The organism is Leifsonia sp. RCC_180, from assembly GCF_058138205.1.
In genome coordinates this window covers 2,541,694-2,995,825 of the sequence record NZ_CP200340.1, presented here as the reverse complement: position 1 = coordinate 2,995,825, position 454,132 = coordinate 2,541,694, and the positions used below count along the sequence as shown (strand labels likewise).

Annotated in this window: 441 protein-coding genes, 4 tRNA genes, 3 rRNA genes and 1 pseudogene (1 of these 449 cut by a window edge); 253 read left to right on the top strand and 196 right to left on the bottom strand. The window is 68.3% G+C overall.

The window, feature by feature from the left end; translation table 11 throughout:
* Positions 1–585, bottom strand: partial view of a TetR/AcrR family transcriptional regulator gene (locus tag AB7E03_RS14790; RefSeq protein WP_489942102.1) — the 5' portion only. 33 nt of this gene lie to the left of the window's left edge; only the first 585 of its 618 coding nucleotides appear in the window; it begins with the start codon at positions 583–585; its stop codon lies beyond the left edge, outside the window.
* A gap of 103 nt (positions 586–688) precedes the next feature.
* Here AB7E03_RS14790 and AB7E03_RS14785 point away from each other — a divergent pair, with 103 nt between their 5' ends.
* The 3 genes from AB7E03_RS14785 to AB7E03_RS14775 are packed head-to-tail and all read left to right on the top strand — an operon-like array spanning position 689 to position 4,002.
* Entirely contained in the window at positions 689–1,687 is a 999-nt protein-coding gene (locus tag AB7E03_RS14785) for an NADP-dependent oxidoreductase (RefSeq protein ID WP_489942101.1), read from the top strand.
* A 56-nt stretch (positions 1,688–1,743) separates the two neighbouring features.
* Entirely contained in the window at positions 1,744–2,598 is an 855-nt protein-coding gene (locus AB7E03_RS14780; protein ID WP_489942100.1) for an alpha/beta fold hydrolase, read from the top strand.
* Positions 2,599–2,637: 39 nt separating this feature from the next.
* Complete coding sequence (locus tag AB7E03_RS14775) at positions 2,638–4,002, top strand: GH1 family beta-glucosidase (protein ID WP_489942099.1); 1,365 nt, start codon at positions 2,638–2,640, stop codon at positions 4,000–4,002.
* A 32-nt stretch (positions 4,003–4,034) separates the two neighbouring features.
* Here AB7E03_RS14775 and AB7E03_RS14770 read toward each other — a convergent pair whose 3' ends face one another.
* On the bottom strand, positions 4,035–4,289 hold the full coding sequence (locus AB7E03_RS14770) for a DUF3072 domain-containing protein (protein WP_489942098.1): 255 nt from the start codon (positions 4,287–4,289) through the stop codon (positions 4,035–4,037).
* 109 nt (positions 4,290–4,398) lie between these two features.
* Here AB7E03_RS14770 and AB7E03_RS14765 point away from each other — a divergent pair, with 109 nt between their 5' ends.
* Entirely contained in the window at positions 4,399–4,593 is a 195-nt protein-coding gene (locus AB7E03_RS14765; protein ID WP_489942097.1) for a hypothetical protein, read from the top strand.
* Positions 4,594–4,638: 45 nt separating this feature from the next.
* Here the strand turns inward: AB7E03_RS14765 and AB7E03_RS14760 are convergent, their stop codons facing one another.
* A complete protein-coding gene (locus AB7E03_RS14760) occupies positions 4,639–5,496 on the bottom strand; it encodes a LysR family transcriptional regulator (protein WP_489942096.1) in 858 nt (285 codons plus the stop codon).
* Between the two features lie 73 nt (positions 5,497–5,569).
* Between AB7E03_RS14760 and AB7E03_RS14755 the strand changes: the two genes are divergently transcribed.
* From AB7E03_RS14755 to AB7E03_RS14745, 3 genes are read left to right on the top strand one after another with little or no spacing between them, the layout of a single operon-like run.
* Positions 5,570–6,790, top strand: coding sequence for an MFS transporter (locus AB7E03_RS14755; protein ID WP_489942095.1), 1,221 nt, complete (start codon positions 5,570–5,572; stop codon positions 6,788–6,790).
* Between the two features lie 24 nt (positions 6,791–6,814).
* Positions 6,815–7,378: a dihydrofolate reductase family protein gene (locus AB7E03_RS14750; RefSeq protein ID WP_489942094.1), complete on the top strand. Its 564-nt coding sequence runs from the start codon at positions 6,815–6,817 to the stop codon at positions 7,376–7,378.
* Positions 7,378–7,815 carry a VOC family protein gene (locus AB7E03_RS14745; RefSeq protein ID WP_489942093.1) on the top strand — a complete coding sequence of 146 codons (438 nt, stop codon included), beginning with the start codon at positions 7,378–7,380 and terminating at the stop codon, positions 7,813–7,815. The genes AB7E03_RS14750 and AB7E03_RS14745 overlap by 1 nt, the downstream gene beginning before the upstream one ends.
* Positions 7,816–7,848: 33 nt before the next feature.
* Here AB7E03_RS14745 and AB7E03_RS14740 read toward each other — a convergent pair whose 3' ends face one another.
* The 3 genes from AB7E03_RS14740 to AB7E03_RS14730 are packed head-to-tail and all read right to left on the bottom strand — an operon-like array spanning position 7,849 to position 9,348.
* Positions 7,849–8,379 carry a DUF302 domain-containing protein gene (locus AB7E03_RS14740; protein ID WP_489942092.1) on the bottom strand — a complete coding sequence of 177 codons (531 nt, stop codon included), beginning with the start codon at positions 8,377–8,379 and terminating at the stop codon, positions 7,849–7,851.
* A 36-nt stretch (positions 8,380–8,415) separates the two neighbouring features.
* Positions 8,416–8,691, bottom strand: coding sequence for a hypothetical protein (locus AB7E03_RS14735; RefSeq protein ID WP_489942091.1), 276 nt, complete (start codon positions 8,689–8,691; stop codon positions 8,416–8,418).
* 39 nt (positions 8,692–8,730) lie between these two features.
* Entirely contained in the window at positions 8,731–9,348 is a 618-nt protein-coding gene (locus tag AB7E03_RS14730; protein ID WP_489942090.1) for a TetR/AcrR family transcriptional regulator, read from the bottom strand.
* 75 nt (positions 9,349–9,423) lie between these two features.
* Here AB7E03_RS14730 and AB7E03_RS14725 point away from each other — a divergent pair, with 75 nt between their 5' ends.
* Positions 9,424–9,876: an SRPBCC family protein gene (locus AB7E03_RS14725; RefSeq protein WP_489942089.1), complete on the top strand. Its 453-nt coding sequence runs from the start codon at positions 9,424–9,426 to the stop codon at positions 9,874–9,876.
* A gap of 16 nt (positions 9,877–9,892) precedes the next feature.
* Here AB7E03_RS14725 and AB7E03_RS14720 read toward each other — a convergent pair whose 3' ends face one another.
* Together AB7E03_RS14720 and AB7E03_RS14715 are read right to left on the bottom strand one after the other, a co-directional pair.
* A complete protein-coding gene (locus AB7E03_RS14720; RefSeq protein ID WP_489942088.1) occupies positions 9,893–10,768 on the bottom strand; it encodes a class I SAM-dependent methyltransferase in 876 nt (291 codons plus the stop codon).
* A gap of 38 nt (positions 10,769–10,806) precedes the next feature.
* The gene (locus tag AB7E03_RS14715) at positions 10,807–11,775 is read right to left on the bottom strand and encodes a DMT family transporter (protein ID WP_489942087.1); all 969 of its coding nucleotides are present in this window, start codon (positions 11,773–11,775) and stop codon (positions 10,807–10,809) included.
* A gap of 68 nt (positions 11,776–11,843) precedes the next feature.
* Between AB7E03_RS14715 and AB7E03_RS14710 the strand changes: the two genes are divergently transcribed.
* Positions 11,844–12,398 carry a CGNR zinc finger domain-containing protein gene (locus AB7E03_RS14710; protein ID WP_489942086.1) on the top strand — a complete coding sequence of 185 codons (555 nt, stop codon included), beginning with the start codon at positions 11,844–11,846 and terminating at the stop codon, positions 12,396–12,398.
* 13 nt (positions 12,399–12,411) lie between these two features.
* On the opposite strand, the gene AB7E03_RS14705 is transcribed toward AB7E03_RS14710, so the two are convergent.
* From AB7E03_RS14705 to AB7E03_RS14695, 3 genes are read right to left on the bottom strand one after another with little or no spacing between them, the layout of a single operon-like run.
* Positions 12,412–13,731: an NtaA/DmoA family FMN-dependent monooxygenase gene (locus AB7E03_RS14705; protein WP_489942085.1), complete on the bottom strand. Its 1,320-nt coding sequence runs from the start codon at positions 13,729–13,731 to the stop codon at positions 12,412–12,414.
* Positions 13,732–13,740: 9 nt separating this feature from the next.
* Entirely contained in the window at positions 13,741–15,087 is a 1,347-nt protein-coding gene (locus AB7E03_RS14700) for an O-acetylhomoserine aminocarboxypropyltransferase/cysteine synthase family protein (protein ID WP_489942084.1), read from the bottom strand.
* 51 nt (positions 15,088–15,138) lie between these two features.
* A complete protein-coding gene (locus AB7E03_RS14695) occupies positions 15,139–15,831 on the bottom strand; it encodes a DUF1345 domain-containing protein (protein ID WP_489942083.1) in 693 nt (230 codons plus the stop codon).
* Between the two features lie 130 nt (positions 15,832–15,961).
* On the opposite strand from AB7E03_RS14695, the gene AB7E03_RS14690 reads away from it, so the two are divergent.
* Together AB7E03_RS14690 and AB7E03_RS14685 are read left to right on the top strand one after the other, a co-directional pair.
* Positions 15,962–17,854 carry an FAD-binding monooxygenase gene (locus tag AB7E03_RS14690; protein WP_489942922.1) on the top strand — a complete coding sequence of 631 codons (1,893 nt, stop codon included), beginning with the start codon at positions 15,962–15,964 and terminating at the stop codon, positions 17,852–17,854.
* 42 nt (positions 17,855–17,896) lie between these two features.
* A complete protein-coding gene (locus AB7E03_RS14685) occupies positions 17,897–18,820 on the top strand; it encodes an MBL fold metallo-hydrolase (RefSeq protein WP_489942082.1) in 924 nt (307 codons plus the stop codon).
* On the opposite strand, the gene AB7E03_RS14680 is transcribed toward AB7E03_RS14685, so the two are convergent.
* From AB7E03_RS14680 to AB7E03_RS14670, 3 genes are all read right to left on the bottom strand, one after another.
* The gene (locus AB7E03_RS14680; protein ID WP_489942081.1) at positions 18,817–19,614 is read right to left on the bottom strand and encodes a hypothetical protein; all 798 of its coding nucleotides are present in this window, start codon (positions 19,612–19,614) and stop codon (positions 18,817–18,819) included. The genes AB7E03_RS14685 and AB7E03_RS14680 overlap by 4 nt on opposite strands.
* The gene (locus AB7E03_RS14675) at positions 19,611–20,279 is read right to left on the bottom strand and encodes an IclR family transcriptional regulator (RefSeq protein ID WP_489942921.1); all 669 of its coding nucleotides are present in this window, start codon (positions 20,277–20,279) and stop codon (positions 19,611–19,613) included. Before AB7E03_RS14675 ends, AB7E03_RS14680 begins: the two co-directional genes overlap by 4 nt.
* A gap of 98 nt (positions 20,280–20,377) precedes the next feature.
* Positions 20,378–21,208, bottom strand: a complete 831-nt coding sequence (locus tag AB7E03_RS14670) for a helix-turn-helix domain-containing protein (RefSeq protein WP_489942080.1) — start codon at positions 21,206–21,208, stop codon at positions 20,378–20,380.
* Positions 21,209–21,342: 134 nt separating this feature from the next.
* On the opposite strand from AB7E03_RS14670, the gene AB7E03_RS14665 reads away from it, so the two are divergent.
* Complete coding sequence (locus tag AB7E03_RS14665) at positions 21,343–22,083, top strand: SDR family oxidoreductase (RefSeq protein WP_489942079.1); 741 nt, start codon at positions 21,343–21,345, stop codon at positions 22,081–22,083.
* A gap of 31 nt (positions 22,084–22,114) precedes the next feature.
* Here AB7E03_RS14665 and AB7E03_RS14660 read toward each other — a convergent pair whose 3' ends face one another.
* Entirely contained in the window at positions 22,115–22,585 is a 471-nt protein-coding gene (locus AB7E03_RS14660; RefSeq protein WP_489942078.1) for a hypothetical protein, read from the bottom strand.
* Positions 22,586–22,809: 224 nt separating this feature from the next.
* Here AB7E03_RS14660 and AB7E03_RS14655 point away from each other — a divergent pair, with 224 nt between their 5' ends.
* The gene (locus AB7E03_RS14655) at positions 22,810–23,862 is read left to right on the top strand and encodes a glycoside hydrolase family 6 protein (protein WP_489942077.1); all 1,053 of its coding nucleotides are present in this window, start codon (positions 22,810–22,812) and stop codon (positions 23,860–23,862) included.
* A complete protein-coding gene (locus AB7E03_RS14650; RefSeq protein ID WP_489942076.1) occupies positions 23,859–24,296 on the top strand; it encodes a hypothetical protein in 438 nt (145 codons plus the stop codon). The genes AB7E03_RS14655 and AB7E03_RS14650 overlap by 4 nt, the downstream gene beginning before the upstream one ends.
* On the opposite strand, the gene AB7E03_RS14645 is transcribed toward AB7E03_RS14650, so the two are convergent.
* The 7 genes from AB7E03_RS14645 to AB7E03_RS14615 form a co-directional block, all read right to left on the bottom strand.
* Positions 24,293–25,171, bottom strand: a complete 879-nt coding sequence (locus AB7E03_RS14645; protein ID WP_489942075.1) for an alpha/beta fold hydrolase — start codon at positions 25,169–25,171, stop codon at positions 24,293–24,295. The genes AB7E03_RS14650 and AB7E03_RS14645 overlap by 4 nt on opposite strands.
* Before the next feature lie 41 nt (positions 25,172–25,212).
* Complete coding sequence (locus AB7E03_RS14640) at positions 25,213–25,845, bottom strand: HAD-IA family hydrolase (RefSeq protein WP_489942074.1); 633 nt, start codon at positions 25,843–25,845, stop codon at positions 25,213–25,215.
* Positions 25,846–25,946: 101 nt separating this feature from the next.
* Positions 25,947–27,077, bottom strand: a complete 1,131-nt coding sequence (locus AB7E03_RS14635; protein WP_489942073.1) for an NAD(P)/FAD-dependent oxidoreductase — start codon at positions 27,075–27,077, stop codon at positions 25,947–25,949.
* A 5-nt stretch (positions 27,078–27,082) separates the two neighbouring features.
* Positions 27,083–28,087, bottom strand: coding sequence for a Gfo/Idh/MocA family protein (locus tag AB7E03_RS14630; protein ID WP_489942072.1), 1,005 nt, complete (start codon positions 28,085–28,087; stop codon positions 27,083–27,085).
* On the bottom strand, positions 28,084–28,854 hold the full coding sequence (locus AB7E03_RS14625; protein WP_489942071.1) for an amino acid ABC transporter ATP-binding protein: 771 nt from the start codon (positions 28,852–28,854) through the stop codon (positions 28,084–28,086). The genes AB7E03_RS14630 and AB7E03_RS14625 overlap by 4 nt, the downstream gene beginning before the upstream one ends.
* Positions 28,851–29,639: an amino acid ABC transporter permease gene (locus AB7E03_RS14620; protein WP_441783148.1), complete on the bottom strand. Its 789-nt coding sequence runs from the start codon at positions 29,637–29,639 to the stop codon at positions 28,851–28,853. The genes AB7E03_RS14625 and AB7E03_RS14620 overlap by 4 nt, the downstream gene beginning before the upstream one ends.
* Before the next feature lie 26 nt (positions 29,640–29,665).
* The gene (locus AB7E03_RS14615) at positions 29,666–30,532 is read right to left on the bottom strand and encodes an ABC transporter substrate-binding protein (protein ID WP_441784004.1); all 867 of its coding nucleotides are present in this window, start codon (positions 30,530–30,532) and stop codon (positions 29,666–29,668) included.
* Between the two features lie 185 nt (positions 30,533–30,717).
* Here AB7E03_RS14615 and AB7E03_RS14610 point away from each other — a divergent pair, with 185 nt between their 5' ends.
* A complete protein-coding gene (locus tag AB7E03_RS14610; protein ID WP_489942070.1) occupies positions 30,718–31,827 on the top strand; it encodes a LacI family DNA-binding transcriptional regulator in 1,110 nt (369 codons plus the stop codon).
* Here the strand turns inward: AB7E03_RS14610 and AB7E03_RS14605 are convergent.
* Entirely contained in the window at positions 31,824–32,039 is a 216-nt protein-coding gene (locus AB7E03_RS14605) for a hypothetical protein (protein WP_441783146.1), read from the bottom strand. The genes AB7E03_RS14610 and AB7E03_RS14605 overlap by 4 nt on opposite strands.
* Positions 32,040–32,125: 86 nt before the next feature.
* Here AB7E03_RS14605 and AB7E03_RS14600 point away from each other — a divergent pair, with 86 nt between their 5' ends.
* On the top strand, positions 32,126–33,076 hold the full coding sequence (locus tag AB7E03_RS14600) for a GlxA family transcriptional regulator (RefSeq protein WP_489942069.1): 951 nt from the start codon (positions 32,126–32,128) through the stop codon (positions 33,074–33,076).
* Here the strand turns inward: AB7E03_RS14600 and AB7E03_RS14595 are convergent.
* The 3 genes from AB7E03_RS14595 to AB7E03_RS14585 all read right to left on the bottom strand — a co-directional run bounded on the left by AB7E03_RS14595 (position 33,049) and on the right by AB7E03_RS14585 (position 34,052).
* Positions 33,049–33,318: a hypothetical protein gene (locus AB7E03_RS14595; RefSeq protein WP_489942068.1), complete on the bottom strand. Its 270-nt coding sequence runs from the start codon at positions 33,316–33,318 to the stop codon at positions 33,049–33,051. The genes AB7E03_RS14600 and AB7E03_RS14595 overlap by 28 nt on opposite strands.
* A gap of 152 nt (positions 33,319–33,470) precedes the next feature.
* Entirely contained in the window at positions 33,471–33,644 is a 174-nt protein-coding gene (locus tag AB7E03_RS14590; protein ID WP_489942067.1) for a CsbD family protein, read from the bottom strand.
* Positions 33,645–33,728: 84 nt separating this feature from the next.
* A complete protein-coding gene (locus AB7E03_RS14585) occupies positions 33,729–34,052 on the bottom strand; it encodes a DUF7882 family protein (protein WP_489942066.1) in 324 nt (107 codons plus the stop codon).
* Between the two features lie 137 nt (positions 34,053–34,189).
* Between AB7E03_RS14585 and treY the strand changes: the two genes are divergently transcribed.
* Both treY and treZ read left to right on the top strand, forming a co-directional pair.
* Positions 34,190–36,454: a malto-oligosyltrehalose synthase gene (treY, locus tag AB7E03_RS14580; protein WP_489942065.1), complete on the top strand. Its 2,265-nt coding sequence runs from the start codon at positions 34,190–34,192 to the stop codon at positions 36,452–36,454.
* Positions 36,451–38,166, top strand: a complete 1,716-nt coding sequence (treZ, locus tag AB7E03_RS14575; RefSeq protein ID WP_489942064.1) for a malto-oligosyltrehalose trehalohydrolase — start codon at positions 36,451–36,453, stop codon at positions 38,164–38,166. The genes treY and treZ overlap by 4 nt, the downstream gene beginning before the upstream one ends.
* Here the strand turns inward: treZ and AB7E03_RS14570 are convergent.
* Entirely contained in the window at positions 38,144–38,470 is a 327-nt protein-coding gene (locus AB7E03_RS14570; RefSeq protein WP_489942063.1) for a type II toxin-antitoxin system HicB family antitoxin, read from the bottom strand. The genes treZ and AB7E03_RS14570 overlap by 23 nt on opposite strands.
* Before the next feature lie 461 nt (positions 38,471–38,931).
* Here AB7E03_RS14570 and glgX point away from each other — a divergent pair, with 461 nt between their 5' ends.
* Genes glgX through AB7E03_RS14555 form a run of 3 tightly spaced genes read left to right on the top strand, consistent with a single transcriptional unit; the run spans position 38,932 to position 43,584 of the window.
* Positions 38,932–40,968, top strand: a complete 2,037-nt coding sequence (gene glgX, locus AB7E03_RS14565) for a glycogen debranching protein GlgX (RefSeq protein ID WP_489942062.1) — start codon at positions 38,932–38,934, stop codon at positions 40,966–40,968.
* Positions 40,968–41,825, top strand: a complete 858-nt coding sequence (locus AB7E03_RS14560; RefSeq protein WP_489942061.1) for a serine/threonine-protein kinase — start codon at positions 40,968–40,970, stop codon at positions 41,823–41,825. Before glgX ends, AB7E03_RS14560 begins: the two co-directional genes overlap by 1 nt.
* A 4-nt stretch (positions 41,826–41,829) precedes the next feature.
* On the top strand, positions 41,830–43,584 hold the full coding sequence (locus tag AB7E03_RS14555; protein WP_489942060.1) for a glycoside hydrolase family 15 protein: 1,755 nt from the start codon (positions 41,830–41,832) through the stop codon (positions 43,582–43,584).
* A 62-nt stretch (positions 43,585–43,646) separates the two neighbouring features.
* On the opposite strand, the gene acs is transcribed toward AB7E03_RS14555, so the two are convergent.
* From acs to AB7E03_RS14540, 3 genes are all read right to left on the bottom strand, one after another.
* A complete protein-coding gene (acs, locus tag AB7E03_RS14550) occupies positions 43,647–45,626 on the bottom strand; it encodes an acetate--CoA ligase (protein ID WP_489942059.1) in 1,980 nt (659 codons plus the stop codon).
* A 65-nt stretch (positions 45,627–45,691) separates the two neighbouring features.
* Positions 45,692–48,034, bottom strand: a complete 2,343-nt coding sequence (locus AB7E03_RS14545; RefSeq protein WP_489942058.1) for an ATP-binding cassette domain-containing protein — start codon at positions 48,032–48,034, stop codon at positions 45,692–45,694.
* A gap of 35 nt (positions 48,035–48,069) precedes the next feature.
* Positions 48,070–48,639, bottom strand: a complete 570-nt coding sequence (locus AB7E03_RS14540) for a dihydrofolate reductase family protein (RefSeq protein ID WP_489942057.1) — start codon at positions 48,637–48,639, stop codon at positions 48,070–48,072.
* A 46-nt stretch (positions 48,640–48,685) separates the two neighbouring features.
* Here AB7E03_RS14540 and AB7E03_RS14535 point away from each other — a divergent pair, with 46 nt between their 5' ends.
* On the top strand, positions 48,686–49,696 hold the full coding sequence (locus AB7E03_RS14535; RefSeq protein ID WP_489942056.1) for a PHP domain-containing protein: 1,011 nt from the start codon (positions 48,686–48,688) through the stop codon (positions 49,694–49,696).
* A 96-nt stretch (positions 49,697–49,792) separates the two neighbouring features.
* Here the strand turns inward: AB7E03_RS14535 and AB7E03_RS14530 are convergent, their stop codons facing one another.
* The 3 genes from AB7E03_RS14530 to AB7E03_RS14520 are packed head-to-tail and all read right to left on the bottom strand — an operon-like array spanning position 49,793 to position 52,838.
* Positions 49,793–50,572 carry a hypothetical protein gene (locus tag AB7E03_RS14530; RefSeq protein ID WP_489942055.1) on the bottom strand — a complete coding sequence of 260 codons (780 nt, stop codon included), beginning with the start codon at positions 50,570–50,572 and terminating at the stop codon, positions 49,793–49,795.
* A gap of 59 nt (positions 50,573–50,631) precedes the next feature.
* Entirely contained in the window at positions 50,632–51,126 is a 495-nt protein-coding gene (locus AB7E03_RS14525) for a MarR family winged helix-turn-helix transcriptional regulator (RefSeq protein WP_489942054.1), read from the bottom strand.
* A gap of 23 nt (positions 51,127–51,149) precedes the next feature.
* The gene (locus tag AB7E03_RS14520) at positions 51,150–52,838 is read right to left on the bottom strand and encodes an MDR family MFS transporter (RefSeq protein WP_489942920.1); all 1,689 of its coding nucleotides are present in this window, start codon (positions 52,836–52,838) and stop codon (positions 51,150–51,152) included.
* A gap of 205 nt (positions 52,839–53,043) precedes the next feature.
* On the opposite strand from AB7E03_RS14520, the gene AB7E03_RS14515 reads away from it, so the two are divergent.
* From AB7E03_RS14515 to AB7E03_RS14505, 3 genes are all read left to right on the top strand, one after another.
* Positions 53,044–53,721: a phosphatase PAP2 family protein gene (locus AB7E03_RS14515; RefSeq protein ID WP_489942053.1), complete on the top strand. Its 678-nt coding sequence runs from the start codon at positions 53,044–53,046 to the stop codon at positions 53,719–53,721.
* Between the two features lie 163 nt (positions 53,722–53,884).
* Positions 53,885–55,891, top strand: coding sequence for a sigma-70 family RNA polymerase sigma factor (locus AB7E03_RS14510; protein WP_489942052.1), 2,007 nt, complete (start codon positions 53,885–53,887; stop codon positions 55,889–55,891).
* Positions 55,892–56,045: 154 nt separating this feature from the next.
* Complete coding sequence (locus AB7E03_RS14505) at positions 56,046–56,327, top strand: hypothetical protein (protein ID WP_489942051.1); 282 nt, start codon at positions 56,046–56,048, stop codon at positions 56,325–56,327.
* Between the two features lie 6 nt (positions 56,328–56,333).
* Here the strand turns inward: AB7E03_RS14505 and AB7E03_RS14500 are convergent, their stop codons facing one another.
* Positions 56,334–57,443, bottom strand: a complete 1,110-nt coding sequence (locus tag AB7E03_RS14500; protein WP_489942050.1) for a S1C family serine protease — start codon at positions 57,441–57,443, stop codon at positions 56,334–56,336.
* Positions 57,444–57,594: 151 nt separating this feature from the next.
* Here AB7E03_RS14500 and AB7E03_RS14495 point away from each other — a divergent pair, with 151 nt between their 5' ends.
* The 3 genes from AB7E03_RS14495 (at position 57,595) to AB7E03_RS14485 (ending at position 60,407) form a co-directional block, all read left to right on the top strand.
* Positions 57,595–57,783: a hypothetical protein gene (locus AB7E03_RS14495; RefSeq protein ID WP_489942049.1), complete on the top strand. Its 189-nt coding sequence runs from the start codon at positions 57,595–57,597 to the stop codon at positions 57,781–57,783.
* Positions 57,784–57,864: 81 nt separating this feature from the next.
* Complete coding sequence (locus AB7E03_RS14490) at positions 57,865–58,089, top strand: hypothetical protein (RefSeq protein ID WP_441783124.1); 225 nt, start codon at positions 57,865–57,867, stop codon at positions 58,087–58,089.
* A gap of 8 nt (positions 58,090–58,097) precedes the next feature.
* Positions 58,098–60,407: an ATP-binding protein gene (locus AB7E03_RS14485; RefSeq protein ID WP_489942048.1), complete on the top strand. Its 2,310-nt coding sequence runs from the start codon at positions 58,098–58,100 to the stop codon at positions 60,405–60,407.
* 63 nt (positions 60,408–60,470) lie between these two features.
* On the opposite strand, the gene AB7E03_RS14480 is transcribed toward AB7E03_RS14485, so the two are convergent.
* Together AB7E03_RS14480 and AB7E03_RS14475 are read right to left on the bottom strand one after the other, a co-directional pair.
* On the bottom strand, positions 60,471–61,028 hold the full coding sequence (locus AB7E03_RS14480; protein WP_489942047.1) for an RNA polymerase sigma factor: 558 nt from the start codon (positions 61,026–61,028) through the stop codon (positions 60,471–60,473).
* Between the two features lie 103 nt (positions 61,029–61,131).
* Complete coding sequence (locus tag AB7E03_RS14475) at positions 61,132–62,121, bottom strand: UDP-N-acetylglucosamine 2-epimerase (protein WP_489942046.1); 990 nt, start codon at positions 62,119–62,121, stop codon at positions 61,132–61,134.
* Positions 62,122–62,208: 87 nt separating this feature from the next.
* Between AB7E03_RS14475 and AB7E03_RS14470 the strand changes: the two genes are divergently transcribed.
* Positions 62,209–62,493, top strand: coding sequence for a GNAT family N-acetyltransferase (locus AB7E03_RS14470; protein ID WP_489942045.1), 285 nt, complete (start codon positions 62,209–62,211; stop codon positions 62,491–62,493).
* Here AB7E03_RS14470 and AB7E03_RS14465 read toward each other — a convergent pair.
* Entirely contained in the window at positions 62,453–62,824 is a 372-nt protein-coding gene (locus AB7E03_RS14465; RefSeq protein WP_441783119.1) for a hypothetical protein, read from the bottom strand. The genes AB7E03_RS14470 and AB7E03_RS14465 overlap by 41 nt on opposite strands.
* Positions 62,825–62,907: 83 nt before the next feature.
* On the opposite strand from AB7E03_RS14465, the gene AB7E03_RS14460 reads away from it, so the two are divergent.
* Positions 62,908–64,059, top strand: coding sequence for a glycerate kinase (locus AB7E03_RS14460; RefSeq protein WP_489942044.1), 1,152 nt, complete (start codon positions 62,908–62,910; stop codon positions 64,057–64,059).
* Positions 64,060–64,068: 9 nt separating this feature from the next.
* Here AB7E03_RS14460 and lplAB read toward each other — a convergent pair whose 3' ends face one another.
* The 3 genes from lplAB to AB7E03_RS14445 all read right to left on the bottom strand — a co-directional run bounded on the left by lplAB (position 64,069) and on the right by AB7E03_RS14445 (position 66,325).
* Positions 64,069–65,118 carry a lipoate-protein ligase LplAB gene (gene lplAB / locus AB7E03_RS14455; RefSeq protein WP_489942043.1) on the bottom strand — a complete coding sequence of 350 codons (1,050 nt, stop codon included), beginning with the start codon at positions 65,116–65,118 and terminating at the stop codon, positions 64,069–64,071.
* 46 nt (positions 65,119–65,164) lie between these two features.
* Positions 65,165–65,377, bottom strand: a complete 213-nt coding sequence (locus AB7E03_RS14450; protein WP_489942042.1) for a hypothetical protein — start codon at positions 65,375–65,377, stop codon at positions 65,165–65,167.
* A gap of 75 nt (positions 65,378–65,452) precedes the next feature.
* The gene (locus AB7E03_RS14445) at positions 65,453–66,325 is read right to left on the bottom strand and encodes an alpha/beta hydrolase (RefSeq protein ID WP_489942041.1); all 873 of its coding nucleotides are present in this window, start codon (positions 66,323–66,325) and stop codon (positions 65,453–65,455) included.
* A gap of 73 nt (positions 66,326–66,398) precedes the next feature.
* Here AB7E03_RS14445 and AB7E03_RS14440 point away from each other — a divergent pair, with 73 nt between their 5' ends.
* From AB7E03_RS14440 to AB7E03_RS14420, 5 genes are read left to right on the top strand one after another with little or no spacing between them, the layout of a single operon-like run.
* Complete coding sequence (locus AB7E03_RS14440) at positions 66,399–66,830, top strand: MarR family winged helix-turn-helix transcriptional regulator (protein WP_489942040.1); 432 nt, start codon at positions 66,399–66,401, stop codon at positions 66,828–66,830.
* Between the two features lie 5 nt (positions 66,831–66,835).
* On the top strand, positions 66,836–68,134 hold the full coding sequence (locus tag AB7E03_RS14435; RefSeq protein ID WP_489942039.1) for an MFS transporter: 1,299 nt from the start codon (positions 66,836–66,838) through the stop codon (positions 68,132–68,134).
* Positions 68,135–68,154: 20 nt separating this feature from the next.
* On the top strand, positions 68,155–69,099 hold the full coding sequence (gene pip, locus AB7E03_RS14430; protein ID WP_489942038.1) for a prolyl aminopeptidase: 945 nt from the start codon (positions 68,155–68,157) through the stop codon (positions 69,097–69,099).
* A gap of 10 nt (positions 69,100–69,109) precedes the next feature.
* Complete coding sequence (locus AB7E03_RS14425; RefSeq protein WP_489942037.1) at positions 69,110–69,802, top strand: nucleoside/nucleotide kinase family protein; 693 nt, start codon at positions 69,110–69,112, stop codon at positions 69,800–69,802.
* Between the two features lie 9 nt (positions 69,803–69,811).
* A complete protein-coding gene (locus AB7E03_RS14420; protein WP_441783109.1) occupies positions 69,812–70,069 on the top strand; it encodes a glutaredoxin family protein in 258 nt (85 codons plus the stop codon).
* A gap of 20 nt (positions 70,070–70,089) precedes the next feature.
* On the opposite strand, the gene AB7E03_RS14415 is transcribed toward AB7E03_RS14420, so the two are convergent.
* Positions 70,090–70,716 (bottom strand): MBL fold metallo-hydrolase, encoded by a 627-nt coding sequence (locus AB7E03_RS14415; protein ID WP_489942036.1) that lies wholly within the window; start codon positions 70,714–70,716, stop codon positions 70,090–70,092.
* 17 nt (positions 70,717–70,733) lie between these two features.
* Between AB7E03_RS14415 and AB7E03_RS14410 the strand changes: the two genes are divergently transcribed.
* The 3 genes from AB7E03_RS14410 to AB7E03_RS14400 all read left to right on the top strand — a co-directional run bounded on the left by AB7E03_RS14410 (position 70,734) and on the right by AB7E03_RS14400 (position 73,485).
* A complete protein-coding gene (locus AB7E03_RS14410) occupies positions 70,734–71,522 on the top strand; it encodes an alpha/beta hydrolase (RefSeq protein WP_489942035.1) in 789 nt (262 codons plus the stop codon).
* Between the two features lie 99 nt (positions 71,523–71,621).
* Complete coding sequence (locus AB7E03_RS14405) at positions 71,622–72,593, top strand: aldo/keto reductase (RefSeq protein ID WP_489942034.1); 972 nt, start codon at positions 71,622–71,624, stop codon at positions 72,591–72,593.
* A 31-nt stretch (positions 72,594–72,624) separates the two neighbouring features.
* Positions 72,625–73,485, top strand: a complete 861-nt coding sequence (locus tag AB7E03_RS14400) for an aldo/keto reductase (RefSeq protein ID WP_489942033.1) — start codon at positions 72,625–72,627, stop codon at positions 73,483–73,485.
* A 6-nt stretch (positions 73,486–73,491) separates the two neighbouring features.
* Here AB7E03_RS14400 and AB7E03_RS14395 read toward each other — a convergent pair whose 3' ends face one another.
* The 5 genes from AB7E03_RS14395 to AB7E03_RS14375 all read right to left on the bottom strand — a co-directional run bounded on the left by AB7E03_RS14395 (position 73,492) and on the right by AB7E03_RS14375 (position 77,854).
* Entirely contained in the window at positions 73,492–74,370 is an 879-nt protein-coding gene (locus tag AB7E03_RS14395) for a LysR family transcriptional regulator (protein ID WP_489942032.1), read from the bottom strand.
* A gap of 63 nt (positions 74,371–74,433) precedes the next feature.
* On the bottom strand, positions 74,434–75,144 hold the full coding sequence (locus tag AB7E03_RS14390) for a winged helix-turn-helix transcriptional regulator (protein ID WP_489942031.1): 711 nt from the start codon (positions 75,142–75,144) through the stop codon (positions 74,434–74,436).
* A gap of 13 nt (positions 75,145–75,157) precedes the next feature.
* The gene (locus tag AB7E03_RS14385) at positions 75,158–75,613 is read right to left on the bottom strand and encodes a VOC family protein (protein WP_489942030.1); all 456 of its coding nucleotides are present in this window, start codon (positions 75,611–75,613) and stop codon (positions 75,158–75,160) included.
* 52 nt (positions 75,614–75,665) lie between these two features.
* Positions 75,666–76,325: an MOSC domain-containing protein gene (locus AB7E03_RS14380; RefSeq protein WP_489942029.1), complete on the bottom strand. Its 660-nt coding sequence runs from the start codon at positions 76,323–76,325 to the stop codon at positions 75,666–75,668.
* A gap of 44 nt (positions 76,326–76,369) precedes the next feature.
* Positions 76,370–77,854, bottom strand: coding sequence for a peptide MFS transporter (locus AB7E03_RS14375; protein ID WP_489942028.1), 1,485 nt, complete (start codon positions 77,852–77,854; stop codon positions 76,370–76,372).
* A gap of 138 nt (positions 77,855–77,992) precedes the next feature.
* Here AB7E03_RS14375 and AB7E03_RS14370 point away from each other — a divergent pair, with 138 nt between their 5' ends.
* The 4 genes from AB7E03_RS14370 to AB7E03_RS14355 all read left to right on the top strand — a co-directional run bounded on the left by AB7E03_RS14370 (position 77,993) and on the right by AB7E03_RS14355 (position 81,180).
* Entirely contained in the window at positions 77,993–78,430 is a 438-nt protein-coding gene (locus AB7E03_RS14370) for an Lrp/AsnC family transcriptional regulator (RefSeq protein ID WP_089915549.1), read from the top strand.
* A 67-nt stretch (positions 78,431–78,497) separates the two neighbouring features.
* On the top strand, positions 78,498–78,923 hold the full coding sequence (locus AB7E03_RS14365) for an SRPBCC family protein (RefSeq protein ID WP_489942027.1): 426 nt from the start codon (positions 78,498–78,500) through the stop codon (positions 78,921–78,923).
* An 89-nt stretch (positions 78,924–79,012) separates the two neighbouring features.
* The gene (locus AB7E03_RS14360) at positions 79,013–79,759 is read left to right on the top strand and encodes a response regulator transcription factor (RefSeq protein WP_489942026.1); all 747 of its coding nucleotides are present in this window, start codon (positions 79,013–79,015) and stop codon (positions 79,757–79,759) included.
* Positions 79,756–81,180 carry a sensor histidine kinase gene (locus AB7E03_RS14355; RefSeq protein ID WP_489942025.1) on the top strand — a complete coding sequence of 475 codons (1,425 nt, stop codon included), beginning with the start codon at positions 79,756–79,758 and terminating at the stop codon, positions 81,178–81,180. The genes AB7E03_RS14360 and AB7E03_RS14355 overlap by 4 nt, the downstream gene beginning before the upstream one ends.
* Before the next feature lie 30 nt (positions 81,181–81,210).
* Here the strand turns inward: AB7E03_RS14355 and AB7E03_RS14350 are convergent, their stop codons facing one another.
* Both AB7E03_RS14350 and AB7E03_RS14345 read right to left on the bottom strand, forming a co-directional pair.
* Positions 81,211–82,044: an aldo/keto reductase gene (locus AB7E03_RS14350; RefSeq protein ID WP_489942024.1), complete on the bottom strand. Its 834-nt coding sequence runs from the start codon at positions 82,042–82,044 to the stop codon at positions 81,211–81,213.
* A 29-nt stretch (positions 82,045–82,073) separates the two neighbouring features.
* Complete coding sequence (locus AB7E03_RS14345) at positions 82,074–85,697, bottom strand: proline dehydrogenase family protein (RefSeq protein WP_489942023.1); 3,624 nt, start codon at positions 85,695–85,697, stop codon at positions 82,074–82,076.
* 94 nt (positions 85,698–85,791) lie between these two features.
* On the opposite strand from AB7E03_RS14345, the gene AB7E03_RS14340 reads away from it, so the two are divergent.
* Positions 85,792–87,381 (top strand): phytoene desaturase family protein, encoded by a 1,590-nt coding sequence (locus tag AB7E03_RS14340; protein ID WP_489942022.1) that lies wholly within the window; start codon positions 85,792–85,794, stop codon positions 87,379–87,381.
* An 84-nt stretch (positions 87,382–87,465) separates the two neighbouring features.
* A complete protein-coding gene (locus tag AB7E03_RS14335; RefSeq protein ID WP_489942021.1) occupies positions 87,466–88,017 on the top strand; it encodes an SRPBCC domain-containing protein in 552 nt (183 codons plus the stop codon).
* Between the two features lie 21 nt (positions 88,018–88,038).
* On the opposite strand, the gene AB7E03_RS14330 is transcribed toward AB7E03_RS14335, so the two are convergent.
* Positions 88,039–89,004: a DNA-3-methyladenine glycosylase family protein gene (locus tag AB7E03_RS14330; protein WP_489942020.1), complete on the bottom strand. Its 966-nt coding sequence runs from the start codon at positions 89,002–89,004 to the stop codon at positions 88,039–88,041.
* Positions 89,005–89,090: 86 nt separating this feature from the next.
* Between AB7E03_RS14330 and AB7E03_RS14325 the strand changes: the two genes are divergently transcribed.
* Positions 89,091–90,461: an FAD-binding oxidoreductase gene (locus AB7E03_RS14325; protein WP_489942019.1), complete on the top strand. Its 1,371-nt coding sequence runs from the start codon at positions 89,091–89,093 to the stop codon at positions 90,459–90,461.
* A 51-nt stretch (positions 90,462–90,512) separates the two neighbouring features.
* On the opposite strand, the gene AB7E03_RS14320 is transcribed toward AB7E03_RS14325, so the two are convergent.
* The 4 genes from AB7E03_RS14320 to AB7E03_RS14305 all read right to left on the bottom strand — a co-directional run bounded on the left by AB7E03_RS14320 (position 90,513) and on the right by AB7E03_RS14305 (position 93,607).
* Positions 90,513–91,058: an acyl-CoA thioesterase gene (locus AB7E03_RS14320; protein WP_489942919.1), complete on the bottom strand. Its 546-nt coding sequence runs from the start codon at positions 91,056–91,058 to the stop codon at positions 90,513–90,515.
* 102 nt (positions 91,059–91,160) lie between these two features.
* Positions 91,161–91,490 (bottom strand): nuclear transport factor 2 family protein, encoded by a 330-nt coding sequence (locus tag AB7E03_RS14315; RefSeq protein WP_489942018.1) that lies wholly within the window; start codon positions 91,488–91,490, stop codon positions 91,161–91,163.
* Positions 91,491–91,506: 16 nt separating this feature from the next.
* Positions 91,507–93,258, bottom strand: coding sequence for a 2-succinyl-5-enolpyruvyl-6-hydroxy-3-cyclohexene-1-carboxylic-acid synthase (menD, locus tag AB7E03_RS14310; RefSeq protein ID WP_489942017.1), 1,752 nt, complete (start codon positions 93,256–93,258; stop codon positions 91,507–91,509).
* Positions 93,251–93,607, bottom strand: a complete 357-nt coding sequence (locus AB7E03_RS14305; RefSeq protein ID WP_441783088.1) for a PLD nuclease N-terminal domain-containing protein — start codon at positions 93,605–93,607, stop codon at positions 93,251–93,253. The genes menD and AB7E03_RS14305 overlap by 8 nt, the downstream gene beginning before the upstream one ends.
* A 42-nt stretch (positions 93,608–93,649) precedes the next feature.
* Between AB7E03_RS14305 and AB7E03_RS14300 the strand changes: the two genes are divergently transcribed.
* Positions 93,650–93,997, top strand: a complete 348-nt coding sequence (locus tag AB7E03_RS14300) for a DUF4229 domain-containing protein (RefSeq protein WP_489942016.1) — start codon at positions 93,650–93,652, stop codon at positions 93,995–93,997.
* On the opposite strand, the gene AB7E03_RS14295 is transcribed toward AB7E03_RS14300, so the two are convergent.
* The 3 genes from AB7E03_RS14295 to AB7E03_RS14285 are packed head-to-tail and all read right to left on the bottom strand — an operon-like array spanning position 93,985 to position 97,096.
* Positions 93,985–94,968, bottom strand: a complete 984-nt coding sequence (locus AB7E03_RS14295; RefSeq protein WP_489942015.1) for a 1,4-dihydroxy-2-naphthoate polyprenyltransferase — start codon at positions 94,966–94,968, stop codon at positions 93,985–93,987. The genes AB7E03_RS14300 and AB7E03_RS14295 overlap by 13 nt on opposite strands.
* Before the next feature lie 26 nt (positions 94,969–94,994).
* Positions 94,995–96,173: an AMP-binding protein gene (locus tag AB7E03_RS14290; protein ID WP_489942014.1), complete on the bottom strand. Its 1,179-nt coding sequence runs from the start codon at positions 96,171–96,173 to the stop codon at positions 94,995–94,997.
* An 11-nt stretch (positions 96,174–96,184) separates the two neighbouring features.
* Positions 96,185–97,096: a 1,4-dihydroxy-2-naphthoyl-CoA synthase gene (locus AB7E03_RS14285; protein ID WP_489942013.1), complete on the bottom strand. Its 912-nt coding sequence runs from the start codon at positions 97,094–97,096 to the stop codon at positions 96,185–96,187.
* Positions 97,097–97,152: 56 nt separating this feature from the next.
* On the opposite strand from AB7E03_RS14285, the gene AB7E03_RS14280 reads away from it, so the two are divergent.
* On the top strand, positions 97,153–98,145 hold the full coding sequence (locus AB7E03_RS14280; RefSeq protein WP_489942012.1) for an o-succinylbenzoate synthase: 993 nt from the start codon (positions 97,153–97,155) through the stop codon (positions 98,143–98,145).
* A gap of 6 nt (positions 98,146–98,151) precedes the next feature.
* Here AB7E03_RS14280 and AB7E03_RS14275 read toward each other — a convergent pair whose 3' ends face one another.
* Positions 98,152–99,171 carry an HAD-IIA family hydrolase gene (locus AB7E03_RS14275; protein ID WP_489942011.1) on the bottom strand — a complete coding sequence of 340 codons (1,020 nt, stop codon included), beginning with the start codon at positions 99,169–99,171 and terminating at the stop codon, positions 98,152–98,154.
* Positions 99,146–99,850: a hypothetical protein gene (locus AB7E03_RS14270; protein WP_489942010.1), complete on the bottom strand. Its 705-nt coding sequence runs from the start codon at positions 99,848–99,850 to the stop codon at positions 99,146–99,148. The genes AB7E03_RS14275 and AB7E03_RS14270 overlap by 26 nt, the downstream gene beginning before the upstream one ends.
* 114 nt (positions 99,851–99,964) lie before the next feature.
* Here AB7E03_RS14270 and AB7E03_RS14265 point away from each other — a divergent pair, with 114 nt between their 5' ends.
* Entirely contained in the window at positions 99,965–100,099 is a 135-nt protein-coding gene (locus tag AB7E03_RS14265; RefSeq protein ID WP_489942009.1) for a hypothetical protein, read from the top strand.
* Positions 100,100–101,018: 919 nt separating this feature from the next.
* Here the strand turns inward: AB7E03_RS14265 and rrf are convergent.
* The 8 genes from rrf to AB7E03_RS14225 form a co-directional block, all read right to left on the bottom strand.
* A 5S ribosomal RNA gene (gene rrf, locus AB7E03_RS14260) occupies positions 101,019–101,135 on the bottom strand.
* 133 nt (positions 101,136–101,268) lie between these two features.
* Positions 101,269–104,382 (bottom strand): 23S ribosomal RNA (locus tag AB7E03_RS14255).
* A gap of 427 nt (positions 104,383–104,809) precedes the next feature.
* A 16S ribosomal RNA gene (locus tag AB7E03_RS14250) occupies positions 104,810–106,333 on the bottom strand.
* The 16S, 23S and 5S rRNA genes sit together here, the layout of an rRNA operon.
* A 700-nt stretch (positions 106,334–107,033) precedes the next feature.
* The gene (gene ccsB / locus AB7E03_RS14245) at positions 107,034–108,101 is read right to left on the bottom strand and encodes a c-type cytochrome biogenesis protein CcsB (RefSeq protein WP_489942008.1); all 1,068 of its coding nucleotides are present in this window, start codon (positions 108,099–108,101) and stop codon (positions 107,034–107,036) included.
* 9 nt (positions 108,102–108,110) lie between these two features.
* Complete coding sequence (gene resB / locus AB7E03_RS14240) at positions 108,111–109,739, bottom strand: cytochrome c biogenesis protein ResB (protein ID WP_489942007.1); 1,629 nt, start codon at positions 109,737–109,739, stop codon at positions 108,111–108,113.
* Positions 109,723–110,463: a cytochrome c biogenesis CcdA family protein gene (locus AB7E03_RS14235; RefSeq protein ID WP_489942006.1), complete on the bottom strand. Its 741-nt coding sequence runs from the start codon at positions 110,461–110,463 to the stop codon at positions 109,723–109,725. Before AB7E03_RS14235 ends, resB begins: the two co-directional genes overlap by 17 nt.
* Position 110,464: 1 nt before the next feature.
* Positions 110,465–111,082: a TlpA family protein disulfide reductase gene (locus AB7E03_RS14230; protein ID WP_489942005.1), complete on the bottom strand. Its 618-nt coding sequence runs from the start codon at positions 111,080–111,082 to the stop codon at positions 110,465–110,467.
* Positions 111,079–111,789: a histidine phosphatase family protein gene (locus AB7E03_RS14225; protein ID WP_489942004.1), complete on the bottom strand. Its 711-nt coding sequence runs from the start codon at positions 111,787–111,789 to the stop codon at positions 111,079–111,081. The genes AB7E03_RS14230 and AB7E03_RS14225 overlap by 4 nt, the downstream gene beginning before the upstream one ends.
* 153 nt (positions 111,790–111,942) lie before the next feature.
* Here AB7E03_RS14225 and AB7E03_RS14220 point away from each other — a divergent pair, with 153 nt between their 5' ends.
* Positions 111,943–112,704 carry a JAB domain-containing protein gene (locus tag AB7E03_RS14220; RefSeq protein ID WP_489942003.1) on the top strand — a complete coding sequence of 254 codons (762 nt, stop codon included), beginning with the start codon at positions 111,943–111,945 and terminating at the stop codon, positions 112,702–112,704.
* On the opposite strand, the gene aspS is transcribed toward AB7E03_RS14220, so the two are convergent.
* Positions 112,634–113,962 carry an aspartate--tRNA(Asn) ligase gene (gene aspS / locus AB7E03_RS14215; protein WP_489942002.1) on the bottom strand — a complete coding sequence of 443 codons (1,329 nt, stop codon included), beginning with the start codon at positions 113,960–113,962 and terminating at the stop codon, positions 112,634–112,636. The two genes, AB7E03_RS14220 and aspS, sit on opposite strands and share 71 nt — an antisense overlap.
* Before the next feature lie 64 nt (positions 113,963–114,026).
* Between aspS and AB7E03_RS14210 the strand changes: the two genes are divergently transcribed.
* Positions 114,027–115,211, top strand: a complete 1,185-nt coding sequence (locus AB7E03_RS14210; protein WP_489942001.1) for an acetyl-CoA C-acetyltransferase — start codon at positions 114,027–114,029, stop codon at positions 115,209–115,211.
* 38 nt (positions 115,212–115,249) lie between these two features.
* Here AB7E03_RS14210 and AB7E03_RS14205 read toward each other — a convergent pair whose 3' ends face one another.
* From AB7E03_RS14205 to AB7E03_RS14195, 3 genes are read right to left on the bottom strand one after another with little or no spacing between them, the layout of a single operon-like run.
* Positions 115,250–116,377 (bottom strand): bifunctional 2-methylcitrate synthase/citrate synthase, encoded by a 1,128-nt coding sequence (locus AB7E03_RS14205; RefSeq protein ID WP_489942000.1) that lies wholly within the window; start codon positions 116,375–116,377, stop codon positions 115,250–115,252.
* A gap of 57 nt (positions 116,378–116,434) precedes the next feature.
* A complete protein-coding gene (gene prpB / locus AB7E03_RS14200; RefSeq protein WP_441783071.1) occupies positions 116,435–117,334 on the bottom strand; it encodes a methylisocitrate lyase in 900 nt (299 codons plus the stop codon).
* Entirely contained in the window at positions 117,335–118,906 is a 1,572-nt protein-coding gene (locus AB7E03_RS14195) for an MmgE/PrpD family protein (RefSeq protein ID WP_489941999.1), read from the bottom strand.
* A gap of 31 nt (positions 118,907–118,937) precedes the next feature.
* Between AB7E03_RS14195 and AB7E03_RS14190 the strand changes: the two genes are divergently transcribed.
* The gene (locus tag AB7E03_RS14190; protein WP_489941998.1) at positions 118,938–119,576 is read left to right on the top strand and encodes a LysE family translocator; all 639 of its coding nucleotides are present in this window, start codon (positions 118,938–118,940) and stop codon (positions 119,574–119,576) included.
* A 32-nt stretch (positions 119,577–119,608) separates the two neighbouring features.
* Here AB7E03_RS14190 and AB7E03_RS14185 read toward each other — a convergent pair whose 3' ends face one another.
* Positions 119,609–120,139: a YbhB/YbcL family Raf kinase inhibitor-like protein gene (locus AB7E03_RS14185; protein ID WP_489941997.1), complete on the bottom strand. Its 531-nt coding sequence runs from the start codon at positions 120,137–120,139 to the stop codon at positions 119,609–119,611.
* A 10-nt stretch (positions 120,140–120,149) separates the two neighbouring features.
* Entirely contained in the window at positions 120,150–120,926 is a 777-nt protein-coding gene (locus tag AB7E03_RS14180; RefSeq protein WP_489941996.1) for a polyprenol monophosphomannose synthase, read from the bottom strand.
* A 153-nt stretch (positions 120,927–121,079) separates the two neighbouring features.
* Between AB7E03_RS14180 and trhO the strand changes: the two genes are divergently transcribed.
* Positions 121,080–121,967, top strand: a complete 888-nt coding sequence (trhO, locus tag AB7E03_RS14175; RefSeq protein WP_489941995.1) for an oxygen-dependent tRNA uridine(34) hydroxylase TrhO — start codon at positions 121,080–121,082, stop codon at positions 121,965–121,967.
* A gap of 105 nt (positions 121,968–122,072) precedes the next feature.
* The gene (locus tag AB7E03_RS14170; RefSeq protein WP_489941994.1) at positions 122,073–123,665 is read left to right on the top strand and encodes a cation:proton antiporter; all 1,593 of its coding nucleotides are present in this window, start codon (positions 122,073–122,075) and stop codon (positions 123,663–123,665) included.
* 6 nt (positions 123,666–123,671) lie between these two features.
* On the opposite strand, the gene AB7E03_RS14165 is transcribed toward AB7E03_RS14170, so the two are convergent.
* Positions 123,672–125,153 carry an LssY C-terminal domain-containing protein gene (locus AB7E03_RS14165; RefSeq protein ID WP_489941993.1) on the bottom strand — a complete coding sequence of 494 codons (1,482 nt, stop codon included), beginning with the start codon at positions 125,151–125,153 and terminating at the stop codon, positions 123,672–123,674.
* A gap of 45 nt (positions 125,154–125,198) precedes the next feature.
* Here AB7E03_RS14165 and AB7E03_RS14160 point away from each other — a divergent pair, with 45 nt between their 5' ends.
* The 3 genes from AB7E03_RS14160 (at position 125,199) to AB7E03_RS14150 (ending at position 127,489) form a co-directional block, all read left to right on the top strand.
* Entirely contained in the window at positions 125,199–125,975 is a 777-nt protein-coding gene (locus AB7E03_RS14160; protein ID WP_489941992.1) for an isocitrate lyase/PEP mutase family protein, read from the top strand.
* A 28-nt stretch (positions 125,976–126,003) separates the two neighbouring features.
* Complete coding sequence (locus AB7E03_RS14155; RefSeq protein ID WP_489941991.1) at positions 126,004–127,026, top strand: MDR family oxidoreductase; 1,023 nt, start codon at positions 126,004–126,006, stop codon at positions 127,024–127,026.
* A 64-nt stretch (positions 127,027–127,090) separates the two neighbouring features.
* Positions 127,091–127,489 carry a DUF1304 domain-containing protein gene (locus AB7E03_RS14150; RefSeq protein ID WP_489941990.1) on the top strand — a complete coding sequence of 133 codons (399 nt, stop codon included), beginning with the start codon at positions 127,091–127,093 and terminating at the stop codon, positions 127,487–127,489.
* 27 nt (positions 127,490–127,516) lie between these two features.
* Here the strand turns inward: AB7E03_RS14150 and AB7E03_RS14145 are convergent, their stop codons facing one another.
* On the bottom strand, positions 127,517–128,743 hold the full coding sequence (locus AB7E03_RS14145; protein ID WP_489941989.1) for an FAD-dependent oxidoreductase: 1,227 nt from the start codon (positions 128,741–128,743) through the stop codon (positions 127,517–127,519).
* A gap of 23 nt (positions 128,744–128,766) precedes the next feature.
* Here AB7E03_RS14145 and AB7E03_RS14140 point away from each other — a divergent pair, with 23 nt between their 5' ends.
* Positions 128,767–129,156 carry a DUF1304 domain-containing protein gene (locus AB7E03_RS14140; protein ID WP_489941988.1) on the top strand — a complete coding sequence of 130 codons (390 nt, stop codon included), beginning with the start codon at positions 128,767–128,769 and terminating at the stop codon, positions 129,154–129,156.
* Positions 129,157–129,171: 15 nt separating this feature from the next.
* Here AB7E03_RS14140 and AB7E03_RS14135 read toward each other — a convergent pair whose 3' ends face one another.
* On the bottom strand, positions 129,172–129,558 hold the full coding sequence (locus tag AB7E03_RS14135) for a hypothetical protein (RefSeq protein WP_441783059.1): 387 nt from the start codon (positions 129,556–129,558) through the stop codon (positions 129,172–129,174).
* A gap of 107 nt (positions 129,559–129,665) precedes the next feature.
* Here AB7E03_RS14135 and AB7E03_RS14130 point away from each other — a divergent pair, with 107 nt between their 5' ends.
* From AB7E03_RS14130 to AB7E03_RS14110, 5 genes are all read left to right on the top strand, one after another.
* Positions 129,666–130,847: an ROK family transcriptional regulator gene (locus AB7E03_RS14130; RefSeq protein WP_441783058.1), complete on the top strand. Its 1,182-nt coding sequence runs from the start codon at positions 129,666–129,668 to the stop codon at positions 130,845–130,847.
* A gap of 138 nt (positions 130,848–130,985) precedes the next feature.
* Positions 130,986–132,104 carry an ABC transporter substrate-binding protein gene (locus AB7E03_RS14125; protein WP_489941987.1) on the top strand — a complete coding sequence of 373 codons (1,119 nt, stop codon included), beginning with the start codon at positions 130,986–130,988 and terminating at the stop codon, positions 132,102–132,104.
* A gap of 132 nt (positions 132,105–132,236) precedes the next feature.
* A complete protein-coding gene (locus AB7E03_RS14120) occupies positions 132,237–133,067 on the top strand; it encodes an ATP-binding cassette domain-containing protein (protein ID WP_441783999.1) in 831 nt (276 codons plus the stop codon).
* Positions 133,064–134,332 (top strand): sugar ABC transporter permease, encoded by a 1,269-nt coding sequence (locus AB7E03_RS14115; RefSeq protein ID WP_441783056.1) that lies wholly within the window; start codon positions 133,064–133,066, stop codon positions 134,330–134,332. Before AB7E03_RS14120 ends, AB7E03_RS14115 begins: the two co-directional genes overlap by 4 nt.
* A gap of 68 nt (positions 134,333–134,400) precedes the next feature.
* A complete protein-coding gene (locus tag AB7E03_RS14110; protein WP_481299283.1) occupies positions 134,401–134,637 on the top strand; it encodes a hypothetical protein in 237 nt (78 codons plus the stop codon).
* 101 nt (positions 134,638–134,738) lie between these two features.
* On the opposite strand, the gene hemL is transcribed toward AB7E03_RS14110, so the two are convergent.
* The 11 genes from hemL to hemE form a co-directional block, all read right to left on the bottom strand.
* Positions 134,739–136,049: a glutamate-1-semialdehyde 2,1-aminomutase gene (hemL, locus tag AB7E03_RS14105; RefSeq protein ID WP_489941986.1), complete on the bottom strand. Its 1,311-nt coding sequence runs from the start codon at positions 136,047–136,049 to the stop codon at positions 134,739–134,741.
* Positions 136,046–136,972 carry a porphobilinogen synthase gene (gene hemB, locus AB7E03_RS14100; RefSeq protein WP_489942918.1) on the bottom strand — a complete coding sequence of 309 codons (927 nt, stop codon included), beginning with the start codon at positions 136,970–136,972 and terminating at the stop codon, positions 136,046–136,048. The genes hemL and hemB overlap by 4 nt, the downstream gene beginning before the upstream one ends.
* A 145-nt stretch (positions 136,973–137,117) precedes the next feature.
* On the bottom strand, positions 137,118–137,963 hold the full coding sequence (locus AB7E03_RS14095) for a uroporphyrinogen-III synthase (RefSeq protein WP_489941985.1): 846 nt from the start codon (positions 137,961–137,963) through the stop codon (positions 137,118–137,120).
* A complete protein-coding gene (gene hemC / locus AB7E03_RS14090) occupies positions 137,960–138,961 on the bottom strand; it encodes a hydroxymethylbilane synthase (protein ID WP_489941984.1) in 1,002 nt (333 codons plus the stop codon). Before hemC ends, AB7E03_RS14095 begins: the two co-directional genes overlap by 4 nt.
* Complete coding sequence (locus AB7E03_RS14085) at positions 138,958–140,154, bottom strand: ferrochelatase (protein ID WP_489941983.1); 1,197 nt, start codon at positions 140,152–140,154, stop codon at positions 138,958–138,960. Before AB7E03_RS14085 ends, hemC begins: the two co-directional genes overlap by 4 nt.
* Positions 140,151–140,882, bottom strand: coding sequence for a hydrogen peroxide-dependent heme synthase (gene hemQ, locus AB7E03_RS14080; RefSeq protein WP_441783050.1), 732 nt, complete (start codon positions 140,880–140,882; stop codon positions 140,151–140,153). Before hemQ ends, AB7E03_RS14085 begins: the two co-directional genes overlap by 4 nt.
* Positions 140,883–140,931: 49 nt before the next feature.
* Positions 140,932–141,147 carry a DUF3618 domain-containing protein gene (locus tag AB7E03_RS14075; protein WP_441783049.1) on the bottom strand — a complete coding sequence of 72 codons (216 nt, stop codon included), beginning with the start codon at positions 141,145–141,147 and terminating at the stop codon, positions 140,932–140,934.
* A complete protein-coding gene (locus tag AB7E03_RS14070; RefSeq protein WP_489941982.1) occupies positions 141,137–141,577 on the bottom strand; it encodes a phage holin family protein in 441 nt (146 codons plus the stop codon). The genes AB7E03_RS14075 and AB7E03_RS14070 overlap by 11 nt, the downstream gene beginning before the upstream one ends.
* Positions 141,578–141,614: 37 nt before the next feature.
* A complete protein-coding gene (locus AB7E03_RS14065; RefSeq protein ID WP_441783047.1) occupies positions 141,615–141,935 on the bottom strand; it encodes a hypothetical protein in 321 nt (106 codons plus the stop codon).
* 18 nt (positions 141,936–141,953) lie between these two features.
* A complete protein-coding gene (hemG, locus tag AB7E03_RS14060) occupies positions 141,954–143,582 on the bottom strand; it encodes a protoporphyrinogen oxidase (RefSeq protein ID WP_489941981.1) in 1,629 nt (542 codons plus the stop codon).
* Positions 143,579–144,733, bottom strand: coding sequence for a uroporphyrinogen decarboxylase (hemE, locus tag AB7E03_RS14055; RefSeq protein ID WP_489941980.1), 1,155 nt, complete (start codon positions 144,731–144,733; stop codon positions 143,579–143,581). Before hemE ends, hemG begins: the two co-directional genes overlap by 4 nt.
* Positions 144,734–144,832: 99 nt before the next feature.
* Between hemE and AB7E03_RS14050 the strand changes: the two genes are divergently transcribed.
* From AB7E03_RS14050 to AB7E03_RS14030, 5 genes are all read left to right on the top strand, one after another.
* Positions 144,833–146,137, top strand: a complete 1,305-nt coding sequence (locus tag AB7E03_RS14050; protein WP_489941979.1) for a glutamyl-tRNA reductase — start codon at positions 144,833–144,835, stop codon at positions 146,135–146,137.
* A 28-nt stretch (positions 146,138–146,165) separates the two neighbouring features.
* Complete coding sequence (locus AB7E03_RS14045; RefSeq protein WP_489941978.1) at positions 146,166–146,792, top strand: GNAT family N-acetyltransferase; 627 nt, start codon at positions 146,166–146,168, stop codon at positions 146,790–146,792.
* A 77-nt stretch (positions 146,793–146,869) separates the two neighbouring features.
* Positions 146,870–148,258: a glycine--tRNA ligase gene (locus AB7E03_RS14040; protein ID WP_441783042.1), complete on the top strand. Its 1,389-nt coding sequence runs from the start codon at positions 146,870–146,872 to the stop codon at positions 148,256–148,258.
* 37 nt (positions 148,259–148,295) lie between these two features.
* Positions 148,296–150,785: a bifunctional lysylphosphatidylglycerol flippase/synthetase MprF gene (locus tag AB7E03_RS14035; protein WP_489941977.1), complete on the top strand. Its 2,490-nt coding sequence runs from the start codon at positions 148,296–148,298 to the stop codon at positions 150,783–150,785.
* A gap of 22 nt (positions 150,786–150,807) precedes the next feature.
* The gene (locus tag AB7E03_RS14030; protein WP_489941976.1) at positions 150,808–151,881 is read left to right on the top strand and encodes an NAD-dependent epimerase/dehydratase family protein; all 1,074 of its coding nucleotides are present in this window, start codon (positions 150,808–150,810) and stop codon (positions 151,879–151,881) included.
* Here the strand turns inward: AB7E03_RS14030 and AB7E03_RS14025 are convergent.
* Positions 151,845–152,936, bottom strand: a complete 1,092-nt coding sequence (locus tag AB7E03_RS14025; RefSeq protein ID WP_489941975.1) for a PrsW family glutamic-type intramembrane protease — start codon at positions 152,934–152,936, stop codon at positions 151,845–151,847. The genes AB7E03_RS14030 and AB7E03_RS14025 overlap by 37 nt on opposite strands.
* A 121-nt stretch (positions 152,937–153,057) precedes the next feature.
* Here AB7E03_RS14025 and AB7E03_RS14020 point away from each other — a divergent pair, with 121 nt between their 5' ends.
* From AB7E03_RS14020 to AB7E03_RS14010, 3 genes are all read left to right on the top strand, one after another.
* Entirely contained in the window at positions 153,058–153,459 is a 402-nt protein-coding gene (locus tag AB7E03_RS14020) for a hypothetical protein (RefSeq protein ID WP_489941974.1), read from the top strand.
* A 16-nt stretch (positions 153,460–153,475) separates the two neighbouring features.
* Complete coding sequence (locus tag AB7E03_RS14015; protein WP_489941973.1) at positions 153,476–155,467, top strand: M13 family metallopeptidase; 1,992 nt, start codon at positions 153,476–153,478, stop codon at positions 155,465–155,467.
* Positions 155,468–155,624: 157 nt separating this feature from the next.
* Complete coding sequence (locus AB7E03_RS14010) at positions 155,625–156,533, top strand: serine hydrolase (RefSeq protein ID WP_489941972.1); 909 nt, start codon at positions 155,625–155,627, stop codon at positions 156,531–156,533.
* A gap of 18 nt (positions 156,534–156,551) precedes the next feature.
* Here the strand turns inward: AB7E03_RS14010 and AB7E03_RS14005 are convergent, their stop codons facing one another.
* The 5 genes from AB7E03_RS14005 to AB7E03_RS13985 all read right to left on the bottom strand — a co-directional run bounded on the left by AB7E03_RS14005 (position 156,552) and on the right by AB7E03_RS13985 (position 161,326).
* The gene (locus tag AB7E03_RS14005; protein WP_489941971.1) at positions 156,552–157,025 is read right to left on the bottom strand and encodes a GbsR/MarR family transcriptional regulator; all 474 of its coding nucleotides are present in this window, start codon (positions 157,023–157,025) and stop codon (positions 156,552–156,554) included.
* A gap of 14 nt (positions 157,026–157,039) precedes the next feature.
* On the bottom strand, positions 157,040–158,734 hold the full coding sequence (locus tag AB7E03_RS14000; RefSeq protein ID WP_489941970.1) for an ABC transporter permease: 1,695 nt from the start codon (positions 158,732–158,734) through the stop codon (positions 157,040–157,042).
* Complete coding sequence (locus tag AB7E03_RS13995) at positions 158,731–159,666, bottom strand: ABC transporter ATP-binding protein (protein WP_489941969.1); 936 nt, start codon at positions 159,664–159,666, stop codon at positions 158,731–158,733. The genes AB7E03_RS14000 and AB7E03_RS13995 overlap by 4 nt, the downstream gene beginning before the upstream one ends.
* A 63-nt stretch (positions 159,667–159,729) precedes the next feature.
* The gene (locus tag AB7E03_RS13990) at positions 159,730–160,593 is read right to left on the bottom strand and encodes a hypothetical protein (RefSeq protein WP_489941968.1); all 864 of its coding nucleotides are present in this window, start codon (positions 160,591–160,593) and stop codon (positions 159,730–159,732) included.
* A gap of 115 nt (positions 160,594–160,708) precedes the next feature.
* Entirely contained in the window at positions 160,709–161,326 is a 618-nt protein-coding gene (locus AB7E03_RS13985) for a hypothetical protein (RefSeq protein WP_489941967.1), read from the bottom strand.
* Positions 161,327–161,619: 293 nt separating this feature from the next.
* On the opposite strand from AB7E03_RS13985, the gene AB7E03_RS13980 reads away from it, so the two are divergent.
* The 3 genes from AB7E03_RS13980 (at position 161,620) to AB7E03_RS13970 (ending at position 164,361) form a co-directional block, all read left to right on the top strand.
* Positions 161,620–162,510 carry a hypothetical protein gene (locus AB7E03_RS13980; protein WP_489941966.1) on the top strand — a complete coding sequence of 297 codons (891 nt, stop codon included), beginning with the start codon at positions 161,620–161,622 and terminating at the stop codon, positions 162,508–162,510.
* Positions 162,507–162,746, top strand: a complete 240-nt coding sequence (locus AB7E03_RS13975) for a hypothetical protein (protein ID WP_489941965.1) — start codon at positions 162,507–162,509, stop codon at positions 162,744–162,746. Before AB7E03_RS13980 ends, AB7E03_RS13975 begins: the two co-directional genes overlap by 4 nt.
* Positions 162,747–163,020: 274 nt before the next feature.
* On the top strand, positions 163,021–164,361 hold the full coding sequence (locus tag AB7E03_RS13970; protein WP_489941964.1) for an MATE family efflux transporter: 1,341 nt from the start codon (positions 163,021–163,023) through the stop codon (positions 164,359–164,361).
* Between the two features lie 3 nt (positions 164,362–164,364).
* Here AB7E03_RS13970 and AB7E03_RS13965 read toward each other — a convergent pair whose 3' ends face one another.
* The gene (locus AB7E03_RS13965; RefSeq protein ID WP_489941963.1) at positions 164,365–165,576 is read right to left on the bottom strand and encodes an amidohydrolase; all 1,212 of its coding nucleotides are present in this window, start codon (positions 165,574–165,576) and stop codon (positions 164,365–164,367) included.
* Positions 165,577–165,628: 52 nt separating this feature from the next.
* Positions 165,629–166,699 carry a LacI family DNA-binding transcriptional regulator gene (locus tag AB7E03_RS13960; RefSeq protein WP_489941962.1) on the bottom strand — a complete coding sequence of 357 codons (1,071 nt, stop codon included), beginning with the start codon at positions 166,697–166,699 and terminating at the stop codon, positions 165,629–165,631.
* A gap of 69 nt (positions 166,700–166,768) precedes the next feature.
* Here AB7E03_RS13960 and AB7E03_RS13955 point away from each other — a divergent pair, with 69 nt between their 5' ends.
* Entirely contained in the window at positions 166,769–168,034 is a 1,266-nt protein-coding gene (locus AB7E03_RS13955; protein ID WP_489941961.1) for an MFS transporter, read from the top strand.
* Between the two features lie 12 nt (positions 168,035–168,046).
* On the opposite strand, the gene AB7E03_RS13950 is transcribed toward AB7E03_RS13955, so the two are convergent.
* Positions 168,047–169,093, bottom strand: coding sequence for a lactonase family protein (locus AB7E03_RS13950; protein WP_489941960.1), 1,047 nt, complete (start codon positions 169,091–169,093; stop codon positions 168,047–168,049).
* Positions 169,094–169,147: 54 nt separating this feature from the next.
* Here AB7E03_RS13950 and nucS point away from each other — a divergent pair, with 54 nt between their 5' ends.
* The 4 genes from nucS to AB7E03_RS13930 all read left to right on the top strand — a co-directional run bounded on the left by nucS (position 169,148) and on the right by AB7E03_RS13930 (position 171,525).
* Positions 169,148–169,843, top strand: coding sequence for an endonuclease NucS (nucS, locus tag AB7E03_RS13945; RefSeq protein ID WP_489941959.1), 696 nt, complete (start codon positions 169,148–169,150; stop codon positions 169,841–169,843).
* Complete coding sequence (locus AB7E03_RS13940; protein WP_489941958.1) at positions 169,843–170,268, top strand: SseB family protein; 426 nt, start codon at positions 169,843–169,845, stop codon at positions 170,266–170,268. Before nucS ends, AB7E03_RS13940 begins: the two co-directional genes overlap by 1 nt.
* Before the next feature lie 37 nt (positions 170,269–170,305).
* Positions 170,306–170,986: an HAD hydrolase-like protein gene (locus AB7E03_RS13935; protein WP_489941957.1), complete on the top strand. Its 681-nt coding sequence runs from the start codon at positions 170,306–170,308 to the stop codon at positions 170,984–170,986.
* Positions 170,987–171,084: 98 nt separating this feature from the next.
* Entirely contained in the window at positions 171,085–171,525 is a 441-nt protein-coding gene (locus AB7E03_RS13930; RefSeq protein ID WP_489941956.1) for a hypothetical protein, read from the top strand.
* A gap of 85 nt (positions 171,526–171,610) precedes the next feature.
* Here AB7E03_RS13930 and AB7E03_RS13925 read toward each other — a convergent pair whose 3' ends face one another.
* On the bottom strand, positions 171,611–172,723 hold the full coding sequence (locus tag AB7E03_RS13925) for a BglG family transcription antiterminator (RefSeq protein WP_489942917.1): 1,113 nt from the start codon (positions 172,721–172,723) through the stop codon (positions 171,611–171,613).
* A 960-nt stretch (positions 172,724–173,683) separates the two neighbouring features.
* On the opposite strand from AB7E03_RS13925, the gene AB7E03_RS13920 reads away from it, so the two are divergent.
* From AB7E03_RS13920 to AB7E03_RS13875, 10 genes are all read left to right on the top strand, one after another.
* Entirely contained in the window at positions 173,684–173,992 is a 309-nt protein-coding gene (locus AB7E03_RS13920) for a PTS sugar transporter subunit IIB (protein WP_489941955.1), read from the top strand.
* A 48-nt stretch (positions 173,993–174,040) separates the two neighbouring features.
* Complete coding sequence (locus tag AB7E03_RS13915) at positions 174,041–174,307, top strand: HPr family phosphocarrier protein (protein ID WP_489941954.1); 267 nt, start codon at positions 174,041–174,043, stop codon at positions 174,305–174,307.
* Positions 174,308–174,321: 14 nt separating this feature from the next.
* Positions 174,322–176,028 (top strand): phosphoenolpyruvate--protein phosphotransferase, encoded by a 1,707-nt coding sequence (ptsP, locus tag AB7E03_RS13910; RefSeq protein ID WP_489941953.1) that lies wholly within the window; start codon positions 174,322–174,324, stop codon positions 176,026–176,028.
* Positions 176,025–177,542, top strand: a complete 1,518-nt coding sequence (locus tag AB7E03_RS13905) for a PTS mannitol transporter subunit IIBC (protein ID WP_489941952.1) — start codon at positions 176,025–176,027, stop codon at positions 177,540–177,542. The genes ptsP and AB7E03_RS13905 overlap by 4 nt, the downstream gene beginning before the upstream one ends.
* Positions 177,539–177,976 (top strand): PTS mannitol transporter subunit IIA, encoded by a 438-nt coding sequence (locus AB7E03_RS13900; RefSeq protein ID WP_489941951.1) that lies wholly within the window; start codon positions 177,539–177,541, stop codon positions 177,974–177,976. The genes AB7E03_RS13905 and AB7E03_RS13900 overlap by 4 nt, the downstream gene beginning before the upstream one ends.
* On the top strand, positions 177,973–179,145 hold the full coding sequence (locus tag AB7E03_RS13895; RefSeq protein WP_489941950.1) for a mannitol-1-phosphate 5-dehydrogenase: 1,173 nt from the start codon (positions 177,973–177,975) through the stop codon (positions 179,143–179,145). The genes AB7E03_RS13900 and AB7E03_RS13895 overlap by 4 nt, the downstream gene beginning before the upstream one ends.
* Before the next feature lie 97 nt (positions 179,146–179,242).
* Positions 179,243–180,391, top strand: coding sequence for a type III polyketide synthase (locus AB7E03_RS13890; protein WP_489941949.1), 1,149 nt, complete (start codon positions 179,243–179,245; stop codon positions 180,389–180,391).
* The gene (locus tag AB7E03_RS13885; protein WP_489941948.1) at positions 180,388–180,915 is read left to right on the top strand and encodes an isoprenylcysteine carboxyl methyltransferase family protein; all 528 of its coding nucleotides are present in this window, start codon (positions 180,388–180,390) and stop codon (positions 180,913–180,915) included. Before AB7E03_RS13890 ends, AB7E03_RS13885 begins: the two co-directional genes overlap by 4 nt.
* The gene (locus tag AB7E03_RS13880; RefSeq protein ID WP_489941947.1) at positions 180,912–181,952 is read left to right on the top strand and encodes an NAD(P)/FAD-dependent oxidoreductase; all 1,041 of its coding nucleotides are present in this window, start codon (positions 180,912–180,914) and stop codon (positions 181,950–181,952) included. The genes AB7E03_RS13885 and AB7E03_RS13880 overlap by 4 nt, the downstream gene beginning before the upstream one ends.
* A gap of 202 nt (positions 181,953–182,154) precedes the next feature.
* The gene (locus AB7E03_RS13875) at positions 182,155–182,418 is read left to right on the top strand and encodes a ParB family protein (protein WP_489941946.1); all 264 of its coding nucleotides are present in this window, start codon (positions 182,155–182,157) and stop codon (positions 182,416–182,418) included.
* A 117-nt stretch (positions 182,419–182,535) separates the two neighbouring features.
* On the opposite strand, the gene AB7E03_RS13870 is transcribed toward AB7E03_RS13875, so the two are convergent.
* The 3 genes from AB7E03_RS13870 to AB7E03_RS13860 all read right to left on the bottom strand — a co-directional run bounded on the left by AB7E03_RS13870 (position 182,536) and on the right by AB7E03_RS13860 (position 186,318).
* Positions 182,536–184,023 carry a chaplin family protein gene (locus AB7E03_RS13870; RefSeq protein ID WP_489941945.1) on the bottom strand — a complete coding sequence of 496 codons (1,488 nt, stop codon included), beginning with the start codon at positions 184,021–184,023 and terminating at the stop codon, positions 182,536–182,538.
* 87 nt (positions 184,024–184,110) lie between these two features.
* Positions 184,111–185,010 (bottom strand): hypothetical protein, encoded by a 900-nt coding sequence (locus tag AB7E03_RS13865; RefSeq protein WP_489941944.1) that lies wholly within the window; start codon positions 185,008–185,010, stop codon positions 184,111–184,113.
* Positions 185,011–185,109: 99 nt separating this feature from the next.
* Entirely contained in the window at positions 185,110–186,318 is a 1,209-nt protein-coding gene (locus AB7E03_RS13860; RefSeq protein ID WP_489941943.1) for an MFS transporter, read from the bottom strand.
* Positions 186,319–186,454: 136 nt separating this feature from the next.
* On the opposite strand from AB7E03_RS13860, the gene AB7E03_RS13855 reads away from it, so the two are divergent.
* A complete protein-coding gene (locus AB7E03_RS13855; RefSeq protein ID WP_489941942.1) occupies positions 186,455–186,907 on the top strand; it encodes a MarR family winged helix-turn-helix transcriptional regulator in 453 nt (150 codons plus the stop codon).
* Between the two features lie 34 nt (positions 186,908–186,941).
* On the opposite strand, the gene AB7E03_RS13850 is transcribed toward AB7E03_RS13855, so the two are convergent.
* Positions 186,942–187,445: a hypothetical protein gene (locus AB7E03_RS13850; protein ID WP_489941941.1), complete on the bottom strand. Its 504-nt coding sequence runs from the start codon at positions 187,443–187,445 to the stop codon at positions 186,942–186,944.
* A gap of 46 nt (positions 187,446–187,491) precedes the next feature.
* Between AB7E03_RS13850 and AB7E03_RS13845 the strand changes: the two genes are divergently transcribed.
* On the top strand, positions 187,492–187,854 hold the full coding sequence (locus tag AB7E03_RS13845) for a nuclear transport factor 2 family protein (protein WP_489941940.1): 363 nt from the start codon (positions 187,492–187,494) through the stop codon (positions 187,852–187,854).
* A gap of 21 nt (positions 187,855–187,875) precedes the next feature.
* Here AB7E03_RS13845 and crcB read toward each other — a convergent pair whose 3' ends face one another.
* The 3 genes from crcB to AB7E03_RS13830 are packed head-to-tail and all read right to left on the bottom strand — an operon-like array spanning position 187,876 to position 189,220.
* Entirely contained in the window at positions 187,876–188,253 is a 378-nt protein-coding gene (gene crcB / locus AB7E03_RS13840) for a fluoride efflux transporter CrcB (protein WP_489941939.1), read from the bottom strand.
* Positions 188,250–188,717, bottom strand: coding sequence for a fluoride efflux transporter FluC (locus AB7E03_RS13835; protein ID WP_489941938.1), 468 nt, complete (start codon positions 188,715–188,717; stop codon positions 188,250–188,252). The genes crcB and AB7E03_RS13835 overlap by 4 nt, the downstream gene beginning before the upstream one ends.
* Positions 188,696–189,220, bottom strand: a complete 525-nt coding sequence (locus AB7E03_RS13830) for a universal stress protein (protein WP_489941937.1) — start codon at positions 189,218–189,220, stop codon at positions 188,696–188,698. The genes AB7E03_RS13835 and AB7E03_RS13830 overlap by 22 nt, the downstream gene beginning before the upstream one ends.
* An 87-nt stretch (positions 189,221–189,307) precedes the next feature.
* Between AB7E03_RS13830 and AB7E03_RS13825 the strand changes: the two genes are divergently transcribed.
* From AB7E03_RS13825 to AB7E03_RS13810, 4 genes are read left to right on the top strand one after another with little or no spacing between them, the layout of a single operon-like run.
* Positions 189,308–189,736, top strand: a complete 429-nt coding sequence (locus tag AB7E03_RS13825; protein WP_489941936.1) for a phage holin family protein — start codon at positions 189,308–189,310, stop codon at positions 189,734–189,736.
* Entirely contained in the window at positions 189,733–190,011 is a 279-nt protein-coding gene (locus tag AB7E03_RS13820) for a hypothetical protein (protein ID WP_441784392.1), read from the top strand. The genes AB7E03_RS13825 and AB7E03_RS13820 overlap by 4 nt, the downstream gene beginning before the upstream one ends.
* A complete protein-coding gene (locus tag AB7E03_RS13815) occupies positions 190,001–191,041 on the top strand; it encodes a YihY/virulence factor BrkB family protein (RefSeq protein ID WP_489941935.1) in 1,041 nt (346 codons plus the stop codon). Before AB7E03_RS13820 ends, AB7E03_RS13815 begins: the two co-directional genes overlap by 11 nt.
* A gap of 42 nt (positions 191,042–191,083) precedes the next feature.
* Positions 191,084–191,740, top strand: a complete 657-nt coding sequence (locus tag AB7E03_RS13810) for an NUDIX domain-containing protein (protein ID WP_489941934.1) — start codon at positions 191,084–191,086, stop codon at positions 191,738–191,740.
* 21 nt (positions 191,741–191,761) lie between these two features.
* On the opposite strand, the gene AB7E03_RS13805 is transcribed toward AB7E03_RS13810, so the two are convergent.
* From AB7E03_RS13805 to AB7E03_RS13795, 3 genes are all read right to left on the bottom strand, one after another.
* The gene (locus tag AB7E03_RS13805; protein WP_489941933.1) at positions 191,762–192,763 is read right to left on the bottom strand and encodes a hypothetical protein; all 1,002 of its coding nucleotides are present in this window, start codon (positions 192,761–192,763) and stop codon (positions 191,762–191,764) included.
* Positions 192,764–193,094: 331 nt separating this feature from the next.
* Positions 193,095–194,777, bottom strand: coding sequence for a sensor histidine kinase (locus AB7E03_RS13800; RefSeq protein ID WP_489941932.1), 1,683 nt, complete (start codon positions 194,775–194,777; stop codon positions 193,095–193,097).
* Between the two features lie 4 nt (positions 194,778–194,781).
* Positions 194,782–195,438, bottom strand: coding sequence for a response regulator (locus AB7E03_RS13795; RefSeq protein WP_489941931.1), 657 nt, complete (start codon positions 195,436–195,438; stop codon positions 194,782–194,784).
* A gap of 128 nt (positions 195,439–195,566) precedes the next feature.
* Between AB7E03_RS13795 and AB7E03_RS13790 the strand changes: the two genes are divergently transcribed.
* A complete protein-coding gene (locus tag AB7E03_RS13790; protein ID WP_489941930.1) occupies positions 195,567–196,262 on the top strand; it encodes a copper resistance CopC family protein in 696 nt (231 codons plus the stop codon).
* A 46-nt stretch (positions 196,263–196,308) separates the two neighbouring features.
* Entirely contained in the window at positions 196,309–196,452 is a 144-nt protein-coding gene (locus tag AB7E03_RS13785) for a hypothetical protein (protein WP_489941929.1), read from the top strand.
* A gap of 10 nt (positions 196,453–196,462) precedes the next feature.
* On the opposite strand, the gene AB7E03_RS13780 is transcribed toward AB7E03_RS13785, so the two are convergent.
* A complete protein-coding gene (locus tag AB7E03_RS13780; protein WP_441784384.1) occupies positions 196,463–196,603 on the bottom strand; it encodes a hypothetical protein in 141 nt (46 codons plus the stop codon).
* A gap of 136 nt (positions 196,604–196,739) precedes the next feature.
* Between AB7E03_RS13780 and AB7E03_RS13775 the strand changes: the two genes are divergently transcribed.
* Both AB7E03_RS13775 and AB7E03_RS13770 read left to right on the top strand, forming a co-directional pair.
* On the top strand, positions 196,740–197,927 hold the full coding sequence (locus AB7E03_RS13775) for a MarP family serine protease (RefSeq protein WP_489941928.1): 1,188 nt from the start codon (positions 196,740–196,742) through the stop codon (positions 197,925–197,927).
* A gap of 41 nt (positions 197,928–197,968) precedes the next feature.
* A complete protein-coding gene (locus AB7E03_RS13770; protein WP_489941927.1) occupies positions 197,969–198,988 on the top strand; it encodes an NADPH:quinone reductase in 1,020 nt (339 codons plus the stop codon).
* Here AB7E03_RS13770 and AB7E03_RS13765 read toward each other — a convergent pair.
* A complete protein-coding gene (locus tag AB7E03_RS13765) occupies positions 198,972–200,228 on the bottom strand; it encodes an MFS transporter (protein ID WP_489941926.1) in 1,257 nt (418 codons plus the stop codon). The two genes, AB7E03_RS13770 and AB7E03_RS13765, sit on opposite strands and share 17 nt — an antisense overlap.
* Positions 200,229–200,318: 90 nt before the next feature.
* On the opposite strand from AB7E03_RS13765, the gene AB7E03_RS13760 reads away from it, so the two are divergent.
* From AB7E03_RS13760 to AB7E03_RS13745, 4 genes are read left to right on the top strand one after another with little or no spacing between them, the layout of a single operon-like run.
* Positions 200,319–200,864, top strand: coding sequence for a TetR/AcrR family transcriptional regulator (locus AB7E03_RS13760; RefSeq protein ID WP_489941925.1), 546 nt, complete (start codon positions 200,319–200,321; stop codon positions 200,862–200,864).
* Positions 200,865–200,895: 31 nt separating this feature from the next.
* Positions 200,896–201,636 (top strand): AzlC family ABC transporter permease, encoded by a 741-nt coding sequence (locus AB7E03_RS13755; RefSeq protein WP_489941924.1) that lies wholly within the window; start codon positions 200,896–200,898, stop codon positions 201,634–201,636.
* A complete protein-coding gene (locus AB7E03_RS13750) occupies positions 201,633–201,938 on the top strand; it encodes an AzlD domain-containing protein (RefSeq protein ID WP_441784378.1) in 306 nt (101 codons plus the stop codon). Before AB7E03_RS13755 ends, AB7E03_RS13750 begins: the two co-directional genes overlap by 4 nt.
* A 55-nt stretch (positions 201,939–201,993) precedes the next feature.
* Positions 201,994–202,470 (top strand): hypothetical protein, encoded by a 477-nt coding sequence (locus AB7E03_RS13745; protein WP_489941923.1) that lies wholly within the window; start codon positions 201,994–201,996, stop codon positions 202,468–202,470.
* A 115-nt stretch (positions 202,471–202,585) separates the two neighbouring features.
* Here AB7E03_RS13745 and AB7E03_RS13740 read toward each other — a convergent pair whose 3' ends face one another.
* From AB7E03_RS13740 to AB7E03_RS13725, 4 genes are all read right to left on the bottom strand, one after another.
* Positions 202,586–203,677 (bottom strand): substrate-binding domain-containing protein, encoded by a 1,092-nt coding sequence (locus AB7E03_RS13740; protein ID WP_441784376.1) that lies wholly within the window; start codon positions 203,675–203,677, stop codon positions 202,586–202,588.
* Between the two features lie 60 nt (positions 203,678–203,737).
* A complete protein-coding gene (gene mmsB, locus AB7E03_RS13735; RefSeq protein WP_489941922.1) occupies positions 203,738–205,081 on the bottom strand; it encodes a multiple monosaccharide ABC transporter permease in 1,344 nt (447 codons plus the stop codon).
* A 2-nt stretch (positions 205,082–205,083) separates the two neighbouring features.
* Positions 205,084–206,631, bottom strand: coding sequence for a multiple monosaccharide ABC transporter ATP-binding protein (mmsA, locus tag AB7E03_RS13730; protein ID WP_489941921.1), 1,548 nt, complete (start codon positions 206,629–206,631; stop codon positions 205,084–205,086).
* A 109-nt stretch (positions 206,632–206,740) separates the two neighbouring features.
* Entirely contained in the window at positions 206,741–207,928 is a 1,188-nt protein-coding gene (locus AB7E03_RS13725) for an ROK family transcriptional regulator (RefSeq protein ID WP_489941920.1), read from the bottom strand.
* Positions 207,929–208,040: 112 nt separating this feature from the next.
* Here AB7E03_RS13725 and AB7E03_RS13720 point away from each other — a divergent pair, with 112 nt between their 5' ends.
* The 3 genes from AB7E03_RS13720 (at position 208,041) to AB7E03_RS13710 (ending at position 209,638) form a co-directional block, all read left to right on the top strand.
* A complete protein-coding gene (locus AB7E03_RS13720; RefSeq protein WP_489941919.1) occupies positions 208,041–208,856 on the top strand; it encodes a shikimate 5-dehydrogenase in 816 nt (271 codons plus the stop codon).
* 79 nt (positions 208,857–208,935) lie between these two features.
* Entirely contained in the window at positions 208,936–209,178 is a 243-nt protein-coding gene (locus AB7E03_RS13715) for a DUF6458 family protein (RefSeq protein WP_489941918.1), read from the top strand.
* Positions 209,179–209,200: 22 nt separating this feature from the next.
* Positions 209,201–209,638 carry a MarR family winged helix-turn-helix transcriptional regulator gene (locus tag AB7E03_RS13710; protein ID WP_489941917.1) on the top strand — a complete coding sequence of 146 codons (438 nt, stop codon included), beginning with the start codon at positions 209,201–209,203 and terminating at the stop codon, positions 209,636–209,638.
* A 10-nt stretch (positions 209,639–209,648) separates the two neighbouring features.
* Here the strand turns inward: AB7E03_RS13710 and AB7E03_RS13705 are convergent, their stop codons facing one another.
* Positions 209,649–209,876 carry a hypothetical protein gene (locus AB7E03_RS13705; RefSeq protein WP_489941916.1) on the bottom strand — a complete coding sequence of 76 codons (228 nt, stop codon included), beginning with the start codon at positions 209,874–209,876 and terminating at the stop codon, positions 209,649–209,651.
* 93 nt (positions 209,877–209,969) lie between these two features.
* Here AB7E03_RS13705 and AB7E03_RS13700 point away from each other — a divergent pair, with 93 nt between their 5' ends.
* From AB7E03_RS13700 to AB7E03_RS13685, 4 genes are all read left to right on the top strand, one after another.
* Positions 209,970–210,368 carry a MerR family transcriptional regulator gene (locus tag AB7E03_RS13700; protein ID WP_441784368.1) on the top strand — a complete coding sequence of 133 codons (399 nt, stop codon included), beginning with the start codon at positions 209,970–209,972 and terminating at the stop codon, positions 210,366–210,368.
* Between the two features lie 134 nt (positions 210,369–210,502).
* Positions 210,503–210,760 carry a hypothetical protein gene (locus AB7E03_RS13695; protein ID WP_489941915.1) on the top strand — a complete coding sequence of 86 codons (258 nt, stop codon included), beginning with the start codon at positions 210,503–210,505 and terminating at the stop codon, positions 210,758–210,760.
* Positions 210,761–210,803: 43 nt separating this feature from the next.
* Positions 210,804–211,367: a dihydrofolate reductase family protein gene (locus AB7E03_RS13690; protein WP_489941914.1), complete on the top strand. Its 564-nt coding sequence runs from the start codon at positions 210,804–210,806 to the stop codon at positions 211,365–211,367.
* A gap of 90 nt (positions 211,368–211,457) precedes the next feature.
* Positions 211,458–213,389, top strand: coding sequence for a PKD domain-containing protein (locus tag AB7E03_RS13685; protein WP_489941913.1), 1,932 nt, complete (start codon positions 211,458–211,460; stop codon positions 213,387–213,389).
* 12 nt (positions 213,390–213,401) lie between these two features.
* Here AB7E03_RS13685 and AB7E03_RS13680 read toward each other — a convergent pair whose 3' ends face one another.
* On the bottom strand, positions 213,402–214,334 hold the full coding sequence (locus AB7E03_RS13680; protein WP_489941912.1) for a hypothetical protein: 933 nt from the start codon (positions 214,332–214,334) through the stop codon (positions 213,402–213,404).
* A gap of 157 nt (positions 214,335–214,491) precedes the next feature.
* Here AB7E03_RS13680 and AB7E03_RS13675 point away from each other — a divergent pair, with 157 nt between their 5' ends.
* The 4 genes from AB7E03_RS13675 to AB7E03_RS13660 all read left to right on the top strand — a co-directional run bounded on the left by AB7E03_RS13675 (position 214,492) and on the right by AB7E03_RS13660 (position 217,465).
* Entirely contained in the window at positions 214,492–215,301 is an 810-nt protein-coding gene (locus AB7E03_RS13675; RefSeq protein ID WP_489941911.1) for an ATP synthase subunit B family protein, read from the top strand.
* Positions 215,298–215,714 (top strand): phage holin family protein, encoded by a 417-nt coding sequence (locus tag AB7E03_RS13670; RefSeq protein WP_489941910.1) that lies wholly within the window; start codon positions 215,298–215,300, stop codon positions 215,712–215,714. Before AB7E03_RS13675 ends, AB7E03_RS13670 begins: the two co-directional genes overlap by 4 nt.
* Positions 215,711–216,289: a DUF3618 domain-containing protein gene (locus AB7E03_RS13665; protein ID WP_489941909.1), complete on the top strand. Its 579-nt coding sequence runs from the start codon at positions 215,711–215,713 to the stop codon at positions 216,287–216,289. Before AB7E03_RS13670 ends, AB7E03_RS13665 begins: the two co-directional genes overlap by 4 nt.
* A gap of 99 nt (positions 216,290–216,388) precedes the next feature.
* On the top strand, positions 216,389–217,465 hold the full coding sequence (locus AB7E03_RS13660) for a YihY/virulence factor BrkB family protein (RefSeq protein ID WP_489941908.1): 1,077 nt from the start codon (positions 216,389–216,391) through the stop codon (positions 217,463–217,465).
* Between the two features lie 46 nt (positions 217,466–217,511).
* Here the strand turns inward: AB7E03_RS13660 and AB7E03_RS13655 are convergent, their stop codons facing one another.
* The 8 genes from AB7E03_RS13655 to AB7E03_RS13620 all read right to left on the bottom strand — a co-directional run bounded on the left by AB7E03_RS13655 (position 217,512) and on the right by AB7E03_RS13620 (position 228,420).
* The gene (locus AB7E03_RS13655) at positions 217,512–218,831 is read right to left on the bottom strand and encodes a diguanylate cyclase domain-containing protein (RefSeq protein ID WP_489941907.1); all 1,320 of its coding nucleotides are present in this window, start codon (positions 218,829–218,831) and stop codon (positions 217,512–217,514) included.
* Positions 218,832–218,888: 57 nt separating this feature from the next.
* Positions 218,889–219,650, bottom strand: a complete 762-nt coding sequence (locus AB7E03_RS13650; RefSeq protein ID WP_489941906.1) for an EAL domain-containing protein — start codon at positions 219,648–219,650, stop codon at positions 218,889–218,891.
* A gap of 77 nt (positions 219,651–219,727) precedes the next feature.
* Entirely contained in the window at positions 219,728–220,300 is a 573-nt protein-coding gene (locus AB7E03_RS13645) for a GNAT family N-acetyltransferase (protein ID WP_489941905.1), read from the bottom strand.
* Positions 220,300–220,989: a hypothetical protein gene (locus AB7E03_RS13640; protein ID WP_489941904.1), complete on the bottom strand. Its 690-nt coding sequence runs from the start codon at positions 220,987–220,989 to the stop codon at positions 220,300–220,302. Before AB7E03_RS13640 ends, AB7E03_RS13645 begins: the two co-directional genes overlap by 1 nt.
* Positions 220,990–221,028: 39 nt before the next feature.
* Positions 221,029–221,997 carry a class C sortase gene (locus AB7E03_RS13635; protein ID WP_489941903.1) on the bottom strand — a complete coding sequence of 323 codons (969 nt, stop codon included), beginning with the start codon at positions 221,995–221,997 and terminating at the stop codon, positions 221,029–221,031.
* An 80-nt stretch (positions 221,998–222,077) separates the two neighbouring features.
* Positions 222,078–223,655, bottom strand: coding sequence for a SpaH/EbpB family LPXTG-anchored major pilin (locus AB7E03_RS13630; RefSeq protein ID WP_489941902.1), 1,578 nt, complete (start codon positions 223,653–223,655; stop codon positions 222,078–222,080).
* An 89-nt stretch (positions 223,656–223,744) separates the two neighbouring features.
* Positions 223,745–226,834: a DUF7927 domain-containing protein gene (locus tag AB7E03_RS13625; RefSeq protein ID WP_489941901.1), complete on the bottom strand. Its 3,090-nt coding sequence runs from the start codon at positions 226,832–226,834 to the stop codon at positions 223,745–223,747.
* Between the two features lie 341 nt (positions 226,835–227,175).
* Positions 227,176–228,420 carry a PIN domain-containing protein gene (locus AB7E03_RS13620; protein ID WP_489941900.1) on the bottom strand — a complete coding sequence of 415 codons (1,245 nt, stop codon included), beginning with the start codon at positions 228,418–228,420 and terminating at the stop codon, positions 227,176–227,178.
* Between the two features lie 949 nt (positions 228,421–229,369).
* Here AB7E03_RS13620 and AB7E03_RS13615 point away from each other — a divergent pair.
* From AB7E03_RS13615 to AB7E03_RS13605, 3 genes are read left to right on the top strand one after another with little or no spacing between them, the layout of a single operon-like run.
* A complete protein-coding gene (locus tag AB7E03_RS13615; RefSeq protein WP_489941899.1) occupies positions 229,370–230,161 on the top strand; it encodes a TIGR04255 family protein in 792 nt (263 codons plus the stop codon).
* Positions 230,158–230,820, top strand: coding sequence for a hypothetical protein (locus tag AB7E03_RS13610; RefSeq protein ID WP_489941898.1), 663 nt, complete (start codon positions 230,158–230,160; stop codon positions 230,818–230,820). Before AB7E03_RS13615 ends, AB7E03_RS13610 begins: the two co-directional genes overlap by 4 nt.
* Positions 230,821–231,558: a hypothetical protein gene (locus tag AB7E03_RS13605; RefSeq protein WP_489941897.1), complete on the top strand. Its 738-nt coding sequence runs from the start codon at positions 230,821–230,823 to the stop codon at positions 231,556–231,558.
* A 271-nt stretch (positions 231,559–231,829) separates the two neighbouring features.
* Here AB7E03_RS13605 and AB7E03_RS13600 read toward each other — a convergent pair.
* Positions 231,830–231,913 (bottom strand) — tRNA-Leu (locus AB7E03_RS13600).
* A gap of 142 nt (positions 231,914–232,055) precedes the next feature.
* On the opposite strand from AB7E03_RS13600, the gene AB7E03_RS13595 reads away from it, so the two are divergent.
* The 7 genes from AB7E03_RS13595 to pknB all read left to right on the top strand — a co-directional run bounded on the left by AB7E03_RS13595 (position 232,056) and on the right by pknB (position 241,008).
* On the top strand, positions 232,056–232,793 hold the full coding sequence (locus tag AB7E03_RS13595) for an FHA domain-containing protein (protein ID WP_489941896.1): 738 nt from the start codon (positions 232,056–232,058) through the stop codon (positions 232,791–232,793).
* The gene (locus AB7E03_RS13590) at positions 232,790–233,395 is read left to right on the top strand and encodes an FHA domain-containing protein FhaB/FipA (protein WP_489941895.1); all 606 of its coding nucleotides are present in this window, start codon (positions 232,790–232,792) and stop codon (positions 233,393–233,395) included. The genes AB7E03_RS13595 and AB7E03_RS13590 overlap by 4 nt, the downstream gene beginning before the upstream one ends.
* A gap of 3 nt (positions 233,396–233,398) precedes the next feature.
* Positions 233,399–234,649 carry a PP2C family protein-serine/threonine phosphatase gene (locus AB7E03_RS13585; RefSeq protein ID WP_489941894.1) on the top strand — a complete coding sequence of 417 codons (1,251 nt, stop codon included), beginning with the start codon at positions 233,399–233,401 and terminating at the stop codon, positions 234,647–234,649.
* Entirely contained in the window at positions 234,633–236,042 is a 1,410-nt protein-coding gene (locus AB7E03_RS13580) for an FtsW/RodA/SpoVE family cell cycle protein (protein WP_441784278.1), read from the top strand. Before AB7E03_RS13585 ends, AB7E03_RS13580 begins: the two co-directional genes overlap by 17 nt.
* Before the next feature lies 1 nt (position 236,043).
* Positions 236,044–237,498: a peptidoglycan D,D-transpeptidase FtsI family protein gene (locus AB7E03_RS13575; protein ID WP_489941893.1), complete on the top strand. Its 1,455-nt coding sequence runs from the start codon at positions 236,044–236,046 to the stop codon at positions 237,496–237,498.
* Positions 237,495–239,231 (top strand): serine/threonine protein kinase, encoded by a 1,737-nt coding sequence (locus tag AB7E03_RS13570; protein WP_489941892.1) that lies wholly within the window; start codon positions 237,495–237,497, stop codon positions 239,229–239,231. The genes AB7E03_RS13575 and AB7E03_RS13570 overlap by 4 nt, the downstream gene beginning before the upstream one ends.
* A gap of 82 nt (positions 239,232–239,313) precedes the next feature.
* On the top strand, positions 239,314–241,008 hold the full coding sequence (pknB, locus tag AB7E03_RS13565; protein ID WP_489941891.1) for a Stk1 family PASTA domain-containing Ser/Thr kinase: 1,695 nt from the start codon (positions 239,314–239,316) through the stop codon (positions 241,006–241,008).
* Between the two features lie 19 nt (positions 241,009–241,027).
* Here the strand turns inward: pknB and AB7E03_RS13560 are convergent, their stop codons facing one another.
* Genes AB7E03_RS13560 through AB7E03_RS13550 form a run of 3 tightly spaced genes read right to left on the bottom strand, consistent with a single transcriptional unit; the run spans position 241,028 to position 242,585 of the window.
* A complete protein-coding gene (locus AB7E03_RS13560) occupies positions 241,028–241,666 on the bottom strand; it encodes an anthranilate synthase component II (protein ID WP_489941890.1) in 639 nt (212 codons plus the stop codon).
* Positions 241,663–241,821 (bottom strand): hypothetical protein, encoded by a 159-nt coding sequence (locus tag AB7E03_RS13555; protein WP_441784273.1) that lies wholly within the window; start codon positions 241,819–241,821, stop codon positions 241,663–241,665. The genes AB7E03_RS13560 and AB7E03_RS13555 overlap by 4 nt, the downstream gene beginning before the upstream one ends.
* Before the next feature lie 2 nt (positions 241,822–241,823).
* The gene (locus AB7E03_RS13550; protein WP_489941889.1) at positions 241,824–242,585 is read right to left on the bottom strand and encodes a class E sortase; all 762 of its coding nucleotides are present in this window, start codon (positions 242,583–242,585) and stop codon (positions 241,824–241,826) included.
* 108 nt (positions 242,586–242,693) lie between these two features.
* Between AB7E03_RS13550 and AB7E03_RS13545 the strand changes: the two genes are divergently transcribed.
* Positions 242,694–242,954, top strand: a complete 261-nt coding sequence (locus tag AB7E03_RS13545; protein ID WP_441784271.1) for a cell division protein CrgA — start codon at positions 242,694–242,696, stop codon at positions 242,952–242,954.
* Between the two features lie 221 nt (positions 242,955–243,175).
* Here the strand turns inward: AB7E03_RS13545 and AB7E03_RS13540 are convergent, their stop codons facing one another.
* Both AB7E03_RS13540 and AB7E03_RS13535 read right to left on the bottom strand, forming a co-directional pair.
* Positions 243,176–243,886, bottom strand: a complete 711-nt coding sequence (locus AB7E03_RS13540; protein ID WP_489941888.1) for a rhomboid family intramembrane serine protease — start codon at positions 243,884–243,886, stop codon at positions 243,176–243,178.
* A gap of 167 nt (positions 243,887–244,053) precedes the next feature.
* A complete protein-coding gene (locus tag AB7E03_RS13535; protein ID WP_441784269.1) occupies positions 244,054–244,593 on the bottom strand; it encodes a peptidylprolyl isomerase in 540 nt (179 codons plus the stop codon).
* A 121-nt stretch (positions 244,594–244,714) separates the two neighbouring features.
* Between AB7E03_RS13535 and AB7E03_RS13530 the strand changes: the two genes are divergently transcribed.
* Together AB7E03_RS13530 and AB7E03_RS13525 are read left to right on the top strand one after the other, a co-directional pair.
* Complete coding sequence (locus AB7E03_RS13530; protein ID WP_441784268.1) at positions 244,715–245,296, top strand: hypothetical protein; 582 nt, start codon at positions 244,715–244,717, stop codon at positions 245,294–245,296.
* 66 nt (positions 245,297–245,362) lie between these two features.
* The gene (locus AB7E03_RS13525; protein ID WP_489941887.1) at positions 245,363–245,563 is read left to right on the top strand and encodes a PspC domain-containing protein; all 201 of its coding nucleotides are present in this window, start codon (positions 245,363–245,365) and stop codon (positions 245,561–245,563) included.
* Here AB7E03_RS13525 and AB7E03_RS13520 read toward each other — a convergent pair.
* Positions 245,560–245,979 (bottom strand): NUDIX hydrolase, encoded by a 420-nt coding sequence (locus AB7E03_RS13520; protein ID WP_489941886.1) that lies wholly within the window; start codon positions 245,977–245,979, stop codon positions 245,560–245,562. The genes AB7E03_RS13525 and AB7E03_RS13520 overlap by 4 nt on opposite strands.
* 75 nt (positions 245,980–246,054) lie before the next feature.
* On the opposite strand from AB7E03_RS13520, the gene AB7E03_RS13515 reads away from it, so the two are divergent.
* On the top strand, positions 246,055–246,918 hold the full coding sequence (locus AB7E03_RS13515; protein WP_489941885.1) for an Fpg/Nei family DNA glycosylase: 864 nt from the start codon (positions 246,055–246,057) through the stop codon (positions 246,916–246,918).
* Positions 246,919–246,923: 5 nt separating this feature from the next.
* Here AB7E03_RS13515 and AB7E03_RS13510 read toward each other — a convergent pair whose 3' ends face one another.
* Positions 246,924–247,358, bottom strand: a complete 435-nt coding sequence (locus AB7E03_RS13510) for a rhodanese-like domain-containing protein (protein ID WP_489941884.1) — start codon at positions 247,356–247,358, stop codon at positions 246,924–246,926.
* A 92-nt stretch (positions 247,359–247,450) separates the two neighbouring features.
* Between AB7E03_RS13510 and AB7E03_RS13505 the strand changes: the two genes are divergently transcribed.
* The gene (locus tag AB7E03_RS13505; protein ID WP_489941883.1) at positions 247,451–247,930 is read left to right on the top strand and encodes an Lrp/AsnC family transcriptional regulator; all 480 of its coding nucleotides are present in this window, start codon (positions 247,451–247,453) and stop codon (positions 247,928–247,930) included.
* Here the strand turns inward: AB7E03_RS13505 and AB7E03_RS13500 are convergent.
* From AB7E03_RS13500 to dnaA, 10 genes are all read right to left on the bottom strand, one after another.
* Positions 247,921–247,993, bottom strand: a tRNA-Ala gene (locus AB7E03_RS13500). The genes AB7E03_RS13505 and AB7E03_RS13500 overlap by 10 nt on opposite strands.
* An 11-nt stretch (positions 247,994–248,004) precedes the next feature.
* A tRNA-Ile gene (locus AB7E03_RS13495) sits at positions 248,005–248,081 on the bottom strand.
* A 49-nt stretch (positions 248,082–248,130) separates the two neighbouring features.
* A complete protein-coding gene (locus tag AB7E03_RS13490; RefSeq protein ID WP_441784262.1) occupies positions 248,131–248,544 on the bottom strand; it encodes a DUF3566 domain-containing protein in 414 nt (137 codons plus the stop codon).
* Entirely contained in the window at positions 248,534–251,092 is a 2,559-nt protein-coding gene (gene gyrA, locus AB7E03_RS13485) for a DNA gyrase subunit A (RefSeq protein ID WP_489941882.1), read from the bottom strand. Before gyrA ends, AB7E03_RS13490 begins: the two co-directional genes overlap by 11 nt.
* Positions 251,093–251,139: 47 nt before the next feature.
* Positions 251,140–253,143 carry a DNA topoisomerase (ATP-hydrolyzing) subunit B gene (gene gyrB, locus AB7E03_RS13480; RefSeq protein ID WP_489941881.1) on the bottom strand — a complete coding sequence of 668 codons (2,004 nt, stop codon included), beginning with the start codon at positions 253,141–253,143 and terminating at the stop codon, positions 251,140–251,142.
* 123 nt (positions 253,144–253,266) lie between these two features.
* Positions 253,267–253,761: a DciA family protein gene (locus AB7E03_RS13475; RefSeq protein WP_489941880.1), complete on the bottom strand. Its 495-nt coding sequence runs from the start codon at positions 253,759–253,761 to the stop codon at positions 253,267–253,269.
* Positions 253,754–254,920 carry a DNA replication/repair protein RecF gene (gene recF, locus AB7E03_RS13470; RefSeq protein WP_489941879.1) on the bottom strand — a complete coding sequence of 389 codons (1,167 nt, stop codon included), beginning with the start codon at positions 254,918–254,920 and terminating at the stop codon, positions 253,754–253,756. The genes AB7E03_RS13475 and recF overlap by 8 nt, the downstream gene beginning before the upstream one ends.
* 21 nt (positions 254,921–254,941) lie before the next feature.
* Complete coding sequence (gene gnd / locus AB7E03_RS13465; protein WP_489941878.1) at positions 254,942–255,829, bottom strand: phosphogluconate dehydrogenase (NAD(+)-dependent, decarboxylating); 888 nt, start codon at positions 255,827–255,829, stop codon at positions 254,942–254,944.
* A gap of 37 nt (positions 255,830–255,866) precedes the next feature.
* Positions 255,867–257,012, bottom strand: coding sequence for a DNA polymerase III subunit beta (gene dnaN / locus AB7E03_RS13460; protein WP_489941877.1), 1,146 nt, complete (start codon positions 257,010–257,012; stop codon positions 255,867–255,869).
* 412 nt (positions 257,013–257,424) lie between these two features.
* Positions 257,425–258,858, bottom strand: coding sequence for a chromosomal replication initiator protein DnaA (gene dnaA / locus AB7E03_RS13455; RefSeq protein ID WP_489941876.1), 1,434 nt, complete (start codon positions 258,856–258,858; stop codon positions 257,425–257,427).
* A gap of 445 nt (positions 258,859–259,303) precedes the next feature.
* Here dnaA and rpmH point away from each other — a divergent pair, with 445 nt between their 5' ends.
* The 8 genes from rpmH (at position 259,304) to AB7E03_RS13415 (ending at position 266,927) form a co-directional block, all read left to right on the top strand.
* Entirely contained in the window at positions 259,304–259,441 is a 138-nt protein-coding gene (gene rpmH / locus AB7E03_RS13450; RefSeq protein ID WP_441784254.1) for a 50S ribosomal protein L34, read from the top strand.
* 25 nt (positions 259,442–259,466) lie between these two features.
* Positions 259,467–259,868 carry a ribonuclease P protein component gene (gene rnpA / locus AB7E03_RS13445; RefSeq protein ID WP_489941875.1) on the top strand — a complete coding sequence of 134 codons (402 nt, stop codon included), beginning with the start codon at positions 259,467–259,469 and terminating at the stop codon, positions 259,866–259,868.
* Positions 259,865–260,194, top strand: coding sequence for a membrane protein insertion efficiency factor YidD (yidD, locus tag AB7E03_RS13440; RefSeq protein ID WP_489941874.1), 330 nt, complete (start codon positions 259,865–259,867; stop codon positions 260,192–260,194). Before rnpA ends, yidD begins: the two co-directional genes overlap by 4 nt.
* A gap of 9 nt (positions 260,195–260,203) precedes the next feature.
* Positions 260,204–261,172: a membrane protein insertase YidC gene (gene yidC / locus AB7E03_RS13435; RefSeq protein WP_441784251.1), complete on the top strand. Its 969-nt coding sequence runs from the start codon at positions 260,204–260,206 to the stop codon at positions 261,170–261,172.
* Between the two features lie 13 nt (positions 261,173–261,185).
* Positions 261,186–261,728 (top strand): Jag family protein, encoded by a 543-nt coding sequence (locus AB7E03_RS13430; RefSeq protein WP_489941873.1) that lies wholly within the window; start codon positions 261,186–261,188, stop codon positions 261,726–261,728.
* 14 nt (positions 261,729–261,742) lie between these two features.
* On the top strand, positions 261,743–262,369 hold the full coding sequence (gene rsmG / locus AB7E03_RS13425) for a 16S rRNA (guanine(527)-N(7))-methyltransferase RsmG (RefSeq protein ID WP_489941872.1): 627 nt from the start codon (positions 261,743–261,745) through the stop codon (positions 262,367–262,369).
* A 2,699-nt stretch (positions 262,370–265,068) separates the two neighbouring features.
* Complete coding sequence (locus AB7E03_RS13420) at positions 265,069–265,965, top strand: ParA family protein (RefSeq protein WP_489942916.1); 897 nt, start codon at positions 265,069–265,071, stop codon at positions 265,963–265,965.
* Entirely contained in the window at positions 265,965–266,927 is a 963-nt protein-coding gene (locus AB7E03_RS13415; protein WP_489941871.1) for a ParB/RepB/Spo0J family partition protein, read from the top strand. The genes AB7E03_RS13420 and AB7E03_RS13415 overlap by 1 nt, the downstream gene beginning before the upstream one ends.
* Before the next feature lie 31 nt (positions 266,928–266,958).
* On the opposite strand, the gene AB7E03_RS13410 is transcribed toward AB7E03_RS13415, so the two are convergent.
* From AB7E03_RS13410 to AB7E03_RS13385, 6 genes are all read right to left on the bottom strand, one after another.
* Positions 266,959–267,915, bottom strand: a complete 957-nt coding sequence (locus AB7E03_RS13410) for a D-alanine--D-alanine ligase family protein (RefSeq protein WP_489941870.1) — start codon at positions 267,913–267,915, stop codon at positions 266,959–266,961.
* A 32-nt stretch (positions 267,916–267,947) separates the two neighbouring features.
* Entirely contained in the window at positions 267,948–269,273 is a 1,326-nt protein-coding gene (locus tag AB7E03_RS13405; protein WP_489941869.1) for an aminotransferase-like domain-containing protein, read from the bottom strand.
* A 138-nt stretch (positions 269,274–269,411) separates the two neighbouring features.
* Positions 269,412–269,738, bottom strand: a complete 327-nt coding sequence (gene trxA, locus AB7E03_RS13400) for a thioredoxin (protein ID WP_441784244.1) — start codon at positions 269,736–269,738, stop codon at positions 269,412–269,414.
* A gap of 13 nt (positions 269,739–269,751) precedes the next feature.
* Positions 269,752–270,738, bottom strand: coding sequence for a thioredoxin-disulfide reductase (gene trxB, locus AB7E03_RS13395; RefSeq protein WP_441784243.1), 987 nt, complete (start codon positions 270,736–270,738; stop codon positions 269,752–269,754).
* Positions 270,739–270,822: 84 nt separating this feature from the next.
* Positions 270,823–272,430: a murein biosynthesis integral membrane protein MurJ gene (gene murJ, locus AB7E03_RS13390; RefSeq protein ID WP_489941868.1), complete on the bottom strand. Its 1,608-nt coding sequence runs from the start codon at positions 272,428–272,430 to the stop codon at positions 270,823–270,825.
* Positions 272,423–274,714, bottom strand: a complete 2,292-nt coding sequence (locus AB7E03_RS13385; RefSeq protein ID WP_489941867.1) for a DUF6049 family protein — start codon at positions 274,712–274,714, stop codon at positions 272,423–272,425. The genes murJ and AB7E03_RS13385 overlap by 8 nt, the downstream gene beginning before the upstream one ends.
* Before the next feature lie 95 nt (positions 274,715–274,809).
* Here AB7E03_RS13385 and AB7E03_RS13380 point away from each other — a divergent pair, with 95 nt between their 5' ends.
* The 20 genes and pseudogenes from AB7E03_RS13380 to AB7E03_RS13285 all read left to right on the top strand — a co-directional run bounded on the left by AB7E03_RS13380 (position 274,810) and on the right by AB7E03_RS13285 (position 298,300).
* On the top strand, positions 274,810–276,234 hold the full coding sequence (locus AB7E03_RS13380; protein WP_489941866.1) for a CCA tRNA nucleotidyltransferase: 1,425 nt from the start codon (positions 274,810–274,812) through the stop codon (positions 276,232–276,234).
* Positions 276,219–277,121, top strand: a complete 903-nt coding sequence (locus tag AB7E03_RS13375) for a carbohydrate ABC transporter permease (protein WP_489942915.1) — start codon at positions 276,219–276,221, stop codon at positions 277,119–277,121. The genes AB7E03_RS13380 and AB7E03_RS13375 overlap by 16 nt, the downstream gene beginning before the upstream one ends.
* Positions 277,108–277,941 carry a carbohydrate ABC transporter permease gene (locus AB7E03_RS13370; protein ID WP_489941865.1) on the top strand — a complete coding sequence of 278 codons (834 nt, stop codon included), beginning with the start codon at positions 277,108–277,110 and terminating at the stop codon, positions 277,939–277,941. Before AB7E03_RS13375 ends, AB7E03_RS13370 begins: the two co-directional genes overlap by 14 nt.
* A gap of 10 nt (positions 277,942–277,951) precedes the next feature.
* Positions 277,952–279,289, top strand: coding sequence for an ABC transporter substrate-binding protein (locus AB7E03_RS13365; RefSeq protein ID WP_489941864.1), 1,338 nt, complete (start codon positions 277,952–277,954; stop codon positions 279,287–279,289).
* A gap of 246 nt (positions 279,290–279,535) precedes the next feature.
* Positions 279,536–279,907 (top strand): 30S ribosomal protein S6, encoded by a 372-nt coding sequence (gene rpsF / locus AB7E03_RS13360; RefSeq protein ID WP_018189014.1) that lies wholly within the window; start codon positions 279,536–279,538, stop codon positions 279,905–279,907.
* Between the two features lie 4 nt (positions 279,908–279,911).
* Positions 279,912–280,424 carry a single-stranded DNA-binding protein gene (locus tag AB7E03_RS13355; protein WP_441784237.1) on the top strand — a complete coding sequence of 171 codons (513 nt, stop codon included), beginning with the start codon at positions 279,912–279,914 and terminating at the stop codon, positions 280,422–280,424.
* Positions 280,425–280,502: 78 nt separating this feature from the next.
* Entirely contained in the window at positions 280,503–280,766 is a 264-nt protein-coding gene (gene rpsR / locus AB7E03_RS13350; RefSeq protein WP_018189012.1) for a 30S ribosomal protein S18, read from the top strand.
* An 11-nt stretch (positions 280,767–280,777) separates the two neighbouring features.
* The gene (gene rplI / locus AB7E03_RS13345; RefSeq protein WP_441784236.1) at positions 280,778–281,230 is read left to right on the top strand and encodes a 50S ribosomal protein L9; all 453 of its coding nucleotides are present in this window, start codon (positions 280,778–280,780) and stop codon (positions 281,228–281,230) included.
* A 464-nt stretch (positions 281,231–281,694) separates the two neighbouring features.
* On the top strand, positions 281,695–283,068 hold the full coding sequence (gene dnaB, locus AB7E03_RS13340; RefSeq protein WP_441784235.1) for a replicative DNA helicase: 1,374 nt from the start codon (positions 281,695–281,697) through the stop codon (positions 283,066–283,068).
* Positions 283,069–283,580: 512 nt separating this feature from the next.
* The gene (locus AB7E03_RS13335; protein WP_489941863.1) at positions 283,581–285,098 is read left to right on the top strand and encodes a type I restriction-modification system subunit M; all 1,518 of its coding nucleotides are present in this window, start codon (positions 283,581–283,583) and stop codon (positions 285,096–285,098) included.
* Positions 285,091–286,290 carry a restriction endonuclease subunit S gene (locus AB7E03_RS13330; protein WP_489941862.1) on the top strand — a complete coding sequence of 400 codons (1,200 nt, stop codon included), beginning with the start codon at positions 285,091–285,093 and terminating at the stop codon, positions 286,288–286,290. The genes AB7E03_RS13335 and AB7E03_RS13330 overlap by 8 nt, the downstream gene beginning before the upstream one ends.
* The gene (locus tag AB7E03_RS13325; protein WP_489941861.1) at positions 286,287–289,280 is read left to right on the top strand and encodes a type I restriction endonuclease subunit R; all 2,994 of its coding nucleotides are present in this window, start codon (positions 286,287–286,289) and stop codon (positions 289,278–289,280) included. The genes AB7E03_RS13330 and AB7E03_RS13325 overlap by 4 nt, the downstream gene beginning before the upstream one ends.
* A gap of 110 nt (positions 289,281–289,390) precedes the next feature.
* Entirely contained in the window at positions 289,391–290,023 is a 633-nt protein-coding gene (locus AB7E03_RS13320) for a hypothetical protein (protein ID WP_489941860.1), read from the top strand.
* A 456-nt stretch (positions 290,024–290,479) separates the two neighbouring features.
* The gene (locus tag AB7E03_RS13315; protein WP_489941859.1) at positions 290,480–290,740 is read left to right on the top strand and encodes a helix-turn-helix domain-containing protein; all 261 of its coding nucleotides are present in this window, start codon (positions 290,480–290,482) and stop codon (positions 290,738–290,740) included.
* Positions 290,741–291,037: 297 nt separating this feature from the next.
* On the top strand, positions 291,038–291,847 hold the full coding sequence (locus AB7E03_RS13310) for a hypothetical protein (protein ID WP_489941858.1): 810 nt from the start codon (positions 291,038–291,040) through the stop codon (positions 291,845–291,847).
* A gap of 40 nt (positions 291,848–291,887) precedes the next feature.
* Positions 291,888–293,903: a TnsB C-terminal domain-containing protein gene (locus AB7E03_RS13305; protein WP_489942914.1), complete on the top strand. Its 2,016-nt coding sequence runs from the start codon at positions 291,888–291,890 to the stop codon at positions 293,901–293,903.
* Positions 293,903–295,063 carry an ATP-binding protein gene (locus tag AB7E03_RS13300; protein WP_489941857.1) on the top strand — a complete coding sequence of 387 codons (1,161 nt, stop codon included), beginning with the start codon at positions 293,903–293,905 and terminating at the stop codon, positions 295,061–295,063. The genes AB7E03_RS13305 and AB7E03_RS13300 overlap by 1 nt, the downstream gene beginning before the upstream one ends.
* Positions 295,060–295,506, top strand: a pseudogene (locus AB7E03_RS13295) (TniQ family protein); the annotation flags it as partial. The gene AB7E03_RS13300 and the pseudogene AB7E03_RS13295, both read left to right, overlap by 4 nt.
* Before the next feature lie 213 nt (positions 295,507–295,719).
* Positions 295,720–297,195, top strand: coding sequence for a hypothetical protein (locus AB7E03_RS13290; RefSeq protein WP_489942941.1), 1,476 nt, complete (start codon positions 295,720–295,722; stop codon positions 297,193–297,195).
* A 34-nt stretch (positions 297,196–297,229) separates the two neighbouring features.
* Positions 297,230–298,300 (top strand): site-specific integrase, encoded by a 1,071-nt coding sequence (locus AB7E03_RS13285; RefSeq protein WP_489941856.1) that lies wholly within the window; start codon positions 297,230–297,232, stop codon positions 298,298–298,300.
* Positions 298,301–298,344: 44 nt separating this feature from the next.
* Here AB7E03_RS13285 and AB7E03_RS13280 read toward each other — a convergent pair whose 3' ends face one another.
* The 5 genes from AB7E03_RS13280 to AB7E03_RS13260 form a co-directional block, all read right to left on the bottom strand.
* Complete coding sequence (locus AB7E03_RS13280; protein WP_489941855.1) at positions 298,345–302,034, bottom strand: hypothetical protein; 3,690 nt, start codon at positions 302,032–302,034, stop codon at positions 298,345–298,347.
* Between the two features lie 1,886 nt (positions 302,035–303,920).
* Positions 303,921–303,992 (bottom strand) — tRNA-Arg (locus AB7E03_RS13275).
* Between the two features lie 36 nt (positions 303,993–304,028).
* Positions 304,029–305,096: a tyrosine-type recombinase/integrase gene (locus AB7E03_RS13270; RefSeq protein ID WP_489941854.1), complete on the bottom strand. Its 1,068-nt coding sequence runs from the start codon at positions 305,094–305,096 to the stop codon at positions 304,029–304,031.
* A gap of 249 nt (positions 305,097–305,345) precedes the next feature.
* The gene (locus AB7E03_RS13265) at positions 305,346–305,651 is read right to left on the bottom strand and encodes a hypothetical protein (RefSeq protein WP_489941853.1); all 306 of its coding nucleotides are present in this window, start codon (positions 305,649–305,651) and stop codon (positions 305,346–305,348) included.
* A gap of 151 nt (positions 305,652–305,802) precedes the next feature.
* Positions 305,803–307,911: a GmrSD restriction endonuclease domain-containing protein gene (locus tag AB7E03_RS13260; protein WP_489941852.1), complete on the bottom strand. Its 2,109-nt coding sequence runs from the start codon at positions 307,909–307,911 to the stop codon at positions 305,803–305,805.
* Between AB7E03_RS13260 and AB7E03_RS13255 the strand changes: the two genes are divergently transcribed.
* The 6 genes from AB7E03_RS13255 (at position 307,861) to AB7E03_RS13230 (ending at position 316,279) form a co-directional block, all read left to right on the top strand.
* On the top strand, positions 307,861–309,192 hold the full coding sequence (locus AB7E03_RS13255) for an amidohydrolase family protein (RefSeq protein ID WP_489941851.1): 1,332 nt from the start codon (positions 307,861–307,863) through the stop codon (positions 309,190–309,192). The genes AB7E03_RS13260 and AB7E03_RS13255 overlap by 51 nt on opposite strands.
* On the top strand, positions 309,192–309,746 hold the full coding sequence (locus tag AB7E03_RS13250) for a non-canonical purine NTP pyrophosphatase (RefSeq protein WP_489941850.1): 555 nt from the start codon (positions 309,192–309,194) through the stop codon (positions 309,744–309,746). Before AB7E03_RS13255 ends, AB7E03_RS13250 begins: the two co-directional genes overlap by 1 nt.
* Positions 309,743–310,540: an SIR2 family protein gene (locus AB7E03_RS13245; protein ID WP_489941849.1), complete on the top strand. Its 798-nt coding sequence runs from the start codon at positions 309,743–309,745 to the stop codon at positions 310,538–310,540. Before AB7E03_RS13250 ends, AB7E03_RS13245 begins: the two co-directional genes overlap by 4 nt.
* Positions 310,541–311,519: 979 nt before the next feature.
* A complete protein-coding gene (gene dcd / locus AB7E03_RS13240) occupies positions 311,520–313,454 on the top strand; it encodes a dCTP deaminase (RefSeq protein WP_489941848.1) in 1,935 nt (644 codons plus the stop codon).
* A gap of 166 nt (positions 313,455–313,620) precedes the next feature.
* Positions 313,621–314,529, top strand: coding sequence for a DUF2971 domain-containing protein (locus AB7E03_RS13235; protein ID WP_489941847.1), 909 nt, complete (start codon positions 313,621–313,623; stop codon positions 314,527–314,529).
* 442 nt (positions 314,530–314,971) lie between these two features.
* Positions 314,972–316,279, top strand: coding sequence for a DUF1254 domain-containing protein (locus AB7E03_RS13230; RefSeq protein ID WP_489941846.1), 1,308 nt, complete (start codon positions 314,972–314,974; stop codon positions 316,277–316,279).
* 182 nt (positions 316,280–316,461) lie between these two features.
* Here the strand turns inward: AB7E03_RS13230 and AB7E03_RS13225 are convergent, their stop codons facing one another.
* The gene (locus tag AB7E03_RS13225) at positions 316,462–316,887 is read right to left on the bottom strand and encodes a hypothetical protein (RefSeq protein ID WP_489941845.1); all 426 of its coding nucleotides are present in this window, start codon (positions 316,885–316,887) and stop codon (positions 316,462–316,464) included.
* Positions 316,888–316,949: 62 nt separating this feature from the next.
* Positions 316,950–317,198: an SCO4226 family nickel-binding protein gene (locus tag AB7E03_RS13220; protein WP_489941844.1), complete on the bottom strand. Its 249-nt coding sequence runs from the start codon at positions 317,196–317,198 to the stop codon at positions 316,950–316,952.
* Between the two features lie 111 nt (positions 317,199–317,309).
* On the opposite strand from AB7E03_RS13220, the gene AB7E03_RS13215 reads away from it, so the two are divergent.
* Positions 317,310–320,129: a helix-turn-helix transcriptional regulator gene (locus AB7E03_RS13215; RefSeq protein WP_489941843.1), complete on the top strand. Its 2,820-nt coding sequence runs from the start codon at positions 317,310–317,312 to the stop codon at positions 320,127–320,129.
* 19 nt (positions 320,130–320,148) lie between these two features.
* Here AB7E03_RS13215 and AB7E03_RS13210 read toward each other — a convergent pair whose 3' ends face one another.
* Complete coding sequence (locus AB7E03_RS13210; RefSeq protein WP_489941842.1) at positions 320,149–321,123, bottom strand: nuclear transport factor 2 family protein; 975 nt, start codon at positions 321,121–321,123, stop codon at positions 320,149–320,151.
* A gap of 104 nt (positions 321,124–321,227) precedes the next feature.
* Here AB7E03_RS13210 and AB7E03_RS13205 point away from each other — a divergent pair, with 104 nt between their 5' ends.
* Positions 321,228–321,737, top strand: coding sequence for a hypothetical protein (locus AB7E03_RS13205; protein ID WP_489941841.1), 510 nt, complete (start codon positions 321,228–321,230; stop codon positions 321,735–321,737).
* Positions 321,738–321,747: 10 nt separating this feature from the next.
* Here the strand turns inward: AB7E03_RS13205 and AB7E03_RS13200 are convergent, their stop codons facing one another.
* Entirely contained in the window at positions 321,748–322,452 is a 705-nt protein-coding gene (locus AB7E03_RS13200; protein ID WP_489941840.1) for a Pr6Pr family membrane protein, read from the bottom strand.
* Between the two features lie 98 nt (positions 322,453–322,550).
* Between AB7E03_RS13200 and AB7E03_RS13195 the strand changes: the two genes are divergently transcribed.
* A complete protein-coding gene (locus tag AB7E03_RS13195) occupies positions 322,551–323,153 on the top strand; it encodes a DUF308 domain-containing protein (RefSeq protein ID WP_489941839.1) in 603 nt (200 codons plus the stop codon).
* A 26-nt stretch (positions 323,154–323,179) separates the two neighbouring features.
* On the top strand, positions 323,180–323,482 hold the full coding sequence (locus tag AB7E03_RS13190) for a hypothetical protein (RefSeq protein WP_489941838.1): 303 nt from the start codon (positions 323,180–323,182) through the stop codon (positions 323,480–323,482).
* Between the two features lie 26 nt (positions 323,483–323,508).
* Here AB7E03_RS13190 and purB read toward each other — a convergent pair whose 3' ends face one another.
* Both purB and AB7E03_RS13180 read right to left on the bottom strand, forming a co-directional pair.
* The gene (gene purB, locus AB7E03_RS13185; RefSeq protein ID WP_441784224.1) at positions 323,509–324,888 is read right to left on the bottom strand and encodes an adenylosuccinate lyase; all 1,380 of its coding nucleotides are present in this window, start codon (positions 324,886–324,888) and stop codon (positions 323,509–323,511) included.
* A 69-nt stretch (positions 324,889–324,957) separates the two neighbouring features.
* Positions 324,958–325,344 (bottom strand): phage holin family protein, encoded by a 387-nt coding sequence (locus tag AB7E03_RS13180; RefSeq protein WP_489941837.1) that lies wholly within the window; start codon positions 325,342–325,344, stop codon positions 324,958–324,960.
* A 118-nt stretch (positions 325,345–325,462) separates the two neighbouring features.
* Between AB7E03_RS13180 and AB7E03_RS13175 the strand changes: the two genes are divergently transcribed.
* The 13 genes from AB7E03_RS13175 to AB7E03_RS13115 all read left to right on the top strand — a co-directional run bounded on the left by AB7E03_RS13175 (position 325,463) and on the right by AB7E03_RS13115 (position 337,230).
* On the top strand, positions 325,463–326,572 hold the full coding sequence (locus AB7E03_RS13175; protein ID WP_489941836.1) for a pyridoxal phosphate-dependent aminotransferase: 1,110 nt from the start codon (positions 325,463–325,465) through the stop codon (positions 326,570–326,572).
* Between the two features lie 4 nt (positions 326,573–326,576).
* On the top strand, positions 326,577–327,716 hold the full coding sequence (locus AB7E03_RS13170; RefSeq protein WP_441784220.1) for a thiamine pyrophosphate-dependent dehydrogenase E1 component subunit alpha: 1,140 nt from the start codon (positions 326,577–326,579) through the stop codon (positions 327,714–327,716).
* A gap of 407 nt (positions 327,717–328,123) precedes the next feature.
* Positions 328,124–329,083 carry an alpha-ketoacid dehydrogenase subunit beta gene (locus tag AB7E03_RS13165; protein WP_489942913.1) on the top strand — a complete coding sequence of 320 codons (960 nt, stop codon included), beginning with the start codon at positions 328,124–328,126 and terminating at the stop codon, positions 329,081–329,083.
* A 63-nt stretch (positions 329,084–329,146) separates the two neighbouring features.
* Positions 329,147–330,580 carry a dihydrolipoamide acetyltransferase family protein gene (locus tag AB7E03_RS13160; RefSeq protein WP_489941835.1) on the top strand — a complete coding sequence of 478 codons (1,434 nt, stop codon included), beginning with the start codon at positions 329,147–329,149 and terminating at the stop codon, positions 330,578–330,580.
* Positions 330,581–330,685: 105 nt separating this feature from the next.
* Positions 330,686–331,594 carry a metal ABC transporter solute-binding protein, Zn/Mn family gene (locus tag AB7E03_RS13155; protein ID WP_489941834.1) on the top strand — a complete coding sequence of 303 codons (909 nt, stop codon included), beginning with the start codon at positions 330,686–330,688 and terminating at the stop codon, positions 331,592–331,594.
* Positions 331,591–332,451: a metal ABC transporter ATP-binding protein gene (locus AB7E03_RS13150; protein ID WP_489941833.1), complete on the top strand. Its 861-nt coding sequence runs from the start codon at positions 331,591–331,593 to the stop codon at positions 332,449–332,451. The genes AB7E03_RS13155 and AB7E03_RS13150 overlap by 4 nt, the downstream gene beginning before the upstream one ends.
* Positions 332,448–333,338 carry a metal ABC transporter permease gene (locus tag AB7E03_RS13145; protein ID WP_489941832.1) on the top strand — a complete coding sequence of 297 codons (891 nt, stop codon included), beginning with the start codon at positions 332,448–332,450 and terminating at the stop codon, positions 333,336–333,338. The genes AB7E03_RS13150 and AB7E03_RS13145 overlap by 4 nt, the downstream gene beginning before the upstream one ends.
* 6 nt (positions 333,339–333,344) lie before the next feature.
* Positions 333,345–333,761, top strand: a complete 417-nt coding sequence (locus AB7E03_RS13140) for a Fur family transcriptional regulator (RefSeq protein WP_441784215.1) — start codon at positions 333,345–333,347, stop codon at positions 333,759–333,761.
* Between the two features lie 137 nt (positions 333,762–333,898).
* A complete protein-coding gene (rpmB, locus tag AB7E03_RS13135) occupies positions 333,899–334,135 on the top strand; it encodes a 50S ribosomal protein L28 (protein WP_441784214.1) in 237 nt (78 codons plus the stop codon).
* Complete coding sequence (gene rpmG / locus AB7E03_RS13130; protein ID WP_021760158.1) at positions 334,135–334,302, top strand: 50S ribosomal protein L33; 168 nt, start codon at positions 334,135–334,137, stop codon at positions 334,300–334,302. Before rpmB ends, rpmG begins: the two co-directional genes overlap by 1 nt.
* 2 nt (positions 334,303–334,304) lie before the next feature.
* Positions 334,305–334,610 (top strand): 30S ribosomal protein S14, encoded by a 306-nt coding sequence (gene rpsN / locus AB7E03_RS13125; RefSeq protein WP_441784213.1) that lies wholly within the window; start codon positions 334,305–334,307, stop codon positions 334,608–334,610.
* A gap of 245 nt (positions 334,611–334,855) precedes the next feature.
* The gene (locus AB7E03_RS13120; protein ID WP_090039575.1) at positions 334,856–335,140 is read left to right on the top strand and encodes an HU family DNA-binding protein; all 285 of its coding nucleotides are present in this window, start codon (positions 334,856–334,858) and stop codon (positions 335,138–335,140) included.
* 179 nt (positions 335,141–335,319) lie between these two features.
* The gene (locus AB7E03_RS13115; protein ID WP_489942912.1) at positions 335,320–337,230 is read left to right on the top strand and encodes a bifunctional copper resistance protein CopD/cytochrome c oxidase assembly protein; all 1,911 of its coding nucleotides are present in this window, start codon (positions 335,320–335,322) and stop codon (positions 337,228–337,230) included.
* A gap of 3 nt (positions 337,231–337,233) precedes the next feature.
* Here AB7E03_RS13115 and AB7E03_RS13110 read toward each other — a convergent pair whose 3' ends face one another.
* Positions 337,234–338,280 carry a hypothetical protein gene (locus tag AB7E03_RS13110; protein WP_489941831.1) on the bottom strand — a complete coding sequence of 349 codons (1,047 nt, stop codon included), beginning with the start codon at positions 338,278–338,280 and terminating at the stop codon, positions 337,234–337,236.
* 93 nt (positions 338,281–338,373) lie between these two features.
* Between AB7E03_RS13110 and AB7E03_RS13105 the strand changes: the two genes are divergently transcribed.
* Complete coding sequence (locus AB7E03_RS13105) at positions 338,374–339,687, top strand: ATP-dependent DNA helicase (protein WP_489941830.1); 1,314 nt, start codon at positions 338,374–338,376, stop codon at positions 339,685–339,687.
* Between the two features lie 37 nt (positions 339,688–339,724).
* On the top strand, positions 339,725–340,078 hold the full coding sequence (locus AB7E03_RS13100; protein WP_489941829.1) for an FHA domain-containing protein: 354 nt from the start codon (positions 339,725–339,727) through the stop codon (positions 340,076–340,078).
* 36 nt (positions 340,079–340,114) lie between these two features.
* Here the strand turns inward: AB7E03_RS13100 and AB7E03_RS13095 are convergent, their stop codons facing one another.
* Positions 340,115–340,660 carry a hypothetical protein gene (locus AB7E03_RS13095; protein ID WP_489941828.1) on the bottom strand — a complete coding sequence of 182 codons (546 nt, stop codon included), beginning with the start codon at positions 340,658–340,660 and terminating at the stop codon, positions 340,115–340,117.
* Between the two features lie 29 nt (positions 340,661–340,689).
* Positions 340,690–341,103, bottom strand: a complete 414-nt coding sequence (locus AB7E03_RS13090) for a DUF4383 domain-containing protein (RefSeq protein ID WP_489941827.1) — start codon at positions 341,101–341,103, stop codon at positions 340,690–340,692.
* 162 nt (positions 341,104–341,265) lie between these two features.
* Between AB7E03_RS13090 and AB7E03_RS13085 the strand changes: the two genes are divergently transcribed.
* Positions 341,266–342,537 carry a serine hydrolase domain-containing protein gene (locus AB7E03_RS13085; protein ID WP_489941826.1) on the top strand — a complete coding sequence of 424 codons (1,272 nt, stop codon included), beginning with the start codon at positions 341,266–341,268 and terminating at the stop codon, positions 342,535–342,537.
* A gap of 18 nt (positions 342,538–342,555) precedes the next feature.
* Here AB7E03_RS13085 and AB7E03_RS13080 read toward each other — a convergent pair whose 3' ends face one another.
* Genes AB7E03_RS13080 through AB7E03_RS13065 form a run of 4 tightly spaced genes read right to left on the bottom strand, consistent with a single transcriptional unit; the run spans position 342,556 to position 345,743 of the window.
* A complete protein-coding gene (locus AB7E03_RS13080; RefSeq protein WP_489941825.1) occupies positions 342,556–342,939 on the bottom strand; it encodes a flagellar assembly protein FliW in 384 nt (127 codons plus the stop codon).
* Positions 342,936–343,808 (bottom strand): flagellar hook-associated protein FlgL, encoded by an 873-nt coding sequence (gene flgL / locus AB7E03_RS13075; RefSeq protein ID WP_441784205.1) that lies wholly within the window; start codon positions 343,806–343,808, stop codon positions 342,936–342,938. The genes AB7E03_RS13080 and flgL overlap by 4 nt, the downstream gene beginning before the upstream one ends.
* A gap of 14 nt (positions 343,809–343,822) precedes the next feature.
* Positions 343,823–345,247 (bottom strand): flagellar hook-associated protein FlgK, encoded by a 1,425-nt coding sequence (gene flgK / locus AB7E03_RS13070; protein WP_489941824.1) that lies wholly within the window; start codon positions 345,245–345,247, stop codon positions 343,823–343,825.
* A 4-nt stretch (positions 345,248–345,251) separates the two neighbouring features.
* Positions 345,252–345,743, bottom strand: a complete 492-nt coding sequence (locus AB7E03_RS13065; protein WP_489941823.1) for a flagellar protein FlgN — start codon at positions 345,741–345,743, stop codon at positions 345,252–345,254.
* 389 nt (positions 345,744–346,132) lie between these two features.
* Between AB7E03_RS13065 and AB7E03_RS13060 the strand changes: the two genes are divergently transcribed.
* The 18 genes from AB7E03_RS13060 to AB7E03_RS12975 all read left to right on the top strand — a co-directional run bounded on the left by AB7E03_RS13060 (position 346,133) and on the right by AB7E03_RS12975 (position 360,952).
* On the top strand, positions 346,133–346,945 hold the full coding sequence (locus tag AB7E03_RS13060; RefSeq protein WP_441784202.1) for a sigma-70 family RNA polymerase sigma factor: 813 nt from the start codon (positions 346,133–346,135) through the stop codon (positions 346,943–346,945).
* Positions 346,946–347,041: 96 nt separating this feature from the next.
* Positions 347,042–347,878, top strand: coding sequence for a flagellin N-terminal helical domain-containing protein (locus AB7E03_RS13055; protein WP_441784201.1), 837 nt, complete (start codon positions 347,042–347,044; stop codon positions 347,876–347,878).
* Between the two features lie 113 nt (positions 347,879–347,991).
* Positions 347,992–349,377: a flagellar filament capping protein FliD gene (gene fliD / locus AB7E03_RS13050; RefSeq protein WP_489941822.1), complete on the top strand. Its 1,386-nt coding sequence runs from the start codon at positions 347,992–347,994 to the stop codon at positions 349,375–349,377.
* Positions 349,377–349,808: a flagellar export chaperone FliS gene (locus AB7E03_RS13045; RefSeq protein ID WP_489941821.1), complete on the top strand. Its 432-nt coding sequence runs from the start codon at positions 349,377–349,379 to the stop codon at positions 349,806–349,808. The genes fliD and AB7E03_RS13045 overlap by 1 nt, the downstream gene beginning before the upstream one ends.
* Positions 349,798–350,100, top strand: a complete 303-nt coding sequence (locus AB7E03_RS13040; RefSeq protein WP_489941820.1) for a hypothetical protein — start codon at positions 349,798–349,800, stop codon at positions 350,098–350,100. The genes AB7E03_RS13045 and AB7E03_RS13040 overlap by 11 nt, the downstream gene beginning before the upstream one ends.
* 357 nt (positions 350,101–350,457) lie before the next feature.
* Entirely contained in the window at positions 350,458–350,799 is a 342-nt protein-coding gene (locus AB7E03_RS13035) for a flagellar basal body rod protein FlgB (RefSeq protein ID WP_441784197.1), read from the top strand.
* A gap of 28 nt (positions 350,800–350,827) precedes the next feature.
* Positions 350,828–351,220, top strand: a complete 393-nt coding sequence (locus AB7E03_RS13030) for a flagellar basal body rod protein FlgC (protein WP_489941819.1) — start codon at positions 350,828–350,830, stop codon at positions 351,218–351,220.
* Positions 351,220–351,525, top strand: a complete 306-nt coding sequence (gene fliE, locus AB7E03_RS13025) for a flagellar hook-basal body complex protein FliE (protein ID WP_489941818.1) — start codon at positions 351,220–351,222, stop codon at positions 351,523–351,525. Before AB7E03_RS13030 ends, fliE begins: the two co-directional genes overlap by 1 nt.
* Positions 351,525–353,123 (top strand): flagellar basal-body MS-ring/collar protein FliF, encoded by a 1,599-nt coding sequence (fliF, locus tag AB7E03_RS13020; RefSeq protein ID WP_489941817.1) that lies wholly within the window; start codon positions 351,525–351,527, stop codon positions 353,121–353,123. Before fliE ends, fliF begins: the two co-directional genes overlap by 1 nt.
* Positions 353,120–354,130, top strand: coding sequence for a flagellar motor switch protein FliG (gene fliG, locus AB7E03_RS13015; protein ID WP_489941816.1), 1,011 nt, complete (start codon positions 353,120–353,122; stop codon positions 354,128–354,130). The genes fliF and fliG overlap by 4 nt, the downstream gene beginning before the upstream one ends.
* Positions 354,120–354,761: a FliH/SctL family protein gene (locus AB7E03_RS13010; protein WP_489941815.1), complete on the top strand. Its 642-nt coding sequence runs from the start codon at positions 354,120–354,122 to the stop codon at positions 354,759–354,761. The genes fliG and AB7E03_RS13010 overlap by 11 nt, the downstream gene beginning before the upstream one ends.
* On the top strand, positions 354,758–356,071 hold the full coding sequence (locus tag AB7E03_RS13005) for a FliI/YscN family ATPase (protein WP_489941814.1): 1,314 nt from the start codon (positions 354,758–354,760) through the stop codon (positions 356,069–356,071). The genes AB7E03_RS13010 and AB7E03_RS13005 overlap by 4 nt, the downstream gene beginning before the upstream one ends.
* The gene (locus AB7E03_RS13000; protein ID WP_489941813.1) at positions 356,071–356,505 is read left to right on the top strand and encodes a hypothetical protein; all 435 of its coding nucleotides are present in this window, start codon (positions 356,071–356,073) and stop codon (positions 356,503–356,505) included. Before AB7E03_RS13005 ends, AB7E03_RS13000 begins: the two co-directional genes overlap by 1 nt.
* Positions 356,502–357,164: a C40 family peptidase gene (locus AB7E03_RS12995; RefSeq protein ID WP_489941812.1), complete on the top strand. Its 663-nt coding sequence runs from the start codon at positions 356,502–356,504 to the stop codon at positions 357,162–357,164. The genes AB7E03_RS13000 and AB7E03_RS12995 overlap by 4 nt, the downstream gene beginning before the upstream one ends.
* The gene (locus AB7E03_RS12990) at positions 357,161–358,627 is read left to right on the top strand and encodes a flagellar hook-length control protein FliK (protein WP_489941811.1); all 1,467 of its coding nucleotides are present in this window, start codon (positions 357,161–357,163) and stop codon (positions 358,625–358,627) included. Before AB7E03_RS12995 ends, AB7E03_RS12990 begins: the two co-directional genes overlap by 4 nt.
* Before the next feature lie 12 nt (positions 358,628–358,639).
* Positions 358,640–359,104 (top strand): flagellar hook assembly protein FlgD, encoded by a 465-nt coding sequence (locus AB7E03_RS12985; protein ID WP_489941810.1) that lies wholly within the window; start codon positions 358,640–358,642, stop codon positions 359,102–359,104.
* 33 nt (positions 359,105–359,137) lie between these two features.
* Entirely contained in the window at positions 359,138–360,310 is a 1,173-nt protein-coding gene (locus AB7E03_RS12980; protein ID WP_489941809.1) for a flagellar hook protein FlgE, read from the top strand.
* Positions 360,311–360,406: 96 nt separating this feature from the next.
* The gene (locus AB7E03_RS12975; protein ID WP_489941808.1) at positions 360,407–360,952 is read left to right on the top strand and encodes a hypothetical protein; all 546 of its coding nucleotides are present in this window, start codon (positions 360,407–360,409) and stop codon (positions 360,950–360,952) included.
* 41 nt (positions 360,953–360,993) lie between these two features.
* On the opposite strand, the gene AB7E03_RS12970 is transcribed toward AB7E03_RS12975, so the two are convergent.
* Positions 360,994–361,410 carry an arsenate reductase ArsC gene (locus tag AB7E03_RS12970; protein WP_489941807.1) on the bottom strand — a complete coding sequence of 139 codons (417 nt, stop codon included), beginning with the start codon at positions 361,408–361,410 and terminating at the stop codon, positions 360,994–360,996.
* A gap of 230 nt (positions 361,411–361,640) precedes the next feature.
* Between AB7E03_RS12970 and AB7E03_RS12965 the strand changes: the two genes are divergently transcribed.
* The 7 genes from AB7E03_RS12965 (at position 361,641) to arfA (ending at position 368,854) form a co-directional block, all read left to right on the top strand.
* Positions 361,641–361,991, top strand: a complete 351-nt coding sequence (locus AB7E03_RS12965) for a metalloregulator ArsR/SmtB family transcription factor (protein WP_441784184.1) — start codon at positions 361,641–361,643, stop codon at positions 361,989–361,991.
* A gap of 29 nt (positions 361,992–362,020) precedes the next feature.
* Positions 362,021–362,770: an ABC transporter permease gene (locus AB7E03_RS12960; protein ID WP_489941806.1), complete on the top strand. Its 750-nt coding sequence runs from the start codon at positions 362,021–362,023 to the stop codon at positions 362,768–362,770.
* A 76-nt stretch (positions 362,771–362,846) separates the two neighbouring features.
* Complete coding sequence (locus AB7E03_RS12955; protein ID WP_489941805.1) at positions 362,847–363,881, top strand: LacI family DNA-binding transcriptional regulator; 1,035 nt, start codon at positions 362,847–362,849, stop codon at positions 363,879–363,881.
* 108 nt (positions 363,882–363,989) lie between these two features.
* Entirely contained in the window at positions 363,990–365,318 is a 1,329-nt protein-coding gene (locus AB7E03_RS12950) for an ABC transporter substrate-binding protein (protein WP_489941804.1), read from the top strand.
* Between the two features lie 79 nt (positions 365,319–365,397).
* The gene (locus tag AB7E03_RS12945) at positions 365,398–366,342 is read left to right on the top strand and encodes a carbohydrate ABC transporter permease (RefSeq protein ID WP_489941803.1); all 945 of its coding nucleotides are present in this window, start codon (positions 365,398–365,400) and stop codon (positions 366,340–366,342) included.
* Positions 366,339–367,289, top strand: a complete 951-nt coding sequence (locus AB7E03_RS12940; RefSeq protein WP_489941802.1) for a carbohydrate ABC transporter permease — start codon at positions 366,339–366,341, stop codon at positions 367,287–367,289. Before AB7E03_RS12945 ends, AB7E03_RS12940 begins: the two co-directional genes overlap by 4 nt.
* Before the next feature lie 59 nt (positions 367,290–367,348).
* Positions 367,349–368,854 (top strand): arabinosylfuranosidase ArfA, encoded by a 1,506-nt coding sequence (arfA, locus tag AB7E03_RS12935; RefSeq protein ID WP_489941801.1) that lies wholly within the window; start codon positions 367,349–367,351, stop codon positions 368,852–368,854.
* A gap of 113 nt (positions 368,855–368,967) precedes the next feature.
* Here arfA and AB7E03_RS12930 read toward each other — a convergent pair whose 3' ends face one another.
* On the bottom strand, positions 368,968–369,525 hold the full coding sequence (locus AB7E03_RS12930; RefSeq protein WP_489941800.1) for a TetR/AcrR family transcriptional regulator: 558 nt from the start codon (positions 369,523–369,525) through the stop codon (positions 368,968–368,970).
* A gap of 117 nt (positions 369,526–369,642) precedes the next feature.
* Between AB7E03_RS12930 and AB7E03_RS12925 the strand changes: the two genes are divergently transcribed.
* Both AB7E03_RS12925 and AB7E03_RS12920 read left to right on the top strand, forming a co-directional pair.
* Positions 369,643–370,209 carry a hypothetical protein gene (locus AB7E03_RS12925; protein WP_489941799.1) on the top strand — a complete coding sequence of 189 codons (567 nt, stop codon included), beginning with the start codon at positions 369,643–369,645 and terminating at the stop codon, positions 370,207–370,209.
* Positions 370,210–370,271: 62 nt separating this feature from the next.
* Complete coding sequence (locus AB7E03_RS12920) at positions 370,272–370,577, top strand: EthD family reductase (RefSeq protein ID WP_489941798.1); 306 nt, start codon at positions 370,272–370,274, stop codon at positions 370,575–370,577.
* Position 370,578: 1 nt separating this feature from the next.
* Here AB7E03_RS12920 and AB7E03_RS12915 read toward each other — a convergent pair whose 3' ends face one another.
* Positions 370,579–372,153, bottom strand: coding sequence for a response regulator transcription factor (locus AB7E03_RS12915; protein WP_489941797.1), 1,575 nt, complete (start codon positions 372,151–372,153; stop codon positions 370,579–370,581).
* Positions 372,154–372,524: 371 nt separating this feature from the next.
* On the opposite strand from AB7E03_RS12915, the gene AB7E03_RS12910 reads away from it, so the two are divergent.
* The 3 genes from AB7E03_RS12910 (at position 372,525) to AB7E03_RS12900 (ending at position 379,757) form a co-directional block, all read left to right on the top strand.
* Entirely contained in the window at positions 372,525–378,314 is a 5,790-nt protein-coding gene (locus tag AB7E03_RS12910; protein ID WP_489941796.1) for a DUF7927 domain-containing protein, read from the top strand.
* Between the two features lie 73 nt (positions 378,315–378,387).
* Entirely contained in the window at positions 378,388–379,008 is a 621-nt protein-coding gene (locus AB7E03_RS12905) for a hypothetical protein (protein WP_489941795.1), read from the top strand.
* 89 nt (positions 379,009–379,097) lie between these two features.
* Entirely contained in the window at positions 379,098–379,757 is a 660-nt protein-coding gene (locus AB7E03_RS12900; RefSeq protein WP_489941794.1) for a nucleotidyltransferase domain-containing protein, read from the top strand.
* Positions 379,758–379,766: 9 nt separating this feature from the next.
* On the opposite strand, the gene AB7E03_RS12895 is transcribed toward AB7E03_RS12900, so the two are convergent.
* Genes AB7E03_RS12895 through AB7E03_RS12885 form a run of 3 tightly spaced genes read right to left on the bottom strand, consistent with a single transcriptional unit; the run spans position 379,767 to position 381,741 of the window.
* Positions 379,767–380,594 carry a flagellar motor protein MotB gene (locus AB7E03_RS12895; RefSeq protein ID WP_489941793.1) on the bottom strand — a complete coding sequence of 276 codons (828 nt, stop codon included), beginning with the start codon at positions 380,592–380,594 and terminating at the stop codon, positions 379,767–379,769.
* Position 380,595: 1 nt separating this feature from the next.
* On the bottom strand, positions 380,596–381,414 hold the full coding sequence (locus AB7E03_RS12890; RefSeq protein WP_489941792.1) for a motility protein A: 819 nt from the start codon (positions 381,412–381,414) through the stop codon (positions 380,596–380,598).
* The gene (locus tag AB7E03_RS12885; protein ID WP_489941791.1) at positions 381,415–381,741 is read right to left on the bottom strand and encodes a flagellar FlbD family protein; all 327 of its coding nucleotides are present in this window, start codon (positions 381,739–381,741) and stop codon (positions 381,415–381,417) included.
* 125 nt (positions 381,742–381,866) lie between these two features.
* On the opposite strand from AB7E03_RS12885, the gene AB7E03_RS12880 reads away from it, so the two are divergent.
* Together AB7E03_RS12880 and fliN are read left to right on the top strand one after the other, a co-directional pair.
* Positions 381,867–382,751, top strand: coding sequence for a flagellar motor switch protein FliM (locus AB7E03_RS12880; protein ID WP_489941790.1), 885 nt, complete (start codon positions 381,867–381,869; stop codon positions 382,749–382,751).
* A gap of 5 nt (positions 382,752–382,756) precedes the next feature.
* Positions 382,757–383,470, top strand: a complete 714-nt coding sequence (gene fliN, locus AB7E03_RS12875; protein ID WP_489941789.1) for a flagellar motor switch protein FliN — start codon at positions 382,757–382,759, stop codon at positions 383,468–383,470.
* Between the two features lies 1 nt (position 383,471).
* Here fliN and AB7E03_RS12870 read toward each other — a convergent pair whose 3' ends face one another.
* Complete coding sequence (locus tag AB7E03_RS12870) at positions 383,472–384,590, bottom strand: hypothetical protein (protein WP_489941788.1); 1,119 nt, start codon at positions 384,588–384,590, stop codon at positions 383,472–383,474.
* Positions 384,591–384,788: 198 nt separating this feature from the next.
* Positions 384,789–385,517, bottom strand: a complete 729-nt coding sequence (locus tag AB7E03_RS12865; RefSeq protein WP_489942911.1) for a formylglycine-generating enzyme family protein — start codon at positions 385,515–385,517, stop codon at positions 384,789–384,791.
* A 94-nt stretch (positions 385,518–385,611) separates the two neighbouring features.
* Here AB7E03_RS12865 and fliO point away from each other — a divergent pair, with 94 nt between their 5' ends.
* The 9 genes from fliO to AB7E03_RS12820 are packed head-to-tail and all read left to right on the top strand — an operon-like array spanning position 385,612 to position 392,743.
* Complete coding sequence (gene fliO / locus AB7E03_RS12860) at positions 385,612–386,109, top strand: flagellar biosynthetic protein FliO (RefSeq protein ID WP_489941787.1); 498 nt, start codon at positions 385,612–385,614, stop codon at positions 386,107–386,109.
* Positions 386,070–386,933, top strand: coding sequence for a flagellar type III secretion system pore protein FliP (fliP, locus tag AB7E03_RS12855; protein ID WP_489941786.1), 864 nt, complete (start codon positions 386,070–386,072; stop codon positions 386,931–386,933). Before fliO ends, fliP begins: the two co-directional genes overlap by 40 nt.
* Complete coding sequence (fliQ, locus tag AB7E03_RS12850) at positions 386,930–387,205, top strand: flagellar biosynthesis protein FliQ (RefSeq protein ID WP_441784167.1); 276 nt, start codon at positions 386,930–386,932, stop codon at positions 387,203–387,205. The genes fliP and fliQ overlap by 4 nt, the downstream gene beginning before the upstream one ends.
* Complete coding sequence (locus AB7E03_RS12845) at positions 387,205–387,966, top strand: flagellar biosynthetic protein FliR (protein ID WP_489941785.1); 762 nt, start codon at positions 387,205–387,207, stop codon at positions 387,964–387,966. Before fliQ ends, AB7E03_RS12845 begins: the two co-directional genes overlap by 1 nt.
* A complete protein-coding gene (locus tag AB7E03_RS12840) occupies positions 387,963–389,057 on the top strand; it encodes an EscU/YscU/HrcU family type III secretion system export apparatus switch protein (protein ID WP_489941784.1) in 1,095 nt (364 codons plus the stop codon). Before AB7E03_RS12845 ends, AB7E03_RS12840 begins: the two co-directional genes overlap by 4 nt.
* 59 nt (positions 389,058–389,116) lie before the next feature.
* A complete protein-coding gene (locus AB7E03_RS12835; RefSeq protein ID WP_489942910.1) occupies positions 389,117–391,111 on the top strand; it encodes a flagellar biosynthesis protein FlhA in 1,995 nt (664 codons plus the stop codon).
* Positions 391,089–391,886: a hypothetical protein gene (locus AB7E03_RS12830; RefSeq protein ID WP_489941783.1), complete on the top strand. Its 798-nt coding sequence runs from the start codon at positions 391,089–391,091 to the stop codon at positions 391,884–391,886. Before AB7E03_RS12835 ends, AB7E03_RS12830 begins: the two co-directional genes overlap by 23 nt.
* Positions 391,887–391,895: 9 nt before the next feature.
* A complete protein-coding gene (gene csrA, locus AB7E03_RS12825; protein WP_441784163.1) occupies positions 391,896–392,132 on the top strand; it encodes a carbon storage regulator CsrA in 237 nt (78 codons plus the stop codon).
* Between the two features lie 35 nt (positions 392,133–392,167).
* Positions 392,168–392,743 (top strand): cysteine hydrolase family protein, encoded by a 576-nt coding sequence (locus AB7E03_RS12820; RefSeq protein ID WP_489941782.1) that lies wholly within the window; start codon positions 392,168–392,170, stop codon positions 392,741–392,743.
* On the opposite strand, the gene AB7E03_RS12815 is transcribed toward AB7E03_RS12820, so the two are convergent.
* Positions 392,727–393,482 carry a DUF4386 domain-containing protein gene (locus AB7E03_RS12815; protein ID WP_489941781.1) on the bottom strand — a complete coding sequence of 252 codons (756 nt, stop codon included), beginning with the start codon at positions 393,480–393,482 and terminating at the stop codon, positions 392,727–392,729. The genes AB7E03_RS12820 and AB7E03_RS12815 overlap by 17 nt on opposite strands.
* A 74-nt stretch (positions 393,483–393,556) precedes the next feature.
* On the opposite strand from AB7E03_RS12815, the gene AB7E03_RS12810 reads away from it, so the two are divergent.
* The 6 genes from AB7E03_RS12810 (at position 393,557) to AB7E03_RS12785 (ending at position 398,697) form a co-directional block, all read left to right on the top strand.
* A complete protein-coding gene (locus AB7E03_RS12810) occupies positions 393,557–394,261 on the top strand; it encodes a TetR/AcrR family transcriptional regulator C-terminal domain-containing protein (RefSeq protein WP_489941780.1) in 705 nt (234 codons plus the stop codon).
* Positions 394,262–394,447: 186 nt separating this feature from the next.
* Entirely contained in the window at positions 394,448–396,025 is a 1,578-nt protein-coding gene (locus tag AB7E03_RS12805) for an MFS transporter (protein WP_489941779.1), read from the top strand.
* Positions 396,026–396,027: 2 nt separating this feature from the next.
* Positions 396,028–397,221: a sensor histidine kinase gene (locus AB7E03_RS12800; protein WP_489941778.1), complete on the top strand. Its 1,194-nt coding sequence runs from the start codon at positions 396,028–396,030 to the stop codon at positions 397,219–397,221.
* A complete protein-coding gene (locus AB7E03_RS12795; protein WP_489941777.1) occupies positions 397,218–397,841 on the top strand; it encodes a response regulator transcription factor in 624 nt (207 codons plus the stop codon). Before AB7E03_RS12800 ends, AB7E03_RS12795 begins: the two co-directional genes overlap by 4 nt.
* 21 nt (positions 397,842–397,862) lie before the next feature.
* Positions 397,863–398,492, top strand: a complete 630-nt coding sequence (locus tag AB7E03_RS12790) for a TMEM175 family protein (RefSeq protein ID WP_489941776.1) — start codon at positions 397,863–397,865, stop codon at positions 398,490–398,492.
* 16 nt (positions 398,493–398,508) lie between these two features.
* Positions 398,509–398,697 carry a hypothetical protein gene (locus AB7E03_RS12785; RefSeq protein WP_489941775.1) on the top strand — a complete coding sequence of 63 codons (189 nt, stop codon included), beginning with the start codon at positions 398,509–398,511 and terminating at the stop codon, positions 398,695–398,697.
* 17 nt (positions 398,698–398,714) lie between these two features.
* Here AB7E03_RS12785 and AB7E03_RS12780 read toward each other — a convergent pair whose 3' ends face one another.
* A complete protein-coding gene (locus AB7E03_RS12780; protein ID WP_489941774.1) occupies positions 398,715–398,939 on the bottom strand; it encodes a hypothetical protein in 225 nt (74 codons plus the stop codon).
* Between the two features lie 111 nt (positions 398,940–399,050).
* Here AB7E03_RS12780 and AB7E03_RS12775 point away from each other — a divergent pair, with 111 nt between their 5' ends.
* Genes AB7E03_RS12775 through AB7E03_RS12765 form a run of 3 tightly spaced genes read left to right on the top strand, consistent with a single transcriptional unit; the run spans position 399,051 to position 402,557 of the window.
* On the top strand, positions 399,051–401,960 hold the full coding sequence (locus AB7E03_RS12775) for a hypothetical protein (RefSeq protein ID WP_489941773.1): 2,910 nt from the start codon (positions 399,051–399,053) through the stop codon (positions 401,958–401,960).
* 41 nt (positions 401,961–402,001) lie between these two features.
* Positions 402,002–402,214: a hypothetical protein gene (locus tag AB7E03_RS12770; RefSeq protein WP_489941772.1), complete on the top strand. Its 213-nt coding sequence runs from the start codon at positions 402,002–402,004 to the stop codon at positions 402,212–402,214.
* 22 nt (positions 402,215–402,236) lie between these two features.
* Positions 402,237–402,557: a hypothetical protein gene (locus tag AB7E03_RS12765; protein WP_489941771.1), complete on the top strand. Its 321-nt coding sequence runs from the start codon at positions 402,237–402,239 to the stop codon at positions 402,555–402,557.
* A gap of 94 nt (positions 402,558–402,651) precedes the next feature.
* Here the strand turns inward: AB7E03_RS12765 and AB7E03_RS12760 are convergent, their stop codons facing one another.
* The 4 genes from AB7E03_RS12760 to AB7E03_RS12745 form a co-directional block, all read right to left on the bottom strand.
* Positions 402,652–402,843 (bottom strand): hypothetical protein, encoded by a 192-nt coding sequence (locus AB7E03_RS12760; protein ID WP_441784150.1) that lies wholly within the window; start codon positions 402,841–402,843, stop codon positions 402,652–402,654.
* 30 nt (positions 402,844–402,873) lie between these two features.
* A complete protein-coding gene (locus AB7E03_RS12755) occupies positions 402,874–403,221 on the bottom strand; it encodes a hypothetical protein (protein ID WP_489941770.1) in 348 nt (115 codons plus the stop codon).
* On the bottom strand, positions 403,218–403,517 hold the full coding sequence (locus tag AB7E03_RS12750; RefSeq protein ID WP_489941769.1) for a hypothetical protein: 300 nt from the start codon (positions 403,515–403,517) through the stop codon (positions 403,218–403,220). Before AB7E03_RS12750 ends, AB7E03_RS12755 begins: the two co-directional genes overlap by 4 nt.
* A gap of 76 nt (positions 403,518–403,593) precedes the next feature.
* Entirely contained in the window at positions 403,594–404,262 is a 669-nt protein-coding gene (locus AB7E03_RS12745) for an HAD family hydrolase (protein ID WP_489941768.1), read from the bottom strand.
* Positions 404,263–404,318: 56 nt separating this feature from the next.
* Here AB7E03_RS12745 and AB7E03_RS12740 point away from each other — a divergent pair, with 56 nt between their 5' ends.
* The 6 genes from AB7E03_RS12740 to AB7E03_RS12715 all read left to right on the top strand — a co-directional run bounded on the left by AB7E03_RS12740 (position 404,319) and on the right by AB7E03_RS12715 (position 411,838).
* On the top strand, positions 404,319–405,137 hold the full coding sequence (locus AB7E03_RS12740) for an SDR family oxidoreductase (protein WP_489941767.1): 819 nt from the start codon (positions 404,319–404,321) through the stop codon (positions 405,135–405,137).
* Between the two features lie 231 nt (positions 405,138–405,368).
* Positions 405,369–408,602, top strand: coding sequence for a beta strand repeat-containing protein (locus AB7E03_RS12735; protein ID WP_489941766.1), 3,234 nt, complete (start codon positions 405,369–405,371; stop codon positions 408,600–408,602).
* A gap of 28 nt (positions 408,603–408,630) precedes the next feature.
* Positions 408,631–409,563: a L,D-transpeptidase gene (locus AB7E03_RS12730; protein WP_489941765.1), complete on the top strand. Its 933-nt coding sequence runs from the start codon at positions 408,631–408,633 to the stop codon at positions 409,561–409,563.
* Positions 409,564–409,595: 32 nt separating this feature from the next.
* Positions 409,596–410,039: a hypothetical protein gene (locus AB7E03_RS12725; RefSeq protein WP_489941764.1), complete on the top strand. Its 444-nt coding sequence runs from the start codon at positions 409,596–409,598 to the stop codon at positions 410,037–410,039.
* 99 nt (positions 410,040–410,138) lie between these two features.
* The gene (gene lepB, locus AB7E03_RS12720; protein ID WP_489941763.1) at positions 410,139–411,494 is read left to right on the top strand and encodes a signal peptidase I; all 1,356 of its coding nucleotides are present in this window, start codon (positions 410,139–410,141) and stop codon (positions 411,492–411,494) included.
* The gene (locus AB7E03_RS12715) at positions 411,482–411,838 is read left to right on the top strand and encodes a DUF4190 domain-containing protein (protein WP_489941762.1); all 357 of its coding nucleotides are present in this window, start codon (positions 411,482–411,484) and stop codon (positions 411,836–411,838) included. Before lepB ends, AB7E03_RS12715 begins: the two co-directional genes overlap by 13 nt.
* A 14-nt stretch (positions 411,839–411,852) precedes the next feature.
* On the opposite strand, the gene AB7E03_RS12710 is transcribed toward AB7E03_RS12715, so the two are convergent.
* The 5 genes from AB7E03_RS12710 to AB7E03_RS12690 form a co-directional block, all read right to left on the bottom strand.
* Entirely contained in the window at positions 411,853–412,776 is a 924-nt protein-coding gene (locus tag AB7E03_RS12710; RefSeq protein ID WP_489941761.1) for a TolB-like translocation protein, read from the bottom strand.
* Positions 412,777–412,942: 166 nt separating this feature from the next.
* Positions 412,943–413,638 carry a hypothetical protein gene (locus AB7E03_RS12705; RefSeq protein WP_489941760.1) on the bottom strand — a complete coding sequence of 232 codons (696 nt, stop codon included), beginning with the start codon at positions 413,636–413,638 and terminating at the stop codon, positions 412,943–412,945.
* A 17-nt stretch (positions 413,639–413,655) separates the two neighbouring features.
* Positions 413,656–413,904, bottom strand: coding sequence for a hypothetical protein (locus AB7E03_RS12700; RefSeq protein ID WP_441784138.1), 249 nt, complete (start codon positions 413,902–413,904; stop codon positions 413,656–413,658).
* A gap of 71 nt (positions 413,905–413,975) precedes the next feature.
* Complete coding sequence (locus tag AB7E03_RS12695) at positions 413,976–415,022, bottom strand: Gfo/Idh/MocA family protein (RefSeq protein WP_489941759.1); 1,047 nt, start codon at positions 415,020–415,022, stop codon at positions 413,976–413,978.
* A gap of 73 nt (positions 415,023–415,095) precedes the next feature.
* Entirely contained in the window at positions 415,096–416,106 is a 1,011-nt protein-coding gene (locus AB7E03_RS12690; RefSeq protein ID WP_489941758.1) for a Gfo/Idh/MocA family protein, read from the bottom strand.
* Positions 416,107–416,235: 129 nt separating this feature from the next.
* Between AB7E03_RS12690 and AB7E03_RS12685 the strand changes: the two genes are divergently transcribed.
* Both AB7E03_RS12685 and AB7E03_RS12680 read left to right on the top strand, forming a co-directional pair.
* Positions 416,236–418,782: a glycosyl hydrolase 2 galactose-binding domain-containing protein gene (locus tag AB7E03_RS12685; RefSeq protein WP_489941757.1), complete on the top strand. Its 2,547-nt coding sequence runs from the start codon at positions 416,236–416,238 to the stop codon at positions 418,780–418,782.
* 81 nt (positions 418,783–418,863) lie between these two features.
* The gene (locus tag AB7E03_RS12680) at positions 418,864–419,787 is read left to right on the top strand and encodes a phosphodiesterase (RefSeq protein ID WP_489941756.1); all 924 of its coding nucleotides are present in this window, start codon (positions 418,864–418,866) and stop codon (positions 419,785–419,787) included.
* A gap of 18 nt (positions 419,788–419,805) precedes the next feature.
* Here the strand turns inward: AB7E03_RS12680 and AB7E03_RS12675 are convergent, their stop codons facing one another.
* The 7 genes from AB7E03_RS12675 to AB7E03_RS12645 form a co-directional block, all read right to left on the bottom strand.
* Positions 419,806–421,389: a stealth family protein gene (locus AB7E03_RS12675; protein ID WP_489941755.1), complete on the bottom strand. Its 1,584-nt coding sequence runs from the start codon at positions 421,387–421,389 to the stop codon at positions 419,806–419,808.
* A 40-nt stretch (positions 421,390–421,429) separates the two neighbouring features.
* Positions 421,430–423,274: a protein O-GlcNAcase gene (locus AB7E03_RS12670; protein WP_489941754.1), complete on the bottom strand. Its 1,845-nt coding sequence runs from the start codon at positions 423,272–423,274 to the stop codon at positions 421,430–421,432.
* Positions 423,271–425,013 (bottom strand): ABC transporter ATP-binding protein, encoded by a 1,743-nt coding sequence (locus tag AB7E03_RS12665; RefSeq protein WP_489941753.1) that lies wholly within the window; start codon positions 425,011–425,013, stop codon positions 423,271–423,273. The genes AB7E03_RS12670 and AB7E03_RS12665 overlap by 4 nt, the downstream gene beginning before the upstream one ends.
* Positions 424,994–427,009 (bottom strand): ABC transporter ATP-binding protein, encoded by a 2,016-nt coding sequence (locus tag AB7E03_RS12660; protein ID WP_489941752.1) that lies wholly within the window; start codon positions 427,007–427,009, stop codon positions 424,994–424,996. Before AB7E03_RS12660 ends, AB7E03_RS12665 begins: the two co-directional genes overlap by 20 nt.
* Before the next feature lie 81 nt (positions 427,010–427,090).
* Entirely contained in the window at positions 427,091–427,744 is a 654-nt protein-coding gene (locus AB7E03_RS12655) for a class II aldolase/adducin family protein (protein WP_489941751.1), read from the bottom strand.
* The gene (locus tag AB7E03_RS12650; protein WP_489941750.1) at positions 427,741–429,030 is read right to left on the bottom strand and encodes a four-carbon acid sugar kinase family protein; all 1,290 of its coding nucleotides are present in this window, start codon (positions 429,028–429,030) and stop codon (positions 427,741–427,743) included. The genes AB7E03_RS12655 and AB7E03_RS12650 overlap by 4 nt, the downstream gene beginning before the upstream one ends.
* On the bottom strand, positions 429,030–429,878 hold the full coding sequence (locus AB7E03_RS12645; protein WP_489941749.1) for a DeoR/GlpR family DNA-binding transcription regulator: 849 nt from the start codon (positions 429,876–429,878) through the stop codon (positions 429,030–429,032). Before AB7E03_RS12645 ends, AB7E03_RS12650 begins: the two co-directional genes overlap by 1 nt.
* A gap of 86 nt (positions 429,879–429,964) precedes the next feature.
* On the opposite strand from AB7E03_RS12645, the gene AB7E03_RS12640 reads away from it, so the two are divergent.
* Genes AB7E03_RS12640 through AB7E03_RS12610 form a run of 7 tightly spaced genes read left to right on the top strand, consistent with a single transcriptional unit; the run spans position 429,965 to position 439,321 of the window.
* A complete protein-coding gene (locus AB7E03_RS12640) occupies positions 429,965–431,467 on the top strand; it encodes an FGGY-family carbohydrate kinase (RefSeq protein WP_489941748.1) in 1,503 nt (500 codons plus the stop codon).
* Positions 431,464–432,363 (top strand): hypothetical protein, encoded by a 900-nt coding sequence (locus tag AB7E03_RS12635; protein ID WP_489941747.1) that lies wholly within the window; start codon positions 431,464–431,466, stop codon positions 432,361–432,363. Before AB7E03_RS12640 ends, AB7E03_RS12635 begins: the two co-directional genes overlap by 4 nt.
* Positions 432,348–433,208, top strand: coding sequence for a hypothetical protein (locus AB7E03_RS12630; protein WP_489941746.1), 861 nt, complete (start codon positions 432,348–432,350; stop codon positions 433,206–433,208). Before AB7E03_RS12635 ends, AB7E03_RS12630 begins: the two co-directional genes overlap by 16 nt.
* Positions 433,205–434,707, top strand: coding sequence for a sucrose phosphorylase (gene gtfA, locus AB7E03_RS12625; RefSeq protein ID WP_489941745.1), 1,503 nt, complete (start codon positions 433,205–433,207; stop codon positions 434,705–434,707). The genes AB7E03_RS12630 and gtfA overlap by 4 nt, the downstream gene beginning before the upstream one ends.
* A 33-nt stretch (positions 434,708–434,740) precedes the next feature.
* Complete coding sequence (locus tag AB7E03_RS12620; RefSeq protein ID WP_489941744.1) at positions 434,741–436,657, top strand: hypothetical protein; 1,917 nt, start codon at positions 434,741–434,743, stop codon at positions 436,655–436,657.
* Positions 436,654–438,510: an MBL fold metallo-hydrolase gene (locus tag AB7E03_RS12615; RefSeq protein WP_489941743.1), complete on the top strand. Its 1,857-nt coding sequence runs from the start codon at positions 436,654–436,656 to the stop codon at positions 438,508–438,510. Before AB7E03_RS12620 ends, AB7E03_RS12615 begins: the two co-directional genes overlap by 4 nt.
* A gap of 49 nt (positions 438,511–438,559) precedes the next feature.
* Entirely contained in the window at positions 438,560–439,321 is a 762-nt protein-coding gene (locus AB7E03_RS12610) for an alpha/beta fold hydrolase (RefSeq protein WP_489941742.1), read from the top strand.
* Between the two features lie 12 nt (positions 439,322–439,333).
* Here AB7E03_RS12610 and AB7E03_RS12605 read toward each other — a convergent pair whose 3' ends face one another.
* Both AB7E03_RS12605 and AB7E03_RS12600 read right to left on the bottom strand, forming a co-directional pair.
* Positions 439,334–439,828, bottom strand: coding sequence for an SRPBCC family protein (locus tag AB7E03_RS12605; RefSeq protein ID WP_489941741.1), 495 nt, complete (start codon positions 439,826–439,828; stop codon positions 439,334–439,336).
* The gene (locus tag AB7E03_RS12600) at positions 439,825–440,193 is read right to left on the bottom strand and encodes an ArsR/SmtB family transcription factor (protein ID WP_489941740.1); all 369 of its coding nucleotides are present in this window, start codon (positions 440,191–440,193) and stop codon (positions 439,825–439,827) included. The genes AB7E03_RS12605 and AB7E03_RS12600 overlap by 4 nt, the downstream gene beginning before the upstream one ends.
* A gap of 286 nt (positions 440,194–440,479) precedes the next feature.
* On the opposite strand from AB7E03_RS12600, the gene AB7E03_RS12595 reads away from it, so the two are divergent.
* The 4 genes from AB7E03_RS12595 to AB7E03_RS12580 are packed head-to-tail and all read left to right on the top strand — an operon-like array spanning position 440,480 to position 446,622.
* Positions 440,480–441,481: an ROK family protein gene (locus AB7E03_RS12595; protein WP_489941739.1), complete on the top strand. Its 1,002-nt coding sequence runs from the start codon at positions 440,480–440,482 to the stop codon at positions 441,479–441,481.
* Positions 441,474–442,058 (top strand): D-sedoheptulose-7-phosphate isomerase, encoded by a 585-nt coding sequence (locus AB7E03_RS12590; RefSeq protein WP_489941738.1) that lies wholly within the window; start codon positions 441,474–441,476, stop codon positions 442,056–442,058. The genes AB7E03_RS12595 and AB7E03_RS12590 overlap by 8 nt, the downstream gene beginning before the upstream one ends.
* Entirely contained in the window at positions 442,055–444,772 is a 2,718-nt protein-coding gene (locus AB7E03_RS12585; protein WP_489941737.1) for an alpha-mannosidase, read from the top strand. The genes AB7E03_RS12590 and AB7E03_RS12585 overlap by 4 nt, the downstream gene beginning before the upstream one ends.
* Positions 444,769–446,622, top strand: a complete 1,854-nt coding sequence (locus AB7E03_RS12580; RefSeq protein ID WP_489941736.1) for a hypothetical protein — start codon at positions 444,769–444,771, stop codon at positions 446,620–446,622. The genes AB7E03_RS12585 and AB7E03_RS12580 overlap by 4 nt, the downstream gene beginning before the upstream one ends.
* Before the next feature lie 29 nt (positions 446,623–446,651).
* On the opposite strand, the gene AB7E03_RS12575 is transcribed toward AB7E03_RS12580, so the two are convergent.
* Entirely contained in the window at positions 446,652–446,834 is a 183-nt protein-coding gene (locus AB7E03_RS12575; RefSeq protein ID WP_489941735.1) for a hypothetical protein, read from the bottom strand.
* 90 nt (positions 446,835–446,924) lie between these two features.
* On the opposite strand from AB7E03_RS12575, the gene AB7E03_RS12570 reads away from it, so the two are divergent.
* Positions 446,925–447,518 carry a CGNR zinc finger domain-containing protein gene (locus AB7E03_RS12570; protein WP_489941734.1) on the top strand — a complete coding sequence of 198 codons (594 nt, stop codon included), beginning with the start codon at positions 446,925–446,927 and terminating at the stop codon, positions 447,516–447,518.
* Positions 447,519–447,609: 91 nt separating this feature from the next.
* Here the strand turns inward: AB7E03_RS12570 and AB7E03_RS12565 are convergent, their stop codons facing one another.
* The 3 genes from AB7E03_RS12565 to AB7E03_RS12555 form a co-directional block, all read right to left on the bottom strand.
* Entirely contained in the window at positions 447,610–449,181 is a 1,572-nt protein-coding gene (locus AB7E03_RS12565) for a transporter (protein WP_489941733.1), read from the bottom strand.
* Positions 449,163–449,936, bottom strand: coding sequence for an ABC transporter ATP-binding protein (locus AB7E03_RS12560; RefSeq protein WP_489942909.1), 774 nt, complete (start codon positions 449,934–449,936; stop codon positions 449,163–449,165). The genes AB7E03_RS12565 and AB7E03_RS12560 overlap by 19 nt, the downstream gene beginning before the upstream one ends.
* Positions 449,937–450,019: 83 nt before the next feature.
* Complete coding sequence (locus tag AB7E03_RS12555) at positions 450,020–452,287, bottom strand: glycoside hydrolase family 38 N-terminal domain-containing protein (RefSeq protein ID WP_489941732.1); 2,268 nt, start codon at positions 452,285–452,287, stop codon at positions 450,020–450,022.
* 262 nt (positions 452,288–452,549) lie between these two features.
* On the opposite strand from AB7E03_RS12555, the gene AB7E03_RS12550 reads away from it, so the two are divergent.
* Complete coding sequence (locus AB7E03_RS12550; RefSeq protein ID WP_489941731.1) at positions 452,550–453,920, top strand: ABC transporter substrate-binding protein; 1,371 nt, start codon at positions 452,550–452,552, stop codon at positions 453,918–453,920.
* Positions 453,921–454,132: the final 212 nt, after the last annotated feature.

Here is a 454,132-nt window from a genome sequence, read left to right as displayed (position 1 = left end):
GATCTGCTCACGGATGTCGGCGCACACCTCCGCGTCGGTGGAGTGGAGATGCACTGGAGTCGCCAGGCTGATGAACATCGCTGCCGAGATCGTTCGGGCGAGGAGGGCGGCATCCTCGGCTGGGATTCGTCCGTCGCGACGCAGGATCTCGACGTAGGCATCATCCACCCGCTGGATGAGCTCGAGCCCCACACGGTGGTACGGCTCTTCGGGGTCGCCGAACACGAGCTCGCGCAGGTAGATCCGGCCATTGTCGATCTGGCGACGATTGCACTCGACGATGGGCTGCACGATGGCCATGACCGCGTCGATGGGCGACGCCTCCGTCGCGGCCGCGGTCACGCCCGCCTCGATCGCTTCCGCGTAGTGGGTGTTCTGGACGAGCAGCAGAAGTTCGGCCTTGCTCTTGGCATAGAGGAACAGGGTGCCGGTGCCGATGTCGGCCGCGTCCGCGATCTGCTGGGTCGTGACTTCGTCGACGCCGTGGCGGTCGAACAGCTCGGCGGCCGCAGCGGTGATGCGGTCCAGTTTCTGCTGCTTGTTGCGCTCGCGGCGACCGAGCGGGGAGGGCTGCGTTGCGGTCATCAGGACCCCAGGGTACCGCATCCATGGGTCCAATCATTTGCGACTGTACTCAAAACTGAGTACAGTCATATCTTGCAATCGAGAAGTGAGGCGCGAAGGACGTATGAAGGCATTCAGGATCGACCGGTACAAGGGCGAGATCAGAGAGGCGGAGGCCCCCGAGCCCGTCGTGGGAGAGCGGGATGTGCTCGTGAACGTGCACGCGGCCGGGGTGAATCACCTCGACATCATGCTGGCGCGCGGCCAGTTCTCGGCGACACTCCCCTATGAACTGCCGCTCACCCTCGGCCACGACGTCGCCGGTGTGGTCGAGCGCGTGGGGCCGGGAGTCACCCGCTTCGCGGTCGGCGACGAGGTGTTCGCCCGGCCTGCCGACCTCCGCATCGGCGCGTTCGCCGAGCGCATCGCAATCGCGGAGCAGGACGTCGCGCTCAAGCCGACGACGCTCACCATGACCGAGGCAGCATCCCTGCCGCTCGTCGCCTTGACCGCCTGGCAGGCGTTGGTGGAGCGCGCCGACGTGAAAGCGGGGCAGCGCGTGCTGATCCACGGCGGAGCGGGTGGCTTCGGTTCGATCGCGATTCAGCTTGCGAAACATCTCGGAGCGTTCGTTGCCACCACCGCGAGCGGCTCGAACGTCGAGTGGCTGAAGCAACTCGGCGCCGATGAGGTGATCGACTACCGCTCCGAGGACTTCGAATCCCGGCTGCACGGCTACGACCTGGTCATCGACACCGTCGGCGGCGCGAACCTCGAGAAGTCATTGCGCGTGCTGCGACCGGGAGGCCGGGCGCTCAGCCTCGTGGGTCCGCCCGACCCGGGCTTCGCGCGCCAGCTCGGACTGAACGCCGGCCTCCGACTGGCCATGCGCGGGCTCAGTGCGCAGATCCGCCGGCAGGCACGGCGACTCGACGTCGACTACTCCTTCCTCTTCATGCGTGCCGACGGCGCGCAGCTCGCCCACATTGCGGCGCTCGTGGACACGGGTGCGCTGCATCCGGTGATCGGCCGGATCCTCCCGTTCGCCGAAACCCCCGCCGCCGTTTCCGCCGTCGAGGCCGGCGGCCTCCGCGGAAAAGTCGTCGTCAGCCTCGTCGGCTGACGACGGCTCCACCCGAACCGCAACCGCAACCGCAACCCAGCCTGAAAGGCGAACCCATGAACACCGAAGAACCCGTCAACACCTCCTACGCGAAAGCGCCGAACCAGACCCTCACGACCGGGGGAACCTCCTTCGCCTACCGGGAACTCGGGCCGAGGGGCGGCGTGCCCGTCGTCTTCCTCGTGCACCTGGCGGGGACCCTCGACAACTGGGACCCGCGCATCATCGAGCCCATCGCCCGCAACCGCCACGTCATCGCCTTCGACAACGTCGGCGTCGGCGGCTCGTCGGGGGCCGTGCCACGGACCATCGAAGAGGCCGCCGACGACGCCTACCGCTTCGTCACCGCTCTCGGCTTCACCACCATCGATGTCTTCTCGTTCTCCATGGGTGGGATGATCGCCCAGGATCTGGTCGTGAAGCACCCGGGACTGGTGCGGAAGCTCGTGCTCACGGGCACCGGCCCCCGCGGCGGCAAGGACATGGACAAGGTGGTCGGCGTCACCTACTACGACACCCTCCGTGCGGCGCTGACCCGCTCCGATCCGAAAGAGTTCCTGTTCTTCAACCGCGACGCCGTGGGCAAGCGCGCCGGCAAGGAGTTCATCGCCCGGCTTCGGGAGCGCACCGTCGACCGCGACGCGCCCATGCACCTGAAGGGGTTCCAGAGGCAACTGCGCGCGATCCAGCGCTTCGGCCGGTCGGCTCCGTCCGACCTGTCGGTATTCACGATGCCGACACTGATCGCGAACGGCGACAACGACCGCATGGTGCCCTCAGTGCTCTCGCACGACCTGCACCGCCGCATCCCCGGCTCGGAGCTGATCATTTATCCGAACTCCGGACACGGCGGCATCTTCCAGTACCACGCGGACTTCGCGCCCGTCGCCGCCGAATTCCTCGGCCGCTGACCGGATACTCTCCAAGGTGAACCCCAAGGAGCAGTGACAATGCGCAGAAGCGATCTTCCCGACGGCTTCGTCGTCGGAACGGCCACCGCCTCGTACCAGATCGAGGGCGCCACGCGGGAGGACGGTCGCGGCGACAGCATCTGGGACACCTTCGCCCGACGTCCAGGCGCCATCGCCGACGGCAGCACCGGCGATATCGCCGACGACCACTACCACCGCTGGGCCGAGGACGTTGCCATCATGGGCGACCTGGGCATGGACGCGTACCGGTTCTCGATCGCCTGGCCGCGCATCCAGGCCGACGGCCGGGGTGTGCCGAACAAGGCGGGCGTCGACTTCTACCGTCGCCTGGCCGAGTCACTGCTGGAGCGCGGGCTCACCCCGTGGGCGACCCTGTACCACTGGGACCTCCCGCAGGCGCTCGAGGATCGCGGCGGCTGGCTCGACCGCGACACCGCGTTCCGCTTCGCCGACTACGCCCACGAGGTCGCCGATCGGCTCGGCGATGTGATCACCGACTGGATCACCCTCAACGAGCCGTGGTGCTCGGCCTTCCTCGGCTACGCCAGCGGCGACCACGCCCCCGGCCGCACGCTCGGCACGCGCTCCGCGCACGCGGCGCACCACCTCCTCCTCGGTCATGGCCTCGCCCTCGAAGCGCTGCGAGACGCGCGACCGGAGGCGCGGATCGGCACGACCCTCAACCTGTACTCGGTGCAGCCGGCCGGCGACTCGGACGGAGATGCGGAGGCCGCCCGCCGCATCGACGGCCTGAGCAACCGCTTCTTCCTCGACCCGGTGGTGCGCGGCGCATACCCCGAGGACGTCCTCGAGGACCTCGGCGAGACCCGATGGTTCGCCGAGCACGCCACCGAAGAGGACCTGCGCCGCATCTCGGCGCCGATCGACTTCCTCGGGATCAACTACTACAGCCGCCACACGGTCGCCTCCGGCTCGGCTCCGGCGGAGGGCGCCCCGGCCAGCTCCTACCCGGGCAGCGAGCATGTGCGTTTCGTCGCGACCGGCTCCCCGGTGACCCAGATGGGCTGGGAGATCCACCCCGACGGGATGCTCGACGTGCTGCGCCAGGCGCACGAACTGGCACCCGACCTCCCGCTGTACATCACCGAGAACGGTGCCGCCTACCCCGACCACGTGGATGCGGACGGCGCGGTCGACGATCCCGCGCGCGTGGACTACCTCCAGGCGCACTTCGAGGCCGCGCGCGACGCGGTCGACGCCGGGTTGCCTCTGCGGGGCTACTTCATCTGGTCGCTGATGGACAACTGGGAGTGGGCGTGGGGGTACTCGCGCCGGTTCGGGATCGTCCACGTCGACTACGCGACGCAGAAGCGCACTCCGAAGCGCAGCGCACGGTGGGTCGCCGACTTCCTCCGGTCCTGACCGCCGGTCGGGCGGTCGGGCGGCGCGGCCGGTCAGCTCTGGCCGCGTCCGGTCTTCTGCTGCAGGCGGTCGATCTCGCTCGACGCCTGCGCCTTGGTGAGGTCGGCGGGGAGCTCCTCGCCGGCCTCCCGGGCGAGGGTGTCGAGGTAGCTGCGCTGCGAGGCGGTCATCGGCTCGTCGCCGGTGACCCACTCGGACGGGTCCTTGCTCGCCGGGTTCGCGTCGTCTCCTCCGCGGGCGCCCAGCACGTCGCCGGGGCCGTTCGTGGTGTCGCTGGTGTCGGTCATGCCCGGCACAGTACGCCGGGGCGCCGACGCTGTCATTGCCGCAGGAGCCGGGCATGCCGTAGCGTGCGGCGCAGATCGGCTCGCCGACGAGCCGGGGAAGCAGGTTTCGATGTTGATCACGGGCTCCTCCCAGACCGATTTCGCCTCCGCCCTCCAGGACGCGATGGGGCAGCAGCCCACGCAAGGCGATGTCCCGCGCCGCTACGAGGTCGTGCGGGCGTGGGTCGACACCGGCGGGATCGTCGGCACCTGGTTCCGGTGCGAGGTCGCCGTGACCGGACCGGACGTCCCCGGCGACGACTGAAACCGACCCGGCGAGCGCCCACGACGTCGGCCGGGCACGGCGCGTTCAGGGCGCAGTGACCTCGGCGACGGCGCGGATGAAGTCACGGGCGATTCCGTGCCCAGCCGAGCGTCGGGTGACAGCCCACACTCGGCGCCGCTGGTTCGGGAGCGGGCTGGCGGAGAGCTTCTGCATGTCGAGTGAGCGGAGCGCGGTTCCGGGCATGGTGATGACGCCGAGCCCGGCGGCGACGAAGGAGGCCTGGACATTGATGTCCTCCGTGCGCAGCGAGATTCTCGGTTGGAAGCCCTCTGCCAGACAGACGGCTTCGATGCCCGCCTGGCAGCGCTCACAGCCGGCGATCCAGCTTGAGTCGCGGTGGTTGGCCACGGTGTCGTTCGGTGTCGTGCTCAGCAGGTAGACGGGGTCCTCGTACAGCTTGACCGCCAGGAATTCGTCGCCGACCGGCGCATCGTCGGGGCGGTGCATCAGCGCCACATCCACCTCGTTCTGGCGCACCAGTTCGAGCGCGTCGATGGGATGGCTCTCCCGGAGCTCCAAGGCGATGTCCTGATACGTGGGCTGCAACTGCTGCAGCGCCGGCGGGACGATCTCGAGGAGCGCGGACTGGAACGCGGCGATACGGAGTCTGCTGCGCAGTTGTCGACTGAGGGCAGTGACCTCGGACTCTGCCTCGTCGAGGCGTCGGAGGATCTCACGGGCTCGCGCTGCCAGAAGGTCCCCTTCAGGGGTGAGGACGATGCCGCGGCCGCGGCGGGCCGTGAGTGCTGCGCCGACGTGTTCTTGGAGTCGCGCCAAGTGATGACTCACCGAGGCCTGCGCGTAGTGCAGTTCGTCGGCGGCAGCGGTGATGGAGCCGGTGCGGGCGACAGCGTCGATGACGCGGAGCTGGTTCACTTCCATTCATCGACCCTAGCGATAGGTTCGGCGAAATCGTTGCCTTGATCGATGCGAGCGCCTCCGCGAGCATCGAGTCATGACCGAATCGGCTGCAGCAGTACCGGGGTACAGCCTGCTGTTCCGGAACAAGGAGTTCCGAGCGCTGTGGTTCGGAAGTGCGCTTGGCACGGTGTCGACCTCGATGGCCGGCCTCGCCCTGGGTCTTCTCGTGCACGCCCAGACCGGCTCGGCCCTTCTGACCGCGTTGGTCGTCTTCGGACCATCCCTCGCGCAGCTGTTCGGCGCAAGCTCGTTCATGTCGGCGGCGGACACGGTGCAACCGCGGATTCTTCTTGGGGCGACGTCGACGGCTATGGCGGCGGCTTTCACGGCACAGGCAGCGTTCGACCTCCCACCTGTCGGCCGGCTGGCCATCGTGGTCTGCGCATCGTTCGCACTCTCGCTTGCGGCCGGCGCCCGGTGGGGGCTCCTCTCCGATGTCGTATCGGCGGACCGATACGCACTTGCCCGTTCGGCGATGAACGTTTCGGTGGGCGTTATGCAAGTGGTCGGGTTCGCGCTCGGCGGCCTGCTAGCCGCCTGGCTGACGCCGACGTTAATCTTCTGGCTCGCGGTCGCCACCTCGCTAGCGGCTGCGCTGGTCAGCTGGTTCGGAATCGGGGCGCACCCATCGCGCCGTTCCGGGCGCCCGGGCTTCCGGGTGACCTGGACGGCCAACAGGCTCCTCCTGGGGCAACCCTCCACGAGGTGGCTTCTGCTCGCTCTCTGCGTACCGAATGGCCTGGTGGCGGGATGCGAGGCGTTGTTCATCTCGTACTCGCCGTCGTCGGCGGCGGTGTTCTTCGTGGCCGGCGCTGCAGGGATGCTGACAGGCGACATCCTCATGGGCAGGGTGCTCACCGGGAAGGCCCGGCGGATCGCCACCGAGTGGTTGCGTCTGCTGCTGCCCGTTCCGTTCCTCGTCTTCCTCTGCAACCCACCGGTCGCGGTCGCTGCGGTGATGGTCGCGATCGGATCCGTCGGCTATGCCGCGTCGCTGGGACAGCAGGAACTCCTCGTCGCATTGACGCCGCGTGAGCTCACCGGCCAACTTCTGGGAGCCGAGTCGTCCGCGCGGGTCGCGTTTCAGGGTCTGGCGGCCGCGATGGCCGGCGCTCTTGCCGAGTTCGTCCCGACCGCGCTGGCGATCGGAGTCCTCAGCCTCAGCTCGATCGCGATCTCAGTCCTGCTGATTCCCGGCCTTCGCAGAGCGGCCGGATCTGTGACCGGTGTCCGCCCCGCATACGCATCGCAGTGACACATCAACGAAAGGAACAAGACCATGCGAAAACTGATTGCTCAACAGTGGGTGACACTCGACAACATCGTCGCCGAGGACGACGGAGGCCTCGGCTTCGTCTCCGGCGAACCGTTCGACGACAGCAGGAGCACTCCCTTTCGGGACAGCTCCATGGAGCTGATCAACTCGGTGGACACCATGATCCTGGGTGCCACCACGTATCGGCAGTCGACCGGATGGGCCACCGCCACCGACCAAGGCGAGTACGGCCGCAAGCTCAATGAGCTGACCAAGATCGTCGCCTCCAGCACCCTCGCAGAGGCGCCCTGGGGTGACTTCCCGGCCGGAACGGTGACGCCGGATCCTGAGGCGACGATCCGCGAGCTGAAGCTGCAGGACGGCAAGAACCTGTGGCTATGGGGCAGTCTGTCTCTCATGCAATCGCTCTTCGACGCCGGCCTCATCGACGAGGTGCGGCTTCTGGTCTGCCCGACGACACGCGGCGCCGGTCGCCGCTTCTTCCACGACCGACAGGACCTTTCCCTGATCGAAGCGACCGGCTTCGACAACAATGTCGTTCTTCTCCGTTACGAGGTGAAGCACTGATGGCCATCAAACTCGACAACGTCGGCATCGCCGTCCGCGACATCGAAGAGGCGATCTCCTTCTTCACCGACCTCGGCCTCACCGTCCTCGGCCGCGACACCGTCAGCGGTGAGTGGGCGGACACTGCCGTCGGCCTCGACGGCAACCACGCAAAGATCGCGGTGCTGCAAACGCCAGACGGCAATGGTCGGCTCGAGTTCTTCGAGTACATCCATCCGGATGCCATCGAGACCGCGCCGACCCTTCCCAACGATGTCGGGATGCACCGCGTGGCGTTCAGTGTCGACGACATCGACGAGTCCCTCTCCATCGCAGCCAAGCATGGCTACTACCCGCTTCGGGGCGTGGCCACCTACCAGGGCTTCTACAAGCTCACCTACCTCCGGGGGCCAAGCGGCATCCTGGTGATGTTCGCCCAGCAACTGAGGCCGATGTGAGCGGCTGAGCCGCTCGCGCCGCTGGGGCGGCCGTCAGCGACGCAGCACGCTCGGGCGCGGGAGGTCGAGCTCCTCGAGCAGGTCGCCCAGCATCCGGTCGAGTTCGAACCCGGCCTGCGTGATCTTGTTGTTGCCGAAGCTGCCGAGCCGGCTGCTCGGCTGATCGACGCTGAGCACGGTGCCGCCGGCCTTCGTCGCGTGCAGCTCGACCCGGAGGGGTGTGTAGAGCAGCGCACCGGGGTCGTGGCGGAACATCCTCGCCGCGGTCGAGTAGTCGCCGATCAGGTAGACCGCGCTCGGGATGTCCGCACCGCCCACTCGCATCACCGGTGTCGGGTGATCCGTCCAGAACCGGACGAACCGATGGATGCCTGGGCCCGCGGTCTCCAGCGACAGCCGTCGCCAGTCCGCGCCGGAAGACAGCAGCTCGCGCAGGCGAGCCACATCCAGCGGCGGCACCTCGGCCTCGAAGGCGCGACGCAGTGTGCCGAACGCGACCGCGGCCTCCAGCTCGATGCGGTTCACCGAAACGGGGACGATTCGCTCAGTCGCGGGGAGGGCCATTCGACCATTCTCGCCCTGCGCCGCCCGGCGACGTGATCAGCCCAGCCCGGTCACACCCCGCTTCGGGGGCACCTGCGGCAGGTCGTCCGACGACCCGTCGGCTCCCAGCTGCGCGACGTGCTCGCGTTCGCGTTCCAGCGTGTCGGTCTCGGCAGTTCCGTACCGCGAGGGATCGGGACGGTCCTCATCCTCTTCGACAGTCAGCAGACCGTCCGGGTCCTTGGGGTCGCGGACTCCCGTCAGACGCACATCCATCGTCGACTTGTCCTCATCGTGACCGCGCCGTTCCGCGTCTGCGCTCGTGGCATCCATGCACCCACCATCGGCGTGCGCCCGGCCCACGGCAAGGGGTCAGGCCGGACCGGTCCGGGGATTCAGCAGGGAGTCCATCGCCGCAAGCGCGCTCGCGCGAGCCGCGGCGACGATGTCCGAGCCGGCGAATCCTCCGCCGTTGGAGGCCTCCAGGGCTGCATTGATGCTGAGTATCGCCATCCGCAGTCGCAGAGCCGTCTCTGCGTTTCGTTCGGGCAGGAGTTCGGCAAGAGCATCCGAGAGTTCCGTCAGCGCACTGCCGATGCGCCGGGGGCCACCGCCCTCCAGAGTCCGCGCCAGCAACGGGTTGGCGGCGAGGAAGCGCAGCCCGCGCAGCTTGTCCTCCGAGAAGGAGTCGATCCAACGCAGCACGGCCGCGCGTACCAGCTCGGGTGTCGGCGGTTGCTGCCGCACCCACTCCACGAGGTCCTCCGCCTCGTCGCCGCGCTGGTCGAACAGCGACCGTACGATCTCGGCCTTGCCGGAGAAGTGGTAGTACAGCGAGGCTTTCTTGATCCCCAGCTCTTCGGCGATCTCCCGCATGGAGGTGGCCTCGTATCCACGAGAAGTGAACAAGTCGAGAGCGACGCGGCCGATCTGGGCACGGGTCTCCTCTCCGGTTCGTCGCTGACCGGCGACGGATGGTGCGGACGTCATAGCCGCAGCTTATCGCGGTTGCCTACCTACCGGTAGGTAGGCTATGTTGGCCGGGTCAGCAGCCAAGGAGTCACCATGAGCGAATACTCGACCACCCGCGTGTACCCATACGCCATCGAGGAGGTGTGGACCGTCCTGACGGACCCCGAGTACGTGGCCCAATGGACGACCACCGGCCGCGGCGGACGCCCGGAAGGATTCGCCCCCATCCCCGGCACGGAGTTCACCCTCGTCGGCAAACCCACGATCGGATGGGCCGGCATCGTCTACTGCGAAGTGATCTCGGTCGACGCGCCCCGGTCGCTCAGCTACACCTGGAGAGGCGACAAGGATTCCGACGACCTCACGCGGGTGACGTACCGGCTGGAGGAGGTCCCCGGCGGCACGCGCTTCACGTGGCAGCACACCGGCTTCACCGGTGTCGGCGGGTTCGCCATGTCCCGGCTGCTGTCGAACGTCAGGGCGAAGATGCTCTCCGAGGGCGTTCCGCCGGTGCTCGCCGCCTACCGCGAACGCCGTACAGCCTGAGGAATCAGCCGGGAGCTCATGCCGGTTTCGACGCCCGCAGGGTGTAGCTCAGCGGCGCCACACCGTCGAGGGCCACGAGGGCGAACTCGCCGTCGGGCCGAGCGACCATCTGTCCGGGCAGCGCCTCCCACGGCACACTGTCGTGCTCCACGAGCAGGTCGATGCGCAGGCCCGCAGTGATGAGGGCGGTCACGATTTCGCCGAGCGAGTGGTTCCACTCGTACGTGCGGGTGGCGGTGATCGGTCGCTGGGTCTCCACGTACGTGGTGTCCGAGTCCCACTCCAGAGGCTCCGGCCGCTCGAAGTAGGGGAACCGCAGGTGCAGGTCGTCGTCGAGCCGCTCATCCATCGACCAGAGGATGGGATGGCCCTCCCGCAGGAACAGCGAGCCGCCCGGCCCGACCAGGTCGGCGACGACGGCGGCCCACGGCTGGATGCGCGGCAGCCAGCACAGCGCGCCGACGCCCGTGTAGACGAGGTCGAACGAGCCGGGAGTCAGCACCTCGGTGGCGTCGTAGACGTCGGAGACGACGAAGTCCACGTCGTCCCCGGTATCGGCGACGAGCCTGCGTGCCTCCTCGATCGAGACGGACGAGAAATCGAGACCCGTGACCTGCGCACCGAGCCGGGCAAGCGAGAGGGTGTCCGTGCCGATATGGCACTGCAGGTGGACCACCCGGAGGCCCTCGATCGAACCGAGCCGCGGCAGATCGAAGCGGACGACACCGGAGATCGCCTCGCGGTCGTCGATGTAGTGCGACACCTGGTAGCCGTGCGGGCCGCGGTCGGCGTGCGCCGACGCCCGGTCGTCCCAGTTGGCCCGGTTCGCCTGTGCGTATTCGGACATGCCGTGCTCGAATATGCCGTGCTCGAGTCTGCTGTGCTCGGACATGCTGCCGCCTTCCGCCCGGCGGCGCCGAGCCTGCCAGCCTAGCGCAGCGTTCGCTCGCGCTGGCGGGCGTGCGGCTCGGCCGCAGCTCCTCCTGCAGGGTCGCCGCGGTCGGCGCGCACGAGCGCGATCCCGCCCAGGATGAGCACACCTCCGAACAACTGCAGCAGGGTGAGGCGTTCGCCGAGCAGCAGCCAGGCGTACAGGGTCGCGGCCACCACCTCCAGCAGTCCGGTGAAGGACGCCAGCCGCGAACCGAGGAGCTCCGTCGCGGTGATGCTGGCGGCGTAGGCGATGGCGGTGGCGAACACCCCGACGATCGCGAGGGGCACCCACCAGGCCGTGTCCTGCCCGAAGAGCGGCACGTCCGCGAAGCTGACCGTGACCGGCAGCAGCCCCGTCGCCCCTACCGCGGCGAGCGCGACGGCACCGATCAGCAGCCCGCCGGACGCCAGCGCCACGGGTGGAAGCCCGTCGCTCGGCCGGGCGGCGATGACGTAGAAGGCGGCGCAGCCGACCATCGCGATCACCGCCAGAATCAGGCCGAGCGGATCGAGACCGCCGGACCCGTCCGGCGAGACGACGAGGACGAGTCCCCCGACGGCGACGACCGACCCGATCAGCACGACCGCGCGCGGCGCCTTCCTGCTGAGCGCCCAGGCCACGACGACCAGGAGCACCGGGGCGAGGTACTCGACGAGGATGCCGGTGCTGACGGGAATGCGCTGGATCGCCGCGAAGTACAGCACCTGCGTGCCGGCCACCCCGACCAGCGCCATCCCGAGCAGACGCCAGCGACCGCGCCAGACCGCGGCCCAGCGTCCGCGTACGGCGACGAGGGCGAACGGAAGCAGCACGAGGCCGCCGATCAGGGCGCGCGCGGTGACCGCGGCGACCGGTGACCATCCACTCTCCAGCAGCGGCTTGATGAAGGCTCCGGACATCCCGAAGGTCGCGGCAGCGACCACCGCGATGAGAAGCCCGACGGAAGTCGGGTGCCGGTGCGTCATGGGGTCACCTGTCAGGGTTGAGAGGGATGATGGTCCTGACGTTACTGTGCCCCTAGTAAGGAGTCAACTTGCATTTTGCCCCTGACACAGTGGATGCGCTGGAGTTCGCCGTCACTCTCTGCGACACCGACCCAGGCGCGACCCGGAGCGGCCAGGACGAACTGATCACGACGGAACAGCTCGCGGCGCTGCTCACGGCGAGCCGCTACTCGGGTCGCGTCGACGGCGACGATGCCGAACTGCGAGACGTGCGCGCAACCCGCGAACGCTTGCGGCTCACCTGGGCGCTCGACCGGGACGCGGCCGCTCTGGAGGTGAATGCGATGCTCGCCGAAGCCCGCGCCCTCCCCTACCTGATGCGGCACGACGGATTCGACTGGCACCTCCACGCGACTGCCCAGGATGCCCCGCTCGGCGAGCGAATCCGCGTGGAGGTCGCGCTCGCCCTCGCCGACGTCATCCGCTCGGACCAGACGGAGCGCCTGCGCGTCTGCGCCGCCGACGACTGCACCGGCCTGGTCTTGGACCTGTCCCGTAACGGCTCGAAGCGCTTCTGCAGCGTCCGCTGCGGGAACCGGGTGAACATGATCGCGTTCCGGGCGCGGCAGGAGCAGGCCGGGTAGGGCTGCCGCGTCCTCAGAAGTCGGACAGGTTGCCCCGGATGCCGCCGTTCCCGAACTCGGTGCGCAGGATTCCGCGACGCCGCAGCACCGGGACGAGCTCGTCGAGGTAGCGGTGCAGCGTCACCGGGTGCAGGTCGCCGGAGAAGATGAAGCCGTCGTTGTCGGCCTCCTCCCCCAGTTGCTCGATGAAGTCCGCGATCTGCTCGGCCGTGCCGACAAAACCCGCGCGGTCTGCGATCCGGCCCTTCACCACCTTCGGTGCGACCAGCTCACGCAACGTGACACCCCCGCGGACACCCTGCTTGCCGAAAAGCCCCTTGATGCTGCCCTGCGACACGTGCTCGCCGAAGACGGAGACGTCGAACGGCTCATCGAGCGAGAACGTCGTCAGGTCCGTCTCCAGGTCGCTCGACTGCCCGGCCAGCTCCCGGTACAGCTCCTCGTCGGTGGGATGCTTGGACGCCTCCACGACGCGGCGCGCCTCCTCGTCACTGGACACCACCTCCGGCTTGAAGACGAACAGCACCTTGATCGAGTCCGGGTTGCGGCCTGCGGCGATGGCCGCCTCGCGCACCTTCGCCCGGTAGTCCCGGATGCTCTGCGCATCCAGCGGGGCGAGCGCCAGCTGCACGTCGGAGTGCGTGCCGGCGAAGGCGATGCCCCGCGGCGAACCGCCCGGGGAGACGATGGCGGGGTCGCCGTCGGTGAACGGCACAGCGTTGAGCGGACCGGCGAGCCGGAAGTACTCGCCCTCGTGCTCGAACGGACGGATCCGGGAGCCGTCGGCGAAGTGCCGGGTCGCGGCGTCCTCGATGAGGGCGTCGTCATCCCAGCTGTGCCACAGGCGGCGGATGACGGTGAGCCACTCCTCCGCGCGATCGTAGGCGGCGTCATGCGACAGCTGCGGCAGCCCGAGGTGCCGGGCGCTTCCCACATCCGTGACAACGTTCACTCCGAACCGGTGCCCGCTCAGGTGATGGAGGCTGGCGAACTGGCGCGCGGCGACGTACGGAGGGTAGGCGCCCGCGTTGATGGTCGGCGCTATGCCGATGTGGCGAGTGGCATCCAGGAGGTACGGCGAGAGGATGAGCGGGTCGTGCTTCGGTCCGCCGTACGCCTCGCGCACGCGGAGGTCGAGCGTGTCGGGGAAGCCGAGGGAGAGTGCGTCCTCGATGATGACGAGGTCGAGGCCGGCATGCTCGAGTTCGCGGGCCGACTGCTGGTACAGGTCGGGTCGCTTCCAGTCGTAGCCCCACTCCCAGTACGGGCGACCCCACCCCTGCGGGCCGAAGCCGCGGCTGAAGAACCAGCCGAAATGCTGAAGACGTGCCATGGAGTCCTCCTACCGTCCCGCGCCGACGATCACGGGAGCCGTCACGTCCGGCACCACCGCATCCGGCACCGTGACCTCCGCCGCCCCGACTGCCGCGATCCCCCGGGCGAGGTCGGCGATCAGGTCGTCCGCGTCCTCGAGCCCGATCGAGAGGCGGAGCAGCCCGCCGCCGATCCCTGTCTCCTCCCGCACTTCGGCCGGCAGGTGCGCGTGCGTCGTCGAGGCGGGGTGAAGGATGAGCGAGCGCACATCGCCGACGTGCGTCATGCGGCTGAACAGTTCGACCGCGTCGTAGAAGCGCTCGGCTGCGGCGGCACCGCCGGCGAGCCGGAAGCCGAGCACAGCACCCTGCCCGCGGGGAAGGTAGCGCTGCGCGAGCGCGTGCGAGGGATGGGACTCCAGCCCCGCATAGTCGACGCGCGTGACCTCGGGCTGGGTCTCCAGCCAGCGCGCCACCGCGAGAGCCGTGTCGGACTGCCGCTGCACCCGCAGCGACAGCGTCTCCACGCCCTGCTGGATGAGGAACGCGTTCATCGGCGACAGCACCGGCCCGAACAGGGACGCCACCACCGAGCGCGAGAAGGCCGTGTAGGCCCCAGCCCCGTGCACCTGCACATAGCTCGCGCCGTCCAGCCACTCGTCCGGCCCGGTCAGGTGGGCGAACGGCGAGGTGGACCAGTCGTAGCTGCCCTGGTCGACGACCACACCGCCCAGCGTGGACCCGTGGCCGCCGAGGTACTTGCTCGCCGAGTGCACGACGATGTCGGCGCCGTGGTCGCCTGGACGGAGCAGGTACGGGGTCGCGAGGGTGTTGTCGACGACGAAGGGGATGCCGCGTTCATGGGCGACGTCCGTGACGCCGGCGATGTCGAGGATGTCGGTCCCCGGGTTGGCGATCGACTCGCCGAACAGGACGCGGGTGTTCGGGCGGATGCGACGGCGCCATTCCGCCAGGTCGGCGGGGTCGTCGACGAACTCGAGCTGGATGCCCAGCCGGCGCAGCCCGTTCTCGAACAGCCCGCGCGTGCCCGAATAGACGTTCTGGGCGGAGAGGATGTGGTCGCCCGCCTGCACGAGACCGAGCAGCGCGACCGTCAGGGCGGCCTGCCCGCTGCCGACGGCGATCGCCTCGCGGCCCCCTTCGAGCGCTGCCACGCGGCGCTCCAGGGCGGCGGTCGTCGGGTTGCCCGAGCGGCTGTAGGTGTAGCCGGCCTCGTCTCCGCCGAAGCGTCCCTCCGCCTGGGCGAAGCTGTCGAACTCGAAACCCGCGGTCAGGTAGATGGGGGTGACCCGGGCGCCGTGAGCGGCATCGCGGGCCTCTCCCGCGTGCACCTGGGCTGTGCTGAACTCCGACATTCCCCTATGGTGCGGCACCGTTCCCGTCCAGAAGCCTTCTATTGCGGAAAGCTACGCCGCACCGGTCAGCGTGTTGAGCGCGAGCACGATGATGGCGCCGTTGTAGAAGAAGCTGAGGATGGAGTGCTTGCTCACCGACCAACGCAGCGTCGGCGACAGGATCTGGGCGTCGGAGGTCGCGAACGAGGTGCCCACCGTGAAGGCGAAGTACACGAAGTCACTGAGGCGCGGGGTCGCGCCCCCAGGAAACTCCACCACCGGCTGTTGCGCCCGGCAGTGGCGCCGAAAGTAGAACTGTGCGTAGCCCCAGTTCAGCATGAGCCACGAAAGCAGCATTGCGAAGGTTCCCACGACGTCGGTGAAGACGTCACGGTGGACGTCGTCGTACACGACGATGACCTGGATGGCGCCGGCGATCCCGCACACGCTGGCGATGACGGTCGATGCGGCGCCGACGAACTGGGCCAGCCAGCTCACGTACACTCTCGGCGGCTGCTGTGGTGAGTGTGTGCGGGGCCGGCGCGCGATCCGGTTGACGGCGACGGAGACCGCGATCACGTAGAGGAGCGCGAATCCACACCAGTCCGCCAGCAGCTCAACCGTCTTCTGCTCGTCCGCGTCGATGAGTAGGGCCACGCCGAGCATGACAAGAAACACTTGGACCAGCAGATTGGCGCTGAGGGCCACGTGCAGGAGCAGACGACCCGCCGTGCGACGGATACCTAGCGAGGTGATGACGGCCATAACTCTCAGAGACTCGGTGGGTCGCGGATCATGACGCGGGCGCACTGGAATGTCCGATCAGCTACGATGGAGAGCGATATGCGAACGTAGTGTTCGCATAATGAACGACCCACAACGAAGTGAGGACCCCGTGCAGTTCCACCACCACGGCTACGTCTCCGGCGATCCGCGCATCCACGAGCCCGCCGGCGCCGGGATCGACCGCGCCGCCGAGCTGCCCGACGAAGTCGATGTGCTCATCGTCGGCACCGGCCCGGCCGGCATGATCGCCGCAGCGCAACTGGCGCAGTTCCCCAACGTCGTCACGCGCATCGTCGAGCGGCGGCCCGGCCGGCTCGCGATCGGACAGGCGGACGGCATCCAGGCCCGCAGCGTCGAGACGTTCCAGGCGTTCGGCTTCGCCGAGCGGATCATCGCCGAGGCGTACCGCATCACCGAGATGGCGTTCTGGAAGCCGGATGCCGCCGACCCCTCCCGCATCGTCCGCACCGGCCGCCCGGTCGACGACCCGACCGGGGTCAGCGAGTTCCCGCACCTCATCGTCAACCAGGCGCGCGTGCTCGACTACTTCGCCGAAGTCATGGCGAACTCGCCGTCACGGATGACGCCCGACTACGGCTACGAATTCGTGGGGCTCGAGGTCGGCGAGGGCGAGCATCCCGTCGCCGTCACCCTCCGGCGGACCGCCGGCCCTGATGAAGGCGCCGCGCGGGTCGTGCGCGCCAAGTACGTAGTCGGCGCCGACGGCGCCCGCAGCAAGGTCCGCGAGGCGATCGGCTGCCACCTCGCCGGCGACCAGGCCAACCACGCCTGGGGGGTCATGGATGCGCTCGCCGTCACGGACTTCCCCGACATCCGCACGAAGTGCTCGATCCAGTCGGAGGCGGGCAACATCCTGCTGATCCCGCGCGAAGGCGGGTACCTGTTCCGGATGTACGTGGACCTCGGCGAGGTCTCACCGGAGGACAAGGGCGCCGTCCGGCAGACCACGATCGAGCAGATCATCGAGCGCGCGAACGCCATCCTGCACCCGTACACGCTCGACGTGCGCAACGTCGCCTGGCACAGCGTCTACGAGGTCGGCCACCGCCTCACCGACCGCTTCGACGACGTCCTGCCGCACGAACTGGGGATGCGCACGCCGCGCGTCTTCATCACCGGCGACGCCTGCCACACGCACAGCGCCAAGGCGGGCCAGGGCATGAACGTCTCGATGCAGGACGGCTTCAACATCGGGTGGAAGCTCGGCCATGTGCTGGACGGCCGCTCGCCCGAGTCGCTGCTGGCGACCTACTCGGCCGAACGGCAGGTCGTCGCCAAGAACCTCATCGACTTCGACAAGGAGTGGTCGACGCTGATGGCGAAGAAGCCGGAGGAGTTCGACAGCCCGTCGGAGCTGGAGGACTTCTACGTCCGCACCGCCGAGTTCCCCGCCGGCTTCATGACGCAATACTCCCCGTCGCTCATCGTCGGCGAGGCTGCGCATCAGGAACTCGCCACCGGTTTCCCGATCGGAAAGCGCTTCAAGTCGGCGCCCGTCGCGCGGGTCTGCGACGGCAACCCCGTGCAGCTAGGGCACCATGCCCGGGCCGACGGCCGGTGGCGCCTCTACGTCTTCGCCGACGGCGCGGCCGCGGGTCAGCCGTCGGCTGTAGCGGACCTCGCCCAGTGGATGTCGACCTCCCCCGAGTCTCCGCTGGCAGCGACCCCGACCGGCGGCGATCCCGACGCGTGGTTCGACGTGAAGGCGATCTACCAGCAGGACCACGCCTCCGTCGACCTCGGCGCCGTGCCCGAACTGTTCCTGCCGCGGGTGGGCCCGTTCGGACTGATCGACTACGAGAAGGTCTACGCCTCCGACCCGGCCGGCGACATCTTCGCGGCGCGCGGCATCGACCGCGACGGCGCGATCGTCGTGGTACGACCCGACCAGTACGTGTCGGCAGTGCTGCCGCTGACCGCGACGGACGAGCTCGCCGCGTTCTTCGCTCCGATCCTGAGTACGCGAACACTGGCCGGCTGACCCGCTCGCGCGGCTCGGCTGCTGGCGGTTTAGCCTGTGGGCGTGGGCCTCTTCGAGACAATCGCCGACGGCGTGCACGCGGTGCGCATCCCGATGCCCGGTGGCGGCCTGCCGTACAGCCTGGCGTACCTGGTGGAGGATGACGGCGGGCGGCTACTGGTCGTGGACCCGGGCTCGCCGACCGACGAGGCCACCGGAAGACTCCTGAATGCGGTGGATGCGCTCGGCCGCACGCCCCGCGACGTCGCTTCGATCGTGGTGACGCACCTCCACGCCGACCATGCGGGCGGGGCGGCCGCCCTACGTGGGGCGACCGGTGCGCCCGTGCTGATGCACGCGCGCGAGGCGCAGGCCCTCGAGACGATCGCGCACGGCCTGCCGTCGCCGGATCTGGACGCGTGGGGCGTTCCGGCCGACCGGCGGGCGGAACTCAGTGTGGTGGCGTCTGCACCGATCGGTCCGGCCATCCCACAGCCGGATGCCGTGCTGGCCGACGGCCAACTTCTCGACGTGCCCGGTCGCCGCATCCGCGTGCTGTGGACGCCCGGCCACACGCCCGGCCACCTCTGCCTGCACGACGAGGACGCAGGCCTCGTCTTCACGGGCGACCATGTACTGCCGACCATCAATTCCGGCCTCGGTCTCGGCGGACCATCGGCGACGAATCCGATCGAGGACTACCTCGCCGGACTGGAGCGGATCAGCGCGCTCGACGGCCGGGCCCTTCCCGGGCATGAGCAGCCGTTCGACGGCCTCGCCGAGCGCTGCGCGACTCTGCGCGAACACCACCTGCGGCGAGCGCGCGAGGTCGCCGCGCATCCCGGTGGCACCGTGTGGGAGATCGCGAGCGGCCTGACCTGGACCGGCGGCTGGGATGCGCTGGCCGGCTTCACCCTGCTCTCGGCGCTGTCGCAGACCGCGCTGCACCGCGATTTCGTCGCGCGCGGAGGCCTCCGCTCCGGTTAGGGCCGACCAGGCACCTCGAGAGCCAGCACTGCCTGCACGACGGGCGCATGGCGACGGGTCATGTCGTCCGACCAGGCACCGAGCAGGTGAAGGGTCGCCATCCGGAAGACCAGAGCCCGCACGAGGAGTTGCCTCCAGTCCGGGATGTCGTGGTCGGAAGCGAGACGATCGAGCGGGTAGCCGTGCCAGCACACTGCATCGGCGACGGCGATGGCGCTCGCGTAGGCCGGTGGACGCCAGTAGGGCGCCCAGTCGATGACAACGGGCGGTCGGTCGTCGGCGAACAGGACGTTGCCGAGCACGTCGCCGTGGATGAGCTGGTCGGGCAGGTGCACCGGGCGGTACGCCGCGCGCAGACGGTCGAGGAGCGCATCCCGCGGCGCCTCCTCCTCACCCCAGGCGATTCGGTCGGCGCGGGCCCACGGGTGGTCTCGGCGCTCCAGGAAGTCGGGCTTCGGAACGTGAGCCATCGCCTGGTGGAACGCCTCTCCGGCACGCACCACGTCATCCACTCGCGACGGATCCGCTGTCCCTGGGACCCACCGCTGGGCGTGCCAGCCGTCCCGCGTCCACGATCCCCGGTCGTCGCGCAACGGCTCCGGGACGGCGAACTGGGCCGAGCGCTCCAGCCGGCTGAGGACATCGGAGGCCCACTCCGTCTCGCCGAGCTCCTCGGCCGGGCGGAGGACCACCGACCCGGCCCGCCAGGTGACGCCGCGTCCACCGGCGAGCCGCTCGATCGGCACCCCACCCGCGAATGCCGCCACGACCTCGCCGGAAGGCTGAACCGTCACCGCAGCTCGCCCTCAATGGCCGCGGCCGCCTGGCGCAGGCGCGCGCCGATCGCCTCCGCATCCACGTCGTTCGTGACGTAGACGACGGCGAGCGCGGCGACAGGCTGCCCGGCAGCCTGCACTGGGACGGCGATGGACGCGAGCCCCGCGATGACCTCGTCGTGGCTGGTCGCGTATCCGCGTTCGCGCGCAGCCGCCGCCTCGTCGCGCGGATGCTCCCCGGGGAGCGCCCGCCACTGCGCCTCGGTCAGCGCGGTCTGGATCGCGATCCCCGGCGCGCCCGATGCGAGAGGGTGCCGGGTGCCCGGACGCTGGGCCACCGTTGCGTGCGCATGCGACGGCTCCACCGTCACGAGCGTCACCACGTCGTGCCGGTCGAGCACGGCGAGGAACGCCGTCATGCTCAACTCGTTGGCGAGGGCGGTGAGCTGCGGCAGCGCAGCCGACTGCAGGTCGCGCGACACCGCCCGGGCGAGCGTCGCCATCCGCGGGCCGAGTTCCACGGCCCCGGCCGCATCCCGCACGACGAGCCCGTGATCCTCCAGGGTGCGCAGGATGCGGTAGGCGATCGAGCGGTGGAGGGCCAGCCGGGAGGCGATCACCGGGATGGTCAGCGGTTCGCCAGCGTCGGCCAGCAGCTCCAGCATCCGGATGCCCCGCGACAGCGTCTGCAGCGGGGGCGTCTGGGCGGCGGTGGGCTGCGCGGCGGTGGGGTCTGCGTCGTCGGTCGGGGGCACGTGTTCGATTATAGAAACATCGCGGCTCAACCGACTTCGGGCGCTCGGGCGGCCCAGGTCGCGAGCAGCCGAAGCTTCTCGGCGGCGTCGCTGTTCTCGTGGGGGTAGTAGATCACCAGGATGACGTCGTCCACGGGCAGCTTTTCTCGATACAGGTCGAGCGTCCCGACGACCGGATGAGAAATGGTGGCCCTTCCGCCGTCGAGCGCCCGCACGTCGTGACGTGCCCAGAGTGTGCGGAACCGGGCGCTGGCGATCGACAGTTCGCCGATCAGCTCCACCGCGCGCGGGTCGCTCGCGTCCGCACCGAACGTCTGCCGCGCCGCAGCGACGAACGAGACCACTGCGGCCTCCCAGTCGGCCTGGAACTCGCGCTCTTCCGGATCGAGCAGCAGCGACCGCAACCGGTTCTCTCCCGGCACGAGGCGGGGCGAGAACGCGACTGCGAGCGAATTCGCTGCGAGCACGTCGAAGTATCTGCTCTCGATGAAGGCGGGCACGTCGAGAGCCGCGAGCAGATGGTGGAGTCGCGCCGGCACGCCATCGCTGCGCGGACTACGCCGAACGCGGGGGCGAGGTCCGGCGAGGCTGAACAGGTAGGCCGCTTCGACCTCATCCAGGTGCAGCACGCGCGCGAGGGCCTCGAGCACCTGCAGGGACGGATTGTCGTCCCGCCCGCGTTCGAGCCTCAGGTAGTAGTCGACGCTGATTCCCGCGAGGAGCGCGACCTCCTCGCGCCGCAGCCCGGGAACCCGGCGGTGTGGACCGTTCGGGAGACCCACCCGCTCCGGGGAGACCAGCCCGCGTCTGGCCCGCAGGTACTCCCCGAGCGCGTTCGGCCGAGCCGCATCATCCATGCATTCGACGATACCGAGCGCTCCGTCGATGTGAGGGGGTCCTGTCACTCCCCGGATCATCGGGGAACTGCCTGACCCGCGCAGGTGGCGCGAGCATTGCAGCGACCCGTCATCGAACGGGAGGAAGAGGAACCATGGAGCTGAACAATCGCACCGTACTGATCGTCGGAGGCACCTCCGGAATCGGGCTCGGCCTGGCACGGCGTTTCGCCGCCGCGGGAAGCACCGTCATCGTCGGCGGACGCGACGCGAGCACGGTCGACGACCTCGAAACGGTCACGATCGATGTCACCGACGCCGACTCGGTGGCCCGGGCTCGGGATGTCGTGCTCGGCGCCCATCCGGACCTGGACGTGGTCGTCACCATGTCGGGCGTCATGCTGATGGAAGACCTCCGCGACCCGGCGCACGCCGAGGCTGCGGAGACGACCATCGCCGTCAACCTGCTCGGCACGATCCGGACTGTCGACGCCTTCACGCCGCACCTGGTCGCTCGTGGCGGGGCGGAGATCATCACCGTCACCTCGGGGATCGGATTCCTGCCGTTCCCGCTGATGCCGACGTACGGAGCCTCCAAGGCGGGCGTCCACGCCTACACGGAGGCGCTCCGAGCGCAGCTCGCCGGCACCGGGGTCACCGTCACCGAGCTCATCCCACCGGCTGTCGCGACGGCGGGTCAGGAGAAGGTGAACCCTGCCGCCCTTCCGCTCGACGCTTTCCTCGACGAGGTCGTCGACCTCCTCAGCCAGGATCCGACGCCGAACGAGATCGTGGTCCAGGCCGCCCGGCGCCTCCGCTGGGCGGAACGGGACGGAACCTACGCGGAACTCCTGGAGGCCCGGTCGCAGGCGCTCAACACGCTCCCCGGTCGGTGATGGCCGCGGGCGGACCTGCCTCCGGCGGCGCTTAGGCCGAGACCGACGCCCGCGTGTTGACCACATCCACGCGCGCGTCGATGAACGAGTGCACGCTCTCGTGGATGTGGTACTGCGTGTGCGACAGGCGGTCGCCGCGGCTGCGGAGGAGCGCACGTGCAGCGGTCCGACGGGCACGGATGCGGCCCAGGGCGATCCCGACCGCGATCACGACCGCGAGAGCCACACCGGCCCCCGCACCGTCGACCGCGGCACTCCACGACGGCGCGACCGTCAGGAGCGCGACGGCCCACGCGGCGGCCGTGACCGCGAGGAGCGAGCCGCCGGTCCACAGCGCGGTCCGCGCGAGGCGGAGCGGTCGGGCCGCCAGCGTTGCGCGGGCCTCTGCGGCTTCCCGCTCGTGCTGGCGGCGGCGCTCCTTGGCCCAGTGCAGGTCGCGCTCATGGCGCCGCGCGAGCAGCTGGGCCTTGTCGTGGGCAGGGTTGTAGGAAGTGGTGTGCACGATACGTCCTTTTGCGCGTTCGGGTTCTCCCGCGGGCCGGGTTTCGGGTCGGCGTCGCGAGGCTCAAGACAGTAACTCGGGTGTGACATCCGCGAGCATAGCCAGAAAGAACGGTCTGTGGGTCGTTTGGAGGACACGGATCTGTACCCCAATCCGGGCGACATGGATGCCGTCCACCGTGCGCTGTTAGGGTGTGCTTTCCGAACGAGTCCGGAGGGGGACGGATGCGCAGACCGGTCGTACTCACCGTCGCCGTCGTGGCGGCCGTGCTGCTGGCCGCCGGCGTCGCGCTCGCGTTCGCCGTGCCAGGCTCGACGCCCGCGCGGACGGCTCCGGGCGGAACCACCGCGACCGACGGTCCGGCCGCGACCTCCACGCCGACCACCGGCCCCCAGGCGCCGGCGTTCGCCTCCACGCGCCTCTACCTCGACCCGAACACCGAGGCCGCTGCTGCCGAGAAGCGCCTCAGCGCCGACGGCGACCCTGCAGCCGCGTCGTTCGCCGGCCGTATCGCCGAGGTGCCGACGGCGGTCTGGCTCGGCGAATGGTTCCAGGGCGCCCGGTTGACGACCGAACTCCGCAATGACATCGCCGACGCGAAGGCGCAGAAGGCGACGCCCGTGTTCGTCGCGTACGCCATCCCGAATCGCGACTGCGGCGGGTACTCAAAGGGCGGTCTGGCGGCCGATCAGTACGTGCCCTGGATCCAGAGCATGGCATCCACCCTGAAGGGCAGCCACGCCGTCGTGCTGCTGGAGCCGGACTCGCTCGCCATGCTGTCCGACCCGAAATGCGCCGGCTCGGCCGAGGTCCGGTTGCCGCTGCTGCGGTCGTCGGTGCGCATCCTCGAATCCGCCGGGGTGGCCACGTATCTCGACGGCGGCAATGGCCGCTGGCTGTCCGCTGCGGACCAAGCCGCGTGGCTGAAGCAGGCAGGGGTGCAGGATGCGCACGGCTTCTTCACGAACGTGTCGAACTTCGACACGACCCAGAACGAGCGCGACTACGCCGGGCGCCTCTCCTCGAAGGTCGGCTGGAAGCACTACGTGATCGACATCTCCCGCAACGGAAAGGGCTGGACGGGCGACTGGTGCAATCCGCCCGGTGCAGCGCTGGGTCAGGACCCGCGCGTGACCGAGAACGCCGACGGCAAGCTGGATGCGCTGCTCTGGGTCAAGCACCCCGGCGTCAGCGACGGAAGCTGCAACGGCGGGCCGGCCGCCGGCGTGTGGTGGCAGGCGGGCGCTGAGGCGCTCGTGCGCGGGAGGGCGGAGTGAGCTCGGACGCGTGCGGCCGGCTGGCGGAGGCTTGCGCGCGCCTCGCCGCCGACGACACCACCTCGACGAGCCGGTTCCTTCGCGAACTCGGGCACGAGGTGGCAGGGGTCCGGCGTGGGCCGCTGTGGTTCCTCGACGCCGGTCGCGGTGGCGCGAACCGCATCCGCGGCCGCGGCTTCCGTGACCACGTCGATGACGGGACCGAGGGCCAGGCGCGCCATTTCGCCGGAATCGTCGCCGTGGCCGCACGGGTCGGCCCTAGCCCGACCCGCTGGCTGTCCATCCACGTCGGCCGGGATGCGCCTGATACGGCAGATGGTCGCCTGACCGATCACGCCATCGACTTCGTCCGCCTGATCCGGTCGGGCGAGCTCCCGCTGAGCGAAACGGATGGGTGGATCCGCGAGACGATCTGCGGCGGCGATTCCGCCTAGCCGCGCGGTGGGAGGTGCGCTCCCCGGTGGATCTCGTACAGGCTCGCGTGGCCGGGCGAGTCCGGGTCGTCGACGATCGGCTGGTCGGCCATGAACAGCCGGATGATGTGGGCCAGTTCGCCCGGGTGGCTGAAGTTGATCGCATGCGCTGCGCCCTCGATCCGGACCAGCAACAAGTGATTGTCCGTTTGGGCGGCGATCTCCTGCACGCGGTCGGGGTGCGGCATCAGCGGGTCACGGTCGCCGAGCACCACCAGGGTCGGGATGTGCAGCTCGAGCAGCCGGTCCAGCGACGGGTACTGGGTGAGGGCGCCGAACATCTTGAACGTGCTCGGTACGCCGAAGCGGAGATAGTCCGGGGTCGCCACCCGCATCATGCGCGCCGGCTCGCGCCCGCCATCCCGGGTCAGCTGCCCGACGGCACGGCGGAGCGGCTGGTTGTACAGACCGCCCGCCGGGGAGACGAGGATCGCGCGGTCGAGCCGGTCCGGGTAGTGGTGGGCGAACTCCAGAATCACGGGACATCCCATCGAGTTGCCCACCAGGGTGACCTTCTCGATGCCGCGCTCGTCGAGGAAGCGCGCGGCGGCGTGCGCGAGGTCGGGGATGTCGAGACTGTTGGGAGCCTTGCCGCTTCGGCCGAAGCCGGGGAGGTCCGGCACGAGCGTGTGGAAATCTCCCGCGAGCCGCTCGGCGGTGGGCAGCAGATACCGGCCGGACAGGCCGAAACCGTGGACGTGCATCATCGCCGGGGCGTCCGGCGGGCTCGGCGACTCCCGGTAGAACACGTCGATGCCGTCGACCGTGGTCCATCGTTCCGCCAGGCTGGACGCCGGGTGCCGGGGAAGGCGCCGCGGCGCGCTTTTCGTGCCCATACGGCCGATGATCCTCGCCGGATACGCCCCGGCGCAATGCACTACGACGACAGCAGTGCGCGCATCCGCGTCCAGTCGAGGAGGCGGGTCAGGTCGGCGGTGGTCGCCGAGGTGTGCTGGCCGACGACGATGGCGCGCGCGCCGGACGCGACGGCTGCAGCGAGGCCGGCCTCGGCATCCTCGAAGACGACGCAATCCTCGATGGGCACGCCCAGCAAGGTCGCCGCGCGGAGGTACCCCTGCGGGTCCGGCTTGCCGCGCTCGACGTCCTCCGCCGCGACGACGACAGCCGGGACGGGGATGCCGGCGGCGCGCATCCGGGCGATCGCCAGCTCGCGCGGGGCGCTGGTGACGACGGCGACCGGTGCCCCGACGGCGACGAGCGCCTCCAGCATCGCGACCGCGCCCGGGATCTCGACGATCCCCTCGGTGCGGCCGACCTCCTCGGCAACCAACTGCCGCACGAGGTCGGCGCGTTCGCCCTGGCTCAATGTGGGGAGGAAGTGCGAGACCGTGTCGATCGCCTGACGTCCGTGCGCGTAGGCCAGCAACGCTGCGGGGTCGATGCCGTGCCGATTGCCGAAGGCGGTCCAGACGGATTCGACGACCGCCGTCGAGTCGACGAGCGTCCCATCCATGTCGAACAGGAACCCGGCCGCCTCGATCTCATCCACGCTCCGAGCTTAGGAGACGGGTCCGAGAGGAGACGGCCGGGAGGGCGGAGGGGGCCCCATCCCGCGGTGCCGGCCGAAGCCCGCGACCCCCTCCGCGACGTTCACACCAGTGCGGCGGAGAAGCGCGCGGGGCGGAACGTGTCGAGCAGCGGCGACTTCTCGCTGGTGAGGATCTCGCGGGCGAGCAGCTCGCCCGCGATGAGTCCGAGCGTGGCGCCGCTGTGCGTGAACGCGACGAAGTATCCGGCGAGCTGCTCCAGCTCGCCGAGGACCGGCTCGCCGTCTCCGGGGATCGGCTTGCCGCCGATGCCGAAGCCGTCGAACTCGAGCGCCGGGTTGCCGGCGAGCACGCGGGAGGCCTCCTCCAGCAGGCGGTCGACGATGCCGTCCGGCACGGTCACGGAGCCGTCGTCGCCGACGATGAGCGCCTCCTCCGACCACGCGGAGTCGAGCGCGAGGGCGCCGGATGGGGTCGGTCGCACGGCCACGTTCGGCGTATTCAGGACGGCCTTCAGCTCCGTCTCGACCGGCTTGGTCCACACGAGCAGCGCCGTCGGGCTGCCGTCCTCGATCTCGATGCCGTGCTCGGCGACCTGCGCAGGGACGCCCGGACCGGTAGCGAGCAGCACCGCGTCGGCGTCGAAATGGCGGCCGTCGGGGGTCACGGCTCCGACGGCGCGGCCGTCCTCGACCACGACCTCGACGTGGCCTGCGCCGGTGATCAGGCGCCCGCCGCGCGCGGTGAACTCGTCGGCGAGGAAGGCGATGAGCGACGGCAGGTCGACCCATCCCTCGCCCGGGTTGAAGATGGCGCCCTCGTCGGCGATCGCGGCCGGGTCGACGCCCGGCGTCCAGTCGGCGACGTCGGCCGCGGTGACCCACTGGGCGTCGTAGCCGATCGCGCGCTCGTGCTCCAGGACGGGCGCATACGAGTCGCCCTCGGGTGCCCAGGTCAGCCCGCCGTCGAATCGCAGGAACGCGGAGACGTCGGCGCGCGCCGCGAGCGTGCGGTAGCGGTCGATGCCGAGCTGACGCAGCGCGTGGTACTCCGGCGAGCGCAGCCCCGCGGTGTTCAGCCACGAGAGTGACCGCCCGCTCGCGCCGCTCGCGAGCTCGCCCTCGGTCAGCAGCGTCACGTCGGCCCCCGAGCGGACCAGCTGGACCGCCGTCGAGACGCCGAGGATGCCGCCGCCGATGACGACGACGCGGGAACGGATGGATGGCGTGGTCATGGTGCTCACTTTCGGTTCTGGGTGTGGATGGTGTCGATCAGTTCGAGGGCCGCGAGGCTGTCCCGCGGGTCGACCGGGAGAGCAGCCCCGTCCTGGAGGGATGCGGCCAGTCGCCGGTAGAACTCGGCGTAGTCGCCGGGGATGAGCGGCAGTTCGTCAGGGTGCGCGTCGGTCCCGACGCGGGCCGGTGCGATGGCGCGACCGAGCCGCGGGTCGCCGGGGCGCATCCCGCCGGCGAGCTGCCCCTCCTGCGGGTCGAGCCCCCAGGAGACGAAGCCCGAGCGCGAACCGAGCACGCGGAACCGCGGCCCGGCGATGGGCGCGACGGCGCTCATCCACAGGTGGCTGGTCGTCCCGGACTCGTGCTCGAGCACGGCGAACGCGTCGTCGTCCGCTCCCCCGCCGCGGCGGGTGCGCACCTCCGAGTGCACAACTCGGGCGGGTCCGAACATCAGGAGCGCCTGGTCGATGAGGTGGGCACCGAGGTCGAACAGGATGCCGCCGCCCTCGCCTGCGCCCGTGGTCGATTTCCAGGACTCGTCGGCCGACGGCTTCCACCACTCGAACCGCGACTCGAACCGGCGGACGTCGCCGAGCGCGCCGTCCTCGATCAGGCGGCGCAGGGTGAGGAAGTCGCCGTCCCAGCGCCGGTTCTGGAAGACCGTGAACGGGACGCCGGCGGCCTCCGCACGCTCGAGGAGCGCGCGGCCCGACGCCGCATCCGGCGCGAAGGGCTTGTCCACGACGGTGGCGAGGCCTGCATCGATGGATGCCGCGGCGTGCTCGACGTGCAGCGGAGTGGGCGAGGCTACGACGACCAGGTCGAGGCCGGGATGCGCGAGCAGCGCATCCACGTCGGGCACCGCCACCGCCTCCGGATGGTCCGCAGCCAGCCGGTCGGTCTGCGAGGTGACGACGGCGGCCAGTTCGAACGCGGGGTCCGCCGCGAGGAACGGCGCGTGGAAGACCCGGCCGGCGACGCCGTAACCGATGAGTCCGACGCGGATCACAGCACCTCCGAGAGGAAGCGCTGGAGGCGCGGGCTCTGCGGCCGGTCGAACAGGTCGTCCGGACGTCCGGCCTCGACGACGCGCCCCTCGTCCATGAAGACCACCTGGTCGGCGACCTTGCGGGCGAAGTTCATCTCGTGCGTGACGACGACCATGGTCATGCCCCGGCGGCCGAGGTCGGCCATCAGGTTGAGGACGCCCTTCACGAGCTCCGGGTCGAGCGCGCTGGTGACCTCGTCGAAGAGCATCACCTCGGGTTCCATGGCGAGCGCGCGGGCGATGGCCACGCGCTGCTGCTGACCGCCGGAGAGGTCGCGCGGGCGGTGGTCCATCCGCTCGCCGAGCCCGACCTCGATGAGGCGCTCCTCGGCGATGCGCTGGGCCTCGGCCTTCGACATCCGCTTCACCGAGCGCAGCGCGAGCGTGACGTTCTGCAGCGCGGTGTGGTCGGGAAACAGGTTGAAGTGCTGGAAGACCAGTCCGATCCGGCGGCGCAGCACATCCGGCTTCGTGCCGAGGATGCTACCGCCGTCGAGCAGCACGTCGCCGCTCTTCGGCTCGTGCAGCCGGTTGATGCCGCGGAGCATCGTCGACTTGCCCGACCCCGACGGGCCGATCACGCAGGTGGTCGTGCCGGGCGCCACCGAGACGGTGACGCCGCGGAGCACGTCGATGTCGCCGTAGGCCATGGTCAGGTCGACGAGGTCGAGGGCCGAGCCCCGGAACTCGGGCGTCTGCTGCGCGGGCAGCGGAGAGGTGTAGGTCATGTGTTGCTCCCGAGGGTGAGGGGCGCCGGCGGCTGGACCTCATCCAGCTCGTCCAGACCGCTCTTGGGCGGTGCCGGCTTACGGCGTCCGGTGCGGAACCGGTTGTCGAAGTAGTTGACGAGGTGCGTCAGCGGGACGGTGATGACGAGGTAGAAGAGCCCGGCCAGCACCAGCGGAGACAGGTTGCCGGTCAGCACGGCCGCATCCTGTCCGACCCGGAAGAGCTCGCGCTCGCCCACCAGCAGACCGAGGAAGTACACGAGGCTCGAGTCCTTCACGATGGCGATGAACTGGTTGACGAGAGCCGGGAGGACACGCCGGATGCCCTGCGGCACGACGACCAGCCGCATCGCCTTGGCGTAGCTGAGGCCGAGCGCGCGGCACGCCTCCAGCTGACCGCGGTCGACGCTCTGGATGCCGGCGCGGAAGATCTCGCCGATGTATGCGGCCGCGATGAGCGACAGCGCCAGGATGCCGAGCGGATACGGGGACGGCCCGAAGATCGACTGCGAGAACCGGGCGAAACCCTGTCCGATGAGCAGGATGGTGAGGATCGCCGGCAGGCCGCGGAACACGTCCGTGTAGATGCGGGCGGGGATGCGCAGCCAGCGGGACGTGGAGATCCCCATGACGGCGACCACCATGCCGAGCACGACGCCGATGATGGTCGCCGCGATCGAGATGATCAGCGTGTTGACGAGTCCGACTCCGAGGAGCTGCGGGAAGACCTGCAGCATCGACGGGATGTCGAAGAAGGTGTGGGTGATGGTGGTGAGCCAGTCCATGGGGATCTCCGTGAGTGCCCGCTCGTCTACTTGGACGGGGTGGGCGTCGAGGTCTGCTCAGCCTTCGGCAGGTACTGCTCGGGCATGGGCGAGCCCGGGAACCACTTCTGGTAGAGCTTCTTCCAGGTGCCGTCCTCCATCGCGTCGTGGAGGGCCTTGTCGAGGGCCTTCTTGAGGGCCGGGTTGCCCTTCGCGATGGCGAAGCCGGCGGGGGCGTCGAAGGACGGGATGTCTTCCGCATCCTTCAGCGACGGGTACTGCGAGACGTAGCTCTTGGCCGCCTCGTAGTCGAGGAAGTGCGCATCCACCGAGCCGCTGTTGATGGCGGAGACGGCGGCGTTGTTGTCGGGGAAGCGGACGAGGTTCGCCTTCGGGAAGTTCTTGACCGCGTAGGCCTCCTGCAGGGTGCCCTGCACAACGCCCAGGCGCTTGCCGGCGAGATCCTTCGCCGAGTCGATGCCGCTCGACTTGGTGGTGAGCACCGTCAGGTAGCCCGCCAGGTAGCCGTCGGAGAAGTCGACGGTCTTCTTGCGCTCGTCGGTGATGCCGATGGCGGCGACGCCGACGTCGAACTGGTGGTTCGCGACGGCGGAGAGGAGGCCGGAGAAGTCCTGCCCGGTGAAGACGGCCTTGCCGAGGTGGGCGCGCTTGGCCACGTCGGTGAAGAGCTCGACATCGAAGCCGGTGAAGTTTCCGCCGGCGTCGGTGAAGGTGTAGGGCTTGGCGTCGCCGAGGCTGGCGACGCGGACGGTGCCCGCCTCGATCAGCCCGTACGGGTTGTCCTTGGTGGTGGTGCCCGAGGCGCCGCCGGAGCTGCAGGCCGCGAGGACGAGGGCGGCCGAGGCCGCGGCGGCCAGCAGTGCGGCCGGCCGGAGGAGGGTGCGTCGTTTCACTGCGGGGTCCAATCGTCGAGGGATGGTGGACGAGAAACGGAACGTGCGATCCTCGTCGATCTCGGGGTTGCTGAGACCGGTCTCTGGCATTTACGCTGAGACCGGTCTCAGTTGGTTTTCTGGGACGCTATAACATCAATCCGGGGTTCGTCAACACGAGAGCCCGAATCAGGAAGGCGGCTCCGATGTCACCACGCCCCGCGTCTCGGCGCGCCGTAACGGTGGCCGACATCGCCCGCGCAGCCAAAGTCTCGAAGGCGACAGCCGCTCGCGCCCTCGGCGACTACGGGCAGGTCAGCGACGCGGTGCGATCCCGCGTTCTGGCCGCGGCGGAGGAGCTCAACTACCGGCCGAACGCGCTCGCCAAGTCGATGAACACGGGCCGCTCCAACACGATCGGCGTGGTCGTCGGCGACATCGAGAACCCGTTCTTCGCCCACGCCATGCGGGGCATCTCCGACGTGGCGAACGCGGCCGGCTACGACGTCATCCTCACGAACTCCGACGAGGACGTGGATGCGGAAGAAGCGGCCGTCGACGTCCTCCTCGACAAGCAAGTGGATGCGCTCATCGTCGCCCCCGCGTCCTCGGCTCGGGTGTCCCACCTCGCCGCGGTCGCCGACGCCGGCCGGCCACTCGTGCTCCTCGACCGCCGCGCCGACGGCCACTCCTACGATTCGGTCACCGTCGACAACCGGTCCGCAGCAGCCGCCGCCACCTCCGAGTTGCTGGCCGAAGGCCACCGGCGCATCGCCTTCATCTCGACGCACGACCATCCGGCGCCCGAATACACGTCCGGCGAGCGGATCACGATGTCGAGCGTCGCCGATCGCGTCGCCGGCGTGATTGAGACACTGGCTGCCGCGGGGATTCCGTCACCCGAGACGCACATCCGGCTGGACGCCCGCCGCCGCGGGGTGGATGTGGTCGCCCGCGAGCTGCTCGACGGCGACGAGCCGGTCACCGCGATCATCGCCTCCGACAGCCTGATCGCCATGACCGTCTTTCAGGTGATCCGGACGCTGGGCCTGCGCATTCCGGACGATGTCTCGCTGATCGCGTTCGACAACCCGGAGTGGACGGGCATCACTACACCCCCGCTGACGGTGGTTGAGCAGCCCATCTACGAGCTCGGGGCTGCGGCCGCTCGGCGCGCTCTGGCGCGCATTCGAGGTGAGCACGTCGACGACGAGGCCGTCGTGTTCGCGGCCGACCTCGTGCGGCGCGCCTCCGTCGCCGCTGCGCCCCGGCCCGCGCCGCTTCGCATCGCGGCCGCCTTCACGGAATCGGACTAGCGGCCGGTCTCGCGCGCCGACTGCGCTGCGCGCAGGTCGCCGAGTGCGCGATCCGTCTCCCGGTTGATCTGCCCGCCCCGGGCGAGGATCGCCGCGGGGAGCCAGTCACTGAGGACGAAGCGACGGCGGGCGACCGGCTCGCCGTTCTTCACGCGCGCCGGGTGCGAGACCCAGCTGTGTTCGATGCCCTGTGTCCACGTCGTGTTTGCCATGACCTCAACGTTACGGACGTAAAGATACCGCCACGAGATGGCATCAGGTCTATCTTCGCAAACATTCGGCCAGTACACTCGGCAGCATGATCCGATCCGTCGCGGTCCCCCTCATCGACGACTTCGCCATGTTCGAATTCGGCGTGGTCTGCGAAGTCTTCGGGCTCGACCGCAGCTATGCGGGGCTGGAGCCGTTCGACTTCCGCGTGTGCTCCATCCACTCAGGGGCGCCCATCACGAGCCCGGTCGGCGTCACGGTCACCGCCCCCTACGGACTCGAGGCGATGGACGACGCCGACCTGATCGCGGTCCCCGCGGCGACGGTGCGCGATGAGTACCCCGAGGAGTTCCTGGATGCGCTCCGCCGGGCCTACGCTCGCGGCGCCATCCTGCTCAGCGTCTGCTCCGGAGCGTTCGCGCTCGGAGCCGCCGGGCTGCTCGACGGCCGCGACTGCACCACCCACTGGCGCTACTCCGAGGCACTGCAGCGGCGGTTCCCGGAAGCGCGCGTCGACCCCGACGTGCTGTTCGTGGACGACGGCCGCATCATCACCAGCGCCGGCACCTCCGCCGGGATCGACGCCAGCCTCCACCTCGTCCGCCGCGAACTCGGCAGCGCCGTCGCAAACACCATCGCCCGCAACATGGTCGTTCCTCCCCAGCGCGACGGCGGCCAGCGCCAGTACATCGACAAGCCGGTCAGCGACTGCGAAGACGACGCCTTCAGCGAGCTGCTCGAGTACCTCACCGACCGCCTGGATGAGCCCCACACGGTCGGGATGCTGGCCGAACGCACCCACATGTCGACTCGCAGTTTCTCCCGCCGGTTCGTCGCCGAGACAGGCGTGTCGCCGATGCAGTGGCTGACCACCCAGCGCATCCTCCGCGCACGGCTGCTGCTGGAGACGACCGACCTTCCGATCGACGAGGTGGCTCGGCAGTGCGGTTTCGGCAGCGCCACGCTGCTCCGCCACCACTTCGACGCGGAGGTCGGCGTGCCGCCGACCCGCTACCGGGCAGCCTTCGCCCGCGCCTGACGGCCCGGCGCCAGGTCGTCACCGCGGTAGTGGCGCAGCAGCCTCCGGTTGCGCGCGACGATCTGCCCGCAGAGCGCCACCGTGACGAGCCCGCACACGACCACGCCCCAGGCACGCGGGTTCTCCCCCTGCGTCGGGATGGCGATGGCCACCGCGATGGTCGCGAGAAGCGCCAACGCGGCCAGGATGGCGCCGATGGCCGCCCTTCGCCACGCCTTCGCCCGATCCGACCGGTCTCCCATGACCGGAAGCTACTCCGAGCGCCGGGTGAACAAAAGCCGAATCTGAGGGAAACACAGGATGAACGGCCTGGCATGCCGAAGCCCCCACCCGAAATCCGCGCAGGGGCTTCGCGAAACGCGTCAGTTCGTGAAGACGTCAGCGCGCGAAGACATCAGTCCTTGAAGACGTCTTTGATCTTCTCGCCGGCCTGCTTCACATCGGCCTTGGCCTGGTCGCCCTTGCCCTCGGCCTCGAGTCGCTCGTCACCGGTGGCCTTGCCTGTGGCCTCCTTGGCGTTGCCTCCGAGCTTCTCGCCCGCGTTCTCGATCTTGTCGTCGAGTCCCATGAGGTCTCCTTTCGTCCTCCGATTCGCCTTCGACGCTCCCACCGCGCCGACACCGCGTCTACCCCCGACCGATCCCCTGAGAAATCAACCCCGGACGACGACCTGGCCCTCGCGGGAGGAATTCGCAGGTTCCGGCGTCACGAGGAGTCCGTTGGGCCGGTGCGTCCCGTCGAGCAGCGCCTCCAGCCAGTCGCGGTTCAGAGGCGCGATGGCACCGTCGTCGTAGTGGAAGCGGATCGGGAAGCCGTTGTCGATCCAGATCGCCTCCCGACCGCCGTCGTCGTCCCGCATCCAGCTGAGGGCAAACGACTCGCGACGCCGCAGCTTGTTGGTGATGACCACCTGCAGGTGGGCGAGCATCCTGTCGCTGAACTCGTACTCCGCGCCCCCGTAATTCAGCACTGCCACTTCCGCCACTCCCCTCGGCCGCCCGGGCCGCTGAGTGCGACGCGAGGCTGGTGACCTCCAGCTTATTGCTCGCCTGTCTAGCAATACGACCGGCGTGAGATTTCAAGGCCTACTCGGCACCTCTCCGCTCCCCCAGAATGAAGCGTGTGAGCACCTACCGCCTCCAGATCTCCCCCGACTTCACCCTCCGCGACGCCACCCAGGTGCTCGACCACATCCAGCGCCTCGGAGCGGACTGGGTCTACCTGTCGCCGCTCCTCGAGGCCGAGCCCGGATCGATGCACGGGTACGACGTCGTGGACCACAGCCGCGTCGACGCTTCTCGCGGCGGCCCGGAAGCCCTGCGCGAATTCTCCGACGCCGCGCACGAGCGCGGCCTGAAAGTGCTCGTCGACATCGTGCCCAACCACATGGGGGTTGCGACGCCTGCGATCAACGCCTGGTGGTGGGATGTGCTGACGCACGGCAAAGAGGCGCGCCACGCCTCCTACTTCGACATCGACTGGGAGTTCGGCCACGGTCGGCTGCGCCTCCCGATCCTCGGCGACGGCCCGGACGAGGAGGACGCGCTCCGGATCGAAGACGGCGAACTGCGCTACTACGACCACCGGTTCCCGATCGCCCCCGGCACCGGCGACGGCACCCCGCAGGAGGTGCACGGCCGCCAGCACTACGAGCTGATGTCATGGCGCCGCGCCGACGCCGAGCTGAACTATCGCCGCTTCTTCGCCGTCACCACGCTCGCCGGGCTGCGCGTAGAGGACCAGGAAGTTTTCGACGACACGCACCGGGAGATCGCGCGCTGGGTGGATGAGGGGCTGGTCGACGGCATCCGCGTCGACCACCCGGACGGCCTCCGCGACCCCGCTCAGTACCTGGAGCGGCTGCGAGCCCTCGCCGGTGACGCGCCGATCTGGGTCGAGAAGATCATCGAGGGCGACGAGCGGATGCCCGACTGGCCCGTGCAAGGCACCACCGGCTACGACGCGCTCGCGATCGTCGACCGCGTGCTCGTCGACCCGTCCGGCGAAGGCCCGCTCACGGCATTCGCGGGCGAACTGGACGAGCGCGAGGAAAGCCAGGACTGGGCGGAGCTGGTGCACCGCCGCAAGCGCGCGGTCGCCGACAGCATCCTGCGCTCCGAGGTGCTGCGCGTCGTCCGTGAGCTCGGCGAGGGCACGGATGAGGAGGTCGCCGACGCGGTGGCCGAGTTGGCCGCGTGGTTCCCGGTGTACCGCAGCTACCTGCCGTTCGGCGCCGAGTACCTGGAGGAGGCGCGGCTCGCGGCCGCGGAGTCCCGGCCCGATCTCGCCCCGGTCATCGCCCGCATCACCGACCGCCTGGGCGACCGGTTCGAGCAGACCACCGGCGCCATCATGGCGAAGGGCGTCGAGGACAACGCCTTCTACCGGTACACCCGTCTCGTCTCGCTCACCGAGGTGGGTGGCGACCCGGCCGAGTTCGCCCTCTCGCCGGAGGAGTTCCACCGCCGCCAGGCGGACCGCCAGCGGCGCCTCCCCGAGTCGATGACCGTACTCTCGACCCACGACACGAAGCGCGGCGAGGACACCCGGGCGCGCATCCATGTGCTGGCCGAGCTGCCGGGACGCTGGGAGCGCTTCCTGCGCACGGTTCGCGAGCGGGTCGGGTTCGGCGACGGGTCGCTCGAGAACCTGCTGTGGCAGTCGGTCGTCGGCGCGTGGCCCGCCTCGCGCGAGCGCCTGCAGGCCTACGCGCTGAAGGCGGCGCGCGAGGCCGGCGCCTCCACCGGCTGGACCGATCCCGACGAGGCGTTCGAGCACCGGATGGCCGCGGCCATCGACGCCGCCTTCGACGACGAGCGCGTGCGCGCCGAGGTGGAGGCGCTGTCCGCCGTCATCGAAGCTCCCGGTGCGAGCAACGGCCTCGCTGCCAAGCTGCTGCAGCTGACCGCCCCCGGCATCCCGGACGTCTACCAGGGCTCGGAGCGGTGGGAGCGGTCGCTGGTGGACCCCGACAACCGCCGGCCCGTCGAATTCGACGCCGCCTCCGCGCTCCTGGCCCACATCGACGAGGGATGGCAGCCCGAGATCGACTCGTCCGGCGCGGCGAAGGTGCTGGTCACGGCGAAGGCCCTGCGCCTGCGCCGCGATCGCCCCGAGCTGTTCACCGGATATCGCCCGGTCTACGCGGAGGGCTCGCGCGCCGGCCACCTCGTCGGCTTCGACCGCGGCGGTGCAATCGCTCTCGCCACGCGCCTGCCCGTCGGGCTGGCCGCCACCGGCGGCTGGGCGGACACGACGATCGACCTCGGGGAGGATCCCATGCGCGACGAACTCACCGGGCGGGAGCACCGGGGCCGCGTGCCCCTCGCCTCCGTCTTCGAAACGTACCCGGTCGCACTGCTGGCGGCGGTCCGATGACCGGCGGCTGGAGCGAGCGCCGGTTCCCCGTCTGGGCCCCGCAGGCCCGAGCGGTGGATGTGGTGCTCGGCGACCTGGGGACCTTCCCGCTCACACCCATCCCCGCCACCGCGGACAGCCCGACCGGCGGCTGGTGGGAGCTGGCCGAGTCGCCCGCCCTCCCCGACGAGCCGCTCGACTACGGCTTCCTGGTCGACGGCGAGGGCCCCTTCCCCGACCCGCGCTCGCTGCGCCAGCCGAACGGCGTGCACGAGCTGAGCCGCGAGTTCGACCCGCGAGCGCACGAGTGGGCGGACGGCGAGTGGGAGGGCCGCGACCTCACCGACGCGGTCACCTACGAGCTCCACATCGGCACCTTCACGCCCGAGGGGACGCTGGATGCCGCCCTCGAGCGCCTCGACCACCTCATCGAGCTCGGCGTCGACGCCATCGAGCTCCTCCCCGTGAACGCCTTCAACGGAACGCACAACTGGGGCTACGACGGCGTGCTCTGGTACGCCGTGCAGGAGCAGTACGGCGGTCCGGCCGCGTACCAGCGGTTCGTCGAGGAGTGCCATCGGCGCGGACTGGCCGTCATCCAGGACGTCGTCTACAACCACCTCGGTCCGAGCGGCAATTACCTACCGAAGTTCGGTCCTTACTTCGGCCAGGGCGCAAGCACCTGGGGCGTCTCCATCAACCTCGACGGGCCGTCCTCCGACGAGGTCCGCCGCTACATCCTGGACAACGCGGAGTACTGGCTGCGCGAGATGCACGTCGACGGCCTGCGGCTGGATGCGGTGCACGCCCTCAAGGATTCCGGTGCGACCCACCTGCTCGAGGAGCTCGCGGTGCTGGCGGACGAGCTCGCGGGCGAGACGGGCCGGCCGCGCACCCTCATCGCGGAGAGCGACCTGAACGATCCCCGCCTCATCCGGACGCGGTCGCATCACGGCTACGGACTCCACGCCCAGTGGGACGACGATGTGCACCACTCCATCCACGCCAACCTCACCGGTGAGGACACGGGTTACTACTCCGACTTCGCGAACCCGGATGCACTGGTGAAGGTGTTCGAGCGCGGCTTCTTCCACGACGGCACCTGGTCCAGCTTCCGCGAGCGCCGCCACGGCCGTCCGCTCGACGCCGACATCCCCTTCACGCGGCTCGTCGTCTTCAGCCAGGACCACGACCAGATCGGCAACCGTGCGGCCGGAGACCGCCTCACGGCCACGCTCGACTCCGGCCGGCTGGCGGTCGCCGCCGCTCTGACGCTCCTCGGCCCGTTCACGCCCATGCTGTTCATGGGCGAGGAGTGGGCCGCGACGACGCCCTGGCAGTTCTTCACCTCGCATCCCGAGCCGGAGCTGGGCAAGGTGACGGCCGAGGGCCGCATCGAGGAGTTCGCGAAGATGGGATGGGACCCGGCCGTCGTCCCCGACCCGCAGGACCCGGAGACGTTCCAGCGCTCGAAACTGGACTGGTCGGAGCCCGGCCGCCCGGAGAACGCGCGGATGCTCGACTGGTACCGCACGCTGACGGCACTCCGCCGCACAATCCCCGCCGGCGCCCCCGCTACGGATGTGGCCTACGCCGAGGGCGTCTTCCGCTTCTCGCGCGGCGGCCTCCTGGTCGAGGCCAGCCTCTCCGGCACGGGCCTCGGCGCGCCTCCCGCAGGCGCGGTCGCCGCCTTCGGCGAGGCGGTCCGCGTCACGAGGCCAGCCGTGAACTGACCAGCCGATTCAGGCTCACATGCTCCTCGGCAGCCTGGATCGCCAGACTTCGATGAAGCTCCGGAGGGATGCGGACCTTGAACTCGCCGCTGTAGGTCCGCTCTGAGAACGGCGGGGGGACGAGTTCGCCCGATTCCTCCAGGTCTGTGATCACATCTTCGACCAGCCCGACAATGCCATGCAACGCCTCAGCCTGGGTCTCGGCCAGCCATGACAGAGACGGGAACTCAGCGACCTGGCCGACGAACTCGCCGTCTGCTGCCGACCAGAGGACTCGGTACGTGTAGTGCGTGAAGTCGGTCATGATCTCTCGCTCTCCCATCGCTGGACAGCCAACAAAACTTGGATGACCTGGTAGCGCTTCGCGCGTCCACGATCGTTCTGGATGTTCACCCGCGGGTCGCCGGCCCACGGAGTCTTGAAGACTAGGTGGCTCGAGCCGGACTGGCGAGGTTCGCCGAAGTACGCAACACACACGCTCACCAACTCCTGAAATCGGACATCCGCTGGGTTCAGCCTCATGCGCGTGAGGAGCTTTGCAGCATTCGGCACCCTCGATGGTGCCATTATTGACACCACAATGCAACAGCCTTGACGCGTTGACGCGCGCCTAACGGTCCGCCACCTCCCTGTCAATGCCTGGAGGACCGCACCGCCTCGCAGGTATCGTTACGGTCTACCGATCGGAGGCACCGTGCCAAAGCCCTGCCCCCGGCCCCACCGCCGGACCCTCCACAGCGCATCCACACTGCGGGGGGCATCGCTGTGACGGCGGAATCCCTTCCCTACCCGCTGGGAATCACCCTGCGGGAGGGCGGCGCCAACGTCGCCGTCTACAGCGAGCGAGCCGACAAGGTGATCGTCTCGCTGTTCGACGCGCGTGGCCGCGAGAAGCAGAGCGAGCTCACCGAGCGAACCGGCCACGTCTTCCACGGATTCGTTCCCGGCCTCGTCCCCGGCACCCGGTACGGGCTGCGCGTCAACGGCCCATGGGATCCGGCCAACGGTCTCCGCTTCTCCCCCGCGAAGGTGCTCCTGCCTCCGCATGCCCGCGCGGTGACCGGCTCATGGGACAACACCCAGGCCGTCTTCGGCCACCAGCTCGGCCGCCCGAAACGCCGCAGCGACACCAATGGAGCACGCCACGTCGCCCTCGGCGTCGCCATCGACCGCCAGGAGTTCGACTGGGGCGACCACGAGCGCCCGCGCACGCCGCTGAGCGAGACCATCATCTACGAGATGCACGTGAAGGGATTCACGAAGCTCATGGAGTGGGTGCCCGAGGAGTTCCGCGGCACCTACGCCGGCCTTGCACATCCTGCAGCCGTCGAATACCTCAAGAACCTCGGCGTCACCGCCGTCGAGCTGCTGCCCATCCACCAGTTCGTCCAGGATGCGCACCTGCAGGAGAAGGGCCTCCGCAATTACTGGGGTTACAACTCCATCGGCTTCTTCGCGCCGCACAACGAGTACGCCGCGACCGGCGACACCGGCCATCAGGTCGACGAGTTCAAGGGTATGGTCAAGGCGCTGCACGCGGCGGGCATCGAGGTCATCCTCGACGTGGTCTACAACCACACTGCCGAGGGCAACGACATGGGGCCGACCTACAGCTTCAAGGGCATCGACAACCCCTCCTACTACCGGCTCGTCGAGGGAGATGCCGCCCACTACTTCGACACCACCGGCACCGGCAACAGCTTCAACGTGAGCCACCCGGCGGCCCTCCAGGTGATCATGGATTCGCTCCGCTACTGGGTCGAGGACATGCACATCGACGGCTTCCGTTTCGACCTGGCGACCACGTTGACCCGGCAGGGCGGCGACGCCAGCCTCCACAGCGCATTCCTGACCCTGATCCAGCAGGACCCGACGCTCGCGCAGGTGAAGCTGATCGCCGAGCCGTGGGATGTCGCCGGCTACCAGCTGGGCGGCTTTCCCGCCGACTGGTCGGAGTGGAACGGCAAGTTCCGCGACGACGTCCGCGACTACTGGCGCGGCACCCCGGGGGTGCTGTCGACGCTGTCGCAGCGTGTCCTCGGGAGTCCGGACATCTACGAGGACTCCCGCCGCGCCCCGCTCTCCAGCGTCAACTTCGTGACCGCCCATGACGGTTTTACCCTGGCCGACCTGACCAGCTACAACGAGAAGCACAACGAGGCGAACGGCGAGGACAACCGCGACGGCGAATCCGACAACCGGTCGAACAACTACGGCGTCGAGGGCCCCACCGATGACGAGGGGATCAACGCCTTCCGCATCCGGCAGCGCAAGAACTTCCTCGCCACGGTGCTGCTGTCCGCCGGCGTGCCGATGATCCTCGGCGGCGACGAGATCGGGCGCACCCAGCAGGGCAACAACAACGCCTACTGCCAGGACAACGAGATCTCCTGGTTCGACTGGGCCAACGCCGACTGGGAGCTGCACGAGTTCACCTCGAAGCTGATCCGCCTGCGCCGCTCCGAGCCCGCCCTCCGCCCCGAGTGGTACCGGCAGGCGCCCGAGGTGGGCGGCACGGATGTGGTGTGCATCGTCCGCAGCGACGGTGAGCCGTTCTCCGACGAGGACTGGGCCGACCCCGAGGCGCGGTCCATCGCGTTCGAGTTGCGACACGAGGGCGCCGACTCGTTCCTGCTGATGCTCAACGCGGCGGGCAACGGCGTCGAGTTCGTGCTCCCGGACGCCGCGGGCGCGGCGTGGGAGTTGGAGCTCTCCAGCGACCCGGAGCTCGCCGTAAACGACAGCACCAACGTCATCCTGGGCGAGTCCTCGTTCGCCCTCCTGCGGTCACGGAACAGCTGATGCCCGAGTCGACCATCCCGGCCCTGCTCGGGCGCTACCGCCCGCAGCACGTGATCGGCCGCGGCGGTGAGGCCAGCATCTTCAAGGCCACCGACGAGCTGCTTGGACGCGAGGTCGCCATCAAGCTGTACCGGGCCGGCGGCGAAGAGGAGATGGCGCAGTACCGCACGGAGCAGGCGGCGCTCGCTCGGCTCAGCCACCACGGCATCGTCTCGCTCATCGACGCAGGAATCGACTACACGTCGCCGAAGGATCCGCGCCCGTTCCTCATCATGGAGCTCGTCACCGGCACCGACCTCGCCAGCGCGCTGGCCGAGCGGGAACTCGAGCTGGAAGAGATCGCCGAAGTGGCCTACGACATCTCTGAGGCGCTGGAGTACGTGCATGCGAACGGGGTCGTGCACCGCGACATCAAGCCGTCCAACATCATGCTCGTCTCCTACGGCACGACGACGTTCCGCGCCCGCGCACGACTCACCGACTTCGGAATCGCGAGCGGCATCGCCGGCACCCCGGCACAGCCGGATGAGGGAAAGACGACCGGAACGGCGGCCTACCTCAGCCCCGAGCAGGCGATGCGCCGGCCGGCAACCTCGGCGAGCGACATCTACTCCCTGGGCCTCGTGCTGCTGGAGTGCTTCACCCGGTCGGTGACCTACCCGGGGTCCGCGGTCGAGTCGGCGCTCGCCCGTCTTGAGCATGAGCCGCCCATCCCCGACGGGCTCCCCGACGACTGGCCGCGCATCCTTCACGCCATGACCGCCGCCGACCCGGCCGAACGGCCCACAGCCGCTCAGCTGACCCCGGTCTTCCGCGAGGCCGTCATTTCGGCGGCGGGGCTCCAGCAGCGGGCGTGACGGCATGAGCGAGGCGGCCATCGAGGACCACGCTGCGCTCGGCGACGGTCGCACGGTCGCGCTTATCGACCGGTCCGGCACGGTCGACTGGCTCCCGGTGCCGAGCCTCGACTCCCCACCCGCCTTCGCCGCGCTGCTCGATTCCGAGCGCGGCGGCCGCATCCTGCTGCACCCGGTGAGCGATTTCGAGACGAGCAGGCGCTACCTCCCTGGGACCAACGTCCTGGAGACGACGTTCCGTACCGCGACCGGAACGGTGCGAGTGACGGATGCACTGGTCACCGGCGTCGCGGGCCGCCTCCCCTGGCTGGAGCTGGCCCGCCGCATCGAAGGCGTGACCGGCACGGTCGTCATGGACTGGGCCGTCGAGCCGGGCACCATGCTTGGCGGTGCGAGCCCGTGGGCCGAGCGGGTGGACGGCAAGCGCATCCTCCGGGTGGACCGGGTCAATATCGGCGTCACCGGCCTGAACGACACCGAGGACGACGTGGATGCGCCGCGTTTCGGCGGTCGCATCCGGGTCGCCGAGGGCACCCGCCGCACGCTCAGCATCGTCGCGACCGACGACGAACCGCTGCACCTGGCGGATCCGGGGAACGTCGACATCGGCATCGATCGAACCGTGTCGAACTGGGAGCTCTGGTCGCGGACCTTCTCGTACCAGGGGCCGTGGGACGATGCGGTGCAGCGCAGCGCCCTCGCCCTCAAACTGCTGCTCTACGCGCCGACCGGCGCCATCGCGGCCGCGGCCACCACCTCCCTCCCGGAGACACCGCGCGGCGGCAAGAACTGGGACTATCGCTTCGCCTGGGTGCGCGACACCGCGTACGCGCTGCGGGCGCTCGCGCGGTTCGGGCTGCGGGAGGAGACGCATGCGGCGATCGCGTGGCTGCTGCGCGCGGTGAAGGGCGACATCGCGCAGGTGCGGGTGCTCTACGGGCTCCGGGAGGAGTCCTCCGCCGACCCGCAGACGCACGACGTGCCCGGCTGGCGCGGCATCGGCCCGGTGGTGACGGGGAACCGGGCTGCGGGCCAGTTGCAGCTCGGCGTCTTCGGCGATCTGCTCAGCGTCGCCCTCGCGTACGCGGCGGCGGGCAACGTCCTCGACGTGCCGACCCGGCGTCTGGTCGCAGACGTGGCCGACCACGTCTGCGACGTGTGGCGGCTGCCGGACTCGGGGATGTGGGAGCTGACCGAGCTCCGTCACCACACCTCGTCGAAGATGGGCTGCTGGCAGGCACTGCAGTCGGCCCTTGAGCTGGAGAAGCTCGGCCAGATCGAGGGCAACCCGTCGCGCTGGCGGCGTGAGGCAGACCTCATCCACGCGTGGGTCGAGGAGAACTGCTGGTCGGACGACCTCGGCGCGTACACGATGGCGGCCGGCGCAGAAGAGCTGGATGCGTCCGTCCTGCTGCACGCTCCGAGCGGCTTCGACCGGGGCGAGCGGATGCGCTCCACCATCGCCGCGCTGCGACGCGACCTGGGGGTGGGCGCGCTGCTGTACCGCTTCACCGGCGCCGAGGCGGAGGGCGAGCGGCCGTTCACGGCGTGCTCGTTCTGGCTCGTGGCGGCGCTGGCGTGCGTCGGCGACGTGGCCGAGGCATCCACTCTGATGGACGACCTGATCGGACGGGCCAACGACGTCGGACTCTACGCGGAGATGATGGATGCGGACGGCGCCTTCTGGGGCAACTTCCCGCAGGCACTGTCGCACCTCGGCCTCATCGACGCAGCCCTGACCGTCGCCGACCTGCGCTGAGCCGGCTGCCCTCTAGTTGACGCAACACGCCGTCGCGCCGACCTCGCGCGCGGCGTGTCGTGTCAACTCGAGCGGTCGGCGAGAGCGGCGGCGATCGCGTGCGGAACCGTCTCGTCCTGCAGCGAGGTGGTGTCGCCGAGCGGACGACCGTCGAAGAGGTCGACCAGGAGCCGACGCATGATCTTTCCCGACCGAGTCTTGGGCAGGTCGCCGACGAGCACAACGTGGCGCGGCTTCGCGATCGCCCCGATCTCGCGGGTGACCTGCTCGCGCAGCTCGGCCTCCGCCGGCGCCTCCCCCGACGGCACCACGAACGCGGCGACCGCCTGCCCGGTGGTGTCGTCACCCACGCCGACGACGGCCGCCTCGGAGACGCGTGGATGCGCCACGAGCGCCGACTCGATCTCGATGGTCGACAGACGGTGCCCGGAGACGTTGATCACGTCGTCGAGCCGTCCGAGCAGCCAGATGTAGCCGTCCGCATCCACCGCCGCACCGTCCCCCGCGAGGAAGTAGCCGCGCTCCGCGTATGGCCGCCAGTACGAGTCCCGGTACCGCTCCGGGTCACCCCAGACCGTCCGCGACATGGCGGGCCAGGTCCCGTCGATCACGATGGAACCGCCCGAGCCGCGCGGCACGTCCTCGCCGCGCTCATCCACGACGCGCACGGTCACGCCCGGCACCGCGACGGTCGCGGAGCCGGGCTTCAGCGCCGTCACACCGGGCAGCGGTGCGACGATCGCCGCGCCGGACTCCGACTGCCACCAGGTGTCGACCACCGGTGTCCGGCCGGCGCCGATGTTCTCGCGGAACCACACCCACGCCTCCGGGTTGATCGCCTCGCCGACGGTTCCGAGCAGCCGGATGCTGGACAGATCCCAGCGATCGCCGAGACCCTCGGGGAACCACGTCATGAACGTGCGGATGAGCGTCGGGGCCGTGTAATACGTGGTCACGCCGTAGCGCTCGATCAGCTCGAAGTGGCGCCCGGTGTGCGGGGTGTTCGGTGTGCCCTCGTAGAGGACGGAGGTGGCACCGTTCGAGAGGGGACCGTACAGGACGTAGGTGTGCGCGGTCACCCAGGCGAGGTCAGCCGTGCACCAGTAAACGTCGTCGTCCTTGGCGTCGAACAGCGCCCAGTGACTCCACGAGGCCTGCGTCAGATAGCCGCCGGTCGTGTGCACGACCCCCTTCGGGCGGCCGGTCGTGCCGGACGTGTAGATGATGAACAGCGGCGTCTCGGCGTCGAAGAACTCCGGCTCGTGGATGTCCGGAGCGGTGTCGACAACATCGTCCCACCACACATCGCGGCCAGGCGTCCACGGGATGTCCGGCGTCAGCTCGCCCGTGCGGCGCACCACCAGGACGTGCTCGACGGCGTTGTCGCCGGCGACCGCCGCATCCGCATTCGCTTTGACCGGTACGGCGGAACCCCGGCGGAACTGCCCATCGGAGGTGACCAGCAGCTTCGCCCCCGTGTCTTCGACCCGGAAACGCAGCGCCTCGGCCGAGAACCCGCCGAACACCAGCGAGTGGATGGCGCCCACCCGCGCGATCGCGAGCGTGATGACGACCGTCTCGGGGATGACCGGCAGGTAGACGACGACCCGGTCGCCCTTTCCGACGCCCAAGGCGGTGAGGGCGTTCGCGGCCCGCGCGACCCGGCGCTGCAGGTCGGCGTAGGTGATCGTCTCGCGGTCGCCCTGCTCCCCCTCGAAGTGGATCGCCACCCGGTTGCCGCGTCCGGCGTCGACGTGCCGGTCGACGCAGTTGACGGCCACGTTCAGCCGCCCGCCAGCGAACCATTCCGCCCGCGGGACGGTGAGCTCGCCGTCCTCCCCGACGACAGCCGGCTCCCACGTGTGCGCGGTGTGCCAGGGCTCGGCCCAGTCGAGCCGCGCCGCCTGCCGCTCCCAGAAGGCCACTGGATCGCCGGCCGCCTCAGCGAACACCGACGCATCCACGTTCGACTGGGCGGCGAACTCGTCCGACGGCGGGTACAGGCGGGTCTCGCGGCCCAGGTTCTCGATCGGGGTGGTCACGCTCCGACGGTATCCGGGTGCGGCCCGGCGGGCGCGAACGGCCCGTAAGGTTCCGTAACGCCGGTTCAGGCGCCGACGTAGCGCGCGAGGTGTTCGCCCGTCAGCGTCGAGCGTGCTGCGACGAGTTCGGCCGGGGTGCCCTCGAAGACCAGCCGGCCACCGTCGTGGCCTGCGCCGGGGCCGAGGTCGATGATCCAGTCGGCGTGCGCCATTACCGCCTGGTGGTGCTCGATCACGATGACCGACTTGCCGCCGTCGACCAGCCCGTCGAGCAGCCCCAGGAGCTGTTCGACATCGGCGAGGTGCAGGCCGGTCGTCGGCTCGTCGAGGACGTACACCCCGCCCTTCTCGGCCATGTGCGTCGCCAACTTGAGCCGCTGCCGCTCACCGCCGGACAGGGTCGTCAGGGGCTGTCCGATCGTCAGGTAGCCGAGCCCGACATCCGACAACCGCTTCAGGATGGCGTGGGCGGCCGGCAGCTTCGCGTCACCGCCGGCGAAGAACGCCTCGGCCTCGGTGACCGGCATCGCGAGCACCTCGCTGATGTCTCGTCCGCCCAGCGTGTACTCCAGCACCGACTCGTCGAAGCGCCGGCCCTCGCACACCTCGCAGACGGTCGACACTCCCGCCATCACGCCGAGGTCGGTGTAGATGACGCCGGCGCCGTTGCAGTTGGGGCAGGCGCCCTCCGAGTTGGCGCTGAACAGCGCAGGCTTGACTCCGTTGGCCTTGGCGAACGCCTTGCGGATCGGCTCCAGCATTCCCGTGTAGGTCGCGGGATTGCTGCGGCGCGACCCGCGGATCGCCCCCTGGTCGACCGCCACGACTCCGTCGCGCGACGCGACCGACCCGTGGATCAGCGAACTCTTGCCGGAGCCCGCCACGCCCGTCACGACCACCAGCACTCCGAGCGGGATGTCGACATCCACGCCCTGCAGGTTGTGCTCGGACGCCCCGCGCACCTCCAGGGCTCCGGTCGCCCCGCGCACTTTCTCCTTGAGCCGCGCACGGTCGTCGAGGTGTCGTCCGGTGAGCGTTCCGCTCGCGCGCAGCTGCTCGACCGATCCCTCGAAAACGACCTCACCGCCGGCGGAACCCGCGCGCGGGCCGAGGTCGACGACGTGATCGGCGATCGCGATCGCCTCCGGCTTGTGCTCGACGACCAGCACGGTGTTGCCTTTGTCTCGCAACTGGAGCAGCAGCTCGTTCATCCGCTGGATGTCGTGCGGGTGCAGACCGACCGTCGGCTCGTCGAACACGTACGTGATGTCCGTGAGCGACGATCCGAGGTGCCGGATCATCTTGGTGCGCTGCGCCTCGCCCCCCGACAACGTCCCGGAGGGACGATCCAGCGACAGGTACCCGAGACCGATGTCGACGAACGAGTCGAGCAGGTGCTGGAGGTTCTTCAGCAGCGGGGCGACGGAGGGCTCGTCGAGCCCGCGCACCCAGTCGGAGAGGTCGGTGATCTGCATCGCGCACGCGTCCGCGATGCTGATGCCGCCGATCTTCGACGCCCGCGCCCCTTCGCTGAGCCGCGTGCCGCCGCACTCCGGACAGGTGGTGAACGTGACCGCGCGCTCGACGAACGCCCGGATGTGCGGCTGCATCGCGTTCACGTCTTTCGACAGCATCGACTTCTGGACCTTGGGCACGAGACCCTCGTAGGTCATGTTGATGCCCTCGATCTTGACCTTGACCGGGTCCTTGTATAGGAAGTCCTGGCGTTCCTGGTCCGTGAAGTCGCGGATCGGCTTGTCGGCCGGCACGAACCCCGAGTTGCCGATGATCCGCACTGCCCAGCCGTCGGCCGTGTATCCGGGAATGGTGATGGCCCCCTCCAGCAGCGACTTGCTGTCGTCGAACAGCTGCGCCAGGTCGATGTCGCTCACCGAGCCCATGCCCTCGCACCGCGGGCACATCCCGCCCAGCTGGGCGAACTCGCGCTTCTCCGTCTTGTCGCCGACCGTGATCGCCCCGCTGCCCGTCACCGACGGGATGTTGAACGAGAAGGCCTGCGGCGAGCCGATGTGCGGCTGTCCGAGCCTGCTGAACAGGATGCGGAGCATCGCGTTCGCGTCCGTCACGGTGCCGACCGTCGACCGCGCGTTGGCCCCCATCCGCTCCTGATCGACGATGATCGCCGTGGTCAGACCCTCGAGCACGTCCACGTCCGGACGCGCGAGCGACGGCATGAACCCCTGGACGAAGGCGCTGTACGTCTCATTGATCATGCGCTGGGATTCGGCCGCGATCGTGCCGAAGACCAGCGAACTCTTGCCCGAGCCGGATACCCCGGTGAACACCGTCAGCCGCCGCTTGGGCAGCTCGACGCTCACATCCTTCAGATTGTTCTCGCGCGCCCCCTGGACGCGGATGAGGTCGTGGCTGTCGGCCGCTGCGGTCATGTCGATTCCCTCCGTCGAGCGTGACCCACGATATATCAGGAGGCCGGTTCGGCGGGCGAGACGGAGTACCGCAGCCGCGCGAACTGGCCGACGGCAGTCGCCTCCTCCAGGTGCAGGCGGTCCGACTCCACCCGCCGCGGGAAGAGCGGAGCGCCTCCGGTGAGCGTCACGGGCGCGATGGAGATGGCCAGCTCGTCCAGGGCCCCTGCGTCGAGGAACTGCCCGGCGAGGTCGCCGCCGCCGACCACCCAGATGTCGCCCTCTCCCGCCGCCTCCCGGATGCCCGGCAGCGCCTCGCTCACCGACCCGGACACGAAGCGGATGTCGGCCCCCTCCGGCACCGGCAGCTCCCGGTGCGTGAAGACGAAGGTCGGCCGCGTGCCGTGGAACTCCTGCCACTTCTCCGGATGCGCCAGGATGTCGGACTCGCGCAGCACCCACTCGTACGTCGTGCGCCCCTCCACCATCACCGCCGCACCGCTCGGGATCAGCGATTCGTCGGGCGTCTCGCCGCCCGGAACCGCGAAGAGCCAGGACAGCGAGTCGTGTTCATCCGCGATCCATCCGTTGATGGTCGCGGCCGTGTCGAAGATGATTCTCCCCATGGCCCGACGGTACCGGCGACCACCGACAGGGTGGGAGCATGGGCGCATGGATGCCGTCGACGCGCTGAACGAGATCGCCTTCTGGCTCGAGCGGGAGCTGGCGCCCAGCTTCAAGGTCCAGGCGTTCCGGCGCGCCGCAGCCACGATCGCGCCGCTCGACGCGGCGGAGCTCGCGGCGCGCGTCGCCGACGGACGGCTGAAGCGCACCAAGGGCATCGGCGATCGCACGTTCCAGGTGATCGCCCAGGCGGTCGACGGGCAGGTCCCCGACTATCTGGCCGATCTCCGGGAGCGCAACGACCAGCCGCTCGACACCGGCGGCGCCGAGCTGCTCGCGCTGCTACGCGGCGACCTCCACAGTCACACCGAGTGGTCGGACGGCACGGTCCCTATTGAGGTCATGGCAGCGGCCGCGGCGACGCTCGGCCGGGAGTACCAGGCGATCACCGACCACTCCCCCACACTCACGGTCGCGAGCGGACTGAGCGCTGAGCGGCTCGAGGAGCAGCTCGACGTCATCGCCGGGCTCGACACCGGGCCCCTCACCCTCCTGACCGGGATCGAGGTCGACATCCTCGAGAACGGCACGCTCGACCAGACTCCCGAACTCCTCGGGCGGCTGGATGTCGTGGTCGGCAGCGTCCACTCGAAGCTGCGGTCGGACCGACGGACGATGACGAAGCGGATGCTCGGCGGCATCCACGACACGCAGACCAACGTCCTCGGGCACTGCACCGGGCGGCTGGTGCAGGGGTCGCGTGGCACGCGGCCGCCGTCGGAGTTCGACGCCGACGCCGTGTTCGCGGCCTGCGTCGGGAACCAGGTGGCGGTCGAGATCAACTCGCGTCCGGAGCGTCAGGATCCGCCGGACGACCTCATCCAGCGGGCGCTCGATGCGGGATGCTTCTTCTCGATCGACACGGATGCGCACGCGCCCGGCCAGCTCGACTTCCTGGCCTACGGTGCCGCCCGCGCCGCCGCGAACGGTGTCCCGGCCGACCGCATCATCACCACGTGGCCGCTGGACCGCCTCCGCGCCTGGCTCGCCAAGTCCTGAATACAGGACGGCCAGGTGCTCGCAGATGCCCGCGACACGCCGGGGCGTCGCGCAATAACGAGCACCTCACGACTAAGAAGCGCGGTGAAGAGCGAGCTAGAGGCCCCAGGCGGAGGCGGGCGCCTGCACGATCTCGACGGGGCGCGTGCTCCAGTGGGTGCCGTTCCCGTAGTGGCTGCTCGCCCACGGGCTCGCCCAGATCGCCGACGCCGTCGCATCCGCCGAGCTCCCCGCCTGCAGCCCGGCCACGATGTCCGGGTATCCGCGCTGCAGGTTCTTCGCGCAGTACTCGGCGGCCGTGACGAGGTCCGGGTAGCTGCCGAGGCCGGCGCCGCCGCCGGAGCCGTACCCGTTGTTGAGAGGATTGTTACGGTTCCACCAGTCCGGCGGGCCGTTCTCCTGACGCATCCAGCGCAGCATCACGGTGACGTTCGCGTCGGTCTGCGGCCAGCCGCCGAACATGAGCACGAGCTTCGCCCACGCCTCGTTGGTGCCGACCCGAGCAAGAGTCTGCAACCCGTCCGTCGCGGCGAGGTTGTCGCGGTTGACGACCGGGGCGGCGATCGTCGCATCCACCAGCAGCTGCTGATCGGGAGCGGGCGTGCCCGTGCCCGGCTCCCCACCCTGCCCCGGCGCGAGCGTCGTCGACGGCGCCACCAGCAGCGAGGAGGCGAGCGCCTCGTCCGTCGGAACGATCGAGAGCCCGCACACCAGCCCGATCACCGCGAGCGTGACGCCGACGCGGTGCTGAATCGGCACGATCGGCTTCCGCGACGGCTTCGGGAGGCGGATCCGCACCCGCTGCGACGGCACAGCGGCACGACGGCCAGCCGAGCGGCGGCCGCGGGGGCGGAGGGGGGCGGATGCGGACTGCATACCCGACGTAGGGTACCAGCGCCCGCCGGGAACGCCACCCGGAGCCGCCACCTGGAGTCCTACCGCGTGACCTCGTTCAGCCGCTCCAGGAGCCCCGCCAGCCGACGGACGTCCTCGTCGCTCCAGCGCCGCAGGCTCCGGTACAGCGTTGCCTGGTCGGCGGCGCGCACCTCGTTGACCTTCTCGATGGCCTCGGGTGTCGCGGCGATGAAGCTGGCGCGCCGATCCTCGGGATCCGTCTTCCGTTCGACGAAGCCCATGTCCTCCAGGAGCTTCACCTGCCGGCTGATCACGCTCTTGTCCGTGTAGAGCATGTCGGCCAGCGCGCCGGCGTGGATGGGGCCGCTGCGCACGATGGCCGTCAACAGCTTGTAGCTCCCGGGCTGCAGCTCCGAGTGGATGCGCTGCGCGCGATCCCGCATGGCGATGCTCACCTGGTTGAACAGCCGGGTGAACTGCTCCTCCACGTCGGAGATGGCCGCGTCGCTCGCCTGTCCGGGGGCGACTGGAAGGGTGGCGGCGGAGCCCGCCGCCACCCGGTCCGTGTTGTCCATGGCCGCGATCATAACGTGGCCTTCTAGCGGCCCGTCCCAGCCGGGGCGTCGTCGTCCGCCGTCCGCCGAACGGCGGGCAGCGAGCCGGTGACCGGAGCACCGATCATCGCCTCCGCGACCTCGAGCGCGTTCTCCTCGGCGGCCTCGAGCGGCGTCTCACCGTTCTCGGGGTGCTCCTCGTTCATCCGCTCGATGGCGGTCTTGCTGCCGAGCTTGATGTTCGGCAGGAACAGGATGGCGATGATCGTGATGATCGCCAGCGGCACGGCGACGAGGAAGATGTCGGCCACGGCCTGCCCGTACACCGACTCCACGATGGTGCGGATCGGCAGCGGGAGGGTGTTGACCTCGGGCAGCGTGCCGCTCTGCAGCGACTTCGCGGCCGCGACGCCCTTCGCGCCGAGCTTCGCGACGGCAGCCATGAGTTCGCCCTTGCGGTCGGCCATCATGTCGACGACCGCGGTCCCGAGGATGGATCCCATCACCGAGACGCCGATCGTTCCGCCGAGGCTCCGGAAGAACGCGACGTTGGAGCTGGCAGCGCCGAGCTGTTCGGGACGGACGGTGTTCTGCACGATGAGCACGAGGTTCTGCATGACCATACCGACGCCGGCGCCGAGCACGAGCATGTAGACCGACACGAGCCAGTAGTTGGTGTCGTACTCGATGGTGCTCATCAGGTAGAGGCCGACGGTGAGGAGGATGGAGCCCGTCACCATGAAGGCCTTCCACTTGCCGAAACGGCTGATCAGGTTGCCGACGATCATGGAGGAGAGCAGCAGGCCGAGGATCATCGGCAGGGTCAGCAGCCCCGACTCCGTCGGAGTGGCACCGCGAGCGAGCTGCATGTACTGGCCGAGGAACACCGAGGTGCCGAACATCGCGACGCCGACCGAGATGGATGCGATGACCGCGAGCGTGAAGGTGCGGTTCTTGAACATCCCGAGCGGGATGATCGGCTCCTTGACCACGAGCTCGGTCACGATGGTGGCGATGATCAGGGCGATCGAGCCTCCGACCATCCACATGGTCTCCGCGCTCCACCAGTCGAAGTTCTTGCCGGCCAGCGAGACCCAGATCAGCAGCAGCGAGACGCCGCCTGCCAGGAAGATCGCGCCGAGGTAGTCGATGCGGACGGCGCGCTTCGGGCGCTTGGGGAGGCGCAGCGTCATCTGCAGCAGGATGATGGCGGCGGCGGCCACGGGTACGCCGACGAAGAAGTTCCAGCGCCAGCCGACGGAGTCGGTGAGAAGGCCGCCGATCAGCGGGCCGCCGACCGTGCCGACGGCCATGATGCCGCCGAAGAGGCCCATGTAGCGGCCGCGCTCACGTGGGCTGATGATGTCGGCCATGATGATCTGGCTGAGTGCCGTCAGACCGCCGGCGCCGAGACCCTGCACAACGCGGAAGCCGATGAGCATGTTGGTGTCCTGCGAGAAGCCGGCGAGGGCCGACCCCAGGACGAAGATCACGAGCGCGAGCTGGATGAGCAGCTTGCGGTTGAGCAGGTCAGCGAGCTTTCCCCAGATCGGTGTCGAGACCGTGGTCGCGAGCAGCGTGCTGGTGACGACCCAGGTGTAGGCCGTCTGGTCGCCGTGGAGTTCGGAGATGATCCGCGGCATCGAGGTCGAGACGACCGTGCCCGCGAGGATCGAGACGAACATCCCGAGCAGGAGTCCGGAGAGGGATTCGAGCACCTGCCGGTGCGACATCACGACCGGTGATCCATCCCTGGAGAGAGTGGTTGACATGCAGATCCTTCACGCAATTGGTTGACGAAGATCAACCATATATAAATAGATGACCAGAGTCAACTAACGTTTTGCAGTCCTGCAATATTTCCGCACGCTGAAGAATCTCGAATCGGCCCCGGCGGATGCCCAGCGTCGGCGGCGGCCGGCTCCCTACCCTCGGAGGATGCACTCCCGCCGCCCGAATCCGTGGTCTCTGCGCGTCCCAGCGCACTGGGTCGTCTGGACGGTCGTGCTCTTCGCGCTGACGATCGGGCTGGGATTCGCCGCGAAGGCCGTCCCCGCCCTCCGCCTGGCAGGCCTCGACGCGGCGGTCAACCGGGTCAACTCCCCGCTGCTGGATGACGCGGCGCTCGTGCTGGACCGGCTCGACCATCCGGTCGTGGTCGCCGTGATCCTTGCTGTGGTGTTCGTCATCCTGCTCTTCGTCGTGGGCTGGCGCCGAGCGCTCGGCGTGTGCGTGGTCACCGGCGGAGGATGGCTGACCACCCTCGTCGTCAAGACCGTCGTCGCTCAGCCGCGTCCGTCCACAGCCGGGCTGACGCACCTCCTGCACATCTCGCCCGCCACCCTGAGCTACCCGAGCGGCCACGTGGTGTTCGCTGCTGCCCTCGTGACCGCACTGTCGCTGGCCTGCGGCACCGCCGCGGCCCGCGTCGTCGTGCTCGCGGTGGGCGCGGTCTTCGTCCTCCTGGTCGCCTGGTCGCGGCTTTACGTCGGGGTGCACTACGGGACGGACGTGGTCGGCGGCGTTCTGAACGGCATAGCAGGGGCGCTGCTCGTCGCGGGCTTCTGGCAGCTCGCCACGCGCGGCCGGCGCACGGGATACGCAGCCACTCGGTAGTAGCGCGGTCACTCGCTGCGGGGTCCGCACGGGATGGTGATGGCATCGGTCGCTCTCTGGCGCCGTCAAAAAGCCGAACAAATTTCTTCGGCGACGCGTCATGATCCCGAACCTGGTGCGTCTATCTCAACAAACGCCCCGTATTGCGTAAGGACCCGACCTTATGACCCGTCATCTCGACGACCTCTCCGATGCCGATCTGATCACCCGTTCCCGAGAAGGGGACTCCCAGGCCTACGGCGTGCTGTTCACGCGCCACTGGCAGGCCGCCAGAGCCATGGCGGCCTCCGTGACGAACCGCTTCGAGCCGGACGACCTGGCGTCGGAGGCGTTCGCGCGCATCCTCAAGACCGTGGAGAAGGGCAACGGGCCGCGGGCCGGGTTCCGGTCCTACCTGGCCACGACGGTGCGGAATGTGGCGATCGATTGGTCGCGCCGCAAGGTCACGCCCAACATCGAGGATCCCGACGTCATCGAAGACTGGACGTACAGCGAGCTCACCGCCCTCGACCGGATGGAACGCCAGACGGTCGCGCAGGCCTTCTATGCGCTTCCGACGAGTTGGCAGGAAGTGCTCTGGTACACGGAAGTGGAGGGGATGGCGCCGCGCGAGGTGGCTCCCCTGCTCGGCCTGAACTCCAACGCGGTCTCCGCGCTGGCTCTGCGGGCCCGCGAGGGGCTGCGCCAGGCCTGGATCAACGCTCACCTCGCCGAGTCGGACGCAGACGATCCCATCCACGGCTGGACGCTCAAACGGCTCGGATCCCACGTGCGGGGGAAGCTCTCCAAGGCTGACACCCGCAAGTTGAGCGAGCACCTGAACAGCTGCACGCCCTGCTCAGACGCAGGGGAAGAGGCGAATCACGTCGGCTCCCGCCTCGCCCTCGGCATCCTGCCCCTCTTCCTCGGCCTCGCAGGCGCCGCGGCGTACACCTCCTGGACGAGCGGCTCGCAGGGCGCCGTCGCAGCGACGCTGGCGAGCTCCGCCTCCGGGGTGCGGCAGGTCGGCCGCCTGAGGCACCTGTTCGGGTCGGGGGCAGGCGGGGCGCACCTGGGAATCAGCGCCGTGGCGGCCAGCGTGGTCGCGGCGGCAGCGCTGACGGGCGGGGCCATCCTCGCGTCACCCGCGCCGGAGACCGCGGGGGCGCTCTCGAGCGGGTCGCCGGCCATCGGGTCCGATGACGAAGGTGCGCCCACCCCGCCGGCAGCTCAGAAGATCCCTTCTCCCGAGACGGTACCGGACCAGGCAGGCCCTGGCCAGGCTACGTCTCCCGTACCGGCAGAGCGACCGGCGGAGCAACCGGCGGAGCAACCGGCGGAGCGACCGGCGGAGGCCGACACGCTTCCCCTCCCCGAAGCGCCGCCCGAACCTGCGAACGCAGGAACGAGTCCGCCGACCGAGCAGAATCCGACCCCCACGCCTCCGGACCCGGAAACCACCACCCCATCGGACCCGGGGGCCACCACCCCGCCGGACCGGGAAGCCACCACCCCACCGGACCCGGACCCCGGCCCCGTCACACCAGCGCGCGGATGCGAGGCGGCTATCCGCATGGTCTCCGCCGAGGACACCGTGCTCGCCTACGCGCTCGACGAGGCGGCAGGCACGAGCACGGCCACCGACCTCGTGCACGGAGGCACGGCCCGCTACGCCGGAAGTTCGGGCGATGGGCGCTGGTCACTCATCGACGACGCCGTGCGGCCACCCAGCGATCAGTTCACCGTGCAGATCTGGTTCAAGACGGCGGTCGGCGGCGGTCGGCTCCTGGGCTTCAGCAACTCCGGCGGCGGGGGTCTCTCGTCTGAATACGATCGGCATCTCTTCCTCACCGATGACGGCCGCGTCGTGTTCGGCGTCTTCCCGGATGCGGTGCACACCATCGCCTCCGGCCGGAGTTACGCCGACGACGTCTGGCACCAGGCGACGGCGACCCTCTCCTCCGCGGGCATGGCCCTGTACGTGGACGGACAGCGTGTCGCCCAGGATGCCGCTGTCACGACCGCGCAGAACTTCTCCGGCCACTGGCGCGTCGGCGCCGACAACCTCGACAACTGGGGGCCAGGGACTCCGTCCCGCCAGCAGGTGGCGGGAAGCCTCTCGCATGCGGCCGTCTACGGGGTCGCTCTCTCGTCCGACCAGATCGAGGCGCAGTGGAATCGATGCGCCTGACAGCTCTGCGTCATAGCGGAGCCGATGCAACGTCTTTATTAAGCGTGGGTGCGATTCGGGCTTCGCACTCCACCAGGAGCGGCCCGGTCACCTCGTCGGGTAACGAGGCCCTGGGCCGCTCCCTCATGACAGCCGCGGTGCGGGAGGGAACGAGATGAGAACAACGACCTGTAACCCTCGCGAGCGCGCCGCCGGACTGGTCAGCGTCATCACCGATGGGTGGCGCGGCGAGGTGATCACACCGCTCATCCCTCGCGATCCGAGCTCTCCTCTGCGCTCCGCTCTCCTGAACGAGCGGGCGGAACGGCTGAGCGAACTCCGCACGCTCGACTTCCGCGTGTTCACCACGGTGCGGCTCGAGGAAGCCGGCTCGGGTGATCATTACCGGATCATCGATCGCTTCAAGTCGGCGGCAGAGGTCGCCCGCCCGGCATGAGCCGACTCATCCCGCGCCCAGTGTGACGGTCGCCTTCTCGGTCTTGCCGTCGCGCAGATAGCTGACCTGCACGTCATCACCCGGTGAGCTGGTCAGTTGGATGGCGGTCAGGTCGTCCACGCTCGCGACCGGCTTGCCGTCCACCTGGGTGATGATGTCGCCGGCGGCGAGGCCGGCAGCGGCAGCGGGTCCACCCGGAGTGACCGATTGAACGTACAACCCGGACGGCGCCTCGCCGGCGCCCGGTTCTATCGGGCTGACAGCGATACCGAATGTCGGGTAGACCACCTTGCCCGTCTCGATGATCTGTTTCGCGATCGGGAAGGCGACGGCCTCCGGGACTGCGAACCCGATACCGACGCTGCCTCCCCCGGCCACGCCGGTCGCTCCCGGAACGGTGGCGATCGCCGAGTTCACGCCAACGAGCCGGCCATCGCAGTCCACCAGCGCACCGCCGGAGTTTCCCGGGTTGATGGACGCGTCGGTCTGAATGGCGTCGGCCAGCACGGCATTGCGATCCCCGTCTCCCTGGACGGGAACGGTGCGCCCGAGAGCGCTGACCACACCGGTGGTGACGGTGCTGGAGAGTCCCAGCGGCGCGCCGAGGGCGACCACCGGCTGGCCGACGCTGAGGGTCGTCGAATCTCCCTGCTGGATGACGGGCAGGGCGGATGCCTGAACCTTGATGACCGCGATGTCGGCACGCTCGGAACGTCCGATCAGGCGTGCCGGGTGCGTGCTGCCGTCGCTGTAGAGCACGACGATCTCCGCCCCGGCGGCGGCGGGCGCGATCACATGATTGTTCGTCAGGATGTAGCCGTCCGCGGTGATGATCTCCCCGCTTCCGGTTCCGCCCGAGCCGTCAGCCGCCGAGACGCCGATCGTGACGATCGTCGGAAGCACGTCGCTCGCAACACGTTCGGCGTCGCACACCGACGGCGAACTGGCCGTCGGCGCCCGGGAGGGAAGCATCCCGATCACAGAACCGGCCGACCGGATGGCGAGGCCACCGAGCACGCCGGCGCCGAGCAGAATGACGGCGGCCAGCACAACGAGGAGCACGATCGCCCACGCCGGGAATCGGCCCGACCTACGTGCGTGGCTGCCGTTCGACATGCGGATATGGTCCCGTCGGATGCGAGCACCTGGCTAGACAGTTGGTCCTGCCCTGCTGAACGTCTCCAGCCGGCTATAGCCAACCAGCCGCCGGACACGTCAAGCTGTCCCCGTTGACACGTCTCGACCGTGGGGGAAGAGGTGCAGTGCGTTGACCGAGGATTCGAGCCCTTCGCCGTGGCCGGAACGGCGTGACTGGGGACGGGCGTTCGAGCATGCGGAGGTCGTCGGCGTGGAAATCCTCGCCACCGAGGTGCGCGTGCGCCTGCGCTCGGGGGTCGAGCTGGAGTGGCCGCTGAACCCGCCGGGGTGGGATCGGAACACCGACGATATTGCATAGTGCGCAACCTCCTTCGCGGTGCGACGATGTAGCACGCCGACACCGGTTGGTCCGACACCTGCCGGGCAGAAGGAGGCAACGATGGCTGACGACAGCGACTACATCCACCCGCCCCACCCTCCGCGCCTGAGAGAGCATGTCGGTCTGATCCGGTGGAGTCGCGACGTCGCGGGCGAGTGGGTCACCGAGACCATCACCGGTCAGTTCGCCGGCGGCGACTCGCGACGCTGGGTGCTCCGCCTCTACACCGGTATCGAGCTGGAGTACGACCTGGAGGAGTGGGCTCCGTACCAGCCGCACCTCTGACGGATCGCATGCACGCATCCAGCTCGTTGCACGGTCTCCCTGCGCGCCTCGACCCCATGATCGGGCGGCGCGAGGAGGTGTCCCTCGTGCGCCGGCTGCTGCAGACCTCCACACGCCTGGTCACGCTGACCGGCACGGCGGGCGTCGGAAAGAGCCGTCTGGCGGCGGCCGTCGCCGAATCGCTTCTGCGCTCGGTCTCCGGTGTCTGGTACGTCGATCTGCGTGGGCGCGGCGGCGAGGTGGCCTCCGCCATCGCCCACGAACTCAAGGTCGACGCTGGAGAGGATGCGGTCGGAGCCGTGATCGCGGCGATCGGTGACACCGACACGCTGCTTCTGCTCGACGACGCGGATGGGGCGGTAGAGGAGGCGTCGGCCGTGGTCGACGCCCTGCTGGGCGCCTGCTCCGGCGTCCGGATCATCGTGACGAGCCGGGAGCCGCTCGCCTCGAGTGGGCAGGCACTCGTCGCTGTCGGCCCCTTCCTCCACCGCGACCTGACCGCCACCAGCGACGCCGTCCGGCTGTTCGCCCAGAGGGCCGCGACCGGGGACGCCCGTTTCACGGTCGACGAAACTACCCTTCCGCAGGTCGTCGCGATCTGCGAGGCGACGCATGGCGTTCCGCTGGCGATCGAGCTGGCCGCGGCGCAACTGCAGTTCATGGACGCGGAGACCCTGGCACGGCGGATGGGCGACCAGCTTCACGTGCTGGAACCGACGGGTTCGGAGTCGCGCTCGCTTCGCGCTGCGGTCGAGGACAGCTGGCAGCGCTGCAGCCCGTTGGAACGGCGCGTGTGGTCGGACCTCAGCGTCCTCGCACCCGGCTGGGATTTGGAGCTCGGGGAGGCTATGGCGGGCCTGACCGCCGGGGAGGCTCACGCGGCCACGACGGCGGTGAAGCAACTGGTGCGACGGTCCGTCGTCCACCGGCGCCGTGCCGAGAGCGGGGTGCGTTACGAGTTGCTGCCGGCGATCCGGGAGTTCGGCGCCGAGAAGCTCGAGCGTCGCCGCGAGGCCGAGGGGCACTTCCTGCTGTGCATGCTGGCCAGGCTGCACGACGCAGAGGACGCCTGGTTCTCCGACCGGCAGGCCGAGATCCTGCGACGGCTGCGAGGCGACATCCCGAACATTCGTCGTGCGGTCACGACGGCGGCGTCGCACGGCGAAGCGGACCGCGCGGTCGAACTGACCGTCACCGCATGGCGTCAGGCATGGCAGATCCACGGCAGCGCGGACGAACTGGGGAGCTGGCTCACCATCGCCCTGCGGTCGGGCGCCCTTTCCCCGTACTGGGCGGCGTTGGGCCATGCCCTCCGTTCGGTCGTGTACGGCCAGAGCGGGAAGCCGAACCTGGCCGAGCGCGAGCAGGAGCAAGCGATCTCGGCGTTGGCTGCGCTTCGGAAGGAAGAGTCCGCCCGCACCGAACTGGTACGGGAGGCCGATGCAGCGGTGCGGAGCGCCACCGAGGCCGTGGAGCGGGACGACGGCGAAGCGGTGCTCGCCCTTCGCGGTCTCATGCGGGACCTCGGCGAGGATGCGTACCGCTTCGGCCGCACCAACATCCCGCAACGTTTGGCCGCCCGTCTGCTCGCGCGGGGCGAGCGCGCGGCCGGGTATGCGGCCGGCGACGGGGTCCTCGAACGAGGGCAGGTGGCTGGGGACCGGTTCGAGCGGTCCTTCGTGCTGACGACCCGGGCCGCGGCGGCCGCGGCCACAGGTGACTACGAGACCAGCGCCGAGAACGCGCGCGCCGCCCTGCTCTTGAAGCGCGGACTGGGCAATCTGCTCGGCGTCGCCCAGGCGCTGGAGCTCCTGGCCGATGTCGCGCGCGAGCAGGCCGACCCGGCACGCGGCGCGACCCTGCTCGGGGCCGCGGCGGGCCGATGGGAGGAGGCCGGCGCGATCCAGGCGAACTATCCCCCCTACTTCTATGACAGGGAGACGACCGAACGGGCCCTCCGCCATCGGATGGGCGACCCCGCATTCGAGAAGGCGTTCGCATACGGTCGCGAACTCGGCGAGGACGAGAGCATCGACTTCGCCCTGCGCGGGGTCGTCGAGGCGCGCACACGATCCACCTTCCCGGCGCCGCCGCTCGGCCCCGCGCTGACACCCCGCGAGAGGCAGGTGGCGGCGCTCGTCGCCGATGGGGAGTCGAATAAGGCGATCGCTCGTCGGTTGTTCGTGTCCATCCGCACCGTCGAAGCGCACGTGCAGAACGCACTGGTGAAGCTGGGGCTCCGGTCCCGGACCGAGCTGGCCCTCTGGTACCGGGAGCACACGGCGGAGCACGCGAGGGGACACACCGTCGCCTCGTAACGGTCGCGACCGCTCACCCGGGAAGCGCACGCGTCGCACGCGCGCTCCCCGGGGCGGACATCGTCAGGCGGCGAGCGTCAGCTCGTCGCGGGTGGTGTCCAGGGCGGCGCGGAGACCGTTGCGTGCGCGTGCGGCCAGAGCCGTCGCCGCTCCCGGGGTCATCCCCATCGCCTCGGCCGCCAGGGTCATCGGCAGTTCGTGGACGCACGTGAGAAGAAGGATGCGCTGCCAGCGCTCGGGCAGGCCGCGGAACGGACGCTCGAGGTCGCCGAGGTCGCGGACCTCGAAGCCGCAGGCCCCGGCAGCGGTCTCGTCCGTCAAGGGTACGAGTCGCAGTCGCGCCTCCCGTGCACCCCAGGTGGCGGCGACGTTCCGGATCGCCGTGCGGAGGTAGTGCGCGAAACCCTGGGTGGGCCCGTTGCCGTTGCACAGCGCAGCGAACACCTTGGCGAAGGCCTCCTGAACGATGTCCTCCGCGTCGAACCGGGCGGTGGTGGCCCGCGCCACGTGGTGCGCCCACGCCTGGTAGCGGTCCCACAGCTCGCCGAATACCGCATGCTCGCCCTGGCGAACGCGGTGCAGCAGTTCCAGGTCGGTCGCACGGACGGCGGTGGCGGACATCAGGCTCTCCTCGATCACTTCCCGGTCGGAAGGCGTTCACGACCGGATGACCTCAGACTCGATCGCGCGACGCCTCCGCGAGAACGGGGAAACTACCGACGTACTACCGAGCTCGGACCACCCGTTCCGCACGTGAGAAGTCGGGTAGGCGCTCACCCACCCCCAACAGTGCGGCGACCGCGGCCGCGACACGGTCGGAGGCGTGTCCGTCGCCGAACGGACTGACCACCTCGGCCATGGCGGCGAGACGCAGCGGGTCGGTGAGCAGTTCGGCCACCTCCTGCACGATGCTTTCGACGCGCGTTCCGATCACCCGCGAGCAGCCCGCCAGGATCCCCTCCGGCCTTTCCGTCGTCGTACCGAGCACGAGCACCGGGGTGCTCAGCGTCGGCGCGATCTCTTCGATCGCAGCGCGGCCGGTGAGGACCAGCACCGCCCGCTCGACCAGGACCACCATCTCGGGGAGCGGGAGCAGAGCGACGGTGCGGATGTTCGTCGGCCGGGCCGGCGCGGCGGCGAGCCCCGCGTGAACCGCGAGGCCTGCCCCGTCGCAGAGAACGAAATCGTGATCCGGGAACCGGGCCGCAAGCAGCCGCACGGCGGTACCGACGCGCTGCACGGCGGCGGAATCGCCCTCGGGAGTGTCGGCCGCGATCAGGACGACCGGGCGGCCGGGCGGCGCAGGCCGGCGCAACGGCAGCACCGCATCCACGACAGTGTCACCGGTCACGACGATGCGTTCCTCCGGGACCCCGGAGGCGAGCAGGATGCGCTCGGCGTGTTCGGTGGGAGCGAGGTGGAGGGAGGCGATCCTGCCGATTCCCCGCCGGGCCGGCTCACACACGGCGACGCCGGCCCGATGTCCGTCCCGTCTGCCTGCATCGACGTGCACGACCGGGATCCCCCGCCCGGCTGCCGCCAGTGCCGCCTGCAACCCCGACACCGTCCCCCCGTGGATCAGCACGGCGTCGGCGTGTGCCTCCTCCGCCACGTCGACGACGGCGAAGACCTCCGAATCGTCGAGCGCGCGAACGATCGGCCGCATCCGCAGATCGGCATCGGGACTTCCCCCGACGGGCAGGATTCTGAGCACGGCGGCTCCTCTCGCGAGGAGGGCGGGATAGCCCTCACCACTAGAGACGACGATGGTCTCCACTCCCTGACGGGGTAGCGTGGATTCATGAGCCTGACCGTGGAGAACCGGCCCGACGAGTCCCGCTATGTACTGCTGCAGGACGGCGAGGTGATCGGGCTCGCCGAGTACGAATTGGGCGGCGACGCGATCGTGTTCACCCACACCGAGGTGGATGAGGAGAAGCGCGAGAGAGGGATGGCATCCACTCTCGTGCAGGCCGCACTCGACGATGTGCGCGACAACTCGGAGCGCCGGGTCGTCGCATCATGCCCCTACGTCCGGAGCTGGCTCAGCGAGCACCCCGACTACGCGGACCTGCAGGAGCGCTAGCCCGGCCGTCGTCGCTGGGCTCCCGGCCCTCTGCACGCTGGCCGTTTCCCGCCGAGCCGAGGTCGAGCACGATCTTGCCGCCCTCCCAGCCGGTGTCGCCGGCATCCCCGGGCAGGGGCGCCGGTGCGGGGAGGAAGGACTGACGGTCGAGCTCCTGCTGCGCCTCGTGGCGGGTGGGAGCGAAGACCTCGTCGAAGGAGCCGCCGATGGCGCCGCTCATGGTGCCGGATCCGCGCTGGGCCTTGTTCGACAGGTCGATCCAGCCGAGCTTCACCGCGACGACGATCAGCGCGACGAACGCAGCGACGATCCCCACAACCCACCAATTCACGCCCTCCAGGGTATCGGAGGACCTGTGGGCTTCCTGAGGATGGGGCCGATCGCGATCGGCGTCCCGGTGTAGCGTCACGTCTCGTGATCGATGCGCACGGCGAACATCGCGCCCGGATCGTCGTCGCACCCGACTCGTTCAAAGGGTCGGCCGGCGCCGACGTCGTCGCGGCGGCCATCGCCGAGGGCTGGCGTCGGGTGCGGCCCGGCGACGACCTGACGCTGCTGCCGATGGCCGATGGCGGCGAAGGCACAGTGGATGCGTTCCTCGCCGCCGTCCCGGGAGCGAGCGAGCGCACGGTGGTCGTCGATGGACCCGACGATCGTCCGGTCACCGCACGCTGGGCGCTGCTGCCGCCATCTGCGGACATGTCCGGCGGAACGGCCGTTATCGAGGTCGCGCAGACCAGCGGCCTGAACCTGCTCGACCCGCTGCGGCCGCTGGAGGCCCACACCCGGGGTCTCGGTCAGGCGATCGCGCAGGCTCTGCGGGAAGGCGTCTCGCGCATCCTCGTCGGGCTCGGCGGAAGCGCCAGCAGCGACGGCGGAGCCGGCGCCCTCGCGGCCCTCGGCGCGCGGTTCACGACCGGAGACGGCACGACCACCCGGGACGGCAACGCAGGCCTCAGCTGGATCGAGGCCGCGGACCTGCGCGGCCTCCCTCCGCTTCCCGAGGGAGGCGTCGTGCTGCTGACGGATGTGCGCAGTCCGCTCCTCGGCGAGCGCGGCGCCGCGCGGGTCTTCGGCCCTCAGAAGGGTGCGTCACTCGCCGAGGTCGAGACGATGGAGGAGAACCTCGCGAACTTCACCCGTCGCCTCGCCGAGCACCGGCCGGAGGCAGCTTCGATCAGCGCAGCGCCGGGCGCCGGTGCGGCCGGCGGCACCGGATTCGGGCTCGCCCTGTGGGGAGCGACGACGACATCAGGCGCGGACGAGATCGCGGTCCAGGTGGGGCTTCCAGACGCGGTGCGAGGGGCCGACCTCGTCATCACCGGCGAGGGCCGCTACGACGCGCAGACCGGCGAAGGGAAGGTGGCCGCGCACGTCGCATCCCTCGCCCGGGATGCCGGTGTGCCCGTCGCCCTCATCGCCGGGCTGATCGCGATCGAACCGGTCGGCTTCGCCGACCGCGTGGAGCTGACCTCGCTAGCCGGTTCGGCCGAGGAGTCCGTGGCCGACACGGCGAAGTGGGCGCGGCGGGCCGGGGAAGTGCTGGCGACGCGCTGGCGCGCCTGAGCCCCCGCATCACGGCACGCGGTAGAGCCACTCCTGCGTGGCGAACTTCTCGGCGACGAGCTTCTCTGCCGCGGCGTACTCGGCATCGGTGAGGTCGCCGTCGGTCGCGCCGTACAGATTCTTGAACGTCAGCTTCATCTGCTCGATGATCTCGGCGCGGCTGAGCCCGGTCTGGCTGCGGAGCGGATCCACACGCTTGGCCGCACTCGTGATGCCCTTGTCGCTGATCTTCTCGCGACCGATGCGGAGCACCTCCGTCATCTTCTGGCCGTCCATGTCGTAGCTCATGGTGACGTGGTGCAGCACGGCACCCGAGCCGAGGCGCTTCTGGGCCGCGCCGCCGATCTTGCCCGACGGGCTCGTGATGTCGTTGAGCGGCTGATAGACGGCGTCGATGCCGAGCGACTTGAGCGCGATGATCGCCCACTCGTCGAGGAAGGCGTAGCTGTCGGCGAAGCTCATGCCCTGAACCAGGTCGGCCGGTGCGTAGATCGAATAGGTGACGACCGATCCCGCCTCCATGAACATCGCGCCACCGCCGGTGATGCGGCGGACGACCTGGACGCCGTACTTCTCGGCGTTCACCGGGTCGACCTCGTTCTTGACCGACTGGAAGCTTCCGATGACCACGGCGGGCTCGTCCCACTCCCAGATCCGCAGGGTCGGCCCCCGGCGGCCCTCGCCCACTTCGTTCGTGAGCACCTCGTCGAGCGCGAGGTGCAGCTGCGGCGAGACGGCCTTCGCGTGAACGATCTGCCAGTCGTAGTCCCGCCAACTGGTCGCCTTGGCGAGCGCGCGACGGACGGTCACAGCGACCGCCTCCGGCGAGAAGCCGAGCAGGCTCGCGCCCTCGGGCAGGGCCTCCTTGACGGCGGCTGCGATGGTCTTCGCATCCGCCTCGGCCGGGAGCCCGTTCACTGCGGCGTCGATGGCCTCGAGCGCCGTGTCCGGTTCGAGGAAGAAGTCGCCGGCGAGCCGGAAGTCCGCGATCCGGCCGTCGACCACCTCCAGGTCGACCACGACGAGCTTGCCACCGGGGACCTTGTACTCACCATGCATACCCCAACCCTACGACCGCCGGGCGGGACGGACGCTCGGGCAGCGATCAGCGAGGCGGAGCGCCTGTCGGCTCGCCGAACTCGTCGATCTGCCGGTCCGGCCGGCGGGCGAAGCTCACGCCGATCCCGATCAGCAGGATGACGAGAAGGAGCCCCAGGATGATGAGGATGTTGACGAAGTCGGACTCGTGCCCGGTGAACGTTGCCGGATTGTCGACCGGTGTGAACCTCCACAAGCCGAGTGCGGTGCTGATGCCCATGACGACCTCCCGTCACCAGTGTCGCCGCGCGTGTGCGCTCGCGAAAGACACCGCACGGTCAGAACGGAGTCACCTTCAGCCACGGGGCGGGAACCGCTCCGCGAGCCAGGCCGTGAGGTCGTCGAAGACCTCGGCGCGGTTGATCTCGTTGAAGATCTCGTGGCGAGCGCCGTCGTAGACGATCGTGGTGACATTCGAGAGCCCCGAGCGTGTCCGGTACGCCTGCTCGAGGCGGCGCGCGCTCACCGGGCCGCCGAGCGGATCGTCGGATCCGACCTGGATGAGCACGGGGATGTCGGGCAGCCCGCGGGACGGCCGGCCGAGCAGCCGCGCCGCGTCGAGCATCCCGAACAGCTTCTGCAGCGGGGTGAGGGTCGTCAGCGGATCGTCGACGAACGCCTGCGCGACGGCGGGGTCGCGGCTGAGCCACTCGGCCCCGGTGGTGCCGAGTGCCGCGAAGCGCTTGTTGAGGTCGCCGCCGTTCATCGACCCGAGCATCCGGTACGCGGTGCCCGAGAGCACCATGGCGTCGTAGTCGTCGCCGTAGCGGTTGAGGAGCAGCTGCCCGATGAGGGAGCCCCAGCTGTGACCGACGTAGATGAGCGGGAGATCGGGGTTCTCTTCGCGGATGCGGAGGCTGAAGGCGTGCACGATGCGCACGGCGGCTCGCAGGCCGCCAGGCCCCAGTTTGCCGAGCCGCGTCGCGTCGCCGTCCCACTGCTCCATCCCGGTGCGCCCGTGGCCGAGGTGGTCGTCGGCGTAGACCAGGAAGCCAGCGCTCGCGAGGTGCTCAGCGAGCTCGCGGTAGCGGCCCGCGTGCTCGCCCACCCCATGCGCGAGTTGCACGACCGCCGACGGTCGTGCGCCCTCCGGCAGGGGCGCGTAGACATCGAAGTAGACGCGGACACCGCCTTCGGCGTCGAAGCTGCGTCCCTGTTCGCTCTGCACGGCCTCATTCTGTCGTACGCCGCCAGCGAAGGGGGGTTTAGTTAGCAAGCCTAATTTGTTAGGCTAACTATGTATGAACGGACGCCTGTCGACTCACGACCTGAGCAGCGCCCTCCGCATCGCGGTGGCGCGGCTCTCCCGGCGACTCCGCGCCGAGAAGGCGGACCACGAGCTCAGCGACTCGCAGACCGCCATCCTCGGCTACCTCGTCCGCGAGGGATCCGGCACCGTCGGCCGGCTCAGCGAGTTCGAACGCGTGAAGCCGCCGTCGATGAACCGCACCGTCAACCGGCTCGAGGAAGCGGGCTACGTCGCCCGCACCGCCGACGAGGCCGACGGCCGCAAGGTCGTCGTCGTGCCCACCGAGCGTGGCGCCGCGCTCGTCGCCGAGACCCGCAAGCGTCGCGACGCGTGGCTGCACCAGCGTCTGCGCACCCTCACCGCCGAGCAGCGCGCCACCTTGGCGGCGGCCGCCGAGATCATGCGGGAGCTCGCCGACTCGTGAGTGCCATGTTCCGCTCCCTGGCGGGGGTCAACTACCGCATCTGGGCAGCCGGGGCCATCGTCTCGAATGTCGGCACCTGGATGCAGCGCACAGCGCAGGACTGGATCGTCCTGACCCAGCTGACCCACAACAACGCCTCGGCGGTCGGGTTCGTCATGGCCCTGCAGTTCGCGCCTGCGCTCTTCCTGCTGCCGGTGACGGGATGGGCCGCAGACCACCTCGATCGCCGCAAGCTGCTCATGGCCACCCAGGGGGCGATGGGCGCGCTGGGTCTCGGCCTCGGCATCCTCACCGTCAGCGGGATGGTGCAGCTCTGGCACGTCTACCTCTTCGCCCTGCTGCTCGGGATCGTCGCGGCCTTCGACGCCCCGGCCCGTCAGACGTTCGTCTCGGAGCTGGTCGCCGGTCCGAACCTCTCCAACGCCGTGGCACTCAACTCGGCGTCGTTCAACGCCGCGCGGCTGATCGGGCCGGCGGTCGCCGGGCTCCTCACCGCCGCGGTCGGCGCCGGATGGGTGTTCCTCATCAATGCGGCCACCTTCGGGGCGGTCCTGGCCTCACTGGCGATGCTGCGCAGTGATCAGCTGTACCGGAGAGAGCGGGCGAAGCGTTCCCGCGGCGGTCTGGTCGAAGGCTTCCGCTACGTGCGACGGCGCCCGGACATCCTCGTCATCCTCGTCATGGTGTTTCTCATCGGCACCTTCGGCCTCAACTTCCCGATCTTCATCTCGACCATGTCGGTCAGCGTGTTCCACCAGGGCGCGGGCGAGTACGGCATCCTCTCCTCGATCATGGCGATCGGGTCGGTGATCGGTGCCCTGCTGTCGGCGCGACGCGATCGGCCGCGGGTCTCCCTGCTCTTCGCGGGAGCCGCGTTCTTCGGCTTCGGCTGCGCCCTGGCCGCGGTCATGCCGACCTACTGGCTGTTCGCGCTCGCCCTGATCGTGATCGGCGTCTCCTCGCAGACCCTGATGACCACGGCGAACGGCACCGTGCAGATGACGACCGACCCGATGCTCCGCGGACGTGTGATGGCCATCTACATGGCGATCTTCATGGGCGGCACGCCGATCGGGGCTCCGATCGTCGGCTGGGTCGCCGACACCTTCGGGCCCCGCTGGGCGCTGGGCGTCGGGGCCGCGAGCGGCTTCGCCGCAGCGCTGGTCGGCGTCTTTTACCTGATCAAGTACCGGGGACTCCGCGTCAGGTTCGCCGGGATGCGCCCGCGCGTCGTCCTCGCGCCGCGCGAGGTCGTCCGCGAAGAGCTCGAGGAGAACGAGGTCACGGCCACCCGCACCTCCTGAGCCCGCGGTACGGTACCGGGATGTTTCCTGTGACCGACACCCTCGCGTCCGGCTGGGTGGAGAACCCGGACAGCGACCGCATCTACTGGGAGACAAGCGGCAACCCGCACGGGATCCCCGCGCTCTGGTTGCACGGCGGCCCGGGCTCAGGACTCGGCTCCGGCAGCTATCGCAAGCGTTACGACCCCGACGTGTTCCTGATCGTCGGCGTCGACCAGCGCGGTTGCGGGCGCAGCACTCCGCTGGTGGTGGATGCGCTCGATCGCCTGCCGCGCAACACGACGGAAGGGCTGATCGCCGACATCGAGCTGGTGCGTGAGCACCTTCGCATCGACCGCTGGCTGGTGACCGGAGGCTCGTGGGGGTCGACACTGGCCCTGGCGTACGCGCTCGCGCATCCCGATCGCGTCCGCGGCATCGTCCTCGGCGCGGTGACGACGACGGGACGGGACGAGGTCGACTGGATCAGCGAGACGGTCGGACGGATCTTCCCGGAGGCGTGGGAGGCGCTGGAACGCGACTCGCACCGCCGCCCCGGCGAGCGCGTGGTCGAGGCCTACGCACGTATCCTCGCGACCGGGACACCCGAGGAGCGCACCGCCGCCGCCGACGCGTGGGACGCCTGGGAATCGACCCACGTGTCCCTCGACCCGAATTACACGCCGGGGCCGCTGCACGAGGATCCGGTACAGCGGCTTGTCTTTGCGACCCTGGTGACGCACTACTGGGCGAACGACGCGTTCCTGCCCGGCGACCGCGCCATCCTGAGCCGGGTGGACGAGCTGGCGCACATCCCCGCTGTTCTCGTGCACGGCCGGCACGACGTCAGCGGGCCGGTCATCACGCCGTGGCTGCTGCATCGGCAGTGGCCCGCCAGCCGGCTGATCGTGGTGGAGGACGAAGGGCATGGTGGCCCTCGCTCCATGGAGCGCATGGCGGAGGCGATCAGCGGGTTCGGGCGCTGATCGCAGCAGAATGGGACGCGTGACTTCCTTCGCCTCCTCTGCGACCGATCCGAGCGATCCGACCGCCCTCGCTCGCCGCGCCCTCGCCCTCGCTCAGGGCGGCCGGGCCATCGTCGGCGTCGCCGGAAGCCCCGGCTCGGGCAAGACGACCCTCGCGCGTGCCGTCGCGCGTCGTGCGAACGAGCTCGCCGGGGCGGGCACCGCAGTGCACCTGCCGATGGACGGGTTCCACCTGGCGAACGCCACCCTCGACGCGCTCGGCCGGCACGATCGCAAGGGCGCGATCGACACCTTCGACGGATGGGGATTCGCCGCGCTGCTCGAGCGCGTGCTCGCGGAGACGGCCAATCCGGTCTACGCCCCCGCCTTCGAACGAAACGTCGACGAGCCGGTCGCGGGATCCATCCCGATTCCGCCCGGCACGCGGCTCATCGTCGCGGAAGGCAACTACCTGCTGGTGGACCAGGATCCGTGGTCGCGCATCCCGGCTCTGCTGGCCGAGAGCTGGTTCGTCGCGACACCGGAGAACGAGCGGATGCGGCGCCTCGTCGACCGGCACACCCGCCACGGCCGCACGGTCGAGGCGGCAACGGCATGGGCACGCGATGTGGATGGAGCCAACGCGGTCATCATCGAGGCATCCCGCTCGCGCGCCGATCTGATCGTCGACGGCACCACCGGTCTCCCAGGAGACACCGCTTAGCCTGAAGCAATGACTTCCCCGACCGCATCCTTCGACCGCGTGACCGTCTTCGGCGCCGACTGGTGCCGCGACTGCATCCGCTCCAAGTCCCTCCTCGACCGCCTCGGCGCCGACTACGAGTACGTCGACCTCGTCGCCCGCCCGGAGGAGGCGGACCGCGCTCAGCAGATCAGCGGCCGCACGAACATCCCGGTCATCGTCTTCCCGGACGGCCGCCACCTCGTCGAGCCGACCGACCCGGAGCTCGAGGCCGCGCTGCGCGGCTGACGCCGGATCAGCTCACCTGATCAGTCGAGCCGACCGGCGCGACCGTGACCGGGCAGGACCAGCCGCGGCCGCATCGCGGTGATCGCCGCGAGTGTCGCGTCGGCCTGGCCCTGGTCTGAGATCAGCATGCCCGGGAGGTTGATCAGGCGCCCCCTGGACATGATGCCGGCATCTCCGATGAACGCGACGCCGCGCCAGCGCACGAGGTGATGACCCGGCGTGTGCCCCGGCGCCGGGACGACGACAACCCCGGGCGCGACCTCGAACTCGGCGTCGTCAGGCAACTCGGTGAGCTGCGGCAGGTCGGCGTGACCGGGCCGGTTGAACCGGCGCATCATGCGGCGCGTGCGCGTCGGGGGCGCGACCTCGCCGCGCAGAATGCGCGCATCCGCCGCCCCGAGCCAGACCGTCGCTCCGGTCGCCCGCTGGACGGCGGCGGCCGCGCCCACATGATCCGGGTCGTAGTGGGTCAGCACGACATCCGTGATGGCGGGGATGCGCGCTGCCTCGAGCTCGGCGACGAGCCGCTTCGCGCCGGACGGGACCCCCGTATCGACGACGATGGAACGATCGTCGGCCTCGATCAGGTACGCATTCGCTCCACGCGCGCCGTCGAGGCGGTGGACGCTGTCGATCAGCTCTCGCATGGTGGGATGCTAGTCCCGTGGCTGATCCAGACCTCGCACGGCTCCGCGCGGAAGCCGCCGAGCGGGCGCGGGCACGGCCCCGGCTGCCCTTCGACGGGACGGTGTCCGACGACACCGTCGGTGGCGTCCCGGCCCGGTACTACCGGCCGGCACGCGCCGCGCATCCCGAAACCGGCGTCGTCTTTCTGCACGGCGGCTACGGCGTGCTCGGCGACCTCGAATTGCAGGATGCGTACGCCAGGCGCATCGCGGGCACACTGGGTGTCCTCGTGCTCTCACTCGCCTACCGGCTCGCTCCGGAGTTCCTCCTCGCCGACTCCGCCGCCGATGCAGTGGCCGGCGCGGACGTCACGCGTGCCGCGGGTATCGAGCGGGTCGTGCTGTGGGGCGACTCCGCCGGAGGCGCGGTCGCTCTCGCGGCCGCACGCAGCGCGCGGGTCGACGGCCTGGTGCTGACCAATCCGAACGTCGACCTGAGCCTGTCGCGCTACGACGATGCGGCGCCCGGCGGCCCCGGTCGCGAGCTGTCGGAGTGGGCGTTCTCTCGCTGGGCCGGCGTCGCGCGGCTCGCGGATGCGCCCGACCTCGCCGCCGACATCAGCCGGCTACCACCCGTGTTCGCCGCCGTCGGGTCCGAGGATTCGCTGCTGCCCGACGCCCGGCACCTCGTCGCGCGGTGCGCGCACGCCGGCGTCCGCGCCACCCTGCGGGTCGTGCCCGGCGCCTCCCACGGGTTCATGGGCGGCCGCGACACGGCCGTCGCCGAGGCGATCATCGGCGAGGCCGGCCGCTTCATCATCGACTGACGGGCCTGACTGGACTGACGCGATTCATCGTCCAGGGCGCGCAATCCCATCCACATCACCTGTTGGACATGTGGACGCGTTCGGCGGAGAGTGGCGAGCATGGAGTACACACACCTGGGCCGGTCCGGCCTGAAGGTCTCGCGCCTCGTCCTCGGCACGATGAACTTCGGTCCGCAGACCACCGAAGAGGATTCCCACCACATCATGGACGCCGCGCACGACGCGGGCATCAACTACTTCGACACCGCCAACGTCTACGGCCAGCACAAGGGCCGGGGCGCCACCGAAACGATCGTCGGCAACTGGTTCGCCCAGGGCGACGGCCGCCGCGAGCGCACCGTTCTCGCCACCAAGCTGTACGGCGACATGGGCGACTGGCCGAACGAGAACCGGCTGTCGGCGCTGAACATCCGCCGCGCCCTCGACGCCAGCCTGAAGCGGCTGCAGACCGACTACATCGACATCTACCAGTTCCACCACGTCGACCGGAACACGCCCTGGGACGAGATCTGGCAGGGCATCGAGACGGCCATCGCGCAGGGCAAGATCCTGTATGCAGGATCGAGCAACTTCGCCGGATGGCACATCGCGACGGCGCAGGCCGAGGCCCGCAGGCGCAACCTCCTCGGGCTCGTCAGCGAGCAGTCGATCTACAACCTCCTGACGCGCCATGTCGAGCTGGAGGTGCTCCCTGCGGCCCAGGCGAACGGCGTCGGCGTGATCGCCTGGTCGCCCCTGCAGGGCGGCCTTCTCGGCGGGGTCGTGCGCAAGCAGAACGAGGGCAAGCGTCGCCTCGAGGGTCGCGCGGCGGAGACGCTGGAGAAGAACCGCGAGGCGATCGAGGCGTACGAGGCCTTCGCGGAGGAGCTCGGTCACGAGCCCGGCGACCTCGCACTCGCGTGGCTGCTCACCCGCCCGGGCGTCACCGGACCGATCATCGGCCCGCGCACGCAGGAGCAGCTCGACGGCGGCCTGCGTGCACTCGACATCCACCTCGACGATGCGGCGCTCGCGCGGCTCGACGAGATCTTCCCGGGCCACAAGACGGCCCCTGAGCACTACGCCTGGTGACCCCGGGCGTGACGGACACGAAGGAGAACAGGTGAAGACACGCACAATAGGCGACGTTCAGGTCTCGGCGATCGGCCTCGGCGGGATGCCCATGTCGATCGAAGGGCGCCCCGATCGCGAGCGCTCGATCAAGACCATCCACGCGGCGCTCGACGAGGGCATCACGTTCATCGACACGGCGGACGCCTACCACCTCGAGGCCGACGAGGTCGGCCACAACGAGGAGCTCATCGCCGAGGCGCTGCGCTCGTGGGGCGGAGACTCCTCCTCGGTGCTCGTCGCCACCAAGGGCGGCCACCTCCGCCCCGGCGACGGTTCGTGGACGCTGGACGGCCGGCCCGAGTACCTCAAGGAGGCCGCGAAGGAGTCGCTGCGACGCCTCGGCGGCGACGCGATCGGGCTCTACCAGTTCCACCGGCCCGACCCCGAGGTCCCCTACGCCGAGTCGGTCGGCGCGGTGCGCGACCTGCTCGACGAGGGCATCATCCGCATGGCGGGCATCTCCAACGCGAACCCGCAGCAGATCCGGGAGGCGCAGGAGATCCTGTCCGGCCGGCTGGTGTCGGTGCAGAACCAGTTCTCACCTGCCTTCCGGTCGAGCGAGCCGGAACTCCGTCTGGCGGACGAGCTGGGTATCGCGTTCCTGCCCTGGAGCCCGCTCGGCGGGATCAGCTCGGCCAGCGATCTGGGCAGCAGGTTCGAGCCGTTCAAGGATGTCGCCGACGCTCGAGGGATCAGTCCGCAGGTCGTCGCCCTGGCCTGGCACCTGGCGCAGAGCCCGCACGTCATCCCCATCCCCGGCTCGTCGCGTCCGGAGACCATCCGCGACTCGGTGACCGCGGTCGACGTCGAGCTGACGCCGGAGGAGCTCAGCCGGCTGAACGCGGCCTGACCTCCGTCAGACCGTCGCGGTCACCGGGTCGAGCTGGGTCAGGAAGGCGGCCGCCGCCGGACTCGGCTGCTCCGCGACCGCGACGGCCACCCGCCACGCCGGGGCGCCCCGCAGGCCGACTGCCCGCAGGGCGTCCGGGCGTTTGAGGGCGAAGCTCGCCGGCACCACGGCCACGCCCAGGTTGTAGCCGACGAGGTCGAGCAGGGGATGCACGTCGTTGACCTCCATCGCCGCACGGTAGTCGAACCCGGCCGCCGCGAAGGCGCGTCGGGTGAGCGCCTGGGCGCCCCATCCCTCCTGGAAGCCGACGAGCGGCTCGCCACGGAGACTCTCCAGCGGGATGCTCTGCTCGGCCGCGAAGCGGTGACCGGGGTGGCACAGCACGAGCATCTCCTGGGTGCTCAGCGGGCGCAGGTGCACGCCCGACGGCGTGTGGCCCGTGTCCACGACCAACGCGATGTCGGTGCGACCGCCCGCCACGTCATCCACCAGCTCCTCGGAGCCCGAGTAGCGCAGGCGCACCTCGACGCCCGGGTTCTCGGTCCGGAACGCGGCGAGCTCGGCCGGCAGGTCGACCGACCCCAGGCACGGCTCGGCGCCGATCGTCAGTCGCCCGCGTAGCAGCCCACGGACGGCGGCGACCGCATCCCGTGCGGCGGCGGCGCTGGCGAGCGTTCGCACCGAATCGGCGAGCAGCGCCTGGCCGGCGGCCGTCAGTTCGACCCGGCGCGTGCTGCGGATGAACAGCGACGTTCCGAGCTCCTGCTCGAGGGAACGGATGGATGCCGAGAGACCGGACTGCGAGATGCGCAGCAGTTCGGCGGCACGGGTGAAGTGCCTCTCCTCGGCGACGGTGACGAAGTGCTCGAGCTGGCGCAGTTCCATTGCGCGATCGTACTGCTGAATAGCTGTGCGCTCATAACTCGCGCCGATGCGGCGACCGCTCCCTCACGCCGCCGACGACTGCGCGGTCGCATCCTCCCCGGGGATCGGGTCGAACCGGAAGGTCCGCCGGAAACGTTCGACGAAGTCCTTCCGCCCCGCCAGCACCTCGATCGTCGGAGTGCCGTCGCCGAGCAGAACCTCCAGGTCGGCGAGCGCGACCCGGAACTCGAGCACATCCTCTGGAGTGCCCACCGTCAGCCGCCGCTGCGGCTGCGGGAGGGCGTCCGGGCCGACGTCCATGACATCCAGCGCGTCGCCGTCCACGACCGCGCTCACCGAGGCCGCGTCCACGTGGAGGACATACTCGGTCGCCGGCAGACCGGCGGCGTCGTCCCGCCGGAAGGCTGCACGCAGCGTCACCGCCAGTGCGTCCGCCGTGAAGACGTCGTCCGCACCCGGCTCGGCCGGCACGGCCCACCCCCACCGCTCCAGCGCGAGCACCACCGGCTCGAGCCCCCGCCCGAGCGGCGTCAGCTCGTAGCCGCCGCGGACGACAGGCACCCGCCGGATGATGCCCGCCTGCTGCAGTTCCTTCAGGCGGTCGCTCAGGATGTTCGTCGGGATGCGCGGTAGTCCCGCCTTCAGATCGCTGTAGCGGCGCGCGCCGGCGAGCAGGTCGCGGACGATGAGCAGTGCCCACCGTTCCCCGACCCGCTCAACCGCACGCGCGACCCCTCCGGACTGGCCGAAGCCGCGCGGTGACCGTGTGGCCATGCGGGATGCCGGGTCAGGCCTGCGCCTGGGCTCCGGCGCCCTGCTCGGCCAGGTAGGCCTCCGGGCCCTTCTCGGCCGCCTGCGGCACCATGTAGACGTAGGACAGGTTGTTGCCGTCGGGGTCCTCCAGGTCGCGCGAGTACATGAAGCCGAGGTCCTGAGCCGGGCGGGGCTCGGAGCCTCCGGCCTCCAGGCCGTTGGCGACGATCGCGTCCACCTCCTCACGCGAGGTCGCGCCGAGGGCGATGGTGGCGCCGGCCTGCGTCGCCGGGTCGATGATCTGCTTGTCGGTGAAGGTGCCGAGGTACTCCCGCGTGAGCACCATGAAGTAGATGGTGTCGCTCAGGACGACGCAGGCGGCGTTCTCATCGGTGAACATGGGGTTGATGCTGTACCCGAGCGCCTCGTAGAAGGCCTTCGAGCGGTCGAGGTCGTTCGTCGGAAGATTGACGAAGATGTTGGTGGCCATGATGTTCCTCCCAATCGGTGGTTCGTTGGGACTTAGCTTGCTCTTTGCAAGTTCACTTGTCAAGAACAAGTAAACGACGGGATCGCAGTTTGGCGATCGCCTCTCGCATCTCGCGGACGAGCGTCAGCATCCCCTCGCCCTCCGCCGCCTCCAGCGCGTCGGCCTGCGCCGCGTCAGCGCCCGAGAACCAGGAGGCGACGGTGACCCCGTGCCCCGGCCGCGACAGCACCCGGACCTCGTCGCCCGCGCCGACCTTGCCCGACTTCACGACCGACAGGTAGGCGCCCGGCCGGCCCTCCTGCGTGAAGCGCTTCACCCACTGCGGCTCGCGCATCCTGCGCTGGAAGACCGCGCACGGCTCCCTCGGACAGGTCACCTCGACGACCAGTTCCTCGCCGATCGCCCATCGCTCGCCGATCTCGGCGCCGTTCACGTCGAGTCCGGCCGTCCGCAGGTTCTCGCCGAAGAGACCCGCCGGGATGGGCCGCCCGAGCTGCTGTGCCCAGAAGTCCGCATCCTCATCCGCGTACGCGTAGAGCGCCTTCGACGCGCCGCCGTGGTGCTTCCGGTCCGCCTGCACGTCGCCGTACAGCCCGAGCGGGCGCACTCGCAGGCGCTTCTCGACCGGCCGCTTGTCGATCGCGGTCACACCGATCGCCCCTGAATCGTGGACGAGCTGCTCCACGCGGCATACCGCCAGAATCTCTGCCATCCGGCCAGTATCGCAGCGCGGCCGAACCTCAGCGGAGCCGAACCTCAGCGCACCCCACGCATCATCCGGAGCACCCACGGGCTGACCAACGCCAGAAGCACGCCGATCACGATCGCGACGCCGCCGATGGCGCTGAAGTAGATCCCCTCGGTCGCCGGCGTGTACAGCTTCGCCAGCTGGCCGGCCATCGCCGTGCCGAGCGCCACCGACAGGAAGTAGAGCGCCACCATCTGCGCCCGGAACGCGCGCGGCGAGAGTTTCGTCGTCACCGACAGCCCCACGGGCGAGATCAGCAGCTCGGCCACGGTGAAGACGAACAGGATGGCGACGACACCCAGCAGCGGAGTGCTGTTCGCTCCTCCGCCCGCCCAGATCAGGAACAGGAAGAAGGCGAGCCCCATCAGCACCGTCCCCGCAGCGAACTTGATCGGTGTCGACGGCTGCTTCTCGCCCCACTTCGTCCAAATGGCGGCGAAGACGCCCGACAGCACGATGATGAAGATGGGATTGATGGACTGCACCCACGAGACCGGGAACTCCCAGCCGAAGATGTTCCGGTTCAACCGTTCGTCCGAGTAGATCGTGACGACGGTGAACTGCTGCTGGTACAGCGACCAGAAGGCGGCGTTGGTGATGAACAGCGGGATGAACGCGACCAGGCGACTCCGCTCCTCCGCGCTCAGCAGACGCGACGACATGATCACCACGAAGTAGGCGATGGCGGCGACGATCGTGACGCCGATGACCCACAACGCGAGGTTGAACGCGTTGATGACGTGGGTGAGCACCAGGACGACGATCACGATCACCCCGCCGACGCCGACGCCGATGACCAGCCCGAACCGGGAGCGCTCGAGGGGATGCGGCACATGACGCGCCTCCTCCGGAAGCCGTTTGCGACCGAAGGAGTATTGGATGAGCCCGATCGCCATCCCGACCGCCGCCAGCGCGAAGCCCCAGTGGAACCCCAGCGTCGTCTGCAGCAACCCGGTGAGCAGCGGACCGAAGAAGGCGCCGAGGTTGATGCCGAGGTAGAACAGCGAGAAGCCGGCGTCGCGCCGCGGATCCTTCTCCGAATACAGCGTGCCGACGATCCGGGTCGCGTTCGCCTTGAGCCCTCCGCTACCGAGGGCGACGAACAGCAGGCCGACCAGCACGCCCGCCACACCGGGGATCAACGCGAGCGAGATGTGCCCCGCCATGATGACGACCGCGCTCCAGAACAGCACCCGCTCCGAACCGAACAGCCGGTCGGCGAGCCACGCCCCCAGGATGGTGGAGAGGTAGACGGCGCCGCCATACGCGCCGACGACCCCAGCCGCCGTCGGCTGGTCGATCGCCAGGCCGCCCTGCTCCGCCGAGTAGTAGAGGTAGATGAGCAGGATGCCCTGCATGCCATAGAAGGAGAACCGCTCCCACATCTCCACGCCGAAGATGTTGGAGAGGGCCCGCGGCTGCCCGAAGAAGCCGTGACTGGAGTCGTCCTCGCGTCGCGACGGGGCGGTGTCGGTTTCGCTCATGGCGCCCATGGTCCCACCGTCCGAGTCCCGGGTGAACGCCCGCTTTGGTCTCGCTATGGCGCACGGTGGTGTGTCAGATCGTGCGCGCGGCGCACAATACGGCCACTTCCCTCACCTCTACGCAACGATTCACCATAAGCTCGGCACGTGGACAACCTCGATCGCAGCATCCTCGACCTCCTCCGTCAGAACGCGCGGGCGGGCTACGGTGACATCGGTTCCGTCGTCGGGCTGTCCGCCTCCGCCGTGAAGCGGCGTGTGGACCGGCTGGTGGCCGACGGCGTGATCCGCGGGTTCACCATCCAGGTCGACCCGGCGATCGACGGGATGAGCACCGAGGCGTACGTCGAACTGTTCTGCCGCGGCACGGTCTCACCCGAAGAGTTGCTGCGCATCCTCTCCGCCGTCCCCGAGGTCGTCGATGCCGGAACCGTGACGGGCAGCGCCGATGCGATCGTCCACATCCGCTCGCGCGACATCCCGAGCCTGGAGGCCGCCCTCGAGAAGGTGCGCCTCGCGCCCAACGTGGATCACACCCGCAGCGCGATCGTGCTCTCGCGGCTGATCAACCGCGGTCACGCCTGACGACGCGGCCGCCGGTGCGTCGCGAAACTTCAAGACGCCCGACCGCGGGCCGCGCGAGACTTACCCCATGAGCACGACAGCACGAACCGACGTCCACGTCGACGCCTCACGCGAGCGCCTCTGGACGGCGCTCACCGACCCCGACACGATCGCACGCTTCCTGTTCGGCAGCCGGGTCTCGACCGACTGGCAGCAGGGCAGCCCCATCGTCTACCGCGGCGAGTGGGAGGGCCGGCCGTACGAGGACAAGGGCACGATCCTCGAAATCGTGCCAGGCGACCGCCTCGTCACCAGCTACTACAGCCCGCTGAGCGGCAAACCGGACGTGCCGGAGAGCTACCAGACGGTGTCGTACCTGCTCGCCGACGACGGCGAGGGCACCCGGGTCACCATCACGCAGGACGGCTGCGCGGACGACGCAGAAGCCGAGAGGATGAGCGCCAACTGGGCCATGGTGCTCCAGGAGCTGAAGTCGGTCGTCGAGGAAGACTGAGCGTCCTCCTTCGAGAACCTTCAGCCCGCGCAGGGCCTGCTGCGGGGCGGTGGGAGCGGCGGCACGGCCAACAGTGGCACGATGGGCGCATGAAGCTGCTCGTTGTCGAAGACGATCCGGACATGGGAGGCCTCGTCCAGCGGGGCCTCGCTGCCGAGGGCTACGACGTCACCCTGGTCACGAACGGCGTGGATGCGCTCATCGCGCTCCGCGGCGACGCCTTCTCGGCCGCCGCGATCGACGTCATGCTCCCCGGGATGAGCGGCTTCGAGCTGTGCCGCCACATCCGGGAGGCGGCGAACCCGATGCCCATCCTGCTGCTCACCGCACGCGACGCCATCGAGGACCGCGTGCACGGCCTCGACTCGGGAGCCGACGACTACCTCACCAAGCCGTTCGCGTTCGCCGAGCTCGCCGCCCGGGTGCGGGCACTGCTCCGGCGGGAGCCGACCGGCATGCGGCCGCAGGTGAGCGTCGGCCGGCTCACCATCGACTCGCACGAGCACCAGGCGCTCGTCGCCGGCCACGAGATGCCGCTGAGCCGGCGCGAGTTCACCCTCCTGCGCCTGTTCGCCACCAACCCGGACAAGACGCTGTCGAGGTCCGACATCCTCGAGTCCGTGTGGGGCACCACCGAGAACATCGGAACCAACGTCATCGACCAGTACGTGTCGTACCTTCGGAAGAAGCTGGATGCGGCGGGCGCCGGGCTCTCCATCGTCACGGAACGCGGTCGGGGCTACCGGCTGGACGCCCGCAACGCGGTCGACCGGACCCGAGCAGCCGGCGCGGCCGAGCCGACACCGACCACGCACAACACCGCTTCGACGCCGTGAACTGGGTGCGGCGCCTGTCGATCACGGCGCGGATCACGATCGGCAGTCTCGTCGTCGCCGCCCTGCTCGCACTGGTCGCCGTCGTCGTCATCCGCATCGGGGTGTCGTCCATCCTGCACAACGCCACGGTCACGCTGCTGAACAACGACGTGGTCGCGCCCGCGCAGTCGCTCCTGTCGAAACCGTCCGGTCCCTTCGATCTGCCGGGTGGCGGCCAGGAGCTGGCGATCGTGGATGCACAGGGTTCCGTCCTCGCGTCGACAATGCCGGAGGCGCTCGAGAACCGTCTCGCGCGGTTGATCAACCAGGGGAAGGACCCCCGCGAGGTGCAGGTCGGTGACGACCACTACCTCGTCCTCAGCCGCAGCGTCACCACGTCCGACGGCGTCATGCATGTGGTCGCGGCTCGCAACGATGAGACGACGGCGCTGATCCTCGACCGGCTGACGGCCGCGCTGCTGGCTGGCGCGGGTATCCTGATCTTCGCCTTCGGGGCGGCGTCGTGGCTGCTCGCGCGCACCGCGCTGCGGCCGGTGAGCAGGATGCGGGAGCAGGCGGACCGGATCGCCGGCTCGACCCCGGAGGAGGCCGGGCTGCTGCCGGTCGGCCCCGCCCAGGACGAGCTCTCCGAACTGGCGACGACCCTGAACGACCTGATCCTGCGGCTGCGGGCGTCGGCGGATCGCGAGCGGCAGATGGTGTCGGATGCGAGCCACGAACTGCGCACACCGCTCGCAGTGCTTCGGGGGCAGCTGGAGCTGGCCGAGCTGGATGCCGGAGATCCGGACGCGCTGCTGGCCGACGTCCGCTCGTCGCACGCGACGGCGATCCGGCTTGCCGCGCTCGCCAACAACCTGCTGGAGCTGTCGCGGATCGAGGCGGGCCCATCGAGCGGGCGGATCGACTGGCGCACCCTGGTCGACGAGCTGACCGACGCGATCGATCGGGCGCGGTTGCTGGTGAGCAGCGACGACGAGGCGGCCGGGATCTCGGTCGACTTCGAGTACGACCCCAGGCGGCGCCCGGATGCGCGGGCACGGGTGGCCTTGTCCCCGACGGATTTCGGCCGGATCCTCGACAACCTTCTCGGGAACGCCATCACGGCGATCCGCTCGTCCGACGGCGAGCGCCCGGATGCGACAGTGACCGCGCAGCTGGAGCTGGTGACGGACGACGACGGCGGTGAAGCCGTGGTGCTCACGGTCTGCGATTCGGGGCCGGGCATGCCGGAGGAGTTCATCCCCGTGGCGCTCGACCGCTTCACGCGCGCCGACGGCGCCCGCACCGGCCAGTCGGGTGGTGGGCTCGGGCTCGCCATCGTGGGCGCCTTGGCGGAGGCCGCTGGCGGCCGTGTGGTATTGGCGAACGCGTCACCGTCGGGGCTGACGGCGACCGTTACCCTGCCGCTGCGACGCGACTGAGGCGGCGGTCGCCAGCCGACTGCGCCGGACTCAGTGTCCGGTGCGGTCGGAGTCGACACCCGCGTCCGGCCCCTCGTCCAGCGCCTCGAGCGCGGCGAGGTCGTCGGCGTCGAGCTCGAAGTCGAACACCGTGAGGTTCTCGGCCATACGCTCGGGGTTCCGCGACTTCGGGATGGCGACGAGCCCGTTCTGCACGTGCCAGCGGAGGACGATCTGCCCGGGCGTCCGGCCGTGCTTGTCGGCGAGCTGGGCGAGCACGGGCTCGGCCAGGAGGTCGCCGGTCCCTCCGATAGGGCTCCACGACTCGGTGACGATGCCGTGGTCGCTGTCGTAGGCACGCTGCTCCCGGCGTGGGATCGCCGGGCTCAGCTGGATCTGGTTGACGGCGGGGGCGACCCCGGTCTCGGCGATGATCCGGTCGATGTGGGCCGGCTTGAAGTTGGAGACGCCGATCGCGCGCGCCTTGCCGGCGTCGCGCAGACGGATGAACGTCTCCCAGGTCGAGACGTACTCATCGCGTTGCGGTAGCGGCCAGTGGATGAGGAGCAGGTCGACGTAGTCGAGCCCGAGCCGTTGGAGGCTGTCGTCGAGCCCGCCCATCGCGCGGTCGTCGCCCTGGTAGACGCCGTCGAGCTTGGTCGTGACGAACCACTCGTCGCGGGGCACCCCGCTGTCGGCGAGGCCGCGACCGACGCCGATCTCGTTGGCGTACTTCACCGCCGTGTCCACGTGCCGGTAGCCGATCTCCGCGGCCGCGACGACGGCCTTCCGCACCTCTGCGTCGTCGAGCGGCCACGTCCCCAGGCCCAGCTGGGGGATGCTGCCGCCGCCATCGAGGGGAAGGGAGGGGATGGATGTCGTCATAGCTGCCACAGTACGCGAGCGCTCACTTCTCACAGCACCTCGTCGGAGAGGTGCGTGGGGTTTCCGAAGCGGTGGTTCGTGATCGAGATGGCCTGCTCGTGCAGGAAGGTGAGCACCTCGATGCGCCCGGACGGTGTGACCGGCCCGCTGTGGACGGCGACATCCGGGGTCCCGCCCAGCGCCGCGGCGAGCGCCGCGGGGTCGCCGCCGATGAGCCGGATGCGGTGAGCCGTGATCCGGCGCGACCGCACCCGCGATAGCCAGTGCGCGTCGCTTTCGACCACGACCTCCACCTCTCGCTCTCGCAGCACCGCGAGCATCCCCTTCGGCAGCCTGGCAGGCGTGCTGACCGTGAACGGCGCACGTGCGACCGTGGCGGCCGCCATCACCCGCAGCAATTCGGGCAGCGAGCTGCCCTCGGAGAGCCGGATGGCCACGGGCACCGGCCGGTAGCGGAAGAGGTTCCGCTCGACACCGAGGGCCGAGACGTCGGTGACGCGGTGGTATTCGGTGGCCACCGCGATCGCGTCGCTGAGCGCGGATCGCCGCACCAGGTCGAACGACGGGTAGTCCATCGACGACTGCCCGGACTCGATGAGCTGAGTGACGCGTGGCTCGAGTCCACGCAGGTGCAGGCTCGAACTCGAGTGACCCGCCTCCGGCACCCAGGTACCGAGACCCAGCAGGTAGTTCGGGCCCCCGGCTTTGGCCCCCGCGCCGACAGACGACCGCTTCCAGCCGCCGAACGGCTGCCGGCGGACGATCGCGCCGGTGACGCCCCGGTTGACGTACAGGTTTCCGGCCTCGACCGTGTCGAGCCACAGGGCGAGCTCGTCGGAATCGAGCGAGTGCAGGCCGGCGGTGAGTCCGTACTCGACCGCGTTCTGGAACCGGATGGCCTCCTCCAGGTCGCGCGCCGTCATGATGCCCAGCACGGGCCCGAAGAACTCGGTGAGATGGAAGTACGACCCGGGCTGGACGCCTGTGCGAACGCCCGGAGACCACAGGCGACCGGAGTCGTCGAGCCGCCGCGGTTCGACCAGCCACTCCTCCCCCGCTCCGAGGGTGGTCAGCGCATGCAGCAACTTGCCCGAGGCCGGCTCGATGAGCGGTCCCATCTGAGCGACCGGGTCCTGCGGGTAGCCGACGCGCAGGCTGGTCACCGCATCCACCAGCTGATTGCGGAACCGCTCTGAGGTCGCCGCCGATCCGACCAGGATGACGAGGCTCGCGGCGGAGCACTTCTGGCCGGCGTGCCCGAATGCGCTCTTCACGATGTCCGAGACGGCGAGGTCGTAGTCGGCGCTCGGCGTGACGATGATCGCGTTCTTCCCGCTCGTCTCGGCGAGGAGCGGGAGGTCCGGACGCCACGAACGGAACAGCTTGGCCGTGTCATACGACCCGGTGAGGATTACGCGATTCACCCGTGGATCGGAGATCAGGTGCCGGCCGAGCTCGTTCTCGGCCACGTCGACCAGGGCGAGGAGCTGGCGGGGGATGCCCGCCTCCCACAGCGCCTCCACCATCACTGCCGCTGATCGGCGAGCCTGAGGCGCCGGCTTGATGATGACGCCACTGCCTGCGGCGAGCGCCGCGAGCACGGACCCCGCCGGAATCGCGACGGGGAAGTTCCACGGCGGAGCCACGACAGTCAGCGCGGCCGGGATGAACCGAGCTCCCTGGACCGCGTCCAGTTCGCGGGCGCGGGTCGCGTAGTAGTGGGCGAAGTCGACCGCCTCGCTCACCTCCGGATCCGCCTCGGCAATCGTCTTGCCGGTCTCGGCCGCCATCACCTCGATCAGGCGGTCGCGGTTGGCTTCCAGCGCGTGCCCGGCCCGATCGAGCAGGGTTGCTCGGTCGTGCCCGCTTCGCCGTCCCCACTCGCCACCGGCGTTCGCGACTCCCTCCATGATCGCGTCGAGACGCGCCGGGTCGTCCACGACGGCGGCTGTGATGGTGTCCACGCCGATCGCCGAATCCGCAGAGCGCGACAGGATGCGGCGTCCCCAGGCCCGATTGGCAGCGCGCGATGGATCGGTGTCGGGCGCGTTGCTGAAGGCGCCCGACTCGGTCGGCACCTCCATACCACCGGAGCCTCGCGTCAGCCCGAGCACGACACTGGTGAGCCCTTCCGCCTGTGCTGTCGCTGCTTCTGGGGCGGGCGGCCTCGTGAAGGAGGGCGCTGACGCCTCCTCCCACTCCCGGGTGCGGTCCTGCTGCCGATTCGGCACGGGCGCCGCCCCGCGCGGCCCGCCGTCTGCTTCCAACTCGGCCACGGACGCCAGGAAGCGCTGCTTCTCCCGTTCGAACAGCTCGGTGTCGGAGGCGAGCTCGAAGACCGCCGACATGAAGTTCTCCGGGCTGGCGTTCTCCTCCAGCCGACGGATCAGATACGAGATCGCCACGTCGAACTCGCGTGGGTCGACCACCGGCGTGTAGAGCAGCAGCCCGCCGACCGTGCGCTTGACGGCCTCGGCCTGTGCCGTGGCCATGCCGAGCAGCATCTCGAAGTCGATCCGGTCGGTCACACCGCGCCTTGAGGCGAGCAGCCACGCGTAGGCGATGTCGAACAGGTTGTGACCGGCCACGCCGATCTTGACCGCGTCCGTGTGCTCCGGCGTCAGCGACCAGTCGAGCACCCGCTTGTAGTTCGCGTCGGTGGACTGCTTCGTGCCGTAGGTGGCGAGCGGCCACCCGTGGATGGTCGCATCCACTCGCTCCATCGCCAGGTTGGCGCCCTTGACCACCCGGACCTTGACGGGCGCGCCGCCGGCGACGCGCCGCTGCGTCGCCCACTCCGTGAGCGTCTGCATCGCATCGAGGGCATCCGGGAGGTAGGCCTGCAGCACGATGCCCGCCTCCAGGCCCAGCAGCTGCGGCTTGCTGAGGATGGTGGTGAAGACTGCCATCGTCAGGTCGAGGTCGCGGTACTCCTCCATGTCGAGGTTGATGAATTTCGGCGTCGGGGATGCGGCGGCGAGCTCGTAGAGCGGGGTCAGCCGGTCGACCACGCGTTCGACGGTCTCGTCGAACGCCCACATCGACAGCTGAGACGCGATGGACGACACCTTGATCGACACGTAGTCCACGTCGTCGCGCGCAAGCAGCGCACGAGTGCCCTCGAGCCTGCGCTCGGCCTCCTTCTCGCCCAGCACCGCTTCGCCGAGCAGGTTGAGGTTGAGGCGCGCGCCGTGGCCCTCCGAGTCATCGGGCGCCCGGAGCCGTTCGATCGCGGGCCCGAGCTTCTCGGGCGTCGCATCCACGACGAGATGGCCGACCATGCGACGGAGCACCCGCCGAGCGATCGGGATGACCACCCACGGCAGCACCGGCCCGAACACCCCACCGAGCCAGATCGCGAGCCGCATGTACCAGGGCAGGAAGGCGGGGATGCGCTTGGCGACCCGCTGCAGGTTGTACCCGGCGACGAACAGGTCTTGAGGCCGGGCCACACCGTCAACGAACCCCACGGCGAACTCCAGCCCGTGCGGGTCGCTGAGGACTCCGGCGAGCCGTTCCGCAGCGGGATCCCTCGGGGGCGCGTCAGCCCCGTTGCCGTGCTTGCTCTCGGCGAGCCAGCGCTGCACCAGCTCGACCGCCTCGTGAGCGATCGTCGCCGGGCGCGCCTCGGCGCCATCCGTTGTGTCGACCATGATGACGACACTATTACCCGGTGCTGGACGGGCTCGGAAGCGACCTGAAGTTGTGGAGAACTGCCTGTTCTCCACCGCGGCTAGAGTCGTTCCCATGACCGACCGCTCCTCTTCGCCCGCCACCCAGACGCACGACATCGTCATCGTGGGCGGCGGGCACAATGGGCTCACCGCCGCCGCCTACCTCGCGCGGGCGGGGAGGTCCGTCATCCTCCTGGAACGGTTGGAGGAGGTCGGCGGCGCAGCGGTCAGCGCCCAGGCGTTCGACGGGGTCGAGGCCCGCCTCTCGCGCTATTCGTATCTCGTCAGCCTCCTCCCCCAGCGCATCATCGAGGACCTCGGGCTCGACATCCGGCTCGTGCGGCGCCGGTACTCCTCCTACACTCCCGTCCCGGGAGACCCCGACGGTGCGGGCCTCCTGATCGACAACACCGACGCCCAAGCGACCGCCGCATCCTTCGCCCGGATCGGCGCCGCGGACGACGCCGCAGCCTTCGACGCCGTGTACGAGACCACCGGCGGGCTCGCCCGCGCCCTCTGGCCCACCGTGACCGAGCCCCTCCTGACCCGGTCCGAGGCCAAAGCGCTGGTCGGAGACGACGAGGCCTGGCGTGCCCTCGTCGAGCAGCCGATCGGCGAGTTCATCGAGTCCCGCCTGCAGAACGACCTGGTGCGCGGCGTCGTCGCCACCGACGCCCTGATCGGCACGTTCGCAAGCCTCTCCGACCCCCGACTCGACCAGAACCGATGCTTCCTCTATCACGTGATCGGCCAGGGCACCGGGGAGTGGGATGTCCCCGTCGGCGGGATGGGCGCGGTCACCGGTGAACTGGCCCGGGTCGCCCGCGAGGCCGGCGCCCGCATCGTGACGGATGCGGAGGTGACGCGCATCGACGCCGACGGCACGGTCGAATACCTCCGCAACGGGCATGAGCGACGGGTCGTCGGCAGCCGGGTGCTCGCCAACGTGGCGCCCGATGTCCTGGACGCACTGCTCGGCGAGACCCCCCAGCCGCCCCGGCCGCGGGCCGAGGGCGCGCAGGTGAAGGTCAACCTCCTGCTTTCGCGTCTGCCGCGCCTCCGCGACGAGGCCATCGACCCGAAGGCGGCCTTCGGCGGCACCTTCCACATCAACGAGACGTACACCCAGCTCGAGGAGGCGTACTCGGGCATGACCCGCGGTGTGATGCCCGACCTCCTCCCCTGCGAGATCTACTGCCACACGCTCGCCGATCCGAGCATCCTCGACCCCGAACTCGCCGCCACCGGAGCGCAGACGATCACCGTGTTCGGCCTCCACACGCCGGATCGCTGGCTGACCGATGAGAACAACGACGCCACCAGGCAGCGGCTTCAGGATGCGGTGCTCGCCTCCCTCAACTCGGTGCTCGCCGAGCCGGTGGAAGACCTGCTCCTCACCGACGCCGACGGTCGCCCGTGCATCGAGACGAAGACCACGCGCGACCTCGAGCAGGCCCTCAACATGCCCGGCGGCAACATCTTCCACGGCCCGCTCTCCTGGCCGTTCGCCGAAGACGACGAGCCGCTCGGAACGCCGGCCGAGCGCTGGGGTGTCGCCACGCGGCATCCGCGCATCCTCATGTGCGGCTCTGGCGCCCGGCGCGGGGGCGCCGTCAGCGGACTCGGCGGCCACAACGCCGCCATGGCCGTCCTCGAAGACTGAGAGCCCTCATAGCCGCCCCCTGCCGTTTCGCGGCGACCGTGGCTAAGGTGTGGATCACCAGAGGCTGAGCCGACGGAGGTCACCATGATGCCGCAGCCGACAGGAAGACTGGTCCGCAAGGACGACGGGGTCTACCTCGTCTTCGATCGCATGTTCAAAGCGCCGATCGAGGAGGTGTGGACCTACTTCAGTCGCTCCCCGCGGCTCGGCGCCTGGCTGGGCGAGTACAAGGGAACCGGCTCCACGGGCGCGGTCAAGCTGCGAATGACAGCGGAGCGTGACGGTGCCGAGTGGGAGGACGTCTCGGTGCTGGAGTGCTCGGCGCCGCATCGCCTGCACGCCGACATCGGTGCGGCCGGCGAGTCCCACCGGATGTTCGCCCACCTCACCGAGGCGAGCGGCCACACCACTGTGACCGTCGGCCGCCGGCTGAGGTCGATCATCGACGAGGCCGACTCCGGACCACGTTGGGACTACTACCTGGACCGGCTGGTGGCCGCGCACGACCACAAACCCCTGCCCGACGTCAGCAGCTACGTCCCCGCTATGAGGGAGCACTACCGCACCCTCTGCCGGGAGCTGGACCGCGACCTGCGTTCCGAGCACGCGGCTGCCCGGTCGGGCGCGACGGGCTAGCGGACCGCGCCGCATCCACGCTCAGTGCCAGCGGTGGTCCTGAAGCGTGACCCGGGGTCCGCGGCGCTGGAACCGGAATCCGCTCACGAAGATCAGGCGGACGACCCGCTGCCGGTGACCCGCCCACGGTTCGAGCAGTTCGAGCATCCCCTCGTCGTCGACCCGGCGCCCGATGAGCGCTTCACCCACCTGATGCGCGAGGTGATAGTCGCCGACGCTGACGAGGTCCGGGTGGCCGTGCGATCGCTGCAGCGTCTCCGCCGCGGTCCAGAGGCCGACGCCCGGGATGGTTTGCAGCGCCGACTCCGCGGCCGCAAGGGTCTCGGCTCGTTCGACCGCTCGCGCAAGCGAGGGCGCGACGGCGAGCACCGACTGGATGGCGCGGGCCCGGCGCGGGTCCACCCCGGCCCGGTGCCACTCCCACGACGGGATGCCGCGCAACTGCTCGAGCGTGGGGATCACCCGCATTCCCTCGGGCGCCGGCCCTGGCGCGGGCTCGCCGTACCACCGCAGGAGGCGCGACCAGGAGCGGTACGCTTCCAGGCTCGTCACCCGCTGCTCGATGATCGCCGGGAGGAGCGCCTCCAGCATCCGGCCGGTGCGCGCAAGGCGCAGTCCCGGGTTGCGGTGGAGGCTGTCGCGCAGCAGTGCGTGCCCGCTCACGTCGAGGTCTGACCAGTCGTCGCTGCGCCCGAGCAGGTCGGGCACGCCGGCAATCGCCCACTCCGCGCCTGGACCCCAGGCCGCCGCCTCGATCGAGCCGTCGGCTGTGCGCCGCTGGATGCGGAGCGTCGCCGCGCCCGCCGGCGTGCGCCAGGTGCGCCACATCCCGCGCAGATCCCACACGGTGGTGGGATCGTACGGTCCACGGCCCAAGAGGGCGAGCGTGCCTGCCAGATCGAGCGGTTCGCTCGGGCGGTACACCGTCGTTGCGTCAGGCGCCGCGTCCGCGCCGGAAGCGCGGGGAACGGGCAGCACGGCGGTCATGGAGGAATGCTACGTCACACGGCTGACGGTGGCCTTCTCGTGCCCGAGCCTTCCCGTATGTCGGTCGTCTCCCCTACATTTCCCCCATGGGAATCGAACTCGATACGACCGCTGTCGCGCGCTTGCGCGAGGCCGTCAACGGAACCGTCTACACCCGCGGCGAGGAGGGGCTCGCCGCTGAGGTGTCCTGTTTCAACCCGGCGATCCGCCATGATCCTGACATCGTCGTCGCCGTCGCGACCGAGGGCGACGTCGTCGAAGCGGTGCGCTTCGCCCGCGACGCCGGCCTCCCGGTCCGCGTGCAGGCGACCGGGCACGGGGCCGAGGCCCCGATCTCCGGAGGGATGATCATCTCGACCCGCGGGCTCGACCAACTCTCCGTCGATCCGGAGACGCGGCTCGCGCGCATCGGCGCGGGCGTCCGCTGGGCGCCGGTCATCGTCGCAGCGGCCGAGCACGGGCTGGCGCCGATCACGGGCTCATCGACCAACGTCGGTGCCGTGGGATACAGCCTCGGCGGCGGGATCGGCCCGCTCGCTCGGCAATTCGGTTTCACCGCCGACTGGGTGCGCGGGTTCCGCGTGGTCACCGCCGACGGCACGGTCGTCACGGCCGACGGCGAGACCAACACCGACCTCTTCTGGGCCCTCCGCGGCGGGAAGGGCGGCCTCGGAGTCGTCACGGAGATGCTCCTCGAGCTGGTCTCGCTGCGCTCCCTCTACGGCGGCAGCGTCTTCTTCGAAGGGGATGCGATCGAGCCCGCGTTCCGCGCCTGGATCGACTGGTCGGCCGACCTCCCCGATGAGGCGACCACCTCTGTCGTCCTCCTGAACGTGCCGGACATGGATGGTCCGCCCCCGCCCCTGCGCGGCCGCACCGTCCTCAGCGTCCGCTTCGCCTATCCCGGCGATCCGGTGGAGGGCGAGCGTCTCTTCGCCCCGATCCGGGATGCGGCGCCGGTCTACCTCGACTTCGTGGCCGAGATGCCGGCTACCGCTGTCGCGAGCATCCACAACGACCCGGAGGAGGGCGGCCCCACCTGGATCCGCGGCCTCATGCTCGACACCTTCGATCAGGATGCGGGCGACGTCATCCTGGAGCTCGCCGGACCGGGATCCGGTGCGCCGTTCCTCGCGGTCGAGCTCCGCCAGATCGGCGGTGCGACGGCTCGAGACCCGGAGGACGGAACATCGGTCGGCGGCCGCGACAGCGGGTACACGCTCAGCCTGCTGGCGGGCGATCCGTCGACGTTCGCGGAGGCCGCGCCAGCCCGGGCTCTCGCGATCACGCAGGCCCTCGGCGGACGGGTTTCGGCCATCACGAACGTGAACTTCGCCGGCGACCTCGCCGACAAGGCCGCGTTCGAGAAGGTCTGGCCGCCCGCCGTCTTCGAGCGGCTGCAGTCTGCGCGGGAGCAGTGGGATCCGGAGCGGGTATTCGCCTTCGGGCCCGCCTGATTCAACCGGCCTGATTCAACCGGGCCTCATCTCAGCAGGGAGGCCGACCGGTCACTCGCTCCAGACGCTGGGTGCCTCCGCCCGCGTCGAGGGGAGGGCCGCGTCGGTTCCCCACTCCCGTAGCCACTGTGGCACGGTCACGTCCGTCGGCGACGGGCCCACCGCATCCAGCAGCTCGTCGATCGTCACTACGCCCCCGCCGCGCTTGAGGAATCGTCCGCGGATGAACGCCTGCGTGTAGATCTCTCCGTCGACGGTGAAACGCTGTTCGACGTAGACGGCCTTCTCGTCGAAGCCCAGGATGCGTGACTCGACGACGAACCGCTGCCAGAGTTCGAGCGACTTGCGGAACGAGATCGTCTCGGAGGCGACGACCGGGTACCAGCCGCGGTCCTTGAAGATCGCCCAGACCCCGTTGCGTTGCAGCAGGTCGAAGCGACCGATGTCGGCGATGGAGAGATACACGCCGTTGTTCATGTGCTTGAGGATGTCGAGGTCGGTCGGCAGGACGCGGAACCTCGTGCGCGCCACATCCCAGTGGCCGAGCCGCGCACCGAGACGCGAGATGATCGCGTGAAGCATCGTCCGGAAGATCATGTGCACGCGATCATGTTAGTGATCCGCTAGCGAACCCCAGCATTCGTTGTGCGGTCTCTCCAACGCGGACGGCGACCGAGTGGATGTGGCTTGTGCGGTCCGCTAGCTGATGCGGAGACTCGCGATCCGTCCATCTCGCAGCGCGAACTCCATCGGGCCGGTTCCGTTGAATCCTTCGCCGGTCACCTTCAGCGTGACGACGTACGTGTCGGGCTCGCCGCCGTCGCGATAGTCCACGAACTGGAAGTGCGACTTCTTGCCGATGTTGTCGGTGCGATCCCAGCTGCGTGCGCCGTCGCGTCCGTGGAACTCACGCCCCCAATCGTTGAGGTAGGCGTCTTCCGTGAAGAGGTCCACGAAGCCGTCGGAGTCACCGGCATTCGTTGTATCGATGAACTGTTGGATCGGCTCGGGGAGCCCGGATGCTGCCACGTCGTTCTCCTGACGATCAGCGGGTGAGGGGGATCTCCAGAATGCTGACACCGGCCGGCGGCGCCGACAAGGCCTGATCGAGCTCTCCCTTGGTCCGTGCGACGCTGTGGTGCCAGCCGTATGCTTTCGCGAGCGCCGCCAGGTCCACCGAGTGGGGTGTGAAGAGGACGCGATCGAATGCCGCCGCGGGCGCGGTGCCGGCCACCTCGAGTCCGTCGAAGATCGTGCCGCCCCCGTCGTTGCCGACGACGACCTGAAGGTGGGGGCGGTGCTCGCCTTCCACCACGAGCAGAGACCCCGCGTCGTGCAACAGAGCCAGGTCTCCGAGGAGGACCCGAGTCACACCGCTCGGTGTCTCCGCTTCCCTCGCTGCCGCCTGGCTGGCGACCGCGATCCCCAGGGCTGTGGCGATGGTTCCGTCGATCCCCGCGAGCCCCCGGTTGGCGTGGACGGCGATCTTCTTGCCCGGGACGATCCGGTCGACGTCGCGGATGAGGCGTGATGCACCGAGGACGAGACGGTCGTGCGGCCAGGTGTACCGCCATAGGGCCTCTGCGAGCAGCGCCCGGGTGACCGGTGCTCGCACAGCCGCAAGCTCGGCGGCAGCGAAGGCGAGCGCGTCGGCGGGCTCGAACGAACGTGCCTTCTCGACGTCCGGAGCAGCGGCCGCGGCCCCCGCTTCGCGCTCGGTCTGCTCGGCGATGCGCCTGCTCGCGAACACCCAGCGGCCAACCCACCCACGGACCTCGGGCGAGCGCACGTCGATGCCGTCGCCGACGCGCACGCCACCGACGATTCGGGCACGGCGTCCGGGGTTGTACGCCTGCTCGCCCGTGGGCGCGACGACGAGGAGCTCGACGTCGTCGCGGGTGAGGAGCGCGGGAATCTCCCGGCTCAGCGTGGGGTGGCCGAAGACGATGGCGCGCTCCACCGCGCCGCCGAACGACTCGTCGCGCAGCAGTTCGCGGTAGGAGACCACCAGGTTGGGCCCGAAATGTGCGCCGCTCGAGACCTCCGCGAGCAGAGGGAATCCGCCCTCCCTGGCAAGTTCTTCCGCGTGGATGCCGGCGTCGGCCCCCGCAACGACCACCGTGCGAGGGCCACCATCGACAGCGACGATTTGCCTTCCCAGCGCGTGAGGACCCGCCACCGTCGGAAGGGTTCCGGTCACCGGCTCCGCCAGCGGCGGGACGGCGACGGAGAGGGGCTCCCGGAACGCCACGTTCACGTGTACCGGTCCCGGATCGGCCGTCTCGGCGCCGACCGCGGCCCGGACGGCCGCCTCGGCGAGCGCCGCGGCACGCGCTGCTTCGTCCGGCGCGCCCGTCGGAGCCTCCACGTCGTGTGACGCCCGGACCGCAGCAGCGTAGAGCCCGTCCTGCTGCGTGGTCTGGTTCGACCGGATGCCGCGTAGCTCGGTCGGACGATCCCCGGTGACGACGATCAACGGGATGCCCGCCTCGTGCGCTTCGAGGACGGCCGGGTGGAGATTGGCCGTGGCGGTCCCACTCGTGGTGATGACGACGGCGGGCGCTTTCGTCTCGCGCGCGAGGCCGAGCGCGAGGAAGCCGCCCGATCGCTCGTCGATGCGCACGTGGAGGCGGGAGGAACCCGACCGTTCGAGTTCCGCCGCGACCAGAGCGAGCGCTTGCGAGCGCGACCCGGGACTCACGACGATGTCGCGAACGCCGTTGCGCACCAAAGCGCTGAGCAGTGCGAGCGAGAAGTCGGTGGCAGGGTTGCCGGTGCGTTTCGCGCCGTCACCCATCCCGTCGGCCGGTCTGGTCGTTGTCGGGAGGGTTGTCGTCGAGTTCGGAGAGTTCCTTCTCCAACTGCCGGATGCGCTCCTCCTGGTCGTGGTCCATCCGCAATTTGCCGAGGAACTCCGGGTCGTCGTCTGGCGCGGTCACACGGCGTGCGAGGTTGGCCTTGCGGCGACCCCGGCCTATCAGGAACCAGAGGATGCCGCCGATGACGGGGAACAGGATGATGACGAGCAGCCACACGGGCTTGGGAAGGCCACGCACTCGAGAACGGTCGAAAAGGGCGCAGTCTGCCACCGAATAGATGTAGAACACCACGGCTGCGACGCCGAGGGCTATCCAGAGGCGAACCATGGGTCAATCGTAACTCTCAGAGACGGTCTCTAAGCTGGGAGGGTGAAGCGGATTCCCTCTTGGATCACCTACACCGTGCTGCGCCTCTTGGTGTTCGCGGTGCCGCTCGCGATCCTGCTCATCTTCGGGCTCGTCTGGTGGCTGGCGGTGATCGCCGCAGCGCTCATCGGATTGTGCCTGTCGTACATCTTCCTGAGCCGTCCGCGGAACGCCGTCTCGTCAGAGCTGTACGCCGTCCGCCACCGGGAGAAGCCGGTCCGGTCGGAGGACGACGACGTGGAGGACGCGGCGGTCGACGCGGGCGACGCCAACACCGACGTCAACATCGGCACTCAGACGGACGCTGAGACCGAACCCGGGCAGCGCGGCCAGCGCGGTCAGAACGCGTAGGCGGCGCCCAGCGCGATCCCCACGAGCAGCCCGGTGATACTGGTGAGCTGCAGCGCGGTGACCAACTCGCGCGGCGATCGGCCGAACAGCGTGATCACGCAGGCGGGAAGCGCGGTGAGCAGCGCGAACATCCCGAACCAGGCGAACGGGTAGAAAAGCGCGAGCACCGCGAGGATCCCGAACGGCGCCAGCAGCAGCACGCAGAAGACGATCCGGGATGCGATGCTGCCGAGCAGGACGGCGAGCGTCCGCTTACGCGCCAGCCGGTCCGGCTCGATGTCCCGGATGTTGTTGACCATGAGTACTGCGCAGGCGATGAGCCCGGCGATCACACCGCCGTACCAGGCCTCCTGGTTGACGACCCCCGCCAGCATGAACGTCGTGCCCGCTGTGGCGACGAGTCCGAAGAAGACGAACACAAACACTTCGCCCAGGCCGTAGTACCCGTAGGGCCGCTTGCCGCCGGTGTAGAACCATGCCGCCGCGATCGCAGCCGCGCCGATGAGCAGTACCCACCAGTGCTGGGTGAGGATGACGAGAATGAGTCCGGCCACCGCAGCCAAGCCGAAGACGACAAGGGCGACGGTGAGCACCGACCGCGGCGCAGCCTTGCCGGACCCGGTGAGGCGACCAGGCCCGACGCGGAATTCATCCGTGCCCCGCACGCCGTCCGAGTAGTCGTTCGCGAAGTTCACACCGATCTGCAGCAGCACCGCGACCGCGAGGCACAGCAAGGATCGGACCGGGTGCCAGACACCCGGGCCCTCTGCGATCTTGGCGGCCCCGACACCGATGAGCACGGGTGCGACGGCCAGCGGCAGCGTCCGCAGTCGCGCTCCGGCGATCCAGTCGGCAGTGGTCGCCGGCTTCACGTTGGCGGCAGCGGCTCCCGGTCGGCCACTTCGGCCGCCTCGCGGTCCGCGCGCAGTCGGCGGGCCCATCCGCTGCATGCGTGGCTTGTTCTGACTCATCACAGAGCGAATCGTAACAACATCCGCTATGCCTCTCGCTCTTCGGCGATCGCGGAGAGCGCGACTCGATCCGGCTTGCCGCTGTCAAGACGGGCGATCTGATCGACCACGATGATCCTGTCGGGCGCGGCAGCCCGCCCCAGTCGCTCCGCGAGCGCCTTGCGGACGACCTCGAGCCGCGGGCTGGCCCCGCCCTCCACGACGACAATCGGAACCTGTCCCCAATCCGGATGCGGCGCTGCGACGACGACCGAATCGGCCAATCCCGGCAGTTCGCGGACCACGCGTTCCACCGCGTCGAGCAGCACCTTCTCGCCGCCGGAGATGATGACGTTGTCCGCCCGTCCGAAGACCTGCACCCGGCCGCCGGCGTCGACCTGCCCGAGGTCGCCCGTGCGATACCACCGTGCGCCGTCGTGTTCGTGGAAAGTGGATGCAGTCCGCTCCGCGTCGCCGAGGTATCCCTCGGCGAGCACCGGCCCTGAGATCTCGAGCTGTCCCTCGGCCTCACGAACGACGGTCGTCCCGATCGGGATGCCGTCGTAAACGCATCCTCCGGCCGTCTCGCTCGACCCGTAGGTGGTGACGATCCGCGCGCCTACGGCTTCCGCGCGCTCCCGGAGCGCTGGGTTGAGGGCTTGCCCGCCGACGAGGATGCCGTCGAAGCGGCGCAGCGCGTCCGCGACCGCTTCCGATCCGCCCTCGACCGCGTCGATCAGGCGCCCGAGCTGCACAGGGACCAACGATGTGTATCGCAGGTCGTGCCGCAGCTCGCGTGCGACCTCCGCGAACCGCTCCGGATCGAAGTGCCCGGGGCCGTAGAGCACGGGCTCCGTCTCGGCCGCCAGAGACCGCACCAGCACTTGGGCGCCCGCGACATAGTGCGCGGGAAGCGCGAGCAACCACTGGCCCTGCCCTCCGAGCGCACCGGCCGAGGCGGCTGCGCTCGCCAGCAGCGCGTCAGCGGACAACGCCACCCGCTTCGGTACGCCGGTCGATCCTGACGTCTCGATGATGAGCGCGACATTCTGTGCCACGCGCTCTCCGTCCGCCGGCCACGCCTCCCGATCGAGACCGCCTGCCGCTCCGCTGCCTCCGGTGCTTCGCGGGACGACCGCATCCCCACTTCCGGTCAGGGCCTCGCGCAGCGCGACATAGACCTCTGTGGGACGCGCAGCATCGACCACCCGCACGGATCGCGTCATGGCGGGCCGCCTCAGTACTGCCACGGGAACGGGGACCAGTCCGGATCCCGCTTTTGCAGGAAGGCGTCCCTCCCCTCGACGGCTTCATCCGTTCCGTAGGCGAGCCGGGTCGCCTCACCGGCGAACAGCTGCTGCCCGACGAGCCCGTCGTCCACGGCGTTGAACGCGTACTTCAGCATGCGGATGGCGGTCGGCGACTTCGTCAGGATCTCGTTGGCCCAGTCCAACGCGACCGCCTCCAGCTGCTCGTGCGGCACCACGGCGTTGACGGCACCCATCTCGTACGCCCGCTGCGCCGAGTATTCGCGCGCCAGGAAGAAGGCCTCCCGACCGACCTTCTGGCCCACCTGCCGTGCGAAGTACGCCGAACCGTAGCCGGCGTCGAACGAGCCGACGTCGGCATCCGTCTGCTTGAACCGCCCGTGCTCGGCGCTCGCGAGCGAGAGGTCGCAGACCACATGCAGCGAGTGGCCGCCTCCCGCCGCCCATCCGGGGACCACGGCGATGACCACCTTCGGCATGAAGCGGATCAGGCGCTGCACCTCGAGGATATGCAGGCGCCCGCCACGCGCCGCGTCGATGCTCGACGCGGTCTCGCCTTCGGCGTACTTGTACCCGTCGCGCCCACGGATGCGCTGATCGCCGCCCGAGCAGAAGGCCCATCCACCGTCTTTCGGACTCGGCCCATTGCCCGTCAACAGCACCACGCCGATCCGAGGGTTCGTCCGCGCGTCCTCCAGCGCCGAATAGAGCTCGTCCACCGTGTGCGGGCGGAACGCGTTCCTGACCTCGGGGCGGTTGAAGGCCACGCGAGCGATGCGCCCGCTGACGTCGTGGTGGTATGTGATGTCGGTGAGCCGGCCGAAGCCGGGGACCTCGCGCCACACGTCGGGGTCGAAAAGTTCTGAGACGTCCGCTTGCATGGATCCAGCCTACGGTTCACCGTCCCGGCACGACTGTGGCGTGCAAAACTTGTGGAATGCTGCCCGAACTGGCCGACCTGTTGGCAACTGCCCGGGTGGTCTCCCTGCCGATGACCACACGATTCCGCGGCATCACGGTCCGCGAGGCGGTGCTCTTCGAGGGCCCGGAGGGGTGGACGGAGTTCTCACCCTTCGTCGAATACGACGACGAGGAGGCGTCGGCGTGGCTCCACGCGGCCGTCGACTTCGGCTGGCGCGCAGCCCCCGAGCCGCTTCGTCGGCGAATCCCCGTCAATGCAACGGTTCCGGCCGTGCGGGCCGAAGACGTGGCGGCCGTGCTCGCCCGCTTCCCCGGCGCCCGCACCGCCAAGGTGAAAGTGGCGGAGCCCGGCCAGACCCTCGCCGACGACGTCGCCCGGGTTCGCGCCGTGCGCGAGGCGCTCGGCCCCGAGGGCCGGATACGTGTGGACGCGAACGCGCTGTGGAACCTCGACGAGGCCGAGCACGCCATCCACTCGCTAGCACCCTTCGATCTCGAGTACGTCGAGCAGCCGTGCGCGACCGTCGACGAACTCGCCGAGCTGCGCCGTCGCGTCCACTACATGGACATCCCGATCGCCGCCGACGAGAGCGTCCGGAAGGCCGCTGATCCCCTGGCCGTCGCTGAAGCCGGGGCCGCCGACCTGATCGTGGTGAAGGCGCAGCCTCTCGGCGGAATCCACGCGGCCCAGCGGATCGTCGCAGCAGCAGGTCTGCCCGCCGTGGTGTCGAGCGCGCTCGACACGTCGGTGGGCATCGCGATGGGCGCGCATCTGGCGGCCGCCCTGCCCGAACTCGATTTCGACTGCGGACTGGGCACCGTCGCCTTGTTCGTGGACGATGTGGCCGACGAGCCGCTGGTCCCCGTCGACGGGAGCATCCCCGTCGTCCGGCCGACCGTGTCCTCGAGCCGATTGGATGCGCTGCGCGCGGACGACGAGCGCACCCGGTGGTGGCTCGACCGGGTCAGGCGGTGCCACCGCGTCCTGGAGCACGCCGTCGCGCTCTGACGCGGATCAGAGGTAGAGCTGCTCCGGCACTTCGAGCCCGTAGATCGCGCGCCCCGAGTTCCAGATGGCGGCGCACGCTGCCCGCAGCAGGTCCAGCTCGTCGGAACCTTCGGACCGGATGCGCACGTCGTTGCCCTCGATGGCGACGGTCGCTTCGCGCACAGTCACTGCGCCGTCGCGCGCCGTCTTCACCTCCGGGTACGGCTCGCTGAGCCCGCGGAGGTCGCCCAGGATGTAGGTGGGACGCGAGTCCGCGTCCGCCGCGAGCAGCTGCTTGCCCCGGTCGATCCCGGTCAGCACCAGGACGGAGTCGATCCCCGCGCGGTTCGCCCCGAGGATGTCGGTGTCCAGCCGGTCCCCGATGAAGAGCGGCTTCTGCGCCGCGAAGCGCGTCACCGCCTCATCGAAGATGGCCCGCTCGGGCTTACCCGCGACCAGCGGCAGCCTTCCGACGGCGGTGTGCACCGCGGACACCAGCGTCCCGTTCCCCGGAGCGATGCCCCGCGCGACAGGAATGGTCCAGTCGGTGTTCGTCGCGATCCACGGTCGCTCTTCATCGGTGCGCCCTTGGAGGGCGAACGCCGCCTCGGCCAGATGCGTCCATCCGATTTCGGGTGAGAACCCTTGGATGACCGCAGCGGGCTCGTCCTCGGCGGAGCGAGTCACGGTGAACCCGCCCTTCTGGACCTCGTCGACAAGGCCGTCTCCTCCGACGACCAGCACATTCGAACCCGCCGGAACGTGGGCGGCGAGCAGGCGTACGGCCGCCTGCGGTGACGTGACGACGTCGGACGGCTTCACGTTCAGCCCGAGCTCGGCGAGGTGCTGCGCCACCGCGGCATCCGTCCGCGATGCGTTGTTGGTGATGTAACCGACTCGGGCGGTTGCGCCTGCGTCGTTCAGGCTTTCGACCGCATACGGGATGGCGTCAGCGCCTTTGTAGACCACGCCATCCAGGTCCGCCAGGACCAGATCGACTCCGTCGAGCGGTGCCTTCGCGTCACTGCTCCGTCGAAACAGCGCCATCGTCCGGCTCACCCTCCTGCTCGAGCTCCTGGTGCCGCTCGTCGTCGCCCTCGGTCGGGGCTTCGCCCGTCTCCTCGGCCTCGTCCGTGTCGTCCGTTTCCTCCGCCTCGAAGAAGACGTCCTCCTCGACAATGTCGACCGTCTCGAGTTCGTCCGCCGCGTGCGCCTGGTCGAGCGCGATCTCGGCACGTTGCGCCCGATCGCGCCAGCGCTCCGCGTCCTCGTCGCGCCCGAGCTCTTCGAGCACTTCGGCGTACGCGTGGAAGAGGTCGGCGCTGTAGGCGAACGCCCGATCGGGATCCAGCTGCGGTATCTCCAGTTCGGCCAAGGCGGCCTCCGCCTGATCGAGATCGAGGCGAGCGCCGGACATGGCGATCGCCAGGGAGACCTGGACATCGGCGGGCAACGTGGAGCGGTCGACCGAGCGGCCGAGTTCCAGCGCGCGGTCGGGACGCCCCACCCCGCGTTCGCTGTCCACCATCAGAGGAAGCTGGTCGTTCGAACCGGAAATGCGCCGGTATGTGCGGAGCTCGCGGAGCGCGAGAGCGAAATCACCGGTGGCGTACGCCGTGATGGCCAGAGTCTCGCGCACCACGGCCACCCGGCCGGCGCGGCGCGAAGCGGACACCGCGTGCTGGTGAGCGCGCTCCGGATCGGTGTCGATCAGGCGGCCGGCCATCACCAGGTGCTTGGCGACCTCGTCCGCGTTGTCCTTGCTCAGGGTCTTCAGCTCGACGCGTGCTTCCTTCGGAAGATCGCGGGCTTCGATGTCTTCCGGGATGATCGGATCGTCGTGGCGCGGACGAATGGACTTCAGCTCGCGAGCGCGCTCGGCATCCTCGTCGTACTGGCGTCCCTGATCGCGGGCATCCCTGTCACCGCGGGCCGGTCGCCCTTCCCGTGTCCAGAGCTGCTCGTCGCGGCCTGATCGGCCCTGACCGTCACGGCGGTATCCGCCCTGGCCCCGAGGCGCATCGGAACGCGGGGCGCCCGAACGCGGAGCGCCGGAGCGCGGAGCGCCGGAGCGCGGAGCGCCGGAGCGCGGAGCGCTGGAACGCGGGGCGCTGGAACGAGGCGAACCATCGCCGCTTCGCTCGCGGGATCCGCCGGTCCAGGGGCGGCCGCCTGCGCGGTCGCCGTCGCGGCCGCGGTAGCCGTCTCGTGACCCGGCGCCGCGGTCGCCGTCGCGGTATCCGCTGTTGCGGTCGTTGCGGTCGTTCCTGTCGTTGCGATCGGAGCGATCGTTGCCGCTACTACGGTCGCTGCCACGGTAGCCGGAGCGCTCTCCCGCTCCACCGCGGCGGTCTCCTCCGCGTGAGCCGGCGAAGCCGCCGGAACGCTCGGGACGGGCCCCGTCGCCAGAGGCGCGCGGCTTCCATTCGCGGGGCTGGCGGTCGTCGCGTGAGCGCGCCCCGCCGTCGCGGTCAGAGCCTCCCCGCGAGTTTCGTTCGGCGCCACGGTAGCCGCCAGAACCTCCACGTCCGGACTGTGCGTCGCCGGAGCGTCGATACCCGCTATCCGAGCGGTCGGAACGTCCGTTGCGCCATGATCCCGCGCCTCCCGAAGAAGACCGGTCGCGCGACGCGCCGCCGCTCCCTCGAGGGGCGCCGCCTTGGCGGCCTCGGTCGCCATCGCGCGGCGATCTCGAGCTGTCGCCGCCTCGCGCCGGCCGTTCTGGCTGCTGTCGACGCCGTGGCTGCTCGTTCCGGGCGTTCTCGTCTGCCGGTGTGTCGCTCACGGCTTCTCCTGTCGAGTCGGCGGGTCCAGCCCAGCCTATGCTTCGTACTGCTTCTGACCCCGTTAACGCGAAATGGCCACCCATCACTGGGTGGCCATCTCACAAAGAAGTCCGGCGGTGTCCTACTCTCCCACAGGGTCCCCCCTGCAGTACCATCGGCGCAGAGAGTCTTAGCTTCCGGGTTCGGAATGTAACCGGGCGTTTCCCTCTCGCTATGGCCGCCGAAACACTATTGATGTATCAAAGTGAACGATCAAGCTTCGCTTGAATCAGTTCTCGACCGTACATCGAGAACCACATAGTGGACGCGTGCAATCTCATGCCCCTCATACCAGCCTTACAACAGTATGAGAGTGGTGATTATCAAGTTATCGGCTTATTAGTACCGGTCAGCTCCATGGGTCTTTAGTCCCCACTTCCACATCCGGCCTATCAACCCAGTAGTCTAGCTGGGAGCCTCTCGCCCGAAGGCATGGAAATCTCATCTTGAGGCCGGCTTCCCGCTTAGATGCTTTCAGCGGTTATCCATCCCGAACGTAGCTAATCAGCGGTGCTCCTGGCGGAACAACTGACACACCAGAGGTTCGTCCAACCCGGTCCTCTCGTACTAGGGTCAGATCCTCTCAAATTTCCTACGCGCGCAGCGGATAGGGACCGAACTGTCTCACGACGTTCTAAACCCAGCTCGCGTACCGCTTTAATGGGCGAACAGCCCAACCCTTGGGACCTACTCCAGCCCCAGGATGCGACGAGCCGACATCGAGGTGCCAAACCATGCCGTCGATATGGACTCTTGGGCAAGATCAGCCTGTTATCCCCGAGGTACCTTTTATCCGTTGAGCGACAGCGCTTCCACAAGCCACTGCCGGATCACTAGTCCCGACTTTCGTCCCTGCTCGACTTGTCAGTCTCACAGTCAAGCTCCCTTGTGCACTTACACTCGACACCTGATTGCCAACCAGGTTGAGGGAACCTTTGGGCGCCTCCGTTACTTTTTGGGAGGCAACCGCCCCAGTTAAACTACCCATCAGGCACTGTCCCTGAACCGGATTACGGTTCTAAGTTAGATATCCAGAGTGACCAGAGTGGTATTTCAACATTGACTCCACCGACACTGGCGTGCCGGCTTCAAAGTCTCCCACCTATCCTACACAAGCCACACCGAACACCAATACCAAACTATAGTAAAGGTCACGGGGTCTTTCCGTCCTGCTGCGCGTAACGAGCATCTTTACTCGTAGTGCAATTTCGCCGAGTTCGCGGTTGAGACAGCTGGGAAGTCGTTACGCCATTCGTGCAGGTCGGAACTTACCCGACAAGGAATTTCGCTACCTTAGGATGGTTATAGTTACCACCGCCGTTTACTGGGGCTTAAATTCTGAGCTTCGCCGAAGCTAACCCTTCCTCTTAACCTTCCAGCACCGGGCAGGCGTCAGTCCGTATACATCGTCTTGCGACTTGGCACGGACCTGTGTTTTTAGTAAACAGTCGCTTCCCACTGGTCTCTGCGGCCTTCAAACGCTCCCGGAGCAAGTCCGTTCACGCCTCAGGCCCCCCTTCTCCCGAAGTTACGGGGGCATTTTGCCGAGTTCCTTAACCACGATTCTCTCGATCTCCTTGGTATTCTCTACCTGACCACCTGAGTCGGTTTGGGGTACGGGCGGCTGGAACCTCGCGTCGATGCTTTTCTTGGCAGCATAGGATCACCCATTTCGTCAATGAAGACTACGCATCGTGCCTGGGCCTATATGAGGAACGGATTTGCCTATCCCTCGGCTTACACACTTACACCGGGACAACCATCGCCCGGCTGGGCTACCTTCCTGCGTCACACCTGTTAATACGCTAGCCGCACCAGCATGGGGTCGAGCGTTAGGCCCGGACCTTCACCCCGAAGGGGTCTGTGTCCAGGATTAGGACTCTTAGCACCACTGGATTAGCTTGGGCGGTTCTTCGCCGGTACGGGAATATCAACCCGTTGTCCATCGACTACGCCTGTCGGCCTCGCCTTAGGTCCCGACTTACCCAGGGCGGATTAGCCTGGCCCTGGAACCCTTGGTCTTTCGGAGGACGGGTTTCTCACCCGTCTTTCGCTACTCATGCCTGCATTCTCACTCGTGTAGCGTCCACGGCTGGTTTACACCGCCGCTTCACTCGCCACACGACGCTCTCCTACCCATCAACACGGCTGGACCACGAAGGCCTACCAATAATGTCAATGCCACAACTTCGGTGGCGTGCTTGAGCCCCGTTACATTGTCGGCGCGGAATCACTTGACCAGTGAGCTATTACGCACTCTTTCAAGGGTGGCTGCTTCTAAGCCAACCTCCTGGTTGTCTGTGCAACTCCACATCCTTTCCCACTTAGCACGCGCTTAGGGACCTTAGTTGGTGGTCTGGGTTGTTTCCCTCTCGACGATGAAGCTTATCCCCCACCGTCTCACTGCTGCGCTCTCACTTACCGGCATTCGGAGTTTGGCTGACGTCAGTAACCTTTTAGGGCCCATCGGCCATCCAGTAGCTCTACCTCCGGCAAGAAACACGCAACGCTGCACCTAAATGCATTTCGGAGAGAACCAGCTATCACGAAGTTTGATTGGCCTTTCACCCCTATCCACAGCTCATCCCCTCAGTTTTCAACCTAAGTGGGTTCGGTCCTCCACGACGTCTTACCGTCGCTTCAACCTGGCCATGGATAGATCACTTCGCTTCGGGTCTAGGACATGCGACTGAATCGCCCTATTCAGACTCGCTTTCGCTACGGCTACCCCTCACGGGTTAACCTCGCCACATATCGCTAACTCGCAGGCTCATTCTTCAAAAGGCACGCTGTCACCCCTACAAGGAGGCTCCAACGGTTTGTAAGCAAACGGTTTCAGGTACTATTTCACTCCCCTCCCGGGGTACTTTTCACCTTTCCCTCACGGTACTTGTCCGCTATCGGTCATCTGGGAGTATTTAGGCTTATCAGGTGGTCCTGACAGATTCACACGGGATTTCTCGGGCCCCGTGCTACTTGGGATACTCTTCGCGCCATTGGACCATTTCGGTTACGGGGCTGGCACCCGCTGTGGCTGGCCTTTCAATGCCATTCACCTATGATCCTTTGTAACGCTTGCAGTTCGGCAGAAGCTGCTGAAAAGTCCCGCAACCCCGACCATGCAACGCCTGCCGGCTATCACACATGATCGGTTTAGCCTCTTCCGGTTTCGCTCGCCACTACTAACGGAATCGCTTTTGCTTTCTCTTCCTGTGGGTACTGAGATGTTTCACTTCCCCACGTTCCCTCTACCCGCCCTATATATTCAGGCGGGAGTCACTGGGTCACCCAAAGGGCCCAGCGGGGTTTCCCCATTCGGAAATCCTCGGATCAAAGTTCGCTTATCAACTCCCCGAGGCTTATCGCAGATTGCTACGTCCTTCTTCGGCTCCAGATGCCAAGGCATCCACCGTTTGCTCTTAGAAACTTGAAATCACATGAGTTTTAGAATCGATCGACGTCTCATCTGCCGAAGCAGAATTTGACGCAGATTGACCAATGATCTAATAAATCAGATCATCTTTGTGATCCGAACCCGAAGGTTCGAATCTAAGATGCTCGCGTCCACTGTGTAGTTCTCAAAGTACGGGCGGTACCTTCTCCGCCGGCCGAGTTATGGCCAACAAGAAAAGGTCCAGAGGATTCGGTTCTCATCTGTTCCGATGAGGTCCGGTCCCTCAGGACCCAACAGCGTGCATGTGCGAAGCTTCGCAGTCCGAACCGTTCCTATCCCGAGGGATGTACTGAGTTCGAGCCGATCGGCCCCGCACCAATGTCAATGTTCCACCCATGAGCTAACCAGCTGAGACGTTCGCTCAGATCTGGCGCCTGGACACCCGAGGGTGCCAGTTGCTCCTTAGAAAGGAGGTGATCCAGCCGCACCTTCCGGTACGGCTACCTTGTTACGACTTAGTCCTAATCACCGATCCCACCTTCGACAGCTCCCTCCACAAGGGTTGGGCCACCGGCTTCGGGTGTTACCGACTTTCATGACTTGACGGGCGGTGTGTACAAGGCCCGGGAACGTATTCACCGTGGCGTTGCTGATCCACGATTACTAGCGACTCCGACTTCATGAGGTCGAGTTGCAGACCTCAATCCGAACTGAGACCGGCTTTTTGGGATTCGCTCCACCTTACGGTATTGCAGCCCTTTGTACCGGCCATTGTAGCATGCGTGAAGCCCAAGACATAAGGGGCATGATGATTTGACGTCATCCCCACCTTCCTCCGAGTTGACCCCGGCAGTCTCCTATGAGTTCCCGCCATTACGCGCTGGCAACATAGAACGAGGGTTGCGCTCGTTGCGGGACTTAACCCAACATCTCACGACACGAGCTGACGACAACCATGCACCACCTGTTTACGAGTGTCCAAAGAGTTGACTATTTCTAGCCCGTTCTCGTATATGTCAAGCCTTGGTAAGGTTCTTCGCGTTGCATCGAATTAATCCGCATGCTCCGCCGCTTGTGCGGGCCCCCGTCAATTCCTTTGAGTTTTAGCCTTGCGGCCGTACTCCCCAGGCGGGGAACTTAATGCGTTAGCTGCGACACGGAGACCGTGGAATGGTCCCCACATCTAGTTCCCAACGTTTACGGCGTGGACTACCAGGGTATCTAATCCTGTTCGCTCCCCACGCTTTCGCTCCTCAGCGTCAGTTACGGCCCAGAGATCTGCCTTCGCCATCGGTGTTCCTCCTGATATCTGCGCATTCCACCGCTACACCAGGAATTCCAATCTCCCCTACCGCACTCTAGTCTGCCCGTACCCACTGCAGGCCCGAGGTTGAGCCTCGGGTTTTCACAGCAGACGCGACAGACCGCCTACGAGCTCTTTACGCCCAATAATTCCGGACAACGCTCGCACCCTACGTATTACCGCGGCTGCTGGCACGTAGTTAGCCGGTGCTTTTTCTGCAGGTACCGTCACTTTCGCTTCTTCCCTACTAAAAGAGGTTTACAACCCGAAGGCCGTCATCCCTCACGCGGCGTTGCTGCATCAGGCTTTCGCCCATTGTGCAATATTCCCCACTGCTGCCTCCCGTAGGAGTCTGGGCCGTGTCTCAGTCCCAGTGTGGCCGGTCACCCTCTCAGGCCGGCTACCCGTCGTAGGCTTGGTGGGCCGTTACCTCACCAACTACCTGATAGGCCGCGAGTCCATCCTTGACCGAAGTTCTTTCCACGTACAGGAGATGCCTCCGTACGTCGTATCCGGTATTAGCTTCCGTTTCCGGAGGTTATCCCAGAGTCAAGGGCAGGTTACTCACGTGTTACTCACCCGTTCGCCACTAATCCCCCGGAGCAAGCTCCAGGTTCATCGTTCGACTTGCATGTGTTAAGCACGCCGCCAGCGTTCGTCCTGAGCCAGGATCAAACTCTCCGTAAATGTTTAGCTCCACGATCGCAAGCGACCGGGAAACATTGTGCGGGCGAGACCAGGAAATGTGGTCTACGCACCGCGAGTTTGTCTTGACTAGTTTCGAATATCTACTGACATTCTGTTTCTAATCCAAAGGAATCTCGCATCAACCCACTAGACTAGGTCTAGAAAGTCAATGCAGAGGTTATTTGGCATTTGACATTGTGCACGCTGTTGAGTTCTCAAGGATCGGACGCTCTCACCTTTCAGCCTGTCGGCTTTCTCTGTGAGGCAACTTCTCTACCTTACCACTCTCAGTCAGTTTGTCAAGTCGGCGTTTCGTGTTCCTCGTTGGCCCGATATGTGGTGGGCACAACCGATCACACGATCCGAACCGGTTAGACCTGCTCAGTGAGTGGGTGTTAATCCTAAGCGCAGCAAGCGAACTTATACAAGTTCAGGTTTGCCGCTAGGCCAAGGATTTGGTCCCGCTTGAGGCCGGGGAGCTCTTCCGCTCTCCCGCACCTTTGGGGTGACAAGTAAGTACTTTACGCAGGCCTCCGGGGACGTGCAAATTCCGCCAGCAGCCCGGGCGTGTCGCTTCCAACTTCCGCGGAATTCCGCGGATCTTCACCCCGTGGGTCTCCGCGGCGCCTCCCCACGAACAAAAGAACCCCCTCGTGAGCCGAAGCACAGAGGGGGTTATTCGACGCGGAAGTCGGGATGGTTACAGGCCCGAGTACGCGTGCAGCCCGTGGAAGAAGACGTTGACGATCCCGAAGTTGAACAGCACGGCCGCGAAACCAATGATCGCGAGCCATGCCGAGCGGGACCCGCGCCATCCCCGGGTGGCACGCGCGTGGATGTATCCGGCGTAGATCACCCAGATGATGAAGGTCCACACCTCCTTGGTGTCCCACCCCCAGTACCGACCCCATGCCTTTTCGGCCCAGATGGCGCCGGCGATGAGCGTGAACGTCCACGCGATGAAGCCGACGATGTTGATTCGGTACGCCAGGTTCTCCAGCGCGACGGAACTGGGCAACGTCGCCAGGAACCGGAACTGCTGCGGGCGCGACTCCTCGACCTGACGCTCTCGCCGGTACTGCAGCAACTGCAGTCCCGACAATGCGAAGCCGAGTGCGAAGAATGCCGTGCCGAGTACGGCCACGATGATGTGGATGACCAGCCAGTACGACTGCAGCGCCGGCTGCAAGGGCACGACCGGGACGTAGTACCGCAACAGTGCGATGCCTTGAAGCACGAGGACCAGCCCCAGGACGAAGGTGCCCACATACTTGATCGGCCACCTGAGGTTCGCCACGAGGAAGACGCCGATGATGACGAGGGTCCCCGTCATCGAGAACTCCCACATGTTCGCCCACGGGACCCGGGCCGCGGCGATACCGCGCAGCACTACGGCGACCAAGTGGAACGCGAAGCCCACGATGGTGAGCGCGAACGCCCACCGCATGGATGCGGAGTTCTCCGATCCGTTCACCAGGTCGTCCTCGACCCGCGAACTGATGCGCGACGACAGCCGCCCGAGTGCCGACGATGGCTGAGGCGGCGCCTCCCCGGGGCTACTCCCGATGACCGCGGTCGTCGACGCCCCGACGGGCGCACCGACTTCCGCTCGACGGGCGACGGCACTGGGTACGACTGCTGCCTCCGCCGCCGTCGCTCGAGCGCCGCGGCGCGCAAGGTCGAGTGCGAAGGCGATGAACGCCGCCGCGTACAGACCCATCGCCGCGTACAGGAACACGGTCGACAGCTGAGCGAGGGTTTCGGTCACGATGCAAGCCTAAGTCTTCTGGGAGCCGGCGAGGGCTCGGGAATGCTGGTCCGCCACCGCGGTCACGGCGGCGAGGAGGTTCGGGTCGTCGCCACGGGCGAGTCCCGCGTACTCGAGCGTCAGCGAACCGTCGGGGTTCTCGACGGCCTTCACCCACATCCGGCGGCGGGGAACGAACAGCGACGTGAGGAGCCCTACCAGGATCAGGATGGCGAACAGCAGCACCCACCCCTGGGCAGGGTCGTGATGGACCTCGAGGGTGGCGAAGCGCTTCACTCCGTCGAGCGAGATCGTGCCCAGTCCGTTCGGGAGCTGCACCGTCTCGCCCGGCTTGAGCTCGAGCGCCTTCGTCTTGGTCGGCGGTCCGGCCAGCTGCTCGAGGGTGTCGGTGTTGAGGCTGTACACGGATTGCGGAACACCGTCGTCGACGCCAAGGTCGCCGGCATACACGTTGAGGCTCAGGACGGGGTCGTCGAGCCCTGGGAACTTCGACGCCAGAGCGCCCTGCGCGGTTTGACTCGCGGTCACGGTCGGGTAGAAGAAGCCGATCATGCCGACCTGCTCCTTGAGCCCGTCCGGCACCTTGACGAAGCCGAGCGACGTCAGGTTCGGATCGGCTTGCGGGATGAACGGCACCGAGTCGCTGAAGACGACCTTGCCCGCCGTATCCCGCACTGTGATCGTCGGCGCGTACCCGTTGCCGAGGAGGTAGACGTTCGTTCCGCCGATCGCCAACGGGTCGTTGACCTTGATCGTCGTCTTCGACGTCGCATCCCCTGGACCGACGGTCGTCACGTGGGCCGTGTAGTCGAGCGGGGTGCCGATCGCATCCTTGTTCTTCGTCTCGTAGGCCACATCCAGCTTGTCGACGGCGATCGAGAAGGGTGCCAGGGTTCCGTCACTGAAGAACCGGCCAGGGTTGAACGAGTTGTACGACGGGAGGCTGTTCACGAAGCTCTGACCCTCGACCACGATCTTCTGTCCCGTATAGCCGAACCCTCCGCCGACGCCGATCGCGAGGAGCACGCCGAGCAGGGCGATGTGGAAGACCAGGTTGCCGCTCTCGCGCAGGTAGCCGCGTTCAGCCGAGACCGAGGTGGAGCGCGCGTCCTGATAGAGGGCGACGCGGTATCGGTTCGCCTTCAGCACCTCGCGCGCAGTGACGATCGGGTCCGGCGCATCCGCCCGAAGCTCCGCCGGAAGGATCCGCGCCTGGAATCCGGCCATGCGGGTCAGCCGCACAGGCGTCCGCGGGGGCTTGGCGCGCATCGCCAGGAAGTGGTGCTTGGTGCGCGGGATGATGCAGCCGATGAGGGATGCGAACAGCAGTAGATAGATGGCCGAGAACCACACTGACGTGTAGACGTCGAAGAACTGGAACTTGTCGAGGACCGGCGCGAGTGACGGGTTGTCGGTGAAGTACTTGGTGACACCGTTCGGGTCAGAGCTGCGCTGCGGAACGAGCGACCCGGGGACCGCCGCGATCGCCAGGAGCAGCAGCAGGAACAGCGCCGTGCGCATGCTCGTGAGCTGGCGCCAGAACCAGCGAATCCAGCCGGTCGGGCCCAGCTGCGGCTGGACGACGTTCGGATCCTCCCGGGGCGGGGCCGAATCGATGTGATCAGAGGGCCGGCTCAAAACCTTGGATCACCGCCAAGAACTGGGACATGAGCTCGCTCCAAAGACCGGTGACCATCAGGATGCCGATGACCACCAGCAGCACGCCGCCGATGATGTTGATGGCACGGATGTGCCGCTTGAGGAAGGCCACCGAACCCGCCACCCACTCGAAGCCCAAGGCGACGAGCAGGAAGGGGATGCCGAGGCCGACGCAATAGAACAGGCCGAGCAGCGCCCCGCGCCAGGGCGAACCGCTGCCCACACTCAGCGCGCTGATCGCAGCGAGCGTCGGGCCGATGCATGGTGTCCAACCCAGACCGAAGACGATGCCGAGCAGGGGTGCGCCGATCAGCCCCGTCGCAGGCCGCCAGGCCGGCTTGATCGTGCGCTGGAGGAAGGAGAACTGGCCGATGAACACGAGCCCCATGACGATCACCAGCGCGCCGAGCACGCGGACGACGACGTCCTGCCAGCGGATGAGCCAGAAACCCAGTGCGCCGAAAGCCGCACCGTAGGCGACGAAGACGACGGCGAATCCCAGGATGAACAGACCAACTCCGGTGAGCAGGCGCGAGCGGTCGCGCTTCGCGCCCGGATCGCTGATGCCGCCGACATACGCCAGGTAGCCCGGAACCAGAGGAAGGACGCACGGAGAAGCGAAGGACACCAGACCCGCGAGAAGTGCGATCGGCAGGGCCAGCAGGAGCTGACCGCTGAAGACGATCTGACCGACACCGCCCACGTCAGTTCTCGGCCACGGCGTCGGAGATGAGGGAGTCGAGGATGCTCTTGTCGGGGATGGCGCCCAGGATCCGGGCCGCGACGCGACCCTTCTTGTCGACCACCAGTGTCGTGGGCGTTGCTTTCGGCGGGACCGTCTTGCTGAAGGCGAGCAGGACGGATCCCGTGTCGCGGTCAAGTACCGAGGGGTACGTGACGCCCTTCTCCTTCTCGAAGCTCGCCGCCGTCTGCGCCGAGTCGTAGAGATTGACGCCGAGGAAGCCCACGCCCTGCGATGCGTACTTCCGGCTGAGCGACTCCAACGCGGGGGCCTCCACACGACAGGGCGGGCAGCCGGCGTACCAGAAGTTGACGACGAGGACCTTGCCCGCGAACTCACCGGAGGTGACCGTACTGCCGTCCTGCAGCTTGCCGGTGAAGGGGACGGGTTCGCCCCGATTGGCCGCGGCGAACTCGCTCACGGTCCCATCGCCGGCGATGTAGTTCTGGCCGCTGCCCGAGCGGTACTGCTTTGCCAAACTGTCGTCGGCCGTGCAGCCGGTCAGCGCGAGCGCGGTCGCGGCGACGAATGCGGCAACCGGCAGCAGGACGCGTGAGCGCACGCGGGAGACGCCGCTCATACGGCTCCCACATCGGTCGCGGACGCCTGCAGGCTGGCCGCGGGCTCGACGTAGCCGACTTCGATGAGGCGGCGGGATTCGGCCGTCCGCGCGGGACGATGCGTGGGATCGGCCGGCGCGTCCGCGTCGCCTGGTGCGAGCTCTCCGGGCTCGATGCGCTCGAAACTGGTGATGCTGGAGAGAGCGCAGCGTCGCTTGCGGGGATCGTGCGGGTAGCGCTCGCCCGCAACGGACAGGTGCGTGACCCAGATCGGAAGCTGGTGGCTGACGAGGATGACGTCGCCCGAGTCGACGGACTGGAAGGCGTCCTCCACGGCGGCGAGCATCCGCTGCTCGATCCTCGTGTACGCCTCGCCCCAGCTCGGCCGGAGCGGGTTGACCAGGTAGGGCCAGTAGACGGGGTTCCGGACGGCACGCTTCATACGGGTGCCCTCGAAACGGTTTGTGGGCTCCATGATGCGCTCTTCGGTCACCGGCTCGAGGCCGAAGGCCTCTGCGATCGGGGCGGCCGACTCGCGGGTGCGCTGGAGCGGCGAGACGCGCAATGCGGTGACCGGGCGGTCACGTGCGATCAGTTCGTCGGCTGCCGCCTGCGCCATCCGGTGGCCGAGTTTAGAGAGGCCGAAGCCCGGCAACCTGCCATACAGGATGCCGTCGGGGTTGAACACCTCGCCATGACGGACGAGGTGGACCTGGCTCGCTACCACGGCTCCAGTCTACGGAGGAGGTTCCCTTGAATTGACTGAGCGCCGGCGGGGGCTCGTGCTCGGCTGGTTCTCCACAGGCCGTCGGGACTTGCGGTTTTCCACAGATTGTCGCCACGGGCGATTGCGGATGCTGTCCCTGCCTAGTTTCGAGCCATGGCCGACGATGAAGAAGAGGACGTGGCTCTTGCGAACATCCCGAATCACGACCGTCCCCGCGAACGGATGCGTCGCCTGGGCGTCGGATCACTCACCGACGACGAGGTGCTCGCGCTCGTCCTCGGTTCGGGTCAGACCGGGCGAAGCGTCCTCGCGCTGGCGCGGTCGGTGCTGCGGAGGACCGGCGGCTTTCCCGGGCTCGCGACGATGGACTTCCCCCGGCTGGAACAGCTCCCGGGAGTAGGGCCGGCGACGGCCGGGCGCCTGGTCGCGATCATCGAGATCTGGCGGCGTGCAGGCGCCCCCTCCGCCTGGACTCGACTCGTCGACCACAAGTCGGTCGCCGCTGTCGTACGTCCCGAGTTGCTGCACCGCGACTCGGAACGCTTCGTCGTCATCGTGGCGGACCGCGCGGCCCGGCCGCTCGAACTCGTGCTCATGCGCGACGGCGGGGTGGATGAGACGAACGTCCAGCCGGCCGATGTGCTCCAGGCGGTGCTCACACGCGGCGGCAGGTCGTTCGCCGTGGCGCACAACCATCCGTCAGGCGTCCTGGACGCATCCGTCGCCGATCTCATGCTCACCCGCCGGCTCGACCAGTCGGCGGCGACGCTCGGCCTGCGCTTCCTTGGGCACATCCTCGTGGCGGGCGAGAGCTGGACGGCTCTGCCCACCAACGGATCCGGGACTACGGCGTCAGGCGCGTCGGGCCGCGGAAGAGGTACGTCGTCTCGCGGAGGTTCGACAGGTGCAGCATGAGCATGAGCACGCGGGCCAGGCCCATGCCGAAACCACCGTGCGGCGGGATGCCGTGCCGGAAGAACGCCAGCACGTCTTCGAGCTCCTCGACGGAGAGGCCCTTCTCGGTGGCCTGCTGCTCCAGGATGTCGACGCGATGCTCTCGCTGAGCACCGGTCGAGATCTCGACCCCGTTGAAGATGAGGTCGTAGCTGCGGGTGATCGACGGGTCCTCGGGATGACGCATGTGGTAGTACGGGCGGATGCTCGACGCGTAGTCCGTCAGGAAGACGAACTCGTGGTCGAAGGCCTCCTTCACATACGCGGAGATCTGGCGCTCGCCCTCCGGGTCCATGTCGTCGTCCGCACGCGGCACCTCGTAACCGCGCTCGGCGACGATGCGCTTCGCCTCCGCGAGCGGGATGCGGGGGAACGGCGTCGAGGGCACGGTGACCTCGACGCCGAACAGGCGCTCGATGTCCTCGCCGTGCTTCTCCTTGACCGCCGTGAAGCCGGCCACCAGGAGTTCTTCGTGGACCTTCATGACGTCTTCATGGCTATCGATCCAGCTGATCTCCGTGTCGACGCTGGTGAACTCGGTGGCGTGGCGGCTGGTGAAGCTGGGGTCAGCGCGGAACGCCGGACCAATCTCGAACACGCGGCCGAAACCGGCAGCCTGGGCCATCTGCTTGAAGATCTGCGGGCTCTGCGCCAGGTAGGCGGTCGTCTCGAAGTACGGCAGCTCGAACAGCTCCGCACGCGACTCGGAAGCCGAAGCCATGAGCTTGGGGGTGTGGATCTCGACGAACCCGTTGTCGACCCAGTACTGGCGGAGCGCGTGCTCGAAGGTCGTCTGCACCCGGAAGATGAGCGCGTGGCTCGGCTCGCGCAGGTCCAGGAAGCGCCAGTCCATGCGCTTGTCGATGCCGCTGTCGGCCGCGATAGGCGTCTCCGGGACTGCCGCCGTCTCGACCTCGAGCGACGACAGCCGGATCTCGATCCCACCGAGCTTCACCCGCTCGTCGTGTTTGAGCTCGCCGGTGGCGCGCACGAACGTGCCCTGCGAGAGGCCGGAGATGGTGACGGCCGGCTCGTCGGCGACGACCACGCCGTCCTCACCCACCGTTCGCGGGTTCACCAGCTGCACGGCGCCCGACTCGTCGCGGAGGACGACGAACTGCACCTTCTTCTGGTCGCGGACGGTCTCGACCCATCCAGCGACGCTCACGGGGCCGTCAGGGAGGGCGGCCAGGTCCTTGATCAAAACGCGTGCAGTCACGAGCCCCAAGCCTACCGGTGCGCTCGGTGTGAGAATGGAAGGACCAGGCACGAAGGAGTAGCCCATGAGTACCGACGACGTCGTCATCCTGTCCGCCGCCCGCACGCCACTAGGGAAGATCAAGGGCGCGCTCGCGTCGCTGACGGCAGTGCAGTTGGGGACGATCGCGCTGCAGAAGGCGCTCGAACGCTCGGGCCTCGGGCCCGAAGCCGTGGACACGGTGCTGTTCGGGCAGGTGCTGCAGGCGGGTGCCGGTCAGAACCCGGCGCGGCAGACCGCGATCGGCGCGGGCATCGGTTGGGATGTTCCCGCCACAACGATCAACAAGGTGTGCCTCTCCGGACTGGCCGCGGTGATCGACGCCGCACGACTGATCCGCACCGGCGAGGCGACGGTGGTCGTCGCCGGCGGCCAGGAGTCGATGACGAACGCGCCGCACATCCTCCCCGGTTCACGAATGGGGTGGAGCTATGGCTCCATCCAGGCGCTCGACTCCGCCGCGCACGACGGACTGACCGACGCTTTCGACGGAGTGTCGATGGGCGCCTCCACCGAGAGCTACACGGAGAAGCTCGGCCTGACGCGCGAAGCACAGGACGAATTCGCGGCGCGATCCCATCAGCGGGCCGGCGCGGCGGCAACGAACGGGGTGTTCGACGACGAGATCGCGCCCGTCACGATCCCTCAGCGGCGTGGCGAGCCCGTCGTGGTGAGCACCGACGAAGGAGTGCGGCCAGAATCCACGGCCGAGACGCTGAGCCGACTGCGGCCGAGCTTCGCGGAAGGGGGCACGCTGACCGCCGGGAACTCCTCGCCGCTGAGCGATGGAGCGGCAGCGCTCGTGCTGACCAGCCGGGAGAATGCGGAACGCCTGGGGCTCGACTGGCTCGCTCTGGTCGGGGCGAGCGGACAGGTCGCCGGGCCCGACAACTCCCTTCACTCCCAGCCGTCGCGCGCGATCGACGCGGCACTCCGGCGGGCGGGGTGGAGCGTCCCGGAGCTCGACCTGGTCGAGATCAACGAGGCGTTCGCCGCCGTCGCGCTGCAGTCGATGGCCGACCTCGGACTGGACGCCGAGCGGGTGAACCTGCACGGCGGGGCTATCGCTCTGGGGCACCCGATCGGCGCCTCGGGAGCACGGCTCGCCAGCCATGCAGCTCACGAACTCGCGCGTCGTGGTTCGGGTCGGGCGGCGGTCGCGCTATGCGGCGGCGGTGGGCAGGGGGATGCTCTGCTGCTCTATCGCTGATGCAGCGGATCCGGCTGGCTTGCCGGATCCGAGCAGCGCTAGCGCTCCAGGTGACGTTCCGTCGGACCGGTGTACTGCGACAACGGCCGGATCAGGGAGTTCGAGGCGTACTGCTCGAAGATGTGCGCGGTCCAGCCGGACACCCGGGCGGCGGCGAACAGCGGCGTGAACGTCTCAGTGTCGAACCCCATGAGGTTGTAGGCAGGGCCGGACGGGTAGTCGAGGTTCGGCTTGATGTTCTTGCGCTCCCCCATCGCGCTCTCGAGCGCGTCATAGAGGTCGAGCATGTCCTGCCGCTCGTAGTGCTCTGTGAGCGTGACCAGCGCCGCCCGCATGGTCGGCACGCGCGAGTCGCCGTTCTTGTAGACGCGGTGACCGAAGCCCATGATCTTGCGCTTCTCGGCGAGTGCGGAGTCCAGCCACTCGGCCGCACGGTCGGCCGAACCGATCTCGTCGAAGGCGTGCATCACGGCCTCATTGGCTCCGCCGTGCAGCGGCCCCTTGAGGGCTCCGATCGCTCCCGTCACTGCGGAGTAGACGTCCGACAGCGTCGACGCGATGACCCGAGCGGTGAAGGTGGAGGCGTTGAAGGAGTGCTCCGCGTACAAGACCAGGGAGACCCGGAAGGCGTCGACGACCACGTCGTCCGGCACCTCGCCGAAGGTCAGCCACAGGAAATTGCGCGAGTAGTCCAGGTCGTCGCGCGGCTCGACCGGCTCGAGCCCGCGCCTGCGGCGCTGGATATACGCAACGATCGTGGGCAGCTGAGCCAGCAGATAGATCGCGCGGCCTTCATTCAAGTCACGATCGAGGATGCCGTCGGTCTGCTGGAGCGTGGCGTCGAGACCCCCGAGCTGACTCACCGCGGTGCGCAGCGCATCCATCGGGTGGGCGGAGACGGGGATGTCATCGAGGGCACGTCGGGTGCGATCGTCGAGACGGCGGAGCGACCGTTCGAGCGATTCGAAGGCGGTGAGTTCCTCGGGCGTCGGGAGCTCACCGTGCCACAGCAGGTACGCGACCTCCTCGAACGAGCAGTACTGCGCAAGCTCCTGCACCGGGTAACCGCGATACAGCAACGAGTTCGTCTGCGGGTTCACCGAGGAGATGGTCGTCGTGTCGACGACGACTCCGGCGAGGCCCTTGTGGATCTCAGGGTCGGTCATGTGAGCTCCTTCGCTGCTGACAGGGTGGACACCGACGCGCGACGTCATCGGAGAGTTCTAGCGCCGCACCTCGAAGTTGTATACCGAGGTGTCGAAGGCGTTGTAGCCCTCGTAGTCAATCAGGTCGTACAGATCGGCGCGATGCTGCATCTCACCGAGCAGCGGCTTGAGCGACCCCTCGGCGAGAAGCTGGTCGAGGCCTCTCTCGGCGGCTCCCATCGCCAGCCGGAGGAGAGAGACGGGCCAGATGACAATGTTGACGCCGACGTCACGCAACTGGTCGACCGTGAAGAGGTCGCTCTTTCCGAACTCGGTCATGTTGGCGAGCATGGGCACGTCCACGGCGGCCCGCACGGCCTCGAACTCGGAGAGATCGGCCATGGCCTCCGGGAAGATCGCATCGGCGCCTGCATCGATGAGAGCTTTCGCACGATCGATCGCTGCATCCAGTCCCTCGACAGCTCGGATGTCGGTCCGGGCCATGATCAGGAGATTCGGATCGCGACGAGCATCGGCCGCTGCGCGGATCCGCTTGAGCGCCGTGTTCTCGTCGACGACCTGCTTGCCGTCGAGGTGCCCGCAACGCTTCGGGTTCACCTGGTCCTCGATATGCAGGCCCGCGACTCCGGCGTCCTCGAGCGCCTGGACGGTGCGGGCGACGTTCATCGGCTCTCCGAATCCAGTGTCCGCGTCGACCAACGCCGGGAGGTCGGTCATTCGGGTGATCTGCGCGGACCGACCGGCCACTTCGGTCTGCGTGGTCAATCCGATATCGGGCAGGCCCAACTCGGCGGAGAGCACCGCGCCCGAGATGTAGACGCCCTCGAAGCCCTTGCGCTCGATGAGGCGAGCGCTGAGGGGATTGAACGCGCCGGGCATGCGCACGAGCTCACCCGACGCAAGACGGGCGCGGAATGCCGCGCGCTTCTCGTGCGCGGGAACGGACGAATAGAGCATCTAGAAGAGTCCCTTCGGCGCGGGCGAAGCGGCGAGCAGGCCGGGACGCGCGGTGATGGTCAAGCCGCCCAGTTCGGCGGCGTTCAGGTCGGGAAGCCGTTCGGCCAGCGCGAGGAAGCGCTCGATCTCGTCGGCCTCCAGCACGCCTGCCGCGAGCGTCCGGAACTTCGCGATGTAGTCCTCACGTGCGAAGGGCCGAGCCCCAAGCGGGTGCGCGTCGGCCACGGCGACCTGGTCCTCGATGACACGGCCGTCGGCCAGACGGATCTCGACGCGACCGCCGAACGCCTTCTCGGCGGGGTCGGTCGAATGGTAGCGCCGCGTCCATTCCGCCTCCTCCGTGGTGGTCACCTTGCCCCACAGCTCCACAGTGTCCGGGCGGGCGGCCCGAGCGGGCAGGTACGACTCCACGTGGTGCCAGCCCCCGTCCTGCAGCGCCACCGTGAAGATGTACGGGATGCTGTGATCGAGGGTCTCGCGCGACGCCGTCGGGTCGTACTTCTGCGGGTCGTTGGCGCCCGAACCGATGACGAAGTGCGTGTGATGCGAGGTGTGGATCACGATGCTCTCGACGCGCGACGGATCGGCCACCTCGGGATGCTGCCGGTGGAGTCTGCGGGCCAGGTCGATCCACGCCTGGGCCTGGTACTCGGCGGAATGCTCCTTCGTATACGAGTCGAGGATCGCCCGCTTCGGCTCGCCGGCCACCGGGAGCGGGACATCGTACGAGGCGCCCGGGCCGTCCAGCATCCAGGCGATGACGCCGTCCTCGCCTTCGTAGATCGGAGTCGGGCTCGTCTCACCGCGCAAGGCACGGTCGATCGCCTCGACGGCCATCTTCCCGGCGAAGGCGGGGGCGTGCGCCTTCCAGCTCGAGATCTCACCCTTGCGGGACTGCCGCGTCGCGGTCGTGGTGTGGAGTGCCTGCCCGATGGCTTGGTAGATCGTCTCGGGGGGAAGCCCGAGCAGGGTGCCGATGCCGGCCGCCGCCGACGGACCCAGGTGGGCGACGTGGTCGATCTTGTGGCGGTGCAGGCTGATCGCGCGGGCGAGATCGATCTGGAGTTCGTATCCCGTCGCGATGCCGCGAACGAGATCCCTCCCGGTCGGCCCGTACGCGCGAGCGGCGTGCTGCGCGACCGCGGTGATCGGAGGGATGTTGTCTCCCGGGTGCGAATACTCCGCCGCCAGGAAGGTGTCGTGATAGTCCAGCTCCCGCACCGCGACACCGTTCGCCCACGCGGCCCACTCCGGGGAGACGCGAACGGACGGCTTCTCGCCGAAGACCGTCGAGCCGTCCTGGGGGTGCTCCACCGTCTCGGTCAGCTCGGCCAGCTGGCGCACCGGAATCGGGTGTGCCAGGGCCTGAGCCCGGGCCGAGATCACGGGCCGACGCGTCAGGGAAGCCGCTGCGACAGCCGCGTTGTCGATCACGCGATTGATCACCATCTCGGTGACGTCCGCATCCACTTCGACTGGGTCGGCGGCGACCTCCGCCATCTTCCATGCGAGTTGGTCCTGGCGGGCGAGATTCTCGTCGCTGCGGTGCACACGAACGTTGTGGAGCTTCACGTAACGAACCTACCTCCCCTACGCTCAGCGCATGGTTCCCGGTCCCTCCCTGCTCGCCTTCGCACTCGCCTCCGTCGCGCTCATCGTCATTCCCGGACCGAGCGTGCTCTTCGTCATCGGCCGTTCCCTGGCGCTCGGGCGGCTCGGCGGGCTGCTCAGTGTCCTCGGGAACGCGCTCGGGATGCTGCCTCTGGTGATCGCGGTGGCGCTGGGCATCGGTGCGGTGGTCGCACAGTCGCTCGTCGTGTTCACGATCATCAAGTTCGCTGGTGCCGGCTACCTGATCTACCTCGGAATTCAGGCGATCCGGCATCGTCGGCACACTGCCGTCACACACGAGGCGACGCCGCCACGGCGATCATGGCTGCGCATCCTCAGCGAAGGGTTCGTGGTCGGCCTGACCAACCCGAAGTCGCTGGTGTTCTTCGTGGCCGTGCTCCCGCAGTTCGTCGACTACCACGCGGGCGCGATCCCCCTCCAGCTGTTCGAGCTGGGAACGGTCTTCCTGCTGCTGGCACTCACATTCGACAGCGTGTGGGCGCTCGCCGCAGGGACGGCGCGCCAGTGGTTCGGACGGTCACCCAAGAGGGTGGAGCGGCTCGGTGCCACAGGAGGTGTGCTGATGATCGGGCTCGGCGGGGTGCTCGCCTTCACCGGCGTCAAGCACTGACGCCGGCGACAGGCACTGAATCCGGCGCCGGATCAGATGTCGCCGTCCGTGGCGACCGTCGAGATCACCGCCCGGGCGAGGGTGTGGAAGTGCGCGTTGAAGCCCAGGACGGCGGGCGTCGACTCCGGGTCCAGGTCCAATCGCTCGACATCGAGCGCGTGGACGACGATGTCGTAGCGGTGCGTGCCCGTGCCGGCCGGAGGCTCCGCCCCCGTGAAGCTCTTCGAGCGCATCTCGTTGGAGAGCATGGATGCACCCTCAGGCAGGCCGGTACCGCCCTCGGCACCCGCATTCGAGGCGAGGCTCGTGACGGAGGAGGAAATGTTGTACACGGCCCAGTGCCAGAACCCGGAACCGGTGGGCGCATCCGGGTCGTGGATCGTCACGGCAAAACTCTTCGTCTCGGCGGGGAAACCGGTCCACGACAACTGAGGCGAGACATCGCCACCGCCCGAACTCGACGCCCACTGCTCTCGGGAGAACCGGTCGCCGTCGGCGAAGTCGTCGCTGGACACGGTGAAGAGAGGAACAGCGCCGAAGCGCTCGAAAGGATCGTTTGCCATGCCACTCACGCTACGCCCGGCGGATGGGCTCCACCTCGGCCGGCGTCGGGCGCCTGCGGAACCGGTGCGGAAGCCCGGCGAGTCCCCATAGCGTGACGCGAAGCATGGCTTCCACGACAATGCCGCCACCCATCTTCGAGGCACCGCGCTCCCGCTCCACGAACGTGATGGGCACCTCGACGATGGAGAGACCGGCATCGTACGCGCGCCGCGTCATGTCGATCTGGAAGCAGTACCCCTGACTCTCCGTGCGCTCGAAATGGAGTCGTCGCAGCGCGTCAGCGGTGAAGGCGCGGTAGCCGCCGGTCACATCGCGCACCGGAAGCCCGAGGGCGATGCGCGAATAGGCGCTGCCGCCCCGGGAGATCAGCCGTCGCCGCGCAGGCCAGTTCACGACCCCGCCGCCGTCGACCCAGCGGGAACCCAGCACGACGTCCGCGCCATCCGGAGAATCGACGGATCGGAGCGCGCCCAGAAGTGCGGGCAGCTGCTCGGGCTGGTGAGAGCCGTCCGCATCCATCTCGACGATCGCGTCATAACCGGCGTCGAGCGCCTGACGCATCCCGGCGCGGTAGGCCGCGCCCAGGCCCTCCTTACCGGACCGGTGCAGGACGCTGACGTTCTCGTCGGTCGCGGCGAGCGCATCCGCGATTTCGCCTGTGCCGTCGGGGGAACCGTCGTCGACGATGAGCACCTCGGCTTCGGGAACCGATGCGCGGAGGCGTCCCACAATCGAGCCGATGTTTTCGCGTTCGTTGTAGGTCGGGATGATGACCAGGGTTCGCAACAACCCGCCCTTCTGTCACGGGGACGTGCCCCGGGGAACGCATAGACCTTGTCCCACCTGCCTGAACGGGAGGCGAACAAAGCTTCCTGCGCTCACATCGTTCACCATCCTACGATCGGCGCCGATCGGGAAGCACTCGCCTACGATGAGGCGGTGGCCGTCCCAAAAGTGCTCCTCTTCTACGTGTTCGCGCCGCTCGCGGACCCCGAGGCGATCCGTCTGTGGCAGCGCGAACTCTGTGAACGACTGGGGTTGCGCGGCCGGATCCTGCTCTCCGAACACGGCATCAACGGAACGCTGGGCGGTGAACTCGACGCGCTGAAGCGGTACCTGAGGGTCACCAAGGAGTACACGCCGTTCCGGCAGCTCGACGCCAAATGGAGCGAGGGTTCCGGCCTGAATGCGGACAACACCAGCACGGACTTTCCGCGACTCTCAGTGAAAGTACGGGACGAGATCGTCTCGTTCGGTGCCCCCGACGAATTGGTCGTCGACGAGAACGGCGTCTCGGGAGGCGGCATGCGGCTCGCGCCCGAGGAACTCCACGCCCTGGTCGAAGAGCGTGAAAATGTGGTGTTCTTCGACGGCCGCAACCCGTTCGAGGCCGGCATCGGGCGCTTCCGGGACGCCGTGGTGCCCGACGTCTCGACCACCCGGGACTTCGTCGCCGCTCTCGACAGCGGGGCGTACGACCATTTGAAGGAGAAGCCGGTCGTCACGTACTGCACCGGGGGGATCCGGTGCGAGGTGCTGTCGTCGCTCATGCGCACGCGCGGCTTCCAGGAGGTGTACCAGCTCGAAGGCGGCATCGCGCGCTACGGCGAGACGTATGGCGACGACGGGCTGTGGGAGGGTTCCCTCTATGTCTTCGACGGCCGCGGAGCCGTGACCTTCAGCGACCACGCCGCCGTGCTCGGCCGCTGCGTGGCCTGTGGCGCGGAGACCAGCAGGATGCGGAACTGCGTCGACCTCGCCTGTCGCGAGCAGTTGGTGGTCTGCGAGGACTGCGATTCGGCGGCCTGCGCCGCCCATGCCGCATAAGTCCATCGACGTCCGCTGGACGACAATCGTCCACATCGCGGAGAGCGAACGCGTTTTCCACCGTCCCGCGGGAAACCTTGGCGGGGTGTTCGCGTTGCCGCCATCATGAACAGCATGGATCCGGTCACCACAATCGTCTGGATCGTGTCGTTCGTTGTCGTCACGGTCGCGGTCACCGGCCTGTCCCGGAGGGTGGGCTGGTCGGCGCCGGTGGTGCTCGTCTTCGTGGGAGCGGCCGCTTCCTTCGTGCCGGGCGTCCCAGAGGTCGCCCTCGAGCCGGAGGTGGTGCTGTTCGGGCTGCTGCCGCCTTTGCTTTTCGCAGCAGCGATACAGACCTCGATCGTGGACGTGCGCGCGAGGCGCGACGGCATCCTGCTCCTTTCGGTCGGGCTCGTGGCCTTCACCGTCATCGTGGTGGGTTTTGCCACCTACCTGGTTGTGCCGGCGATCACCCTCGCGGCGGCCTTCGCCTTCGGCGCGGTCGTCGCACCCACCGACACGGTGGCCGTCAAGGCGGTCGCCGGCCGGGTCAAGTTGCCCCGCCGACTCGTGACGGTGCTGGAAGGCGAGAGCCTGCTCAACGACGCGACCGCCCTGGTCGCTCTCAACGCGAGCATCGCCGCCATTGTCAGCATCGTGAACCCGGTGGCGGTCGGCGCCGACTTCGTGCTCGCGGTCGTCGTCGGCATCGGTGTCGGGCTCGTCGTCGGGTTCGTGCTCGCCACCATCCGCAAGCAGTTGCGCTCCCCGGTGCTCGACACCTCGCTGGCGCTCGTCACGCCCTACATCGCCTTCATTCCGTCGCAGCTCCTGCACGGATCCGGCGTGCTGGCCGTCGTGGTCGCCGGGCTCTATCTCGGGTACCGCTCCCCCACGATCCAGACCGCCGAAGCGCGCATCGCCGAGACCATCAACTGGCGGACGGTCAGCTTCCTGCTCGAGAACGCGGTGTTCCTCTTCATCGGGCTGGAGCTGCGGTCTATCCTCACCGGAGCCTTCTCGTCCGGCATCACGGTTCCGCAGACCATCGTCATCAGCATCGTGGTGCTGCTCGCCATCTTCCTGGCCCGCTTCCTGTGGATGGTCGGCACGACCACGCTGTACCGCTACGGGCCTCAGCGGCTCCGAGAACGCGGGTGGAACTGGCCGACGGGCATCGCGGTCTCCTTCGCGGGGATCCGGGGCGTCGTCACCCTCGCGGCGGTCTTCCTGCTGCCGGCACAGACGCCGCATCGCGAATTTCTGCAGTTCCTCGCGTTCGTCGTCGTGGTGGCCACCCTGCTCGAAGGCCTCGCGCTGCCCTGGATCATCCGCAAGCTGAAGCTGCCGCCACCGGACTTCGCTCAGGAGGCGAGCGAGATGCAGCGCCTGCTGGCGGAAGCGCAATCGGCGGGGCTGGAGCACCTCGAGTCGCAGGTCACCGGCGACGAGGACGAGCGGGTGATCCAGCGGTTGCGCCTGAACGCGCTGTTCCTCTCCGACGCGCTCGAGAATCCGTCGCCCGACGAGCGCGCGGACCTGCCGCTGGAGTATCGGAAGCTGCGCCGGACGATGATCGTCGCGGAGCGGCAGGCCGTGCTCGAGGCGCGGGCGGAAGGCCGCTACCAGGAGCCGGCCGTGCGATCCGTGCTCGCGTTCCTCGACGCGGAAGAGTCCGCGCTGAAGGCGGGCGGCGTCGATGGGAAGAAGCTCATGTAGGCGGGTTCAGCGCAGTGTGTCGTCGGCGGGGGCGTCGCCAACTGGGAGTCGCACCGGGCTTCGCGGCGACGCGGACGGCGCCGCGGCCTCGGTGGGCGCAGGCGACCCGCCCGCCGCGACCTCACGCACCCGAGGCCGACCACGCGCCCCTGTTCGCGGCCGCCGCGCCCAGATGCGCGACCTCTTCGACGACAGCGCCAGAACCACGAGGATGTCGAGAGACAGCCCCAGCAGGTTGTTCTTCAGCGAGATCTGCGGACCTCCGTTGAAGAAGTCGATGGCCGAGATCACGATGATGAGGCTGCTGTACGACATCGCCGCGATGCGGGCCCAGTTGCTGCCGAAGAACACCAGCAGGGCGAGCAGGAAGTAGAGGATCAGCCCGGCGCCGAAGAGACCCATGGCGATACCCAGCACGAGACCGACCGTGCTCTGCTCGTCCGGCGTGACCGCGCCGGCGGTCTCCTGCGACAGGACGAAGCGCTGCCAGTCGAGCAGGTTCAGTGCGATATACCCGGCACCGGCCGCGACCCGGAAAGCCATGAGGAGCGCACCCAGAGCGGTCGGCACCGGGCGACGCTCCGCCAACTCCAGCCGACGCGCCTCGGCATCCGCCGCGACCGTCACTCCCTGCGCATCCACCGCCACCTTCGTCAGGTCGAGCACCGGAAGGTCCCCATCCGTCTCGATGGTGTCCCCGCCGCCGTTGCGCGAGTGATAGCCCGTCGAGAAGTCGCGGATCACCGAGACGCCGACGCCCACGTCCGCATCCATCAGGGTGGTGACGATGTGGTCGCGCTCGATGTCGGTGTTCGCGTCGATCTTGTGCGTGATCTGCAGGGTGAACAGCGAGAACCCGACCGTGCGGTCGAAGGTTCCGGCGGCCAGCCACTCCGCCCGATGGCCTCCGGGCAGCAGCCAGCCTTCCGGGCAGCGCCAGAACCGAACGTGGTGCCGCTTCGCCGGATTGCCCTTCACCTCCTGCTGGTACGCCACATCCTGCTGGTGACCGAACAGGAACAACGGGCTGACCGGCGCTTCGTCGTAACTCCGCCGAAGAAGCGTCGAACCGATGATGCGCCCGCTCGATCGCGCGGTGATGTCGTCGGCCCGCGTCCACCCCGCCTCCCGCATGGCGTGGTCCAGCTGCGCCTCGGAGCCCAGCAGAGCCAGGTTGATGGGATCGCCGAGAAGCCCATCGCTGGTGCGCGCGCGTCCGATGAAGTAGTCGGGGACGTAGATCTCGGTCAGGATGCGGTGCAGCCTCGGCAGCACCAGGTAGGCGAGCACCACCCAGAACAGCACGAAGAAGAGGACGAGGTACCAGCCCCACTCGAAGCTCTCGGTGAGGACGAGCCAGGCCAGCCAGATGGCGGCGACCCCGCCGAAGATGAAGAACAGGTAGTCGACGACGGTGCTCGCAGACGCGCGGGGCACCACCGCCGAACGGCTCTTCGGCACCTCCTGCGGTCCCCCCGTGCGGGCCATGCCGCCATCCTAGAGCGGCAGCGGCCCGCGCCCTAGGGTGGGCACATGACCAGCATCCAGGACCGCGGCGAAGAACTGCGCCGTCTGCACGACGCACCCGAACTCCTCCAGGTCGTCAACGTGTGGGACGCGATCAGCGCGCGCGTCGTCGCCGACCTCCCCGACACCCGCGCGCTCGCCACCGCCAGCCACTCGATCGCCGCCACCTTCGGGTACGAGGACGGCGAGAAGATCCCTCTCGACCTCATGTTGGACATGGTCGGGCGGATCGCTGCGACGACCGACCTGCCGGTCAGCGCCGACCTGGAGAGCGGCTACGGCGACCCGGGCGAGACGATCCGCCGCGCGATCGGCGTCGGGGTCGTCGGAGCGAACCTCGAAGACGGGATGCGACCCTTCGAGGAGGCGGTCGGTGCTGTCCGTGCGGCGACCCGGGCGGCCGAGGCCGAGGGAGTCCCCTTCGCTCTCAACGCCCGTACCGACGTCTTCCTGCGCCAGTCGCCCTCCACCGACCAGGAGAACGCCGAGGAGGCCATCCGTCGCGGTCGCGCCTTCCTCGACGAGGGCGCGACCTGCGTGTTCGTGCCCGGACGGCTCGACGAACCGACGATCGAGCGGTTGGTCGGCGGACTCGGCGAGCGCAAGCTCAGCGTCATCGCAGTGCCCGGGTCGGTCCATCCGACACGGCTCCAGGCGCTGGGGGTCGCGCGCGCCTCCTACGGCCCGTGGACGCAGCGGGTCGCCCTCACCGCCCTCCGCAACACAGCGCTCGAGCTGTACGCCGGCGGGGTGCTGCCAGCGGGGACCGAGCAACTGAACTGAGCGATCCGGCCCGGCGTAGGGTGACGTCATGAGCGATTTCCGGGCGATCGTGATCGAGCAGCGGGTCGACAGTGGACGGGTCGCCGCTCACACCGCCGAGGTGCGCCGCGTCGACGACTCCTTCCTGATGCCCGGCGCGGTGACGATCGCCGTCGAGTTCTCCGACCTCAACTACAAGGACGGGCTCGCGATCGGCGGCCGTCCCGGTGTGGCACGCACCTCCCCTCTGATCCCGGGGATCGATGTGGTCGGCACGGTCGAGCTCTCCGAGGATCCGCGCTGGCAGCCGGGCGATCGGGTGGTCCTCAACGGCGCCGGGCTCGGCGAGTCGCATCACGGCGGGCTCGCGGAGAAGGCGCGGGTCGACGGCGACGCGCTGGTGCGCATCCCTGACTCGATCACGTCCGAGCAGGCGGCCGCGATCGGCACGGCCGGTTTCACGGCGATGCTCGCGGTGCTGGCGCTCGAACGCAACGGGGTCGACCCTGAGGAGGTGTCGGACAGCGGTCTCAGCATCCTCGTCACCGGAGCCTCGGGCGGTGTGGGCTCCGTCGCGGTCGCCCTCCTCGCGAAACTGGGTTACCCGGTCACAGCGTCCACCGGGCGAGTGGATGAGATGAGCGACTACCTGACGGACCTCGGCGCCACCGCGATCATCGATCGGTCGGAGCTGGATGCGCCGGGCAAGCCGCTCCAGTCACAGCGCTGGGCCGGCGTCGTCGACTCGGTCGGGAGCCAGACGCTCGCGACCGCCCTCGCGCAGACGCGGTACGGCGGGGTGGTCACCGCCTGCGGACTGGCGCAGGGGCCGGACCTCCCGGCGACAGTGCTGCCGTTCATCCTGCGTGCCGTCTCGCTCGTCGGGATCAACTCGGTCGAGGCGCCCGCGGCCCAGCGCGAGACCGCTTGGCGACGGCTGGCGACCGACCTCGATGAGGAGTCGCTCGCCGCGATGACCCGCTTCATCGCGCTCGCCGATGCCATCCCGGCGGCCGACGACATCCTCGCGGGCCGGCTGCGCGGACGCACGGTCGTGGACGTTCGAGCCTGAGCGCTGGAGCGCCTGGCCGCACGGCGCCGACGGCGGCAGCGGGCCGCGTCGGTATGCTGACGCCATGATCCTGCTCGCCACCATCGTGGTCACTCTCGCCGCCGCGCTCCACGTCGCCATCTTCTTCATGGAGAGCGTCGCCTGGACCCGCCCGACGGTGTGGCGGCGGTTCGGAGTCGCCAGTCAGGAGGCGGCCGACACGGTGCGACCCATGGCGTACAACCAGGGCTTCTACAACCTGTTTCTCGCGATCGGCGCGGTGGTCGGACTCATCCTCTACGCAGTGGGCCAGCACCCTGCGGGGCTCGCCCTGATCATCTTCACGACGGCCAGCATGATCGCGGCGGCCGTCGTGCTGGTGACCACCGGCCGCGGCTACCTGCGGCCCGCGCTCATCCAGGGCTCGCTGCCTCTGATCGGCCTGGCGCTGCTGCTCATCGGTCTGGCGACGGGCCAGCGCTGAGGGAGAACATCACCGCAGCACCCCCGCTCACCGCAGCTCGGGCGACACCGACTCCGGCCGCAACCCGCGGCCGATCAGCCGCGAACTCACCTGCTGAACGAGCGGTGTGCCCGCGGCGATGGCCAGCCGCAGCGCCGTCGGCAGCGTCTCCGGCAGGAGCCGCACCCCCTCCGGCCGAGTGATCGTTCGATGCGCGGCGAGCTGGATGCGCTGCATGGCGGCGACCGCGGGCATCCGCCGCCGTTGGATGCCGTCGAGCAGTCGAAGGTCGACCGTCTCCTCCGCCGAACGGAGGGTCGCCGTCAGCGCGTTCGCTGTCGCCACCGCATCCTGGACCGCGTAGTTCACGCCAACGCCGAACGCCGGCGACATGGCGTGCGCCGCATCCCCGATCGCGAGGAATCCGCGGCGGTACCAGCGAGGCAGCCGGTCGATCTGCACGCTGAGCAGCTTGACCTGATCCCAATCGGTGATCGTTTCGAGCGCCGACCGGAGGTGCGGCGCCGCATCGAGGACTGCCTGGCGGAAGGAGGCGAGACCGCTCAGCTGGAGCGCGTCGAACCCGCCCTTGGCGATGATGAGCCCGGCCTGCACGTAGTCGTCCCGCTCGATCGTCACGACCATCCCACCGCCTCCGACATACGCGAGAGTGTGCGGCGCGAGGTCCTCCGGCTTAGGGATGCGGAACCAGAGCACGTCGATCGGCACCCCGAAGCTGCGCGGCCGCAAGCCCGCCTGGGCCCGCAGCACAGAGGCACGGCCATCGGCCGAGACGACCAGGCGTCCACGCACCTCAAGCCGCCCGTCGGGTCCGTGCGCCACGACGCCGCGCACCGCGCCGTCCTCCCAGATCAGCTCGGTCGCTTCGGTCTCCATGAGCAGCCGGAAGTTGGGATGCTTCGCCGCTTCACCGGCGAGGAAGGTCAGGAAGTCCCATTGCGGGGCCAGCACCAGGAAATCGTCCGGCGGCGCGAGCCGGCCGAAGTCGATCGGGTGCAGCCGGTTGCCGTTGACCACCACGTCGAGCGTGCTGACGCTGGTGTGCGGCAGCCCGAGGAAGCGGTCGCGCAACCCGAGCTCTCCGAGCACGCCGATGGTGGAGGGATGGATGGTATCGCCCCGGAAGTCGCGGAAGAAGTCGGCGTGCTTCTCCAGCACCACCACATCCACCCCGTTGCGCGCGAGGATCAGGCCGAGCATCATCCCGGCCGGCCCGCCGCCTGCGATGACGCAGGTCGTATTCAGCGTCTCCATGCTGGGCAGCGTATCCTCCCGGCATGGCGATCATCGGCAGCGTTCTCATCGCTGCGGCGGCGATCATCCACGTGGTGTTCTTCGCGATGGAGAGCGTCCTGTGGTCCTCACCCGGCGTCTGGCGACGTTTCGGCGTCGCCTCACAGCGGGATGCGGACGCCGTGCGGCCGATGGCGTACAACCAGGGCTTCTACAACCTGTTCCTCGCAGGCGGCTCGGTCGTCGGCCTGCTGCTCTACTGGACGACGCTCCGCCAGGTCGGGTTCGGGCTGATCTTCTTCTGCGGCGTCTGCATGGTGCTGGCGTCGCTCGTGCTGCTGACGACCGGCCGCCGGCTCTGGGGTGCAGCGCTGCTGCAGGGCGCGGTGCCGCTGGCGGGGCTCATCCTGTTCGCGATCGCGGAGAGCGGCTGAGCGGCTGAGCCGGCTTCAGTCGATGATCTCGCCCTCGGCGGCGAGCTCGCTCCCGTCGACCCGGAGCGCTTCGACCAGCCGCGCGGCGTGCGGAGTCGACACGATGATGCGCGAGTACTCCTCGCCGTCGAGGTCGATGACCACTGCGGCGCGCTGCTTGCCCTTGATCAGAAGGAAGTCCTTGCCTCCGTGGAACTTCCATGTGCCGAGCGACAGCGTCAGCGGGACGGCGGCGCCTGGTGCGCGAATGCCGCGGATCCAGATCCACGGGTCCTCCGTGATCGCGACCGAGCGGATGCTGTCGCGCGGCACCAGCAGATCCTCCCGCTTCATGGCCAGCACCTTCTCGGCCCGCGTGAGGTGGATCTCCAGGCGGTCGGGGTGAACGTGCAGATCGGCCATGTCTCTATCCTGCCAAGCCGACTGCTCCAGCGGGTCATAGGAACCTCACAAACCCATTACTTTCCGTTGTGGAGGTGACCCATCCTCAGGCATGTATCCTTCTCGTCGTGGCAACGCAGCGACGAACTCCGGGTTCGCAGACTTCACTTCGTGAAGCCAACCGAGCCCGTATCGTCGACGCCATCAAGAAGCACGGCGGCCTGACGCAGGTCGAACTCGCGGGTGCGACGGGGCTCTCCCCCGCGACCGTTTCGAACATCGTCAAGGAACTGTCGACCTCGGGCGTCCTGCATACCGCGCAGAGCATCCGTTCCGGTCGGCGCGCCCAGCACGTCACCCTGGCACACGCGCTCGGGCTCGTCGTCGGCGTCCACTTCTCCACCCGCCACCTGCGAGTCGCGCTCGCCGACGTCGCACACACCGTCGTCGCCGAGAACCACATGCCGCTGGCGAAGGACCACCGCGCCGACAACGAGCTCGACAAGGTCTCGCTGCTGCTGAACGACATGCTGGAGTCGGTGGATGCGTCCCGCGACGACCTCTTGGCCGTCGGCATCGCCGTGCCCGCCCCCATCGACCGCGCGACCGGGACCATCGCGCGGAGCGGCATCATGCGCGGCTGGGACGGCGTCGTCATCGCCGACTCGATGGAACGCCGGATCAAGCGCCCGGTGTTCGTCGACAACTCCGCCAATCTCGGGGCCCTCGGCGAGTCCCGCTTCGGCGCCGGACGCGGCAAGCGCAACACGATCACCCTCGACATCGGCGACGGGATCGGCGCGGGGCTCATCCTGAACGGCCAGGTCTTCCGGGGCAACCACGGCATCGCCGGGGAGTTCGGTCACACCACGATCCGCGAGAACGGACCGCTCTGCCGCTGCGGCAATCGGGGCTGCCTGGAGGCACTGGCCGGTGGTCCCGCGATCATGGACGAACTTCGCGATCACCTCGGCAGCCTGAAGCTCGGCGACGTCGTGCTGCAGGCGATGGCCGGGGACGCGCGCTGCATCCGGGCGATCGCGGACGCCGGCCGCCATATCGGCGTCGCCACGGCGAACCTGTGCAACCTGATCGACCCGGAACGGGTGATCGTGGGCGGCGAACTGTCGCGCGCCGGCGAGCTCCTACTCGGCCCGCTGCGGCACGCGGTCGAACGCTCGATCATCGTCAACCCGGACCTGATGCCCGACATCGTCCAGGCCCAGCTCGGGATGCGCGCGGCCACCCTCGGGGCCGTGGCGTATGCCGTGGACTGCGTCTCGCTCTCCTCCGACGGCATCTCTTTCTGACGGCGCGGCGGCGTTGGCCCCCGAAGAGGTCCCGAACCGTTACCGAATCCGTTGGATTCAAGTCTTGACGCCAAAAGCCGCGACTGGGACACTCAACCCAGCCGCCAACGAAGGCGGTCCCGAATCGGAGGTTTTTCAATGAAGATCGCCACCACGAGAGCGGTCATCGCGTCGGCCGCGATCCTGCTCACAGCCGTCACCCTCACAGCGTGTTCGAACGGATCCGGAAACGGTTCGAGCGGCGGCAGCACCGCCGACTCCGCCAACGCGCAGATCGGCCTCCTCCTGCCCGACTCCGTCACCGCCCGGTACGAGGCGGCGGACAAGCCCTTCTTCGAGGCCAAGGTCAAGGAGCTCTGCTCCGGCTGCAAGGTCCTCTACGCGAACGCCGACGGCGACGCCAGCAAGCAGCAGCAGCAGGCGGAGTCCATGCTCACGCAGGGCGTCAAGGTCCTCGTCCTCGACCCGTTCGACGGCGAGGCAGCCGCATCCATCGTCGGTGAGGCCAAGGCCAAGAACGTTCCGGTCATCTCCTACGACCGCCTCATCAACAGCCCCGACAGCAACTACTACATCTCGTTCGACAACGAGAAGGTGGGCAAGCTGCAGGGCCAGGCACTCGTCGACAAGCTCAAGAAGGACAACGTTCCCTCGGGCGCCGGCATCCTGATGGTCAACGGTTCGCCGACCGACAACAACGCCACCCTCTTCAAGAAGGGCGCACACAGCGTCATCGACTCCAGCGGCTACAAGGTGCTGGCCGAGTTCGACACCCCAGGATGGGACCCGGCGAAGGCTCAGGACTGGGTGTCCGGCCAGGTCACGCAGTTCAAGGACCAGATCAAGGGTGTCTACGCGGCCAACGACGGCACCGGTGGCGGCGCCATCGCGGCCATGAAGGCTGCCAACCTCAGCCCGCTCCCGCCGGTGACCGGTCAGGACGCTGAGCTCGCGGGCATCCAGCGGATCCTCGCAGGCGACCAGTACATGACCGTCTACAAGGCCCTCAAGCCGGAGGCCGAGAAGGCGGCAGAGCTCGCCGTCGACCTCACTAAGGGCAACAAGCCCAAGGGTGACACGAAGGTGGACACCGCCGGTGGCGCGTCGATCGAGTCCTTCCTGCTGACCCCGGTGTCGGTCACGACGGACAACATCGAGAGCACTGTCGTCAAGGACGAGTTCTACGGCTCCGACTCGGCAGCCAAGATCTGCACGGCGGACTACAAAGCCGCCTGCGACAAGTACGGCATCAAGTAAAACCCGAGGAATCCCCCGGCCCGGGATGCGACCTCCGTCGACGACGGAGCGAGCATCCCGGGCCGGGTGGTTCCGCTCTACCCTGAGAACAGGAAGCATGCTGCGCACAGCTCGAAGGAGAACGCCGTGACCATGGAATCCGCGATCGTGGACGAAGAGCGGTCGGCCCGCCGCCCCGTCCTCTCCCTGCGGGGGGTCTCGAAAGGGTTCGGCGCCGTCCAAGCGCTCACCGACATCCACCTCGACGTCTACCCCGGCGAGGTCGTCGCCCTCGTCGGCGACAACGGCGCGGGCAAGTCGACCCTCGTCAAGATCCTCGCGGGCGTCCACCCGCAGGACGCGGGGACGATCGAGTTCGACGGCCAGGAGGTCGGCATCCCGTCTCCCGCCGCGTCGCGGGAACTCGGCATCGCGACCGTGTTCCAGGACCTCGCGCTCTGCGACAACCTCGACGTCGTCTCGAACCTCTTCCTCGGCCGCGAGATCAGCAAGGGAACGCTCGACGAGGAGGAGATGGAGAAGCGCTCCTGGAGCCTGCTGCGGCAGCTGTCGGCGCGCATCCCCTCGGTCCGCATCGCCGTCGCGTCGCTCTCGGGCGGCCAGCGGCAGACCGTCGCGATCGCCCGCTCCCTCATCGGCGACCCGCGCGTCGTCATCCTCGACGAGCCGACGGCCGCCCTCGGCGTCGCCCAGACCGCTGAGGTGCTCAACCTCATCGAGCGACTGCGTGAGCGCGGGCTCGGCGTCCTCCTGATCAGCCACAACATGGCCGACGTGCAGGCGGTCGCGGATCGCGTTGCGGTGCTCCGCCTGGGGCGCAACAACGGCGACTTCCGGGTACCCGAGGTCAGCTACGAAGAGATCATCTCCGCCATCACCGGCGCGACCGACAACGTCGTCGTGCGGCGCGCCGAACGCCTCATCGAGGTCGAAGAATCCATCGAACGGAGCCCGGAAGAATGAGCAAGGCAACACCGTCCGCGGCAACGGAGACGCCGGCGGAACTGGCGGCGGACCTCCAGGACGAGCGTCTCATCCGCGACGAGGGACTCGGCGGTGCCGTGCGCGCTTTCGGGCGCCGCGTCCGCGGCGGCGACCTCGGATCCCTCCCGGTCGTCATCGGCCTGGTCGTGATCTGGGTCGTGTTCCAGATCCTCAACCCGAACTTCCTGAGCGCCAACAACCTGGTGAACCTCACCCTGCAGTGCGCGGCCATCGGGACGATCTCGATCGGCATCGTACTGGTGCTGCTGCTCGGCCAGATCGACCTGTCGGTCGGCTCGGTCAGCGGTGTCGCGGCGGCCATCCTCGGCGTCGGCTTCACCCAGCTGCACTGGCCGCTGTGGCTCACCGTGATCGTCGCGATCCTCGCCGGATCGGCGATCGGACTCTTGTACGGCTTCCTCTTCACCCGGTTCGGAGTCCCGAGCTTCGTGATCACACTGGCCGGCCTCCTCGGTTTCCTCGGCCTGCAGCTGTGGATCCTCGGAGCCAACAGCTCGATCAACATCCCCTACGACTCGTGGATCGTGAAGTTCGCGCAGCAGTGGTTCCTCCCGCCGTGGGCGGCGTACGCGCTGGCGATCATTGCCGCGGGCGGGATGTTCCTCTCCGACTGGCGACGGAACCTGCGCCGCCGGAACGCCGGCCTGTCCGAAGGCTCGATGACCATCGTCGCGGTCAAAGCGGCGCTGCTGCTCATCGGGCTGGCCATCAGCGTGTGGTACCTCTCCACCGACCGCGGCACGGGCGCGATGTTCCTGTTCTTCGTCGTACTGGTGATCGTGATGAACTTCCTGCTCACCCGAACCCGCTGGGGCCGCTCGGTCTTCGCCGTCGGCGGATCGGTCGAGGCGGCGCGGCGAGCGGGCATCCACGTCAACCGGGTCTTCTTCAGCGTCTTCATCCTGTGCTCCACGTTCGCAGCGGTCGGCGGTCTGCTCGCCGCGGCGCGCCTCGCGTCGGTGGGCGCGGGCTCCGGCGGCACGGACACGAACCTGAACGCGATCGCGGCAGCGGTCATCGGCGGCACGAGCCTCTTCGGCGGACGCGGTTCGGCGTGGTCGGCGCTGCTCGGGATCCTGGTGATCCAGTCGATCTCGAACGGTCTGACGCTGCTCAACCTGGACTCGTCGTACCGCTTCATGATCACGGGGGCGGTGCTGCTGCTCGCGGTGATCATCGACTCGCTGTCGCGGAGGTCGCGCGCCTCGCACGGGCAAGCGTAGGCGGCCTCCTGTCGGCGGCATCCCGTCGGCGGCATCCCGTCGGGAGGCGGGCGTGGGAGAGTGGAGGGATGACCCGGACCACCACCTTCCGCGCCCGCCTTCTGCGTTCGGGGGCGGAGCCGCAGACGGTGACCGTGCGGTCGTCGTCCGACGCGCCGCCGCGCACGCTGCGCCGCGCGGCGGGCGGGGGCGGGACGCTCAACTTCGACGTCTACGCGCTGCTGGACGCGGACGGCTGGCCCGCCTCGGCGACGTACACGTTCGTGGAGTCGCTCTCGCGGGAGCCCGCAGCGCCCGACGCCTGACCGCGTCCGTGCCCGCGTCCGTGCACGTGCCCGTGCCGCGAGGTGCTCGCAGGTGCGGTCGTCGACGGCGTGTCGGCGACAACTGCGAGCACCTCGGCGGTTTACGGAGCGGGAGCCGGGGCGGCGGCCGCGGCACGGGCAGCCGCGGGGAGGGCGTCCAGGATGCGCGCCACAGCCGCGTCGTCGTGAGCCGCGGTCACGAACCACGCCTCGAAGACGCTCGGCGGCAGCGAGACGCCCTGGTCGAGCATCGCGTGGAAGAACGCCCGGTACCGGTACGCCTCCTGACGCTGCACCTCGGCGTACGTCCGCGGGGCGCGGTCGAACGGACCGAAGACGAAGCTGAACAGGTTGCCCGCGCGCTGAACGTGGTGCGCCACGCCCTCCGATGCCAGCGCATCCGAAACCGCGGACGACACGGTCTCGGCGACGGTGTCGAGGCGGTCGTAAACGGCCTCATCCGCGAGCGCGAGGGTCGCAAGCCCCGCGGCGACGGCGACCGGGTTACCAGAGAGGGTGCCCGCTTGGTAGACGGGGCCGGCGGGCGCGAGGAAGTCCATCAGCTCCGCCCGACCGCCGAGCGCAGCCAGCGGCATCCCGCCGCCGACGACCTTGCCGAAGGTGACCAGGTCAGGTGTGTAGCCGCGGTCGAGTCCCCAGAATCCGGCCTCGCTCACGCGGAAGCCGGTCAGGACCTCGTCGAGGATGAGCAGCGCCCCGAACTCGTGCGCGAGGTCGGTGAGGGCCGCGTTGAAGCCCTCGTCCGGCGGCACCACGCCCATGTTCGCGGCGGCCGCCTCCGTGATGACGGCAGCGATGTCCGGACCCTGCGCCTCGAAGACCGCGCGCACCGCATCCAGGTCGTTGTACGGCAGCACGATGGTCTGCGCCGCCGTCGCCTCGGTGACGCCCGCAGAACCCGGCAGCGCCAAAGTTGCGAGCCCCGACCCGGCCTCGGCGAGCAGGCTGTCCGAGTGCCCGTGATAGTGGCCGGCGAACTTGATCAGCAGCGGGCGTCCGGTGAACCCGCGGGCGAGACGGATCGCGCTCATCGTCGCCTCCGTGCCGGTGGACACCAGCCGCAGCTTCTCGATGAACGGGACGCGGCCGATCACGGCCTCCGCAAGCTCGGTCTCGGCGGGAGTCGACGCACCGAACGACAGGCCGCGCGCGGCCGCCTGCTGCACCGCATCCACCACAGCAGGATGCGCGTGGCCGAGGATCGCCGGCCCCCACGACGCGACCAGGTCGACGTACTCGCGTCCGTCCGCGTCGGTCACGTACGGGCCGCGGGCCGACACGATGAACCGCGGCGTACCGCCCACCGAACGGAACGCGCGCACCGGCGAGTTCACCCCGCCTGGGATGACGCGCTGCGCCCGCTCGAACTGCTCCAGATTCGCGTCGTTCATCGCAGCCACCCCGCCACTTCGGTCGCCCAGTAGGTCATGATCGCGTCGGCGCCGGCACGGCGGGCGCCGATCAGCGTCTCCTCGATGATGCGGTTGCGGTCGATCCAGCCGTTCGCGGCCGCGGCCTCCACCATCGCGTACTCGCCCGACACCTGGTACGCCCAGACCGGTACGTCGCTGATTTCGGCGACGTCGCTCAGCACATCCAGGTAGCTCAGCGCCGGCTTCACCATGAGGATGTCGGCGCCCTCCTCGAGGTCGAGGCGGGCCTCCCGCAGCCCCTCGCGGCGGTTGGCCGGATCCTGCTGGTAGGCGCGACGATCGCCGGAGAGCTGGGAGTCGACCGCCTCCCGGAAGGGCCCGTAGAAGCCGGACGCGTACTTGGCCGCGTAGGCGAGGATCACGACGTCGATGTGCCCGGCGTCGTCGAGCGCCTCGCGCACAGCGGCGACCTGGCCGTCCATCATCCCGCTGAGGCCGAGCAGCTGGGAGCCCGCCTCGGCCTGGGCGACGGCCATGTCGCAGTAACGGATCAGGGTCGCGTCGTTGTCGACGTGCCCGCGCGCATCCAGGACACCGCAGTGCCCGTGATCGGTGAACTCGTCGAGGCACAGGTCGGTCTGAACGACCAGCGCGTCGCCCACCTCGTCGGCGAGCACCCGCGTCGCCACGTTGAGGATGCCGTCCGGATCCGTTGCCGCCGAGCCCACCGCATCCCGCGTCTCGGGGACGCCGAACAGCATCAGGCCGCCGACGCCGGCCTCCGCCGCCTCGTTCGCCACGCGCTTCAGCGAGTCGAGGCTGTGCTGGGAGACGCCCGGCATGGAACCGATCGGCACCGGCTCGCTGGCGCCCTCACGCACGAACAGCGGAAGGATCAGCTCGGAGGGATGGAGGCGGGTCTCAGCGGTCAGCCGGCGCATCGCAGGCGACTGCCGCAGCCGCCGGGGTCGGATGACGGGATGCAGTTCACTCACTCACACGAGCCTACGCCTGTCCCGCTGGGCACTTTCTCAGCCAACAGCTCCTGAGTCTTTCGGGATCAGCGGCCGGGAAAGGCCGAAAAAGTCAGGAGTTGTCGGGCTGGTAGCCGGCGTCGCGGTCGTCGGCACGGTCCGCGTACTCGTCGACGGGGCGGCGGGACTGGGCGACCTGGACGACGGCGTCGATGAGGGAGGCGGCGGTACGCTCGGCGGCGACCACATCCACTCGGAGGCCGAAGGAGCGGGCATCACGGGCGGTCTGCGGACCGATCGCCGCGATCAGGGTCGACTCCGGCACGGGGCCGAGCTGCTGCTGCACCTGCTCGGCGACAGAACCGCTGGTGACGAGGATGGCGTGCACCAGACCGTCGCGGACGTCGGTGACGACGTTCTCGGGCACGGCGACGCCGACCGTGCGGTACGCGACGACCGATTCGACCTCATGGCCGATCCGGCGCAGGCCCTCTGTGAGCAGGGGCTTCGCGATCTCCGAACGGAGGGTGAGGATGCGCAGCGGAAAGGCGCCCTGGGTGGCGGCCTCCCACTCGGCGAGCAGACCGCGCGCCGAGTTGTCCTCCGACGGCACCAGATCGACGTGGTACCCGGCGGCCGCGAGCGCCGCAGCTGTCGTCTCGCCCACGGCGGCGACCCTCGTCGTCGGCGGAACCATGGCCCGCTGGGCGCTCAGCACATCGACCGTCGTGGCGCTGGTGACGGTCATCCAGTCGAACTCGCCGTTCGCCAGCCGCGCCAGGGCGGTCTCGAGCGCCGGGGCGTCGGCCGTCGGCGCGAAGTTGATCATGGCCGCGACGACCGGCGACGCGCCCTTCGCACGGAGGTCGGCGGCCACCGAATCGCCCCACGGACCGCCGCGCGGCACGAGGACGCGCCAGCCGGCCAGGGGCTTGGGGATCGGAGACGTGTTCGTCATCGGCCGCTCCCCAGCGGCGCCAGGTCGGCCGCGCCGGCGTCGAGCAGCTCGGTCACCACACGGGCGCCCACATCGTGCGCGGCCTCCTCGAGGTGCGCTGCGCTCAGCGAGTCGGGGGTGGCGGCGTGGGATGCGGTGAGCCGCTCGGTCCCGTCGGGCCGGTACACCGAGGCGGTCAGGAACAGCAGTCCGTCGTCGACGAGAGCGGTGGCGCCGATCGGAGCAGCGCATCCCGCCTCCAGTCCCGCGAGCACATGGCGCTCGGCGACGACCGACGCGTGCGTGGTCACGTGATCGACAGCGGCGAGAGCACGCGCGATCGGTCCGCGTCCATTTTCGTCGCCCGCCCGGACCTCCAGCGCGAGAGCGCCCTGACCGGGAGCGGTCGGCATGGTCGAGAGAGGGAAGTAGTCGGTGACGGCATCGAGCCGTCCCAGGCGGGTAAGGCCCGCAGCCGCGAGGACCACCGCATCCAACTCGCCCTCGGCCACCATGCGCAGGCGCGTGTCGACGTTGCCGCGCAGGTCGACGACGTCGAGGTCCGGTCGCTGCGACTTCAGCTGAGCGACGCGGCGGGGTGAACCGGTGCCCACGCGGGCACCCTCCGGCAGCGTCTCCAGAGTGAGCCCGTCGCGTGCCGCGAGGGTGTCACGAGCGTCCGCTCGCTTCGGGATCGCGCCGATCACCAGGCCGGGCGCAGGGGCGGTCGGGAGGTCCTTGAGCGAGTGGACGACCAGGTCGACGTCTCCAGCGAGGAGCGCGTCCCGCAGCGCCGTCGCGAACACGCCGGTTCCGCCGAGCTGAGCAAGCGACTCCCGCGAGGTGTCGCCAGCGGTGGTCACCGTGACGAGTTCGACATCGAGGCCGGTCGCGCGGGCGATCGACTCGGCGACTGCGGTCGTCTGAGCCACGGCCAGCGCACTGCCGCGGGTCCCGACGCGCAGGACGCCCTCGCGACGCGCGGCGTCGCCGTCGACTCTCGTCACGGTCCCGGTCACGGCGCGAGCCCCGCAGCCGCCGGCTTGAACCCGAGGCGGACGTTCTCGCAGCATCCCGGACGGCAGACGTCGTACCAGGGCCCGAGCGAGGTGACGGCCGGGCGTTCCGAGACGGGGACGCCGTCGCGGCGCTCCAGCACCAGGTCGACCAGGCCCTTCACGTACGCTGCGTGCGTGCCGGGGGTGGGCACCCGGACGGCGACGAGACCGTGCTCGTCGCTGGTCTCCATGGCCTCGTTGTCGAGATCCCAGAGCACCTCCATGTGGTCGCTCACGAATCCGAGAGGGACGATGACGACGGCCTTGACGCCGAGCGCCGGCAGCTCGGCGATGCGGTCGTTGATGTCGGGCTCGAGCCACGGCATCGACGGCGGGCCGGAGCGGGACTGGTAGACCAGATCCCACTCGACGGTTCCGCCGGTGGCGGCGTGCGAGACGACCTCCGCGACCGCGAGATGCTGGGCGGCGTAGGCGCCGCCTTCACCGAAGCCGCGCTCAGCCGGCCCGGATTTCGCCGCGTCGGTGGACGGGATGGAGTGCGTCGAATACAGGATGCGCACCTCGGTGGCCGGGTCGAGCCCCGGCAGCTTCCGCTGCAGCTCGTCGATGGCGTTCCGCACGCCCTCGATGAACGGCTCGACGAACCCGGGGTGGTCGAAGAACTGGCGCACCTTGTCGATCTGGATGCGGTCACCCAGGCCCGTCGCCTCCAGCGCACCGGCGAAGTCCTCGCGGTACTGGCGGCAGCTCGAATACGAGGAGTACGCGCTGGTGGCAATCGCGATCAGCTTGCTGAAGCCGCGCTCGTCGGCCTCGCGGAGCGCGTCGGCCAGGTACGGGTCCCAGTTACGGTTGCCCCACAGCACCGGCAGGTCGATGCCGCGCTCGGCGAGCTCCGCCTCCAGCGCCGCCTTGAGCTCGCGGTTCTGGTCGTTGATGGGGCTGACGCCGCCGAAGTGGCGGTAGTGGTGCGCCACTTCTTCCAGGCGCTCTTCGGGGATGCCGCGACCACGCGTGACATTGCGGAGGAACGGGATGACGTCGTCCTGGCCCTCCGGTCCGCCGAAGCCGGCCAGGAGGATCGCGTCGTAGGCGACCGGCTCTGTGACGTGCTCGGGACCGGATGCGGCGGCGGGCGTCGCGAAGAGCACGCGCCGGGTCGCCTGGACGTCCGTGGCCTGGGCCTCGGTCACTGGAGTACCTCCACGACCTCGGCGGGCTGCACCCGGCGACCGGTGAAGAACGGGACCTCTTCGCGGACGTGGCGGCGCGCCTCCGTGTATCGCAGCTCGCGCATCATGTCGACGAGGTCGGTCAGTTCGTCGGCCTCCAGCGGCAGGATCCACTCGTAGTCGCCCAGGGCGAAGGAGGCCACGGTATTGGCCAGCACGTTGCGGAAAGCGGCGCCCTTGCGGCCGTGCTCGGCCAGCATCTTCGAGCGGTCCTCGTCTGGCAGCAGGTACCACTCGTAGCTGCGGACGAAGGGGTAGACGCACAGCCAGTCCCTGGGCTCCTTTCCCCGCAGGAAGCCAGGGACGTGCGCCTTGTTGAACTCGGCGTCGCGGTGGACGCCCATGGCGTTCCACGTGGGCAGCAGCGCCTTGAACAGGCGGGTGCGGCGGAGCTGGCGGAGGCCCCACTGCAGGGTCTCGGCCTCAGGGCCGTGCAGCCAGATCATCACGTCGGCGTCGGCGCGGAGTCCGGAGACGTCGTACAGGCCGCGCGTGGTGACCTGCTGCAGTTCGAGGTCGGCGATGACGCCCTCGAGCTCGGACACGGCCGTCGGCACATCGGTGCCGTCGAGGTCGTCAGGCCGGGCCGGGTCGCGGCGCAGCACAGCCCAGAGGGTGAAGCCGGTCGGGGTGTCGCTGGGGGTGTCGGGGGAGGTCGACTCTGCCGGAACGGCAGCCGGGGTACTCATACCCACAGTCTCCCTCTGAAACCTGAGAAGGCCAAAAACGCGCGACCGCTCACCGGCGGATCAGGCGCACGATGCCCCACACGGTTCCGGCGACCGTGACCGCGACGCCCACCGCGATACCGGCGAGCGCGATCGGATTCTCTTTCCGGAGGCGCTCGATGCTCTCGGAAGCGCGCTTGGGCACATTCAGCTTGTACTCGATCGCCTCCACGGTGGCGGCGAGTTCGGAGCGCGCCCGGTCGACGTCGCTGCGGTCAGTTGTCATACTTCCCCAGTCCTTTCAGCGCGTCGGCGTCTTCTTTGATGCTGTCGATCGACTGCGACGGCGCGACGCCATCCATCTTCTTGAACGACCGGATGCCGATCAGCGCCAGCACGACGGCGATCACGACCAGCGCACCGAACACGATGAGCGCGGCGGCCCAGGCGGGCAACGCCACGGCGATGCCCAGAATGGCGGCAGCGATGAGCGCCGCGAAGGCGAAGAAGAGGAGGAATGCGGCGCCGGCGAGCAGCCCTATGCCGACACCGGCATACTTGGCCTTCTCGGCGAACTCGGCCTTGAGGTGGTTCAGTTCTGCCTTCAGCAGGTCGACGACCAGCCGCGGCAGATCGGAGACCAGCTGCGCGAGGGATCTGGACCGGGCGCGCTCAGCGCGGGCCCGTTCGCCCGGGGTCGGTTCACTGTCGGTCATCGGCGTCTCCCCTCGTCGTCTCCGCACAGTACTCCCGTCAGGACGATGTGGCCCTGCCGGAGTCGTCGGCACGGAGGGCAGCCTCCGCCGCGGGCGACGGATAGGGGGCGCGCGATTCACGGCGGCGACGGTTCGCCTGCACCACGGCCTTCTTCACCGTGATGTACGCCGTCTCGGGAAATTCGCCCACCTTCTCGGCGACGAAGTCCTCGACCGCGTGCACCTGCTTCTGCACGGTCGGCGACTGCCAAGCCTTGGCGGCCGTGGCCTTCAGCTGCTCGTATCGCTCACGGCCGGCTCGAGCGCCGAGCACGTAGCCCACCGCTGCTCCGGCGACGAAGAGGAGTTTGCCGCGCATACCGTCTCCTGTCTCTGGTCAGTCGTCCGCGTGAAGTGCGTCCGTCAGGGCCTTCCAGCGCAGGCCTCGCACGCGCTCGGCCGTGCGGCGCGCGTCCGGGATCACGGAGGCGAAGCCCGTACCGGTCAGCCAAGACCCGGTGACCTCGAGACCCTCGACGCCGTCGACCTCGGTGCGAACCAGCTGGATGCGGTCCCGCTGCCCCACTGTCGCATACGGGAGGGCGTTCGTCCAGGGGGTCCGCGCGAATGCCGACACAGCGGATTCCTGGATCGGAATATTCAGCAGACGGGATGCGTCAGCCACCGCCTGCGCCCGCAGTGCTGCGTCGTCCATGGCGAGGGTCTCGGCCGGTCGACCCGCCCTGCCGTAGGAGAGGCGGACCACGTGGCGGCCTGCCCCGGCCGCCTCGGCGACCCACGCCCACTTGGCGCTCGCGTGCGTCATTGCCTTCGCCCGAACGTCCGCCCCCGGCACATCGGCCACGAGGACACCCGTGCCGACCGGTGTCGTGGACAGGCGGTCGTCGTCGATGACGAGCGTCACCAGTTCGACGCTGGACGCGGCCGGCCAGTCGAGCGCGGGGAGCTTGGCGAGTGCCGGACCGAGCGAGGCGAGGAGCGGCAGAGCTTCGTCGGCCGGAGCGGCGAGCACGATCGCGTCCGCCGGGATCTCGTCGCCGGCGGCCGTGCGGACCACCCAGCGAGCGGGCTCCGGCTGATCCGGTTCGGCCGGGTGGCCGGCCGCTTCCGGATCGAGCGCCTCCGCCAGCACCGCTTCGACGACCGCCTCGGCCGTCTCCTCCTCCGATGGCGCGATCCAGCGCTCGACTGCCTCGACCGACGTCCCGGTGCGGACCACGCCGCCGCGTGCCTCGATGTCCGCGGCGAGCGCCTCGGGCAGCCGCCACATCCCGCCGCGGATGCCACCCACCGCACTTCCCGCCTTCGCTGCCGATCGCAGCTCTCCGACCGCGCCCGAGAGCGACCCCAGGCGGGTCAGCGCCGCGTTGAGGCCGGGGGCGACCACCTCGATGTCCAGTTCGTCGGGTGAGGCGGAGTAGACGCCGGTCGTCACCGGCGCCACGAGCAGGTCGAGGACCTTGCGCCCCATCCGCTTGCGCACCAGCGTGCCGAGGCGCCGCTCCTGCCCGATCTTCAGCACCGGCATGAGCCGGTCGAGGTAAGCGCGCGCGGCACCGCCCCAGCCGATCGCCGCCACCACATCCTTCGCCAGCGGCGAGCTGGGGATGCCCAGCAGCCCGGCTTTCGGAAGGGGCACCGACCGGGAGCCGTGCCGCACCCAGGCGCCGGACGGGTTCGGCTGCACCACGTCGTCGTCGAGCTCCAGGTCGTGGATCAGCTCGGCGACGTGGCCACCTCGGGTGGCGAAGCTCTCCGCGCCGGCGTCGAGCGTCAGCCCGGCGAGCGGGAGTGGCGCGACGCTGCCGCCGACGCGGTCGGCCGCCTCCAGAAGGGTCACCTGGAAGCCGGGCCGGGCGCACTCGCGCGCGACCACGAGTCCGGCCATTCCACCGCCGATGACGACGATGCGGGTCGGCGGGGCCTCGACCGCGTGACGGATCTCGTCGCCGATCGGATCGGCACCGCTCTCGGTCTCGCCGCCGGCGACGCGGTCGTCGCTCATTCCGGACGCCACCCGTGCACCAGTTCGACGACGCGCGTCAGCACCGCGGGGTCGGTCTCCGGCGGGACGCCGTGGCCGAGGTTGAGCACGTGCGCCGGCGCCTCGCGACCGCGGTCGAGCACGTCCCGAACGTGCGCTTCCAGCACCGGCCATGGGGCGTCGAGCATCGCGGGGTCGACGTTGCCCTGCACCGGCACCACGTGCCCGAGGCGACGGCTGGCCTCGTCGAGCGGGATGCGGTAGTCGACCCCGACCGCGTCGGCGCCGACCTCGTGCATCGCCTTGAGCAGTTCGCCCGTCCCGACGCCGAAGTGCACCAGCGGCACGTTGCGCACGACGGCGTCGATGGCCGGTTCGATGTCTTCCGCCGACGCGATCTCGGCCTGAGGAAGCTCGTAGTCCACGTCGCGGACGTGCTCCAGCGCGCGTGCCGACGCGGGAGCGACCAGCGCGGCATAGTCGTGCAGGGAGAGGGAGCCGGCCCACGAATCGAACAACTGCGCGGCGCTCGCGCCCGCCAACACCTGGGCGCGCAGGAAGGCACCTGAGATGTCGGCGGTCCACTCCATCAGTCGCGACCAGGCCTCGGGGTCGGCGTGCATGAGCGTCCGGGCGCGGATGTGATCCTTCGACGGGCCGCCCTCGACGAGGTACGCTGCGAGGGTGAACGGTGCGCCCGCGAAGCCGATCAGCGGAGTAGCGCCGAGCTCTGCGACGGTCAGCCGCACCGCCTCCTGGATCGGCGCGAAGACGTCGTCGCCGAGAGAAGCCGGATCGATGGCGGTCAGCCGCGCGACGTCCTCCGCCGTGCGAACCGCCTGTGCGAACACCGGGCCCTTGCCGGGGACGATCTCCACGTCGACTCCCGCCAGCTTCAGCGGCACGACGATGTCGCTGAAGAAGATGCCCGCGTCCACCCCGTGCCGACGGACCGGCTGCAGCGTGATCTCGCTCGCCATCGCCGGGTCGAGGCACGCATCCAGCATCCGGGTGCCGACGCGCAGCTCGCGGTACTCGGGAAGCGATCGCCCCGCCTGGCGCATGAACCAGACCGGCGTCACCTCCTGCCGCTCACCCTGATACGCCCGGACGAGTGGGCTGGACGAGGTTCGGCCGGCGGAGAGCGGATGGTCGGAGGCGAGGGTGGTCACGTTCCGATTCTGCCAGGGCGGCGACTGGTGAAAGCCTGGGCTGTGGAGAACCTGGGGGCCGATTCGAGGTTGGTCCGGCGCGAGCGTAGGCTTTCCTCCGTGCTTCTGTGCTTCTCGTCGAGTCACCGGACGGCTGACTTCGACCTCCTGGAACGGCTCGAGCGTCACGCTCCGGCCATCACCGCCGCACTCTCGGAGCACAGCGACATCGTCTCGGGCTCGGTGGTCCTCGCGACCTGCAACCGATTCGAGGCCTACCTCGACATCGACGAGCCGCTCCCGGCCGCCCGCGCCGTCTCCGCTGCGGCCGTCCTGGATGCGGTGAGCTCGGCATCCGGCATCGACCCGGATGTGCTCCGCGACGCCAGCTCCGTCTACAGCGATCACGCCGTCGCCGAGCACCTGTTCGCGGTGACGAGCGGACTCGAGTCCGTCGTCGTCGGCGAGGGCGAGATCGCCGGCCAGGTGCGGCGCGCCCTCGACTCCGCGCGGAGTACCGGCTCGGTCACCAGCGAGCTGGAGCGCCTGTTCCAGGTCGCCTCGCGCACCTCCCGCGGGGTCAAGAACCGCACGGGGATCATGTCGGCCGGCCGTTCGATGGTCCGACTCGCCCTCGACCTCGCCGAGAGCCGTGTCAGCGACTGGGCGCAGACCCGCGTGCTGCTGGTCGGCACGGGCAAGTACGCCGGCGCCAGCCTCGCCGCCCTCCGCGACCGCGGTGTGACGGAGGTGCGGGTGTACTCCCCCTCCGGACGTGCGCCGAAGTTCGCCGCATCCCACGACATCGCCGCTGTCCCCGCCGACGGGCTGCTCGACGCGCTCGCCGAGAGCGACCTCGTGGTCACCTGCTCAGCCGTCACCGACTACGTGCTGACGCGCCCGATCATGGCCGAAGCCCTCACCCTCTCTGGCGCGCTCGAGCGCCGCCTGGTCATCGACCTGGGCCTCCCCCGGAACGTCGACCCGCAGGCGGCCGAACTTCCCGGCGTCGAGCTACTCGACCTCGAAACCATCAGCATCCACGCGCCGCTGGAAGAACTGCAGGCCGCCGACGACGCGCGCAGCATCGTGGATGAGGCCGCCGCCGAGTACCGTGCCCGCACGGCCGAGCAGGAGGTCACTCCCGCTCTCGTCGCCCTGCGGAAGCACGTCTTCGACATCCTCGACGCCGAGATCGAGCGGGCGCGCGGCCGCGGCGACAGCAGCGAGCAGACGGAGGCGGCCCTCCGCCACCTTGCGGGCGTGCTGCTGCACACGCCGTCCGTCCGTGCGCGGGAGCTCGCCCGCGAGGGCGACGCCCAGACCTTCATCGCCGGAGCCGCCGCCGTCTTCGGCATCGAGGTGGATGCCGCGAGCGCCCGCCCCGCCCTCTCCGCCGTGGACGACGAGTCCGCGGCGTCCTGACCGACAGCCCGACAGCGTAAGGATCGACGTGAGCGACGAAGCCACCACGACCACCACCGTCCCGCCTCACGGAGCGAGCGGCCTCCCCTATGCCGCCGAGCAGTTGCGCACCGAGCGCCTGCTGCTCCGCCCGCTGAACACCGGCGACCTGGAAGACGTCCACTCCTACCAGAAGCTCAAGGACGTCGTCCGCTACCTCTACTGGGAGGTGCACGACCACGACGAGTCCGCCGAGCACCTGCGCAAGCGCATCGCGATGAGCCGACTCGCCGAGAACGGCGACGGCATCGTCTTCGCCGTAGAGCTGTTCGACCCGGAGGGCGGCCCGGGCCGAGTGATCGGCGACATCAGCCTGTTCCTCAAGAACGCGACGTGGGGCAAGTTCGAGATGGGCTGGGTGTTCCACCCGGCGGTGCACGGCCGCGGCTACGCGACCGAGGCGGCCCAGCGGGTCCTCGAACTGTGCTTCGACACCCTCGGCGCGCACCGCGTCTTCGCCCAGCTGGACGCCCGAAACGACGCCTCCGCGCGGCTGTGCGAGCGGCTCGGGATGCGCCAGGAGGCGCTCCTGCGCGAGACGGAGATCTTCAAGGGCGAGTGGTCGGACACCGCCGTGTACGCCATCCTCGAGCAGGAGTTCCGCGCCGGAGAGTGACCGCGCGGCGGCGGCAGGCGCATCCTCAGTAGGATGGACGGGTCCCCCACACCCGCCCGCACCGCACAGGGAGCACCATGGCCGCACCGTCGAGACTGGAATCCGTCATCACGCTGGCTCAGCACCGTGGATTCGTCTTCCCCTCCGGCGAGATCTACGGCGGCACCCGATCGGCGTGGGATTACGGCCCCCTCGGTGTGGAGCTGAAGGAGAACATCAAGCGCGAGTGGTGGAACGCGTTCGTGCGCGGCCGCGGCGACATGGTCGGCCTCGACTCCGCCATCATCCTGCCCACCGCCGTGTGGGAGGCGTCCGGTCACGTCCAGGTGTTCAGCGACCCGCTCACCGAGTCGCTCATCACCCACAAGCGCTACCGCGCCGACCACCTCTTCGAGGCGTACCAGGCCGAGCACGGCCACCCGCCGGCGAACGGCCTCGACGACATCCCTGACCCCGACCACCCGGACAAGGTCGGCCAGTGGACGCCGATCCGGCAGTTCTCGGGCCTCATGAAGACCTACCTCGGCGTCGTCGACGACGAGTCGGGCCTGCACTACATGCGCCCGGAGACCGCCCAGGGCATCTTCACCGACTTCGCCTCGGTGCTGCAGACCTCGCGGAAGAAGCCGCCGTTCGGCATCGGCCAGATCGGCAAGGCGTTCCGCAACGAGATCACGCCGGGCAACTTCATCTTCCGCACCCGCGAGTTCGAGCAGATGGAGATCGAGTACTTCGTCGAGCCGGGAACGGACGAGGAGTGGTTCGACACCTGGATCGACCTCGCCTGGGACTGGTTCACCGACCTCGGCATCGACCCGCAGAACATCCGCCGGTTCGAGCACCCGAAGGACGCGCTGGCGCACTACTCGAAGCGGACGATCGACATCGAGTACCGCTTCGACTTCGTGGGCAGCGAGTGGGGCGAGCTGATGGGTGTCGCGAACCGCACCGACTTCGATCTGAAGACGCACATCGAGCACTCCGGCAAAGACCTGAGCTACTTCGACCAGAACAAGAACGAGCGCTACGTGCCGTTCGTCATCGAGCCGTCCTTCGGTCTGACGCGCGCACTCATGGCATTCCTGGTGGATGCGTACGACGAGGAGCAGGTGCCGAACGCCAAGGGCGGCACCGACAAGCGCACCGTGCTGCATCTCGACCCGCGGCTCGCGCCGGTCAAGGTGGCGGTGCTCCCGCTATCGCGCAACGAGGCGCTGTCGCCCCTGGCCCGCGGGCTGGCCGACCGGCTCCGGAAGCGCCGCAACGTCGACTTCGACGACTCCGGTGCGATCGGTCGCCGCTACCGTCGCCAGGACGAGATCGGCACCCCGCTGGCGGTCACGGTCGACTTCGACTCGCTCGAGGACGACGCCGTGACGGTTCGCGACCGCGACTCGATGCAGCAGGAGCGCATCCCGCTCGAAGGACTCGACCGCTACCTGGCGGAGCGTCTGCGGGAGATCTGAGGCACCCGGACCCGGTCCCACCGTGACGGAGGCCCGCATGACCACTGCAGACACCGGCCGGACGCTCGCACGGTTCGCCCGCGTCGCGCCGGCGAGCATCGCGCTCGCCGTCGTGTTCCTCGTCACCTCGATTGCGACCGGGACGCTGTGGAACGCTCCCGCGAGCGGCTCGGTGTGGGCGGCGGGCGTGACGACGACCATCCACGCCGGCCGCTGGTGGACGCCGCTCACCGCCCTCTTCGTGCCCGAGGATGCGGTGCAACTGGTCGTCGTCGTGGTTCTCGCGCTGACCGCGATGGCGGGGGCGGAACGACTGCTCGGCACGGCGCGCACGGTGCTCGCCTTTCTGGTCACCGGAGTAGCCGCGGTTGCACTCGGGGTGCTCCTGCAGTGGGCCGCTGTCGGCCTCGGAGAGGTCTGGGCGACCGCCACGGAGTTCGACGTCACGCTGGATCCGACCATCGGGATCGTCGGAACGCTCGTGACCGCAAGCGCCTTCGCGAGCACCCTCTGGCGTCGCCGAATCCGGCTGCTCACCTTCGCCGTGGTGCTCGTCTTCGTCTTGTACAACGGCGACCAGAACAATGTCTATCGCCTCATCGCGGCGCTGCTGGGCCTCGCTCTCGGCGTGATCCTCCGCCGGACGCCGCTCCGCCGGCTTCATCGCAGCTCGCACGGCGAGACGCGCAACCTCGTCGCCGGCGTCGTCGCCATCACCGCGTTCGGCCCGCTGCTGGCGCTGCTTCCGCCCGGCGGCTTCGGGCCGCTGTCGTTCGTCGCGATGCTGTTCGAGCGTCCGAGCGTGGATGTCGCCGCCGTCATGGCACGCTGCGACGTCTCGTACACCAGCAACTGCCGCATGCAACTGATGATGGTGTCGGTGCAGGGGCCGGGACCGCTGCTGCTGTCGGTGCTGCCGCTCGCCCTCCTGCTCCTCGCTGCCATCGGGCTGCGGCGCGGCCGCCGCTTCGCGCTGTTCCTCGGGATCGTGGTCAACGCCGCGATGCTCGTGCTGCCGTTCACAGCGCTCGGGGGCGACATCGACCTGGAGGTGCAGAGCGTGGAGGCGCTCGCGCCCGCCATCGAACTGCTGCTGTGGCTGTTCGCCGCGATGCTGGTGCCGATCGCCTCCATCGCGCTGCTGATCGCGACCCGGAGGCAGTTCCAGATCCGTTCGCCTCGCGCGGCCATCGCCCGGTTCGCGATCATCGTCGTGTGCTCGTTCGCGCTGCTGGCGCTCGCCTACCTGGTGGCGGCGCTCGCCTCGCTCACCGAATTCGTGCCGGATGCGACCGTTGGCGACATCTTCGCCTCCACGCTTCGCCGGTTCGTTCCCGCCGGTTTCCTGTCGGTGCTCGGAACGCCCATCGTCCCGACGAGCCCCCTCGTGACCGTCCTGTACCAGTGGGTGGGGCCCGTCTTCTGGGCCGTTTTCGTGTTCGCCGTCCTGCAGCTCTATCGGGCGACGTTCACCGGGCGGACGGTCGCCGACGAGGAGCACTTCCGCGCGCTGTTGCGTGAGGGCGGCGGCGGCACCCTCGGGTTCATGGGCACCTGGCCCGGCAACGTGTACTGGTTCAGCGCGGACGGGGAGTCCGCCATCGCCTACCGGGTCATCGGCGGCATTGCGATCACGCTCTCGGATCCGGTCTGCCGGCCGGAGCGCGCGGAGCGTACGGTCGCCGAGTTCGTGCAGTTCTGCGACGCGAACAGCTGGGTGCCGGTGTTCTACAGCATCCACGACGCGTTCCTGCCCGTCTTCGCTGCGCTGGGCTGGCCGACCATCGCCGTCGGCGAGGAGACGCTGATGCATCCCCAGTCGTTCGACATGGTCGGGAAGCCCTGGCAGAAGGTGCGGCAGGCCCACAATCGCGGGATCAAAGAGCGGATCTCGACCCTCTGGACGACCTGGGACGACCTGTCGCCGCTCATCCAGACGCAGATCATCGCGCTCAGCGAGCAGTGGGTCTCCGAAAAGGAGCTGCCGGAGATGGGCTTCACGCTGGGCGGGATCGACGAGCTCAAGGATCCCGACGTCCGGCTCTACCTCGCGTTCGACCCGGACGGCGGCCTGCAGGCCGTCACGAGCTGGCTTCCCAGCTGGCGCGACGGCACGGTCGTCGGCTACACGATCGACTTCATGCGCCGCGCGGACGGGTCGATCCCGGGAATCATGGAGTTCATCATCGCCTCCGCCGCCCAGCACATGCGCGACGACGGAGTCGAGGTGCTGAGCCTCTCCGGTGCCCCGCTGGCGACGAAGCCGGGGGCGGACGACGGGGATGCCGACGAGCCCAGCACCATGGATCGGCTGCTCGGCTTCCTCGCCCGCACCCTGGAGCCGGCGTACGGTTTCGCCTCGCTGTTCTCGTTCAAGAGCAAGTTCAATCCGACGTACGAGACGATCCACATGGCGTACCCGGACCCCGTCGCGCTGCCCGCGATCGCGAACGCGCTCGGCAAGGCGTACCTGCCCGACGCGAACGCCCGCGAGTACGTCGCCCTCGCCAGGACCCTGATCCGATAGCGGGCCGGGGTACGGTGACCGCATGACCGACACGACGCGCACCGACACGACGCGCACCGCCATGATCATCGGCGGCACGGGGCAGATCGGTTCCGCCGTCGCGCGCCGGCTGGTGCTCGACGGCTGGTCGGTCCTCCTGGCCCACCGTGGTGAGCACCCCGGCGACGCTTCCCTGGCCGAGCTGGATGTGACGAGCATCCGTCTGGACCGCGACGACACCGACGCGCTGCTCGACCGCGCCCGCGGGCACGACCTCGTGCTCGACACGGTCGCCTACGAGCCGCGGCACGGCGAGCAGTTGGCGCAGCTGGCCGGTGAGGTCGGCTCGCTGGTGGTCATCTCCACTGGGTCGGTCTACGTCGGCACCGAGGGCGGCTACCTTGATATGGTGACGGGCCCCGATGACTTCCCCTCCTACCCCGTGCCGCTGCGGGAGACCGATCCGACCGTCGACAACGGCGAGCGCACGTACTCGCCGCTGAAGGCAGCGCTGGAGCGGCAGCTGCTCGGCGTGGAGGACCTGCCGGTCAGCATCCTCCGGCCCGGCGCCATCCAGGGCCCGTTCAGTCCGGCGCTGCGGGAGTGGTACTTCATCAAGAGGGCGCTCGACGGCCGCCGTCAGGTCGTGCTGTCCGACGGAGGGACCAACCGCTTCAGCACCTCGTCGACCGTGAACATCTCCGAACTGGTGGCCCTCTGCGCCGCCCACCCCGGCAAACGGGTGCTCAACGCCGTCGACCACGACGATCTGAGCGTCGGCGAGATCGCGCAGACGGTGTTCGCCGCCCTGGACCATGACGTCGAAATCGTCACCTTTCCCGGTCCGCCGGTGGACGGCGTCGGCGGCACGCCGTGGACGGTCGCGCATCCACTGCTGCTAAGCATGGCGGCCGCGACCGTCGAGCTCGGCTACCGGCAACCCGTGAGCTACGCCGAGGCGGTCGCCTCGACCATCGACTGGGCCGTGCGCGAGGTCCGCGCGGCCGAGCGACGGCAGGAGGGCTGGGAGGCGGTCTTCCCGTCCCTGGCCGAGCGCGCCCGCTCCGACCGGTGGTTCGACTACGGCGCCGAGGATGCGTTCCTGGCCTCGCTCTGACCGGATGCCGACCGGATGCGCCGGGCGATGAACAGCCACGTCACCCCGCTCGCAACCACGAACAGCAGGTCGAAGAGGAGCAGCAGCCCGCCTCGCGCAGCCGGAGGCCAGGGCAGGACCTGACCGAGCCAGATGGCACCATCGAAGGCGCCGTGCGCGGCCGCTACGCCCAGGTAGGCGAGCACGACCCCGAAGGTCAGCCGGAATCGTCCCGACCGGGCCGCGCCGAAGACTGCCGCGCCGAGAAGCGCCGAGAAGACGGGATGCAGGAACGGGCCGGTGAGCCCCCGCCCGATCATCGTCGTCACGAACAGACCGAACCCCGCGTCCGTCTCCTGACCGCGCGCGAAGGCCTCCTGGAGGTAGCTGAGGTTCTCGATGACGCTGAAGCCGAGGCCGACCGCGCCTCCGACGAACAGGCCGATCCGGGCATCCTTCACCGGCAGCTTGAGCGCCAGCAGCACGATCGCGCCGATCTTCGCCAGCTCCTCGACGACGCCGGCCAGAACCAGCGCGAGTCCGCTCGGGTGCGACGTGGTGCCCCCGCCGAGAAGGTCGATCAGCGTGTTCAGCGGTGCGGCGACCAGTGTCGACGCCAGGCCGCCCACCCCTGCGATGATGACGAGCCGGGATGCGGTCAGCCCGTCCTCCGGCCGCAACCGGTACGACATCGTGTAGAGGATCGCTACCGCGATGGTGGCCGCGCCCGTCACCAGGAGGTACGGGGACAGTACGGCGGGGCCGTCGTCCGCGGCGTTCGGGGCCAGTGCTCGGAACAGGAAGCTGAAGCCGAACAGCCAGAGCCAGATGAACGCACTGCTGCCGACGATGATCCAGGCGCCGAAGCGCCCGATCCACTTCCGCGGAGGCCTCGGACGCTTCTCGGGCTGGGCCGGCTGCACGGCGTGCAGCGGGTAGACGTACTGCGTCCAGTCGGCGCCGCTCCACCACCGCAGGAAGCGCTGGTCGTACGGGTCGCCGTACCAGCCGGCGGGCGGAAGGCCCGCGAGGGGTGCGTCGCCAGGGGGCTGGCTGTCGGCTGGTGCGATGGTCACGGGCCCAGCTTAAGAACTCCCGGCCGGCCTCCGCTCGACCCCATCCGGGCGGCACGGCGAGCCTTCGCCGACGGCGGGCGAGGCCCTGACAGGCTGGATGCTGAACTCCAAGGGGACCACCATGCGATACACCACTTCCGGCCAGAAAGCGGTCGTGATCGCGGTCCTCCTCGCTGTCAGCGTCATCCTCGCCCTGCTGTTCAACGCCCTCCACTCGGAGGTCGGCTCCATCATCCTGACAGTCCTGCAGGTGCTCGGCTGGTACCTGGTCAGCCGGCTCTTCCGTGGCCCCGGCGAACCGGTTCACGCGGCACGGCCCTGGTGGCGGATGACGAACCGGCCGCTCCTGAGCGGGGTGCTCGCCGCAGCATACGGCCTCGTCGCCGTGGTGAACATCGGCTTCTCGTTCGCCGGTTTCGGCAGCGTGTCCGGCACGGTGTCGATCCTCGCCGAGCTCGCCTTCGCCGCGCTCTTCGCGCTCTCCTACCTGCGCCTCGCGTCGCTGGCCCGCGCGACGGCCTGACCCGTAGGCTGGGCGCATGACGCTCGACTCCGGCATCCACTCCTCCGGCATCAACACCGAAGAACTCGACCCGACGACCCGCCCGCAGGACGATCTCTTCCGGCACGTGAACGGCAAGTGGCTGGATCGCACCGAGATCCCGGCCGACAAGGCGCGCTGGGGCTCGTTCATGATCCTGGCCGAGGAGGCCGAGGCCGCCGTCCACGACATCGTCGAGCAGGCGCAGAACGCGGCGGAGGGCACGGAGGAGCGGAAGTTCGGCGACCTCTTCACGAGCTTCATGGATGAGGAGCGCATCGACGCGCTCGGCGTGGAGGCGATCCGCGACGAGCTGACGTTCGCATCCGGCGTCGACAGCATCCCGAGCCTCCTCGAGACGGTCGGCAAGCTGGAGAGGCGCGGCCTCGGCGGCTTCTACCAGCTGTTCGTCGACAACGACCCGGGCGACCCGGAGCGTTACCTCGTCTTCCTCGAGCAGTCGGGCATCTCGCTGCCGGACGAGTCGTACTTCCGCGAGGAAGGGTTCGCCCCGGTGCGCGAGGCGTACGTCGACCACATCCAGCGGATGTTCGAGCTGGCCGGCTTCGACGACGCGCCGGCCCGCGCCCAGCGCGTGTTCGATCTGGAGACCGAGATCGCGTCCAAGCACTGGGACAACGTCGCCTCCCGCGACTCCGAGAAGACCTACAACCTCTACGACTGGGCCGACGCGAAGGCCGTGTTCGACGGAGGCGCCACCTCAGGCCAGGCGCCCGATCTCGACGTCTGGGCCGACGCCCTCGGCGCACCGGACGGCACGCTGACCGAGGTCGTCCTGCGGCAGCCCTCCTTCACCGCCGGGCTCGCCGGGCTCCTCACCGAGGACCGCCTCGAGTCGTGGCGCGACTGGCTGACCTGGCAGGTCATCCACGGCGCCGCTCCGTACCTCTCGGGGGACTTCGTGGAGGCCAACTTCGACTTTTACGGCCGCACGCTCACCGGCACTCCGCAGATGCGCGTCCGCTGGAAGCGCGGCGTCTCCCTGGTGGAGGGCGCCATGGGCGAGGCTGTCGGCCGCATCTACGTCGAGAAGCACTTCCCGCCTGCGGCCAAGCAGCAGATGGACGAGCTGGTCGCGAACCTCATCGAGGCGTACCGGCAGAGCATCGCGAAGCTGGACTGGATGGGCGAGGAGACCCGCAAGCGCGCGCTCGACAAGCTCGAGAAGTTCACCCCCAAGATCGGCTTCCCGGTGAAGTGGCGCGACTACTCGAGCCTCGAGATCGACCCGACGGACCTGATCGGCAACGTGCGCGCGGCCGCCCTCTTCGAATTCCGCCGCGAACTCGGCAAGATCGGCTCGCCCATCGACCGCGACGAGTGGTTCATGACGCCGCAGACGATCAACGCGTACTACAACCCCGGATTCAACGAGATCGTGTTCCCCGCGGCCATCCTGCAGTTCCCGTTCTTCGATCCCGAGCGGGATGCTGCGGCCAACTACGGCGCGATCGGCGCCGTGATCGGGCACGAGATCGGGCACGGCTTCGACGACCAGGGCTCCAAGTTCGACGGCGACGGCCGCCTGGAGGACTGGTGGACCGAGGCGGACCGCGCTGCGTTCGAGAAGCGCACGGCGAACCTGATCGAGCAGTACAACGCGCTCGCGCCCGCCCAGGTGCCCGACCACCACGTCAACGGCGCCCTCACCATCGGTGAGAACATCGGCGACCTCGGCGGCCTCGGCATCGCCTGGAAGGCGTACCTGCTATCGCTGAACGGCGGGGAGCCGCCGGTCGTGGATGGGCTCAGCGGCGCCGAGCGCTTCTTCCTCTCGTGGGCGCAGGCCTGGCAGCAGAAGGGACGCGACGAGGAGGTCATCCGCCTGCTGGCCATCGATCCCCACGCACCGAACGAGTTCCGCTGCAACCAGATCGTCCGCAACATCGACGCGTTCTACGAGACGTTCGGTGTCGCGGAGGGCGACGAGCTATGGCTGGCACCGTCGGAGCGCGTCACGATCTGGTGAGCCGCACACGGGCGAATCCGGCCCGCCGTGACCCCCGAACACGGGGTAACATCGACCCTGTCGTCCTCGCGGGCACCCCTGCGTGATCGACCGCGGGGCCGGTGACGGCCGCCGCAGTTCCGGTACACCGCACTCGGAAGAAAGACTCAGCGACACAGTGACGATCCAGGCTCAAGAGTCCGCCCGACGGGCCAGGCAGGCGAGTACACGCCGGGCACGGCACCGCGCTCCTGGGTCGAATGAGTCGTTCAGCCGCGGCTTCGACGCGCTCGGCCGGCTCGCCGTGTCGGGGGTTCAGGTCTCGGCGCGAGCGACCGACCTCGCGACCGGCACGGTGCTGTTCTCGGTCGACGACCACATCGTGATGCCGACCGCCAGCATCGGCAAAGTGCTCCTGCTGGTCGAGGTGGCCGCACGCCTGCAGTCCGGTGAGCTCAGCCCGCTCGCGCACCTCGACCGCGACCCGCGCGACATCGCCGGCGACTCCGGGATCTGGCAGCACCTGCACGTCCCCTCCCTGCCCGTCGCCGACCTCGCCGCCCTCGTCGGCGCGACCAGCGACAACCTGGCGACGAACGTACTGCTTCGCCGGGTGGGCCTGGAGGCGGTCAGCGCACGCACCGAATCCCTCGGACTCACCCGCACAGCGCTCCTCGACCTGGTGCGCGACCATCGCGGACCCGACGACGCACCGCAGTTATCCGTCGGCAGCGCCAACGAGCTCACCTGGCTGTTCTCCGCCCTCGCTCGCGGCGAGATCGTCAACCCGGCCACCAGCCAGCGCGTCATCTCCTGGCTGTCGCTCAACAGCGACTTCTCGCTCGTGTCGAGCGCCTTCGGCCTCGACCCGCACTCGCACCGCCACCCGGAGCACGGCATCCTGCTGGTCAACAAGACCGGCACCGACTCGGGCGTCCGCAGTGAGGTCGGCGTGCTCCGCGGGCCGCGGGCCGGGGTCACCTACGCTGTGTCCACCTACTTCGACGACACGAGCCTGCCCGAGCGTCTCGGTGTCATCGAGGGAATGCGCGCGGTCGGACTGGACCTGCTCGAGTACATCTTCTGACGGTAAGAGCGTCGGTCGTCAGCGTTCGCGCGAGGCGCGCACCAGCTCCCATTCGGCGATCATCTCCGGCAAGCGGCTCTGGATGAAACGGTAGAAGCCTGCCATGTCGCGCAGGCGCTCGGTCGCCGGCGAAGCGGGGTCGCCGACCGCCGCGAGCCCGGCCTCCGCCTGGTCGGCGAGCACGCCGTAGATCGGGCTGTTGCGCACCATCAGGGAATACCAGTCGCTCGGCAGTTCGTACCGGTCACGCCGGCTCCCCGTCTGTGAGAGGCGGCGGATGATGCCGAGGGTCTGCAGATAGCGCACGGCTCCCGAGATGGCCGCGGGACTGACCTCGAGGCGTTCGGCCAGTTCCGCCGCCGTCAGGCCGGCCGACTCCGTCACCGTGAGGGCCATCAGCACCCGCGCCGGCATCTTGGGGAAGCCCGCGGCCGTGAGCACCGCAGCGGAATGCTCCATCACCTCGGCGAGCGCCGTCTCGTCTGCGGCCATGGGCATCGTCCCGTCTATCCGATCGCGAAATCCCGGCGGCGGATCAGCACCGCTGCCCCGAGGAGGGCTACGGCGGTGATGCCGAGCATCCAGTATCCCCCGGTCCAGTCGACGTGACCGACCACGACGGGGGCGTCGGCGAACGGCGACAGGTGCCGCACGCCGTCCGGGAGCCGGATCAGGCCGCCGAAGATGCCCACGAAGGCACCGAGCCCGAGCGCCGCCCAGCCGACGGGGATGGTCGCACTCGGCGCAACCACGAACAGCAGCGTGAGCACGCCCAGGTACACCAGCGCGACGGGCAGCTGAGCCGCTGCGGCGGCGAAGGAGGAGCCGATGGTCGAGGGGTCCTCCCCCGCGGCCACAGCCGACAGTCCCGAGGCGATGGCCGCCGCCAGCAGCACCGCGACGACGGCCACGACGCCCACAGCCACGAACGAGAACAGCCAGCGGACACGGGCCAGCGGGGTGGCCATCATGAGCTCCGCCGTCCCGGCCGCCTCCTCCTGACGCAGCCGGATGACGGCCTGAACGGCGCACGCCGCCGCGAGCACGCCGACGATGGAGAAGATCGCCGAGATGAAGAGCTGCGTCAGCGGACCGGAGCCGCCCGCACCGATGCGAGCGATCGACTGCCGGATGCCGGCGAGACTCGAATCGTTAGCCAGCGTGCCGTTCACGACGCTCGCCAGCGCCCCCGCGAGCAGGCCGCCCAGGGCTCCGCCGATCGTCCAGCCCAGGACCGTCGGCCACTGCAGGCGCCAGGCGAGCCCGAACGGACCGGCGAGGGATGCGCGCGCGGAGGGACGCCCGGAGCGCTCCGGGATGACGCCGGCGCCGGAATCGCGGACCGCCTGCAGCGCGAATACCGCGGCGATGAGCACGGCGGCGAAGCCGACCTGGAGCAGCAGGGGCCGCCAGTCGTCGGCCGTGTACGGCGCGAACTGCTCGCCCCAGCCGATCGGGCTCAGCCAGCTCGGCCACGCCGCGCGCAGGTGGGTGCCGTCGCCGAAGGGTGTTCCCGTCGCGTCGCCGATGCCGCGGACGACGTACGCGAGCACGACGACCGCCGAGGCGAAGCCGTTGGCGGCGCGCGACGTGCTGAACAGCTGCGCGAACAACAGGCCGACGGCGAAGAATGCGAGGCCGGCTCCGCCCGTCGCCGCACCGGCGACGAACGAGCCGTAGAGCGGCAGCCCCGCGGAGGCGAAGCCCAGTGCGGTGAGGACCGCCAGCGCCACGTTCGCGAGCGTCGCGTGGATGACCGTCGCCGCCGTCGGGAGCAGTCGGCCGGCCGGAGACGAGGCGATCAGCTCCGCGCGTCCCGACTCCTCCTCGGCGCGCGAGTGCCGGACTGCGAGGAACGTGTTCATGAGCCCGGCGAGCAGCGCGAGGAAGGTGAAGATCTCGAAGAAGGTGACGGCCGCGAGACTCGTCCCCTGCGGCAGGCCCCGGAGCACCAGGATGGTCGGGTCCGCGATCGCCAGCCGCATCAGTTGTGCGCGGGCGGCCGCGCTGCCGTAGGTCTGGTCGATGCTCTCTGCGGAGAACACCGCGAGGAGTGGGATGCACACCAGCCAGATCAGAAGCTGCCAACGGTCGCGCCGGAGACGCTGCCGGAGCAGCGCGCGAAGGATCACGCCCGGGTGCGCGTTCGGGACGGCCTCACGGGAGGGGGACGGCTCCACCCGTGTCGTCGTCGTGCTCATCGCGCCACCTCGGCCGGGTCCGCCGCGGCGACGTCGTCGCCGTAGTGCCGAAGGAACAACTCCTCGAGCGAGGGCGGCGCGACGGTCAGACCCCGCACGTGAAGTCGTGACAGCACCGCGAGCAGTGGTGGCAGCGCGTCGCTATCCGCGGTGAAGCGCACCCGCCCGTTCTGCACGTGGAGATCGTGGGCGCCGAGCAACTGCGAGTACGCGTCATCCCCGAAGCCGTCGGCGCTGAAGGCGACCTCGGTGCGCGTCAGGTGCCGGAGTTCGTCCAGCGTCCCGGTTTCGACCGTCCGGCCGGCGCGGATGATGCTGACGCGGTCGCACAGCTGCTCCACCTCGGACAGGATGTGGCTCGACAGCAGCACCGTCGCCCCCTCGGCGGCGACGCGCTGGACCTCGGCGTCGAAGACGGCCTCCATCAGCGGGTCGAGGCCGCTCGTGGGTTCGTCGAGGATGTACAGGTCGGCCGGGGTGGCGAACGCGGCGACGAGCGCGACCTTCTGCCTGTTCCCCTTCGAGTACGCTCGGCCCTTCTTGGTCGGGTCGAGTTGGAAGACGTCCAGCAGGCGCTTCTTGCGAGCGGCGTACGCGGCGCGATCGGCAGTGCCGCCGCGCAGGCGCGCGAGGAGGTCGATCGCCTCGCCACCGGAGAGGTTCGGCCAGAGGCTGACGTCGCCGGGAACGTAGGCGAGGCGCCTGTGGAGGTCGACAGCGTCCTTCCACGGGTCGCTGCCGAAGACCGCGGCGCGGCCACCGTCCGCTCGGGCGAGGCCCAGTAGCACCCGGATGGTCGTCGACTTCCCTGCGCCGTTCGGGCCGAGGAAACCGTGGACCTCTGCTTGCCTCACCGTGAGGTCGAGCCCGTCGAGAGCACGCACGCGGCCGAATCTCTTCTCGAGACCCGCGACATCGATCACTGCATCCATGAGCGGGATGCTACGCCGGTTTCAGTAATTTGTGAAAGTTGTGTTTTTCTGGCGCGTCTCGGTTCAGGTCTGCGTGCAGCTGACCGAGTCGACCCCGGCGTAGTCGTAGTCGGAGGCGTCGTCCGGGACGACGAGCTCGTACGACTGACCCGCCGGAAGATCGACGACCGTGCTCCACACGTCCATGGTGCCGCCGTCGGTGGTGTCGGCGAAGCCCACGGTGACCAGGGCGCCGACGCACGCCTTGTCGGACGTGAGCTCGAAGGTCCAGCCGTCGACGTAGTGCACGTGGACCCCGTCGACGTCGTAGTCGTCGACGGTGCCGCCATCGCTGCCCTCCGACGGACGGTCCGAAGGCTGGTCGGACGGATCGTCGGACGGATCGTCGAAGGGTGCAGCGCTCGAGCTGCTCTCGCCTGCGGCGAGCCGGCTTGTGCTGTGTGCGATCGACACGATCGAGATGACTGCGATAAGCAGCACCACGAGCGCGACGGCGACACTGCCGAGGGTGATGCCGACGATCGCCCCGGTCGACAGGCCGCGGCGGGGAGGCGCCGGCGGATACCACGGTCCCGAGCTCGGCCCTCCCGGTGCAGCGCCTGCGGGTGGATACGGCTGCTGCTGCGCGTAACCGGGGGGTGGGACCGTCGGCGGGGCGTAGGGCTGCGGCGGCACCTGCATGGGCGGCTGCGGCTGTGCTTGGTCCAGCGCAGGCGGTTGCGGCTGCGGCACCTGCTGCCCGACCGGCGCGCCCGGCGCCTGCCACGCGGACGCCGCGAGCAGCGCATCCCGAGCCGCCGTCAGGGCGTCCCGTCGCTGGTCGTCTGCGCCAGGCTCGGCGAGCCGCGCGTCGTACGCATGCTGCACCTCGTCGCGCGTCGCCGACGGCGACACCCCCAGCAGTTCTGCCGCCTCATTCGGACTCACGGCCCGCCCCCTGTCTTCGCCCGACCCGCCGGATCCCGGACGTTGTCTGGCTCGATCGTAGTGGCCCACTGGCCCACCACACGTTTCAGGCCAGCGCTACCGGGACCCCGCCGTGTCAGACGAGCACTTCGCCGAGCCCGCGCGCACGCGAAGCGTCGCGGCGGCCGGGCCTCTCGGCGGTGGCGATCTCGCCGAGCTCCCGGATGACGCGGTTGTAGTAGGCCGCGGCGAAGCCCGTGCGGTAGACGGCCGGCTGGAGGTCGGCCTCGTTGCGCAAGCGGATCTCGGCCTGGGATGCCTCGAGAGGCGCGATGATCTTGACCCCGGCGCGATACCGGATGAGCCGGTGAACCCACTGGTCCAGCGGCTCCGGCAGCCCCTTCGGGACCCGATCGTGCTCCGACGCGAGCGATACCCGACCGCGCGCCCCGCCTCCCGGCAGCGGCGAACCGCCGTCGGTGGCCTCGCGCTCGGCCCGGCGCCGGTCGGCGGCCATGACCGACAGGAGGTCGTCGTGGCGGTTCGCTTGGCGCGACAGCACCTCGAGCTCGTCCAGCGCCGTCGCGTACTCCTCGTCGTAACCCGCGTACTCGGTGGGATGCGCGGCACGATCGTTCACCAGATCGGCGCGAGCGGTGGCCGCCTGCGCCCGCGTGAGCACCGTGCGGCCGTTGCGCACGCGCTCGAGCCGCCACGTCCACGTCGCGAGGGGCTCGGGCATCAGCTTGCTCATGCCTCCACCGTACGTTCGCCCACCGACATCGCGGGGAGGTGCTCCGCGCGTCGATCCGTAGGCCGGTCGCGGCTCACCCAGCGAGTTGAAATGACTTGCGCGCGATTCCGTCACGATCCGAAAGCATCGGCGTCTATTTCAATCAAGGGATGTCGTCCCTTCGGATCGATGACTTAGATCTCCCTGCATCCGCGCAGATTGAGGGCACCTGTCGTCGCTGTGATGAGCGAAAGATCGGGACTCAGCTGATGAGATACGAAAGACGACTAGCAATAGGGGCTGCTGTCACGTCCATGGCGGTATTTGGGGCGATCGGGGCCACTCCTGGATACGCCGACACTGCGATCGGTGATCCGTTTGCCGCGTTGACCACTGCCGCTCCCTCCATTGTGGGTGATGCCGCCGATGTACCCACCAAGGCGTCGGGAGTCAACGCCGTGGATGCGACGATCGCTGGAACCAAGGTGATCGTCCCCGTTGATCCAGGCCTAGGAATTTCGCTCGGCAACGGGTCGAAGTCCCTCTCTATCGGGTTGCCCTTCGCGGCGAAGGCGAAGGATGCGAAGAAGGAGAAACTTGGTGTCGTCTCCTACGACAACGGCAATGCTTCGACCACTGTGCCGGTCGTTGAAAAGGACGGCAATATCCAGATCAACACCGTCATTGCTAATGCGTCCGCGCCTAGTCGGTACGGGTACCGCCTGACGATTCCGCGCGGGGGCCACCTGGTCCCATCCGTAACCGGGGGCTTTTTCGTTCTCGACGGAAAGAGCGACACTGTCGCATTGGTCGCCCCACCATGGGCGAAGGATGCCAACGGTGTTGCTGTTCAGAGTCATTTCGAGCTAAAAGGAACAACAATTACCCAGGTTGTGGAATTCACGACTGCGACCGCATTCCCTGTCGTTGCCGACCCCGAATTCGCCTGGTACGGGATTCTTCCGTCGGTGAAGCTGAATCGAAACGAGACCAAAACGGCGACGACCTTGACAGGGATGGCGACCGCCTGCGGCTGGGTGGGACGCTTCACCTCGTTGATAGGAGCGGGCGTATGCGGACTGAACGCCGCCTCGATCATCGTCAACACTCAGCGGATCTACTTCACTGAAAAGCGGTGCGCTCAGCTTCTCGTTGGGCCGGGTGCGATAGGAACCATCGGCTACTCCGGGGGCAACTGCAAATGAGCCTCCGCGACTTCTTTCGGCGAGACGTGCAACGCGCGGTCAACGCGACGCCTGTGCGACGGATGCTCTCGTTCGGCTCGATGCTCGTCATCATTGCGCTGGCCATTGCGTTCGGAGCGGTAGCCCCGTGGTGGATCTGGCCTCCACTGGTGGTCGCTGAAGCGCTCGTCTTCCTGCTCCTCGGGAACCATTGGGCCGATAAGGATGCGATTGAGAGGACCAACCGCGACGAATGAGGTCGGCTGGGCGGTAGGTCCCAGCGCTGCTGCTCGGGACTACCGCCGGAAGCTGCTGAGAATGACGTCGGCGGCGGCGACGACGACTTCGGCGATTCGTGAGGCTAAGTACCGCAGCCTCCAGCAGCCGAGCGGTCTCGGTGGCATCTGCGATCTCCTGCAACCTGAATGTCGTCGAATCGGCGCAAGCGGCCGCGTCCCTTACTTACTTGACGTCGACGCCCGGATTCTGTGACGCACGGAAGGCCGACGTCGGCGGCCCGGGCTAGCGTGGATGGTCGTGAGCACCATCCTGAACCGCCCGGTCGATCGCGAGATCCTGCGGCTCGCCGTCCCCGCGCTCGGCGCGCTCGTGGCCGAGCCGATCTTCCTGCTCGCCGACTCGGCGATGGTCGGTCACTTGGGGGTGGAGCCGCTCGCCGGGCTGGGGATCGCGAGCGCGGTGCTGCAGACCATCGTCGGGCTGATGGTGTTCCTCGCGTACAGCACGACGCCGGCGGTCGCCCGGCGCCTCGGGGCGGGCGACGAGCGGGGTGCCGTCGCCGCGGGCGTGGACGGCTGTTGGCTGGCCCTGGTTCTCGGCATCGTGCTGGCGGCTGCGGGATGGGCGGCCTCGCCGTTCCTGGTCGGCCTGTTCGGTGCGTCCCCCGGGGTGACAGAGCAGGCCGCGCAGTACCTGTCGCTGTCGATGCTCGGACTCCCGGCGATGCTCCTCGTCTTCGCCGCGACCGGACTCCTGCGAGGCCTTCAGGACACGCGAACCCCTCTGGCGGTGGCGGTCGCCGGGTTCGCCGTGAACATCGTGCTCAACTACCTCTTCATCTACGTGGCGCACCTGGGCATCGCAGGGTCGGCGATCGGCACGGTCGCCGCCCAGTGGGGGATGGTGCTGGTGTACGCCGTCATCGTGGCCCGGCATGCCCGTCGGGTGGGCGCGTCGCTGCTCCCCCACCACGCCGGGATCGGACGCTCGGCCCGTTCCGGCGGCTGGCTGCTGCTGCGCACGGCCAGCCTGCGTGCGGCCATGCTGCTCGCCGTGTTCGCCGCGACACGGCTTGGGCCGGACGAACTCGCGGCCTTCCAGGTCACGATGACGGTGTTCGCGACGCTCGCCTTCGCCCTCGACGCCCTGGCGATCGCCGCGCAGGCGCTGATCGGCAAGGGCCTCGGTTCGGGAGACGTTGAGAAGGTCCGCGCCGTGCTGCGCCGGTGCGTCCAGTGGGGAATCGGCGCCGGGGTCGTGCTCGGGCTCGCGACCGTCGCACTCAGCCCGGTCGCCGCCGGGGTCTTCACCAACGACCCGTCCGTCGCCGCCCTGCTTCCGCTGCCCCTGGCGATCATCGGCGTCGGCGCCCCCTTGGGCGGTTACGTCTTCGTCCTCGATGGCGTGCTGATCGGCGCCGGCGACGCCCGGTACCTCGCCCTCACGGGCCTGGTCAACGTGGCCGTGTTCGTCCCGCTCGCTCTGGCCGTGGTCGCCTGGGGCGGCCACGACCTCGGCGGACTCGCCGCGCTGACCGCCGCGTTCGCATTCGGCTATCTGGGCGCACGGGCGGTCACGCTCGGCCTGCGCGCCCGCGGCCGGACGTGGATGCGCGCCGGAGCGACCCTCTGATCGTTACGCCAGCCACTCCCGGGCAGCGATAACGAGCGCCCGCACACCGGTGTCGATCGTCGGCTGCGGAAGCGGGGCGAAGAACGGCGAGTGGTTCGTCGGGATGTCGGTGTCGACCGTTCCCGCCGCCACCGCGCGGCGCACAGCCTCCGGGTCGGCTCCCCCGAGCATCCAATAGACCAGCGGCGCGCCCGCGGCGGTCGCCAGGTTACCGACGTCTTCGCTGCCCGACAGTGCGCCCGGATCGAACACGTTGTCGGCGCCGAATTCGGCCGCGAACGCAGCGTTCACGCGCTCGGCGGCCTCCGGCTCGTTGACCGTGACCGGATAGCGCTCGCCCCATTCGCGGTCGGGCGCCTGGGGCGCCCCCGAGGCCTGAGACTCCGCCTCGATCACGCGGTCCACACCCTCGAGCACGCGCTGGCGGACCTCCTCGTTGAAGCTCCGCACGCTGATGCCGAGGGTCGCCTCGGCCGCGATGATGTTGTTCTTCGTGCCCGCGTGCAGGGTGCCGACCGTGACGACGGCCGTGTCGTGCGGCGCGATCTCGCGCGAGACGACGGTCTGCAGGCGCATGACGGTCGCCGCGGCCATAATGACCGGGTCGACCGTGGTGTGCGGCTGCGAACCGTGACCGCCGCGCCCGTGGAGCGTCACCTCCATCGTGTCGACCGCAGCCATGGCGGGGCCGGGATGCGCGCCAACCATTCCTGCCGGAAGAGGCAGCACGTGCTGGCCGAGCACCACATCCGGAACCGGCACCTTCTCGTACAGGTCGTCGTCGACCATGACCTGAGCGCCGCCACCATGCTCCTCCGCCGGCTGGAAGAGGGCGACCAGGGTGCCCGACCAGTCGCTCCGGGAGGCGGCCAGCGCCTCCACCGCGCCGAGGAGGCAGGTGATGTGGATGTCGTGGCCGCACGCGTGCATCAGCGGAATGGCGTTGCCGGCTTCGTCCGTCACCGTCTGGGTGGATGCCCACGGCAGGCCGGTCTGCTCACGGACGGGCAGCGCATCCATGTCGGCTCGCAGAAGCACGGTCGGACCGTCGCCGTTGCGGAGGACGCCGACCACACCGGTGGTGGCGATGCCGGTGTGCACCTCGTCGACGCCCAGCTCCGTCAGCCGCTCGGCGACGATGCCGGCGGTGCGGTGCTCGGTGAAGGCGAGCTCGGGGTGGGCGTGCAGGTCGCGGTACAGCGCTTCGAGATCCATGCCGCCAGCCTACGACCGACGGCCCGGCAGCCAGCGGCCGACGGACCGGCGGCTAGCCGACCCGGGGCGCCGCAGTGGTGTTGCCCTGGTGGAAGACGCTCGTGAAGGTGGCGGGATGCGGCTCGCCGCCCTCCAGCATCTCGACGACTGCGCGCCCAGCGGCGCGCCCCTTGTCGACGGCGGGCTGCACGAGCGTCGTCAGGTCGTACGGCCAGAGGCCGTCGACGCGCACGCCGTCGAAGCCGACCACGCTCACATCCCACGGCACTTCGAGCCCCAGTTCCTCTGCGGCGCGGATGACACCGGCCGCGAGCAGGTCGCTCTGCGCGATGACCGCGGTCGGCCGGGTTCTGGCATCTTCGAGCAGCGCGCGCCCGGCGATCCGGCCCTCCTCGACGAAGGATCCGCGGGTGACCCAGCCGGACGCCTCGGGGAAGACGTCGCGGGCGCCGGCGAGCCGGTCGAGCGCGGTCGTCGAGCTGCCCGCGGCGAGGCGCTCGGCAGTCAGCGGACCCCGGGCGCGGTCCCGGGTCAGCGACAGCGTCACGACCGCGACGTCGCGGTGCCCGAGGTCGTAGAGGTGCTGCGCGGCGATCCTGGTCGCCTCGCGGTTGTCCTGGCCGATGGTCGGGACGCCGTCGGCGGGGTCGCCTTCGATGGCGACGAGCGGGATGCCGCGCTGGCGCAGCATGGCGACCGACTCGTCGAGCCGGGGGCTGCAGCCGATCAGCACCACGGCATCCATCGGGGCGTCTTCGATGCGCTGGGCCGCCTCCCCCGCGTCGGTCAGGATCAGGAGGCCCGCGTCGATCGCGCCGATCTCCTCAGTGATGCCGTCGAGCAGGGCGATCTTGATGGGGTCGCGGAAGGCGTCGCGCACGCGCTCCTCCATCACCACGCCGACGATGCCCGAGCGTCCGCGGCGCAACGAGCGCGCCCGGGGGTCGGGGCCGGCGTAGTTGAGCTGCTTGGCGGCGTCGAGCACCCGTTCGCGCGTGGCCTCGGAGACAGGGCCCGTGCCGGAGAAGGCGAGGGACGCCGTAGAGTTCGATACACCGGCCAGGCGGGCGACCGCGGCGAGGGTGGGCCGGGTGGCTGTCGGGGCTGGGCTGGCTTCGTTCACGTGTGATAGCTTAGTCGAATCGTTTCGATCGAAACGATTCGAGCCGACGAAACCCCAGGAATCGCCCCGATGTCACAGCCGACCCCGACCACCCAGCGCTCCCGCCGGGAGCTCACCGCCTGGCGCAACGCCGTCTTCGTGATCTTCATCCTCTCGGGCCTGGCCCTCGCCACCTGGGTGGCCCGCATCCCGGGCATCCGCGACGACCTCGGCCTTGGCAAGGACCCGTCGGCGGTCGGTCTCCTCATCCTCGGGATGTCGGTCGGCGCCATCCTCGGCCTCACTGTCTCCTCCCCCATCCTTGTGCGCTTCGGGCCCCACCGCGGAATGGTAGGCGGGCTCGTCATCGTGTCGGTCGGCGTCCTGTTCATCGGGTTCGGCGCGACGGTGTTCCACTCGATCCCCTCTGTGGCGATCGGCCTCATCCTGCTCGGCTTCGGCAACGGCATGGTCGACGTCATGATGAACGTCGAGGCGACGGCGGTGGAGCGCGAGGTCGGCAAGACGCTGCTCCCGCTCATGCACGCCTGCTTCAGCCTGGGAACCGTGCTCGGCGCGGGCATCGGCGCGGCGGCCGCGGCGCTCGGCATCGCGGTGGTCTGGCACCTGCTCGGCATCGCCGTGATCGTCGTGGTTGTCGCCGTGATCGCGGTCCGCTACATCCCGCGCGAGGCCGACCTCGGCGACGAGGCGGCGGCGAAGCCGCGCATCCCGTTCCGTGAGCGGATGCGCGAGTCCCTCCGCGTCTGGGCCGATTGGCGCCTCATCCTGATCGGCGTCGTCATGCTCGGGATGGCGTTCGGCGAGGGTTCCGCGAACGACTGGATCTCGCTCGCCGTGGTCGATGGCCACGGACAGGCGAACTCGGTCGGTGCGCTCGTCTTCGGGTTCTTCGTCGTCGCGATGACGGTCGGCCGGGTCGTCGGCGGGCCGGTCGTCGACCGGATCGGGCGGGTGAACGCCATCCGCATCACCGCGGGTATGGGCGCTGTCGGACTGGTGCTGTTCATCGTCGGCGGACCGATGTGGCTCGTCGTGGTGGGCACGGTGCTGTGGGGCTTCGGCGTCTCGCTCGGCTTCCCGCTCGGGATGTCGGCGGCGGCCGACGGTGCCGCGAACCCCGCTGCGCGCGTCTCCGCGGTCGCGATCATCGGCTACTGCGCGTTCCTCGCCGGACCGCCCCTGATCGGGTTCCTCGGCCAGCACTTCGGACTGCTCAACGCGCTGTTCCTCGTGCTCGCGCTGCTGGTGGCGGCGTTCCTCGCGGCGCCCGCGGTGCGTCCCGTTACGGAGCCGGTCGGCGAGCGGCGTGAGAACGCGCCCGACCCGGCCTGACGCGCGAGAAGATCAAACCAAGCGCAGGGATACCGGGGTCGGGATGGGCGACGAACCGAGCGGGCGCAGCGTGCGGGCAGCATCGTCGAAGGCGAACACCGTGACCTCGTCGCTGTCCTGACACGCCGCGAGCACGCGGTCGCCGCCGGGCGCGATGACGAGGTCGCGGGGCGTCTTCCCGCCCACCGGGACGGATGCCACCAGCGACAGCCGCGACGTCTCTGCATCGAACGCGAGCACACCGACCGTGTCGTCCCCGCGGTTGCTGACCAGCACGGTCCCGCCCGAGGCGCTGACGCACACGGCGGCCGGGGCGTTGTCGCCCCTCGCGCCGTCCGCACGGGTCGTGGTGCTCTGGGTGCGCACGAACCGGTCGCCCTCGCGGCGCAGCACATCCACACTGGAGTCGAGCTCGTTCACGAGCACCGCGTGCCGCCCGTCCGGATGAAACACGAGGTGGCGAGGGCCGGCGCTGCCGACCACAACGGTCGCCTCCGGCCGCAGGGTCAGACCGCCGGCCTCCGAGAGGGCATACCAGCGCACCTCCCCGAGCCCGAGGTCGACCACGACGACGTCGCCCGTCACCGGGTCGACGCTCAGCTGGTGGACGTGCGGCGCGTCCTGCCGCTCCGGCTCCGGCCCGTGGCCTTCGTGCTGCGCGAACGCCGTCCGCTCGCCGAGAGAGCCGTCGGCGTTCAGGGCGAACACCGAGACCGTCCCGCCGCCGTAGGTCCCGGCGAGGAGCAGCGGACGGGAGGGGTGCACGACCAGGTGCGCAGGCGACGGACCGCCGCTGGAGACCGAGCCGAGTTCCGTCAGCGCCCCGTCGGAGCCTCGCGAGAAAGCGAGGACCCGACCGTCCGGCTCCGTCTCGCTCACCGCGTACACCGCGGTGCCGTCGGGCGAGGCGGTGACCCAGGACGGATTCTCCACCCGGGCCGCGACCGTCGCATCCGTCACCGCAGTGCCGTCGAACCGGGCGGACAGCACCCCCTCGGCATGGCCGTCGACGTGCGGGAGGCGCTCGGTGTACGTGCCGATGAGGAGCTCGCGGGTCATGCGCCCATCCAATCACCGACCTCCACCCTCCACGCCTGCACTTAGGATGTTGCGGTGCGCCTCGTCATTGCCAACTGCTCCGTCGACTATGCCGGCCGGCTCAGCGCGCACCTGCCGCTGGCCACGCGGCTGCTCATGCTGAAGGCCGACGGCAGCGTCCTGGTCCACTCCGACGGCGGGTCGTACAAGCCGCTCAACTGGATGAGTCCGCCCTGCACCCTGACGGTCGACGAGCCGGACGAGTTGCAGCGCGAGGCGGGCATCCGCGAGGTCTGGCGTGTGACGCAGGCCAAGACCGCGGACATGCTCGTGGTGTCCATCCACGACATCCTCAGCGACACCAGCCACGACCTCGGCATCGACCCCGGACTGCAGAAGGACGGCGTGGAAGCGCACCTGCAGAAGCTGCTGGCCGAGCAGATCCACCTGCTCGGGGATGGGCATGTGCTGGTCCGCCGCGAGTACATGACGGCGATCGGACCGGTCGACATCCTCGCCCGCGACGGCGCAGGCGCAGCAGTCGCCGTCGAACTGAAGCGTCGGGGAGACATCGACGGCGTCGAGCAGCTGACCCGCTACCTGGAGTTGATGAACCGCGACCCGCACCTCGCGCCGGTCACCGGCATCTTCGCCGCGCAGGAGATCAAGCCGCAGGCCCGCACGCTCGCGGAGGACCGCGGCATCCGCTGCCTGGTCCTCGACTACGACGCCATGCGCGGCCTCGACGACAGCGACAGCAGGCTGTTCTGATGGCGCAGCCGAAGCCCCGGTTCCCGCAGAGCTACGAGAACACTCCGGTTCGCAAGGCGCTGGCCGCCATCGCCGCTGAGCCCACGCTCGAAAAGCTGGATGCACTGCTCGCCGCCGCGGCCAAGGGCGGGCTGGTCGTGGATGTGACCGGCTCAACCCCGCAGGACACACGCCTCCGCACGATCAGCTCGACGACGGGAGAAGCGGTGCTTCCGCTCTTCACCTCGATGAAGGCTCTCCAGGCCGCCGTCGCGCAGTCGGCGGAAGGCGCGGGCGCCCAGGTGCAGGCGGTCATCGTTCCAGCCGTCGAGGCGCTGGGCTTCATCCGCACCGCCGACTTCGTCGCCGTTCAGTTCGACCCGGGCGCCGCCCACACGATGGTCGTCGCCCGCTCCCACATCGAATCCGCTCTCGGCGAGCGCTGAGCGCGAGTTCAGATACGTCACATACCATAGGACCGCTATGACCAACCCGACCCCTACCGTCACCCGGACCTGGACCTGCGTCCTGTTCGACCTCGACGGCACCCTGACCGACTCCGCCCCCGGCATCACCTCCTCGCTCGCGCGCATGTTCGCGGCGCTCGGCCGGCCGGTCCCCTCCCCTGCCCAGCTTCTGGAGTATGTCGGGCCGCCGCTGCTCGACTCGTTGAAGTCTTTCGGCGGGATGACGGAGACCGAGGCGCGCGAAGCCCTCGCCGTCTACCGCGAGGACTACGCCCGGCACGGAGCGCTCGACTCCGCCGTGTACCCCGGCATCCGCGGGCTGCTGCAGCGTCTGCACGCCTCCGGCATCCCCCTCGCTCTGGCGACCAGCAAGCCTGAGCTGCAGGCTGGCCGCATCCTGGAGCACTTCGGCCTCGCGCAGTACTTCGACGTCATCACCGGCGCCACCGAAGACGAGAGCCGCAGCGCCAAGGCGGATGTGGTGGCCGAGGCCCTGCGTCGCCTGGAAGCACGCGGAACGGACCTCGATCACACGGTGATGGTGGGCGACCGCCAGTACGACGTGGAGGGCGCGGCCGCGCACGGTCTGCCGACCATCCTCGTCGAGTGGGGCTACGGCTCACCTGCTGAGGCCGCCGGCGCGATCGCCGTCGTTCACTCGGCGGACCAGCTGAGCTCGTTGCTGCTCGGCGGCTGACGACCCGCCGGAAGGCGTTACCGTCTAGGCGAGCCGTGCGGCGCGCGGGTAGGGTGTTGTGTTGCGAAACCGCACCTCATACAGCACTAGGAATCCATATGCGCACACGTAATCCGTTCGTTCCGGCTGCCATCGTGGCGGCCCTCACCATCGGCTCGCTGGCGGCCTGCTCCAGCAACGGAAACAGCAACTACGTCACGCCGCAGACGGCTTCGTCGTCTTCGTCGTCGTCGTCATCCGACTCGTCCGCCGGAGCGAAGTCGGAAGAGCTTCCCTCCGACTTCCCCAAGGACGACGTGCCCCTCGTCGACGGTACCGTCGTCGTCGCCCGCGGCGACAAGGACAACGGCTGGTCGGTGACCGTCCAGCCGTCCGGTAAGAACGGCTTCGCCGACGCGAAGTCCGCGCTCGAGGGCAAGGGCTACACCCAGCAGGCCGGCGCCTCCGACACCTCCGCCGTGTACACCAACGACAAGTACACGGTCTCGGTGAAGACGCCCGGCGTCTCGGTGACCTACAGCGTTACCGCCAACCAATAGCAGCACCCCAGCAATCAGTTCCGGAGTTTTTCGGGCGGATCCGTCGATTCAGCCCGAAAAACTCCGGAACTCTTGGCTTAAGGGGTCAGGCGTCGATGATGCGGACCAGTTCGTCGATGAAGGCGGTGAAGGTGTCCGCGCGACGGATCAGCCCCAGGACGGTCTCTCGGTCGGAGAAGACCTCGACGAACTGATCGAACACCGTCTGGAACGACGCACGGCCGGCCGCCGAGAAGGCGATGAAAGCGATCACGTTGACCCGCGCATCCCCCCAGTCGATCGCGGTGTCGTTGACGACGATGGCGATCGCCGTCCGCTTCGCGCTCATCGTCATAGCGTGCGGCACCGCCAGCGAATCGGTGAAAGCGGTGGATGACATCTGCTCGCGCTCGAGGGACTGGTCGACGTACTCCTGATCGATGGCCCCCGCCGCGATCATGCGGTCGCCGAGCGCGCGGATCATCGTGATCGGGTCGCGCGCGTAGAAGTTGCGGAGGAACAGGCTCTCGTCGAAGTACTCCAGCAGCTCGCTCTTGATGCGGGCACGATGCCGCTGCCGCCGGATGCGTGAGGCCGCCTGGCGGATGTGCTCCACATCGGTTTCGGTCAGGAACGGCTGCACGATGACCGCATTCTCACGCCGACCGAGCGGGTCGATGGTGGTGAGCACGAGGTCGGCGTCGATCGCCTCCCAGTCGGCGTCGGTCGAGGTGATGATGCTGGTGATGTCGAGCTCGTCCCCGAGCACGCTCTCGAGCCGGTCGCGCAGGAGGATGTGCATGTCGTAGTAGTTAGGGCAGACCACGGCGCAGGTGACCGCATCCCGGCGCCGTGACTGCTGCTCCAGGTAGGCGCCGACGTGCATGGCGATGTACGCGATCTCGTCGTCGTTCACCTCGATGCCCTCGGCTGCCTGGAGCCGGCTGGCGATGTAGACGGCGAGCTCGTAGATCATCGGGTACGAGCTCTTGATGGATCGGGTGAGCGGGTTGCGCGAGAACGTGTTCTCGTGTGCGCGGGCGACCAGGTTCTGAACGTGCAGCGTGAGCCGCACGATGAAGTTCTCGTCGTGGAGGTCGACGAGATACTCGGTGGAGGCGCGGTCGACGATTCCGCGGACCACGTCGAGGTCGGCCTGGCTCACGAACTCTTCGACGGTGTCGCGTCCGGCACCGGGAGCGATGACCCGCGTGCGCATCAGGATGGCCAGGTAGCGCAGCTCGGTGGCGTCGAGTGCCGTCCCGAAGTGCCGCTCGATCAGCCCGCCGAGGTCGGCCGCCAGAGAGCGGATGGTCTCGCTGGTCTCGGGCTCCTCGACCGTCGGTAGCACGCGATCCTTGGCGACGCGGTCGAGGGCGACCGCCATGTGCAGGAGCACGTCGTTGATGCCGTACTCGTTCACGAAGAAGCCGCGCGCGTCGAGCATGGCGACGAGGTCGGACTTGAAGTCGGCCAGGCCGCGCGATCCGAACGCCTCCTGGATGCGGGCGACATCGACGACGCTCTGCCGCATCTCGTCGCGGAAGAGCCGGCTCAGCAGCTTCCGCCGTGCGATCTCTGGTCCGAGCAGCTGCACCACTCCGCCATGCCGTTCGAGCGTGAGCTCGGTGCCGGAGAGCAGGCCGCGCATCCGGGTCAGGTCCGATTCGATCGTCGAGTCGGAGACGAACAGGCTTTCGGCGGTCTCGTACACGTCGATGCCGTCCGGTTCGTCGAGGAGCCGCCGCGCGACGAACACGAGCCGCTCCTGCGGTGAGCCGGCCGTGCCTGCGTCCGAACTGCCGTCGCCCGCGAGGTAGGCCGCGTACGCATCCGGCTTCACGCGGTATCCGTTCGGCCCGGACTCCACCAGTTCGCCGAGGGCAGCGGCGTAGCTGCGGATGCTGCGGGTCGTCACCGCCAGGTCGTGGGCGAGTTCGGCGGCGGTCACCCAGGCAGCACGACGCGCGAGGATGTCGAGCATCCTCGTCTGCTTCGCCGAGAGCGCCACCAGCGACCACCTTTCATCTCGAGTCAACCATCCCGGAGCCCGCCGCGCCGAGCGCCCGGCCAGGTTTCCGCACCCCCGGAAGAAACGCTGCTGGATTCGTCGTGCGCCGCGGACGAGCATGGCTGACGTTCCATCAGCTTCACCAGCACTCCCGAAAGGCAAGGATCGATGAGGATCGTGGTCGTTTGCGGCGCCGGCGCGTCCAGCACCTTCGTGGCTGTGAAGCTGCGCAGTGCCGCCCGCAATCGCGGCGCCGACGTGGAGGTGCAGCCGGGCAGCGCGAGCCAGCTGGAGTCGCTCGCCGGAGTGGATGTGGTCCTTGTCGGCGCACACCTCGAGTACGCCGTCCCCGCCCTCCGCGAGCGGGCCGCGGCTACCGGCACCGCCGTCGCCGTGCTTCCTTCCGTCTCCCCCGCCGCCCTCGACGGTGAGCGCGCGCTGGACCTGGCCTTGAACGCCAGGGCGACGACACTATGAGAGACAGGGCGGCCACCCGGCCGACACGGAGCGAAGGAGACCTCAACCATGGCTGAACGGATCATCACGGTCGGATCGGCGCACGGGCTGCACGCCCGCCCCGCGAAGCTCTTCGTCGAGGCGGTCAACGGCTCGGGCGCGAAGGTGAAGCTGACCAAGGAAGGCGGCAAGACCGTCGACGCCGGCAGCATCCTCGGCGTGATCTCCCTGGGGATCGACCACGGCGACAAGATCGTGTTGACCACCGAAGCGGATGACGGCGAGGCCGTCCTCGACGATCTGGCCGAGATCCTGGCCACGGACCACGACGCCTGATCATGAGCGACAGCATGAGTGAGACGCGCATCCTCACCGGCGCGGGCATCGGCCAGGGCGTCGCCGTCGGGCCGGTTCTCCGGATGTCGGCCCCTCTTCCCGAGCCGTCGGACGAGCGCAGCACGCGCACCCCGAATGAGGAGAAGGCCCGCGTCCAGCAGGCCGTCGCCACGGTCGCGGCCGACCTGCGCGAGCGCGCATCCACCGTCGAGGGCACCGCAGCGGATGTGCTGGAGGCGCAGTCCATGATGGCCGAGGACTCCACCCTCGCCGATGACGTCGCCTCGCGCATCGACGGCGGCAAGACCGCCGAGCGCGCCGTGTTCGAAGGCTTCGCCGTCTTCCGCGACATGCTGAAGGACCTCGGCGGGTACATGGGCGAGCGCGCCGGCGACCTCGACGATGTGTCGCAGCGCGTGGTCGCAGCGCTCGAGGGGAAGCCGGCTCCCGGCGTCCCGCACTCCGATCAGCCATTCGTGCTGGTCGCCCACGACCTCGCCCCCGCCGACACCGCCCTGCTCGACCTGACCAAGGTGCTCGGCCTCATCACGAAGGAGGGCGGGCCCACCTCGCACACGGCCATCCTGGCCCGCGAGAAGTCCATCGTCGCGATCGTCGGGGCCGACGGCGCAGACCGCATCGCCGACGGCGACGTGGTGATCGTGGATGCCGCCACCGGCACGGTCACCGTCTCGCCGACCGCGGACCAGCGCGCCGACGCGCAGCGCCGCATCGAGGAGCGCGCCGCCGCCCTCTCCGGCGGCGTGGAGTCGGGCGCCCTCGCCGATGGGACCGCGATCCCGCTGCTGGCCAACCTCGGTTCGGCCGAGGGAGCAGAGGGTGCGGTCGCGGCGGGCGCCGAGGGCGTCGGGCTGTTCCGGACGGAGTTCCTCTTCCTCGACCAGCGGATGGCTCCGACCGTGGAGCAGCAGCGCGAGCAGTACGTGAAGCTTCTCCGTGCCTTCGGCGGCGGGCGCAAGGTGGTTGTCCGGGTGCTGGACGCCGGCGCGGACAAGCCGCTCGAGTTCCTGAATGACGCGCACGAGGACAACCCGGCTCTGGGACTCCGCGGGCTGCGCTCCCTGCGCGCCAACGAGGACATCCTGCGCGAGCAGCTGACCGCCCTCGCCGAGGCGGATGCCCAGACCGACGCCGACCTCTGGGTCATGGCCCCGATGGTCTCCACCATCGAGGAGACGCGGTACTTCACCGAGCTCGGGCGGGAGTACGGGCTGAAGACGGTCGGCGTCATGGTCGAGGTGCCCTCGGCCGCGCTGCTCGCCGACCGCGTGCTCAAGATCGCCGACTTCGCCTCCATCGGCACCAACGACCTCACGCAGTACACGCTCGCGGCCGACCGCCTGCTCGGCTCGGTCTCCGGCTTCCAGGACCCGTGGCATCCCGCCGTCCTCCGCCTCATCGGCGAAGTCGGCGCGGCGGGCACGGCGACGGGCAAGCCCGTGGGCATCTGCGGCGAGGCGGCGGCGGACCCGCTGCTGGCCGTGGTGCTGGTCGGCCTCGGCGCCACCACCCTCTCGATGTCGCCGGCGGCGCTCGCCGACGTGCGGCTCTCCCTCAAGCGTTACACCCTCGGCCAGGCGCGATCGCTGGCCGAGACCGCCCTGGCCGCGGACAGCGCGGCCGAAGCCCGGGAGGCGGTCCGCGCGGCCGCCGAACGGTTCACCTCACCAGCCCCCGATAGAAACGAGACAGCACAATGACATCGGCGACACAGACGTCGGCGACGGCGTCGGCCCCCAAGAAGCCCAACTCCGCGCGCGTCCACGTGCAGCGGTTCGGCACGTTCCTCTCCAACATGGTGATGCCCAACATCGCCGCCTTCATCGCATGGGGCATCGTCACGGCGCTCTTCATCGCGCAGGGACCCTTCCCCAATAAGGACATCGCGAGCCTCGTCGGCCCGATGATCACCTATCTGCTCCCGCTCCTTCTCGCGAACACCGGTGGACGCCTCGTCTACGGCGTGCGCGGCGGTGTCGTCGGCACGATCGCCGCAATGGGCGTGATCGTCGGCACCGACATCCCGATGTTCATCGGCGCGATGATCATGGGACCGCTCGGCGGCTACCTGATGAAGCTCGTCGACCGCATCTGGGAGGGGAAGATCAAGGCGGGCTTCGAGATGCTCGTCAACAACTTCTCTGCCGGAATCCTCGGCTTCCTCCTGGCGATCGGCGCCTTCTTCGGAATCGCCCCTCTCGTTCAGGGACTCAGCAAGGCGCTCGAAGCCGGCGTGGACTGGCTCGTGTCGGTTCACCTGCTCCCGCTCGTCAGCATCCTGGTCGAGCCGGGCAAGGTTCTCTTCCTGAACAACGCGATCAACCACGGCGTCTTCACCCCGATCGGAACGCTGGAGTCCCAGCAAGCCGGCAAGTCGATCCTGTTCCTGATCGAGACGAACCCCGGCCCCGGTGCGGGCATCCTGCTGGCCTGGGCGATCTTCGGCCTGGGCGCCGCACGCGCGGCCGCTCCTGGAGCGTTCATCATCCAGTTCTTCGGCGGCATCCACGAGATCTACTTCCCGTACGTGCTGATGAAGCCCATCCTGATCATCGGCGCCATCCTCGGCGGCATGACGGGAGTCGCCGTCAACGTGGCCTTCCAGACGGGACTTCGTGCCCCGGCGGCACCAGGATCGGTGTTCGCGATCTTCGCTCAGGCGCCGGTGCCCAACATGCTCGGCATCGCGTTGGCGATCATCTCCGCCGCGGCTGTCTCCTTCGCCTTCACGGCGGTCGTGCTGCGGTCGAGCCGTCGACGTGACCTCGCTGCCGGCAACGCCGGCGACCTCTCCGCTGCGGTCGCTCAGACCGAGGCCAACAAGGGCAAGTCGTCCTCGGTGCTCGGTGGTCTCGTCGACGAGGCCGAGCACGACACCGGTGACGCCCAGGGCGACGCCACCGATCGGCTGGTGCGCAACATCGTGTTCGCGTGCGACGCTGGCATGGGTTCGAGCGCCATGGGCGCTTCGGTGCTCCGCAACAAGATGAAGAAGGCCGGAGTGGAGGGGGTCACGGTGACGAACCAGGCGATCAGCAACCTCGACGGCACGGCCGACCTCGTCATCACCCAGCAGCAGCTGACCGACCGGGCGAAGGGCCAGTCGCCGGACTCCATCCACGTCTCGGTCGACAACTTCATGAACAGCCCCAAGTACGACGAGGTCGTCGACCTCGTCAAGAACCAGAACGCGACGGAGGACGCCACCAAATGACCGACACGATTCTCGACCGGGCGAACGTCGTGGCCGCGGGCTCCGCGGCCACGCGGGAGGACGCGATCCGGGAGGCGGGTGAGCTGCTCGTGAGAGCGGGCGCCGTCGAGCCCGGTTACGTCGACTCGATGCAGGACCGCGAGAACACCGTCTCCACCTTCATGGGGAACGGCCTCGCCATCCCGCACGGCACCAACGAGTCCAAGGACGAGATCAAGCGGTCTGCGCTGTCCTTCATCCGCTACTCCTCGCCGCTCGACTGGGGCGGCGAGGAGGTGCGGTTCGTCGTGGGCATCGCCGGTCAGAACAACGAGCACCTCGAGATCCTGTCGAAGATCGCCATCCTCTTCTCCGAGGAGGACGACGTGCGGAAGCTCCTCGACGCTCCGGATGCGGACGCGCTGTATGCGCTGCTGGGAGATGTGAACGAGTGAAAGCGGTCCACTTCGGTGCCGGAAACATCGGACGCGGCTTCGTGGGGCTCCTGCTCCACGAAGCCGGGTACGAGGTCGTGTTCGCCGACGTCAACGCCGAACTGATCGACGCTCTCGCCGCTACGGACTCGTACCGCGTCGAGCTCGTCGGAGAGGAGTCGGAGACCCGGACGGTCACCGGGTTCCGCGCCATCAACAGCGCGACCGACGAGGATGCGCTGGTCGCCGAGATCGCCTCGGCCGACGTCGTCACGACGGCAGTGGGCCCGCGGATCCTACGTTTCGTCGCGCCGGTCATCGCCCGCGGGCTAGCGGCCCGCGCCGACGACGCCCCGCGCCTCGCGGTGATGGCGTGCGAGAACGCGATCGGGGCATCCGACCTGCTCGCCGCCGAACTGATGGACGGCCTGCCCGACGACGACACCCGCGAGACCCTCGCCGCCCGAGCCGTGTTCGCCAACACCGCCGTCGACCGCATCGTCCCCGCTCAGGCGGCGGACGCCGGGGTGGATGTGACCGTCGAGACCTTCTACGAGTGGGTCGTCGACCGGACGCCGTTCGCCGGACACGAGCCGCGCATCCCCGGCGCCCACTTCGTCGACTCGCTGGGGCCGTACATCGAGCGCAAGCTGTTCACGGTCAACACGGGGCACGCGACCGTCGCGTACACCGGCTTCCTCCACGGCGCGACGACGATCAGCGAGGCGGTCGCCATCCCCGCCGTCCGCGAGGCGGCGGAGGCCGCGCTACGTGAGACGTCGGCCGCACTGACCGCCAAGCACGGGCTGCCCGAGGAGGAGCTCGCCGCCTATCGCGAGAAGATCCTGGGGCGCTTCGCCAACACCTACCTGGTGGACGAGGTCACCCGGGTCGGACGTGAGCCGATCCGAAAGCTCGGGCGCAACGACCGCTTCATCGGCCCGGCCTCCGACTACGCGGAGTACGTCGGGGGCATCCCGTCGGCCCTGATCGCGGCAGTCGGCGCTGCGCTGCGCTTCGATGTCCCCGAAGACAGCCAGAGCGTGGAACTGCGCCGCCTGCTCGATGAAGCGGATGCCGCGGCGATCGTCGAAGAGGTCATGGGAGTGGAACCGGGCGATTCCCTCCACGAACCACTGGTGGCCGTGGTCGCAAAGGCGCAGCAGGACACCCGTCCGCGGTCGCTCTGAGCTGCCGGCCGGGCGGCGGTCGACCGGCTGTCCGGCCGCCCCTGGGTATCCGCCGACCGCCGCTCACGGTGGGCGGACCCGGTGGTACGTTTCGCATGTGAGCCGAATCGTCTCGGTAGCCCCGGTGCTCCCCGCCCGCAGCTACAGCCAGGGGGAGATCACCGCCGCGCTGCTCGCGATGATCACATCGGACCCCGCCCGGCAGCAGGTGATGCGTCGTATCCACGCCTCTTCGGGTGTGCAGACGCGGAGCCTCGTGATGCCGCTCGAGCGCTACAGCTCGCTGGGTTCGTTCCAGGAATCCAACGACTTCTTCATCGCCGAGGGGACTTCGCTGGCGGAGCGCGCGATCACTGCGGCACTCTCCTCGGCGGGCCTCGAGCCGGCCGATGTCGACTTCCTGCTCTTCACATCGGTGACCGGCATCGCTGCTCCATCCATCGACGCCCAACTGGTCGCCCGGCTGGGCCTCCGACCGGATGTGAAGCGCCTGCCGAGTTTCGGCCTCGGCTGCGTCGCGGGAGCAGCCGGGATCGCCCGCGTCAACGACTACCTCGCCGGGCATCCAAACGAGGTGGCCATCCTGCTGTCGGTGGAGCTGTGCTCGCTGACCGTGCAGGCGAGGGACGATTCGATGGCGAACATCGTCGCGAGCGGTCTGTTCGGCGACGGGGCGGCAGCGGTCGTCATGGTCGGCGATGACCGCGCCGAAAAGCTGGGACTGGCCGGCCCGGACGTCGTCGACACCCGCAGCCGCATCTACCCCGACACGGCGGATGTGATCGGCTGGGACATCGGCGGCACGGGCTTCCGGATCGTCCTGAGCGCCGGCGTCCCCGAGGTCATCGAGCGCAACTTCGCCGGTGACGCCCGCGGCATCCTCGCGGCCCACGATCTCGAGGTGTCCGACGTAGGCGCCTGGGCCGCGCATCCCGGCGGCCCGAAGGTGCTGGAGGCCTTCTCGCAGGCGCTCGACCTTCCCGACGGTGCGCTCGACGCGAGCTGGCGTTCGCTCGCGAACGTCGGAAACCTATCCTCCGCCGCGGTGCTCCACGTGCTCGCGGAACAGCTGGATGTGCACCCGGCCGGAACGATCGGTCTGCTGTTCGCGCTCGGTCCGGGCGTGACCAGCGAACTGGTGCTGCTGCGCTGGGCCGACGGTGACGGGCGGTCCGAGCCTGCGGCTGCGATTGCAGCAGTGCCCGCTGCCCTGCCCGCGGCCGCCATGATAGAACCGATTCCGTGATCTGGTACACCGCGCTCGTGCTCGCAACCGGGCTGGAGCGCATCGCGGAACTCATCGTCTCGACACGCAACGCGAAGTGGTCGTTCGCGCGCGGGGGCGTGGAGTTCGGCAAGGGGCATTTCCCCGCCATGGTGGCGCTGCACACCGGCCTGCTGCTCGCGTGCCTGGCCGAGGTCTGGTTCGCCGGGCGTCCCTTCCTGCCGTGGCTCGGCTGGCCGATGCTCGTGCTGGTGTTCGCGAGCCAGGCGCTGCGCTGGTGGTGCATCGCGACCCTCGGACATCGCTGGAACACGCGGGTGATCGTCGTACGCGACCTGCCGCTGGTGACCGGCGGGCCGTATCGGTGGTTCACCCATCCCAACTACGTCGCCGTCGTGGTGGAGGGCTTCGCCCTGCCACTAGTGCACACGGCCTGGGTCACCGCCCTCGCCTTCACCGTGCTGAACGCCTGGCTGCTCGCCGTCCGCATCCGCTGCGAGAACCGAGCGCTCGCGACCGTCCTCGCGGAACCTGCGAGCGCATGAGCGCGCAGGTGATCGTCGTCGGGGGCGGCCCGATCGGCCTCGCCTGCGCGATCGAAGCACGCGTGGACGGCATGGAGGTCGTGCTGGTCGAGCCGCGCGTCGGGCCGATCGACAAGGCCTGCGGTGAGGGCTTGATGCCGGGAGCGCTGGCCGCGTTGCACCGCATCGGGGTGGATCCGGCGGGCCGGCGGCTCGACGGCATCGCGTACATAGACTCCTCCTCCCGCGTGGAGCATCGGTTCGCCGAGCGTCCCGGCCGCGGGGTGCGGCGAACCGTGCTGCACCAAGCGCTCGCCGAGCGTGCGACGGAGTTGGGCGCCGACCGCATCCACGCCAAAGTCACAGGCCTGACGCAACAGGCCGACGGGGTCGAACTGACCCTCAGCGACGGTCAGACCCTGCGCGCTCCGTGGGTGATCGGCGCCGACGGTCTGCACTCCCCCATCCGCCGCATGGTCGGCCTCGAGGGGCGGGCGCAGGCGGGCACACGTCGCCGGTTCGGGGTGCGGAAGCACTTCGCCATCGAGCCGTGGACCTCGCTCGTCGAGGTGCACTGGTCCGCCGGCGCCGAGGCTTACGTGACGCCGGTGGACGAGAAGACCGTGGGCGTCGCCGTGCTCGGCTCGCGCCCGCTCGACCTCGACGAGGTGATCGCGGGCATCCCTGAGCTCGCCGCACGCCTGCAGGGCGTGGTCGCGGTGAGCGAACCTCGCGGAGCCGGTCCGCTCCTGCAGCGGGCCCGGTCGCGGTCGGCCGGCCGGGTGCTGCTGGCCGGGGATGCGTCCGGTTACGTCGACGCGCTGACCGGCGAGGGGATGCGCGTGGGCTTCGCGCAGGCGCGCGCGGCCATCGCGGCGGTGCGCGCGGGGAACACCGAGCAGTACGAGCGTGCCTGGCGGACGACCACCCGCGACTTCCGGGTGCTCACTGCGGCCCTCGTGATGGCCGCGCGATCGCGGTATCGTCCGCGGATCGTCCCGACAGCAGCCCGGCGCCCGCAGCTGTTCGGCTCCGTCGTGGAGCGGCTCTCGCACTGACGGTGCCGGTCGGAATGCCTGCATAACCGGGCATTTAAAGCATGTGTAGCCCTGTGGAATGTGGCTTCCAGGCGGGTAGACCGGATAGTATCCCAGAGGATACATCGACATCCGATATGCAGAAAGGTGAGCCATGGACCTCTCCGCACCCGAACCCCCCGACGATGCAGCCGGGGCCGAGAACACAGCGGAAGTTCGCCTCTTGCCAGGCGGCCCTGTCGCCCAGCCGACACCCCCCAAGAAGAAGCGCACGACGGTGACGTTCTACCTGACGCCCGCCATGCGCAACCGTGCGCGTGCCGCGTATCGGCACACGTCGTTCGGCGAGCGCGACAGCAGCTGGTCCGAGATGCTGAACAAGGCACTCCTCGCCGAAGTGAAGCGCCGCGAAGCCCAGTACAACGGTGGCGACGCCTTCGTCGGTAACGACGATCCGCTCACCCCCGGGCGCCCGATCGGGTACTGAACCGTCAGAACAGTCCTTTCGCTCGCACCCGGACACGCCGAGTTCCCGGCACGCCGGTGGCTGGGAGAGCCGGCGTGCCGGGAAGTCATCACCCGCGGTCAGCGGGCCTCGATGTGATCAGCGGGTGGGGTTGCGACGCGCCCGGTTGGCCGCGGCGAATGCACACATCACTCCGAGGAGAGCGAGGAGCGCGCCCAGGGCGCCCAGTCCGAGCTCGTCGGAGCCCGTGGAGGCGAGGGCCGCCGTGCCCGACCCGTTTCCGATGGCGAGCACCATTGCACCGCTGCCGCTGGCCGCGACCGTTGCACCGGCGGGGTCACCGATGGTCGGCGACGTCGGGGTGGTCGGGGTCGTCGGCGTCGTCGGGGTGGTCGGCGTCGTCGGCGTGGTCGGCGTCGTGGTGGAGCCCGCGGTGGCGCTGTCACCGACGACACTGATGGCATTGCCTCCGATCGTCACCGGAACGTCCGCCGAGATCGGCAGCTCGATGCCGCCGAGGAGACCTCCGTCACCGGTTCCTCCCGTCGTTCCGTCGCCCGCCGTGGTGCCGCCGGTCGCCGGTGCGCTCGTGGAAGAGCCGGTCGAGGACGAGTCCCCGACCACCGAGATCGCGTTGCCACCGGCCGTCACCGGAACCGCCGCGTCGATCGGAGCCTGGATACCGGACAGCAGCCCGCCATCCGAGCCCGAACCCGAGGTCGCCGAGGTACCGCTACCCGTGGCCGGAGCCGCCACGTTCGAACCCGAGGTCGAAGAATCCCCGACCACCGAAACCGCGTTGCCACCAGCCGTCACCGGAACCGCCGCGTCGATCGGAGCCTGAACACCGGACAGCAGCCCGCCATCCGAACCCGAACCCGAGGTCGCCGTGCTGCCGCCGCCGCTGGCCGGAGCCGTCGTCGTGGAGCCCGTCGAGCTGGCGTCCCCCAGCACCGACACGGCGTTACCGCCGGCAGTGACCGGGATGGCCGCAGCAACCGGGGCCTGGATGCCGGACAGTAGCCCGCCGTCCGAGCCTGTGGATGCGGAGGTCGCCGACGAGCCGGAGCCGCCGGTCGACGTGGTCGCAGCCGAGTCGGCCGACGACGCGTCGCCGAGGACGGCGATCGCGTTCCCGCCGACCGTGACCGGCACATCCACCCCCACAGGCGCCTGGATGCCCGAAGCCACGCCGTCGGAGCCCGACGAGGTGGCACTCGTTCCCGAGCCGCTTGCCGGGGCGGCGGCGACGTCGGAGGAGGAGCTGCCGGAATCGCCGACCACGCTGACCGCGTTGCCCGCGACCGTGACCGGCACGCTCACATCCACGACCGCCTGGTCGCCGCTGAGTACCCCGCCGATCGAGTCGGGCGAGATCGACGCCGAGGGCGCAGCCGGAGCGGCAAGCGCCGCCGCAGTGGAGCCAGCGCTGGAGGAGTCCCCGAGCACCGAGATGCCGTTGCCCGAAAGGGACACGGGGATCGAGACACCGACGACCGCCTGGTCGCCGGTTGCGACGCCGTCGCTGCCGGAGGTCTCGGCCGCGTTGGCCGCAGCCGTTCCGGCGAGCCACAGGCCGCCGACGCAGAGGGTGAACCACATCCCTCTGGATACGTACTTGTTCATGATCAAGCCTTTCGAATGAGTGTGATGGCCGGGCACAGAGGTGCCGGGCGGTGGTCGCGTGCTGCCGCGAGGGCAGCCGGGACCCACTCAGTCGGGGCTGATGTCGTGGTCGCCGACAGGGCCGGCAGGGACGTGATCGTCCGCGGCCACGCCGAGGAGCCCGCTCCGGAGGGAGGCGGGCAGGAAGAAACGCTCGGCCGTCGCGGCCGAGCCGGGCACAGCTCCGCCCGGACCGCCGCCGCTGCCGGCCGATCCGGCCGCTCCGCCACCGGGCATGCCTCCGCCGGGCAGTCCGCCACCGGGCAGACCGCCACCAGGCAGACCTCCGGGCACGCCGCCAGGAGCGGCCGGGCTGCCGGATCCGGAGGATACGAAGCCGCCGGAGCGGGAAACCGCCGCGGACAACGCAGGCGGCGCGAGGCCAGCCAGGACGGCCGCCGAGATTTCAGCGACCGGGGCGGCAAACCCTCCCAGAAGGATGCCACCGGGCAGTCCCCCTCCGGGCAGCGCCACGGGCGGCACGTCGGCCGCGGGCGCCAGCGGAGAGACCGCCGTTCCGACCGCGCCGGACACATCCGACACCGCCCGGTCGACCGTCCCGGTGACCGGCTGAGTGACGGACGACACCGGTGCCGAGGGAATCACATCCCGGACGACAGGAACCTGCGCGACGACCTGATCGACAGTGGAGGCCACAGGGTCCACCACGGCGGAGACCGGCGACTGTTCGGCCACCTGATCGACCACGTCGACGACCGGGGTGACGACGTGCGAGACCACCTGCTGGACGGGATCGGGCAGCGCGGGCGCCACAGCGCCCGTGACGGAAGCGACAGTATCCCCGACGGCCCCGGTGGCACTCGACACGAGCGCGGTCACAGCGCCGGGAGCCGGCGGTGCCGGTTCCGCCGCGGATGCCGGCGAGCCGCCGGCCAAGAATCCGAGAACGGTCAGTCCGGCGCCGGCGATCAGAGATCCGAGGAGCACGCGCGCAGGAGTGATGAGGCCACGGTGTGCCGGTTGGGCCACCTCTGGCATACGATCACCCCCTGACCGTTCGAGACGAAAGCGAATGTACTCCCTCGTCTACTGGACCGGAAGAGTCTCCTCCGAGAAGCGTTCCGGGACGCGCACGCTCCCCGAACGTCCGCGACGCGCGGAAACCGCGGCGACGGCCACCACAACCACAGCCCCGACGGTCATCAGAGCCCCCACCCACAGCGGCGACGTGTAGCCGAATCCGGCCGCGATGGTGAGTCCGCCGAGCCAGGCGCCGAGTGCGTTTCCGAGGTTGAAAGCGGCGATGTTCCCGCCCGACGCGAGGGTCGGAGCGTGCGAGGCGTACGACAGCACGCGGAGCTGCAGAGCGGGCACGGTGGCGAAGCCGAAGGCCCCCATGAGCACGAGCGCGATCACCGCGGCGACGGGGATGCCGGCGACCAGCGCGAAGAGCGCCAGCACGACCGCCAGTGCGCCGAGCAACCAGAGCAGGGTGCCGTCGATCGATCGGTCCGCGAGCCGGCCGCCGACCCAGTTGCCCGCGAAGAGGCCGAGCCCGAAGAGGATCAGCAGCCACGGGACAACAGCGGAGGCGAAGCCCGATACCCCGGTCAGCGTGTAGGCGATGTAGGTGAAGGCCCCGAACATCCCGCCGAAGCCGAGCACTGTTGCGGCGAGCGACAGCCACACCTGTCCCGAACGGAACGCAGTGAGTTCGCCGCGCAGGCCACCAGCGCTCCGGCCGCCGCCCGCTCCCGCCGGCACGAGCACCGCGACACCGATCATGGCGATGACGCCGATCACGGTGATCGCCCAGAAGGTCGACCGCCAGCCGAACGCCTGCCCCAGCAGCGTCCCGAACGGCACGCCGAGGACGTTGGCGGCGGTGAGCCCGGTGAACATCATCGCGATCGCGCGCGCCTGCTTCTCGGGCGCGACGAGTCCGGCTGCCACGACCGAGCCGATGCCGAAGAACGCGCCGTGGCACAGGGCGGCGATGATGCGGCCGGTCATCATGACGCCGTAGTCGGGAGCGATCGCCGAGAGGAGGTTGCCGACGATGAAGAGCACCATCAGCCCGAGCAGCGCGGCCTTGCGGGGCAGGCGCGTGGCCGCCGCCGTGAGACCGAGCGCGCCCACGACCACGGCGAGCGCATATCCCGAGATCAGCCAGCCTGCCGTCGCTTCGTCGACGTGGAAGTCGGCGGCGACCTCAGGGAGAAGCCCCGCGATGACGAACTCGGTCAGTCCGATGCCGAACCCTCCGAGGGCGAGGGCGATGAGGCCGGCGGGCATAGGGGTCTCCTTCTGGATGTGAGGATGCTGCGCTAGTCTGTTAGTTGCAGACGCGCTATAAATACTTGCACGTGCAAGTATCTGATGCAAGCCCGTCCGCCGGCGACCCACGCCGACCGACCAGGAAGGGGCGCCCATGGGCATCGCCGATGACGCCGTCGAGGTGCGCGCGCACGGCTGGCGCACGCTCGCTGCGCTGCACGGGTTCATCGAAGCCGAGTTGGAACGTAACCTGAACAGCGCGGTGCAGCTCTCCGTCGTCGAGTACACGGTGCTCGACGCGCTCGCCCGCCAGGACGGCTGGCACATGCGGATGCAGCAGCTCGCTCGAGCGAGCGCACTCAGCCCCAGCGCGACCACCCGCCTGGTCAACCGGCTCGAAGAGCGAGACCTGCTCACGCGGGTGCTGTGCGCGGACGACCGCCGCGGCATCTACACGGAGCTCACCGCCGACGGCCACCGGCTGCTCGACGCCGCACGCCCCGTCCACGACGCGGCACTCGCCCGCGCTCTCGACGAGGCCCGAGCGGTGCCCGAGCTCGCGCCGCTGGTGGATGCGCTGCCACAGCTCAGCGCGCAGCCCGCCTGACCGGCACAGTCCCTGCCCGACGCGTCCCACCCGATCAGCGCAGAACCTCCACGAGCGCAACCCACGAGAACAGCACGGTCGTGACGATCGCCAACAGCGTGCCCACCGCGACGAGAACGAGCGCAGCAGCCCACCACGACGTCGCGACGAGCAGGATGCCCGCCACGGCGTAGATGACGGGTGTCACCGCGAACAGCACGATCCGCTCCACCTGCCAGCGGCCGTAGCCGCTCTCCACCGCATCCTGGTGCACGCGCACTGCCGACCGCACGACGACGACGCCGCATAGCGCCGTGCCGACCAGCACCACGATCCCGTACCCCCACACCACCTGGCCGGGGATGAGGCCCGCGCAGCAGAGCACGACCCCCAGGATCAGGGAGGCGATCGAGCCGCTTGCCCGCGCGGCGAGCCCCGGCGAGTCGGCAATGGTCTTGATGTTGACCGACAGGGCGACGATGAGCAGGCCGCCGAGGGCCGCTCCCGCACCCGCGACGGCGACGTTGAACTCCGACCAGGCGGCGAAGGGCTCCTCCATGCCGCCAGCGTAGCGGCGCGACATCCGCAGGGCGTATAACGGGGGCATGGCCGACGCGCTGACGAACTGGATCGACCTCTACCGACGCGCATGGGAGAGCAACGAGCCCGACGACATCCGGGCGCTCTTCACCGAGGATGCGAGCTACCGCACTGAACCGTTCGCCGAGCCGTGGGATGGCCACCTCGAGATCGTCGAGGGCTGGCTCGACGCCCAGGACGACCCGGGAGCGGCCACTTTCGAGTGGCGGCTGCTCGGACAGGACGGGCCGGTGCACTTCGTGGAGGGCGTCACCGACTACCGGGGCGGCCCGATCTACAGCAACCTGTGGATCATCCGCCTGGCGGAGGACGGCCGCGCGGAGGAGTTCACCGAGTGGTGGATGGAGCAGGAGCCCGACCAGGAGTAGCGCCACGACACGGCGCGCAGGTCATGCCAGCTGGCCCAGCCACAGACCCAGGCCGGCCGCGGCGAGCGCGAGCACCAGCATCCCGACGCCGTTGACGAGCGCTGCCCGATAGCGTCGCTGCTGCGCCAGCCGGACCGTCTCGTAGCTCGCGGTGCTGAAGGTGGTGTACCCGCCGAGGAAACCGGTGCCGAGCACCGCGCGCCATTCCGGTGGGAGACCGTGCGCGAGAGCGAGTCCCGTAACCAGCCCGAGCAGAAACGAGCCCGTGACGTTGATGATCGTCGTCCCGAGTGGGAAGCCGACGCGCACCCGCGAGCGGAGCACCCCGTCGAACACCAGTCGCGCGACCGCGCCCAGGCCGCCGGCGGCGGCGACGCCCAGTACCAGGAGTACGGTCACGGCCGCCCCCGTCCGGCCCGGCGGCGCGCGATCCCGGAGGCGAGGGCGATTCCTGCGAGCGACGCCAGCGCCCCCACGACGATGGTCGCGGAGGCGTAGAGGACGCTCACGCCCACGCTCTGCGCCGCGATCAGCCCGTCGGTGTCGACCGCCAGCGAACTGTACGTGGTGTACCCGCCGAGGATGCCCGTCCCGGCGAACAGCCGCAGATCGCGGCGGACGCCCACGTCCGGTCCGCGCAGCGCGAGCGACTGCAGCAGCCAACCCAGCACGAACGCCCCCGTGACATTGATGACGAACGTGATCAAGGGGACGCCTGCCACCTGGGGCACCGAAAGGGTGAGGACGTACCGGACGGCCGTCCCCAGCGCCCCTCCGACGAACACGAGAAGGATCGACCGCCAGTGCAGGTGCACCGGCGCCGGTCCACGGACCGGCGGCACTAGACCGGCGGGTCTTCCCACGGGAGCTTCTGCACTCCCGGCTGAGGGTCCAGCGGGACCACGATCACCGGGCGGTGCTGCCGGTGCGCGAGGTGCAGGGCGACGGAGCCGTTGAAGAACTCGCGCAGGCTCCCTCGCAGGCCGGCTTCGCGGGTTCCCACCACGATGTAGCGCGCATCCATGTCGTCGGCCAGTCGCGACAGCGACCACGCCGGGTCGCCCGCCAGCTGTTGCAGCGAATAGGGGATGCCGCGCCCGTCGAGGATGCGCCGGATGTGCGCCTCCAGCTCCGGGTCGAACTGCTCCTCTTCGGTCTCCGGCAGATCCGGGTCGTACGGGAGGGCGACCACCGTGCCGTCGACGTAGCTGGAGACGAGGTAGCGGTCCGGGTCGACGTTCGCGCAGACCAGCGGCACGTCCAGGTCGTCCGCGAGACGCGCGGCGTGCTCCAGCACGGCGACCGGCTGCCCGGGGACCACCGCCGCGAGGATGCCTCCCCGGCCGGCGAGCTCGTTGCCGCTCATGCCCCTAGTGTGCACCATCGCGGGTTCACTCACGTGGAGGGGTGGGGTACGTTCGGCCTACCAGCGTTTTGAAGGGAGCCCGAACCGATGGCCGAAACGCCACCGCTCCCACGGGAGCGCCGTCGCACCACCCGTGGACTCCGTCCCCTCCCCGAGCTGACGAAGGATCTCGTCGCGCAACTGCGCCGTCTCGTCGCGTCGGAGCTCGCCCTCTTCAAGGCAGAGATCTCGGCCAAGGCGAAAGCCGCGGGCATCGGCGCCGGGATGCTCGTGGGCGCACTCGTGTTCCTCTTCTTCGCGTTCGGCGTGCTGGTGACGGCGGCCGTGCTCGGCTTCGCGCTCATTCTCCCGGCATGGCTGTCTGCGCTCATCGTGGCCGGCATCCTCATCCTCATCGCCGTGGTCCTCGGACTGATCGGCTGGCGGAGCCTCAAGAAAGTGGTACCGCCGGTGCCCGACGACCTGGGCAGCGAACTGAGCGCCGACGCCAAGGCGCTGAAGGGAGAGCAGCCGTGACCTCGGACACCACGCCCTCGGTCAGCCGCCAGGGCCAGCGCCCGGCCGGCCGGCCGCCGCTCCCGAAGGGGGCGGGCATCAACCAGCTGAAGCTCGACCTCGAGGTCACGCGCGAGGAGTTGGCGACGACGCTCGACGACCTGTTCGCGACCTTCAATATCCGTGTGCAGATCCGTTCGCATCCCGCGCTCTTCGTCGGGGTGTTCCTCGCACTCACCGGTGCCGCCGCCGGGATCGCCGCGCTCCTCGTGCGGAGGCGCGGGCGTGCCGGCTGACCACGGCGGAGTGGGAAGCGACCGCGCGAAGGCGTTGCGCCGCATCGAGGACCGCCGCAGTGTGTCCACGTTCCGACTGCCGTGGGGCTTCATCCTCAAGCGCACGATGCGCAGCTTCACGACCGACCAGTGCACCGACCTGGCGGCAGGGCTGACGTACTTCGCCGTCCTGTCGCTGTTCCCGGCACTGCTGGCGCTGGTCAGCATCCTCGGCCTCGTCGGCCAGAGCCAGGCTGGCATCGACGCGCTGTTCGGGATGGTGAACCAGCTCGCACCCGGCATGACGGATGTGCTCAAGGGCCCGATCGAGAACCTCGCCTCCTCCCCTGCGACGGGATGGGCTCTCGCGATCGGAATCGTGGGCGCCGTCTGGTCGGCATCCGGCTATGTCGGCGGGTTCGGGCGTGCGCTGAATCGCGTGTACGGCGTGCCGGAGGGTCGCTCGGCGCTGGTGCTCCGGCCGGTGCAGCTCGGCGTCACGCTGCTTTCGCTGGTGCTGATCTCGCTGCTGGCCATCCTGCTGGTCGTCTCCGGGCCGGTGGCGTCGTTCCTCGGCGGGCTGATCGGTCTGGGCGACGTCGCGCTGGTCGCGTGGAACATCATCCGCTGGCCGATCGTCATCATCGTCGTGGTGCTGCTCGTGGCCGTGCTCTACGCCTCCACGCCGAACATCAAGCACCCGCGCATGCGCTGGCTGACGCCCGGCTCGATCGCGGCGATAGTCGTGCTGGGCATCGCCTCGGCGCTGTTCGCCTTCTACGTGGGCAACTTCGGAAACTACGACCGGACGTACGGCGCACTCGCCGGCATCATCGTGTTCCTGCTGTGGATCTGGATCGCCAACGTCGCCCTGATGCTCGGCGCCGAGCTGGACTCGGAGGTGGAGCGGGCGAGGGAGCTCGTCGCAGGCATCGAGGCGGACGACGTGCTGCGGCTGCCGCTGAAGTCGGACAAGGCGATCCTGAAGGCTCGGGAGGCGCACGCGGGCGACATCCTGGCCGCGCGGGAGATCCGCCGCCGGTACCGGTAGAGCAGGAGCGGGCGACCGGACGGGCGACGTTAGGCTCGGAACATGAGTGACGAGCGGCCCGGCCACGATATCCCCGACGGCCGCGGCCGGACCGGCCTGCACCGGACCGGGCTGGGGCTCACCGGCAACCCGGACGTGCGCGTACGCGATGTCGAGGTGACCTCAGACGGTTGGCACGTCCTCCGCCGGACGACGTTCGACTACCGGGGCCGCGCCGGCGACTGGACGACCCAGGCGCGCGAGACGTACGACCGCGGCAACGGCGCGACCGTGCTGCTCTACGACGCGGTCGGGCGGACGCTCCTGCTCTCCCGCCAGTTCCGCTTCCCGGCGTACGTTAACGGGCATCCCGACGGCATGCTCGTCGAAACGGCGGCCGGCCTCCTCGACGGGGACTCACCCGAGGAGGCGATCCGGCGCGAGGCGGCGGAGGAACTCGGGGTACGCATCGGCGAGCTGACGCACCTCTTCGACCTGTACATGAGCCCGGGATCCGTCACCGAACGGGTGCACTTCTACGCGGCGCCCTACACGCCGGCCGAGGTCACGGGTGGTGGTGGCGTCGAAGCCGAGGGCGAGGAGATCGAACCGGTGGTGGTCCCCTACGGCGAGGCGCTCGGAATGGTGACCGACGGTCGCATCGCGGACGGCAAGACCGTCATCCTGCTGCAGTGGGCCGCGCTGCACCTGTTCGACTGAGCCTCAGGCGCTGAGTGCCGTTCAGCCGTAGCGGAGGGCGGGGCCGTCCGACTTCAGGAAGTCGATGTGCAGGTGGTTGCACGTGTCGTCGAACGGCTTGAAGTTCGACAGGTCCATCGAGGAGCGGCAGCCGATCTGGCCGAGGCCGGTGCCGTCCGGGACCAGCGGGTCGAGGATGCGGATGAGCTCCATCGACTTCGCGTCGCCACCTGTGAGCGGTGAGCCGTTGAGCAGGTAGAAGTCGACGGCGTGACCGCCACCGTCGGCGTAGTGCGCCGAGTCGGTGCCCGCACCCTCGATCTGCCCGGTGCAGCGGCGGTTGATGTCGCTGACGCCGACCTGGTTGAAGTTGTCGAGGGCGACCGAGATGGCCTGCAGCACGCGGTAGTCGACGCCGCAGCTCTGCACGGCGTGACCTTCGGCGAGGTCGGCGATCTCGCCGAGGTGGTTCGGCGTCGAGCCCACGAGGCGGCCGGAGGCGACAGCTCCCATGAGCTGCACGGCGAGCGCCTGGACCGTGGGCGACACGGTCGAGTTGGTGGTCGAGTCGAGCGCCTGCGGGCTCTCCTGGATGTCGAGCCCGTCGCGGGCGACGACCTGGGTGACACCGCCGCCGGTCAGCGTCTGGACGGCTAGGGCGGTGCGGGCGGCGCCGACGGTCGAACCCTCACCGGTCGTGGCATACGCCGGAAGCGCCGCAGTGCCGAAGAAGGCGGCGAGCGCCAGCATGACGACGGCGTGGACGCCCCAGTGCCGACGGTCGGACCGGGCGGGACGGGTCGCGGGTGCCGTGCGGACGGGACGCGCCGGACGGGGCGCGCGAGCAGGTCGCTCGGCGCGAGCCGATCGCTCCGCGCGAGCCGGCTTGACCACGATGCGCTCTCGCTTGCGCGGGCGCGTGCGCTCGGCTTCGAGACGCGCACGGCGGCTCGTGAACGTCTGCGTCGACGTCAGCTCTTCCGCCGTGGTGAAGGCGGTGGCCGGGTCGTCCGACAGCTCGGGCTGCTGGTCCACATCCACCACGACGGGTGCCCTGAGACTGCGGCGCGGCCGCACTGAGGGAGTGGACTGGGGCAAGCTGCTGATGACTTTCCTGAGCGAGACGGTCGGGGGTGACGCACCGGGGGGGTCGGCGCGAAAGCGTACCGATCATTTCTACCCGATTTCGCCTGGATGTTCCATCAATGCAGACGAATAGATCCCGGTCGGGGGCGCATCCCACGCGTTCGGGTCACGCAGGGGCCCCCATCCGGGACCGCGGGCGGCAGCCCTGCCGTCCTTCGAGAATCTAGGCGACGACCGGGATAGCGGGCCTGCGGGGTACGGCTGTTACGACGAGGTTCCCAGCGAGCGGTCAGGGGATGGCGACGGCGAGTTCGACACGCCCGGAGGACTCCTTCAAGGCGACCGTGCCGCGCTCTGAGAGTTGCCGCAGGCCGATACCCGGCTGGGTCGTGACGAGCGCCCCGCCGGAGACGATGACCACCTCGACACCGTCCTGGCCGGCAGATCGCAGCTCGAGGGCGATCGGTGTTCCGTCGCCGTGACGGACGGCATTCGCCAACCCTTCGGAGATCGCATCGACGACCGCCGAAGCGCGAACCGGGTCGCCCAGGCGGTCCCACGCGCCCTCATCGATCCGCGCCTCGAGACTGATCGCCGACGACCAGCTCTCCAGCAGCGCCTGCAACTGTTCCTCGGCTCCAGGCTCCCGCTGCAGACCCCGGAGCGCGTCGCGTGCGCGGCCGACGACCTCTGCGATGCGTGCGCCGGCACCCTCGGGACCGGTCATCGGCGAGGCGGTCACGGCGAGCGCCCCGGCGATCAGCTCGGACTGCACTCCGGCGTGGAGCAGCCGGGCGAGGGCGGCCCGCTCGCGCTCGAACTCGGCGCGGATGCGCGCGGCGGCGGCGATGTTCAGCTGCAGAGCGTCCTCGAGTTCCGCGCGGTCGTGCCGCGTGCGCACCGCCAGCGATCCGACGAATGCGACCGCGAGGGCGACGACCGGGTACATGGCGGCCTGGAACCAGACCGAGGTCGGCTGAGCGCCCATGACCGTGAGCACCCCTCCCGTGATCGCAGAGAGCAGGATGCCGACGAACGCATATGAGAGGACGAGCACGAGGAGCCGGGGCACGGCCCGGTGCGGCAGCGGCAGTCGGGCCACGACCCCGTTGCCCGCGACCAGCACGACCACTCCCACCGCGACGGGCGCGAGACTAGAAGCGCCGAACAGCTGCAGCCCGAAGGGGACCACCATCGCCGAGAAGATCAGGGCGGTCGCGATCGTCGGCGCCGCGCGCATCCCGCCGAAGACCGAGGCCGACCACTCCCGCGCGCTGGGCGTCTCGGGCTCCGGCGGCCTCTCCGCCCCGACGGCGTCGTAGACGCGATGGCTGGCGGGACGCACCACGTCCTCCGCGAGTGCCCGCAGAAGACGGGCGGCCTCCGCCGGCTCCACCCGTGACGTCGCGGCCTCGGCCGCAGCCGTCTCCAGCGCCGCGACGACGTCGTCGACCGCCGACGCGCGCAGGATCCGCAGCCTCTCGGCCGCGCACTCGACATCGCGCCCCGAAGCACGCTGCGCCTCGCGGAGGCGACGGAAGACACCCCGGTGATCCCGAACCAGGTCCACCCCGACGGCGATCAGAGAGAAGGCGACCACCATGGCCACGACGTTGATGGCGATCCGGGCGCCGAGGTCGCCGGGACGGACCGGGATCGAGAGCAGGCCGCCCGCTTCCAGGAAGAGCAGCGGACGAACGGCCCCGATTCCGGCGAAGATCGCGAAGACGACGACCGGGCGGGCGGCCCCGCGGACGACGCGGAGCACCGCAGCACCGAGCAGCAGCACGCCGCCCAGGATGACGTGCTGCAGCCCCGAGACTGCCAGCACGGCCGCTGGGCCGCCCGTTACGTACTGCAGCCCCGACATCACCGTCAGCGCGAACGGGAGCGGGATGAGCCAGCTCCACCAGGTGATCGCCGAGGAACCGTAGATTCGCGCGAAGGAGCGGCGGAAGTTCAGGACGAGCACTCGGTCAGAGCCCCGAGGTGGGGTCGCCGAAGGTCGCCGTGTAGAGGGTGGCGGCCGCGACCCGGGGCGTGGTGCGCTCGCCCCCGGCGATCCCGAGCGCGGCGAACACCCGCTCGACGCTCTTCTCGACCGCACGAACCGAGACGTTCCTGCGCCGCGCGATCTCGGCGTTGGACAGGCCGGCCGCGAGGAGGCGAGTGGTCTCCAGCTGGGCGGCCGTGAGCCCCAGCAAGCGGGCCTGCCCGTCCGACCCAGCCATCTCGCGCGCCACCGGCCGGTCGGCAAGTACCGCCTCGGCCGCATCCACGAGGTCGTCGACGGATTCGATGGCCGCCTTGTTGACATACGACGCACCTTCGACGGTGCTCCGTGCCTGCATCGCGGCCGCATCGCGGGAGAGGTTGCTGAGGAACATCACCGCGACATGCGGTGCACGCAGGCGGAGGATGGTCGCGAGCTCCACACCGTTCGGTCGCTGCCGCAGGTCGATGTCGGTCACCAGGAGGTCCGGATCGAAGCGCTCGGCGAGCTCGAGCGCTTCATTAGCGGAGGACGCAGACGCGGTCTCGAAGCTGCGCCGGCCGAACGCCTCGGCGACGAGCGAACGCATGAGGGCGTGGTCCTCGACCACCAGCACCCTGCGCCGCCACGTGTCCGTCACCCGCACAGACTAACCCGACACGCCCGGCCTGCCGGGCGCTTCCGCGGCCCCCATTGTGGTCGTGTTCTCACGGCGTACTGTGCCGCCCTCAGAGGGCTGGGCCGCTGCGTGGAGCGTAAGGTTCAGGGATGACGAACAGGCTGCTCAGGGCGGCGGCGGTCCTCGCTGCCGCCGCCGCACTCGCGCTTGCGCCGGTCGCCGCCGCGAGCGCCCACGACTACGTGGTGGGAAGCGACCCGGCCGCCGACTCCACGGTGACGAGCCCGCTCGACGCCGTCACCGTCACCTTCAACGACCGCGTGCTCGACCTGTCCGGCAACGGCTCGACGAACCTGCTCACCGTGACCGGCCCGGACTCGGCGACGCACCACTTCGAGACGGGATGCGCGACGGTCACGGACACGAAGATCAGTGCGCCCGTGGCCCTCGGACCGGCGGGGAAGTACACGGTCACGTACCAGGTCGTCTCAGCGGACGGCCACACCGTCTCCTCCTCATACGCCTTCTCGTACGCCCCTCCTGCCGGCGCCTCTGCCGCACCCGGGACGGAAGCGACGCCCTGCGGTGCGAGCTCCGCTCCCGCCGGGCAGTCGTCGTCGAGCGCCACGCCGGGCTCCTCGTCCAGCGCACCTCCCGCCGCGACGGCGTCGACCCCGCAGCCGACACAGGCCGCATCCACCGGCACAGACCTCGGGCTCGTCATCGGCATCGGGATCGCCATCGTGGTGCTGGCGATCATCGGCGTGGTCATCATCGTGGTCACGTCACGGCGCAAGCCCGCCGCCCCGGCGGACGGCGATGCGGGCGAGCACGGCGGAGTCTGACCGGCGGGGGCTATCCGATCCGGGGATGCGGGCGTAGCGTTCGCGCATGGCCAGACAGACCAGCGACCAGCGGACCGCGGACTTCCCCGACATCGTCCCGGAGGATCAGATGGACCCGGATATCGTGCCCATGCCCCAGCCCCAGCCGGACTCCGTCGACGACGGCGATGAGGAGGACGGCCGTCTCTGACGGTCGTCCCTCACCTCGCGGGCTGTTCGCCCTCTTCGTGGATCTGACCGGTCTCCTCGTCGTGCGCCGTCAGGTCCGCACTCGTGTACTGCCGCTCGCCCTCGGCGAGGTCCTCACGCTCGTCGTCGCCGTTGGCCAGGGGATCGGACATGGTGTGCTCCTTCGTCTCGGGACAGCGTTGCCCCTCGGACGGTAGCCCTGGCGACGGCCATCCGACAGGGCGGCCCGGCGGCGGATGCACATGACGGATTGAGCGGTCCCCCAGTCTCGTGGGGCAGGGTGGGCCCGTGGAGATCGTGGTGGACGTCGTGCTCGTCGTGCTCGGCATCCTGGCGATCGCGGCGGGGTGGACCAAGGGCGCCATCCGTGCTGCCGGGACGCTCGTGGGCCTCGGCCTCGGCCTCTGGCTCGGGCTGACGATCGCTCCCATCATCGTCGGCTGGTTCGCCGCGAACGGCTTCGACGGCGTGACAGAACGGTCGGTGGTCGCCGCCGTGGTCATCCTGGTCTGCGCCGGCGTGATCTACGCCATCGCCGGAGCACTTGCGAGCATCATCGGCAAGCTTCTCCGCCACGGACCGATCCGCTGGCTCGATTCGCTCGTCGGGGCGGTCCTCGGCCTCCTGACCTGGGCGGTCGTCGTGTGGCTGCTGGCGGGCTTCGCAATGGCGACAAGTCTTGCCACCGTCGTGCAGGCCGCCTCGTCGTCACGCGTGGTAGCAACCCTCGACGGGATCGCCCCGCTCCCCTCGTCGACGGTTCTGGGCGCGGTGGATGACGCACTCGCCGGGGCCGGGCTCCCCAAGGTGTTCGAGGGCGGCGAGACCATCAAGGCGGTTCCGGCGCCGGACGGGTCCATCCCGTCGGCCGTCGCCCAGTCGCAGGAGTCGGTCGTCACCGTGCTCGCCTCGAAGCCCGCATGCGGGGTCGACTCCGAGGGCAGTGGATGGGTGGTGCAGCGAGGCCGCGTCGTGACCAACGCGCATGTGGTCGCCGGGGCGTCCTCCGTCGTCGTCCGGGAACCCGGCAGTCTCGCCGCTGAGCGCGCGACCATCGTCGCCTTCGACCCGTCCCGCGACCTGGCGGTGCTCGATGTGACCGACCTCAGCGCCACAGCGCTCGACATCGGACCCGACCTGACGGCCGGTGCCGCCGCCTACGCGGCCGGGTATCCGGGCAACGGGCCGTTCACGATCTCGCCGCAACGCGTGCGCGATCGGGTGACGGCGCGCGGCACCGATATCTACCAGAGCGGCAGCGTGGATCGCGACATCTATTCGCTGCGCGGCGTCGTCCGTCCCGGCAACTCGGGCGGCCCGCTGCTCGACGCCAACGGGAAGGTGGCGGGCATCGTCTTCGCCCGGAGCGCGACGGACGCCGACACGGGTTACGCCCTGACGCTCACGGAACTGCGACCCGTGCTCTCGTCGGTGGGGACCGCCCCGATCAGTTCGGGTGCCTGCTCCGCCGGCTGACCACGGTCGCACCGCGCCCCGGCTCGTGGTTGGCTGGACCCATGAAGGCTGTGAGCTACTCCGCCACTGGCGACTCGGACGTCCTGACCCTCGGCGAGCGCGAGGAGCCGCATCCCGGCGCCGGTGAGGTGCGCGTGCGCATCCACGTGTCGGGCGTGAACCCCACGGATTGGAAGGCCCGGCGCGGCAGCGGTCCTGCCGAACTCCCCCGGCCGCAGGTGCCGAACCAGGACGGCGCAGGCGTCGTCGACGAGGTGGGCGACGGTGTCACCGGCTTCCGGGTCGGCGACCGCGTCTGGGTATGGGATGCCGCCTACCAGCGCCCGGACGGCACGGCCCAGGAGCTGGCCGTGCTTCCCGAGCGACTCGTCGTGCCCCTGCCCGACGGCGTGAGCTTCGACGAGGGTGCGTCGTTCGGAATCCCTGCCCTCACCGCTCACCGGGCACTCACGTCTTATGAGCACGCTCCCGGCGAGCTGTCGTCCGGTTCACTGGAGGGACGGACGGTGCTGGTCGCCGGAGGCGCTGGAGCGGTCGGCCACGCGGCCATCCAGCTCGGCGTCTGGGCGGGCGCCACCGTCATCGCGACGGTCAGCAGCCACGAGAAGGCGGAGCTGGCTCGCGCGGCCGGCGCCCACCATGTCGTCAACTACACCGACCCGGACACCGCCGAGGCGATCGGCGCGCTCGCCCCGCGAGGCGTCGACATCGTGGTCGAGGTGAATGTCAGCGCGAACGCCGAGCTCGACGTGAAGGTCACCGGACGCAACGCGACCATCGCGAGCTACGCCGACGCACCGGGCTCGGACTCGGTCACGATCCCGGTCCGGCCGAGCATGTCGAAGAACCTGCGGTGGCAGTTCGTGCTCACCTACACGGTCGCCACGGACACGAAGGAGGCCGCTGTGCGCGCCGTGGCGGCCGCTGCCGCGGACGGCGCGCTCCGGGTCGGCGAGGAGCACGGGCTCCCGATCACACGCTTCCCGCTCGAGCAGACGGCCGCCGCCCACGACGCCGTCGAGAACGGCGTCGTGGGCAAGGTGCTCATCGACGTGTCTTGACCGCCTGCACGACGAGGGCGACCACGGCGGCGATCGCTATCGCGGCCGAGTAGCCGAGCGCGGTCGGGAGCAGTCCGACGACCGTGATCAGCTCGCCGGCGACCAGCGCCGGCACCCCGTACGCGAGGTAGCTCACCAGGAACACCCCGGCGAAGAGCTCTGCGCGCTGATCGTTCGGGGCGAGTGGAGCCAGGATGCGCAGCATCGCCGAGAACCCGGCGCCGAAGCCCGCGCCGGCGACGGTCGCACCGATGAACAGCAGCGGGAGCAGGGCCGCGCCGATGCCGACAGCCGCTACTGCGACTCCGACCAGGATCGCCGCCATCGACCACACGACCGTCAGGCGGGCGGGAGCACGGGTCAGCAGGAGTCCGGCAAGCGCGCCCACCGCGGGCGGCACGGCGACGATCGCCCCGTTGAGCAGTCCGCTGTCGAGGTGGAAGACGCCGTGCAGAATCGACGGCGACAGTCCGATGAAGAGGCCCGCGAGCATCCAGGTCGCCAGGAAGAGCGGGATGGCGCCGACGAACTCCCGGCGAGCCGCACGCGGGACGAGCAGCCGCGGGATCAGCGACCGCACCGCGCCGGGGCGTCGCTCGACCGTCTCCGGCGAGGCCACGACGACGAGGATGCCGGCCACGAACAGCAGCGCGAGCGCGACGAAGACGAGCGTCGTCGGCTGAGGGACGAACTGCACCGCCAGCCCGGTGAGGAACGCGCCGATCGCGATGCCGCCGACCGGCGCGGTGCTGCCGATGGTCGCGCCGAGCTTCTTGTGACGCTCCGGCGCCAGCTCCACGAGGGCCGCGGTGAAGGTGCTCATGGCAGCGCCCGTCGCGACGCCCTGCACCGAGCGGGCGCCGATGATCCAGCCGATGTCCGGCGCGAACAGGAAAATCAGCATGGCGACCACCTGCAGCGCCAGCGCGCCGATCAACACAGGGCGCCGGCCGATGTGGTCGGAGAGGGAGCCGGCGATGAGCAGAGTGATCAGCAGGGTCACCGCGTAGATCGCGAAGGCCACCGTGAGCAGCCACGGCTGGAAGCCCCACTCCTGCTCGTACAGCACGAAGAGCGGGCTGGGCGCGCCGACGGCCAGTGCCACGGCGACGAACGCCAGGGCGGCGCCCGTGAACGCCGCAACCGGCCGCAGACGCAGGGAGCGGCGGGAGCGGACGGCTCGTTCGGGCCGGACGGCGAGGATCCCGCCTGTCGCGAGGGTGTCTTCGGCTGTGGACATTTCGGACTCCTTAAAGCAAATATTCTTGCTTTTGCCGACTATAGAGGGGGATGTGCAATAAAGCAACAAGATTTGCTTTAAGCTATTCCCATGGACACCACGACCACACCCTCCAAGCGCACAGGAGGCCGCAGCGCTGCGGTCATCCACAACGTGCGCACGGCGGTCGAAGAGCTCGTCGAGGAGAAGGGCCAGGACAAGGTCACCGTCCCGATGATCGCCGAGCGCGCGGGGGTCAACCCGACCAGCATCTACCGGCGCTGGGGCGACCTCCCGACCCTGATCAACGACATCGCGACGTACCGGCTCGATCCCGAGCGCCCGCTGCCGGAGAACGGCGGCCTCCGGGCCGACCTCACGGCGTGGGCGAGCGAGATCGTCGAGCACTACCGCAAGCCGGTCAACGCAGCGCTCCTGCGCGGGGGCGCCTCGGCCGCCGGCGAACAGCAGTCCTACTGCCTGCGCAACCGCCGCATCGAGGCCGCCTTCCTCCTCGACCGCTACCCGGACACCACCGTGACGGCGGACGACATCCTCGACATCGTCATCGCCCCGATCATCTACCGGGTCATCTTCCTGCCCTGGACGCTGGAGGACGACATCGCCGCTCACCTCGTCGGTCGCCTGTTCCGCTGACCCCTCTGTCACCCGGTAGTGTCGGGAGGCGATGCGCCAGGAACGAACCAGCGAGGAACGCGCCGCGGCCCGCTCCGGCTGGGCGGTCGGCATCGCGACAGCCGTGTACGGGATCTCGTTCGGCGCCCTCTCCACGGCGTCCGGTCTGGACATCTGGCAGACCTGCGTGCTCAGCCTGGTCATGTTCAGCGGCGGGTCCCAGTTCGCCCTCATCGGCGTTCTGGCGTCGGGCGGAGCCGCAGCCGGCGGCACCGCGATCATCAGCGCAGCGCTGCTCGGTGTCCGCAACTCCTTCTACGCGCTCCGTTTGTCGCGGATCATCGGCCCCGGCTTCTGGAGGCGCTCCGCGGCCACGCAGCTGACCATCGACGAGTCCACCGCCGTGGCCACCGCGCAGACCGAGCCGCGGGCGCAGCGCATCGGCTTCTGGGTGACGGGATTGGTCGTCTACGTCGGCTGGAACATCATGACCCTGGCAGGCGCGCTCCTCGGCGATCTGATCGGCGACGTGAAGGCGTACGGATTGGATGCAGCTGCGGCGGCCGCCTTCCTCGGGCTGCTCTGGCCGCGACTGAAGGCACGCCAGACGCAGGCGGTCGCCGTCGCGGGAGGATTCGTCGCCACGCTCCTGACGCCGTTCCTCACCCCAGGGCTCCCGGTGCTGGCGGCCGCCGCCGTCGCCATCGTCGTCGGGGTCTTCAACCTGTTCGGGCGGCGCTCCGACCCGCCGCATCCCGAAGCCGTGCCGATGGAACGGGAGGTGGAGCCGTGACCACCTGGCACGTCATCCTGCTCGGCTCGATCTGCGTGCTCGGGCTGAAGGCGGTCGGCTGGCTGGTGCCGCCGAAAGCCCTCGACCACCCGACGGTCGCACGCGTGAGCGACCTGCTTACCGCGGCCCTGCTGGCCGCGCTGATCTGCGTGCAGACATTCGGCGCCGGGCAGTCCCTGCAACTGGATGCGCGCCTCCCGGCCCTCGCGATCGCGGCGGGCCTCTACGCCCTCCGGGTGCCGTTCATCGTGGTCGTCCCCGCGGCCGCGGTGGTGGCCGCTCTCATCCGCCTCTTCACCTGACCCCGGCCGCCGGCTCGGGCGCGTCGGTGTCGGCGGCCTCGCATACCGTGACGCCGTGAGCGCATCCTGGCACCCGGTGGCGAATGCGCAGCCCACCGAGTGGCTGCTCCGCCAGGGGACGGCCGGCGAACCGTACGCCGTTGTGAGGCGATTCGGGTTCGGCGACCGCAACCGGCCGGACGTGTGGTTCCGCGTGGTCACGTGGGCGCCCACGTCAGAGGGCCGCGAGCTCATCGGTTGGTGCCGCACCCTGGAGGCCGCGGCGTCGGTCGCCTGGGACCACCGCTGCGCCTCGGAGTCGTGGCGCCACCACATGGCGGCGCGGCGAACCGACGCGGCGACCATGGCGGCGCAGCGTCCGCCCGCCGCCGAGCTAGTGCGCTTCTACCGGGCGGCTTTGCGCCGGGAGGCGACCGCCGCATCCGCCCGGACCGCGACCAGGACGCAGGAGCGCCGGCCGGCGCCTGCACGAGCCCGCACGGACCGGTTATCCGTGCTGCCACCGATGCCGGTGCCTGCGAGGCGGTCGTAACCTGACAGCGAGCTCGGCCAGGGGGACCGATCCTGTCGGGGGACGGATCGGGAAAGGGGCCGGAGCGCATTGCGCTCCGGCCCCTTTCGTTTCACGCGGGTGCGTGAGATACCGACTACTTGGTCAGCGGCTCCAGGGTCGGGTCGTTGGCGTATGCCTCGGCCGCGTTCTCCTTGGTGACGATGACCGGCTTCAGCAGGAACGCCGGGACGACCTTCTTGCCGTTGTCGTACGACTTGTCGTCGTTGACCTGGGGCTTCTTGCCGGCCTGCAGGTCCTTGACCATCGCGATGGCCTGCTTGACCAGGTTGCGGGTGTCCTTGTTGATGGTCGAGTACTGCTCGCCCGCCATGATGGACTTGACCGACTCGGCCTCCGAGTCCTGACCGGTGACGGTCGGAACCGGCTTGCCGGCACCCTTCACCGAGGTGATGATGGCGCGGGCCAGGGTGTCGTTCGGCGACAGGACGCCGTTGAGCTCGGTGGAGGCGTAGTTCTTCGCGAGCAGGTTGTCCATGCGGGTCTGCGCGTTCGCCGGCAGCCAGCCCTGGGTGGAGGTCTGCTTGATCTCCGTCTGACCCGAGACGACCTTCAGCGTGCCGTCGTCGATCTTCGGCTGGAGGACCTTCATCGCACCGTTGAAGAACACGGCCGAGTTGGCGTCATCCGGCGAGCCCGAGAAGAGCTCGATGTTGAAGTTCTTCTTGTCCGGGAACTTGGCCTTCATGCCATCGAGCAGGGCCTGACCCTGCAGCTCGCCGACCTTCTCGTTGTCGTACGCGACGTAGTAGTCCACGTCGTTGGTGTTCAGGATGAGGCGGTCGTAGGCGATGACGGTCGCGCCGGCGTCGTGCGCGGCCTTGGCCTGCGCGGCGAGCTGGCCACCGTCGACGGCGCCGATGATGACGACCTTGGCGCCGTTGGTGATCATCGACTGGATCTGCGACTGCTGGTCGGAGACACCCGAACCACCGGCGTACTGGACGTCGCCCTTGAAACCGGCCTCCTTGAGTCCGTCTTCGAACAAGCCACCGGCGAGAACCCAGTTCTCCGACGTCTTAGTCGGGAGGGCGACACCGATGGTGGAGTCCTTGGCGAAGCCGGATGCCGAGCTGCTGTCCGAACCGGAGCGGCTCGACGAGCAGCCGGTCAGGGCGAGCGCGGCGGCAGCTGCGACGGCCACCGTCGCGAGTGCGATTTTGCGCATTGCGTTTCTCTTTCTCTGTGTGTGGATGGTGCAGGGGAATGAAAGCTGAGAGAAGGGGACTCAGGAGGTCAGCGAGCGGGAGCTGTCCTCGGCCGAGTCGCCGGACGGAACGACTGCAGGCTGGTCGGCGCCGGCGGCGTCGGCCTGCTGGGTCTTGTCGCGGTTGAACATCCTGCCTATCAACGACGGGCCGCCGCGGCGCTTGGAGTAGACGTCGACACCGACCGCGATCAGCAGCACGAGGCCCTTGATGATCTGCACCTTGTCGCTGGTGACGCCGAGGAGCTGCAGGCCGTTGTTCAGGACGGCGATGACCAGACCACCGATGATGGAGCCGGCCACGGTTCCGATACCGCCGGAGACCGCCGCACCACCGATGAACACGGCGGCGATCGCGTCGAGCTCCCAGCCGAGTCCGTCCTGGGGGCCGGACGAGACGGAACGGGCGACGGCGATCATGCCGGCCAGTGCCGCGAGCACCGACATGTTCATCATCACGAAGAAGTTGATGCGCTTGATCTTGACGCCCGACAGCTCCGCAGCGTGCCAGTTGCCGCCGACCGCGTAGATGTGGCGACCGAAGATCGTGCTACGGGTGATGAACGAGTACAGGATGATCAGCACGCCGAGGATCACACCGGCGACGGGGAACGAGGTTCCCACGCGGCCGCTTCCGAACAGGATCGCGGCGTAGATCACGACAGCGTCGAGGATGACGACCTTGAAGACGCTGACCCAGAGCGGAGCCTTCTCGGAGCCCATCTTGGTCTGCTTGCGGCGGGTGCGGACCTCCACCAGCGCGATGACGACCGCGATGAGGATGCCGAGCAGCAGGGTGGAGTTGTTGAAGCCGGTGTTCGGACCCCACTCCGGCAGGAAGCCGCCACCGATGAAGGTGAAGCCGTCCGGGACGGGGATGGTGTTCGCGCTGCCGATCAGCTGGTTCAGGCCGCGGAAGATGAGCATGCCGGCCAGGGTGACGATGAACGCGGGGACGCCGACGTAGGCGACCCACCAGCCCTGCCAGGCTCCGATGGCGACACCGACGAGCAGGCCGAGGATGATCGCGAGCGGCCACGGCACGTTCCAGTCGGTCATCGACTTCGCGACGATGATGCCGACGAGCGCGGCCACCGATCCGACCGACAGGTCGATGTGGCCGGCGATGATCACCATCACCATGCCGATGGCCAGGATCAGGACGTAGACGTTCTGATTGACCAGGTTGATGAGGTTGACCGGCTCGAGCGTGGTGCCACCCGTGAGCACCTCGAACAGCAGGATGATGACGACGAGGGCGCCGAGGATGCCGAACTGGCGACCGGTGGACTGGCCACCGCCGAACATCTTGCCCAGGTCGCGGAGACCGCCGGACTTCTTCTTCTCGGGAATCTGTGTGGTCATGGCTATCGGGCAATCCTCTTCTTGGCGGATGTCATGCTTTTCAGGAGGGTCTCTGGCGTCGCTTCGGCGATGGGCAGCTCGTCGGTGATCTGGCCCTCGAAGATCGTGTAGATGCGGTCCGAGATGCCGAGCAGCTCGGGCAGCTCCGAGGAGATGACGATGACGCCCTTGCCCTGCGCCGCGAGCTGCTGGATGATGCCGTAGATCTCGAACTTGGCGCCGACGTCGATGCCGCGAGTTGGCTCATCCAGAATCAGGATGTCCGGGTCGGTGAACATCCACTTGGCCAGCACCACCTTCTGCTGGTTGCCGCCGGAGAGGGTCGAGACGCCGCGGTCGACGTCGGGTGTCCGGATGCGGAGCAGCTTGCGGTACTCGTCGGCGACCGCGTACTCCTGAAGGTCGTCGACGACGCCGCGCTTGGCGATCTTCGAGAGCTTGGCGGCGACGACCGACTGCTTGATGTCGTCCAGGAGGTTGAGGCCGAGCACCTTGCGGTCCTCGCTCACGTAGGCCATTCCGTTGTCGATGGCCTCGGAGACGTTGCGGACCTGGATCTCCTTGCCGTCCTTGTAGATCTCACCGGAGACCCAGTTGCCGTAGGAGTGGCCGAAGACACTCATCGCGAGCTCGGTGCGGCCGGCGCCCATGAGGCCGGCGAAGCCGACGATCTCGCCCCGGCGGACGTAGAAGCTGGAGTTCTTGACGACCAGACGGTCCGGCACCTGCGGGTGCTGCACGACCCAGTCGCGCACCTCGAAGAACGTTTCACCGATGTTCGGGGTGCGCTCCGGGAAGCGGCTCCCGAGCGTGCGGCCGACCATGCCGCGGATGATGCGGTCCTCGTCGACGCCGTCGGCCTGAACGTCGAGCGTCTCGATCGTGTGGCCGTCGCGGATGATGGTGATCTGGTCGGCGATCTGCTCGATCTCGTTGAGCTTGTGGCTGATCATGATGGAGCTGACGCCCTTGTGCTTCAGGCCCACGATGAGGTCGAGCAGGTGGGCCGACTCGGCCTCGTTAAGCGCGGCGGTCGGCTCGTCGAGGATGAGGAGCTTGACGTCCTTGTTGAGCGCCTTGGCGATCTCGACGAGTTGCTGCTTGCCGACGCCGATGTTCTTGATCTGGGTGTCCGGGTCATCGTCCAGGCCCACGCGGGCGAGCAGCTCGTAGGCGCGGCGCTTGGCCTCTCCCCAGTTGATGACGCCACCGCGTCCCGGCTCGTTACCGAGGAAGATGTTCTCGGTGATCGAGAGCTCGGGGATGAGCGCGAGCTCCTGGTGGATGATCACGATCCCCTGCTGCTCGCTGGACTTGATGTCCTTGAAGCGCATTACGTCGCCCTGGTAGACGATGTCGCCGGAGTAGGTGCCGTACGGGTAGACGCCGGACAGCACCTTCATGAGAGTGGACTTGCCCGCGCCGTTCTCGCCGCAGATCGCGTGGATCTCGTCGGCGTGAACGGTGAGGGAGACATCCTCCAGAGCCTTCACACCAGGAAACTCCTTGGTGATCGAGCGCATCTCGAGGATGACTGCGTTCGACGGCATCGTCGCTCCTTGGTTCTGCGTGGAAAATGATGTGCCTAAGTAGTAAACGCTATGTCTTCACTTGTCGTCAAATAGTGAAGACAACAATGCGGTAACGACTGAGGGATTCTCACTCGTTGCCGGCGAGGGCGCCCTGGATCACAATGGCGGCGGCGCCGAGCGACTCCGCGCGGTCTCCCAGGGAGGAGACGCGGACGGTCGTGGTCCCGGCGATGATCGGGATGGCGTTCCGCCGGATCCCGTGCCGAATGGGGTCGAGCAGGGCGTCGCCGAGCCCGACCAGGGGGCCGCCGATGAGCACCAACTCCGGATTGATGACGTTCGCGACGTTGCCGATCGCCTGTCCGACCGCGGTGCCGGCGTCGCTCACCACGCGGAGCACGGCCGGGTCCTTCTCGAGCCCCCGGCGCAGGATATCGGCCGCTGTCAACGTGCCGCTGTCCCGGCCCAGAGACTCCAGCATCACGCTCGTGGAGGCGACCGTCTCCAGGCAGCCGCGGTTGCCGCAGCGGCAGATCACCCCGTGCTCCACCACCGGAGTGTGCCCCAGCTCGCCGGTGATTCCGAGGAACCCGTAGTACGGCTGGCCGCTCAGGATGAGGCCGGCCCCGATCCCCGTACCGATCTTGACGAAGATCAGGTTCCGCTGACCGCGGTTCGCGCCCCACGTCACCTCCGCGAGCGCTCCGAGGTTGGCGTCGTTGTCCACCATCACCGGGAAGCCGAACACATCCTCCAGCTCGCGGCGGGTGATTCCCACCCATTCCGGGAGGATGGCCCCCTGCAGCACGGTGCCCGTTCGCCGGTCGATCGGGCCGGGGATGCCGACGCCCACCGCGAGCACCGACTCCCGGTCGTAGCCGCCGGCGATGAGCATCCGGTCGAGCAGCGCCGCTGCCTCCCCCACCGCGCCGAGCACGTCGTAGCCGGGTTCGAGGGCGACCTCCTCCTCGGCGATCACCTGGTAGCCGAGGGTCGAGAGCACGATTCTGACGTGTCTGCGCCCGAAGTCCACGCCGACCGCGATGTCTCCGGTGTCGGTCAACCGCACGAGCAGCGCGCGGCGCCCGCTGGAGGTCACCGGCGACGTCGAGACGACACCTTTGGCCGCCATGTCGCGGACGATGTTGGACACGGTGGCGGTGGACAGGCCGGTCCCGCGCGCCAGCTCAGCCTGGGTGGACGGTCCGTTGGCGAGGAGGAACTCGACGAGTCGCTCCTGGTTCAAATGCCTGAGCGCGCCCTGCGACCCTGGATTGCGTGCGCCACGTGGGATCAGCCCCGGAGTGGCGGTCATAGCGATAAGCGTGAATGATCGAGCTGTTGTAGTCAAGCTGTGAACGCAAGAGTCCACCCCGCGGACGGGTGACAGCGGTTCTTTCGCGCCTCCCGACTGCGATGATGGAGGCATGCCCATCCTGAACAAGGACATGCAGGTCTGCATCTCCCTCGCCGGCCGCCCGAGCAACATCGGCACGCGGTTCCACAACTTCCTGTACGACGAGCTGGGACTCAACTTCGTCTACAAGGCGTTCACCACCGACGACCTCGAGGGCGCCGTGCGCGGCATCCGCGCCCTGGGGATCCGCGGCTGCTCGGTCTCCATGCCGTTCAAGGAGGCCATCATCCCGCTGGTCGACAACCTGGAGGCGTCGGCGGTCGCGATCGAGTCGGTGAACACCGTCGTGAACGAGGATGGGCTGCTCACCGCCTCGAACACCGACTACGAGGCCGTCGCCCAGCTGCTCGCCGAGCACGAGGTCGACCCCGCTCAGCGGGTACTCGTCCGCGGTTCCGGGGGGATGGCGAAGGCCGTCGTCGCCGCGTTCCGAGGTGCCGGCTTCGACGACCTCACCGTGGTTGCGCGCAACGCCGAGGCCGGGTCCGCGCTCGCGGAGCGGTACGACTACGCGTGGGTCGCGGCCGATCCCGAGCCCGACTTCGACGTCATCGTCAACGTCACCCCGCTCGGGATGCGCGGGGACTCCGAGGACGTCCTCGCGTTCGGCCAGCCGTTCATCGAGCGGGCGTCGACGGTCTTCGACGTCGTCGCGTTTCCCTCCGAGACGCCGCTGATCGCGGCCGCGAGAGATGCCGGCACCGCTGTCATCACCGGCGCCGAGGTGATCGCCCTGCAGGCCGCGCGGCAGTTCGAGCGCTACACCGGGGTCCGCCTGAGCCCTGAGCAGGTCGCTCGCGCATCCGAGTTCTCGCGGGCCGAGTAGAGCTCGCGATCGGGCCGCGGTACTGCGCACCCGGTCCGCTGCGGAGTAGCTTGAGCCCGAGCGTGAAGGAGCGTGGCGCATGGGCATCGGAAGCGGCATCTTCATCTTCGTCGTCGGCCTCATCCTGGCCTTCGCATTGCAGGTGCAGGTGAGCTGGATCGACCTGAAGACCACCGGGTACATCCTCATGGGCGCCGGTTTGGTGGTGTTCGTCATCTCGCTGGCGTTCGCACTTCGACGGCGACCGCGCACGGTCGTCCGGCAAGACGGCGTGGATCCGGTCACCGGCGAGCGGGTCGAGCGCCGCACCGATGACTACTGAGACGCAGGCCTACAATGGCCGGATGTCCGATGACCTCCTCGCGCTTGAGAACCAGGTGTGCTTCGGCCTCGCCGTGGCCGCGCGCAGCGTTATCGCCTTGTACCGTCCGGTGCTCGAACCGCTCTCGCTGACGCATCCGCAGTACCTCGTGATGCTGGCGCTCTGGGAGCGTGAGCCCCGCACGGTGAAAGACCTGAGCGACACCCTGGCGCTTGAGCCGGCCACCCTGTCCCCGCTGCTGAAGCGGCTCGAAGCGACCGGCTACATCGAGCGCAAGCGCAGTGCGGCGGACGAGCGTGCGCTTGAGGTCCGACTGACGGAGGCCGGCCGTGCCTTGCGCGAGGAGGCCGAGAAGATCCCCTCCCGGATCGTCGCGCGACTGGGCCTCCCGGTGTCGCAACTCGAGGGTCTGCGCGAGAGTCTGCACACCATCATCGGCGCGGCTGCTCGCGCAGAGTGACGCCTGCTGCTCAGGCGGCCTGCGAGGGCGCCGGGCACACCAGTCGGGTCGCATCACGCTGACCGCCCGGCCGCAGCACCTGGTGCTCGGTCATCGGACGCCCGCACATCGGGCAGGGAGCACCGGCCGAGCGCTGTTCGGGCGCCTCCGGGTGGCCGGCGCCCAGCTGGGCAGGGCCGGCGATGCGGATGAGCTTCTCGTTCCAGCTCGAGTACCAGCTGGCGAAGCGTCCGGGCATGATCCCCTCGATTCATTAGTGCACTAACCAATAGTGTACTCCATCTGGACCCTGTCCCGCAGGTCAAGGTCTACGCTGACCTCGGAGGAAGACATGAGGATCAGCGAACTGGCCGAGCAGGCCGGGGTCACCGTGAAAGCCGTTCGCTACTACGAACGGCTCGGTCTCGTCTCGCCGACGCGGCTCTCCAACGGGTACCGCGAGTACGGCGACGAGCACCTGCGCGCCGTACTCGAGATCCGAGAACTCGCCGCGACGGGCATCCCGCCGGGCAAGGCGCGGCCGTTCATCGACTGCCTCGGCTCCGGCCACGCACACAGCGACGAGTGCCCCGCGTCGCGTGACGCCTACCGCGACGGACTGGCCGAACTGGATGCGGCGATCGCGTCGCTCGAACGCCGCCGCGAACTGCTCGCGAGCAGGCTCGACGGAGCCGAGCACCGCATCCCCGAGGCTGCGCACGGCTGCGGGTGCACCGTCGGCGCTTCCTGACACCGCCGCGGATCATCCCGTGGGATGACCCCGCCACTACCTCCGGTCGATGCCCCGGCCTGCCCCCTGCCGGTTGACTCGACAGTGTCGACGCGAGCTTCCGGCTCACGGCCTCGACGCGAAGGGGGAGACCGATGACGACACTGGGCCACGGACTGCAAACCGCACCGATCCTCGGTACGGCATCGGTCCCGGTGCGGCGGCGAGCGCGGGGGCTGCTCGCCGCCGTCACCGGCAACGCCTACCTGCAGTTGCTGGTGACGCTGGTTCTGCTGGCGGCGGGCGCCGTGCTGCTGACCCTCGGAATCGGCCTGGCGCTCGACGCCGTCGTACCGTTGATCTTCCATGACGAACTGCACGCCCTCACGGCGCTGCTGCCGCAGCTCGGCTGAGCGGCCTCTGGCCGCTGGGCCGCCGTCGCTCTAGAGTCCCGGCATGGGACGACTCATCTTCGGGGCCATCGCGTCGATCGACGGCTACACAGTGGACTCCTCCGGCTCTTTCGACTGGGCGCACCCCGACCCAGAGGTGCACGCGTTCGTCAACGACCTGGAGCGCGACGTCGGCACGTACCTCTACGGCAGGCGGATGTACGAGACCATGAAGGTCTGGCAGGACCTCCCCGGGGAGGGCGACGACGAACCGGTGATCGTGGACTACGCGAACGTGTGGCGGAGCGCCGACAAGGTCGTGTACTCCTCATCGCTCGCCGAGGTCACGACGCCCCGCACGCGGCTCGAGAAGCGATTCGATCCGGAGGCGACCCGGCGGCTCATCGCGGATTCCGATAGCGACGTCTCGGTGGGCGGACCGACTCTGGCTGCTGCCGCCTTCGCCGCCGGCCTCGTGGATGAGGTGCACCTGATCCTGGTCCCCGTTGCGGCGGGCGGCGGCACTCCTGCGCTGCCGCACGACCAGTTCGTCCGGCTGGAGCTGCACGAAGCGCGACGGTTCGCGGGCGGCACCGTCGCGCTCAGCTACACCATCGACCATTCCTGAGCAAACCTCGCCTTCTACTCCCGCAGCGAGCGCCGCGGCGCTACCCTGTGCCCGAAGGCCCGCAACGGAACGGGCCGGGGAGCGCCTGCGATGGTCAAGCACCGAGTACTCGCGGCGGCCGGTGTCGTCGCGGCCGCCGCCCTCCTGAGCGTCGGCCTCCCCCAGGCCGTGCAGGGCGTCTCGCCCGGCGCGAGCAGCGTCCACTTCACCGCCTCCGGCGATTACGGAACGGCCGCGTCGTCACAGTCCGTCCTCGCCGGCGTGAAGACGCTTGCTCCCGACCTGCATCTCGCACTCGGGGACTTCTCGTACAGCACGACAGGGCAGGAGCAGGCCTGGTGCGATCAGGTGACGCAGAAGGTCGGAGCGGGATTCCCGTTCGAGCTGGTCTCCGGAAACCATGAGAGCAACGGCCAGAACGGCAACATCAACGACTTCTCGGCCTGCCTGCCGAACCAGCTTCCCGGCGCCGTCGGCACCTACGGCCGGGAGTACTACGTCGACGTGCCCCAGGGTTCGCCACTCGTCCGCTTCATCATGATCTCGCCGGGTCTCCCCTTCACGGACGGCGTCTGGAGCTACGCCGCCGGAAGCTCGCACTACACGTGGACGCAGTCCGCGATCGACGGCGCCCGGGCCGCCGGAACGCCCTGGGTCGTCGTCGGCATGCACAAACCCTGCCTCTCGCTGGGCGACTACGGCTGCGAGGCCGGGTCCGACATCATGAACCTGCTGACATCGAAGCGAGTGGATCTGGTGCTCACCGGGCACGAACACCTCTATCAACGGACGAAGCAGCTCGCCCTCAGCGGCACGTGCTCGTCCGTCATGCCCGGCACGTACACGCCCGGATGCGTCGCCGACTCCGACAGCACGCTCGTGAAGGGCGCCGGCACGGTCTTCGCGACCGTGGGGACCGGTGGTAACGGCAACTATGCCGCCCACCCCGACGACAGTGAAGCGGGATACTTCGCTTCCTCCTATGGGAATCCGGCGACACCCACCTATGGATCGCTGGATGTGACGGCGAGCGCGACACAGCTCAGTGCGTCGTTCGCCCGTGCGGCCGGCGCGGCATTCTCCGACAGTTTCGTCATCGGACCGCCAGCAGCGGGCAACCAGCCGCCCAACGCCGTCTTCGCGTCGTCCTGCACCGACCTCGCCTGCTCGTTCGATGGGACGGGCTCGACCGACCCAGACGGAACGATCACCTCGTTCGCCTGGGACTACGGCGACGGCGCAACGGGGACCGGCGGCTCGCCGTCGCACACCTACGCCTCGGCGGGCACCTACACCGCGCGCCTGACGGTGACGGATGACGGCGGAGCCACGGCGGTGACGACACGTACCCTCACCGTGACAGCTCCCCCGCCCCCGGCAGACACGCTGGCTGCCGACTCCTTCGAGCGCTCGGTGACGAGTGGATGGGGAGTGGCTCCGACCGGCGGCGCCTGGTCGGTTGCGGGAAGCTCGTCCCTGTACTCGGTCTCGGCCGGGACGGGTCGCATCCAGTTGCCCACCGGGTCGGGCGGCACCGCTCGGCTACCCGGGGTGAGCGCGACCGGCATCGACCTCCGGCTCGCGGTGGCGATCGACAAGCTGCCCTCCTCGGGAAACGTCTACGTGACGGTGCAGGGCAGACGCATCGCCACCGCGGGGTCGTACGGCTCGAAGGTGATCGTGTCGGCGGCCGGGAAGGTCAGCATCCAGATCGTCCGGGTGGATCAGAGCGGCGGTAACGAAGTGGTCGTGCAGACGTCCGCGGCCGTGCCGGTAACCTACGCGGCCGGCGCCCGCCTGAACATCCGGATGCGTACGACCGGCACAGCACCGACCCTGATCGAGACCAAAGCATGGCTCGACGGAACCACCGAGCCCGCGGCCTGGCAGCGGTCGGCGACCGACAGCACGGCGGCGCTGCAGGGGCCCGGCGGCCTCGCCGTCACCGGCTACCTCTCCGGCGGCGTCGCCAACGCGCCGGTGACGATGACGGTGGACGATCTGACCGCGACGAAGCCCTGACCTCCGTCGCGGTCAGGCGGCATCCCACCAGCGCAGCACCCGCAGCGCACGAAGGGTGAGCCAGCGGCTCTGGAAGCCCTCCATGTCGAACTCGACGATCACCGAGCCCTCGTGGGTGTTCTCCAGCACCCACCGACCGTCCGCGTCCGCTTTGCCGCGGACCAGCTCGACAGCGTCGGCGAGACGCGGATCCCGACGATCCTGCACGCGGAAGTGATCCAGCCCGCGAAGCACGTCGTGGTACCAACGGACGGGATATGACAGCATCGTCATCCGGGGATCCGGGATGGAGCCGTCGGAACGGCGACGGTAGAGACCGCGCTCGAGCAGGTACTCCTCCCCCGCCTCCACGACCGCGCTCGCACGCGGATCGTCACCTCCCGCGTTGATCCACGCTCTAAGACCCTCCACCGAGCAGATGGTCGAGTGGAAGGAGGACACCCGTGCGCCGTACTCCGCCCAGCAATTCCACCCGCCGTCCGAGAGCCGCGACTCGATCAGCGTCTGGGCGATCCGGTCGCCGCTCTCGCCGAAGTACACCGCGATGGTCAGGGCCACGCCGTTGATGCACGGCTCGGTCTCACCATCGAAGTACGGTTCGCCGGCGTGCTCCCAGCGAACATTTTCACGGACACGCTGCACCGCCCGCCGCGCTTCCGGACTCTCCGGGTCGAGCCCGAAATCGACCAGTTGCTGGAGGCTGAAATGCGTTCCGCTCCAGGCGTCGAAGCCGTCGCGCGCTGGAGGGATCCACCCGGGTCGGTAGGTGCCGCCGTCCCAGAGCCCATCCTCCGCCTGCTCGGCGAGGAAGGCGGCACCCCAGCCCTCCCGGGCCACGCGCGAGCGCTCGGCGGCGACCTCCTCCGGCGGTGAACCCACGAGATCCTGCATGACCTGCCAGCGGATGGCCGGGTCTGAGTCCAGAAGCCAGTCGACGACACTCATGCGCACACCATACCCACGGGCCTCGACGGGCGGCAGGAGTTCGCGCGCAGCTACCCCTCACATGAGACATCGTCAATGACTGGACCCGCTTTCCACGGGTGTCTTGAGTGGGCCGCACATCCCAACCGGACACATCCATCGAAAGGAAAAGTCAGTCATGACCATGTCAGACGACCAGTCCGCGGACACACCGATCTTCGACAGCAGGCGCGACGCCATCGACCCGGAGGCCGGGCTTCCCGAGACCGTGCAGCCCACCACCGCGACCGTCGGCGGTACTACCGCAGGTAGCGCGACGGCCGGCGGATCGAGCGGAGGCCAGGGAGGCGTCCGCGATGAGGCGAGCCGCGTCGCCGGCTCCGCTGCAGAAGCCGGCAAGGACGTCGCCGCCACCGCCAAGGAGCAGGCGAAGAACGTCGCGGGCGAGGCGAAGTCGCAGGCCAAGGACCTCTACGAGCAGACCCGCGAAGAGCTGCGCAGCCAGGCCGCGCAGCAGCAGGAACGTGTGGCCAGCGGCCTCCACTCGGTCGGCGACGAGCTCGACCAGATGGCTTCGGCTTCCGAGTCCGGCGGCGTCGCCAGCGACCTGGTCCGCCAGGCTGCGCAGCGGACGCACTCCATCGCCGGCTGGCTGGACGCCCGCGACCCCGGCTCGCTGATCGACGAGGTCAAGTCGTACGCGCGACGGAACCCCGGCACCTTCATCGCCGCCGCGGCCATCGCCGGCGCACTCGCCGGACGGCTGACCCGCGCCCTCGCTAGCGGAGGAGACTCCGGCTCGGGCAGCAGCAGCAGCTCCACCGGAGTCACCGGTACGCAGGGCTACACCGGAGCGGGCTACACCACGCCGGGCGCCGTTGGTGGCGAAACGGTGGGCGGTTACAGCACCACGGCCGGCGGCCTGTACGACGACGGCAACGATCTCCCCGAGCTTCCGGGCGCGGGCTACACCGGAGGCCGGGCATGACCGACCAGCCCAGCCCCGCGGAGGAGCGCGCAGCGAACAACTCGCTGGGTGACTTGCTCGCAGAGGTCAGCCGCGACCTCTCGACGCTCATCCGGCAGGAGATGGAACTCGCCAAAGCGGAGATGCGGCAGACCGCGACCCGTGCAGGGAAAGGCGCCGGCCTCCTCGGAGGAGCAGGCTACGCCGGCCTCATGGCCGTGTTCTTCCTCTCGATCGCCCTGTGGTGGGCGCTCGGCTACCTGGTCGGGAACGCCTGGTCGGCGGTCATCGTGGCCATCATCTGGGCCATCGTCGCGCTCATCCTCTACCTGGTCGGGCGCAAGCAGCTGGCGACCGTCAAAGGCGCCCCGCAGACCGTCGAAACGGTCAAGGAAATCCCGCAGACACTGAAACCGAACGGAGAGAACCGATGAGCGACGACCCCGACGCGATCCGCGCCGACATCGAAGCCACCCGCCGCAACCTGAGCGGCGACGTGGATGCACTGGCCGACAAGGTCACGCCCAGCAAGATCGCCCAGCGCCAGACGCGCAAGGTGAAGGGCACCTTCCACTCCATCAGCGAGCGGATCATGGGATCCGCCGACGACCTCACGAGCAGCGCAGGAGGAGCCATGTCCGATGCGGGAAACACCGTCGCTGACGCCGGACGCACCGTCGTTAACAAGGCGCAGGGCAACCCGCTCGCGGTGGGCCTGATCGCCTTCGGCGTCGGCGCGCTGGTCGCATCCCTGATCCCCGCCAGCACAAAGGAGCAGGAACTCGCCGCGTCCGCGAAGGACGCCGCGCAGCCGTTGCTCCAGGAGGCCGCTGACGTCGGCAAGCAGGTCGCGAACGACCTCAAGGAGCCGGCACAGGAGGCCGTCCAGGCAGTCAAGGAGACGGCACAGGATGGCGTCTCGACCGTCAAGGACGAAGCCACCGACCGGGCGGGTGCCGTCGCCGACGACGCCAAGCAGACCGGACAGCGACTGCAGTCCGACCAGTAACACTCCCCCAGCACGCGCGGCGGAAGGCCATCCCCCCGGCCTTCCGCCGCGTTTTTTCATCCCCTGATGACCCCCGACCCCATCGAGAGGACCCCCGCGATGAGCGAAATCGGTGCGAGCAAGCGCCTGGCCGATGCCCCCTCCCCGGAAGACGACCGCAAGCCGGACAGCCCGCCGCACCTCGACAAGCCGTCGTGGAAACTGGTCTTCAAGCGGACCATGCGCGAGTTCAGCACCGACAAGTGCACCGACATCGCGGCCTCGCTCACCTACTACGGCATCCTCTCGCTCTTCCCCGGGCTGATCGCCCTGGTGTCGCTGCTCGGCGTCCTCGGCCAGGGGAAGTCGGCGACGGATGCCATGCTCGGCATCATCAAAGGGGTCGCGCCCGGATCGACCGCCAAGCTGCTGCAGGGTCCGATCGAGAACGCGGTCAACTCGCCCGCGTCGGGATTCGCGCTCGTCTTCGGCATCGTCCTCGCGATCTGGTCCGCCTCCGGGTACGTCGGCGCCTTCTCTCGTGCGATGAACCGCATCTATGAGATCGACGAAGGCCGGCCGTTCTGGAAGCTGAAGCCGCAGCAGCTGCTGGTCACCGTCATCACGGTCGTGCTGGTGACGATCGTGGCGCTCATCCTCGTCGTCTCGGGTCCCGTGACGAAGGCCATCGGGGATGCGCTCGGGATCGGCACAGCCCCGCGGATCGCGTGGGAGATCGCGAAGTGGCCGCTGCTGCTCATCATCGTCGTCGTCATCATCGCCATCCTGTACTACGCGGCGCCGAACGCACGTCAGCCGAAGTTCAAGTGGATCAGCATGGGCGCCCTGATCGCGATCGTCGTCTTGGCGGTGGCCACGTTCCTCTTCGCGTTCTACGTGGCGACCTTCGCCAACTACGAGAAGACGTACGGTCCGCTCGCGGGCGTGATCGTGTTCCTGCTGTGGGTGTGGATCGCCAACCTCGCGCTGTTGTTCGGGGCCGAATTCGACGCGGAGATCGAGCGCGGTCGTGAGCTTCAGGCCGGTATGGAGGCCGAGGAGACCATCCAGTTGCCGCCGCGCGACACCCGCCTCAGCGAGAAGTCGGCGCAGAAGGAGGAGACGATCATCGACGAGTCGCGTCGGTTACGCGAGGAGGCCGCCGCGTCCGGCGACGACGGGCCGCAGAAGCGCTGACGCCCGCTGGCGTGAGCGTCAGCGGACCGACGGTTCAGCTGAACGTTCAGCCGACCGGGATGCCGACCACACGGTTGCCTCCGGCGTTCTTCGCCGAGTACATCGCGTGGTCGGCTTCGCGGATCAGCCGGTCGGGAGTCCAGGCAGGGTCCTCGGTGCGCGCGATCGACATCCCGATGCTCGCGCTGATCGGGAAACTGGCGGGGATGCCGGTGAACGGCAGCTCGATGGCGTGGCGGATCCGATCGGCGACTTCCTCCGCCGCTGCAACTTCGGGCACCTCGCACACCACCACGAACTCGTCGCCGCCGTACCGCGCGACCAGATCCTCCTGGCGGACGGCCGCCTGCAGACGCTCGCCGACCTCCCTCAGCAGGAGGTCGCCGGTGTGATGGCCGAGCCCGTCGTTGACGCGCTTGAAGCCGTCCAGGTCGATGAAGAGAGTCGCCACGAGCGTCGAGGTCGACCGCTGGTATTGGAGGAGTTCCGTCTCCAGCAGCCGCCGGTTCGGCAGCCCGGTCGTCTCGTCGTGCATAGCCGCGTGTTCCAGCTGGCGCTGCAGGCGCAGGGTCGTGATCGCCTGGGCGGCTTGCCCGGCGAGCGCGTCGGCCAGTGGTGCTGCCTCGGAGTCGAACTGCCGCGGGTGGAGGAAGAACGCCGCGAAAAGGCCGAACAGCACATCGTCGTGCTGGATGGGCGCGACGAGCACGGCGTCGACGCCCGCATCCCTCATCGCCTGCCCGAGCACCGGCGCAATGGCGTCCGCCGCCGTCGTCCCGCTGATCGTGACAACGTGACGCAGCGCCGAGGCCTGCGACACCAGCGAGGTGGTCTGCTCGAGGGAGCGCATCGGGTTGCTGCCCGAGGCCTGGCTGAACCCGCCGGTCTCATCCAGTAGGAACACCGCCGCCTGCTCGGCCTGATACGCCTTCGCGACGGTGGTGGCCAGGATGTCGACCAGCGCCTGCTCGGAGGTGGCGGCGGAGAACGCGATCGACGAGTCGATGATCAGTTCGAGTCGGTTGCGCGTACGCTCCTGCAGCGCCTGCGACCGGACCAACTCCTCTTCCCGCTCGGCACGCTGTGTCGCATCCACCAGCACGAGCGCCTCGCCGTCGTCGGTCGGGCGACTCCCCACGATGACGGAACGTGAGGTGCCGTCGACGTTCGCCAGGCGAATCAGCCCGTCGGAGCGTCCACCGATAGCGGGGATGCGGGTACGCAGCGAGGCGAATGGCCGGCCTGTCAGTTCGCGCAGCGAGAGTCCGGTCCACTCGACGAAGACGTCGTTGGCGTCGCGGATCCGACCTTCGCCATCCAACTCGAGGAGGGCGCACGGCAAGTCGTCCGCTGCAATGGGCCGCACCGCTACTCTCCTTCGGATGGCTGGGCCGCTACGCGGCGGGTCGATACATAGACGAATTTAGCGCACGAGCGACTGCAGCCAGTCCTCGAAGACGTCCGGTGGGGACGGCCGGGCGATGTAGTAGCCCTGTGCACGATCGCATCCCGCATTCTTGACTTCGGCCAGCTGCTCCTGCATCTCCACCCCCTCGGCGACGACCCGCATCCCGCTCCCGTGCGCGACGGTGACCGCGTCGGCGACCGCCGCCCAGTCACCGCGGGCCAGCAGGCTCCGGTCGACTTTGATCTCCTGGGCGCGAACCGCCACGGCGCGCTCGATCGACGAATGCCCCGAACCGAAGTCGTCGATCGAGACGGTCACACCCCACTTGCGGATGATGTCGAGCCGTCCAGCCACCACTGCATAATCGTCGATGCGCTCGGCTTCGGTCACCTCGACGATGAGGTCCGCCGGCGGGAGCTGTGACTCGGTCAGCTGGCGCTCCAGCTCGTCGAAGAAGAGGTCCGTCTCCAGTTGCAGCGGTGAGACGTTGACGGCGACCGCAAGCTTGACTCCGCGCTCCTGCCAGCTTCGTCCGATACGGCAGCACTCGCGCAGCGCGAAGAGGCCGAGCTCGTGGATGGTTCCCGTCGCCTCCGCGAGCGCGACGAACTCTGCAGGAGGGATGGGGCCGCGCGTCGGGTGCGTCCACCGGCACAGGCCCTCGACCGCGACGACCTGACCGGTTGAGACGTCGATCTGCGGTTGTACGTACACGTCGAGTTCGCGTGCGGCGATGGCGTCCGACAGTTCTCGCGCCTCCACCTCGCACGTCACCACGCGACCTCCTTGCCCGCCACTGCGGCGGTTCCGCTGGCGATAGTGCCCGCGTGCGGGCTCCGTGTCAACAGGCGCTGTTATCGGAAGGTGGGGCGCGGGTCGGTGCTCAGCACGCTCATCAGGACGGAGTCCGTCCATGCGCCGTCCCAGAACAGGGTGTCCCGCTGTCGCCCCTCTACGACGAATCCGGCTTTCTCGTACGAGTGGAGCGCCCGCGGATTGAACGCGTAGACGTCGAGCTGCACCCGGTGTAGCCGGATGGTCGTGAAGGCGTGATCGAGGACGACGGTCATCGCCTCGGTTCCGTATCCGCCGCCCGGAACGCCCGGGAGCAGGGCGATGCGCGTGTTCATGGATGCGTTCTCGTCGTCGAGATCGTTGAGGACGATCTCGCCGAGGTACCGACCAGTCGCTGCGTCGAGGATGGCCCAGTCGGCCCGGTCGGGCGCCATCCCGATGCGTGCGAGGTGCTCACGGACCGCCGCCTCGGTGAACTCCGCCCGCGTGCCGGTCAGGCGAAGGGTCTCCGTGTCGGCGAGGCCGGACCACACAGCGTCGAAGTGTTCAGGACCCAGTGGCACCAGACGGATACGTGGGCCGTCGAGAGGTCGTACCGCTGTCAGTTCGCGGGCGTCGATGTCCGGGTCCATCAGGCGTTCCGCTCGCGCGGGCGGTAGTCCTCCTGGGGAAATTCGGCGTCGACGTCTCCGGTCGGGTCTTCCTGGCGGAAGGTGTTGCCCACGCTCGGCCCCGAGCCGACAGGCGAGAACGCGACGCGGTCTCCGCGGATGCTGCTCTGGTACGTCTTCCTGTGTCCATCGACGGGCAGGTCGATCTCCGCGGGCGGGTGTCCGTCGTCGAGCGGGATGGCTCGCTGCGTCGTCGTTCCGTCCTCTTCGACGAAGTCGGCGATGCCGAAGGTCAGGTGGCCGCGGTCGAAGGAGACGCGGACGAGGAGGTAGGTGCGCAGCTCGTCGTCGCCACGCCCGTCCAGCTCCCGGACGAGCGTGGCGACCGCCGCCGTCTGGCCGTGGGCGTCTTCGGCACGTCGTTGGGATGCCCATGCTCGCACGTGCGCGGCGAGGTCGTGGAGCGCCGCCTCGTAGGAATTCGGTGACGTGCCGCGGATGCCGTACTCGCCCCAGTCCGCCCAGTAGTGGTCGTGCTCGTCGTCGTGACCGACCGGCACGACGACGGGAACGGCGGCCGTCCGGGATTCCTCCCAGGCCGCCAGCTCTCCGGGGGTGAAGAGGGACCGCAACTGCCGGATCGCGTCGTCGTCGTCGAGTCCAGCGGCGGATGCGAGGATGGCCCGCTCGAAGAACGCGTTGTCGTCCACTGCGCTCCTTTCGTCGTCACCAGCATCCCACCGGACGGCTTACGTCGCGGTCAGGGGCTCCCCCTGCGGATTTCCCTGGTCGCCCCGCTCCTTCTTTTTCTTGCTCGTCTTCTTCCCCTTCTTCTTGGCGTCGGGGTAGCTGAGTCCCGCCCACCGCGCGTACAGCCCGATGAGGAGGAGAGCGCCCAGGTACAGGACTGCCCACCAGGGGAACTGGAGCGCCGCTTTGGTGTCCTTTGCGGTGTCCAGGTCCTTTGCAGGTGTCGGGGTGACGCGCTTGCCCGTCACCAGGATGCGGTGCGTGTTGATACCGAGGGGCGTGCACGTGACGAGGGTGACGAGGTCGCGTCCCGCTTCCTGCCGGAGGGTGGTCGTGTCCTGTGGCTCGACGACGCGCGTGTCGATCACTTGATACGTGAGTACTTGACCGAACGTCGTGAGAATGAAGCGATCGCCCTTTTCGATCTTGTCGAGCTCGGTGAACATGGCTGCGCTCGCCAGTCCGCGGTGGGCGGTGATGACGGAGTGGGTATCTTTGCCACCGACCGGGAGAGATGTCCCCTGCAGGTGGCCGGCTCCCTCGAGGAGGGCCGCGTCGCTTGTACCGTGGTAGATCGGCAGATCGACCTTGATCTTGGGGATTTGGATGCGGGACATCGTCCGGTTGGGCGTGTTCAGCATCTTCCAGTAGTCCCAGCTCTTCTTGCTGCTGGTGCCGTTTCCGGTGGGGACGTTCGTGTTGGCTTCGAGGACCGCGCCACTGGAAAGCGCCTCGTTGTAGCGGTGTGCCTCGGCGAGCTGTTCGGACGCCTTGGGTTTGAGGTTCTTCACGGTGTCGCTGTATTTGCTGATGACGAGCGACTGGTTATAGGCCGAGGACCAGCTCGCGGCGGGCGAGTAGGTGAGGACGCTCGCGCCGGTGAGGGCGAGGAGGGTCGTGATGACGAGCAGGACGTTGGGGCGCCAGCGGCGGCGGGGCCGCCCGTGGCGGGGCAAGTATTTGGCCATAGAAGTTCGGGGCTTCCGTTTATTGGTGAACGGCCGGGGCGGGCCGACCGTAGCCGACCCGCCCCTTCCGATCCGCGTGGTTACGCGTTCTCGCGGTTCGCGTTACGTCGGCGGACGATCATCACGCCACCGAGCGCGATGACCAGCAGCGCGATGCCACCGATCGTGAGCGCCAGCTGGGCGTTGGATCCCGTGAACGGCAGCTCAGGACTGACCTGCTGAGTGTTGTCGATCGTGAGCTCGACGGCCGGGGTGCCCCCGGCTGTCTTCACCAGTACTGCGGTGAGCGCCGCGGCGCCGGTCGGCAGGACGAAGCCGTTCGGGGCCACGATCTCCTTGACCACATAGCAGCGCGCCTGGAAGTCGTGTCCAGCGACGGTCGTGTTGGACACGGTTCCGTCAGCCGCCACGGTCTTCTCGGTGTCGCCGACCCACAGGCCCGGAATAGCAAGCTTTCCCGAGTTGTCCGAGGTAGCGATGAACGGGTTGCCCGTGGCGGGGTCGGTGACCTGGGTCAGACCCGTGATGTCAGCCGTGCAGCCCTGATCCGTGGTGCCCATGTAGATCTCGAACTGCGCACCGAAGAGGCCGTCGCTCGCGTTCTTGGCGTTGACCTTCTTGATGTTGACGTCGCCCCACCGGGTGGTGACCGTGGTGGACGGGGAACCGTCAGGACCGTTCGGGGTGCCGGACAGGTCGAAGTCGTTGAGATTGACCGAGGCCTGGTTGTCGATCTCGCCCGGGGCGTTGACGGTGGCCCGGAAGCCGATGACCACGTTCTGTCCGGCCTGCAGCTTGGCGAGCCCCGCTGCGGTGAAGGTCACGGTCAGCTTCTGACCGGCCCAGACCGGGGTGAAGTCGGTGCCGGAGACCAGCGCCGTCCCGCCCAGGGTGACGGTGACGGGACTTCCGGTCGCCGGAGTCAGCTTGGCATCCAGCGTGTCGGTCATGACCAGCTTGTCGTAGGTCTGGCCGGTCGCCAGTGCCGGAACCAGCTGTGTGACCGTGTAGTCCACAGGGGCGCCCAGCAGCCCACCGTTCGTGGGCTGGTCGACCACGTTCTTGACCGGGCCCTGCGCGGTCGTGTTCTTCGGGTACACGTTCACGTCGTAGACCCAGTCGCCGTCGCCTACTTTGTGGTTCTTGGGCGTCGGCAGCGTGATGATGAACGGCGCCGCCTTCTCCACCACGTTCGACGGAGCCGAGACCTCGCGCACGAAGTACGCGCCGAGCGGCAGCTTGCCAGACGATGCCGTACCGGTAGCATCCGTGGCCGTGAGTAGGGTGCACTGGCCCAGCGGATGTGAGCCTACGAACTGGCCGGCCACCGCCGCCAGCTTCTGTGCCGAGGTGACCGCGTTGATCGCATCCCAACCGGTGTTGGTGCCATCCAGCAGGTTGATGTCAGTGATCGGGCAATACTCGAACACGACTCCCTCGATTGGCTTCGTGGTAGGGAGCTTGCCGGTACCGTCAGGGGTCCCGTCACCGTCACCCAAGTTCTCGAACTTGTGGACGATGATCGAGCCCTGCTGAGCGGTATCGATCGAGGCCGCATTCGCCGCGGTAGCGGCGCCCACGACGCCCACCACACCCAGCGACAACACCGCCCCGGCAGCCAGGACAGCGCGTCCTCGACGCCATGTGATTGCAGACATTACAGTTTTCTTTCCTTTCCGACCCGGCACGAGATGTACTGGGAAGTCGATCTGAGGGGACGTGTGAGCCGTCGCGGAGTGCGTCGACATCACGAGCCCTCAGGCATTCCGGCGGTCCGGCGGCGGCGAAGCAGTTGCCAGCCGGCCAGAGCGAGCACCGAGGCCAGCAACCCGCCACCGGCGAAGGTGAGGGCATCCGTGCCCAACCCGCCCGTGAGTGGGATCACCGGAACCGGCAGCTGTTTATTCACCACGTCCGGCAGATTCAGCGTGACCGTGGCCGTCGCGACAGTGATCGCGATCGGTGTGGGGTTCAGCTTGAAGCCAACCGGAGCGCGGGTCTCCACCAACTGGTACGTGCCCGGACCAAGATTCGTCAGCCGGAACAGCCCACCCAACGGGTCGATATCCGCACCCGTGCACGACGCCGCGGACGCCGCCACACAATCCGTCACTGCAACCGATGCACCGGTCGGCTTGCCTGCCCCATCCACCGGCGTGAAGCTCCACTCCGCACCCGTGAGCACATTCTTCGCAGTCGTCGCGTCGACCTTGTGCCACAGCACATCCGAAACCACCACCGGCACGGTCACCCTGCAGCGTGAGTCGGTTGAGCCCGCTGTGCAAACGTCGGTCCCGGGGTTGTTGGATACCACTGTGTTCACCAGCGAGTGGTCGCCGCTGTCCGGGCTTCTCACCGTCACGGAGTAGGTGATAGTCGCCGTGTTTCCGGGGGCACCGGCCAGCGGTCCTGCCCAGGACAGGGTCGGCGCCGTGTACGACACCGTCCCGCTAGTTGCTGTTGCATCACCGTTGTAGGTGGCGTCCTTCAGTACATCCGTCAGGTCGTCGGTGAAGTTCGCGTTGTTGTAGGCCTGACGTCCAAAGTTGGTGATCTCGATCGTGTAGGTGATTTTGTCCCCGGGTCGAGCAGATTGGACGGACGCGGTCTTCTGCATGATGAGCGCACACTGGTTCGGGTCCGACAGGTTGGGGGTCACGGTGAACCGGGTCGTCCCCGTGGTGTTCCCACCCGGCGCATCAGTCCCCGCGGGCGAGGTGGTCACCGCGTTCGCGGTGTTCGACAACGTCAGCGGCGCCGCGGTATCACAGGCCACGGGTGGGGCCGTGGTCTGGAAGCACATCTCCGGCGGCAGACCTGACCAGCTGATCGCCACCTGACCAGATGTCGCACCGGTCGGGTCGTTCACCCCGTTCACGACCACCGTCGCCGTGATCGAGGTCACCGTCTTGGGGATCGAGGCCAAGGACAGCGTCCCGCCCGCAGCAAGGGTGACGCCGTTGAACCCGGCGATGACGTTGTTGTTCTGATCCCTCAAGGTCACCGTCGAGTTGGTGTAGGTCCCGGCGACCAGCCCCGGAATGGACAACGTGCCCCACCCCGTGAACCCCGCCGATCCGGACCCGCAGTACGAGCTCAACGGCGTCACGGTCATTGTCGTCGGCCCCGACACACCCAGACACCCTCCGCCATTCAGGGCGTTGAAGAATCCGATCTGGTGGCCGTCGCCATCCGCGACGAGACAGTTCGGCGCGAACGCCGATGCAGGTCGCACCGTGTAGTTCTTCACGTTCGAAGGCCTGGTGAACCCCGTGCAGGGGAGGTTGGTGCTGAAATCGAAGCACCCGACCCCGTCGCTGGCGTACGGAAGGTACACCTTTGTGCCGAAGGTGAAGGAGTCGCCCGACAGACCTGCGGTCACTCCGAATTTGGGGTCGGTGTACGGGTTCGCGACTGCGGCGCCCGTGGTCAGGTCCCAGCATCCGTACGGCGCGGCTCGCTCGCTGTCGGCGATCAAGCAGACGCCCGTGACCGCACCCGTCGTGCTGAGGATCGGGACAGGGGACCCCTGTTGCGTGAACGCTCCGTCACGCGAGGCGACCTTGGGGAAGCCGGGACACACCGCAGGACCGGGTTTGACGCAGTACAACTTCTGAGTGGTCGAATTGGCTGGGCGGCCCTGTGCGAAGAAGTAACCGCCCAACGTGACGCCCTGCGGCGCATAGATCGCCGGCCCTCCCGCATCGAGGGGGGTATTGCCGCACGAGGTACGGGTAGCGGCATCGAAGCACAGCATCTGGTTGTCGCCATCGACGAAGTCGAAGATGTTGGTCCCGCTGACCGGGATCCCGGAACCGCCGATCAGGTATCCCGGATTGGTGACCGTACTCAATTGCGTGAACCCACAGCTCTTCAGCGTGGACAGGTCCAGGCACATGATGCCGACCGGATAGCGCCCAGCCATGGCGGTATTCAACTGCACCTGCCACAACAGCGTGTTGCCGTACAGGAAGGTGCCATTGTCGTTGGCCGTCTGCGCGCTGTACGCACCGGTACCGATCGCGGCACCGGTGGTGGTGGACACGTACGTGTTGTTCGCCGGCCATCCCGGGCAGACACCGCCGGTCGTGATAACCGCGCAGAACACTGTCTGCTGGGACGCGTCGTGGTGGAACACCGCATACACGCGCAGGCCGTCCGCGGAGACGACTGCGTTGTAGCCATCCCCACCCGCGTTGCTCACCGTCTGCGACACCGGGCTGGGGATCTTGACCGACAACTGCTGCGTGCCCTGCGGCACCAGGGTCCCGCGGAATCCCACGCCGTTCGCGTTCGCCGGAGGTGTTCCCGCCACCCAGGTCGATCCCCCGTCGGTCGAGTACTGCGGCGACAACGTCCCCACCGCGTCCTGATTGGGCGGCAGTTGCAGCGACCCGGGAACATACGCCCCGGCGCTCGTCAGCACATCCTTCAGATCGACCGACGCGGGCGCGCTGGTGTTGTTCTGGTAGTTCGCCACCCACTTCAGCGTGTCGCCCGGTTTGGCTGTGCCTGTCTTCGCACCGCCGGGCGCATCGGAGGACGCCGCCGCCGAACCGTTCACCGTGTTCGTCGCCGTCTTGTAGATCGTCGACACGGCGGTCGTTGAGGCGTTGGAGAAGTACTGGGGCAGGACGGACGTGCCCACCAGGGCACCTAGCGCCAGGACCCCGGCCGACAGCGCGGCAAGCCGCCAGCGACGAGCTCGCGCAACGCTGTAGGAGACCATCATCGGGGAACACCTCCCCGCATCGGGATGTTCGTTTCCCACGGCAGTGCCGTGCTGATCTGGTTCATTTCGGGTCCTCGGTGAGCAACTCGTGTCGCGAGGCAGCACCCGGGGCTAGGTCAGGCGCAAACGCGAACAGTGGTCCTTATGGCCAATCGGCCGTTATTAATAAGGACGGGTATCCAAGTCGTTCATTACGCCGCTTTCCACAGAAGAGTGAATCGAGGATTCTCGTCGTGCCTCGCGACCGTTAAACACAAAAAGCGGCTGAACCCCGGAAAACCGGGACTCAGCCGCTCTTGTTCGTCGTGGGTGCTTTTCACAATCTGGAGACCATGCGGCGACTGGGCAGTTTGAGAACATCCTGCGCGGTATTCCAGGCTAAGGCTCCGGAAATTCCGCGGCGCCTCGCGATCCCAGCGCTGGCGCGGATCTCTGGGGCGTCAGCTCTACTGCTGAGCGGCCTGCTCCTGTGCCCACCAGCGGAAAATCCGCGCACCGAGGTAGCCGGCGAACGTGACCGGCCTTGCCGCTTGAACTTCCGCGGCCGTGCCCGTCACGTTCATCGACGTCGACTCGAGGGAGTACATCTCCGTGCGCAACCGGTCGTAGGCGAACTCGACTGAGGCGACTTGTTTCCCGGCGCTCCAGCAGTGGATTGACGCCGATTCATCGGCGCGCGCAACGAAGAAGTCCGCCTTTGCGTAGGGAGTGGGGACACATAGCCGCTCATTCACGAGGTAGTCCGCCGGGTCGATCCCTGACGGGTAGCCGTCGAAATCAAGGCTCTGCCCGAGGTAAGTCACTGACACAACTCGCTCCGGATCGAACGTGTCGGAGTGGATAATCGTCTCCGCAGTGTGGAGGGACGTTCCAGAGAAGATTTTTCGAAGCGGGCCGAGCGGCTCATCGTCTTCATCAGGGATTCCCGACATGACAAGATCACCCTTTGCGAACACGACTGACGCAAGGATCCCGGACACCGTGTTCGACAGATTGCTGAACCCGAGAATGTCAACGGTCGCCCCTTCGCCACCGTTCAACTCATCCGTTGGGAGAACCGAGAGAAACGATTCTCTCCACGAAGGGGCGAGCATCGCAAGCGCAGCCTTTCCCGCGAACATATCCGTCGTGGCATGGGCGACTTTCCCGATCGCCTCCTGCACGGTCGGGACAGTCGACACGCCAACAGATTGGAGATAGGTCCTTAGTGCGCTGTCCGAGGTAACTACCAGCGCGGCACCGTACTGATTGAGTCCATGTAGAGCGTGCCGTGCGACAACAGCGTCAGCAGCCCCGGTGGTCGTCGTCCCTTTCCGCGTCGCGGGCGGGGTCGAATTGATCTGGTCGAGCACAGCGTCCTTCCACCACTCATCTGGGGTGTTCTCCACACTGGCTCCAGTCGGGCGAAAAGCGTCGGTCAGCTTCTGGAACACGGTGTCCGCGTCCTTCCATGCCGCCACGGTCGCGGCACCTTCCTCCCCAACTGCGAGTGAAAGCGCGGGCTGATTCACCGACTCAAGCTGCGCTGTCATATGCGCGGCCAGTTCCCGGACCACGACGTCCGGGATTACCACCCGAGTACTCGATGCACTCAGTTTTGCGATCGCGTCGATGTCTTTCTGGGTGCACAGACCCCCTCCGAATGCGTTCGTGTCCACTACGACGTAACGATGGCCGGCTTCCGCATCCACATCCGCAATCTAGCGAATGAGCTGGCCGGCCACTACGGTCCGTTGGACCTCCCGCTCCACGACGACAACAAGCCGCAACGCTGACCCGATCGCACCTAAGCCGCCACAACCAGCACTCTTGGCGTGTCGGTCCAATCGGATCTACCCCCAGAATCGAGCTTATGTTCCAAACATAGGTTCGAGTCCTGAGGTAGCCATAACCACCGCTCACGCCTCGGAAATCGACTCCGTCTGGACCGAAGAGGGTCGGCCCATCCGGCTCGTGTGGCGAGGCGATCGATTCCCGGTCACTGACACGCCAACGCTGCTTCGAGAGCCCTTTGACCACGACGCGTTGACCCGCTCTGCTCAACGAAGCGTCGGTTGGTGGTTCCACGGTCGCAACGTCCGCGACGGCGATATCCGAGTGTTCGACGCACACCAGGTCGCCGGCGCGCGCTGGGAACTCACCGGCGTGTGCGAGTGAGCAAGAAGCGGTACGAACTTGCCAGACCCGAGCTTGCGGCGGAGAGGGAAGCACAAGATCGTCGACCGAAGCCAGCCGGTCTTCCAGACGGTCTGGTTCGCCGCACTGGCAGGCGGCAAGACGAACAACGGCCCGTCCGAGTTCGGGCGATGGTCCCGGTGCGCGTCGCCTACGCCGATGCCATTGAGGTCGATGCGAACGTGATCGCCTCCACTCCCGGAGGCCCCGTTCTGATCCGGTTCACGCCCGCTGGCGAGCGTTTCGAAGCGTACATATGGCTCTGGTCGAACGCAGTACGCCGAATCGGTCATCCACCGAAATAGACTCGACACTCTCAAGTAGCCACGCGACTCGCGCTTGCCGAACAAAGCTGCACTACGCGATGCGCCACCTTCGGAGTTGATCGATTTTCGCTCTGATAGTCATGCGAAGGATCCCGATTGGTTACAGTTTGGGTTACTGTTGCCGCATGGGTAGAGGACAATGACAGAAACCAGGGTCGTATATCCGTCCAGTCCGCTTCGGGTTTTGAGTTGCGAGCTTCGCTTCAACTATCAGCCCGTCTTCAACAGCCGCGAGATTCGCGACGAGTTCGCTGAGGTCCTTAGAGATCAATTTCCTGTCCGCGCTGAGGAGAAGGCTCCGAACAGCGATGACGCCTCAGATCCGCTTCCGCAGATTCGGGTTTCGAGAGAAGACGCTGGGGTGAGCGTGTCCCTCAATGCTCGCTCGCTTGCGATCCTCGTCTCGGGCGCCGCGTACGGGGGCCTGTCGGACTTCGTACCGAAGTTCAAAGCAGTATTTGAGGCCGCAAGCTCCCTGGCCACCGACACCCGAGTGGAGCGAATCGGCCTGCGCTACCTCAATGAGGTTCGCCTCCCCGTAAGGGACGTGACAACGGGGGCGTGGACGCCGTGGATAAGTGATTCGCTGATGGCGCCAGCACGGATCCTCAACGACAGCGATGCTCTTGGTATGAACAACCACGTCTTCTTCGATGCGCCTGACCGTGTCAGAGTTGGTCTGCACTACGCGGATGTACGAGGAGCATCTGTTATCGCGCCGGAGATTCCCGTCCGGCTTTCGCCGACGGGCGCTGACGACGACTTCTTCATTCTCGACATCGATTCGAGTTGGAGCCCCGAAGGACCCACCCGAATGGGTGTCGAACAGGTAGTAGACACCCTCTGGAAGCTGCATCTACCATCCAAGAACATCTTCGAATCGAGCATCACGGACCCCGCTCGAGCCGAGTTTTTGAAGGGGGGACAATGAGCCCGAAAACGCTGTCCCGTGACGACGTGACCACTGAATGGATCGCGCCCAATTACGCCGCGCCCGAAATCTGGGCAAGCAACACGACGCTGCTCCCCGTCGAAGAGTACTTCCGACACAGTATCGACCAGGTAGTACTTAGGGCGGGCGCTCCGAACGCTCGCCGACAGGGAATGCTGCACGCTGTGTCTGAGGACGCAGTCAAGGCGTTCGATGAAGGATTCAGGCGCTACACCCGACTCTCTGAAAAGGAACTGCTAGCAATTCTCACCCAGTCATTTGGCATGACTTGGGTTTCGATTTCACGAGCGCTTGGCGTGAGCGTGCCTGCGGTTCGGAAGTGGCGACTCGATGGCAATGCCTCCACCGACAACCACCAAGGACTTGCGGAGCTCGTTGCTTTTCTCGATGCGGCAAAGGCAGCTGGTGTCTCTGACCCAGCCCGCTGGTTCTCGACGCCCATGCTGGCGGAATACGAGATCACTCCCCTCACGATCTTCACCCAGCTGACCCCACAACAAAGTCTGGGCCTGCTACACACAGATCGTGTCATTGAAGTGATAGACGACGCGCTCCCGAGTTGGCGTGAAGACTTCGCCACGGATTTCGAGGTGGTCACCGAAGATGACGGCGAACAGTGGCTGAGGCACAAGTCTTAGATGGATCAGCTTGCTGCTGCCCTTGGACCAACTGAGCTGTATGACTATCGGGAGGGCGACACTGAATCGGGTCGCCCTCCCGTCTATTTTCCACACTTCCAAGCGGACGTCTTCGAGGGAGTAGAGCTACCAGGCGTCGCGCAAGATGAAGAACGACTGGCAATGCTGTTCATGCATCCCTGCACAATGCGAGAAGGTACGAAAATTCGCGCAGTCGTCACTGCCGTCGAGGTGAGAAAGCACCCGGACGGCTCCGTGGTGAAGCGGCCCGAAAGGTGGGATAGCTGGTACAAGGGAATGCCCCTCCCCGACCTCAGATGCAACGGCACGCCATACTCGGCAAACTTCATGAGCCTCGCTTCTGGGTCCTCAGCCAGCTTCGACCGCTCGAAGCGGATCGCTATCCTCAGCGTGGCTGGACGAGTTCGGTTCCAACAACGCATCATCTACCACCTCACGCGGTACGCCCCCGACATCACTTCGCTGGAAGGTTCGACCCGCAACGTCGAGTTCGAACTCGAGCTTCAGACCGAGTGGCTGACCGGCGCGTTTGAAGGAACTGTGCCGTCCGAGGACGAAGTTGTGACGTCGGAGGGCGAGTTCGGCGCGTACCTGGAGGAACCGCCTTCGTTCCAGGAACTCAACGACGGGGTTCCAGTCCCTTCCGGGGCAACGCGACGAGACATCCTGAACAAAGGCGGCAAGTCGCAGCTCTTTGCCGAGTTGGCCAGCAGATAAGCACCCAGATTGCGCAGCGGCGACGGCCGCGCCACCCGCCTAGCCAGAGCTAACACCCAAAGACACTTCTCACCCGCAAGGCAGAGCGCTTCGGCCTGCCCGAAAAGTGGAACCTACCCGTTCCGAGCTGAGCCAACACGGTCATCGGAGCGAATCGCTCCCGAAATGCGAAGGGCCGGGTCGACATTTTCTGTCGATCCGGCCCCTCTTCGTTCGTCCGAACGGATTTCGAGTTCCCTATCCGGGGAATCTGAAACCCACCCTTCGTTCGTGCGCGAGGGGGGACTTGAACCCCCACGCCCTTACGGGCACTGGCACCTGAAGCCAGCGCGTCTGCCAATTCCGCCACTCGCGCGAACCCAGGAACTCTAACACGGAGCCCGGATCGTCCACCAATCGGGACATCCCCCGGAGGGCTGATCTTCACCGGATAGCCAGTGGCTTTCCCAGGGTTCCGACTAACATGCATGTAGTCATCGAGCCGGAAGCGGGAGACTGTGGGCATTCTGGACAACTTCGAGCGGGGGCTCGAGCGCGCCGTCAATGGCGCGTTCGCGAAGACCTTCCGTTCCGGGCTGCAGCCGGTCGAGCTCACCAGCGCGCTCCGCAAAGAGCTCGACACCAAGGCGGCCGTGGTCGCGCGCGACCGCGTGCTGGCGCCGAACCGCTTCGTGCTCCGCATGGCGACGGCCGACTACACGCGGATGCGGTCGATGGGCGCTGCCCTCACCGATGAGCTGATCGACTTCGTCCAGAAGCACGCGGCGGCCCAGCACTACCAGTTCGCGGGTGGCATCTCGATCGATCTCGAAGAGAGCACGGATCTCTCCGTCGGGATGTTGGAGGTCGAATCCGAGAACGTGAAGGGCGACGTCGCCTGGACTCCGGTGCTCGACATCAACGGCACGCACTACCCACTCACGCACTCCCGTACGGTCGTCGGTCGCGGCGCCGACGCAGACATCACGGTCGACGACACGGGGATCTCTCGCCGGCACGTGATGATCACGTGGGACGGCCACCGAGCCCAGGTCGAAGACCTCGGGTCCACCAACGGGACGAAGCTGGACGGGGAGCCACTGCGCAAGGCGATCCTGGAGCCGGAGTCCGTCGTCAGCCTCGGCCGCACGCGCATCGTCTTCCGCGTCCTTCCGCAGGCGGCCCCATCCCCCCGCGGCCGCGCGGATGACGCCACCCGCCGTCATGATGCCGGCGGCTTCTGGAGTCCCTCGTGAACCCGAGCGAGCTGACGCTGCTGGTGCTGCGGTTCGGCTTCCTCCTCGTGCTGTGGCTGTTCGTCTTCGGGATCGTCTACGCGCTCCGCACCGACCTGTTCGGCCAGCGCGTCCGCAAGCTGCCCGAGTCGCAGGCGGCCGCATCGCCGTTCCCCGCTGCGGCGAGCGCCCCAGCCCCTGCACCCGCTCCCGTCGGAGCTGCGGGCATCGCACCCGCGGGCCCGACCGAGCCCGTCATGAAGGCGGCCCCCGTCTCCACCCTTCCCTCCGGTGCCAACCGCGCTGGCGGCCACACCAACGCGAGCGTGCAGAGCGCCCGCCGTCTAGTGATCACCTCCGGCGCACGGGCCGGCACGGAGCTTCCCCTCGGCCGCGACCCGATCACCATCGGCCGCTCCGGCGAGTCCAACCTCGTCATCCGCGACGACTACACCTCCACCCACCATGCCCGCCTGCTCCTCTGGAACGACGAGTGGATGATCCAGGACCTCGACTCGACCAACGGCACGTTCCTCGACGGCCGCCGCGTCACCGTCCCGACCCAGGTCCCGCTCGACACGCCGATCAAGATCGGCACGACGACGTTCGAGCTGCGGCGGTAATCCGTGGCGGCGAACAAGGCGGCGGCCATCTCCCACGTCGGGAAGATCCGCTCCAACAACCAGGACTCGGGTTATGCGGGGCGTGATCTGTTCGTGGTCGCCGACGGGATGGGCGGCCATGCGGGCGGCGACGTCGCCTCCGCGATCGCCGTGACGCGCATCCGCGAGGCCGACCACCAGTACGAGTCCGCCGCGGAGGCCGAGTTCGCCCTGCAGTCTGCGCTCATCGCCGCGAACTCGCTGCTGGCCGAGACGGTGTTCGAGCATTCCGAACTGACCGGGATGGGCACCACGGTGAGCGCGATGGTGCGCGTCGGCGACCAGATCGCGTTCGCTCACATCGGCGACTCCCGCATCTATCTGTTCCGCGACGGCGAGCTCAAACAGGTCACCACCGACCACACGTTCGTGCAGCGCCTCGTCGACAGCGGCCGCATCACCGAGGAGGAGGCGATGGTCCATCCTCGCCGCTCGGTGCTCATGCGGGTGCTGGGGGATGTGGATGCGTCCCCCGAGATCGACACCTGGACGCTAGACACCCGGCCCGGCGACCGCTGGCTGATCTGCTCGGACGGCCTGAGCGGCGTGGTGAAGCACGACGACATGCTCGCGGCCCTCGCATCCAAGGACGGCCCGAAGCAGGTGGCCGACCGCCTGCTGAAGCTCAGCCTCGACGCTGGAGCGCCGGACAACGTGACGGCCGTGATCGTCGACATCGCGGACACCGCTCGGGGCGACGTCCTCAAGGAGCCGATCACGGTCGGGTCCGCCGCCTCGCCCCTGCAGTTCGGCTCCGAGCCCAAGCCGACCACGCGCGCCGCGCGCCTCCCGGGCCTGCGATTGCATCCCATCCGGCCGGCCACCGGTCCCACCCACTTCGAGCCGCAGTCCGAGGACTACCTCGACGAGCTGATCGAGGAGGATGCGCGCCGCGTCCGCCGGCGACGTCTCACCTGGCTGATCGGTTTCATCGCGCTGGTGATCGCGATCGTCCTGGCCATCTTCTTCGGCTACCAGTGGACGCAATCCCGCTACTACGTCGGGATGTCGCCCGAGGGCAACGTGGCGATCTACCAGGGCGTGCAGCAGGGCATCGGACCGATCGGCCTGTCGCATCTGTATCAGGACTCGAACGTGAAGGTGGACGACCTCCCCGCGTACGACAAACAGCAGGTGGAGCAGACCATCAACGCCGACAACCTTCAGGCGGCGAAGACGATCGTGGAGCAGTTAAGCGATGCCGGCAGACAGTAGAACCGGCACGCGCGAGCAGCCGAAGCCGCCCCGGACCGCCACCGGGCCGGTGAAACGGTTACGCCTGCCGGCCAAGCTGCGCAACCGCGAGCTGTTCCTCCTGATCATCGCGTGCGGGATCAACGCGGCCGCGGTCGTGCTGGTGCAGCTCGGCGCGCTCGGCCACGTCGACCTCACGCTCGTCTACCTCGGCGCCGGTCTCTCCGCCCTCGTGCTCGGCATGCACATCGCCTTGCGCTTTGTGGCACCACAGGCCGACCCGTTCCTCCTCCCGATCGCAACGCTGCTCACCGGAATCGGCATCGCCGAGATCTACCGCATCGATATCCACTACAAGGACGCGGGCTGGGACAGCGCCGGCGTCAAGCAGATCGTGTGGAGCGCGATCGCGATCATCTGCGCGATCCTCGTCGTGGTGCTCATCCGCAACCACCGCATCCTGCAGCGCTACACCTACCTGTTCGGCTTCGCGGCGCTGATCCTGCTGCTGCTTCCCATGCTCCCGGGCATCGGCCGCGAGATCAACGGCGCGCGGGTGTGGATCGGGATCGGGCCGTTCAGTTTCCAGCCGGGCGAGATCGCCAAGCTGTGCCTCGCGATCTTCTTCGCCGGTTACCTGGTGCAGGCGCGCGACTCCCTCTCCATGGTGGGTAAGAAGATCCTGGGAATACGGTTCCCGCGCGCCCGCGATCTGGGGCCCATCCTGATCGTGTGGCTGCTGTCGATGGCCGTCATCGTCTTCCAGCGCGACCTCGGCACCGGTCTCCTGATCTTCGGCCTGTTCCTCGTCATGCTCTATGTCGCCACGTCGCGCATCAGCTGGGTGGTTCTCGGGGTCTTGCTCGTGGTCGGCGGCGCGGTGATAGCCAGCCAAGTGCTTCCCTACGTCCACGACCGGTTCGCCAACTGGCTGACTCCGTTCACTCAGGGCCGCTACGACGCGGAGCTCGGCGGCAGCTACCAACTCGTCCAGGGGCTCTTCGGCCTGGCGCACGGCGGGCTGATCGGTACCGGGCTCGGCCAGGGCCAGCCGTGGATCACCCCGATCTCGCAGAGCGACTACATCATCGCGAGCATCGGCGAAGAGCTGGGACTGGCCGGCCTGTTCGCCGTGTTCGCGCTGTACCTGATCTTCGTCGCGCGCGGCCTCCGCATCGGCTTCGCCGGCCAGGACGACTTCGGCAAGCTCCTCGCGGTGGGACTGTCATTCACCGTGGCGCTGCAGTGCTTCATCGTCATCGGCGGTGTCACTCGCGTCATCCCGCTCACCGGCCTGACGACCCCGTTCCTGGCGGCGGGCGGCTCGTCGCTGGTCGCCAACTGGATCATCGTGGCGCTGCTGCTGCGACTGTCCGACACCGTCCGCAATCAACCCCGGCTGGTGGTGAGCTGACATGAACCGTGAGATCAAACGCGTGAGTACGATCGTGCTCGCCATGTTCCTGGCGCTCCTGGTATCAACGACCATCCTGCAGGTGTTCCAGGCGGATTCGCTCAACGCGGATGCCCGCAACACCCGTGCGCTCAACGACAGCTACCAGGCTCAGCGTGGCGCGATCCTTGTCGCAGGGCAGCCGATCGCCCAGTCCGTGCCGTCGCAGGACGTCTACAAGTGGCAGCGCGTCTACAGCAACGGCCCCCTCTACTCCGCAGTCACCGGGTTCTTCCCGATCAACGGCGAGCCGACCGGACTCGAGGGAGCCCTCAACGCCAAGCTGAGCGGCTCGTCGAACTCGCAGTTCTTCGACCGCATCAACGCCGTCCTCACCGGCAAGAGCCCGCAGGGCGCCACGGTCGAGACGACCATCGACCCCGTCGCGCAGCAGGCGGCGTGGGATGCGCTGGGCGACAAGCAGGGCGCCGTCGTCCTCCTGCAGCCCAAGACCGGGAAGATCCTGGCCATGGTGTCGAAGCCGAACTACGACCCGAACACGCTGGCTGGACACGACGGCAAGGCCGTCGAATCCACGTACCAGCAGCTGCTCGACGCTCCAGGCGACCCGCTCATCAACCGCGCCATCGGCGGTGACCTCAATCCGCCCGGATCGACGTTCAAGCCGGTCATGAGCGCCACGGCGTTCGGCACCGGTCAGTACACGAAGGACAGCCAGCTGCCCAACCCGGCCTCGCTCCCTCTGCCCGACTCCCCAACCGTCGTGAAGAACGACTCGCTGACGACCTGTGGCCCTGGGGCGACCGTGTCGATCGCGACGGCGCAGATCCTGTCATGCAACATCCCGTTCGCCGAGCTCGGGATGCAGCTGAAGCCCGAGGTCATCAAGGATCAGGCCGACAAATTCGGCTTCAACCAGCCGCTGAGCATCCCGATCCCGGTCGAGAAGAGCGTCTACCCGCTCTACCCGGTCGCAGCGGAGCGTGCCCTCGGCTCGTTCGGGCAGAAGGACGACCGCGCGACGCCGCTTCAGATGGCGATGGTCTCCGCAGCGATCGCCAACGGCGGCACGCTCATGACGCCCAACCTGGTCGACTCCATCCGGTCCGCCGACCTGCAGACCGTCGAGGCCTTCCAGGCCAAGGAGTTCTCCCGCCCGCTGAGCCAGGCGAACGCCGACACCATCAAGCAGATGATGGTGGACGGCGTCGATCACGGCGTAGCGAGCAATGCAAGAATAGGTGGGGTTCAGGTCGGCGGTAAGACGGGCACGGCGCAGAACGGGAATGACGATCCCTACACGCTGTGGTTCACCGGTTTCGCGCCGGCGAACGACCCGGAGTTCGCTGTGGCGGTTGTTGTCGAAAATGGCGGTGGACAGGGTCAGAGCGGCACGGGTAACTCCATCGCTGCTCCGATCGCGAGGAAAGTACTAGAGGCGGTGCTGAATAAATGAGACCCACAGCAGGGCTCACCTTCGGGGGACGATACGAGCTGCAGTCGCGGATCGCGATCGGCGGCATGGGCGAGGTGTGGCAGGCCACTGACCTCGTCATCGGTCGTACCGTCGCCATCAAGATCCTGAAGGACGAGTACCTCGGCGACCCGGGCTTCCTCGAGCGGTTCCGTGCGGAGGCCCGTCACGCCGCACTCGTGAACCACGAAGGCATCGCGAACGTCTACGACTACGGCGAGGAGGACGGCAGTGCCTTCCTGGTCATGGAGCTCGTGCCCGGCGAGGCGCTGTCGAGCATCCTGGAGCGGGAGCACGTCCTCAGCACCGACCGCACCCTCGACATCGTCGCGCAGACCGCCGCGGCCCTGCACGCCGCGCACGCCGCCGGTCTCGTCCACCGTGACATCAAGCCGGGCAACCTGCTGATCACGCCGGACGGCCGCGTCAAGATCACCGACTTCGGCATCGCCCGCATCGCCGACCAGGTGCCACTGACCGCGACCGGCCAGGTCATGGGCACGGTGCAGTACCTCTCGCCCGAGCAGGCCTCGGGTCACCCCGCGTCCCCGACCACGGACATCTACTCGCTCGGGATCGTGGCGTACGAGTGCCTGGCGGGCCGTCGGCCCTTCACGGGCGAGTCGCAGGTCGCGATCGCGATGGCCCAGATCAACGAGGCGCCGCCGGAGCTTCCGGCGACCGTCGCCGAGCCGGTGCGCAACCTCGTCTTCGCGTGTATCGCCAAGAACCCGGCCGACCGTCCCGCCTCGGCCGCCCACCTGGCTCGTGCCGCGCAGGCTCTGCGACGCGGTGACCTCCGCGCCGCAGCAGCCGCCGTTCCCGCCATCCTCGGCGCCGCAGCGGCGACCGACGCGGCCACTGTGCTCATGCAGTCGCCGGCGGCCCAGCCCACGCAGGCCACGACCGTGCTTCCCGCGACCGCCGTCGCACCGGTGCTCGACGAGGATGCGGCCCCGGTGGAGGAGCGCAAGCGCAGCCGCTGGACCTGGCCGCTGATCGCCCTCATCGCCCTCCTCGCCCTGGTGCTGATCGGCACGATCATCACGCTCGTGGTGCAGCCGAAGGTGGCACCCAGCTCGTCGCCGTCGCCGTCGCAGACCCAGTCGACGCCCACCTCCCCCAAGCCGTCGCCCACACCGACCAGCAACACCGTGCAGATCACCGAGAGCGACTTCCTCGGCCTCACTGCCGACCAGGCCCGCGACAAGTTGCAGCAGGTCGGAATGGTCGCCGACGTCTCGCAGGGCAACGCCGCGACGACCCAGGATCAGGCCAACAAGGTCTACTCGGTGAACCCGACGGGTCCGGTTCCGAAGGGATCGACGGTATCCGTGAAGGTCTACGGTCCGGTGGCGCCCATCCCGACCCCCACCGACGCGGTGTCGGCGACGCCCGATTCCGGTCAGGGCACGCCGAACTCGCAGATCAGCGTGAGTTTCGGTTCGGCGACCTGCCCGGCGGGGCAGAACCTGGTCGGCCGACGGCTGTACATCAACGGCCAGCCGCAGACCCCGGTCAACGACACCAAGATGGTGTGGTCGCCGAGCGCCCCGGGCACCTACCAGCTGACGTACACGATCTTCTGCGGGGAGTCGGTCGAGTCCGGCCAGTCGCCCGCCCTGGCCTACCAGGTGGTCTCGTCGACGTCCACGCCTGCGCCCGGTGCCGGTGGAGGCAACGGCGGAGGCGGCGGCGGCGGTGGCAACGGCTGAGACCGGTAGCGAAGGCAACCGGGGAATTATCCAGAATCGCCCCGCTACACTAACCGGAGTCAGCACCGAGAAGGAGTCCGCATTGAGCCCAGATAGCCGCCTGCTCGCAGGCCGATATCAGGTGGGCGAACTCATCGGTCGAGGCGGAATGTCCGATGTTCACCGCGGCACCGACACCCGGCTAGGGCGCACCGTCGCCATCAAACTGCTGAAGCCGTCGCTGGCGACCGACCCCGCGTTCCGCACCCGCTTCCGCCAGGAGGCGCAGGCCGCCGCCCGAATGACGCACCCGACCATCGTGCGCGTCTTCGACGCCGGCGAAGAGACGGTGCGCGAGCCGGACGGTCACGAGGCACAGCTCCCCTTCATCATCATGGAGCACGTCGACGGCGTCCTCCTGAAAGACCTGATCAAGAAGGGTCCCCTGGAGGTCACGGAGGCGGTGCGGATCATCGAGGGCATCCTCACCGCGCTCGAGTATTCACATCGCGCCGGCGTCGTGCACCGCGACATCAAGCCGGGCAACGTGATGATCACCAAAGCCGGCCAGGTCAAGGTGATGGACTTCGGGATCGCCCGTGCGATCAGCGACTCGTCCGCCACGGTCGCCCAGACCACCGCGGTGCTCGGCACCGCGAGCTACTTCTCGCCGGAGCAGGCGAAGGGCGAGTCCGTCGACGCCCGCACCGATCTCTACTCCACCGGCGTCGTGCTCTTCGAGATGCTCACCGGCCGGCCGCCGTTCCGCGGCGACACCCCGGTCGCGATCGCGTACCAGCACGTCAGTGAGACGGCCGTCGCTCCCAGCACGGTCAACCCCAAAGTCTCCCCCGCGATGGATGTTGTCGTCGCCCGCGCCATGACGAAGGACCGGTTCGAGCGCTACCAGACGGTGGCCGAGTTCCGTGCCGACCTCGAAGAGGCCGCGGCGGGGCGCGTGCCGAAGCGCAAGCACGAGGACGAGCTCGCCGAGACGCTGTTCGGTGCACCGCCGAGCTCCGTGTCCGGGCCGGAGGCCGCCTTCCGCCAGCTGGCCGAGGATCAGACGATGAGGCGGACGCAGCGGCGCCCACCCGTCATCTGGATCTGGGCCGGTATCGCGATCATGGCGGTCGTCATCGTTGCTGTGCTCGCCTGGGTTCTGCGGCTCGCACCGAGCACGACGATGCCTGACACCTCCCGCAAGGTCCCCAACCTGTCAGGCCAGGTCCTCGATAAGGCCACCGCGCAGCTCGACGACATGAAGCTGAAGTGGGTGCAGACGACGGAGTCGAGTCCGACCTACGCACAGGGACAGGTGATCCGCACAGATCCCGGAGCAGGCATCGTGGTCGCCACCGGCGACACGATCACGGTCTACGTCTCCACCGGCAAGAAGACCGTCTCAGTGCCGGATGTGCACAACATGACCGTGGATGCGGCCACCCAAGCCCTGCAGCAGGCGGGGCTCACCGTGGGTCCGACCACCTCGGAGAACTCGCCGAGTGTCCCCGCGAACGTCGTCATCACCACCGATCCGGCCCCGAATGCATCTGCGCACGAGGGGGATGCCATCGGCCTCCACGTCTCGAGCGGCAAGGTGACTCTCACCGACCTCACCGGGCAGACGATTCAGGCGGCCACGGGCATCCTGACGCAGCTGGGCCTCACCGGCAATCCGAAACCGGATCCGTCCTGTCCGCAAGACAAGGGCGCGACGATGGTGCACACCCAGTCGGTGGCCCCGGGCGATGTGCCTCAGGGGACAGCCGTCGATTTGACGTACTGCTCCGGCTGACAGACCTTTCCGGCCGACCTCAGCCCAGCTTCACCAGCGGATTGAGCGAGCGGGCCGCCTCGGCGGCTCCCGCCAGACCGGCGACCTCGAGCCAGTTGCCGAGCATCCGGTAACCCCCCTCGGTCAACACCGACTCCGGGTGGAACTGGACGCCGTAAATCGGGGCATCGCGGTGCTGCAGCGCCATGATGACGCCGCCAGAGGTCCGTGCCGTCACGGTGAGGTCGTCCGGCATCGTGCCGTCGACCACGGCCAGCGAGTGGTACCGCGTGGCGGTGAACGGCTGCGCCACCCCGTCGAAGAGCGGGCTGTCGTCGTGGGTGACCTGCGACGTCTTGCCGTGCATCAGCTCTTCTGCGTTCGTGACCACCCCGCCGAAGGCTTCCGCGATCGCCTGGTGACCTAGGCACACGCCGAGCAGCGGCTGTCCGGTGCGCAGCGCCTGCTCGACGGCCGGGATGGATACCCCGGCGTCGGACGGCTTTCCCGGACCCGGGGAGACCAGCACCGCGTCGTACTCCGCGAGTTTCGCCGGCAGGTCCGCACGCTCGACGTCGTCGTTTCGCACCACGTCGGTTTCGGCGCCGAGCTCGCGCAGGTAGCCGTTCAGCGTGTAGACGAAGCTGTCGTAGTTGTCGATGACGAGTACGCGGGTCACGTACCCACGGTACCTTCCTGCGGCCCGAGGAGTGAATCCACCCAAGGGAACACCCAGGTCACCAGGGCGAACAGCACGACGACCACCAGCAGCAGCACGATGAGCAGGCGCACCCACCACGGCCCGGGAAGAACCCGCCACAACGCTCCGTACACGGTCAGCCTCCCTGCCCGACCGCGGCAGCGATCTCACTCGGAACATCCTGCGGTGGCGCGAACGATTGGAAGGCGTTGTAGGCGATGAGTCGCTCACCGGCATGGAAAGGCGGGTTGCAGGTGGTGATCGTCATCAGTCGCTCGACCGGCTGAGCACCGGGGTGGCGCGGAACCGGCAGCAGCACTCCCACGGCCGATGGCTGCACGAACTCGAAGTTGCGGAACGTGTACGTGTACCAGCCGTCCTTGGTCTGCACATAAATCCGGTCGCCGATATGCAGCTTCGACAGGTCGATGAACGTGTTACCCCATCCCGAGTCGTGGCCGGCGACGGCGAAGTTGCCGACCTGTCCTGGCAGCTGCGTGTCGATATAGTGACCGACGCCGGCCGTATAGCTGTTGAGGACCCGCTCCGTGTCGACGGTCTGCCGGATCGTGCGCTTCCAGTCCGCGCCGAGTCTCGGGATGTAGACGACGGCGAATGCCTCATAGGGGGCGGGCTTCGCGATCACGGGCGGATCGACCTGGGCCGTCTGCGTGTCCGGTGCAGGCTTCGGCGCCTTCAGGGCGTCGTCGATCCACTTCTGGCTCTGCTGCGCAGCCGCACTGGACTGCTGCCCCGAGGTGACGAGGTTGTTCCACCAGATCTGCCAGCCGAGGAAGAGCAGGACGAGGACGCCGGCGGTGATCAGCAGCTCGCCCAGGACACCGAGCACCGAGGTACGGCGATGGGGCCGTCGGGTGCGGGCTCTGGGCGTGGTCATGGTGCAGATTCTAGGGACGCACGCTGTGAAACGACACGGCTGTCCACAGGCCTCCCCCGTTCGGGGGCGTCAGGAACCTCGGGGCCTTCACCGCTACACTGTGGTGCTATGGCACGTAGCAAGTCGAAGACGAAACCCGAGCGACCCGCCCGCGCTGAGCGCAGCATCGCGGCCTCGGGAGAAGAGGCGCCGAACCCGGTGTGGTTCAAGCCGATCATGTTCGGCTTCATGCTGCTCGGGCTGATCTGGATCATCGTCTTCTACGTGAGCCAGAACCAGTACCCCATCCCCGCCCTCGGCGCCTGGAACATCCTCGTCGGCTTCGGCATCGCGTTCGTCGGCTTCCTCATGACGACGCGCTGGCGGTAACGCCCCTCCGCTCACTACACAGACCCGGGCCAGCAGCTGCTGGGTCGGGTTTGGTGTTTTCCACAGCTATCCACAGGCGCCCTGTGAGCAGTTGCCGCGCGTTTGCGCGCGGTTTCCCCAGTGTTAATAAGCCTGTGGAGAGTTACAGGCGTGTAATTCCCCACAGTGTTAATAAGCCTGTGGATAACTTTATCCACCCGCTGTGGGGAACTCAGGGAGAACTACACGAAGAAGTGGATGAGGCTGAGCGCCACGAAGATCACGCACAACAGCACCAGCAACGGCAGCTGCCAGCGGCGGCGCTGCTGCTGACGCGTCTCGACGAAGATCAGCCCCACCAGCAGGCCGCCGACCAGGCCTCCGACGTGCGCCTGCCACGCGATGTTGAACCCCGGGAGGAAGCCGATGCCGAGGTTGATCGCCAGCAGCACCAGCATCTGGGTCGCACTGCCCCCGAGTCGTCGCTGGATGATGAAGAAGGCACCGAAGAGACCGAAGATCGCACCCGACGCGCCGACGACCGGCACCACGGGCGAAGCGATGAGGAGCACGCCAAGCGAGCCGGCGAATCCACTGATGAGGAATAGGGCCAGATAGCGGGCACGACCGAGCAGCGGTTCGAGTGCGGAACCGAACACCCACAGCGTGTACATGTTCAGCAGCAGATGCAGGATGTTGGCGTGGGCGAAGATGCTCGTGACCATGCGCCACGGTTCGAACGCTCCGGAGATCGCCGCCGGATACGAATAGGCACCCGCATAACGCAGGGCGTTCGTGACCTGCAGACCGAGTAGATCGCCCAGCGTCTGGACGACGAAGACGACCACGCAGACGCCGATGATCGCGTACGTCACGACCGGGGCGCCTGACCCCGTGAACCGGGTCAGCCAGGCCGGTTTGGTGCGGGGATGCGCCGCGCGCTGCTTCGCCATGCACTCCGGACAGATGACTCCGACCGCAGCCGGAGTCTGACAGTCACCGCAGATCGTCCGCCCGCACCGCTGACAGAGCACATAGCTCTCGCGATCGGGGTGACGGTAACAGTAGTTCGCGCGGGCGTCGACGGGCTGAGTCATGTTGCGAGCTCGCCCGTCCTTCCTCAGACCTGCTCGATGTCGATGGACTCGATGACGACGTCGTCGAGAGGCCGGTCGCGGGCGTCCGTCGGAAGCTCGGCCAGCTTGTCGACGATCTTGCGCGATGCGTCGTCGGCGACCTCGCCGAAGATCGTGTGCTTGCCCTGGAGCCAGGTGGTCGGCCCGACCGTGATGAAGAACTGCGAACCGTTAGTGCCGCGACCGCCCTGGATTCCGGCATTCGCCATCGCGAGGATGTACGGCTGCGTGAAGTCGAGTTCCGGGTTGATCTCGTCGTCGAACTGGTAGCCCGGTCCGCCGACGCCCTGACCGAGCGGGTCGCCGCCCTGGATCATGAAGCCCGGGATGATGCGGTGGAAGACAACACCGTTGTAGAGCGGAGCGTTCGTCTTCTCACCCGTGGCGGGGTGCGTCCACTCGATCTCGCCCGTCGCCAGCCCGACGAAGTTCCTGACCGTCTTCGGCGCATGGTTGCCGAAGAGGTTGACCTTGATGTCTCCGTAGTTAGTGTGGAGCGTGGCGACAGCGGTGTGCTTAGACATGGCACCAATTCTTGCACAGCGCGTATAAGGAACTTCGGTGGTCTCGAGAGCTCTCGGGCCATCCCCAGCCCTTTCGGTGGCAAGATGGAGTCGTCGTCACCCCGATGCAACGGAGGAACAGATGAGCCTGACACGCAAGCGCCAGAAGGAGCTCAAGCGACTGCGCAGCGGAGCCGAGGACCTGTGGACCCAACAGCAGGATGTGCTGGCGAACGCCAACGCCCTCGCTGCGGAGGCCCGCAAACAGGCGGCCTACTACACGCGTGAGGAACTCGGCCCCCGCGTCCGTGACGGCTACGACCAGTACGTCCGTCCGGCCGCCCAGACGGCCAAGGCGACCGCCGGCCGCTATGCAGGCCAGGCGCGTGAGCGCGTGGTCGGCGATGTCATTCCGGCCGTGGGCACGGTGGTCGGCACCGCACTGTCGGTGGTCGACCACGCCCGTGCCGCTCGTTCAGCAGCGTTCGCGGGCGACTTCAAGAAGGCGACCAAGGAGCTGACCAAGAAGGCGCCGGTCGCGAAGCAGAAGTCCGGTCCGGGCGCGGGTGGTGTCATCGCCATCGGGCTTGGCATCATCGCCGCCGTCGGTCTGCTCTACGCCGTCTGGCAGACGTTCCGCGCCGATGACGAGCTGTGGGTGGCGGACGAGGAGCCCACGACGCCGACGACGCCTGCCACGTCTCCGGCCGACCCACTGCCGTAACTCTCGGGGTCTTTTCGGGGGTTACCCCGATGGTGCGGCCGCGCGGGCGCTGCGACGCTGGTGAGCATGAACACTCTCCTACGCCCCCGTGACGGTCGCATCCTCGCCGGTGTCTGCGCCGGGCTCGCTCAACGGTTCGGGCTGAAGCCGTGGACGGTACGCATCCTGTTCCTGCTGTCCTGCCTGCTGCCGGGCCCGCAGTTCATCGCCTACGTGGTGATGTGGATCATCATCCCGGGCGAACAGCAGCGACCAGTGACCGCCTAGTCGGCCAGTCCGGCCATCCTGAGCGCGATGTCGACGAGTTCGACCCGGCGCTTCGGGATGTTCGCGAGCGGAAACCAGGCAGCCTCGTCGGTGGTGCCCTCGAGTTCGTTCGTAAGCGTGCCGCCGACGACCGTGGCGCGATAGACGATCCTCAGCGCGTGCAGCGGCCCCGCGTCAGGTACGAATCTGTGCTCGGCCGGGATGACCTTGGAGTCGATCCCGAGCAGTTCGCCCGCCTCGCCGAGGTAGCCGGTCTCTTCCGCGATCTCGCGGACCACCGCATCGGCCGGGTCCTCGCCCGGGTCGATGCCGCCGCCCGGCAGGGTCCACCCGGAGCGTCCGCTCTCATTCCAGTGAGCCAGCAGGATGCGGTCGCCGTCTGTGATGACTGCGTACGCAGCCACTCTGATGTCCACCGCCTCACCCTACTGCGGATGGCCCTGTGAGAGTCCCCGTGCGGATGTCGGAGGTCGGGGGCAGACTAGGGGGTGATGCCCGAACTTCCGGAAGTCACCGCTCTCGCCGCCGACCTCGATGGTCGGCTGAAGAGTCGTGTCATCGAGCGCCTCAGTATCGTGGCGTTCTCGGCCTTGAAGACCTTCGATCCTCCGGTGGATGCGCTCCACGGGCTGACGATCGCCGGCGTCACCCGCCACGGAAAGTTCCTCGACATCAGCGCCGGCGATCTCCACCTGGTGGTGCACCTGGCGAGAGCGGGCTGGATCCGCTGGCGTGACACTCCCCCGCCTCCGCCCAACGGACGGCTGGGCAAAGGACCTCTCGCCGCTCGCCTGGTGCTCGACGACGGTTCGGGACTAGACATCACCGAGGCGGGGACCAAGAAGAGCCTCGCGATCTACGTCGTGCACGACCCGGCCGACGTTCCGGGCATCGCCCGCCTCGGCCCCGATCCGCTCGATGCCGGGTTCACCGAGGAGGCGTTCGCGGCCATCCTGGCGGGTCAGGGCCGAGCGCAGATCAAGGGCGTGCTGCGCAGCCAGTCCCTCATCGCCGGGATCGGCAACGCGTACTCCGACGAGATCCTGCACGTCGCCAAGATGTCCCCGTACAAGCCGGCGAACATGCCCGCGGCGGACGTCTCGCGCCTCTACGACGCGATGCAGTCCACGCTCCGGGATGCGCTAGCGCGCGCCGACGGGCTGGCCGCGTCCGAGCTCAAGAGCGAGAAGAAGTCGAACCTTCGTGTGCACGGGCGCACGGGTCAGCCGTGTCCGGTGTGTGGAGACACCATCCGGCAAGTGATCTTCCACGATTCGACGTTCCAGTACTGCCCCACCTGCCAGACCGGAGGCAAACCACTCGCCGACCGGGTGCTCTCCCGGCTGCTCAAGTAGCGGATTCAGCATGCACAGTCGATCTCGCCGACGGGAGCGGTCAGCGGGTCGGCCGCACGCTCCAGCAGTCCGGAGTCGTCGACCACCGGCAGGCCCTCCCGCGCCCAATACTCGAACCCGCCGATCATTTCCTTCACCTCGTAGCCGAGCAGACTGAAGGCGAGGGCCGCGCGGGTCGATCCGTTGCATCCCGGGCCCCAGCAGTACACCACCACCGGGCGGTTGAGCGGGATGACGGCGTGCGCACGCTCGTTGATCTCAGCCGTCGGCAGGTGGATGGCACCCGCAGCTCGACCCTGTAGCCATGCCGCCTCGCCGCGGCTATCGACCAGCACAACGGGTTCGCCGGCATCCAACGCGGCCTTCACATCCGAAGGATCGGTCTCGAAACGCAGCTTGTCAGCGAAGTGGCGGGCGGCCTCGGAGGTCTGTGTCGTCATGGTTCGAGACTAGAAAATCAGCCCGGCTCGCTGAAGAGCTGATTGAGGGCGTTCGAGGCAGCAGGCCGTCGGAATCATGGCAGAATCCGGTCATGGCCGTTACTTTCCCATTCGTCGTAGACAGCACCGACCGGCAGCTGCTCACCGAGCTGCAGCGCGACGGTCGCCAGTCGATCGCCGAGCTGGCGCGCACGGTCCACATGTCGCACAGTGCGGTGGCCGAGCGGGTGCGACGCCTAGAGGAAGCCGGAGTCATCACCGGGTACCATGCGGTAATCGACCCCGAACGGCTCGGCTACGGCATCCTCGCGTACCTGCGGCTGCGGTATCCCAGCAGCCAGTACAAGCCGCTGCACGATCTGTTGGAGGGGATCCCCGAGGTGGTGGAGGCGCACCACGTCACGGGCGACGACTGCTTCATCCTCAAGGTCGTGGCCACATCCATGCGCCATCTGGAACAGATCAGCGGCACGGTGGGGACCCTGGGAAGCGTGACCACCAGCGTCTCGTACTCGAGCCCGTTTCCGGCGCGGCCCATTGTGCCGCCGGTGGAGGAAAAGGGTGGAGCCTAGGAGATTCGAACTCCTGACATCCTGCTTGCAAAGCAGGCGCTCTACCAACTGAGCTAAGGCCCCGAGTGAAGGGATGGTGGGGATACGAGGACTTGAACCTCGGACCTCTTCGTTATCAGCGAAGCGCTCTAACCGCCTGAGCTATATCCCCGAATGGGCAGATACGAGACTACCCGATCTGCCCGAGCATTGCGAAATCGTCAGTTGTTGGTGAAACCGACGAGAAGTCCGCCTGTGATCTTCACCGAGAGGTTGTAGAGCAGCGCGAAAACAGCACCCAGCGCGGTCACCACCACGATGTCGAGGATGGCGACGATCAGCGAGAATCCCATGACCTGTCCGAGGCCCAGGATGGACCGGAGGTCGCTTCCCCCGGCGCCCGAGATGTCCTTGAACAGGCTGTTCACCTGGTCGAAGATGCCGGTGCGATCGAGCACGGTCCAGATCAGGAACGTCCCGACGACCGCGATGATGGCCAGGCAGATGCCCGCGAGGAACGACAACTTCACGGTCGACCAGAAGTCGACATAGACCAGCTTGAGCCGCACCTGCTTGGCGGATGCGGGTCGTCGGGACGACTTCTTGGCGAGCTTCTCGGCGACGCTACTGCTCATCTACGGTTTCTTCCTTCCCGACGTTCTCCTCATCCTCCGCGAGACTGGAGGATTCGAGGTCACGTTCGGTGTTCTTCGCCAGTGCGATGATCTTGTCCGACTCGGCGAAACGTGCAAAGACGACACCCATGGTGTCGCGGCCCTTGGCAGGTACCTCGGCCACGGCAGAGCGTACCACCTTGCCGCTGGCAAGAACCACAAGGACCTCGTCGTCCTCACCGACGATCAGAGCACCGACGAGGTCACCGCGATCGTCGCTCAGCTTGGCCACCTTGATGCCGAGACCGCCGCGATTCTGCAGGCGGTACTGGTCGGCGGCGGTGCGCTTCGCATAGCCGCCCTCGGTGACCACGAACACGTAACCCTCGTCGGAGACGACGGAGGCGTCCAGCAGTCGGTCCTCGCCGCGGAAGTGCATTCCGATGACGCCGGAGGTCGAGCGACCCATCGGACGCAGTGCATCGTCCGACGCGGTGAAGCGGATGGACATCCCCTTGCGCGACACGAGCAGCAGGTCGGAATCTTCTTCGACCAGCAACGCCGAGACGACCTCGTCATCTTCCCGTAGCTTGATCGCGATGATGCCGCCGGAGCGGTTCGTGTCGTACTCGTCGAGCGCGGTCTTCTTGATCAGGCCGTCGCGCGTGGCGAGCACGAGGTACTTGGCCGCCTGGTAGTCGCGGATGTCGAGGATCTCGGCGATCTCCTCATCGGGCTGCATAGCGAGGAGGTTGGCGACGTGCTGGCCCTTGGCATCGCGGCCGGCCTCCTGCACCTCGTACGTCTTCGCGCGGTACACGCGTCCCTTGTTCGTGAAGAACAGCAGCCAGTGATGCGTCGTGGTGACGAAGAAGTGGTCGACCACGTCCTCGCCGCGCAGCTGGGCGCCCTTCACACCCTTGCCGCCGCGGTGCTGGCTGCGGTAGTTGTCGCTGCGGGTGCGCTTGATGTAGCCGCCGCGCGTGACCGTGACCACCATCTCCTCTTCGGGGATGAGGTCTTCCATGCTCATGTCGCCGTCGAAGCCGAACATGATCTCGGTGCGCCGGTCGTCGCCGAAGCGGTCGACGATCTCGGTGAGTTCCTCGCTGATGATGGTGCGCTGACGCACCGGGTCGGCGAGGATCGCCTTGTAGTCCTCGATCTCTCGCTCGATCTCGTCGTGCTCGTCGATGATCTTCTGGCGCTCGAGGGCGGCCAGGCGGCGCAGCTGCATCGCGAGGATCGCGTCTGCCTGCACCTGATCTACGTCGAGCAGCTCCATGAGGCCGGTCCGAGCATCGTCGACCGTGGGCGACCGGCGGATGAGGGCGATGACATCGTCGAGAGCATCCAGAGCCTTCAGGTAGCCGCGCAGGATGTGAGCGCGCTCCTCGGCCTTCCGCAACCGGTACCGGGTGCGGCGGACGATGACCTCGACCTGGTGGTCGACCCACGCGGTGATGAAGCCGTCGAGGGCGAGCGTGCGCGGAACGTTGTCGACGATCGCAAGCATGTTCGCGCCGAAGTTCTCCTGCAGCTGCGTGTGCTTGTAGAGGTTGTTCAGCACGACCTTCGCGACGGCGTCGCGCTTGAGCACGATCACCAGTCGCTGACCGGTACGGCCCGAGGTCTCGTCGCGGATGTCGGCGATGCCTCCGATGCGGCCGTCCTTGACGAGCTCGGCGATCTTGATCGCGAGGTTGTCCGGGTTCACCTGGTACGGCAGTTCGGTGACGACGAGGCAGACCCGGCCCTGGATCTCCTCAATGTTGACCACGGCGCGCATCGTGATCGAACCACGACCCGTCCGGTAGGTGTCCTGGATTCCCTTGACGCCGAGGATCTGCGCTCCGGTCGGGAAGTCCGGGCCCTTGATCCGCTTGATCAACTCTTCGAGGAGCTCCTCGCGCGACGCTTCGGGGTGCGCCAGGTGCCACAGCGCGCCGTCGGCGACCTCGCGGAGGTTGTGCGGCGGGATGTTGGTCGCCATGCCGACCGCGATACCGACCGAGCCGTTGACCAGCAGGTTCGGGAAGCGGCTGGGCAGAACGGCCGGCTCCTGCGTCCGTCCGTCATAGTTGTCCTGGAAGTCGACGGTCTCCTCGTCGATGTCCCGGACCATCTCGAGGGCGAGCGGAGCCATCTTGGTCTCGGTGTATCGGGGCGCCGCCGCGCCGTCGTTGCCCGGCGAACCGAAGTTGCCCTGGCCGAGGGCGAGGGGGTACCGGAGGCTCCACGGCTGCACCAGGCGCACCAGGGCGTCGTAAATCGCCGAGTCGCCGTGCGGGTGGAACTGGCCCATGACGTCGCCGACCACGCGAGCGCACTTCGAGAATGCCTTGTCCGGTCGGTAGCCGCCGTCGAACATCGCGTAGATCACGCGGCGGTGCACCGGCTTGAGGCCGTCGCGGACCTCGGGCAGCGCGCGGCCGATGATGACGCTCATCGCGTAGTCGAGGTACGACCGCTGCATCTCCGACTGCAGGTCGACCTGATCGATCCTGCCGTGGATGCCGAAGCCAGCGCCGTCGCCGGCCTCGCCCGTAAGGTTCTCTTCGTCCGTCACAGTCTTCTCTTCCTCGTGATTCCTCTTGATCTGTCAGCGCGGACGCGTCAGATGTCGAGGAACCGCACGTCCTTGGCGTTCTTCTGGATGAACGAGCGGCGCGATTCGACGTCCTCGCCCATCAGGGTGGCGAAGATCTCGTCAGCCGCCGCGGCATCGTCGAGCGTGACCTGCAGCAGAGTGCGGGTCTCCGGGTTCATCGTGGTCTCCCAGAGCTCCTTGTAGTCCATCTCGCCGAGGCCCTTGTAGCGCTGCACACCGTTGTCCTTGGGGATCCGCTTGCCGGCCGCGAGGCCATCCGCCAGGAAGGCGTCGCGCTCCCGGTCGGAGTAGACGTACTCGTGCTCGGCGTTCGACCACTTCAGCCGGTACAGCGGCGGCTGCGCGAGGTACACGTAGCCGAGGTCGACGAGCGGTCGCATGTAGCGGAACAGCAGGGTGAGGAGCAGGGTCGTGATGTGCTGGCCGTCCACATCCGCATCGGCCATCAGCACGATCTTGTGGTACCGGGCCTTCTCCGGGTTGAAGTCCTCGCCGATGCCGGCGCCGAACGCCGTGATCATCGCCTGGACCTCGTTGTTCGCCAGGGCCCGGTCGAGTCGTGCCTTCTCGACGTTCAGGATCTTGCCGCGCAGGGGCAGGATCGCCTGCGTCTCGGGGTTGCGGCCCTGCACGGCGGAGCCGCCGGCCGAGTCGCCCTCGACGATGAAGATCTCGGACACCGTCGGGTCCTTCGACTGGCAGTCCTTCAGCTTGCCCGGCATCCCACCGCTCTCGAGCAGACCCTTGCGACGTGCCGTCTCACGCGCCTTGCGGGCAGCGAGTCGTGCGGTCGCTGCCTGCAGCGCCTTGCGGATGATGTCCTTCGCCTGGTTCGGGTTGCGGTCGAACCAGTCTCCGAGCTGGTCGCCGACGACCTTCTGCACGAACGCCTTGGCCTCGGTGTTGCCGAGCTTGGTCTTCGTCTGGCCTTCGAACTGCGGCTCGGACAGCTTCACCGAGATCACCGCGGTCAGACCCTCGCGGACATCATCGCCGGAGAGGTTGTCGTCCTTCTCCTTCAGGATGCCCTTCTCACGCGCATACCGGTTCACCAGCGTCGTCAGCGCGGCACGGAATCCCTCTTCGTGTGTGCCGCCCTCGTGCGTGTTGATGGTGTTGGCGTAGGTGAAGACGCTCTCGTTGTAGCCCGTGGTCCACTGCATCGCGACTTCGAGGGCGATCTTGCGCTCGGTGTCCTCGGTCTCGAACGAGATGATCTCGTCGTGCACGACTTCGGCCTTCTTCGCCGAGTTGAGGTAGTGGACGTAGTCGGTGAGGCCGCGCTCGTACAGGAAGACCTCGTGCTGGGGCTCGAACTCCTCTTCGTCGACCTCGCCCTCGACCTCCGGAACCTGGCGCGGTCGCTCATCCGTGAGCGCGATGCGCAGGCCCTTGTTGAGGAAGGCCATCTGTTGGAACCGCGTCCGCAGCGTCTCATAGTCGAAGACGACCGTCTCGAACGTCTCGGGGCTCGGCCAGAAGGTGATGGTGGTGCCGGTCGCATCCGACGCCTCGCCCTGCTCCAGGGGAGCCTCCGGCACACCGTTGCGGTAGCTCTGCCGGTAGACGTAGCCCTGACGGCGCACCTCGACATCGAGACGCGACGAGAGGGCATTGACCACCGAGCTGCCGACGCCGTGCAGACCACCGGAGACCGCGTAGCCGCCGCCGCCGAACTTTCCGCCGGCGTGCAGGATCGTGAGGACGACCTCCACCGTCGATTTCTTCTCCACCGGGTGCTCGTCGACCGGGATGCCTCGACCGTTGTCGATCACGCGCACGGCGCCGTCCGGGAGGATGGTCACCTCGATGTTGTCCGCGTGCCCGGCGAGGGCCTCATCGACGGAGTTGTCGACGATCTCGTAGACCAGGTGGTGGAGTCCGCGGGGTCCGGTCGAACCGATGTACATTCCGGGTCGCTTCCGGACGGCTTCGAGACCCTCGAGGACCTGGATCTCATTGGCGCCGTACTCGTGTTCCGTCCCGGCCTTGTTCGGTTCCATCGTCATATGAAAATTGGCTCCTGACCGCACTCAACAGTGACGTTCCAGTCTACCAAGAGCCGGGCGGAGAAATGCCCGAAAACGGCCGTCTGACGCATTTTCCGCGGCAGGGCTACCTCTTTTGTGCCCTCAGCCGTAAGTATCGCGCGGGCCACGCCCTGGAATCGACCTGGGGCCTCTTTTCCAGGAGGGGGCGTCCGGCCCCTGAAAACGGATTGACTCGATCCCTGCCTCCGGGAATCGCTCAGCGATCTGAGCGAGGAGCTCCGACCGCATCATCCGCAGCTGTGTCGCCCACGCCGTCGACTCGCACCGAACGACCAGCACGCCGTCGGTGATCTGGTCCGGGACGGCGTGCTTGGCCGTCTCGTCACCGGCCAGTTCACGCCACCGTTCGAGGAGGTCGGACTGCGCAAGAGCCGAGGTCCAGCCGAGCTGCGCTGCCAACGCATCGACCACATCCCCTACGCCGCGAGGGTCGCGGCCTGAACCGAAGGGCCGGCTCGCCGTGGGATCCTCTTCGCGCTTCGGAGCGCGTCTGCTGCGGGAGCCCGTTCCTGCGAACAGCGCTTTCAGCCGCAGATAGACGGCCGACGCCTCCCCCGGCCCGCGAGTTTCAGACACCGGACGTCTCCACGATGGTGCCCGCTTCGATCCGCACGGTGTGCGCCGTCAGTTCTTCTGGAACGTCGTCCAGCACCGCAGCGGTGATGAGCACCTGCTCGTAACCGGCTACGGCAGTTGCGAGCATGCGCCGACGTGCCTGGTCCAACTCCGCGAACACGTCGTCGAGGATGAGGACGGGATCGCCGGTCGTGGACTCACGGCGCAGCAGCTCGGCCGAGGCAAGCTTCAGGGCGAGCGCGAACGACCACGACTCGCCATGGCTCGCGTATCCCTTGGCGGGTAGAGCGTTCAACTCGAACAGCACGTCATCGCGGTGCGGACCCACGAGCGTCAGACCACGGTCCAGCTCCTTGCGGCGGACCGCGGCAAGCGCCCGCCGGAAAGCCTCGGGCGTAGCGACACCGGCTGACCCGGTCACATCGTCGCCGTCGGCATCCTCATCGTCCTCGACATGCGCGCCGAAGATGGTCAGCTGCGGGATCAGCCGGGGGTGATGGTCGTCGCCGGCGACCGATCGGTACGCCGCGACCACGGGATCGCTCAGTCGCGTCACGAGGTCGAGGCGTGCGTCGATGAGTTCGGATCCCAGCTGGACGAGGCGGTCGTCCCAGATCTCGAGCGTTCCCAACTGGTCCTCGCGGACGCGCGAAGCCCGAGCCGACTTCAGCAGGGTGTTGCGCTGCTTGAGCACCCGTTCGTAGTCGGCGATGACCGCCGAGTAGCGGGGGTTCCGCTGAATGAGCAGCTGGTCGAGGTACCTACGGCGGATGCCCGGCTCGCCACGCACCAGCGCCAGATCCTCCGGAGCGAACAGCACGCTGGAGAAGTACCGCGGGAGTTCGCGCGGCTTGATCGCCCCGCGATTGACCTGGGCGCGGTTCGGCGAGGTGCGATTGAGTTGCACCTCGACCAGCAGCTCGCGGCCGTCGTGCTGGATGCGCGCCCGGACGATCGCGGCGTCCGCGTCCTTCCGGATCATCGCCTGGTCGCTCGACACCCGATGCGACCCGAGGGTGCTCAGGTAGCCGAGCGACTCGACGAGGTTGGTCTTTCCCTGGCCGTTGCGGCCGACGAACAGGTTCGCGCCGGCCGCGAACGGCACCTCCGCAGTGCGGTAGTTGCGGAAGTCGGTCAGGGAGAGATGTGTGACACGCACAGAGTTTTCAGTTCGCGGGTCTCAGTCCACGGCCTTGACGGCGTGGCCGCCGAACTGGTTGCGCAGAGCGGCGACGGCCTTCATCGCAGGCGAGTCCTGCTGGCGCGAAACGAACCGCGCGAAGATGGATGCGCTGATCGTCGGCACGGGGACGGCGTTGTTGAGCGCCTCCTCGACGGTCCACCGGCCCTCGCCGGAATCCTGAACGTAGCCCTCGATGTGCTCGAACTCAGGGTCCTGCTCCAGAGCGCGGACCAGGAGGTCAAGCAGCCACGAGCGGACTACCGTCCCGCGCTGCCAAGCCTTGAACGTACCGGTGACGTCCTTGATGATGTCCTTGCGCGTATCGAGGAGCTCGTATCCCTCTGCGTAGGCCTGCATCAGGGCGTACTCGATACCGTTGTGCACCATCTTCGCGTAGTGACCCGCGCCGACCTCGCCGACGTGGACGAAGCCCTCGTCGCGCGGACCCTCGGGTCGCAACGCGTCGAAGACGGGAAGCACACGCTCCACCTGCTCGGCCGAACCGCCGACCATCAGGCCGTAGCCGTTGTCGAGGCCCCAGATTCCACCGGAGACGCCGACATCCATGAAGTCCACACCACGGGGGGCGAGCAGCTCGGCATGCGCGAAGTCCTCGGTGAACTTCGAGTTTCCACCGTCGATGACGAGGTCGCCCTTCTCGAGCAGCGGCTCGAGTTCGCGGATGACCGAGTCGGTGATCTGGCCGGCCGGCACCATGACCCAGACGGTCCGAGGTGCAGGAAGCGCGGCGACGAGGTCCGCGACGGTCGCGACGTCCGAGACCTCGGGGTTCGTGTCGTATCCGGTGACGTCGATGCCGTTCTTCTCGAGACGGGCACGCATGTTGTTGCCCATGCGTCCGAGACCGATGAGGCCGATGTGCATGATGATCCTTCTTCTGTTGCTTCAGCGGCGCCGGGAACTAGCGCAGGAGCAGGTTCGGCTGGAGCAGGTACTTGTAGGAGTCCGCTCCCGCCTGGTCCTTCGACGTCTGGCTCGTGATGAGCACAGGCCCCGGCTTGTTGGGGTTCTCGGTCTTGGTGAACGAGATGCGCACGAATTCCGAGTGCACCGCACCGAGACCATCGAGCAGGAACTGCGGCTTCAATGAAACCACCGTCTCCTGGCCAGTGAGAAGAGCGTCGATGCTCTCGGATGCCTGCGCCTGCTCCGAACCGATCGCTTCCAGCGTCAGTCCGTCGGCGGTGAAGGTGTAGCGGAGCGCGGCCTCGCGCTCAAGGACGAGGGCGACACGACGGGTCGCCTCGATGAGTTCGGCGGTGTTGATCACCGCGTAGTTGTCGACCTGCTCGGGGAAGAGCCGGCGCACAGGAGGGAAGTTTCCCTTGATCAGGAGGGAGGTGACTGTCTTCTTGTCCGCGGTGAAGGCGATCAGCTCGCGGTCGTCGCGGTTCGTGATCGAGATCGAGACGTTGCCGCTGTGCCCGAAGGTCTTGCCGATCTCGGTGAGGGTGCGCGCCGGCACCAGCGCGGTGACCGAATCGCCCGCCGTGGTGCCGTTGTCCCAGTCGATTTCCCGCACGGCGACGCGGTAGCGGTCGGTGGCGACGAGGCCCAGGCGGTTGTCGCCGACCTCGAGCTGGACGCCGGTGATCACCGGGGTGACGTCGTCGCGCGACGCCGCGACGCCGACCTGGGCAACAGCCTGAGCGAACTCCTCGGCGGGGACGAGCCCGGCGTCTCCTCCCACCTGCGGGATGCTGGGGTATTCCTCGACCGGCATGGACAGCAACGTGAAGTTGGCCGAGCCGGCCCGCACGACGATCTTCGACTCCTCGGTCGAGAACTGCACGGGGGCGTTCGGAAGCTTGGAGGCGATCTCGGCGAGAAGACGGCCCGAGACGAGCACACGACCGGGTTCTTCCACCTCGGCGGCGATCTCGGTCTGCGCCGACACCTCGTAGTCGAACGACGACAGCTGGAGTCCGTTCTCCGTCGTCTCGATGAGCACACCGCTCAGGATGGGCAGGGTCGTCCGCTGCGGAAGAAGCTTCACCGCGAAGGAGACGGCCTCGCTGAACACATCCCGATTGGCTTGGAACTTCACGAAGTCACCTCTGTTGGACTCACGGATAACGGACGTGACAAATCCTAGCCCCTGGCCTGTGACGGGAAAGCGGTGGTGCCTGGCGACCCTTGAGGTTGTCGTCCGCCCTCTATGAGAAGAGTTAAGAAGTAATCGTGTTAACCGATGTGGAAACTGTGGATAACTCTGTTGAGGCCAAGCGAACACAGGGAACTACACGGACGTGACATGTTGATGGACTGCGGAATCCGGGTGTTCACAACGATCCGAGCGCCGGGAGCCCGACGACGCGTTCCCACAGGTCACGGCTCACCGTCCCCATTAAACGTGTAGTTCTCCGGAGGCTCTCCACAAGTTATCCACAAGTGTTAATAAGGCTTTGTCCCCACTCTGGGGATGGATATGTGGATAAGTTCTGCGCTAGAGAGGCGGTCTACTTGCCGTAGCGGTGCGTCTGCTTGATACGGCTGGTCAGCTCCGTGACCTGGTTGTAAATCGACCGGCGCTCTTTCATGAGCTCGCTGATCTTCTTGTTGGCGTACATCACGGTGGTGTGGTCGCGGCCGCCGAAGAGCTGTCCGATCTTCGGCAGGGAGAGGTTCGTGAGTTCACGGCACAGATACATGGCGATCTGGCGTGCGGTAGCGACCGCCTGCGACCGGCTGGAACCGTAGAGATCGTCGACGGTGAGTTTGAAGTATTCCGCGGTGTTCGTGATGATGTCGGTCGGCGCGATCACGTTGTCGTCGTCGAGCGTGATCAGGTCCTTCAGCACCGTCTGCACGAGGGGCATGTCGACCGGTGTGCGATTGAGGCTGGCGAACGCGGTGACGCGGATGAGCGTCCCCTCCAGCTCCCGGATGTTGCTCGACACCTTCGACGCCATGAACTCCAGGATGTCGTCGGGCACCTGGATCTTCTCGCTCTGCGCCTTCTTGCGCAGGATCGCGATGCGCGTCTCGAGGTCGGGGACCTGGACGTCGGTGATCAGGCCCCACTCGAAGCGGGACCGCATCCGGTCCTCGAAGCCGGTGAGGTGCTTCGGCGGCAGATCGGAGGTGATGACCACCTGCTTGTTGTGGTCGTGCAGAGTGTTGAACGTGTGGAAGAACGCTTCCTGGGTCTCCACCGCTCGCTGCAGGAACTGGATGTCGTCGATCAGCAGGATGTCGATGTTGCGATAGCGCGCCTGGAACGACGAGCCGCGGTTATTGGCGATCGAGTTGATGAAGTCGTTGGTGAACTCCTCCGACGAGACGTATCTCACCCGGATCCCGGGGTAGAGGCTCATCGCGTAGTGGCCGATGGCATGGAGGAGGTGCGTCTTGCCGAGGCCCGAGTCGCCATAGATGAAGAGCGGGTTGTAGGCCTTCGCGGGTGCTTCGGCTACGGCGACCGCGGCGGCGTGCGCGAACCGGTTGGATTGCCCGATGACGAAGTTGTCGAAGCTGTACTTGGCGTTGAGGCGGGTGTCTCCGCCTCGGGGAGGCGCCGTGATCTCCGTCGGAGGGCTCACCATTGGCGCGACCTGGTCTGCGTACGACGTGGGTGCCGCTTCTGGCTCGGCTGCGGTGCCGGCCATGGTCTCCTGCTGGATCTCCGGGTTGACCACGATCGCGAAGGTGTTGACCGCGAGTCCGTCGTCGAGGGCGCCGATGGCGTTCAGGAGGGGGAGCCGGCTGCGCTGCTCGATCATCCCTCGGGTGAATTCGTTCGGGACTTCCAGGTAGAAGGTGCCGGCCATGATGCCCTTGGGCTCGACCAGGCTGAGGAAGCCGTACAGCTGCGGAGTGATGCGATCGTCCGTCTCGAGCTTGCCGAGCACGTTCTGCCATGCCGAAGCTATGGACTCTTCGCCGCCTGCCATCGTTCCCCGTCTTCGTCTGTGTTGCGGATGCCGTCAGCCCGACGAGGGGACGAGTCGACCCCCGGTGACTCTCGTCGGGTTGGCGGCTTCGGATGCCGCCGGTGGGTATTCACAGAGTTATCCACCGCTGTGTGAGCAATACCGTAGCGATCTCCGGCCAGAATTGGCATGGCCTGGGGATAACTTTCGACCTCACGGTAACTTGTCCACAGAACCGCGAACAAATCCGATCAGCGGCATACATCGGCGCGTCGGGCTCCTGGTCCCTGCCAATACCGTGCATAATCAGTGGATTTAAGTCGATCGGTTTGACCTGATCCGCCCCAGGCCGTAGTTTTAATCAGTTGACTTGCGGCCTTTTCGGCTGCCCTGTAACTTTCCGGGTCTTCCCTGCTGTCCCATCTCTCAGCACAGGCCTGCGAAGCGACCACCCACGGAGATTGATATGAGCAAGAGAACGTTCCAGCCGAACAACCGCAAGCGCGCGAAGACCCACGGTTTCCGCCTCCGGATGCGCACCCGCGCGGGCCGCGCCATCCTCTCCGCTCGCCGCCGTAAGGGCCGCGAGACGCTCTCGGCCTGATTCTTCGCCGGCAGAGGGCCTTCCGGTGCTCGCGAAAGCCAATCGCATCACGCGAGGGGCGGACTACCGGGCGGCTGTGCGACGTGGTGCTCGCTTCACCGGAGCGAACACCGTCACGTACATCCGTCCGAATCCCGACTCCAGTGTGGTGCGATTCGGCTTTATCGTGAGTAAAGCGGTGGGTAACGCGGTACGGCGCAACCTCGTGCGGCGCCGACTCAAAGCGGCGGCCTACGAACTCCTCCCCGAGTACTCGCCCTCAACCGAAGGTGAGCCGGGGATGGATGTGGTGGTGCGCGCATTGCCAGCCTCCGCTCAAGCACCGTGGGCTAGCCTGCACGAAGAACTCCTTCGGGCTTCGGCCCGTCACAGCAGCCGCACCTCCACCAGTCGCAGTCACACCAGTAAGGGCAGCGTCCGTCCATGAAAACCGCTTTCGCAGCAGTGCTCCTCGCACCGCGAAATGCGGCCGTGCTGGTGCTCCGCGCGTATCGGGCGGTGATCTCGCCTCTTTATGGCGACGTGTGCCGGTACTACCCCTCGTGTTCGGCCTATGCGCTGCAGGCGATCCAACAGCACGGTGTGATCGTGGGTTCCTACCTCGGTATCCGCCGCATCGCCCGATGCCACCCATGGGCCGCAGGCGGGGTGGACGATGTGCCGCCGGCGAAGAAGCCGCGGTACAGGGTCACTGATTTTGGTTTCGTCGTCGCAAGCAGCTCGAACGGCCTCGTCGGCCACGGAAAGGCTTAGTTAGAAGTCATGCCTGACATCATCGGACTCATCCTCTGGCCCATCAAATGGGTCGTGGAGTTGATCCTCGTCGCCTTCCACTGGCTGTTCACCCAGATGGGACTGGACCCGGCGGCAGGCATCACCTGGGTGCTGGCCATCGTCGGACTGACCGTCGTCGTCCGCGCGGCGCTGATCCCGATCTTCGTCCGGCAGATCAAGAACCAGCGACGGATGCTGGAGATCGCTCCGCAGCTGAAGAAGATCCAGGACAAGTACAAGGGCAAGAAGGACCAGTTCTCGCGCGAGGCGATGTCGCGCGAGACGATGGAGCTCTACAAGAAGACGGGCACCAACCCGCTGAGCTCCTGCCTCCCCCTCTTGCTGCAGATGCCCGTGTTCTTCTCACTGTTCCAGGTGCTCAACGGCGCCCAGAGCGGTAAGGCCGGCGTCGGTCCGCTCAACGAGACCCTCGCTCTCCAGTTCGGCAACGCGACGCTGTTCGGTGTCGCTCCCCTGCACCAGAGCTTCCAGGGTGCGATGAACGCCCACCCCCCGCAGGTCGCGGTCATGATCATAGCGGCCGTTATGGTTGTGCTGATGACGGGGTCGCAGTTCCTCACGCAGCTGCAGATCGTCTCCAAGAACATGTCGCCGGAGACCAAGGCGAGCCCGCAGTTCAAGCAACAGCGCATCCTGCTGTACCTGCTCCCCTTCGTGTTCCTCTTCTCGGGCTTCGCCTTCCCGCTCGGCGTGATGTTCTACTGGCTGACCTCCAACCTGTGGACCATGGGTCAGCAGTTCCTGGTCATCCGCAACATGCCGACGCCGGGATCCGACGCCGCGAAGGCCCGTGAGGCCCGTCTCGCCAAGAAGGGCAAGCTGGTCCAGGCGGATGGCGCAACCGTTCTGACGGTCGAAGAGCAGCCGAAGAAGCAGGCCGTCCAGCGGGTGCAGCCCGTGAGCAAGGCCCGCGCAAAGAAGCAGGCCGGAAAGTAGTAAGGATCCCCCGATGACCGACGTGCAGACCTCCTCCCCCGATCCCATCGACGTATCCGACGACCAGGCACCCGTGGAGGGTGAAGAGGTCGCGGTGCCGGCGGACCTCGACCGTGAGGGCGACATCGCAGCGGACTACATCGAGGAGCTGCTCGACATCGCGGACATCGATGGCGATATCGACATCGACACTCGCAACGGACGCGCCTACATCTCCGTCAACGCTGAAGACGGCTCGAACCTCGCAATGCTCGCGAAGGCGGACACGGTCGCCGCACTGCAAGAACTGACTCGGCTCGCCGTGCAGAACAAGACCGGCGAGTTCTCGCGGTTGATCCTCGACATCGCCGGCTCGCGCGAAGCCCGACAGGCTGAACTCGGGGCTCTGGTGGATCGTGCGATTGCGCGCTTGGACGAAGGGGCGGCGGAAGCCGCTCTTCCGCCGATGTCGTCGTACGAGCGGAAGCTGGTGCACGACATCGTCTCCGAGCGTGGATACGTGTCCACCTCGCACGGTGAGGGTCGCGACCGTCACACCGTGATCACTGCCGCCTAGTTTCACGTGAAACAGTGACCGACCTCGAGACCGAGCCATCAGCGGCGCCTGCATTGTTCGCGGACCGAGTTGACGTCGCACGTCGGTTCACCCGCAACCTTGCTGAGCAGGGTGAAGAACGCGGGCTCATCGGGCCGCTTGAGCTCCCCCGGTTGTGGACCCGTCACGTCCTGAACTGCGCGGTGGTCGCGCCGCTGCTGCGGCCCGGCGTGGTCGGGGACGTGGGAAGCGGTGCCGGACTGCCGGGGTTGGTTCTCGCGATAGCCCGGCCGGATGTCTCGTTCGTGCTGATCGAGCCGATGGAGCGACGCGTCGCGTGGTTGAACGAGCAGGTCGACGACCTCGGCTTGGACAACGTCAGCGTTGTTCGCGCTCGTGCCGAAGAGGCGCGCCTTGATGGGCCTCTCGATCAGATCACCGCGCGAGCGGTGAGTGCCTTCCGCAAGTTGCTGCCGTTGACCGCTCCCCTGGTTCGGGACGGCGGCGAACTCGTTCTCATGAAGGGAGCCTCCGCCTCGACCGAGGTGGAAGCCGCCTCGAAGGAGATCCGCAAGTTCAAGGTGCACGACATCGAGGTGCTGACCCTCGGCGAAGGTCTGCTGACCGAGGTCACCAGGGTCATTCGGGCGTCCGTCCGATAGGTCAGCCCTTCCTCGGTACGCTTCAGGTTGGCTCCTGGACAACTGAAGCACCTGCTCCAGTGCTGTGAGAGCCATTCTGAGCGCGTTTCCCGCGGCAGAGGGAACCCGTTTCAGGCGCCTCGCGAGCCATTTTGTGACCGAACCTGGCCGAAGGACGTCTAGCGCGTGGACGTGGGGACGGACGGGTCTCGACCTGCGCTTCCCATCTGCTTGAGATGTGCGATGGGAGCGGTGAAGGATGCGCTGAACTCCACCGACAGGGCCACATGGTCGTCGAAGTTTTGTAGTTGCACGTGAAACATGTCTGCATGGCGAAGCTCGTGCGTCGAGCGAAAGTCAAGGCTGGTGAGTCTCGACGCTTGATCGTTGATGCGGCTGTCGGTGTTAGACCGGGTGCCGCCCTGCAGTGGACTCTCCCAGAATCGCGGGTGCGCGCTGGTACAGGGCTGGCTCGCGATCGCACATCGGTGCGACATGACACCTCACTTCAAGTCGATGCGCATCTCCGTCCGGGAATGAGGCCGGCCTTACTACAACTGAACGATCCGCGATGAACCACCCGCGATGAACCACCCATGACCAACCACCCATGACCAACCACCCATGACCAACCACCCATGACCAACCACCCATGACCAACGACCAACGGCCCACTGCCCGGATGGGACCGTACACGCGGAAGGTCCGAACGGACACTTCGTCGCGTGAGGCGTTCACTGAAGGCGATCTCGGGGCGCACAAGGCCACGTCAACTCGTCTCAAGGTCGCCTTTTCTCTACGTTGGGATCCGGTGATGATCTTGCAGTCATGCGATAGTTCCGGGTCGTAGGTGGTGCACCCGCTCGATCGTGGTCGGGGATGGTATCGGGACCGGCGTCCGCTGTAAGTTTCGGGCGTCTGGCTGCGATGAAATCACATCGGGCCTTTCGCTGCGGCCGGTAGTCGCGGTGGCTGCAGACCGACGTATTCGCTAGGAGTTCAGGGCGCGGGGTATGTGGTGGACTAGTTCGTGGTCGCGCATTCGCCGTCTGCAGGCTGTCGGGCGGTGGTCTCTGGAACGGTGACCGTGATGCGCCCTCCCCCGCCGCCTCCCACGAGCGCCAATGGTGGTCAAATCGTCCGGAGATGCTTGAGCGGCCCGGGTAAATCCGTTCCGCCGAAAGAGTGTGGCCGCTCCCTGCGTGCGCCGAGTGGATGGAGGCCCAGGAGCCAGCGTCGGGCGTCTAGCGGGTCGCGGTCCGCTAGCCAATTTCGGGCAGAGTGATGACGATTAGACGCTTTGGAACGAGGAGTTCAGCTATGTGGCGGGCACGACAGAGCGTGCTTGTCGGGGGCCCGGCCTGTGTCGTAGCCGACGTTTCACGTGAAACGTCGGGAATGTTCCGCCGGGGCGGGGTCGTCGGGAAGAAGCAGGAACCGGCGGATCTGGAATCCGCGGTTTGCTTTAGCGAGAGCACCGTTCCAGGCGAGTCACTTGGGAGAGCCGAGTGGCTCGGGGTCCGAGCGCACCAGGGGTCTGAGTGCCCCGGGGTCTGTGTGCCCCGGGGTCTGTGTGCCTCGGAGGCTTGAGTGCTATCGAGCTCCGGAGTGCCGCCGGGAGTTGAGTGTTGTCGAGCCCTAAGTGTCTCGGGGAGTTGAGTGTTGTCGAGCCCTAAGTGTCTCGGGGAGTTGAGTGTTGTCGAGCCCTAAGTGTCTCGGGGACTTGAGTGTTGTCGAGGTCCGAGTGTCTCCGGGACTTGAGTGTTGTCGAGGTCCGAGTGTCTCCGGGACTTGAGTGTTGTCGGGGGCGTGCGTGCATCGCGGGGCTGGGCCGCTCGGAGGCCTAGGTGCATCGAGAGTCTGAGTGCATCGAGAGTCTGAGTGCGTCGAGAGTCTGAGTGCGTCGAGAGTCTGAGTGCGTCGAGAGTCTGAGTGCGTCGAGAGCCTGAGTGCATTCAGAATCGCGGCCTCGAAGTGCTAGCGCCGCGCGAAGGGCCGGGTGCAGAGAACGGCTTCGGGGCCCGCTCAGCGAACGGCGGGAGCGCCTCCCGTCACTGTATGGTCTGGCCACCCGGCGCGCTGCTGCCAGAAGGTTCCCCTCCCCGACGCGTCCGTTTGTGAGCGTCGGCTATCGCGGATCCGGTACGAAGAGACCGCGTTTCACGTGAAACGTGGTGTTGCCGACTGTCCGGAGAACACGGGACCCAGCGCGATTGAATCCGATCGACAACTGCCGCATTCGGTCGACCGACTGGGGTTGGGTCGAGGACCCCGAATTGGTCCATCTAGAGGACGCTAAGCCCAGCATCCGTTACCGTCGACCGTCGACTGGGGCGCAAACAATTGGGGCAGGGGGTGAGGACCTAACGGTAACGCCTCCCGCCCTAGAGCGCGCGGACGGCCTGCTGCAGGAAATAACCTTGACGTTTCACGTGAAACCAGCACGAGGCGCGTCACCGTTCGCGACCGAGGCGGCCGAGGCGGCCCACGTGGGGCCACCCGCCATGCCAGGGACGACGAATCACTCGCAGTGACCTATCCACAGCTAGCGCGGCGCGCGGGAAGCGCCGGACATCCGAGTTAGAGTTGGTAACGGGTGCGCTGCTGGTGTGCCGAACGACCGACGGCAAGCCGGTGCGGAGCACCATCGAGCGACGAGGTTTCACGTGAAACAACCCCACCAGAACGACCGCGGCGGAGTAGGTGAGATCGACAACGACATGGACCCGGAAGTATCGGACGCCGGTTTCGACGGAACCACTCCCCTCGCCCAGGAGATCCAGGATCTCGCTCGTCGGCGGCAGGTAATCGCGGCAACAACACTCCCCCTCCCTTCGCGTACGCGTATCTTCACGATCTCCAACCAGAAGGGTGGGGTCGGAAAGACCACGACGGTCGTCAATTTGAGCGCAGCCCTCGCGAAATCCGGCGCGCGTGTCCTGGTGATCGACTTGGACCCGCAGGGGAACGCCTCCACGGCGCTGAGTGTCGAGCATCGCGAGGGAACTCCGAGCGTGTATGACGTTGTCGTGAATGACCGCGAACTGGAAGACGTCATTCAGAAGAGCCCGGAGTTCGACGGGCTTTTCGTGATCCCGGCGACGATCGACCTGGCCGGCGCCGAGATCGAGCTCGTTTCCATGGTGGCCCGCGAGCAGCGGCTCTCGCGGGCGCTCGACCGGTTCCTCGAGGAGTACGACATCGACTATGTACTCATCGACTGCCCGCCGTCGCTCGGACTGCTGACGATCAACGCATTCGTCGCGGCGAGCGAGGTGCTGATCCCCATCCAATGCGAGTACTACGCATTGGAGGGCCTGAGTCAGCTCCTCAAGAACATTCAGTTGATCGAGCGCCACCTCAATCCGAAGCTGCGGGTCTCCACGATCCTGCTGACGATGTACGACTCCCGTACCAACCTGGCGCACCAGGTCGCCGCAGACGTGCGCGAGCACTTCCCCAACGAGGTCCTCGACACGATCATCCCCCGCTCCGTCCGCATCTCGGAAGCACCGAGCTACGGACAAAGCGTCATCAGCTACGACACCAACTCGAGCGGATCCCTCTCCTACATGGAGGCGGCCGCAGAGATCGCACGAAGAGGAGTACCCCGCTAATGGCAGCGAAGCGCACCGGACTGGGCCGCGGCATCGGCGCCCTCATCCCCACCAGCGACCAGACCAGCCGGCCGGTCGATGTATTCTTCCCCGACAACTTCGGTGGAACGTCGACCGGAACGGCCGTCGCCGAGCGGGAGGACACCCTGCTCGCCGTCCCGGGCGCTCGACTGGCCAGCATCTCCCCCGACGACATCGTCCCCAACCGGGTTCAGCCACGCATGGAATTCGATCGCGATGCGCTGGACGAACTAGTGGCCAGCATCCGCGAGGTGGGCGTGCTTCAGCCAGTCGTGGTGCGCCCGCTCCCCGACGAGCCCGGGCGCTACGAGCTCATCATGGGCGAGCGCCGGCTTCGGGCCACCAAAGAACTTGGCCTGGAGACGATTCCGGCGGTGGTCAAGGAGACGGCCGACGAGGACATGCTCCGCGACGCCCTCCTGGAGAACCTCCACCGAAGCCAACTGAACCCGCTCGAGGAGGCGTCGGCCTACCAGCAGCTGCTCGCAGACTTCGGAATCACCCAGGAAGAGCTCGCCAACCGCATCGGCCGGTCACGCCCGCAGATCACCAACACCATCCGGCTTCTGAAGCTGCCGGCCGTGGTGCAGTCACGGGTCGCGGCCGGAGTCCTGAGCGCGGGGCACGCCCGCGCGATCCTGTCCCTGGCCGACGATCAGGAAGCGATGATCCGGCTGGCGGACAAGATCGTCAACGAGGACCTGTCGGTGCGAGCAGCCGAGGCGGCAGCGAGCAAGACCCCGAAGCCAGTCCGAACCAAGGCGACGGCTGGGCGGCACCGCGGACACCTCGACGAGGTCGCGGGCCACCTGGGCGACCGGCTGAACACTCGAGTGAAGATCTCACTCGGTGCCCGCAAGGGACAGATCGTGGTCGACTTCGCGACGATCCAGGACCTGAACCGTATCCTCGCCGAACTCGGGCAGCCCAGCTACACCTGAGCCGACTGCAGCGACCCGGGCGACAACCAGATCAGGCGTCGGCGATGGCGGCGAGAGCCAGAGCTGCATATACGTCGCCCGGCTCGCGGCCCGAAGCGATGATCGCCTGCGGCATGATCGAGGTCTCGGTGAGGCCGGGAAGAACGTTCGCCTCGAGGAACCATGGTGTCCCCGACCCGTCGACGATGAGGTCGATCCGCGAGAGATGCCGCAGGCCCAGCGCCTTGTGGGCTGCCACAGCGGCTGCGGCGACAGCTTCGGCCACCTCATCATCGAGCCGAGCGGGCACGTAGAACCGGGTCTCCCCCGCGTTGTAACGCGCATCGAACGTGTACGCGCCGTCGACGGGTTCAATCTCCACGGCGGGTAGCGCCTCCGGTCCATCGCCCGTGTCGACGACGGCGACGGAGACCTCGACGCCTTCGACCTTCCGCTCGATCAGCGCAACATCGGAGTAGGTGTACGCATCCACCATCGCCCGCGGGAGTTCCTCCGCGGTCGTGACGATCGTGACGCCCTGAGCCGACCCGCCCTGCGCCGGCTTGACGACGACAGGCACCTCGAGGCCGCCCAGAACCGTCGAGAGGACGCTCCCCGCCCCCAGCTCGCGGAACGTCTCCTGAGGAAGCGTGACCGAGGCCGGAGTGAAGACGCCGGCCCGCTCAACGACGGTCTTGGCAGTCGGCTTCGACCATGCCAGCCGGGATGCGTCGGCGCGCGAGCCGACGAAGGGCACGCCGGTGATCTCGAGCAGGCCGCGAAGGGCGCCATCCTCACCGCTCGCGCCATGGAGGGCCGGCCAGACAACATCCGGCCGGGATTCGTCGAGGAAGGCGAGGAGCGAGGCGTCTGGATCCCGGAACACCACCCGGTGGCCGAGTGCATTCAGGCCGTCCGCGACCCGCCGGCCGGTGCGCAGAGAGACGTCGCGCTCATGCGAGATTCCGCCAGCGAGAACGACGATGTCGAGTTCCTCTTTTTGTGCCATGATCAGGCCTTTCTCGTCCAATGCAGGCTCGTCTAGCGCAGGTCGGTTGGCGGGTTGGCGCTCGTACGGCTCCTGCGCGGCGAAGCCCCTAGCGGTCCGGTCCCGGCGAAGGTGTCGAGCAGATCCTGCTCTCCGTTGAGGACATTGGCGAGACGGCGCACGCCGACTTTGATGTTCTCGGGGGTGGGATAGCAGAACGACAGCCTGATGTTCTGCGCCCCCGACCCGTCGGCGAAGAACGCGGTGCCTGGGGTGTAGGCAACGAGCTCGGTGACGGCGCGCGGCAGCATCGCTTTCGAGTCCAAATGCTCGGGCAGGGTGAGCCAGACGTAGAATCCGCCGTTCGGGTCCGTCCAGCGCAGCTCTGGGAGGTACTCCTCCAACGCGGAAATCATCGCCTCCTTCCGCTCGCGGTAGACCCCGCGGAAGGTGTCGATCTGGGCGCGCCAGTCCGCATCCTGCAGGTACTCGGAGATGACGAGCTGGCTGAACGAACTCGGACTCAGAACCGCGGCTTCATTGGCGAGGATGAGCTTCTCGCGGATGGCATGCGGGGCAAGCGCCCATCCGACCCGGAACCCCGGAGCCAGGGTTTTGGAGAACGTGCCCAAGTAGACGACGCCGTCCTTCTCCACGGACCGCATCGCCGCGGGCGGCTTGTCCTGGAAGTACAGCAGCCCGTACGGGTTGTCCTCGAGCACCAGGATGTCGTTCTGACGCGCGATCTCGAGGATCTCGAGCCGTCGCTCCCAGGTGAGCGTCACGCCGGCCGGATTGTGGAACGTCGGGACGGTGTAAAGGAACTTCACCCGGCGCCCGGCCGACTTCAGCCGGGCGATGTGCTCCCGGAGCGCCTCGGGGATGAGGCCGTGCTCATCCATGGGCACATGATCCACTTCGGCCTGGTACGACTTGAAGATGACCATGGCGGTCACGTAGCTCGGCCCTTCGGCGAGCACCACATCACCCGGGTCGATGAAGAGCTTGCTGAAGAGCTCCAGCGCATGCTGGGACCCGGTGGTCACCACGACGTCGTCGGCGCTCCCGCTGATCCCCTCCAGTGCCATGACCTCGAGGATCTGCTCCCGCAGGGCCGGGACGCCCTGACCCGAGCCGTACTGGAGCGCGACGGCTCCGCGCTCTCGCATGACGCGGTCCATGGCCCCGACGACCAGATCTTGGGGAAGCGCAGACACGAACGGCATCCCGCCGGCGAGCGACACGACCTCCGGGCGGCTGGCCACGGCGAACAAGGCTCGGACCTCACTGGCGGCGAGGCCGCTGGTGCGCTGCGCGTAGTGGTGATACCACGGGTCCAGATTGTTGCCCCGCTGCTGCGGGGAGCCCTGTTCGGTCACGTGTGGGTTCCGTTTCTCTGCCGTTGAGCAATGCTATGGGGGCGGCGCACCGGGGCGAAAATCGGTGCGCGCTTCCGGGTACAAAAAAGACCCGCCCGGCGGGTGAGCGCCGGACGGGTCTGAAGAGGACGGGTCGCGCTACGCGATGTAGGCGGCCAGGTCGGCTTCGAGGGCAGGCTTGGGCTTCGCGCCGATAACGGTCTTGACGACCTCGCCACCCTGGTACACCTTCATCGCGGGGATGGAGGTGATCTGGTACTTCGCCGCGGTCTGCGGGTTCTCGTCGACGTTGAGCTTGACGATCTCGATCTTGTCGGAGTGCTCCGCGGCGATCTGGTCGAGGATCGGTCCAACGGCGCGACACGGGCCGCACCACTCAGCCCAGAAGTCCACCAGGATGGTCTTCTCGCTGTTGAGGACGTCCTGCTCGAAGCTGGAGTCCGTGACCGAACGTGCTGCTGACATTGTGTTGTTCTCCTTATGCGGTGGTCGTGAGTTCGAGATCGCTGGATGCGCCTTCAACGGCGCGGGCCAGCAGGTCCTTGGGGAGGGTGGTGAGGTAGTGCTCCGCGTCGAGGGCGGCGACCGTCCCGGACGCTGCGGCGGTGACCGCCTGACGGTAGGTCGGGTCGATGACGTCGCCTGCAGCGAAGACGCCGGGCAGGTTGGTCTTCGAACTGCGCCCGTCGACGGCGATGGTGCCCTCAGGGGTCAGGTCGAGCTGACCGTGCACCAGGTGCACGCGGGGGTCGTTTCCGATCGCGACGAACAGGCCGTGGAGCTGGAGTTCGCTCTCCTCGCCGGTGACGAGGTTGCGGAGGGTGACGTTCTGAACCTGCTCGTCGCCGCCGATCGCCGCGACCTCCGAGTTCCAGATGAACTCGATCTTCTCGTTCGCGAAGGCGCGGTCCTGCATGATCTTGGACGCGCGGAGCGAGTCGCGACGGTGGATGATGTACACCTTGTCGGCGAAACGGGTGAGGAAGGTGGCCTCCTCCATCGCCGAGTCGCCGCCGCCGACGACCGCGATGGTCCGCTGGCGGAAGAAGAATCCGTCGCACGTGGCGCACCAGGAGACGCCGTGGCCGGAGAGACGCTCTTCGTCGGCCAGACCGAGCTTGCGGTAGGCCGAGCCCGTCGCGAAGATGACGGCGAGCGCCTCGTGGACGGCGCCGGAGCCGAGGGTGACCTTCTTGACTTCACCGGTGAGGTCGACCGACACGACGTCGTCGAGCACGATCTCGGTGCCGAACTTCTCGGCCTGCGCCTGCATCTTGAACATGAGGTCTGGTCCCATGACCGCGTCCGGGAATCCGGGGAAGTTCTCGACCTCGGTGGTGTTCATCAGTTCACCGCCGGCCTCGACAGAGGAGGCGATCAGCAGCGGCTTCAGATTGGCGCGAGCCGCATACACAGCTGCGGTGTAACCGGCAGGGCCGGAACCGATGATGATGATCTGCCGCACAGCGGAACTCCTTGACCTGATCACGACACCTTCGTCTGGAGGCGTCGACCTTTAGAACACATCCTAGGCGGATGCTATTCCGTGTCACCTGGGTGTGCGAGAACGCCCTCCGGCGCGGTTCAGGATAGGCGCGAGTCCGACCTCCAGGTCGGGCGATCGCAGGATGGCGAGGAAGCCGACGTAGACCACCAGCATGACCACGCCGACGATGGCGGTTGCCACAATGGCCGCAATGGGTCCGCTGACCGGGAAGGCACCGTGGCCGAGACCTCCGAGCAGCACGAGGAACCCGGCGCCGGCGGCCATGGCGGCAAGTCCCGCGACCACGAAACGCCAGAGCGAACCGAGGATGCGGCCCCCATCCACTCCCCCGGTCCGCCGGCGAAGCAGCGCGAAGGCGAGCACCGCCTGGATGAGGCTCGCCAGCGACACCACCAGCGCGACCGCGGCGGCACGGGTCGTCGGCGGCACAGAGAAGCAGACCAGCACGCCGACGATGATGACGGCGACCTGAGCCAGCGTGAAGAAGAACGGGGTGCGGGTGTCCCCCAGTGAGTAGAACGCGCGCTGCGCCATGAAGACGAGCGAGAACGGCACGAGACCCACCAGATAGGCGACGAGGACCAGCCCCATCGCCTGGTAGTCGGAGGTGAACACGCGCGCGATCGGGAACGCTGTGACGATGAGAGCAGCGGAGGAGAAGACGATGAGGAACATGATCGACCGGGCGGCGGAGGAGAAGTCCTGGCGGAAGTCGGCGACGGATCCGCGGTGGGCGTGCTCGGCCATCCGCGTGTAGAAGGCAGTGACGATCGAGACGGCGATGATGCCGTGCGGAAGCATGAAGATCAGCCACGCGTTCTGCATGACGAACGTTCCCGCGAAGTTCTTTCCGGCCGAGTTGGCGACGTTCGTCTCCACGAGTCCCGCGACCTGGGTGGCGATGAGCATGGCGAGGGTCCACCCGGCCGCCTTGCCCGCCGTCCCGAGGTTCACGCCGCGCCAGCCGAAGTCGAAGCGGAAGCGGAGCCCCACCCGGCGCCAGAAGACGAACAGGATGAGCGCCTGCACCGCGATGCCGAGCGTTGCGCCGCCGGCGAGGAGGGCGATCATCCCGAACGACCAGTCGGTGTGTTCGTGGCCGGTGGCATTGGCCCCGAAGGCGAGGATGAAGGCGGCGAGCGTTGCGATGGCGACGATGTTGTTCACGACGGGGGCCCAGGTGAAGGGGCCGAACGATTTGCGAGCATTGAGCACTTCGCCGAGCAGCGTGTACAGCCCCAGGAAGAAGATCTGAGGCAGCGACCAGTACGCGAAGGCGGTGGCCAGCTCGCGCTGCTGCTCGGGAACGCCGAAGAGGGTGATCAGGAACGGCGCCAGCAGAGTCGCGACCACGGCGACGGCTGCGAACACCACCATCCCGAGCGTGACGAGCTTGTTGATGTAGGCCCGGCCGCCGTCCGCATTGAAGGACGCGCGCACGATCTGGGGCACCAGGATGGCGTTTAGGATGCCCTGGGCGATGATCGCGTACAGGCTGTTCGGCACGATCGTCGCGGTCGCGTAGGCGTTCGCCGCGAACGAGATGACCCCGATCGCCTGCACCAGGAGCCACGCTTTGGCGAAGCCGAGCAGGCGCGAGACCAGCGTGCCGGAGGCGAGGAGGGCGCTTGCGCGGCCGACGCTATTCACGTGGTCGCTCCTCTGCCGGGGTCGCGGTGTCAGGCGGGCCGGCGGGCGAACCCTCCAACGGGGTTACATCGTCTGCGTCCGTCTCGTCAGCATCCCCCTCGGCCGCCTTCGACCGGCGTCGGAGAATGTTCCGCACGATCCCGAATCCGAAGAGCAGCACCAGCAGAATTCCGAAGATCAGCGCCCCGATGCCCTCCCAGTCGGCGTGCACATCCACCGTCACCGACGTGGGGTCGCCGATCGGGACTCCGGTCGGGCTGTACAGGTGTAGTGAAAGCACGACCTGGCCGTTTCCGACCTTCGCCTTCACCGGGATGAGGACGGTGGCACGCGAATCCTGAAGGATGCGCTTCGTGGTCGACTGGTCGACCTCCAAGCGGCTGTTCGAGGGGGCGGCGGTGAGCACGACCGTGACCGCGTCGTCCGGCAGCTCGTTACTCACCGTGAACGGGATCGAGCCCTGCGCGCTCACGAGGTTGACGTTCTCGGTCGGAAGGATGTGGATCGAGTGCAACGTCTTGACGGTCTCGGCGCGCTCTTTGGCAACGGCTGCGGTCCAGTCCGTCCGCGGGTTCAGCCAGGTGAGGGCGAAGAGGGCCAGCAGGTCGGCCCGCGTGCGTCCGGTCAGGCGGGTCGGGTCTTCGAGGACGGTTGCGAACTGCCCGAGCGAGCCCTCATCCCGAACAAGGGCCAGCATGCCGGCGACCCGCGCCGCCGTCTCGGGAGAGTCGACCAGGTCCAGGCCCTGCGTCGGTGCAGCGGCGCCGACGGTCTGGACGTTCGACGGAGTGGACCAGGGCGCTGCGAAAAGGGAGTTGAACGTGCGCTCGAGTTGGGTCCCGCTGGAGGGCCACGAGCGGTCGAGGGCGACGACGAGACTCCGGGCGTCGCCCGGCTCCTGGCTGATGAGTTCCAGCTGCGCGTTCACCTTCGACATCGCTGCGTTCCAGGCCACGTCGCTCGGCGCGGAGACGGCCCGGCGGAGGGCATCGCTGAGGAGCTGATCGGACGCGAGGATCCGGGTGTTGCCGGAGGTCATCGGTGCGTTCGCCGTGGTGCTGAGATCGCCCGCATTCGTGTTGCTCCCCGACACGATCGCGGTCGTGAGGCCGGCGGCTGCCAGTGGCGCAAGGTCCGCCCGCCGCACGGTCTTGTCGCCCGGCCACGTAATGCCCTTGAGCGTGTAGTCCCAGGCGAGGAGCGACTCCATCGAGGGGACCACCGGGCCCTGTGTCGGGGTCGGCGTCGGGCTGGGCGTCGTCTTCCCCGGGCTCGACGTCGGACTCGGAGTGGAGGGCTGTCCCACCGGGGTCGGCGCCGGGGTGAAGTTCTTCGGGTCGATGGCGTACGAGAGGGACGTCGGCTGGAGCGGCGCCGGAAGCCCGGCCTGGATCTGCCCCACCGTGTCCGCGTCGGCGTAACCGAGCGAGAAGGTTTCGTTCGGGAGCTCCGCGAGCCGAGTGAGCCAGTCGAGGGCGCTCGGCGGGGCCGAATTGCCCAATATCCGGATGGACGCGATGATCATCGGGTCGATGCCGACCGTCACCGAGGTGTGCCCGTTCAGCCCATCCAGTTCGCGCGTCAGGATGCCGTTCGGCGCCGTGTAGGTCGCCAGGTCGTCGGACGTGATCAGGCCGTCGGAACCGGCCGGGGTCACGATGGGCATCATCACGTTGATGTTCGCCTGCTTGGCCGCTCCCCCGGGATACCAGACGACCGAGCTGCGTGCTTCGGCGTCCGCGGAGCCCGCATGGACAGTCGCCCGAAGACCGAACACCCCCGACGTGGTGCGAGTGCCGAACGGGATGGCGGTGGCCGGCACGGTCACCCGCACCACCGTGCTCGACCCCGACTCGATCGCGTTGAGCTGCGCCTGTCCGATGTTCACGGCGCCGGCGACGTCACCGGTCGCGGCAAGCCAGGAGGAGAGGGACTTCCGGTCGCCCTGCGGCGTGGGGTCCGCGAAGAGGGTCACCGTCCCCGACCCGTAGACCGTGTCGGTGGGATTGGAGACGGTCACGGAGACGGCGAGATTCTTGCCGGGGCTGAGCACCCCGGCGTCGTCGGCGGTGAGGGACGCCGTCAGATCGGCGGCCTCGGCGGCGGGTGCGGCTGCGGGGGCAGAGGTGCTCGCGGACGCAGGGCCGGCGGCAGTCGCCGGCGCCGCGCTCGTCCCGACGCCCATCGCGGCGGCGAGAGTTCCGACCACCGCGGCGGCCGCGGCCAGGCGCAGACGGGCGCGGAGTGACGAACCCCTCCGAAGGGTGGGGGAGGCTGCGCTCATGCGTCGACGCGCGATCCCGACTCGGCCTCCATGTCGTCGATTGTAGAGGCCGCCTCCTGAGAGGCCCGCGAGCGGGACCGTTAAACTGGGTCACCATGCAGAGCGTTGCCGAATCCCTCGAACGTCTCGGCGACCTCGCGCGCACCCCCGCGGTCGCCCGTCTCGCCGACGCCTTCCAGTCTGCCGGGCACGAGCTGTCGCTGGTCGGCGGTCCGGTTCGGGATGCGCTGCTCGGCCGCGCGGTCCACGATCTGGACTTCACGACCGACGCCCGGCCGGACGCGATCCTTCGCATCGTCGCGCCCATCGCCGACGCCGTCTGGGACGTCGGGCGGCAGTACGGCACCATCGGTGCGCGCCTGGGCGAGGACACCGTCGAGATCACGACGTACCGCAGCGACAGCTACGACGGCGCAACCCGAAAGCCTGAGGTGGAGTTCGGTGACAGCCTCGAGGGCGACCTGCTGCGGCGCGACTTCACCGTCAACGCGCTCGCGCTCCGCCTCCCCGAGGTGCGGCTCGTCGATCCCTCCGGTGGTGTGGAGGACCTCCTCTCAGGCACCCTCACCACCCCGAGCAGCCCGCAGGTATCCTTCGGAGACGACCCCCTCCGCATGATGCGCGCCGCCCGCTTCACAGCGCAGCTCGGATTCCGCGTGGACGACGAGACGCGCGAGGCTCTGTCGACGATGGCCGAGCGCATCCAGATCGTGAGTGCTGAGCGGGTGCGCGACGAGCTGAGCAAGCTGCTGATGGCGGACGAGCCCCGCGAAGGGCTGGAACTGCTCGTCGAGAGCGGACTGGCGGAGCTCGTCATCCCCGAGATCCCCGCTCTGCGCCTTGAGGCCGACGAGCACCACCACCACAAGGACGTCTACCAGCACAGCCTCACCGTGCTCGATCAGGCGATCGGTTACGAGAAGGAGCGACTCCCCGGGGAGGCGCCGGATCTCATCCTGCGCTTGGCGGCGATCCTTCACGACATCGGCAAGCCGGCGACCCGGCGCTTCGAACCGGGTGGCGCGGTCAGCTTCTACCACCACGACGTCGTCGGCGCGAAACTCGCGCGCAAGCGCCTGACCGCTCTGCGCTTCGACAAGGCGACCATCGATGCGGTCGCACGCCTCATCGAGCTGCACCTGCGGTTCTTCGGCTACTCGGATGCGCACTGGACCGACTCGGCGGTGCGCCGGTACGTCCGGGACGCCGGCACGGAGCTGGAGCGTCTGCACATCCTCACCCGCGCCGACGTCACGACGCGCAACCGGCGCAAGGCCGACCGGCTGGCGTTCGCCTACGACGACCTCGAATCGCGCATCCGTGAGCTCCAGGAGAAGGAAGAGTTGGATGCCGTCCGACCCGACCTCAACGGCGAGCAGGTGATGAGCGTGCTCGGCCTCCGGCCGGGCCGAGAGGTGGGGCAGGCGATGAAGTTCCTCCTCGAGCTCCGCCTCGACGAGGGTCCGCTCGGCGAGGAGGAGGCGACCCGCCGCCTGCTCGCGTGGTGGGCGAACCGCTGAGCCGGTCGACCCGCTCCCCCGCGCTGCGCCGGAGAGATGCGCTCACTGGCTACGCGCTCCTTGCGCCCAGCCTGTTCGGCGTCGCGTGCTTCCTGGTGCTGCCGGTGCTCATCGTCGTGTGGTTGAGCTTCCAGAGCTGGGACCTCGTCCACCCTCTGCAGTTCGCCGGTCTGGCGAATTACGCCTCGGTGCTCACGGACCCGGCCTTCGGGAACGCGCTGCTCGTGACGCTCGTTTTCGTGGTGATCGTCATCCCGGTTCAGACCGCGCTGGGGCTGCTCGGCGCGTCCCTTTTGACCAGAGAGCTGCCCGGTTCGGCGGTGCTTCGCACGGTGTACGCGCTTCCGTGGATCTGCGCACCGCTGGCCCTCGGTGTCGTCTGGAAGTGGATCTTCGCGCCGACCGGCGGCGCGCTGAACGCCATCCTCGGCGTCCGCGTCGAATGGCTGACGGACCCGGTGCTCGCACTGCCGGCCGCGGCCGCTGTCGTGATCTGGACCAATGTCGGCTACGTGACGCTGTTCTTCATGGCGGGGCTGCTCAGCATCCCGCAGCAGGTGGTGGAGGCGGCCCGGATCGACGGCGCGGGACCGGTGGCGTTGTTCTGGCGCATCAAGCTTCCGCTGCTGCGGCCCACCATGTTCTTCGTGCTGGTGACGAGCGTGATCGCGACGTTCCAGCTGTTCGATCAGATCTACGCCCTCACCGGCGGCGGGCCCGAGCATCGGACGGATGTCGTCGCGAACCGCATCTACACCGAGGCTTTTCAGACCTTCGATCTGGGACGCGCCTCGGTCATGGCGGTCGTGCTCCTGGTGATCCTCGTCGCCATCACCGTCGGACAGCAGCTCTACTTCCGGAAGCGGACGACGTATGACCTCGGCTAGCCGCGTGCTCCGCGCCGTCGGGATCTATGCGCTCCTGCTCGCGGGCGTTGCGGTCACACTCGCCCCCTTTGTCCTGAGCGCGATGACCGCGTTCAAGACCCCCGGTCAGTTCGCACGCACCACCGCATTGTCGTCGCCCGATCCGTGGACACTCGAGAACCTGGTGACCCTGTTCACCGGGCCGGCGGGCTTCGGGCGCGCGCTACTGGTGACGGCGCTCGTCACCGTGTTCATCCTCGTGTTCCAGCTGGTCTTCTCGATCATGGCCGCGTACGCGTTCGCCCGTGTCGACTTCCCGGGGCGGGATGCGCTGTTCTGGGTCTACCTCGCGACGCTCATGGTCCCGGCCGTGGTCCTCGTCATCCCGCTGTACCTGATGATGGCCCAGCTGGGGCTGCGCGACACCTTCTGGGGACTGGTGCTGCCGTTCTCGTTCGGAAGCCCGTACGCGATCTTCCTGCTGCGCGAATACTTCCGCGGCATCCCGCAGGAACTCATCGATGCCGCCCGGCTGGACGGCGCATCCACCCTCGACATCCTGGTGGAGATCGTGGTGCCGCTCTCCCGGCCGATCATCGCGACCCTCGTCCTGATCACGGCGGTCAGCCAGTGGAACAACTTCCTCTGGCCGCTCGTCATCACAAGCGGTAACACGTGGCGGGTGACGACCGTCGCCACTGCTAGCCTCCAATCCCAGTACAACGGCAACTGGACAGTTGTCATGGCAGCGACGACGCTGGCGATCGTGCCGCTCGTCGTGTTGTTCCTGATCTTCCAGAAGCGCTTCGTGCGGTCCATCACGATCACCGGCTTCCGGTAGGAGGACACACATGGCCAAGCGCTCGACCGTCATCGCCGCAGCGGTGGCGGGGCTCGTCGTCGTGGTCGCGGCAGTCGGCATCACCGCTGCTGTGGCCGGGTCAGGCCAGCCGGACAAGCAGACCGTCACCGTGCGGCTGTGGGACGAGCAGGTGCAGAAGGCGTACCAGAGCTCGTTCGCCGAGTTCGAGAAGAAGAACCCCGATATCGAGGTGAAGACCTCGCTGGTGCCGTGGGCGGACTACTTCACCAAGCTCCGCACCGATATCGCTGCCGGCAATGCGGACGACGTCTTCTGGGTCAACGCCGGCAACTTCGAGGACTACGCGACCGGCGGTGACCTGGTCGACATCCAGAAGACCCTCGGAGCGGCCGCCGAGAAGCAGTGGCAGCCGGATGTCGTGAAGCAGTACACGCTGGATGGCTCGCTCTGGGGTGTGCCGCAGCTGGCCGACCCGGGCATCGGCGTGTTCTACAACGCCGCGTTGCTGAAGAAGGCAGGAGTGACGCCGGCGTCGCTGAAGGACCTGCACTGGTCGCCCGATCGGTCCTCGGACACGCTCCTCCCGGTGCTGCAGAAGCTGACGCTGGATGCCTCGGGGCGGAACGCCGCCGATCCCGGCTTCGACGCGCATCACATCGTGCAGTACGGCTACAACGCGGCGAACGACCTCAACGCCATCTACATCGACTACCTCGGCTCGAATCGCGCGGCCCTGCAGAAGGGGAACCGATTCGTGTTCGACACCCCGCAGGGCCGGCAGGCGTTCCAGTACGTGGTCGATCTGATCGACAAGTATCACGTGGCGCCGTCGGCCGCGGACACGAACACCAACGGCGACTTCAGCCGCGACCAGTTCACGCAGGGGAAGCTGGCGCTCTTCCAGACCGGGTCGTACAACCTGGCGAACGTGGAGCAGGGGGCGTCCTTCGATTGGGGCGTGGCTCCTCTCCCGGCCGGTCCCGCGGGCGCGATCAGCGTGACGAACGGCGTGATCGCCGCGGGGAACGCGCACTCGAAGCATCCCCAGGCCGTCGCGAAGGTGCTGCGCTGGCTGGGCAGCGCCGACGGCTCCGCGGCCATCGGGGCCGATGGCTCGGCGTCTCCTGCCGTGGTGGCGGCACAGCAGGGGTTCCTCGACCACTGGAAGGCGAAGGGAGTGGACGTATCCCCGCTGTACGACGTCTTGAAGAACGGGAGTGTGCAGGCGCCGCAGGGCGCGAATTGGGCGAAGGCGCAGGATGCGTTCGGCCCGGTGTTCGAGGAGATGTTCCTGGGGCGGATGCCGGTCGCGGAGGCGCTGACGAAGGCACAGTCGGCCGCGAATGCGGCGATGGGCGCGGGGTGACCAGCGTTTCTCTCCACAGACCGCTGTGCCCGCTCGGTTCTCCACAGATCGCGTCGGCGGTCAGCGCGGATGCGGCGTGGCGGCGACAGTGGATGCATGACCGAGACGATCGCCGGCTGGCGTCCTGCACCCGCATCCGTTACCCTAGGGAAGTTGCCCGGGCAGAGTCCTGCCCTCGGCACGTCTATGACACCCTCCTGCTGCAGAACGTCTGCAGCCGCTGAGACCAGAGGAGGTGGGTTAGTCATGCATCAGTACGAGTTGATGGTCATCCTCGATCCAGAGATCGATGAGCGCACCGTGGCTCCGAGCCTTGACAAGTTCCTCAACGTCGTTCGTAACGACGGTGGAACGATCGACAACGTCGACATCTGGGGTCGTCGTCGTCTGGCTTACGAGATCAATAAGAAGTCCGAGGGCATCTACGCCGTCGTCCAGCTCACCGCAGAAGGTGACACCACCAAAGAGCTCGACCGCCAGCTGAAGCTCAGCGAGGCCGTCATGCGCACCAAGGTGCTCCGCGCGGAGGAGGCGATCGCTCAGGTCGCCGCCGCTCAGAAGCGTGCCGACGAGAAGGCTGCCCGCAAGGCCGCCACCTCCGAGAAGGCCGGCGCCTAGTCCCATGGCCGGCGAGACCGTCATCACCGTGGTGGGAAACCTCACGGCCGACCCCGAGCTGCGCTACACGCAGAACGGGCTGGCTGTCGCCAACTTCACCATCGCGTCCACCCCCCGCACGTTCGACCGTCAGGCGAATGAGTGGAAGGACGGTGAGGCTCTGTTCCTCCGCGCCAGCGTCTGGCGCGAGTTCGCCGAGCACGTCGCCGGTTCGCTGACGAAGGGGTCCCGCGTCATCGCGCAGGGCCGCCTGAAGCAGCGCTCCTACGAGACGAAGGAAGGCGAGAAGCGCACCAGCATCGAGCTCGAGATCGACGAGATCGGCCCGTCGCTGCGTTACGCCACCGCTCAGATCACCCGCACGCAGTCGTCCGGAGGCGGACGCAGCCAGGGTGGTTTCGGCGGCGGTGCGCCTGCCGTCGAGGAGCCGTGGGCCGCTTCGGCGCCCGCCGATCCGTCCGCCGGTGCAGACGTCTGGAACACTCCGGGCTCCTACAACGACGAGACCCCCTTCTAACGAGATTCGCCTCTCGCAGAGGCACACATCATCAGCCCGCCGGCCGTCGGCCGGACCGGGCGGAAAGCAAAGGAAACCATGGCTGGAAAGTCGAGCGGCGACCGCCGCAAGCCGATCCGCAAGGGCAAGGACGGCAAGAACGCTGCTCCCGCGAAGTCCGTTCGCGTGGGCGTCATCGATTACAAGGACGTCGCCACCCTGCGTAAGTTCATCTCGGAGCGTGGAAAGATCCGCGCCCGACGCATCACCGGTGTCTCCGTCCAGGAGCAGCGACTCATCGCCCGCGCGGTCAAGAACGCGCGCGAGATGGCGCTCCTCCCCTACGCCGGCTCCGGCCGTTAAGGAGAAGCGACATGTCGAAGGTAATTCTCACGCACGAGGTCACCGGCCTCGGCTCGGCCGGTGACGTCGTCGACGTCAAGAACGGCTACGCCCGCAACTACCTCGTCCCCCAGGGCTTCGCGATCGCGTGGTCCCGTGGCGGCGAGAAGCAGGTCGAGCAGATCAAGGCGGCTCGTGCCGCTCGCGAACTGCACACCGTCGAGCAGGCCCAGGACCTCAAGGCCAAGCTCGAGGCGACCAAGGTCAAGCTGACCGTCAAGGCGGGCCGCGAGGGCCGTCTGTTCGGTTCGGTCAAGACCGGCGATGTCGCGGACGCCGTCAAGGCGGCCGGCATCGGCGAGCTGGACAAGCGCAAGATCGAGCTCCCCAACCCCATCAAGGTCGTCGGCGACCACGAGGCGACCGTGCGTCTGCACGACGACCTCTCGGCCGTCATCAACCTGCAGGTCGTCGCTGCCAAGTAGGCACGACGAAGCGGAAGTGTAGCGGGGGGCGACGGCCCGCCGCTACGTTTCGTTAAGGATCTTTTCCCCCGTTCTGTACACAGGTGCGGGCGGCCTGCGGACAAGCTTGAACACAGGGTTCAAGGAACTTTCTGCCCACAGGGTGGGGACAGAAAAAGCGCTGATCAGACGGCGTTTTCGCCACAGAACTTCCTTTTTGTCCACAGCTTTCCACACATCTTCTACACACACTCCACGGCGTTTCGCGCAGATTTTCCCCAGTTTTATCCACAGGCTGAGTTGTGAGGTCGGACGGCGGCTCCGTAGGGTGGACCGACGTCGACGGACGACAGCCGCAGAAGAGCGGCAATGTCAGAGGTCGTCCCGACAATCGACCCGAGGGAACCCGCCCGCGCGACGAGCGCGGGGAGGCATCCTGCGACGATCCCGTCGTGCCCGGAGGCAGCGAGAAGTGAGGAGTGAACGTGTCGATCGCCCATATCGGTCTCGCCGACGGTCGTGACCCGGGCGACGCCCGCTCCCCCGAGCGCACTCCCCCGCACGACCTCCTCGCCGAACAGAGCGCTCTCGGCGGCATGCTGCTCAGCAAGGACGCGGTGGCCGATGTCGTCGAGGTCGTCCGGGGCACCGATTTCTACATCCCGAAGCACGAAATCATCTACGACGCGATCCTGACGCTCTACTCGCACGGTGAGCCGACCGACGTCATCACGGTCACCGACGAGCTGACGAAGATCGGCGAGCTGTCCCGCGCCGGTGGCGCCGAGTACCTGCACACTCTGACGAGCCTCGTGCCGACCGCAGCGAACGCCGGTTACTACGCGAACATCGTGGCCGAGAAGGCACTCCTCCGCCGTCTGGTCGAGGCGGGAACCCGGATCACGCAGATGGGCTACAAGGCCGAGGGTGAGGTGCTCGACCTCGTCAACAACGCTCAGGCCGAGATCTACTCGGTGACCGGCTCCCAGGAGACCGAGGACTACGTCCCACTCACCGAAGCCGTGACCGTGGCGATCGACGAGATCGAGGCCGCCAAGCACAAGGACGGCTCGATGACGGGCGTCCCCACCGGCTTCGCCGAGCTCGACGAGCTCACGAACGGCCTCCACCCGGGCCAGATGGTCATCGTGGCTGCCCGACCGGCACTCGGAAAGTCGACGCTCGCCCTCGACTTCGCGCGCGCAGCAGCCATCAAGCACGACATGCCCACGATCTTCTTCTCCCTCGAGATGGGCCGCAGCGAGATCGCCATGCGCCTGCTCTCCGCTGAGGCGACCGTCCCCCTGCAGAACATGCGAAAGGGAACGGTCGACAACCGCGACTGGACGACGATCGCATCCACCCGCGGCCGCATCAACGACGCACCGCTCTACATCGACGACAGCCCCAACATGACGCTCGTCGAGATCCGGGCCAAGTGCCGCCGACTCAAGCAGCGCGTCGGCCTCAAGATGGTCATCATCGACTACCTCCAGCTCATGACGAGCGGCAAGCGCGTCGAGAGCCGCCAGCAGGAGGTCAGCGAGTTCTCGCGAGCCCTCAAGCTGCTCGCCAAGGAGCTGCAGGTGCCGGTCATCGCGCTCTCCCAGCTGAACCGTGGTCCAGAGCAGCGAGCCGACAAGCTGCCCGCGCTGAGCGACCTCCGAGAGTCCGGATCGATCGAGCAGGATGCGGACGTCGTCGTCCTCCTGCACCGCGAGTCCGCCTACGAGAAGGACAACCCGCGCGCCGGCGAGGCAGACCTCATCGTCGCCAAGCACCGCAACGGCCCCACCCGAACCGTCACCGTGGCGTTCCAGGGCATGTACTCCCGCTTCGCGGACATGGCGCCGATCTGATCCGCTGCTGTCGACCGCCAACATAGATTGTCATTCCGCCACGTAGATTGTCCTTTTTCGCGAAGTGGACGATCTATTTGGCGGGATCGGCCGTCATTGTTTTCCGCGACGGAATGGCTCGGACTTCAGTGAGACAGCGAGACCCACTCCGCAACCATTGTGTTCATGAGTGACTCCTACTGTCCGGTGCCCCCTTTACCGTCCAGGCGCGCACGCCGCCGAAGCGATCTGGGTGAGCTCTCGGCAACCGCCTGAATTCGTCGAGACTGAACGTGTTATGCATGGTGACCATGTGCACTGGACCGCCAGATTGCATCCCACCGGCCCGGACACCGATGCAACGTACGACGTCATTTTTGACGGGTCCTGCGGCACTGCAGCCTAAGCGCGACCTCGGGCACCAGAAAGCGGGTAGTCCGCTTGCCGGCAGTGGCCGGACGGACGTGCCAGAGTGGTCCGTGGTGCCGATACGTGCATTTCGGTACGAACACTTTTTCGGGAGCGCCTCGCTAATGACTCTGGTTTCATCGGACCCTACCCACATCACGCAAAGGCAGCTCGAAGGCGCCTTGTGGGATGCCGCGAACGCCCTGCGCGGCCCAGTGGACCCCGCCGATTTCAAGAGCTACGTGTTCCCGGCACTCTTCTTCAAGTGGATCAGCGACACCTGGGATTTCAACCATGCGCGTGCAGTCGCGGACTTCGGAGACGACCTCGACGATGAGATCGAGGCGGATTACCACGTCTTTGCGATCCCTGAGGGTTGTCATTGGAAAGACGTCTACAACACAGTGGAGAACATCGGCGACAAAATCGCCAGCACACTCCTCAGCATCCAAGAGGCCAACCCCGGCGACCTTGACGGGGTCTTCGGGGACGTCAACTGGGCAAACCAGGACCGTCTTCCTGAAACCGCGCTCGTTGCGCTCCTCCGCGCCTTCGACAAGCTGCGACTGGACCAAGAGTCCGTCAGCGGAGACATGCTCGGTAGCGCTTACGAGTACTTGCTCCGGGAGTTCGCAGAAGCCAGTGGAAAGAAGGCGGGCGAGTTCTTCACGCCCCGCCATGTCGTGCACCTGATCGTGAAGCTGCTCGACCCGAAGCCCGGCGACTCAGTCGCTGATCCGGCCTGCGGCTCGGGCGGGATGCTCGTTGAGACCGTCGCAGCAGTCAACGCTGCTGGAGGCGACTCCCGCACTCTGCGACTTTATGGGCAGGAGATCAATCTCACCACGAGCGCGATCGCCAAGATGAACCTGTACCTTCACGGTGTAGAAGACTTCACGATCGTCCGAGGGGACACCTTTCGTGAACCCAAGCTTCTCGACGGCGACGAGCTGCGTCGGTTTGACATGGTGATCGCAAATCCCCCGTTCTCTTTGAAGAACTGGGGCGCTGAAGTATGGGCTAACGACCGCTTTGGCCGAGCAATTGGTGAGGTCCCGCCAGCAGCGAGGGGTGACTTCGCATGGATTCAACACATGATTCGGACCATGAAACCAGAGTCCGGACGGGTGGGCGTTGTGATGCCGCACGGGGTCCTCTTCCGAGGGGATAACGAAGCCCGGATTCGCGAAAGACTCCTTGAGGAAGACCTGCTTGAAGCAGTCATTGGTCTACCAAAGAACCTCTTCTACTCCACGCCGATACCCGTGTGCGTCCTTGTATTCAGAGCAGTCAAGCCGGCAGAACGCGTGGGTCGCGTGCTGTTCATCGACGCGTCTTCGCGTTTTCATGCCGCCGTCAATCAGAATCAAATGTCTGACGACGATATCGAGGCTATTGCGGCGGCCTACCGAGGCGGAGATAACGCGAGCGGCTACGAAGGCTTGCACGTACGGCTCGTCGACCGCGCCGAAATCTGGGCCAACGGCGCCGACCTGAACATCGGAAGATACCTCCGGGATGAGTCGGTGGCTGAGATCCACATCAGTGAATCAATTCAGCTCATGCGCGATGCTCAAGAGCGACTCGCGGACGCGCAGGCGGAGCTCGACCGCCGGCTGCAGGAGGCAGGATTTGATGCCTGACCAGTGGCGTACGGTGCTACTCGGTGAGCTCTTCACGCCGAGCCGAGAACGACTTGGCGACCACGACAGTGAGCCCCCCGTGTTCTCAATATCGAAACACGACGGCGTGGTCCCAGCTGACCAATATTTTGATAAGCGGGTCGCATCTGCGAACCTGAGCGGCTACAAATGGCTCCGGGCGGACATGTGGGCGTACTCCACTATCCACATCGATGAGGGTTCGATCGCGCGCAACAAGACGGGCTATGACGGCGTCGTCAGTCCCATGTACACGCTTCTCAACTGGAGCTCTAGCGATCACCTTCCGGCCTATTTTGAACTCTTGCTTCGTTCGCAGGCGATGCTTGGGCGGTATCGAGACAACGCCCAAGGGAGCATCAATCGCCGACGCAGTCTGCCGTGGAAGACCTTCGCCGCGATGCAAGTCGTTGTCCCGCCCCTGGAAGCGCAACACCGCGTCGTCGACCTGGTAAACGCAGCTGACCGGGTCATCGCGGCATCCATCACTGCGCGTGACGCAAGCGAACGGATGGTGATCGAGCTTCGTGAGTCATTGTTAGGGGCCGGGTCCGCTTCGGCCACCCGCCTCACTTCCCTGGGCGATGAGCTGAGGCAAGTCAGACGCCCGGTGCAGATAGATCCGGCGCGCATCTACAGGGAAATTGGGGTTAGATCTCACGGGCGGGGGATCTTCGTGAAGGATCCAATCAAGGGCGCGGAACTGGGGACAAAGCGGGTGTTCGCCATGGCGCCCCATGAAATCGTCTTCAACATGGTCTTTGCCTGGGAAGGTGCGGTGACGGTAGCAGGTCCCGATGTGGCGGGACTCATTGCATCCCACCGCTTCCCTTCGTTCGAAGGACGTGAGGAATGGACGGTGGATCTTATTGACCAATACCTTCGTACTGTCAGAGGGCGGAACTTGCTGGTCGATTGCTCTCCTGGAGGGGCAGGGCGCAACAAAACACTGAACGTATCGAGACTCCTTGCAGAGCAGATCAAGCTTCCGTCCGACGATGCCGCTGCGCAGATCGTCGGGACATTGAAGGCTGCGTCCGACCAGCTGGAGGCATGTATTTCAAGAGTTGCCAGCCTGAACCAAGTGAGAAGTGAGTTGATCGAAGCCCTAGTGTCCGGCGCTCACGCGATCCCCGCCTCCTATGACCGACTAATAGAGGCGAACGCGGCGTGAGCGGGTTTAGCGAGGCCTCGGTAGTGCAGAAGCCCATTATTGACCTCCTGGCCGCCGGCGGCTGGACGCACGTCCCGGGAACCGACCTCGGCAGGGTTCAGACCTCTGTGCTCATCGAATCTTCAACGCGTGCCGCGATAGAGCGACTGAACCCGCAGCTTGCCGGCAAAACCGACCGGGTCGATGAAATCCTGCGACAACTGCGCATGACCGTCATTGACGGCAGCGACCTCGGGCTTGTTCGAGCGAATCAAGCCTTCCTTGGTTGGCTCCGCGGGCATCGAACAGTGCAGCTAGCCGATCCTGTGCGGGACATCCCTGTCACGCTCATCGACTTCGCCAACCCGGCGAACAATGAATTTGTTGTCTCGGACGAAGTCACATATGGTTCGCCGGGCAACAGTGCCCGGTTCGACATCGTGTTGTGGGTCAACGGCATCCCTCTCGTTGTCGGTGAGACCAAGACGTCGCTTGACGGTAAGAAGACGTGGGTGCTTGCCGCTCAGGACATCCACGAGCACTACGAGGTGGAGCGTGCGCCGTTCTTTGTGCCGAATCTGTTGTCGTTCGCGACGGAGGGTAAGGAGTTTCGGTACGGGGCAGTCCGAGCGCCGCTGAACAGGTGGGAGCGGTGGGGATCGACCTCCACCCCTGCAACGCTGGACGGCTGGGCACGGGTAAAGCTGAGCGTTGAGCAGCTGCTCGCGCCCGCAACGGTCTTGAACCTTGTCCGCGACTTCGTGCTCTACGAGACGCTTGTGCTCAACGGCTCCCCCAAGCTGGTGAAGGTCCTACCTCGCTACTTTCAATACGAGGCGGTGGAGGGGATTGCCCGGCGCGCGAACGAGCCAGGCGCGCGTCGTGGACTCATCTACCAAACCCAAGGGTCTGGAAAGACGCTCGCGATGAGTTACGCCGCCGCAAAGCTCATCCGCGACTCCCGCTTGAAGAACCCGACGATCATTGCGATCGCCGACCGGGTGCAACTGGTCCGGCAAACGTTCGACCAGTTTCACGCTGCTGGTATGCCGCGGTTGACTGAAGCGACAAGCGCCGCGCACCTACGCGACCTTCTTCGGACGGACGAGCGTGGCATCATCTTCACGACGGTGCATAAGTTTGCCGGTGCTGGACACCTGAACGACCGGGAAAACATCATCGTGCTCGTCGATGAAGCGCATCGCACTCAGGAAGGAACGCTCGGCCAGCAGATGCGTGCTTCGCTGCCAAACGCGTCGTTTTTCGCCTTCACGGGGACGCCGATCGCCGACCTCACGCGGAACACTTTCGACCTTTTCGGTGATGACCGTGACCCTGGCAAGGCCCTGAACACCTACGATTCCGATCGGTCGATTGCTGACGGGACGACCGTACCGATGCGAGTGTCGTCGCGACTTGTGCGCTTCCAGATCGACCAGGTGAACTTGGACGAGGCGTTTGAGGAGCTCGCCGCCTCCGAAAGTCTCGACGAGGCCGAGAAGGAGTTCATCGCCGGGAAGCTTTCCAAGGTGTCGACGCTGATCGCGAACCCGGAACGAATCAGGGCTGTGTGCGAAGACATCGTCGATCACTTCTACGCCAAGGTCGACCCGCTGGACATGAAGGCCCAGATCGTCGTCTACAACCGCGCGATGTGCGCGGCCTACCATGCAGAGCTCTCGAGGCTGCTAGCCAGCCGGGGAGGGGACCAGGCTGCGGTTGTGATGAGCGTCGCAGCGAAGGACGAGCCGGCCTTCGCTGCGCACGAACTAAGCGATGCAGAAGAGGAAGCCTTGCTTAACCGGTTCCGAAACATCGACGACTCGCTGAAGTTCCTTATTGTGACCTCCAAGCTTGGCACCGGGTTCAACGCGCCGATCGAGGGCGTGCTTTACCTTGACAAGCCACTCAAGCTACACACTCTCTTCCAAACGATCACCCGTACCAACCGACCGTGGTCGCATCCAGTCACAGGGCAGGCGAAAGAGTACGGGCTCATCGTGGACTACATCGGCCTCGGCGACGGGTTCGCCCGAGCCATGAAACCAGCGAACCCGGACGCCGCCCGTGCAGAGATAGACGATGACGGGCTGCTCGCCGAATTCGAAGCTGCACTCGACTCCCTGCTCGACCGGTTCATCGGCATCGACCGTGACGCCGGGGATTTCGCCTCCCTGGAAGCGGCGATCCAGCGCGTACCGCCAGGGGCGCCCCGCGACCGGTTCGCATCAGACTTCCAATACGTCGAAGGTATCTGGGAGGCACTCGCCCCGGACTCCCGACTCGAGCCGCGGAAATCCGACTACCGGTGGCTTGCGAAAATCTACGGCGCAGTCACGCCTAGCGACGGTGACAGTGCCCTCCTCTGGGCCAGGCTGGGGGCAAAGACACTCGCATTGGTGCACGACCACATTTCCAACGTGCAGGTACGGAATCCGCTCTTCGATGTTGTCATCGCCGATGAGCTGACCGTGAAACGCCTGATCGATGAAGGTCTCCTGGATCCTACGGATGCACCCGAAGTGACCTCTAAGACCGCGGAGGAAATCCTAGATTCGATTGCCGGGCGAATCGCCCGACGCCGTGACCGCCACGACCATCCGGTCTACAAGGCCCTCGCCGAACGACTCGAGCAATTACGCCAGGCGCAGCTTGCCAAGGCCGAAGACTCAATCGAATTCCTGCGCGAGATATTCACGGTCGCACGCGACCTCAAAGCCGCCGAGAACGCCGATGACTCCGGCGATCTTGCTCTGCTTCCGGATCCCCGGGTTGGTGCGCTCACCCAGATCTTCCAGGAGTACAAACCTGCCGGCGCGTCAATCATCATCGCTGACGTGGTCCACGCGGTTGACCGCATCGTGACCGAAGTCGGGTTCGACGGTTGGATCAACACTGAGACCGAGAAGGATGTGCGGCTGGCGCTCCGGAAGACGTTGAAGCAGTTCAATCTGCCCGTCAAGGGAGAGCTCTTCGACAGGGCGTACGAGTACATCGAGGAAAACTACTGAGGTCTCATCGAGCTAAGTGCCGCCATCCCGTTTCACACACTGAGGCGCTCGGCTCGACGTTCCGAACATGCGCACGTCCGCCTACAATCCAGGAGCAGAGCGGAGGCCCAATGTCCACCTCAGCACCAAAAGAAGTCGAGAGCAGCGTGCGGCATCTCATCGACGCGGCGCGGTCCCAAGGTCGCGACCAGGAGACGGTCATCGCTCTGATACACGAGGCTGCAGACGTATTGACGGAGCGGCAGCCTCGCGGCGGTGCCCTCACCCAAGATCAGGTCGCCTTCTTGATCGAGTCGGGCACCTTCACGCTAGAGCGCCTGGCAGAGGTCGAGGCCAGCGTCGCACGCGGTGACCTCGCCGAGCTCGAGCGCCGGACGCGACTCGAGGCGGTCGCGGGCTCGCTCAGTGCCGCCGAGGCTGCCGAGATCCTGGGTATCGACGCATCGCGGGTTCGCCATCGGCTGGGCAAGGGCAGCTTGCTCGGCTTCTTGATCGGCGGCAAGCGACGCCTGCCCGCGTGGCAGTTCACCGACGACCCGAAGCACCCCTTGCTTCCGGGCCTGCGTCAGTTGATCGGCGCGCTGCCCCACGACATGCACCCGGCGAGCGTCCAGAACTTCATGACGATGCCGCAGGAGGACCTCGTAATCGACGATCACGAGGTCACGCCGGTGGAGTGGCTGCGCCTGGGCGGAGACCCGCAAGAGGTCGTCGACATTCTCGAATCCTTCCTGCAGTCGTGAAGGCTCCCGATAACGCATAGCCAAGTTGCCGAGGAATCGATTTGCAGAACCGCGGACCGGTATTGCCCTTCCGATCCGATCGCGGATGTGACTCCCGAGGCTCGAGATACCGTGCCGTCAGCGGAGGCGCCGTAAGTTCGCGTTTCACCCAGCGGCGCACCATACGCGTCGCGAAGGCTGCGCTTTTCCTCGTATTCGAGTAAAAATAAAGCGGCATGTCATCGACCGATGTACGCGCGGCACTTCGAGATTACGGATGGCTACGATGTCCTCAGGGCACAACAATCAGTCGTCTCCATTGACGACGGTGTTCGCGACTAGCCGGTCGCGGGAAGTGCCATCTCTATCTGAAAACAGTGGGTCTGTTCCGAGCGAGTTTCGCGTCGGATCATTTCACGTGCCCGTTGGCAGTGCAAGAGCCGTTCCGACGTCCACCGTGAAGATCGGAACACACGAATGAGTAGCCCGCTCTCCTCGCGCCCGTCGCGCAAGCCACGCAAGGTTGTAAGCGACGAAGCCCGAGCTCAAGAACTGCTCCAACGACTTCAACGGGCAGATCTCGACATTCGAGAGGCAACCGAACGACGCGCGGCTTTGGCGCTTGAAGCCAGCGAGATCGGTCTGACCACGACGAAGATCGGCCAAGCGGTCGGCGTCAGCCAGGCGGCGGCCTCGAATTGGGTGCGTGCGGGGCGCGAGAAGCGCGACGCTCGCTAAACCCTCAGCGAAAAGTTCGGCATTAATTAAAAGCTAACTTTTTGTTAGGGTGTGTGGGTGCCGCCTCATCCACCCGATCCCGGACTTGCATTGGTCTCCGATCGAGCGCGGGTCGCGTCAATCACACAGGTACCTCATTGGGCCGGCGAGCACGGCCCCGAATTGGTCAGTCTCACCCGCCATCAGGCCTCCGTGGGGTTCGATGACCCGGCGTTCCGCGGAGTCGACCCGCTTCAGCCGCTGACCGCGTGGTTCGGTCCGGGTGGTCTTGAATCCAAGCCTGCGTTGGAGCCATCCATGAACCGGTACGACCCGCGCCGTGTACGTGTGTTTCGCCCGTCTTGGGGGTCGCGCCGGCTGCGGATCGATCTCAATCGAGCTCTGGCGCATGCGGTAACCATTTCCTTCACACGGGATGGACAGCGCGTCGAAACCCGAAACTCGAGTGACTTTGACCCGACTGTCATTCCGGACCTTCTGCCGATGCGCGACTTCGCGCGACGACTTGAACAATCGAACAAGCCCGTCGCCCCGTGGCTCCACACAATGGGACATCTAGTTGGGGCCGAATCACACCACGAGCGAACGCTGGTGATGCTCGCGGACTATCACCCGGCCGTCGAGCTGATCTCTGCCCAGCCGTTCACTCTGGTGTGGCCGAAGGGAAGCGAGTTGGGCTCTCACACTCCCGATGTGGTTCTCTTGGGTGGCGAAGCACCGCCGCTCGTGGTTGATGTCCGCACACCATCTGGGGCCGCGGAAGAAGACTGGGCGGCGAAGGTGCCTCACATCGCGGAGGCCGTCACAGCTCTCGGAATGGGCTACTTGGTTTGGACCGGAATGTCCCGCCCGTACCGTCGAAATCTCGAGAACTTCACCGAGGCACGGGTACCGCCGTCCTCCTACCAGCGATGGGCTCCGGTCGCAGATGCGATTTGCGCTCGGCCGATGCCTGCATATGAGCTGGCCGAGCGGCTTGACCGCGCCGGCTATCAGACGCTCTGGGCGCTCACCTTGATTCGACGCATGCTGTGGCGCCGTGCGTTGGCTACCGACATGTTTACGCCCTACAGCAGCGCAGCGATTGTGGAGCGACGCCATGCCTGAAAATCGTTGGCGGCGCCGAATACTGCCAGGTGCTTCCGTGATGGTGGACGGCGTTCCACATCTCATCGATGAAGTCGTGGGCGAATCGGTGCGGTTGCTGGACCCAGCCGGCCTGCCGCGACCGTTGGTTCCGCTGCGGCACGTGGCTCAGATGCTGACCACAGAAGATGCCCCACCGCCACTTACAGAGCGACTCTGGGATGTTGAAGCTCGCCTGTCCCCTGCGGGTCGGGCGAAGCTCACGGAGCGTCGCGCCATGGTGCGATGGTTCGAGACGGGGCTTCGACCGGAACAGGCCGGCGACGAAAAACCCGATTCCTGCCACGATCCCTCACTGGTCCCAGACCGCACGTCCAGGGTGAAAGCGATCGCGGCAGTCGTCGCGCAACGTCGCAACATTGATTTCGCCAGCGCTCGAAGGCAGGTGAATCGTCTCCTGGATAAAGCGTCTACGGGCGCCGCGGGGCTGGTGGACCCGCGGATGATTGAGCCGTCGAAGCGACGACGTGACAATCAGATGGAAGTCTGGATCCGGGAGTTCCTGCTGGATCGCACATTCCAATCGACCGTCACGGCTTCATCGCATCATGTCGCCTTCAGCGCGTGGCTTCGCCGAGAGCACGGCCTCGAAGGACCACCACTGCGCAGCTTCGAGCGTGAACTAGCAGTCGTCTACGCGCGCTTCCCACATCTGCGGCGAAAGACGAAAAGTCTCGCCTCGACCGCCCAAGCGCCCAAGGTGACCCTGCAGCGTCGATTCCCGATGCGCCCCGGCGAGTACTGGTTCATCGACTCCACCACATCAAACGTCATGATCCGCGACCCCCACACTCCCGCCTCGAAAGCGCGCGAGTACCGGCTGACGTTCACCAAAGTGATGGACGGTGCCACACGATACATCGTGGGCCGCTCCATCAGTGAGAACGTCAACGGCTTCGCAGCAGGGTTGGCGTTGGCCGACGCCTTCCGCGCGATGCTCGGTGAGCACGATTCGGTCGTCATGGACGGGCGCACGCATCCGAGACCCTTCGTTGGGCTCCCTCGCGCCATCAGCAGATGGCCCATCACTCCTCGACGGCTTGTCCTCGACAACGGCCGCGAGTTCCTCAACAAGTACGGCATGCTCACCCTCGAACGACTTGGTATCGACGTTGAACCCCAACGCGTTCGAGACGGCAGAGCAAAGGGCGCGCTCGAGCGCCACTTCAGCACCAACAAGACCAACTTCGAACAGAGCCAGCTCAACTACCTGGGTGGTTCCATCGACGAACGTGGTCGCGACGCTACAGCCGCTGTAATCCTCACCTGGCGTGAGCTCCTAGCACGCGACGACGAATGGACTGACGCCTACAACGTCACCGAGCATGCCGGCCTTCGCGCGTCCACAGGCAGGCGCATCTGCCCAGCACAATACTGGATCGAACTCGCGCAAGAGCATGGGATCACCGAAATGGTGGCATGGCAAAACGAGTGGATCCGCTTCCTCCCGAACCAGATCGTCGAGCTCACCCGATACGGGGTCTCACGCAAAGACATGGTCTTCAACGCCCCCATCATCCGCATGCTCATCGAGGTCGATGGTGCTGCGCCCAGCGGCAAGGTCAGAATCTTCTGGGACCCGAACGACCTCCGCCAGGTCTACTGCTTTGACCCAGACGGCAACGCATATGAAGTGCCCTGGGTGCGGCGGGACGAAGACACGCCGCCCATTACCGACTTCATGCTCGACTGGGCAAACAAACAGGTTGAGGGGATAACCGTCTCCCGAAGCGAGCATCAAAGCAGGCTCATCGACATGGTTGCGCGCTGGCAGAGCGAGGACCTCGTCCTGCTCGCACAGCTTCGCGGACGTAAGAACGGCGAAGAGATCCTTTCCTCGCAACTCAACGCCCTCCGCGCACAAGACTCGGGCGTTATCTTGCGGGCGGAGGGGGTGCTCGATCGCGGCGGGAGCGTGGTCTACGAGGTCGGAGGCCTCGTCTTCGACGAGGAGGGTACAGCGATCCTCGAGAACGGCGATGACACCGACGATGACCTATTCGGAGGATTCGACTGATGCACCCGTTTGACGAGCGGATACGCGAGTTTTGCGGCGCCGACGAGCACCCCGAGCGCAGCTGGCGTTACCTGCACCCCGCCGACCAGACGTGGATTCGACGGATCGCCCTTGCAGGCGGCGAGGACCCTGGCGTTCTCACCTATTCCGACGTGCAAAGTCTCGGCGCCGACGAAGGCCGGCGGCGACTGCGGCGGCTTGAGGACTGGTACAAGGCGTGGCCCTACGCCCGCACCGCCCAGGTCAAAGAAGTCGAGCGTCACCTCGCGACCCTTCCCGCTCCGCGTCCTCATCAGGACGATGAACTCCTCGACGTCCCGCTAATCACTGGGCCGCCCGGAACCGGAAAGACCCGGCTCGTCGTCAGAGCGGCCGTCAAAGCTCTTTGCCAGGCAGCCTGGGACCGTCGACTCGAGCTGCAAGACGACCCTCGGACACCGGACCCCCTAGTGGATCCTGACTGGCGACCCGTTATCTTCCACTCGGCGGACGGCAATCCAATGGTGAAGGCGTTCTTCACCCACCTCTGTAACGAGATCGGGGCGCCAGCAGGCAGCGATCCTCAAGACAGTTTTCGTCGTGCAGTGCTCCGGCACGGCGTGCAGACCATCTTCATCGACGAGGTGCAGATGATCAACTTCGACGGCCAGCACGGAATGTACCTACACAATGCGATCAAAGCCCTGCAGAACATGAACGTGCGCGTCGTCCTGGCCGGCCACAACGTGCGAGAGATGCTGGTGCGCCGAAAGACCTCGGCACAGAACGCAACCCAAACGCAATCCATCGCGCGATGGGCCTTCCAGGATCTCGAACGCTATCCGCACCAGACCCCAACACAAATCACCGAATGGCGGAGGTTGCTTCGGACCCTGGAAAGCCACCTCCGCTTGGCTGGTCACGAGGCCAACGAGCCGGTGTTCAGTCAGCAGTTCGAGGAGCACCTTTGGGTCTCCACCCTCGGCTACATGAACGCGCTGGCAGCACTCATCACCGGCGTCTGTTTGACCGCCTCTCGAACACCATCTCAGCGCGTCAGCGCCAAGATCATCGACGCGGTTCGGCTCAACGAGCGCGTCGCGCGCGGCCGCACCAGCCGAGTCAATACTTGGCGGGCGGGCCGTATCAATTGGGCGACAGACACCACAGATGCCGCATGAACGGCCGCACTTCGGCTACATCCCATCCCGAGGGAATTCGCCCGCTCGGGGCCAGAATCACCTTTGTCGAGCGGGAGTGGCTGCCGAACATCTTCCGCCGAATCGGCTATCAGTTCGGCGTCTCGGCCAAAGACATTGCCATATGGTGCGGCCTGTCCAGGGTGGGCCCAGAGGCGGGGCGTCGGCTAGGACACAGGGTTAGCGACGCAGTTTGCGATCGAATTGGAGAAGGCCTGGGAGTCCCCGCTGCACAATTGCGAACAACGGTGATGAGCTACTTGCCTGGCGAGCTGGTGAACATGGGACCGGGTGGAATCCCGAGGCCCCTGGTGAATTGGACCCGAGGAACCGGAACACGGTTCTGCGTACAGTGTCTACGCGAACGTCCCGGCGTGTTTTACGCGCATTGGAGACTCTGGTGGTGCTTCATTTGCGAGCGGCACCGCACGACCCTGCGTGGAGGCTGCCCTTCTTGCCATTCCGAGATCGTTGAAGCCGCCGTCGCCGAACGTTGGTGCCGCGACCCAACGGTGTGCTGGGCCAAACTCCGAGACGGCTCCTTCTGCCAGCACCCGCTCACTTCCACCTGGAACGAAGAACCTCTCGACGCCGCGTCACCTATGATGCAGGCCCAACTAGCCATCGCCCGAGCGTGGGTGGGCGAATCCCAGCTCTTTCCGCATGTCCCGTCATCGACGTTCCGGGGGACGGCGATCGCGTTGCTTGCCGCCGAGGACACCCGTCAGATCGCTGCCCTGGCCGAAGTGGACCCTGGAGAGCTCGCAGGTCTTTTCGATCACTCTGACCGAACCGGGGCCGCTCCCCCTCATGAACCATTGGCGATGGCCGCCCTCATGGGCGCGGCATACCGCTTGGTCACTGACCCCGAGATGGCGATTCGATCGATGATCCGGCAGATCGCCTTTGCCCGACCAGTTCGCATTACGGAAGCGCTGGAAGGACCGGGAAGCGCACGCTACCTGCTGGACTTCTGGCCTGGCGTGGATGCACGCATGCGAGGCCGTATCCTCCGGGCCCTCGACGCGGACCTTCCCCCGATTCAGCGGCTCGTACACGGCTCGTCGGCTTCTCCGGATATCGCGGAATGGTTCGAGACGGTTAGAGAGTCCCACGCAAGCCCGGAGACTCGAACCCCCCAAGCCTTCCAGGCGGTGGTGAACGCGCCCGGTGGAATATTTTCCAAGCAGTGGGTGAGTCGCGCCATCCCACGAGCGCTCTGGCCGTCCTGGGCGGCCCCGCTCGGCGTCGACCCGCGCACCGAACCCGCTGCCCTGCAGATGGCACTTGCAGACGCGCTTCGCATCGCCGGCACGGGAACTCATCCCGACGTGGCCCAGATAGCCGGTATCGGCCGACGGTTGCGGCCCCGATTACTCGGAAACGACGAGCAAACGACGGCAATCCTTCAAGCCCTGTGCGACCTCGCGTTGCTCCTCAGAGCACAACCGGGCCCCATCGACTACGACGCGAGGCGCCGGATTCCTGACGACCAGCTTCTCCTCGATGCGCATTGGCAGGCGCTGACCGATTCCGTCGGCGAAGAACCCGGAAAGCATCGCCGGCTACTCAATGGGCGGCGGTATGCATACCTGCGGATGAGTGGCGGTTCCCCGGCCGACCTGCCACAGCGGCTGCGGTTCAACAGCGCAGTGGCGGATGACGTCCCGGCCTACACACAGTTCGTCCTGACGATGAGTGCTGAGTTGAAGGTCGCATTCGACCAGTACCTCGTCGGCTGGCTGCACCGGTTTGAACGGCTAGTGCCGAGTTACTCGAGCCCTGATGCCCTCATACCGACCGTCGAGTGGGCACCTCCGCGCATCGGGCGTGCTGCGTGTTTGGCGCCAGAACTCGATGACATCGACATCACCAAACTGCATAACCTCCTCGCCGAAGGGATCACCACCTTGGGCCGACTCTCCCGCAGCGTCAACCGAACCGCGCGGCACGTTAGATGGGCGATCGCCGAACATCCTCTCCCCTCCGGCAATCTTGTCGCCCCGATCGACTGGACACGCGAGTTGGTAGACCTACCCGACTACGCGACAAGCCACGTTATTCAGCCGACCCCAACGGGCCGCACCCCGTCGATGGCGCGGCGAAATTGGTGAAAGTGCGGCGCTCAACTAATGGTGGGAGGGTCCAATGGAGCCTGTAGATGATGTTGGCGACAAGCCGCTTGCCGGAGTTGGGATGGGTCTGGTCTGGGCCGGATCAGCCAGGACGCGACGCAGCTACGAAATCAGCTGGCGGTCATTCGCTGGGTGGTGCGACCGTCACGATCTCGTCGCGCTGCCCGCAGCAAGTTCTACCGTCGCTGCATACATCGCCGACCTTGCAGACCGCGTCAATGATCAAGGCGAGCACCTCTACGCCGCCTCGACCATAATGAGCCGGACCTCGGCAATAGATTCCCGACATCGAACGGCGGGCATGCCGCCACCGGGAGCCTCGAATATCGTGAGAGATCTGATGGCTGGGCTGCGGCGGCGAGGTGACCCTATCCGCCGGATGGCACCGGTCCTCCTCGCTGACCTGAAAAGAGCCTTAGCCTGCATCGACTTTGAGTCATTCCCGGCTGCCACCATCGGCCATCGGGACAGGGCCATCCTGCTTCTTGGTTTCGTGGGCGCGTTTCGACGCACCGAGCTCGTCTCGAGAAAGATCGGTGACATCCTCCTGCGCTCCGATGAAGGCGTCCTCATCCGTCGAGGCGCCTCCACCTCCGGCATCGAGGATCAATACAAGCGGCTGCCTTTCGGCGCCGACCCACGATGGTGCCCGCCTTGCGCGGCAGTGCGTTGGCTAGCAGTACTCGCCGTAGCAGACAGCAGCGGAGGGCGGACGGACAGCATTGGCTCCCTCGGGGATCAGAATGCCCACGTCTGCGACCAACCCGGCGGAGCAAGTAACCTCGACCCCGACGCCTTCCTATTTCGGACGGTACGGCGCGGTGGGCACGTCGGCAAAGTAGCCATGAGCGGCGAGGTGATCCACGACGTCGTGAAACGGAGACTGGCGGCTGTCGGCCTCGATCCGCGACGCTTGGGCAGCGACTCCTTACACACGGGCTTCATCGCGCAGGCGATGCTAGACGGCGCCACTTCTGCAGAGATTCGAGAGCAGACCGGCCACCGCGATGCTGCCTACGTCGAGCGCTATCGAAGTAGGCATGAGCTTCCTCACGGAAACGCTGTAACGAGACTTCAGCTCTGACTAGGTCCATAGTCAGCGCGGAGAAAGTCGTTGAACCAGGTCGCCTAGTCGATTAAATCTTCCTCCAGCATGTTTCGTAGTTCAGCAATAGTCCGCACCTCGAACGGTCCATCGACGTACCCAGCGGGTATTGGGTGACGCGATACGAAGAGGGGGCGGACCACGTGTCCGTTTTCGGATGCCGGCAAGTTGAGCGCCGCGGCGACTTCGGCCTCATGAGAGATCAGATCGTCTCGTTTCCGCGCAAGTTGAGTCGCGTAAGCCGGCTTGCTATTTCGGTCGAGGTAGAAATCGTCCAGTTGGTCGCGCATCTGCGAGAGGGCATGAACGGAGGCCGGATCCTTCGCCTCAAGAAGAAGCAAGGTCTGCTTCCCCGGCTTACCCGCCACGACATCGATTTCAGTGGACAGCACCTCAAGATTCAGGCGGCGTGCCTTCGTTTCCTTGATGTTCTTCTCCACCCTCCAGCCGCAATCCTCAAGGAGCGTTGCGACGTCGTCTTCAAGCGCCTTGTTCTTGGCGTCACGAAACCGTTGGAGGGCTAGGTCAAGCTCTTTCGGCGGTTGCGGCTGTGTCCAAGGCAAGACGCCCTGCGACAGGTAGCCCTGGTAGACCCGCGAGCTCGTCAGCAGGTAGTGCGGCGCGATGACAACGGTTCCATCGGACAGCTCCGGGATCGGTTGAGCCAGCAGGCGACGCTTCCTCTGCCTCGTCCGCCAGGGTTGCCAATCAGCATCTGCAAGTGAGTCAGTGGTGGACATTAGAAGGCTCAGCGCCGCTTCGACCTTTTGCGCTCCATCGTCGTCTGCTCCGAGATCCGTGCAGTCAAGGACGTGCTGCAGGATCTCACGTGGGGTTGCCGTGGCGACGTCGCCAGCGGTCCCGTCTAACGGCCATGACGCGAGCCCGCCAAACACCGCAAAGAGCTCAGTTACGCCGATTCCGTACGCGGCCACCATCGCGCCATCGATCTCTGCGGTCATGGTGGCGCCGGGACTTCCGCCGGAGTCCGAATCGAATTGCTCCGCAGCCATTGCGAGACTCAGATCATGCTGGTTCAAGCGATAGGGGGCGCCTTCATGCGGCTCAATTGGCGTTGGGTCATCGACCGTGGCAATCTCGTAAAGGTCATTGATCTCAAGCGCCACGGGGGTCACCTGCAGGTGGACTCCTTCGCTGCGCGTAGTAGCTTCAACGAACGCGTTAGCCGCAGCCACGAGGCTCGCCCACGCAATCTCGTTGATCTGCGAGTCACCCCGCGGACTCTCACGAAGGGTGGCTTCGACGACAACTTCGTTCGCCCGGCGAAGCTGGAAAGCGTCGCTCTGAATCTTGTTCGCCGTAGCAACCGGATCCCACGTCAGCGAGAGTGACTTTTGCGACTGGCGGATACCTCGCAATGCGGCATCTCTATGGGCCGCGCCTCGTTCGAGCTGCGTCATGCCATATCGGACGAGATCGTCGCGGTCGTAGGAAGCGAGCTTGGCTCGAAGCGCGTCGAGTGCCGCACGGGAAAGGATCTCGCGATCAAGCCGTTTTGCCTCGGCCCCGGTGAATATGCCAGGTGTGACCCCGGCGTCCTTGACCGTCGTTGCGATCACACGGTCGATCTCCGAGACCAAGGACTCGTTGAAATCCACTGGGCGCCGAAGGTCGTTGTGTCGAGTGATCGTGTTGATGATCTGGAACGTGAGAGTCGGCGGGGCCGCCCGCCACGCGTCTGCCACTGCGGCACAATCCGACTGAGCAACGCCACCCGAGTGAAGCAACTCCTGGATCAGAACTGCCATCTCGTTGCGGATGCGCTGGTCCGAGTCTTCTCCATCGAAGCCCTCGAGGACTGAGAAGGAGAGGCCCACAGAAACACGCTGGATGCCATCTGAGTCCAGCTCGCTGGTGCCGATGGAGAACAGGGTCGTCTGGTCCGCTGCGTTCGGAGGAACCAGCTCGACGGTGTGGCCTCGCGCCGCTTCTGCGGTATGCGCGGTCTCCCACTCTGACGAGACCTGCGCAATACCGAAGGGGATCGCGCCGGCGATGTCCATGACGAGTTTCCACTCATTGGCTGCCCATTGATCTGACCACGTCACGGCGAATGGATGCCGACTGACATGCAGCGTCCAGACGTCGACCTCTCGAGCCGTCTCACTGATCCCAAGTGTGCCGTCGGCTGCTGGCGTCCTCCAGGCGACGACCATGGGCGCGTCTGTCCCCGCACGTTCTACGAGTGCAGCGTCGTGGGCGATGGGTAGTCGAAGTGTGGCGAGGGCTGACTCGAGCTCGCTATGTGTCGCCGCGCGTTGCCACTCGGCCTCCCCACTGTGCGGGGCGAAAGCGATCATTGGCGGGCTCGCGCCGCCAGCGAAGAATGTCTTGCCCCCGCTCCGCCAGGCTTCCCAGCGATCGATGACCTCCCACCCAAATAGTTGCGGGCCGGTCGGGTTCGCCAGATCTTTGCAGAAGTGCGCCAGGTCGAGGTCGTCATCAGCGGTTTGTGCGATCCAGCGCAGGTCGTCAAGCGACATGGAAGCCAGTCCGGGTCCTCCTGGGCTGGCGGTGATGTGGTGCGGTGACGAGGCAATGAGAAGCGGGACTACTTCGGTTCCCGCTGGAATGTGTACGCCGCGGTAGGCGAATGGGATGGAGAGCTGCGTGGGTGACGGGCTCGCGTCGGCGATCTGCTTCACTATCGGTTTCTCGCGGAGGCCGACCAAGTCGCCCAGCTGGGAAACCATCTGGACGGCTATGACCACATCCCGGGCGACAGGTGCGATCCACTGAACCACGTTGTGCGGTGACACCGTTGGCCCGTCGCTGAGATCATTTGGACCCAAGACCGACGACGAAAATTTCCATAGGTAGTTGCGGGCCGCCGCCGCCGACTCCTGAGCAAATCGAAGGCGGGCCTCTGGAAGATGCGCGACCGAGGCAGCCAGCTCGCCGACGGCATAGCTGAGCACTTCAGGCAAGAAGGCCAAAGGTAGCCAGCGGAAATCGGAGCTGCGCCGCACCCGAGCACATCTACCGAAAGCGCTCATCGGATGCGTCGGATCGAAAGTCACCGCGGACGCATCCTTTGTCAGCCATTCGAGCGCGAGCTGGCGGCTCTGAGTGTCGACGTCTGCAGCTTCAGTGGCCAGTAGCTCTTGCGAAGCGGTCAATTCCGCCTCGTGGAGTGTTTCCGTCGGTTCGTCATCATCTTGCGAGATGGACGATGGCCATGCGGGCGCGAGGACCCCCAACGACGCATCGACGTGAGCGGTGATGACGTCCACAACATCCTGGATACCGAATCCATGGACGGCAACGACAAACTCATCGATCGCGCGCGACGTGAGCGCCGCGCGATCGATATCCGCGACGGGGCGCTCGATGCACCCCGGGAAAAGGCGCCGTAGAGAGCCGCCTATCCGCAGTCGGACGTCCAAGCGTGGATCGGCGGCAACGAAATCTTCGTTCCACGCGAGTTCGGGAAAGACATCCACCGCCCCCTCGAGGAGCGGCTCTAGCGCGTCCGTACCGACGGCGGCTCCCGATCCCGTCCAATTGGCTCTGATGCTGGCGTGCGCCACGGCTCCTACCGAAGCCCAGCGGTGTCGCAAATTCGGCGATGCGCCAGCCGCGACAATCAGTTCCCAAAGGTCATCGGCTTGATATGTCCGTACCAGCCTGTCGAGGCTGCTCAGCGCATTCGACCTTGCCTTCTTCGGCTTTTTCGCCTTGTTCCGCCCCACAGGTTGAGCATAGGAGCGGGAACTGACATCAGGGCGCATTGATCAAGGTGCCGGATGGCCTCCGTATGCGGGGTCCAAAGGACTCGCGGACCGACCTGCGCCGAGCGACGACAGTCGCTGACAAGCCTGCTTCTAACCGGACTTACGCGTGGTTCCGCCTTGATCGGCCCAGCAAGCGTCCGCAAAAGCTTCTCCGCTGCTGATGACCGACGGTCGGGCATCCTTCGCAAATGTCGGCCGCCCCGGATAGCCTCCTCCCCGGGGGTGTAGGAATGGCGAAGTTCTTCGACGCATCAGAGGCCGAGCGGATTCTGCGTGCCGCGGGCGGCGTCCCCCTCGTCCCTTTCCCTGGTGTCGCTAAGCCGTGGTCATCGATTCATGAGACGTGCGGCCGCCATGTGAAACCGAACTTGAACACCATCCGCCGAAGCGGTTCCTGTTGCGCACCCTGCGCGGCTATTGCTAGAGGCGCCGCTCGCCGTGCCGGCCTAGAAGACTCGGCGGTGGCGACCATGCGCGCCGCTGGTTTTGAACCACTCGAACCCTACCCTGGCGCAGACAAGCCCTGGCGAAGCACGCATCGCGATTGTGGCGAGGAGAGATCCCCGTCGCTCAACTCCGTACGCGCTAGTAGGAACGGTAGAGGCGGATGCCAGCCGTGCTCGCTGCGCGCTCTCGGTTACCGGGTGTGGACAGCAGAGTCGGCCAGCGCATTCATGGAGTCGAAGGGGTTGGAGCCGCGCGTTCCCTTTCCGGGCTCATCCTCGGTTCCATGGCCGGCCCGTCACAAGGCTTGTGGACGCATGGTAAGCCCCCGGTTGGGGAACCTTGCGGAGGGCCAGGGAGCATGCGTTCACTGCGGCCACCAAGCTACTCAACGGGCATTGCGTAAAGACCACGATGTCGCAGCTCAACTCATGCGGGCGGCCGGACTGGAGCCGGTCGGGGCATTTCCCGGAGTCGACACGCCATGGAAATGCCGCCACCTGGCGTGCGGCAAGATCGTGTCCCCGACCTGGACCAATGTCAAGCGCGGGCAGGGAGGCTGCAATCCGTGCGCTTGGAAGGAGGCGAGCCAGCGACTAATGATGCCAGAGCCCGAAGCTCGCGCGATCATGTTGGCCCACGACCTGACACCGTTGGAACCGTATCCGGGAAGCGCGAAGCCGTGGCGGTCGCGTCACAGCTGCGGCCGCGAAGTCTCGCCGACGCTCTCGAACGTTCACGCTGGAAAGGGTGTCTGCCGTTATTGCTTCTCCTCATTTCCGTTTGCGGGTCCAGCGGTCTTGTACCTCGTGGCCGATGTTCGCGCCGTAAAGATTGGAATAGCGGCTCGTTCCGCCAAACGGCTCGACGAGCACCGACGTTACGGGTGGGAAGAGATGTGGCGCATACAGGTGCCCACCGGAGATGACGCCTACTCGCTTGAGCAGTCGATACTCGCGTGGTGGAGAGATGAACTTCGTCTCGCTCCGGTGTACACGAGGGCGGAGATGCCGCAGTTGGGCTCTTCAGAGACGGCACCCCATGCCCAGATGGGCTCAGATGCGGTGTTGACGCGTGCCTTGCGACTCCTCGAGGAGACGGGAATCACAGACTTCGAGGTCATCGTGTCGCGGGGTGACGACGCCGTGCCCGTAACGGAGGCCAATTCAATTGGTCCTCGGGCGCGCAGGAAGCGTTCTTCCCCGGACCAGGTGGCACTGTTTGATTTCGGTGACGAATGACGGTTTTATGTGAGCGGTGAGTGCGCCGAACTCGGCCTAAAATGGGCGTCGGCTGCACCCGCGGTGGCATTCCACACCTTTAGGTGACAGTTCCTCGATCAGCATAGATGTCACCAGATCTGATCAGGGCTTTCATCGGACCGGCGTATGTTCGTGCAGTGCCCCTGAAGGGACTCGAACCCCCAACCGTTTCCTTAGGACGGAACTGCTCTTCCATTGAGCTACAGAGGCTGGCCCCATGAGTATATCTGGCGACCCAATCTGGTCCTACGAATCCCGCCCGAGCGGATCGCGCCCAAGATGGGCCAGAACTCGTTCGTTCAAGCGATTCGCTACGTCACTGAGGTCCTCTTCGAATAGGTCGGCGTACGTGTCGAGCGTCATCGCGGCCGACTTATGTCCGAGTATTCGCTGCAGTGCCTTCACGTTCGCGCCAGCGCTGACCGCCAAACTAGCGGCTGTGTGCTTTAGGGCGTGCGGCGTAACGTGACGGACTCCTGCGTCACTCAAGGCCCTACACCACCATGACTGTCGGCTCTGAGCCGTGTCCGGGCGATGCATGAAGCCGCCCTTTGAGTTCGGGAAGATCAGATCCGAGGGCTCTTTATTGGCGGCCAGTTCTTCGAGGCGTGGTCCGAGGAAAGCAGGGAAGGGTACCGAGCGGGCTTGCCAACTTTTCGGCGTCCCGATGAACATTTGTCCACTCACCTCGGTGACAGCTCGGCTGATCCTCAATCGCCGGCCCAGAAAATTTACGTCGCCAACGGCAAGTCCGATGGCTTCGCCCCACCGGATGCCCGTGTAGGCGAGCGTCAAGATCAGGGTGCTGCGTTGACTATCTGGGGCACAGTGCGCAAATCGAAACACTTGCTCATCCGTTAGATACGGTCGACGCACAATGACGTCCCGTCTCGGCATATTTGTGACGGCTCGCGCGGGATTCGATCTGATGCGTCCATCGCGAACGGCCACGTCCAGAACGCCAGCCAGGATCCCAACACTGCGAAACACGACGCTCGCCGACCGCGGCTTTCCTGCGTAGCTGCTGCGCACTCGATCAGTAACAGCCCCGCCCTGGCCCAACTCACGGATCCAGTTCTCCACGGCGGACGGCCTGACTTCGCCGATTGGAACGGCGGCCCAGCGCGGGGCAACATAGACCCGCCAAGCGGTCCGGATCGGCGCGAAACTCGACGGCTTGAGTGCCTGCTCCTTGTTGGCCAGCCAATCCGTTGCCAGCTCGAGAATCGTTATTCGTGCTTCTTCCGGAAGTCCTCTCGTCTGGCCAGCGAACCAGGCTTCGGCGCTAACGACGTACCGTTTCGCCTCCCGCATCGTCGGAAATCCCCGTCTCTCGTGCTGGCGGCCGGCGTCGTCTCGCCAACGGGCACGGTATCGGCGACCCTTAGCGGATTCGTAAGCGCTGACGCTGCCCATACTCGGATTGTTCACCCGGAAGGCAAGTGCGCGACAGTGAGGTCCGCCAGGGGCGCAGCATTTGCGAGCGAGATCGCAGTCCCCGGCCACGAGCACCTTGAAAAGGTCAAAGCCGGTGCGAGCCGAAGGGGCAGCGCGATTGGCGCGTCAACCGTAGATTGCGGCCTCGGCCTCGTCCATATTGTTCGCGAGCTCCCGGGCCGCCAGCCCCCAGTTCTTGTCCCACTTGCCGGTTACCGCGAATTCGGAGGCGCGCTCCACTAGCGTCTTGAGGTGCTCCCAGCGCTGTTCTCGGGCGGCCTCCGACGCAGTCTTGGTGCCGTCGCCATAGCCTTCTTGCTCGTACCACTGACTCAACGCCCCGTAGCCCGAGGTGTTCTCGATGTCACGCGAGAGGTACTTGGGGAAAGCACGATCGCTGATCAGCAGCGCCCAGTCGGCTGCCTCCAGCACGAGGTCGTAGGAGATTGGACGGTTTTCGCGAACGGCCTGCGCTGTGGTCTATCCGCAGTTTGCGAAGTCGATCGACGACGCCCTCAACGACCGCTCGGCGCTCATCCTCCTGCGTCGAGCGCCGCTGAAGAACCGGGAGCGGCCGGAACGATCAGCTCTCATCTGCTGGCATGGAGTTCTGGAACTCCGTCCGCACGTCCCGAAGCCTGCGGCCGTCCGCCACCGCCCAGAAATACCAGCCGTTCGTCGCACTTTGCCGCAGGGCGCGGCCGGCGGCGGATGGTGATGTGTAGCGCTTGCCCTCTAGCTCGATGACGCCGTCACCTATCAGGGTCGCTTCTTTGCCCTTGTAGTCGCGGTGCGTCGCCAGGAGCTTGTCACCTGCGCTGAGAAGGCCAGCTTCCATTAGGTGCTTCAGCTCGACCCAGTCTCCGGCCTTGGTCTGCGGATCGACGACCTTTCCATGGTGACCCTCGGGGACCGGCCAGACGCTGAGCAGAACGTCGATCAAGTCTTGGGTTCGCTCATCGATGAGCTGCTCGTCCCAGTCGTGCTGCTCAGTGCGCTTAATGACACGCCCAGTGAGGGTAATTGTGTTGTGGTCCTGCAACGCGGATCGCTTTGCACGCCAAGGGCCGTTGGAAACCTTTGAATTGAGGGCGATGGTGAGAAGTGTCAGATTCCCGAGGCGGTTGACGTGTTCCTGTCGGGATTCGGCCTCGTCGGGCGACGATACAGGCCAAGTCTCCTTCCAGCTTTGAGGAAGGAGGTGCTCGATCGGATAGCCCTTGCGCTCGATCTGCGGTTGCCTGGTCTCGGCGCGGTAGTGGTCCTCCGCGGCTTCGAGAATCATGCGCAGCCGGCCTCGCGGATAGCGCGTGTACGCGGCCTCTGTGGTCAAAGTTCGCCGGACTTCCTCGTCTCCCGGCCAATAAGTACTCGTAACGTTCAGCCGCGCGAGGTGACCAATGACACGCTCGACTAGATCGCTCTTTGGTGTCGCGCTGTTGGCTGCGATGACGTCTGCGATGATGCGGCCGAGGTCGCTGCCTGAGAGGCGAAGGAGTTGCCGGCGCACCACCCAGCTCTCCGCGGCGCGGATGATCCGTTGAATGGATTCTTCGGGAACCTCCCTACCCGGCTCATGGAGCCAGATGAGTAGCGGCTTGAGGACCTCGACGCCTCCGGCCTGCATCCGATACACCGCCATCTCGGTTGCCCTGAGGCTCCCATTCGGGCGGCTAGCTGCTTCGGTCCATGACTCGTACTGCTGCGCCTGTAGCTTGATCTCAGGGAGCAGATCTGCCATTGACCGGTCGCATTCCAGCTCGAAGTATGATTTGAACCGATTGAACGTGGACTGCGGGCTAACCTCCTCTCCCGTTCGGGCGGTAAGCCACTGGTTGATAAACAGTGAACTGCGGCTGACGAAGTTGCGCCCGACGCTCACGTCCTTCATCCAGAACTTGGTCTCGAACGGCCAATCCTCTCGATACGCCTTCGCCGTATCTCCGCCCTCGGCTTCAAGACGCTGGAACACGAAGTTGCGCACCAGATCTGAGGCGGTCAGCGGGGTTCCGCGCGCGTTGAGGGTCTCGAAGATCTCCTGGGAGTTCTCTGTCGCCTCGAGCTCAATGGAAACGAGCTGAAGACCATCGAGAAGGACTGCAGTCAGCTCCTTAGCTTTTAGCATGTAGTCGCTTGACACGGCCGGGCCTAGCCATTGCGCCACGACAGTCGAGAAGTAGCCGTGCGCCCCAACGATCTGAGAGTCGGAATGGACCAGGTCGGAATGGTCGACTGGTGGCTCCGCATACATCACCTCATCGAACGCGGATCGGTCCTTATTCAGGTGGCGAACCTTCAGGCGACTGTCGCCGTCCTCGACGTAGATCTCGTCATTGTGGGTAAGTCGCTCGAGCTGACCGGCCAGTCGTACCTCGCCCGCCTCTGTTAGTACAGCGCACGTCGCGTCGGCCAAAATCTGCAGCGTCGTCAGGCGTTGCTGACCGTCGATGACGTTCCATGTGGTCAACCGCCGGCTCTGCGCCTCGTGCGACTGTAGGACCACAGCGCCCAGGAAGTGCGTGGCACTGGAACCAGGGTCGGCAATCCTGAGCTCCGTGATGCGGCGGATGTCCTTCCAGAGAGGTGCCCACTGCTCGTCCTCTTTCCAGACATAAGGACGCTGGAACAACGGGATCAGGAAGTGCTGAGGCAGGTTGAACAGCTGCAACGGCGTCCGCTTAAAGGTCTCCACTCGGTAGATCCTTCCGCACTGGCCCCACATAGTCCGGCAAGACCAGCTCCCGCGCCGTGCCGGCGCGTCCCGAACGCAGGAGTCCGCCCCGCACCGCCAAACTTGGGTCCTAAGCCAAACGGCCGCAGAGGGCTTCTTCAATCCGTATCGTTATGTCATCGGGGGACGCCTAGCGGGGTCGATCAACAGGGTATTAGTGGGAGAAGGACTGCGCGGGTGAGTCACAACTACGCGGCGGACGATGTGCTGCCTGTCGACGAGGTGTCTTACCGCGATGCGTACGAGGTCCCGACTAGCCCTCCAGACCACGCCGCGCCCGAAAGTTCATGTGGGCGTGCAGACTTGCATGTGCACCTCAATGGCGCCGTGCCGGTGTCAACGCTGAGGGAAATTATTTCCGACGAGGCGACGGCGCTACCCGAGGGGTTCTCGATTGATCGGGATCTCGCACGGCGCGCGCCGTCGCCATCGTTGGGGGCGTACTTGGAGCCATGGCGGGTGCTGCGGCTCCTTCCGCGCAAGAGAGAGAACCTCGATCGCCTCACGCTTGCGACCTTCGCGAGTTTTGCAAGCAATGCGGTTCGAGTTGTGGAGCTTCGTAGCAGCGTCCTATACCTGGCGGGTCTGCAGAATTGCTCGACAGCGGACGCATTGACGGCTCTGCTTGAGTCAACACAGATAGCTGCCGCGAATCATGGGGTCCGGCGCGGCCTCGTTTTGACCGTGACCCGCGGTGATCGAGCCGCTGCGGACCTAGCGTTGTTGCTCCGGGCCTACCGCGATCTGGGCGAGCCCGAAGACGTCGTGGGGATCGACCTTGCTGGTGACGAGGAGATTGGATATCCGCCCGAGTTGCCGGCCATGTTCCGGCAGGCAAAGGACCGATACGGGCTGGGCGTGACCATACACGCTGGCGAAACGGGCCGCGGCGAGAACATTCGGACCGCCGTCGAGGAGTTTCGCGCTGACCGGATCGGCCATGGTTCGGCGGCTGGCCGGGACCCAGAGTTGATGGACTTGCTAGCCGAGAGGGACGTCTGCGTCGAAGTGTGCCCGATAAGCAATCGACTTACAGGCGCGCTTAGCCTAGATGAGGCGCATCCACTCGTCGAGTTCGAACGGCGTGGAACCCCTTTCGTTATCTGTTCTGACAACCCGGGAATCCACGATCGCGGCCTGGCCGAAGACCATATCGAAGCGACTCGTGAAGGCCTATCGACAGGAGCACTGTCTCAGCAGTACGCGCTCGCGAGGCGGTACTCGTTCACGAAAGGTGATTGATGAAAATCAGGTTCCTATCGAACAACAAATACAAGATTGCCGAGGTTCAACGGATCTTGACGGGCATCGATGTTGTTCCCATCGAGGAGAAGATTGAGGAACTGCAGACCGAGGACGTTGAACGGCTTGTCCACGACAAACTGATCAAGGCATTCGAGATAATCGGTCGCCCACTCTTTGTCGAGCACACCGGACTGTACCTGAAGGACCTTGGTGGCTTACCGGCCGGACTCACGCAGATCTTCTGGGACAACTTGAAGGCAGAGCGATTCGTCAAGCTCGCCGACGGGCTGGAAGATCGCGCGATAACGGCGAAGACCGTCATCGCATACTGCGACGGCAAGCGGATCCATGTGTTCGAGGGATCAATCGAGGGAACTGTGGCGGCCGCTCCCGCCGGGCCGCCCGGATTTCAGTGGGACTGCGTGTTTGTCCCAACCGGATACGACAAGACCTTTGCGGAGCTGGGGCCAGTCAAGGACGAAATCTCAATGCGTCGCCAGGCGCTGGACAAACTTGTCCGGCACCTGTTCGAGGAGGAAAACACGCGATGATTGCTGAGCTATCTGAGGCATACAAGGCCGGAAGATTGATGCTATTCGCGGGGGCAGGAGTTTCCGCCAATCTCGGACTACCCACGTGGAAGGCCCTGATTGATCACATTGCGGAGGAACTCAAGTACGACCCGGCGGTGTTCGCTACCTACGGCGACGCCCTGGCGCTAGCCGAGTTCTATACCCGAAAGAAGGGTCGCATCGGGGAGCTTCGGAGCTGGATGGACCGGGAGTGGCACAGATCGGACATCGATGTCTCAAAGTCCGACGTCCACCGCCTGATAGCAACAGGCAACTTCCACCGGATTTACACCACAAATTACGACCGATGGCTGGAGTACGCTCACGACACCTTCAAAGTTGCCTATTCAAAGGTTGCCAAGGTATCCGATCTCGTCTCAGCATCCGAAGGTGGCCGCCAGATCATCAAGCTTCATGGGGATTTCGAAGACGATGAGTCGATCGTTCTTAGCGAGACAAGCTTCTTCGAACGGCTGAACTTCGATTCGCCTCTTGACATTAAGTTGCGAAATGACGTTCTCAGCAACTCGGTGCTCTTCATTGGCTACAGCCTCAGCGACATCAACATAAGGCTGCTGTTCTACCGCCTCTCGAAGATGTGGGATGACTCCGTTCTACCGGCCGCGCGGCCGAAGTCCTACGTCTTCACATCTCGCCCGAACCCGGTTGCACAAGAAGTTCTCTCCAGTTGGGGCATCGAACTAGTCGTGTCAGAAGAAGAGAATCCCAAGGAGGCGTTGACCGCCTTCCTGGAAGAGTTGACAGGCGCATAGATTCAGCCCAGTTTGGTCGGTCCCGACCCCACAGGTGCTATCGGTTGTTCTGTATTCGGTGAAGATCGTCGGGGCCGCGGGTTTCACGCAGTGGTACATCGGCAGGTCGTGACTCAATTACAGCGGCTATGGCCCGGAACACCTGCCACCACTCTGAGTTGGTGATTGTGTAGTACCTGCGGCCACCGGCAGGGGTCTCCACCAGCAGGCCGCAGTCGCGCAGAGTAGCTACTTCTCCACGCGTCGCCGAAGGAGCGTGGGCATGTGCCTGCATGGCGACTTGTGCCTCTTGAAGGTAGAAGCTTTCGTTTCGGGCGAGTATCCAAAGTGCAAGATGGACTCGGACGGGCCGTCCAAAGAGTTTCTTTAGCAGATCAGAGGAAACATTCATTGCGCGTCATTCATCAAGAATCATGAAACCTGTTCCTAGACTTAACCCAGAGTACAGTGTCGGCCGTTAGCATGACAATCTAAGTTGACGCGGATGACACGCCACGTACGACGGAAAGGGAATCGAATGCATAGCGCCATCCCGGTGCAGGGAACGGACCTTATTGCTTCTTCCGCCGGGGTCTTATTTACCCGAGTGGCGGCGGCCGCAGCTCACGCGAGTTCGGGTGAACCATTGCGAACCGTGGAGCGCGGAGCGGTTGAGACTGTACTTTCGGGTCTTCGTTCAGAAGTCGATGTGCTTCGCGGGAGACGGGGGGCGACTGTGGTCGATGAACCGGCATACGCGCTTGCTGGATTTACACTCGGCGCGCTTGCCAGCCCTGATCGGCGTTCCCTTGAAGACAACCAGGCGGCTGAGATGCTAGAGGGGCTGATTGGCCGGCTTGAGAGCCTGTTGGATGACAATCCACCGTCGCGAGACGACGCCTACTATCTGAAGGATCTTTTTCTCTCGGGTGGGGATTACGCAGCCCTTGCGTTGTCCACCCCCGGAGAGCGAACTCCCCTCTTTCCGTAGAAGGCTCTCGTGACAGCATCCGTCGATGTGCCGGGCTACCGGCTGCGGGCCCTTTTGGACCGCGCGCGCGCATTCCAACAAATCGTGATCGATCTGGGAGTGGTGCTGCCAAAGTCGAGTCCCGGCATGCGACGAGCGCTCGCGATGTTCGTCGACTACGTCGACGCCCTTCGCGAAGAGGTTTCCGAAGAGTTCGAAGCGACTACTGATGACACTATTCGACTTGCGAACTTACGAACATGGAACACGCACCTGAAAGCCCGGGTCGGGTTCTTCGATGAGCTGTTCCGACGCGGGGACAGGCGGATGCCGACTCCGCTGGTCGAAATCATAGACGCAGAAATTCAGCGCATGGGCGGTGAACCTACTCACGCGGTAGTCACGGTAGGTAGACCGGACAACTTCATGACATTCACGCGCGACCTTCGGGCCGCCCTGTTCGGTGGCCTTCCAGTCGCCCAGAACGGGACCAACCCGCCGCTAGCGCTAATTACCGCGCCAGAGGCTGAGGGCGCAAGAGTCTCGTGGTTACCGATCACATGCGGGCACGAGCTGGCGCACTATCTTCAACGAATTCGGCCCGTATTGCGTAGCCACACCAACGTTTTGGACGCGGCGGCCACTGCCGCCGTGACGGACCTTCCTCCCGGAGCAGGAAGCCAACCAACAAGCCGAGTTTTCGAGCAAATCGCGGCCAACTGGTTGGAGGAACTCACGTGTGACGCGTATGCCGTGCACCGGTTCGGCGCAGCAGGAGTGGCCGCCCTGACGGACTTTCTCGCATACGTTTCCCCCGTTTCTACCGCTGGAGCCACACATCCTCCGCGTGCCTTGAGAACTGCCCTCATGCTGCGGTGGCTCCGTAGCACCTCGGGCGGAGACGAGTTGGGGATCGTCCAAGGCCTAGACGATCTTGCCCTTCAGACACCGGCGCTTCCTGAATGGGCGCAGTTGCTCACGGATCACTTCACCGCACAGGGCGAGGCGATTTGGACAGACGTCGAAGCATGGAGCGCGACGCGGTCGTACGCTCAGGCCGATCGGCGCGAACAAATTCGGACATGCGCGAAGATGCTACGGGAGGGGGTGCCTCCCGTGCACGATCCGACCAGCCAATCATCCGATCGCTTCACCGAAGCCGACCTAGTGAACGCTGTTTGGCTGGTATTCGTCGAAGCCGCCGATACTCCGGTCAACCAGGTCGCCCTGAAAGCGCTGGACTTGCTCGACTTCCTACAACGCTGGCAGGCCGCTGGGGGCGCGATGACGAGTCCGACTGCCTTGTCGGAGGCGGCGCCCGAGCTGGGCGAGGCGGGTGCACTTTCTGCTTCCCAAATCCGTCGGCGACTTGACGCTACAGACGAGAGCAGGCTCGTCATTGTCCCCCGTCTTCCACCTGACATCAAGGATCCAAGTGTTGACCTCCGGCTGGGCAACCAATTCATTATTTTCGAGAAATCAAATACCGGGCAATTCGACGCTCTCGACACTTCGCAAGACCCCCGGACTATCCAAACCAAGGTCGAGAGGTCCTGGGGCGACGTTTTTTACTTGCACCCGAACCAACTCGTTCTCGCCGCGACGCTCGAATACATTGTTATGCCGCCGGACGTCGCAGGCCAGGTCATCACCCGCTCCTCGTACGGCCGACTCGGCATGCTCTCTGCCACTGCGGTACAGGTGCACCCTCGTTTCACCGGATGCCTGACGCTCGAGCTAGTGAATCTTGGCGAAGTCCCGATGGCGATAACGCCTGGCGAGCGTGTTGCGCAACTCATGCTCTGGCGAACCAACCCGGACGAGGCTCAGGACGATCCGGACAGTACCCAAAGCAAGTACCGCTACCCCACCGGACCAGAATTTTCCAAGATTCGGGAAGATAAGGAAAGCGAGACGCTAGTGAATATGCGGCGTCGCTTCGCTGAAGGCCGCCTGGTGAAATAATCACGCGACGCCCCGGTTACCCATTGTCGAGAGTAGGAGCCCGGGGATTGCTCGCTTACCTTGCCTCTAAGTCACGACGATGCCTGGGCTGACTGCGGCCACCCGGTGAGGTCAGACCAGCGTCAGGACAGACTGGACTTCGTTGCGCGCCGGGAGACGGGAATCTATGGAACTGAAGCAGGGGACGAGAACATTCGCCGGAGCGGAGTTCTCCGAGGACGTGACACCGCCTGGAGCGGACACCTTCCACTACACAAGCGCTGAGGGGCTGCGCAGCGTACTCTCGACCAAACGGCTACGGCTAACTGACGTCCGGTTCCTAAATGATCAGAAGGAGCTCGCGGGTCGCGATGAGCTCAACAGGATCTTTCAGCGCGCCGCCGAGGCAGCGCTAGGTCAACTCGACGCGGACAACGCAAGCCGAAAGGGCGTCATCGAAGATATGGTGACGGCGATGCAGGTCCAAAGGCGGATTGGCGGGATCCGGGCATTCGTTGGCTGCTTCTGCCAGGACGGCGACCTCTTGAGTCAGTGGCGCGGGTACGCGGCTGCCGGCGGCGGCTACGCAATAGGGTTCAACTGGGAGGCGTTGCTGGAGACATCGGTGTACACCGTTCCAGATTCTGCATGGTCTCGGGCCGAAGCCCACCGCGAGGGGTCATGGTTTATCCGTCGCGCGGCCGTGCAGTACATGAGCGAGCGGGGACTTCGTGATCATGCGGAGAAGCTCGCCTCCGAATACCCACGCGGGCCTCGGCAGCTCACCGAACAACTCGCCATCATCCAGAACCTCGCGTCCACAAAACATGAGGCATTCGAGGAAGAGAACGAGAGGCGGTTGATCGCGACTTGGCCGAACGATTCTCCGCCAAATGTAATGCTCCGTCCTGGACCGCGCGGTCTGGTGCCATTCATCGAATTGAAGTTCAAGCCCGAAGCGATCAGAGAGATCGTTATCGGCCCAACGCTTCCTCCTGAAGCTCAGTACGCTGTCGAGGATCTGCTACGGATGAGCCTGGGCCGAGAGGACGCAGAGGCCGTAACGATTTCCCGCAGCGACGCCCCCTATCGATAGGCGCAGCGCGGCAGTGATCGGCTCACCTGCCGGGGGAAGCGATTGAGATGCATGGGACAGTGAAGTACCGCTCCCTTGCGTCTCCCGCGCGACGTGACCAGCGGCTGGCTAGACGGGACAATCTAAATGGCGGATAGCGAGGACAATCTGTTGGCGGCCGCGACGATTGCGCCGTGCATTCGGGACAATCTGAACTGCAGCCCGACAGCTGCTGTCGACCGTCGACGTAGGTTGTCGTTCCGCCGCGAAGACTGTCCGATTCGGAGGCGTGGACAATCCATGGGGCGGCTGAGGCGGCCATCGTCCGCAATCCGCAGCGTTCCGATTGGGACACGGGTCGCTTCCGCTCGAGGTTTGCTCCGGAGTAGCCTGTCGCCGCGAGACGGGTGACACACCGACGCGGATTCCGGTTGTGCGCCTTCACACAGAGGGGACCGTGCTCATGGAACATCCCGTCGCGGGAGCTGAACCGCTCACCGAGAACGAAGCCTTCGACCTCGGGGTTGAGGCCTACGTCTATGGGTACCCGTTGCTGGTGATGGATTCGTTGCGGCGCGTTACGACGAACGTCCGGGAGCCGCACGGTCCGCTCGCCCCCATGGGGCAGTTCGCGCACCACCGCTCGTTCCCTGGCGCATCCGACCGCGCTATCGCCGGGGCGAGTCTGGACACCCTCTACTCGATTGCGTGGCTGGACTTGGCAAATGGACCGTACCTTTTGCATCTTCCGGAAGTGCGGGACCGCTTCTACATGATGCCGATTCTGGACGGCTGGACCGAGGTGATTGCGAACCCAGGCACTCGGACCAACGGTGGCGAGGCGAGGGAGTACGTCATCACGCGTTCGGGGTGGAAAGGGGAATTGCGTGCCGGCGCCGAACATGTGGAGTCAGGCACCGACCTGGTGCTGCTCATCGGTCGCACGTACTCCACCGGGACAGAGGCCGACTACGAGCTGGTTCGCGAGTTGCAGGATCTTTACCTCTTGCTCCCGCTGTCAGAGGACGGGACCGCTTCGAGCGAGGAACCTGTGGACGAAACCATCGACATGGTGACGCCGCCCCGCGACCAGATCGATAACCTCCCGATGGTCGATTTCCTTCGTCGCTTGGCGGAGCTGCTGAAGAAGAACCCTCCGACGCGGGGTGATGGCGCAGCAGTAGATGCCCTGAGGCGGCTTGGAGTACTCGACAGCTTCGACCAATCGCTTCTCTCACATGCGCTAACGGGCCTGGCGGGGGTCCCGGTGGCGGCTCATCAGCAGATCCTCGGTCAGTACGCCCAGCAGCGGCAGGCCAACGGGTGGATCATCTCCACCGGGTCGGGCCGCTACGGGCAGGACTATCTCCAGCGTGCGCTCGTGGCCTACATCGGCGTCGGCGGCAACCTCCCGGAGGACGCGTTCTACCCGATCGGGCGTTTCGACGGCGAAGGCCACCCGCTCAACGGTGCGAATTCGTACGTCATGCACTTCGGCGCTGCGGATCTTCCGCCTGTGGCGAGCGAGGGCTTCTGGTCGCTCACCATGTACGACAGCGGCTACTTCCTGGTGCCGAACCGCATCGGCCGCTATTCCATTGGATCCAACGACGACATCGCGGTGAGCCCTGATGGATCGCTCGACTTGTATATCGGAACTGAGTCTCCTGGTCCCGAGCGCGACGCCAACTGGCTGCCAGCGCCGGACGGCGACTTCGTCTTGATGATGCGGCTCTACTGCCCTGAAGAACCTGCACTTGAGGGGACGTGAGCGCCTCCGGCTGTACGAACGCGGGAGGGTGCGTCCGCGCGATGATCTCCAGGGATAGGTAAGTCACCGGACAACCTATTTGGCGGGGAAGGCGGACAATCTCCAGGCGGAATCGTCTTCGGGAGCCACCACCTGGGACAACATCTCGCCTGGGGGTGACAGCTGTCGTCGACTCCCACGGATCAGCCCTGGCCCTGATCCCAGAGCCGCCAGCCCGCCTTTGTTTGGCGGTAGCAGAACGACCACCCTTCCGTCCCGCCCTGATCGGTGCCGTCGAGGCCGGTGTCGGTGGTGATCGAATACGACATGCAGTCGCCGTCATCGCCCGTGCGGCCGAGCAGCGTGTACGAGAGAAGCCGAGGTCCATCGCACCAGGCCGTCGTGTTGGAGGTTGTGAGGGCGCGGGTCATGCCGCAGTCGTTATCCTTTGCGGCCTCCATGTAGGCGTGCGCGGTGGAGGGCAGTGTTGCGTCGGCGCCCGGGACCGGGCCGCGCGCGACCGGACCATCCGGTGGCAGGTTCAAGAGCGCCGACGCGCCGGCGAGCATCCCACCCAGCCCCACGACAATCGCGAGGGCGATCAGAGGGGTGCTCCACCGTGACGCCATACAGCGAACTTAGGGGTCGAACCCATGGTCGGTAGGAACGCGCGCCGCAGGACCTGTGCGGGTCAGACCTCGATGCTCACCTCGTACACCTGGTCGGTCGGGTGACCCGCCCGCTCGTGGATGCGCATCAGCGCCTCCTTGGACGGTCCCGTCGACAGGCAGAACACCTTGCCGCTCACCGGGTCGAGCCAGGCGCGCTCGATGTGCACGCCCTCCTCGCCCTCGATGGCGGCGTCGGCGTCGTGCGCCTCCTGCAGCTGGTCGTGAGTGACGCCGACGAATCCGTCGTGGACGTCGATGAATGTGGCCATGATCGGCTCCTTTCCTTGTGACGACAGCGTCGCCCTCCCCGGGGTGTCGCGGCATCGGTCATACGACCGATCTCGCTCCCCGAGGCGTGGTTCCGGCGCTACACTGCCGCCATGAGCGCGGGGTCGCCCGCGGGCGGCGTGGCCAGGGTGTGTCCACTGTTCGTCGGGCGCGACGACGTGATGGCGCTCGTGCTGCGCCGGCGGGCCGAGGCGGCTGCCGGGCGGGGTGAACTGCTTCTGGTGGGCGGCGAAGCGGGCATCGGCAAGTCGCGGCTGCTCGACGAACTGGTCGTGCAGGCGGGTGGGAGGTCGGCTCGCGCCGATTCGTTCGCAGGCGACCGCGGCACGCCGGGGCTCCTGCTGCTCGGCATTGCCACGGCGTTGCGCGAGGCCGAGGAGCCCGGGTCGGCCGAGCGCCTGCGGGCGCTGGTGCTCGCGGCCGAAGGCGTCGGTTCGGAGGGGGCGCGGCGCATCCTCGTCGCCGACCTCGCCGCCGCGCTGACCGAAGCTCTTGCGACGCCGCTACTGCTCCGGCTGGAAGACCTCCACTGGGCCGACCAGCTCAGCTTGGATGTCCTGCAGCGCGTCGCCGTCGCCCTGCCGTCCCTCCCGTCGCTGGTGGTGGCCAGCTACCGGTCGCAGGAGCCGGATGCGGCCCGAGAGTTCACGGCCTGGCGGCTGGGGATGCTCTCACAGCGGCACGCCGAGGAGGTGCTGCTGACGCGCCTCGACCGAGACGGCACGCGCCGCATGCTGGCCTCGATCACGGGCGAGGAGCCGTCCGCCGACCAGGTCGACCGGCTGTTCGACGCCGCCGACGGCATCCCGCTGCACGTCGAGGAGCTGGTGGCGGTCGGCGTGGATGCGGTCCCTGACACGATCGGCGGGGCGGTTCTGGTGAGGATGTCGCGGCTGGGTCCGGACGCGGCACTCACAGTGGCTGCGGCGGCCGTGATCGGGCGGGAGTTCGATCGCCGCACCCTTGAGGCCGTACTGGGCGGGGATGCGGACATCGACGCCGGCCTGGAGGACCTGATCGCCGCCAACTTCATCGTCCCGGCGGGCGACCGGTTCGACTTCCGTCACGCCCTCATCCGCGACGCGGTCTACGGGTCGGTGCCGGCGGTGAGACGACGCGAGCTGCACGCCCGCGTCGTAGAGGCGGCGCCGCAGCTCTCCGACGCCGTCCTCTCGACGCACTTCGAGCGCGCCGGCCGCGCCGACGAGGCGTACGTCCGCGCGCGCCGGGCCGCGGGGCGGGCAGCGGCGCTGTCCGCCCATCGGGAGGCGGTCGACCTGTACCGCAGGGCTGAGCGAACCGTCCCCTCGGGAACACCCGTCGCCGAGCGCGCCGAACTCCACCGGCTGCTGGGAGCGGAACTGGCCGCGACCGACGCCAACGTGGAGGCAGAGCGGGAGTTTTCGCGCGCCATCGAGCTGCTGCGAGAGTCGGGCGACCCGGTTGACGCTGCCGCCGTGGTGCCCGCTCTCGTAAACGCACGCCACTTGCTCGGGGCCGGCTACGAGGCGCGTGCTGCGCAGCTCGGGGACGCCCTGGCGTGGATCGCCTCGGCCTCCGCCTCCGACCCGGCGGCGGTCGAGCGCGTCCGCGGCCGTCTTCTGGCCGCCCACGCCGCCGCCGCGATGCTGGATCGTCGCCTCGACCTCAGCCTGCGTTTGACCGCCGAAGCGCGGGAGCTGCTTACCGACGACCCGGAGGAGCGTCTCGCGGTCGACGTCACGCGCGGGTCGGTGCTCGTGTTCGCCGGAGCGGGCGAGGAAGGCTGGCAGCTGCTCCTCGCGTCCGCCACCGGGGCCGCGTCGCATGGGTGGGAAGCCGCCGCAGCCCGCGCCTACCGCATGATCGGCTCCTCGGCGTCTGTGCTGCTCCAGTACCATCGCGGTCGGGGCTGGCTGGAGGAGGGGATCTCGTACGCCACACGGATCGAGCGATGGAACGACGCCCACTACCTGGACGCGCACCTGGCGCACGTGGAATGGGCCACCGGATCGCTCGACGCGGCCGAACAGCGGGCCAGCCGTGCGCGCGCAGACGGGCGGGGCGGCATCACGACAGAGGTGACGGCTCTGCATGTGCTCGGTTACGTGGCGCTGTCACGCGGTGACACCGAGCGGGCGGCGGGACTCCTCGGAGAGGCGGCTGAGATCGGCGAGAGGATGCACGAACTGCAGCGCTGGTCCCCCGCCCTCTGGGGGCTCGCCGAGGTCGCCCTCGCGGACGGCGACCCGGAGCGTGCTGTCGAGCTGTGCGAGCGCGGGCTGCACGGCTCCGAGGCGATCGAGGACGCCGCCTACCTGTTCCCGTACCTGGTCACCGGGACGCGTGCACAACTCCTCCGCGGCGACGTCACGGCCGCTCGACACTGGGTCGAGCGCGCCGGCGCGCTTGTTCGATCCAGGGCCATCCCCGGCACGGAGTACGCCATCGCCCACGCCGAGGGACTGGTGGCCCTGGCCGAACGGCGGCCGACTCGGGCGAAGGAGCTGCTGACCGCTGCCGGGGACGGCTGGAACGAGCTGGGGCGCTGGTGGGAGGGAACGCAGGTGCTCCTCGACCGCGCGGAGTGCGCCCGCCGCACCCGGAGTCCGGCCGAAGCGGCCGCGCTCGTGAGCGAGGCGCGCGTCCGAGCAGCGGAGGCGGGCGCTGGTGCCGTGGTCGCCCGGGCTGACGCCCTCGCCGGTCGCCTGGACCACGGTGTGGAGACGACGGTGCTGACTTCCCGCGAACGCGAGGTGGCGCGACTCGTCGCATCCGGCGCCACGAACCGGGAGATCGGCGAGAGCCTCCACATCGCACCCAAGACGGTCTCGACCCACGTCGAGCACATCCTGGCGAAGCTCGGAGCCGCGCGACGGACCGAGATCGCCGCGTGGGCGGTCGAGGATGCGCGCCGCAGCTCGGCCCTATGACGTCCGGAGCGCACGCGCTCTACGACGCACCATCCGGTCGGGTGCCCTCGGGCGCCTTCTCGTCGACCCCCGTCCAGACCTCGGTCATCTCGGCGATGAGGCCGTCGCGCACGGTGATGAAGGTTGCCACCTCGAAGTGCTGGAGCTGCCCGTCGGCCTCCGCCGTCACGTGCGCACGACCGACAGCCCGGTCGGCCCGGCCGACACAGTCCTCAAGGACGAATCGCTGGAATCCCGGGTACTCGGCATTGAGCCGAACCCAGGCATCACGGTCGAAGCGCTCCCCGGTGTGGACGTAGCGACACGAGAAATCGGGGTGGAGCAGCGGAGGGAGGTCCTTCCAACGGTGCTCGTCGATGACCTTCGCCAGCTGGTTCAGGATCCGGGAGCCGTCCACAGGCGGATCGAGGACCTCGTCGTCGAAGTGTGCGCCGTAGTACGCGCTCTGCCGGCGCATGAGCTCCCGCATCGGCACGTCGCGGCCGACGCCATAGACGGTGCCGGTGAAGTCGAGCTCGCGCTGGATCGCCCAGATCTCCTCGTGCCTCTCCGGCGGGAGGATCGTCGCCGGGCTCCCCACGGCGACCCAGCCGATCGGCACCACCGCGCCGGCGGGCACGTGCGTGTTGACCTGGACGACACCGTTGACCCGCACCTCGGCTCCTTCGCCGATCCGGCTCCCCGGGAACAGCGAGGTCCCCGTGGCGATGAACGCCTCCGCCTCGACGACGCTGCCGTTGACGTGCGCGTGCGGCCCGATCATGACGGACGGCCCGATGTGGACGGGATGGGCGGCGCGCCCGCGGATGAGGGCGTTCTCCATCACCACCGCATCCTCGCCGATCGTCACCCGCCCGTCCTCAGCCGACACGACGGCTCCGTGGAGGATCCGGACCCCGGCTGCGATGCGGACGTCGCCGGAGACGACCGCTGTCGGAGCGACGGAGGCCGACGGGTCGACGGACGGTTCGGCACCGCGGTGACGGACGAGCATCGGGGGTTCTCCAATCGTGGGCAGGTCAGCGGGTCGTTCGCCCGGCACTGCCGATCATCCTCCGGGATGACGCGGATCGCCGGGCGGACGCGTTCAATGGAGGGATGTTGGGCATCCTTCTCCCCGTGCTGCAGGGCGCAGGCAGCGTGGCGCTCTCCCTGGTCGCCTTCGCCCTCGCACTGACCTGGCCGTCGCTGCTCGGTCCGATTCTCCGGCTCCGGACGGACCGCGCGCGCATCGGCGCCTTCGCCGGGCTCGGCGTCGTGCTGCTGCTGGCCGCGGGCATCCTCTATGCCGTGCCGGGCGTGCTGCTACGCGATCCGCTCGGCCTGCTCCTCTCGGTGCCGGTCGCCGCGCTCTGGGTGATCGCAGCGCTCGCATTGGTCGTGCGTGGCATGGTGATGGAGGGCGCGGCTCGCGCGATCTCGTTCGCGTTGGCCGTGGTCGCAGGCGCCGGAGTGCTGGCCGGGATCGTCGCCGGGATGCTCGCACAGCGCGAGCTCCCAGACACGGTGACTCCGACGGGAGCGTTCCTGCTCGCCGTGGGTGCGCTCGCCGCGGTGATCTTCTGGGCGCGCGCCGAAGAGCCGGAGCCTCGTCCCGCCGTGGCGTGACGGACCTCTCTCAGGCCTCCGCGAGTGGCACGGCGTCGGGAAGGGCGCGGTCACCCCTCCAGCGCCGGGAGATCCAGACGACGCCGTATCCCGCGACCAGGATGACCACAGCGATCAGCACGACGTAGAAGGCGACGGAGAGGTACCCGTTCGGACTGGTCGCCGGGTTGAGGAACGGATACGGATACCAGGGTCCTTCGCCCGTCACGGGGTCCGCTGCGAAAGGCGCACGGATCAGCGTGTAGACCGCCCAGACGATGGGGAAGACGGCGATGCCCCACACCGCCCGCATCCGCAGCGGCGTGCGCCCTGGCGCGAACAGCCAGTCGATCAGCAGGTACGCCGGCGCGATGACGTGCAGCACCTCGTTCGACCAGCCGACCGTGGTGCCCTGGGCGAGGGAGATGTTGCGCAACAGCAGGTTGTAGACGACGCCGGTGGTCACCAGGTAGGTCACCGCCGCGGCGCGGAGCCCGGTATACCAGCCCGGGTCGTCACCGCGGCGTACGAGCAGGAGCACCGCGCCGATCCCGAGGACGACGACACCGAGCACGTTGGAGTCGATCGTGAAGAAGCTGAAGAAGTTCGCAACGAGCGTCCCGACGTTGCCGCCGCGGGCGCTGATGGACGCGACACTCGTCGTGAGCTGGGCGATGACGGCCGCCAGCGTGACCAGAAACGCCACCGCACGGAGCACCGCGAATCCGATCCGCATGCCGTGATCGTAGCGAGCGGCGGCATGATCGGTGGGCGAACGCGCAGGAAGCCGCCGACTAGACTGGATGGCGAATCCCGTACGAAAGAGGTCGCCGAGTGGCTACCGCCGTCCCTGCCCAGCATCCGAACGTCCACGCGCACACCCGGTACTGGGTCGTCCCCGCCGCACGCGCGATCGTCGCCCTGGCAGCAGCAGCGGTGATCACGTTCACCCGGGACGCGCACACCGCCCCCTTCGGGCTCATCGTTTTCGGCGCCTTCGCCATCCTCGACGGTCTGGTGACGGGCATCCTGAGCGTTCTGCTGGCAGGCGGACGCCTCACGCGCATCCTCTTCGCCGTGCAAGGCGCGATCGGCCTGATCGCCGGTGTGCTCGCGCTTGCGCTCGCCGGTGCGGGCCTCGGCCTCTTCCTCTACCTGGTGACCGTGTGGGCGGCGTTGACCGGTTTCCTGGAGCTGTACAACGGCATCCGGGAGCGCAGTCGCGACGCCGCCGCTCGCGACTGGCTGATCGTGGGCGCGATCACCGCTGTGCTCGCCCTGGTATTGCTCCTGGCGCCCGCCGATGCGGTCCTCGCGATCGGGCTCTTCGGCGCCTGGGCGGTCATCGTCGGAGTGTTCCAGGCGATCGGAGCGGTCACACTGCGGGGCGCCTCGCACAGCCGCACGCCGTCCGCCGGAGCGGAGAGCGGCTCGTGACCCCTCGCGACAAGAAAGACCCCCGAGTGACCCAGAACCTCCAGCCGACACGGCGCGACCGCTTCCTCCCCCTCGAACTGCTCGGCATCTCCGGCGGTCTGGCCGTCTTCGTCGGGCTGATCGTGCTCATCGCGACGCGCGAGTTCGTGCTCGCAGGCGTGGCGCTCGGCGTCACCTTCATCATCAGCGTGGTTCTGCTTGCGCTGTTCGCCCTGGCTTTCAAGCCCACCGAGGCGGAGGTGGAGGACATCCACGAGCAGGATGCCGAAGCGCGCGCCAAGGCCGCCCGCGACCGCGCCGACGGCGATGACCGCCCGCGAGGACACTGAGGCGGAGCCCACCGGCCCCTCGGGGCTTAGAGGTAGTCGACCAGCTGGGACGCCAGACCGACGTACCCGGCAGGAGTGAGCGCGAGGAGACGGTTCTTCGCCGCCTGACCGATCTCGAGTCCGTTGACGAACTCGGTCAGTGCCGCATGGTCCACCCGCTTGCCGCGCGTCAGCTCCTTGAGCAGCGCGTACGGGTCGGAGATCGTCGAGCGTCCCGCAGTGACCTCCGCACGGATCACCGTCTGGATCGCTTCCGCGAGCACCTCCCAGTTGGCGTCGAGATCGTCGGCGAGTGCCGTGCGGTCGAGTGTGATCTGGCCGAGCCCGCGCTCGATGTTGTCCAGGGCCAGCAGCGAATGCCCGAGGCCGACGCCGATGTTGCGCTGGGTGGTGGAGTCGGTGAGGTCCCGCTGGAGGCGGCTGGTGACGAGCGTCGCGGCGAGCGAGTCCAGCACGGCACTGGAGAGCTCCAGGTTGGCCTCCGCGTTCTCGAAGCGGATCGGGTTGACCTTGTGCGGCATGGTGGAGGATCCGGTCGCGCCCGGTTCGGGGACCTGACGGAAGTAGCCGAGGGAGATGTACGTCCAGGCGTCGGTGCACAGGTTGTGCAGGATGCGGTTGGCGTGCGAGATGCGCGAGTACAGCTCGGCCTGCCAGTCGTGCGACTCGATCTGCGTGGTCAGCGGGTTCCAGTCGAGGCCGAGGCTCTCGACGAACTCGCGAGAGAGGCGGGGCCAGTCGGCATCCGGGTCGGCGACCAGGTGGGCGGCGAACGTGCCGGTCGCACCGCTGAACTTGCCGAGGTGCACCCCGCCCTCGATCTGAGCCAGCACCCGCTCGAGCCGGTGGACGAAGACGGCGAGCTCTTTGCCCATGGTCGTCGGCGTCGCCGGCTGACCGTGCGTGCGCGCGAGCATCGCGTCGTCGCGGTATTGCAACGCCTGGGCCCGCAGCTCGGCGATCACCGCGCGGAACTTCGGAAGCCACGACTCCCGAACGGCGGCGCTGACCGTCAGCGCGTAGGAGAGGTTGTTGATGTCCTCGCTCGTTGCGGCGAAGTGCGTCAGCTCGGCGATGGAATCGAGGCCGAGCGCGTGCAGACGCTCCCGCACGAGGTACTCGACGGCCTTGACGTCGTGCCGGGTGGTGGCTTCGAGCTCCGCGAGCCGGTCGATCTCCGGCTGGCCGAAGTCATCCGCGAGAGCCCTCAGCCCGCGCTTCTGCTCGTCGGTGAGCGGTGACGAGCCGAACATCCTGCGCTCGGTCAGGAAGAGCAGCCACTCCACCTCGACCTGCACCCGCGCCCGGTTCAGTCCGGCCTCGGAGAGGTGGTCGCCGAGTCCGATCACCGCGGAACGATAGCGGCCATCCAGGGGGCTCAACGGCTGGGGAGGCAGGGCGGTCATGATGCTCCTCGCGGGATCAGGCGGCGGGTACCCGACCATTCTCCCGTACGCGCGGGGCGGCCGCAGACGTCAGTCGCGTCGCGCGGGACGGAAGATGAGCCCCAGCAGCCACGCGATGATGCCGAGCACGAGCGCCCCGAGCACACCCGACCAGAACCCGTCGATGTGCAGCCCGAAGCCGATCGCGTCGCTGATCCACGACACGATGAAGAGCAGGAACGCGTTGACCAGCAGCGAGATCAGCCCCAGCGTCAGGATGTACAGCGGGATGGCGATGATCCGGATCACCGTGCCGATGATGGCGTTCACGACGCCGAAGATGAGCGCGATGAGCAGGTAGGTGAGGACCAGCGCGGTGGTGTCGTCGGCGTACGGGCGCACGGTCACCCCGCTCACGATCAGGGTCGTGAGCCACAGGGCGACGGCGTTGATGATCAGTCTGAGCAGGAATCGCATGGCCTCATCCTTACAGGGAGCGCGGGTGGGGTACAGGGGGACGCTACAGTCCCTGCGGCGCCATCCACAGATCTAGGGAATTCCTCCCGGGGAATGCGGGCGCGGCTAAGTTGGGTCTGTGAGTTCCGATGACACGCTCGGCGTGAGACTGCGCCCCGAGATCGTCGCTGTGCCTGCCTACAAGCAGGGGCGGCCGGCGCCGGCCGACGGTTTCAAGCTGTCGAGCAACGAGAACCCGTTCCCACCCCTCCCTTCGGTGGTGGATGCGGTGGCCGCGACTCTGCGCGAATTGAACCGCTATCCGAATGCGGGCGGCGCCGACCTCCGCGAGCGGCTCGCCGAGCGGCACGGCGTCAGCGTGGGCGAGGTGCACCTGGGCAGCGGTTCGGTCGCGCTGCTGTCTCAGCTCATCTCCGCTGCGGCCGGTGTGGGCGACGAGGTCGTTTACGCCTGGCGCTCGTTCGAGGCGTACCCGGGCCTGGTGACGGTGACCGGCGCGACGAGCGTGCAGGTGCCGAACCGCGCCGACGGGAGCCACGACCTGGATGCGATGGCGGACGCGATCACCGACCGCACGCGCGTCGTGATCGTCTGCACGCCGAACAACCCGACCGGCACGATCGTGACCGCCGCCGACTTCGAGGCGTTCATGGCCCGGGTGCCGTCCGACCTCCTCGTGCTGCTCGATGAGGCGTATTTCGAGTTCGTCACCGACGACGCAGCCGTCGATGGCATCCCGCTGCTCTCCCGCTACCCCAACCTCGTGGTGCTCCGGACGTTCTCCAAGGCGTACGGCCTCGCGGCACTGCGCATCGGCTACGCCGTCGGGCCGCAGGCCGTGCTGGCCGCGGCGCGCTCGGCTGCCATCCCGCTGTCCGTCACGGACGCGTCACGTGTGGCGGCGCTCGCATCCATCGCGGCGGAGGACGAATTGATGGAGCGCGTGGCCCGGGTGGCGATGCTCCGCGACCGGCTTCGCGACGCTCTGATCGAGCAGGGCTGGGCGGTGCCCGAGGCGCAGGGCAACTTCGTCTGGCTCGCGACCGGTGAGCAGACCGTCGCGGCGAACGACGCCTTCTTCGACGCCGGGCTCACGGTTCGTGCGTTTCCGCCGGAGGGAATCCGGATCAGCGTCGGCGAGGAAGAATCTGTGGAGAAACTCCTGCAGGTCGCCGCGCATCTTGTGCAGAACCTACCAAATGGCCACCCGGGCAAGCGGTTAGGTTAGTACGGTGGCTGCGACGAACGAGATCCCGCGCCCGGCGAACACCGTCCAGCTGCTCACCGCAGACGGCCGGTTCCAGCCGAGCGAGACGTCGGCCGAGTACCTCCCGTACCTGGAGCGGCTCGACGAGAACGACTACCGCCGTTTCTACCGCGACATGGTCAACGTGCGCGCGCTCGACAACGAAGGGGCCAACCTGCAGCGCCAGGGCCAGCTCGGTCTCTGGGTGCCGAGCCGCGGCCAGGAGGGCGCGCAGGTCGGCTCGGCCCGCGCAGCGCGGCCCCAGGACCACCTGTTCCCCTCGTACCGCGAGCACGTCGTCGGCATGGTGCGTGGCATCGATCCGATCGGCATCATCGGGCTTCTGCGCGGCACGACGCACGGTGGATGGGACCCGACGGACCCCGCGGTCGGCAACTTCCACCTCTACACGCTCGTCATCGGGTCGCAGACCCTCCACGCGACCGGCTATGCGATGGGCATGAAGCTCGACGGCAAGGTCGGCACCGGTGATCCGACGCAGGATGAAGCGTCGATCGTGTACTTCGGCGACGGCGCCACCAGTCAGGGCGACGTCAATGAGGCCTACGTCTTCGCTGCGAGCTACCAGACCCCCCAGGTCTTCTTCCTCCAGAACAACCACTGGGCGATCTCCGTGCCGGTGAGCACGCAGTCGCGCACGCCGCTCTACCTGCGATCGAGCGGGTTCGGCATCCCGGGCGTGCAGATCGACGGCAACGATGTGCTCGCGGCGTACGCGGTGACGGCCAAGCACCTCGACGACGCCCGTAGCGGCGAGGGGCCGAGCATGATCGAGGCGCTCACCTACCGCATGGGCGCCCACACCTCGAGCGACGACCCGAGTAAGTACCGCACCGACGAGGAGACGGCCTACTGGGCCGAGCGCGACCCGATCCTGCGGTTCCGCGTGTTCCTCGAGGAGCAGGGCGTCGGGCAGGCGTTCTTCGACAGCGCGGACGAGGAGGGGGCCGACCTGGCCGCCGACATCCGCCGGCGCACCCTCGAGCTGACGCCGCCGTCCGTCGCGTCGATGTTCGAGCACGTCTACAGTGAGCCGCATCCCCTGACCGACGAGCAGCGGCGATGGATCGAAGACTACGAGGCATCGTTCGGAGGTGACGCATGAGCGACGTGAGGAGCGAGGCCGAATACGTCGAGGCCGAGCTGATCGAGGAGCAGGACGGCGACCGCACGGACACGCAGTCGGCCGAGACGCGCACGGATAGCGCGTCGCTCGATACCCAGGCGATCGACGTCGTCGAGATCATCGAGAGCGATCCGGATGCTCGCGTGCTCGAAGAGCACGTCGCCGAGCAGGAGTGGACGCGCGAGTTCGTGGTCGATGACGAAGCGGCGCCCGAGCAGATCGGGCCGGAGCAGGATGGGGAGGCTGCGGCCACCACCGCTCAGGCGGACACGCAGGCGTCTGCCGAGGTCGGGGAGGATGCCGCGGCAGCGGAGCACGACGAGGCCCCCGCCGAAGAGTCGCCGGCCCCTCCCATCGCTCCCGAGCCCCGCATCCAGTCGCTGCCGATGGTCAAGGCGCTCAACGCCGGGCTCCGGCGCGCGCTCGCCGACGACCCTCGCGTGCTCCTGATGGGCGAGGACATCGGCCCGCTCGGCGGTGTCTTCCGGGTGACCGAAGGGTTGCAGAAGGAGTTCGGTCCGCAGCGTGTCATGGACACCCCGCTCGCGGAGGCCGGGATCATCGGCTCGGCGATCGGCCTGGCGATGCGCGGCTACCGACCGGTGGTCGAGATCCAGTTCAACGGCTTCGTCTTCCCCGGGTTCGACCAGATCACCACGCAGCTGGCGAAGATGACGAACCGGCACAGCGGGCGGATGAAGTTCCCCGTCGTCATCCGCATCCCGCACGGTGGACACATCGGCGCCGTGGAGCACCACCAGGAGGCTCCGGAGGCGTACTTCGCGCACACCGCGGGGCTCCGGGTCGTCGCGCCGTCGACCCCGCACGACGCGTACTGGATGATCCAGGAGGCGATCCGCTCAGACGACCCGATCGTCTTCTTCGAGCCGATGAGCCGGTACTGGCCAAAGGGCGAGGTCGACCTGGTGGAGAACCCCACGCCACTGCACGCCAGCCGAGTGGTGCGGACCGGAACCGACGCGACGATCGTCGCCTGGGCCGGGATGGTCAGCGTCGCGCTCCGTGCCGCCGAGCTGGCGGCAGAAGAGGGACGCAGCCTCGAGGTCATCGACCTGCGCTCGCTCTCCCCGATCGACTACGGGCCCGTCATCGCCTCGGTGCAGAAGACCGGGAGACTGATCATCGCGCAGGAGGCGCCGGGCAACGTCTCGGTCGGCTCCGAGGTGGCGGCGACGGTCGCCGAGAAGGCGTTCTACTCGCTGGAGTCGCCGGTGCTGCGCGTCGCCGGGTTCGACGTCCCGTTCCCGCCGGCGAAGCTTGAAGAGACGTACCTCCCCGACGCCGACCGCATCCTCGAGGCCGTCGACCGCGCGCTGGCGTACTGAAGCCCGCACCGGACGACGCGCAACAACGACCCGGCGCGAGAAATTGACAGAGAGAAGCCGCACATGAGCGAGTCCCAGTTCCTCCTGCCCGATGTGGGCGAGGGTCTGACCGAGGCGGAGATCGTCGCGTGGAAGGTCGCGCCTGGCGAACCGGTGGCCGTCAATCAGGTCATCGTCGAGATCGAGACCGCCAAGTCGCTGGTCGAACTGCCGTCGCCGTTCGAGGGCACCGTGAGTGAACTGCTGGTCGCCGAGGGTCAGACGGTCGAGGTCGGCACCCCGATCTTCACCGTCACGGCCGGCGGCCAGGCCCCCGCAACTCCGGCTCCGGAGCCGGAACCCGCCGAGGAGGTCGCGGCGGACGCCGCGGCGACGGTGTCGCACGAGGAGGAGCCGAAGGCCGGCGCCGTGCTCGTCGGCTACGGCTCCGCCGGACACGGGTCCAGCCGTCGGCGCCGGGTGACGCATCCCGGAACCGGTTCGCTCCCGGTCTCATTCTCGGGGTCCATCGCGCAGCCCGCGCCGTCCGCTGCTCCGACCGCACCACCATCGTCTCCGGCGCCCGCGCCCGCAGCTGCTCGGCCGGCACCCGCCCAGTCCGCGTCGGCCACGCAGCCCACCGTGGGCCGTCCGTCCGGCCCGGTCGTCGCCAAGCCACCGATCCGCAAGCTGGCGAAGGACCTCGGCGTCGACATCAGCGCGGTCACGCCGACCGGCCCGATCGGCGACGTGACCCGTGACGACGTACTCCGCGAGGCCACCCAGGTCACGGTGTTCCGCAACCTGCAGACCCCGGAGTGGCCGGACGACCGCGAGGACCGCATCCCGGTCAAGGGTGTGCGCAAGGCCATCGCCAACGCGATGACGTCGAGCGCGTTCACCGCTCCGCACGTCAGTCTGTTCGTCGACGTGGATGCGACCCGCACCATGGAGTTCGTCAAGCGCCTCAAGAACTCGGCCGACTTCGGCGGGGTGAAGGTGTCGCCCCTGCTGATCATGGCGAAGGCCATCATCTGGGCGGTGCGCCGCAACCCCATGGTGAACTCGTCGTGGACCGACGAGGAGATCATCGTCCGCCACTACGTGAACCTCGGCATCGCCGCGGCGACGCCGCGCGGCCTCATCGTCCCGAACATCAAGGAGGCTCAGGGCATGACTCTGCTCGAGCTCGCGAAGGCGCTCGAGCAGCTCACCCTGACGGCCCGCGACGGCAAGACGCCGCCCGCCGACATGAACGGCGGCACCATCACGATCACGAACATCGGTGTGTTCGGGATGGACACGGGCACGCCCATCCTGAACCCGGGCGAGGTCGGCATCGTGGCGCTCGGCACGATCAAGCAGAAGCCGTGGGTGGTCGACGGCGAGGTGCGCCCACGCTTCGTCACGACGCTCGGCGCGTCGTTCGACCACCGCGTCGTCGATGGGGATGTCGCCTCCCGGTTCCTGGCAGATGTCGCATCCATCATCGAGGAGCCGGCGCTCCTGCTCGACTGAACGACTTGAATTTGACAATCATTTTCAATAAGCCGTAATGTGAGCCGGTGCCCGCGCCCGCGGGTGCACCCTCTTGTGTCGTTCGCGACTTAGACAGGCTCACCCATGAAGACGCGTTCTCTCGTCTCCGCCCTCGCGGTCGGGGCCGCCACGATCGTGGCGCTCGCCGGCTGCTCCGCACCGTCGTCGGCTGGATCCGACGACGGCGTCATCCGCGTCGTCGCCAGCACCAATGTGTACGGCGACATCGCGGCCACCATCGGCGGCGACGCCGTGCACGTCACCTCCCTCATGTCGGACCCCGCCCAAGATCCGCACTCGTTCGAGGCCAGCGCGCAGAACCAGCTCGCCGTCTCCAAGGCCGACATCGTCATCGAGAACGGCGGCGGCTACGACGAATTCATGCAGACCCTGCTGAAGGGCGCCGGCAACAAGGCGGCGAGCGTCCTGAACGTCGTCGACCTCTCGGGCAAGAAAGCGGTCGGCGGCGAGCTCAACGAGCACATCTGGTACGACTTCCCGAGTGTCCGGAAACTCGCGGACGCGCTGGAAGCCGCGCTGGCGAAGGCCGACCCGTCGCAGACGGCGACCTTTGAGAAGAACGCGGCCGCCTTCACGCAGGACCTCGCCGGTCTGGAGAGCTCCGAAGCGAAGCTGAAGGCGGACTACGCCGGTGAGGGCGTCGCGATCACCGAACCGGTGCCCCTGTACCTGTTGGATGCGGTCGGCCTGGTCGACAAGACGCCCGCCGCGTTCAGCAAGGCGATCGAGGACGAGAACGACGTCTCCCCCATGGTCCTACGGGACACGCTGGCGCTGTTCACCAACCACCGCGTGAAGCTGCTCGCCTACAACGAGCAGACCACCGGCGCGGAGACCGAGCGAGTGCTCGCCGCGGCCAAGCACGCGGACATCCCGGTCGTGCCGGTCACCGAGACGCTTCCCGCCGGCGAGCACTACATCGGCTGGATGCGGGCCAACGTGGATGCCGTCGGCAAGGCGCTGGCATCATGAGCGAGCCGCTCGAGCGCATGCCCGCCCCGGAGACGCGCGACGTCGTGCTCCGGCTCCGCGACGCCTCCCTCGGCTTCGGCGACCGCACCCTGTGGAGCGGGCTCGACCTGGACGTGCACGCGGGCGAGTTCGTCGCCGTGCTCGGACCCAACGGCTCCGGCAAGACCAGCCTGCTGCGCACGATCCTCGGGCAGCAGCACCTGGACGGCGGCGAGATCGCCTTCGAGGGGCATCCCGTGCGCCGCGGCGACCGCCGCATCGGCTACATCCCGCAGCAGAAGCTCATCCCGGCGGGCACGCCGATGCGCGCCCGAGACCTCGTGGCGCTCGGTGTGAACGGGCACCGTTGGGGCCTTCCGCTCCCCCGCCGCGACGACCGGGCCCAGGTCGACCGGCTGATCGACGCCGTCGGCGCTCGCCGCTACGCGGAGGCGGCTGTCGGCTCCCTGTCGGGTGGCGAGCAGCAGCGGTTGCGCGTGGCACAGGCGCTCGCCGGCGACCCCGCGCTGCTGCTGTGCGACGAACCGCTGCTGTCGCTCGACCTGCAGCATCAGCGCGGCGTCAGCGAGTTGATCGACCGGCGGAGACGCGAACACGACAGCGCCGTGGTCTTCGTCACGCACGACGTGAACCCGGTGCTCGGGATGGTGGACCGCGTCCTGTACCTGGCCGGCGGCCGGTTCCGCACCGGGACGCCCGATGAGGTGCTGCGCAGCGACGTGCTGACCGATCTGTACGGGACGCCCGTCGACGTGATCCGCAGCCGCGGACGGATCGTCGTGGTCGGCATCCCGGACGCCGAGACTCACGACCACCACGCGCACACACGCGAGACACATCCGGAGCCGGCAGCATGATGCATCTCGACGTGTGGCAGCAGCTGTTCGACTTCACCGACTACGGCGAGTTGCTGCTCCTGGTGAAGAACTCGATCTTCGCGGGGGCTGTGCTGGGTGTCGTCGGCGGCCTGATCGGCGTGTTCGTGATGCAGCGTGACATGGCTTTCGCCGTGCACGGCATCAGCGAGCTCTCGTTCGCCGGCGCCGCGATCGCCCTGCTCTTCGGGGTGAACGTCGTCGCGGGGTCCCTCGTCGGTTCGCTCGTCGCGGCCATCCTGATCGGTCTGCTCGGAGCCAAGGCGCGGGACCGGAACTCGATCATCGCCGTGCTGATGCCCTTCGGGCTCGGGCTCGGCATCCTCGCGCTGGCGCTGTATCCCGGCCGAAGCGCCAATAAGTTCGGCTTGCTGACCGGACAGATCGTGTCTGTCGACGACCCCCAGCTGGGCTGGCTGCTCACGATCGGTGCGATCGTCCTCATCGCGCTGCTGCTGATGTGGCGGCCGTTGACCTTCGACAGTCTGGATGCGGATGTCGCCGCCTCGCGCGGCGTGCCGACCGGGTTCGTCGCGCTGGCGTTCATGGTGCTGCTGGGCCTCGCGGTCGCGGTGTCCGTGCAGATCGTCGGTGCGCTGCTGGTCCTGTCGCTGCTGGTGACTCCGGCGGCAGCCGCCATGCGCATCTCGTCGTCACCGCTCGGGGTGCCCATCCTCAGCGTGCTGTTCGCGCTGGTCTCCGTCGTGGGCGGCATCATGCTCGCGCTCGGCAGCGCCCTCCCGATCAGCCCGTATGTGACGACGATCTCGTTCCTCATCTACGTCGTCTGCCGGATCGCGGGAGGCCGCCGTGCGCGCCGCCGCGGTTCGGTCACGGCCTCACGGCCACTCGTGAGCCAGGCGGGTTAACCTGGGATGGTGAAGCGCAACACCTGGCAGCGGGAGGCCGTCCGCGAGGCTCTGACCTCGACGGAGGGCTTCATCAGCGCGCAAGGACTCCACATGAGCCTCCACGAGGCAGGCTCGCCCATCGGGTTGGCGACGGTCTACCGGGCGCTCTCCGACCTGGCGTCCGAGGGCGACGCCGACTCGCTGCAGTCGCCGGAGGGCGAGAGCCTCTACCGGGCGTGCACCACCGGCCACCACCACCACCTGATCTGCCGCAACTGCGGGCTGACGGTGGAGATCGAGGCGGACGCCGTCGAGGAGTGGGCCCGCCAGGCGGCCGCAGCGCACGGCTTCACGCAGGCTCAGCACGTCGTCGACGTCTTCGGGCTTTGCGCGTCGTGCACGGCGAAGAGCGATTTGGCTGCCTCCGCATCCATGCCGTAGCATAGATGTTTGGCTGAGTGGGCCTCCCCCACTCGGATCGTATGCGAAACCCCCTCTCGAAATCGGTGGGGAAGTCGCATGCCGACAAGTGACCTTGGGTGGAACCAATCGGTTCCACGGTATTGGAGAAGAAACCAATGGCAGCAGTGTGCCAGGTGACTGGAGCCGTTCCCGGCTTCGGTCACGCCATCTCGCACTCGCACCGTCGCACCAAGCGCCGGTTCGACCCGAACATCCAGAAGAAGACGTACTACGTTCCGTCCCTTCGCCGTAACGTCACCCTGACCCTGAGCGCCAAGGGCATCAAGGTCATCGACGCCCGTGGCATCGAGTCCGTGGTCAAGGACCTCCTGGCCCGTGGGGAGAAGATCTAATGGCGAAGCAGCAGGACATCCGTCCGATCATCAAGCTCCGTTCGACGGCCGGCACCGGGTACACCTACGTGACCCGCAAGAACCGTCGTAACAACCCCGACCGCCTCGTGCTCAAGAAGTACGACCCCGTAGTGCGCAAGCACGTCGACTTCCGAGAGGAGCGTTAATCATGGCCAAGAAGTCCAAGATCGCCAAGAACGAGCAGCGCAAGGTCGTCGTCGCGCGCTACGCCACCAAGCGCGCCGAGCTCAAGAAGGCCCTCGTCGACCCGAACGGGTCCGACGAGTCGCGCGAGGCCGCCCGCCTCGGCCTGCAGAAGCTCCCCCGCGACGCCTCGCCGATCCGCGTCCGCAACCGCGACGCCGTCGACGGCCGTCCCCGCGGAAACCTCAGCAAGTTCGGTATCTCGCGTGTCCGGTTCCGTGACATGGCGCACCGCGGCGAGCTGCCCGGCATCACCAAGTCGAGCTGGTAATCCAGCGCGACATGCGTCTCGAGGGGGCGTCCGGCTTCGGCCGGGCGCCCCTTCGTCGTACCGGGTGGACGACCGGATGTCGCAGATCGCACCCGATGTGCGATAAAGGGGCCGAAAATCCGCGTCTTTCTGCGGGTTTCTGATACATTCGAGGCGGTCGACCGACCAAACGTTACGGCCCTGCGTGGCCTCAACCGTTCCACAAGATAGCTGTAATCCAGCACAAGGTCCGAGGAGGACACTTTATGGCTGACAACCTGAACAAGACCGAGCTCGTTGCCGCCGTCGCTGCGGCGTCGGGTCAGAGCCAGGCGACCGTCTCGAGCGTCGTCGACGCGTTCTTCAGCACCATCAGCGAGACCGTCGCCAAGGGTGGCAAGGTCACCATCCCGGGTTGGCTCGCCGCCGAGCGCAGCGAGACCGCTGCCCGCACCGGCCGCAACCCGCAGACCGGCGCCGAGATCTCCATCCCGGCCGGCCACCGCGTCAAGCTGACCGCGGGCTCGAAGCTCAAGGCTGCCGTCAAGTAGTCGTTCCCAGCTTTGCCCGAAGGCGGCTCCGCGATTCGCGGGGCCGCCTTCGTCGTATCCGAGTGCTCCGGAGCCCTGCTGTGGGCGGCCGTCCAGGGCCGGAGACGTAGGCTTGACGGGTGCCACGAATCTTCCGCGTGATCGGCCCCGCCGTGCTGCTCCTGGCGGCTGCGGTGGCGATGATGGCCGCCCTCGCGTTCGGCGGCGGGGCGTCTGCTCCTCTCCTGGCCGACCCGGGCGCGCTGGTGCGCTGGGGTCTCCCCGCGGCGACGCTCGTGGTCAATCTCAGCCTGGCCGGCACGGTCGGTGCACTGGTCCTGGCGTGCTTCGCGTTCAGTCCTGACCGCGATGAGTACGGCACTGCGCTCGACTTCGCCGCTGGGAGCGCTGCGGTCATGACGGTCGCCTCCGCCGCGACCGGACTGTTCACCTTCGTCAGCGTCTCGAACGTGCCGTGGTCGTTCGACGCCACCTTCAGCAACGGGCTCAGCTCGTTCATCACCAGCGTCTCGCTCGGCCAGGCGTGGCTGGGCATCACACTGATCGCCGCGGCCGTCACCGTGCTGTGCTTCGCGGTCCGCAACCAGACCGCGATCGTCTTCGTCACGCTGTTGGCGATGGCGACCGTCGTCCCGATGGCGCAGCAGGGTCACAGTGCCGAGGCGGCCGGGCACGATGCTGCGGTGACGTCGTTCGGCCTGCACGTGCTGTTCGCCGCGATCTGGCTCGGCGGTCTGGTGACGCTGATCGTCGTCAAGCACACCTTCGGGAAGGGGAGGCTGCTCACGGTCCTCGAGCGCTACTCCACGGTCGCCCTCATCTGCTTCATCGTCGTGGCCGCGTCCGGCTACGTGAATGCCGAGCTGCGCGTGGGGACGCTCGCCGAGCTCGCGACGCCGTACGGCATCCTGGTGCTGGTCAAGGTCGCCGCTCTGGTGGCGCTCGGCCTGTTCGGCCTGACCCAGCGCCGCTTCCTGATCGGCCGGTTGAAGACGACGGGCGAGACACGCAGCTTCTGGTGGATCGTCGTGGCGGAGCTCGCCTTCATGGGCATCGCCTCGGGTGTGGCCGCGGCGCTCGCTCGCACCGTCACGCCGGTCCCCGAGACGCGCGCTGCGACACCGACGCCCGCCGAGATCCTGACCGGCGAGAAGCTGCCGCCCGCACTCTCGTTCGATCGGCTGTTCACCTCCTGGAACTTCGACCTGCTCTGGGTGCTCGCCTGCGCCTTCGCCCTCTTCTTCTACTTCGCCGCGGTGTGGCGGTTGCGGCGACGGGGCGACAAATGGCCGATCTACCGCACGATCCTGTGGACTCTGGGCATCGTCCTGCTCTTCTACGTCACCAACGGCGGCGTCAACGTATACGAGAAGTACCTCTTCTCGGCGCACATGTCGGCGCACATGGTGCTGACGATGGGCGTCCCGCTGCTGCTCGTGCCCGGTGCGCCGGTGACGCTCGCCGCGCGGGCGATCCGCAAGCGCCGTGACGGCTCGCGCGGCGGCCGGGAATGGCTGCTGCTGGCGGTGCACTCCCGCTTCGCCGGGGTCATCTCCAACCCGATCGTCGCGGCGATCCTCTTCGCCGGCTCGCTCTGGGTGTTCTACTACACGCCCGTGATCCGCTGGGCGACGACCGACCACATCGGGCACGAGTGGATGATCGTCCACTTCCTCATCACGGGGTACCTGTTCGTGCAGTCGCTGATCGGCATCGACCCGGTGAAGTACCGGCTGGCGTACCCGTTCCGGCTGCTCCTGCTGCTGCTCACGATGGCGTTCCACGCCTTCTTCGGCCTGTCGATCATGCAGATGCACGGGCTGCTCCTCGCCGACTGGTTCGGAGCGATGGGCCGCACCTGGGGCGACTCGCCGCTGGTCGACCAGCAGGCGGGCGGCGGCATCGCCTGGAGCATCGGCGAGATCCCGACGGTGATCCTGGCGATCGTGGTCGCCATCCAGTGGAGCCGGAGCGATGAGCGCGAGACCAAGCGACAGGACCGCAACGCCGACCGCACGGGAGACGCCGAGCTGCAGGCGTACAACGAGCGGCTCGCCCGCATGGCCGACCGCGACCGCGTCTCGCGCTAGCGGCTACGGCTCCTGAGCCACCACGATCGCGAGCGAGCCGTCGGGGCGGATCGTGACGCTGCTCAGACTCATCGCGAACGGCTCTGCATCGCTACGGACCGTGATCGTGCCGTCGAAGAGCGACTGCACCGTCACGTCGAGGTGCGCGACGCCGACCATCTTGTCGGTGGTCCACGAGGTGTCTCCTGGCACGAGGCGCACCTTCGGGTAGGTGTCAATCGACCAGGTGGGCTCCCCCTGCACCCGGTCGTCGATCTCGACGCCGAAGGGGCAGCCGGCGGGCTGGAGCACCTTCTGCTCGGCGCAATGGTCGAGGAACGCATCCACCTGCTTCTGCACGGCGGTCGTGAACGCCGCGGTGGGCTGTGCGTCGACGGTTGCCTCGCCGACGTGTCCGGGTGCGGCGGTGACGGTCACCGGCACCGCCTGAACATAGTGCGAGCGGTGACTCAGTTCGAGCGGGGCGAGCGGGAGCACGAGGTAGTCGGCGGAGACGTTGAAGGCCGCGGCCGGCTGATCGGGCGACGCCGCTCGCGGGTTCACCGTGTGCCGGCCGACCGTGAACGTCGACGCGTGGGCGACGGTGATCCTGGCGACCCCGACCGGCGTGGATGCGAACCCCCACGTCGGCAGCACACCGAGCACCGACCCGGTCTGATGCACCCGGAAGGTCGCCGAGACGCGCTGCCCGTCGGCACGGGCGTCGACCACGACCGTGTGCACGTCGTCGGCTGCCGTGGTGTCGGAGACGACCCGGACGTCGCGGATCACGGGCAGGATGTCGGAGCGCAGCAGCTCGCGCGATGCGCCCTCCGGCAGCCCGGAGCGCTTCAGCGCCGACGCTGTCGGAGCCGCGCCGGGCATGGCCAGGGCATCGGGCACGTTGTGGGCCGCGATCGACCGGACGAACCCCTCCACGAAGCCGCTCGGGCTGTAGTACGCGCGCTGCATGGCCCCGAGCCCCGCGACGAATGCGGCCAGGAGCAGAACGCCGACGCCCGACCAGAGCAGGACGGCGCGCCGGCGCGCACGAGCGTCCCCCACAGCCATGAGGCCATCCTAGGGTCCTGTGGATAGCCGCCACGTGCCCCTGTGCGCGGGTTAGAGTAGTGCGGCAGGTCGGGCGACGCGAAAGGGGCGAGGATGGGCCGTCTCTCCCTCTCCCCTGAGCAGCAGGCGGTCTTCGAGCTCATCGAGAACACGCGCGAGCATGTCTTCGTGACGGGTCGCGCCGGCACGGGTAAGTCCACGCTGCTCAACCACCTCTCGTGGAACACCGAGAAGTCGCTCGTCATCTCGGCGCCGACCGGCGTCGCCGCGCTCAATGTCGGTGGCCAGACCATCCACTCGCTGTTCCGGCTGCCCATCGGGGTCATCGCGGACCATGCGATCGACCAGAGCGCCGAGCTCCGCAAGCTGCTGAACACCATCGACACCCTGGTCATCGACGAGGTCTCGATGGTCAACGCCGACTTGATGGATGCGATCGACCGCAGCCTCCGCCAGGCCCGGCAGCGCGCGGGCGAGCCCTTCGGCGGCGTCCAGGTCGTGCTGTTCGGCGACCCGTACCAGTTGGCTCCGGTGCCGGGAGACCGCGAGGAGCGGGCTTATTTCGCGGACACCTACCGGTCGATGTGGTTCTTCGACGCCCGCGTCTGGCAGGAGACCGACCTCCGGATCGTCGAGCTGCTGCAGGTGCACCGGCAGCACGAGTCCGACTTCCGGTTCATGCTGAACGCCGTGCGTCACGGGCAGGTGACGAAGGAGATCGCCGACCGCCTCAACGAGGTGGGGGCGCGACCGGCTCCCGATGACGGGACGATCACCCTGGCGACCCGCAACGACACGGTCAACCGCATCAACGCGCAGGCGCTCGAGCGCCTGCCCGGCCGGGTGCTGACCGCCAAGGCGGAGGTGAGCGGCGACTTCGGCGGACGCAACTATCCGGCCGACGAGAGCCTCGAGCTCAAGGTCGGCGCACAGGTCATGTTCCTGCGCAACGATGTCGGGCAGGGCGACGGCCCGCGCTGGGTGAACGGCACGATCGGCACCGTCACACGCATCGACTCCAACGTCTACGTGGATGTCGACGGCGACGTGCACGAGGTCGAGCCGGCCATCTGGGAGAAGTTCCGGTACACATGGTCGCCGGAGACCAAGAAGCTGACGAAGGACGTCGTGGCCGAGTTCACGCAGTTCCCGCTGCGGCTGGCGTGGGCGGTCACCATCCACAAGTCGCAGGGCAAGACCTACGACGCGGCGATCGTCGACCTGGGTTCGCGCGCGTTCACGTCGGGCCAGACCTACGTGGCCTTGAGCCGGATCACCACCCTCGACGGTCTCTATCTGACCCGGCCCCTGCGCCCGGGTGACATCACGGTCGATCCGGACGTGGAGCGGTTCATGCGCGACGCCCGGCCGGTTTCGATGCCCGTCGCGGGTGCGCAGGTCGGCTGAGCGGCGCAGGGATGAGGCATCGAGAGAGGGGACAGCGGTGGCGGTGACCTTCGTGCTGGACTTCAGCGACGGCCAGCATCTGGAGACGAGCGGGAACGGCGTGATCGGGAGGAACCCGGCCGTCCACACGCCAGGAACCGAGATGGAGGATCCCGCTCACGTCGAGCTGGTCACCGTCGAGGAGGGGGCCAAATCGGTCTCCCGGGCGCACCTGGCCTTCGGGCAGTACGACGGCGTGTTCTGGGTGATGGACCTGGGTTCGGCGAACGGCACGACGATCACGTATCCCGGCGAAGGCACGTTCGCGTGCGACCCGAGCACACGGCATGAGGTCGACCCAGGCTCGGTGGTGCGCTTCGGCGCGGTCTCGTTCACGCTGTCCCAGCGCTGACGGCATCCATCGATGCGCTGAGGGCGCGCATCCGCCTCAGTGGTGGTGGTGCACCGTCACGGCGGCGACACCGGCGTCGGTGAGTCCCAGAGCGGGGATGGTGACCGCGCTGACCACGCAGGCGCTCAGCGTGAGCGCGATGACGAAGCGGAGCGGCGCGTTCTGCTCGGGGTCCGGGCGCCCCCGGCGGATGATCACGGCGGCGGTCGCCGCGACCGCGACGTCGAGCAGGGATGCGGCAGCCATCGGCGCGATGGGCAGCGCGATGATGGTGCCCCCTGAGGCGGTGGCACCGGCGACGGCGAGTGCCGCCCACATCCCGACCGGCAGCAGGGCCAGTGCCGGGATCAGCCGGAACACGAAGGGCCGGTCGCGGGCGAGCGTGGATGCCGCCCACACCAGCTCGGCCAGTGCCAGCAACAGAAAGGCGGCGAGAAGGGGAGGAGGTGCGCTGGGGGCCAGCGCTGCGTGAAGCAGACCGGCCCCCAGTGCGGCCACGGCGAGGAACGCGCGGGCCGCCGGGCCCACCGCGACGGCCGAAGAGGCCGAGGCGGCGGGGGCGGCCCGCAGCGTACCCGTCATCCTGCTCATGGGAGCCGTGGCCCCGCCGGTCAGGCGGCGGCAGTGCGGGCGCGGGTTCCCCGGTCGGCGCCGAGGCCGGTGCCGAGGAGGACGATCGCGCTCACCAGGTGGAGGAAGTGGTCGGGCGTGTTCAGCGCGAGGATGTTCGCGTCCGTCCCGACCAGGAAGAAGCCGACGATGCCGAGGAGCAGGTAGACGGCTCCGACGGTGATGTTGACCGCCTTGGCTGCGGCGACGCGGGTAAGGCCGGCGATCAGGAGCGCTGCTCCTATCAGGAGGTGTGCGATGTTGTGCAGCGGGTTGACCTCGAAGACGCCGAGGAGCAGGCCGCCCTTGGTGGCGATGAAGCTGACGCCGCCTGTGACGGCGAAGCCGAGAAGCCCGACCAACAGGTAGACAGCCCCGAAGATCGTGGCCACCAGACGATTCGGTGATGTGCGCATGGTCTTGTTCCTTCCGTAGGACGGCGCACGTGCGGCGCCTCACTTACCCATTCGCAGCGTCGACCCGATCGGATTGCGGCCACAGCCCCTTGCATGACGGCAAGGTTTCTGCCGCACGTTACAATCGCTGGACACGAAGGCCGACCGCCAGGGGATGTATCGATGCGACGTGACACCAGGTTCGGGCGGATCGCGCTCGCCGCGACCGCCGGGATCGTGGCGCTGATCCTCGCCGGATGCACGTCCGTGTCGGGGAGCGCGAAACCGCCCGAGCAGCAGTCCGGCGGCTTCTCGAAGGATGTCGAGAAGCGCTTGTCGACCGCCGTCACGGACGCGATGAAGCTGGCCGACGCCCCCGCCGGTTTCGCGGGTGTCTGGGCGCCGTGGTCCGGGAGCTGGTCGGACGCGCAGGGGACGACCACGCGCGGCGGTTCAAAGCCCGTCACCGACGACATGACCTTCCGGATCGGCCAGAACACCGTTCCCATGACCTGCACGGTGCTGCTCGAAGTCGTGGACGAGGGACGCATCGGCCTCGACGACCCGCTCACGAAGTGGCTGCCGGGGCTCGTCGGCGTCGAGGGCATCACCATGCGGGAGCTGTGCCAGAGCACCTCGGGTCTCGGTGACTACGTGGCGCAGCTGAACCCGAAGTTCGTGATGAATCCGCTGCGGCAGTGGCCGCCGCTCGAGCTCGCTAGCGACGGGATCGCGATGCAGAAGTTCGGCAGCCCTGGCGAGAAGTACGGCCGCTCGGCGACGAACGCGGTGCTGGTCGGCATGGCGCTGGAGAACGCGACGAGCCGCAGCTGGCAGGAACTCTACAAGCAGTACGTCTTCGACAAACTCGGGATGAGCGCGAGCACGCTGCCCGGAAGCTCGCAGTTCACCGTGCCGGGAGCGCATCCTGCCGGGTATGCGGCGGGGCTCGACGGCGCAGGAGCCGTCGTGTGCGAGCCGATGCGCGATGTGAGCCGCCTGTCGCCGTCGCAGGGCTGGACCGCCGGAGGCGTCGTGTCGAACGTGCACGATCTGCAGGCGTTCGGCAAGGCGCTCGCGAGCGGCAGCCTGCTGAGCGAGAAATCGCGCAAGGCCCAGGTGGATGCTGTCGTCAACGGCCAGTCGTGGCAGCGCTACGGCCTCGGTGTGCAGCTTCTCGGGCCGCTCCGTGGAAGCACCGGCTCGATCCCCGGATATGTGTCGGCGGTGTACTCCGACCCGGCATCAGGCCTGACCGTCGTCGTCGCCTTGAACAATTCGACTCCGGGCGCGGGATTCGCCCAGCTGCTCGCTCAGCGGCTGGCGTCCATCGTGTCCAAGACGCCGGCGAAGCAGAAGGGCGCGAAAGTGGTCGCGTCCCTCCCGTGGTCGGAGCAGCAGACAGTGGATGCGATGGCGAAGTCGGCGCCGTGCCCGGCGAAGAAGGCCGGTTAGGCCCCGCCGCCGGCCGCGCTACGCGCCTGCGAGAGCCGCGAGCTCGGCGCGAACGGGGAACGCGTCGTCGTCGAGGACGAGCTGCAGCGCAGCTCCCGTCGCCCGGTTGACGATGACCGGCGCCAGCAGGTTCACCGTGCTCCCCTCGCGCGAAGGGGTCACCACGACGAGGAGCAGTGCGTCCTCCGCCGCCGCGATACCGAGCTCGGCGGCGCGGTCGTCGGGCAGCTCCGGCGAGTAGCCGGGCAGGTGGCGTTCGGCGTCGAGCGTGAACAGCCGGACCTCCGGACGTTCGGTCGAGGCCAGGGTGAAGAGTCCGTCGGCGCCGGCGACGGACTCGAGGGTGAACGTATCGAGCGGCTCGAGCCCGGGCGGAGGGGCGAGAAAGCGGACCGCGCTCATCGGAGGAAGTCCATCAGCGTCGGCTGCAGCACCCGTGCCGTGACGGCGATCGCGGTCTGGTAGTTCACATCCTGCGTCTTCAGGTCGAGGATGACCTTGCTGAGGTCGACATCCTCGAGGGACGAGCGCTGCCCTTCGAGCGCGTTCGCCCCGACGGCGAGCGCATCCTTCGCCTTGTCGATGCGGGTCTGGCGGCCGCCGACCTCCGCGTGCTCTCCCACGATCGCCTTCATCCTGTCATCGATCTCCGCAAGCCTCGGGGTGACGTTCACGCCGGTACGGAGGTCGTTCACCGTGTTGTCGATCAGCGAGAACACCGACGTCGCACCGGTTCCGAAGACCGCGGCTCCGTCGGCATCCACCCGCACTGTGGTGTCGGGGCCGATCCTGCGCTCCACTGTACTTCCGGCCACTCCGGTGAACGAGTAGTCGGGCTGGAAGGCGACGCCGGCGTCCGAGTTGCCCGCGAACACCGTCCGACCCAGGTAGGTCGTGTTCGCCAGCGAGAGCAGGCTCTTCTTGAGGCCGTCGAGCTCGGTCGCGATCGACTCCTTCGCCTCGGGCGACATGGCGCCGTCGTTCGCGCCCTGCACCGTCAGATCGCGAACGCGGTGCATGAGCGTCTCGACGGAGGTCAGCGCGGAGTCGGCCGTCGTCAGCCAGGCATCGCCGTCGCCGACGTTGCGCTGGTACTGGGCGGTGGTGGCCTGGTCGGCCCGCACGCCGAGCGCGCTCGCCGTCGCGGTCGGGTCGTCCGACGGCTTGTTCAACAGCCGGCGGCTCGTCGCCTGGTCGTACAGCTGCGCCTGACGCTGCAGGCTCAGTTGCAGGTTGCGCTGAGCGTTGAGGGTCTGGGTCGCGTTGGTCACACGGCTGATCATGGCTATCTCCCGACGAGTCCGGTGTGGTTGATGAGCACGTCGAGGGCCTCGTCCACGGCGGTCATCACGCGCGCGGCGCCCTGGTAGGCGTGCTGGAAGGACAGCATGTTCATGTTCTCCTCGTCGAGGTCGACGGAGGCTCCGGAAAGCTGCGCGTTGGTGGCGGCGCTGCTGGCCAGGTCGGCCAGATCCGACTGCTGCTTCTCGGTGCGGCTGGCGACGCCGACGCGCACCACGAAGGCGGCCCACTGCTTGTCGACCGCGTTGGCGCCCGTTCCGAGCTGGCTGATGGCGTCGGCGATGCTGCCGTCCTTGCCACCGGCACCCGGTGTGCCCGTCGCGATCTGGTTCACGCCGGTCGGCACGACCGAGAGGCCGAGCGCGGCCGGTTTGGAGGCGTCGATTGCGAAGAAGTCGAGGCCCGTCGCACCGGTCGGTGTCGCGCCGGTCGAGTGCACGGCGTTGACGCGCTGGGCGAGGGTGACCGCGAATGCGTTGAAGCTCACGGCCGCCTCGGCGAGCACACCCCCGGTGCCGGTGGCATCCGCCGGCGCGAGGGTCGAAATCGCACCGGCGATCGACCCGCCCTCCATGGCGATGGCGGCGCCCGGGCGGTACGCCCACTCCAGGCGGACCGGGTCGGTCGCGGCGTCCGCCATCCGGCTCGCACCGGCGGCCTTCACCGCGTTGGCCGTCGTGCCCGAGACGAGCGCATTGCCGCCGACCAGCACATCCACCGTGCCGTCCTCGTTCGGGCGGACCACTCCCCCGGCGATCTTGGCGATGGATGCGGTCAGCAGGTCGCGGCGGTCGAGCAGTTCGTTCGCAGACTGGCCCCCGGCCAGGGCCGAGCGGATCCGCCCGTTCAGGTCGGCGACGGCCGTGGCGGCGGTGTTGAGGTCCGCGGCCATGCCGTCCACAGACGTGCGGAGTGCGCTCCACTGGTCGTCCACGGCGCGGTACCCCGCCTGGATCTGAGTCACCAGGCTGCCGGCCTGGCCGAGGAGGACGCCGGCGGGTGCCTGCTCCCCCGCCTGGTTGGCCACGTCGCCCCACGCCGACCAGAACTTCTGCAGCTGCGCCGAGAGGCCGTTGGTCCCCGGCTCGTTGAGCGAAGACTCGAGGGTGGCCAGAGCGTCGGCGCGCGTGTTGGTGTAACCGGAAAGGGCGGTCGTGCTGCGGACGCGCGAGTCGAGAGCCGCGTCATCCAGCCGCTGGATGCCGTCGACGCTCACGCCCTGGCCCGGGCGCACTCCCCCGCTGAAGAGGCCCGCCGACGCGAGAGCGGGGACGCCGGAGGTGGAGACGCGCTGACGGGTGTACCCCTGCGTGTTGGCATTGACGAGGTTCTGGCCGACGACGTCGAGGCCCGCCTTGGCGGCGACAAGCCCGGTGTACGCGGTGTTCAGACCGCTGAACGTGCTCATCCGGTCACGCCTCCGTGTCGAAGAAGCGGGCGGTGTCGCCGGTGGAGCCCGTGCCGCCGACGCCGTAGACACCCGGGTCGTCGCCCGCTCCCGACAGCGAGCTCAGGGTCTCCTGCGTGGAGCGCGCGGCCTCGCGCAGCAGGCGCTCGTTGGTGTCGCGCACCTCGGCGATCTGCGCCGTGAGCTCCGTCATGGCCGCCAGGTGCGAACCGAAGATGTCGGACCAGATGCCGTCCGGAGCTGCGGTGGCCAGCTCCCGGAGCGTCGCATCCGGGCTGATCCCCCACTCCTCCGCCAGGGCTGAGACCTCGACCGTGCGGGCGAGTCCGGTGGCGCGCATCCGCTCGATGACCTGCTCGACCTCGCGGGTGGCGTGCGAGATCCAGCGCGACTTGCCGGCGATGAGCAGCAGCTGCTCCTCCTCCAGCTTGAACAGCAGCAGCTCGAGGAGCTCGCGCTCCTTCCAGAGCTGCGCGGAGAGCTCGCTCGCGGCCATGTCGCTACCAACTTCCTCATGAGTCGATGTGCGCACCTGGTCTCCTCGGGTCTGAAGGTCGGTGGATGGTGTCCCCGCCAACTGTGACCATCGGCACGCTTGCGCCTGATGTTAGGTGCCCAGAGCACTCGGTGACCGGCACGACCTACCGCTTCTGGGGTGGCTGCCAGTATTCCCCGTACTGGGGGTACGCGCTGCCCCGTAATGGGGACAGAAAGCATGCAATCTGAACAGTCTCGAATTGTTACCGTGAACAGCGGAAGACACCTAGCACCCCGCTCGGCACCCGACTAAGTCCGAGCGTCCACCGCACCGCCCGAGTACCAGCGACAGCCTCCCCGAACGAGGCCGGCGCGAAGTATCCGTCCGATGAAGAGGGGTCGCCCAGCGTGAACCGGAACGAACGCAATGCGCTCGTCGTAGAGAACCTGCCGCTTGTCGGCTACCTGGTCTCCGACCTGTGCTCGCGCGCCACCCACCTGTCGCGCGACGACCTGGCCTCCGCCGGGGCCGTCGCCCTGGTCACCGCAGCCGACGCGTACGACGCGACCACCGGCGTCCCGTTCGGCGCCTACGCCCGCACCCGCATCCTCGGGGCGCTCGCCGACGAACTGCGCGCCTCCGACTGGGCCACTCGTTCCGCGCGCAAGCGCATCAAGGAGACGCTGGTGGTGCAGGAGAGCCTCACCGCTGCGCTCGGGCGCAAGCCCAGCGTCGATGAGATCGCGAACGCGCTGGGCGTCGACCGCGAGACCGCCGCGGCCGGCCTCGCCGACGCCTCCCGCACCGTCACCGCGCTCGACGAGACGATCGAGCCGCTGCTGATTTCGGAGACGGTCGGCCCGGAGGACTCCCTGCTGGCGAACGAGCAGACCGCCTACGTGCGCGCCGCCGTCGCCGCCCTCCCCGACCGGATGCGCTCCATCGTCGAGGCGATCTACTTCGACGACCGCACGGTCACCGAGATCGCCGACGAGCTCGGCATCACGCACTCCGCCGTCTCCCAGCAGCGCTCCGAGGCGATCCGCCTCATGCGCGAGGGGATGGCCACCCACTACGCCGACGAGGGAGACCCCGTCGTCATCGAGGCGAAGACCTCCCAGGCCCGGCGCAGCGCGTATCTGGCGCGCCTTGCGCAGCACGCGGTCGCGGGAGTCTCGCGCCTCTCCCCCACGTCGCCGAGCTCCGCGCGAGCATCCTGACAGCACATCGCTAACGGGACGGCAACGACAGCCGATAGAGGCTGATGCGGACCACGGAAGGGCCGCGGACCACCACCCAGTCATGGAGGAAACATCATGGGTATGCAGATCAACACCAACATCGCGGCGAACAACGCCTACCGCAACCTGAACAACACGCAGGGCGATCTCTCGAAGTCGCTCGAGAAGCTGTCCAGCGGTCTCCGCATCAACCGTGCGGCGGACGACGCGGCCGGCCTCGCCATCTCGGAGGGCCTGAAGTCGCAGGTCGGCGGTCTGACCGTCGCCGCCCGCAACGCTCAGGACGGCATCAGCGTCGTGCAGACCGCTGAAGGTTCGCTCACCGAGGTCCACTCCATCCTGCAGCGCATGCGCGACCTCGCGGTGCAGGGCGGTAACGACTCGAACAACGCCACCTCGCGCGCGGCCATCCAGACGGAGGCCGACGAGCTGGGCAAGGAGCTCAACCGCATCACCAACGGCACGAACTTCAACGGGATCGACCTGCTCAAGGGCGGCTCGCTGAACTTCCAGGTCGGCGCGGGCTCGACGGCGAACGACACCATCGCGGTCAACCTGGCCGACGTGGCGACCTCGGTCGGCACGCTGTCGGGTGCTGCCGGTGCCACCGGCTTCGACGTCACCACCAACGCGGCGGCGAACACCACCATCACGGCGATCGACACCGCGATCACCGCGATCTCGACCGCTCGCTCGGAGCTCGGCGCCTCGCAGAACCGGTTCGAGTCGGCCGTTCGCAGCCTGAACGTCTCGAAGGAGAACCTCTCGGCCGCGTCCAGCCGCATCACCGACACCGACATGGCGGAGGAGATGGTGAAGTACACCCGCTCCAACATCCTGTCGCAGGCCGGCACGGCGATGCTCGCTCAGGCGAACCAGTCCAACCAGGGCGTTCTCCAGCTGCTGCGCTGATCAAGCCCGGCGGCCGGGGCGTAGTCCCCAAAGCGCGCCCCGGCCGCCGCTCCACCCGCACCACTGCACCACCGCACCACCCCGCATCACCGTCGTAGGAGGGAGAGAACCGCATGGGCATGGCCATCGACGGGCTCATCAGCGGCCTGAAGACGACGGACCTGATCGACAGCCTGATGCAGGCGGAGGCGATTCCGCAGACGCTGCTGAAGAACAAGGTCACCGACTCCACCACCTTCATCAGCGCCATGCAGACCCTCAACTCGAAGGTCGCTGCGCTCGCGGACTCCGCCGCCAAGCTGGCGAAGCCGGCAGGGACGGACCTGCACATCGCCTCCAGCAGCTCCACCTCGGTCACGGCGACCGCGGGCACCGGAGCAGTGGACGGCACCATCGACTTCACCGTGGACCGGCTGGCGCAGTCCCAGGTCACGGTCACCGGCCCGCTGACGCAGTGGCCGGATCAGCCGCCGACGCTGACCTTCGTCGCCGCCGACGGCACCATGAAGCAGATCACGGCGGCCAGCTCGTCGCTCGCCGATGTCGCAGCGGCGATCAACCAGGCGGGCGTCGGCGTCAGCGCCACACGCGTCTCCTCGGGGCTCGACCCGGCGACCGGTCAGCCCCTCTACCGCCTGCAGCTCAGCTCGACGAAGACCGGTGCTGCGGCGGCGTTCACCGCCTACCGCGGAACGACGGCGGATGTCACCGCCGGCACGGCGACCAACATCCTGTCCGACCCGGGTTCGTCGCAGGTGCGGCAGGCGCAGGACGCCCAGCTGACCCTGTGGGCCGGAACCGGCGCCGCGCAGACCGTGACGAGCGCCACCAACAGCTTCACCGACGTGCTCCCCGGCGTGACGGTCGCGGTCTCCACGGCATCCACCACACCGGTGACCTTGACGATCGCGCGGGACGACAAGAGCATCTCGACGGCCGCGGGCTCCCTCGCCGGAGCCGTCAACGACATCCTGAGCTACATCGCCCAGAAGCAGGCCGTCGCCACCACGACGAACGCGGCAGGAGGCACCGTCGTGACGGGCGGCGTCTTCACCGGCGAGTCGTCGGTCCGCGATGTGAACCAGAAGCTCGTGGATGCGGTGATCGCCCCCATCAACGGCGTCTCCCCCTCGACCTACGGCATCAGCATCGACCGGGACGGCGCCGTCACGTTCGACCAGGACGTCTTCGCCAAAGCGATGGCCGCCGACCCCGACACCGTCAAGGCGGCGGTCGCGACGATCGCTCAGCGGGTGGCCGGCGCGGCCACCGACGCCAGCGACAGCTACACCGGCTCGATCTCGCTGAAGATCAAGGGCGAGCAGTCGCTGGTGAAGAACCTCAACGACCAGATCACCGACTGGGACGGGCGGCTCGCCGACCGGCGGTCGACGCTCGAGAAGACCTACGCGAACCTCGAGGTGCAACTGCAGCAGCTGCAGTCCCAGTCGTCGTGGCTGACCGGCCAGTTGTCCTCCCTCCCGACTGCGAGCTCATGATGAACGTCCTCACCTCCGCGGCCTCGAAGCTCTCGGCCTACAACCGCGACAGCGTCCTGTCGGCCAGCCCAGCGCGCCTGCTCACGATGCTGTACGACCGCCTCCTCCTCGACCTCAACCGCGGCGAGACCGCGCTGCAGGCGGAGCAGTGGCCGACCGCGTGGGAGAACCTGCGGCATGCCGACCAGATCGTCGCAGAGCTCGCGGGCACGCTGCGCGTGGACCTGTGGGACGGCGCCGACGGCCTGCTCCAGCTGTACGGCTACCTCGCCGATCTCATCGTCGGCGGGATGATCGAGCGCGACGCGTCGAAGGTGCACGAGGCCATCGAGCTCGCCGAGCCGTTGCGCCGCACCTGGCATGAGGCGGCCGCGCTGCTGCCCGCCGCGGTGCCGGCGCCCGACGCGGAACGGGATCTCGGTGTCGCCTGACGAGCCGGTCCGCGAGGCCCTGGCCTGGTCGGACGCCCTCGACGTGCTGGAGAACGAACTGCACGGCGCCCTCGCCCAGGCGACCCCTGTCCCCTGGCGTCCGCCGGCGGGTCTCGGCCCGATCCCGCCCGAACTGAAAGATCGCGCGGCCCGCCTCCTCGAGGCACAGCTGCACACGATCCGGTACCTGCAGGACGTGCGGCAGACGACAGCACGGCACCTCGCGGCCGTGCGTTCTGTACCCCGGTCGGAGGTCGGGGCGCATCCCGTCTACTTCGACCTGATCGGCTGACCTCCATAGCACTTGTCCACCTGTGGATAACTCTGTTGAGAATCCGTGGATGACGACCTGCATCGTGTGGAGGACACGCGCGAGATGTGTGGACTCTCAGATTCCCAGAATCACGATTACGCTCCTGATCAGGCGATTTATCCGCCGACACGCTGTTTCGAACACCTCTTCGAAAGTACACGCCTGTAATTCACAGTGGGGTACACGCTGTGGATGACCATGTGGGAAATCGCGTCGCGAACATCTTCTCGGAGGGGTTCCTAACGGCTGCGGGGGAGCTGCCGATAGCTCTTCTCGAGCACGGATCGCTCATCGACTGGCCACGGATGGGCCGCCCCACGACCCAGGAGTGCAGCTGTGCTCGAATCCGTGACCAGTGCCGCCCTCGCGAGCGCCCTCGACGGCCTCGCCGCGCGTCAACGCGCCATTGCGAACAACATCGCCAACGTCAACACGCCGGGCTACACGGCTGAGCGCGTCTCCTTCGAGGATGCGCTCGCCGCCTCCGTAGCGGATCACGACGGGCACGCCAACGCGACAACCGCGCGCTCGCTCGAGCCAACGCGCCTCGACGGCAACAACGTCAACCTCGACACCGAAACGGTCTCGAACGTCGACACCGTGCTGCGGTTCCAATTCGCCTCGCAGGCTGCGGGCACGCAGTTCTCCGCCATCCGCGCAGCCCTGAAGACCAGCTGACCCCGGACAGCCACGAAAGGAGCATGACGTGACATTCGACGCCATCGGGATCGCGGGGACGGGACTCACCCTCCACCGTCACTGGCTGGACGCCATTTCGGACAACATGGCCAACATCAACACCGCGAAGCCGACCGACGGCGCCGCCTTCCAGGCGCGCTACGTCGAAGCTCAGGAGGGCGAGGGCGTCTCGGGCGTCTACGTCGCCGGCGCGGCCTATGGCAGCGCCGAGGGCCGCATGGTCTACGAGCCGACCAACCCGGTCGCGGACGAGAACGGCTACGTCCGGTACCCGGACATCGACCTCGGCGAGCAGATGGGCGCCCTAATCATGGCGCAGCGCGGCTACCAGGCCAACGCGTCGGTCGTGGACCGCGCCAAGGAGACGTACCAGGCGGCCCTGCAGATCGGGAGGAACTGATGCCCATCCCCGCCATCGGAGCGATCTCCGGCATCGACCCCACCGCAGGTGCTGCGGCGACCCCGGCGGTCGGCGGAACCGGGGGAGCGGCCTTCGGGAACGCGCTCACCGGCGCTGTCGACAACTTGCAGCAGCTCCAGGGCGACAGCGACCGCCTCGCGATCCAGGCCGTCACCGGGAACCTGGACGACATCCATGACGCGACCCTCGCATCCACTCGCGCCCAGGTAACGCTGGAGCTGGTGGCCGGAGTCCGCAACAAGGCGGTCGACGCGTTCAACGAGATCATGAGGATGCAGGCCTGATGCCTCAGCAGGTGACCGGTTTCCTCCGGCGGCTCGGCGACACGATCCGCGGCTTCTCCGTGGCCCAGCGGGTCATCGCGATCATCGGTGTCGCGGTGGTTGCGCTCGGGATCACGGGTATCTCCCTGTGGGCGTCTCAGCCCTCGTATACGCCCCTGTTCTCGGGAGTGGCCGCCTCCGACGCGTCCGCGATCGTGGATCAGCTGCGCACCGACGGGGTGCCGTACCAGCTGACGGACGGCGGGGCGACCATCCTCGTCCCCCAGGAGAAGGTCTACGACGAACGGTTGAAGGCGGCCTCGGCGGGCCTGCCGGCCTCGACGACCGGCGGATACTCGCTGCTCGACAAGATGGGCGTCACGTCGTCCGAGTTCCAGCAGAACGTCACCTACAAGCGGGCGATGGAGGGCGAGCTCGGCAACACGATCGCCGCCATGAAGGGCGTCAAGGCAGCCTCCGTGCGTCTCGCCATCCCGGAGGACACCGTCTTCGCTGCGGAGAAGAAGGACCCGACGGCGTCCGTCTTCGTGGAGACCCAGAGCGGCGTGAGCCTGAGCGCCGACCAGGTGCAGGCGATCGTCCACCTCACGAGCGCTGCCGTGCCCTCGATGAAGCCGACGGATGTCGCCGTCGTCGATGCCGACGGCACGGTGCTCAGCACGGTCGGCGGCGGCGCGACCGGAGGAGCGGACAAGCAGGCGAGCGACTACGAGACCCGCGTGAAGTCGGCGGTGCAGGAGATGCTCGACAAGGTCGTGGGCGCCGGAAACGCCACGGTCGCCGTCGCGGCGGATGTCAGTACCGAGACCGCGCAGCGCACCGAGGAGTCGTACACAGCCCCGACCGATGCGCCGTCGCTCAGCGAAACCACCCAGAAGGAGACCTACACCGGCACAGGCGGCGGAAGCGCGGGCGTGCTCGGGCCGGACAACCTGGCCGTTCCGAACGGCACCAACGGCAACGGCACCTTCAATTCCGAGTCGAGCACCAAGGACAACGCGGTCGACAAGGTCACCGAGCAGCGCACCATCCCGGCCGGTGCCATCAACCGGCAGACCGTCTCTGTCGCGCTCAACTCCGACGCGGTCGGCTCTGTGAGCGCCAACGAGATCCGCAGCCTGGTGAACGCGGCGGCCGGTATCGACCTGAAGCGCGGCGACGCGGTCAGCGTCGAGATGGTCCCGTTCAGCAAGACCGGGGCCACCGAGGCGGCCAAGGCGCTGCAGGAGGCCAAGGATGCGGCCGCCGCGGACCAGCTGAGCGGCATCATCCGCACGTCCGTCATCGCCGCGGCGATCGTGGCGGCGGCGATCATCGTCTTCCTGCTGTTCCGCCGGGGCCGGAAGCGGGCGGCCGAGCAGGCCGCCCTGGCCGATGATGCCGAGAGCCTCGCGCTCGACGCGTTGCCGTTCCCGATCGCGCTGGAGCAGGCGGCGCCGACGGTGCCCATGCAGCTCGACCCGCTGCCCGAGCCGACGGACCCCGCCGAGGTGGAGGCCGACCGGCGCCGCTCCGAGATCGAGGCGCTCGCCGAGCGCGACCCGCAGCGCACTGCAGAGTTCCTCCGCAGCCTCATGGATGACAGGGCGGGCGTATGAGCACCGCTCTGACCGGCGCGCAGAAGGTCGCCGTGGTGCTGATGAACATGGATCAGCAGCGCGCGGCGCAGGTGATGAAGCAGTTCTCCGACGAGGAGGCCGACGAGATCACCGCCGAGATCCTGCGGTTGCGTCGCGTGGACCCGGGGGTGGCGGAGAAGGCGCTGAGCGAGTTCCACGACCTGGCGACCCGCGGCACCGTGACCACGCGCGGCGGCCGGGACATCGCCGTCGGGCTGCTGGAGGCGTCGTTCGGGGCCGAGCGCGCCACGGGCGTGCTGAACCGTGTCGCATCCAACCTGGCCGGCAAGCAGTTCGAGTTCCTGGACGCGGTCGAGCCGGCCCAGGTGCAGATGCTGCTGGCGGGCGAACTGCCGCAGACCAGCGCGCTCGTGCTGGCGCACCTCCGCGCCGACCACGCCTCGCGCATCCTGACCGGGCTCGACGAGGGGACGCGCACCGAGGTCGCGCACGCGATCGCGACCATGGGCTCGCCGAGCCCCGACGCCGTGCGCGTCGTCGCCGAGACGCTCAAGCAGCGGGCCAGTGCCGTCGTGTCCTCGCGGGCCGCATCGGACGCGGTCGGGGGAGTGCAGCCACTCGTCGACATCATCAACCGGTCGGATGCCGCCACCGAGAAGGCCCTGCTGGAGGCGCTCGAGCAGCGCGACCCGCAGCTCGCCGAGGAGGTGCGCTCGCGCATGCTCACTTTCGAGGACATCGTCCGCCTGGAGGCGCGCGACGTGCAGCAGGTGCTGCGCGGCGTCGACGCCGCCGTACTCGCCGTCGCCATGAAGGGCGCCGCGGAGGCGGTCACCGAGATCATCACGACCAACCTCTCCGAACGCAACCGGGAGATCCTCGAGGACGAGGTGCGCATCCTCGGTCCGGTGCGGGTGTCGCAGGTCGAGGATGCGCGCGCCGAGATCGTGCGCGCCATCCGCGACCTGGAGGCCACGGGTGCCATCACGGTGCAGCGAGGGGACGAGGACGCATATGTCGAGTGACGCGGCCATCCTGCCGGCATTCGAGCCGCTGGCGGTCCCGGTGATCGCCGAGACGGAGCACGAGCGCGCGGCGATGACGTCCGCGCGCTCGCGCGGGTACGCCGCCGGATACGCCGAGGGTCGCCGGGCGGCCGCCCGCGAGCAGCAGCAGTGGCTCGCCGAGGCGCAGGACGCCCGTGCCGCCGAGAGCGCGGAGGCGGCCGAGCGGATCGCGGTGCTGGCCGCGGCCGTGCATGCCTCGGCGGTGGAGCTGCGGGAGGCGACCGTCCCGGTGCTCGCCGAGGCCGAGAACGCGCTGGTGGATGCGGCTTTCGAGCTGGCGACGGCGGTCGTCGGCGTCGCGCTGGACGATCGTCTGGCTGCCGCCCGTGCCGCTGTCGAGCGGGTCCTGTCCGCCGCCCCGGCCGGCGTCGTGCCCGTCGTACGCCTGAACCCGGAGGACGTGGCGGCGCTGCGCAGTGCCGGTCAGACAAGCGCCGGTCAGGCGACCGCCGGTCAGTCGCTCGACGAGCTGCAGCTGGTCGCCGACCCGTCGCTGGCGCGGGGGGATGCGATCGGAGACCTCCCGAACGGCTGGCTCGACGCCCGCATCCGCTCGGCCCTCGACCGGGCCAAGGAGGCGCTGTCGTGACCGCCGTGCTCAGCCGCTGGGATGCCGCGGTCGGCGCGGCCGGCGTCGAACGTGTCGGCCGGGTCACCGCTGTGGTTGGCCTCGGAGCGGAGGTGGAGGGCGTGCCCGCCGCGATCGGCGACGTCGTCGTCATCGGCGAGGAGCCCGGGGTGCACGCCGAAGTCGTCGCGACGACTGCCGACCGGATCAAGATCATGCCGTACGGCCCACTGACCGGCGTCGCCGCAGGAGCCCCGGCCCGCGCGGTGCGGGCGCCGTTGCTGGTCCCGACGGGTCGGGGGATTCTGGGCCGCGTCATCGACGCGCTAGGCCGCCCGGTCGACGGCCGTGGCCCGATCGAGCCTGACGGCTTCGTCGCGCTCGGCAACCGCGCGCCCGACGCGATGCGCCGCGCGCGCATCCTGCAGCCGCTGGGCTTGGGCGTCCGTGTGCTCGACACGATGGTGACAGCGGGGCGCGGGCAGCGCCTTGGCCTGTTCGCAGGATCCGGTGTCGGCAAGTCCTCGCTGCTATCGATGATCGCCCGGGGGACGGACGCGCAGGTGTCGGTGATCGCCCTGGTGGGCGAGCGCGGGCGCGAGGTGCGCGAGTTCCTCGAGGACGACCTCGGCCCCGCCGGCCTGGCGCGCTCGGTGGTCGTCGTGGCGACCAGCGACGAGCCGGCCGTCATGCGCCTGCGCGCGGCATTCGCGGCGACGCGGATCGCCGAAGCCTTCCGCGACGAGGGTGCCGACGTCGTCCTGATGATGGACTCGCTGACGCGCGTCGCCATGGCACAGCGCGAGATCGGCCTGTCTGCGGGAGAGCCGCCGGCGACTCGCGGCTACCCGCCGTCGACATTCTCCCTGCTCGCACAGCTCCTGGAGCGCGCCGGCACCGGCGAGACCGGCTCGATCACCGGGCTGTACACGGTGCTCGTCGACGGCGACGACCACAACGAGCCGATCGCCGACGCGGCACGGTCCATCCTCGACGGCCACGTCGTGCTCGATCGCAAACTCTCGGTCGTCGGGCACTTCCCGTCCGTGGATGTGCTCGGCTCGGTCTCACGGCTCGCGACACGGGTGACCACGCCGCAGCAGCGGGCCACCGCGGTGGCGCTGCGAAGCATCCTCGCCGCCAAGGTGGCCGCGCAGGACCTCCTCGACGTCGGCGCGTACAAGCCCGGGACCAACCCCAAAGTGGATGCGGCGGTCGCTCACGCCGACGCGATCGACGCGTTCCTCCGCCAGTCCATCGACGAACCGGCGCTCGCCGCCGAGTCGTGGGCACGGCTGGAGTCGCTGGTCGGAATGCTGGGAGGCGTGTGATGGCACGAGCGTTCGCACTGGCCGGACTGCTGCGGCTGCGGCAGATCGAGAAGGAGCACGCGGCGAGCGATCTCGCCGCGGCCAACGCGCTGCGCCGGGATGCGGGGGAGCGGCAGGCGCGCGCCATCGCCGCCCTGCACGCGGTCCCGGTCGAGGCGACCGACGCCAGCACGCTGTTCGCGATGGCTGCGGCCCGCGCATCCAGTCGCAGCATGCTGGCGGACCTCGCGGCGCTCGCCGCAGAACGCGACGATCAGGCCGTCGAGGCGCAGCAGGCATTCACCGAGGCGAAGAAGCGGGCCGTCGGCCTCGAGAAGCTGGAGAGCCGGCACCGCACCGAGGTCATCGCCGGCGACCTGAGCGCCGAGCAGTCGGCCATCGACGAGGTCGCGACCGGCGCGTGGCGCCGCGCCCGCGAAGGGGGAGACGCATGAGCATGACCGATGCGATCGGCCGGATCGCGCAGATCCAGGCGACGCTGGTGCAGTTGCAGAGTCCGGTGCGCGCGACGGCGTCGGCGTCTGGTGCGTCCTCCGCCTCGGCGTCGGCGACCTCCGCGACCGACTTCGCGTCGGCGCTCTCGGGTGCACTGGGCGCGACGGACGGAGCCACCGGCGGAACGCCCACCGGCGCGGACGTGGTCGCCGACGCGAAGAAGTACCTGGGCGTCCCGTACGTCTTCGGCGGCACCAGCGCCTCCGGACTCGACTGCTCAGGGCTCGTGCAACGCGTCTTCAAGGACCTCGGGATCGACGTGCCGCGCCTCGTCTCCGGTCAGTCGACCGTCGGCACGGAGGTTCCGTCGCTGGCGCAGGCCCAGCCGGGAGACATCATCGTCACGAACGGCGGGGAGCACATCGTGATCTACGCGGGCGACGGCAAGGTCATCCACGCACCGAGCGAAGGGCGCAACGTCAGCCTCGTGGACAACTGGATGAGCGACTCCGACATCGTGACCATCCGCCGGGTGGTGCCGCAGGCGGCGCCGGCGGCCGCGGCGGCATCCGCGTACGGCACGTCGTCCGCGTCGTCCGCGCAGGCGGACATGATGCGCTCGCTGTTCGCGTCGCTGATGCAGGGAGGCTCGCTGTGAGCCCGGCGAGCGTGGCCTCGGCTCCGTCGGCCGCGCCCGCGCCGGCGACTCGAGGAGGCTCGGCCGGCGTGGGTGCCGGTGCCGGTGCCGCCAAGGGGTCGGGTGACGCCTTCCACGCGTTCCTCCGGGGAGCGGTGGATGCGACGCAGAGCGACGGGCAGACGGTGTCTCGGCCCAAGCCGGCGCGCCACGAGAGCAAGACTGGGGACAAGCCGGATGCGACCGCTGCGACGGCAGCGAAGGACCCCTCGCGCCCTGCGGGGAACGACCCGTCGGCCGCGGTCTCCGCGCCGGATGGTGCGACCGATGCGGCCGCCCCGGCGGCGGTGACGGTGACGGATGCGACGGCGCCGGGGGAGTCGAACGCAGCACCGATTCCTTCACCGGTTCCTGTCCAGCCCGACGCTCGGACGGTGGCAGCGGGCGCGATTGCCGCTCCCGCTGCTGTGCCGGGCGGAGCAACCACACCTGCGGTACTCGGAACCGTTCCGCCGGCGACCTCACTCGACGCGGTGTCGGCTCCCAACTCAGCAGCCGTGGCCACCGAGGCGGTCGCCGTGGCCGTCGAGACCGGGAGCCCGTCGGCCGGCCGCCCCGCGACCGCTGGTCAGGCCGGCCGACCCGCGACGGCGACCGCAGCGCCGGCTCCGGCCGACCCGCGACCGGGAGACCTCCCCTCGACCTCGCAGCCGGCCGTGTCGACCCCCGCTGCCGCCCCCGCTTTCGCCTCGCCGGACCAATCCGGAACCGTCCCGGCGGCGCCAGTCCTGACGCCGGCCGCCGGCCGCCCGGCCCCCGTTGAGCACGCCGCCGCATCCGCGCCTGCGACCTCGACGGCGCCGGCGCCTACCGGCGCTCCCGTCGCCGCCGTCGCAGCAGAACCCGGCGAGCCGGCCGCCGCATCCCCTCGCCCGGAGGCCGCGAAGCCGGAGGTGGTGACCCCGACCTCGGCGCCTGCGCCGCAGGTACTGCCTACCGCCGATCGCACGCCGACGGCGCAACCGGTGACCGCTGCGCCACCCCCCACACCTTCGACGCAACCCACCCTCGGCACCCAGCTCGCCCGTCCGGTCTTCACCCTCGCAGCGGCGGGCGCCGGGGAGCACGTGATGACCGTGCACGTCACTCCCGACACGCTCGGCCCTGTGACCGTTCGCGCGCACGTCGGCGGCGAGGGCGTCCGCGTCGAACTGTTCGCCCCGACCGACCTGGGACGCGACGCGCTGCGGGCGATCCTCCCGGACCTCCGCCGCGACCTCGCCGGCTCAGGCCTGACCGGCACGCTCGACCTGTCGTCGCAGAACCAGCCATCGGCGCAGCGGGACCAGGCGGGCGGACGCCAGGGCCGTCTCGACCAGCGCGCGGGCGAACCCCGCGCGACCGTCGCGCCCGGCGCATCCACCCGATCCACCCCGGCCGCACCCGCGGACGGGTCCTCGCACACCATCGACCTGATCGTCTAGAAGGGAGCCACCGTGGCCGTCGACCCCATCACCGGAGCAGACACCGCCTCCGCGGGAGGCATCTACTCCAGCACGCCCACCCGGACGCCGAAGCAGTCGCTCGACAGCGAGGCGTTCATGCAGCTGCTGGTGACCCAGCTCCGCAACCAGGACCCGAGCTCGCCGATGGACACCAACCAGATGATCTCGCAGACCACACAGCTGGCCATGATGGAGAAGCTCACCAACATGGACACCACCGCTCAGGAGGGCTTCGCCCTGCAGATGCGGCAGGCCGCGGCCGCCCTCATCGGGCACACCGTGAGCTACCTGGACAAGAACGGCGACACGCAGACCGGCATCGCTTCGTCCGTCTCGTACGCCGGGTCCGTCCCCATCGTCTCGATCGGCGACCAGAAGATCGCCCTCGACGCCGTCCTCGGCGTGGTCACCCCTGCCTCCGCGGGCTCGGGCGCATCCACCACGCCGACCGCCTGACTCTCTACCAACGTCCTTCAGAAAGGATCCACCATGCTCCGCTCGCTCTACTCCGGAATCTCCGGCCTCCGCTCGCACCAGACCATGCTCGATGTGACCGGCAACAACATCGCCAACGTCAACACGACCGCGTTCAAGTCGTCGGCCGTACAGTTCCAGGACACGCTCTCGCAGCTGGTCAAGGGCGCCGGCGGCGCGCAGGCCGAGACCGGCGGCACCAACCCGGCCCAGATCGGCCTCGGTGTGCTCGTCGCCGGCATCTCGACCAACTTCACGCAGGGCGCCGCGCAGGCGACCGGCCGCTCCACCGACATGATGATCAACGGCGACGGATTCTTCGTCATGAAGGTCGGCGGCCAGACCGTCTACACCCGCGCCGGATCGCTCGACCCGGACGCGCTCGGCCGCCTGGTGGGCCCGGGCGGCGCCATCCTGCAGGGGTGGAACGCGGTCAACGGCGTGATCCAGCAGGGCGGCGCGCTCAGCGACATCACCATCCCGCTGAAGGCCGTCACCCCGGCATCCGCGACGACCACCGGCAACGTCACCGGAAACCTGCCCTCCGACGCGGCCGTCGGCGACCAACTGGTGCGCGACATCTCCGTCTACGACGCCAGCGGGACGGCCCGCAAGCTGAGCCTGACGTTCACCAAGACCGGGACCGGGTGGGATGTGGCGGGCTCCGACTCGGCCGGCGCCACCGGCACCGGGGCGCTCACCTTCACGAACGGCGTGCTCACTGCGGGGGGAGCGATGACGGTCGGCGGCGTCGCGGTCAACCTGTCGTCGGTCACCGGCTACTCGGGGATCACGACGGTCGCGTTCAAGGACCAGAACGGCCGCGCCGCCGGAACGCTCGAGTCGTTCACCCTGGACAAGGACGGCACCATCACCGGCCTCTTCTCGAACGGCGACAAGCAGGCGGTCGGCCGCATCGCCCTCGCCACCTTCGTGAACCCGGGCGGCCTGGAGAAGGCGGGCGGCTCGACCTACCGCGCGACGGTCAACTCGGGCGCTGCCCAGCTCGGCGGACCCGGCGAGGACGGCCTCGGCCAGCTCCAGGGCGGATCGTTGGAGATGTCCAACGTCGACCTCTCGCAGGAGTTCACCAACTTGATCGTGGCGCAGCGCGGCTTCCAGGCGAACGCCCGCATCATCACCACGTCCGACGAGGTGCTGCAGGAGCTGACGAACCTGAAGCGGTAGCCCGCGAGGTGCACGTAGTTGCGCGCGACACGCCGTGCTAACGCGCAACTACGTGCCCCTCACTGCCCTGCGCGGGTGGCCCGATACCGTTGCAGGGTGGATGAGGTTGCAGACGTTCCGGCGGTGCTGCGACTCCGGGTCGGCGGCTCTACCCGCATCCAGCTGCGCTCAGCTCTGCAGAACGCCGACGTTCGGCTGAACATGCACGCGGAGACGCTGCTCGATCACCACGTGTTCGATCGCCGGGAGCCGGAGGATATCGACGTCGTCGAACGCGACGTGGCCGACCTGCGCCTGAACACAGGCGGTACATTGCTGGAAATCTTCGCCGCGGCCGAGGCGCTGGGGTTGGCTCTCTGTCCCCCCGATACAGGCCCCTATCTGCGGCTGACGATGTTGTCGCAGGCCAACGCGCCCGATTCGGTCTTATCAGCCGGGCGGTCGCCCGCGGGCGCGATCAAGGTCGCCTCCGCACCGCTGGTTGACGACGTGGACTTCCCGAAAGGCTTCTATCTGCGCGTCGTCGACCGTCAGCTGTGGCTACGGGGCTTCCGCTGCGACAACGAGTACCGATTCTCGCCCGAGGACCGGTTCGCTTTTCAGCTACCCGCTCGCGGTGATGCAGCCGCGAAGGGCACGTAGTTGCGGGCGACACGCCGCGCGACGCAGCAACTACGAGCACATCACCGGGATGCGGGCATAAGCGACGCGAGGAGGGCCTCCACCCGGCGCTTGATCTCGTCGCGGATGGGACGCACCTCATCGATCGGCCGGCCCGCCGGGTCGGTCAGGTCCCAATCCTCGTAGCGCTTGCCGGGGAAGATCGGGCAGGTGTCGCCGCATCCCATCGTGATGACGACGTCGGACTCCTTCACGGCCTCGGTCGTGAGGATCTTCGGGGTGTTGCCGGCGATGTCGACGCCCTCTTCAGCCATGACCTCGACGGCGATCGGGTTGATCTGGTCCTTCGGCTCGGACCCGGCGGAGAGCACCTCCACGCGGTCGCCGGCGAGGGCGCGGAGGAAACCGGCCGCCATCTGCGACCGGCCGGCGTTGTGCACGCACACGAATAAGACGGTCGGAGTGGCGGGCTCGGTCATCGGTGCTCCTCGGCGGGGAAGTGAAGGCGGAGGCAGGGGCCGCCGTCCGGATGGGCGACGGCCCCGTGGGTCAGCAGCAGTCCGGCGGGCAGGACCCGTCCGGGAGCGGCTGGCACTCCAGGGTGTCGCAACAATCCATGATTATTCTCCCTTCTTCATCGACGGTTGTCGATGAACACAGGATGAACGCATACATTGACGACTGTCAATATATGCGGGAGGATTTCCCCATGGCGATCACCGAGCTCCTCCCGCTGCGCGACCTGCAGGCGTGCTGCGCCCCGATCACGAAAGAGGTGATCTCCGAGGGTGACGCCTTCTCGCTCGCCTCGGCGATGAAGGCCCTCGCCGACCCGGCGCGGCTGCGGTTGGTGTCGATGATCGCTGCTCATGAGGATGGCGAAGCGTGCGTCTGCGACCTCACCGAGCCGCTCGGTCTCTCGCAGCCGACGGTCTCGCACCACCTGAAAGTCCTGGCCGATGCCGGTTTCCTGAGCCGGAGCAAGCGGGGCACCTGGGCCTACTACCGGATCGTCCCCGGATCGCTCGACGCAGTCTCGTCCTTTTTCGCCTCGGTCTGATCGGCGGAGCGACCTCGTAGGCTCGTCCCGTGCCGATCCTCCAGGAGCTCGCGCCGACCCTCCTCGGCGTCGCAGTGCTCGCCCTGCTCGCAGTGGCCGTGCTCGCCACCTACCGGGTTCCGCACCGGTGGGCGCCGGCGCTGGCGATCCTTCGCGGAGCGGCCCAGCTGGCCGTCATCAGCCTGGTGCTCGCCGGGGTCATCACCAACCCGTGGTGGGTGGCGCTCGCCCTGGTCGTCATGTTCTCCGTCGCCGCCGCGACCGCCACGCACCGTATCGGATGGTCGTCCGAGCATGCGCTCATGATGGCGACGGCCATGGCGACCGGGGTGATCGTGTCGTTCTCCGTGGTGTTCCTGACGGGCGCGATCGAGCTCAGCGCGCGGTACGCGCTCGCGATCGGCGGCATCGTCATCGGCAACTCGATGAGCATCGCGACCCTCGCCGGGCGACGGTTCACCGAAGCGGTCGGCGACCACTGGGACGAGGTGGAGGGGTGGCTGGCGCTTGGCGCGACCCCGCGCCAGTCCACGCTGGAGCTCGCGCGCACAGCGGTGTACTCGGCGCTCATCCCCTCGGTCGATCAGACCAAGACGACCGGCCTCGTCACGCTCCCCGGGGCGTTCGTCGGGGCGATCTTCGGCGGTGTGTCGCCGCTGGAGGCTGGGCGATTCCAGATCGTCGTGCTCGCCGCCATCATGGCGGCGGGCGCGATCACGGCGGTCATCGTGTCTGCCTGGCTCGGCCCCGTCCGTGTGCGGCCGGCCGCCCTGCGCTGAGCCACCGGTGCCCGTGCCACCCGCGCCCCTTCCAACGTTGTAAAGTCAAGCGAAGGCACGCGAGAGGGGAGCATCCATGGCTGCGACGATGCACGACGTCAGCCGGCTCGCCGGCGTGTCCATCAAGACGGTCTCCAACGTCATCAACGACTACCCGTACGTGCGCGAGGAGACCCGCCGCAAGGTTCTCGACGCGATCGAGACTCTCGGCTACACGCCGAACCTCTCGGCCCGGAGCCTCCGCTCCGGCCGCACCAATGTGATCTCGCTGATGATCCCCGACCTCCGCAACGCCTACTTCGCCGAACTCGCCGACTCGGTCATGCGCGCCGCCGCCGAGCGCGGCCTCGCGGTGCTCATCGAGCAGTTCGGCGACGACCGGCAGCACGAGATCGACGTGCTCCGGCAGCCGCGGGCGCGGATGGTCGACGGCGTCCTCTACAGCGTGCTCGCCCTCGATCAGGGCGACGTCGACCTGATCGCCGAGCTGACCACTCCCGTCGTGCTGCTCGGCGACCGCAACTTCAGCACGCCTCGCGATCACGTCACCATGCGGAACGCGGAGGGCGCGAAGGCGGCCACCGAGCACCTGCTGCGGTCGGGCCGGCGCCGGGTCGCCGCGTTCGGAGCGCATCCCGGTGAGGACATCGGCTCGGCGGCCCTGCGGCTCGAGGGCTACCGGCAGGCGCTCGAGGAGGCCGGCATTCCTTTCGACGAGTCGCTGGTGGTGCCCGTGGGCTCCTGGCATCGCCGCAACGGCGCCGAGGGGATGCGCGACTTCCTCGCGACCGGAACCTCGTTCGATGGCCTGGTCGCTTTCAACGACGCCATCGCCCTCGGCGCTCTGCGCGTGCTGCAGGAATCCGGTCTGCGCGTGCCGGAGGATGTCGCCGTGATGGGGTTCGACGACATCGACGAGACGCAGTACTCGATGCCGACCCTTTCGACGGTCGACCCGGGGCGCGATGAGATCGCTCGCATCGCGGTCGATCTCCTCATCCGGCGCATCGAGGCGGGCTCCGAGGTGTTCGTCCCCGAGGAGATCGCCGTGCCGTTCCGGCTGGTCGAGCGGGAGTCGACGCGGATGGATGCGAACCTCCCCACCGCGTGATGCGGGCGTCCATTTGACACGGTCACATTCCGTCGGCATCATGTTGTCTTACAACGTTGTAGTACAACGTTGTAGACGAGGGTGTCACACACCGCGAAAGGGAATCCAATGAAGAAGCTCCTTGCAGCGGGCGGCGTGATCGCGGTCGCGATCGCGGCGCTCACCGGGTGTTCCGGAGGCAGCGGCGCAGCAGCCAGCTGCCAGAACAAGATCGTGCAGCCGGATGCCAAGCAGGTCACCATGTGGGCCTGGTACCCGAACTTCGAGCCGGTCGTCGACCTGTTCAACAAGAACCACAAGGACGTCCAGATCTGCTGGACCAACACCGGCGCAGGCAACGACGAGTACACCAAGTTCTCGACGGCCATCCAGGCCGGCTCCGGCGCGCCGGACGTCGTGATGCTCGAGAGCGAGGTCGTCCCGAGCTACGTCGCCGACGGCTCCATCGTGAACCTCAGCAAGCTCGGCGCCGACAAGGTCAAGTCCAACTACTCCGAGGGCGCCTGGAGCGACGTGAGCAACGGCGGCGCGGCTTACGCGATTCCCGTCGATGGCGGACCGGTCGGCCTGCTGTACCGCAAGGATCTGTTCGACAAGTACGGCCTCACGGTTCCCACGACCTGGGACGAGTACGCCGCAGACGCCGAGAAGATCAACACGGCGACCGGCGGCAAGACGCTGATGACCGACTTCCCGGGCAACGGCCGCGCCTACCAGACGGCGCTCTTCGCCCAGGCCGGCGCCGCCCCGTTCGAACTGAGCGGCAAGCAGGACATCAAGATCGACCTGAACGACGAGCCCAGCCAGAAGGTGCTCACCTACTGGAACAACCTCGTGCAGAAGAAGCTCGTCGGCACGGAGGACTCCTCCACGACGGACTACAACACGCACCTGGTCAACGGCAAATACGCCTCGGTGATCGCGGCGGCCTGGCTACCCGGCTACCTGCAGGGCTTCACCGGCGCCGATAAGACCGCCAAGTGGGCCGTCGCACCCGTTCCGCAGTGGGACACGGCCAACCCTGTCCAGATCAACATCGGCGGTTCGGCCTTCGCCGTAAGCAAGCAGGCGCAGGACCCGAAGGCCGCCGCAAAGGTGGCAACCGAGATCTTCGGCACCGAGGCGGCCTGGAAGCTCGGCATCGAGAAGGCGGCGCTCTTCCCGCTCTGGAAGCCCATCCTCGAGTCGGACTACTTCCAGTCGAAGGCGTACCCGTTCTTCGGCGGCCAGCAGATCAACAAGGATGTGTTCCTCACCGCGGCGACGGACTACAAGGGCTTCCAGTTCAGCCCGTTCCAGAACCTCGTCTACGACAAGCTGACCGACGCGGTCAACTCCACCAACAAGGGCAAGTCCGAGCCTGCGGCAGCGCTCAAGACCTACCAGAGCACGGTCGAGAGCTACGCCAAGCAGCAGGGCTACACCGTCACCAAGTGAGGGATGCGGTGCCCGGGCCGCAGTAGCAGCCCGGGCACCGCGCATCCCCACCCGTTTCCGCATCCTGAAGGGCTCACCGATGACCCAAACCGCCGTCGCACCGCCGCGGCAGCGCTCGCCGCGAACGCCTCGCCGTCGCGACATGGTCGGCCTCCGCCGCGCGCGCTGGGGCTGGGCGTTCACCGCCCCGTTCGCCGTCTTCCTCGTCGCCTTCCTGCTGGTTCCGCTGGTGTACGCGTTCGTGCTCAGCCTCCAGAACACGACGCTCGCCGGGGGAACCTCCTGGGTGGGCCTCGCCAACTACGTCAAGGCGTTCACCGATCCGCTGTTCCTGGATGGCGTGTGGCGCGTCCTGCTGTTCGCCGTGATCATGATCCCGGCGCAGATGCTGGTGGCGCTGATCGCGGCGCTCCTTATCGACGCGCTGACGACGCGTTTCGCCAAGATCTCACGACTGCTGATTTTCGTGCCGTACGCAGTGCCGGTCGTCATCGGCGCGCTGATGTGGGGCTTCCTGTACAGCCCCAGCTTCGGGCCGGCTCAGGAACTGTTCGGGCTGGTCGGGCTGCAGGCGCCCAACTTCTTCTCCGACAGCAACGTCTTCGGGTCGCTGGTCAACATCGTGACCTGGCAGTGGGCCGGTTACTACATGATCATCATCTACGCGGCTCTGCAGGGCGTCGACCCGTCGATCTACGAAGCAGCACGGGTGGATGGAGCCAACGCCTGGCAGATCGCGCTACGGATCAAGATCCCGATGGTGGCCTCCTCGCTGCTGCTCGTGCTCGTGTTCGCCCTTATCGGCACGCTGCAGTTCTTCAACGAGCCGCAGATGCTGCGCGGGATGGCGTCCGGCTCGATCACCTCCAACTACACGCCGAACATCTACGCCTATACGGTCGCGTTCTCGTACCACCAGTTCAACTACGCCTCCGCCATCGCCTTCGCGCTGGGGCTCGTGATCTTCATCGGCTCGTACGTGTTCATGTTCGCCACGCGCAAGAGAAGTGGACTGATGAAATGACCACCGGACTCCTGAAGGCGGCCGAACCCGCCGCAGACACGCGCAGCATCCGCACGGGCCGACCGGTCCGCACGCGTCGCGAGGCTCCTGCCGGCCGGCGCACGGGCAGGCAGGTCATCCCGCACATCGTGCTGGCGGCCTTCATCGTGTACTTCGCCCTGCCGTTCTGGTGGCTGATCGTCGCCAGCACCAAGAGCCAGCAGAGCCTGTTCGACGGCAAGACCAGCCCGCTGTGGTTCTCGGGATCGTTCGACCTGTTCTCGAACCTGTCGTCGCTGTTCAGCTACTCCGGCGGCCTGTACGCGCACTGGCTCGGCAACTCGTTCCTGTACGCGATCGCCGGCGGCCTCGGGGCGACCGTGCTCTCGGTGCTCGCCGGGTACGGCTTCTCGATGTACGGCTTCCGCGGGCGTCGGCTGTTCTTCGCGATCGTGCTCGGGTCGGTGATGGTCCCGGCGACCGTGCTCGTGATCCCCATGTTCGTGATGATGAGCACGGTGCACCTGACCAACACGGTCTGGGCGGTCATCCTGCCCTCGATGCTGAACCCCTTCGCCGTCTACCTGATGAAGGTGTACACCGACGAGGCGATCCCGTCGGAGATGGTGGATGCGGCCCGCGTCGACGGCGCCGGCGAGGTCCGCATCTTCGCCCGGGTCGCGCTGCCGCTGATGCGCCCGGCGGTCGTCACCGTCCTGCTGCTGTCGATCGTCGGCACCTGGAACAACTTCTTCCTGCCGCTGGTGATGTTCTCGAACCCGCAGCTCTTCCCGGTCACCGTCGGCCTCGGCGCCCTCCAGGCGCAGGCCCAGGTGAACACGGGCGGTCAGTCGCTCTGGAACCTCGTCATCACCGGCGCGCTGATCTCGATCATCCCGCTGATCGTCTCCTTCCTCACCCTGCAGCGCTACTGGCAGGGTGGGCTTGCGATCGGCAGCGTCAAGTGAGCACCCCGCAACAGGCACCACGCAACACGCACGAACACGACCTCAGGAACACGGAGACCATGTCTGAGACAACCATCGCCCTCGACCGCACCGCGCGCGTCGCGACCGTCAACCGCCGCATCTTCGGCTCGTTCGTCGAGCACCTGGGCCGCTGCGTGTACGACGGCATTTACGAGCCGGGACACCCGACCGCGAACGAGGACGGCTTCCGCCTCGACGTGGTCGAGCTGGTACGCGAGCTCGGGTCGACCACCATCCGCTACCCCGGCGGCAACTTCGTCTCCGGCTTCCGCTGGGAGGACTCGGTCGGCCCACGCGAGAAGCGTCCGGTCCGCCGCGACCTGGCCTGGCACTCGCTGGAGTCGAACCAGGTGGGGCTCGATGAGTTCTCGCGCTGGCTGAAGCTCACCGGCTCCGAGCTGATGCTCGCCGTGAACCTGGGCACCCGCGGCATCCAGGCGGCCCTCGACCTGCTCGAGTACGCCAACCACCCGGCGGGCACCGCGCTCAGCGACCAGCGGATCGCCAACGGCACGCCCGAGCCCCATAACATCCGGATGTGGTGCCTGGGCAACGAGATGGACGGCCCCTGGCAGACCGGCTACATGACCGCCGACGACTACGGCAAGCTCGCCGCGCGCACCGCGGCGGCGATGAAGATGGCCGACAAGGACCTCGAGCTCGTCGTCTGCGGCTCCTCCGGCTCCGGGATGCCGACCTTCGGCGAGTGGGAGCGCATCGTGCTCGAGCACTCGTACGACCACGTCGACTACGTCTCCGCCCACGCGTACTACCAGGAGCGCGGAGGCGACCTCGGCTCGTTCCTCGCTTCCTCGGTGGACATGCAGTACTTCATCGACACCGTCGTCTCCACCGCCGACCACGTCGGCAACAAGCTGAAGAGCAAGAAGAAGATCCAGATCTCCTTCGACGAGTGGAACATCTGGTACCTCGACGAGCACAAGGAGTCGGAGGAGGTCAACGATGAGTGGCGGTACGCGCCCCGTCAGCTGGAGGACGTCTATTCGGCGGCCGACGCCGTCGTGCTCGGCAACCTGCTGATCACGCTGCTGAAGAACCACGACCGGGTGACCAGCGCCTCCCTCGCCCAGCTCGTCAACGTGATCGCCCCGATCATGACCGAGCCGGGTGGAGCCGCCTGGCGGCAGACGACGTTCTTCCCGTTCTCGGTGACCAGCCGTCTTGCCCGCGGCGAGGTGCTGCGGCCCCGGATCACGACCGGGACGTACGAGACCGCCGCGCACGGCGAGGCCGACCTGGTGGATGCGGTGGCCACGTTCGATGAGGCCGACGGCTCGGCCGCGCTGTTCCTCGTGAACCGCAGCCTGACCGAGACGCAGACGGTCCGGGTGGATGTGCGCGACCTCGGCGTCTCGTCCGTGCGCGAGGCAGTCTCCCTCTGGGACGACGACGTGTACGCGAAGAACACCCTCGAGGACCAGAACCGCGTGGGCCTGCGCCCGACGCCTGCAGCGTCCCTCGCCGACGGCACCCTCACACTGGAGCTGCCGCCCGTCTCCTGGACGGCGGTCTCGCTCGGCTGACCCACCCCCGTCGAGTACACGACGATTGCACGCGGACCGTGGTGTTCGCGTGCAATTGTCGTGTACTCGATGGTGGTCAGCGCAGCGAGCGGGTGCAGGTCAGCGGGAGGCCGTCAGCGGGAGGCCGTCAGCGCTCGCGCGCTTCGGAGGAACGACGCCTCCAACGCCGTCGTGCTGTCGAGATAACCGGCGACCATCGCGCCATCCCGGATCAGCATGAGATCATCCGCGACAGCGTGCGCGTCCGTGAGCCCCAGGGGTTCGACGATGGCGCGGAAGGTGTCCTTGCACCACCCGCGGTGGGCATCGACCGTCTTGCGAACCGCGCTTTCGGGATCCGGGTACTCGGCTGCCGCGTTGATGAAGGGGCACCCCCGGAATCCCTGTAGGCAGGCGAACTCCCCGAGCTGCGCCGCGATCAGCTGGAACACACGGTCGGGATCGCCCTGTGCTTCGTCGATTGCGCCTTGGATCCCGTCGCGCTCCTGTTCCGCCCGGAGTTCGAGATGCGCGACGACGAGATCGTCTTTGCTCTTGAAGTGGCGGTAGAAGGTGACCTTGGTCGTGCCGGCGCGCTCGATGACCTTATCGACGCTGACCGCGCGAAGGCCGTCCGCGTAGAACAGCTCCGTCGCTGCGCCGATCAACTGCTCGCGCATCGACGTTTTCACGTTCCCGATCATAAGTGTTTCCTCCGAGCCGCTTGCGGATCCCGTTCCTTCATGACTATCGTGAACCGGGTAGAGTGACTGGTCATTCTACATCGACTCGCAACTGAATGGAATGGCATGACCACGACCACGTCCGAGGCGCAACCTGCGACGATCGCCTCCTCGCTGCGCACCCTCTACTTCGTCCGCTTCGGCTTCGCGATACTCTGGGCGGTCGTGATCGCTGTGATGGCCGCGCCGCTCACGCCCCTCAGCGCCACACTGCTGGTGCTCTACCCCGTCTTCGATGTCGTCGCCGCGGTCATCGATCACCGGGCCTCGCGGGGGACGCGCTCGGCCGTACTGCTGTACGTGAACATGGCGCTCAGCCTCCTGGCGGCAATCGGTCTGGCGTTCGCGGCGACCTCGGGCCGGTCAGCAGTACTGCTCGTCTGGGGTCTGTGGGCGATCACTGCAGGAGCCGTTCAACTCATCGTCGGCATCGCTCGGCGCTCGCTCGGCGGGCACTGGCCGATGATCCTGAGCGGCGGAATCTCCGTGCTCGCCGGCCTCGCTTTCGCCGTGCAGTCGGGCGGCGGATCGGCGCCGCTCGTCGGGCTCGCCGGCTACGCCACGCTCGGAGGGATCTTCTTCCTGGTGTCGGCGATCCGCCTCGGACGCACCGCGAACGCGGACGCCCGGTGAGCGCCGCCCTCTCCACCGGACAGCTCGTCGCGAGCGACCGCTAACGAAAAGAAGGAACAGTCATGCCTACGAAAATCACCCTCATCCTCGACAACCCGGCGGACCCCGCTGCTTTCGAGGACAGCTACCCCGAGATCGAGACCCTCGCGCGCGAGCTCCCGCGCCTGCGCCGATTGGAGGCGGCGAAAGTCTGGCCCAAGGAGGACGGCACGCAGACACCAGCGCACCGCACGCTCGACCTCTACTTCGACAGCTACGAGGACGCCTCCGCGGCCGTCGCGACGCCCGCTGCCGGCGAGTTCTTCCAACGCTTGGTCGGCACCGGGACCCCGTTCACGGGGCTCTTCTCCGACATCGAACAGGGCTGACTCACTCCGGGCCGCCTGAACGCAACATCCCCGCCTCGCGGGCTTTCGCTAGGGCCGCCGACCGTGAGTCCGCTCCGAGCTTCCGGTACAGCCTGCTGACCGTGGACTTGAGCGTGTTTGCACTGACGAACAGCGCGTTGGCGGCCTCGGGAATCGATTTGCCCTGGGCGAGCAGAAGCAGGACTTCGTGCTCACGTCTGCTGAGGGTCGATGTCAGCGGTCGGTGTGAGTGGAACGGTGAGAGCACCTCGGGAACCGGGAGCCCTGTGAGCGACGCAAGCGCCTGCAGGTCCCGGGGTGGGATGCACTCGTAGGTGCTGTAGAGACGTTCCTGTTCGATCAACGCGTGCGCTTGGACGAAGGAGCGTGCGGCCGTTTTCGAATCGCCGAGGCTCAGCTCGGCAGCGGCCGCGAGGAGTAGTGCTGCGCTGTGGGTGCGCGGAGCCTCCGGTCCGCCGCCGAGTCGTGTGAGGTCGCGGGCGATTCGATGCTTGCCTGCTCCGTGGGCGATGGCGGCTGCGATGATCGCGTCCATGGGGGACGTCGCCGGATCTGCGGTTGCATTCTGTGTTGACCGGCCGCGGATGGCGTTCACACGTGCCTGGGCTGCGCGGATGTAGCGGCCGTTCGCGCCTCCGCTGCTCAGCCGCTGCGGTCGCCGTGAGAGGTGTTGGGCGAGGTGCGCGTCGACCTGGGTTGCACTGGCCAGGTCGTGGGCGATCATGGATTGCAGCCAGAGCACAGCTGCCCAGTGTTCGCCCTCTCCAAGTCCCACCGTGCGTGCGACTTCCTTGTTCGCGGCGGCCAGGTTGCCGCGATCGAGGTGCAGCATCGCGCTCGTGAGGTAGACGACGCCGTCGTACCGGCCGTTCGGCGCGGGCTTGTCCAGTGCCCGCGCGAGCCAGATTTCGGCAGAGCTCAGGCGCCCTCGCTCCGCTGCGTACCACGCTCGCTGGGCCGCAGCGCGGCGGGCGATAGCCGGCTGACCGCTGACAGCGGCCAGCTCGTACGCTTCTTCGTACTCGTGCTGGGCGCCCGGGGCGTCGGCTAGTTCGAATGTGCGACCCCACTGCAGACGGAGATGTGGCAGGGAGAGCCGGATGGCCGAGCGTTCCAGCTCTGCCGCGTCCTCAAGTGCCGCACGCGCGGCTTCGGCGGCTTGCCACGCCTCGGTGAACCGTCCTTCGGTCCGGGCGCCGGCAGCTTTTCCGGTGAGGAGGCTGAGGGTATCGAGCAGCGCAGTTTTGGAACCGGTCATCGCGGCGGTCAGCCATCCGCCGTTGTTGAACCTCGCGGGCTGCCCGCCGATGACAACGTGCTGCAGGTAGTTCGCGGCAACCAAGAACGTCGGTCGGTCGACGAATGCGTCCCCGGGGAGCGAGCGGATCGCCGCTAGGAGGTGTTCGGGAGCCGTGGAAGCGAGCCGGTCCCAGTGCTGCTCGATGACCGCTGCCGCGGCCTCCCAGCCACCCGTTGTCGCGAGTTGTGCCACGACGGCGGGAAGTTCGTGGGCCTGTACCTCCTGCATGCCGTCGTCGGCCGAATGGTCCACCGGCTCTGCGTCTGATGAGGTCATTTTGTTTCTAGCTTGGCACTTGAGGCGCACTGGCTGCCTCCGGCGATGTTCGAGAACGCCGCGGGCTCGAATCTAGTGGGCCACGCAGATCGCTTGGGAATTTTCACCCCAGCTTCACCCTGGACATGGACCGGAAGGCCCGCTTCCGCGACCGCCAGCGCTCCCGCAATCGGCACCCCCCGAACGGGGGCATAACCGGGTGTATTCCGGGGGTCACCGGGTGAATCACGCCGCGCAACTGGAATGCAGGGCGCGTCGTTCGATTAGCTGAGAATCTGCCGGGTGCCCTCTTTCGCATCCGGCATCTTTCGGGGAGAGGAATCGCTGTGCCGCGTCATGCATCGATGGGTGGTCAACGCCGGAGGTCGGACGTGTCGGTGCGTCAACCGTCACGGTGGATCTCGGCAACGCTGAGCGCGCTCCTGGTGGTGGCGAGCTTGGCAGTGGGCGGCACGGTCGCGATCACCTCTGCTCCGGCGTCCGCGGCGCCCGGCACACCCGGCACCCCGCAGGCGAACACGGTGGTCTTCCAGGAGGGCTTCGAGAACGGCGTGGCGAATGCTCCCGTCGCTTTGACCGCCTACACCGGTGCCGGCGGCGAGAAGTACACGGCTGATGCGGCGTGGCTGACGGGCTGCAACGGGCAGATCCGCAACATGAACACCCCGGCCACCACGCTCGGAAACTGCATCAACGACGTGGAGACCTCCAACCTCGGGCAACTCGCCTACGCCCTCGGCGTCAACAGCGGCTCAGCCACCCCTGCCGCGAACCACGCGGTGACGGCGTACACCGAAGGGAACCCGGGCGCGAACGGAGTCGAGTTCCGCACGATCAACAATCTCCCGCTCGCCTCGGCGTCCGGACGGTTCCTCACTTTCAGCGTCGACGGTTCGGCCGTGAACTGCCAGGTGTCGGCTCCGCAGTACCAGTTCGCATTCATCAACCAGGCGGGCACTGCGACGAACGTCGGCGGCGTCATCAATGCATGCACCTCGACCAAGACGGTCACCGTCCCTGCATACGGCACTCTGGCCGCGCGGGCGGTCAACGTCGGGACCTACACGTCCACCGGATCCGTCCTCTTCAACGGTTCCACCCTGGGGATCCGGATGACGAACGCGAACGGTTCGGGTACCGGCAACGACGCTGCGTTCGACAACATCCGCATCCTGGATGTCACCCCGCAGCTCGACAAGTCCTTCTCCCCGACTTCGATCTACTCCGGACAGACGAGCAAGCTGACCTTCACGGTCACCAACACGTCGGAGCTCGCAGCGAAGAACGGCTGGTCGTTCAGTGACACCTTGCCCGCCGGTGTGACGCTCGCGTCGCCGACGGCTGCGGCCACCACCTGCCCGGCAGGCGTCGTCACCGCAGCCGCGGGTGGCACCACGGTCGGCGTGACGGGCAACCTCACCGCTGGGATGCAGTCCTGCACTGTGACCGTCAACGTCACTGCCACGACGCCCGGCAGCTACACCAACGGCCCGGCGAACGTCACCGAGACCGGGCTGAATCCGCCGGCCGACACCACGCTGACCGTCACCACCCCGCCGGTGTGGACCTGCACGGCTTTCGGCTACCTGTTCCAAACGCCCGATGCCGCGACCCACCAGATCGTTCAGGTCGACCTGGCCACGGGTGCCAACTCGGTGTCGGGCTCGACTCCCGACAACGTCAACGCTGTCGGCTACAACATCCTCGACAACTTCGTCTACGGGTTCGCCATCTCGGGCCCCTACGCGGGCCACTTGGTCAAAGTCGCCGGAGACGGCGCGGAGATCGACCTGGGTCTGCCCACAGGTATCGCCGGCACTGCAGGCTTCAACGTCGGGGACGTCGACAATCAGGGTCACCTCTGGGTGACCACGTCCGCCTTCGACGCTCCGTGGTTCCAGATCGACGTCGCACCGGGATCGCCCACGTACGGCCAGGTGCTCTCCTCCGGCACCCGCAGCACCCCGGCCGGGTGGTCGACCATCGGGTCGGACTGGACCTTCATCAACGGCACGTTCTACTCCATCGGGCTGAACAGCGCCACCGGAGCGAATTCGCTCATGGCCTTCAGCCCTGTCACTCACACCTCGACCGTCGTGGGCGCCCTGCCCGGTGTGACGAGCCTGACGGTCGGTGCAACCTATGCCGACGCGTCCGGTTATCTCTACGCGTCCGACAACACCACCGGCCGCATCTACCGCATCGATCCAGCGACCCGCGCCACCATCCTCGTGGCCAATGGACCGGTGTCGGGTGGGAACGACGGAGCCCGCTGTGCAACGGCTCCCATCCCGACCATCACCGTCGTCAAGAACGTCGGGGGCCGCGTGCAGCCGGCCGACCAGTTCACCGTCGGCCTCAAGAACGCCGCCGGCACGGCCCTGACGGCGGCCACGACGACCGGGACGAACACGACCGCGTCGACCACGAACTGGCCGGTGTCGCAGGGTGCGACCTACACGATCACGGATGCGATGGCGGCCGGATCGCCGGACGCGCTGTCCTCCTACGCCCCGACGATCGTGTGTGTCGACGGCAACGGCAACCCAGCCACTACCGGCGGCGGGACCTCGGCCTGGACGCTGACCGTCGCGGCCGCGACCGCCTACACCTGCACGGTGACGAACACGCCGAACCAGCCCTCCTACACCGTGTCGAAGTCGGCCTCCGCATCGAGCGTGAAGGCGGGTGGCACGATCACCTACACCGTGACCGTGACCAACACGGGGACGGTGCCCTACACGGCAGCGAACCCGGCCTCCTTCACGGACAACCTGGCCCGGGTGCTGGATGACGCCGCCTACAACGGGGACGCCAGCAACGGCGCCACGGTGAGCGGCAACATCCTCTCCTGGTCGGGCCCGCTCGCTGTGGGCGCGACCGCGACGATCGCTTACTCGGTGACCGTGCGGACCCCGGACAACGGCGACCACATCCTGACGAACGCGGTCATCCCCGGCACCGGTGGAACGTGTGTCACTCCGGGCGACTGCACGACCAACACGCCCGTGCAGTCGTACAGCGTGTCGAAGACGGCGAATGCCAACCAGGTCATCCCGGGCGACGTCATCACCTACACGGTCACGGTGACGAACACCGGACAGACCGACTACACCGCCGGGGACCCGGCGACCTGGTCGGACGACCTCTCCGCTGTGCTGGATGACGCCACCTACAACGGGGATGTCTCCGGCGGCGCAACCTACACCGCTCCCACGCTCGCCTGGTCGGGCCCGCTCGCGGTCGGGGCGACGACCACCTTCACGTACTCGGTGACGGTCAACAACCCGGACACCGGTGACCAGAAACTGCGCAACGCGGTGGTGACCCCGGTCGACGGCGGCTGCCCCGCCGGCTCGACCGACCCGGCTTGCGTGGTCGAGATCCCGTCCGGCTCCTACACGGTGGCGAAGTCGGCCAGCACCACGCTCGTGCAGCCGGGCGACACGGTCACCTACACGGTGACGGTGACCAACACCGGCGACACCGACTACACCGCGGCGCAGCCTGCCGGCTTCACCGACGACCTCTCGGGCGTCCTGGATGACGCGTCCTACAACGGGGATGCCAGCAACGGCGCCACGGTCACGGGGACGAACCTGACGTGGTCCGGCCCGCTCGCGATCGGTCAGACCATCGTCGTCACCTACTCGGTCACGATCGACGACCCGGACACCGGCGACAAGTCCGTCCGCAACACCGTGCGGGCGACGGTCCCCGGTGGCGGCTGCGACCCGGCCGGCGACTGCTCGACCGTCACCCCGGTCCGTACCTTCAGCGTGGCGAAGGCCTCGAGCCCGGCCGGCAACGTGAATCCAGGCGACGTGGTCACCTACACGGTGACGGTGACCAACACCGGAACCGGCGACTTCACCGCCGCGGAGCCCGCCTCGTTCGCCGACGACCTGACTGCAGTGCTGGATGACGCCGCCTACAACGGCGACGCCAGCGGTGGTGCCACGGTCGCCGGGAACACTCTGTCCTGGTCCGGCCCGCTTGCCGTAGGGGCGACGAGCACGATCACGTATTCGGTGACGGTCGATGACCCGGACACCGGCGACAAGGTGCTCCGAAACGCGGTCGTCCCCGGTGACGGCGGCGACTGCGCCACCCCGGGCAGCTGTGGAACCACCAACGAGGTGGCGTCGTACAGGCTGACGAAAACCTCGTCCCCGGCCGGCGCCGTCGCTCCGGGCACCAAGGTGACCTACACGGTCACGGTGACGAACACGGGTGCGGCGGACTACACGGCCGCCAACCCCGCCTCGTTCGACGACGACCTCACCGCGGTGCTGGACGACGCGACCTACAACGGCGACGCCACCAACGGCGCCACCTACACCGCACCGACCCTGAGCTGGTCGGGAGCCCTGGTGGCCGGCGCCACTCAGACGATCACCTACTCGGTGACTGTCAACACTCCGGATGCCGGTGACCACACGCTGAACAACGCGGTGGTGCCGACCGACCCCGGCGGTGACTGCGAGACACCGGGCGACTGCACCACCACCAATCCGGTGAAGTCGTTCACGGTCGCCAAGACCGCCTCCGCCACCCAGGTGAACCCCGGCGATGTCCTCACCTACACGGTGACGGTCACGAACACCGGCCAGGCGGACTACACCGCGGCAGCTCCTGCGTCGTTCCACGACGACCTGACCGCGGTGCTGGATGACGCCACCTACAACAGCGACGCCAGCAACGGCGCCACCGTCAACGGTGTCACCCTGACCTGGTCCGGTCCCCTGGCCATCGGGGCCACGCAGACGATCACCTACTCGGTGACCGTGAAGAACCCCGACAACGGCGACCACCAGCTCACGAACGCCGTCGCGCCGGAGGGGCCGGACGGCAGCTGCGTCACGCCCGGTGACTGCACCACCAACACGCCGGTCCAGTCCTACACGGCCACCAAGACCGCGGACACCAACGTCGTGAACCCCGGGGGAGTCATCACCTACACGGTCACGCTGGTGAACACCGGCAAGGCCGATTACACGGCGGCCGCCCCGGCGACCTTCAGCGACGACCTGTCCGGTGTGCTGGATGACGCGACCTACGACAACGACGCCACCGGCGGTGCGACCTATGCTGCACCGACCCTGTCGTGGTCGGGTCCGCTGGCCGTCGGCCAGACCGTGACGGTGACCTACTCGGTGACCGTGAACGACCCGGACACCGGCGACTCGGTCCTGCCGAACACCGTGGTGACGGGCACCGGCGGCAACTGCGAGGTCGGCTCGAACGACCCGGCCTGTAGCGTGATCGTCCCCTCCGGCTCCTACACGGTGTCCAAGGCCGCATCCAGCAGCACCGTGGACCAGGGCGGAAAGGTGACCTACACGGTCACCGTGAAGAACACCGGCCAGGTGGATTACACCGCCGCCGACCCGGCGTCCTTCACCGACGACCTGTCGGCAGTGCTGGACGACGCCACCTACAACGGCGATGCCAGCAACGGCGCCACTGTCACCGGGACCGACCTGACCTGGTCGGGACCGCTCGCCGCAGGCGCCACGGTCACCATCACCTACTCGGTGACAGTGAAGGGCGCGGACGCCGGCGACAAGGTGCTGAACAACTTCGTCCGTCCGACCTCCGACGGCGGAAGCTGCACGGTCGACTGTGCGACGACCACGCCGGTCCGTTCGCTGCTTGCTACCAAGACGGTGGACAGCACCAGCACCGCCCCCGGTAAGAAGGTGACCTACACGATCACCCTCACCAACACCGGTAAGGCCGACTACACGGCGGCCGCCCCGGCGACCTTCACCGACAACCTGTCGGCTGTTCTCGACGATGCGACCTACAACAAGGACGCGACCGCCGGCGCCGTCTACGCAGCACCCGTCCTGTCCTGGGCCGGACCGCTCGCAATGGGTGCAACGCAGACCGTCACCTACTCGGTCACGGTGAACAACCCCGACAAGGGTGACCACGCGCTGAAGAACGCGGTCCTCACCCCAGGCGGGACCTGTGTGACCGGCGCGGAGCCGGGCTGCTCGACCACGACCAAGGTCAGCGACCCTAACCCGCCGGCGCCGGCGTTCCTGGCCTCCACAGGAATCGGGGACTGGCTGAGCATCGCGGGCATCTCGGCGCTCGCACTGATCGCGGCCGGAGCCGGTATCGCGTTCAGCCGCCGCCGCCGCAACGCCTAGCAGCCGCCTGACGGGTGGGTGGGCCGACGCTCCCCAGCGCTTCGGCCCACCCACCACCCTGAACGGAAACACCATGCGCGCAACCCTTGTCAAAGCCATTCTCTCCACCCTCGTTGCTGCCACGCTGCTGACGGGGGCAGCCCCGGTCACCGAGGCCGCACCTGCCGCGCAGCTTTCGGTCACGCTGAAGAGCAGCGAGAAGACGGTCACTGCCGGCGACTCCGTCACCTACACCGGCCAGGTCAAGAATCTGGGCGAGGCCGATGCGGACGTCAGGATCGTGCTGGACGCGCCGCCCTACGTGAAGCTCTCCGACACAGAGGGCGCAACCGTCGAGAAGAATCAAGCGACCTGGAGCACCAAGATCGCTACGGCCAAGACGACCTCGTTCACCCTCACGGCGACGATCGGGAAGATCCCCACTACCGAACGCCGGGTCACCACGCTCGCCAGCGTCTACGTGGGCGACTCCCCGTCGCCGGTCGTGCGCACCGCCGATGCCAGCTTCATCACCGGTGTCATCGACACGCCCGGAGGAAAACACACCAGCAAGCCTGCAGCGCAGAGCAGCACGCAGTTGGCCGTGGTCGGCTGGAGCATCGCCGGGGGCGTCCTCCTTGTCCTGGCGATCCTCGCCGCCGTCACCCTCTCCCTGCGACGTCGGCGCGGTCAGCGCTCACGGAACTCGGCGTAACCCACCTCCGTCGAGTACACCGAGATTGCACGCGAATCACCCTGTGCGCGTGCAATCTTCGTGTACTCGATGGTGTCTACGATGACAGCGTGCTCGATCACAACGAGGTTGTTCGCCTGTACGGCCCGTGGAGAAGCCGGACCCCGCAGGATGCGGCGGCTCAGCTTGCCGGCTACGGCGGGCAGTGGTGGGTCGCCGGGGGTTGGGCAATGGATGCGTTCGTGGGATCGACGCGTGAGCACGGCGATCTCGATATCGGGATACCACGGGAATCGCTCCATGAATTCGTCGATTTCATCTCTCCCGAGTTGGATGCATGGGCGGCCGCCGGGAGTCTGACCCCTTTGCTCGGCGGCTCGGCACAGCACCTTCCCGAGGGCGTCGGCAACGTGTGGTTGCGGCCAAGCGGAGCCCATCCGTGGGAGTACGACGTGATACTGGAATCCGTGGAGGGCGGTACCTGGATCTTCAAGCGAGATGAGCGGGTGACGCGGCCTCTGATCGACTGTCTCTGGGAGCACCACGGTGTGACGTACCTCCGGCCAGAAGTACAGCTGCTCCTGAAGGCGAAGAATGCCCGGCCGAAGGATGACCGCGATTTCGAGCGCAGCCTTCCCCTACTGGATGCGAGCAATCTCGGCTGGCTCGGCAGAGCCCTCCTCACCGCGCATCCTGAGCATCCATGGATCGAGCGCATCGATCGGCAGCTCCAACGACACCCTGACGGCCCCGCGCCCCGAGGCCCCTGATCCGCGGAATCAGCCGGAGGCGGCGGGCGCCGTCGTCGGCGGGGGCGACTGCAGCGCCTGCGGGATGAGTTTGCGCACGTCCTCCGGCTGGTTCGACAGCACCACCACATCCACTCGACGGTTCTGCGCGAAGTCGTTGTCGGTGGTGCCGGTGAAGCCGGCGACCGGCCGGGCCGAGCCGAAGCTGACCGCCGCGATGCGCTCCTGCGGGTAGCCGTTCACCTCGACGAGGTGACGCAGCACGCTGGTCGCGCGTCCGGCCGAGAGCTCCCAGTTGGTCGGGTAAGGGGCGCCCGGCTGGCGGAGGTCGGCGTGACCCTCGACGGAGACGCTGTAGGCGGTGGGCGCGAGCACTGGGCCGATGTCGTTCAGCACCGCGACCGCGCGGGCACTCAGCTCGGCCCGGTTGGAGTCGAAGAAGGTGGAGTTTCCGACCAGGCCGATGGTCAGGCCGCGGGAATCGATCTTCATCTCGACCGCATCCTGGAGGCCGTCGCGGGTGAGGGCCGCCTGGATGACATCCTTCAGGTGCTGGAGGTTCTGCACCTCCTGCTGCGCGAGAGCGAACTCGGTCGACTTGCCGGACTCGTCCACGTGCTTCGGCGGAACGACCACGCCGGATGCCGTGTCCACCTTCTGCGTCTTCACCTGGCCGAAGCCGGTCGCCAGGGAGTCCTTGAGGGCCTCGAACTTCTTCGCATCCACCGTCGACATCGCGAAGAGCACGATGAACATGCACATGAGAACGGTGACCATGTCCATGTAGGAGGCCATCCAGCGCTCCTCGTTCTCGTGCTCCTCGGGCTCTTCGTGCTTCTTCCGACGGCGGGCGGACATGTCAGGCGGCTTCCTCGACGGGATCCTTCGCGCCGCGTGCCGGCTTGCCGCTCTTCGCAGTGGCCTTCTCGGCGTCGCCGTCCGGGATCATGGCACGCAGGCGCTCGCCGAGGAGACGCGGCTGGCTGCCGGACTGCACGGCCAGCACGCCCTCCATGAGCAGGTTCATGCGTTCCACATCCAGCTCGGACAGCCGGCGCAGGCGCGCGCCGAGCGGCAGCCAGAGGAAGTTGGCCGACAGGAGTCCCCAGAGCGTGGCGACGAACGCGCTCGCGATCATAGGACCGAGCTCCCCCGGGTCGGCCAGGTTCTCGAGCACGTGGGTGAGCGAGACGACCGTTCCGATGATGCCGATCGTGGGCGCGTAGCCGCCCATCGCGCTGAAGAACTTCGCGGCGACCCTGTCCTTCTTGGAGCGCGTGGCGATCTCGTCCTCCAGCAGCACGCGCAGTTCGTCGCCGTCGGTGCCGTCGGCGATGTTCTGCAGGGCGCGCTTCAGGAACGGGTCCTCGACACCGTCCGCCTCCTGCTCCATCGCGAGCAAGCCGTTCGCGCGCGCCTTCTCGGCGAGCCCGACGACCTGGTCGATCACCTGCTGCGGCGGCTCGACCTTCCCGCGCAAGGCGCGCGGGAGCGACTTCACCGCCGTGAGGAAGTCCTTGACCGTGCCGCTGGCTACCCCGACCGCGATGGTGGCCCCGAAGACCAGCACCATGGGGGCGGGCAGCAGCAGCGAACTCAGGTGCGCGCCCTCCATCGTCACCATCGCGACGACGGAGCCGAACGCGAGGACGATGCCGATGATCGTTGCCGGGTCCATCTACTTCTTCCTTGCTCGCAGGGGGACAGCGCGGGCCTCGGGGTGAGCCTGAACCGTGTCGTGGTCTTCCAGTCCGGGCAGTGTCACGAGTCCGAGCGGCGGCGCGGGCACGGGGCGCGGGCCGACGGAGGGGAGGTCGTGGGCGAGAGCGATCACACGCGCCCGGTACGCGGCGATCTTCTCGATCACATCGGCCATGGACTCGGTGACGATGAACTTCGCACCGTCCACCATGACGAGTGTGGTGTCCGGACTGGCGTGGATGCGCTCGATGAGGTCGGGGTTGACCGCAAACTGGCTGTCGTTCAATCGGGTGACGACGATCATGGGGGCGAATCCTGGTCTCGGCTCCGGGTGAGCCGTCACGAGCCCACTATCGGCCCACGGCGGTCGGTCGTTAGGGGGACCGCGGGTTGCTAACGGGATCCGGACACCGGCCGATAGTGGGCACCGTGACGACTCTGCAGGCCCCGGCACCGGATGCGCTCGAGGCGCCGGTCTACGACTTCCGGCGGCCGACGACGCTTGCGCGCGAGCACTCCCGGGTGCTCGAGCTGGCGTTCGAGACGTTCGCCCGCCAGTGGGGCACCCAGCTCACGGCGAAGGTGCGCGTGCTCAGCCAGGTGGAGTGCGACTTCGTGCAGATGCAAACGTACGACGAGTACGCGGCGTCGCTCCCGGCCACGACCGCGATGGTGCTGTGCCAGCTGGAGGATGTGGCGCCGAAGGCGGTCATCCAGTTCCCGACCATCGCCGCCCTGTCGTGGGTGAACACGATGCTGGGCGGCCAGGGCACGCCGGTCGACCACGAGCGCACCTTCACGCAGATCGAGCACGCGCTGGTCCGCCGCCTGATGGACGAAGCGCTGGAGGATCTCCGCTACTCGCTCGGCTCCCTGCTGGTGAACGCGATCGCGGTGGACGCGATCCAGTACAACTCGCAGTTCGCGCAGGCGGCGGCGACCTCGGAGCTGATGATCGTGGCCGGGTTCGACTTGCACGTCGGCGAGAACACCGCGCGAGCGACCCTCGCCCTTCCTGCGGTGGCTCTGCTGCCACAGCTCGGCGAGACCAACCCGACCCACAGTACCGAGAACGCGCGTGAGCTGGTGGACGCGCAGCTCGCGCGCGTCCCGGTGGAAGTGGCGCTCCGGCTTGCACCCGCGAGCGTCCGTCCGAGCGTCGTGCTCGGGCTCGCGGTGGGCGACCTGCTTCCGCTGCCGCATCCACAGCATCGGCCCTTCGATCTCACCGTCGGCGGGCAGACCGTCGCCTCGGCCGCTCTCGGCTCGAGCGGCTCGCGTCTCGCCTGCGTCATCACCAACACTGAGGACTGATTCCCATGAGCATGACTATCGCGAACTCCACCGGGCTGTCGCTCGGCCAGGCGCAGGCGGCCGCCGAGGCGCTCTCCCGGGTGCTGCCGACGGGCGCGCCGCTGAGCCCGCTGCTGGCGCAGGGGTCGGAGGTCCACGGTGCGGACCGTGCCGTGGTGGCGACGTTCGTCGGCGCGCCCTCGGCGGACCTCGCCGTGGTGCTCCTCGAGGCTCCGCAGCTGGTGGACGACGGCGCCGACGGCTCGCCGGTGGTGTCGCTTCAGGATGTGCTGCAGCCGGCCCTCGAGGCGGCCAGCGACACGCTCGGCGCCGGTGTGCTCGACGACGCCCGCACGGAGGACGCGGCCGAACTCTTCGCCGACCCGGCCACAACCGTGTTCGCTCTCTCCGGCGCTGCCGGGGTTGCCGGCTGGTTTGCGATCCGCGGTCGCGCATCCGTCGCCGAACGTGCCGGTGCGAGCGCTCTCGGCGGCAAGCTGGGCCGCATCAGCAACGTCGAGATGGCGCTGACCGTCGAGATCGGTCGCACGCGGATGGCCGTGCGCGACGTGCTCGCGATGGAGCCGGGTGCGGTCATCGAGCTCGATCGGTCGGCCGGATCGCCCGCCGACGTCCTGCTCAACGGGCGGCTGATCGCGCACGGCGAGATCGTCGTGGTCGACCAGGACTACGCGGTGCGGATCACCAAGATCCTCGACGCGGCCGCCGACCTGGACTGACTCAGCGGCACTGCCCGGCGACGGCGATCTGCTCGTCGCTGGGGCGCCCGTACGCCTCGATCCCGGAACCTGGGACGTCGAAGCCCATCGAGATCGCCCAGGCGGTGGCCCACATTTCGTCGTTCTGATGGAAAGCAGGCCCGTCGAACAGCGTCCTGCATTCAGGACGCACCACCTGCGAGTGCCCGACCTCGTGCGTGACCAGGGCCTTCGCATTCACGTCGCCGTAGGTCCACCCCTCCTGGATGCTGAAGTTCAGGTCGATGGTCGCCCAGCCGCCGTCGTCGTAGCGGTACTGGGTCGTGCCCGAGTACCAGTCGTCGCCGAGCCCGCTGACCTCCTTGTGCCACTCGAAGTCGAGGGTGACGCCGTGGGCGATCGAGCGTGCGTACGCCTCGATCTGGGCGCGGGTCGGATAGGCCGGGTCCTGCTTGGCCGCCTCGCCGGCCGCCTGCGCGGCGTTGACGCCGTCCACGGCGGTCATGATCGTGAGGAGCTCGGTGCCGTTGGACTGCGATTGCGCCACATCCGACTTGCCGTCGTCGATGGCGTGCCGGAGCGGAATCTTGCTCTCGTAGGTGGCGGAGACATCCGCCGTCAGCACCTGCTCGCCATGCGCGGCCAGCTCCTGGTAGACGGCGGCGTAGCTCTTCGTGACCGCCTTCTGCGCAGCGACCAGAGCCGCGAGCTCCGCCGCTCGCTTCCGCCGCAGGGCGTCCTCCTGGCGGGCCAGCGCCTGCTTGTGCTGGACGTCCGCGAACACGGTCCATGGCAGGAGGTCGAGACCGACCGCGGGCACTTTCGGCGCGTCGAACGTCGCCTGGGTGAGGTTCTTGCTCTTCGCCGTGAGGTCGGCGTCGGCCGCCGCAAGCGCCTTGGCGGTGGCGTCGCCCAGGTAGTCCGGGCGCGGGTGCTGGGTGTACTCGGTGAGGGAGGCGACGGATGCGTGGGCCTTGTCGAGTGCGATCCCCCGGAGGTCGGTGACATCGGACAGCTTGTCCGAGGCCGCCGACAGCTGGTGCGACGCCTCCACGGTGCTCTCGAGCGCGAGCGCGCGCCAGCCGATCCCGGTTCCGATTCCGACGCCCGCCGCGAGCACCACGAAGGCGGTCGTCCACACCCAGACCCTGGCGCGTCCCCGGGGTTTCGCAGGCGAAGGAGTCTCCGCCGCCGGAGGGTTTTCGGGCTGCGCTGAAGTGTCGGCATCGGTCACTGGTGGTTCCCCCCGGAAATGGTCATCGCGTCGAACGGTCCTGCCGTCGGCGAGCACCGTCACCTGTATATGACGGGACGAGGCGCGGATGATGACGGCGCGCCGTCACCGCAGCGGGGTCCATCCCGATGGCAGCGGGCCATCGAGGGCCGCTCGCTCCGCATCCTCGGCCGCAGACCAGCCCTGAGCGGCGGCGGTCGCGTCGAACCCGCCGCGCGCGAAGCGGAACCCGAGGTCCTCGTGCCCGGTACGCGGCGGGCCGCCTCTCCGCACGGAAGCCCGCACGTTCCACGCATCGTCGGCGAAGCCTCCGCCGCGGAACACCCGGTAGTCGCGGTAGCGGCCGGGGTCGAGCAGGTCCCAGCACCACTCCCAGACGTTGCCGAGCGTGTCGAAGAGCCCGTTGAGGTTGGGGAGGCGGAGGCCGACGTCCTGAGGTGCGCTGAGGCCGTCCGCACTGGTCCACGCCACCTCCGTCAGCAGGCCGTAGTGCGGGGCGGTCGAGCCGGCGCGGCAGGCGTACTCCCACTCGGCTTCCGTCGGCAGGCGGTAGCCGTCCGCGTCCACGTGCCAGGTGACGTCCTCACCGTCGAACGTGTATGCCGGGTCCAGCCCCTCCCACTCGGATGCCGCGTTGCAGATCCGCACGGCGCGCAGCCAGCTGATCCCGGTCGCGGGTCGTCGCGGGTGAGGCGAGGGCACTCCGATCAGCTCGGCGACTTCTGCTTCGGTCGCAGCGAAGGTGCCCAGCTCGAACTCCTCGAGCTCCACCATCCGGCGCAGCTTCCGCCGCGCATCGTGCAGCTGGACGCTCCCCGCCGGTATCCGAGCCATCTCGATGTCCACCCCCTCAGCCTTTCACCTCGCACGACCGTGTTTCGCCGCGCGGGAGCTAACGGGAGCGGGCGGGCGGTCGATAGTGCGGGACGTGGAGACCCTGTTCATCGCCCTGCGCGTGCTCGTGGTGCTCGGCGTGATCGTGGCCCTGCTCTGGTTCGTGCAGCGCCGGGTCACGAAGGGCCGCAGCTCGGCGCGCCGGCGCCGCGGCAACGCGGTGACGGTCGTGGGCAGGCAGGGCGTCGGCCCCAAGGCGTCGGTCGTCGTCGTGGATGTGGACGGCAACCGCTTCGTGCTTGGCGTCACCGATCGCCAGGTCAGCGTCCTCCACGCCAGTGACCGCCCGCAGGACGCGGACGTCACCCGGCTCAAGCCCGTCCGTGAGGTGGAGGCCAGGAACGGCACTACCGGCGAGACCGACACCAGCACCATCAGCACGACACGCACCACCAGCACCACCTCCAGGCAGGATGCCGACTTCCTCACGGCGCAGGGACGCGCCTCGCTCTTCGACGAGGCACTCAAAGGCTCGATCCTGTCCCCGGCAACGTGGCGTCAGGCGAGTTCGGCGGTGCGGCCCAAGAAGTGACGCGCGCCGGGCGGCTGCCCCGCCTCGCGCTCGCCTGCGCACTGGTCGCGGTGATCGCGATCGCCATCGTCCTGCTGGGCGCGAACGCCGCGCACGCGGTCCCGACGCCCGTCCCGACCCCGACCGGTCCGACCGGCCCGGACGGCGGTACCGGCGGCATCACCCTCGACATCAACGGCCCGAACGGCACGCCCAGCGCCGCCATCCTGACTCTGCTCGGGATCACGGTGCTCTCGGTGGCGCCCGCGCTGCTGCTGATGATGTCGTCGTTCACCAAGATCTTCGTGGTGCTCGCGATCACGCGGAACGCGCTCGCGCTTCCGTCCATCCCGCCGAACCAGGTGCTCGCGGGCCTCTCGCTCTTCCTCAGCCTGTTCATCATGAGCCCGGTGCTCGTGGACATCAACAACACGGCGGTTCAGCCCTACCTCGCCGGTCACATCGACTTCACAGCGGCGATGCACGCGGCCGAAGCGCCGTTGCGCGGCTTCATGTCGGCGCACACCCGCGAGGAGGACATCGCGCTGATGACCCGCGCGGCGGGCCGGCCGAACCCGCACGATGTCAGCGGCGTGCCGATGCTCACGCTCATCCCGGCGTTCATGATCTCCGAGCTGCGCGCGGCGTTCATCATCGGCTTCGTCATCTTCGTGCCGTTCCTGGTGATCGACATGGTGGTCTCCGCCGCGCTGATGTCGATGGGCATGATGATGCTCCCGCCGGTGATGATCTCGCTGCCGTTCAAGATCCTGCTGTTCGTGCTGGTGGACGGCTGGGGGCTCATCATCACGAGTCTCATCACGAGCTACAGAGGTGGCGGATGAACCCGAACGCGGTCCTCGACATCGCCATGCAGGGGCTCATGGTCACCGCGAAGCTCGCGGCGCCGATCGTCATCACGGCCCTCGTCGTCGGCTTCGCCATCTCGCTCGTCCAGTCGATCACGCAGATCCAGGAGGTCACGCTCTCCTTCGTGCCGAAGGCGGCGGCGGTCGCGATCGCCCTGCTGATCTGCGGACAGTGGATGATCTCCGAGCTCGTGACGTTCACCCACGTGCTGTTCGACAAGATCCCGCAGTTGCTGGGCGGTGGCTGATGAACATCCCCATCGACGTAGGGCTCATCGAGGCGGTCGCTCTGGCGTCGCTGCGCATGGTCGCGTTCCTCGTCATCGCCCCGCCGTTCTCGTACAACGGCTTCCCCGCCCAGGTGAAGGGGATGCTCGCGATCGGCCTGGCGATCGCCGTCGCGCCGCGCGTCGGGGCGGGCTACCACTCGGGCGACACGGGCGCCTTCATACTCGGGATGGTCCGTGAGCTCGCCGTCGGGGCGACGCTCGGATTTCTCGTGTTCCTCGTCTTCGCCGCGATCCAGTCGGCCGGCAACCTCGTCGACCTGTTCGGCGGCTTCCAGCTGGCGCAGGCGTTCGACCCGCAGTCGATGATCAACGGCGCCCAGTTCACCCGGATGTTCCAGCTGACCGCCCTCGCACTGCTGTTCGCGTCGGGCGGCTACCAGCTCATCATCGGCGGCCTGGTGCGCACGTTCGACGCCATCCCACTGGCCGCCGGAATGGACCTGGCCGACCCGGTCAAGGAGATGGTGAGTGGCGTTACGCAGATGTTCGTCGCGGCCCTGCAGATCGCGGGTCCGCTGATCGTCGTGCTGTTCCTGGCGGATGTGGGCCTCGGCCTGCTGACGCGCGTCGCCCCCGCGCTCAACGCGTTCTCGCTCGGCTTCCCCCTGAAGATCATGCTCACGGTCGTGCTCTCCTCCATCGTGTTCGTGGCCCTGCCGGGCGTGGTGTCCGGCCTCACCGACACCGCCGTCAAGATCATGCTGGGGGTGGGCGGGTGAGCGACGCGCAGGAACGCACCGAACAGGCGACCGAGAAGCGGATGAAGGAGGCGCGCTCCAAGGGCCGCCTCAGCAAGTCGTCCGACCTCACCGCCTGGGTCGGCGTCGGAGCCGCCGCAGTGATGCTCCCGTTCACCCTGCAGGCCGGCAGTACGGCGGCGATCGAGCAGCTGTTCAGCATCCGCTCGGTCATCGAGAGCCCGGACCCGGCCAAGGCGGTCACCGCGCTCGGCGACGGTCTCGGCAGCATCATGGCGACCATCGGACCGCTCCTCGGCGTGGGGGCGCTCGCCGTGGTGGGCGCGGCGGCGGTGCAGGGCGGCATCCACTTTAAGAAGCTCGAGGGCAAGTACGAGCAGTTCAACATCGTCAAGGGCATCGGCCGGGTGTTCGGGATGCGCGCGCTGTGGGAGGGCGCGAAGACGCTCCTGAAATCGGGAGTGGTGGCGATCGGGCTGTTCCTGGTGGTGCAGGGCCTCATGCCGGTGCTGCTCACCTCCGGATCGATGCCGCTCGCCTCGCTGCTCTCCGCCGCGTCGGGGGGCACGGCAGGACTCCTCCAGGCCGCCATCGGCGCCGGTCTCGTTCTCGCCGGACTCGACGTGCTCGTCGTGATGCGACGGAACCGCAAGCACACGCGTATGAGCAAGCAGGAGATTCGCGACGAGAACAAGAACAGCGAGGGCGACCCGCTGGTCCGCTCCCACCGCCGTTCGCGTCAGCTCGCGATGAGCCGCAACCGCATGATCGCGGCGATCGGGAGTTCGGATGTGGTGCTCGTGAACCCGACGCACATCGCCGTCGCCGTGAAATACGAGCCGGGCAAGTCGGCCCCGCGCGTGGTCGCGAAGGGCTCAGGCGCGATCGCCCTGCGCATCCGGGAGAAGGCCGAGGAGGAACGCGTGCCCATCGTCAAGGACATCCCGCTCGCCCGGGCGCTCCACGCCGGCTGTCAGATCGGCGACGAGATCCCGGTCGAGCTGTACAACTCCGTCGCGCGGGTTCTCGCGTTCGTCATGTCGCTGAAGCAGCGCGGCTCGTCCGCGGGCATCCACACCATGCGACCCCAGCTGCAGGGAGGGCTCTCGTGAAGCCGAACAAGGGACTCGCCGCCAAGGTCGCCGTGCCGATCGGGGTCGTCGGCATCATCATGCTGCTGGTCGTGCCGGTGCCGTCGTGGATGCTCGACCTGCTCATCATCGTCAACATCATGCTGGCGCTGGTCGTGCTGCTCACGACGATGTTCGTCAAGAAGCCGCTCGACTTCTCGGTGTTCCCGTCGCTGCTGCTGGTGGCGACGCTGTTCCGGCTGGGGCTCAACGTCGCCTCCACCCGGCTCGTGCTGGGGGACGGGTTCGCCGGACAGGTCATCCAGGCGTTCGGGCACGTCGCCGTCGGCGGCTCGATCATCATCGGCGCGGTGGTGTTCCTCATCCTCGTCGTCATCCAGTTCATCGTCGTCACCAAGGGCGCCGAGCGCGTCGCCGAGGTGGGCGCTCGCTTCACCCTCGACGCGATGCCGGGTAAGCAGATGGCGATCGACGCCGACCTGAATGCGGGACTCATCACGGAGGAGCAGGCGCGCGCACGACGTGCGGAGGTGTCCGCGGAGGCCGACTTCTACGGCGCGATGGACGGCGCGTCGAAGTTCGTGAAGGGCGACGCGATCGCGGGCATTCTGATCATCGTCATCAACGTCGTCGGCGGCATCGCGATCGGGATGATCCAGCGCGGCATGGAGCTCGGCGACGCCGTGAACTCGTACACGCTGCTGACCATCGGAGACGGTCTGGTGTCGCAGATCCCGGCCCTGCTGATGGCGGTGTCGACAGGCATGATCGTGACCCGGTCGAACGCCGAGTCGGACATGGGGACGACCGCGAGCAACCAGCTCAGCCAGTCGCGGAACGCGCTGATGATCGCGGGATGCGCGGCGATCGTGATGGCGCTCATCCCCGGTATGCCGCCCATCCCGTTCGTGCTGGTCGGGGCGTTCCTGATCTTCGCGTCGCAGCGGATCAAGACCTCGCAGGCCGCCGCCAAGAAGGCGCAGGCCGCGCAGAACGCGGTCGCGACGGCGACGAAGTCGGAGACGACGGAGGACCTCATCGAGCAGATGCGGGTGCACGCGCTCGAGATCACACTCGCGCCGGACCTCGTGGACATCGTCAGCGGCGCCTCCGACGACCTCCTCGCCCGGGTGCGGGCGCTGCGGCGCAAGATCGCGCTCGAACTGGGCGTCATCGTGCCGCCGGTCCGCACCCGCGACAGCGCCGAGCTGCCGCCGTCGACCTACGTCATCAAGATCGCCGGCGTGGAGTCCGGCCGCGGACAGGCGCCGTCGGGCCGGGTGCTCGCGCTCGGCGACGCCCTCGACAACCTGCCAGGCACCCCGACGGTGGAGCCGGTGTTCGGCCTGCCTGCGAAGTGGATCCCGTCGGAGATGCGGCACAGCGCGGAACTCGGCGGCGCGACGGTGATCGACCGCGTCTCCGTGCTCATCACGCACCTGTCGTCAATCATCACGTCGAACGCCGCGCGCCTGCTGACCCGGGAGGATGTGCGCCTGCTGACCGAAGGGGTCAAGCAGGTGAACCCGCCCGCGGTGGAGGAGCTCATCCCGGCCCTGCTGTCGCTGGCGGAGGTGCAGCGGGTGCTGCAGGGCATGCTCGCGGAGCAGGTTCCGATCAACGACCTGCCGCGGATCCTGGAGGCGCTGACGCTGCGCGCGAAGGTGTCGAACGACCCGGAGGGGCTCGTGGAGGCCGCGCGAGCGGCTCTCGGGCCAGCGGTGGTGGCGCCGCACATCGACGCGGGGACGCTGCGCGTCATCATGATCGACCCGGGGCTGGAGCAGTCGATGCTCGAAGGGCTGCGGCCGTCCGAGTCCGGCACGCAGATCGTGCTCGACCCGGTGCGGCTGGAGGCTGTACTGGCGTCCGTTCGGGACACCGCCGGGCGGCTCGACGAGGCCGGGATCTCGGCGGTGCTCGTGTGCGCGCCGGCGCTCCGGCCGGCGATCCGGCGGCTGGTCGCCGGGCAGATCGCGGGACTCGCCGTGCTGTCGTACCAGGAGGTGACGGCCGTGCAGGCCGCGATCGAGACCGTGGGGGTGGTCCGCGGTGCGGAGTCGATCGCGGCCTGAGTGGGTCGACGGCGACGAGGAGGTGCTGCCGGCCGTCTCGACCTCGTCGCTCGCCTTCCAGGCGGTGCTCGACGACCTGGTGCGCGCGGTCGACGCGCCCGAGCTGGCGCCGTCGCCGGCGCCTGGGGTAGCCCCTCTCGCGTCCGACCACCTCCCGTCCGACCTCGCTCTTCCCGTCCCTCCCGCTTCCGTCCCTCCCGCCCCTCCGATCTCCGCGCCTCCCACCCCCGACGAGGCCGTGAGTGGTGAGTCGTGGCTGGAATCCGCGGCGAGTGGTGACATCTTGTCGCGACTCGACGAGGTGGGGATGGAGGTGGGGAGCGCCGGGGCGCCGCTCGCGCGGTTGCGGGGGCGCGGCGACCTCACGCTCGTGGTGGGACTCGGTGCCGACGCGGATGCCGCCGCCCGCGTGCTGGCGGCCTCCGCCGACGCGGGCGCCGAGGTGCAGCGCCTCGCCGACCGCCGTGACGCCCTCGCGACCCGGGCTGACGGCGTGCGCCGCGGCATCCCCGTGGTGGCGACCTTCGCGCTGAGCGGCCCTACCGCTGTACCGGACGTCGCCGCCCAGCTCGCCGGCATCGCCCCCGATCAGGTGTGGGTCGCCGTTGACGTCTCCCGCACGTACGACGACACGGCCGCCTGGGTGCGGGCGGTGGATGCGGTGCTCGCGGTGGACGCGGTCGCCGCGACCGGCGCATCCTTCACCGCATCGCCGCACACCGTCCACCGGCTCGGCTTGCCGGTGCTCTGGCTGGACGCGCCGCCCGGCGGATAGGCTGGAGCGATGCTGGTATTGACACGCAAGGCGGGGGAGCGGGTGCTCATCGGCGACGACATCGTCGTGACGATCCTCGAATCCCGTGGTGACGGCGTCCGCATCGGCATCGATGCGCCGCGCGGCATCCGCATCCAGCGCGACGAAGTGGTGAAGGCGGTCACCGAGGCGAACCAGGAGGCGACCGAGGGCGCGGCCGGCACCGACGACGCTGCGGACCTCATCAAGAAGTCCCTCGGGCTCTGACCGTTCACCCAGCAGAACCGAGATAGTTTACGTATGTGAACGATCTCTCCTTCGATCCCGCCCGTACCGCGCTGCTCATCATGGACCTGCAGAACGGGATCCTCGCCCGGCATCCTGACGGCGACGCTTTCGTCACCGCCCTCGTCCGGACCCGCGAGGCCGCGCGTGCCGCCGGGATGACCGTCGGCTACGTGCGGGTGGCGCTCACCGCGGAGGAGGCCGAGCACGTTCCGCCGACCTCGCGATTCGCCGGTGCCGGCGAGCGGCTGAACGCCGGCAGCGCCGGGACGCAGATCGTCGACCGGTTGGCGCCGGCCCCCGGTGAGATCGTCGTCCGCAAGCAGCGCGTCGGCGCCTTCAGCACCACCGACCTCGCCGCGCAGCTGGCGGAGCGGGGGATCGACACGCTCATCCTCACCGGCATCGTGACCTCGGGCGTCGTGCTGTCGACCGTGCGCGACGCCGCCGACCGCGACTACCGCCTGGTGGTGTTGAGCGATGGATGCTGGGATGCGGACCCCGAGGTTCATCGCGTCCTCACCGAGAAGGTGTTCCCGCGCGCGGGCGTGACGGTCGCATCCATCGACGAGTTCGTCACGACGACCGAGTGACGGCCGCCGCGCCGGCCGGCGACGCGCCGACCTTCGCCGCACCGGCCTCGGCCGCGCTTGCTCCCGGCGCAGGCGTGCGGAAGCCGCGAGCTGTGAGGTACACGCCGAGGAACAGCTCCCACACCACCTCCGGCAGCGTCGCCAGCACCGACCATGCCGACAGCTGCGTATAGAGCCCGAACATCACGGCGATACCAGAGAGCGACACCAGCGGGCCGCCGATGATCCCGAACCAGGCCCAGCCGCGCGGCAGCAGGCGGGCGCGGTGCAGCATCCAGCCGAGGATCAGGCCGTTGCCGATGCCGACGACGAAACCTGGGCCGAGGAGGAACGTCCAGCCATGCAGGGCCACGAGCGCCTGCGAGACGACGAGCAGGGCAGCATCCGCGCCGTTCGTGGGCGGTCCGTCCTGACGAAGGGTGACCACGGTGAGCAGGCTCAGGATGCCGACGCCGATCAGCGTGCACTCCATGACGCGGGCGACCACGTAGGCGAGGGCGAGGGACGGGCTCGTGCGCCGCAGCACCGGGTACAGCACCAGTGCCGTGCCCAGGTTGGCGATGACGAGGGCGATCTCGAGCAGGGCGCCGGCGAGCACGGGGCCGCCCGCTCCCTCGCCGAGCACGTAGTGCGGATCAGTGAGGAGCGGCCCGTACAGCAGCGCGCCCGGGATGGATGTGACGAAGGTGAGCAGGAAGAACACGCCCGCGGCGAGCGAGCGTCGGCGGTCCGGAAGCATGAGAAGGTCCTTTCGGGAGGGCAGGTGTACGGTGTACACCCGCTGTGGATGAGGATAGGTGTACGCTGTACACCATGTCAAGCGATCGGCCGCAGCGTCAGAGCCTCAGCCCGGACAGGGTCATCGACGCCGCACTCGAACTGGCCGACCGCGACGGGCTGGAAGGCCTCAGCATGCGGACGCTCGCGCAGCGCTTCGGCGTCGTCCCGATGGCGCTCTACAAGCACGTGGCCAACAAGGACGAGCTCATCGACGGCATGGTCGACCGCGTCTGGGCGGAGGTGGAGGCGCCGGCTCCGGAGCTCGGCTGGCGGGAGGCGATGCGCCGGCGGTCGATCTCGCTCCGGTCGGCGCTGCTGCGTCACCGCTGGGCTGTGGGGCTGATGGAGGCCCGCATGCGTCCGGGCCGCGCCAACCTCTTCCAGCACAACGCGATGATGGGGGCGCTGCGGCGCTCGGGATTCTCCTTCCGCACCACCGTGCACGTCACGTCAGCGCTCGATGCCTACGTCTACGGTTTCGCCCTGCAGGAGAAGACGCTGCCGTTCGAGAACCCGGAGGAATCGGGAGAGGTGGCCGCCCAGAAACTGGAGGCGACGCCGCCGGAGTTCGCCCAGCACTTCCCGTACCTGCTGGAGGTCGTGTCGGAGCTCGGCGTCGCCGGCTACGACTACGACGAGGAGTTCGAGACGGGGCTCGACCTCATCCTGGACGGCGTCGAGCGGCTCAGGCCCGGGTGGGTCTCGGACGACACCGCCTCGCCAGACACACCTTCCTAACCGCGATCGAAGGAGAATCGGCTGCGAACCATCCGAATCTCCTTCACTACTGCCAATCGAAGGAGAATCGGAGCCCGATCTCCTTCACTTCGCCGGCGGCCAACCACCTGTGTCCGCCGATCGGCGGACACGGATGACATCCGGCCGCCGGTGCCCGCGCCGAGCCCCGACCGCGAGGCTGTGGGTATGAAGTCGTCAACCCTCGCCCTCACCGGGCTCATCTTCGCCGTCTCGATGACGACGATCGACCAGACGATCGTCGCGCTTTCGGCGCCCAGCATCCAGCAGAACCTCGGGCTCAGTCACGACGGGATGCAGTGGGCCGTCAACGTCTACCTGCTCACCACGGCCGCGTTCTTCCTGCTCGGCGGCCGGGTCGCTGACGTCGTCGGACACAAGCGCATGGCGCTGGTCGGCATCGCCGGCTTCGGCATCACCTCGCTGCTGTGCGGTCTCGCGCCGACCGGCGACCTCGCTGAGCCCTGGCTCGTCACGGCGCGTGCCCTGCAGGGCGTGAGCGGCGCGATCATGTTCCCCGCCGCGATCGGCATCGTCGTCGAGGGCTTCGCCCGCGAGAGCCGCGGCCGGGCGATGGCGATCTTCTTCGCGATCACCGGCGCGATGACGGCTCTAGGCCCGATCGCGGGTGGCTACCTGACGCAGTGGACGTGGCGCGCGATCTTCTGGGTGAACGTCCCGATCGCCGTCGCGGCGTTCGCCATCGTCGCAATCGCCGCACGCCCGTCGGTCCGCCGCCACGAGCGCATCGACTGGCTCGGCGCCGCCATCGTCGCAGCCGGGATGGGCCTGGTCGTCTTCGGTCTGCAGCAGGCGAGCCCGTGGGGATGGGACAGCCCGGCGGTCATCGCCTCCCTCGTCCTCGGTGTCGCGCTGCTGGTGCTTTTCGTCGTCGTCCAGCGCCGGAGCTCTGCGCCGTTGATCCGCATCGCCGCCTTCCGCGACCGCGGTTTCACCCTCTCGACCCTCGCGACGCTCTTCGCGTCCGTCGCGTTCATCAGCACGTTCTTCTTCCTGAGCGTCTACGGGCAGGTGTCGTTGCAGCTGTCGGCCGCCGAGACGGGGCTGCTGTTCCTGAAGTTCTTCATCGGGTTCGTGGTGGCCAGCCGGATCGGCTCTGTCAGCTTCGACAAGCGCGGCGCGCGCAGCGTCGTGCTGCTCGGCGGAGTGATTGGGGCGATCGGATTCGGGTGGCTCGCCGTCCGCGCGACGGACCTGACGATCGACGCGCACGCGTTCTTCAACGCCCAGACCTGGCCGATCGTCGTGGCCGGTGCGGGCATCGGCCTCATGTTCAGCCCCGTCTCCACCGACGCGGTCAACCGCGCGATCGGCGCGAGCTACGGCGAGGTCAGCGCCATCTCGCAGACGATGAAGAACTTCGGCGGCGCCCTCGGCCTCGCCGTGTTCACCACGGTCGTCACCTCCCGCCTGACCGATCTGCTGACCGCCTCGTTCGCGAAGTTCGGCGGAACGGCGGCGGATGCGCAGACCGCGGTCGACCGCATCAGCGGCGCGAAGGGCAGCGGCCACTCGCTCGCGAACGTGCCCCAGGCCATCCAGGACCAGATCCTGCACGCCGTCCGCGCGGACTACGCCTCGGCCGTGCAGTGGGCGTTCTGGGGCATGGCGGCCGCGATGGTGGCCGTCGCGATCATCGGCGTCTTCTACCCGGCAGGGCGAACCTCCCTGCCGGAGGAGCCGGTGCGCGCGGCCGACGGCAGCGAGCAAGCGGCTACAGTCTGATCGTGGCAGAGCGCGTGGACGACCGCTGGTTCGGCGACTGGATCGGATATTCGGCCGCCGCCACGCTCGCGTCGGTGCTGCTGATCCTTGCGAACCCCTTCACCGGGTGGCCACGGACCATCACGTCGGCCGGGCTCGTCCTCGCGCTGTTCCCGGTCTACTGGTTCCTGGCACGGCCGAGCCGGGCGGGCATCCGGGGAAACAGCTGGCGGGCGTGGACATATGTCGCGATCGCGACGCTCGTGTACTTCGCCGCCTACGGGCTGAACAACTGGGCGAACATCGCCCTGTTCATCCTGTCGCCGCAGTTCTTCCTGGTGCTCTCGGCGCTCCCGGCCGCCGCCGTCATCGTCGTGATCAACTTCGGCGGCGTGCTGGTCCGCTGGCTGGTGGGCGACCTCGAACCCGGCGACGTGGCAGGGACCCTTGGACTGACCGTCCTGATCATCGCCGTCTCCATCTACTTCAGCAATCGCATCACGGCGGTGACGAAGGAGAGCAGGGAGCGGGGGCTCCTCATCGACCGGCTGCGCGAGCAGCAGCGCGAGATCGCCGAGCTGTCGGAGCAGCAGGGCGCCGCCGCCGAGCGTGAGCGGATCGCCCGGGAGATGCACGACACGCTCGCGCAGGGGTTCACCAGCATCGTGACGCTCGGACATGCCGTGCAGGGGGAACTCGAGTCGGACCCGGCCGGTGCCCGCCGTCACGTGGAGCTGATGACGGAGACCGCGCAGGAGAACCTGCAGGAGTCGCGCCGGATCATCGCCGCGCTGACGCCGGGCCGGCTCGCAGAGTCGACGTTGGAGCAGGCGCTTGGCCGGGTCGCCGGCCGGTTCGAGGAGGAGACCGGCGTCCCGGTGGCCTTCGACGTCGTCGGCGAGCCACGCGCGGCGCCGCCCGCCGTCGAGGTGGTGGCGCTCCGGGTGTTCCAGGAAGCGCTGGCGAACGTGCGTAAGCATGCGCAAGCGACGACCGTGGATGCGGCCCTCTCGTTCGACGCCGGCTCCCTCGTGCTGACCGTGCACGACGACGGCAGCGGGTTCGACACGGCGGCACCGCGCGACGGCTACGGCATCGACGGGATGCAGGCCCGCGTGCGGGAGGCCGGCGGAACCTTCGAGCTGACGACCGCTCCGGGCACAGGGACGCGACTCAGCGTGCGGCTGCCGGCCGAGCCGATCGAGGTGGCGCCATGATCCGCATTGTGCTCGCCGACGACCATCCCGTCGTCCGGGAGGGCATCCGCGGGATGCTGCAGGGCTACGACGACATCGAGGTGGTCGGCCAGGCCGGGAGCGGGCCGGAGGCCGTGTCGCTGGTGGCCGCGGTCCACCCGGACCTCGTGCTGATGGATCTCCGGATGCCCGGCGGCGACGGAGTGGAGGCGACGCGGGCCATCTCGGCCGCGCATCCCGGCACCCGGGTCGTCGTGCTGACGACCTACGAGACGGATCAGGACATCCTGCGCGCCATCGAGGCCGGGGCGAGCGGCTACCTGCTGAAGGACATCGCGCCGGCGGAGCTCGCGCGGTCCGTCCGGGCGGCCGCCGCGGGCGAGACCGTCCTCGCCACTTCTGCCGCGACCGCCCTGCTCGGCCGGGTGCAGGGCAGACAGGCGGCGCCGGCGCTCTCGGCGCAGGAGGTCAAGGTGCTCCGGCTCGCCGCCGACGGCCGGACCAACGCGGCGATCGGCTCGGAACTGTTCATCGGCGAGGCGACGGTCAAGACGTACCTGAGTCGGGCATACGAGAAGTTGGGCGTCTCCGACCGCACGTCGGCGGTGCGCCGCGCCCTCGAGCTCGGACTGCTCGACTGACGGGTACGGCAGAATGACCGCATGGCGCTGATCAGGACGGAGCGCGGGCTCGACCGGCTCGTGAACTTCTCCGACGCGACCGTGGCCATCGCCATCACGCTGCTGATCCTGCCGCTGGTTGATGCCGCATCGCAGATCGGCCGTGCGTCGTTCGGGCAGTTCATCGACGAGAACTTCTGGGAACTCTTCGCCTTCGTCGTCTCGTTCGCCGTGATCGCCCGATTCTGGGTCGTGCACCACCGCATCTTCGAGACCGTACGCGATTACAACCAGTGGATCGTGTGGTTCAACTTCCTCTGGCTGTTCGCCATCGTGGTCATCCCGTTCAGCGCGAATGTGATCTCGGAAGGCGCCGGCCAGCGACCCGAGGTTTACGCGCTCTACATCGGCAACATGCTCGTCGCCACCGTCGCGACGCGACTGGTCGCCAGCGTGCTGTACCGCAACCCGGAGCTGATGACCCCGGAGGCGCGGGACCAGGTCGACCGGACGCGCGGTCTCGCGGAGGTGATCATCATGGCGGTCGCCTTGGTGCTGGCGATCGTTTTCCCTGCGATCAACCTGTGGTGGCTGTTCCTGCTGTTCCTCGCGGGGCCACTGCACGCACTTCTCCACAGGCTGGTGTACGGCCCTTCCCAGACCACAGCCTGAGGTCTAGCGTCGGGGCATGCGCGTGAAGCCGATATTCTTCCTGGCCGTCATTGCGGTCGCGTACATCCTCGGAGCGCGGGCGGGTCGCGAGCGCTTCGAACAGATCGCCGGCGCGGCGACCGCGTTCTGGAACGCGCCCGACGTCAAGAAGGCGCGCAAGAAGGCGAAGGCTCAGGCCGAGAAGACGCGCAAGCGCCTGTCCTGAGCCACCGCCCTGCCCGATCAGGGCTCTTTGTGGTCGCCCTCGGTGTAGTCGCCCTCGGGCGCGTCGACGGGCTCTTGCACGTCCGTATACGTGCCTTCGGTCGCCTCCTCGGGGCCGACGCCCTCGGTCTCCGTGTACTGACCGTGGACGGTGCGCTCGTGCGGCGCCTCGCCGTCGACCTCGGTGTAGCTGCCCTCGAGGTTCTCGCGTGCATCGCCGTTCGGCTGCTCTGGGTTGCTCATAGCACGGACACTACGCCGTGCGGCCGCCGACCACCACAGTGGGTCGTGCTGTAGCCGCTCGCGGCCCGGCGAGAGTAGTCTGCGGCCGTCACCCGGACGATCGGCGGACCGATGAGCGACGAGGCAGAGGCCCACGAGTGGCCCCATCGCGTGCTGGAGCTGCGCATCCACGGCATCAAGAACACGCCGCCGACGGAGATCCTCGGCCGTGAGCAGAGCGAGCTGCGGCAGACGCAGGGCGACGAGAACGGCGGGTTCTGGTGGGCCCCGGACCAGGACGAGCCGAACCGCGACCCGGATGACGCCCCCGGAATCGTCGACCCGGCCGTGCCCCCGACCGGCGTTCGCACCGAGGCGTACTCGTGGGGTCGGCTGGCGCGGTACGGTTCGGGACCCATCCTGTTCATCGGCCAGCTGTTCGTGCAGGTGGCGTGGCTGCTGCTCGCCCCGTTCGGACTGGCCAATGCCGCGTACTGGACCAGGCGCATCCCGACCCAGCGGCCGGGCGGCGAGTGGGATTCGGGCGTCGGCGGCTCGTCGTTGCGCATCTTCGCTCTCGGGCTGACGCTCCTCTATGTGTGCGCCCTCGGCTCAGTGAGCCTCGACCTGGGCGTGCAGTGCGTCACCGGCGCGGCCTGCACGGCTCTGCCCACTGCATTCACAGACTTCTTCGGCAGCGCACCGCTGAGTTGGCGCGGTCCCCAGTTGTCGATCCTGTCGCTGGTGCCGATCGCTGGGGTGCTCCTGCTGTACGTCGTCTCGCGGCGCGCCCGCAGCCGCTACGAGGCGGCGATCTTCGACGCGGCCGACCGGATGGGCGGTCGCGGTGTCCGCCGGAGCGGGCGTCTGCGGCCGCTGGCGTCCGAGGGCTTCTGGCGCACGGCACGGGTCGGGCCTCCCACCGAGCGGCTGCACCTGGCGGCGGCGTTCCTCCTGGTCGCGCTGCTGCTCGCGTGGGACCGGCTGTTCGCCGGCACGGCGGCGTGCGCGAAGCTGCAGACCTTCGTGTCGGGCGAGTGCCTCGGCGCGGCGGCGGGCTCCGGCGACGTCCTCGCCCTGATCGGCGGCCTCGTCGCCGCGGGGGGTCTCGTCGTCGCGATCGTGCTGGTGGGTGTGTTCGCCGAGACGACGAACACAGGTCAGGAGTCGGTGGACGAGTTCCTGCGCGACCGCCTCCACCGCACCGGCCTGGTCACCGCCTGGGTGCTGATCGTGTCGATCGCCGTGTACGTGTTCGTGGGCGCATCCCTCTGGTTCGGCGGCCAGTACGAGGCGCCGCTGACCGGGACGTTCCTCGGGCTCGCGACCGCGCCCTCCATCATCCTGGGGGTGCTCGTCGCGATCTGCATCTCGGCGCTCGGCTGGCGCCGCGGTGTGCCGCACTGGCTGTCGATCTCGCTGATGACCGTGGCGGGCCTGGCATTTCTGGCCGGCGTCGCACAGAACCCGCCCACGCTGACCAGCGCACCCGGTCCGCTCCGGCTGCCGCTGTTCGCTGTGGCGGCCGTGCTGACGGCCGTGCAGCTGTTCCTCGTCTGGTGGTGGCCGAGGTCGCGGAGCGGCCGACGTGCAGGGCCGCCCGAGCGGTTCCGCGCCGAGGGTTGGGCCGGCATGGGCCCCGGCGTGTGGATGCTGCTCGCGCTCGGCGCCGCCATGCTGCTCTCGACACTGCTGGTCCTGGGCGTTCAGGGCTGGCTGGTGAGCGGGTCGTCGCCGTGCGGCTGCGCCGGCCCGCCGCACGGGGTCCTCCGGCCGCCGATCGTCTACCACAACTTCGGCGACGTCCTGCCGTTCATCGCGATCGCTCTGGCGGTGGTGGCCTTGTTCATCGCGGCCGCGGTGCTGCGCTGGATGCCGCTGCTCACCACGCCCCGCACGCGTGACGGGCGGCGTCCGCTGCTGGAAGAGGTGGATGCGTACCGCGACGGCCGCATCGCCGCGAGCACCACGGCCGACCGCCTTGCGCTGAAGATCCTGCGGGCGCGGCGACTGGCCGCGCTCGTGCACCGCGGCGAGCCCATCCTCGGCATCCTGGCGGGCCTGTTCGCCGTCGGGTTCGTGGTGGCGCTCGCGGTGTCGTACTCGGTGGCGTTCCGCTGGATCGACGGACTGGTCGGGCCGGCCCTCGCGGTGATCGCGGCCGCCATCCTCGCCGTCGTGGTCGAGAACGCGCTGACCGCCAAAGAGCGGCCGATCAGCATCATGTGGGACCTCATGTGCTTCCTCCCGCGGGCCGGGCACCCGTTCGGCCCGCCCTGCTACGCCGAACGCGTCGTCCCCGAGCTGCGGGACCGCGTCACGGACTGGCTGACCCACGACCTGGAGCCGCCCGCCGGCCTCACCCTCGCCGAGCGCCTGAGCTGGCGCGACAACCAGCAGGACGAGGCGCTCGGCGTGGAACGGCCGTTCAGCGTGGTGCTGTCGGCGCACAGCCTCGGCGCCGTGCTGGCCGTGTCCACTCTCTTCACGCTGCGCCCGGACGACGCGAAGCGGCTGCGCAACGTCGCCCTCCTCACCTACGGGTCGCAGCTGCGGGTGTACTTCGGCCGCTTCTTTCCGGAGCTGTTCGGGCCGGACGCCCTCGGAACCCTCGGCTCGCGGCGGCCTCTGCTGGCGAAGGCGGACCCCTGGTTCTCGCAGGTGGAGCTCGACCAGGACGGCGAACCGGTCGTCGTCGTGCCCTCGGGGGCGGACGACCCGTCGCTCACGGAGCTGCTCACGCAGCCGGACGGCTCGGTCGCGTGGATCAACCTGTGGCGCCGCACCGACTACCTCGGCTTCCCGATCAACAGCTACCGGCTCGACGACCGCCGCCCCGACGACCTGGACCGCGGGGCCGACGAGTTCGGGCCTCCGCGCTACCTGGTGAAGGTGGCGACGCATCCGGACTACCAGTCGGCGCCGCAGTACCGCGTCGCGCTGCTCGACCTGATCGAGCGGGTGCAGGCGGGGCCTCAGCCGGGCTCGCAGCAGAATCCCGACTCGCCCGACAACGCTACGCCGGGCGCCGCTCCCGTTTAACCCCCTTGAGCGTCGGCCGGGATGCGGCGTTTCGTAGCATCATGACCGATTCGCGTGACGCACAGGAACCGATCACCGGCAACGACCCCACCAACGGGCTCGCGGGTGATCTCGAGGGCGACGACGGCGGGGCCGTCCAACCCACGGCGGACGGAAACGTGATCGAGGAGCTGATCCCCGACCTCGATGACGCCGGCCGCACGGACGAGGATGCGGATTCCACGACCTCGTACAGCGAAGAGGGCAAGCCGTAAGGCGCCCGGGAAGGAGCGAAGCATGAGCGATACCAGCGGACTGCCGAACACCGACGCCGAGGGCGTCCCCGCCGAGGACAAGCCCGAGCGCTTCGAACAAGGCCAGGGAGCGGACGATCGCGACGCTCAGGCCGCCGAGCCCGCGGAGACCGAGCCCGGTCAGTCGGGGGACGTCTCCGAGCCGGGCGAGACCGGCGTGACGCCCGAGGGCGCCGAGGATGTGACCCCGGCGGGAGGCGGCACCGACCAGGCGGAACCGCCGCCGGCAGACTTCGATCCGGCCGACGAACCGTCGAATCCCGACCTCGTCAGCGGCACCGACGCCAGCGAGCCGCCGGACTGATCCGCTCCCCGACCACCGGCCTGCGCCGGTGACCACGGCCCCGCTCTCCTCATCCCAGGGCGGGGTCGTTGTCTGTGCCGGTTCGGCCAGGTGACTAGGCGGAGGGCCGCCCCGCGAGCCAGCCCGCGCCGACGACCAGCCCGACCACGCAGATCCCGGCGCCCACGCCGAGGGTGGGGACGCCACCGGACCGCGGAAGGATCAGCCCGACCACGAAGAGCAGCGCACCGACGTTGATGAGCACGGCGGAGACCCAGCCGAGCGCCCTGCGCAACGTCGCGTTCATCCGGGTATCGTAGCCCGGCGAGCGGAGCCGCTACTCCTCGTCGATCTGTGCAAGCAGTCGCTTGTCCTCGCGGGCGATGTCGTCGTGGTCGTTCTGGGTCGCGCGGCTCTCCAGCGAGATCACCGCGCAGCGGTGCACTTTCGAGAAGTCGCCGTACGGGAAACTGAAGCGGCCCTTGGTCTCTTCGCTCTTCTCCGGGTCCTCCCCGAGATGCCAGAGCGCGTACTCGTCCCAGCCGTGCTTTTCGATGAAACGGTTCTCGTCGTCCGCGCTCGGCGCGTGCTCGCTCCAGTCGTCGCGCTCGTCCCGGACGACCTTCCCCTGCTCCACCAGCTTCCGCGCCTGCTCGAGGGCCTTCTTGTTCAGCTGGATGGTCATGCTTCGCCCTGGTTGCCGGTCGCCGCGGTCTCCGCGTCGAGCGTCTCATTGATGAGGGATGCGACCAGCATCCGCCAGTCGGACCCCTCGTGCAGGGTCTCGGCGTAGCCGGGCGGCACGGCGCCGAACACCGGCTCGTGCTCCTCTCCCTCGACCGCGACGCGGATCAGCGTCCCCAGTTCGGCGTGCGATTCGTCGAGGACCACCCACACCCCCGCCGTCTTCTTCTCCACGTGGAAGATGCGGCCCCGGTAGGGGTACCGCACGCTGGACATCTCGAGCTCGCTCGCCGACATGGCGACTCCTCTCCTCGGACTCGTCGGACCCTATGGAACGCTCCGGGCGAGCCGTTGGCAAGAGGCCAGTCAGAGGTCAGGCCGAGCGCCGCCCGCTGAGTACCCCGTCGATCCGCGCGAGCAGGTCGGCTGGATCGTCGAACACGGACACCGCCCCGGCCTCCAGCAGCTCCGACGGCCCGACGCCGCCGGAGAGCACCCCGGCGCCGCGGACGTGCGCCCGCGCGGCGGCCATCATGTCCCAGATCGAGTCGCCGATGAAGAGGGCGTCGGAGGGGGCGGCCTCCGCCCGCTGCAGCGCCACCTCGATGATCCCCGGCTCGGGCTTCGCCGTCGCGACGTCGTCGGCATTGGTGGTGGCGTGGATGGCGTCGGCCGCATCCAGCGTGTCCATCAGCAGTTCTAGCTCATCGGCGGGTGCCGACGTCGCGAGCACGACTCTGATATCGCGGGAGGCAAGCTCCCGCAACAGGTCGGCGGCCTGCGCGAAGGCACGGAGCCGCCCCGACTGCTCGAGGTAGTACTGCTTGTGCAGGTCCTTCGCCCGCTCGACGGACTCCTCGTCGCGGTCACCGGCGAGCGATTCCAGCAGGCGTGCCGAGTCCTGGCCGATGCTGCGGTGGATGCGCCAGGTGTCGACCGCAGGCCCGGTTTCGGCGAAAGCGCGGCTCCACGCATCCACGTGGAGGAAGTTGGAGTCGACCAGGGTCCCGTCGACGTCGAAGAGCACTGCGGAGATCGTCATGGCTCCACGACTACCACCCCTTGCGCGCACCCGGCATGGGGTGCACCGTTCCCGGCATGGCTGATCACTCGTATCCGGAACTCACCGAACCCCGCACCGCCATCGTTACCGGCTCCGACTCCGGCATCGGCCGTGCCACCGCCGTCGCCCTGGCGCAGGCCGGGATGGACGTCGGCATCACCTGGCACTCCGATGAGGAGGGCGCCGAGGAGACCGCGCGTCTCGTCCGCGAGGCCGGGCGCCGTGCCGTCGTCACGCAACTCGACACCACCGACGCCCCGGCGTGCGGCGACGTCGTCGACCGGCTCGCCGACGAGCTCGGCGGCTGCGACGTCTTCGTCAACAACGCCGGCCTCAACGGGGGGACGCCGTTCTTCGAGACCGACTGGGAGACCTGGCGGAAGACCGTCTGCGGCGACCTCGACGGCGCTTTCGTCTGCATCCAGCGCATGGCGAAGCGGATGGTGGATGCGGGACGCGGCGGCCGCATCATCGGCGTCACCAGCGTGCACGAGCACCAGCCCAGGGTCGGCTCGGCCGCCTACGATGCGGCGAAGCACGGCCTCGGCGGCCTGCTGAAGACCCTCGCCCTGGAGCTCGGCGAGTACGGCATCACCGCGAACGCGGTCGCTCCCGGCGAGATCTCGACGCCCATGAACGACGCCGAGGACGAGGACCCGCGTGAGGTGCATCGCCCCGGCATCCCGCTCGGCCGCCCCGGCGACGCACGCGAGATCGCCGCGGTCATCGCCTTCCTCGCGTCGCCTGCAGCGTCGTACGTGACCGGCGCCTCCTGGGCGGTCGACGGCGGGATGCTGCAGATGGGCCCGCAGGCAGGATCGCACCTGACCTCCGACGACTGGCGCCGCCTGTAGCCAGCCTCCCATCCGCGCTGCGGCAACTGTCTATCATCGCCGCCCGCGCCCGGCGATGATGCCTTACGAGTAGCTGGTATCGCCGCTGTGTGTCCGCGTCGCCCGGGTTGGTAGTGCCTGAGCCAGGTGAACCTCCCGTTCCGGGGTCGGTGGTGCCCGGGATGGGGTGTGATCACTATGGCGCGTTCGGCAGAAGAACGGGTGCGCCTGCCCCGTCGGTGGAGCACGACGATGATCGCCGCCGCATGTGTCGCCGTGGGCGCACTCGTCGCGACTCTTGTCCTTCCGGAGCACTACGCGAACGCGGCGACGACGGGTGTGTCGACGATCTACAAGACGGCGACGAATACCAGAACGGGGTCGGTTGCGGCGTCATCGGACGCGCCGGGTGGGGCGAAGACCAGCACGGCGAGGCCGAACGACCTTCTGAAATGGGTCGTGAACTATCAGAACAACACGACCGCCAATGCCTCCGTGAACCTGAAGGATGTGATCAGCACAGCCGGCACGTACGTGCCGGGGTCGCTGCAGCTACCTCCGAACCAGAATGCGGCTGGGACGTTCTCGGCGCAGTACTCGACGAACGGAGGAACCAGTTGGGTGACTGGGACGCCTCCGTCGAATGCGAACGGTGTGGGATTCACCGGTACCGCGGTGCCGCAGGGGACCAGGCAGCTGTCCGTCGCGATCCCGAGTCCCGTGTCGACGGTGCTGACGACGTCCGGTGGAGATGGGTACAACGCGGTGACCCGTGGGTCGTTGACGTATGCGGCGTTCCATCACGGCAACGGAAACATCGTGTTCTGCGCTCAGCAGGACGGATCCACCTGCCCGGGTTGGCCCACTGACAGAAATGCGCAGTACTGGTCTTCGGTCGTGGGCACACCGATCGGTACGGGTACGTCGGCGTCGATGATCACTGCTTGGCAGAACGGCACTTGGATTTCGGGCAGCAAGCTGTACTGGTTCATGGGTGCGTTCGATAACAGCAGCACGGGGACGGCGTGTTTGGATCTGTCGACGACGACGCCGACCAGTTGCGGGTACAAGGTCCTGACCTCCAACCCGGTGTCCAATTCGGAGTGGGCGCACATCGGTTCCTCCGGTATCCCGGCTTCGAACGGGAACATTTACGCGGTGGCGACCTCGGGCGCTGTGGGCGGTGTGGGCAACTGGGTGTACGTGTGCATCACCCCCTCGACGGGTGCTTCGTGTGGGACATTGCAGATCCAGTCCGGGGTGACCTCGGGGCAGGCTCCGCAGGCGACCACGTTTGGCAACTTCGTGTTCGCCAGCGTGCAACAGACACCGACCTCGTCCTGGCAGACCTTCTGTTTCAACGCCGGGACGGGTGGGCTGTGTTCCGGGAGTTGGCCGGTGACCAGTTCCACTTCGGCCGCTTTGGGTGGGAACGCGTACGCGCCGGTGCTCTCGACCACGGGGGTGGTGACCGGGGTGTGCACCATCCCGAACGGGGCGGGAAGCAGCCTGGCCTGTTGGAACCTGACCGGGACCCCGTTAGCGGTGAACCCGTATGCCGGAACCGGAGCGAGCTACAACGTGCCGACCAATACGTCGGCGGACGCGTTGCAGGTCGGCACGAAAGTGTACGTATCCATCGGGAACGCGATCACCTGCGTCGATTTCGCATCGTGGAGCGGCACCGGAAAGGTACCTTCCTGCGCCGGTTTCACGCAGCCGACCAACGTCAAGAACTACACCGTCCGCACAGCGGCTTCGATCGCGCCGAACTGTCTGGTCGCCGACGGCGACAGCGGCCAGATCACCTTCTTCAACGCGCTGACCGGCGGAGGCTGTGTTGGAGTCTCCGGGCCGACGACGCTCACGGTGTCGCCGGTGACCTCGTACTGCGGTACCGGTACGGCCGGATTCACGGGATGGGGCACGTTGTCCATTCCCGGGCTGGTCGCCGGAACCTATGCGAACTCCACGGTGACCTTGAGGGACCAGAACAACACCGTCATCACGGGGTTCAACGGGGTAACGCTCGCCGCCGGTGGCACGTTGTCGCTGGCGTCGATTCCCACAACGGTGACCTCGATCACGGCGACGGTGGTGGTGAACGGGGTGAACGACCCGACCGGTGTGACATCTGGTCAGGTGGCGATCAGCTGGTCAGGTCTGCCGCCGGAGATGTGCTTCCAGACCACGGCTCCACCGGTGGCCTGTGACGCCGCGGCGCCGCTGACGCTTTCCAACACCGCGAACGCGGTGACCACGTCCGCGGCGGGAAGCGATGCTCCAGGCGGGAACACCACGGGAACGACGCGATTCACGGTGTCGGCGGATCTTTCGGCCGGCGCAAGCCAGTGCACGATCGGGGTGCGGAAGATCGCGTCGATGCAATCGGCGCGGCCCGGGGACAAGGTTACATACACGGTCTACATCGTCAACCTAGGAAGCCAGTCCTACACCAATGCCACCTTTACCGATGACCTGAGCGATGTCTTGAAGGACGCTACGTACAACGGAGACGCAACGACGGACATCGGAACAGTGTCGTACTCGGCGCCGACGCTGTCCTGGTCGGGCGCACTGCACGGCTCGCCCGATCCAGCAGATACGGCGACGATCACCTACTCGGTAACTGTGAAGAGCCCCGACACCGGCGACCACTCACTCGTGAACACTGTGGTGACCGAAAACCCGGGGACCGGGATCTGCAGTCCCGGTTCCGGCCACCCCAATTGCACCGCGATCGTGTCCGTGTCCGACCTGTCGCTGACGAAGACGGCGAACAGCAGCGGCGTGCAGTCCCCGGCCCGGGTCGGCGACACCATCGGCTACACCTTCTCGGCGACGAACACGGGCGGCACCACCCTTACCGGAGTGGCGATCACGGATCCGCATCCCGGCTTGTCGGCGCTCACCTACACCTGGCCGGGTGTGCCGGGAACGCTGCTCGCGGGCCAGACCGTCACCGCGACCGCGACGTACACGCTGACCCAGGCAGACGTGAACAGCGGAGCTGTGCCCAACAGCGCGATCGCGGCGGGCAACCCGCCGACCGGGCCGCCGGTGACGAGTCCGCCCGCCGGCGCTAACGTGCCCCTCACGCAGGGCCCGAATCTCGCGCTGACCAAGACGGCGAATGCGTCGGGAGTGTCGAACCCGGCAAAGGTCGGTGACGTGATCGGATACACGGTCACGTCGACCAACACCGGCAACGTCACCATGACCGGCGTGACCGTGACCGACCTCCTTCCCGGCCTTTCCTCGCTGATCTACAACTGGCCCGGAACCCCGGGCACGCTCCTTCCCGGGCAGTCCGTGACCGCCACCGCCACCTACAGCCTGACCGAGTCGGATCTGAGCGCCGGACACGTGGCGAACACGGCGACCGCGACAGGACTGTCGCCGAGTGGCGATCCCCTGACCACCCCTCCCGCATCCGTCGACACGCCCCTCGCTCCCGAGCTGGCGCTGCCGACCGTCTCCGGCTGATCCCATCGCGAGAGGAAGGAGCAGGACGTTGACCGACAGCTCCGAGCACCCGCGGCACGACCAGCGGCGGCGAGACCGACGCCGCCTGGCGACCGTCGCGGCTCTCGGTGGCGTCGCTGTCTTGCTCGTCGGTCTGCTGGCGGGGATGACCACCGTGTGGATGCACTCGGGGCATGGCGCCGCCGCTCCCGACTCGCAGGTGGGAGGGGACGCCGTCTCCGCGCAGGTCATCGAGTACAAGGCGCTGTCGCCGGATCGGATCGCCCGGCTGCCGCAGGCGAAGTACGACGCGGTCATTCCGGGGCTACTGCCGTACGCGAGCACGGACGTCCCCGCGGCTTCGACCTCGGCTTACACCGTCTCGACGGACACGCCGATCTTCGACAACGCACACGCTCCGGTCGCCCGGTTCGCCTTCACCGATTTCGCGGGGCGGCCGACCGTGATCGTCCCGGTTCGGGTCGACGGCCCGTGGGCTCTGGTCATGACGCCCGCGCGGCAGATGCTGCCGTCGCAGGCCGACGGGGCGGCACCGGCGCAGACAGCTGGGTGGGTTCGCACGGACGCGCTGCATCGAACGGCCGCGCTCGACCGCCGGGTGGTCATCTCGACCGGCCGGCAGACGGTGAGCATCGAAGACCTCGCAGGAGTGGTGGAGCAGTCGTTCGACGTCGGTGTCGGGGCGCCGGGGACTCCCACACCGACCGGTGTCACCGGGTATCTGCAGGAGCGATACCTCGACGCCGCGCAGGGGGAGGCCACCTATCCGATCCAGCTGACCTCCCTGCACGCCACCGCCCAGGACGAGCCGTACCAGGGGAAGGACGGAGGACTCATCGGGATGCACTACTTCCCGGCGCACAACGGCACTGTCTCGCACGGATGCGTGCGGTTGTCGCAGGATGCGCTCATGGCCATCGACGCCCTCCCGCTGGGGACGAGCGTCACGATCGTCCCGTGAACCAACCGATTCGTGAAGCAACGGATCACATCATGAGAAGCAAACGAACGCTCATCCTCCCGATCGCCGCCGCCGTCCTCGCCCTGAGCGGGCTGGCGGGGTGCACCACCTCGCCGAGCAGCGCACCGTCGACCGGTGCAACGTCGGCGAAGCAGGCCGCTGGCGCGGCGGCCACCGCGGTTCCCACCATCCCGACCGGCACGGGCGTCATCTCGGCCACGAAGATGACCAGCTGCGACACCACCGGCAGCAGCGTGACGGCCAAGGGAACGGTCACGATGCCTCAGGACCGGAAGGGCGATGTGGTGGTCTCGGTCAGCTGGGTCAATTCCAAGAACTCCTCGGTCTACGGACGCGGAGTGACGACACTGAAGGGGCTGAGTGCGGGGGACAAGAAGGACTGGAGTGCCACGGCAACGCTTCCGGCCGGGGCGCAGTCCGTGTCCTGCGTGCTCGGGGCCGTCATCCCGAAGTAGTGCTCGCGTCTTTTTTGCCGGTTCGCGTCATGGGCAGGGTTCGATCAGCGTCTTACTGAATGAACCCGTGTCTGACCCGCGCACGTGAAGGGAGGCGAGATGACCGTGATGCCCCGCATCCCGTCAAAGAGGTCGAAGTCGCGCCGCTCGTCGTTCGTAGCCCCGGCGAGCCGCTCGAGTGTCGTCCCGGATGCGCTCTCCTGGCTGGACGAGGATCACGGCCCCGCAGCGCCCAAGGGGCCAGCCGCGTGGACGGCGGCGAGTTCCACCCGGTCCGATCGCACCGTCATCGATGCGGGCCCGTACGGGGTCATCGATCTTGCTGTCATCGAGTCGGGCACAGACCACCGGTGGCGCGATCCGGAGCTGGGCGTCGTGTGGTGGGACAAGCGCTCGTTCCGGAAGGAGGACGACGACTTCGGCACCATCCAGACGAGCTTCGTCCCCGCGCCGACCAGCGGCCACGTGTCACTCGCTCCGATCGCGACGGCGGTGGCGAGTCCGGTGCAGACCTCGGCCCGCGAATCCGCTCCCGAGCAACCCGTGGAGTCGTTCGCGGTCGCACCGCGTCACGCACGCAGCCATGCATCCCTACGGCCGGAGCCGGTGACGTCGGCTGCGCAGGTGGCTGCGCCCGCTCCGGTGGCGGCCGATCCGGCCGCGGCGGCGCCGCCCGTCTCGGCGAGCCGTCCAGCGGCGCTCGAGGATGCGGGGCGGACCAGGCATGCTCGACGATCCCGTCATACTGCGTTGGTGCCCCCGGTCCGCGGCAGGCGACGCCGCACGGCGGATGCCCGTCACCCGCGCCGGGCGATGCTCCGCCGGCGCCGCACCCGCCGCCGCGTCCTCCTCGGCGCGATCCTCGTCGTCATCGCCTTCGCGGCGACGATCGTGATCCAGAGCGCGCTCATCACGCCCTTCACCGTTCCGTCGGTCTCGATGGAGAACACCCTCCACACGGGCGATCGGATCCTCGTCAACAAGCTCGCCTACGGGTCGTCGTCGATCCACCGGGGCGACGTCGTCGTCTTCCGCGATCCGGGCGGCTGGCTCAACGGGTTGCAGCAGACCACTGCGGGCGGAACCGACGGCTACCTCGTCAAGCGCGTGATCGGCGTGCCCGGCGACCACGTCTCCTGTTGCAGCACCAACGGGCGCGTGACCGTCAACGGCACCGAGCTGCTAGAGCCGTACGCCGTGATCCCGCACGGTCAGCCGGCGGCCTCCTCGTTCGATGTCACCGTGCCGGCCGGAGCGCTGTGGGTGCTGGGAGACAACCGCTACAACTCGCGCGACTCCAGCCGCACCCAAGGCCTCGCCACGAAGGGCTTCGTCCCCATCGCCGACGTGGTCGGCGAGGCCGCTCTCAAGCTGTGGCCGCTGAATCGGCTCGCGCCGGTCGGGACGGCGCACGAGACCTTCGCCTCGGTCCGCGACCAGACATGTCCGATCTGAAGGCCAGCGCCAGCAGCCACGACGAGATGGACGGACTGGACGAGTCCGCGGTCGGAGTGCCCGCGCCCAACACGGCCTCCGGCTTCACCAGGGATTACTCGCTTCCCACGGTCGTTCCCAAGCGCATCCACCCGCTCGCGGTGATGGCGCTGATCCTCGCGTTCCTGATCCCCATCGTCGCGATCCCGCAGGCGCACAAGGTCATCCGTAAGCTGCAGCACGACGGAGGCCGTGGCCGCGGGGTCGCCCAGGCGGCCATCGTGATCGGCTATCTCAACATCCTGCTGTTCGCGCTCGTCGGGCTCAACGTCGCGGTCGCGGCCCTCCTTCACTCTGCGACCTGAGGGGCAAGCGGGGTTCAGCGGACCACGGAGGGCGAGGATGCGTGCTCGATGAGGAGCGACTCAGCCGCTGAGCCGTCGGCGGGCGCCGAGTACACGGCGAAGTCCCCGGGCGTATCGGCCGAGGGCAGGCCGAAGAGCAGCGTCGAGTCGCCGAGCCACTCCGCCTGGTCGTCGACGTTCCCGGTGAGCGGGAGCACCGTCTCCGTCAGCGAGGCCAGGTCGGAGACGGCAAGGGTCCAGCGCGGTGTCTCCGCAGTCGCCAGGTTCTTCTTGTAGGCGACCTTCGTGCCGTCCGGAGAAAGGGAGGGACACTCGACGCCCTCCCTGATCGCGACAAGGCTGCGGCCCCGCAGGTTCCCCCGCACCAGCCAGTGCTTTCCGCCCGAGGATGCCGTCGCGTAGAAGGTGTTGCCGTCGTCGGCGAATGTCACGCCCCAGTAGTTCAGATCGACGGCGATGTACGGCTTTGCGTCGACGAACAGGGTGAACCCATCCAGCGGGCCGTAGTACGTGCCGCGCAGGTCGGTGATGACCGTCTGCGTCGAGAACGCCACGTTCACGTAGGACTCCCCGTCGACGAAGGAGGTCCACGCCGCAATCTTCGAGTCGGGAGACAGGCGTGTGCGGCTCGGTGCGCCGGGCAGGGGCCAGGAGAGCAGCTGGGTGCCGTCGCCGTCGTAGACCGTCTCGTGGTAGCCCACCGGCTTCGTGGCGCTCCGGCTCATGCACGACACGGCTATGCGGCTGGCGGCGACCCTCTCACAGGCGAGCGGTGAGACCGCCCGGTCCGCCTTCGGCGAGCCCACCGACACGGAGGCCACCCTGCCGGCCTCCGGCCCGGGGGTGGTGTCGCGGAACACGATGCGGGAGCCGCTGGACAGCTGCAGGGCGGCGAGCTCGACCCGATGCTCGGGAGCCGCCGTGGGCCCCGGTGACACGATGGAGGCGGTAGGTGACGGATCGCCGACAGAGCACCCGCTCGTCCCAGCGAGAACAGCGACCACCAGGCCGATCAGCGGGAGGCCGTGAGCGCGTCGACGCCTCCGCGCGCTGCGACGCCCGCTCTCGCTGCTGCGTCCGGGCGTCGCGCTCATCGGTGTTCCGTCAGCCGATGAGCGACACCGCACGCGCGATGACGAGCGCGAGCAGCGCGAACCCGGCGAACGACTCCAAAGACATCAGCAGCTTGGCCCGATGGGTCAGCGGCATCGTGTCGGTCGGGCTGAACGCCATCGAGTTCGACAGGGAGAAGTAGAAGTAGTCGATGTAGTTGGGGACCCAGTCGGCCTGCTTGCTGGAGCCGCGCGCGACCTCGTCCACGGCGTCGTGGTCCTCGTCTTGCGGGAACCGGAAGTCGGCCAGCGCCAGCTTCGGCCGGGGAACCGTCGCGCGCGCGACCGGGCCGCCGCGGTCGAGCACCCAGAACACGAGGGCGAACGCGATCACGTTGGTCAACCACACCTGCAGCGAGGCCAGCAGCAGTTCGTAGCCGTTCCCGTTCTTGTTGAGCAGCCGGATGATCGTCTCGGCGAAGGCGATCTGGTTGGCCGCGAGGATGAGCACCGCGAGGGCGATCTCCGCTCGCCGCGACCAGGCCGACTCCCGGGTGAGCCGATGCGGGTTGTACAGCACGAGCGCGATGATCATCAGCAGGCAGATGCCCACGACGGCGTACCGTTCGATGGCGGGAACGACGCTCGGGAGGAAGGCGTAGGCCACCAGCGCGACGACGGTGGCGATCACTGCGGGCCAGCGATGCTCCGGCGCTGCTGCGCGCTCGCGTCTCTCGGTCGGTGTCACACGGTGAACAGTACCGCTCAGTTGAAGATCGCCCACTCGGAGCGGTCGAGCCTGGCCCGATTGCCGTTGATGACGAGGTACCAGGACGCCTCGTCCCGATGGAGGTACTCGGCCAGGATGGTCGTGTACTTCCATTCGCCTGAGATCAGCGACCAGTGGATCAGGGAGATGAGCTGGCCCTGGCGCAGGTAGGGGACTGCGACGAAATCATCTTGACGATGGGGCTCCGGAAGAGTGTGGCGGGCCCCCGTCCGCTGCGTGCTCATGGTGCACTGTAACTCCGCCGCAGGCCCGCTGGATATACCCCCATTTCATCAATCGCTGAATACCCCTGGTGTCATTTTTCGTCGGTGGCGGGGGTGGATGCGACGAGTTCCCGCACCGACCGGACCGGCGCGATCGTCTTGTTCGCGGCCGACTCGTAGGCGGCGAGGATGATGCCGAGCACCTCGATCCCCTCCTTCTGCGTGTGCAGTGGGCGGGTGCCGTCGAGGATGCTGCGCGCGAAGTGCGCGATCTCTTCGCCGAACTCGTGGATCGGTTCGAGCTCCAGCACGGTCGGCTCGGCCTCGCCGCGCAGGCGGTAGCTGAGCGCGGTTCCGTCGCTGGTCAGGCTGCCGAGCTCCCCGACGGCGGAGAACTTCTCGGTGCCGTCCGCCGGCTGGTAGGCCCAGCTGGTGACTAGGCTGCCGATGACCCCGTTGTCGAAGCGGACCAGTACCTGCGCCGAGTCCTCGCCCTCCATGAACGCCAGGCGGTGGGTCGCCAGCATCGCCGTGACCTCGACCGGGGAGCCGCCCGCGAGGTGCAGAAGCAGGTAGGTGGGGTGATAGCCGGTGTCGATCAGCTCCCCGCCGCCGCTGGTGGAGGCGTGTGCACGCCATCCCATGTTCGACGGGTCGAAGTCGTTGAAGAAGCTGTCTGTCGTTCGGACCTCGTAGACGCGGCCGAGAACGCCGGAGTCGATCAGCTCCTTGGCCTTGGCGACCGCGGGGAGGAACAGCTGGTTGTGGGCGCACATCAGGGTCACGCCTGCCTCGGCCACCGCCGCATCCACCTCGGCGGCCTCTTCGGGCGTGAGGCAGAGCGGCTTCTCGCAGAGGATGTGCTTGCCGGCGCGGGCGGCGGCCACGATGGCGTCCTTGTGCAGGTGATGCGGGAGGCAGATGTCGACGGCGTCGATGTCGGCCTCGGCGAGCATGGTGGCGTAGTCGGCGTAGATCGCCGCGCCGGTGTCGCCGGCGCGGCGCTGGGCCGACTCCCGGACCGGATCGGCGACGGCGGCGAAGGTCACGGTCTCGGGGTTGCGGAGGTACCCGGCGACGTGGGCGCCGGCGATGCCGCCGGCTCCGATGAGACCGATGCGGACGGTGCTGCTGGACATGGCGAAGCGCTCCTTAGGAGAAGTGGATGGTGTGCATGCGCACACGAAAGACAAGGGAAGGTGGGTTTGCGGGTCAGGCGACGGCGACAGGCTCGCCGGTGAGGCTCACGGTCCGCCCGGTTGCGGCGGACTCGTTGGCGGCGACGACCATCCGGGTCAGCTCGACGGCGTGACGCAGGTTGTCGTCGGCGGTGGTGCCGTCGTGGATGTGCTGGACCCACTGCGCGAACGCCCCGGGGCGCCGCTCGGGGAGCGGGAGCTCCTGCCACTGGTCACCGAACGCTCCACCCTTGGCGAGCAGGCGCTCGCCGCCGAAGCCGAACATCATCGACGCTTCCGTTCCGCGGAGCTCGATGGTGAAGGCCCCGGGGGTCGTGACGACGCTCGCCTCGAAGACGCCGAGGCGTCCCTCGGGGAACTCGGCGGTCACGACCGCGTTGTCGTCGACGGCACGGCCGGTGACGTGGCCGTAGCTCGCCGAGATGGCCAGCGGCTCGGCGCGGTGGAACAGGCGCGTGAGGTACGCGGGGTGGCAGCCGAGGTCGGTGAGGGCTCCGCCGATCGCGGCCTCCGGGTCGCCGAACTGCTCCGGCAGCCAGCCGGCGGCCCAGCCGTCGTGGGCGAGTCGCACGCGCGAGTAGGTGAGCTCGCCGAGCGTCCCCTCGTCGAGGACGCGCTCGATCGCCACCGTGTAGTCGTCAGAGAGTCGCGGGAGTGACACCACGAGAGCGACGCCGGCTTCGCGGGCGAGGTCGACCAGCTCCTCCGACTCGGCGACGGTGCTGCCGAGGATCTTCTCGGTGAAGACGTGCTTGCCGGCGGCGATGGCGCGGCCGATCACATCCCGGTGCTCAACCGTGGCCGTGGTCACGGTGACGGCGTCGAGTGCGGGGCGCGCGAGCAGTTCGTCGAGGTCGGCGACGAACTCCACGCCGAACTCGTCGGCGGCTGCCCGGCCGCGCTGCTCATCGTCGTCCCAGATGGCGACGAGGGTGGTGTCGGGGTGCTCCTGGACGTTGCGCACGTAGTCTCCTGCGTGGACGTGCCAGAAGCCGATCGCTGCAACAGCGAGTGGATGGGACATGCCTGTCGAGGCCTCCTTGACTGGGGTTCCAAGCGCGCGAACCACGAAAGCGTATCTTCTGCTCCGGAGCAGTCGGAAGCCTTTCGGGCAAATTTATGGAATCGATCCCAGATCGGCCATGATCGAAGGGTGAGCACCGCAGCGACGATCAGCCTCGACGGCGACGACTGGACCATCCGGGAGGCCCTCGGCGACACGGCCGAGTGGTATCTGGGGGCTCCGCTCCCGGCGGCGGGCAACAATGTCGCGGAGGCGTCGGCCGCCATCGCCGCGGCGCCCGGCTGGTTGCCGGCGCGGGTCCCGGGCGCTGTGGTGGATGATCTGCACCGGGCAGGGGAGATCCCCGATCCTCGGGTCGGCCGCGGTTCCCGCTCCGCGGAGTGGGTCGCGGAGCGGTCGTGGGTCTACCGGCGGGCCGTCGAGTTGGATGCGACCGCGGCGGACGGCGTGGCCGTGCTCGAGTTCGACGGAGTGGACCCGGGTGCGGACGTCTACTGGGACGGCGAACTGCTCGGCTCCGTCAGCGGTCTGTATCACTGGCTGCGGGTGCCGCTGGATACAGCCAGGCGTGCCGAGGGCCGCCACAAGCTGGCACTGCGCGTGCACCCGGCGCCCGATTCGGAGCCGCAGGTGGGCCGCACGGAGAGGGTGCGCATCCACGCGCCGCGGCTCGGGTACGGCTGGGACTTCTCGCCGCGGCTGCGGCACCAGGGCGTGTGGAAGAGTGCGCGCATCCGCACGGGACGCGCCCTCCTCGCCGACGTCGTGGTGCGCTCGCGTATCGAGGACGCGGTCGGGATGGTCGCGGTCGAGTGGGATGCGCCCCTGGCGGCGGGCGGGGCGGCCGGGGCGCTCGCGGTGACCGTCTCCGTGGCGATCGACGGTCGCGGCGTGGCCGAGCGCACCGTCGACGCGGTGGTGGGGGCGACGAGTGTCCGCATCCCGGGCCCGCAGCTGTGGTGGCCGAACACGTTCGGTCCGCAGCCGCTGTACACGGTGACGGTCGCGCTCGCCGACGACCAGGGCGAGACCGACAGCGCCACGCGGCAGGTCGGTTTCCGGACCGCCGAACGGAGGTCCAACCCCGGTGCTCCCGCCGACGCCCTCGGGTACACGGCCGTCGTGAACGGTGCGACGGTTCCGCTTCTCGGCTGGAACTGGACGCCGGCCGACACCCTGTTCGGCTCGATCGACCCGAGCACGGTGGAGCACCTGCTCGGCCTGGCGGCGGCGTCCGGCGCGCGGCTGATCCGCGTCTGGGGCGGCGGACTGATCGAGACCGAGCACTTCTACGACACGTGCGACCGGCTGGGCCTGCTCGTCTGGCAGGAGTTCTCGCAGTCGAGCTCCGGCATGCAGAGCGCACCGAGCACGGACCCCGAGTTCGTCGCCCTGATGCGCGCGGAGGCGGAGGCGCTGGTGCCGACGCGAGCGCACCATCCCTCGCTGCTGCTGTGGGGCGGCGGCAACGAGCTCGACGAGGGAGGCGTCCCGCTCAGCGACGACCGATCGCCGGTGCTCGCCGCGCTCTCCGACACGGTCGCCCGCCTCGACGCGGGTCGCGGCTGGCTGCCCACGTCGCCCACCGGGCCCGAGTTCCACAACCGGCTCGACCGCATCCAGGCGAACCCGGAGGGGCAGCACGACGTCCACGGCCCTTGGGAGCACCAGGGCCTGGTCGGCCAGTACACGTTGGCGAATGCGGCCACCAACCTCGCGCACACGGAGTTCGGCGTCGAGGGGATGACGAACCTGCGCTCGCTGGAGGCGCTCGTCCCCGAGGGCGACCGCTGGCCCGCCGACCGCACGAACCCGGTGTACCGGCACCTGGGCGAATGGTGGAACAACGCAGACCAGGTGGGGGAGTTGTTCGGCGGCCGCCCTGACACGCTGGAGTCGCTGAACCGCGCATCCCAGCTGTTGCAGGCGACCGGACTTCAGTATGCGGTGGAGGCGGATCGGCGGCGGTTCCCGCGCTGCTCGATGGTGCTGCCCTGGCAGCTCAACGAGAGCTACCCGAACGCCTGGTGCACGGCGGCGGTCGACTTCCGCGGCGATCCGAAGCCGGCGTTCTTCGCGGTGTCTCGCGCCTTCGAACGGCGGAGGGCGACGCTGCGGGTCACCCGCGCGGTGTGGGCCGGTGAGCGGACTGCGTCGGTCGAGGCGTGGCTGTGGGCCGAGGATGCGGTGCCCGCCGGCTCGGCGCTGACGCTGCGCGCACTCGGGCTCGACGGCGTCGCGGTGGCCACGCACGAGGTGATTGCGCCCGCGGTGGGTGCACCGATGGCCGTGGCGACCCTTGAGGTGCCGGTCGAGTCGCTGCCGGAGGTCTTCCTGTGGGAGGCCGAGTGGCGGGACGCGGACGGGGTGCTGCTCGACCGCGAGCGGATGCTCGCGACGACGGGTCCGGATTTCGGGGTGCTGTTCGACGTCCCGGATGCCGAACTCGACGTGACTCGCGACGGGGACGGAACCGTCCGTGTCCGCAATGTCGGCCCGCTCGCCGCGCTCACCGTGCGGCTGGTGGACCCGCGGCCGGCGGGCGAGGACGGCATCCTGAGCGCGCACGGCGACCCACGCCCGCTCCTGCCCGGCGAGGAGCGTGCGCTGGCCGCGACTGCTGTCTTGCCGGTGCGTCTCGAAGTGTGGAACGGTGAGCCGACCGAGGTGAGGTGACCTGATGCGACGGGCAGCGGATCCAGGCGGCGCACCGCGCACGTTCACGCCGTGTTCAGACGCAGGTGGTGTGATAGCCCCGTGAAGACGCGAATCGCGGAATACCCGCGGCCGGACCACTTCCTCCTCCACATCAGCGACACGCACCTGCTGGCGGGAGGTGAACGTCTTTACGGCACCGTCGACAGCGAGCAGCACCTCGCCGCTCTCCTCCGCGACGTGGAGGCGTCGGGCGGCCGCCCCGAGGCGATCGTCTTCACCGGCGACCTGGCCGACCGTGGGCAGCCCGACGCGTACGCGCGGCTGCGCGCGCTGGTCGACCCGGCGGCCGAACGGATGGGCGCCCGCGTCATCTGGGTGATGGGCAACCACGACGACCGCGCGTCGTTCCGCCAGGGCCTGAGGGATGAGCTGGGCGAGGCCTCGCCGATCGACGACGTCTTCTGGATCGGCGGCCTGCGGATCATCGTGCTCGACTCGACGGTGCCCGGCCACCACTACGGAGACGTAAGCGAGTCGCAGCTCGACTGGCTCGCCGCCGAGCTCGCGACCGCGGCACCCGAGGGCACGATCCTCGCAATGCACCACCCGCCCGTCCCGAGCGTGCTCGACCTGGCGGTGTCGGTGGAGCTGCGCGACCAGTCGCAGCTCCGGGAGGTGCTGGAGGGCAGTGACGTGCGCAGCATCCTCGCCGGGCATCTGCACTACTCGTCGACCGCGACGTTCGCCGGCATCCCCGTGTCGGTCGCCTCGGCGAGCTGCTACACGCAGGACCTCACCGTGCCGGTCGGAGGGACGCGCGGCCGCGATGGCGCCCGCGCCTTCAACCTCGTGCACGTCTACCCGAACACGGTGCTGCACTCCGTGGTGCCGCTCGGCGCCTACCCGGCCCTCGACTACGTGGATGCGGAGGAGTCGGCCCGCCGCCTCGCCGCGGACGGCATCCGCATCCCGCCCGCAGCCCGCCGCGAGACCCCGACCGAGCCCATCCACGTACTCACCTGAGGCAGGCTGCTCAGCCGGTCAGTGCTCCCAGGGGGCGGGGAACGGGAAGTAGCGCTCCAGGAAGTCGGTCACGATGCGCGTGCGCTCCTCCGCGCCGATCTCGGGCTTCGATCCGTCGTTGAGGCAGAACATGTCCTGGTCGCGCCTCTTCAGCAGCCGGCGCATCATGTCCGGCGCCTGCCGCAGCGTCGTCTCGACGTAGAGCACCTTCGCCTGCGTCTGCGTCACGGCCCGCCCGGCCATCAGGGCGTAGTAGTGGTACAGCGAGTTGGTGACGGAGATGTCGGTCGCCGAGCGGAACGGGCTGGCGGCCGTGCGCCGGAAGTCCTCCGGGAACTCCCGTTCCATCTCCCGCAGCACGCTGATGCGCAGGGGCGCGGCGCAGTGCTCCAGGTGGCGGGTGGTGACGGCGCCGAACCGCTCCCAGAGCAACCGGCGGTTGACCCGCGCCGCATTCTCGAACCCGCTGCGCGCTGGGTCGGTCTCGCCCAGGCCGATGCGGGTCCCCGCCTCGACGAACTTGGTCACGCCGCCGGGCGAGAAGAAGATGTCCGGCGAGAGCGGACGGCCGAAGAACATGTCGTCGTTGGAGTACAGGAAGTGCTCCGAGAGGCCCGGGATGTGATGCAGCTGGCTCTCGACGGCGTGCGAGTTGTGCGTCGGCAGGGTCGAGGTGTCGGCGAAGAAATCTTCGCTGCGCATGATGTGGATGCGCGGATGCTCCGGATCCAGCCACGGCGGCACGGGCGAGTCGGTCGCGATGTAGATGTTGCGGATCCACGGGGCGAACATGTGGACGCTGCGGAGCGCGTACTTCAGCTCGTCGATCTGCCGGAACCGGGCCTCGTTGTCGTCGCCCTCGCCGACGACGTACGCTGCCATCCGGGCGGCGCGCTGCCGCTGGTATTCGGCGCTGGAGCCGTCGACCCAGGAGAACACGATGTCGATGTCGAACGCGACGTCGCTGGCCAGCGGGTCGAACATGTGCTGCAGGGTGCGCCAGCGGCGGCCGTACAGCTCGACCTCGGCTTCGACGGCCTCGTTGCGGGGGAGGCGCGGCCGCATGAGCGCGTTCTCGCGCGGCGCGGTGATCTCGTCGTCGCCGAACTTCCAGAACTCCAGCTGGAAGGCCGTCTCGGAGCCGTAGCGGAGACGACCGATGGGCTCCAGGCGCGGTCTGTACAGGCGCAGGATGTCGGCCTTGCGGCGGGAGAGCCGCCCTTCGGCGATGAGGAGGGCGTCGCCGTACGGCCGGCCCTGCGTGTCGATGCTGCGCGCATAGAGCGGCTCCTCGGCGAAGGCGTTCGCGAGAGCCTGCGAGACCTCTTTGCGCCTGCGCCGGTCGAGCGCCACGATCAGGCGGTTGTCGTCGTCGCGGACGAGCAGGTACTCGAGCCCGGCCTCGTCGAGGGCGTCGCGCACCGCGAGGAGGTCTTCGATCATCGACTCGCGCGGTGTGAACGGCCCGGAAACGAGCGTGTACATGCCTTTGCGCAGGACGACGTCTTCCCGGGACAAGCGGGGCGTGCCGATGCCGGTGTCGCTCGTGACGACGACGGGCTCGGGCTGGTCGGAGAGGGATGCGGGAGGAAGCTCAGCCATACAGTGCTTACTCTAGGCTGCTCCCGCGGCAGCGTCCGCCTCAGCCGAGAAGCTCCCGGACGGTGGCGAGGAGCAGCGATCGTGCCTCCGCGGTGACGAGCCAGGGGGCGAACCCGTCCGCCGCCAGGAAGAACGTCGCGCGCGCGGCCGGCGCGACCGTTCCGTCCGGGAGCCGGGCGCCCGCGGGCGTGAGCCCGATGACCGCACGCCCCGACTCGGGATCGCGCGCGACGACGTCCGCCGCCTCCGGCGGGTCCGAGACCGTCACCTTCGACCGGCCGCGGTACACGACAACCTCCCCGTCGAGTCCGGCAGCAGCCGGATGGTCGGCGTCGGAGATGTGGATGCGGTCCACCGACAGCGGCACGGCGGCCGCCGACGCGAGCCCCAGCGGGACGAGGTGCCCCCAGGCGAGCAGTGGCACCGCTCGGGATGCGACGGCGCGGGCGGCCTCCTCCGAGGCCTTGCGCGTGACGATGAGGAGGTCGGCGGCCGGGTCGTCGCCGAGCTGGGCGCGCATCCCGGAGGCGGCCAGGAACTCCACGAGCTCGCGGTCGCCGGGCGCCGGATTCGTGCCGCTGATGACGGCGACGAGTGCGCCATCGCCGCGGCTCACGTGGTGCGACACCCCGAGGCGTTCGAGGGCGGCGTCGATCAGGGCGAGCACGGCGCCACGGGCGACGTCGGCGTACTCGGCCTCCAGGGCGCGGCCCGCGGCGAGGAGGGCGGCAGCGTCCGTGTCCGCGTGCTCCGTCTCGCCGCCTGCAGTCACCCCGCGAAGCACCCGGCAGGCGAGCACACCCGCGGCGCCGGCGGCACGCGCGGCGTCGATCCATGGCCCGAGCTGTTTCGCAAGATCGGCGGGCACCGCAGGGCCCGCCGCGGTCTCGGCGAGCCGGGCGAGCAGCGCCTCGGCCTCGTCGAAGCGTCCGGCTTCGACCGCCGCATCCAGCCGCGGCCACCGCGCCGCCCCGGGGGGCCACGCGCTGCAGGCATCGACCAGAGTGCGGAGACCGTCGTCGTCGCCGGTCACTGTCCGGTACGCGCGTTCGGCCGCGACGGTCGCGTCATATGCTGCAGGGTCGGCTGCCCACTCGGCCACCGTCTCCAGCGCGAAGTGGGAGGGAGCCGCCTCGACCATCGGGTTCGCGACGATCCCGACGAGGCCCGGCGCGACCGAGCGGCCGGTCAGCGGACCGAGGAACAGCCGGGACCGGTCGAAGTCGTTGACGGGGAAGTTGTCCCAGAGCACGACCTCGCGGCCGTAGCTCTGCACGGCCTCGACGATGTCGTCTGCCGACACCTCGCCGACCACGATGTCCGCGCCGGTCCACATCACCCGGGCGTCGCGCGGCAGGGTCTCCGCGAGCCCGACGCGGTACGGCGTCCGCTCGACACCGGCGTAGTCCGTCGGGCAGAGCAGGATGGGCTCCTCGATGCCCGCAGGCCGGAGGAACGCGCGTTCGAAGCGGGCCGCAGCATCGCCGTGCGCCCGCCCGAGGGCTTCGGGCTCATCCATCGGGACGTCGTCGAACAGCAGCGCGAACGACCGGATGCCCGCATCGAGCAGCTGACGGCACTTCGCCGCGAGCGCCTCGTGCTCCGCGTCGTCCTCGAATCGCATCGATAGTCCGGGCGAGATCGCATAGGCGAACGTGACGCCGCGTTCGGAGGCCGCCTGGTTCAGCACCGCGAGTTCGTGCGATCGGTCCTCGGGATAGGGCTCCCGCCACTCGTCCCGATGCCACGGGTCGTCCTTGGGCGCGTACAGGTAGTGGTCGAGGCCGATGGCCCCGCCGCGCTCGAACCAGGCCAGCCGGTCGGCGTGCGACCACGGCTCGCCGTAGAAGCCCTCGACGACGCCGCGCCAGGCGAGCCCGGTCATCGGCCGCCTCCGTGCCAGGACGACCAGAGTTCGGCGTACGCGCCGCCCGCGGCGACCAGCTCTTCGTGGCTGCCGAGCTCATCCACGTACCCGTCGCGCACCACGGCGATGCGGTCGGCGTCGTGCGCGGTGTGGAGGCGATGGGCGATCGCGACGACCGTCCGGCCCTCCAGCACCCGGTTCATCGCGCGCTCCAGGTCGCGCGCAGCCGTCGGGTCGAGCAGGGACGTGGCCTCGTCGAGGATGAGCGTGTGCGGGTCGAGGAGCACCAGGCGCGCGAGGGCCAGCTGCTGGGCCTGGGCCGGGGTGAGGACGACGCCGCCCGAGCCGACGACCGTGTCGAGGCCTTTCGGCATGGCGGCGACCCAGCGCAGCGCATCCACCACCCGGAGGGCACGGGCGAGCTCGTCGCGTCCGGCCCCGGGCTTCGCGAGGGAGAGGTTCTCGGCGATGGTCCCGACGAAGACGTGGTGCTCCTGGGTGACCAGGGCGACGTGGCTGCGGAGGTCGTCGAGGGGCAGGTCGACCAGGCGGACGCCGCCGACCGTGATGCGGCCGCCCGAGGGTTCCGTGATGCCGGCCATCAGCCGGGCGAGCGTCGACTTGCCCGAGCCGGAGGGTCCGACGATCGCGAGCCGTTCACCGACGGCCAGGTCGAGCGTCACCCCGTGCAGCACCTCGGTGCCTTCGCGGTACGAGAAGCGCACGTCTTCGGCGAGCACGTGCTCGCCGGCCGGCTCCTCGCCGGTCGCGTGGCGGTCCTCCGGCACATCCGCGACGCCGATGATCCGCGAGAGGGCGGTGGTGCCCACCTGGATCTCGTCGAGCCAGCTGATCAGCTCGTCGACCGGCGACACCAGCTGCATCGCGTACAGCGCGACGGCGGTGACCGCGCCGATGGATGCGGCGCCCGAGCCGACGAGGAAGGCACCCCACACGAGCACGACGATCACCGGCAGCAGGAACGCGATGTCGGTGCTCGGGAAGAACCAGGAGCGCAGCCACAGCGTGTACCACTCCGATTCGCGACGCTCCCGCAGCGCGGCGTCGATCTTGGCGCGCTGCGCCGGAGCGAGGCTGAGCGCCTCGATGGTGCGCACGCCATCCACCGTCTCGCTGATCGTGCCGCCGAGGGTGGCGTACGACGCGAGCTGCCGCTGATAGCCCGGCCCGGAGCGTTTCAGGTACCAGCGTGCGGCGACGACGAGGATGGGCACGCCGGCGAACATGGCGACGGCGACCGCCGGGTTCACCAGGAACGCGGCGACCACGGTCAGCACGGCGGTCACACTCGCGACCAGGATGCGCGGAACGCCGAAGCGGACGGTCTGCGCCACCGACTGGATGTCGTTGGTGGTGCGCGCGAGCAGGTCGCCGGTGCCGGCCGCCTCGACCGTGGACAGCGGGAGGCGGGCGACGGTCGCGAGGAACTCCTCCCGCAGCTGGGCGAAGACGCCCTCGCCGAGCACCATCGATTGCCGCTGCGCGAAGCGGATCAGCACCGCCTGGGCGACGATGGCGCCGAGCAGGATGAGCGCGACCGTGTCGATACCGCTCGTGGCCAGTGTGTGGCCTGTGACCCCGTCGATCACCACGCCGATCAGCGCCGGGCCGGCGAGGCCGGCGACCGCGGCGAGGGTGTGCAGCGCCAGAACGACGGAGAGAGCCCCGCGGTGCTGGCGGATGAGCCGGGCTCCCGTCTCCCGGACGGTCTTCGTGCTAGCGATCGGCAGCAGCATCGCCGGAACCCTTCTTCGTGCGCTTGGCCTTGGCGGCCTTCTTCGCTTTCTTGTCCTTCTTGCTCGCGGAGGCCGCCGCTGGCCGCTGCGCGGAGACGGGATGCGTCGCCGTCCACAGAGCGTCGATGGAGCCTGTCCACGTTGCGTCCAGGTCCTCGCCCTCCGCCGGCTCGGCCGCGGAGATGGTGCGCGAGACGATCGCCCGGTACAGGTCGCCGAGGTCGTCCTCCTGACGGAGCAGCGTCTGGTGCGTGCCGGTGCCGGCGACGCGCCCCTTCTGGACCACCGCGATGGTGTCCATCCGGTCCAGGAGCAGCGGGCTTGCCGTGACGACGACGGTGGTCCGGCCGTCGCGAGCCTCCCGCAGCCGCTCGGCGATCTGCGACTCGGTGTGCGCATCCACGGCGCTCGTCGGCTCGATCAGCACGAGCACCTCCGCGTCGGTCAGCAGGGCGCGGGCAAGGCTCAGCCGCTGCCGCTGGCCGCCCGAGAACGTCCGTCCGCGCTCGGCGACGCTCTCGTGCACACCCTCCGGCAGGGCTTCGACGGTCTCGGTCGCGGCGGCCGCGTCGAGTGCGGCCGACACTCGGCGGATGCGACCCGTAGACGTATCGGTGTACTCCTGATCCCGGATCGGCAGAGTGTCGAGCCCGTCGAGCAGGCGACCGCCGAAGAGGTGCGGGTTCGCGTCGTTGACGACGATGCGCTCGCGCACCTCCCGCACCGGGACGCGGGTGTGGTCGACCCCGCCCCACAGCACCGGCGCCTCCCTGTGCACGGCGTCGTCGAAGCGGCCGATCCGGGAGGCGATGGCGGCGGCCTCGTCGGGGTCCGCATCCACGATCGCGGTGAAGCGCCCGGGCTCGATGACGACGCCCGACGCGACGTCCTCGATGGCGGAACCCCAGGCGGGCGCTTCCGCCGGCTCAGCGGTGTCGCGGGCGGCCGGTTGCGTCCGAAGGACCGAGAGCACCCGGCGGGCCGAGACGACGCCGGCGGTGAAGGTCTGGGCCGCCTCGACGGCGGTGCGCAGGGGAAGGACGAGGAAGGTGGCGTACCCGTAGAACGCCGTCAGCTGGCCCGGCGTGATGGCGCCGTCGACCGCGAGGTGGGCGCCGAACCAGACGATGAACACCAGGAAGACGCCGGGCAGGAGCACCTGGAGCCCGTCGAGCCAGCTCTGCGTCTTGGCGACCCCCACGCCGGCCGAACGTACGCGCTGCGACTGCCGCGCGTACCGGTCGACGAACTCCTGCTCGCCCCCGATGCCGCGCAGCACGCGGAGCCCGACCACGGTGTCCGCGCCGAGGGTGGTGAGCCCTCCGGCCTCCTCGCGCCAGGCGGCCTGCCGTGCGCGGAGCGGCCGGAGCAGGAGGGCGAGGAGCAGGGCGACGGCCGGAACCCCGATGACGACGGCGAGGCCGAGCGGCACGGAGGCGTTCAGCATGATGATCGACACGACAGCGAAGGCGACCACGCCCCCGGCGAGGCGGGCGGTCACCTCGAACAGTGCGCCGAGGCGGAGGGAGTCGGTGCTCACGGTCGCGACGATCTCGCCGGACGACGTGGTGGCGGTGATCGCCGGACCCGTCTCGGCGGAGTGGTAGCCGATCAGCCGCGCGACGCCGAGCGACGAGCGCAGCCAGTTGGATACGGCCATCCTGTGTCGCAGCATGCCCGTCACCGCCTGCACGATCGCGACGCCCAGCAGAGCCGCGCACCAGACCCACAGCCGGGCGGGGTCGCCGGACACGCCCTCGTCGACCGCGCGCCCGAGGAGGTACGGCCAGACGGCCTGGCACAGCATCCACACGACGCCGAACAGCACGCCGGCCGTCAGCGTCGCCGGCTGCCGGGCCGCCTGCCACAGCAGGAACCGCGGAACGGACGAGAGGTGTTTCTCGGTGGGCCGGGCGGACGGGATGCGCGAGCCGCGGGGCGTACGGGACGACGGCGGTCGCGAGGCGGACGGACGGGCAGCGCGGACGCTGGACACGAGGTGCTCCTGAGGGGGATCGAGCGGGAGTGCGGAAGGAAGGTGGCGCGACGGCGGTGCGGCGTGTGTAGGGGCTGGCGCTCAGCGGCCCGGCGGGGTCAGCTCGGCGATTGCGGCCGCGTCGAGGGCGACGGCGGGAGCCTGCTTCAGGAGGAGGGTGAGCCGCGCTGCCGTCTCGAGCTCCTCGACCAGGTCGATCGCCGCGTCGAGACTGGCCGCGGCCACGACCGGTCCGTGGTTCCCCAGCAGCAGCACGGGATGCCCGGGCGCAGCGGCCGCGACGCCTGCGGCCAGCTCGGCGCTGCCGGGCCGGGCGTAGGGGACCAGCGGCACATCGCCCAGCCGCATCACCCGGTAGGGCGTAAGGGGTGGCAGCCGCGCATAGCCGTCGTCGTCGGGCGGCAGGCAGGCGATCGCCGTGGCGTACGGCGAATGGAGGTGGACCACGGCGGTGGCCTCGGGATGCGCGGCGTACATGGCCGCGTGGAGCGGGAGCTCCTTGGTGGGCCGGGGCGCATCCTGTGTGTCGGAGGGCGTGGCCGCGAGCTCGGCCTCGGTGACGGAGCGCAACGACGACCCGGTCGGGGTCGCGATGATGCGGGCGCCGACGCGGATGCTCACGTTGCCGGAGCTCCCCGGCGAGAGGCCCCCGGCCGAGAGGTGGCGGCAGGCGTGCACCACCGCGGCCCGTGCTTCGGCTTCGCGAGCTCGAGCGTCGTCATCGAGGCGGGTCACGGGGCGACCTCCCAGGCGTCGGTGAACAGGCCGGCCGCGCCGAAATTGCCTGATTTCAGGAGCACGGCGATGGTGCGGCGTTGCTCTGCTGCCGCACTCGCCGCCACAGCCCACGGAACCCCGGGAGCCGCCTGCGTTCCGATCTGCAGGCGAGTGATGCCCAGCCGATTCGTCACGGCACCCGACGTCTCGCCGCCTGCGACCAGCAGGTGGCTGAAGCCGAGCTCGTGGACGGCGAAGGCGGCGAGCTCGGAGAGGGCGCTCTCCAGAAGCGCAGCCGCCCGCTCCCCGCCGAGTTCCCGCTGGGCGGTCGCCACGTCGGGCGAGGCGTGGATGAGGACAGGCGCGAGCCGGTCGTCTCGCGCGGCCAGCGCATCCCGGATGCGCAGCTCGGCGCCCGGGTTGCGATCCAGTTCGCGGGGGTCGAGGAGGTGGCGCTCGCCGCCGAAGGCCGCGATCTGTCCGCGCGTGGCGGCGGAAGCGCTGCCCGCGAGGATGAGGCGGCCGGTGACAGGCACTCGGGGGAGGGAATCGGCGGCGCGTCTGGTCTCGGTACCGACCGCAGTTCGCGCGAGGGCGGTGCCGACACCCGCGCCGCCGCCGGCGACGACAGGCCGCTCTGCGGCAACCCGGAGGATGGCGTCGGCGACGAGGTCCAGGTCGTCCTCGGTGAGCGCATCTACGAGGGTGTGTCCGTCGCCGACCTGGGCGGCGATCCCTGCTGCGCCGCGCCGGACGTCCTCCCATCGCACCAGCCCGACGGGCGCCGTGGTCTGCGGTGTCAGGAGCCGCACGACGTTCGAGTCGCGCATCGGCGTCAGTGGGTGATCGTGCATCGGCGACTCTGCCAGGGGGATGCCGTCGGCGAAAAGCACGCCCTGGTACTGCGTGCGGCGGGCTCCCGGAGTCGCGGGGGTGCCGATGGTGACGGCGCCGCTTCGGCCGGCCGCGTTCGCCACTTCGGCCGCCAGTGCATCTGCGATCGGGCCGATGTTGCCGGTCGCGGTCGAGTCGAAGGTGGAGCAGTACTTCTGATACAGCAGGGTCGCCCCGGCAGAGAGGAGGGAGCGTGCGGCTTCGGCCGAGGCAGCGACCGCCGCACCCACCGGCGCAGTGCGGACCTTGAGCGCGACGACCGCGCATCCCGGGCCGCCGGTCGGGAAGAGCGGGAGGTCGTCACCCGCGGGCGTCCCGAGCAGCACGCTCGCCGGGAGCCCCGCCTCGGCGACCCGGCCGGCGAGGTCGCAGGCTCCGGTGACGTCGTCGGCGACAGCGCCGAGCCGCATCACGAGACGCCGACCCCCGTCTCGTCGATGGCGGCGGGAGCACGGGAGGGCGCGGGGGTGCGTCGCGACGCAGCCCGTTGCGCGTGCTCGCCGGCAACGACGACCGTTGCCCCGGCATCACGAAGCGCCTGCAGGTCGTCGGGGTCGGCGCCCGCATCGGTGAGGATCACATCCACGAGGTCGAGCCCGCCGACCCGGATGGGCGCACGCGCGCCGAGCTTGGAGTGGTCGACCAGCAGCACGGTTGTGCGGGCGGCGCGCGTCAGCTCCTGCTTCAGCTCGGCGTCGAGAGCGTTGGCGCAGAGGATGCCGGAGGTGTCGACGGCGGTCGCCGAGAGCACGGCGACGTCGACCGAGTAGTCGGCGATGGTCCGCCGGGCTGTCGCGCCGGCGAAGCTGCGTGTCTCGTTCTGGTAGACGCCGCCGATGGCGACCAGCTCGACGTCGTCGCGTTCGATGGCGGCCTGGATGACGGGCGCCGAGTGGCTGACGATGGTGGTGCCCGCACGCAGCATCCCGGTGAGAGGAGCGACCGTCGTACCCGCGTCGAGGGCGACCGTCACCGCGCCGTCGAGCAGGTCGAGGCAGGCTTCGGCGATGGCGCGCTTCTCGCCGCTGCCCGTGACGGCACGCTCGTCGAAGGGGCGGCCGTGGCCCAGATTCGGGAGGCTCGCTCCGCCGACCACGCGCCTCGCGAAGCCGTCCGCCTCGAGCTGGCGGAGGTCGCGGCGGATCGTCATCTCCGAGACGCCGAGCTCTTCCGCGACGCGCGACGACGACACATAGCCCTCCGCGGAGAGCCGGCGGAGCAGCTCTTCACGACGGGCGGGGGCATCGGTGTAGCGCACCCGTCCATCCAAGCGGCTGCTCCGAGCACTTGTCAACAAGCGCACAAATCTTGACTCGAATGTTCAGAAGTGAACAGAATAGAGCAGTGACCCCCGCTTCTGCCGCCCTCGGCGTGGATGTCGGCACCACCAATACCAAGGTGGTGCTGGCCGTGCTCGGCGACGGCGCACGCGAAGAGCGGACGTTGACCGTGCCGACGCCGACCACCGGCGCGGGACTGCAGGCGGTCGTGCTCGGCGCGATCCGGGAGGTCGCCGCCGATAGCCCGCACCCGATCGCGGCCATTGGGGTCGCGTCGATGGGCGAGACCGGCTGCCTCACCGCTCCCGACGGCCACCCCCGGGGCGACCTGCTGCGCTGGGCCGACGGCGACACGTCCGCCGGCGACCGCCTGGCCGCCGTCGCCGGCGCCGAGGCGCTGTACGCGGCGACGGGTGTCCCCGTCCCCGCCAAGTCGCCGTTGACCCACTGGCTGCGCCTCGCCGACGACGGGGACGCGCGCCTCGCCGACGCCCGGTGGCTCGGCGCCGACGGGCTCGTGATCGCCGCGCTCACCGGCGAAGCGGTCACCGATCACACGCTCGCGGCGCGCACGATGGCGTACCGGCTCCCGGCCCGTGAGTCCGACCTGGCGCCGTCGTTCGACCCCGACCTCCTCTCGCTGGCCGGCCTGACCCCCGACCGGTTCCCGCACGTTGTCCTCCCCGGGGAGACGGCAGGGACGCTCACACCGAGCGCCGCCGCGGCCCTCGGACTTCCGGCGGGCATCCCGGTCGTCGCCGCAGGGCATGACCACGCGGTCGGCGCCTGGGCGGCCGGTGTGCGCTCGCCCCGCGACGCCGCCGACTCGGTCGGGACCGCGGAGGCCCTGCTCCGCGTCGTGAGCGGCGTCGACCGCGAGAGCGCGCGACGCACCGGAATGAGCCTCGCCCGCACCGTCGACGGCCGGCACGAGTCCCTGCTCGCCGGCAACCCGACCGCGGGTGCGCTGGTCGAATGGGCGTTCGCCGTGTTGCTGCCCGGGGCCGACCGGAACGACGTGCTGCAGCAGGCGCTCGCGCACGCCGACGGTGCGGTCGAGGCCGTCATGCTGCCCTACCTGCGCGGGCGCCAAGCCCCGGCCCCCGATCCGTCGGCGACGCTGAGACTGGTCGACCTGAGACTCGTCGATCTGGGGGCGCGCGACGGCGCGGCCGCCGCATCCACCCCATCCACTCGCCTCGCCGACCCCGCCGCCACCCTCACCGCCGTGCTCGCCGGTCTCGCGCTGCAGCTCGCGTGGATGGATGCGGCCCAGACCGCCCTCGCCGGCCCGCGCCGCGCCGCGCTCGCCGTCCTCGGCGGACCCGGCGCCGCGAACGGCGCCTGGTGGCGGCTCAAGCAGCGCCTCGTCCCCGGAACCCTCCGCCGGGTCGACGCCGCCGAACCGGTCGCGACCGGCGCCGCCATGCTGGCCGCCCACCGCGTCACCGGCCTCACGACCACGCTGCCGCTGCGCAGCGCCGACAGCGCCGCATCCGCGGGCGATCCGGCTCTGCTGGACGCCTTCGTGGCCGCGGCGACGCACCACGACAAGGAACCCGCATGACCGACACCACCTCCCGTCCCGCCCTCGACCTGAACGCCATCGCCCGCCCGTCCGGCGGCCTCGCGATGGTCGCGATGGACCAGCGGGAGAGCCTGCGCCACATGTTCGACCTCGCCGGCGCTGGGCGTCCGGCGGACGACGTGCTGATCCGGTTCAAGCTGGACGTCGCCGAGGCGCTCGGCCCGCTCGCCTCCGGGTTCCTCATCGACCGGCACTACGGCTTCGAGGCGGTTCGGGATGTGCTCCCGGCGAGCACCGGCCTCATCCTCGCCGCCGATGCTCTCACCCAGGAGGACGGCGGCCCGGTCGAGGAGACCGCTCTCGACGAGGTCGTGCTGACGCAGACCGACCTGGCCGGGGTCTCCGCCCTCAAGCTGCTGATCATCTGGCGGCGTGACGCCAAGCGTGAGCAGCGCGTGCGCCTGGTCGAGCGCTTCGTCGCCGAGTGCCGCGCGCGCGGCGTGCTCTCGGTGCTCGAGCCGGTCGTCCGTGCGACGCCGGAGGAGCTGGATGCCGGAACCTGGGACCTCGACGTCGCTATCCGCGAGGCGGCCGCCGAGCTGTCCCCGCTCGGCCAAAGCCTCTACAAGGTGCAGGTGCCGATGTCGGGCACCGGGAGCGCGACCGAACAGCGGGATGCGAGCGAGCGGTTAAATGCCTCCATCACCGGGCCATGGGTGGTGCTGTCGCAGGGCGTCGACCGCCCGGCGTTCCTGCCGGCCGTCGAGGCCGCGTGCCGCGCAGGAGCCAGCGGGTTCCTCGCCGGTCGTGCGCTGTGGAGCGACGTGGTCGGCCGCGACGACGTGCCGTCCGCCCTCCGCGACCTGTCCGTGCCGCGCCTCGAGGCGCTCATCGACGTGGTCGATCGTCTCGCGCGGCCGTGGCAGGACGCCTGATGATCGCCGGGCTGCTGCACACCGTGCCGGCGCTGGCGCCCACCTTCGACGCACTCGTCGCCGAGGCCGTCCCCGGTGTCGCGCGCGAGCACGTCGTCGACGCGTGGATGCTCGAGACGGCCATCGCCGAGGGAGTCACCCCCGCGGTGCGCGACCGCGTCGCCTCCCACCTTCGTCACCTGGCCGAGTCGGGTGCGGACGCCATCCTCGTCACCTGCTCGTCGATCGGGGAGGCCGCCGAGGAGGCCGCCGCCACCCTCCCGCGCTCCGTCCCCGTCATCCGCGTAGACGCCGCCATGGCCGCCCAAGCAATCGATTCCTTAGTTTCTCCGTCCGACACGCCGTCGAGCCACGGAGAAACTCAGGAGCTGTTGGCTGGGCGGATCGGGGCTGGGCGGATCGCCGTGCTCGCGACGAACACCGCGACGCTCGGACCGACCACGCGACTGATCGAGCGGGAGGCGGCGGCGCAGCGGATCGATGCGACCGTCACCGCTTCCGTCGTCGAGGGGGCGGCCGCTGCGCGCGCCGCCGGCGATCAGGCCGGCCACGACCGCCTGATCGCGGACGCCGTGCGCGACGCGGCGAACCCCGCAGGCGGCGAGCCCGCGACCGTGATCGTGCTGGCCCAGGCGTCCATGGCAGCGGCCGCCGAATCGGCGGGCGTCGACATCCCCGTCCTCACCTCCCCGGCCGGCGGCGTCGCCCGGCTCGCGGAGGCCCTGACCCCGTCGGACCCGGGACAGCCGGACGCCAGCGCGAACCGGCCGGCGCATCCCGGGTCCGGCGGAACCTCCGAGGAAGCGACAGGCACATCGACACCGACACCGGCGGCGACCTCGTGACCGGCGTCGACCTCCTCGCCTACGCCGACCGCCTCGGCGGCGACCTGCCGCGACTGGGCGCACTGCTCGACGGTCCGCTGCGCGACTTCGCCGGCGTGCACATCCTGCCCTTCTTCGTGCCCTTCGACGGCGCGGACGCGGGCTTCGACCCGATCGACCACCGCGCTGTAGACCCTCGGCTCGGCACCTGGGACGACGTCCGCGCGATCGCCGAGCGACGGGAGGTGACGGTCGACCTGATCGTCAACCACGTCTCCAGCGAGTCCGCCGAGTTCGTGGATTGGCTCGCGCTCGGCTACGAGTCGGCCCACGACGGGATGTTCCTCACCTTCGACACGGTGTTCCCCGACGGCGCGTCGGAGGCGGAGATCACCGCGTTCTACCGCCCGCGCCCGGGACTGCCGTTCACCGCCTATCGGATGGCCGACGGCACCCGCCGCCTGGTCTGGACCACCTTCATGCCCAGCCAGGTCGACCTCGACGTGGCGAACGATCGCGCTCGCGAATACCTGCGGACCACGCTGGCGACGCTGCGCGCGGGCGGCGTGACGACGGTCCGCCTCGACGCCGTCGGCTACGCGGTCAAGACGCCGGGGACCGACAGCTTCATGACGCCCGAGACGCTCGAGTTCGTGCGCGAGATCGTCCGTCTAGCCCGCGGTGAGGATCTGCGTGTCCTGGTCGAGGTGCACGCCCACTACAGCCAGCAGCTCGCCATCGCGCCGCTCGTCGACTACGTCTACGACTTCGCGCTGGCCCCGCTCCTCCTCCACAGCCTCGGCACCGGAACGTCCGACCGGCTGGCCGAGTGGCTGCGCATCCGCCCGCAGAACGCGATCACCGTGCTCGACACGCACGACGGCATCGGCATCATCGACGCCGGTCCCTCCGGCGACCGCCCGGGCCTCATCGACCAGGACGAGATGGCGGCGATCTTCGAGAGCGCGGCCGTCGCCACGAACGGGCACTCGACGCTCGCGTCCGTCGTCCCGGCGTGGATGAGCCTTCCGCACCAGATCAACGCCACCTTCCTCTCCGCCCTCGGCGGCGACGCCCGCAGCTACCTCCTCGCCCGCGCCGTGCAGCTGTGGCTGCCGGGCAAGCCGCAGCTCTACTACGTCGGACTGCTCGGCGGGCTGGACGACATCGCGCTGTTCAAGCAGACCGGTCAGGGCCGCGACGTCAACCGTCACCGCTACACGCAGGACGAGGTGGATGCCGCGCTCGCGAGCGACGTCGCACGGGCGCAGCTGGCGCTCGTGCGGTTGCGGTCGACGCATCCGGCTTTCGCCGGCGACTTCGGCTACCGTGTGGATGCCGACGGCTCACTCGAACTCGAGTGGACGCTCGGCGACGAGCGCGCCACCCTGCGCGTCGCGTTCGCCCCGGAACCTCGATTCAGCATCCGCACCACGCATGCCGGCGGCCCGCTCACCGCCGACCCGCTCCACAGCGACCCGCTCACCATAGACACCGTCGAAGCGCTCGCCGCGCTCTGACCCTCACTCGCCTCATCCCCCACCCCGAGGACCATGCAGACCATTCAGGACATCACCGTCACCCGCAGCGCGACCGAGGTCGTGCTCGTCGCCCCGGCGTACACGCTCGGCGTCGCGCTCACCCGGCCCCGCGCCACCATCGCGGGGCCCGACGGCGAACTCTGGAGCGACCTCTCGCTCGTCGCCAGCGTCGACCGGGTCGGCCTGCCGGACGAGTCGTCCGGCCCCACCGCCGTCACCGTCGAGGAGCAGCCGGACGGCTCCGTGCGCGTCACCGTGCTCACCGACTCGAGCGCGTGGGCGACGAAGGCGGTCGTCCTGCACTGCACCCCGCAGGAGGTGCGTGCGCGCGTCGAGGTGACGACCGAGGACGACGACGCCCGCCTGACCGACCTGACCATGTTCGGCGGCCAGGCGGCCCTCCCGTCGGGCGCCGCCGGGACCTTCCGCTCGGGCATCCGCTTCCCGTCGGTCTTCGTGCCGACGCCGACCGAGCCCATCCAGGTGGTCCGGCTGTCCAACACCCAGGCGCAGCTCGGCGTCGTCGGGGATGCGGAGCCCGGCCGCCTGCACGGCATCTTCTCGCCGCCGCCGCTCGTCTTCGCGCTGGGTCGCCCGTCGATCTCGCCGGACGCGCCGCACGGCCCGACCGACATGCCGGTCGGTGACTGGCTCGGGGTCTCGGTGGTCGCCCCGATCGGACAGCTCAGCTTCACGACGTACCGCTACGACGTGATCGACGGCGGCTTCCTGCTGCGGCTCACTTACGAGGGGCACACCGTGGTGCGGGCAGGCGGATGGGTGTCGCCCGAGTTCGTGCTGCGGCCGGCGGGCGCGCCGCTCACCGCGATCCGCGACTACCGGGACGACCTCGCTGAGCGCGGGTGGGCTCCGGCCCCGGGCGACTCCGCCGACTGGTGGCACGAGCCGATCTTCTGCGGCTGGGGCGCGCAGTGCGCGCTCGCCGTCCGGATGAGCCACGAGGGCGAGGCGCTCGCGACCGACAACGCCGACGGCTTCGTGCTCCCGGCCGGCGCCGCGTTCGCACCCGACCTTGCGCGTCAGTACCTGTACGACCGGTGGCTGCGCCGCCTGGCCGAGCGCGACATCCACCCGGGTACCGTCGTCATCGACGACCGCTGGCAGGCCGACTACGGCACCAACACGGTCGACACCGAGAAGTGGCCAGACCTGCGCGGCTGGATCGACGAACGGCATGCGGCCGGCCAGCGCGTCCTGCTGTGGTTCAAGGCGTGGGACCCGGCGGGGCTGCCGCCGGAGCTCACCGTGCGGGACGCGTTCGGTCGTCCCGTCGCCGTCGACCCCTCCAACCCCGCCTACCTGGAGGCGCTCGCCGAGCAGGTGACGCGGATGCTTTCTCCGGACGGACTCGACGCCGACGGCTTCAAGGTCGACTTCACCCAGCGCGCGCCTTCCGGCGTGAGCCTTCGCACGCACGCGGACGGCGTCTGGGGCATCAGCGCCCTGCACGCGATCGTGAAGACGATCCACGACGCGGCGAAGGCGGCAAAGCCGGATGCGCTCGTCGTCACCCACACCATCCACCCCTCGTTCTCGGATGTGACCGACATGGTGCGCCTCAACGACGTGCTCGAGGACTCGGTGCACGGCGAGCCGGTTCCCGTCGGCGACCAGCTGCGGTTCCGCCACGACATCGCTGCGGCCGCGCTTCCCGAGCACCCCATCGACACGGACCAGTGGCCGATGCCGAACCGCGAGGAGTGGCTCGCGTACGCGCGCATCCAGCCGGAGCTCGGAGTGCCGGCGCTGTACTACGTCGAGTCCATCGACAACAGCCGCGAGGATGTGACCGACGGCGACCTGGATGAGATCGCCGAGCTCTGGCGCGAGTACCGGGCGGCCCGGGCCGCCGTTGCCCACGATGACGGCGCCGGCGACCGCGCCGAGAAGGAGTCCACCTCCGTATGAGTTCGTTCACCGAGGTCGCTCCCGGCGTGCACCGGTTCGCGGACACGTGCAACGTGTACGTCGTGACGCCGGCCGCCGGCGCGTCCGGTGCGATCGCCGTCGACTTCGGGTCGGGTGACGTGCTGGACCACCTCGGCGAGCTCGGCCTCGACACGCTCGACGCCGTCCTGATGACGCACCACCACCGCGACCAGGGCCAGGGTCTCCCGCGCGCTGCCGCCGCGGGCATCCCGATCTTCGTCCCGCCGGTCGAACAGGATTTGTTCGCCCGGGTCGACGAGATGTGGTCGGCGCGGTCGCTCTACAACGACTACAACCTGCGGCAGGACCGCTTCTCGCTGCTCGATCCGGTACCCGTCGCGGGCACCGTTCCTGAATACAGGACGGCTCGCTTCGGCGGCGTCGAGGTCAAGACCATCCCGACGCCCGGTCACACGATGGGGTCGGTCACCTACCTGATCGACAGCGGGGATGCGCGCGTCGCGTTCACCGGCGACCTCATCTACGCGCCCGGCAAGGTCTGGTCCCTTGCCGCGACGCAGTGGTCGTACACCGAGAACGAGGGCCCGGCGATGAACGTGCTCTCCTGTCTGCTGCTGCAGGAGGAGGAGCCGAGCATCCTGCTCCCCTCTCACGGCGAACCCATGGCGGATGCGGCGGATGCGCTCGACCAGCTCGCCAGCCGGATGAGCGAGTACGTCGACTCCCGCCGCACCAACCCGTGGGATCTGCGCGACTGGCTGGAGCGTCCCTTCGTCCGGCTCACCGACCATCTGCTCCTGAACCGCACGGCCAACTCGTGCGTGTACGTGCTGCTGAGCGACTCAGGCGCCGCGCTGTTCATCGACTACGGCTACGACATGTCCACCGGCTGGCCGGCCGGAACCGACCGGGCCGCCCGCCGGCCGTGGCTGGCCTCGCTGCCCGCGCTGAAGCGCGACTTCGGCGTCACCTCGGTCGAAGTCGTGCTCGGAACGCACTACCACGACGACCACATCGCCGGGCTCAACCTGCTGCGCGACGTCGAAGGCACCCAGGTCTGGCTTCCCGAGAACGTGGCGCCGATCATGGCCGACCCGATGCGCACAGACCTGCCGTGCCAGTGGTTCGAGCCCATCCCCGCCGACCGCGTGCTCGGCCTGGGCGAGACGGTGCGCTGGCGCGAGTACGAGTTCGTCACGCACGAGCTGCCCGGTCACACCTTGTACGCCGCCGCCTTCGAGTTCGAGGTCGACGGCGTCCGCGTGCTGGCGACGGGCGACCAGCAGACCGCGGAGGGGCGGCTCGGCGTCCAGAGGGAGATCCTCAACTACCAGTACCGCAACCGGTTCCGCCGCGACGACTTCATCCAGAGCGCCGCGCTGTACCGCCGGGTCGCACCCGGTCTGATGATCACCGGCCACTGGCAGGGCCGCGAAGTGGATGAGGACTACCTCCAGCTGCTCACCGAGCAGGGCGACGAGCTCGCGGCCATCCACAACGGACTGTTGCCCGACGACGGGATGCTGCCGCCGGCCGACGGCAACCTGGTTCTCGTCGAGCCGTTCTACCAGCGCGTCGAGGCGGGTGCCGAACTCGAGTACGAGGTCGTCGTGGTGAACGCCTACGACGAGGCCCGCGAGGTGGTCGCCCGGCTGGTGACGCCCGAGGGGTGGAGCGAACCGGAGCCGAACTCCGTCGTGGCCGGTGCGGGCGAGACGGTTCGGCTGCGGTTCGCCGTGCGGGCGACCGCGGATGTGCGGAAGCGGCAGCGGCTGGCGGCGGACGTGACGATCGGGGCGGTCCGGTACGGGCAGGCGGGCGACGCGGTGGTGGACACGGTCGCGCCGAGTGCGGAGCACGCACCCGCGTAGCGTCCGACCGGTCTCGACACGTCGACGGCCGCTCGGCTAGCCTGCGGGCGTGGAACGCATCCGGCTTTACCGAGAGTGGCACGGCGACCCGGATTCGCCGCGTCCGCCGCTGCTGCTGATCCACGGCGGCGGTTCGACGATCGAGTCGAACTGGGGACTGCTGTTACCGCTGGTCGCGCCGACCCGGTCGGTGCTCGCCGTCGAACTGCAGGGTCACGGACGCACGACTCCCGGCGACCGGCCCGCCAGCTTCGAGGGCTCGGCCGACGACGTCGCGGCGGTGCTGCGCGAGCTGGGACTCGGAGAAGTGGATGTGCTCGGCTTCAGCAACGGAGGCCAGGTCGCCCTGCAGCTCGCAGCCCGGCATCCGTCCGCCGTGCGCCGGCTGATCGTCGCCTCGGCGCCGACGCGGCGGTCGGCGATGGTGGACGGCTTCTGGGACGGCCTCGCCGCCGGCACCTTCGACGACCTGCCCGCGCCGTACCGGGACGCCGACCTCGCGGTCAGCCGCGACCCCGAGCACGCGCGGCGCATGTTCGACCTCGACCAGGAGCTGATGCTCGGCTTCGAGGACTTTCCCGACGAACTGCTGACGTCGATCGCGGCGCCGACCCTGGTGGTCGGCGCCGACCACGACGTCGTGCGGGCGGAGCACTTCGTGGAGGTGGCCTCCCTGCTGCCGGACGCGCGCCTCCTCATCGTCCCGGGCATCCACGGCGACTACCTCGGGGAGCGTCTGGCCGCCGCCGGCGACCCTTCCTCGCTGCGCCGCACGCTCCCCCACCTCCTGGCCTTCCTCGACGCCCCCTGACCTGCGGGACGGTCAGCGGGCGACGTCGGCGGCGAGGAGGTCGTCGATCTGGGCGAGGGCGAGGCGCAGGCCCTCCTCCATGCCCATCGCGACCATCTCGTTGAGCTGGTCGACGCTGGCGAACCGGGAGACCTGGGTCATCCGCGTGCGACCGTCGCTCTCCTCGAGCGTGGTCGTCATCCGCACCGGCTCGCCGGGGGCCGGGTTGCCGTCGTCGTCCGCGAAGCCGTCGTCGAGGGCGAGCTGCGCGGGCGGCTCGATGGCGACGAAGCGCCACCAGCCGCGGGCTTTCGTGCCGTCCGGTCCGGTCATGTAGTAGGTGGCGCGCCCCGCAGGCTCGAACTCGAACACCTCGAACGTGGCCGGCCACTCCGGCGGACCCCACCAGCGCTCCAGCTGGCGCGGATCCGACCACAGCTGCCAGACGCGCTCCTGCGGTGCGGCGTACTCGGTGACGAACGTGAGCGTCAGCGCATCCACGTCCTTGTTCGACTCGACGAAGGTCATCGTTCGTTCCTCTCGTGTTCGGTGGTGCGTTCGTTCTCTGCGGCGAGGATGCCGTCGATCGCCGCATCCCGACGGCGCCAGAGCTCTTCGTAGGCGCCGAGCAGTCGCGACGCGCGCCGGATGGTCTCCGGGTCGCCGGACACCACGCGTTCCCGTCCACGGCTGCGCTTGTGGACGAGCCCCGCCCGTTCGAGCACCGCGACGTGCTTCTGCACCGCCGCGAAGCTCATGTCGTACTGCCGGGCGAGCTCGCTAACGGAGTGCTCCCCCTGGAGCGATCGCGCCACGATGTCCCGCCGTGTCGCATCCGCCAGGGCCTGGAAGATGCGATCGACCTCGGCATCCGTCATCTCATCTACAACCATTTGGTTGTACGTTACGCCCGGCCTGCCGCTCGCGCAACCCGCCATACTCGCGAGGTGCTCACAGTTGCTGTCGACCCGCCGAGGCACCGCGCAACTACGAGCACCTCACGAGGGGGAGAGGCGCGGGATGCGGCGAGGGGCGTGCGCAGAGCGTGCGCAGGATGCGCGGAGGACGCGCGCAGCGCACGCGCCGTGTTGACCCGGCACCCCGCCTCGTCCTAGTATCTGTGGGAACGATCCCACACGATCCACCAGCGCAGTCGTGGTCGTGCACCCTCGGAAGGACATGATGGCAAACGGCCTCCGCGCCGTCCTCTCACTCGACATCGGCGGCACGAAGCTCGCCGTCGGTGTCGTGACGGAAGACGGCCGAACCCACGCACTGATCGTCGAACCCACACGCCGCGAGGAGGGTCCGGGTGCGATCGTTCCCAGGCTCTTCGACATGGGCCACCGGGCGATCGCCGCATCCGGACTCCAGGTGGAGGCCGTGGGCATCTCGTGCGGTGGTCCGCTCGACGCGAAGACCGGCGTGCTGACCGGTCCGCTGCACCTGCCCGGCTGGATCGACCTGCCGATCGTCGAGTTGGCCGAGCGTGAGTTCGGCATCCCCGCTGTGCTCGAGAACGACGCGACCGCCGGCGCTCTCGGCGAGTTCCGCTACGGTGCGGGACGCGACGCCGACACCATGGTCTACCTCACGATCTCCACGGGCATCGGCGGCGGCGCCGTCATCGACGGCCGCCTGCACCGCGGTGCCGCCGGCAACGGCGGCGAGTTCGGTCACGTCATGGTGCGCACCGACGGCCGGCCCTGCCTGTGCGGCCGCCGCGGCTGCCTGGAGGGCTACGCGTCCGGGACCTCGATCGCTCAGCGCGCCCGCGAAGCCGTCGCCGAGCGCGGCGCCGGGTCGTCGCTCGCCGAGCTTCCCGAGGTGCGGGCGGAGGATGTCGTGGCCGCGGCAGCCGCGGGCGACACCCTCGCGACCGAGCTCTGGCAGGAGACGGTCGACGCCCTCTCCACCGCGCTGACGGACCTCGTCAACGTCTTCGAGCCCGACCTCGTCGTGCTCGGCGGCGGCGTGACCCGCTCGGGCGACGCCCTGCTCGTCCCGGTCCGGGAGCGCGTGGCGGCCGACGCCATGCCGCCCGCGGCCGCAGCATCCACCGTCGTGCTGGCGGGCCTCGGCGACGTGGTCTGCGTCGTCGGCGCGGGTGCCGTCGCCTTCGACCGTCTCGACCGGCTCGCAGGTGCGGGCGTCTCACAGAAGGGAGCCCACCGTGGCTGAGTGGATGCGTGAGCAGCTGGAGGCGCACATCCAGGTCGCCGAGCAGGGCGAGAAGCTCCTGCCGGCGCTGCGCGAGGTGGGGAAGGTGCTCTGCGACGCGTTCGCGGAGCGCGGCATCCTCTATACGTTCGGCAACGGCGGCAGCGCCGCGGACGCCCAGCACTTCACCGGCGAGATCATCGGGCACTACAAGCGCGACCGGCGGCCGCTCGGCGCGGTCACGCTCAGCACCGACCCGACCACCATGACCTGCATCGCGAACGACTACTCGTACGACGACGTCTTCTCGCGCCAGGTGCTCGGCCTCGCGCGCCCGGGGGATGTCGTCGCGGCTTTCACGACGAGCGGCCGGAGTGCGAACATCGTCTCAGCGCTCGAAGCGGCGAAGTCGGTCGGCGCCACGACGGTGCTGTTCGGCGGCGGCGATGGCGGTCCGGCGAAGCAGTTCGCCGACTACGCGCTGCTGAGCCCGTCCACGACCACCCCGAGGATCCAGGAGTTCCACACGTTCATGCTCCACGTGCTCTCCGAACTCGTGGACGCCTGGGCCGACGGCGACGAGGAGTACGCCCTGTGACGCCCCCCACCACCCCAGCCAACGGTTCCGGAGTTTCTCCGGTCGACACGCCGCGCGTGGGCGGAGAAACTCCGGAGAAGATCGCGGTGGATGCGGCCGATGAGCGCACGGAAGCGGCGAGCGCCGCGCACCGCGACGCCCCCGTCGCGAACGCCCCCGCCGGCACGCAGCCGCGCGACCTCCCGGCCGCGAAGCGCCCCACCGCGACCCCGCAGCGCACCCTCCACATGATCGGCAACGCGCACCTCGACCCGGTGTGGCTGTGGCCGTGGCAGGAGGGCTACCAGGAGGCCCGCGCGACCTTCTGGTCGGCCATCCACCGCATGGATGAGTACCCCGACTTCATCTTCACCTGCGACCAGATCGTGCTGCTGAGCTGGGTCGAGGAGTCCGATCCCGAACTCTTCGAGCGCATCAAACAGCGCGTCGCCGAGGGCCGCTGGGTGAACGTCGGCGGCTGGTGGGTCGAGCCGGACAACAACATGCCGATGGGCGAGAGCTTCGTCCGGCAGGGCCTCTACGGCCAGCGCTACCTGGAGTCGCGCTTCGGGACGCCGTCGACTGTCGGCATGAACGTCGACCCGTTCGGGCACAACGCGATGCTGCCGCAGATCCTCCGCGGCCAGGGTATGGACTCGTACACCTTCCTGCGCCCCGGCCCGCACGAGTCGGACTTCGGGGATTCGCTGTTCTGGTGGGAGGCGCCCGACGGCTCCCGCGTGCTGGCCTACCGCATCCCGTTCGAGTACGGGAGCCCGCCCGGCTCGGTCGACGGCCAGACGGAGAAGTCGCTGGCGTCGCTCGACCGCAGCGTCGGCTTCGGCGAGAACGCGACCGCCATGGTCTTCTACGGCGTGGGCAACCACGGCGGAGGCCCGACCATCGCGAACATCGAGTCGATCCACCGCTACGACCGGATGGGCTCCTTCGGAAGGATGACGATGTCCTCACCGCGCACGTACTTCGACGAGGTGCTGGGACGGGGCGAGGCGTTCCTCGACGCCCTCCCGGTGCGCCGCGACGACCTGCAGCACCACGCTCCCGGCTGCTACTCGTCGCACTCCGGCATCAAGGCATGGCAGCGCCGCGCCCAGTTCGCCGTGCTGAACGCCGAGCGCTGGGCGGCCGTCGTCGCCGCCACCGACGGCGTCGCGTACCCGCGCGATGAGCTGGAGACGGCGTGGAAGCAGGTGCTGTTCAACCAGTTCCACGACATCCTGCCGGGTTCGGCGATCGAGCCGTCGTACGACGACGCGCGCGATCAGCTCGGCGAGGCCGTGTCGATCTCGAAGCGGATCGTGACCCGCGCCCACAACGTCATCGCCCGCCAGGTGCAGGTCGACCGTGAGGACGGCACGCAGCCGGTCCTCGTCTTCAACCCGCACGCCTGGCCGGTGTCGGTGGATGTCGACTTCCAGTACGGCGCTCAGCGGGGCGGCGTGCACGTGGTCGACGAGAACGGCGAGCCGGTCGTCTTCCAGAACTCGCAGTCCACCGCGACGACGGATGACATCTCGCGCGGCGCCGTCGTGTTCCGCGCCGACGTGCCCGCCCTCGGCTACCGCCTGTACCGCTTGCGCCCCGGCGCGGGCCCGGGTGCCGCCGCCAGCGGGCTCACCGTCACCGCGGACACCCTCGAGAACGAGCACGTCCGCATCCAGATCGACCAGGAGACGGGCTGGATCTCGTCCTACCTGAACAAGGCGACCGGTGTGGATGTGATGGCCGGTGTCGATGGCGCGCAGCACACCCAGATCAACGACGACCCGACCGACACCTGGGGCCACCGCGTCGTCTCGTACGCCTGGCCGGGCGCCACGATGGAGCTGAAGCGCATCGTCGTGCGCGAGACGGGGCCCCTGCGTTCGCGCGTGCGCATCGAGCGCGCGTGGGGCGCATCCACTCTGGTCGAGGAGCTCATCCTCGACCACGACTCGCCGGTGCTGCGGGTCAACGTCACGCTCGACTGGCGGGAGCAGGCGCACCTGCTGAAGCTGCGCTTCCCGACCGTGCTCAAGGACCCGACGACGACCTACGAGATCCCGTTCGGGCACCTGGAGCGCCCGGTCGACGGCGCGGAGGAGCCTGCGCAGTCGTGGGTGGATCTGTCCGGCGCGGTCGACGGCAAAGCGGCCGGCCTCACCGTCATCACCACGAACAAGCACGCCTACGATGTGAGCCCGGCCCACGCTGAGAACAGCGGCCAGCCCAGCATCGGCGTCACCGCCGTTCGCAGCCCCGTCTACTCGTGGCACGACCCCCGGCTGCTCGACCCCGAGGGCATCTACTCGTTCCAGGATCAGGGCGTGCAGCGGTTCAGCTACGAGCTGGTCCCGCACGCCGGCGACTGGCGCGCGGCCGACCCGATCCGTCGGGCCCTCGTGCTGGGGAACCCGGTCCGGGCGATGCAGGAGTCGTTCCACGACGGCGCGCTGCCCCCGGTGAACTCGTTCGCCGGTGACGGCTCCGGAGCGGTCATGGTCACGGCGCTCAAGGGCACCGAGGATGCGACGGAAGCGCCCGGCGGCGCCGACGTCGTGGTGCGCGCGGTGGAGACACGCGGTGAGGCCGGCCGGTCACGGATCGAGCTGCCGCTTCTCGGACGCACCATCGAGGAGGACTTCGGTCCGTCACAACTGCGCACCTTCGTCGTCCCGGCCGACCCGGCAGAGCCCGTGCGGGAGGTCGACCTGATCGAGCGCCCGCTGTCGTGAGCCCGCATCCCGAGGTCTGCGTCAGCGTCGTCGGTCCTGCGGCAGACGCTGTCGAGGTGCGGCAGGAGTGGAGCCCGGCCGAGCCGGGCTGGCGGCTCACCCTGCACGTCGCCTACACCGGCGACGAGCCGGCCGACGGGTCGGTGCTGGTCGAGGCGCCGGTGCACGGCGCCGACGACCCGTGGTGGCTGATCCCGGGTGCGTTCTACGGCGAGAACCGGCCGGCGGAGAACGCCCGGGCGTTCCCGCGCTTCGAGATCGGGGCGGACTCGCCGGAGCAGCACGACGCCCTGGTCAGCGACGCCTGGGAGTTCCGCGCCGACCGCGCGGCCACGCCTGCCGTCTTCGCCTGGGCCGGTCCCGACCACGGTGGCGTCGCCCTCGCGGCGGACGAGACCACGCCACTCGGTCTCACCGGCCTAGGGCTCGCCCACGACGCGGAGTGGGGCGACGCGAGGGTCAGCCTCCGCTTCCCGTACCGCGAGTTCCCGGTCACCTACTACGGCGACGCACGGCCCCGCCCGGCTGACGTCGCCACCCACGTCTTCACCCCCGGGGAGACCGTGGACCTCACCGTCCGCGTCTTCGAGCTGGCCGCATCCCGTCACTCCTACGCGCCCATCCTGCGCGCCCTGCATGCCGAGTCGGCGCCCTCGGCACCGCTCGACCCGTGGGTGGATGTGGCGACCGCGGCCGACCTCACCGCCGAGGGGCTGCTGACGTGGCACTACGACCCCGACCCCGGCGTGCTGCTGGAGACCGTCGGCTTCGACCGCGAGGTGAGCGGCCGCGACGGGCTGAGCGTCGACCGGCAGGCGATGCACGTCGGCTGGGTGAGCGGCATCCCGTGGGCGTACGCGCTGCTGTCCCACGGCCTGCGCACGTCGCGCGCCGACGAAGTGGATGCGGCCGAGCGCGTCATCGACTTCATCACCGCATCCCTGTCCCCGTCCGGCACGTTCTGGGGCGTCTGGTACCGCGATCACGGCTGGACGCAGAGCTGGACCGAGCTCAAGCGCGGCCTGCACTCGCGCACGCTGGCGGAGGCGACCCTGTTCCTGGTGCGCGCCCAGGGTCTCGCGCCGCACCGGCAGTGGGAGCACGCCATCCGCTCCAACCTCGATGTCGTCGTCGGTCGCCAGCGCGCCGACGGCAACCTCGGCTCGGTGCACCACGCGGAGACCGGCGAGGTGCTCTCCTGGTCGGGAGCGTCGGGACTCACCTGGATCGCCGCGCTCGTAGAGGCCGCGGATCGCGATGACCGCTACCTTCCCGCCGCGCTCGCTGCCGGCCGCTACTACGAGCAGTTCGTCGACCGCGAGTTCGTGCACGGCGCCCCGGAGGATGTGGACCTCGCCCCCACCTCCGAAGACGGTTACGCCGCCGTCATGGCCTACGTCGCGCTGCACCGGGCGACCGGAGACGCGCACTGGCTCGATGTCGCACGCCGCGCCGCCGATTGGATGCTGACCTTCCGCTACAGCTACGACGTCTCGTTCCCGCAGCACACGCTGCTCGGCGCCTACGGTTTCCGCACGCGCGGGGCGGACAACGCGTCGCCGTCGAACCAGCACCTGCACGCATACGGACTGGTCTGCACCGCCGAGCTGCGGGAGCTCTCCGCCGCCCTCGGCGACCCGCACTACGCGGAGCGCGCGGACGAGACGCTGGCGTGCTTCCGTCAGTTCATCGCGCGGGAGGACGGCGACTTCAACGCCTACCGCGGGATGGTAAGCGAGCGCTATTACCAGACAGAGTGCTTCCAGCCGAAGGGGATGCTGCTCACGCTGTCGCACGCCTGGAGCGTCGGGGTGACGCTGCTCGCCTGCGAGCAGACGCTCGCGGGCTGACGCGGCCCGCTCGTCGCCGGCCGAGCCGCTCAGCGGTGCAGGCCCCAGTACATCCAGGGTGAGACGTGGTCCGTCCACGGGTCGCGTTCGGCGCGTCGGGTGAGGCGTCGCACGCGCATCGCGCGGTAGTGGATGCGTATCCACCTCGCGAACGTCGGCGTGTTCTGCGCGCGCGGCGGCGCTCCCGTCCAAGGCAGTGCTGACTGATCCACGATGACCTCCAACCCCAGCTATCGGTTTTTGCCGGTGTATCGCCAGACTGCACGCTGGTCTTACACCTGTCAAGTGCGTATGCTGGTGTCATGGGTCGGCAGACGGATCTCGCGTTCCAGCGAGAAGACGAGATCATCCCCGCGTCGGCGCGGCTGGTGCGGGACTTCGTGAACACGGTCGAGTACCAGGAGGACGAAGAGGGCTGGGAGCAGCCGTCCGACCTCGTGGCCTGGCTCGACGCGCGAGGTCTGCTCGGCGCCCGGCCTGCCGACATCGCGGCCGACGCCGACGATCTCGCGCTGGCGATGACCGTCCGCGAGGGCCTGCGCAGCGTGCTGGCGACGCACGCCGGCCACGACGCCGATCCGGAGGCGCTCCGGCGTCTGGATGACGCGCTCGCCGGCCTGCCGGTGCGGGTCGCGTTCGGTCCGTCGGCGTCGTTCGAGCTCGCCCCCGCCGCCGGCGACGATGTCCGAAGCGCTCTCGCCGGTGTGCTGGATGCGGTACGCGCCTCCCGCGAAGACGGCAGCTGGCCGCGCCTGAAGGTCTGCGACCGAGCCACCTGCCGCTGGGCGTACTACGACTACTCCAAGAACCGCTCCAGCCGTTGGTGCACCATGGCGGGATGCGGCAACGCCATGAAGATGCAGGCCCGCCGAACGGCCCCCTCCGCCTCCTCGTGACCCGCCCATCCCGTCCAGTTGACGCAACACGCCGTCCGGCGACCTGCGCCGACGGCGTGTCGTGACAACTGGACGGCGACGCGGAGGCGGGTCAGCCGTCCTTGCGCAACTGGAGCAGCAGCTCCGGCGCCCGCGCGTCGAGCACGCGCCCACCGATCCGCACGCCGACTACCACCAGCACCGAGCCCAGCACCACGCCCAGGGCGAGCGCCAGCCAGCCCCACACCGCCTCGCGCGTGACGAGCGACATCACCAGCAGCACGATCTCGGGCAGGCAGAGCACGGCGATGATGCCCCAGGCTGCGAACGTCGGGCCGAGCAACGAGATGTTCGAGCCCGGGCGCGACCGGAACGGGTTGTCGCCCGGTTCCGGCACGGGGAACACGAAGCGCGCAGAGGTCACCGAGCAGACGGCGACACCGCTCAGCAGCATCCCGAGGGAGAGCCCGAGCAGTCCGGGAGCGGGTAGCCAGTCGCCCTCGAACGCGGCGGATCCGATCACGATGAGGATGACGGCCGGCACGGCGAACGTCAGCAAGGCCGAGGCGCGCCCCCACCGGTCCGCTCGCCCGGGGACGGCCTTGGAGACGTGAAGCGCGAACGCCGTCGAGTCGTACGAGACGTCGGCGATCATCCCGATCCCCAGGGAGAACGCGACGACTGGCGCGGCCGCGAAGATGTAGCCGGTCGAGTGGTTGATGCTCGCATAGAACCACATGACGGCGGGGAGCAGCGGGATGACGAGAAGCTGCCGCAAGTACCTCGGGTCGCGGAACCAGTAGGTCAGGCAGCGCGCAGCGATGGCCCCGGCGGCGGTCCCCGGAAGCACCCCGAAGAGCCCCGACTTGCCGGGAGCGCGCACCCGAGAGGATGCTCGCGCCGGGGTCACCAGCGAGCGCGCGAGTCCCCAGCGCCACACCATCCACAGCACCGCGAAGGTCGCGACGGCGATGAGGAGCCGCAGGAGCGCGCCGAGCGGATCCCCCGCTGCGATCGCCCCGGGCACCGCCCAGACCGCGCCGAGCGGCGACCAGCCGAGACCGACGGCGATGGCGGGCAGGGCGTCGGCCGACGAGCGCAGTCCGCTCGTGATCCCGATGATGATCGGGCCGGCCAGGATCAGCGGGATGAGGATGAGCAGCCCGCTCGCCTCGCGGAACCGGCGGCCCGACGAGAGCCCACTCGCGATGGAGGTCACGGCTCGCGAGATGACGATGCACGTCGCCGCCCCGAGCACGCCGGTCACCAGGGCGACCAGCGCGACGCCCGGCGAGCGCAGCCAGGGGAGCGCGGTACCCAGAGAGGCGAGCGATGTCGCCGCTCCTGCGACGCCCACGGCGCCGCTCAGCAGCATCCCGAGCATGAGCGGCCGCAGAGCGATCGGGTAGACGGCGAGGTGGCCGGGGTCGAGTGTCTGCTCGACGCCCGACAGCAGAAGCGGGAGGACGGCCCAGCCGAGCACGGCGGCCGAACCTGCGAGTACGACTGCGGTGGTGGCGACCTCGGCCGGCGCGAACGACAGCCCGACCAGTGCGCCAAGCACCAGAAGGAGCAAGAACGCGCCGTAGACCGCGCCGATGATGACGGCGACCAGCTGGCCGGTGCTCCGTCGGAACGAGTTGCGCAGGACCAGCAGGCGCAGCCTTACGAGTGTCGCAACCACTCCGGCCCCTCCCCGACGCGGCGTCCGCCGACCAGCTCGACGAAGCGGTCCTCCAGCGTGGATCCGGCGCGCACCTCATCCACCGAACCGGCGGCGATCACGCGGCCCTCCGTGATGACGGCGACGTGGTCGCACATCCGCTCGACCAGGTCCATCACGTGCGAGGAGACGATGACCGTGCCGCCGCCGTCGACGTACGTGCGGAGGATGTCGCGGATGTTCGCCGCCGAGACCGGGTCGACCGACTCGAACGGCTCATCCAGCACCAGAACGCGCGGCGCGTGCACCATCGCGCCGGCCAGGGCGATCTTCTTCGTCATACCGGCCGAGTAGTCCACGACGAGCGTGCCCCCGGCGGACTCGAGGTCGAGCAACTGCAGGAGGTCGTGCGTGCGCTGCTGCGCGGTCGGGCGGTCCATGCCGCTCAGGAGACCCGCGTACTCCACCAGCTGCTGGCCGGTCAGGCGGTCGAACAGGCGCACCCCGTCCGACAGCACGCCGACCATCGCCTTCGCGACCAGCGGCTGACGCCACATGTCGACGCCGTGGATGAGCACCTCGCCCGAATCCGGGCGCAACAGCCCGGTCGCCATGCTCAGCGTCGTCGTCTTGCCCGCGCCGTTCGGGCCCACGAGTCCGTAGAAGCTGCCCGAGGGCACATCCAGGTCGATCCCGTCGACAGCGTTCTTCTGACCGAACCGCTTGTGCAGCCCGCGGATCCTGATCGCCAGACCGTCGTCCTCAGCCACGCGCACCCCCTCACGTCTGGGCACGCGCGCACCTCGCGCGTGCCGTCAACCACCCTATCGGCGGGTGCCGTGGTCAGCGCCCGCCGTGGTCAGCGCCCGAGGATTCCGCTGTACGAACGTGCCTGCACAGGGAGGGCGAGCCCTGCGCCGTAGACGGCGACCGCGGCGCGCAGCCCCTCGGCGTCCGCCGGCCGGAACCGGTAGTGCAGCGTGCCCGTGAACTCCTGCCGCGCCTGGAAGTTCGTGAAGTGCAGGTTGTTCATGACCCAGCTGTTGATGTGGCCGGCCTGCGCGTCGAGCGTGCGGGCCCATTCGCCGGTGTGGAAGCCGCCCAGCTGCACCAAGGGAGCATCCACCGTGCCCCACAGGACGGCGGCCGTGCCGTCTGCGCTGCGGACACCGATGGCGTGCTGGATGGAGTACCAGTCTTTGGAGGTGTCCGGCAGCTGCTCACAATCGGCCGCGAACACGGCGCCTGCCGTCTCGAGCAGGAACTCCGGGTCGGAAACCGCGAACGGGAAGGCGACGAAGATGCTCTCGGGCCCGAATCGCTCCGGCTTGGCGATGCTCACAGTGAGGTCGATGTCGTCCAGGCCGCGGAACAGCGTGAGGGTGTGGGATGCGGTGAGCTGCCCGTCCAGCTCCGACGACCAGTGGATGCGGGCGTACGCGTCCGTCTCGGCGACCTGCGGCGTCGTGCTGGAGGCCGCGTGCGACCGCGCGAACGCCGGTCCGGGGAACGCCGGATTGAAGTTCTTCGGGTTGTCGAAGATCGCGTGCGAGCGACCCGCAGCCGTGACGGACTCCGTGATGACGGACCCGAGGCCGTGCGGCGACGCGGGATCGACGAGTTCGCGACCGGAGGCCAGGTCGACCAGCGACACGACACCGCCGCGAGCGGGGTCGACGGTGGCGCGGAAGCGTCCGGCCTCGAGGGTGGTGCCGTCACGTGGCGTCGGCTCGTTCACGGGAACGGGAAGCACGGCCACGGATGCGGGCGGAAGGTCGGCGACGAGGGTCACGCGTCGCGACCCGTCCACCTCCGCCTCGACCGCCTCCCGTCGAGGCTCATCGGAGAGGTTGGCGACCAGAACGCCGTCCGCCGGCGCGGGATCGGCGCCCGATGCGGCCAGCCGGTACAGCGCCTCCACGTTGAGATCGCGCGCGAGGTCCCATGCGCCGTAGGCGAAGGCGGCCTTCGCGTTCCAGTGCGAGTGGCTGAAGTGCGAATGCGGTTTCGAATACGTCTCCCACGAGCCCCAGGTGTGCTCGCCGAACAGGAGGAGTTCCTCCTCCACGCGGGCGAACGTCTGCTCGAGTTCGGGCTCGTCGCGCACCCGCACCGGCCCGCGCCTGTACCCGAGGACCGTCGCCAGCGCCGGCTCACCCTCGCCGCGCTGCGCCGCCAGCCGCAGCGCCGCGCGAGCCGAGAGGGCGAACCGCCGCGCCTCGCGGTACACCGCGACCTCACGGGCGGTCGAACCGTGACCGTGCGACCACCATTCGGCCCACTCGCCCCGCAGCACCGGCAGGTCGTCCGGCGCCTGCGCGGCAAGCACATCCAGAGCGGAGTCGATGGTCGCGGTCTCCATCGGCCGGTCGGGATGCCGGTCGTTCCAGTGCCGCACCACGCGCGTGAACAGGGCGGTTGGCCAGCGGTTGTCGTTGCCGGCGTGCACCACGGCGGTGTCGAACGGATAGTCGTCGCGGGCGTCGAGGCGCTCGACGAACTCCAGGATGCGCTGCTCGGCGAGCTCCACATCCCCGTCGACGATGCCCCACTCCTCGCCGAAGCCGTAATGCGTCGACAGGAGGGTGAAGACGCGGCGGCCGGATGGGGCCTCCCACCAGAAGGCGCTCGGCTGTTCCAGCGGCGCCCGGCCGTGGTCGGGGTTCAGCGCCATCACCAGCCGCTCGATGCCGGCGTCGAGCATTGCGTCGGCGACGCCCCAGGCGATGCCGTTCACGTCTCCGTGCTGCTCGGTGCGCACCGGGATGCCGGCGTCGCGGATCGACCGGAGCGAGCGGTAGGCGGCTTCGAATTCGGCGAGATCGGGGAGCTGCGTCATGTTGAGGTACCCACCCGTGACAGCGATGGTCCCGTCGGCGACGCGGTCGTGCAGCTCGCGAACCTCGTCGTCGGTTGCCGAGCGGAGGAAGTTCAGCACCGGCCGGGCGACCTCGAAAGTCCAGCGGAAGCGGTCGGCATCGGCGCTCGCGGCGTCGTCCGCGGCGGCGAGCCGCAGCACTTCGCGCACGATCTGCGCGTGCATCCCGTCGATGATCCGAGGGCTGTTGGTGTAGCCGACGTCGTGGTGGGTGTGGCCGAGCAGCAGCAAACGGCGGATGCGGGGCATCAGGGCCTTCCTCGCGGATCGTGTGGCATCGTTGCCATACGACCCTAGGGCTTGAGGAGTGGCGACTTCAAGCGTAAGAAACAATCAAGTAACGAAAACCGGCTCTCCCCACCCGGTCCCCTTGTGAAGTGCCTCATCGCTGCATTAGCGTGCGATGTGGGAAGGTTTCCATACTGTCGCCATCAAACCCCGGCAGCAGGGGATCCCGTACCTCTTCGCACGGGCGAGGACGCCCGCTGCGACACCACTGAAGGGAAATCAGATGAACAAGAGGCACACCGCCCTCGCCGCGATGGCAATCACCGCGTCGGTGGCGCTCCTCGCCGGTTGCAGCTCCAGCGGCGGCAGCTCGTCCGGCGGGGACTTCTCGAAGGACACCAAGGGCAGCCTGAACGCCTGGGGCTTCGACAACGCCGACGAGGTCGGCACCTCCCGCATCGATTACGCCAAGGACCAGCTCAAGGGCGTCACGATCAAGATCGACCAGACCCCGTTCGACGCGCAGAAGTTCACTACGCGCGTCGCGGGCGGCAACGTCCCCGACGTCGTGCAGATGGACCGCCAGTTCGTGGCGACCTACGCGGCGCAGGGGCTCATCCAGCCGCTCGACCAGTGCTACTCGGTGCACAACGTCGACCCGAAGAAGAACTACTACGGCTCGGTCGTCGACGACATCACGTACAAGGACAAGATCTACGCGGTGCCGCAGTTCTACCAGCCGCCGGCGATCATCACCAACGAGCGCGTCATGAAGGCCGCGGGTGTGACGGATGCCGACATCGACACCTCCAAGCCCGACACGCTGGTCGCGGCGGTCAAGAAGATGTACAAGGCGTCCGGCGGTAACCCGGCCGTCCTCGGCTTCGACCCGCAGGCCAGCGGCCAGGCCGGCCTGTGGCTCCTCGCCAACGGCGGCCAGGTCATCGGAAGCGACGGCAAGCCGACGCTCGACGACCCGAAGAACGAGAAGGGCCTCGAGGTCCTCAAGCAGATCACCGACGCTCAGGGCGGCTACGCCAAGATGAAGAGCTTCACCGACTCGTTCGACTTCTTCGGCGAGAACAACCAGTACGTGAAGGACCAGGTCGGCGCTGAGGTCAACGCCCAGTGGTACGTCAACGTGCTGACGCCGTTCGTCGACAAGGTGGACATCGGCGCCGTCCCGTTCAAGGACAGCGACGGCAAGCCGTTCACGGTCGCCTCCGGCACCTCGTTCGTCATCCCGGTCGGGGCGAAGAACAAGGACGCCGCGTGCGCCTGGGCGCTCAACCTCACCAGCGAGAAGGCCTGGGAGGCTGCGGGTGCGGCCCGTGCCAAGACGATCGAGAAGACGCCTGGCGCGATCAACACCGGCCTCTTCACCGGCTCCCCGGAGGCGGACAAGACGCTTCGTGAGAAGTACGTGAAGCCGTCCGGCAACGCGGGCTTCGACAAGGCGATCTCGACGTACTACGACGTGGTCGGCAGCGGCAAGTCGTTCGGTGCCTCGCCCGCCGGTCAGCAGATCCAGACCGAGCTGCAGAACGCGATCCAGTCGTACCTGCTCGGCAACAAGTCGGCCAGTGAGGCCCTCAAGGACGCGCAGGCCGCGGCCGAGAAGGCATACCAGCAGGCCACCAAGAGCAGCAAGTAACGCGGCTCCCCCCAGGGGCGGTCTCCTTCGGGAGGCCGCCCCTTCTGCGTGCTCGGGGGGTGTGGCGCGTGCGGTGCGTGGGCGGGGGTGCGTGCGAGGGGTGCGTACGCGTGGCATCCCGTCCCGCCCCGTGCCCGAGCGGTGACACGTTGTCGCCACTCGCGTCCCGTTCGAGCATCCACTTACCACTCGCGCTGCTCCGGCCCGCTGCG

Coding starts and splice junctions, on each gene's coding strand:
- AB7E03_RS12925 (WP_489941799.1), top strand. CDS start 369,643: ATGACCACGACCACGTCCGAGGCGCAACCTGCGACGATCGCCTCCTCG.
- AB7E03_RS13245 (WP_489941849.1), top strand. CDS start 309,743: ATGATTGCTGAGCTATCTGAGGCATACAAGGCCGGAAGATTGATGCTA.
- AB7E03_RS14425 (WP_489942037.1), top strand. CDS start 69,110: ATGGGACGCGTGACTTCCTTCGCCTCCTCTGCGACCGATCCGAGCGAT.
- fliD (WP_489941822.1), top strand. CDS start 347,992: ATGGGCATGGCCATCGACGGGCTCATCAGCGGCCTGAAGACGACGGAC.
- dnaA (WP_489941876.1), bottom strand. CDS start 258,858: ATGGCAGGCGGCGAAGAGTCCATAGCTTCGGCATGGCAGAACGTGCTC.
- AB7E03_RS13305 (WP_489942914.1), top strand. CDS start 291,888: ATGGTGGACGGCGTTCCACATCTCATCGATGAAGTCGTGGGCGAATCG.
- AB7E03_RS13950 (WP_489941960.1), bottom strand. CDS start 169,093: ATGACCCGCGAGCTCCTCATCGGCACGTACACCGAGCGCCTCCCGCAC.
- AB7E03_RS14385 (WP_489942030.1), bottom strand. CDS start 75,613: ATGGCCACCAACATCTTCGTCAATCTTCCGACGAACGACCTCGACCGC.
- AB7E03_RS13940 (WP_489941958.1), top strand. CDS start 169,843: ATGGCGCAGCCGAAGCCCCGGTTCCCGCAGAGCTACGAGAACACTCCG.
- AB7E03_RS13380 (WP_489941866.1), top strand. CDS start 274,810: ATGCAGAGCGTTGCCGAATCCCTCGAACGTCTCGGCGACCTCGCGCGC.
- lplAB (WP_489942043.1), bottom strand. CDS start 65,118: ATGCATGGTGAGTACAAGGTCCCCGGTGGCAAGCTCGTCGTGGTCGAC.
- AB7E03_RS13915 (WP_489941954.1), top strand. CDS start 174,041: ATGGCTGAACGGATCATCACGGTCGGATCGGCGCACGGGCTGCACGCC.
- AB7E03_RS14665 (WP_489942079.1), top strand. CDS start 21,343: ATGGAGCTGAACAATCGCACCGTACTGATCGTCGGAGGCACCTCCGGA.
- AB7E03_RS13855 (WP_489941942.1), top strand. CDS start 186,455: ATGGGCATCGCCGATGACGCCGTCGAGGTGCGCGCGCACGGCTGGCGC.
- AB7E03_RS13770 (WP_489941927.1), top strand. CDS start 197,969: ATGAAGGCTGTGAGCTACTCCGCCACTGGCGACTCGGACGTCCTGACC.
- AB7E03_RS13765 (WP_489941926.1), bottom strand. CDS start 200,228: ATGTCCACAGCCGAAGACACCCTCGCGACAGGCGGGATCCTCGCCGTC.
- fliQ (WP_441784167.1), top strand. CDS start 386,930: ATGAACCCGAACGCGGTCCTCGACATCGCCATGCAGGGGCTCATGGTC.
- AB7E03_RS12790 (WP_489941776.1), top strand. CDS start 397,863: ATGGCGCTGATCAGGACGGAGCGCGGGCTCGACCGGCTCGTGAACTTC.
- AB7E03_RS12770 (WP_489941772.1), top strand. CDS start 402,002: ATGACCGATTCGCGTGACGCACAGGAACCGATCACCGGCAACGACCCC.
- AB7E03_RS14270 (WP_489942010.1), bottom strand. CDS start 99,850: ATGGCCGGCCGCCTGATCGACACCGATCCGGAGCGCGCTCACCAGCAC.
- AB7E03_RS13980 (WP_489941966.1), top strand. CDS start 161,620: ATGGCGGTATTTGGGGCGATCGGGGCCACTCCTGGATACGCCGACACT.
- AB7E03_RS12965 (WP_441784184.1), top strand. CDS start 361,641: ATGGCGATCACCGAGCTCCTCCCGCTGCGCGACCTGCAGGCGTGCTGC.
- AB7E03_RS13335 (WP_489941863.1), top strand. CDS start 283,581: ATGACTCTGGTTTCATCGGACCCTACCCACATCACGCAAAGGCAGCTC.
- AB7E03_RS14545 (WP_489942058.1), bottom strand. CDS start 48,034: ATGACCGCAGCGGCCGACAGCCACGACCTCATCCGCGTCCAGGGGGCG.
- AB7E03_RS13690 (WP_489941914.1), top strand. CDS start 210,804: ATGGGACGACTCATCTTCGGGGCCATCGCGTCGATCGACGGCTACACA.
- AB7E03_RS14450 (WP_489942042.1), bottom strand. CDS start 65,377: ATGGGCATCAGCACCGCACTCGGCTTGTGGAGGTTCACACCGGTCGAC.
- AB7E03_RS14390 (WP_489942031.1), bottom strand. CDS start 75,144: ATGGCCACACGGTCACCGCGCGGCTTCGGCCAGTCCGGAGGGGTCGCG.
- AB7E03_RS12550 (WP_489941731.1), top strand. CDS start 452,550: ATGAACAAGAGGCACACCGCCCTCGCCGCGATGGCAATCACCGCGTCG.
- rpsR (WP_018189012.1), top strand. CDS start 280,503: ATGGCTGGAAAGTCGAGCGGCGACCGCCGCAAGCCGATCCGCAAGGGC.
- AB7E03_RS12635 (WP_489941747.1), top strand. CDS start 431,464: ATGACCGACACCACCTCCCGTCCCGCCCTCGACCTGAACGCCATCGCC.
- AB7E03_RS14280 (WP_489942012.1), top strand. CDS start 97,153: ATGCTGCCCGAACTGGCCGACCTGTTGGCAACTGCCCGGGTGGTCTCC.
- AB7E03_RS13210 (WP_489941842.1), bottom strand. CDS start 321,123: ATGCTCGTCCGTCACCGCGGTGCCGAACCGTCCGTCGACCCGTCGGCC.
- AB7E03_RS12700 (WP_441784138.1), bottom strand. CDS start 413,904: ATGAGCACGCAGCGGACGGGGGCCCGCCACACTCTTCCGGAGCCCCAT.
- rpmH (WP_441784254.1), top strand. CDS start 259,304: ATGAGCAAGAGAACGTTCCAGCCGAACAACCGCAAGCGCGCGAAGACC.
- AB7E03_RS13725 (WP_489941920.1), bottom strand. CDS start 207,928: ATGACCGCCACTCCGGGGCTGATCCCACGTGGCGCACGCAATCCAGGG.
- hemG (WP_489941981.1), bottom strand. CDS start 143,582: ATGAGCGACGACCGCGTCGCCGGCGGCGAGACCGAGAGCGGTGCCGAT.
- AB7E03_RS13850 (WP_489941941.1), bottom strand. CDS start 187,445: ATGGAGGAGCCCTTCGCCGCCTGGTCGGAGTTCAACGTCGCCGTCGCG.
- AB7E03_RS13045 (WP_489941821.1), top strand. CDS start 349,377: ATGAACGTCCTCACCTCCGCGGCCTCGAAGCTCTCGGCCTACAACCGC.
- AB7E03_RS14740 (WP_489942092.1), bottom strand. CDS start 8,379: ATGGCCCTCCCCGCGACTGAGCGAATCGTCCCCGTTTCGGTGAACCGC.
- AB7E03_RS12740 (WP_489941767.1), top strand. CDS start 404,319: ATGGCTGATCACTCGTATCCGGAACTCACCGAACCCCGCACCGCCATC.
- AB7E03_RS13225 (WP_489941845.1), bottom strand. CDS start 316,887: ATGGCGTCACGGTGGAGCACCCCTCTGATCGCCCTCGCGATTGTCGTG.
- AB7E03_RS13250 (WP_489941850.1), top strand. CDS start 309,192: ATGAAAATCAGGTTCCTATCGAACAACAAATACAAGATTGCCGAGGTT.
- AB7E03_RS14760 (WP_489942096.1), bottom strand. CDS start 5,496: ATGGAAGTGAACCAGCTCCGCGTCATCGACGCTGTCGCCCGCACCGGC.
- AB7E03_RS12690 (WP_489941758.1), bottom strand. CDS start 416,106: ATGTCCCATCCACTCGCTGTTGCAGCGATCGGCTTCTGGCACGTCCAC.
- gnd (WP_489941878.1), bottom strand. CDS start 255,829: ATGCACATCGGCCTCATCGGTCTCGGACGCATGGGCAACAACATGCGT.
- AB7E03_RS13695 (WP_489941915.1), top strand. CDS start 210,503: ATGACGACACTGGGCCACGGACTGCAAACCGCACCGATCCTCGGTACG.
- AB7E03_RS13925 (WP_489942917.1), bottom strand. CDS start 172,723: ATGCGCACGCGGGTCATCGCTCCCGGTGCCGGACGCGACACCGTCGAA.
- AB7E03_RS12735 (WP_489941766.1), top strand. CDS start 405,369: ATGATCGCCGCCGCATGTGTCGCCGTGGGCGCACTCGTCGCGACTCTT.
- AB7E03_RS13760 (WP_489941925.1), top strand. CDS start 200,319: ATGGACACCACGACCACACCCTCCAAGCGCACAGGAGGCCGCAGCGCT.
- AB7E03_RS13685 (WP_489941913.1), top strand. CDS start 211,458: ATGGTCAAGCACCGAGTACTCGCGGCGGCCGGTGTCGTCGCGGCCGCC.
- AB7E03_RS12920 (WP_489941798.1), top strand. CDS start 370,272: ATGCCTACGAAAATCACCCTCATCCTCGACAACCCGGCGGACCCCGCT.
- AB7E03_RS14520 (WP_489942920.1), bottom strand. CDS start 52,838: ATGTCGCACCGGCAGGTGCTCGAATCCCTCTCCGGACTCCTGCTCGGG.
- AB7E03_RS13090 (WP_489941827.1), bottom strand. CDS start 341,103: ATGCGCACATCACCGAATCGTCTGGTGGCCACGATCTTCGGGGCTGTC.
- AB7E03_RS14360 (WP_489942026.1), top strand. CDS start 79,013: ATGAAGCTGCTCGTTGTCGAAGACGATCCGGACATGGGAGGCCTCGTC.
- AB7E03_RS13490 (WP_441784262.1), bottom strand. CDS start 248,544: ATGAGCAGTAGCGTCGCCGAGAAGCTCGCCAAGAAGTCGTCCCGACGA.
- lepB (WP_489941763.1), top strand. CDS start 410,139: ATGACCGTGATGCCCCGCATCCCGTCAAAGAGGTCGAAGTCGCGCCGC.
- AB7E03_RS14530 (WP_489942055.1), bottom strand. CDS start 50,572: ATGCAGTCCGCATCCGCCCCCCTCCGCCCCCGCGGCCGCCGCTCGGCT.
- AB7E03_RS12555 (WP_489941732.1), bottom strand. CDS start 452,287: ATGCCCCGCATCCGCCGTTTGCTGCTGCTCGGCCACACCCACCACGAC.
- AB7E03_RS13160 (WP_489941835.1), top strand. CDS start 329,147: ATGAGCGAGTCCCAGTTCCTCCTGCCCGATGTGGGCGAGGGTCTGACC.
- AB7E03_RS12745 (WP_489941768.1), bottom strand. CDS start 404,262: ATGACGATCTCCGCAGTGCTCTTCGACGTCGACGGGACCCTGGTCGAC.
- AB7E03_RS14570 (WP_489942063.1), bottom strand. CDS start 38,470: ATGACCGACTTCACGCACTACACGTACCGAGTCCTCTGGTCGGCAGCA.
- AB7E03_RS12595 (WP_489941739.1), top strand. CDS start 440,480: ATGATGGCAAACGGCCTCCGCGCCGTCCTCTCACTCGACATCGGCGGC.
- AB7E03_RS14205 (WP_489942000.1), bottom strand. CDS start 116,377: ATGACCGACCCTGAGATCCACAAGGGCCTCGCCGGAGTCGTCGTCGAC.
- AB7E03_RS14600 (WP_489942069.1), top strand. CDS start 32,126: ATGATCCGATCCGTCGCGGTCCCCCTCATCGACGACTTCGCCATGTTC.
- AB7E03_RS13330 (WP_489941862.1), top strand. CDS start 285,091: ATGCCTGACCAGTGGCGTACGGTGCTACTCGGTGAGCTCTTCACGCCG.
- AB7E03_RS14500 (WP_489942050.1), bottom strand. CDS start 57,443: ATGTCGAACGGCAGCCACGCACGTAGGTCGGGCCGATTCCCGGCGTGG.
- AB7E03_RS14295 (WP_489942015.1), bottom strand. CDS start 94,968: ATGAGTCAGAACAAGCCACGCATGCAGCGGATGGGCCCGCCGACTGCG.
- AB7E03_RS14125 (WP_489941987.1), top strand. CDS start 130,986: ATGAAGATCGCCACCACGAGAGCGGTCATCGCGTCGGCCGCGATCCTG.
- AB7E03_RS13105 (WP_489941830.1), top strand. CDS start 338,374: ATGGGCCGTCTCTCCCTCTCCCCTGAGCAGCAGGCGGTCTTCGAGCTC.
- AB7E03_RS14230 (WP_489942005.1), bottom strand. CDS start 111,082: ATGAGCGGCGTCTCCCGCGTGCGCTCACGCGTCCTGCTGCCGGTTGCC.
- AB7E03_RS14730 (WP_489942090.1), bottom strand. CDS start 9,348: ATGACGTCCGCACCATCCGTCGCCGGTCAGCGACGAACCGGAGAGGAG.
- AB7E03_RS13755 (WP_489941924.1), top strand. CDS start 200,896: ATGCGCCAGGAACGAACCAGCGAGGAACGCGCCGCGGCCCGCTCCGGC.
- AB7E03_RS13355 (WP_441784237.1), top strand. CDS start 279,912: ATGGCCGGCGAGACCGTCATCACCGTGGTGGGAAACCTCACGGCCGAC.
- AB7E03_RS14645 (WP_489942075.1), bottom strand. CDS start 25,171: ATGGGCACGAAAAGCGCGCCGCGGCGCCTTCCCCGGCACCCGGCGTCC.
- treY (WP_489942065.1), top strand. CDS start 34,190: ATGAAGCGTGTGAGCACCTACCGCCTCCAGATCTCCCCCGACTTCACC.
- pip (WP_489942038.1), top strand. CDS start 68,155: ATGTTTCCTGTGACCGACACCCTCGCGTCCGGCTGGGTGGAGAACCCG.
- AB7E03_RS13675 (WP_489941911.1), top strand. CDS start 214,492: ATGACCATGTCAGACGACCAGTCCGCGGACACACCGATCTTCGACAGC.
- AB7E03_RS13300 (WP_489941857.1), top strand. CDS start 293,903: ATGCACCCGTTTGACGAGCGGATACGCGAGTTTTGCGGCGCCGACGAG.
- AB7E03_RS13550 (WP_489941889.1), bottom strand. CDS start 242,585: ATGACCACGCCCAGAGCCCGCACCCGACGGCCCCATCGCCGTACCTCG.
- AB7E03_RS12835 (WP_489942910.1), top strand. CDS start 389,117: ATGCTGCTGGTCGTGCCGGTGCCGTCGTGGATGCTCGACCTGCTCATC.
- AB7E03_RS14095 (WP_489941985.1), bottom strand. CDS start 137,963: ATGACGAACACGTCTCCGATCCCCAAGCCCCTGGCCGGCTGGCGCGTC.
- arfA (WP_489941801.1), top strand. CDS start 367,349: ATGTCTGAGACAACCATCGCCCTCGACCGCACCGCGCGCGTCGCGACC.
- AB7E03_RS13510 (WP_489941884.1), bottom strand. CDS start 247,358: ATGACGACACAGACCTCCGAGGCCGCCCGCCACTTCGCTGACAAGCTG.
- AB7E03_RS14065 (WP_441783047.1), bottom strand. CDS start 141,935: ATGCGCGGCAAACTCCTCTTCGTCGCCGGAGCAGCGGTGGGCTACGTG.
- AB7E03_RS13010 (WP_489941815.1), top strand. CDS start 354,120: ATGTCGAGTGACGCGGCCATCCTGCCGGCATTCGAGCCGCTGGCGGTC.
- AB7E03_RS12805 (WP_489941779.1), top strand. CDS start 394,448: ATGAAGTCGTCAACCCTCGCCCTCACCGGGCTCATCTTCGCCGTCTCG.
- AB7E03_RS13845 (WP_489941940.1), top strand. CDS start 187,492: ATGGCCGACGCGCTGACGAACTGGATCGACCTCTACCGACGCGCATGG.
- AB7E03_RS13270 (WP_489941854.1), bottom strand. CDS start 305,096: ATGCGGGAGGCGAAACGGTACGTCGTTAGCGCCGAAGCCTGGTTCGCT.
- AB7E03_RS14525 (WP_489942054.1), bottom strand. CDS start 51,126: ATGGACAACACGGACCGGGTGGCGGCGGGCTCCGCCGCCACCCTTCCA.
- AB7E03_RS12915 (WP_489941797.1), bottom strand. CDS start 372,153: ATGACCTCATCAGACGCAGAGCCGGTGGACCATTCGGCCGACGACGGC.
- AB7E03_RS14440 (WP_489942040.1), top strand. CDS start 66,399: ATGAACGGACGCCTGTCGACTCACGACCTGAGCAGCGCCCTCCGCATC.
- AB7E03_RS14715 (WP_489942087.1), bottom strand. CDS start 11,775: ATGACGCACCGGCACCCGACTTCCGTCGGGCTTCTCATCGCGGTGGTC.
- purB (WP_441784224.1), bottom strand. CDS start 324,888: ATGACCGCCCTGCCTCCCCAGCCGTTGAGCCCCCTGGATGGCCGCTAT.
- AB7E03_RS12955 (WP_489941805.1), top strand. CDS start 362,847: ATGGCTGCGACGATGCACGACGTCAGCCGGCTCGCCGGCGTGTCCATC.
- AB7E03_RS14275 (WP_489942011.1), bottom strand. CDS start 99,171: ATGGCGCTGTTTCGACGGAGCAGTGACGCGAAGGCACCGCTCGACGGA.
- AB7E03_RS14220 (WP_489942003.1), top strand. CDS start 111,943: ATGGCCGACGATGAAGAAGAGGACGTGGCTCTTGCGAACATCCCGAAT.
- mmsA (WP_489941921.1), bottom strand. CDS start 206,631: ATGCCGTCGAACGCAGTCATCCTCGAGATGCGCTCGATCACCAAGGAG.
- AB7E03_RS14635 (WP_489942073.1), bottom strand. CDS start 27,077: ATGACCACGCCATCCATCCGTTCCCGCGTCGTCGTCATCGGCGGCGGC.
- AB7E03_RS13065 (WP_489941823.1), bottom strand. CDS start 345,743: ATGGCCGCGAGCGAGCTCTCCGCGCAGCTCTGGAAGGAGCGCGAGCTC.
- AB7E03_RS13220 (WP_489941844.1), bottom strand. CDS start 317,198: ATGGCCACATTCATCGACGTCCACGACGGATTCGTCGGCGTCACTCAC.
- AB7E03_RS14705 (WP_489942085.1), bottom strand. CDS start 13,731: ATGGCACGTCTTCAGCATTTCGGCTGGTTCTTCAGCCGCGGCTTCGGC.
- AB7E03_RS12675 (WP_489941755.1), bottom strand. CDS start 421,389: ATGGCTGAGCTTCCTCCCGCATCCCTCTCCGACCAGCCCGAGCCCGTC.
- AB7E03_RS12795 (WP_489941777.1), top strand. CDS start 397,218: ATGATCCGCATTGTGCTCGCCGACGACCATCCCGTCGTCCGGGAGGGC.
- AB7E03_RS13790 (WP_489941930.1), top strand. CDS start 195,567: ATGACGAACAGGCTGCTCAGGGCGGCGGCGGTCCTCGCTGCCGCCGCC.
- AB7E03_RS14785 (WP_489942101.1), top strand. CDS start 689: ATGAAGGCATTCAGGATCGACCGGTACAAGGGCGAGATCAGAGAGGCG.
- rpmB (WP_441784214.1), top strand. CDS start 333,899: ATGGCAGCAGTGTGCCAGGTGACTGGAGCCGTTCCCGGCTTCGGTCAC.
- AB7E03_RS13635 (WP_489941903.1), bottom strand. CDS start 221,997: ATGGCCAAATACTTGCCCCGCCACGGGCGGCCCCGCCGCCGCTGGCGC.
- AB7E03_RS12615 (WP_489941743.1), top strand. CDS start 436,654: ATGAGTTCGTTCACCGAGGTCGCTCCCGGCGTGCACCGGTTCGCGGAC.
- AB7E03_RS13715 (WP_489941918.1), top strand. CDS start 208,936: ATGGGCATCGGAAGCGGCATCTTCATCTTCGTCGTCGGCCTCATCCTG.
- AB7E03_RS12765 (WP_489941771.1), top strand. CDS start 402,237: ATGAGCGATACCAGCGGACTGCCGAACACCGACGCCGAGGGCGTCCCC.
- AB7E03_RS13970 (WP_489941964.1), top strand. CDS start 163,021: ATGGTCGTGAGCACCATCCTGAACCGCCCGGTCGATCGCGAGATCCTG.
- AB7E03_RS12940 (WP_489941802.1), top strand. CDS start 366,339: ATGACCACCGGACTCCTGAAGGCGGCCGAACCCGCCGCAGACACGCGC.
- AB7E03_RS13430 (WP_489941873.1), top strand. CDS start 261,186: ATGACCGACGTGCAGACCTCCTCCCCCGATCCCATCGACGTATCCGAC.
- AB7E03_RS14505 (WP_489942051.1), top strand. CDS start 56,046: ATGAGAACAACGACCTGTAACCCTCGCGAGCGCGCCGCCGGACTGGTC.
- AB7E03_RS14325 (WP_489942019.1), top strand. CDS start 89,091: ATGGGAATCGAACTCGATACGACCGCTGTCGCGCGCTTGCGCGAGGCC.
- AB7E03_RS13205 (WP_489941841.1), top strand. CDS start 321,228: ATGTTGGGCATCCTTCTCCCCGTGCTGCAGGGCGCAGGCAGCGTGGCG.
- AB7E03_RS13870 (WP_489941945.1), bottom strand. CDS start 184,023: ATGAACAAGTACGTATCCAGAGGGATGTGGTTCACCCTCTGCGTCGGC.
- AB7E03_RS14395 (WP_489942032.1), bottom strand. CDS start 74,370: ATGGAACTGCGCCAGCTCGAGCACTTCGTCACCGTCGCCGAGGAGAGG.
- AB7E03_RS14165 (WP_489941993.1), bottom strand. CDS start 125,153: ATGGCCCGCACGGGGGGACCGCAGGAGGTGCCGAAGAGCCGTTCGGCG.
- AB7E03_RS14110 (WP_481299283.1), top strand. CDS start 134,401: ATGACCCGGACCACCACCTTCCGCGCCCGCCTTCTGCGTTCGGGGGCG.
- rpsN (WP_441784213.1), top strand. CDS start 334,305: ATGGCCAAGAAGTCCAAGATCGCCAAGAACGAGCAGCGCAAGGTCGTC.
- AB7E03_RS13975 (WP_489941965.1), top strand. CDS start 162,507: ATGAGCCTCCGCGACTTCTTTCGGCGAGACGTGCAACGCGCGGTCAAC.
- AB7E03_RS13880 (WP_489941947.1), top strand. CDS start 180,912: ATGAGCGCGCAGGTGATCGTCGTCGGGGGCGGCCCGATCGGCCTCGCC.
- flgK (WP_489941824.1), bottom strand. CDS start 345,247: ATGAGCACGTTCAGCGGTCTGAACACCGCGTACACCGGGCTTGTCGCC.
- AB7E03_RS14595 (WP_489942068.1), bottom strand. CDS start 33,318: ATGGGAGACCGGTCGGATCGGGCGAAGGCGTGGCGAAGGGCGGCCATC.
- AB7E03_RS14155 (WP_489941991.1), top strand. CDS start 126,004: ATGAGCGATTTCCGGGCGATCGTGATCGAGCAGCGGGTCGACAGTGGA.
- AB7E03_RS14285 (WP_489942013.1), bottom strand. CDS start 97,096: ATGCAAGCGGACGTCTCAGAACTTTTCGACCCCGACGTGTGGCGCGAG.
- AB7E03_RS12845 (WP_489941785.1), top strand. CDS start 387,205: ATGAACATCCCCATCGACGTAGGGCTCATCGAGGCGGTCGCTCTGGCG.
- ptsP (WP_489941953.1), top strand. CDS start 174,322: ATGAGTGAGACGCGCATCCTCACCGGCGCGGGCATCGGCCAGGGCGTC.
- AB7E03_RS13705 (WP_489941916.1), bottom strand. CDS start 209,876: ATGCCCGGACGCTTCGCCAGCTGGTACTCGAGCTGGAACGAGAAGCTC.
- AB7E03_RS13860 (WP_489941943.1), bottom strand. CDS start 186,318: ATGCCCGCCGGCCTCATCGCCCTCGCCCTCGGAGGGTTCGGCATCGGA.
- trxA (WP_441784244.1), bottom strand. CDS start 269,738: ATGTCAGCAGCACGTTCGGTCACGGACTCCAGCTTCGAGCAGGACGTC.
- AB7E03_RS13700 (WP_441784368.1), top strand. CDS start 209,970: ATGAGGATCAGCGAACTGGCCGAGCAGGCCGGGGTCACCGTGAAAGCC.
- AB7E03_RS13605 (WP_489941897.1), top strand. CDS start 230,821: ATGGATCAGCTTGCTGCTGCCCTTGGACCAACTGAGCTGTATGACTAT.
- AB7E03_RS12670 (WP_489941754.1), bottom strand. CDS start 423,274: ATGACCGGGCTCGCCTGGCGCGGCGTCGTCGAGGGCTTCTACGGCGAG.
- AB7E03_RS13365 (WP_489941864.1), top strand. CDS start 277,952: ATGGCCAAGCGCTCGACCGTCATCGCCGCAGCGGTGGCGGGGCTCGTC.
- AB7E03_RS13530 (WP_441784268.1), top strand. CDS start 244,715: ATGAGCCTGACACGCAAGCGCCAGAAGGAGCTCAAGCGACTGCGCAGC.
- AB7E03_RS14015 (WP_489941973.1), top strand. CDS start 153,476: ATGACGCTCGACTCCGGCATCCACTCCTCCGGCATCAACACCGAAGAA.
- AB7E03_RS14150 (WP_489941990.1), top strand. CDS start 127,091: ATGATCCTGCTCGCCACCATCGTGGTCACTCTCGCCGCCGCGCTCCAC.
- AB7E03_RS14320 (WP_489942919.1), bottom strand. CDS start 91,058: ATGATCTTCCGGACGATGCTTCACGCGATCATCTCGCGTCTCGGTGCG.
- AB7E03_RS14510 (WP_489942052.1), top strand. CDS start 53,885: ATGACCCGTCATCTCGACGACCTCTCCGATGCCGATCTGATCACCCGT.
- AB7E03_RS13540 (WP_489941888.1), bottom strand. CDS start 243,886: ATGGCGAAGCAGCGCGCGGCGCATCCCCGCACCAAACCGGCCTGGCTG.
- AB7E03_RS13965 (WP_489941963.1), bottom strand. CDS start 165,576: ATGGATCTCGAAGCGCTGTACCGCGACCTGCACGCCCACCCCGAGCTC.
- AB7E03_RS13905 (WP_489941952.1), top strand. CDS start 176,025: ATGACATCGGCGACACAGACGTCGGCGACGGCGTCGGCCCCCAAGAAG.
- AB7E03_RS13525 (WP_489941887.1), top strand. CDS start 245,363: ATGAACACTCTCCTACGCCCCCGTGACGGTCGCATCCTCGCCGGTGTC.
- AB7E03_RS13660 (WP_489941908.1), top strand. CDS start 216,389: ATGAGCGAAATCGGTGCGAGCAAGCGCCTGGCCGATGCCCCCTCCCCG.
- AB7E03_RS12780 (WP_489941774.1), bottom strand. CDS start 398,939: ATGAGCAACCCAGAGCAGCCGAACGGCGATGCACGCGAGAACCTCGAG.
- AB7E03_RS12650 (WP_489941750.1), bottom strand. CDS start 429,030: ATGCGGCTCGGCGCTGTCGCCGACGACGTCACCGGAGCCTGCGACCTC.
- AB7E03_RS12890 (WP_489941792.1), bottom strand. CDS start 381,414: ATGGACCCGGCAACGATCATCGGCATCGTCCTCGCGTTCGGCTCCGTC.
- AB7E03_RS13825 (WP_489941936.1), top strand. CDS start 189,308: ATGGCCGAAACGCCACCGCTCCCACGGGAGCGCCGTCGCACCACCCGT.
- AB7E03_RS12895 (WP_489941793.1), bottom strand. CDS start 380,594: ATGTCCGCCCGCCGTCGGAAGAAGCACGAAGAGCCCGAGGAGCACGAG.
- AB7E03_RS12695 (WP_489941759.1), bottom strand. CDS start 415,022: ATGTCCAGCAGCACCGTCCGCATCGGTCTCATCGGAGCCGGCGGCATC.
- AB7E03_RS14170 (WP_489941994.1), top strand. CDS start 122,073: ATGAACAGCATGGATCCGGTCACCACAATCGTCTGGATCGTGTCGTTC.
- rpmG (WP_021760158.1), top strand. CDS start 334,135: ATGGCGAAGCAGCAGGACATCCGTCCGATCATCAAGCTCCGTTCGACG.
- AB7E03_RS13285 (WP_489941856.1), top strand. CDS start 297,230: ATGGAGCCTGTAGATGATGTTGGCGACAAGCCGCTTGCCGGAGTTGGG.
- AB7E03_RS12620 (WP_489941744.1), top strand. CDS start 434,741: ATGCAGACCATTCAGGACATCACCGTCACCCGCAGCGCGACCGAGGTC.
- AB7E03_RS13150 (WP_489941833.1), top strand. CDS start 331,591: ATGAGCGAGCCGCTCGAGCGCATGCCCGCCCCGGAGACGCGCGACGTC.
- AB7E03_RS13200 (WP_489941840.1), bottom strand. CDS start 322,452: ATGCGGATCGGATTCGCGGTGCTCCGTGCGGTGGCGTTTCTGGTCACG.
- AB7E03_RS13370 (WP_489941865.1), top strand. CDS start 277,108: ATGACCTCGGCTAGCCGCGTGCTCCGCGCCGTCGGGATCTATGCGCTC.
- AB7E03_RS12885 (WP_489941791.1), bottom strand. CDS start 381,741: ATGATCGTCGTCACCCGATTGAACGACAGCCAGTTTGCGGTCAACCCC.
- AB7E03_RS13385 (WP_489941867.1), bottom strand. CDS start 274,714: ATGAGCGCAGCCTCCCCCACCCTTCGGAGGGGTTCGTCACTCCGCGCC.
- AB7E03_RS13535 (WP_441784269.1), bottom strand. CDS start 244,593: ATGTCTAAGCACACCGCTGTCGCCACGCTCCACACTAACTACGGAGAC.
- AB7E03_RS13920 (WP_489941955.1), top strand. CDS start 173,684: ATGAGGATCGTGGTCGTTTGCGGCGCCGGCGCGTCCAGCACCTTCGTG.
- AB7E03_RS13515 (WP_489941885.1), top strand. CDS start 246,055: ATGCCCGAACTTCCGGAAGTCACCGCTCTCGCCGCCGACCTCGATGGT.
- AB7E03_RS12970 (WP_489941807.1), bottom strand. CDS start 361,410: ATGACCGAGCCCGCCACTCCGACCGTCTTATTCGTGTGCGTGCACAAC.
- AB7E03_RS12725 (WP_489941764.1), top strand. CDS start 409,596: ATGAGAAGCAAACGAACGCTCATCCTCCCGATCGCCGCCGCCGTCCTC.
- AB7E03_RS13830 (WP_489941937.1), bottom strand. CDS start 189,220: ATGAGCGGCAACGAGCTCGCCGGCCGGGGAGGCATCCTCGCGGCGGTG.
- AB7E03_RS14535 (WP_489942056.1), top strand. CDS start 48,686: ATGGATGCCGTCGACGCGCTGAACGAGATCGCCTTCTGGCTCGAGCGG.
- AB7E03_RS14350 (WP_489942024.1), bottom strand. CDS start 82,044: ATGACGACATCCATCCCCTCCCTTCCCCTCGATGGCGGCGGCAGCATC.
- AB7E03_RS12785 (WP_489941775.1), top strand. CDS start 398,509: ATGCGCGTGAAGCCGATATTCTTCCTGGCCGTCATTGCGGTCGCGTAC.
- AB7E03_RS14560 (WP_489942061.1), top strand. CDS start 40,968: ATGCCCGAGTCGACCATCCCGGCCCTGCTCGGGCGCTACCGCCCGCAG.
- AB7E03_RS14210 (WP_489942001.1), top strand. CDS start 114,027: ATGAGTACCGACGACGTCGTCATCCTGTCCGCCGCCCGCACGCCACTA.
- AB7E03_RS13955 (WP_489941961.1), top strand. CDS start 166,769: ATGTCACAGCCGACCCCGACCACCCAGCGCTCCCGCCGGGAGCTCACC.
- AB7E03_RS13230 (WP_489941846.1), top strand. CDS start 314,972: ATGGAACATCCCGTCGCGGGAGCTGAACCGCTCACCGAGAACGAAGCC.
- AB7E03_RS13710 (WP_489941917.1), top strand. CDS start 209,201: ATGTCCGATGACCTCCTCGCGCTTGAGAACCAGGTGTGCTTCGGCCTC.
- AB7E03_RS13580 (WP_441784278.1), top strand. CDS start 234,633: ATGCCGGCAGACAGTAGAACCGGCACGCGCGAGCAGCCGAAGCCGCCC.
- AB7E03_RS14420 (WP_441783109.1), top strand. CDS start 69,812: ATGACTTCCCCGACCGCATCCTTCGACCGCGTGACCGTCTTCGGCGCC.
- AB7E03_RS14190 (WP_489941998.1), top strand. CDS start 118,938: ATGGTTCCCGGTCCCTCCCTGCTCGCCTTCGCACTCGCCTCCGTCGCG.
- hemB (WP_489942918.1), bottom strand. CDS start 136,972: ATGCGCCGGCTGACCGCTGAGACCCGCCTCCATCCCTCCGAGCTGATC.
- AB7E03_RS13995 (WP_489941969.1), bottom strand. CDS start 159,666: ATGGATGCAGTGATCGATGTCGCGGGTCTCGAGAAGAGATTCGGCCGC.
- AB7E03_RS13575 (WP_489941893.1), top strand. CDS start 236,044: ATGAACCGTGAGATCAAACGCGTGAGTACGATCGTGCTCGCCATGTTC.
- mmsB (WP_489941922.1), bottom strand. CDS start 205,081: ATGACCACACAGATTCCCGAGAAGAAGAAGTCCGGCGGTCTCCGCGAC.
- AB7E03_RS12865 (WP_489942911.1), bottom strand. CDS start 385,517: ATGGCTCGGATACCGGCGGGGAGCGTCCAGCTGCACGATGCGCGGCGG.
- AB7E03_RS12715 (WP_489941762.1), top strand. CDS start 411,482: ATGTCCGATCTGAAGGCCAGCGCCAGCAGCCACGACGAGATGGACGGA.
- AB7E03_RS14670 (WP_489942080.1), bottom strand. CDS start 21,208: ATGGATGATGCGGCTCGGCCGAACGCGCTCGGGGAGTACCTGCGGGCC.
- AB7E03_RS14470 (WP_489942045.1), top strand. CDS start 62,209: ATGAGCCTGACCGTGGAGAACCGGCCCGACGAGTCCCGCTATGTACTG.
- AB7E03_RS13080 (WP_489941825.1), bottom strand. CDS start 342,939: ATGAGCGCGGTCCGCTTTCTCGCCCCTCCGCCCGGGCTCGAGCCGCTC.
- AB7E03_RS14345 (WP_489942023.1), bottom strand. CDS start 85,697: ATGGTCGACACAACGGATGGCGCCGAGGCGCGCCCGGCGACGATCGCT.
- AB7E03_RS12570 (WP_489941734.1), top strand. CDS start 446,925: ATGGGTCGGCAGACGGATCTCGCGTTCCAGCGAGAAGACGAGATCATC.
- AB7E03_RS14145 (WP_489941989.1), bottom strand. CDS start 128,743: ATGGAGACGCTGAATACGACCTGCGTCATCGCAGGCGGCGGGCCGGCC.
- AB7E03_RS12600 (WP_489941740.1), bottom strand. CDS start 440,193: ATGGTTGTAGATGAGATGACGGATGCCGAGGTCGATCGCATCTTCCAG.
- AB7E03_RS13780 (WP_441784384.1), bottom strand. CDS start 196,603: ATGTCCGATCCCCTGGCCAACGGCGACGACGAGCGTGAGGACCTCGCC.
- AB7E03_RS12810 (WP_489941780.1), top strand. CDS start 393,557: ATGTCAAGCGATCGGCCGCAGCGTCAGAGCCTCAGCCCGGACAGGGTC.
- AB7E03_RS12665 (WP_489941753.1), bottom strand. CDS start 425,013: ATGCTGCTGCCGATCGCTAGCACGAAGACCGTCCGGGAGACGGGAGCC.
- AB7E03_RS14435 (WP_489942039.1), top strand. CDS start 66,836: ATGTTCCGCTCCCTGGCGGGGGTCAACTACCGCATCTGGGCAGCCGGG.
- AB7E03_RS13545 (WP_441784271.1), top strand. CDS start 242,694: ATGGCACGTAGCAAGTCGAAGACGAAACCCGAGCGACCCGCCCGCGCT.
- AB7E03_RS14140 (WP_489941988.1), top strand. CDS start 128,767: ATGGCGATCATCGGCAGCGTTCTCATCGCTGCGGCGGCGATCATCCAC.
- AB7E03_RS14755 (WP_489942095.1), top strand. CDS start 5,570: ATGACCGAATCGGCTGCAGCAGTACCGGGGTACAGCCTGCTGTTCCGG.
- AB7E03_RS14515 (WP_489942053.1), top strand. CDS start 53,044: ATGCACTCCCGCCGCCCGAATCCGTGGTCTCTGCGCGTCCCAGCGCAC.
- AB7E03_RS14695 (WP_489942083.1), bottom strand. CDS start 15,831: ATGGCCGTCATCACCTCGCTAGGTATCCGTCGCACGGCGGGTCGTCTG.
- AB7E03_RS14305 (WP_441783088.1), bottom strand. CDS start 93,607: ATGGTTCGCCTCTGGATAGCCCTCGGCGTCGCAGCCGTGGTGTTCTAC.
- yidD (WP_489941874.1), top strand. CDS start 259,865: ATGAAAACCGCTTTCGCAGCAGTGCTCCTCGCACCGCGAAATGCGGCC.
- AB7E03_RS13785 (WP_489941929.1), top strand. CDS start 196,309: ATGGCCAGACAGACCAGCGACCAGCGGACCGCGGACTTCCCCGACATC.
- AB7E03_RS12995 (WP_489941812.1), top strand. CDS start 356,502: ATGAGCATGACCGATGCGATCGGCCGGATCGCGCAGATCCAGGCGACG.
- AB7E03_RS14605 (WP_441783146.1), bottom strand. CDS start 32,039: ATGGCAAACACGACGTGGACACAGGGCATCGAACACAGCTGGGTCTCG.
- AB7E03_RS14485 (WP_489942048.1), top strand. CDS start 58,098: ATGCACGCATCCAGCTCGTTGCACGGTCTCCCTGCGCGCCTCGACCCC.
- rplI (WP_441784236.1), top strand. CDS start 280,778: ATGTCGAAGGTAATTCTCACGCACGAGGTCACCGGCCTCGGCTCGGCC.
- AB7E03_RS13615 (WP_489941899.1), top strand. CDS start 229,370: ATGACAGAAACCAGGGTCGTATATCCGTCCAGTCCGCTTCGGGTTTTG.
- yidC (WP_441784251.1), top strand. CDS start 260,204: ATGCCTGACATCATCGGACTCATCCTCTGGCCCATCAAATGGGTCGTG.
- csrA (WP_441784163.1), top strand. CDS start 391,896: ATGCTGGTATTGACACGCAAGGCGGGGGAGCGGGTGCTCATCGGCGAC.
- AB7E03_RS13115 (WP_489942912.1), top strand. CDS start 335,320: ATGATGGCCGCCCTCGCGTTCGGCGGCGGGGCGTCTGCTCCTCTCCTG.
- AB7E03_RS14365 (WP_489942027.1), top strand. CDS start 78,498: ATGAGCACGACAGCACGAACCGACGTCCACGTCGACGCCTCACGCGAG.
- AB7E03_RS14770 (WP_489942098.1), bottom strand. CDS start 4,289: ATGACCGACACCAGCGACACCACGAACGGCCCCGGCGACGTGCTGGGC.
- AB7E03_RS14185 (WP_489941997.1), bottom strand. CDS start 120,139: ATGGCAAACGATCCTTTCGAGCGCTTCGGCGCTGTTCCTCTCTTCACC.
- AB7E03_RS14040 (WP_441783042.1), top strand. CDS start 146,870: ATGGCCGCACCGTCGAGACTGGAATCCGTCATCACGCTGGCTCAGCAC.
- AB7E03_RS13235 (WP_489941847.1), top strand. CDS start 313,621: ATGGAACTGAAGCAGGGGACGAGAACATTCGCCGGAGCGGAGTTCTCC.
- AB7E03_RS12980 (WP_489941809.1), top strand. CDS start 359,138: ATGCTCCGCTCGCTCTACTCCGGAATCTCCGGCCTCCGCTCGCACCAG.
- AB7E03_RS13610 (WP_489941898.1), top strand. CDS start 230,158: ATGAGCCCGAAAACGCTGTCCCGTGACGACGTGACCACTGAATGGATC.
- AB7E03_RS14780 (WP_489942100.1), top strand. CDS start 1,744: ATGAACACCGAAGAACCCGTCAACACCTCCTACGCGAAAGCGCCGAAC.
- AB7E03_RS14375 (WP_489942028.1), bottom strand. CDS start 77,854: ATGGGCGCCATGAGCGAAACCGACACCGCCCCGTCGCGACGCGAGGAC.
- AB7E03_RS13680 (WP_489941912.1), bottom strand. CDS start 214,334: ATGAGTGTCGTCGACTGGCTTCTGGACTCAGACCCGGCCATCCGCTGG.
- AB7E03_RS13665 (WP_489941909.1), top strand. CDS start 215,711: ATGAGCGACGACCCCGACGCGATCCGCGCCGACATCGAAGCCACCCGC.
- AB7E03_RS13810 (WP_489941934.1), top strand. CDS start 191,084: ATGAGTGACGAGCGGCCCGGCCACGATATCCCCGACGGCCGCGGCCGG.
- AB7E03_RS13120 (WP_090039575.1), top strand. CDS start 334,856: ATGGCTGACAACCTGAACAAGACCGAGCTCGTTGCCGCCGTCGCTGCG.
- AB7E03_RS13630 (WP_489941902.1), bottom strand. CDS start 223,655: ATGTCTGCAATCACATGGCGTCGAGGACGCGCTGTCCTGGCTGCCGGG.
- AB7E03_RS14405 (WP_489942034.1), top strand. CDS start 71,622: ATGGAGTACACACACCTGGGCCGGTCCGGCCTGAAGGTCTCGCGCCTC.
- AB7E03_RS13505 (WP_489941883.1), top strand. CDS start 247,451: ATGGCCGTTACTTTCCCATTCGTCGTAGACAGCACCGACCGGCAGCTG.
- AB7E03_RS13740 (WP_441784376.1), bottom strand. CDS start 203,677: ATGCGCAAAATCGCACTCGCGACGGTGGCCGTCGCAGCTGCCGCCGCG.
- AB7E03_RS14160 (WP_489941992.1), top strand. CDS start 125,199: ATGACCAGCATCCAGGACCGCGGCGAAGAACTGCGCCGTCTGCACGAC.
- fliN (WP_489941789.1), top strand. CDS start 382,757: ATGAGCATGACTATCGCGAACTCCACCGGGCTGTCGCTCGGCCAGGCG.
- AB7E03_RS14720 (WP_489942088.1), bottom strand. CDS start 10,768: ATGTCCGAGCACAGCAGACTCGAGCACGGCATATTCGAGCACGGCATG.
- AB7E03_RS13570 (WP_489941892.1), top strand. CDS start 237,495: ATGAGACCCACAGCAGGGCTCACCTTCGGGGGACGATACGAGCTGCAG.
- AB7E03_RS13410 (WP_489941870.1), bottom strand. CDS start 267,915: ATGGCACAAAAAGAGGAACTCGACATCGTCGTTCTCGCTGGCGGAATC.
- AB7E03_RS13645 (WP_489941905.1), bottom strand. CDS start 220,300: ATGGACCCGGACATCGACGCCCGCGAACTGACAGCGGTACGACCTCTC.
- AB7E03_RS12905 (WP_489941795.1), top strand. CDS start 378,388: ATGCGCGCAACCCTTGTCAAAGCCATTCTCTCCACCCTCGTTGCTGCC.
- AB7E03_RS14120 (WP_441783999.1), top strand. CDS start 132,237: ATGGAATCCGCGATCGTGGACGAAGAGCGGTCGGCCCGCCGCCCCGTC.
- fliE (WP_489941818.1), top strand. CDS start 351,220: ATGCCCATCCCCGCCATCGGAGCGATCTCCGGCATCGACCCCACCGCA.
- AB7E03_RS14540 (WP_489942057.1), bottom strand. CDS start 48,639: ATGGGGAGAATCATCTTCGACACGGCCGCGACCATCAACGGATGGATC.
- AB7E03_RS14735 (WP_489942091.1), bottom strand. CDS start 8,691: ATGGATGCCACGAGCGCAGACGCGGAACGGCGCGGTCACGATGAGGAC.
- AB7E03_RS13155 (WP_489941834.1), top strand. CDS start 330,686: ATGAAGACGCGTTCTCTCGTCTCCGCCCTCGCGGTCGGGGCCGCCACG.
- AB7E03_RS13055 (WP_441784201.1), top strand. CDS start 347,042: ATGGGTATGCAGATCAACACCAACATCGCGGCGAACAACGCCTACCGC.
- AB7E03_RS13110 (WP_489941831.1), bottom strand. CDS start 338,280: ATGGCTGTGGGGGACGCTCGTGCGCGCCGGCGCGCCGTCCTGCTCTGG.
- AB7E03_RS12760 (WP_441784150.1), bottom strand. CDS start 402,843: ATGAACGCGACGTTGCGCAGGGCGCTCGGCTGGGTCTCCGCCGTGCTC.
- AB7E03_RS14290 (WP_489942014.1), bottom strand. CDS start 96,173: ATGACGCGATCCGTGCGGGTGGTCGATGCTGCGCGTCCCACAGAGGTC.
- AB7E03_RS13215 (WP_489941843.1), top strand. CDS start 317,310: ATGAGCGCGGGGTCGCCCGCGGGCGGCGTGGCCAGGGTGTGTCCACTG.
- AB7E03_RS13935 (WP_489941957.1), top strand. CDS start 170,306: ATGACCAACCCGACCCCTACCGTCACCCGGACCTGGACCTGCGTCCTG.
- AB7E03_RS13415 (WP_489941871.1), top strand. CDS start 265,965: ATGGCAGCGAAGCGCACCGGACTGGGCCGCGGCATCGGCGCCCTCATC.
- AB7E03_RS14030 (WP_489941976.1), top strand. CDS start 150,808: ATGACCGACACGACGCGCACCGACACGACGCGCACCGCCATGATCATC.
- fliG (WP_489941816.1), top strand. CDS start 353,120: ATGAGCACCGCTCTGACCGGCGCGCAGAAGGTCGCCGTGGTGCTGATG.
- AB7E03_RS12945 (WP_489941803.1), top strand. CDS start 365,398: ATGACCCAAACCGCCGTCGCACCGCCGCGGCAGCGCTCGCCGCGAACG.
- AB7E03_RS14775 (WP_489942099.1), top strand. CDS start 2,638: ATGCGCAGAAGCGATCTTCCCGACGGCTTCGTCGTCGGAACGGCCACC.
- AB7E03_RS12755 (WP_489941770.1), bottom strand. CDS start 403,221: ATGACCATCCAGCTGAACAAGAAGGCCCTCGAGCAGGCGCGGAAGCTG.
- rpsF (WP_018189014.1), top strand. CDS start 279,536: ATGCATCAGTACGAGTTGATGGTCATCCTCGATCCAGAGATCGATGAG.
- AB7E03_RS14380 (WP_489942029.1), bottom strand. CDS start 76,325: ATGGCAGAGATTCTGGCGGTATGCCGCGTGGAGCAGCTCGTCCACGAT.
- AB7E03_RS13180 (WP_489941837.1), bottom strand. CDS start 325,344: ATGCGATTCCTGCTCAGACTGATCATCAACGCCGTCGCCCTGTGGCTC.
- AB7E03_RS14750 (WP_489942094.1), top strand. CDS start 6,815: ATGCGAAAACTGATTGCTCAACAGTGGGTGACACTCGACAACATCGTC.
- AB7E03_RS13315 (WP_489941859.1), top strand. CDS start 290,480: ATGAGTAGCCCGCTCTCCTCGCGCCCGTCGCGCAAGCCACGCAAGGTT.
- AB7E03_RS14070 (WP_489941982.1), bottom strand. CDS start 141,577: ATGACCGACAGTGAACCGACCCCGGGCGAACGGGCCCGCGCTGAGCGC.
- hemL (WP_489941986.1), bottom strand. CDS start 136,049: ATGAACGACGCGAATCTGGAGCAGTTCGAGCGGGCGCAGCGCGTCATC.
- fliF (WP_489941817.1), top strand. CDS start 351,525: ATGCCTCAGCAGGTGACCGGTTTCCTCCGGCGGCTCGGCGACACGATC.
- AB7E03_RS14005 (WP_489941971.1), bottom strand. CDS start 157,025: ATGGCCGCAGACGAGACGGCGCTCGCCGAGGTGATGGAGCATTCCGCT.
- AB7E03_RS14335 (WP_489942021.1), top strand. CDS start 87,466: ATGATGCCGCAGCCGACAGGAAGACTGGTCCGCAAGGACGACGGGGTC.
- AB7E03_RS12815 (WP_489941781.1), bottom strand. CDS start 393,482: ATGCTTCCGGACCGCCGACGCTCGCTCGCCGCGGGCGTGTTCTTCCTG.
- AB7E03_RS14555 (WP_489942060.1), top strand. CDS start 41,830: ATGAGCGAGGCGGCCATCGAGGACCACGCTGCGCTCGGCGACGGTCGC.
- AB7E03_RS14480 (WP_489942047.1), bottom strand. CDS start 61,028: ATGTCCGCCACCGCCGTCCGTGCGACCGACCTGGAACTGCTGCACCGC.
- AB7E03_RS13320 (WP_489941860.1), top strand. CDS start 289,391: ATGTCCACCTCAGCACCAAAAGAAGTCGAGAGCAGCGTGCGGCATCTC.
- AB7E03_RS13670 (WP_489941910.1), top strand. CDS start 215,298: ATGACCGACCAGCCCAGCCCCGCGGAGGAGCGCGCAGCGAACAACTCG.
- treZ (WP_489942064.1), top strand. CDS start 36,451: ATGACCGGCGGCTGGAGCGAGCGCCGGTTCCCCGTCTGGGCCCCGCAG.
- AB7E03_RS14135 (WP_441783059.1), bottom strand. CDS start 129,558: ATGGCCGATCTGCACGTTCACCCCGACCGCCTGGAGATCCACCTCACG.
- AB7E03_RS12605 (WP_489941741.1), bottom strand. CDS start 439,828: ATGACCTTCGTCGAGTCGAACAAGGACGTGGATGCGCTGACGCTCACG.
- AB7E03_RS14115 (WP_441783056.1), top strand. CDS start 133,064: ATGAGCAAGGCAACACCGTCCGCGGCAACGGAGACGCCGGCGGAACTG.
- AB7E03_RS14340 (WP_489942022.1), top strand. CDS start 85,792: ATGACCGACCGCTCCTCTTCGCCCGCCACCCAGACGCACGACATCGTC.
- AB7E03_RS14020 (WP_489941974.1), top strand. CDS start 153,058: ATGCGATACACCACTTCCGGCCAGAAAGCGGTCGTGATCGCGGTCCTC.
- AB7E03_RS13085 (WP_489941826.1), top strand. CDS start 341,266: ATGCGACGTGACACCAGGTTCGGGCGGATCGCGCTCGCCGCGACCGCC.
- AB7E03_RS14725 (WP_489942089.1), top strand. CDS start 9,424: ATGAGCGAATACTCGACCACCCGCGTGTACCCATACGCCATCGAGGAG.
- AB7E03_RS14035 (WP_489941977.1), top strand. CDS start 148,296: ATGACCACTGCAGACACCGGCCGGACGCTCGCACGGTTCGCCCGCGTC.
- AB7E03_RS12775 (WP_489941773.1), top strand. CDS start 399,051: ATGAGCGACGAGGCAGAGGCCCACGAGTGGCCCCATCGCGTGCTGGAG.
- AB7E03_RS13420 (WP_489942916.1), top strand. CDS start 265,069: ATGGACCCGGAAGTATCGGACGCCGGTTTCGACGGAACCACTCCCCTC.
- AB7E03_RS14075 (WP_441783049.1), bottom strand. CDS start 141,147: ATGACAACTGACCGCAGCGACGTCGACCGGGCGCGCTCCGAACTCGCC.
- AB7E03_RS13165 (WP_489942913.1), top strand. CDS start 328,124: ATGGTCAAGGCGCTCAACGCCGGGCTCCGGCGCGCGCTCGCCGACGAC.
- AB7E03_RS14415 (WP_489942036.1), bottom strand. CDS start 70,716: ATGCGAGAGCTGATCGACAGCGTCCACCGCCTCGACGGCGCGCGTGGA.
- AB7E03_RS13985 (WP_489941967.1), bottom strand. CDS start 161,326: ATGAGCAAGCTGATGCCCGAGCCCCTCGCGACGTGGACGTGGCGGCTC.
- AB7E03_RS12750 (WP_489941769.1), bottom strand. CDS start 403,517: ATGTCGGCGAGCGAGCTCGAGATGTCCAGCGTGCGGTACCCCTACCGG.
- AB7E03_RS14700 (WP_489942084.1), bottom strand. CDS start 15,087: ATGTCGGAGTTCAGCACAGCCCAGGTGCACGCGGGAGAGGCCCGCGAT.
- hemQ (WP_441783050.1), bottom strand. CDS start 140,882: ATGAGTACCCCGGCTGCCGTTCCGGCAGAGTCGACCTCCCCCGACACC.
- AB7E03_RS14620 (WP_441783148.1), bottom strand. CDS start 29,639: ATGGACTGGCTCACCACCATCACCCACACCTTCTTCGACATCCCGTCG.
- AB7E03_RS14765 (WP_489942097.1), top strand. CDS start 4,399: ATGTTGATCACGGGCTCCTCCCAGACCGATTTCGCCTCCGCCCTCCAG.
- AB7E03_RS13900 (WP_489941951.1), top strand. CDS start 177,539: ATGACCGACACGATTCTCGACCGGGCGAACGTCGTGGCCGCGGGCTCC.
- AB7E03_RS13930 (WP_489941956.1), top strand. CDS start 171,085: ATGCGCACACGTAATCCGTTCGTTCCGGCTGCCATCGTGGCGGCCCTC.
- menD (WP_489942017.1), bottom strand. CDS start 93,258: ATGGGTGACGGCGCGAAACGCACCGGCAACCCTGCCACCGACTTCTCG.
- AB7E03_RS14610 (WP_489942070.1), top strand. CDS start 30,718: ATGTCACCACGCCCCGCGTCTCGGCGCGCCGTAACGGTGGCCGACATC.
- AB7E03_RS13140 (WP_441784215.1), top strand. CDS start 333,345: ATGGTGAAGCGCAACACCTGGCAGCGGGAGGCCGTCCGCGAGGCTCTG.
- AB7E03_RS14330 (WP_489942020.1), bottom strand. CDS start 89,004: ATGACCGCCGTGCTGCCCGTTCCCCGCGCTTCCGGCGCGGACGCGGCG.
- gyrB (WP_489941881.1), bottom strand. CDS start 253,143: ATGACGATGGAACCGAACAAGGCCGGGACGGAACACGAGTACGGCGCC.
- AB7E03_RS14655 (WP_489942077.1), top strand. CDS start 22,810: ATGCGCAGACCGGTCGTACTCACCGTCGCCGTCGTGGCGGCCGTGCTG.
- AB7E03_RS13720 (WP_489941919.1), top strand. CDS start 208,041: ATGCCCATCCTGAACAAGGACATGCAGGTCTGCATCTCCCTCGCCGGC.
- AB7E03_RS14625 (WP_489942071.1), bottom strand. CDS start 28,854: ATGACCTACACCTCTCCGCTGCCCGCGCAGCAGACGCCCGAGTTCCGG.
- AB7E03_RS13095 (WP_489941828.1), bottom strand. CDS start 340,660: ATGACGGGTACGCTGCGGGCCGCCCCCGCCGCCTCGGCCTCTTCGGCC.
- AB7E03_RS12950 (WP_489941804.1), top strand. CDS start 363,990: ATGAAGAAGCTCCTTGCAGCGGGCGGCGTGATCGCGGTCGCGATCGCG.
- AB7E03_RS14745 (WP_489942093.1), top strand. CDS start 7,378: ATGGCCATCAAACTCGACAACGTCGGCATCGCCGTCCGCGACATCGAA.
- AB7E03_RS14000 (WP_489941970.1), bottom strand. CDS start 158,734: ATGAGCACGACGACGACACGGGTGGAGCCGTCCCCCTCCCGTGAGGCC.
- AB7E03_RS13310 (WP_489941858.1), top strand. CDS start 291,038: ATGAACCGGTACGACCCGCGCCGTGTACGTGTGTTTCGCCCGTCTTGG.
- AB7E03_RS14590 (WP_489942067.1), bottom strand. CDS start 33,644: ATGGGACTCGACGACAAGATCGAGAACGCGGGCGAGAAGCTCGGAGGC.
- AB7E03_RS13145 (WP_489941832.1), top strand. CDS start 332,448: ATGATGCATCTCGACGTGTGGCAGCAGCTGTTCGACTTCACCGACTAC.
- AB7E03_RS13000 (WP_489941813.1), top strand. CDS start 356,071: ATGGCACGAGCGTTCGCACTGGCCGGACTGCTGCGGCTGCGGCAGATC.
- prpB (WP_441783071.1), bottom strand. CDS start 117,334: ATGCTCTATTCGTCCGTTCCCGCGCACGAGAAGCGCGCGGCATTCCGC.
- AB7E03_RS14490 (WP_441783124.1), top strand. CDS start 57,865: ATGGCTGACGACAGCGACTACATCCACCCGCCCCACCCTCCGCGCCTG.